The sequence below is a fragment of the Streptomyces sp. Qhu_M48 genome, assembly GCF_051305195.1.
Classification (GTDB): domain Bacteria; phylum Actinomycetota; class Actinomycetes; order Streptomycetales; family Streptomycetaceae; genus Streptomyces.
In genome coordinates this window covers 1,972,805-2,420,244 of the sequence record NZ_CP195432.1, presented here as the reverse complement: position 1 = coordinate 2,420,244, position 447,440 = coordinate 1,972,805, and the positions used below count along the sequence as shown (strand labels likewise).

Here is a 447,440-nt window from a genome sequence, read left to right as displayed (position 1 = left end):
GTCGGCCAACCCGGGGGGCGGCGGGGTGCGGTGGAGCCCGGCGAGGAGCGTCGCCGCCTCCTCCCAGGGGGCGGCGTCGGGGTCCGCGGGGTCGACCGGCGGGCCGTACGGCCACAGCGTGACGGGGCGGCCGTCGAGTGCGTCGGGCGTGAGGGCGGGAGTGGGCGCGGGCGCCGGGAGGGGTGGGAGGAGGACGTCCGCGACGTCCGGGTGGCCGGCCAGTGCCAGGCGTACGCGGTGCGCCTCGGGGTCCGTGCCGGGCGCGTGCGCCTTCGCGACCAGCCGCCCGTGACGCACGACCGTCCCGTCGTCCCGGTCGGCCAGCACCCCGACGAGGCCGCTCGCGCAGTGGCAGGGCGTGCCCGGGCGGTGGGCGGCGGCGTGCGCGAGGGCGGCGAGCCGGTCGAGGGGAGGCCTGCGAGGGGAGTCCACGGAGGGAGCGTACGGGGCGGAAAGGCGCGAGGGCCGGTCAGCTCCCCAGCTGACCGGCCCCACGCTGCCGTCCGCCGCACCCCCGTCCCCACGGGGCTGATGGCCGGATGTCCCGACCCGGGCCGCTCTCCCGGGTCCGGGGCGCTTCTCAGCGCCCCAGCATCACGCCCACGGACGACGCCTGTGTGACCACCGCTTCCCAGCCGCCGAAGACGACCACGAGCAGGGCCGCGAGAGGGAGGACCATGGCGGTGGCCACCAGGGGGTGACGCCGGCTCGAAGGCCGGGTGCTCGTCCGAAGTGCCGAGAAGGCCATGGTTCCTCTCCTGTCGTGTCTGGCGCGGCGGGTGCGTGACCTCGGGGGACGAGTGCTGCACCCGCCGCTTGACATCAACACTAGGGAGCCGGGAGGGCCTGGACGTCATGCCCGCGTACCGACTTGCGGGCCTCCCGGAGGATGACGCCCGGCCGGACGGCGTACTCCCCTGGGTGGAGACGGGGGCCGGGAAGCCGGGGTCTTCCCGGAGGGGTTCCGGGAGAGCCGGTGGAAGGGTGACGGCCCGGCGGGACAGGGGTGGCGGCGGCGTGACTTCGCTCACTTCGCCGGGGGCCGCGCGAACGCCCTGGTCCGGAGGGCTTCCCCGGCGCCCCCGGGACCCGGCGGCCCGCTCCTGGACGGATCGTCAACTGGGGTGTCGGCGCCGGGGGTTGGAGGGGCGTCCCGATGCGGGCCGTCGCCTCCTCTCCCCCTCAGTACTGACAATCGATCCCGGTGCGAGGGCGCGGCCTATGAGCACGTACGGGCGCCACTACGTAAGCTGTGCCACGTCGAACGGACGAGGGGACGGACATGGCGATGATGCGGCTCCGGCGCGAGGATCCGCGGATCGTCGGGTCGTTCCGGCTCCACCGGAGGCTGGGCGCCGGCGGGATGGGCGTCGTGTACCTGGGGTCCGACCGGCGCGGCCAGCGGGTGGCGCTGAAGGTGATCCGGCCCGATCTGGCCGAGGACCAGGAGTTCCGCTCGCGGTTCGCCCGTGAGGTGTCGGCCGCCCGGCGGATCCGCGGCGGCTGTACGGCCCGGCTCGTCGCCGCCGACCTGGAGGCCGAGCGCCCCTGGTTCGCCACCCAGTACGTACCCGGCCCCTCGCTGCACGACCGGGTCGCCGAGGAGGGCGCCCTGCGCGCCGCCGACGTCGCCACGATCGGGGCCGCGCTCTCGGAGGGCCTCGTCGCCGTCCACGAGGCCGGGGTCGTGCACCGGGACCTCAAGCCCTCGAACATCCTGCTCTCCCCCAAGGGCCCCCGGATCATCGACTTCGGCATCGCCTGGGCCACCGGGGCCAGCACCCTGACCCATGTGGGCACCGCCGTCGGCTCGCCCGGCTTCCTCGCCCCCGAGCAGGTGCGCGGCGCGGCCGTCACCCCCGCCACCGACGTGTTCTCGCTCGGCGCCACCCTGGCGTACGCGGCGATGGCCGACTCCCCCTTCGGGCACGGCAGTTCCGAGGTCATGCTCTATCGGGTGGTCCACGAGGAACCGCATCTGAGTGGCGTGCCGGACGCGCTGGCGCCACTCGTCCGAGCCTGTCTCGCGAAGGACCCCGAGGACCGTCCCAGCACGCTCCAGCTGTCCATGCGGCTCAAGGAGATCGCGGCGCGCGAGGCGCAGGGGCTGCCGGTCTCGCGGCCGCCCGTCCAGCGTGACCGGGCCGAGGAGCGGCACGCCGTGCGGCCGACCGAGCGCTACACCGAGCGGGACGTGCCCGGTCGGGGGCCGGAGCGGGACGCACCCGGCCGGGGCGTCGAGCGGAACACCGAGCGTGGCGCCGAGCGGGCGGCCGACCGCGGGTCGGATCGTGGGGCCGATCGCGGCTCGGAGCGCTCCTCCGAGCGCGGCCACGGGCGTGGACCCGGACCCTCCTCCCGGCCCTCCGCCGGGCCCCGCACCGGAGGGCGCCCCGCCACCCGGCCCGGTGGGCGCTCGACGTCGACCGGCCGCCGCCCCGCCAACCCTCGGCTGCTGCGGCAGCGGCTCTTCGTCTTCGTCGTCGTGACCCTCGTCGTGGCGCTCGGCATCGCCGCCGCCCAGGCGCTCCAGGGGTAGCCGCGGCGGGGGCCGGGGGCTCCTCCCGCGGGGCTCAGGACTCCGGGCGGCCCGTCGCCACCGCGTAGAACGCCACCGCCGCCGCCGCGCCCACGTTCAGCGAGTCGACGCCGTGGGCCATCGGGATGCGGACCCACTCGTCCGCGGCACGCAGGGCCTGCGTGGACAGGCCGTCGCCCTCCGCGCCCAGCATCAGTGCCACCCGCTCCAGGCGGTGCGGGGCCGCCTCGTCGATCGACATCGCCTTCTCGGCCGGGGTCAGCGCCAGAAGCTTGAAGCCCGCCTCCCGTACCGCCTCCAGGCCGCGCGGCCAGCTGTCCAGGCGGGCGTACGGCACCGAGAACACCGCGCCCATCGACACCTTCACCGAACGCCGGTACAGCGGGTCCGCGCAGTCCGGCGAGAGCAGCACGGCGTCCATGCCGAGCGCCGCCGCGCTGCGGAAGATCGCGCCGATGTTGGTGTGGTCGTTCACCGACTCCATCACCACCACCCGGCGGGCGCCCACGAGCAGTTCGGCGGCGTCCGGGAGCGGTTTGCGCTGCATCGAGGCGAGGGCGCCCCGGTGCACGTGGTAGCCCGTGACCCGCTCCGCGAGATCCGGCTGGATCGCGTACACGGGCGCCGGGACCTCGTCGATGACGTCCCGCATCACGTCGACCCACTTGGCGGAGAGCAGCATCGACCGCATCTCGTACCCCGCCTGCCTGGCCCGGCGGATGACCTTCTCGCCCTCGGCGATGAACAGGCCCTCGGCCGGCTCCCGTCTGCGGCGGAGTTCCACGTCGGTCAGACCGATGTAGTCGCGCAGGCGCGGGTCGTCGGGGTCGTCGATCGTGATGAGTTCGGCCACGGTGTGATACTGCCCTGTCCGGCGTGTGGTGCCAATGTGTGTGCGGCGGGGTTCGGGAACCCTCGGGGGGTGGGTCGCGGGGTGGGTCGGGCCCGTCAGACGGCCGGACCGGTCAGGCGGTCCGGGCCCTCGGTCACCACGTCGCCGATCACGATGACCGCCGGCGGACGGACCTCCCGGGCCCTGACCGTCTCCGCGACCGTCGCGAGCGTGGCGTCCACCCGGCGCTGGGCCGCCGTCGTGCCCTCCTGGACCAGGGCCAGCGGAGTCTCCGGGTTCTTGCCGTGGGCGATCAGCGCCTCGGCGATCTTCCCGATCTTGTCCACGCCCATCAGGATCACCAGAGTGCCGGTGAGCTTCGCCAGCGACGCCCAGTCGACGAGGGAGCGCGGGTCGTCCGGCGCCACGTGGCCGCTGACCACCGTGAACTCGTGGGCCACGCCCCGGTGCGTCACCGGGATGCCCGCCGCGCCCGGCACCGAGATCGAGCTGGAGATGCCCGGCACCACCGTGCAGGCGATGCCCTCGGCGGCGAGCGCCTGCGCCTCCTCCATGCCCCGGCCGAAGACGAACGGGTCGCCGCCCTTGAGCCGTACGACGGACCTGCCCGCCTTCGCGTGCTCGATCAGCGCGTGGTTGATGGCCTCCTGGGCCATGAACCGGCCGTACGGGATCTTGGCGGCGTCGATCACCTCGACGTGCGGGGGCAGCTCGTCCAGGAGGTCCCGGGGGCCGAGGCGGTCCGCGATGACCACGTCCGCCTCCGCGAGCAGACGGCGGCCGCGCACCGTGATCAGGTCCGGGTCGCCGGGGCCGCCGCCGACCAGGGCCACGAAGGGGGTGCGCGCGCGGTGCTGCGGGGCCGCGATCGAACCGTCCCGGAGGCCCTCCAGGATCGCGTCCCGCACGGCGGCGGAGCGTCGCGGGTCGTGGCCCGTGAGCACGGCCACGGTGACGCCCTCACCGCGGCCGGTGGCCGGGGTCCAGGCGGTGGCCGCCTCCGCGTCGTCGGAGCGCACGCACCAGGTCCGGGTCCGCTCGGCCTCCGCGGAGGCGGCGGCGTTCGAGACCGGGTCGGTGGTGGCGACCAGGGCGTACCAGGCGTCGGCGAGGTCACCGTCCTCGTAGCGCCGCTTCGTCCACGTGATCTCGCCGGCCTCGGCCATCGCCTCCACGGACGGGGTCGCGGAGGGGGAGATCAGGGTGATGTCGGCGCCCGCGGCGATCAGGGCGGGGAGCCGGCGCTGGGCGACCTGGCCGCCGCCGAGGACGACTACCCGGCGGCCGGCGAGGCGCAGGCCTACGGGGTAGGCGGGGTGCGTCGTCGCTGGGGCGGTGTGATCGGCGTGCTCGGCCATGGGTGAGCGGCTCCTCGGAGGACGGGTGCTGGCGCGGGCCGCTGCTGCGGTGAAGCGGCTGGTGAGGCCACGATATCGGTGGCCGTGGGAGGTCACTCTGTGACGGATCTCCCGGCGGGGGGCGGGGCGGTTCCCCGGTGGGGCGGAACGGTCCCCCGGTGGGGCGAAACGGTTCTCCGGTCGGGGCCCGGGGCCGATCCGCGGTGGCGGCGGCCCGCGTCCCCGCCCGGTGGGCCCCTGGTCGGGGCGGCTCCGGGACCGGGTTCGGGACCGCGTCATGTACCGGTCGCCGGCCGGGCGGGCCGGAGAGCCGGACGCGCACTCCGCGCGCCCGGCTCGACGCGCTCCACGTCCCGAACACGGTCCCCGCGCGTCCCCCACGTCCGTCGTGGGTGGGAGACGCGCCGGGCGTGCCGCTACTTCTCGGTGACGCCGGCCGAGTCGAACGTGGCCACCTCGTGCATCGCGCGGGCCGCGCTCTGCACCAGCGGGAGGGCGAGCAGTGCGCCCGTGCCCTCGCCGAGACGGAGGTCCAGGTCGACCAGGGGGCGCAGCCCCAGCTTGTTGAGCGCGGCCACGTGGCCGGGCTCGGCGCTGCGGTGCCCCGCGATGCAGGCCGCGAGGGACTCCGGCGCGATCGCGCGGGCCACGAGGGCAGCCGCCCCGGTGGACACCCCGTCGAGGATGACCGGGGTCCGCAGGGAGGCCGCGCCCAGGATCAGGCCGACCAGGGCCGCGTGCTCCAGGCCGCCGACCGCCGCGAGGACTCCGATGGGGTCCGCCGGGTCCGGCCGGTGCAGGTCCAGGGCGCGCCGGACCACGTCCACCTTGCGGGCGTGCGTCTCGTCGTTGATGCCCGTGCCGCGGCCCGTGACCTCGGTGGGGTCCACGCCGGTGTAGACGGAGATCAGGGCGGCGGACGCGGTGGTGTTCGCGATGCCCATCTCGCCGGTGAGGAGCGCCTTGTTGCCGGCGGCCACCAGGTCCCGGGCCGTCTCGATGCCGACCTCGATCGCGGCCAGGACCTCGTCGCGGCTCATGGCGAGACCGGTGGTGAAGTCGCCGGTGCCGGGGCGGACCTTGCGGGGCAGGAGGCCCGGGGTGGCCGGGAGTTCGGAGGCGACGCCCACGTCGATGACACAGACCTCGGCGCCGACCTGGTTGGCGAAGGCGTTGCAGACCGCTCCCCCGCCGAGGAAGTTGGCCACCATCTGGCCGGTGACCTCCTGCGGCCAGGGCGTCACGCCCTGCGCGTGGACGCCGTGGTCGCCCGCGAAGATCGCCACGGCCGCGGGCTCGGGGATCGGGGGCGGGCAGAGCCGGGAGAGGCCGGAGAGCTGGGCGGAGATGATCTCCAGCATGCCCAGGGCCCCCGCGGGCTTGGTCATGCGCTTCTGGCGCTCCCAGGCCTCGCCGAGCGCCTTGGCGTCCAGCGGGCGGATGTGGGCGACGGTCTCCTGGAGCAGGTCGTGCGGCTCCTCGCCGGGCAGGGCGCGGCGGCCGTACGTCTCCTCGTGGACGACCCAGGCCAGCGGGCGGCGCTTGGACCAGCCCGCCTGCATCAGCTCGGGCTCCTCGGGGAACTCGTCGACGTACCCCACGCAGAGGTACGCGACGACTTCGAGGTGCTCGGGCAGGCCGAGGGCGCGGACCATCTCGCGCTCGTCGAAGAAGCTGACCCAGCCGACGCCGAGACCCTCGGCGCGGGCGGCGAGCCAGAGGTTCTCGACGGCGAGCGCCGAGGAGTACGGGGCCATCTGCGGCTGCGTGTAACGGCCGAGGGTGTGGCGGCCGCCCCGGGTGGGATCGGCCGTGACCACGATGTTGACCGGGGTGTCGAGGATGGCCTCGATCTTCAGTTCCTTGAACTGCTTGGCCCGGGCCTTCGGCAGCGACTTGGCGTACGCCTCGCGCTGGCGCCCGGCCAGTTCGTGCATCGTCTGCCGGGTCTCGGCGGAGCGGATGACGACGAAGTCCCAGGGCTGCGAGTGGCCGACGCTGGGGGCCGTGTGGGCGGCCTCCAGGACGCGGAGCAGCACCTCGTGCGGAATCGGGTCGGAGCGGAAGCCGTTGCGGATGTCGCGGCGCTCGCGCATGACGCGGAGGACCGCCTCGCGCTCGGCGTCGTCGTAGCCGGGCGCCGGGGCCGATTCCGCCACGGGCCGGTCGTCGTCCTCCGGGGCGGTCGGCTCGTCCTCGACGACGGGCCGGTCGGCTGCCGGGGTGGGCTGGTCGGCTTCCCCGGCGGGCCGGTCGTCCTCCGGGGCGGCGGCCGCGGCGGGCTCGGCCTGGGGCGACTGCTCCGGCAGGTCGGAAACGGCGGTCGTCTCGGCGGGCTCCTCCGTGGCCGGCGGCTCCTGTGGCAGTGCCTCGGGGACGTCTTCCGAGGCCTCGACGGACTCGACGGGCTCGATGGGCTCCGGAAGGGGCTCCGTCGGCTGCTCGGTGGCCGCTTCCGGTTCGGGGGTCGGCTCGGGGGTCTGCTCGGGCGCGTCCTCGGGGGCGAACGGGACCTCGTCGGCGGCCGCCTCCACGGGGGCCTCTTCGGGGGCCTCCGCCGCCGCGGCCTCGGGGACCGCCTCGGCCTGGGACTCCGTGGCCGGGACGGCCTCGGCCGGGGCCTCGGCGGCCGGCTCCTCGGCCGGCACGGGCTCCGGCGCCTGCTCGGCCTCGGGGACGGCGACCGGCTCCGGGACGGCGACCGGCTCGGGGACGGCGACCGGCTCGGGCTCCTCGGCGTCCGCCGGAACGGGCTCGGGTGTCTCGGCCGCGGGCTCGCCCTCGCGCGGGGCGGGGACGGTGACCGGGGCGTCGACGGTCTCCGGGGCGGCCTCCACGACCGGGGCCGGGGCGTCGGTGACGTCGTCGGCCGGGGCCTCGGGGGCCGTCGCGGGCTCCTCCGGAGTCGGCTCGGACGCCGGGACCGGGGCCAGGTGGGGGGTCGTCGGTACGTTGCCCTCGACCTGGACGAACTGGCCGCTCTGCGGGACGACCGTTTCTGCGGGAAGGGACTCGGCCTGCGGGGCCGCGGCCTCCTGCGGCTGCGCGGACCACGGCTCGGCGCCCTGCGGCGCGAGCTGCTGGTCCTGCGCGATGTCGAAGTACTCGGGGCCGGTGGTCGGCGGGCCCGGGTTCCGTACCGGTACGGGCGCGGGACCGGTGGCCACGAGCGGCTCGGGTACGGGGACCGGCGCGGGCTGCGGGGCCGGCGCGGCGGCGGGGCCGCGGTCGGCCAGCGAGAGCACGACGCCGCCGGTCTCGGGGACGGCGGGGCCCATGTGCAGCGGACGGCGGGCGGGCTGCGGGGCCGACGCCGTGGCGGGCGGGGGCACACGGACCCCGCCGAGGTCCACGGAGCCGGAGTCGCGACCGGCGGCCTCGTGTGCGCCGGTGTCGAGGATGCCGGGCTCGTAGCCGTGCTCGGTGGGCGCCTGCTCCTGGGGTGCCAGGGGGACGCCGTGGGCGGGGGTGCCGGTGAACTGCCGGTCCAGCGGGACGCCGTGGGCCGGGGTGCCGTTCGCCTGGTGGCCGAGCGGGACGCCGTGGGCCGGGGTGCCCGGGTGCTGGTCCAGCGGCACGCCGTGCGGCGGGGTGCCGACGGGGACGCCCTGCGGCGGGGTGTGGCTCTGCGGGGCCGTGAGGACGTCACCGAGGGCGATCGAGTCCAGCGGGGCCGTCAGCGGGTCGTGCGGCGGGGTCTGCGCGTCGGGGGACGCCGGGTGCGGGGCGGCCGCCTGCGGCACGCTCTCGTGGGGTGCCGACTGGTGCGGGAGGACGGGCGCCGGCGGCGGCACCGCGACCGGCGGGGCGGGCGCGACGCCCGGCGGGTGCTCGCTCCAGGCGCCCTGGGCGCCCGGCATCAGAAGCAGGTCGTCGTCCTCGGTGGTGTGCTCGGAGGGGTCCAGGAAGGTGTACGCGCCCGGAGCGGGGATGCCCGGCTGCTCGACCATGCCTGCGTTCTCCGGCAGCCCCTCGCCCGGGACCTGGCCGGTGTCCGTCATGCGTACCCCTCGCCCATCGCTTGTGCTCCTTCAGACCTGCGCCCGTCGACAAGAACGAGCGCGCGCGCCGCGCGGCACGAAGGACACGCGGACACCCGTACATTGTCGCGGCCCGCGGCCCTCGTGGCAGGGAGAATTGCCACGGTCCGCTGTGGACTGCGCCACGTCGCGCGGTCCCCCCTCGTCGCCTACCGCATCAGCGGCGCGAACTGGCCACCATTTCAGGACATTGGCGAACGAAGCGCCGAACATCCGGATGCGGTACAACAATCGGCCAGCCTACCTGCCCGCGCGGGCCGCAGGGTCACGGGTTCGGTCAGTGGGAAAGGTCGGTCCTGCGGCCGGAGAGCAGGAAGACGACCGAGCGCTCGCGCTCCGACCAGTCGTCCGGTTCGAGCCCGACGGTCTGGAGGAGGAGGCTCTCCACGGTGTAGCCGCCGTCGGCGAGGGCGGCGGCGATCGCCTCGGCCTCGTCGCGGGTGGAGGCGTGGGCGACGATGCGTTCCGGCCGCCGGTCGGTGCAGGCGGTGACGACGGGGACACCGCCCTCGCCGATCCGGACGACATCGGGTTCGGGCAGGCTCTCCAGGACGTGCGGGGCGCGCCCGGGGACGGTCTGGAGGAGGACGCCGTTGCGGCGGGCGGCCTGCTCGGTGCGGGTGCAGGCGGCCGGGTCGGCGTCGACGGCGATGACGGCGGCGCCGAAGCGGGCCGCCTCGACGGAGAAGGCGCCGCCCGCGCAGCCGATGTCCCAGACGAGGTCGCCGGCGCGGGGGCCGAGGCGGGCGAGCTGGAGGGCGCGCAGGGAGGGGTCCCCGCCCGCGCCGGTCCGGCGGGCGGTGGCGTACCCCTCGGGGGCGTACTCCTCCGCGGGCAGGCCCCAGCCGCGGACCGGGTGGGCGGACGTGTCCTGGCCCGAGAGCCAGGGGGCGGCGGGGGTGCCGCCGCCCGTGACGCCGCCAATGACGAGGACGACGTTCGGGTCGCGCCAGGCGTGGTCGGCCGCCTTGTCGGAGGTGAGGACGGAGACCTGTTCGCGGTCGGTGCCGAGCTCCTCGCAGACGACGAAGGTGCGGTGGACGCCGTCGAGGAGGAGGGCGAGCTCGGCCGGTCCCGCACCGGGCGAGGTGAGGACGGCCACCTTGGGGTGGGCACGGCAGACGTTGACGGCGCGGCGCAGGGTGCGCTGGTGGGCGACGACGGTCCGGGCGTCCTCCCAGGGCATCCCGGCCCGCGCGAAGGCGGCGGCGACGGAGGAGACGGCGGGGACGACCTCGACCTCGAGCCCGTGCTCGGGGGCGCGCAGGGTGCGGACGACGCCGAAGAAGCCGGGGTCTCCGTCGGCGAGGACGACGGCGGTGCCGCGGTGGCCCGCGATGCGGCGGGCGGCGAGGTCGACGCTGCCGAGGCGGATGCGTTCGGCGGCGGGCGGCACCTCGGGCAGGGCCAGGTGGTGCGCGGCGCCGGCCACCAGGGTGGCGGCCGAGAGCGCGGACCGGGCCGCCGCGGTGAGGGGCGAGCCGTCCCAGCCGATCACCGTGACGCGGTCGGCCATGGTCGTCTGTCTCCTGGTGTCGTCGCAGGTCTGGGGCGTGCCGAGGGTACCCCGGAAGGGGGTCCGGGCTCAGTTCCAGTCGGTGTACGAGGAGTATCCGGCCTCGGCCATCTGGTCGGCGACGTCGTCGAGGTCCTCGGGAAGGAGGCCCCAGACGATGAAGTCGGTGCGCAGTTCGGTCCAGCCGCCGTCCTCGGTGCGGGTGCGGGCTATGCAGGCGTTGCGGAGGACGCCCTCGCTGATGCAGCCGATCTTCTGGGCGACCTGCTGGGAGGCGGTGTTGTCGGCGGCGGTGCGCAGCTCCAGGCGCTCGAACTTCTGGTCGCCGAAGAGCCATTGGGCGGTGGCTAGCGCCGCTTCGGAGGCGTAGCCCTCGCCGCGGGCCCAGGGGGCGATGATGTAGGACATCTCGGTGGAGCGGACGCGCCAGTCGGTGTTGCCCAGTTGGACGATGCCGACCAGGCGCTGGGTGAGGAACTCGGTGACGGCGAGGTCGATGCCGCGGCCCGCGGCGCGTTCGGTGGGCGCGTACTCGCTGATCCAGCGGAGGGCGGCGGCCTCGGTGTAGGGCTGGGGCACGGCGGTCCAGGCGCCGACGAGTTCGTCGTTCATCATGTCGGCGAGGGCGGGGGCGTCCGCCTCTTCGAGCGCGCGCAGCACCAACCGGTCCGTGCTGATGGAGATGTCCGGAAAGGTGGTAGTCATGCTCAGCTCCATGCCGTGGACCGTCCGAATCGACCGTGAACGCACAGCATGCAGCATGCGACCGCCGGTGCGCATGGCCGGGTGGGGGTGTCGGACGGGGTACGGCGAAGGCCCCGCGCACCGGACGGGATGCGGGGGCCTTCTGCGCAAGGACTGTACGGGGGAACCGGTCTGACGGTCCCTCGGACGGCCGGGCCTTACTTGACGGCGCCGAAGGCCGGGATGACCGAGCCCTTGTAGGTGTCCTCGATGTACTTCTTCACCTCGGGCGAGTTGAGGAGCTTGGCGAGCTTCTGCACGCGGGCGTCCTTCTCGTTGCCCTCCTTGACGGCGAGGAAGTTGGCGTACGGGTTGCCTTCGGCCTTCTCCAGGACGAGGGCGTCCTTCGCGGGCTCCAGCTTGGCCTCGATGGCGTAGTTGCCGTTGATGACGGCGGCGTCCACGTCGTTCAGGGCGCGGGGCACGGTGGCGGCCTCCAGCTCCTTGAACTCCAGGCCCTTCTTGTCGGTGATGTCGGAGATCTTGGCGTTGGTGCCGACGCCGGGCTTGATGGTGATCAGGCCGTTCTCCGCGAGCAGCTGGAGCGCGCGGCCGCCGTTGGTGGTGTCGTTCGGCACGGCGATGGTCTGGCCGGGCTTGATGTCCTTCACCGACGCGAGCTTCTTGGAGTAGAGGCCCAGCGGCTCCAGGTGGACGTTGACCACGGGGACGATGGTGGTCTTGTTCTTCTGGTTGAAGTCGTCGAGGTACGGCTTGTGCTGGAAGAAGTTGGCGTCGACCTGGCCGGACTGGGTGGCGGTGTTCGGCAGGACGTAGTCCGTGAACTCCTTCACCTCCAGCTTCAGGCCTTCCTTCGCGGCCAGCTTGTCCTTGACGTAGTTGAGGATGTCGGCGTGCGGCGTCGGGGACGCGGCGACGACGAGCGGCTTGTCGGCGGCGCCGGCCGAGTCCTTGGAGGAGGACGGGTCCGAGGAGGTGCCGCAGGCGCTGAGGCCGAGGGCGAGGGCGGCGGTGGCGGCGATACCGGCGGTGAGCCTGATGTTCTTACGCACGAAGAGTGCCTCTTTCCGGTGGTGCGGTGGACGCCTGGACAACAAGTCCGGGCTGTTCTTCGAAAGGACGAAGTCTGGGGTGGCCGGGGGGCCGTTACGCGGTGCGGCCCCGGCGGGCGAGGAGCCGTACGACCCCGTCGCCGATGAGCTGGACGACGGTCACGACGAGGACCAGGACGACGACGGTGACCAGCATGAACGTGGTGTCGAAGCGCTGGTATCCGTAGGTGACGGCCTTGGAGCCGAGGCCTTCGCCGCCGACCGCGCCGGCCATCGCCGAGTAGCCGATGAGGACGATGACCGTGGTGGTGACGCCCGAGACCAGCGAGGGCAGGGCCTGCGGGAGCAGCACCTTGCGGACGATGGTGGGGATGCCGCCGCCCATGGCCTGGACGGCCTCGACGAGTCCGTGGTCGACCTCGCGGATCGAGGTCTCGACGAGGCGGGCGAAGAAGGGGATGGCGCCGATGGCGAGCGGCACGATCATCGCGGTCGGGCCGATGAAGGTGCCGACGACGAAGGTGGTGAAGGGGATCAGGGCGATCAGCAGGATGATGAAGGGCAGCGAGCGCCCCACGTTCACGATCGCGCCGACGATCTTGTTCACGGCCAGGTTCTGCAGCAGCCCGCCCTTGTCCGTGAGGACGAGGAGGATGCCGAGCGGCAGGCCGCCGAGGACGGTGACGACGGTGGCCCACAGGACCATGTAGAGCGTGTCGACGGTGCCCTGCTCCAGCAGGGGCTGCATCTCGGACCAGGTCACTTGGCACCTTCCTTCACCAGCACGGTCGCCGCGTCGGACACCGATTCCTGGACAACCGTTTCTTCGACGACCGCTTCCTCGACGACCTCGACCTGGAGCCCCTGCTCGCGCAGGAAGCCGACCGGGACGACGTTGTCCTCGTACCGCCCGGGCAGCTCGATCCGCATCCGGCCGATCTGCTTGCCGGCCACGGTGTCCATCGCCGCCCCGAGGATCGAGATGTCGATGTTGTACGTGCGGGAGAGCTGGGAGATGACCGGCTGGGTCGCGGCCTCGCCGTGGAACGTGACGTCGACCACCGTGCGATCGGGTCCCGTGTGGGAGCCGCTGACCGGGAAGAGCTCGGCCGCCAGCTGGGAGCCGGGGGTGGCGAGCAGTTCACCGACGGTGCCGGTCTCGACGACGCGGCCGTGCTGCATCAGCGCGGCGGAGTCGCAGATCGTCTTCACGACGTCCATCTCGTGCGTGATGAGCAGGACGGTCAGACCGAGCTGCCGGTTCAGGTCCCGCAGGAGCTGGAGGATGGAGCGGGTGGTCTCCGGGTCGAGGGCGCTGGTGGCCTCGTCGGAGAGCAGGACCTTGGGCTCGCCGGCGAGGGCGCGGGCGATGCCGACGCGCTGCTTCTGTCCGCCGGAGAGCTGACCGGGGTAGGACTTGGCCTTGTCGGCGAGGCCGACCAGGTCGAGGAGTTCGAGGGCCCGGCGGGACCGCTCGGCGCCGGAGACGCCGAGGATCTCCAGGGGGAGTTCGATGTTGTCCTTCACCGTGCGGGAGGACAGCAGGTTGAAGTGCTGGAAGACCATGCCGATGCTGCTGCGTGCCCGGCGCAGGTCCCTGCCCGCGCGGCGGCCCTTCCCGGCGAGGGCGGTGAGGTCGACGCCGTCGACGGTCACCGTGCCGGAGGTGGGGCGCTCCAGGAGGTTGACGCAGCGGATGAGCGAGGACTTGCCGGCGCCGCTCTGGCCGATCACGCCGAACACTTCGCCCTCGCGGACGTGGAGGTCGACGCCGTCCAGAGCGGTGACCTGCCGGCCGCGCGACTCGTAGACCTTGGTCAGGCCCGAAGTGGTGATCACAGGGGTTTCCGTCACTGTCGAGTGCACGACGCGGGGTCCGTCGTGCACGGGGCATTCGTCTTCGGACAGTCAGGCGCACGGAGGCCGCTCCGGCGGGTGGGCCGGGAGTGGGCTGTGCGCGGGGCGGGCACGCTCCGCCGCCGGTCGGCGGGAGGAACGGCACAGCCGTCGGGTCTCGCTTCGGGGCGCGAAACTCAGGCGGGGGCCCTCAGAAGGCGCACATTCGACACATACAACGAGCACCGGGCGTAAGGATCGCCTCGGTCGCAAGGATGCGGCTGCTCGTCGTGGTCATGTCTGCAAGTAAAGCATGCGAGGGTGCGAACGAAAGGGGGCCGTCCGAATAGCGGACGTCGTTGAGACGCCATGCGGACACTTCGGGGGCCTCCGTTCCGGTCCGCCGCCCCGGTGTGGCCTGCGGGGAGGGGTCCGATGGATCGGTGACCGGGAGGGGGCGGGGTGGGCGGTGCGGAGGCCCGGTGTGGCCAAGACCACGGTCCGCGCGCGGGTCGCCGGCGGCGGCGCGGGGGGCGAGCGCATCGGGCCTTTCGGACCGTAATACCCTCGGGCGCATGCTTGACGCCCTGACGGTCGCGGTCTCCGTGGCCGCGCTCGCCCTCGCCGCCTGGTGCGGCTTCGCCGCCCTCCGCGACCAGCCGACCAAGGACTGGCACTTCATCGGCATGGCCGTGGTGACCTTCCTCGTCCTGGTCCAGCTGATCGTCGGGATCGTGCAGCTGGCGCGCGGCGAGCGGGCCGAGGAGGGCGCGACGATCTTCGTCGCCTACCTGATCGGGGCGCTGTGCGCGGTGCCCATCGCCGGTTTCATGTCGCTCGCGGAGCGCAGCCGGTGGGGCTCGGCCACGGTGGCCGCCGGCGCGGTCGTCCTGGCCGTGCTCGAAGTGCGTCTCCACGACATCTGGACGGTGGGCTGACCATGACCGGCACGCAGGAGAAGGCGGCACAGGGCGCGAAGACCCGGCTCGTCACGGGCCCGGGGATCCTGCTCGTCTGGCTGTACGGCGTGATGTCGGTCGGCGCGGTCTCCCGCTCGATCTACCAGATCACCACCGAGTTCGGCCACGCGCCGCTCGCGTACTCCCTGTCCGCGGTGGCGGCCGTCGTCTACGCCTTCATCACCTACACGCTGGTACGGGGCGGGGAGACGGCCCGAAGGGCGGCGCTGGTGTGCTGCGCCGCCGAGCTCGCGGGCGTGCTGATCGTCGGGACCTGGACGCTGGTCGAGCCGTCCGCCTTCCCGGACACGACGGTCTGGTCGGACTACGGCTACGGCTATCTCTTCATTCCGGTCCTGCTTCCGCTGTCCGGCATCTGGTGGCTGCGCAGGTCGCGTACCGCGGCCGCCGCCTGAGCCGGGACGAGCGAACCAGGCCGCGGCGGTCAGGCCGCGGCCTTCTCCAGGGTCACCAGGGTGAGCCTGGGGCCGACCTCGCGGGTGCCGGTCTGCGCGTACCCCTTGCGGCGGTAGAGGCGGAGATTGCCCTCGCTGCGGTGGCCGGTGAAGAGCTGGAAGCGCTTGGCGGAGGGCGCGGGCGGCTCGGCGGTGCCGGTGGCGTCGGCGAAGTGGCGCTCGATGCCGTCGAGGAGTCTGCCGCCGAGACCGTGGCGCCGCAGCCGCGGGTGCACGATCAGCTTGGCGATCCGCACCGTGCCGTCCTCGTCGAGGCGGGCCCGTACGGAGGCGACGACCTCGTCACCGAGCCGGGCCACGAGCCCGTGCCCCTCGGCGAGTTCGGCGCGCAGGTCGTCGAGCGACTGGGTGAGCGGTTCGATGGACCAGTCCCCGTACAGCTCCGCCTCGCTCTGGTAGCAGAGGTACTGCAGCTTCAGGATGTGCTCCGCGTCCCGTGCGTCCGCCGCTGAGATGGTCACACTCAGGCCCATGTGTGCACGCCTCCCGCTCATCTGGTCGATCATCGGTTTAACGCACCCTTCCCCGTCGACCGGGGGCGGGAACCTCTGCAGCCAGCATTCTGCGCAGGCATCCCAGGCAACGGGAACGCATCGGCCCCAGACTGCCCTGTGAGATACCCAACTCTCCTGCGATTTCGCGGTACGTGGGGTCCTCGGGGTCGAGCATCGCGGTCAGGACGCGGGGGCAGCGGCCGGGCGTCCTGGTGACCGCGGCGCGCAGGGTGCGGCGGCCCTCGGCCGCCATCAGGGAGTGCTCGGGTGAGCCGTCGGGCAGGGAGCCGCCGGGGTCGTCGACCGGCTCGTCGCGGTAGGGGCGTTCGCGGTCGCTGGTCCGGCGGGCCCGCCGCGCCTCGGCGCGGACGGCCCGGCGGAGCCATTCGGCGGGCCGCTCCGGGGCGGTGCCCGTCTCCTGGAGCTGTTCGAGGAGGCGGAGCCAGACGGCCTGTTCGAGATCGCCCGGATCGACACCGGCGGCCGGCGCCTCGGCGTCCGACTCGGCGGCGAGCAGCGGCGCGAGGGAGGCGAGGAGCCCGGGGGTGGCGGTGTCGGCCGTGCGGGCGGGGGTGGTGAGGTCGCCCGTGCGGGCGGGGGTGGTGGTGCCGGGGGTCGTCATGAACCGCACCATGCCGGGGGGCGCGGGCGTGGTTGCGGTACGGGGCGTAAACCACCCGGGAGGAGGGCGTGCGGGCCCGGTCGGCGGGCCCGCACGCGCGTCCGGGCTCAGTCGCGGGCGGTGAGGTCCGCCGCGCCGAGCAGGGCGGTGTCCGGGTTGTCGGAGAAGATGCCGTCGATCCCCGTCTCCAGGTACCGCTTCAGCGCGCCGAAGGAGTCGCCGTAGGCGTTCGGGTCCGTGCCCCGGCGGAAGTCCGCGGGCAGGAAGGAGTTCTCGTTGCGGTGGGTGTACGGGTGGAGGATCAGGCCGGCCGCGTGCGCGTCGCGGACCAGGGGGGTGGGGTCGCCGAGGCGGCCGCTCGCGTCCCTGGGGATCACCAGGTCGAGGGTCGGTCCGATGCCCTTCGCGTACGAGGCGATCCAGCGCAGGCCCTGGGGGGTGACCAGGTCGGCGACCGTGCGCGGGTCCCCGGCCTGGACGAAGTCCCAGGGGCGGGTGGTCGCGCCGGAGAGCAGGACCACGCCGGGCGAGTCCACCAGCTTCGCCAGGCGCTGGACGCTGCTGGGCTCGAAGGACTGGAGGAAGACCGGGGAGTTCGCGCGGTGGCGTCCGTACCGGCGCAGGAGCCTGGCGAGCCGCTCCTCCAGGCCGAGGCCGAGGGAGCGGAAGTAGGTGGGGTGCTTGGTCTCGACGTGGAGCCAGATCTCGCGGCCCCGGCGGCGGCCCTCCTCCTCGGCCCAGCGGAGCACCTCCTCGAAGGTGGGGATCGTCCACCGGCCGTCGTAGAGGGTGTTCTCCTGGCGGGTGCCGGGGATGCGCTCCTTGGCCCGCAGGGTCTTGAGCTCGGCGAGGGTGAAGTCCTCGGTGAACCAGCCGGTGTACGCGATGCCGTCGACGCTCTTGGTGGTCTTCCGGGACGCGAACCCGGGGTGGTCGGCGACGTCGGTGGTGCCGGTGATGTCGTTCTCGTGACGGCAGACGAGGTGCCCGTCCTTGGTGGGGACGAGGTCCTGCTCGATGACGTGGGCGCCGAGGTCGAGGGCGTGCCGGTAGGAGCCGAGGGTGTGCTCGGGGCGGTAGCCGCTGGCGCCGCGGTGGGCGATGACGGTGGGGACGGGAAGGGAGCGGTAGCCGCGGCCGTGACCGTGGGCGGCGCCCGCGGTCCCCGACTCGGCGGCCCGGGCCGTGCCCGCGCCGGCCGCGAGGGCCGTGGACGCGCCGAGGACGGTGGCGCCCGCCGCTCCGAGAACCGTGCGCCGTGCCGGGGTCCGGCGTTCGCCCTGGGTCATGAGGTGTCCTCCTGTGTCCTGTCCCGTACCTGTCGACGGGTGCCCCCGACGCTAGGCACCGACCCCCTACGGACGGCAGACGTCGGCGGAACATGGCGGAAACTCACGTCAACACCGCGTATCCACTCGGTGAACCCGATGTGCGTACGGTGGTGACCCGCGAGTATCGTCCTCAGCTGCACCGTCGGCTCGACTGACCCGCGTCCCACCGGAGGAACCGTTGTCCCGTCTCGCGATCATCAAGGCCGTGCTCGGGCCGGTCATGCGCCTGATGTTCCGCCCCCGCGTGGAGGGCGCCGAGAACATCCCGGGGACCGGTCCCGTCATCCTGGCGGGCAACCACCTGACCTTCATCGACTCGATGATCATGCCGATCTGCCTGGACCGTCCGGTCTACTTCATCGGCAAGGACGAGTACGTGACGGGCAAGGGGATCAAGGGCCGGGCGATGGCCTGGTTCTTCACCAGCGTCGGCATGATCCCGGTGGACCGGGACGGCGGCCGCGGCGGTGTCGCGGCGCTGATGACCGGGCGCCGGGTCCTCGAGGAGGGCAGGATCTTCTCGATCTACCCGGAGGGCACCCGCTCCCCCGACGGCCGGCTGTACCGGGGCCGTACGGGCATCGCGCGCCTCACCCTGATGACGGGCGCGCCGGTGGTGCCGTTCGCGATGATCGGCACCGACAAGATCCAGCCGGGTGGGGCGGGCTTCCCGCGTCCCGGCAAGGTGACGGTCCGCTTCGGCGAGGCGATGGAGTTCTCGCGGTACGACGGGATGGACCGCGACCGCTATGTGCTGCGGGCCGTGACGGACTCGGTGATGACGGAGGTCATGCGGCTCTCGGGGCAGGAGTACGTGGACATGTACGCCACCAAGGCGAAGGCCGCGTAGGCGCCGTGCGGACGTGAGGGTGCCCCGTACAGCAGGGCTGTACGGGGCACCCTCACGTCCGGGCCCGGGCGTCAGTGCTCGACGCCGTCCTCCAGCTTCTGGCCCTTGAGCAGGAACCAGGCCGCGACCGCCGTCGCGAGGAGGACCGCCGCGCCGACGCCGGCCGCGATCCGCAGACCGTCGACGAACGCCTCCTGGGCGGCGGACACGAGGGCCGTCGCCGTGTCCGGGGCGAGGACGCCGGAGGCCTCGACCGCGCCGCCGAGCGACTCGTGCGCCGCGGACGCCACGTCGGAGGGGACGCCGGCCGGGGTGGCGAAGCCCCGGTAGACACCGGTGACGATCGAGCCGAGGACGGCGATGCCGAGCGCGGCGCCCAGTTCGTACGCGGTCTCGGAGACCGCGGAGGCGGAACCGGCCTGCTCCTTCGGGACGCTGGAGAGAATCACGTCGGCGGTGACGGTGAAGGCGAAGCCGGCGCCCACGCCGACGACGAGCAGGGCGGCACCGAGCAGCGGGTAGCCGGTGTGCTGGTCGAGCGTCGTCAGGACGGCGAGCGAGAGGCCGACCGCCGCGAGACCGCCGGCCACCACGACCCGTACCGAGAAGCGCCGGGCCACGAGGCCGGCGATCAGTCCGGCCGTGACCGCGCCGACCGCCGCCGGGAGTTCGGCGAGTCCGGCCTCCAGGGGCTGGCGGCCCTGGACCAGCTGGAAGAACTGGGACAGGAAGAACACCAGGCCGGAGAGGCCGAGGATGGTCAGCAGGTCGGCGAGGACGGCGCCCGAGAAGCCGCGGTGGCGGAACAGGCGCATGTCCAGGAGCGGCGAGGGCAGGGTCAGCTGCCTGCGGACGAACCAGGTCAGGGCGGCCGCGCCGAGGAGGGCGGCGGCGGCCGCGTCGAGGGACGGCCCGTGCGAGGCCAGTTCCTTGACCGCGTAGACGATTCCGATCATGCCGACGAGGGAGAGCCCGACGCTCGGCATGTCCCAGGGGCCCGGGTTCGGGTTCTTGGACTCGGGGATCAGCTTGACGCCGACGAGGACGAGGACCGCCATCACGGGCAGGTTGATGAGGAAGACCGAGCCCCACCAGAAGTGCTCCAGGAGGAACCCTCCGACGACCGGCCCGACGGCGGCGCCGGCCGAGGCCATGGCACCCCAGATGCCGATGGCGAGGCTGCGCTCGCGCGGGTCGTGGAAGAGGTTCCGGATGAGCGCCAGGGTCGACGGCATCAGGGTCGCGCCGGCGACGCCGAGCAGCGCACGGGCCACGATCATCATCTCGGGGCTGGTCGCGTAGGCGTTCAGGACCGAGACGGCGCCGAAGGCGACGGCACCGATCAGGAGCAGCTTCTTGCGGCCGATGCGGTCGCCGAGGCTGCCCATGGAGACCAGGAGACCGGCGATGACGAACGAGTAGACGTCGCCGATCCAGAGGAGCTGGGTGCCGGAGGGCTTCAGGTCCTCGGAGAGGAAGGGGGTGGCGAGGCCGAGCACCGTGGCGTCGACCGCCACCAGGAGGACGGCCAGGACCAGGACGGAGAGGGCGAGCCACCGGCCGGGGCGGCGCACGCCCTCCGTATGGCCCGCGGTCTTGAGGGTGCTGACGGTCACTTCTCCACGCTCCTGCGCGCTCCGCCGAGCAGCAGCTCGGCGATCATGTACTGGAAGTCCTTGGCGGCGACCCGGCCGTCCTGCACGGCCCAGGCGCCGGCGCCGACGAGCCCGTAGAAGGCCTCGGCGAGCCAGGCGGGGGTCAGATCGATCCGGAAGACGCCCCGCTCCTGTCCGCGCCGGAAGAGCGCGGAGACGCGGGCGTCGACGTGTTCCCAGCCCTCGTGCTGCTGCTCGCCCTCGAAGAGCTGGTTCTCGGTGACGAGGAACGACAGCAGGGGGGCGACGTCCTCCACCTCGGCGACGAGCCGGCGTACGGCCTCGTCCTCGGACCCTTCGTCGAGCCCGGCCCGGTCGAGGGCCGCCTCCATCTCCTGGAGCCCGAGTTCTTCGAGCGCGCGCACCAGGGCGTCCCGCCCGGCGAAGTGCCGGTGCAGGGTGGCGCGGCCGATCCCGGCGGCCCGGGCGACCTCGTCCATGGTGGCGGTCGCCTTGCGGGAGAGCAGGGCGGCAGCGGCGCGGAGCACCTGGGTGCGATCGACTGACATGAGACGACCATACACCTAATGAGACATCAATGTCTCATTCGATAAATCAACGCCTCACCAGGTGCAGGGACGGAATGCTGTGAACATGACGAAGCCACTGCTGCTCATCGATGTGGACGGACCGCTGAATCCGTACGCGGCGCAGCGCGAGCGGCGGCCGGAGGGGTACACGACCCACCGGATGCGGCCCTCGGGCTGGTTCGACGGGAAGCCGCTGCGGGTCTGGCTCAACCCGGATCACCGGGCCGAGCTGCGCGCCCTCGCCGAGGCGTACGAGCTGGTCTGGGCGACGACCTGGAAGGGCGAGGCCAACGAGTGGATCGGGCCGCACCTCGGGCTGCCCGAGCTGCCGTTCGTCGACTGGCCCCGGATGCACGGGAAGGCCCCTCGCGGGACCTTCTGGAAGACGCGGTACCTCCTGGAGTACGCGGCGGGGCGGCCGTTCGCCTGGGTGGACGACGACATCACCTCGTACGACCACGAGTACGTGGAGCGGAACCACCTCGCCGCCGCCCTGCTCCTGCGCGTCGATCCACGGATCGGGCTGATCCGGCCGGACTTCGACGCGCTCGCGGAGTGGGCGGCGGCGCTGTGACGCTCCGAGGGCTACTCATTGGCGTGTGACGCTCCGAGGGCTACTCCGTGGCGTGTGACGCTCCGAGGGCTACTTCTTGGCGGTGGCCCAGGCGTGCTGGATGACCAGGTCCGCCTTGACCTCGACGAGCTGGACGGCGACCGCCGAGGGGGCGGTGCCGCCACGGCCGTCGCGGGAGGCGAGGGCGCCGGGGACGTCGAGGACCGTGCGGACCTCGGGGGTGAGATGCTCGGAGATCTTGGCGAACTGCTCGTCCGTCAGCTCGTCCAGCTCCTTGCCCTCGGACTCGGCGACCTTCACGCACTCGCCGGCCACCTCGTGCGCCACCCGGAACGGCACACCCTGCTTGACCAGCCACTCCGCGATGTCCGTCGCGAGCGAGAAGCCGGCCGGGGCCAGCTCCTCCATGCGCTCCCGGTTGACGGTGAGCGTGGCCATCATGCCGGTGAAGGCCGGGAGCAGGACCTCCAGCTGGTCGCAGGAGTCGAAGACCGGCTCCTTGTCCTCCTGGAGGTCGCGGTTGTACGCGAGCGGGAGCGCCTTGAGGGTGGCGAGGAGGCCGCTGAGGTTGCCGATGAGGCGGCCGGACTTGCCACGGGCCAGCTCGGCGATGTCGGGGTTCTTCTTCTGCGGCATGATCGAGGAGCCGGTGGAGAAGGCGTCGTGCAGGGTCACGAAGGAGAACTCCTTCGTGTTCCAGATGATGATCTCCTCCGCGATCCGCGAGAGGTTGATGCCGATCATCGCGGTGATGAAGGCGAACTCGGCGACGAAGTCGCGGGAGGCCGTGCCGTCGATCGAGTTGCCGACCGAGCCGCGCTCGAAGCCCAGGTCCCTGGCGACCGCCTCCGGGTCGAGCCCGAGCGAGGAACCGGCGAGGGCGCCGGAGCCGTACGGGGAGACCGCCGTCCGGGTGTCCCACTGCCGCAGCCGCTCGGCGTCCCGCGAGAGGGACTGGACGTGGGCCAGGACGTGGTGGGCGAAGAGCACGGGCTGGGCGTGCTGGAGGTGCGTACGGCCGGGCATGGCGACGTCCGGGTGCGCTTCGGCGAGGCCGACGAGGGCGTCCTGGAGGTCGGCGACGAGGCCGCCGATGATCCGGGCGTGGTCGCGCAGGTACATCCGGAAGAGGGTGGCGACCTGGTCGTTGCGGGACCGGCCGGCCCGCAGCTTGCCGCCGAGGTCCGGGCCGAGGCGCTCCAGGAGGCCCCGCTCCAGGGCGGTGTGGACGTCCTCGTCGGCGATGGTGCCGACGAAGGAGCCGTCCGCGACGTCGGCCTCCAGCAGGTCGAGACCGGCGAGCATGCGGGTCAGCTCGTCCTCGGTGAGCAGCCCGGCCTTGTGGAGCACGCGGGCGTGGGCACGGGAACCGGCGATGTCGTACGGAGCGAGGCGCCAGTCGAAGTGGACCGACGCGGAGAGCTTCGCGAGGGCCTCGGCGGGACCGTCGGCGAACCGTCCGCCCCAGAGCCGGACATCACCGTTGTTGCTGCTCACTGCTGCTCCTCAGTCTTCGCGACCATCGATATGCATGAGTATGCAGAACTCCGCATGATTCGTCAATCGACGAGGGGGCGCGCCGCGACCCGGCCGCCCGCCGTGCCCGTGATCGCGCCGGCCGGGACCGCTGGGCAAGACGCCTTCGCGGCCGGACCGGCGGTTCGGGAGAATCCCGGGCATGGGAAAAACGTATGACCACATCGACGGACGGCTCCGTGCCTTCATAGAGGCCCAGCCGGTGTACTTCACCGCGACCGCCCCTCTCGCCGGGGACGGTCACGTCAACCTCTCCCCCAAGGGCCGCCGGGGCACCCTCGTCGTGATCGACGAACTGACCCTCGCCTACGTCGACTTCGGCGGCAGCGGCGCCGAGACCATCGCCCACCTGCGGGAGCCCGGCAACGGGCGGATCACCCTCATGTGGACGGCGTTCTCCGGACCGCCGACCGTCGTACGGGTGCACGGGACAGGGGAGGCCGTGTTCCGGGACGACCCGCGCTGGGCGGAGCTGTTCGCCCGGTTCCCCGCCGAGGCCGTCGAGGGGCAGGGCAGCGCGCGGGCGATCGTCGTCGTGCACGCGCGGCGGGTCAGCGACGCCTGCGGGTTCGCCGTCCCCCTGATGGAGTACCAGGAGGACCGGACGCTGCACGCCGAGTACTTCAACCGGAAGACGGACGACGAGTTCAACGCGTACTGCGAGCGCAAGGACCACATCGCCACCAGCCTCGACGGGCTGCCCGCGCTGCCGCTCCCCCTCCCGCCGCTGCACGCCGATTAGCCCCGCACCGCGCGCGTGGCGCGGCGCGGCGGCCGCCACGACACCCCCTAGCCTCGCGCCCATGCGCACTCTCCTCCTGCTCGGCGCCGCCCTGCTGTCCCTGGGCACCGCGCCCGCACCCGCACCGCTGCCCGAGCGGATGGCGGACACCGGGGGCGGCTCCCAGCTGATCACCGCCGAGGCCGCGGACACCCACGCCACCACCGGCACCCTGACCTGGTGGGACCGGCGCGACGGACGGTGGGTGCGGGCCGGGTCCGCGGCCGCCCGCTTCGGGGCGAAGGGGCTCGCCGACGGCACCCGGCGCCGCCAGGGCACGAACACCACGCCCACCGGCCTCTACCGGCTGCCGTACGCCTTCGGGATCGCGCCCGCGCCCGCGGGCACCTCGTACCGCTACGCGCGCGTGGGCGAACGGTCCTGGTGGTGCCAGGACAACGACTCCCGCGCCTACAACCGCTGGGTCGAGGGGCTGCCACGGGACTGCCGGGCCGCCGAGGCCGAGCACCTCGTCTCGTACACCACGCAGTACGCCCACGCGCTCGTGATCGGCTTCAACTACGACCGTCCGGTGCGCGGGCGTGGCGCCGGGATCTTCCTGCACGTCAACGGACGTGGGGCGACCGCCGGTTGCGTCTCCGTACCGGCGGACGCCATGCGCGCGGTGCTCGCCTGGGCGGATCCCGCGCGCCGGCCGCACATCGCCGTCGGAACGCGGGGCGGTCCGACGGCGATCACGCGCTACTGAGCCTTACCCGCTCCGGTCACTGCTGCGCCAGCTTCAGCAGGTGGTCCGCGAGCGCCTGGCCGCCCGCCGGGTCGCGGCTGATGAGCAGCAGCGTGTCGTCACCCGCGATCGTGCCGAGGATCGCGCGGAGTTCGGCCTGGTCGATGGCCGACGCGAGGAACTGGGCGGCGCCCGGCGGGGTCCGCAGGACCACCAGGTTGGCCGAGGCCTCGGCGGAGATCAGCAGTTCGCCGGAGAGACGCCGCATGCGCTCCTCCTTGGCGGACTCGCCCAGCGGGGCCTGCGGGGTGCGGAACCCGCCCTCGCTCGGCACCGCGTAGATCAGCTCGCCGCCGGTGTTGCGGATCTTCACCGCGCCCAGCTCGTCGAGGTCGCGGGAGAGCGTCGCCTGCGTGACGCTCAGCCCGTCGTCCGCGAGGAGCTTGGCGAGCTGGCTCTGCGAGCGCACCGGCTGCCGGTTGAGGATGTCGACGATCCTGCGGTGGCGAGCGGTACGGGTCTGCGGAACCGACGGCCCTCCGTGCTCGTTCTCCTGCGCGTCGGTCATCGTCGTCTCATTCTCCGGTTCGTCCTTGCCCGTTCGCCACGTCGAGGACTCCGGGCAGGACCTGGAGGAAGGCGTCCGCCTCGGCGTCGGTGAGGACCAGCGGAGGCATGATCCGTACGACATCGGGAGCGGGCGCGTTCACCAGGAGACCGGCGTCCTGAGCCGCCTGCTGCACCTGGGGTGCGAGGGACTCCGTGAGCACGATACCCAGCAGGAGGCCCGCACCACGGACGTGGGAGACCAGCGGGTGGCCCAGACCCTCGATTCCCTGCCTCAGCCGCTCCCCGACCGCCTTCACGTGGTCCAGGGCCGCGTCGGCGCCGAGCGTGTCCAGGACGGCGAGGCCGGCGGCGCAGGCGATCGGGTTGCCGCCGAAGGTGGTGCCGTGGTGGCCGGGCGCGAAGAGCTCCGCGGCGGCGCCGAAGGCGACGGTCGCGCCGAGCGGCAGGCCGCCGCCGAGACCCTTGGCGAGGGTGACGACATCCGGCTCGACACCCTCGTGCGCCTGGTACTCGAACCAGTGGCCGCAGCGGCCGACGCCCGTCTGCACCTCGTCGAGGACGAGAAGGGTTCCGGTGGCGCGGGTGATCTCCCGGGCGGCCTTGAGGTAGCCGGGGGGCGGGACGACGACGCCGTTCTCGCCCTGGACGGGCTCGATGATCACCAGGGCGGTGGCCTCGGTGACCGCGGCGCGCAGCGCCTCCACGTCGCCGTACGGGACATGGGTGACGTCGCCGGGCAGCGGCAGGAAGGGGGTCTGCTTGCCGGGCTGGCCGGTGAGGGCGAGGGAGCCCATGGTGCGGCCGTGGAAGCCGCCCTCGGTGGCGACCATGTGGGAGCGGCCGGTGAGCCGGCCGATCTTGAAGGCCGCCTCGTTGGCCTCGGCGCCCGAGTTGCAGAAGAAGACCTTGCCGGACCGGCCGAAGAGGCCCAGGAGCCGCTCGGCGAGGGCGACGGGCGGTTCGGCGACGAAGAGGTTGGAGACGTGGCCGAGGCTCCGGACCTGCCGGGTGACGGCCTCGACGATCGCCGGATGGGCGTGGCCGAGGGCGTTGACGGCGATGCCGCCGACGAAGTCCAGGTACTCCTTGCCGTCGGCGTCCCAGACCCTGGCGCCCTCACCGCGGACGAGGGGCAGCCGGGGGGTGCCGTAGTTGTTCATGAGGGAGCCCTGCCACCGCTGGGTCAGCTGCTCGTTGGTGCCGCTCATCAGTCCCCCTGTCCGTCCGGCACGACCATCGTGCCGATGCCCTCGTCGGTGAAGATCTCCAGCAGGATCGAGTGCTGGACCCGGCCGTCGATCACGCGGGCCGTGGTGACCCCGTTCCGCACGGCGTGCAGGCAGCCCTCCATCTTGGGGACCATGCCGCTGGAGAGCTCGGGCAGCAGCTTCTCCAGCTGGCTCGCGGTGAGACGGCTGATGACCTCGTCGCTGTGCGGCCAGTCCTCGTAGAGGCCCTCGACGTCGGTCAGGACCATCAGCGTCTCGGCGCCCAACGCAGCAGCGAGTGCCGCAGCCGCCGTATCAGCATTGACGTTGTAGACATGTCCGTCGTCCTGGGAGCGGGCGATGGAGGAGACGACCGGGATCCGGCCGTCCTCCAGGAGCGCCTGGATGGCGCCGGTGTCGATGGAGGTGATCTCACCGACCCGGCCGATGTCGATCCGCTCACCGCCCACGAACGGCCTGTGCCGGGTGGCGGTGATGGTGTGGGCGTCCTCGCCGGTGAGACCGACGGCGAGCGGGCCGTGCTGGTTGAGCAGCCCGACGAGCTCGCGCTGGACCTGGCCTGCGAGGACCATCCGTACGACGTCCATGGCGTCCTCGGTGGTGACCCGCAGGCCCGCCTTGAACTCGCTGACGATGCCGTGCCGGTCCAGGGCGGCGCTGATCTGCGGGCCGCCGCCGTGCACGACGACCGGCTTGAGACCGGCCTGGCGCAGGAAGACGACGTCCTGGGCGAAGGCCGCCTTGAGGTCCTCGTCGATCATGGCGTTGCCGCCGAACTTGATGACGACGGTCTTGCCGTTGTGCCGCGTCAGCCAGGGCAGGGCCTCGATGAGGATCTCGGCCTTGGGGAGCGCGGTGTGCTTCCGGGTCCGGCTCTCGGAGTCGGCGTCGCCCACGGGGTTCTTCCCGTCGTCGCTCATGAGGAGTACGCGCTGTTCTCGTGGACGTAGTCGGCGGTGAGGTCGTTCGCCCAGATGACGGCGGACTCGGTGCCGGCGGCGAGGTCGGCCGTGATGGTGACCTCCCGGTAGCGCATGTCGACGAGGTCGCGGTCCTCGCCGACGGAGCCGTTCCTGCAGACCCAGACGCCGTTGATGGCGACGTTGAGCGCGTCGGGCTCGAAGGCCGCCGCGGTGGTGCCGATGGCGGAGAGCACCCGGCCCCAGTTGGGGTCCTCGCCGTGGATGGCGCACTTGAGGAGGTTGTTGCGGGCGATGGACCGGCCCACCTCGACGGCGTCGTCCTCGGTCGCGGCGTTGACCACCTCGATGCGGATGTCCTTGCTGGCGCCCTCGGCGTCGCCGATGAGCTGCCGGGCGAGGTCGTCGCAGACGGCCCGGACGGCCTCGGCGAAGGCGTCCTGCTCGGGCGTGACGCCGGAGGCGCCGGAGGCGAGGAGGAGGACGGTGTCGTTGGTCGACATGCAGCCGTCGGAGTCGACCCGGTCGAAGGTGACGCGGGTGGCGCCCCGCAGGGCGCTGTCGAGGCCCTCGGCGTCGACGTCGGCGTCGGTGGTGAGGACGACGAGCATCGTGGCGAGGCCCGGGGCGAGCATGCCGGCGCCCTTGGCCATGCCGCCGACCGTCCAGCCGCCGGCCGGCCCGTCCTTCGTCACCACGGAGGTCTTGTGCACGGTGTCGGTGGTCTTGATGGCGATCGCGGCCTTCTCGCCGCCGTGCTCGGAGAGCTCGGCCGCGGCCTTCTCGACGCCGGGGAGGAGCTTGTCCATCGGGAGCAGGAGGCCGATGAGGCCGGTGGAGGCCACGGCGACCTCGCCCGCTCCGACGTCCGTGCCCTGGGCGCTCAGGACCTCGGCGACCTTCTCGGCGGTGGCGTGGGTGTCCTGGAAGCCCTGGGGGCCGGTGCAGGCGTTGGCTCCGCCGGAGTTGAGGACGACGGCGGTCAGCTCGCCGTCGGCGAGGACCTGCTGGGACCAGACGACGGGGGCGGCCTTGACGCGGTTGGAGGTGAAGACTCCCGCGGCGGCGCGGCGGGGCCCGGTGTTGACCACGAGGGCCAGGTCCGGGTTGCCGTTCTGCTTGATCCCGGCGGCGATGCCCGCTGCCGTGAATCCCTTCGCTGCGGTGACGCTCACGGAGCGACTCCAATCGTGGAAAGTCCGGTGCTCTCGGGGAACCCGAGGGCGATGTTCATGCTCTGCACCGCGCCGCCGGCGGTGCCCTTGGTGAGATTGTCGATGGCGCTGATCGCGATGATCCTGTTCGCCGCCGCGTCGTACGCGACCTGTACCTGAACGGCGTTGGAACCGTAGACGGACGCCGTCGCCGGCCACTGCCCCTCGGGGAGCAGGTGGACGAACGGCTCGTCCGCGAAGGCCTTCTCGTACGCGGCCCGTACGGTCTCGGCGGTGACGCCCGGCTTCGCGGTGGCGGTGCAGGTGGCGAGGATGCCCCGGGGCATCGGCGCCAGGGTCGGCGTGAAGGAGACGGTGACCCGCTCCCCCGCCGGGCCGCTGAGGTTCTGGATCATCTCGGGGGTGTGCCGGTGGCCGCCGCCGACGCCGTACGGCGACATGCTGCCCATGACCTCGCTGCCGAGCAGGTGCGGCTTGGCCGCCTTGCCCGCGCCGGAGGTGCCTGAGGCGGCGACGATCACGGCCTCGGGTTCGGCGAGCCCGTTCTCGTACGCCGGGAAGAGCGCGAGCGAGACGGCGGTCGGGTAGCATCCGGGCACCGCGACCCGCTTGGAGCCTTCGAGGGCGGCGCGGGCACCGGGCAGTTCGGGCAGACCGTAGGGCCAGGTCCCGGCGTGCGGGGAACCGTAGTACGTCTCCCAGTCGGCGGGCTCCCTGAGCCGGAAGTCGGCACCCATGTCGACGACGAGGACGTCCGGCCCGAGCTGCTCGGCGACGGCGGCGGACTGGCCGTGCGGCAGGGCGAGGAAGACGACGTCGTGCCCGGCGAGCTCGTCGGCGGTGGTGGGCACGAGGACCCGGTCGGCGAGCGGCAGCAGATGGGGCTGGAGGCCCCCGAGCCGCTGGCCGGCGTTGGAGTGGCCGGTCAGGGCGCCGATCTCCACGTGGGGGTGGGCGAGGAGCAGACGCAGGAGCTCACCGCCCGCGTATCCGCTCGCACCCGCCACCGCTACTCGTACCGTCATCGAAAACCCTCCTCATGGATGGCATGACTATACGTGTCGACGCACTTTTATGCAACGACGTGAAGGCCGGGAGGAGAGACGGGGGGAGGGAGAGAGGGGGAGGACTGGGGCCGCCCGCCGCCCGGCGACGGGATGGTCGTTGCCCTCACCGGGTGGTGTGCATAGGGTCGGTCGCATGGCGACACGGCTTGTGCAGATCGCGATGAACGCCCGGGACGACACCGCGGTGGGCCGGTTCTGGGCCGAGGTGCTCGGGTGGGGCATCGACAGCGAGGAACCCGGCGTGACCAACGTCGAACCCCTGGGCCTCCCCTACCCCGACCCCTCCGCCGTCTTCATCGACGTGCTCAGCGTCCCGGAGCCCAAGACGGTGAAGAACCGGGTGCACGTCGACCTCGCGACCACCTCCGCCGCCCACCAGGCGGAGCTGGTCGCGCGCCTCCGGGCCCTCGGCGCGGCACCTGCCGACGTGGGGCAGCAAGACGTGCCGTGGACGGTCATGGCCGACCCCGAGGGCAACGAGTTCTGTGTGCTGGAGCCCCGGGAGATCTACCGGGACACCGGGCCGATGGCCGCAGTGGTGGTCGACTGCGCGGACCCTCGCGCCATGGCACGGTTCTGGGGCGAGGCGATGGACTGGACCCCGCACGAGGTGACCGAACGCCGGGCGGTGCTGCGGTCCGCCAAGGGCGTCGGCCCCTACCTCGAGTTCATCCGCACGCCCGACACCAAGACCGTGAAGAACCGCGTCCACCTCGACCTCCGCCCGTACCCCGGAGACGACCAGGCCGCCGAGGCGGCCCGGCTGAGGGCCCTCGGCGCCACCGACGTCGACCTCGGCCAGGGCGACGTGCCGTGGACGGTCCTGGCCGACCCGGAGGGCAACGAGTTCTGCCTGCTCACACCACGCTGACGCGGGGGTTCGGGGCTCGCGTTCACGGAGGAGGGCGGGTCCGCCCTTCGCCCCGGAGGGCCGGGCACGGCCCATCACGCCAGGCGGGGCTCGGCTTCTAACTCCAATCCGCGTTGTTCCTAGAATGGCCGGATGGAGGACATCGACGCGATCTCACTGCTGCAGGACCCCGTACGGCGACGCCTGTACGAGTACGTGGCGGCACAGGGCCGCGAGGTCGGCCGCAACGAGGCCGCCGAGGCCGCCGGCGTGGCCCGCACACTCGCCGCACACCATCTGGACCGGCTGACCGAGGTCGGACTCCTGGAGAGCGGCAGCCGCCGCCTGACGGGGCGCTCGGGGCCGGGGGCGGGCCGCCCCGCCAAGGTCTACACGCGCGCGCGTGGCGAGCGGTCGGTGTCACTGCCCGCCCGCGACTACCGCACCGCCGCCGAACTGCTCGCCGAGGCCGCCGAACAGGCCGGGCTCGACGCCGGGCTCCGCGCGGCCGCGCGGAGCCGGGGCGAGTCCCTGCGCGGCTCGGCCGCCCCCTGCGGCGACCTCGAAGCGGCCATGGCCGCACTGGCCGCCCGCGGCTACGAACCGCACATGGAGGGCACCGAGGACACCGGGAGGACCGGGAGCACCGAAGGATCCAGGGACACGGACGGCCTCGAAGGCGACACGGATGGTGCGGACCGCGACGAAGAGGCGGACGGTGCGGTCCCGCGCGTCGTCCGTATGCGCAACTGCCCCTTCCACGCCGTCGCCGAGCGCTTCCCGCCGCTCGTCTGCGGCATGAATCTCGCGCTCCTCGAAGGCCTGCTCGGTACGGACGGGCCCGTGCGCGCCCGCATGGACGCCCGGCCGGGAGAGTGCTGCGTGGTGGTCGAAGCTTCTAAAAACAATGATGATTGACATAGAAAACCGCGGCGTGCTGGGATGAGGCCATGACCACACCCGCGCACGCCGCCCACCTCGCCCAGCTGAACGTCGCCACGCTCCGGTATCCGCTCGACGACCCTCGCGTGGCGCCGTTCGTCGAGATGCTCGACCCGGTCAACGTCGCCGCCGACGACGCGCCCGGTTTCGTGTGGCGACTCGTGGAGGACGGGGCCGCCGACGCCACCGGCCTGCGCCCCGCCGGCGAGAACGTCATCGTCAACCTGTCGGTGTGGGAGAACCAGGAGGCGCTGTGGGACTTCGCGTACCGCAGCGGGCACCTGGAGGTGATGCGGCGGCGGCGCGAGTGGTTCGCGCGCCACGTCGAGGCGCACCTGGCGCTGTGGTGGGTCCCCGCCGGACACCTCCCGACCGTCGGAGAGGCCCTGGAGCGACTGGCGGACCTGCGGGCGCACGGGCCGTCCCCGCACGCGTTCACCTTCGCCTCGTCGTACACCGCCGCCGAGGCCGTCGAGGCCGTCGAGGCTGTCAAGGCCGCCGAGGGCCTTCGGGCCGTACCGCCGGCGCGGGCCGCGGACTCGGCCACGGCCTGAGGCGACCCGCGGACGCGGCCGCGGCCTGGGCCGGGGCCCGAGCCAGGGCCAGACGGCAGGACGCGGGCTTCATATTCCTTGACAAGAATATTCTCCACGGAGAATATTCGACCTCATGGACCCGGACGCACTCCTCACCGCGCTGGCCGACCCGGCCCGCTGGCGGCTCGTATGCCTGCTGGCCGAGCGCCCCCGCCCGGTCGGCGTCCTCGCACAGCTCGCCGAGGCGCGCCAGCCGCAGACGACCAAACACCTGCAGACGCTCGAACGGGCCGGAGTCGTCACCTCCCGACGCAGCGGCCGCCTCCGCGTCTACGCGCTGCGGCCCGGCCCCCTGCGGGACCTCGCCGCCTCGCTGGGCCGGCTCGCCGACACCGCGGACCGGGCAGGCGGGCCGCAGGAGACCTACGACCGTTACGGACTGAGCCTCGCGGCCGAGCGGCTCGCCGCGGAGGAGCCCGGATGGGCGGACGGCCGGTCGTTCCGGTTCCACCGGTCACCGGCCGGCAGCCCCGACCTGGTCTGGCGCCACCTGACCGAACCCTCCCTGCTCGCCCGCTGGTGGGCACCCGACGACCTGCGCGTCTCCGAACTCGTCTTCGAGGCCACTCCGGGCGGCCGGATCCTCCTGGAGTACCGCGACATCGAGGACACGGGGAGGACAGGGGACACCGGAAGGGCAGGGGACGCCGGGGACACCGAGGGCGTCATGGACACCGGCGGCTCCGACCCGGCGGCCGGGCGCGGGGTGGGCGTCGTCGTCGACGCCCGTCCCGGCGAACGCCTCTCCTACCGGCTCTCCCCCCACCTTCCGGACGGCAGTCCCGCCTTCACGGCCCACGTGGACTTCGACATCCGCGCCGGCGCCGCCGATGCCGCCACCGGTCCCGCCTCCGGCACCGACCTCGACGTGCGGTACCGGATCACCGACAGCACCGTCGACTCCGCCGACTTCGTCGCGGGCATCGAGATCGGCTTCGGCCAGAGCCTCGACAAGCTCGTCTCCGCCGTCGCCGCCGCCGCCACCCACGGCGCCACCGACACAGCCCGCACCACCCCCCGCACGGCAGCCCGCACCGAAGGAAAGCAGGTACAGCCATGACCTTCCCGACCGGACGCAAGGTGACCGCCAACATCTCCCTCACCCTCGACGGGCGCTACAACGGCCCCGGCGGGCCCGACGACCTCGCCGCGATCGTCCGATACGCGACCACCGAGACGGCTCGGAACCACCTCACCCGCATCTGGGAGCACGCGACGACCGCGCTGCTCGGCCGACGCAACGCCGAGGGATTCCTGGGGTACTGGCCGGCGGTCGCCTCGGACGAGGACGCCGACCCGCGCGACCGGGGATACGCGAAGTGGCTCGTCGACACGGAGAAGGTGGTCCTGTCGACCACCCTGACCGAAGCGCCCTGGGCACGCGCCCGCGTGGTGAACGCTCCCGCCGCCGACGTCGTCGCCGAGCTCAAGGCGACCGGCGAGGGCGACATCCTCGTCAACAACAGCGCGAGCGTCATCAAGGCCCTCCTCGCCGCGGACCTGCTCGACCGGCTGTACCTGATGATCTGCCCGGAGATCGCCGGGGGCGGGGAGCGGCTGTTCGACGACGGCCTGCCCAGTTCGCGATGGACACTCACCCACCAGGAGACGGGCGAGCTCGGCGAGATCGCCGCGATCTACGACCGCGTCCGCTGACCGCACCCGCCGACCACACCCACCTACCGGACACACCCGGCCACGCGGCTCGACCGGGTCGGCCCGGCCACCACACCCAACCGGCCACGCCCGGCCACGCGACCCGAGGCCTCGCAGGGGTGCCGGACGGATCGATTCCGCAATCGTCCACCGGCACCCCTTTGCATGACCATGCGAGATGATGCATACTCTTCCTATGTCCAAGGTCCTCACCTCCCTGCCCGCCGGCGAGCGCGTCGGCATCGCCTTCTCCGGCGGCCTCGACACCTCCGTCGCGGTCGCATGGATGCGCGACAAGGGCGCCATCCCGTGCACCTACACCGCCGACATCGGCCAGTACGACGAGCCCGACATCGCCTCGGTGCCCGGCCGCGCCAAGACCTACGGTGCCGAGATCGCGCGCCTGGTCGACTGCCGCGCGGCGCTGGTCGAGGAGGGTCTTGCCGCGCTCACCTGCGGGGCGTTCCACATCCGCTCCGGCGGCCGCGCCTACTTCAACACCACGCCGCTCGGCCGTGCCGTCACCGGCACCCTCCTCGTGCGGGCGATGCTCGAGGACAACGTCCAGATCTGGGGCGACGGCTCGACCTTCAAGGGCAACGACATCGAGCGGTTCTACCGCTACGGTCTGCTCGCCAACCCGCACCTGCGGATCTACAAGCCCTGGCTCGACGCCGACTTCGTGACGGAGCTCGGCGGCCGCAAGGAGATGTCGGAGTGGCTGGTCGCCCACGACCTGCCGTACCGCGACAGCACCGAGAAGGCGTACTCCACCGACGCCAACATCTGGGGTGCCACCCATGAGGCCAAGACGCTGGAGCACCTCGACACCGGCGTGGAGACCGTCGAGCCGATCATGGGCGTGCGGTTCTGGGACCCGTCGGTCGAGATCGACACCGAGGACGTCACGATCGGCTTCGCCCAGGGCCGGCCCGTCTCCATCAACGGCAAGGAGTTCGCCTCCGCCGTCGACCTCGTCATGGAGGCCAACGCCATCGGCGGCCGCCACGGCATGGGCATGTCGGACCAGATCGAGAACCGGATCATCGAGGCCAAGAGCCGCGGCATCTACGAGGCGCCCGGCATGGCCCTGCTCCACGCGGCGTACGAGCGGCTCGTCAACGCGATCCACAACGAGGACACCCTCGCCCAGTACCACAACGAGGGACGGCGTCTCGGCCGGCTGATGTACGAGGGCCGCTGGCTGGACCCGCAGGCGTTGATGGTGCGGGAATCGCTCCAGCGCTGGGTCGGCACGGCCGTGACCGGCGAGGTCACGCTGCGGCTGCGGCGCGGCGAGGACTACTCGATCCTCGACACGACGGGCCCGGCGTTCAGCTACCACCCGGACAAGCTGTCCATGGAGCGCACCGAGGACTCGGCCTTCGGCCCGGTGGACCGGATCGGCCAGCTGACGATGCGCAACCTCGACATCGCCGACTCGCGCGCCAAGCTGGAGCAGTACGCCGGCCTCGGTCTGATCGGCACGTCCAACCCCGCCATCGGCGCAGCCCAGGCGGCCGCGGCCGGGCTGATCGGCACCATGACGGAGCTGCCCGAGGGCGGCGCCGAGGCCATCGCCTCCCGCGGCGAGGCCTCGGACGACGACCAGCTGCTCGACCGTGCGGCGATGGAGTTCGGCACGGACTGATCCCACGGTTCCGTCTCCCGTCGAGCGGCACCCGCTCGACACCCCCGGAAGGCCGGCTCGACGTCCCCCGCGTCGAGCCGGCCTTTCCGTCGCCGGGCTCCCGACGCCGAGCTCCTCTGCCGAGCTCCCCTGCCAGGCTTCCGGACCTCCGTCGTCGGGTCTGGCCCGCCGTGTCACATCCCGGTGGGCCCTCACGTCAAGGCGGTGACGGAACCGACGAGGAGTGAGACGCCATGCACGACGACACCTTTCTGACCGCTCTGACCGGGCGCTTCGACGCCCACGAGGAGCAGCTGCGGGGCGTGGCCCTGCGGCTGACGGGTTCGCGGACGGGGGCCGATGAGGCGCTCGCGGCGGCGCGGGCCGGGCTGGGGAGGGACGACGGGGCTGCCACGGTACGGGCGTGGCTGACGGCGCTGGTGGGACGGGAGTGTGTACGAGGACTCCAGGAGCGGCGAGCGACGGGCGGGGCGCGCGGGGCCGCCGAACAGGGTGCGGCCGAAGGACACGACGGGGCCGCCGAACAGGGTGCGGCCGAAGGACACGACGGGGCCGCCGAACAGGGTGGGGTCGAAGGGCAGGACGGAGCCGGGGTCGACTCCGTGTGGCTCGCGCTGTTCGTCGTCCTCGAGTCCCTCGCCCCGGCGGAGCGGCTCGTCTACGTCCTGCACGACGTGTTCGGGCTGCCGCCCCACGACACGGCGCGGATCACCGGCGGTCCCCCCGAGGAGGTCGCCCGGCTCGCGCGGCGGGCCCGCGAGCGGATCAGGGGCGACGGGGCGGCCCGTACCGCAGGGGAGGCGGGTGGGCAGCGGGCGGTCGTGGACAGGTTCCTGGCGGCCGCACGCGCGCGTGACGCCCGCGCGCTCGCGACCCTCCTCGACCCGGACGTGATCGCCTGGTCCGAACGCGGCCCGGTGCACGGCGCCCCGGCCGTCGCCGAGAGGGCGGCCGCCTTCGCGCGGTTCGCGGACGTGTCCCGGCCCGCGCTGGTCGACGGAGCCGTCGGAGCGGTCGCCTTCGTCGCGGGGCGCCCGGTCTCCGCGGTGGCCTTCACCCTCCGCCACGACCGGATCGTCGCCCTCTCCGTCACCTCCGGGGAGGACCGGGTACGGGCGCTCGACCTGGCCTTCCCCGACTGCTGACACCGATGCCCGCCGGCCGGGCGGGGGACGGCGGCGGGGACGGCGGCTGGGAGCAGGGCGCGGGGCCGGGACGCAGGGGCCAGGCCGTCGTTCCGGCCCGACCGTCAACCCTGCCCGGCCGTCGACCCCTTCGGGTCGGGCCGCGGTCCGGAGCGCGCCGTCAGTTCGTCGCGCAGGTGGGTGAGGCGGGCGATCTCCTCGTCGAGGGCCGCGATCCTCCGGCTCACGACCGGGGACGCCTGGGCACAGACGCCCTCCTGGACCTGGCCGGAGCGCAGCGCCTCCTCGTCGAGCAGGGGGAGCCGGTCCACGCGCGCGCGTACGTCCTCGATCGTCAGGCCGAGGGCGAGGAGTTCGCGCACGACCCGGACGCGCGCCACGTCCTCGGGGCCGTAGCACCGCTGGCCGGTCGGGGTGCGGACCGGCGGCGGGAGGAGCCCGCGCTGTTCGTAGAAGCGCAGTGCCCGGGGTGTGGTCCCCGCCGCCGCCGCCGCGTCACCGATCCGCATACCGCCCCCGTCTTCCGTCGTCCCCGCCGTCGGAACCGCCCGGGCCGCCCCGCGCGGCCCCCTCCGGGCAGCGGCGCCGAGGCGGCGCCGTCACGACAACTCGACCACGACAGAACCGAGATGCCGCCCCGCCATCACCTCACTCAACGCCTCGGCGGCCCGTTCCATGCCCGCCACCCTGACGTGCGGGAAGGTGATCGCCCCCGAGCGGAGCCAGTCGCCGAAACGGCTCCGCCACTCCCCCTCCGTCTCGGGGTGGTCGAGCGGACTGAAACCGCGCAGCGAGATCCGGTTGAGGATCAGGGAGTACGAATCGAGCTCCACGCGCGCGGTGGCTCCGGTCCCCTCGGGGTCGAGCTGTCCCGAGAGCGCGCCGACGAGCACGGCGCGGGCGCCGGGGCGGGCCGCGCCGAGGGCCGCGCTCAGCTGCTCGCCGCCGATGGTGTCGAGGAGGACGTCGATCCCCCCGGGCGCGGCCCGGGCGAGCCGCGTGGCGAAGGGGACGTCGGCGCCGCGGAGGAGGGCCGCGTCGTAGCCGAACTCGGCGACGAGCCGCTCGGCCTTGGCCGGCGACCCGGTGGTGCCGATCACCCGGCCGGCGCCGAGGAGCCGGGCGATCTGCCCGGCCATCGTGCCGACGGCGCCGGCCCCGCCGGTCACGAGGACCGTGTCCCCGGCGCCTACCCGCGCGCCGCGGGTGAGGGCCGCGTAGGCGGTCCAGCCCTGCGAGAGATGGGCGACCGGGTCGGGCAGGGCGTCGTCGAGCGGGGTGCAGGAGTCCGCCGGTACGCAGGCGTACTCGCGCCATCCCTGCCAGTGGGAGACGAGCTCTCCGGGGCGCGGTCCGCCGTCGGACGCGGTCGACACGACGGCGCCGACGGCCGCTCCGAAGAGCGGCTCGCCCGGTTCCACGGACGGGAAGGGCGACCCTTCCAGGCCGCCGCCGATGAGGGTCCGCAGGGCGGCGGAGACCGCGAACCAGCGGTTTCTGACCAGGATCTCACCGGCGGCGGGCACCGGGACCGGGGTGTGGACGAGGTCGAGGTGCTCGGGGGTCGGGAGTCCGCGCGGGGGGCGGGTGCGCAGCCGGAACTCGCGGTGGGTGGCCATGGCTGTTCTCCAGGAGGAGGTGCGGTCGGGTCGGCCGGACCGTAAACCCTGACCCGCGCGTCAGGGTCAACTCCGTGACGGATCAGGGCGATCCCGGAGGGCTTCCCGGCAGGGCGAGTCCTAGCCTGGAGACATGATCATCACTGCGCAGACCAGGGTGCGGGTCGCCCGCCCCTCGCGGGACCTGGCCGCCGCCGAGCGGTTCTACGTCGACGGGCTCGGGCTCGACGTGCTCTGGCGGACCACCGAGCGGGTGTCCGGCGAGCACGACCTGCTCATGGTCGGACCGAAGGACGGGAGCTGGCACTTCGAGTTGACCCGTGATCCCGAGAACCCGGTGGAGCCCGTCCCCACCGTGGAGGACCTGTTCGTCGTCTACCTCGGGACGCCGGTCGAGGAGGAGCAGGTCGAGCGGCTGCTCGCCGTCGGCGGGACGAGAGTGGCCGCGCACAACCCGTACTGGGACGAGTACGGCGTGACCGTCACCGATCCCGACGGGTACCAGCTCGTCCTGTGCTCCCGCACCTGGGGCGACTGACCGCGACCGGGGGCCGGCCAGGGTCGGCCGACCCTGGCCGGGAGCCCGAAGGGGTCGCGCCGGGGTCCGACAGGGCGCTGCCCGCCGGGCAGCGCCAGGACCCTCCGGCCGCGGCTCCCTACGCCTGCCGTACCGCCCGCAGGACCACGAACTTCGGGTCGCTCGCGACGAGTTGGCTGTTGCCGAAGATCCGGCGGAGGGTGACGTGGTAGCCGAGGTGCCGGTTGCCGACGACCCACAGCTCTCCACCCGGCCGCAGCGCGCGCCGGGCGTCCGCGAACATGCGGCGGGCCGTGCGGTCGGTGGTGGCCTGGTGGCTGTGGAACGGCGGGTTGTTGAGGACGAGGTCCACCGATCCCTCGGGCAGGTCGGAGAGCCCGTCGCCGACGATGAACTCGGCCTTGCGCCCCTCGCCCACGTGGGTGCGGAAGTTCTCCTCCGCGGAGGCGACGGCCGGGTATGACTCGTCGGTGAAGACCAGTTCCGCGTCCGGTTCGTGGAGGGCGATGGCGAGACCGACGACGCCGTTGCCGCAGCCGAGGTCGGCGACCCGGACCCGGCCGATGTCGCCCGGCAGGTTGGCGAGGAGGAAGCGGGTGCCGACGTCGAGGCGGTCGGCGCAGAAGACCCCGGCGTGGTTGGTGACGGTCAGGCCGGGGAGGCCGGGCGCCGGGGTGTCCGCCGGGAGGTCGTACCGGTGCGGCCAGGGGTTCGGGCGCGGGACGAGGGCGGGGTCGGGCGTGGTGTGGATCAGCCGGGCCTTCTTCACCGCGAGCGAGGTGCGGGTGGGCCCGAGGATCCGCTCGAAGAGCCGGAGGGTGGAGGTGTGGATCTCCTTGACCATTCCGGTGCCGATCACCACGGTGTCCTCGTGTACGGCGGGGGCGAGCCGGTGCAGCTGGTCCTCCAGGAGCGCGAGGCTCTTGGGGACGCGGACGAGGAGGACGTCGATCCGCTCGGGCGGCGCGTCCTGCGTGGTGAGCAGCCGGACGGCGTCCGGGGCGGCACCGGCGCGCGCCAGGTTGGCCCGGGTGGCCTGCCGGCCGAGGTACGAGTCGGAGATCTGGACGAGCTCGCGGGGCCCGGCGGCCTGGAGGACGGTGACGAGGGCTCCCCAGCGGTCGCCGAGGACGGCGACGGTGCCGGACAGGTCGGTACCGCTCTCGGCCAGATGGCTCAGGAGGTACTCGTCGGACGCGTCCCAGGCGCGCAGCGGGTCGCGCGGGTCCTCGGGATGGCGGGTCAGCGTGAAGGCGCCCCATGACGCGGTCAAACGGTTCATCGTGCTCCCAGGCTAGCCGGTCGCGGCCGCCCGCTCCTCCGCGCACACCCGTGTTCAGCGCGGGGAGGCGTCGAGCTGGAGGTGCCAGAGGCCGGGACGGCCGGTGAGCGTGACGGTGGAGAGGGGGCGCACGTCGACGTTCCAGTACGTGGCGGGCGGGGCCTTCAGCGCGTAGACGAGGGCCGCGCGTACGACGGAGGGTTCGGCGACGGCGACGATGGCGCCGTCGTCGGCGGGACGGGTGTCGAGCCAGTTCCCTATCCGGGTGATGAAGGCGAGGAGCGGTTCGCCGCCGTGGGGCGCGGTGCGGGCGTCGGTGAGCCAGGCGTCGACGGCGCCCGGTTCGAGGGCGGCGACCTCGGCGAGGGTCAGGCCCCGCCAGCGGCCCATGTCGCAGTCGCGCAGCGCGGGCTGGACGAGCGGCGCGTAGCCGAGGGCGGTGCCGGTGGCGCGGCTGCGCGGGGTCGGGGAGCAGTAGCGGAGTTCGGCCGCGCCGAGCGGGATGAGCCCGGGCGCGGCCTGCTGTACCTCGTACCATCCGGCCTCGTCGAGCGGCCGGTCGTCGTCGAACCGTTCGGCGAGCAGGGAGGAGCTGCGTGCCGCCGTGACGAGCGTCACCCGAAGACTCATGGGCGCGATCGTGAGGCCGACGGCTCCGCAGGTCAAGGGGTCATTCTCCGGGGACGGAGGGGCTCCGGCTCACTGCTGCCCGAGAGCCATCCACTTGTCCGGATTCTGTAGTGGCGTGAAACCGACCTTCTCGTACACACCGTGCGCGTCGGCGGTGGCGAGCAGGATGCGGCGCAGTCCGTAGGGCGCGAGGTGGTCGCGGACGGCGGTCACGAGCGCGGTGCCGAGCCCGGTACCGCGGGCCGGACGGTCGACGTAGACGTCGCAGAGCCAGGCGAAGGTGGCGTAGTCGGTGACGACGCGCGCGTAGGCGGCCATCTCGCCGGACTCGCGGTGGTAGGCCCCGAGGTTCAGCGAGCCCGCGATGGCGCTGTCCTGCTTCTCCCGAGGTCGGCCGAGGGCCCAGTAGGCGTCCGTGGACAGCCAGTGGTGGACGCGGGCGGCGTCGATCCGCGCGGGGTCGGCTGAGATCTCGTACGTCCCGTGCATGACGGGGCTTTCCGTGGTCGTCCTGTCGCTCATGGCCGAAGGCTGCCAGTGACGCCGGGGCTTGTCAGGCGGATTTGCCGGGGCGTGGCCGGGAGGGGAGCGGGCGGGCGGCGCCGGCCGTCCCCGCGCGGCCCGCCCCGGCGCTCAGGCGGAGAGCTCGTCGACCGCCGTCCGCAGGCGGCGCACGCCCTCCGCGAGTTCGGTGGGACCCGCCACACCCGCGAAACTCAGCCGGATGTGTCCGGCGGGGGGCTCGGCGCAGAAGTACGGGCGTCCGGGCGCCGCGGCGACCCCGGTCCGCAGGGCGGTGGCGACGAGGGAGGCCTCGGGGAGGGCGTCGGGCAGGCGGAGCCAGAGGTGGTAGCCGCCGTAGGGGACGTGGTGCAGGGCGAGCTCGGGCAGCTGGTGGGCGACGGCGCCGGTCAGCGCCTCCCGGCGACTCCTGAGCTCCTGGCCGACGGCCCGCAGGTGGCGGTGCCAGGCGGGCGCGCCGACGAGTTCGAGCGCGGCCTCCTGGAGCGGCCTCGGCACGAAGAAGCTGTCGACGACCTGGATGGCGCGGAGCCGTTCCAGGACCGGGCCGCGCGCCGCGAGCGCGCCGACCCGGAGGCTGGGCGAGGTGGCCTTGGTGAGCGAGCAGACGTGGACGACGACGCCGTCGGGGTCCTCGGCGGCGAGCGGGGCGGGGAGCGGGGGCGCGTCCTCGTGGACGAGCCGGCGGGCGAAGTCGTCCTCGACCACGAAGGCCCCGGCGGCGCGGGCGATGCGGACGACCTCGCGGCGCCGGTCCGGCCCGAGGACCGCCCCGGTCGGGTTCTGGAAGAGCGGCTGGCAGACGAGGACGCGGGCTCCGGTGGCGCGGAACGCGGCTTCGAGGAGCTCGGGGCGGATTCCGTCGGCGTCGGCGGGGACGGGGACGGGGCGCAGTCCGGCGGCGCGGGCGACGGCGAGCATGCCCGGGTAGGTGGGCGATTCCACGAGGACGGGGGTGCCGGGCGGGGCGAGGGCGCGCAGGGCGGTGGTGATCGCGGACTGGCCGCCGGCCGTGATGAGGAGGTCGGCGGCGGTGACGCCGCCGCCGATCTCGCGGGCGAACCACTCGCGCAGTTCGGGCAGGCCGTCGGTGGGCGGTCGGCCCCAGGCGCCGGGCCGGCGTCCGGCGCGGGCGAGGGCGGCGGCGAGGGCCCGCTCGGGCTGGAGGGAGGGGTGGAGGTAGCCGCCGTTGAACTCGATCACGCCCGGCGGCGGCGCGGCGAGGGTGACGAGGACGCCGGAGGCGTCGACGGCCCGGGGGACGAGTTCGGTGGCGGTGTCGGCGCTGAGGGCGACCTCCTGCCAGGAGGTGTCGCCGGTGACGGGGGTGGCGGCACGGGGCTCCGCGCGGAAGGCTCCGGCGCCGGGGCGGGTGACCACGAGCCCTTCGGCGGCGAGCTGCGCGAGGGCCCGGGTGACAGTCACCGGGGAGACCCGATAGCGCTCGACGAGCGCGCGACTCGACGGCAGCTTTCCACCAGGTGAGTAGCGGTTGAGCTCCGCTCTCAAGGACTGCGCCAGTTCCGCGACACTGCTACGCTCGTTCATGAGAGCTCAGGATAGCGCTACTGCCCCGATGACGATAGCGGTGACCACCACCGACGGAAGCACCTCCGCCGGACGCACGGCGGCCGGGAGCACCCCCGCCGCCTCCCACGAGACCCGAGCCGGCCGCCCGGACCCGCTCCCCCGTGGCACCCTGCTCGCCGCTCTCGGCGTGGTCGCCTTCTCGCTCACCTTCCCCTCGACCGTCTGGGGCCTGGAGAGCTTCGGCCCGTGGTCGCTGGTGGCCGTGCGCTCCACGCTCGCCGCCCTCGTCGCGGGCGTCTTCCTCCTCGTCGGCCGGGTGCCGCTGCCGGAGCGCCGCCACTGGGCGGGCCTCGCCGTGGTCGCGGGCGGTGTGGTCATCGGCTTCCCGCTCCTGACGACCCTGGCCCTGCAGACCTCCACCACCTCGCACGCCGCCGTCGTGGTCGGCCTGCTGCCGCTCACCACGGCGGCGTTCGCCGCGCTGCGGACCGGGCGCCGCCCGTCCCGTACGTTCTGGTTCGCGGCCGTGTCGGGCGCCGTCGTGGTGATCGCGTTCACGCTCCAGCAGAGCGGCGGGGCGGTGTCGCGGGGCGACCTGTACCTCTTCGGGGCGCTCCTCGTGTGCGCCGCCGGCTACACCGAGGGCGGCCGGCTCGCCCGGCTCATGCCGGGCTGGCAGGTCATCGGCTGGGCCCTGATCCTCTGCCTGCCGCTGATGGCGGCCGGTTCCGCCGTGGCCCTGACCCTGGAGCCCGTCCACCTGAACGCCCACGGCGTCGTCGGCCTCGTCTGGGTCGCCGCCGGGTCCACCTTCTTCGGCCTGTACGTCTGGTACCGGGGCATGGCGTCGATCGGCATCCCGAAGGCGAGCCAACTCCAGCTCGCCCAGCCGCTCCTCACCCTCATCTGGTCGGTCTGCCTGCTCGGCGAGACCCTGCCGCTCGCCGCCCCGCTCGCGGCGGTGGGCGTCCTGGTCTGCATCGTCGTCACGCAGCGGGCGAGGAGCTGACGAGACGGATCGGGGTGAAACGGGTCACAATGGCAGGAACAGAACCCTCACTGGACGAGCCCGGTCGCGAGGAGGTCACCCCGATGCAGGCGAACGTGGGCGACAAACTGCTGGTGCACGGCAGGACCGTCGGTCACCACGACCGTACGGCCGAGGTCCTTCAGGTGCTGGGGGAGGACGGCACTCCCCCGTACCGCGTGAAGTTCGACGACGACGGTCACGAGGCCCTGATGTCACCCGGTCCCGACACCGTCGTACGCCGTCACCCAGAGGCGGGCACCGGCTGAGAGCCGGTACCGTCCCGGCGCCGGCCCGCCGCCGTCCCCGTCACGGCGGACGGACCACGCTCGGGTAGTGGTCGGCCACCACGGTGGTCATCGCCCCGATCGGGTCCGCCGCGACCTCCTTCGCGGCGAAGTAGCAGTGACCGCCCACCGACGGGTACGCGGCGGCCAGCTCCAGGTGGCGTGACAGCTCCTCCGGGTCCCGCCAGGCCGCGGGCTGGGCGGGGTCGCCCGCCTTGTAGAGCGCCTCGCCGATGTAGAGGCCGACGCCGGTGCCCCGCACCACCCCGTCCCACCAGGTCAGCAGCTTCGCGTAGTCGGAGCCGGGCATGCCGATGTTCCAGTACAGCTGTGGCACCACGTGGTCCAGCCAGCCCTCCCGGATCCACTTCCGGGTGTCGGCGTACAGGTCGTCGTAGGTCTGGACGCCGGAGCTGGTCTCCGAGCCCTCGGGGTCGGTGGCGATGTTCCGCCAGATCCCGAAGGGGCTCGCCCCGAAGTCCACGTCCGGCTTGATCTCCTTGATCCGCGCGGACATCTCGGAGACGAGCAGGTCGGTGTTGTTCCGCCGCCAGGACGCCTTGTCGGGGAAGTCCCCGCCGTACCGCGCGTACGCCTCGTCGTCGGCGAAGACCTGCCCGGCCACCGGGTACGGATAGAAGTAGTCGTCCCAGTGCACGGCGTCGATGGCATAGCGGCGCAGCGCGTCCAGCATCGCGTCCTGGACGAAGCGCCGGACCTCGGGCAGCCCCGGGTTGTAGTAGAGCCTGCCGCCGTAGGGCAGCGCCCACCCCGGGTTGACCCGGGCCGGGTGACCGGCGACGAGCCGGGTCCGGTCCGTGTGATTCGCCACTCGGTACGGGTTGAACCAGGCGTGCAGTTCGAGGCCCCGCGCGTGTGCCTCCTCGACGGCCGTGCCGAGCGGGTCCCAGCCGGGATCGCGGCCCTGCGTCCCGGTGAGGCACTGTGCCCACGGCTCGTACGGCGAGGGCCACAGCGCGTCGGCGGTCGGCCGGACCTGGAGGACGACCGCGTTGAGCCGGCGCTCGACCGCCGTGTCCAGGTGGGCGAGGAGTTCCGCGCGCTGTTCGGCGGCCGGCAGGCCGGTCCGGGAGGGCCAGTCGCGGTTGGCGACCGTCGCCACCCACATGCCGCGGAACTGCGTGCGGCGGAGCGGTCTGCTCCGTTTCCGCCGCTCGGCCCCGGCCGGCGTCGTCCCTGTCGCTCCCGTCACGGCGAGCACCGCTCCGGTGGCACCGGCCACGAACCCTCTTCTGCCGATAGGCCGCACTTGTACCCCTCTTCTGTCGGATACGTCACACCTACCCGGACAGCATGCCCGCCCTGGGCGATCGATCATCGGTTAATGAGCGGTAACGTCGTGGGGTCGAGGCGGACGCACCCGGAATCACACGGTGGCCCCCGCCGCCAGAGAAGAGCGAAAGGCACGAGGTGACGGACTCCATGGCCGACATTGAGCGCGTCGGAGTGGTGGGCTGCGGCCAGATGGGCGCGGGCATCGCAGAGGTGTGTGCCCGGAGCGGCCTTGAGGTGAAGGTCGCCGAGACCACCGGCGAGGCGCTGGAGATCGGCCGCACACGGCTCTACAACTCGCTGGCGAAGGCCGCCGAACGCGGCAAGATCACCGAGGAGGAGCGGGACGCGACGCTCGCGCGGCTCAGCTTCACCACCGACCTGGGCGAGTTCGCCGACCGCGACCTCGTCATCGAGGCGGTCGTGGAGAACGAGCAGGTCAAGACCGAGATCTTCCAGATCCTCGACCAGGTGATGACCCGCCCGGACGCCATCCTGGCCTCGAACACCTCGTCCATCCCGCTGGTGAAGCTGGCCGTGGCGACCTCCCGCCCCGACCAGGTCATCGGCATCCACTTCTTCAACCCGGCCCCGGTGCAGAAGCTCGTGGAGCTGATCCCGGCCCTCACCACCTCCGAGGGCACGATCAGCCGCGCCCAGGCCTTCGCGGAGAAGGCCCTCGGCAAGCACGCGATCCGCGCGCAGGACCGTTCGGGCTTCGTGGTCAACGCGCTGCTCGTGCCGTACCTCCTCTCGGCGATCCGGATGTTCGAGTCGGGCATCGCGAGCCGCGACGACATCGACAACGGCATGGAGTTCGGCTGCGCCCACCCGATGGGCCCGCTGAAGCTCTCGGACCTGATCGGTCTGGACACGATCGCCTCGATCGCCGACTCGATGTACGCGGAGTTCAAGGAGCCGCTGTACGCCGCTCCCCCGCTGCTCCAGCGCATGGTGGACGCGGGCCGGCTCGGCCGGAAGACGGGCTCGGGCTTCTACCCGTACCCCTGATCCGCCGCACCCCCAGGCACCGGACGGCCCGTACACCCGCACAGGTACGGGCCGTCCGGCGTTCCCGCCCGCGGTCGGGGCGCGGCGCGCGTCTCAGCCGAGGCGCAGATGGTGGAGCATCAACAGCCCGGCGGCCATGTTGGCGGCCGGGATCTCGCCCCGGGCGATCATGTCGGGGACCTGTTTCAGCGGGACCCAGGCCCGTCGCGAGGACTCGAACGCGTCCTCCGGCGGTCCGGTGTACGTGGCCCGCTCCGCCCAGTAGAGGTGGTGGCGGGCGTCGGTGAGGCCGTTGGAGGGCTCGACGGTGAGGAGATGGCGCAGCGGCCCCGGCCGCCAGCCGGTCTCCTCCTCCATCTCGCGGGCGGCGGCGGTCTCGATGTCCTCGCCGTCCTCGACGACTCCGGCGGCCAGCTCCCAGCCCCAGCTGTCCGTGATGAAGCGGTGGCGCCAGAGCATCAGGACTTCGTCGGCGTCGTTGACCGCGGTCGCGACGGCCACCGGACGGAGCCGGATCAGATAGTGGTCGAGGTGGCGGCCGTCCGGGAGTTCGACGTCCGCGAGGTTCACCTGGAACCAGCGATTCTCATAGACAGAGTGTTCACTCAGTTTCGTCCACTGCACGTTCTTGCCACCTTCCGACTGGTCGGTGCTTGTTTGGTGGCAATATCGCAGCAGTTGGCTCCTCACAGGGGAACGCGGAGCGCTCCGTCGATGAGAGCCGCCGCCTCCCGGGCATCGCCTCCGCCGCTCGCGAGCAGATGCTCCCGCACCTGACGCAGCCGGTCCCGCAGCCGCCGCGACTCCATCCCCCGTGCCCGCTCGGTCATCTCCACGGCCGTGCGCGCCGCCCCGTCCGCCTCCCCCCGCCGCAGTTCGATCTGGCACAGCATGGCGAGCCGGTGCACCCGGCCCCGGTCGTGCGAGGGCGTGCCCACCGCCATCGACGCGTGTTCGTGGGCGGCGGCGAGATCACCCAGACTGAGCAGGGCCTCCGCGACCTGGACGTTGACGAAACCCGGCTGGACGTACCCCGTCTCGGCCGGCTCCTCCCCAGGGCTGATCCGCTCCGCCGCAGACTCGGCCCGCCGGATGCACGCCAGCGCGGCGACCCCGTCGCCCAGACGCGCGTACGCCTTCGCCTGCATCGCCGACAGATCGGCGGCGAGCGCCGGAGTGATCTGCCGCCCCGCCGTCCGCAGCGCCGCCTCCGCGAACGCGACCGCCTGCCGGTACTCCCCCATGAACAACGACTGGTTGACGAGCAGCGCGATCACATAACCGCCCAGCCCCCGGTCCCCGCTCGCCTTGGCGAGCCGCAGCGCCTGGTGGAAGTAGCGCTGGGCGAGGCCGTGCGCGTCGGCGTCGTACGCGCAGATGCCCGCCACCGCGACGAGTCCGCCGGTGGCCCGGTGCAGCCGCCGGCCGAGGGCGTCGTCGTACGAGCCCCGCAGCAGCGGCGCGGTCTCGGTGGTGAGGAAGCCGACGATCCGGGCCCGGGTCGCGATGCCCCCGGCCTTGCGGTACATCTGCTCGTAGTGGGACCGGGCGGCGCTCAGCACCGTGATGTCGGCGGCCGAGACCGACGTCCGGCCCGAGCGGGAGACGTCCATGTCCTCCGGCGGGTTCTCCCACTCCCACACGGGCATCACCGCGGGGGTTCCGGTCACAGCCGGCGCACCGACTATGTGCGGCCGCTGCTGCTCGTCGGAGCGCCACAGGGCGGCCGCCCGCTCCACGAACCCGGAGAGCGGCGAACCGGTCGCGGGCAGCGGGCCGTCCGGCACCCCGAAACCGATGTCGTCCAGGGTCACCTGCCGGTGCAGCCGCGCGGCGAGCACCTCGCAGATCAGGTCCGGCACCTGGCCACGCGGCCGCTGACCCTTCAACCAGCGCGCCACGGCGGTGTGTTCGTACCGCAGGGGAAGACCCCTGGCCCGGCCGGCCCGGTTCACATGGGCGGCCAGGCCGGCGTTCGAGACGCCCGCCTCGTCGAGCAGGGCGTCGAGCAAGGTGTTGGGCTGCATGGCCGCTCCGGTCGCTCGGTGAACTCAGCGTAGCGGTGGCCGATTTCGTACGGGACGAACCGGTCCGGAGGGCCCCCTTCGGGTCAACTCCGCGCGGCGGATTTCGCACGGGGTGTGAACGGAGTACTCGTTCTTCCGGTCCGCGTACTCTGCCGCGCTCGTCCCCGTACCGATTGACTGTGCTTCTCGCCGCAAGGCGACGACCGGGCCGCCGGCTCCCCCCTCAAACAGTGCGGCCGCCCGGTCCGTGTCGCCCGCCCCGCTGATCTGCCCGACACTCCGTGGCGGGGCGGGCGACGCCGGCACCGCCCCCTCCCCTCAGCAGTGGGAGGAGGAGGCGGGCCGGGGGCGGCGCAGCCCGGGTTCGGCGGGCTGCGCCGGCACCCGGACACGGTCGTTGCGTACGACGAGCAGCGCGACGTCGTCCGCGAGCCGGCCGCCCGTGTGGTGCAGCAGCGCCGTGTGGATCCGGCGGACCAGGTCCGCGGGCGCCTCGCCCGGCATCCCGGCCAGCGCGGTGCCGAGCGCGAAGAACCGGCCCCGGCGGTCACGGGCCTCCTCCGCGCCGTCGGTGTGGAGCACCAGCGTCTCGCCGGGCAGCAGCCGGGCCGCCGTGTACGGAACGGGCGCGGCGGGCAGGGGCAGGACTCCCAGCGGGGAAGCGGTTCGCCGACCGGCAGCCGCTCCGCCGTCCGCCCGAGGCGGTACGGGCCGGGGTGACCGCAGTTGAGCACGGCGAGCCGGCCGTCCGACCGGACCTCCAGGAGCAGCAGGGTCACGAACTCCTCCGCCACCGGATGCGTCGGCTCCGTCCCGGACCGCGCCGGATGCTCGTCCCGGGCCCGCTCCCGCAGATGCCGCTCCAGGGCCCGTTCGAGACGCCGCAGCACCCCGCCGAGTTCGGCTTCGTCATGGGCGGCCTCGCGGAAACTCCCGAGCACGGCGACCACCGCGCCGAGCGCGGCGAGACCGTGCCCCCGGACGTCCCCGATGACGATCCGCACCCCGTACGGGGTGGCCACCGCCTCGTACAGATCGCCGCCGACGGAGGCGCCCCGGAAGGCGGACAACTGCCCGGCCGCCAGCCTGAGTCCGTCGAGGCGGTCGGGTGGCGTGCGCAGCAGCACCTGCTGGGTGACGTGCGCGACGGCCCGCGCCCGCGCCAGCTCACAGGCCGGCCCGCGCCGGAGCCCGAGCACCAGACCGATGCCGACGGTGAGGAAGACGACACTGGTGGCGATCCTCATCGGCAGTCCCGGCTGCCGCGCCAGCGGACAGCCGAACTTCCATGCCACGGCCACCGCGCCCCACGCGGTGGGAAGAGCGAGCGGGGCCAGCCGGCGGAGCCGGGAGCCATCGGAGACCAACGACCTCGTACGGATCATGCACGGCCCTTCCCGAGCCCCGACAGCGCCCGAAGGCCCTGCGGCTCACAGGTCCGCCCCTGCGGCCGCGTCGATTCTGCCGACCGCACGGGCCACCGGGGAACACCCCTCGACGATCTCACCCGAAGGAGTGAGCACCCCCGCCACGCCGCCCTTCGCCAGGGCTCCGCCACGCGCACGCACGGCCGGACACCGCTCGCGCGTACGCGGGGCGGAGCCCCGCGCTCCCGCCACGCGGGGCTCGCCGGAACCGGGGAAACGGCCGGAGGGCCGCCCCGGGGAATCCCCGGGGCGGCCCTCCTGGTGACGTGCTCGCGCGTCAGGCGCCGCGCAGGACGGCTCCCGTGCGCTCGGCGGCCAGGGCCACCGCCGCGTCGCGGGCCGCGGTGGCCTCGTCGACCGTGAGCGTGCGGTCCGGGGCGCGGAACCTCAGGGCGTACGCCAGGGACTTGGTGCCCTCGCCGAGCTGGTCGCCGGTGTAGACGTCGAACAGCCGGACGGACTCCAGGAGTTCACCCGCGCCCTCGCTGAGGGCGGCCTGGACGTCGGCGGCCGGGACGTCGTGGGCGACGACCAGGGCGACGTCCTGGGTGGCGACCGGGAAGGAGGAGATCCGGGGGGCCTTGAGCGGACCCTCGTTCGCCTTCTCCAGCAGGTCCAGGTCGATCTCCATCGCGCAGCTGCGCGCCGGCAGACCGAACGCCTTCACCACGCGCGGGTGGAGCTCGCCGGCGTGACCGACGAGGACCTTCTCGCCGTCCACCTCGACGTGGAACGCGGCGCAGCGGCCCGGGTGCCACGGGGCGTGCCGGTCGGCGCTGATGATCAGCTCGACCCCGGCCTCGGCGGCCACGGTCCGGCCGGCCTCGACCGCGTCGGCCCAGTCGGACGGACGGCCCTTGCCCCACCAGCCGGCCTGCTCGCGCGCACCAGTGAGGACGACGGCGGCACGGCGCGGCTGCGCGGGCAGCGCGGCGTTGACCTCGGCGATCTCCTCGTCGGTGGGGCGGCGGTCGACGGGCAGCCGGACGGCGACGCCGGGCTGCCCCTGGGGACGGAAGACCAGACCGGTCTCGAAGAGCGCCAGGTCGTGGCTTCCACGGCTGTCGTTCCGGCGGAGCGCGCCGAGCAGACCCGGGAGCAGGGTCGTGCGGAGCGCGGGCTCCTCGTCCGAGATCGGGTTGACCAGGGTGACGAGTCGGCGACGGGCGTCGTCCGCGTCGAGACCGAGGTTGTCGAGGGCCTGCTCCCCGATGAACGGGTAGTTCAGCGCCTCGACGTAACCGGCACCGGCCAGGGCGCGGCCCACCCGGCGGTGGACGCGCTGGCGCTCGGTGAGCCCGCGGCCGGCCGGCGGCTTCGGCAGCGTGGAGGGCAGGTTCTCGTAGCCTTCCAGCCGGATGACCTCTTCGGCGAGGTCGTTCGGCTCGCCCAGGTCGGGGCGCCACGACGGCACGGTGACGACGAGCTCGTCCTGGCCGTAGACGTCGCAGCCGACCTCCTGGAGGCGGCGGACGACGGTCTCGCGGCCGTAGCCGACGCCCGCGACCTTGTCCGGGTGGTTCGCCGGCATGGTGATCGTGCGCGGCGCGGACGGGGCGCTGATCTCGGTGACGCCGGCCTCGGCCGTGCCGCCCGCGAGCAGCACGAGGAGGTCGACGGTGCGCTGCGCGGCGGCCGCGGCGGCCTGCGGGTCGACGCCGCGCTCGAAGCGCTTGGACGCCTCGGAGGCGAGCCGGTGACGGCGGGCCGTCCGCGCGATCGAGATCGCGTCGAAGTGCGCGGCCTCGATGACGACCTCGGAGGTGCCGGTGATGTAGCCGGTCTCGGGGTCGGTCTCCGGGTCCGCGATCTCCGTGTGGGCGCCGCCCATGACACCGGCGATGCCGATCGGGCCGCGGTTGTCGGTGATGACCAGGTCCGCGGCGTCCAGGACGCGCACGGTGCCGTCGAGAGTGGTGATCTTCTCGCCGGCGTCGGCGCGGCGGACCCCGATGGGGCCGTCGAGCCGGCTGCGGTCGTAGGCGTGCAGCGGCTGGCCGAGCTCCAGCATCACGTAGTTGGTGACGTCGACGGCCAGCGAGATCGGACGCATGCCGGCCTTCTGGAGCCGGCGGCGCATCCAGATCGGGGAGCGGGCCTCGGGCGCCAGACCGACGACGGTGCGCGCGGTGAAGCGGTCGCAGCCGATGGGGTCGGTGATCTGGACCGGGTAGCCGTACGAGTTGGGCGCGGGCACGTCGAGGAGCGCCGGGTCGCGCAGCGGCAGCCCGTAGGCGGTGGCCGTCTCACGGGCGACACCGCGCATCGAGAGGCAGTAGCCGCGGTCCGGGGTGACGGCGATGTCGAGGACCTCGTCGTAGAGCTCCAGGAGGACCGTGGCGTCGGTGCCGATCTCGTGCTCCGGCGGCAGCACGATGATGCCGTGCGTGCCGTCGTCGCCCATGCCGAGCTCGTCGCCGGAGCAGATCATGCCCCGGGAGACACGGCCGTACGTCTTGCGCTCGGCGATCCGGAAGTCACCCGGGAGCACGGCGCCGGGCAGGGCCACGACGACCTTGTCCCCGGCGGCGAAGTTCCGGGCGCCGCAGATGATCTCCTGGGGCTCGCCGGTGCCGTTGGCCTGGCCGACGTCGACGGTGCAGAAGCGGATGGGCTTCTTGAAATCCGTCAGCTCCTCGATGGTGAGGACCTTGCCGACCACCAGCGGGCCGGTCAGGCCGGCGCCGAGCTGCTCGACGGTCTCGACCTCGAGGCCTGCCGAAATGAGCTTGGCCTGGACGTCACGCCCGGTCTCCGTCGCCGGCAGGTCGACGTACTCCCGCAGCCAAGAAAGCGGGACCCGCATCAGATCTCCATCCCGAACGGCCGGGTGAACCGGACGTCACCCTCGACCATGTCTCGCATGTCGTCGACGTTGTGGCGGAACATCAGCATCCGCTCGATGCCGAACCCGAAGGCGAATCCGCTGTACTTCTCGGGGTCCACGCCACAGGCGACGAGCACCTTCGGGTTGACCATGCCGCAGCCGCCGAGCTCGATCCAGCCCTCGCTGCCGCAGGTGCGGCAGGGGCGGTCGGGGTCGCCGACGGACTCGCCACGACAGACGTAGCAGAGCATGTCCATCTCGGCGGACGGCTCGGTGAAGGGGAAGAAGTTCGGGCGGAGCCGGGTCTTCATGTCCGGCCCGAAGAGCGCCTGGACCATGTGGTCCAGGGTGCCCTTGAGGTCGGCCATCGTCAGGCCCTCGTCGACGGCGAGCAGCTCGATCTGGTGGAAGACCGGGGTGTGCGTGGCGTCGAGCTCGTCGGTCCGGTAGACGCGGCCGGGGCACACGACGTAGACCGGGGGCTCCCGGTCGATGAGCGTGCGGGCCTGCACCGGGGAGGTGTGCGTACGGAGCACGACACCGGACTCGTCGCCCGTGGTGCCCTCAGGGCCCTGGACGAAGAAGGTGTCCTGCATCTGGCGCGCCGGGTGGTCCGGGACGAAGTTGAGGGCGTCGAAGTTGAACCACTCCGCCTCGACCTCGGGACCCTCGGCGACCTCGTACCCCATGGAGACGAACACGTCGGCGACGCGCTCCATGAGGGTGGTCAGCGGGTGGCGGGCACCGGCCGGGACGCGGTCGTACGGCAGGGTGACGTCGACGGCCTCCTCGACGAGGACGCGGGCGTCACGCTCGGCCTCCAGCTCGGTCTGGCGGGCGGCGAGCGCCTTGGAGACGACGCCGCGGGCCTGGCCCACGAGCTTTCCGGCGGCGGCCTTCGCCTGCGGGGGCAGGGCACCGATCTCCCGGTTGGCGAGCGCCAGCGGCGAGGTGCCACCGGTGTGCGCGGTCTTCGCCTGCGCGAGCGCGTCGAGGTCGCCCGCGGTGGCGAAGGCGGCGAGCGCCTCGTCCCGCATGCGCTCGATCTCTTCCGGTTTCAGTGCCTCGACCTCAACCGGGTCGTACGACTTATTGGGTGCGGACATCTCTTCCCGTGCTTCCGTTGGCTGGCTGGGCGGCCCCGCTCGACGTCAAGGGCGCAAACGTGCCAAAGGACGAGTCTAACGGGGTGGGGGGACGCGAATGAGCCCGTGGGCAGGCCGGGCGGCCTTTGATCTCGTCCGATCCTGTCTGATTCCTGTCAGATCTCGTCAGATGAGATGGGCCGGGGTGCCGACGGGCAGGATAAATCGGAACTCGGCCCCGCCTCGGGGGCCCCTTCCGACCGTGATGGTGCCGCCGTGGGCCTCGACGACGCCCTTGACGATGTAGAGACCGAGTCCGGTGCCGCCGCGTTTGCTGCCCCGCCAGAAGCGGGTGAAGACGCGGCTCATCGACTCCTCGGGGATGCCGGGGCCCTCGTCGCTCACGGTGACCTCCGTCCCCTCTTCTCCGTCGTCGCCCGCGCTCGCGGGTGCCACCTCGATGGTGACGGTTCCCTCCCCGTGGCGCACCGCGTTTTCGAGGAGGTTCCCGAGGATCTGGTCGATCTTGTCGGGGTCGGCCCAGAGGGCGGGCAGCTGGGGCCTGATCCGTACGAAGAACCGGTCCGGGGACTGGCCGCCGGTGGTGTGCACCTGGACGTGCCGGCCGACGGCGGCGGCGATGTCGACGGGCTGGCGGCGCACCTCCAGCCGGCCGGAGTCGATCCGGGAGATGTCGAGGAGTTCGGCGATGAGCCGCTTGATGCGGCCCGCGTCGGCGTCGACGGTCTCCAGCATCAGCCGCTTCTGCTCGTCGTTGAACCGCTCCCACTTGGTCAGGAGGGTGGCGGTGAAGCCCTTGACGGAGGTCAGCGGGGAGCGCAGTTCGTGGGCGACGGTGGCGATGAGCTCGGCGTGGCTGCGCTCGGTGCGGCGGCGCGCCTCGGTGCCGCGCAGCGAGACCACGACCCGGCGCACCGGGCCGGTGGGGTGCTCGCGGACGTACCGGGCGGAGACGAGGACCTCGCGGCCGCCGGGCAGCAGGAGGTTGCGCTCGGGCTGGCCGCGGCGGGTGGCGAGCCCGCCGTACGGGTCGGTCAGTGACCACCAGCGGCGCCCCTTGAGGTCTTCCAGGGGCAGCGCCACGTCCAGGGGGAGGCCGAGGGCGCGGTCGCCGGGGACGGCGGTGATACGGCTGGCGGCGGCGTTGAAGCAGACGACGCGGCCGTTCTCGTCGGCGACGACGAGCCCGTCGGGCAGGTCGTCGGGGCGGACCCCGGCGAAACCGTCGGTCACGTCCGCCGGGTCCGGTGGCTCCGGGGCGTGCGGCTCGGCGCTCCGTGCCTGTGCGGGACTGTCCGTGCCGACCGTCATCCCCGTTCCCCACCCCTCCGGGTAGCGCGGTGGGCCCCCGAGTGCGTCACTCTACTGGGCGGGGAGGGCGGAATGGACCCCTCAGGCGGAGGTTCGGGGGCGCTGGGCGCGGGCGGAGGCGTACAGACAGACCGCGGCGGCGGTGGCGAGGTTGAGGCTCTCGGCCTTGCCGTGGATGGGGACGCGGACGACGGCGTCGGCGAGGGCCCGGGTCTCCTCGGGCAGCCCCCAGGCCTCGTTGCCGAAGATCCAGGCGGTGGGGCCGCCCATGGTGCCGGCGTCGAGCTCGGCGTCGAGGTCGTCCTGGCCGGCCCCGTCGGCGGCGAGGATCCGGACGCCCGCGCCCTTCAGGCCGGCGACGACCTGCTCGACGGGGACGCCGACGGCGACCGGCAGGTGGAAGAGGGAGCCGACGGAGGCCCGGACGGACTTCGGGTTGTACAGGTCGACGGAGGCGTCGGTGAGGACGACCGCGTCGGCGCCGGCGGCGTCGGCGCAGCGCAGCACGGTGCCGGCGTTCCCCGGGTCGCGTACGTGGGCGAGGACGGCGACCAGCTTGGGCCGGGCCGCGACGATCTCCTCGAACGGCGAGTCGAGGAACCGGCAGACGCCGACGATCCCCTGCGGGGTGACGGTCTGGGAGACCTCGGCGAGGACGGCGTCGGAGGCGGGGTGGACACGGGCGCCGGCGGCGAGGGCGGCGTCGATGATGGCGCTGTGGCGCTCGGCGGCCTCGACGGTGGTGAAGAGCTCGACGAGCGTGGGCTCTCCGGTGGAGCCGCGGTGCTCGACGGCCTCGCGGACAGCCTGCGGGCCCTCGGCGATGAAGAGGCGGTCCTTGCCCCGGAAGTTGCGCTTGGCGAGCCGCCGGGCGGCGACGACGCGCGGGGAACGCGGGGAGATCAGCTCGGGGGTGACCATGAGGTGCGGCGGTTCTCTCTTCGGGGCCGGGTGGCTACGGGGTCCGGGGGTTCCACCCGCCGGGCGGTTGCGGTGACCGGCGGCTTCGGTGCCCGGGGGCGGCGGCTCCGGGCCGGACCGGCCCGGTTCCGCCGAACACCCTCCAGGGGGCGGACGCACCCGGACCCGCAGGCGCGTGCGCGCCTGCGGGTCCGGGCGGAGGTACTGCGGCCTGGAAGATCAGGCGGCGGCCTTCGGGGCGTTGACGTCGGCCGGCAGAGCCTTCTGCGCGACCTCGACCAGCGCGGCGAACGCGTTGATGTCGTTGACGGCCAGCTCGGCGAGGATCTTGCGGTCCACCTCGATGTTGGCGGCGTTCAGACCCTGGATGAGGCGGTTGTACGTCATGCCGTTCTGGCGGGCAGCGGCGTTGATGCGCTGGATCCACAGACGGCGGAAGTCGCCCTTGCGCTTCTTGCGGTCGTTGTAGTTGTAGACCAGCGAGTGGGTGACCTGCTCCTTGGCCTTGCGGTACAGGCGCGAACGCTGACCGCGGTAGCCGGAGGCCGCCTCGAGAATCGCCCGGCGCTTCTTGTGGGCGTTGACTGCCCGCTTGACGCGTGCCACTTGTTAACTCCTTGTAGCGGGGTCGTGGTTGGACTCACACGACCCGAAAAACGAATGGGTCCCGGACTTGGCCGGACGCCCTCGTCGCCGAGGGCGGGGGATCAGATCAGATGCCCAGCATCTTCTTGATCTTGGCCGCGTCGCCCGGGGCCATCTCCGCGGTGCCGGTGAGGCGACGCGTCAGCTTGGACGACTTGTGCTCGAGCAGGTGGCGCTTGCCGGCGCGCTCGCGCAGGATCTTGCCGGAGCCGGTGACCTTGAAGCGCTTCTTGGCACCGGAGTGCGTCTTGTTCTTCGGCATCGCGCCGTATCTCCTCGTCAGTGGCGCTCCCCACCGGTGCGGGCACCGGCGCTCCGGGAGCGTCAATTCTGTGTTCGGTGGGTCCGGGCGGGGCCCAGGGCTGCCTGGATGGCAGCCCGTCGGGTCACGCCTCGGGGGTCTCGGCCGGAGCCTCGACGACCGGAGCCTCGGCCTCGGCGACCGGGGCGTCGGCCTCGGCGGCCGGAGCCTCGGACGTCTCCTCGGAGGTGACGCCCTGGCGCTCGGCCTTGCGTGCGGCCTGGGCCTCACGCGCCTCGGCCATGGCCTCGGTCTTCTTCTTGTGCGGGCCGAGAACCATGATCATGTTCCGGCCGTCCTGCTTCGGGTTGGACTCGATGAAGCCAAGCTCCTCGACGTCCGACGCCAGCCGCTGAAGCAGCCGGAAACCAAGCTCGGGACGGGACTGCTCACGACCACGGAACATGATCGTGATCTTGACCTTGTCACCCTGCTTGAGGAACCGGACGACGTGACCCTTCTTGGTGTCATAGTCGTGCGGGTCGATCTTCGGCCGGAGCTTCATCTCCTTGATGACCGTGTGCGCCTGGTTCTTGCGCGCCTCACGGGCCTTCATGGCCGACTCGTACTTGAACTTCCCGTAGTCCATGAGCTTGCACACGGGCGGACGGGCGGTCGCCGCTACCTCGACCAGGTCGAGGTCGTACTCCTGTGCGAGCTCCAGGGCCTTGGCAAGCGGAACAATCCCGACCTGCTCGCCGCTGGGTCCGACAAGTCGCACCTCGGGAACGCGAATCCTGTCGTTGATGCGGGGCTCGGCGCTGATGGATCCTCCTAGGTAGCACCACGCGACCGCCTGGCGGACGGACGCGCACTGTCTGTTTCTGGCCACCCGAGCCGGTGCATGAAAAAAGCCCCGGACGGGACACAGGCGGGGCTCCACGGAAATACCGGAGCACCGCCGCGGTCAACCGCGGGGCGCACATCGGGCGGCTCCATCGTCCGTACGGAACGATGGGCGCCACCTGACCGGTGACCCGCCACCCGCGAGGGTGGTCAGGTGGGAGTACGGAGCCTCCACTTGTGGGCCGGGCACACACGTGTCCGGCCGGTCGTTACACAAGGTTAGCAGGACCCGGCGGTCTCCGCTAACCGAGGACCGGCATATCGTATGGGGCATGAGCGAGACGCCCCAGAACGAGTCCCCGGACTCCCCCGACGCCCCCGACTTCGACGCCATGACCCGCGACATCGCGGAGGTCCCCGCGGTCGAGGTGATCGTGACCGTCGCCGTCAACCTGATGAGCGCCGCCGCGGTGAAGCTCGGGCTCACCGAGGAGGGTGACAAGTACAAGGACCTCGACGAGGCCCGCAAGCTGGTGCACGCGCTCGCGGGCCTGCTGGACGCCGGCGCGACGGAGGTCTCCTCCTTCCACGCCGCTCCCCTGCGGGACGGGCTGAAGTCCCTCCAGCTCGCCTTCCGCGAGGCCTCCCTGGTCCCGGACGAGCCGGGCCAGGGACCGGGCGAGAAGTACACGGGCCCCGTGTACGGCTAGGACCGCGTCACCGTTTCACCGCTTCACGTAGAAGGGCTCGCCCGGAGGGGTGGCCGAGGCCGGCAGGAGTGCCAGGTCGAGGCCCCGCACCAGGCGGGCCCTCAGTGTCTCGTCGGCGGCCAGGGCGCGGGCCACACGCCGCGCGGCCTCCGCGGGCGAGCCGTCCCCGGCGAGGACCAGGGCGAGCGTGCCGTCGGCGGCGCCGGGGCCCAGGTGGGCGCGGAGCACCGCGGGCTCGGCGGCGACGGCGGCCCGCACCGCCTCCCGTACGGCGGGATCGTCGAGCGGGTCGGCGCTGGTGCGGCCCTCGGCCAGGGCGAGCAGGGCCGAACCCGTCAGCTGGTACGGCACCGGGCCCGCGAGGTCCAGGACGACCGTGTCCGCCTTCTCGTGCGCGGCCGCCTGGAGCGCCTGGTGCAGGGGGACGGCCACGGGCCGGGCCTCCGGGTCCCACAGGGCGAGCGCGGCGATCGAGGTGAAGGCGGGCAGGGCGCGCCGGTCGCCGGCCGTGAGAGTGGGGACCGCCATGTCGCTGGTCTTCTCGCGGCGCAGGCCGTTCTCGTCGGTCTCGACCTCGCCGAGGACGGCGACCACGGGGACGAGGAGCCGGGCCTCCCGCAGCGCGTCGAGGACCGGGCCGTGGGCGGTTCTGTCCTCCGCCCAGGCCGCCAGGGCCGCGGCGAGCCGTGGGTCGGCGGTGCCGTCGTCGTCGGAGAAACCGGGGTCCGGGATGTTCTTGAGCGCCACGCACCGAGCCTAACCGGGACCCGGGGGCGCCCGGCCCGCCGGGGTCCGGAGGGTCGGCGGGGGTTCCCGGACGGTCAGCGGGTGCGGTGGGCGCGGCGCAGGACGACGGCGGTGAGCAGCAGCAGGGCGCCGAGCCCGCCCGCGAGGGGGGCGAGCAGCCCGATGGGGCGGCTCTCCTCGGCTGCGGGCACCGGGCCGGGCCCGAAGTACCGGCCCTGGTAGCCGGTGACGCTGTTCTTCGGGTCGCCGCCCTTGATCCGGGCGCCCGCCTCGATCGCGGCGGCCGGGTCCACCGTCCCGTACCCCTTGGCGTCGCTGCGGCCGCCCTTCGGCCGGCTGCGGGCGGTGTCGATGAGCAGCCGCTTGACCTGCGCCGGGGTGAGGTCGGGGTGGGCGGCGCGGACCAGGGCGACGGCTCCGGAGGCGAACGCGGCGGCGGCGCTGGTGCCCCAGCCCTCGTAGTAGCGGCGGTCGGGGTCGGCGATGGCGATGTCGACGCCGGGGGCGCTGACGGTGGCGTACCAGCGGCTGGTGGAGAAGGAGGCGTGGGTGCCGTAGCGGTCGACGGCGGTCACGGCGATGACCCCGGGGTAGGCGGCGGGGTAGGAGATGTGGTCGCCCTTCTCGCCGCCGTTGCCCGCGGAGGCGACGACGGAGACGCCCTTGCCGAGCGCGTACTGGACGGCGGCGTCCTCGCCCGCGTCGGGATGGGCGGACTTGGAGTCGTCGCCGAGGGAGAGGTTGATGACGTCGGCGCCGTGGTCGGCGGCCCAGCGGATGCCCTCGGCGAGGGCGGTGCCGCGGGTCTTGCGGGCCTTGTCCCGGGACTTGTCGGCGCCTTCGAGGATGACCCGTACGGGAAGGATCTCGGCGTCGGGGGCGATGCCGAGGACGCCGTCCCCGCCGTCGGGGCCGTGGCCGTGCCCGGCGATGATCCCGGCCATCGCGGTGCCGTGCCGCGCCCAGGCGCGGTCGCCCCTGGACGCGCCGAAGCCGACCAGGTCCCGGCCCGGCAGGACCGAACCCTCCAGGTCCGGGTGCTGGGCGTCGACGCCGGTGTCGAGGACGGCGACCGTGACGCCCTTGCCCTTGGTGGTACGCCAGGCCTCCGTGGTGTGGAGCGCTTCGAGGCCCCACTGGCGGGCCCGGATGGTGTCGGCGTGCGCGGGCGTCGTGGTGGCGGGCAGGGCGGTGAACGCGGCGGCGAGGAGGACGGCCGCGGGGGTACGGAGGCGGGTCACCGGGCGTTCTTCTCCTTCGCCGCCGCGGCGGCGGTCGTGCGGAGCAGTCGCTCGAAGCGGATGGTGATGTTCTTGGCCTCGTGGCCGAGACCGGACTGCGCGGTGGCGTCGGTGCGGCCCTTGGCCATCGCCCGGTCGGCGGGCTGCGGACGGTCGACGGCCCGGCCGTCGGCGAAGCCGGAGACGGCGGTGACGACGACGGGGAGGTCGGCGGGGGCGCTGAGCCACCAGCCGGCCCGCTGCTTCGCGCCGAAGCCGGCGGCGACGGTGCCGGGGCCGGGGAGCGCCGGGGGGACGTCCTCGCCCAGGCGGGCGGTGAGCCCTCCGGCACCCTGGGCGAGGGTGCGCTGCGAGGCGACGTCGGCGCGGGTGAACACGAGGCCGACGGTGATCACGCCGCTGGCGGTGGCGTCGGTGTACGTGGCGCGCAGGACGCGCTCGCAGCCGAGCGGCCGGAGGGTGGCGAGCAGCCCCTTGGCCAGGACGGCGGGCGTGCACGCGGTGTCCGGGGCGACGACGATCCGGGTCCAGGTGCGCGCGGCGCCGCCGGGGCCCGCGCCGGGGCCCGCGAGGGTGCGGGGGAAGAGGGTGTCGACGGGGGCGTTGTGCCAGAGGTCCATCGTCTCGGTGTACCCGGCGGGTTCGGCGGGCTTCCCGGGTTCGGCGGCGGCCATCCACACCCCGGCGAGGGCGCCGCCGATGAGCCCGGCCCCGAGCACGGCGCAGACGGCGACGGCGACGGTCCGCCCGGTACGCCGCTCGCGCACGGGGCGCAGCCGCGTGGTGATCTCGACGGGTACCTCGGGGGGCGGGAAACCGGGGGTACGGAGCCCGCCCGGGGTGCCGTGGGGCGTGCCCGGGGTGGAGGCACGGGGCGGGACGGGCCGGGCGGGCGGAGCGGCGGCCGGCGCCCACGGGGCCGGAGCCGGGCGCGCGGGAGCGGAGGCGGCGAGCGGGGCCTGCGGGGCCGGGCCCGGGCGGGCGGGAGCGGAGGCGGCGGGAGCGGGCGTCGGCCGAGGGGCGGCGGGCTGCGGGGTGGCCGCGCCGGGCGGGTCCGCGGGTGCCGGGCGGGTCGCCGGGCGCGGCGGGGCCGGGGGCGCGGGTGCCTGGGCGCCGGGGTCGGACGCGGGACGGCCGGACGTCGGGTGCGTCGGGGCCGGGCGCGGGGGGCCCGCGACAGGACGGGCCGGAGCCGCCGTCGGGCGGGGCGGGGTCGTGGACCCCGTCGCCGGGTGCGGGTGGGACGGGGACGGCGTCGCCGGGCGGGGCGGGGGCTCCTCGGACGGGCGGATCGCCCGGAGCCTCGTCGTCGTCTCCACCGCGAGCGGCTCCGGTGCGGGCTCCGGAGGGCGGGTCGGCAGGAGGGCGTCGGTGATGCGCGAGGTCGTGCGGGGACGCTGCTCGCCGGTCATCCCCGTCCCCCGCTCGTGTCGACAATGCCCGTCACTCTACGGGCTGTTCCCCCTGGCACGGGAACCCAGGGGCTACCCACCCGTAAACCTGTCTGGCAAGCTCGGGCCATGACTCCCCGTGCCGCCGACCGGGCCCGTTACGACCGGGCCACCGCTCATCTCGACGCGCCCGTGGCGATCGTCGATCTGGAGGCCTTCGACGCCAACGCGGCGGACCTCGTCCGCAGGGCCGCGGGCAAGCCGATCCGGGTGGCGAGCAAGTCCGTGCGGTGCCGGGCGCTGCTGGAGCGGGTGCTGGCGCGGGAGGGCTTCGCCGGGATCATGTCGTTCACGCTCGACGAGTCGCTGTGGCTGGCGCGCGCCGGGTTCGAGGACGTGCTGCTCGCCTACCCCTCGGCGGACCGCTCCGGGTTCGGGGAGCTCGCGCGGGACCCGAAGCTCGCCGCCGCCGTGACCGTGATGGTCGACGACGTGGCGCAGCTGGACCTGATCGACGCCGCCCGGGCGGGCGGCACGGAGGAGGTCCGGGTCTGTCTGGAGCTGGACACGGCACTGAGTCTGCTGGGCGGCCGGATCCGGGTCGGTGCCCGCCGCTCCCCGCTGCGGGAGCCCGCGGAACTGGCGGAGCTGGCCCGTTCCGTGGTGCGGCGTCCCGGGTTCCGGCTGGTCGGGATCATGGCGTACGAGGGGCATGTCGCGGGGGTCGGGGACGCGCTCGCGGGCCGGCCGCTGCGTTCGCGCGCGATCCGGCTGATGCAGGCGGCGGCCCGCAGGGAGCTGGCGGAGCGTCGGGCGGCCGTGGTGCGCGCCGTCCGGGCGGTCGCTCCGGACCTGGAGTTCGTGAACGGCGGCGGGACCGGCAGCGTGCAGCACACGGCCGCCGAGGACGCGGTGACGGAGATCGCCGCGGGTTCGGGGCTCTTCGTGCCGCGCCTCTTCGACAACTACACCTCGTTCAGCGGCCGCCCCGCCGCGCTCTTCGCGCAGCCCGTCGTCCGCCGCCCGGGGGTCGGCGTGGTGACCGTGCTCGGGGGCGGCTATCCCGCGTCCGGGGCGGCGGGCCCGGACCGGCTGCCCGTGCCGTACCTGCCGGAGGGCCTGCGGTACGACCCGCAGGAGGGTCCGGGCGAGGTGCAGACCCCGCTGCTCGGCTCGCCGGCCGACGATCTGCGGATCGGCGACAAGGTGTGGTTCCGGCACGCGAAGGCCGGCGAGCTGTGCGAGCGGTTCGAGAGCCTGCGACTGGTCGAGGGCGACCGGGTCACGGCGACCGTGCCGACGTACCGGGGCGAGGGGCAGACCTTCCTCTAGGACGGGAAGACCCGGTCCGGCTGGTCCGGGATCACGCTGCCGTCGGGTCGGCGGACCGGTTCCGCCGTGCCGTCGGACGCCCTGTATCCGGTGGTGGCGCAGGGGTACGGGGTGGTCTTCCGCTGCTTCGGCTCGATGAACATGGGGTTGACGACCCAGCGGCCGTCGCCGTTCTCGTACGCCCGGCACATGAGTTCGTTCTTGTTGCGGTTGAGGACCAGGCGCAGTCCGGTGGCGTCCCGCAGGAAGGAGATGTCGGTGTCGGAGTCGCCGGCGGCGAAGACCTGGCGCCGGGAGGCGGGCTGGACGCGCTCGGCGGCGGGGCCGCGGACGCCGAAGATCTCCTGGTTGATCCAGCAGCGCTTGCCGTCGATGTAGGTGATCATCGCGTCCTCGCCGTCCCGCACGGTCCCGCAGCCCTCGAGGTGGGCGGTGAGCCGGCCGCGGTCGGTGGTGTTGCGGATGCCGAGGGCGTGGGAGGGCTCGACTCCGACGCCCTTCGCCCAGACGTCGACGACGGGTTCGGGTGAGGCGGAGACGATCCAGACGTCGAAGCCGGCGGCCCGGAGCGTGCGGATCAGGTCGCGCTGCTGGGGGTAGTAGCGGACCCAGCCGGTGACCCGGGCGGTGCCGACGCGCTGGGTGGCGCCCTGCGGGGCGGCGAGGTTCTCGGCGCGGGCCGCGGCGGCGAAGGACTCGACCTCGCGGGTGGTCCAGCCGCGCAGGAGCTGGGCGAGCCATGCGTACTGGGGTTCCATGCGGCGGTGGTCGAAGCCGGCGAACGCGTCCGCGCCGCCGCTGGTGGCACCCGTTCCGTAGACGGCGAGGATCTCGTCGGCGCAGCGTGTGTCGGTGGCGGTGGGGAGGGTGCGTACGCGGGAGGGGCAGGCGTCGCCCAGGGCGGCCGCGGCCTGGGGGGTCAGGTACCGGCTGGTGGTGGACCAGTCTCCGTTCCTCGGGGGCCGGAGGCGGTCGTTGCGGAGCAGCCAGTAGAGGGTGGCGTCGCCGACGTCGTTCTTGATGACGGTGTTGTCCCAGTCGAAGACCGCGACGGGCTTGCGCCCCTTGTCGCGGCAGTGGTCGGCGACGAGGGCGTCGAGGCGTGCCCTGTTGTCGCCGTACCAGCCCTCGGAGACCGTGAGGGTGGGGCACGGCCGGGGCGCGCGGTGTTCGTGGGGCCTCGCCTCGGCGGTGGTGGCGGCGCCGAGGTTCGTGGCGGCGAGGGCGAGGGCGGCCGCGGCGGCCGCGGACGTACGGAGTCGGGGGCGTTGTTTCATGATCACTCCTGTCGGGGCTGTTCCGGACACGGAACAGCCGGGCGCCTCGCGACGCCCGGCTGCCGGGTGGGGGTGTGGGGGTGTGGCGGCGGTCTAGAGCGGGGTCACGTACGCGCCCGCGATGCCTCCGTCGACGAGGAAGTCGCTGGCGTTGACGAAGGAGGAGTCGTCGCTCGCGAGGAAGGCGACGGCGGCGGCGATCTCCTCGGGCTCGGCGAAGCGGCCGACGGGGATGTGGACGAGGCGGCGGGCGGCCCGCTCGGGGTCCTTGGCGAACAGTTCCTGGAGGAGCGGGGTGTTGACGGGCCCCGGGCAGAGGGCGTTGACGCGGATGCCCTCGCGGGCGAACTGGACGCCCAGCTCGCGGGACATGGCGAGCACGCCGCCCTTGGAGGCGGTGTACGAGATCTGGCTGGTGGCCGCGCCCATGATCGCGACGAAGGAGGCGGTGTTGATGATGGAGCCCTTGCCCTGGCGGCGCATGTAGGGCAGGGCGGCCTTGCAGCACAGGTAGACCGAGGTGAGGTTGACGTCCTGGACGCGCTTCCAGGCCTCCAGGCCGGTCTCCAGGATGGAGTCGTCCTCGGGCGGTGAGATGCCGGCGTTGTTGAAGGCGATGTCGACGGAGCCGTAGGTGTCGAAGGCGGTCCTGAACAGCGCCTCGACCTGCTCGGGGTCGGTGACGTCGACCCGGACGAAGGTCCCGCCGACCTCCTCGGCGGCGGCCTTGCCCGCCGTCTCGTCGATGTCCCCGCAGACGACGTTGGCGCCCTCGGAGGCGAAGCGGCGGGCGGTGGCGAGGCCGATGCCGCTGCCGGCTCCGGTGATGACGGCGGTACGGCCGACCAGGCGGCGGCAGACGTTCTCTTCGGTGCTGGTGCTCATGCGGGTCAGGCCTCCGTGCTGATGAAGACGTTCTTGGTTTCGGTGAAGGCGGTCAGGGCGTCGGGGCCCAGTTCACGGCCGAGGCCGGACTGCCGGTAGCCGCCGAACGGGGTCGAGTAGCGGACGCTGGAGTGGGAGTTGACGGAGAGGTTGCCGGCCCGGACGGCGCGGGAGGCGCGCAGGGCGCGGCCGACGTCCCGGGTCCAGATGGAGCCGGACAGGCCGTACTCGGTGGCGTTGGCGAGGCGGATCGCGTCGGCCTCGTCCTCGAAGGGGAGGACGACGGCGACGGGTCCGAAGATCTCCTCGACGGCGCAGGGGGCGTTCTCGGCCACACCGGTGAGGACGGTCGGCGGGAACCAGAAGCCGGGGCCTTCGGGGGCCTTGCCCCGGATGCCGACGGCGCTCTCGGCGGCACCGTCCACGTAGGAGCGGACGCGGTCGAGCTGGGCGCGGGAGATGAGCGGGCCCATCTGGGTGCGCTCGTCGGCGGGGTCGCCGACGACGATCTCCTCGATGGCGGGGGTGAGGAGCTCCAGGAAGCGGTCGTACACGCTCCGCTGGACCAGGACGCGGGTGCGGGCGCAGCAGTCCTGGCCGCTGTTGTCGAGGAAGGACATCGGCGTGGCCGCAGCCGCGGCCTCCAGGTCCGCGTCGGCGAAGACGATGTTGGGGCTCTTGCCGCCGAGTTCGAGGGTGACCCGCTTCACCTGGCCGGCGCACTTGGCCATGATCGACTTGCCGACGGCGGTGGAGCCGGTGAAGACGATCTTGGCGACGCCGGGGTGTTCGACGAGGGCGTTCCCGGCGACGGGGCCGGTGCCGGGGAGGACCTGGAAGAGGCCTTCGGGCAGGCCCGCCTCCAGGGCGAGTTCGGCGAGCCGGAGCGCGGTGAGCGGGGTGGTCTCGGCGGGCTTGAGGAGGACGGCGTTGCCGGCGGCGAGGGCGGGGGCGGTGGCCCAGGCGGCGATCGGCATGGGGAAGTTCCAGGGGGCGATGACGCCGACGACACCGAGCGGTTCGAGGATCGTGACGTCCAGGCCGCCGGCCACCGGGATCTGGCGCCCGTTGAGGCGCTCCACTCCCCCGGCGGCGAAGTCGAGCAGGTCGCGGACGTTGCCGGCCTCCCAGCGGGCGTTGCCGATGGTGTGCCCGGCCTCGGTGACCTCCAGCCGGGCCAGTTCCCCGACGTGGTCGTCGACGACGGCGGCGAAGCGGCGGAGCAGCCGGGCCCGGTCGGCGGGCGCGGCGGCGGCCCAGCCGCGCTGGGCGGCGGCGGCCCGTGCGACGGCGGCGTCGACGTCGGCCGGGGTGGCGGCGGGGACGGTGGCGACCAGCTCCTCGGTCGCCGGGTTCAGTACCTGGAGCAACTCTTTCCTCTCAGAGGCGTTTCGGAGACCTGCGCGGGCCGGAGCCGTACGAGGCTCGGAAGCTTGGGGGCGGGCCGGAGCCGTACGGGGCTCAGAGGCGTTCGAAGGAGCGGCGCAGTTCCCAGTCGGTCACCGCCGCGTCGAAGGCGTCGAGTTCGACGCGGGCCATGTTGCGGTAGTGGGCGACGACCTCGCTCCCGAAGGCGGCCTTGGCGATCTCGCTGGTCTCCCAGAGTTCGGCGGCCTCGCGCAGGGTGGTGGGGACGTGCGCGTACTCGGCGGTGTAGGCGTTCCCGGTGCAGGGATCGGGGAGTTCGAGCCTCTGCTCGATGCCGTACAGACCGGCGGCGACCAGGCCCGCGACGGCGAGGTACGGGTTGACGTCACCGCCGGGGAGGCGGTTCTCGAAGCGCGTGGAGCGGCCGTGGCCGACGACCCGGAGCGAGCAGGTGCGGTTGTCGTGGCCCCAGGCGACGGCGGTGGGCGCGAAGGAGCCGGGCTGGAACCGCTTGTACGAGTTGATGTTGGGGGCGTAGAGGAGGGAGAAGTCGCGGAGGGCGGCGAGCTGTCCGGCGAGGAAGTGCCGCATGGTCGCGGACATGCCGTGCGCGTCGTCCCCGGCCATCACGTTCTTCCCCTCGGCGTCCTGGAGGGAGAGGTGGATGTGACAGGAGTTGCCCTCGCGCTCGTTGTACTTCGCCATGAAGGTGAGCGAGTAGCCCTCCTGGGCGGCGATCTCCTTGGCGCCCGTCTTGTAGACGGCGTGCCGGTCGCAGGTGACGAGGGCCTCGTCGTACTTGAAGGCGATCTCGTGCTGGCCGGGGTTGCACTCGCCCTTGGCGGACTCGACGGTGAGTCCGGCCGCGGTCATCTCGTTGCGGATGCGGCGTAGGAGGGGCTCGATGCGTCCGGTGCCGAGGACGGAGTAGTCGATGTTGTACTGGTTGGCGGGGGTGAGGCCGCGGTAGTTGGCGTCCCAGGCCTGCTCGTAGCTGTCCTTGAAGACGATGAACTCGAGTTCGGTGCCGACGTGGGCGGTGAAGCCGTGCTCCGCGAGGCGCTCCAGCTGGCGGCGGAGGATCTGCCGGGGTGCGGCGACCACGGGGGTGCCGTCGGCCCAGGCGAGGTCCGCCGTCACCATGGCGGTGGCCTCGTTCCAGGGGAGGCGGCGGAGGGTGGCGAGGTCCGGGTGCATCGCGAAGTCGCCGTAGCCGCGGTCCCAGGAGGACATCTCGTAGCCCTCGACGGTGTTCATCTCGGTGTCGACGGCCAGAAGATAGTTGCAGCCCTCGGTGCCGTGGCCGAGTACCTCGTCCAGGAAGAACGGGGCGGCGAACCGCTTGCCCTGGAGCCGCCCCTGCATGTCGGGGAAGGCCAGGACGACGGTGTCGATCTCGCCGCTCGCGACGAGGGCACGGAGCTCCTCGACGGTGAGCGGGGGTTTGCGGTCTGCCACGGGATTGCTCCTCCTTCGGCCTGCCGGAAGCCATAAGGTATTGCGGAAGACCATTGCTTGGGAAGTGCTGACGAAGGGGAATCGAGAACGTGTCCCGTACGAGTGAACCGGCGGACCGGCTGACGCCCGTGCTGCGGCCCGTCCGGGCGGGCAACGGCTTCGAGGAGGCCCTGGAGCAGATCCTCCAGGTGGTACGGCTCGGGCTCGTGCCCGGCGGGGAGCGGCTGCCCGCCGAGCGGGAGCTGGCCGACCGGATGGGGATCAGCCGGGTGACGCTGCGCGAGGTCCTCAAGGTCCTCCAGGAGCAGGGGCTCGTGGAGAGCCGGCGCGGCCGCTACGGCGGAACGTTCGTACTCCCCCGTGTCCAGACGGCCGACGAGGACGAGCTGCGCCGCCGGATCGCCTCGGTCGACGTGGAGGACACCCTGCGCTTCCGTGAGGTCCTGGAGGTGGGGGCCGCCGGACTCTGCGCGGCCCACGGCCTCGACGCGGCGGGCGCAGAGCGGCTGCGGACCGCCGTGGCGGCGACCCATGACGCCCCGCTGGCCGATTACCGGCGCCAGGACACCCTGCTCCACCTCACGCTCGCCGAGCTCTCGGGCTCGCCGACGCTCACGGCCCAGTACGCCGCCGTCCGGGCGGCCGTGAACGACCTGCTCGACTGCATCCCGCTGCTCGTACGCAACCTGGAGCACTCCCAGCACCAGCACACCGCCCTGGTGGAGGCGGTCCTCGACGGGGACGCGGACGCGGCGCGCGAGGTGATGCGCGAGCACTGCTCGGGCACGGCGGCGCTGCTGCGGGGCTTCCTGACCTGAGGAGGTGGCCCGTCGGCGCGGGAAGGGGCGATCTGCCGGCGCGAGGAGCGGGCGGCCCGGCCGCGCGAGGAGCGGGAGGTCCCGCCGGAGGTCCCGCCGGTGGTCCCGCCGCGCGAGGCGCGGGCCCGTCCGGTCCGAAAGCGCCCCCGTAACCCGAAAGTAACGCACGGGGGTTGCGTTCCGGCCGGGCCGACGCAAAGGTATGGCCTCAATCCATTGGGCCCGTTGCGGGGAGCTGACGCAGCCATGACGCTCGAAGACACGACCGGGAGCACACCCGGGGGCACCACCCCACCGAAGGACGACTACCTCGAACGCCGGACGCTGCGCCGCGGCAGCGCCGGCTGGCTGCTGCTCACCGGACTCGGCGTCGCCTACGTCGTCTCCGGGGACTTCTCCGGCTGGAACATCGGTCTGTCGAAGGGCGGCTTCGGCGGGCTCGCCGTCGCCACCGTCCTGATGGGCGCGATGTACGCCTGTCTGGTCTTCGCGCTGGCCGAACTCTCCGCCATCCTGCCCACCGCGGGCGGCGGTTACGGCTTCGCCCGCCGGGCGCTCGGCACCTGGGGCGGGTTCCTCACCGGCACCGCCATCCTCATCGAGTACATCCTGGCGCCCGCCGCGATCTCGATCTTCATCGGCGACTACGTCGAGTCCCTCGGCCTCTTCGGCCTGGAGTCCGGCTGGCCGGTCTACCTGGTCTGCTTCGCGCTGTTCATCGGGATCCATCTGTGGGGCGTGGGCGAGGCGCTGCGTTTCAGCCTCGTCGTGACGGCCATCGCGGTCGCGGCCCTGGTCGTCTTCGCGCTCGGCGCCCTCACCGACTTCCACGTCGACGGCCTGAACGACATCCCGGTCGACGGCGAGGCCTTCGGCTCCAACTCCTGGCTGCCGTACGGCCTGCTCGGGATCTGGGCCGCGTTCCCCTTCGGCATGTGGTTCTTCCTGGGCGTCGAGGGCGTGCCGCTCGCCGCCGAGGAGGCGAAGGACCCGGTGCGGTCGATGCCGAAGGCGCTCGCGATCTCCATGGGCGTCCTGGTGCTGCTCGCCGTCATGACCTTCTTCGCCGCCACCGGGGCGCGCGGCTCGGCCGCCGTCTCCGAGGCCGGCAACCCGCTGGTCGTGGCGCTCCAGGGCGACGGGGACCCGACCGCGCTCAGCCGTTTCGTGAACTACGCGGGCCTCGCCGGTCTGGTGGCCTCCTTCTTCTCCCTCATCTACGCCGGCTCCCGCCAGCTCTTCGCCCTCTCCCGCGCCGGCTACCTGCCCCGCTTCCTCTCCCTCACCAGCCGCCGGAAGTCGCCCTACCTGGGACTCCTCATCCCGGGCGCGATCGGCTTCGCGCTGGCCGCCGGGACCGGTGACGGGGCACGGATGCTCAACATCGCCGTGTTCGGCGCCACCATCTCGTACGCCCTGATGGCGCTCTCCCACATCGTGCTGCGGCGCCGCGAACCGGGCCTGCACCGGCCGTACCGCACGCCCGGCGGGATCGCGACCTCGTCGGTGGCCTTCGTCCTGGCCCTGTCGGCCCTGGTCGCGACCTTCCTGGTGGACCGGACCGCGGCGTTCATGGCCCTCGGGGTGTACGTGATCGCCCTCGCCTACTTCGCGTTCTACAGTCGGCACCATCTGGTGGCCAGGGCGCCCGAGGAGGAGTTCGCGGCGCTCGCGGCGGCCGAGGCCGAACTCGAACGCGACTGATCCCCCGTACCCCGCACCACAGCTCTGGAGGACGTTCCGTGTCCAAGCCGCTCATCGGCGTGACCACCTACCTGGACCAGGCCCGTTGGGGGGTGTGGGACATGCGGGCCGCGCTGCTCCCCGCCCCCTATCCGCGGCTCGTCCAGGAGAGCGGGGGGATGGCGGTGATGCTGCCGCCGGACGGACCGGAGACCGCGCCGGCGGTGGTGGCCCGGCTCGACGGGCTGGTCGTCGCGGGCGGGGCGGACGTCGAGCCCGTGCGGTACGGGGCCGAACCCGACCCCCGTACCGGCCCGCCGGCCCGGGAGCGGGACACCTGGGAGCTGGCCCTGATCGACGCGGCCCTGGCCTCCGGGACCCCGCTGCTCGGGATCTGCCGGGGCATGCAGCTCCTGAACGTGGCGCTCGGCGGGACGCTGGTCCAGCACCTGGACGGGCACGTGGAGGCGGTCGGGGTGATCGGCCGGCACGCGGTGAAGCCCGTGCCGGGCAGCCGCTACGCGTCCCTGGTGCCGGAACTCACCGAGGTCCCGACCTACCACCATCAGGCCGTGGACCGGCTGGGCGCGGGGCTCACGCCCTCGGCCCACGCGGAGGACGGCACGGTGGAGGCGGTCGAACTGGACGCCCCGGCCTGGGCCCTCGGCGTCCAGTGGCATCCGGAGATGGGCGAGGACACACGCGTGATGCGGGGGCTGGTACGGGCCGCCCTCGGACGGTCCTGACCGGGTGCGCGCTCCCGCTCAGACCGCGGCGCGGGCGGCGCGGAGTTCGGGGTCGTCCCGCATGAGGAGCGCGTACAGGGCGGCCGAGACGGCCATGCCGACGGGAAGGGAGAGGTCGAAGCCGTCGAGGGCGGCGGCGACCGGGCCCGTGTAGAGGGTGTCGACGCAGAGCGACGCCGAGGCGACGCCCCCGACGAGGGCCAGCGCACCGGCGGGATTGACGCCCGCCCGGTACCAGAAGGGGCTGCCGGTGGTCTCGTCCGAGAGCGCGAGACCGTCGTAACGGCCGCGGCGCAGCAGGATGTCGGTGACGTAGACCGCCATCAGGGGACCGCTCAGGACGACGATCACCTGGAGCGCGTTGCTGACGGTGTCCAGGAAGTTGGAGACGAGCAGCCCGTAGAGGGTGAGGGCGACGGCGACGGCCCCGTCGAAGAGGACGCTGACGGAGCGGCGGACGCGGAGGCCGACGGCCTGGAGCGCGAGCCCGGCGCTGTACGCGGTCAGGGCGTTGATGGCGATGGTGCCGAGCACCAGCGCGAGCAGGAAGACCGGCACGAACCAGCCGGGCAGGATCTCCTGGAGCGCGGTCTGGGGGTCGGTCATGTCGACGGCGGTGGCCGCGAGGGCCCCGAGCGCAGAGACGACGACGCTGGGCAGGAACGCGCCGAACGCGGTCCAGCCGACGATCGCCCTCTTCGAGGCCGTCCGGGGCAGGTAGCGGGAGAAGTCGGCGCTCGTGGTGTACGAGAGCGGGCCGGAGGCGATCATCGTGGTGCCCGCGAGCAGCAGGGCCCAGAGGTCGGTGCCGGTGAGCGGCGCGGCGGGGGCGTACGAGAGGTCGGCGTGCCGCAGGACGGCGAACGCGACGACGGTGAAGACCCCAGCGAGGACCAGCGTGATCGGCAGGTACAGCTTGATGATCAGGCCGTGTCCGTAGACGCTGATGATCAGCGTGAGCGCGGCGATGACCACCACCACGGCCACCTTGACGGGGGTGGTGGGCGTGAGGCCGGCCCTCTCGACGAGCGCGAAGCCGGCGGCGGCCGCGGCGGCGAGGTTGAGGGCGAAGTAGCAGACGGAGACCAGCCAGCCGCCGACGGCGTTGTTCACACGGTTGCCGAGGACGCCGTAGACGGCCCGGGTGATCACCTCGCTGGGCGCGCCGGCGGCCGGTCCCGAGGTCGCGAGGATGCCGGTGAGCACCCAGAAGAGGTTGCCCACGACGATCGCGGCGACGGCCTGCCAGAGGCTCAGGCCCATCAGGACGAGGGCGCCGCCGATGACGAGGCTGAGGTAGTTGACGTTCGCCGCGGCCCACACGGAGAAGAGCTCACGGGGATGGCCGTGCCGCTCGGAATCGGGAATGTGGTCGATGCCGTGGGCCTCGACGCGGCCCGGCCGATCGGTGTCCCGCGGGGTGACCTGTGCGCCCTGAGGGCCGGGGGGCGGGTCGGGGATCGTGGAAGCCATGCGGCCCTCCGGATGCGTGTGGTGCCCACCTGGTTGCTTATTGGTCGCACACTCAATAGCATTCGGGGTATGTCGTCAAGCGTCCAGCGCAAGCGAGTTCGGAAAACCCCGGAAGCCCGGCGGGCGGAGATCGTGGAGACCGCCGCCCGGATCGCCCTGACCGAGGGGCTCGAGTGCGTCACCCTGCGGCGGATCGCCGACGAGCTCGCCGTACGCCCCGGCCTGATCAGCCACTACTTCCCGTCGGCGGACGATCTGGTGGGTGAGGCGTTCAGCGTGGCCGCCACCGGCGAGCTCGACGCCCTGCTCCCGGCCCACCGCCCCCACGGGACCCCCGCGCAGTGGCTCGCGCGCTACTTCGCCCTCTCGGCGGGCGAGGCGTACGACGACATCAGCCGCCTCTGGATCAACGCCCGGCACCTCAGCCGCTACCGGCCCGTCCTGCGCGACCGGGTCACCGAACAGGAACTCGCCTCCGACGACCGACTCGAACAGCTCATCCGCGAGGGCGTCGCGGACGGCGAATTCCGCACGGACGACCCGCGTGCCGCGGCCATCCAGATCCTGGTGGTGCTCGACGGCCTCGGCGCCCACGCCAACTCCGATCGGACCGACCGGCCGGAGGCCGTGACCCGGATGGCCCTCACGACGGCGGAACGCGAACTGGGCCTGCGGCACGGCGCCCTCACGGACGTGGAGCGGCTGCCCGAGCCCGCACCCGCGGAGCCCACCGATCCCGCAGAACCCGCGGAGCCCGCGGAGCCCGCCGCCCCCACCGACGTACCACCGCCGGCCGAGGGTTCCTGACCCGCTTCCCCCACCGGGGGCCCGCACCCTCCCCGTACCGCTTCCCGTCCTCCCCCTGGAGCCCCACCGTGCGCACCACCCGACTCGTCCTGCTCTCCGCCCGTCTGCTCGACCCCGGCACGGGGGCGTTCCTGCCGGAGACCGCGCTCGCCGTCTCCGACGACGGCCGGATCGCCGCGCTGGGCGACGACCGTGAGATCCGCGCGCTCGCGGGCCCCGCCACCACCGTCGTCGACCTCCACGGAGCCGTGCTCACCCCCGGTCTCGTCGACGGCCACCTCCACCCGGTGTCCGGCGCCGAACTGACCCACGGCCTGGACCTGTCGTACTGCTCCGACCTCGACGACGTACGGGAGGCCCTCGCCCGCGAGACGCGGACCCTCGACCGCGGCGCCTGGCTCTTCGCCTGGGGCCTCGACCCCAACGTCTTCGGCGGCCGGCCCGTCGGCATCGCCCCCTTCGACTCCGTACTCGACGGGATCCCGGCCTTCCTGCTGCTCTTCGACGCCCACTCGGCGCTCGCCAGCCGCCGGGCGCTCGAACTCGCCGGGGTCGACGGCCCCCGCACCTTCGAGCAGGCCTCCGCCGAGGTCGTCTGCGACTCCGACGGACGTCCGACCGGCCTGCTCCAGGAGGACGCCGCGTGCGAGCTGGTGGAACGGGTCGCCCCGCGCCCGACACCGGAGGAGAGCCGGGAGCGGCTCGCGGCGGCGCTGCGGGCCATGGCGGCGGCCGGGCTCACCGGCGGTCACGCCATGGACGCCAACGGCGAGAGCCTGGCGCTGTACGGAGAGCTCGACGCGGCCGGTGAGCTGGCGCTGCGGCTCCGCGTGGCGCCCTGGTGCCAGCCCGGCACCGACGCGGACGGCGTACGGGCCCTGATCGAGCAGCAGGGCACGGGCGGCTCGTTGTGGCGGGTCTCGGGCGTCAAGCTCTTCATGGACGGGACCATCGACAACGGCACCGCGTGGCTGGAACACCCCGACTGCCACGGCGAGTCGACGCACGCGTTCTGGCCGGACCCGGCCGCCTACACCCACATCGTCGGCGAGCTGCACCGGGCGGGCGTCACCACCGCCACGCACGCCATCGGCGACGCGGCCGTCCGGCACGCCCTCGACGCCGTCGAGAAGGCGCGGGTCGGCGCCGACGGCGGGGTACGGCACCGGGTCGAGCACATCGAGACCGTGCCGGACGACACCCTGCGCCGCTTCGCGGAGCTGGGCGTCCTCGCCTCGATGCAGCCCACCCACTGCTGCGACTACACGCGCGCCGACCACACCGACAACTGGTCGCGCCGGCTCGGCGAGGAACGCGCGTCGCGCGCGTGGCGCTGCCGGGACCTGGTCGACTCGGGGGCCACGGTGGTCCTGGGCTCCGACTGGCCGATCGCGCCGTTCCCGCCGCTGGGCGTGATGGCCGGGGCCCGGCACCGGCGCCCGAGCCGCGATCTCGGACAGGCCCCGCACGGACCCGAGCAGGCGTTGACGGCCCTTGAGGCACTGCGGGGCATGACGACGGCACCGGCGTACGCGGCGGGCGAGGAACACGAGGCGGGCCGGCTCGCACTCGGCTTCCGCGCCGACCTGACGGCCTTCGCGGAGAACCCGCTCACCACGCCGCCGACGGACCTGCCGGACCTTCCGGTCCTGCTGACGGTCCTGGACGGGCGGATCACACACCGGGCGGCGGGGGTCTGACCCCTCTGCCAGCGGGCCGGTCGGCGGCGGTTCGGTCGGCCGGTCGGCTGCCTGACAGACCGCCGGTGGGCCACGGATCAGGCCGCCGGTGGGCCACGCCCGCCGGAGGGCCACCGCTCAGCCCGCCCGGTCGGCCGGTCGGCTGCCTGACAGACCGCCGGTGGGCCCCCGTTCAGCCCGCCGGCCGGGCCCGGGTCAGGGACAGCAGGTCGCGGGCCGGGCCCGTGGGGCGGTGACCGGTGGGCCACACCGCCCGGAGGTCGCGGCGCAGCTGGACGCCCTCGACGGGGATGGCGACCAGACGGCGGGAGGCCAGCTCCTCGGCGATCGCGAGTTCGCTGAGCACGGCCGGTCCCGCACCGCTGACGGCGGCGGCCTTCACCGCAGTCGTGGAGGCGAGTTCGAGGAGCGGCTGCGCGAGGCCGCCGTGGCCGGAGAGCGCCGCGTCCAGGACCTGCCGGGTGCCCGAGCCGCGCTCCCGCAGGACCAGCGGGGTCGCGGCCAGCTCCGCCGGGTCCAGCGGGCCCCGGCGGCGGGCCCACGGATGCGAGGGCGCCGCGACGACCGCGAGCCGGTCGTGCGCGACGACCACTCCGTCGAGGCCGTCCGGCACGGCTAGCCCCTCCACGAAGCCGATGTCCGCCTCGCCGGCGAGGAGCCGTTCCGCGACCACCGCCGAGTTCCCGGCCTGGAGCGACACGGCCGTGTCGGGGCGTCCGGCGCGCAGCGCGATCAGCCAGCCCGGCAGCAGGTACTCGGCGATCGTCATCGACGCGGCCACCCGCAGCCGCGAGTCGCGCCGGCCGCGCAGGGCCTGGGCGCCCGCGTCGAAGGCCTCGGCCGCCTCGACGATCCGCCGCGCCCAGTCGGTGACGAGCGCGCCCGCGTCGGTGAGCCGTGAGCCGCGCGGCGAGCGGTCGACGAGGGCCACTCCGAGCTGCCGTTCCATCGAGCGGACGCGGCTGCTGGCGGCGGGCTGGGTGATGCCGACCTCGCGGGCCGCGGCGCCGAGGCTCCCGTGGCGGGCGACGGCGAGGAGCAGTTCGAGCGCGCCGAGGTCCGGGACCCGGTGGTGGAGCTGGCCCCTGACCTCACCCCCGTACGCCCCACCGCCGCGCGACTCGGCGCCACGCGCCACCTGACCGCCGCGGGACGCACCACCGCGTGACGCACCGCCGCTTGGCGCACCACCGCGCGACGGGCTGTCGTCGCCCGGCTCGGCGCCGCCCGGCTCGCCCCCGTACGCCCCGCTGTCCCGCGCTTCCCGGCTCATAAAGCCAGCTTATGACGTCATAGCCGCATGATCCCTGGTGGGGGCCCGGAAATCGGGCGACGGTGGAGCCATGGCAAGCCTCGCACCTCCCCGTCCGGCCCTCGGCGCCACCACCCCCGGCGCGCGTCCGGCCGTCTCTCCGGCCCGTTCCGCCCGTTCCGTCCGTCACCTCGGACCGAACTGGTACGCCTCCGTGATGGGCACGGCCATCGTGGCCAACGCCGGCGCCGGCCTGCCGCTGGACCTTCCCGGTCTCCGTACCGCCTGCGCCGCCGTCTGGGCGCTCTCCCTCACGATGCTGCTCGTCCTGGTCACCGCCCGCGCGGCGCACTGGATCCACCACCGCGACCAGGCCCGAGCCCACCTCCTGGACCCCGCCGTGGCACCGTTCTACGGCTGTCTGTCGATGGCGCTGCTCGCCGTCGGCGGCGGCGCGATGATCGTGGGCAGGGACTGGATCGGGCTCCCGGCGGCCATAGCGCTCGACGCCGTCCTGTTCACCGTCGGTACGGTCGTCGGCCTGGCGGCCGCGGTGGGCATCCCGTACCTCATGGTGGTGCACCACCGGATCGAGAGCGCCTCCCCCGTGTGGCTGCTGCCGGTCGTCGCCCCCATGGTCTCGGCCGCCCTCGGCCCCCTGCTCGTGCCGCACCTGCCCGCCGGAGCGGCCCAGGAGACCCTGCTGCTCGCCTGCTGGGCGATGTTCGGCGTGAGCCTGCTCGCCACCCTGGTCATGCTGCCGCTCGTCTTCGGCAGGCTCGTGACCGGTGGGCCGCTGCCGCTCGCGCTCACCCCCACCCTCTTCCTCGTCCTCGGCCCCCTCGGCCAGTCGACGACCGCCGCGAACAAGTTCGCCGACGTGGCGCCGGGCGTACTGCCCGCCCCCTACGCCCACGGCTTCGCCTCCTTCGCCGTCCTCTACGGCGTCCCCGTCATGGGCTTCGCGCTCCTCTGGCTGGCGCTCGCCGGGGCGCTGGTGCTGCGGGCGCGCCGCCGGGGCATGGGCTTCGCGATGACCTTCTGGGCTTTCACCTTCCCCGTCGGGACCTGCGTGACCGGCGCCGAAGGGCTCGCCCAGCACACCGGACTCGCCGCCTTCCGGTGGCTCGCGATCGGCCTGTACGTGTTCCTCGTCGCGGCCTGGCTGGTGGCCGGCGGCCACACCCTGCGGGGTCTCTTCAGCGGTGCGCTGCTCGCAGGGCCCGCGCGAGTGCCCGCGGCGCCCGTGCCAGTGACGGCCCGTACCAGGTGAGGTGTCGTCCGTCGACGAGCGCGGCGGCGACCTGGGGGAAGGCCTCGGGGCCGTCGTCGCGCGTGAAGCGGTACGGCTCGTCGGGCAGGACGACGAGGTCGGGAGCGGCGGCCCGGAGCTCGTCGAGCGGCAGACGCGGATAGCGGTCCGGGTGGTCGGCGTACAGGTTGCGGACCCCGAGGCGGGCGAGCAGGTCCCCGGCGAAGGTGTCACGGCCCAGGACCATCCAGGGGCGCCGCCAGATCGGTACGACGGCGGTGAGCGGCCCGCCGTCGGGGGAGGCCACCGCCGGGGTCACCGCCGCCCACGCGGCCTCGGCCTCGTCGAGCCAGCGCGGCCGGCGGGGCGCGCCGCAGGCGGCCAGAACCCGCTCCAGCTCGCGCAGGCCCTGGTCGAGGGTGCGGATCTCGGTGACGAGGACGTCGAGCCCGGCGGCGCGCAGCGCGGCGATGTCGGGGGCGCGGTTCTCCTCCTCGTTGGCGAGGACGAGGTCGGGGCGGAGGGCGGTGATCGCGGGGACGTCCGGGTTCTTGGTGCCGCCGATCCTGACGACGTCGAGGCCGGCGGGGTGGCCGCACCACTGCGTGGCCCCGACGAGGACGCCGGGCGCGGTGACCGCGACGGCCTCGGTCAGGGACGGCACGAGGGAGACGACTCTCGGCACGGCGGGAGCCCCGGCCCTCGGCACCACGACGGATCCGCTTCTCGGTACGGCGGGGGAGGCGGCTCCCGGCGCGGCGAGAGGGTCGGCTCCCGGCGCAGCGAGAGGGTCGGTTGTCGGCACAACGACGGAGTCGGCGCCCGGTGCGGCGAGGGAGGGGGCCGGCGGCACCGGCTCCCGCCGCGCCGCCGTCACTGCTCCTCGGCCTCGACGTGCTCCGCGACGGCGACGACGAGCAGGCGGGTGCCGTGTTCGGTGGCGCGCCAGCGGTGGCGTACCCCACCGGAGAGGTACAGGGTGTCGCCGCGGCCGAGCCGGTACGCCCGTCCCTCGGCCTCGACCTCGGCGGCGCCGTCGGCCACGTACAGCAGCTCGTCGTTGCGGTGCTGGAACTCTCGTCCCGCGTCCTGCTCGCCGGTGAACTCCAGGGCGTGCAGCTGGTGGCGGCCGCGGACGATCGCCCGAACGCCCGGAGGCAGGGCCGGGGAGCGCTCCTCCGCCCGTACGACGTCGACGGTGCGGGAGGCCTCGGCGGCGGCGAGGAGCTCGTCGGCCGTGGTCTCCAGGGCCTCGGCGACGAGGCCGAGGGAGCGGTGGCTGGGGCGGGCGCGGTCGTTCTCGACCTGGCTGAGGAAGGGCACCGAGAGGCCGCTGCGGGAGGAGACCACGGCCAGGGTGAGCTGGAGCGCTCTGCGTCGCCTCTTGACGGCCGCGCCCACGCGGGGTGATTCCTTCTCGTCCATGTCGGCTCCCTCCCTCGTGCCTCGTGCGTATCCGTACCGGGCGGTTACCTGAACCTTACGCAGCTTTGGGGCGGGGTTTCGCGTCGTGACGAAAAGGGGTGGTCGCCGAACACGTTCGGCGACCACCCCTTTTCGGACAGGAACCGTTCACCGGTCGCTGTCGGACGTCGGGCGGCTACTGCGGGGTGAGCTTCTCCGCGAGCCCCGGGTTGCGGTCGAGCCAGGTACGGACGGCCTGCTGCTCCTTGCCCTTGCCGGTCTCCTGGATGACGGCTTCGAGGTCCGTGAGCTGCTTCTCGGTGAGCTCGAAGTTCTTCAGCCAGGTGCCGACCTCGGGGTTCTCGGCGGCGAAACCCTTTCGGGCGAGGGTGTGGACGCCATCGCCCTCGCCCCAGGAGCCCTTCGGGTCGTCGAGCTTCCTGAGGTCGTGGGCGGAGTAGGCCCAGTGCGGCGACCAGAGCGTGACGACGACCGGTTCCTTGCGCTCGTACGCGCGCTTCAGCTCGGCGAGCATGCCGGGCGTGGAGCCGTCGACGACCTTGTACTCGCCTTCGAGGCCGTACTCCTTCAGGACCTTGTCCTTGAGGATGCCCATCATTCCGGCGCTGGGCTCGATACCGATGATCCGGCCCTTGAACTGCCCCGACCTGCCCTTGAGGTCGGCGAGGGAGTCGACGCCCTTCACGTACGAGGGGACGGAGAGCTCCAGGGAGGTGGGGCCGTACCAGGAGCCGAGGTCCTCCAGCTTGTTCTTGTACTTCTCCCAGTACTGGGCGTGGGTGACGGGAAGCCAGGAGTCGGTCTGGAAGTCGAGCTGGCCGCCGGCGAGGCCCGTGTAGAGGGCGCCCGCCTCCAGCTGCTTGGTGTCGACCTCGTAGCCCCGGCGTTCGAGCAGTTCCTTCCACAGGTACGTGGAGGCGATGCCCTCGTCCCAGGGGATGTAGCCGATGCTGACCTTCTTGCCGTTGCCGCCGGCGGTCGCGGTGCCGGTCCCGCCGGTGCCGAGGAAGCCGGTTCCGCCGGCGACCAGGGCGAGGACCACGACGCCGACGAGCGCGGTGACGGGCTGCGGGCGGTGGGCCCAGATCTTCGCCCCGGGCCGCTTCGCGCTCAGGGCGGCGCGGGCCTTGGCCGCGGCGCGACGGCCCAGCGGGGAGACCTGCTGACCGAGGGCGCCGGTCATCCGGTCCAGGTACATGGCGAGGACGACGATCGAGACTCCGGCCTCGAAGCCGAGACCGATGTCGACGTTGCCGATGGCGCGGTAGACCGCGCCACCGAGCCCGCCGCCGCCGACCATGCCGGCGATGACGACCATGGAGAGGCCGAGCATGATGACCTGGTTGACGCCGGCCATGATCGTCGGGAGGGCGAGCGGGAGCTGGACGCGCAGGAGCGTGTTGCGCGGGGTGGTGCCGAAGGCCTCGGCGGCCTCGACGAGTTCACCGTCGACCTGACGGATGCCCAGCTCGGTCATGCGCACACCGGGGGGCAGCGCGAAGACGATGGTGGCGATGATGCCGGGGACCACACCGACGCCGAAGAAGATGATGCCGGGGATCAGGTAGACCATGGCGGGCATGGTCTGCATGAAGTCGAGGACCGGTCGCAGGACGGCGCTGACGGTCTTCGAGCGGGCCGCCCAGATGCCGAGCGGTACCGCGATCACCAGCGTCACCAGGGTGGCGACGAGGACGAGGGAGAGCGTCGCCATCGCCTCGTCCCACAGCTGGACCGAGTCGACGAGCGCGAATCCGGCGAAGGCGAGGACACCGGGGGCGAGACCGCGCAGCCACCAGGCGATGACGGCGAGGATGCCGGCGAAGAGCAGCGGATGCGGCGCGGACAGGACGGCGTCGATGCCGTCGTAGAGACCGGTGACGCCGGTGCTGACGGCGTCGAAGAGCCAGGAGAACTGGGCCTGGAGCCAGTCGACGGAGCTGTCGACCCACTCGCCGAGGGGAAGCCTAGGCACGGGCGGTCACCTCCTGGAGGTCCTTGGCGGCCGAGCCCCGCGGGCTGCCCGGCACCTCCGGGGTGTCCGGCACCTCCGGGGTGTCCGGGGCGGCCTGGGTGTTCCGGACGTCCGGCGTGTTCGGCTTCCGCGGTACGGCCGTGGCACCGAGCCCGCCCATCACGCCGAGCAGGCGCTCCGTGGCGACGACTCCGAGGGGGGTGCCCTCGGCGCCCTCGACCGTCACGGGGTGCGGGGCGCGGGCGGCGACGGCGCACAGATCGGCGACGAGCGTGTCCGGCCCGACGGCCTCGCAGGGGCAGTCGGCGGGGCAGTCGGCCGGGGTCGCACCGGCCGTCATGACGGCGGAGGCGGTCAGCACCCGGGAGCGGTCGACGTCCTGGATGAAGGAGGCGACGTAGTCGTCGGCGGGGCGGACCAGGATGTCCTCGGCGGTGCCGAGCTGCACGATCCGGCCGTCCCGCATCACGGCGATGCGGTCGCCGAGGCGCATGGCCTCGTTGAGGTCGTGGGTGATGAAGACGATGGTCTTCTTCAGCCGCTGCTGGAGCACGAGGAGCTGGTCCTGCATGTCGCGGCGGATGAGCGGGTCGAGCGCGCTGAAGGACTCGTCCATGAGGAGCAGGTCGGCATCGGTGGCGAGCGCGCGGGCCAGGCCGACGCGCTGCTGCATACCGCCGGAGAGCTCGTCGGGCCAGGACTTCTCCCAGCCGGCGAGGCCGCACAGTTCGAGGGCCTCGGTGGCCCGGGTCTCGCGTTCGGCGCGCGGGACCCCCTGGACCTCCAGGCCGTAGGCGGCGTTCTCCAGAACGTTCCGGTGCGGGAACAGCGCGAAGTGCTGGAAGACCATGCTGATCTTGGTCGACCGGACGGTGCGCAGCTCGCGGGGGGAGAGCGCGGTCAGGTCACGCCCGTCGTAGAGGACCCGGCCCGCGGTGGGTTCGAGCAGGCCGTTCAGCATGCGCAGCAGGGTGGACTTGCCGGACCCGGAGAGCCCCATCACGACGAAGATCTGGCCGGGTTCGACGACGAAACCGGCGTCCACGACGGCTGCTGTCGTCCCCTCGGCACGCAGCTCCTCGCGGTCGGCACCGGCGACGAGCCTGCGGACGGCTTCGTCGGGTCGTCTACCGAACACCTTGAACAGGTGGTCGGCCTGCAGCCTGGACACATAAACCTCACGGGTAGCGACGAGAACGGCCCCGCCACCCCCGCGCGGCCGGGCCGTGGAGCGGGCGGGATCGGCCCGCGGACCCGTCGCGTACGGGGATCCATTCGTTGAATCCCGTACAGGGCTCCGCTCCGGGCTCGCGCCTGCCCCCCTTCACAGGGTGCAAACGCAAAGGTGACGGGGGTCACCCGGGGGTGCGGGGTGAGGTTTGCGGTGGGGGTGCGGTGGAGTGCGCAGAGGGGGCGCGGGGTGGGGTGTGCAGAGGGGGTGCGGTGGGGTGTGCAGAGGGGAAGGGTTCAGCGGCACAGGAGCCGTGAGGCCTTTCCCCGGTCGGCCCTCCGGGCCCGGCACCAGCGGCCCCGGAGGTGAACCGGGCCCTAAAATAAGAGGGGTGACGCGACGCCTGATGCTCCTCGACACCGCCAGCCTCTACTTCCGCGCCTACTTCGGCGTGCCGGACGCGGTCCGCGCCCCCGACGGCTCGCCGGTCAACGCCGTGCGCGGGCTGCTCGACTTCATCACCCGGCTCGTCCAGGACCACCACCCGGACGACCTCGTGGCCTGCTGGGACGACGACTGGCGGCCGCAGTGGCGGGTGGACCTGATCCCCTCGTACAAGGCGCACCGGGTGGCCGCGGAGACGGAGACCGGCCCGGACGAGGAGGAGATCCCCGACACCCTCTCCCCGCAGGTGCCGGTGATCGAGGAGGTCCTGGCGGCGCTCGGCATCGCCCGGATCGGGGCGGCCGGCTACGAGGCGGACGACGTGATCGGGACGCTCGCGGGGCGCGCAGCGGGACCCGTGGACATCGTCACCGGTGACCGGGACCTCTTCCAGCTGGTGGACGACGCACGGGGCGTACGGGTGCTGTACCCGCGCAAGGGCGTCGGCGACTGCGACCTGGTGGACGACGCACTGATCCGCACGAAGTACGGGGTGCGCCCCGACCAGTACGCGGACTTCGCCGCCCTGCGGGGGGACGCCAGCGACGGCCTGCCCGGGGTGAAGGGCATCGGCGAGAAGACGGCGGCGCAGCTGATCACCGAGTACGGGGACCTGGCGGGCGTGCGCGCGGCGGCCGAGGACCGGACGTCGAAGCTGACGCCGGCGAAGCGGCGCGGGATCGTGGAGGCGGCCGCGTACCTGGACGTCGCGCCGACGGTGGTGCGGGTGGCCGGGGACGTCCCTCTGCCGGAGTTCGACGCGACGCTGCCGACGGCCCCCCGGGACCCGGCGGCGCTCGACGCGCTGGTGAAGCGCTGGGGTCTCGGCGGCGCGGTGGGCCGTCTGCTGCCCGTCCTGGAGCGCTGACGGGAACAAACCACTGGGGCGACCTCACCCCGGGGTGCTAGCTTAGGCATACCTAAGTACGTCGAGTCAGGAGAGGCCCCTCGTGGCAGAGCAGCCCCGCAAGGCACCGAAGGCCACCGAAGCGCGCGTGGTGCGCACCGAGCGGATCACCCCGCACATGGTGCGGGTCGTACTGGGCGGTCCCGGGCTCGACTCCTTCGAGGTCGGCGAGTACACCGACCACTACGTGAAACTGCTCTTCGCCCCCGAGGGGGTCGCGTACCCGGAGCCGTTCGACATGGACCGGATCCGGGAGGAGTTCCCCCGCGAGCAGTGGCCGACGACCCGGACGTACACCGTTCGCGCCTGGGACCCGGTCCACCGCGAGCTGACCATCGACTTCGTGGTCCACGGCGACGAGGGCCTCGCGGGCCCGTGGGCGGCGCGCGCCACGGAGGGCGAGACGATGCGCTTCCTCGGCCCCGGCGGCGGCTACGCGCCGGCCCCCGAGGCGGACTGGCACCTGCTCGCGGGCGACGAGAGCGCGCTGCCGGCCATCGCGGTGGCTCTGGAGCGGCTGCCCGCCGGGGCGCGCGTGCACGCCTTCGTGGAGATCTCCGACGCCGCCGAGGAGCAGAAGTTCGCGACGGAGGACGGCATCGAGGTCACGTGGCTGCACCGGGGCGACCGGGCGCCGGGCGAGGCCCTCGTCGAGGCCGTCCAGGCGCTGGAGTTCCCGGCGGGCGACGTGCACGCGTTCGTCCACGGCGAGGCGGGCTTCGTGAAGGAGCTCCGCCGGCATCTGCGCCTCGAGCGCGAGATCTCGCGCGAGCGCCTGTCGATCTCGGGCTACTGGCGCCTGGGGAAGTCGGACGAGGCGTGGCGCGCGATCAAGCGCGAGTGGAACGACCAGGTGGAGCGCGAGCAGGAGAACTGACCTCGCGGCGGGCCGGGCGGAGAACGAGCCCCTGCCCCTGGACCCGACGCGACAGCAGAGGAACCGAGGCCTGGGGCCCGGGGGCCGACTCCCCCGGGCCCCAGGCCCTTTCCTCAGGGGTGCGGCCTCCGCCACCCAGGCCGGGGACCGAGCCAGGACGTCTGTCCGCGCGAAGGCCGGGCCATGACGCCCGCCCACGCACGGACCGCACTACGTCGTCCCGACTAGGCCCTCCCGGCTGAGCTGTCCGGGCCGAGCTGTCCGGGCCGAGTCGTCCGGGCCGAGCTGTCCGGGCCGAGCCGTCCGGGCCGAGCCGTCCGGGCCGAGCCGTCCGGGCCGAGTCGCCCCGGCCGAGCTGCCGGGCCGCGTCGTCCGGGTTAAGTCGTTAAGTCGTCTGCCCGAAGGTGCGGTCCGAGGCGTCCGTCTGGGCCATGCGCCGTAGGGCCGAGAAGATCGCGTCACCGACGACCGTTCCGACGACGACGCTCTCGACGAGCTCCTCACGCGCCACGTTGCGCGACACGTACTCCAGGTCCGCCCGCGCCACCCCTTCCGCCGCGTCCGCGTAGACGTCCAGTACCTCGGCGAACCCCCCATGGCCGACCTCTTCCAGGGTCGCGAGCGCCACCGCCAGCGCCTCCGAGGCGGGGCCGGTCGGCTGGGTGCGCCAGCCGCGCGCCTCGATCAGCGCGGCGACCTGCTCCCGCGCCTCCTCGACTCCGGAGCCCGGCTCTTCGTAACGGGGCACCAGTCGGCCGGCCACCGTGCCCAGCACCTTGTGCACCTGCCTCCCGGGGTCGTCGATCTCGCCGATCACCTCGCGGATGCTGGCGACCGACAGGCCGCCCACATCGAGGAGCGCCCGGATCAGGCGGAGGCGCTGGACGTGCGTCTCCCCGTACGCGGCCTGGTTCGGGCTCGTCAGTTCACCGGCCGGCAGCAGCCCTTCTCGTACGTAGTACTTGATCGTCGGCACGGACACCCCGGCCCTGCGACTCAACTCTCCGATGCGCACCGCGTGTTCACCTTCCTGGCCTTGCTCCGGCCTTGCCGACCGGCACCCCCATCATAGATAGTGGCGCTATCAGATAGTGGCTAGTGCCGCTATCCATACATCCCACGGGGGGATAGGTATGTCCTCGCTGCCCTCACTCACCCGGCTCCACCGACCACTGGTCTGGTTCGCCGCCTCCATGGGCGTCCTCGCCCTGATCTCCGCAGTCGGCATTCTCGTCGACGACCGCATCCTGGTCGGCGTACCGATCTGGACCAAGCCGTTCAAGTTCTCCGTCTCGTTCGTCGCGTACGCGCTCTCGCTCGCCTGGATGCTCTCGCTGCTGCCCCGAGGACGCCGGGTCGGCTGGTGGGCCGGAACGGTGGTCGCCGTCGCCAGCGCCGCCGAGATGGTGCTCATCACCCTCCAGGTGATCCGCGGCAAACAGAGCCACTTCAACCACTCGACCCCCTTCGACGACGCCGTCTTCCAGATCATGGGCGCCACCGTCGTCATCCTGTGGCTGGGCGCCCTGGTCATCGCGGCCCTCCTGCTGCGCGCACGGATCCTCGACCGGGCCATGGCCCGGGCCGTCCGGCTCTCCTCGCTGATCGCCCTGGCGGGCGCCGCCGTGGGCTTCCTGATGGTGCGTCCGACTCCGGAACAGCTGGCGGACGACAACACGCCGATCTCCGGCGCCCACTCCGTCGGCGTCCCGGACGGCGGCCCGTCGATGCCGCTGACCGGCTGGGCGAGCAACGGCGGCGACCTGCGCGTCGCCCACTTCTTCGGCATGCACGCGCTCCAGCTGCTCCCGCTGCTGCTGCTCGTCCTGGCCGCACTCGCGCCGCGCTTCACCCGCCTCGCGGACGAGCGGGTACGGCTCCGGCTCACGCTCACGGCCGCGGCGGCGTACGCGGCGACCTTCGTCCTGCTGACCTGGCAGGCGCTGCGCGGCCAGGCACTGCTCGCACCGGACGGAGTGACGCTGGCGGGAGCGGGGGCGATCGTGCTGCTCGGCGCCGCGGCCACCGCACTCTCCCTCCGGGGGGCCTCCCCCTCCCCCACCCCCACCCCCTCCGCCCCCACCCCCACCCCTCACCCCTCCCAGGAGTTCACGTCATGACGGGCTTCCTCTTCGAGCTGACGTTCTTCCTGGCAGCGCCCGTCTGGCTGCTGATGATCTGTGCGCCGACCTGGCGGATCACCGAGCGCGTCGCGGCCTCACCCCTGACCGTCCTCCCGCTCCTGGTCCTCTGGGCGGTCCTGGCCGCCCCCGTCGCACCAGAGCTGTGGACGGCGGTCAGCAGCCCCGACATCGACGCCTTCCGGGACCTGGTGGCACTGGGCAACGGGGCCGGGGCGATCTGGGCGCAGATCATCGCCTGGGACCTGCTGCTCGGCCAGTGGATGTACCGCGAGGCCCGCCGCCTCTCCGTCCCACCCCTCCTGATGGCCCCGCTGCTGCTTCTGACGATCCTCCTCTCCCCCATCGGGTTGCCACTGTTCCTGGTGGTCCGCGCGGTGTGGACGTCCAGGGCGCGGACACGAGCCCAGGAGCCCGCTCTACGCTGACCGGATGCGAGACACCCATCGCTCCGGCCGATACGTTCGACGTGACCGATCCGTCGGCGCCGTCCTCGGCTCAGCCGCGGGCGACGCCCTCGGCGCTCCCTTCGAGTTCGGGCTCCCGGGTGTCTTCCGGGAGCGTTTACCCGACGGTGTCGGGGAGTTGTGCGGGGGCGGCGGCTGGGATCCGGGCGAGGCCACCGACGACACGCAGATGGCCGTCCTCGTCGGGGAGTCGCTCCTCGAACGAGGTGGGCTCGATCTGCCGGACGTCTTCGACCGGTTCCGCCGCTGGGCGGCGGCCGACCCCAAGGACATCGGCCTCCAGACCGAACAGGTCCTGCTCGGCGGAGACCCCTGGGACCTCGCCGCCGCCATGTACTTCCAGCTCAACGCACGGGCCGCCGGCAACGGTTCGCTGATGCGCGCCTCGACCTCCGCCGTGTACTTCGCGGCGCGGGGCCGGACCGCGACGATGGATGCCGCCCGCCGCCTCAGCGCGCTGACCCATGGGGACGGTGCGGCCTGGGAGGGTACGGCGATCCTCCACGAGCTGGTCCGCGTCGCCCTCCTCGGCGAGGACCCCGTCACCGCCGTCCCCGCCACCCTCGCGGAGGTGGACCCGGCGCACCGGGAGCGATGGGCGGCGGCCCTGACACCCGACTGGCACCCGGACGACGCCACCGAGTTCAACGGCGCGGTCTGGCCCTGCCTCGGCTCGGCGGTGTGGGCGCTGCGTACGACAGGCTCCTTCGAGGAGGCCCTGGTCGCGGCTGTCGACCTGGGCGGGGACACCGACACGGTGGCGGCCGTGACCGGCATGCTCGCGGGCGCCGTGTACGGGGCAGCCGCGATCCCCGCCCGCTGGACGGCCACCCTGCATGTCCCGCTTCCGGGATGCGGCGAACGGGTCCTGCGCGCCGACGACCTCCGGCAGCTGGCGATCGATCTGACCACCGACCCCGCCTGAGCCTCGCCCTCTTCCCTGCGCTCCGCGCCCCTGCGCTCCTCGGCCCTGTCCTCCTCCCCCTTCCCCTCCCCCGCCCCGCGTCAGCCCCGCGCGTGGACCGTCGCCAGGACGTCGCGGTCCGGCTGCAGGGTGAGGCTCGGGACCGGGAGGATCTCGTCGGCGGTGAGGTCCAGGTGGTAGCGGCGGGCGAGGACGGCGAGGACCAGGACGGCCTCCACGAGGGCGAACCGGGTGCCGAGGCAGACGCGGGGTCCTCCGCCGAAGGGGAACCACGCGTACTCGGGTATCTCCTCCGCGGGTTCGCCCCCCTGGCCGATCCAGCGCTCCGGCCGGAAGGCCTCGGCGTCGCCGTACCAGCGGGGATCGCGGTGGGTGGCCCACTGGCTCGACCAGACGCGGGTGCCGGCGGGTACGGGCATACCGCCGAGCGTGGCGCCTTCCTTGGCGAGGCCGGTGAGGAGCCAGATCGTCGGGTAGAGGCGGAGGGTCTCCTTGATGACGGCCTGCGTGTAGGTGAGGGAGGCGTAGTCGTCGTAGCCGGGTTCGTGGTCGGCGAGGACCCGGTCGAGCTCCTCGGTGAGGGCGTCCCGCACCCGGGGGTTGCGGGAGAGGAGGTACCAGGCCCAGACGAGGGTGGAACTCGTGGTCTCGTGGCCGCCGATGTAGAGGGTGACGGTCTCGTCGCGGATCTCCTGGTCGGAGAGGGGGGCTCCGGTCTCGTCCCGGGCGGCGAGCAGTCGGCTGAGGAGGTCGGGGCGCTCGGTCTCTCCGTCGCGGTGGCGGGAGACGACACGGGACACCTCCGCGTCGATGACGGCGGTGGCCCGTTTGATGCGGGCGCGGCCCGGGGTGGGGACCCAGTCGGGCAGTATCGCTCCGATGCCGCTGAACTCGGCGCCGATCTCCTTCTGCGCGACGTCCATGGCCTGCCCGATGGCGTCGGCGTCGGCGGCGGTGTCGACGCCGAAGATGGTGCGGACGGCGACGAGTTGAGTGAGGGCGGCCATCTCCTTCTTGATGTCGATGTGCTGTCCGTCGGTCCAGCGGTCGGCGAGGTCGACGGCGCACTCCGTCATGGTCGCCGCGTAGGAGCGGACCTGCTTGGGGCGGACGGAGGGCTGCACCAGGGAGCGCTTGCGTCGCCAGTCCGCCCCCTTGGAGACGATGACGCCGTTGCCGAGGAGGGTACGGAAGGCGATGCCGAGGTCCGGCTGGTCGAAGCTATGCTCGACCTCGGTGAGGAGTTCGCCGACGGTGTCGGGGTGGGCGATGAAGAGAGACGGTTTGCGGCCGAAGCGCCAGCGGACGAAGTCGCCGCGGTCCCGGAGCTGTTCGAAGAAGGCGAGCGGGTTCTTGCCGAAGGCGGGCAGGCTGCCGAGGAGGGGCATCCCCCGGGGCCCGTCGACGACAACCGGAGCCGGAGCCGGAGCGTCAGCCGACGGCCGAGTCGCGGACCCGGCCGGCCCGGAGGCCCCGGGCGGAGCCTCGGCCTCAGCCAGCTCAGAGGCCCCGGGCGGAGCCGCAGCCGCCGTCCGGACCGGCCCCCCTGCACCTGTCGACGGCCCCTCGTCCGGTGTTCCGGCGTGCGGATGACCGGCTTGTGTGGTCATGGACGTCCCCTCCCCAACTGACCTTCCCTGCTTGTGAGTCCATGCAAGCGGAAGCCCCCTGCCCGCGCCACCCCTGTGGACAACGGCCTGTGGACAACCGTCTGGAGGACGGCTTGGACCAGTGCCTGGAAGACGGCCCGGAAGTCGGCTTGGAAGACGCCTTGGTCGACGTTCCGAGCAGCGGCCCGGACGATGCCCAGGACGTCCCGGGAAACCGAGGTGCCCGTGGCGTGATCGCCACGGGCACCGGCCGCGAAGAGAGGGAGGACGAGGAGCGTCGTCAGCCCCGTCAGCCCCGTCAGCCCACCGAGCTGTACGCCACGACGCCCCTCAGCAGCGCGTCCACGGCCTTGCGGGCGTTCTTGCCGACGGTGCTGTTCTCCTTGGGCGCCGCCGCCGCGATCTGTCCGAGGACGTCGATGACCTGCTTGCACCAGCGGACGAAGTCACCGGCGGGCATCTCGGCCTCGCGCAGCACCTCGTCGAGGCTCTTGTCGGAGGCCCACTGGTAGGCGGCCCAGGCGAATCCGAGGTCGGGTTCGCGCTGGCCGACCCCCTCCGCCTGGTTGATCTTGAACTCCTCTTCGAGGGCGTCGAGACGGCCCCAGATCCTGACCATCTCGCCGAGCGCGGCCTTGGCGTTGCCCGTGGGCAGCTTGGGCGCGACGGCGTCGTCGGACTGGCGCGCCTCGAACACCAACGCGGATACGCAGGCGGCGAGTTCGGCCGGAGTGAGACCTTCCCAGACACGGTCGCGGAGGCATTCGCTGGCGAGCAGGTCGAGTTCGCCGTAGAGCCGGGCGAGCCGCTTGCCGTTCTCGGTGACGTCGCTGCCACGCAGGTAGTCGAGCTCGGTGAGGAGCGCGACGATGCGGTCGAAGGTCCGGGCGATGGTGTTGGTGCGACCCTCGATGCGCCGCTCCAGCTGCTGGGTGTCGCGCTGCAGACGGTGGTAGCGCTCGGCCCAGCGTGCGTGGTCCTCGCGCTCGTCGCAGCCGTGGCAGGGATGGGCGCGGATCTCGGTGCGCAGCCGGGCGATCTCGCGGTCGTCGGCGGCGGCGGAACGCTGCTTGTGGTGGCGCTCGGGGTTGATGTGTCCGGCCTTGCTCCGCAGCGCGGAGGCGAGGTCGCGGCGGGACTGGGGGGAGCGCGGGTTGAAGGACTTGGGGATCCTCATCCGCTCCAGGGCCTCGACCGGGACGGGGAAGTCGATGGAGGCGAGTCTCTTGACCTGCCGTTCGGCGGTGAGGACGAGGGGGCGGGGCCCGTCGTGGTGCTCGAAGCCGCGGTGGCCGTTGGTGCGGCCTGCCGGGATGCCCGGGTCGAGGACGAGGGCCAGTCCGGCGAACTTGCCGGTGGGGACGTGGATGATGTCGCCGGGCTTGAGCTTCTCCAGGGAGCCGGCCGCCTGGGCGCGGCGCTGGGCGGCGCCCTGTCGGGCCAGTTCGGTCTCGCGGTCCTTGAGGTCGCGGCGGAGCCGCGCGTACTCCTCGAAGTCGCCGAGGTGGCAGGTCATGCCCTCGCGGTAGCCGTCGAGTCCCTCTTCGTTCTTCTGCACCTGCCGGGAGATGCCGACGACGGAGCGGTCGGCCTGGAACTGGGCGAAAGAGGTTTCGAGGAGCTCGCGGGAGCGGTGCCGGCCGAACTGGTCGACGAGGTTGACCGCCATGTTGTACGAGGGCTTGAAGCTGGAGCGCAGCGGGTACGTGCGGGTGCCGGCGAGGCCGGCGAGGTGCTCGGGGTCGAGACCGCGCTGCCAGAGGACGACGGCGTGGCCCTCGACGTCGATGCCGCGGCGTCCGGCACGGCCGGTGAGCTGGGTGTACTCGCCGGGGGTGATGTCGGCGTGCTGCTCGCCGTTCCACTTGACGAGCTTCTCGAGGATGACGGTGCGCGCGGGCATGTTGATGCCGAGGGCGAGCGTCTCGGTGGCGAAGACGGCCTTGACCAGGCCCCGGACGAAGAGGTCCTCGACGACTTCCTTGAAGGTCGGGAGCATGCCGGCGTGGTGGGCGGCGATGCCCCGCTCCAGGGCTTCGAGCCACTCGTAGTAGCCGAGGACGTGGAGGTCCTCGGTGGGGATGGCGGCGGTGCGCGCCTCGACGATCTCGCGGACGCGCTGGCGTCCCTCGTCGTCGTTGAGGCGGAGTCCGGCGTAGAGGCACTGCTGGACGGCGGCCTCGCAGGCGGCGCGGCTGAAGATGAAGGTGATCGCGGGCAGGAGTCCCTCGGCGTCGAGGCGCTCGATGACCTCGGGGCGGCCGGGGGTCCAGATGCGGGAGCGCTGGCGGCGCTCGCGCTCGCGGTCGGCCTCGCGGATCATCTTGCCGCGTCGCCGGTCGCGCGGGTTGTACGTGCGCGTGTTCTCGGTGCGGGCGAGGCGGAGGAGGTCGGGGTTGACCTCGCGGCGGGAGGCGCCGCGGCCACCGTGGTCGGTCTCCTCCTCGAAGAGGTCGTACATCCGGCGCCCGGCGAGGACGTGCTGCCAGAGCGGGACGGGGCGGCTCTCGGAGACGATGACCTCGGTGTCGCCTCGGACGGTGTCGAGCCAGTCGCCGAACTCCTCGGCGTTGGACACGGTCGCGGAGAGTGAGACGAGGGTGACCGACTCGGGGAGGTGGATGATCACTTCCTCCCAGACGGCGCCGCGGAAGCGGTCCGAGAGGTAGTGGACCTCGTCCATGACGACGTATCCGAGGCCGGAGAGGGCCTGGGATCCCGCGTACAGCATGTTGCGGAGGACTTCGGTGGTCATGACCACGATCGGCGCGTCGCCGTTGACGCTGTTGTCACCGGTGAGCAGGCCGACCTTGTCGGCGCCGTACCGCTTGACGAGGTCGGCGTACTTCTGGTTCGACAGCGCCTTGATGGGGGTCGTGTAGAAGCACTTGCGGCCCTGGGTGAGGGCGAGGTGGACGGCGAACTCGCCGACGATGGTCTTGCCGGAGCCCGTGGGTGCGGCGACGAGTACGCCCTTGCCCGCTTCGAGGGCCTTGCAGGCCTCGATCTGGAAGGGGTCCAGACCGAACTCGTACATCTCGCGGAAGGGGGCCAGGGCGGTGGCCTGCTCGGCGTTTCGAGCGAGGGCGGCCGCGTACGCCTGGGCTGGTGTGAGGTCCTCTGTCATCTTGTCGTCGAGCCTACCCGCGACGTGTGACAGTGACGCGATCTTTATCGAGGGGATGTGGAGGAGCCCCGTCCGGGGTCTGATCGGAGCTCCCGGAGGCACCCACCCCGGTCCGGTCACCGCCCCGCCCGGTACCCGGTGGCGTCCCGGGTCGCGGCCCCCGCTCACGGCCTCGGTCGCCGCTCCGGCCGGGGGCCTCGTCGGAGGCCGGGGCAGGACGCCGGTCAGAGCGCGTTTCCCGTCGCAAAACAGGCCCCCGGACACAGTGGGCCCTGGACGACGCGAGCCGGTCCCCGGGACGGCGTCCGGGGGACCGGCGAGATTTCGTCCGGGGGGACCGGCGAGGTCAGGTGATGTCGTCGTACCCGTTGACGCGGTGCGCGGGGGTTCCGCCGGGCTCGCCGGTGGCCTGCTCGGGCAGGGCGCGGGGGGCGCCGACCGGTTCGACGACGCCGACGGCGCCGGGGACGAGGTCGAGCGAGGAGGCCTCGTCGTCGTCGAGCTCGGCGTCCGGGTTGTTGCGCTTGCGCCGCCGGTCGTTGAGGAGGGAGAACCCGACGGCCCCGAAGTACAGGACGGTGATGGGCCCGGCGAGGGCGATCATGCCGATGGGGTCGGTGGTGGGGGTGATGACGGCGCCGAAGACGAAGACGCCCATGATCACGCCGCGCCACCAGCCGGCCATGCGGCGGCCGGTGAGGACACCGGTCAGGTTGAGCATCACCAGGACGAGCGGCAGCTCGAAGGCGAGGCCGAAGACGAGCACCATCCGCAGGGTGAAGTCGAGGACGTCGCCGAGCGAGAGGATGTTCGCGGAGCCCTCGGGCGTGAGGCTGATGAGGACCTTCACGCTGATGGGGAGGATGAGGTACGCGAGGTAGGCGCCGGCGGAGAAGAGCGGCACGGCCGCGCCGACGAAGGCGTACGTGTACTTCTTCTCGCTCTTGTGCAGCCCGGGCGCGACGAAGGCCCACAGCTGGTAGAGCCAGACGGGGCTGGCGACGACGAGGCCGACGGTCAGCGAGAGCTGGATCGTCGTGCTGAACGGGGCCATCAGCGTGTTGAAGGAGACGATGGCGCAGTTGCCGCCGTTGCTGGTGACGCCCGGTGCGCAGGTGGGCACCGAATGCGTCAGGAACTGCATCAGCTCCTCGCTGTACACGAGGGCCACGATCGTCACCGCGGCGACGGCGAGGAGTCCCTTCGCCAGTCGGTTGCGGAGTTCACGCAGGTGCTCCACGAGGGGCATCCGGCCCTCGGGATCCTTCTCCTGCTTGCGGGCAGACTTGGGCAACCCACGTCCTCATCTCGTGCGGCAGGCCGCCGCCCGGTGCGGCGGCCGCGGCGGACCGGGTCAGCGCTTGGTGGTGTCCGACGGCTCGGTCACGGGACGTGCGCTGGTCACGTCGCCGGGAGCGGCCTGGATGGTGCGCGGGGCGGGCTGGTCCTGGGCGGTGGTGGGCGTGCCGGTTCCGGCGTGCGGCGGGTCGGCGGGCGCGCTCTGCTGGTCGTCCGACTTCATCGCCTTGGCCTCGCTCTTGAGGATGCGGGCCGACTTGCCGAGCGAGCGTGCCATGTCCGGGAGCTTCTTGGCGCCGAACAGCAGGATGATGACGACGAGGATGAGAATGATCTCGGTGGGGCCGAGCCTACCCATAGCTTTTACCTTCTTCACCGAGGCGACATGGAGTGCGTGCCCGGCGGGTCGGACAGGTGTCCGGCCACCGCGCTGTCTGCGATCGTAACCCGCAGGAGTAAACGCAGGGCAATGCCCGTGCATACTCCCGATTGCGTCCCGCGCGCCCGGTTCAGGGCCGCTTCACGCAGCGTACGGCACGGAATCAGCGCAGGGACTCGCCGGTTCGGGCCAGTCCCACGGCGGCGGATTCGAGGTCTTCGGCGGCCTGGTTGATCCGCTGTGTGGTGTGGGCCACTTGACGTCCGAGGCGCTGGACCTCGATGAAGACCTTGACGGCGAGGACGCCGAGGACGGCGATGCCGAGGAAGCCGAGGGCGATGGCGAGCATGGGCCAGAACATGTGACGAGCCTAGACGTTGGCCAGGGTCCGGGCGCTCAGACGGTGGTGTGGAGGCGCAGGGTGCGGACGCCGCCGCCGGTGAGGAGTTCGACGATGCGCTCTCCGGCGGGCTTGCGGACGGAGCTGCCGCACTCGGGGCAGGTGAAGGAGTAGAAGGTGGTGCGGCGGCTCGCCCCGATGGCGAGGCGCAGGGCGCTCGCGGAGAGTTCGAAGCGGGAGCGGCAGTCGGGGCAGGCGGCCTTGAAGAGGACCGGGGCGATGGTCGCCGTCAAACCGTGCATCGTGGACATTTCCCTCATCTCTCCAGACTCCCGCGCTTCCGCGCCACCTGCGCCCACTCCCACGACCGGCCGCACCACGTGCCTCCGGGTCACCGACCGCCCATGTTCTCCGGTCTCCCGGCCGCGCCACGTACCTCCGGTCTCCCGGCCGCACCATGCGCCTCCGACTCACCGGCCGCACCACGCGCCCCGGTCCACCAGGCCGCACCACGTGCTTCCAGTCCCCCGCCGCACCACGTGCTTCCAGTCCCCCGCCGCACCACGCGCCTCCGGTCCACCACTGGCTCTACGTCAGTACCAGCGTCTCCCTGTCGGGGAACGTCACTCGCCGTCGTACGCGGCGAGTGCGGCGGCCGCCGCGGTCCTGGCGCTGTCGGCGAGTTCCCGCGGCGCGACGATCCGCCCGTCGCTGCCCAGTCGCAGCCCGAGCCGGCGCAGCGAGGCGGGGTCGGGCGTGCGCAGGGTGATCCGCAGTCCGCCGTCGGGCAGCTCCTCGGCCCGGTCGTGCGGGTAGTACTCGGCGACCCAGCGGCCGCCGGGGCCGACCTCGACCACCACCTCGGGGTCGTCGGCGGAGGGCTGGACGAGCCCCTCGGAGAGGTCGCGCAGCTCCAGCTCGGGCGGGGCCGCGTGCTCGTCGAGGATGCGGATCTCGACCACACGGTCGAGGCGGAAGGTGCGGCGCGCCTCGGAGAGGCGGCACCACGCCTCCATATAGGTGTGGCCGACGGCGAAGAGCCGGATGGGGTCGACCTCGCGCTCGGTGAGCTCGTCGCGGGCGGGCGAGTAGTAGCGCACCCACAGGCGGCGGCGCTCCGAGATCGCGCGGTCGACCTCGGCGAAGACGCCGCCCTCGGACTCGAAGGTCACCGAGAGCCGTGAACTGGCCCCGGCGGCCTCGCCGGCCGCGGCCTCCAGCTTGGCGGTGGCGCGGAGCAGCGCCTCCCGGTCGCTCTCCCGGAGTCCCGGCAGGGTGGCGACGGCGCGGGCGGCGACCAGGAGGGCGGTCGCCTCGTCGGCGGCGAGCCGGAGCGGCGCGGCGGCTTCCGCGCTGAGCGCGCTCGGGTTGCGCCACCAGATCCGGTCGCCGTCGGTGTCGATGTCGAGGAGGTCTCCGCCGCGGAAGCTGGTGCCGCACATGGGCAGCACGTCGAGGTCGGAGATCAGTTCGTCCTCGGTGATCCCGAAGGCGCGTGCGACGTCGGCGACGTGGGCGCCGGGGCGCTCACGGAGGTAGGTGACGAGCGAGAGCATCCGCCTCGTCTGGTCGATCGCGTTGGCAGCCATGCGGTACGTCTCCCCCTCAGCCCTTGGCCACGGCGCGCAGCCGGTCCACCACGTCGGCCCGCAGATCGGCCGGTTCCAGTACGACGACGTCGGGGCCGAACTCGACGAGCCAGGCGTCGAGGCCGTGCCCGTACGGGATCTCCAACTCGTCCCAGCCGTCGGTGCCCTCGCGCAGGGACTGGGCGCGGGCCCGCAGCGGGTAGCCGCAGCCGGCGCGGAGCCGGATCCGGGCCGAGCGGGTGGCGGTCTCGCCCGCCCAGCTCTCCACGGTCTCGCGGACGGTGACGACGTCGGGGACGGGCGCGGAGAAGGCGCCGGCCCGGGAGCGGACCTTGCCGGTGATCCGGGAGAGGCGGAAGACGCGCTCGGCGCCGCGGTCGCGGTCCCAGCCGGCCAGGTACCAGTGGCCGCGCCAGCATTCGAGGGTCCAGGGCTCGACCTGGCGGGTCTCGGGGCGGGCGGCGTTGGCCTTGCGGTAGTCGAAGACGACGGGCCGGCGGTCGCGGCAGGCCAGCATCAGCGGCTCGAAGGCGGCCTCGTGGACCGGGATGCGGGGTTCGAGGGCGCTGGGCTGGGTGTCGTACGAGTCCTCCGCCTCCGGCATTCCGGCGGCGCGGAGCTTCTGGAGGGCGCCGCTGGCGGCACCGGCGAGGCGTGCCTGCTGCCAGACCTTGGCGGCGAGGCCGAGTGCGGCGGCCTCTTCGGCGTCGAGGGTGATGGGGGGCAGGCGGTTGGAGTCGCGGCGGGCGAGGTAGCCGGTCTCGCCCTCCAGGTTCTCCACGGTCTCGATGACGAGGCCGAGCTCGCGGAGGTCGTCCTTGTCGCGCTCGAACATGCGGTTGAAGGCATCGTCGCCGCTCGCTTCGAGGTAGGCCTCGATGGAGCCGCGGAGTTCACGCTTGCTCAGCGGACGGCGTGTCCCGAGCAGGCACAGCGCGAGATTCATCAGCCGCTCGGACTTGGCAATCGCCATCGACGCCCTGCACCCTTCCGCCGGATCCACTTGTCGGACGTCCGACCGTACCGCCCCGGAGTGTTTGGGCCAAAGCCGAGGGCCCCCGCCACGGATGGCGGGGGCCCTCGGAGGACCGTCGACGGCCGGGACGGGTCCCGGCCGGTCACCGGGTCAGCGCTTGGTGACGCCGACGAGGTCGCAGACGAAGATCAGCGTCTCGCCCGGGGCGATCTTGGCGCCGGCGCCGCGGTCGCCGTAGGCGAGGTGCGCGGGGATGACCAGCTGGCGGCGGCCGCCGACCTTCATGCCCTGGACGCCCTGGTCCCAGCCCTGGATGACCTGGCCGGCGCCGAGGTTGAAGTCGAGCGGGGCGCCGCGGTTCCAGGAGGCGTCGAACTCCTCGCCGGAGTCGAAGGACACACCGACGTAGTGGACCTTCACGAAGTCACCGGCTTCGGCGAGCTCGCCGTCGCCCTCCCAGATGTCCTTGATCTCCAGGTCCTTCGGCGGCTCGCCACCCGGGAAGTCGATCTCGGGCTTCTCGATGCTCACTGAACTGCTCCTCATACTGATGAACTGCGTGATCGGGACAGTCTTACATCTTCGTGAGGATGTCCACGGCGAACACCAGCGTGGAGTTCTTCGGAATCCCCTGCTTCTCCTCGTTGCCGAACGCCTCCGACGGCGGGGCGACGATGAGGACGCGGCTGCCGATCTTCTTGCCGACGAGGCCGTCCTTCAGGCCCTTCAGCGTGAGCTGCGCGAGCGGGAAGTTCGCGGGCTTGCCGGTGGTGTACGTCGAGTCGAAGACCTTGCCGTCCTTCCAGAGGGCGGCGACGTAGTTCACGACGACCGTGTCGGTGGCCTTGACGGCCTCGCCCTTGGACTCGAGCACGTAGTTCGAGACGAGCTTGGTCGGCGGGGCGACCTTGGGGACCGTCAGCGTGGGCGCCTTGCCGTCGGTGTTCGTCCCGACCTTCGGCAGGTCCTTGTTGTCCTGGGCGACCGGGGTGCCGGTGGCGGACTTGGGGATGGTGACGGACTTCAGGATGTCCACGACGAAGACGAGGGTGGCGTTGGGCTTGATGTCGCCCTGGCCCGCGGCGCCGTAACCGAGCTCCGGCGGGATGCCGATCTCGACGCGGCTGCCGACCTTCTGTCCTTCGAGACCCTGGTCCCAGCCCTTGATGACCTGGCCGGCGCCCAGCGTCAGGTCGAAGGGCTGACCGCGGTCGAAGCTGTTGTCGAAGGGGGTGGTGGAGTCCCAGGCCTGACCCAGGTAGTTCACCTGGAGCGCGTCGCCCTTCTTCGTCACCGGGCCCTTGCCCTCGCTGATGACGTTGACCTTGAGTTCCTTGGGCGGGGCGCCCTCGCCCTTGGCGAGGGTCGGCTTCTCGCCGAACTTGGCCCCCGCGGTGATGGCGGGCAGGCCGTTCGTCATCGAAGCGGAATCGGAGCCCTTGTCGTCGCTGCCGCACGCCGCTGTCGAGAGCAGCAGCAGCGGGACGACGAGAAGGCCGGCAAGTCGGCGCACGTGTTCCTCAGATCTCAGACGGCACAGTAGTTGTGCCGACACTCTAGGCGCTCCTCCTGTCACGTCGAGGGCCCCGCACGCCAAACGTGCGGGGCCCCACCTGGCCGGTACGACCTGCCTACATTCCGGCGATCAGCTTTTCGACCCGCTCGTCGACGGAGCGGAACGGGTCCTTGCACAACACCGTGCGCTGCGCCTGGTCGTTCAGCTTGAGGTGGACCCAGTCGACGGTGAAGTCCCGTCGCTGCTCCTGGGCGCGGCGGATGAAGTCGCCGCGGAGCCGGGCCCGAGTGGTCTGCGGGGGCACGGACTTGCCCTCGAAGATCTTCATGTCGTTGCAGATCCGGGCCGCCTGGCCGTTCTTCTGCAGCAGGTAGTAGAGGCCACGGCGGCGGTGGATGTCGTGGTAGGCGAGGTCTATCTGCGCGACCCTCGGGTTCGACATGGTCATGTTGTGCTTGGCCCGGTAGCGCTCGATGAGCCGGTGCTTCATGACCCAGTCGATCTCGGTCTCGATCCGGTCGAGCCGCTCGCTCTCGATGGCGTCGAGGGTACGGCCCCACAGCTCCAGGACCTGGGCGACGGTCCCGGTCCGGATGCCGCGCCGGTCGACGAAGTCGACGGCCTTGTCGTAGTACTCGCGCTGGACCTCCAGGGCGGAGGCCTCGCGGCCGCTGGCGAGCCGGACCTTGCGCTGGCCGGTGATGTCGTGGCTGACCTCGCGGATGGCCCGGATGGGGTTCTCCAGGGTGAGGTCGCGCATCACCGTGCCGGCCTCGATCATGCGGAGCACCAGATCGGTGGCGCCGACCTTGAGCAGCATGGTCGTCTCGGACATGTTCGAGTCGCCGACGATGACGTGCAGCCGGCGGTAGCGCTCCGCGTCGGCGTGCGGCTCGTCCCTGGTGTTGATGATGGGGCGGGAGCGGGTGGTCGCGGAGCTGACGCCCTCCCAGATGTGCTCGGCGCGCTGGGAGACGCAGAAGACCGCGCCCCGCGGGGTCTGGAGGACCTTGCCCGCGCCGCAGATGAGCTGCCGGGTGACGAGGAACGGAATGAGGATGTCCGCGAGCCGGGAGAACTCTCCGTGGCGGGCGACGAGATAGTTCTCGTGGCAGCCGTACGAGTTTCCGGCCGAGTCGGTGTTGTTCTTGAAGAGGTAGACGTCGCCCGCGATTCCCTCCTCGTGCAGGCGGCGTTCGGCGTCGACGAGCAGGCCCTCGAGAATGCGCTCGCCGGCCTTGTCGTGGGTGACCAGTTCGGTCACGTTGTCGCATTCCGGTGTGGCGTATTCCGGATGCGATCCCACGTCCAGGTACAGGCGGGCGCCGTTCCGCAGGAAGACATTGCTGCTGCGGCCCCATGACACGACACGGCGGAAGAGGTAGCGCGCCACTTCGTCAGGAGACAGTCGGCGCTGTCCCCTGAACGTGCACGTGACGCCGTACTCGTTCTCCAGCCCGAAAATGCGGCGGTCCATGTCTGAACATTACGCCTGACGGCCTGTGCTGAAACCGGGTTGGACGTTCCCGTTTCGATCATTTTCCGATCAGTGCGTGTTCTTTTCGCTGTGTACGGCGGTGGGAGAGCCCGCGACGACGGCGTGTCGCGCCTCGGGCGCGGGGGTTTCGCGGGCGGTGGGCGAGCCGAGTACCCCGAGCACACCGCCGGTGGCCAGGAGGACGAGGAAGGCGATCAGGCCGCCCGCCCCGGCGACGGCGAACCCGGTGACGGTCCCGGCGAGTTCGACGGCGGGTCCGGCGACGGCGGAGCCGAGGGCCGACCCGACGCCGAAGGTGGTGACGAGCCACGAGAAGGCCTCGGTCACGGTGCCGCGCGGCGCGTGGCGGTCCACGACGATGAAGGCGCAGGCCAGGACGGGCGCGAGGAAGAGCCCGGCCAGGGCCGCGAGGCCGGACATGGCGACGGGGCCGGGCGTGAGGACGAGCGGCAGGTAGCAGACGGCGAGGAGCAGCACGAGGACGCGGAGCCGCCGTTCGGGGGCTCCGGACCACTGCCGGGCGCCGTAGGCGACGCCGCCGACGAGCGCGCCGAGCCCGAGCGCGGCCATCAGCCAGCCGTAGACGGAGGGGGTGCCCCGGTCGTCGGCGTACGCGACGGCGGCGACGGTGATGGAGCCGAGCGCGAGGCCGACGAAGAAGAAGGAGCCGAGGAGGGCGAGGAGGCCCGGGGAGCGCAGGGCGCCCAGCCAGTGGGCCTCCCGGGGTGCGGAGCGCCAGGCGCGGGACGGCTCGGACAGGACGACGACGAGGGCGCCGAGGACGCCGAGGAGGTTGATGACGAGGAGGGCGGCGGCGGGTGACCAGAGGGAGACGAGGAGGGTCAGCAGCAGGGGGCCGACGGTGAACATGACCTCCTGGGCGACCGCGTCCATGGCGTACGCCCGGTGGACGCGGTCCTGGCGGCCGAGGACGCTCGGCCACAGGGCGCGGAGTCCGCCCTCCAGGGGCGGGGTGAAGAGTCCGGCGACGACGACGGCCGCGTAGGCGAGGGCGAGGTGGCCGGTGCCGGTGAGGGCGAGCAGGGCCATGCCGAGGGCGGAGAGGACCGCGGCGGGCAGCTGGACCCGGGGCTGGCCCTTGAGGTCGACGGCCCGCCCGAGGAGGGGCTGGCCGAGGGCGGTGGCGACGCCGTAGGCGGCGATGAGGCCGCCGGCGAGGGTGTAGCTGCCGCCCTGGTCGCGGACGAAGAGGGTGATGGCGATGGGGCCGACGCCGTTGGGCAGGCGCCCCACGAGCGTGCCGGCGAGCAGCCGGGCGGCGTGCGGCGCCCGGAGTATGTCGAGATAGCCGCCTCGTGCCGGGGCCTCGGTGGCCATGGTGGTCTCCCCTCGCCCCGGACCCGCCGAGGTTTTACGTATAACGTCTGCCGTCATACGTACCATGTCGGCTGTACGCGGGTCCACCCCGCGACCGGGCCGGGACCGTCCCGCCGGCCCGGGACCGTACGACGCGGAGGCTTGTGTGCAGACCCCGGAGCCGCTCGGCGGCACCCGCCCCACCAGCCGGGACGTCGCCCGGGTCGCGGGCGTCTCCCAGGCCACCGTCTCCCTCGTGCTCGGCGACAAGTGGCGCGGCCGTGTGTCGGAACGCACCGCCGGGGCGGTGCGGGAGGCCGCCCGGGGTCTCGGCTACCGGCCCAACCTCGCCGCCCGCAACCTCCGGCTCGGCCGCACCAGGACCGCGCTCCTCGTCGTCCCGGCCCTCACCAACGAGTTCTTCGCCCGGGTCTACACCGGCGCAGCCACGGTCGCCGCCCGGCACGGCTTCGGCGTCGTGCTCTACCCCTCCCCCGACGGCGTCGGTCCCGCCAGGGACCCCTTCGCCTCCGCGCGGGCCGCCCTCGACGGCGTCATCGCCTCCTCGATGGCCTCGGACGCCCTCAAGGCCTTCCGGGGCACCGACCTGCCCCTGGTGATGCTCGACAGCGACCCCGCCGACAGCGCCGCGGCCGCCCACGTCAACCTGGACATCGCGGACGGCATGCGCCAGGTCACCGGGCACTTGCTCGCCCTCGGCCACCGGCGGTTCGTCCACCTCGCCTCCGCCGTGCCCTCCTGGACCTTCGACGTCCGGGCCGCCGCGCTCGCCGAGGCCCTCGCCGGGGTGTCGGTACGGACCGTCCGGGCGCCCCTGGACGTGCACGGCGCCATGACCGCCACCGAGCTCGCCCTCGCCGGCCCCGGCCCCCGGCCCACCGCCGTCGTGTGCGACGACGACATCCTCGCCGCCGGCGCCTGCAAGGCCCTGCGGCGGCTGGGGCTGCGCGTCCCCGAGGACGTCTCGGTCACCGGCTTCGACGACCTGGCGCTCGCCACCGCCGTCGAACCCGAGCTGACCACCGTCGCGCTGCCCGCCGAGCGCATCGGGGAGCGGGGCATGGCGGCCCTCCTCGCCGTTCTGGCGGGCGAACCCGCCCAGCCGGACGAACTCCCCGTCAGCCTGGTCCCGCGCGGCTCCTCCGGCCCCGCGCCGGCCACGGGCCCCTGAGCCGCCGAGGACGGCACGGGCACGGGCGGACCCTCCTGAACGGCGCGGGGCCCCGGCGCGCTGGTGCGCACCGGGGCCCCGCGGGCGGAACCGGGGACTACTCCTCGGGAGCCTCGTCCGAGGGCTCGTCCGTCTTCGTCACCGCCGCGTTGTCCGCCTGGAGGAGGCGGGACAGCTGACGGCCGACGATCCGCTTGAACTTGCGCTGCTGCGGGCGCGTACGGTCCAGGACCGCCACCTCCAGTCGCTCCGCGGGGATCTCCCGCTCGCTCCCGTTGGTGTCCCGCGACAGGGCCTGTACGGCGAGCTTCAGGGCCTCGGCGAGGGACATGCCGTCCCGGTGCCGCTGGTCCAGGAAGGTGCTGATCTGCTCCGCGTTGCCGCCGACGGCGACCGAGCCGTGCTCGTCGACGATCGAGCCGTCGTGGGGCAGCCGGTAGATCTGGTCGCCCGCGGACTCGGTGCCGACCTCGGCGACGACCAGCTCCACCTCGTACGGCTTCTCCCCCGCGCTGGAGAAGATCGTGCCCAGGGTCTGGGCGTAGACGTTGGCCAGGCCGCGCGCGGTGACGTCGTCCCGGTCGTAGGTGTAGCCCCGCAGGTCGGCGTAGCGCACGCCGCCGATGCGGAGGTTCTCGTACTCGTTGTACTTGCCGGCGGCCGCGAAGCCGATCCGGTCGTAGATCTCGCTGAACTTGTGCAGTGCGCGCGAGGGGTTCTCGCCGACGAAGACGATTCCGTCGGTGTACTGGAGGACGACAAGGCTGCGGCCTCGGGCGATGCCCTTGCGGGCGTACTCCGCCCGGTCGGCCATGGCCTGCTGGGGTGAGACGTAGAACGGAGTGGACACCGGCGGTCCGTCCCTTTCTTCTGGGCTTCTACAGGGCGACGAGTGGTCAGAGCAGGGCGGCGCGCGGCCCGTCGGGCTGCTCGAGACGCCGCTCGGTGACCGATCGGGCCAGCCCGGAGGACTCGGCCTCGGTGAGCCTGCGGTAGCCCTCCTCCGTGATGACGGTGATGATCGGGAAGATCCGGCGGGCCATGTCCGGGCCGCCGGTCGCCGAGTCGTCGTCGGCCGCGTCGTAGAGCGCCTGCACGACCAGCGTGGTGGCCTCCTGCTCGCTCAGGTCGGCTCGGTAGAGCTTCTTCATCGACCCGCGCGCGAAGATCGAGCCGGAGCCGGTGGCGGCGTACCCGTGCTCCTCGGAGCGGCCGCCGGTCACGTCGTAGGAGAAGATGCGGCCCTTCTCCTTGGCCTCGTCCCAGCCCGCGAAGAGCGGCACGACGGCCAGCCCCTGCATGGCCATTCCGAGGTTGCCGCGGATCATGGTGGAGAGACGGTTCGCCTTGCCCTCCAGGGAGAGCGTGACGCCCTCCACCTTCTCGAAGTGCTCCAGCTCCAGCTGGAACAGCTTGACCATCTCCACGGCGAGACCGGCGGTGCCGGCGATGCCCACGGCGGAGAACTCGTCGGCGGGGAAGACCTTCTCGATGTCCCGCTGCGCGATCATGTTGCCCATGGTGGCCCGCCGGTCACCGGCGAGCACGACCCCGCCGGGGAACGTGGCCGCCACGATGGTCGTCCCGTGGGGGGCCTGGACGATCCCCTCGGGAAGCTCCCTGCCGCCCGGCAGCAGCCCCGGCGAGTGGTCCGCCAGAAAGTCGATGAACGAGGACGAGCCCGGCGTCAGGAAGGCCGCCGGCAGACGCCCGGTGCTACGAGGGTTGGCTTCCACGCGATTCCTTCCGGGTGGGAGAGTCGGCCCGCCGTGGGAAGCGCCGGCCGATCTTGGTTGCTGTGCACGGACCTTACCCGTGCCACCGCTTGTCATCCGTCCCCGGACCCACGGCTTTCGCCGGGGCTCCGGGGACGGAGGACGACAGGAGCGTGAAGCGGCTACTCGCCGCCCTTCTGCACGAAGGAACGCACGAAGTCCTCGGCGTTCTCCTCGAGGACGTCGTCGATCTCGTCGAGGACGGAGTCCACGTCCTCGCTCAGCTTCTCCTGGCGTTCCTGGAGGTCGGAGCTCGCCTCCGTGGTGGTCTCCTCGACCTCCTCCGTGGAACGCGTCGCCTTCTGCTGTCCGCCGCCGGTGTCCTTGGTCGCCATATCCCTCACCCCGCTCGAAATCGGCCCGCTCGGTTGAGTCCGTACAAGATCAGACCTTATAGGTCGGGTCTGACTTCGGCCCCGCAGTTTCCACAACGCCCGGGCACTGTTTCCATGATTCCCAGTGCCGGGGTATTTCAGGCCCGTGTCGGGCCCCCGATCAGCCGCCGGAGAGCACGCGGACCAGTTCCTCCGCGGTCCGGCAGCGGTCCAGGAGCGATTTCACGTGGGCCTTGGTGCCGCGCAGCGGCTCCAGGGTGGGGACGCGCTGGAGCGAGTCCCGGCCGGGCAGGTCGAAGATCACCGAGTCCCAGGAGGCCGCCGCGACGTCGTCGGCGTACTGCTCCAGGCACCGGCCCCGGAAATAGGCCCTGGTGTCCTCGGGAGGCGCCGTCTCGGCCCGCTCCACCGCCGGCTCGTCCAGGAGCCGCCGCATGCGCCCACGGGCCACCAGGCGGTTGTAGAGGCCCTTCTCGGGGCGTACGTCCGCGTACTGGAGGTCCACCAGGTGCAGTCGGGCGGCGTCCCACTCCAGGCCGTCCCGGCGCCGGTAGCCCTCCATGAGCTCCCGCTTGGCGATCCAGTCCAGCTCGCCGGCGAGGCTCATGGGGTTGTTCTCGAGCCGGTTGAGGGTGTCCTCCCAGCGGAGCAGGACGTCCTTGGTCTGCTCGTCCGCGTCCGCGCCGTACCGCTCCTCCACGTACTTCCTGGCCAGCTCGAAGTACTCCATCTGGAGCTGCACCGCGGTCAGCGTGCGCCCGCTGCGGAGCGTGACCAGGTACTGGAGGGTCGGGTCGTGCGAGACCTGGTGCAGGGTGCGTACGGGCTGGTCGACGGCGAGGTCCACGGTGATGAACCCGTCCTCGATCATCGAGAGGACCAGCGCGGTGGTGCCCAGCTTGAGGTAGGTCGAGATCTCCGAGAGGTTGGCGTCGCCGATGATCACGTGCAGGCGGCGGTACCTCTCGGCGTCCGCGTGGGGCTCGTCCCGGGTGTTGATGATGGGCCGCTTGAGGGTGGTCTCCAGGCCCACCTCCACCTCGAAGTAGTCGGCGCGCTGGCTGATCTGGAAGCCGTGCTCCCGGCCGTCCTGACCGATGCCGACCCGTCCCGCACCGGTCACGACCTGGCGGGAGACGAAGAAGGGGGTCAGGTGGCGCACGATGTCCGAGAAGGGGGTCTCCCGCTTCATCAGGTAGTTCTCGTGCGTGCCGTAGGAGGCGCCCTTGTTGTCGGTGTTGTTCTTGTAGAGGTGGATGGGCTGGGCCCCGGGGAGCTGGGCGGCGCGCACGGCCGCCTCCGCCATGATCCGTTCGCCGGCCTTGTCCCAGAGGACGGCGTCGAGCGGGTTGGTGACCTCGGGCGAGCTGTACTCGGGGTGGGCGTGGTCCACGTAGAGGCGGGCCCCGTTGGTGAGGATCACGTTGGCGAGGCCGATGTCCTCGTCGGTGAGCTGGCTGGAGTCGGCGACCTCGCGGGCGAGGTCGAAGCCGCGGGCGTCCCGCAGCGGGTTCTCCTCCTCGAAGTCCCAGCGGGCGCGGCGCGCCCGGTGCATCGCCGCCGCGTAGGCGTTGACGATCTGGGACGAGGTGAGCATGGCATTGGCGTTCGGGTGTCCCGGGACGGAGATCCCGTACTCCGTCTCGATGCCCATTACTCGCCGTACGGTCATGCGGCCCTCCTTGCCCGGCGTCGCTCACAGTGCGCGACTCGGCGTTACCGAAGAGCCTAGAGCGGCTCCGCGCTGGTGGGGAGATCGGTTGCGTATTTCCCTGCGGTGCCGGGGGAAATGCTGGATGGAATGCGTCGGCTGCGGATGCCCGGTTTCCGGACATCCGCAGCCGGTGGGCGTTCTACAGGTACTGACCGGTATTGGCCACCGTGTCGATGGAGCGTCCGGTGTCCGCGCCCTGCTTTCCGGTGACGAGCGTGCGGATGAACACGATCCGCTCGCCCTTCTTTCCGGAGATTCGGGCCCAGTCGTCGGGGTTGGTGGTGTTGGGCAGGTCCTCGTTCTCCTTGAACTCGTCCACGCAGGCCTGGAGGAGGTGGGAGACCCGGATGCCCTTCTGGTTGTGGTCGAGGAAGGCCTTGATGGCCATCTTCTTGGCCCGGTCGACGATGTTCTGGATCATCGCGCCGGAGTTGAAGTCCTTGAAGTAGAGGACTTCCTTGTCGCCGTTGGCGTACGTGACTTCGAGGAAGCGGTTCTCCTCGGATTCGGCGTACATCTGCTCGACGACGGACTGGATCATTCCGTGGGCGGCGGCGGCCTTGGAGCCGCTGTGCTCGGAGATGTCGTCGGAGTGCAGCGGCAGGGTGGCGGTGAGGTACTTCGCGAAGATGTCCTTCGCCGCCTCCGCGTCCGGACGCTCGATCTTGATCTTGACGTCGAGCCGGCCGGGGCGCAGGATCGCGGGGTCGATCATGTCCTCGCGGTTGGAGGCGCCGATGACGATGACGTTCTCCAGGCCCTCCACACCGTCGATCTCGGCGAGCAGCTGGGGAACGATGGTGTTCTCCACGTCCGAGCTGACACCGGAGCCGCGGGTGCGGAAGAGGGATTCCATCTCGTCGAAGAAGACGATGACGGGGGTGCCCTCGCTCGCCTTCTCCCGGGCACGCTGGAAGACGAGGCGGATGTGCCGCTCGGTCTCACCGACGTACTTGTTGAGGAGCTCGGGGCCCTTGATGTTGAGGAAGTAGGACTTCCCCGCGGGCTGGCCGGTGACCTCGGCGACCTTCTTGGCCAGGGAGTTGGCCACGGCCTTGGCGATCAGCGTCTTGCCGCAGCCGGGCGGGCCGTAGAGCAGGATGCCCTTGGGCGGCCGCAGTTCGTGCTCCTTGAAGAGGTCCGGGTGGAGGTACGGGAGCTCGACCGCGTCGCGGATCAGCTCGATCTGGTTGCCCAGACCGCCGATCTTCTCGTAGTCGACGTCCGGGACCTCTTCCAGAACGAGCTCTTCGACCTCGCTCTTGGGGACCACTTCGTAGACGTAGCCGGACCTGGAGTCGAGCAGCAGGGCGTCGCCGGGGCGGATGGTGACGTCCAGCAGAGGCTCGGCGAGCCTCACCACCCGCTCCTCGTCGGTGTGCCCGACCACCAGGGCGCGCTCGCCGTCCTCGAGGATCTCCTTGAGGGTGACGATGTCCCCGGCGCGCTCGAACTCCATGGCCTCGACCACGTTGAGCGCTTCGTTGAGCATGACTTCCTGGCCGCGCTTGAGCTCGTCGAGCTCGATGCTCGGACTGACGTTCACCCGGAGCTTGCGGCCCCCGGTGAAGATGTCGCACGTGCCGTCCTCGTTGGCCTGCAGGAAGACACCGAAGCCGGCCGGCGGCTGTGCGAGCCGGTCGACCTCCTCCTTGAGGGCCACGATCTGGTCGCGGGCCTCACGGAGCGTGCTCGCCAGTCGTTCGTTCTGCGCGGACACGCCGGCCAGACTGGTCTGCAGCTCGACGATCCGCTCTTCGAGAATCCTCGTGTGTCGCGGAGAGTCGGCGAGCTTGCGGCGCAGGACGGCGATTTCCTGCTCGAGATAGGCAACCTGGCCGGCGGGGTCCTCAGACCCTCGCCCCGGCCGGATGCCGCGGTTGATGTCGTCGTCGTGGGCTGCCACGGTCCTCACCTCCTCCAAGGGGAGCTGGACGCTTCCTGACCCTACCTGCGTGGGTGGTGATTGAAACCCCTAGATCAAAAAGACTCCGAGGTGTGTCCGATCTTCACCCTTGCGCTTGTTCCCTCGCCAGGGGAATACCCACCCTTCACGGCTTGAATGCGGGCGGTTGTATCGTCGTCTTGGGCCAACACCCGTCGGAGGTGGCCCGACTTACCCGCGAGAAGCGGAACGAGACGCAGGAACGGCAGGAGATATGACCGTGCAGCACGAGGCTCCGTCCACGGGCGCCGAAGAGGCGCTGGAGGTCTGGATCGACCAGGACCTGTGCACGGGGGACGGCATCTGCGCGCAGTACGCTCCCGAGGTCTTCGAGCTGGACATCGACGGGCTCGCTTATGTGAAGAGCTCCGAGGACGAGCTCCTTCAGGACACCGGTGCCACGACCCCGGTTCCGCTGACGCTGCTCCAGGACGTGGTGGACTCCGCGAAGGAGTGCCCGGGCGACTGCATCCATGTGCGCCGGGTCACGGACAAGGTCGAGGTGTACGGCCCCGACGCCGACTGACGGGTCAGGCGCCGCGCGCCTCGGCCTGTGCGGTGCGGACGAAGGCGCCGCCCTGCCAGCGCCAGGCGACCTGCTCCTTCTCGTCCGGGCAGCAGCGGGGCACGTCGGGGGACGAGTAGCCGAGCAGGGTGGCGAGGACGGCTCCGTCGCGTACGGCGAGTTCGGTGACGCTCCGGTGCAGCTCGGGTGCGACGAGGGTGGCGACCACGCGCGCGGGTGCTCCCTCCGCCTTGCTCCGGGTGAGGACGTAGACGCCGCTGGGCGGGGTTCCGGAGCCGGCTTCGCAGTGCACGACCGCAACGGTCTCGGGGTTCTCGTCCCCGTCGAGGTCCCCGGTGACCCGCTTGGCGACCGTACGGGGCCCTCCCCCGCAGTCGAGGGGGTAGTCGGCTCCGGCGGCCTCGGGGGCGGGTGCGGGGCGCGGCGCGGCGGCCGGGGTGGCGGTGGCTCCGGCGGGGCCGGGCTGGAGCAGGCCCGCGAGGGCGACGACCGCGGCGGTCGCGGTGGCGGTGGCCAGCCAGTGGGCGGGCCGGGCCCTGGTGTGCGCGAAGTCCGCGAGGTCCGCGAGGTCCGGGGCGGCGGAGGGCTGCACGCGAGACGTCTCCTGTGGGGGTGGTGCGGCGGGGTTTCCGGGCATCGTGCCACACGTCACAGGGGGACGGAACCGCTGGGTCGGCCTCGTGGGCGGGTGCGGGCGTCCGTCGAACATGAGGACGCCGCCGTCGAGTTCCCTCCCGGGGGCGGGAACTCGACGGCGGCGTGCCGTGGATGTCGGGACGTCAGCCCTTGTTGGGGCCTTCGTAGTCCTCGCCGTAGGCGCCCTTGGCGGGGCGGCGGCGGCGCATCGGGGGCTCGACCCCGTCCGCGAGGCGACGGGCGGTGACGAGGAAGCCGGTGTGGCCGATCATGCGGTGATCGGGGCGGACGGCGAGGCCCTCGACGTGCCAGTTGCGGATCATGGATTCCCAGGGCTGCGGCTCGGCGTAGCAGCCGAACTCGCGGATGGACTCCACGGTGCGGGCGAGCTGGGTGGTGGTCGCCACGTAGCAGCAGAGGATGCCGCCGGGGACGAGCGCCTTGGAGACGGCCTCCAGGCACTCCCAAGGGGCGAGCATGTCCAGGATGACACGGTCGACGTCGGTGTCGGAGAGGTTGTCCTGGAGGTCGCCGACGGTCAGCTGCCACGCGGGGTGCGGGCCGCCGAAGTAGCGTTCGACGTTGCCCTTCGCGATCTCGGCGAAGTCCTCGCGGCGCTCGTAGGAGTGCAGCATGCCGCTGTCCCCGATGGCGCGGAGGAGGAAGCTGCTCAGCGAGCCCGAGCCCACCCCGGCCTCCACGACGCGTGCGCCGGGGAAGATGTCGGCGAAGGCCAGGATCTGCCCCGCGTCCTTGGGGTAGACCACGGCGGCGCCGCGGGGCATGGACAGGACGTAGTCGGGGAGCAGGGGGCGCAGCGCGAGGTAGGCGACGTTTCCGGTGGTGCGGACAACGCTGCCCTCGGGGGCGCCGATCAGTTCGTCGTGCGGGAAAGAACCCTTGTGGGTGTGGAAGTTCTTTCCCTCTTCGAGCGTGAACGTGTAGTGACGGCCCTTGGGGTCGGTCAGCTGAACCTGGTCCCCGACCTTGAAGGGCCCGCGTCGGCGGGCGGCACCGGTCGGTTCGGACATGTGAGCACCCTATCAAGGGCTTCCTCGCCTCCGGCCCGCCCGCGTCGGCGGCCGGTCGGCGGGGGCGCGGTGTGCCGGGGTCACGTGCCGGGTCGGGCCATGGCCTTCACGAAGGCGCGCTCGACGTCGGTGGTGGCGAGGACTCCGTAGATCTCGCCGGTGTCCTCGACGACCAGGTACTCGGTGGCCGGGCTGGCGCGGAGGTGGTCGAGGAGGGGCTGGCCGGTGAGTTCGGCGGGGACGCGCATGCCGTCGGCGAGGTCCTGGGTGAGGGTGCTGACGGCGACCCAGGGGCGGCGGTGCTGGGGGACGGCGGCGATGGCGGCCTCGCGGACGATGCCGGTGGGCTCGCCGAGGCCGTCGACGACGACGAGGGCGCGTGCGCCCGCGTCGTTGGCGCGGCGGAGGGCTTCGGAGAGGGGGGTGGTGGCTTCGACGGGGATGGCGCGGCGGGTGAGGCTGCGGGCGCGGAGCTCGGGCAGGTGTTCGCGCAGCCGGGCCATGCGGAGGCTGTTGCCGGCGCCGGTCCAGATGATGGCGGCGAGGATCGCGGCGAGCAGGGCGTCGGTGACGGTGTTGAGGCCGCTGATGTCGTCGGTGGAGTTGCCGAGGAGCCCGGTGCGGGTGAGCAGGGGCAGGCCGATGAGGACGAGGACGGCGAGCGCGCGGCCGACCCAGGCGGCGGCGATGGTGCCGCTCATGGGCTTGCCGGTGATCTTCCAGACGACGGCGCGGAGCATACGGCCGCCGTCGAGGGGGAGCCCGGGCAGCAGGTTGAAGATCGCGACGATGAGGTTGGAGATCATCAGGCCGGCGAGGAGGACGCCGGGGACGGTGCCGGGTTCGACGGCGTACAGCGAGAGATAGAACACGCCGGCGAGGACGAGGGAGAGGAGGGGGCCGACGAAGGCGAGGACGAATTCGCGGCCGGGGGTCTCGGTCTCCTTCTCGATCTCGGAGACGCCGCCGAAGAACTGGAGCTGGATGCGGCGCACCGGGAGCTTGAAGCGGAGCGCGGCGATGGTGTGGGCCAGTTCGTGGACGAGTACGGAGGCGTAGAAGGCGACGGCGAAGAAGAGGGAGACGAGGTAGCGGGCGGCGCCGAGTTCGGGCAGGACGCGTTCGATCTGGTCGCCGAAGACCCAGGTGATGAGGGCGGCGACGAGGAACCAGCTGGGGGCGACGTAGACGGGCACGCCGAAGGGCCGGCCCATGAGGATCCCGCCGCCGGGATCCTCGGTCCGCTGCGGCTTGGGCTCGTCCTGGTTCACGGGTTCCTTTCGTCGCGAGGTGTGACCCACGTCGGTGTGTCACGGTTCGATCATGCAGTGCGACGGGGTCCCGGGTCGATGGTATTCCGCTCGCTGTCGGTGGCGGGTCGTAGGGTCTTCGTCATGAGTACGAGCGAGCAGGTGCCGGCGGAGCCCCGGGCGCCCATGTCGTTGTCGCCGTCGCGGGCGAGCGATTTCATGCAGTGTCCGCTGCTGTACCGGTTCCGGGTGATCGACCGGCTGCCGGAGAAGCCGAGTGCGGCGGCGACGCGGGGCACTCTGGTGCACGCGGTGCTCGAGCGGCTCTTCGACGATCCGGCGGTGGAGCGGACGGCTCCGCGGGCGCGGGGGATGGTTCCCGGCCAGTGGGACCGGCTCCTGGAGTCGAAGCCGGAGCTGGGTGAGCTGTTCGCGGAGGATCCGGACGGGGAGCGGCTCGCGGGCTGGCTGGGTGAGGCGGAGCGGCTGGTCGAGCGGTGGTTCACGCTGGAGGATCCGACGCGTCTCGAGCCGGCGGAGCGTGAGCTGTTCGTGGAGACGGAGCTGGATTCGGGGCTGCGGCTGCGTGGGGTGATCGACCGGATCGATGTGGCGCCCTCGGGTGACGTGCGGATCGTCGACTACAAGACGGGCAAGGCCCCGCGGCCGGAGTACCGGGACGGCGCGCTGTTCCAGATGACGTTCTACGCGCTGGTGGTGTGGCGGCTGCGGCAGGTGATCCCGCGGCGGCTGCAGCTGGTGTACCTGGGCAGTGGTGAGGTGCTGACGTACGACCCGGTGGAGGCGGATCTGCTGCGGGTGGAGCGGAAGCTGCACGCGCTGTGGGAGGCGATCCGGCTGGCGACGGAGACGGGTGACTGGCGGCCGCGTCCGACGAAGCTGTGTGGCTGGTGCGACCACCAGGCGGTCTGTCCGGAGTTCGGGGGGACTCCCCCGGTCTATCCGCTGAAGATCGTTTCCGCGCGCCCGCCGGAGTCGGGCGATTCGGGTCAGGGCAGAATGGACCCGGCCCCGTCGGCACCGTAGTGCCGGCGACCTCGTGAGCCCGGTCCCGTGAAGGAGCCCTTGTGACGATCCGCGTCCTCTTGGTCGACGATCAGCCGCTGTTGCGCACCGGCTTCCGGATGATTCTGGAGGCGGAGCAGGACATCGCGGTGGTGGGTGAGGCCGGTGACGGTCTCCAGGCGCAGGACCAGGTGCGCGCGTTGCAGCCGGACGTGGTCCTCATGGACATCCGGATGCCGCGGATGGACGGGGTGGAGGCGACCCGGCAGATCACGGGCCCGGGTCGGGACGGCCCGGCGAAGGTGCTGGTCCTGACGACGTTCGATCTGGACGAGTACGTGGTGGAGGCGCTGCGGGCGGGGGCGAGCGGTTTCCTCCTGAAGGACGCCCCGGCGAACGAGCTGGTGCAGGCGATCCGGGTGGTGGCGGCCGGTGAGGCGATGCTGGCGCCGTCGATCACGCGTCGGCTGCTCGACAAGTACTCGGCGCATCTGCCGACGGGCGAGGAGCAGATGCCGGACACGCTGAGCACGCTGACGGATCGCGAGGTCGAGGTGCTGAAGCTGGTGGCGCGGGGTCTGTCGAACGCGGAGATCGCGGCGGACCTGTTCGTGAGCGAGACGACGGTGAAGACGCACGTGGGTCATGTGCTGACGAAGCTGGGCCTGCGGGACCGGGTGCAGGCCGCGGTGTACGCGTACGAGAGCGGTCTGGTGCGGCCGGGCGCGGCCGGGCAGTAGCCGTCGGGGGTACGGGAAGGGCCCGGTGCGCGGAGGCGTGCCGGGCCCTTCCCGTCGTGGGGGTGTGTCCGCCCTCGCGGGGGTGTGCGTCAGCCCTTGCGGATCTCCCAGAAGCGGAAGACGGTCGAGGCGTCGAGGGTCCATTCGAGGCCGGTGACGTCGTCGCGGGCGACGGCGTACTGCTTGCCCTGCCAGAGCGGGAGGAGGGGCAGCTGCTCGGCGACGATGTCCTGGATCTTCCCGTACTCGTCGGCGGTGCCGGCGCGGTCCGGGGCGGCGGCGGTCTTCGGGAGGAGGCTGCCGGTGATCGTGGTGTTCTCGTAGTGGTTGCCGAGGACGTTGCCCTCGCCGAAGAAGGGGGCGGTGAAGTTGTCGGCGTCGGGGTAGTCGGGGACCCAGCCCTTGACGTAGACGCCGTACTTGCCGGCCGCGATGTCCTTCTCGTACTGGTCGTAGGCGACGGACTTGACGTCGGCGTCGAAGAGGCCGCTCGCGTTGAGCTGCTCGGCGATCGCCTTGAGTTCCTGGTCGGTGGAGGGGCCGTAGCGGCTGGGGGTGGACCAGAGGGTGAGCTTGACCTTGCCGGTGACGCCGTCCGCGCGCAGGGCCTTCTTCGCCTTGGCCTGGTCGGGGGTGCCGTAGGTGTCGTAGAAGGCGGTGTTGTGTCCGGCGATGCCGGCCGGGACGATCGAGTACAGCGGGGTGGCCGTCGACTTGTAGACGCCTTCGACGAGGGCCTCGCGGTTGACGAGGTGGGCGATGGCCTGGCGTACGCCGAGCTTGCCGGCGACCGGGTCCTTCATGTTGAAGACCAGGTGCTGGACCTCGGCGCTGCTGCCCTGGACGACCTCGATGCCCTTGTCGTCCGTGGTGTCGGAGGATTCGAGGGCGGCGATGTCCTCGGCGGAGAGGCCTCGGTAGGCGACGTCTATCTGTCCGGCGGTGAGGGCCTTGGAGAGTGCGGCGCGGTCGCCGTTGTAGAGCTTGAGGGTGACGGCGTCGTTCTTGGGCCGTGCGGTGCCCCGGTAGCCGGGGTTGGTGGAGAAGGTGGCCTCGGAGTCGCTGAGGGAGTCCAGCTTGTAGGGGCCGGAGCCGGTGGCCTTCCCGTCGGTGCGCAGGGCGTCGGCGGGGTAGTCGCGGTGGTCGACGATGGAGCCGGCGCCGGAGGCGATCTTGCTGGGGAAGGTGGCGTCGGGGACCTTGAGGCGGAAGACGACGGTCTTCTCGTCCGGGGTGTCGATGGTGTCGATGGTGGAGAGCAGCGGCGCCGGGCCCGCGGGGTCGGCGATCCTGATGGCCCGTTCGAAGGAGTACTTGACGTCCTCGGAGGTGAGCTTGTTGCCGTTGGAGAAGGTGAGGCCGTCCCGCAGGGTGCAGGTGTAGACCTTGCTGCCGGCGGAGAAGCCGCACTTGTCGGCGGCCTCGGGCTCGGGCTCGGAGCCGCCCTTGGGGAAGGCGAGCAGGGACTGGAAGACGTTGTTGAACAGCAGCCAGGAGCCGGGGTCGTAGCCGGCCGCCGGGTCGGTGGCGAGGATCTCGTCGGACATGCCGACGCGTACGCCGGCGCCCGAGCTGCCCGAGCCTCCCTGCTCGGTGCCGCAACCGCTGAGCAGGGCGGTGGCCAGGCCCGCGGCGAGCGGGGCGGTCAGCCACTTGTTGTGCGTCTTCACAGAACGTGCCTCGTGATCTCTTGTCAGGCCGGCCGCGCGCGGGTGCGCGGCCGGTGTAACCGATCCAGTCGACGGGGTTATGCGGTACCGCGGCCCAGTTCCCAGAGGAGGAGGTCGGAGGACGTGTTGAGGGCGTACTCGACTCCGTTGAGGTCGTCGCGGGCGGCGACGTACTGCTTGCCCTGCCACAGGGGCAGGACGGGTACGTCCTGGGCGACGATCTTCTGGATCTGGTTGAAGACGGGGCTCGCGGCGGTGCGGTCGGCCTGGCGGCGCGAGCGCGGGATGAGCTGGTCGCGGACGACCTTGTTCACATACGGGGTGTTGAGGAAGTTGTCGCTGTCCAGGAACGGCGCGATGTAGTTGTCCGGGTCCGGGTAGTCCGGGAACCAGCCGAGACCGTAGACGGCGTAGTCGCCGCGCTTCTGGGCGGTGCGGAAGGTGGACCACTCGGCGCCCTGGACGGTGGCGTCGAAGAGACCGCTGGCGACGAGCTGCTTCCTGAGCGCCTCGAACTCCTGGGCGGTCTCGGCGCCGTAGTGGTCGGTGGTGTAGTTGAGCGTCATCTTGACCGGGGTCTCGACGCCGGCGTCCTTGAGGAGCTTGGCGGCGCGGTCGTGGTCGGGCTCGCCGTACTCGTCGAAGAAGGGGGTGGCGTGGCCGGTGATGCTGGAGGGGATCAGCGAGTAGAGCGGCTCGGCGGTGGGGCCGTAGACGAGGTCGACGAGGGCACCCCGGTCGACGACGGCGGCCATGGCCTGACGGACGGCCTTCTCCTGGACGGCGGGGGCCTTGGTGTTGAAGCCGAGGTAGCGGATCTCCAGGCCGGGGACCTCGACGACCTCGATGCCGTCCTTGGGGGTCTCGGTGAGGTTCTTGATCTGCTGCCGGGACAGCGAGCGGGCCATCATGTCGATGTCGTCGCTCTCCAGGGCCTCGCCCATGGTGTCGGCGTCGGCGTAGGGGCGGAGCTCGACCCTGTCGTTGCGCAGCGTGATGTCGCCCTTGTAGGCGGGGTTCCTGGTGAAGACGAAGCGGGTGGCCTTCTCGCCCTCGCGCTCGACCTTCATGGTGTACGGGCCCGAGCCGTCGACGTCGAAGCCCTCGCGGAGTTCTCCGGCGGCGTACTTGTCCTTGCTGAGGATGCCGGCGACCGGGGTGGAGAGCTTGTACGGGAAGGTGGCGTCGGGGGTCTTCAGGTGGAAGACGACCTCGTCGGTGCCCTTGGTCTCGACGGTGTCGATGTTCGAGAGGAGGGCGGCCGTGCCGTTGTCCGACTTGATCTTCATGACGCGCTCGACGGAGTACTTGACGTCCTCGGCCGTGATCGGGGTGCCGTCGGCGAAGGTGAGGCCGGAGCGGAGCTTGCAGCGGTAGCTCTCGCTGGCCTTGTCGGAGAATCCGCAGCTCTGGGCGGCCTCGGGGACGGGCTCGCCGCCGTCGCGGGGCACGTGCATCAGGGTCTGGACGGTCTGCCGCAGGATGTTCCAGGCGCCGGTGTCGTAGGCGAAGGCGGGGTCGAGCGGTGCGGGGGCGTCCGCGGTGGCGATGAACTGGTCCGTGGTGCCGACGACGATCGCTCCACCGTCCTCCGCTCCGCCACAGGCGGCCAGCAGGGGTGCGAGCAGTCCGGCCACGGCCGGGAGCACCAGGGTCTTGCGGTTCATCAGGGACGATCTCCTCATCCGGCACTGGGATACAGCGGTCAGTGGAACTCCGCCGCCGGCCGCCCGGTCGGGGCGGGAGCGATCGGGCCGGGTGTTGCGATCGGTCCTGTGTTCGCGGCGACTTCGGTGGGTGCGCCGTTGCACGCGGTTATGCGGCGAAGTACTCGCGAAAGATTAGTGGGCGGTGTCGCTATTGCCGGACCACCGGCGGCCGCGGGGGTAATCGCACAGTGATCATGAATACGGGGCTCTCGATAACCATGCGTCGGATGATGCGGACGGCGGCGAGCGAATCGGGACACATGGGGGCGCCGAAACGCGCCCTTTTCGGGCATGAACGCAACGGAGGCCACCCACCGTCCGGCACTCTGCGTGACCAAGGTCACGCGGGGGCCTTTTCGGCGAATGGCCTGATCGTTTTCCCCTGGCGAAAGCGCATTCCGCCGGGGGAAGCTCAGAAAAACCTCAGATGCCGGTGATCAATGTGCGGAGGAAGGGCACGTCGACCTCTTCGAGGGAGCGCACGACGACCCGGCCCGGGGAGGGTGCGATCGGCGCCACGGAGGGCACCGCGACGACCCGGCAACCCGCCGCCTCGGCGGCCGCGACACCGGTCGCGGTGTCCTCGACGACGGCACAGAGCGCGGGGTCGGCGCCGACGCCCTGGGCGGCCGTCAGGTACGGCTCGGGGTGCGGCTTGGTCTGTACGACCTCGTCCCCGGCGACCGTGAGCGTGAAGCGGTCGCGGCCGAGCGAGTGGAGGACCCGGTCGATGATGCGGCGGTGCGAGGCGGAGACCAGGGCGGTCGGGATGTTGTGCGCGGCCAGCTCGGTGAGGAGCCGCTCGGCGCCCGGCATCAGCGGTACTCCGCGCGCGATGCGCTGCTCGAACTTCTCGTTGAGCAGGACCGTCAGCTCGGTGAGGGTGATGTCGGCGCCGGTGGACTCGATGAGGTAGCCCGCGCTGCGGGTCATGGGGCCGCCGACGACGACGTCCCGCCAGGCCTCGTCCAGCCGGTGACCGAGGTCGGCGAAGGCCTCGACCTCCGCGTCCCACCAGAAGCCCTCCGTGTCGACGAGGGTCCCGTCCATGTCGAGGAAGACCGCCTGCAGGGCGGAGCTTCCGTTCGTACGGATCAGGGACGCGGGGACCGTACTGGTCATCCGGCACACCTCCATGGAGGGACGAGAAGGCCGGCCCCCCTCCCCGGTACGGGGAGGAAGACCGGCCTGCACTGGACCGACTAGTGTACGTCCCGATCACCGGGAAAGCGCGGATTCATCTCCGGCCGGTCACCGAGCGTTGAAGTACTTCGCCTCGGGGTGATGGATCACGATCGCGTCGGTGGACTGCTCGGGGTGGAGTTGGAACTCCTCCGACAGGTGCACGCCGATCCGCTCGGGACCCAGCAGCTCCGCGATCTTCGCGCGGTCCTCCAGGTCGGGGCAGGCGCCGTAGCCGAGGGAGAAGCGGGCGCCGCGGTACTTGAGCGCGAACATGTCCTCCACGTCGGCCGGGTCCTCGCCGCCGAAGCCCAGCTCGGCGCGGACGCGCGCGTGCCAGTACTCGGCGAGGGCCTCGGCGAGCTGCACGGAGAGGCCGTGCAGCTCCAGGTAGTCCCGGTAGGAGTCGGAGGCGAAGAGCTCGGCCGTGGCCTCGCCGATCCGGGAGCCGACGGTGACGACCTGGAGGCCGACGACATCGGTCTCGCCGGACTCCTCGGGACGGAAGAAGTCCGCGAGGCAGAGACGGCGGCCCCGGCGCTGGCGCGGGAAGGTGAAGCGGGTCCGCTCGTTGCCGGCGTCGTCCAGGATGATCAGGTCGTCGCCCTTGGAGACGCACGGGAAGTAGCCGTGGACGACGGCCGCCTCCAGGAGGTTCTCCGTGTGGAGGCGCTCCAGCCAGCCGCGCAGCCGGGGCCGGCCCTCGGTCTCGACGAGCTCCTCGTACGAGGGTCCGTCACCGGCCCGGTTCTGCTTCAGGCCCCACTGGCCCTTGAAGAGGGCGCCCTCGTCGAGCCAGGACGCGTAGTCCTTCAGCGGGATGCCCTTGACGACCCGGGTGCCCCAGAACGGCGGGGTCGGCACCGGGTTGTCGACGGAGACGTCGGAGCGGCCGCCGGGCTCCGGCTCGGCGACCTGGAGGGCGGTGGCGGGCTGCTTGGCGACCCGGCGCTGCTTGAGCGGGGGCAGTTCGGCGCCGGGGACGCCGCGCTTGACGGCGACGAGGGCGTCCATGAGGCGCAGGCCCTCGAAGGCGTCGCGGGCGTAGCGGACCTCGCCCTGGTAGATCTCGTGGAGGTCCTGTTCGACGTAGGCCCTGGTGAGGGCGGCTCCGCCGAGGATCACGGGGTACTTGGCGGCCAGCTCGCGCTGGTTCAGCTCCTCCAGGTTCTCCTTCATGATCACGGTGGACTTCACGAGGAGGCCGGACATGCCGATGACGTCGGCCTTGTGCTCCTCGGCGGCCTCCAGGATCGCGGAGACGGGCTGCTTGATGCCGATGTTGACGACGTTGTAGCCGTTGTTGGAGAGGATGATGTCGACGAGGTTCTTGCCGATGTCGTGGACGTCGCCGCGGACCGTGGCGAGGACGATCGTGCCCTTGCCGTCGGCGTCCGACTTCTCCATGTGCGGTTCCAGGTGGGCCACGGCCGTCTTCATGACCTCGGCGGACTGGAGCACGAACGGCAGCTGCATCTGGCCGGAGCCGAACAGCTCGCCCACCGTCTTCATGCCGTCGAGCAGGATCTCGTTGACGATCTCCAGGGCGGGCCGGAGGGTCAGGGCCTCGTCGAGGTCGGCCTCCAGACCGTTCTTCTCGCCGTCGATGATCCGGCGCTTGAGACGCTCGTCCAGCGGCAGGGCGAGCAGCTCCTCGGTCTTGCCGGCCTTCATCGACTTGGTGTTGACGCCCTCGAAGAGGGCCATCAGCTTCTGCAGCGGGTCGTAGCCCTCGGCGCGCCGGTCGTAGATGAGGTCGAGGGCGGTGGTGACCTGCTCGTCGTCGAAGCGGGCGATCGGCAGGATCTTCGAGGCGTGGACGATCGCCGAGTCGAGGCCGGCCTTGACGCACTCGTCGAGGAAGACGGAGTTCAGGAGGATGCGGGCGGCCGGGTTCAGGCCGAAGGAGATGTTGGAGAGGCCCAGCGTGGTCTGGACGTCCGGGTGGCGGCGCTTCAGCTCGCGGATCGCCTCGATGGTGGCGATGCCGTCCTTGCGGGACTCCTCCTGACCGGTACAGATGGTGAAGGTCAGGGTGTCGATGAGGATGTCCGACTCGTGGATGCCCCAGTTGCCGGTGAGGTCGTCGATGAGCCGCTCGGCGATGGCCACCTTGTGCTCGACGGAGCGGGCCTGGCCCTCCTCGTCGATGGTGAGGGCGATGAGCGCGGCGCCGTGCTCCTGGGCCAGCCGGGTGACCTTGGCGAAGCGGGACTCGGGTCCGTCGCCGTCCTCGTAGTTGACGGAGTTGATGACGGCCCGGCCGCCGAGCTTCTCCAGACCGGCCCGGATCACCTCCACCTCGGTGGAGTCCAGCACGATCGGCAGCGTCGACGCGGTGGCGAACCGCCCCGCGAGCTCCTCCATGTCCGCGACGCCGTCGCGGCCCACGTAGTCCACGCAGAGGTCGAGCATGTGCGCGCCCTCGCGGATCTGGTCCCGCGCCATCTCGACGCAGTCGTCCCAGCGCGCGTCCAGCATGGCCTCGCGGAACTTCTTCGAGCCGTTGGCGTTGGTGCGCTCGCCGATCGCCATGTAGGCGGTGTCCTGGCGGAACGGCACGGTCTGGTAGAGCGAGGCGGCGCCGGGCTCGGGGCGCGGGTCGCGCTCGCCGGGGGTGAGGTCGCGGACGCGCTCGACGACCTGGCGCAGGTGCTCCGGGGTCGTACCGCAGCAGCCTCCGATGAGGGAGAGGCCGTACTCGCGGACGAAGGTCTCCTGGGCGTCGGCCAGCTCGGCGGGGCTGAGCGGGTAGTGGGCGCCGTCGGAGGTGAGGACGGGCAGGCCGGCGTTGGGCATGCAGGAGAGCGGGATGCGCGAGTGGCGGGCGAGGTAGCGGAGGTGCTCGCTCATCTCGGCGGGGCCGGTGGCGCAGTTCAGGCCGATCATGTCGATGCCGAGCGGCTCCAGGGCCGTGAGCGCGGCGCCGATCTCGGAGCCCAGGAGCATGGTGCCGGTGGTCTCGACGGTGACGGAGACGATGAGCGGCACGTCGGCGCCGAGGGCGTCGAGGGCGCGGCGGGCGCCGATGACGGAGGCCTTGGTCTGGAGCAGGTCCTGGGTGGTCTCGACGAGCAGGGCGTCGGATCCGCCGGCGAGGAGGCCTTCGGCGTTCTGCTGGTAGGCGTCGCGCAGCAGGGTGTAGGGGGCGTGGCCGAGGGTCGGGAGCTTGGTGCCGGGGCCGATGGAGCCGAGGACCCAGCGCTGGCGGCCGGTGGCGGCGGTGAACTCGTCGGCGACCTCGCGGGCGATGCGGGCACCGGACTCGGAGAGCTCGTGGACGCGCCCGGGGATGTCGTATTCGGCCAGGGCGGCGTGGTTGGCGCCGAACGTGTTGGTCTCGACGCAGTCGACGCCGGCGGAGAAGTACTCCTGATGGACCGAACGGACGATGTCGGGCCGGGTGACGTTCAGGATCTCGTTGCATCCTTCGAGGTTCTGGAAGTCCTCGAGGGTGGGGTCCTGTGCCTGGAGCATGGTGCCCATGGCGCCGTCGGCGACGACGACTCGGCTGGCGAGCGCCTCGCGGAGGGCCGCTGCGCGGGTCCGGCTGTCGGCGGAAGGGGTCGGCAACGAGGCCATGGATGAGCTCCCAGGGGTGCGACGGCTGTCGGCTTTGCGCCCTCGGTGGAGGGGGCACGGGGCCAGCGTAACCGCGCTCCGGCCGGGGTGGACACGGCGTCCCACGGGCCGGACGGCATCCTGTGTGCGGGGACTCCCGGTACGGCCCGTCTTGGCTGACACTGTCATGTGTAACGCAAGGTCGGCATCGACCGATAGTGTTCAGCATTGTCGAACAGCGTGAGAGGGATAAGGGGTCGGGCGATGGCGAAGAACATCCAGTCGCTTGAACGGGCGGCGGCCATGCTGCGGCTGCTCGCGGGCGGCGAGCGCCGGCTCGGTCTGTCCGACATCGCGTCCTCGCTGGGGCTCGCCAAGGGCACCGCCCACGGCATCCTGCGCACCCTCCAGGCGGAGGGCTTCGTGGAGCAGGAGGCGGCCTCGGGCCGCTATCAGCTGGGGGCGGAGCTGCTGCGGCTCGGCAACAGCTATCTGGACGTCCACGAGCTGCGCGCGCGGGCCCTCGTCTGGACGGACGACCTGGCGCGGTCCAGCGGCGAGAGCGTGCACCTGGGGGTGCTGCACCAGCGGGGCGTGCTGATCGTGCACCACGTCTTCCGGCCGGACGACAGCCGGCAGGTCCTGGAGGTGGGGGCCATGCAGCCGCTGCACTCCACGGCCCTGGGCAAGGTCCTCTCGGCGTACGACCCGGTGGCGCACAGCGAGGTCCTGGAGGTCGAGCGGGAGGCGTTCACGCCCCGTACGACCACGGAACTCGGGGAGTTCGAGTCGCTGCTCGACATGGTGCGGGCCCGGGGCTGGGCCGCGGACGCGGAGGAGACCTGGGAGGGCGTGGCCTCGGTGGCGGCGCCGATCCACGACCGGCGGCGGATGCCGGTGGGCGCGGTGGCGGTCACGGGGGCCGTGGAGCGGCTGTGCCCGTCCGGGGAGCTGCGACCCGAGCTGGTGGCGGCGGTGCGGGACTGCGCCCGCGCGGTGTCCCGGGATCTGGGGGGCGGGCGCTTCTGAGGCCCTCGGCGCGGCACGCCGCGTACGACAGAACCCGCCGGTAACGATCGCGTTATCGGCGGGTTTTTCATGTCCCGAAGCCTTGACGTGTTGTTAACCCGGGGGCAAAACTTCCGTTCACCGGTCGGCATTGCCGAACACCTAACGGCAATAAGCGCTATGGTGTGGCAGTGCCAAGGGCCGGTAACGCCCTCACACGAGGGCGCGGACCACCGGAGGGACCCGGGGTTCGCCTTCCCCTGGACGAAGGACAAAGGAGTCGCGGGTGTCCAGCTCCGACATCTTCCTCGGCGAGACCATCGGTACCGCCGTTCTCATTCTGCTCGGCGGCGGTGTGTGCGCCGCCGTCACGCTCAAGGGCTCCAAGGCCCGCAACGCGGGCTGGCTCGCGATCACCTTCGGGTGGGGCTTCGCCGTCATGACGGCCGTCTACATGACGGCTTCCCTCTCGGGCGCCCATCTGAACCCCGCCGTCACGGTCGGAATCGCGGTCAAGGACGGCGACTGGGGCAACGTCCCCGTCTACGTCGCGGGCCAGATGCTCGGCGCCATGATCGGCGCGGCGCTGGTCTGGGTGGCCTACTACGGCCAGTTCCAGGCGCACCTCGCCGACCCCGAGGCCTCGGGCCAGAAGCCGATCGAGGGCCCCGGCCCGGTGCTCGGCGTCTTCTCCACCGGCCCCGAGATCCGGAACACCTGGCAGAACCTGGCCACCGAGATCATCGGCACCGTCGTGCTCGTCCTGGCCGTGCTCACCCAGGGCCTCAACGACAGCGGCAAGGGCCTCGGCGTCATAGGCGCCCTGATCACCGCGTTCGTGGTCGTCTCCATCGGCCTCTCGCTCGGCGGCCCGACCGGCTACGCGATCAACCCGGCCCGTGACCTCGGCCCGCGCATCGTGCACGCCCTGCTGCCGCTGAAGCACAAGGGCGGCTCCGACTGGAGCTACGCCTGGATCCCGGTCGCCGGTCCGCTGATCGGTGGAGCCCTCGCCGCGGGTATCTACAACATCGCGTTCGCCTGAGCCGTCCTTCTTCCAGACCTCCCATGGAGCACACCGTGACCGACGCACACACCTCCGGCCCCTTCATCGCCGCGATCGACCAGGGCACCACCTCCTCCCGCTGCATCGTCTTCGACAAGGACGGCCGGATCGTCTCGGTCGACCAGAAGGAGCACGCGCAGATCTTCCCGAAGCCGGGCTGGGTCGAGCACGACGCCGCCGAGATCTGGACCAACGTCCAGGAGGTCGTCGCCGGCGCCCTGACGAAGGGCGGCATCGCCGCCGCGGACGTCAAGGCCATCGGCATCACCAACCAGCGCGAGACCACGCTGCTCTGGGACAAGAACACCGGTGAGCCCGTCCACAACGCCCTCGTCTGGCAGGACACCCGCACCGACGCCCTCTGCAAGGAGCTCGGCCGCAACGTCGGCCAGGACCGCTTCCGCCGCGAGACCGGCCTGCCGCTGGCGAGCTACTTCGCCGGCCCGAAGATCCGCTGGATGCTCGACAACGTCGAGGGCCTGCGCGAGCGCGCCGAGGCCGGCGACATCCTCTTCGGCACCATGGACTCCTGGGTCATCTGGAACCTGACCGGCGGCGCCGACGGCGGCGTGCACGTCACCGACGTCACCAACGCCTCGCGCACCATGCTGATGAACCTGCACACGCTGGCCTGGGACGAGAAGATCGCGGAGTCGATGGGGGTCCCCCTCAACGTCCTCCCCGAGATCCGCTCCTCCGCCGAGGTCTACGGCCACGTCAAGGACGGCGCCCTCGCCGGCGTCCCGGTCGCCTCGGCGCTCGGTGACCAGCAGGCAGCCCTCTTCGGCCAGACCTGTTTCGCCGAGGGCGAGGCCAAGTCCACGTACGGCACCGGCACCTTCATGCTGATGAACACCGGTGACAAGATCATCAACTCCTACAGCGGCCTGCTGACCACGGTCGGCTACCAGATCGGCGACTCCAAGCCGGTCTACGCGCTGGAGGGCTCGATCGCCGTCACCGGCTCCCTGGTGCAGTGGATGCGCGACCAGATGGGTCTGATCAAGTCCGCCGCCGAGATCGAGACCCTCGCGTCCTCGGTGGAGGACAACGGCGGCGCCTACTTCGTGCCGGCCTTCTCCGGACTGTTCGCCCCGTACTGGCGCTCCGACGCCCGCGGTGTGATCGCCGGCCTCACCCGGTACGTCACCAAGGCGCACATCGCCCGCGCCGTCCTGGAGGCGACCGCCTGGCAGACCCGCGAGATCACCGACGCCATGACCAAGGACTCCGGCGTCGAACTGGCCGCGCTCAAGGTCGACGGCGGCATGACCTCCAACAACCTGCTGATGCAGACCCTCTCGGACTTCCTGGACGCGCCCGTCGTGCGTCCGATGGTCGCCGAGACCACCTGCCTCGGCGCCGCCTACGCCGCCGGCCTGGCCGTCGGCTTCTGGCCGGACACCGACGCGCTGCGCGCCAACTGGCGCCGCGCCGCGGAATGGACCCCTCGCATGGACGCCGGCAGGCGTGACAGCGAGTACAAGAGCTGGCTCAAGGCCGTGGAACGCTCCATGGGCTGGCTCGATGACGCATCCGAGGAGTAAGACATGACCACCCTGCAGAGCGTCCCTGCCCTTGGGACGCACCCGGCGTCCGGCTCCCTCCCGAGCCGCGCCGAGACCCGGGACCAGCTTTCCAAGGCGACGTACGACCTCCTGGTGATCGGCGGCGGCATCCTGGGCATCTCCACCGCCTGGCACGCCGCACAGTCGGGCCTGCGGGTGGCCCTGGTGGACGCCGGCGACTTCGCCGGCGCCACCTCCTCCGCCTCCTCGAAGCTCCTCCACGGCGGACTGCGCTACCTGCAGACCGGCGCGGTGAAGCTGGTGGCGGAGAACCACTTCGAGCGGCGTGCGGTCTCCCGTCAGGTGGCACCGCACCTCGCCAACCCCCTCACCTTCTACCTGCCCGTCTACAAGGGCGGGCCGCACGGCGCGGCGAAGCTCGGCGCCGGCGTCTTCGCCTACAGCGCCCTCTCGGCCTTCGGCGACGGCGTCGGACACCTGCTCTCCCCCGCCAAGGCCGCGCAGGACGTTCCGGAGCTGCGCACCGACAACCTCAAGGCCGTGGCCGTCTACGGCGACGACCAGATGAACGACGCCCGCATGGCCCTGATGACGGTCCGCGCGGCCGTCGACGCCGGAGCCACCGTCCTCAACCACGCCGAGGTCACCGGGCTGCGCTTCACCAGGGGCCGGGTCACCGGCGCCGAGCTCAAGGACCGCACCAGCGGCGACGAGTTCGGTGTCACCGCCCGTCTCGTGCTCAACGCGACCGGCCCGTGGGTCGACCACCTGCGCAGGATGGAGGACCCGAACGCGGCCCCCTCCATCCGCCTCTCCAAGGGCGCGCACCTGGTCCTCAAGCGGACCTCGCCGTGGAAGGCCGCCCTGGCCACCCCGATCGACAAGTACCGCATCACCTTCGCCCTCCCCTGGGAGGACATGCTGCTGCTCGGCACCACCGACGAGGAGTACGAGGGCGACCCCGGCCAGGTCGAGGTCACCGAGAAGGACACCGCCCAGATCCTGGACGAGGCCGCGTTCTCCATCCGCGACCAGCAGCTGTCCCGCGACCTGATCACCTACGCCTTCGCCGGTCTGCGGGTGCTCCCGGGCGGTCCCGGCGACACCTCCAAGGCCAAGCGCGAGACGGTCGTCACCGAGGGCCGCGGCGGCATGCTGTCGGTGGCCGGCGGCAAGTGGACGACCTTCCGCCACATCGGCCGTACGGTGATGAGGAAGCTGGAGCAGCTTCCCGGGCACCCGCTCGGCGAGGACTACGAGCCGGTGTCGACGCTGCCGAAGCGGCTGCCGCTGCCCGGTATAGCCAACCCGAACGCGGTCGCCCACCGGCTGCTCGTCGACGGTCCGGCGCCCGGCCCCCGGATGGCCGCCGACACCGCCAAGCACCTGGCGACCCACTACGGCTCGCTCTCCTTCGACATCGCGCGGATGGCGAACGAGAACCCGGACCTGGCCCGCCGTATCCACCCGGACGCGCCGGAGATCTGGGCGCAGGTCGCCTACGCCCGCGACCACGAGTGGGCCGAGACGGCGGACGACGTGCTGCGCCGCCGCACGACGCTGACCATCCGCGGTCTCGCGACGGACGAGATCCGCGCCGACGTCGAGAAGATGCTGGACAAGTAGCCGGGACACGTCCGCCGGACACCTGGGCGGGCAGGTTCACGGGAGGCGACTCCCGTACGCACAGGGGCGGTTCCTCTCCGGAGGGCCGCCCCTGCGGCGCGCCACACGTCGTCCACACCGCCGCAACACTCGGCGCGCAGAGTGGAACGCATGAAGTTTCAGGTGCTCTCGATCGTCCACCACTCCCCGCACCCGCTGACCGGCGACATCCTCTCCGCGGCCGACCGGTTGGAGCAGGTCGTCACGCTCGGCGAGACCGCCGAACGGCTCGGCTTCGACGCGTACGCGGTCGGCGAGCGGCACGCGGGCCCGTTCCTCTCCTCCGCCCCCACCGTGCTGCTCGCCGCGCTCGCCGCCCGCACCACCCGGATCAAGCTGCTCACCGGCGTCACCGTGGTCGCGATCCTCGACCCCGTGCGGGTCGCCGAGGACTACGCCACGCTCGACCAGCTCTCCCGGGGACGGCTCGAACTCGTCGTCGGCAAGGGCGCGGAGGCGGGCCACTTCGACCTCTTCGGTCTGGACGAGGAGCGGCAGTGGGACCTCCAGAAGGAGAAGTACGAGCTGCTGCGCCGCCTCTGGACGGAGGAGGGCGTCGACTGGGAGGGCGAGTTCCGGCCCGCGCTGAAGAACGTCACCACGGTTCCCCGCCCGTACGCGGGTCCGCCCCGGATCTGGCACGGTTCGGCCACCAGTCTCAACTCCCCCGAACTCGCGGCGAAGCACGGTGACCCGCTCTTCACCGCCAACGCCATCCAGCCCCGCGAGGCGTACGCGAAGCTCATCGCCCACTACCGCGAGAAGTTCGAGGAGTACGGGCACGACCCCGCCCACGCGCGCGTGGCTGCCGGTTCCGGCGGCCTGCTCATCGCCGACACCGCAGAACAGGCGGTCACCCGCTACAGGGACCTGTACGAGGCGAAGGTCCGGCAGAGCTTCCGGCCGCACCTGGAGGGGAAGGCCGGATACAACACCCCGTTCCGCACGATCGAGGACGCCGTCGCGGACGGTCCCCAGCTGATCGGTTCGCCGCAGCAGATCATCGACAAGATCCTCGGCTACCACGAGCACTACGGACACGACCTCCAGTCCGTCACCGTGGACACCTTCGCCCAGTCGACGGGCGAACAGATCGAGACGCTCCAGCGTTTCGCCGAGGAGATCGCCCCGGTGGTACGGAGGGAGGCGCCGAGCACGCTCTGGGAGGAGTGACACCGCCGTGTGCGGAGGCGAGTTCCTGGGTAGTCGATCAAGGCCGCACGGGTTTTCGGGGATGTCCGGGGGCTGCGGACGGACCTCCGGAAAGCCGTAAGGTTGGTCCGTACGACAGGAACTTCGAAAAGGAGGCGCTGGGTGATCGAGCTCGAGGGGGTACCCGAGCTGATCGACCCGGTCATGGTGGCCGCGTTCGAGGGCTGGAACGACGCCGGCGACGCCGCCTCCACCGCGGTCGCCCACCTTGACCGGGAATGGAAGGGCGAGGTGTTCGCGGCGCTCGACGCCGAGGACTACTACGACTTCCAGGTCAATCGGCCCACGGTCTTCCTGGAGAACGGCGTCCGGAAGATCACCTGGCCGACGACCCGGCTCTCCGTGGTCCGGGTCGGCGGCGACAAGCCCCGTGACCTGGTGCTCGTGCGCGGGATCGAGCCCTCGATGCGCTGGCGCTCCTTCTGCAACGAGATCCTGGCCTTCGCCCACGAGCTGGGCGTGGAGATGGTCGTGATCCTGGGCGCGCTGCTCGGGGACACCCCGCACACCCGGCCCGTCCCGGTCAGCGGGGTGACCTCCGACCCGGACCTGGCGCGCACCATGGACCTGGAGGAGACCCGGTACGAGGGGCCGACGGGCATCGTGGGCATCCTCCAGGAGGCGTGCACCCACGCGGGCGTGCCGGCGGTGAGCCTGTGGGCGGCGGTGCCGCACTACGTGTCGCAGCCGCCGAACCCGAAGGCGACGCTGGCGCTCCTCAACCGCCTGGAGGACCTGATCGGGCTGCGCATCCCGCTGGGCGAGCTGCCCGAGGACGCGCGGGCCTGGCAGGTGGGCGTGGACCAGCTGGCCGCCGAGGACAGCGAGGTCGCCGAGTACGTGCAGACCCTTGAGGAGGCCCGGGACACGGCGGAGCTCCCGGAGGCCTCGGGCGAGGCGATCGCCCGCGAGTTCGAGCGGTACCTGCAGCGGCGTGAGCCGGGCTCGGGGCCGGGCGGCCCCGGGGTGGCGACGGAGGGCGGCGACTCGGCGTTCCTCCGGGAGACGGGGAGCGGCCGTACGCGCCCGCCGAAGCCGGAACAGCCGGGGCCGGAATCGGTCCCGGGCGCCGAGTCGGTTCCGGGCGCGGAGTCGGCCGCGGGACCGGAGCCGGCCGGGGAGTCCGAGGAACCGGATGCCGCGGAGGGCTCGGCCGAGCGGCCCGCCGACACCGGCGCGACGCCGGACACGGACGCGCACACGGACACGGAGCCGGACGCGGCCACGGAGACGCGCGCGGAGCCGGACACGGACGCGGAGCCGGAGACCGGCACGGACGGCGGGCCCGAGAAGTAGCGGCTCGTCGCGACGACGACGGAACGGGAGGGGCGCCCCAGGGCGCCCCTCCCGTTCCTTGGTTCACACGCCTTCGCGCATCAGGCGCCGGCCCGCGTCACGCGCAGTCGAACCGGGCCGCCGCCCAGTCCGCGTGGTCGCCGCTCTTGGACCCGTTGGTGTCCGTGATCCGCAGCCGGAGATGCCGTGCTCCGGTCACGTCGACGTTCACGGGCAGGGTCGCGGAGGCCCCGGTGAGCCGGGGCGAGGTCCACAGGACCTTGCCGTCGGCCTCGACGGAGAAGGCCACGTCGCCGTAGCCGTTGATCTCGTCGTCGATGCCGACGTCGGCGGTGAAGGCGGTGCAGCGGCCGCCGAGGTAGACCTCGATGTCGGAGTCGGCGTGCGCGCCGATGCCCTTGTCGTAGGTCTGTCCGGCCAGGGTGAGCGGCCGGCCGTCGGCGGCGCCGGACTCGCCGTTGGAGCGGTCTCGTTCGGGCGGGCCCCAGCCGTTGGTGGAGCGCAGCCAGACGAGGTCGCTCGCCCAGGCGTCGCCGGTCGGCGGCGGGGGCATCACCCCGACCGCGAACCGCTGGGTGGCGGTGCGGTCGGTGCCGGCCGCGCGGTGGCGGGCGGTCGCGGTGAGGGTCGCCTCTCCGGGCTTCGCGTCCGCCGCCGGGGTGACGGTGACCTCGACCCGGCGGGTGGTGCCGGCCGGGATCCGGGTGACCGGGGCGGCCGGGGTGACCTGCCAGCCGGCCGGGGCGGCCACGGAGACCCGTACGTCCGTGGCGTCCCGGGTGCCCGCGGTGACGTCCACGGCGACGGTGCCGGGCGCTCCGGCGCCGAGCTCCTGCGCCGCGGGGACGGCGAGGACGGCGGAGGCGCCCCGGACCGCGCCGCCGACGGCGCTGGTGTCGGTCAGCGCCAGCTCGAAGGCGCGGCCGGTGGAGAGGGCGGCGGTCCTGACCCGGACCACTCCCCCGCGGTCGTCGCGGTCGTACCACCAGCCCTGGGCGGCGGCGTCGAAGGCGGCGCGGGAGGTGAGGGCGGGCAGCTCGCGCCCGTCGAGCCGGACGGCGCCGGGGGCGTCGCCGGTGTGGACCGTGAAGGTGTAGGGCCGGGCCGTCGGCTTGCCGGTGTACGAGCCCTTGCTCGCGCCGACGCGGACGGTCACGTCGCCGGGGCCGCCGTTCGGGGCGCGGACCTCGGCGCGCTGGGTGGCGTACCGGCCGGTGCGGTGCTCGCGGGTGACGCCGTCGTCCTCGTACAGCTCGAAGGAGGAGTCGCCCTTGGGGTAGATGTCCCAGGCGATCGGGTCGCCGGGGGCGCGGTCGGTGTACGAGCGGATGTCGCCGGGCCACATCGGGACGGTCGCCCCGGCCCGTACGAAGAGGGGCAGGGTGTCGAGCGGGGCGCTGTAGTCGTCGAGGGTGACGGGGCCCTCGTGGACGCGTCCGCTCCAGTAGTCGATCCAGGTGCCCCTGGGGAGGTAGATGCCGTCGCGCTCCACCGCGTCCTGGTAGACGGGGGCGACGAGGAAGTCCTCGCCGCTGAGGAACTCGTACTTGGCGGCCTCGGTCGCGGCCTTCGGGTCGTCCGGGTACTCCAGGGCGAGCGGCCGCGCGAGGCCGACGCCGGTCTTCGTGGCCCGGTGGGCGTGGCTGTAGATGTACGGGAGCAGGGCCTCGTGGAGCTTGAGGGAGGCGCGGTTGACGCTGGTGTAGGGCTCGCCGTACCGGAAGGGCTGCTTGTCGCTGGCGGCCCAGCCGTCCATGGTCATCGTGACCGGCAGGAAGGTCTTCCACTGGAGGTCGCGGGTGTACGTCTTGGCGCTGCCGCCGAAGATGCCGTCGACGTCACCGGTGGTGTAGGCGAGGCCGGACATGGAGGCGCCCGCGTAGGTCGGGATCTGCCAGCGGATGTACTCCCAGGTGCCGGACTGGTCACCGGACCACTGGACGCCGCAGCGCTGGGCGCCGGACCAGCTCTCGGGGGCCCAGGTGAAGCCGCGGGCGTCGCTGTGGGCCTCGATGCCGGCGTGGGCGTCCTTGCAGCCGTCGAGGGCGAACTTGTAGCCCTCGCCGACCCAGGCGACGTCGAGCTTGGCGACCCGCTGGCCGGCCTTGACCTGCTCTTCGAGCTTGTCGATGCCGTCCTCGGTCCAGAGGCCGAGCTTCATGCCGCGGTCGCCGAGCCCGGCGGAGACCTCGGCGAGGTTCTCGTAGCCGCAGCCGTAGCCGTCGTTGACGAGCATCCAGCCGTTGGGCATGTCGTTCTCGACGTAGCCGTCGGCGACCTTCAGGGCGTCGAGGGTGCGGCGCTCGCCCCGGTTGGCGTTGTGGAGGTAGCAGTCGGCGTCGCCTATCTCCAGGCCGTAGACGGGCGGCAGGAAGGGCTTGCCGGTGAGCCGGGTGTACTGGCCGATGACGTCCTTGGCGGCGTCGGCGCCGGTACCGGCGAAGTAGTAGGCGTCGAAGCGCCGTTCCTTCGCGCTGGTGGTGACGGGCTCGGTGAAGGCGTAGGTGTTCGGGGCGTAGGTGTTGCGGTAGACGCCGTATCCGGCGGAGGAGAGGTAGAAGGGGACGGAGTTGGGGTGGCCGCCGTCGTTCCAGTTGTAGTCGACGCCGACCTCGACGGTCTTGTCGCGGTGGGAGGTGTTGCCGCGCCCGTTCTGCATGCCGGCGCCGTAGAACTGCTCGGTGGTGCCGCGGGCGAGGGTCTGGGTGGTGCGGTCGGCGGTCCAGCTGAGTCCGCGGGCCTCGCTCCAGAGCGGGGTGCCGTCGGCGCGTACGGCGGCGAAGCGGAGCGGTGACTTGTAGGCGCGCAGGGTCACCTCGGCGGTGCTCAGTTCGTAGCGGTCGCCCCGGTCGCGCCAGCGGGTGGCCGGGGGCGGGCCCTGGGGCAGGGTGATGTCGCTGCCGGTGGCGTCGGTGAAGGTGCCGTCGGGGGCGAGTTCGATGCGGAAGGTGTCGGCGGTGACGAAGCTGACCCTGGCCTGGGCCTGGCCGGCGGTCAGCCGGTAGACGGGGCCGGCGGCGGCGAACCCGGTGAGGTCGCCGACGGTGGTGTCCGGTTCCTGGGCCGCGGTGCCGGCGTCTCCGGCCGGGTCGGCGCTGTCGGCGCTGTCGGTGGGGAGGGCCGTGGCGGTGGCGCCGGGTCCCGCGAAGGCGGCGAGGAACCCGAGCAGTGCGCCGGCGACTGCAGCTCTCATGCGCATTGATGATTGCATGGAGCCTATTTAGCGCAGATTCGAGCAGTGCGACAGGGCAAAAAGGAACCGCCCCCGGACTTCCCGAAGAAAGTCCAAGGGCGGTTGCACAAAAGGGAGTTGGGCGGTGACCTCTACAGGGCGACGCCCAGGAGCGCGTCGACGGCACGGGAGACGAGACCGGGCGCGGAGTCGTCGGTGCCGCCCTCGGCCGTCTGGAGCGCGGCCCAGCGGTCGACCGCGGCGAGCGCGGTCGGGGCGTCGAGGTCGTCGGAGAGCGCATCGCGGAGCTCCTCGACGAGCGCGTCGGCGGACGGGCCGTCGGGGCGGGACACGGCGGCGCGCCAGCGGCCGAGGCGCTCCACGGCGTCCTGGAGGACCTGGTCGGTCCACTCCCAGTCGGCGCGGTAGTGGTGGGAGAGGAGCGCGAGCCGGATGGCGGCCGGGTCGACGCCGTCACGGCGGAGCCGCGAGACGAAGACGAGGTTGCCCCGGGACTTGGACATCTTCTCGCCGTCGAGGCCGACCATGCCGGCGTGGACGTACGCCTTGGCCATGGGGAACTCGCCGGTGAGGGTCTGAGCGTGGGAGGCGCCCATCTCGTGGTGCGGGAAGATCAGGTCGGAGCCGCCGCCCTGCACGTCGAAGCCCATGCCGAGGTGGTCGAGGGCGATGGCGACGCACTCGATGTGCCAGCCGGGGCGGCCGGCGCCCAGGCTGCCGCCGTCCCAGCTCGGCTCGCCCTCGCGGGCGGCCATCCAGAGCATCGGGTCGAGCGGGTTCTTCTTGCCGGGGCGCTCGGGGTCGCCGCCGCGCTCGGCGGAGAGGTGGCGCATCAGCTCGGTGTCGTAGTTCGAGACCTCGCCGAAGTGCGGGTCGGCGTCGACGGAGAAGTAGATGTCTCCTTCGAGCTCGTAGGCGGCGCCGGAGTCCCGGAGGCGCTCCACGAGCGGGACGATGCCGGGTATGGCCTCGACCGCGCCGATGTAGTGCCGCGGGGGCAGCATCCGCAGGGCGGTCATGTCCTCGCGGAAGAGGGCGGTCTCGCGCTCGGCGAGTCCGACCCAGTCGACCCCGTCGCGGATCGCGCGCTCCAGGAGCGGGTCGTCCACGTCCGTCACGTTCTGGACGTAGTGCACCTGCCGCTTGGTGTCGAGCCACACGCGCTGCACGAGGTCGAACGCGTTGTAGGTCGCCGCGTGACCCAGGTGGGTCGCGTCGTACGGCGTGATGCCGCAGACGTAGATACGGGCGACGGGACCGGGGGCGAGGGTCACTCGTCCACCGGTCGAGGTGTCGTGGATCCGGAGGTCGCGGCCCTTGCCGGGAAGGGCGGGGACCTCAGAAGCGGGCCAGGCATGCATGACCCGAGCGTAACCGGACAGCTGTTCCGGATACGAACCGGATCCGGGATCTTGACCGATTAGGCACTCTTGCGGGTCGGAGGGGTGCGTGCATACCCCCCAGGGGTGCAGCCCCCTCTTCGGCCCCTTGGCCGGAACTTTTCGGTCTCTCGGAGGGTACGGCGGTGATCCGGGCCGGAACCCGTGGCCTCAGACCGGCGGCCAGGGGATCGCCGGCCACTGCCCCGAGGGCTCCGGGTGCCGGCCGGTGGCCCGCAGCGCCGCCACGCGGGCGCGTACCGCCGCCACCTCGGCGCCGGTGAGCAGTTCCGCCAGACGGGCGGCGAGGGGCGCTCCCACGGCCAGGGAGCGGTCGAGCGCGGCGAGCACCCCGGCCGCCTCGGCGGGCAGCTCCTCGCCCGCCCAGCCCCACAGCAGGGTGCGCAGCTTGTCGTCGACGTGGAAGGTGACGCCGTGGTCGATGCCGTAGAGCCGTCCGTCCGGGGTGGGCAGCAGATGGCCGCCCTTGCGGTCGCTGTTGTTGATGACGGCGTCCAGGACGGCGAGCCGCCGCAGTTCGGGCGTGTCGGCGTGGACGAGCAGCGCGGTGCGGTCCTCGGCGATCTGGGCGGGCCCCACGGCCTTCCAGCCCTCGCCCGCCTCGTCGTCCTCGGTGAGGGCGAGCAGCCGGGCCCCGGGGTCCGCCTCGATCCACAGCTGGACCATGCCCTCCCCGTACGGTCCGTCGCGGAGCACCGTCGGCGGGACCAGGCCCCAGCCGGTGGCCTCGGAGATCTCGTACGCGGCGACCTCGCGCTGGGCCAGGGTGCCGTCGGGGAAGTCCCACAGCGGCTGCTCGCCCGCGACCGGTTTGTAGACACAGGACGCTTCCCGTCCCCCGTGGGCGACGGAGCAGTACAGGACGGCGTTGGAGGCCTCGCGGACCTGGCCGCGGACGGTCAGCTCACCGTGGGCGAGCAGCTCGGCGTCGGTCGGCGTCGGGGGGCTGCTGCTCATGCTCCGCGGCGGTATCCGTTCTGGCGCGGGCAGACATGGCCCTCGGGGTCGAGCGGCAGGCTGCACAGCGGGCACGGCGGCCGGCCCGCGTTGACCACGTCCAGGGCCCGCTTGGCGAAGGCGCGCGCCTGGGCGCCGCTGAGGCGGACCCGGAGCATCGGCGGGCCGTTCTCCTCGTCCTGGAGCAGCCGCTCCTCGGCCTCGGCGAGGTCCTCCTCGGAGTCCACGTCGAGTTCGACGAGTGCCTGCGCCTCGACGATCATGCGCTGCTCCTCGCCGTCCCAGGCGAGCGCCATGGTGCCGACCCGGAACTCCTCCTCGACCGGTACGTCGAGGGGGGCGGTGTCGGCCACCTCGACGGGGGCGACGGCGGGGACGGGCGCGTTGCCCCCGGTGCGGCGGACGACCTCGTCGAGGAGTTCGTCCATGCGCTCGGCGAGGGCGCTGACCTGTGTCTTCTCCAGGGCGACGCTGGTGACCCGGCCGCCGGCGGACGCCTGGAGGAAGAACGTACGGCGGCCAGGCAGCCCGACCGTACCGGCCACGAAACGCTCCGGTGGGTCGTAGAGGAACACCTGACGGGACACGTTTCCCGGCTCCCTTGCGTCTCGACAGTCGTACTACAGCGGCGCGTCCACCCTACTGCGCGGAAGGATCACGGCGCGCCCGCGCCGCCCCCGACCTCAGCCGTCCCACCGCCGTCGGTGTGCTCCCGTGGCGCGAATCCGGCGAAGTCCCCGGTGTCGCCGAGGCGGACGAGGAAGGGACGCAGGCGCGTGTAGCGGATGACGGTGACGGAGCAGGGGTCGACGTGGAGGCGCTGGAAGAGGTCCAGGTGGAGGCCGAGGGCGTCCGCCACGATCGACTTGACGATGTCGCCGTGCGAGCACATCACATAGCAGGCGTCCTCGCCGTGCTCGGCCTCGATCCGGGCGTTCCAGTCGTGGACGGCGTCGACGGCGCGGGCCTGCATCGCGCGCAGGGACTCGCCGCCGGGGAAGGCCGCGGCGGAGGCGTGCGCCTGGACGACCTCCATCAGGGGTTCGTCGTTCAGTTCGGCCAGCTTCCGGCCGGACCAGTCGCCGTAGTCGCACTCGTTGATCCGGTCCTCGACGTGCAGCGGCAGCTCCGGGCGGGCGTCGAGCAGCGGCCGGACCGTCTGCCGGCAGCGCTGGAGCGGGCTGGAGACGACGGCGGCGAGCGGGATGTCCGCGAGGCGTCCGGGGAGCGCGGCAGCCTGCCCGGCCCCCCGCTCGTCGAGGGAGATCCCGGGTGTGCGTCCGGCGAGGACCCCGGAGGTGTTGGCGGTGGAGCGTCCGTGCCGGACGAGGATCAGCGTGGCCATGCCGGCCAGCCTAGGCGGTGCCCGGCCGTCCCTGCCGTGCCCGGCCGGGGTGGCCGCTTTCCGGCCGTATCGGGGCCCGCGGACGGCCCGGACGGATCCACGCGTGCGTGGAGCGCGCGTTCGATGGAGAATACGGCGCGTGATCGTGGACTCTGCCATCTACCGGGACGGGCGCCGTACGGACGGCCCCGCCGACCTCTCCGACGCGCTCGACGAGGCGCGGGCCACCGGGGACGCCTTTCTCTGGGTGGGGCTGCACGAGCCCACGGAGGCGGAGTTCGACCACGTCGCCTCGGAGTTCGCGCTGCACCCGCTGGCGGTCGAGGACGCCCTGAAGGCCCACCAGCGCCCGAAGCTGGAGGTCTACGACGACTCGCTGTTCGCGGTGCTCAAGCCGATCCTCTACGAGCCGGAGAGCGACCGGGTCTCCTCCGGCGAGCTGATGCTGTTCATGGGCGACTCGTTCGTGGTGACCGTCCGGCACGGCGAGGGCGCGCCCCTCGCGGAGGTCCGCCGGCGGCTCGAGGCCGACCCCGAGGTGCTGAAGCACGGGCCGACGTCGGTGCTGTACGCGGTGAGCGACGCGATCGTGGACCACTACCTCGACGTGGCCGCCGAGCTCCAGGTCGACCTGGAGGAGCTGGAGGCGGACGTGTTCGCGCCCACCGGGGGCAATCCGGCGAACACCGCGGAGCGGATCTACACGGCGAAGCGGCAGGTCCTGGAGTTCCGGCGGGCCAGCGTGCCGCTCGCCGGGCCGATGGCCCGGCTGACGGCCGGTTCGGTACCGTTCGTGAACGAGCGGTCGCACCCCTTCTTCCGGGACGTCAACGACCACCTGCTGCGCGCCAACGAACAGGTGGAGGGGCTCGACCGGCTCCTGTCCGACGTCCTGTCGGCCCATCTCGCGCAGATGGGGGTGCGGCAGAACGACGACATGCGGAAGATCTCGGCGTGGGCGGCCATGGCCGCGGTCCCCACGATGGTCGCGGGGATCTACGGCATGAACTTCGACCACATGCCGGAGCTGCGCTGGGTGGCGTCGTACCCGGTGGTGATCGCCGTGATGGCGGGCATCGTCCTGGGGCTGTACCGGCTCTTCAAACGGCGCGGCTGGATGTGACGGCACGTTCGTGACGGCGGCCCCGTGACCGGCCGGGACGGGACGGCCGGAAGGTGTCGCCCGCCCCGGGTCCCTGGCCCGCCTCAGAAGGCGGGGGCGGGGGTCGCGGGTCCGCCGAGGGCGTCGAGCCTCTCGGGCGTCTTCAGGCCCACCATCCGGTGCCAGCCGGCGAGCCGTTCGTACGCGTACATCCCGCGGATTCCGGCGGCGAGGACGGCCGCCTTGGGGCGGGGCCAGCGCAGGATCCGTCCCATGTGCCCCATCACGGCGAGGCTGACGTCGCGGTAGACCTGGATCTCGACGAGGGCGGAGTCGCGCAGGGTCCGCTGGATGAGCCGGCCGTGGCCCTCGCGCGCGAGGCGGAGCAGTTCCTCGTGGCAGTAGGCGAGGTGGTTCGCCTCGTCGTTGTCGATCATGTGGATGGCCCTGCCGAGTTCGGGGTGGTCCCCGAAGTACGTGACGAGCATGTCCATCTGGTCGGCGGCCCGCTGCTCGGTGACCCTGCTGTGGGCGAGGTAGACGATGATGTCCCGCTCGGTCAGGGGCTCGTCGCGGCGCAGCTTGTCGTGCGCGAGGCCGATGCCGCGCTGTTCGAGCAACTTCGTGTAGTCGGTGTCGGGCGGTACGGGGACGGGTTCGAGGCCGCGCTTCTTCATCAACGCGTTGAAGATCCGGCCGTGCTTGTCCTCGTCGGCGCCGTGCCGGGTGATCTTGGGCGTGAGGTCCTTCATACCGGGCGCGACGAGGGCCGCGATCCTGGCGTTCTCCCAGCCGCCCTGGGTCTCACCGCTGGCCGCGATGGAGCAGAAGAGCCGGAAGGACTCGTCGTTGTCGATGATTTCCTGGAACAGGCCCTTGGCCGTGAGCATCGCCGCCACCTCCGTGCGCGTTCCGCGCTCCGTCCGCCCCGGACCACGAGTCAAATGCGGTCCGGGGCGAGGGGCAACAGGAGGGCCGGGCGACTCGGCCGAAAGAGTGAGACCCGGGGGCGTAACCGGGGGCCCTGTGAAGCCGTTGTGCTGCATGACGGCCGTGGCGGGGAAGACCCCCGAGCCCCCACCACGGCCGCGGAAATCCTTCGGTTCCCTCGACGACGAACCGCTACGCCAGGCCCGCCCGCTCAGCCGCCTCCACACCCGCCCGCAGCGCCGCGAGGCGCTCGTCGAGGGTGAAACCGGCCGGGGCGAGGGTGAGGGTGGTGACCCCGGCCTCCGCGTAGGCCGTCATCCGCTCGGCGATCCGCTCGACCGGGCCGAGCAGGGCGGTCTGGTCGATCAGGCTCTGGGGGACGGCGGCCGCGGCGCCCGCCTTGTCGCCGGCCAGGTACTTGTCCTGGATCTCGGCGGCCTCCTTCTCGTAGCCCATGCGCTGCGCGAGCTGGTTGTAGAAGTTCTGCTTGCGGCTGCCCATGCCGCCGACGTACAGCGCCGTGTACGGGCGGAAGACGTCCGCGAGGGCGTCGACGTCGTCGCCGAGGGCCAACGGCACGGTGGGACAGACGTCGAAGCCGTCCATCGTCAGACCGGCCTTCTCGCGGCCCGCGCGCAGGTGCCGGAGCGCGGTCTCCTCCAGATGGGCGGCGGAGGGGAAGATCAGCAGGGCGCCGTCGGCGATCTCGCCGGTCTGCTCCAGGTTCCTGGGACCGATGGCGGCGATGTAGAGCGGGATGTGCTCGCGCTCCGGGTGGACGGTGAGCTTGATGGGCTTGCCGGGACCGCCGGGGAGCGGCAGGGTCCAGTGCTCGCCGTCGTAGCTGAGGCGCTCCCGGGTCATCGCCTTGCGGACGATCTCGACGTACTCGCGGGTCCTGGCGAGCGGCTTGTCGAACTTCACGCCGTACCAGCCCTCGGAGACCTGGGGTCCGGAGACGCCGAGGCCGAGGCGGAAACGACCGCCGGTGAGCGAGTCGAGGGTGGCGGCGGTCATCGCCGTCATCGCGGGCTGCCGGGCGGGGATCTGCATGATCGCGGAGCCGACGTCGATCCGTTCGGTCTTCGCCGCGACCCAGGCGAGGACGGTGGGGGCGTCGGAGCCGTAGGCCTCGGCGGCCCAGCAGACGTCGTAGCCGAGGCGGTCCGCCTCCTGGGCGACGGCGAGGTTGTCGCCGTCCATTCCCGCACCCCAGTAGCCGAGGTTGATGCCGAGCCGCATGTCCACGCACCCCTTACCCATCGGTAACGTCTCTGTGGGCCGGACTCTAGCGCGCGCCCGGGGCATCCGTCAGGACGCGGTTGTCCACAGGCTCTCTCCGCGTGGTGCCCTGGCCAGTAATCTCGCGGCCATGGAGCAGAGGCATCTCGGACGTACCGGCCTGCGTGTGTCGCGCATCGGACTCGGCACCCTCACCTGGGGCCGGGACACCGACGAGCACGACGCCGCCGAGCAGTTGAAGTCGTTCTGGGACGCGGGCGGCACGCTCGTGGACACCGCCGACGTGTACGGCGGGGGCGAGGCGGAGTATCTGCTCGGGCGCCTGATGGAGCGGCTCGTCTCCCGGCAGGACCTCGTCCTGTCGACCAAGGCGGGCAGCGTCCCGGACCCCGACCGGCGTACGGACGGTTCGCGCGGGCACCTGCTCGCCGCGCTCGACGCCTCCCTCGCCCGGCTCGGCACGGACCACGTCGACCTGTGGCAACTCCACGCCTACGACCCGCACACACCTCTGGAGGAGTCCCTCCAGGCCCTCGACATCGCCGTACGCAGCGGGCGCGCGCGGTACGCGGGCGTGGCGAACTTCTGCGGCTGGCAGCTCGCCAAGGCAGGCACCTGGCAGCTCGGCGGGGACCGGACCCGGCTCGCGGGGGCGCAGCTGGAGTACTCGCTGCTCCAGCGGGGCGTGGAGCGGGAGGTACTGCCGGCCGCCCAGGACCTCGGGATAGGCCTGCTGCCCTCCTCGCCGCTCGGGCGCGGGGTCCTGACCGGCAAGTACCGCACCGGGACCCCCACGGACTCGCGGGGCGCGTCCGAGACCTTGGGGCCCTTCGTGGAGCCGTACCTGGACGAGGCGGCGAGCCGGATCGTGGACGCGGTCGCGACGGCGGCCGACGGGCTCGCGACGACGCCGCTCCACGTGGCGCTCGCCTGGGTCCGCGACCGGCCGGGGGTGACCGCCCCGATCGTCGGCGCGCGCACGGCGCGGCAGCTCGCGGCCGCGTTGTCGGTGGAGACCCTTAGTCTTCCTGACGAGATCTGTCGGGCGCTGGACGATGTGTCGGCGCCCGTGCACCGCTATCCGGATCACGACTGGAGCACCTTGTGACCGAGCCTTCCGGGGAGACCGCGCCCGAGGCACCCGAGGACGTGGAGCCCACCGAGGACGCGCGGGAGAACGCGCGAGGGGCCGAACCGGCCCAGGACGCCGAGGACCCGGGCGCGGCCCGGGGGGCCGATTCCGAGGACCCGGGCAAGGTCCGGGAGACCACCGCCGAGGAACCGGGCGAGATCCCGGAGACCACCGCCGAGAGCCGGGACCAGGCCGCCCACGGCACCGCCGAGGAACCCGGCACGGCGGCCGAGGAATCCGACGCGTCGGCGGACGACACCTCCGAGGCGCCGGGCATCTCGCCCGAGGGCGCGGCGGAGGAGTCCGGCGCGGCCGTCGCCGGGGGCGCCGACACGCCCGAGGTGAGCGACGCGCAGGCCGAACTCGCCGCGCAGCGGGAGCTGCGGGCCAGGATCGAGGCGCGCAAGGCCGACAAGGAGGGCCCCGTGGCGAGCGGGGCCAAGCTGAGCGGCACGGCGGCCGACCTGCTCGCGGCCGTCCGGGCGGTGGAGGGCGGCGCGGCCTCCGGCAGCACGTTCTACGAGGCCCCCGAGCCCGCGCCGAGGCGCCCCGCCCCCGAGGCGGCCCCGGCCATGACCGTCCGGCCGCCGGTACCGGCACAGGCCTCCGCGCCGGCGCCCGGGACCACGGCCGCCGTGCGCGAGGTCCTCGCCAAGGGCGGCGCCCCCGAGACGCTGGCGGGGCAGGTAGCCGCCGTGCTCGGCGAGAACGCGGCCGACGCGCTGCTCGCCGACCCCTGGCAGCTGCTCGCGGTGGCCGGGGTGCGCCCCGAACAGGCCGACGGTTTCGCGCGGGCGCTGCTCGGCGCCGCCTGCGGCCCCGACGACCCGCGCCGGACGGTCGCCCTGACCGTGTGGCTCCTGGAGCGGGCCGCCCTCCAGGGACACACCGCGCTGGAGGTCCAGGCCGTGCGCGCCGGTCTCGCCGGGCACGCGGTGCCCGACCCGGAGTCGGCCGTCGAGGAGGCGGTCTCGGCGGGCGCGGTCCTCGTCTTCCAGGAGGAGGAGACCGCGCGGGAGGAGAACGAAGAGGACGAGGAGGAGCCGGCGGAGGCCGTCGCCGAGGAACCGGCCTCGCCCGTGCTGCTCGGGCTCGACCGGTACGCGCTGGCGGAGGAGAGCCTCGCGGACGGACTCGCCCGGCTGGTCAGGACGGCGACGGCCGACACCTGGGAGGGCTCGGAGCTGACGCGGGCCACCGGGGCGTACGGCCTCGTCCTGCACACCGGCGGCGAGGCCTCCCGCGCCGAGCCGGTGGCACTGGCGACGGCGGCCCGTGAGCGCGGGCTGCGCGCCCTGGTCGCCGTGCACGCGAACGGCGGGCGACGCGCGCCGGGCCTCGCCGGGACGGACGCGGTGACGGTCGCCGCACTGCTCTCCGGTACGGCAGGTCCCGGCCGCGACGAGGAGGGCGCGCTCGCCCTCGACCTCCTGGTGGTCCTCGACGCGCCGCAGCTGGACGTGGAGACGGCCGCGATGCTCGTGGAGTCGCTTCCCGACGGCTGCCGTCTGGTGCTGAGCGGCGACCCGGAGGTGCTGGGCGCGCCGGGCGCGGGCCGGGTCTTCGCCGATGTGCTGGCGGCCCGGGTGTGCCCCCGGATCGCCTCCCGGCTGCCCGACCCCGGGCCGCTCGGCGAGCTGGTCTCGGGCATCGGAGCCGGGGAGCTGAACCAGGTCGAGGCCCCCGGCAAGGAGATCGTGATCGTCCCGGTGCGGGACGCGGGCGAGGCCGTGCACCGCGCGGTCCAGCTGGTGGCGGACTCGGTGCCGCGGGCGATCGGGGTGCCGTCGGAGCAGACGCAGGTCGTCACGGTCGGCCACGGCGGCTCGGCCGGTACGCGCGCGCTGAACGCGGCCCTCAAGGAGCGGCTCAATCCCGGCCCCGGCCGGTTCGGGGGCTACGACCCCGGGGACCGGGTGGCGTACGCGCCCGTGCCCGGGCGGACGGTGACGGGGTCGGTGCTCTCGGCCGACGCCGAGGGGCTGCGGCTGCGGTGTGGGGACGAGGAGCTCGTCGTACCGAGGGAGCGGGTGGAGTCGACGCTGCGGCACGGCTGGGCGCTCACCGCGCACCAGGCCGCCGGGGCGCGCTGGCCCGCGGTGGTCGTCGTGCTGCCGGGGGACGCCGCCGGGGGGCTGAGCCGGCCGTGGGTGTACACGGCCTTCGGCCGGGCGGAGCGCCATCTGTCGGTCGTGCACGGCGTGGACCAGGCGCTGGCCCGCGCGGTGGCCGAGGGGGTGGCTCCGGAGCGTACGACGCGACTGCGACCGCTCCTGGAAACCCTGCTCGCCACGCCCGAGGAGTAGTCGGGCGAGGAGAGGACGGCCGAAATGCCGGGGCCGGTCGGCGACCGGCACAACGGCGGGGGCCGGGACACCGATCGCGGTGTCCCGGCCCCCGCCGTTCCTCAGGAGCCGGAGACGCCGGCCCCTTCCTCCTCGTCGTCGTCCTCGTCCTCGTCGAAGACGGCGCTGACGTCGAAACGGCAGACGATCCGCTCCGGATCGGCGTGCTCGAAGGGGGCGTTGAGCCACTCCCCCGGTTCCGGGAGTTCCTCGGCGGCGGTGACCCAGAGGGTGGAGTCGCCCTCCTCCAGGCCGAACTCCTTGTGCCGGGAGGCGATCTCGTCCGGCTCGAACTCGCCGAAGAGCACGCCGAGCGCGGCGAGCGGCGAGACCCCGGCCCTGGCGGCCGCCCCCGTGGGGTCCGCGTCGCCGTCGATCTCGGCGACACGGCGGGCCTGGGCCAGCAGGCGTTGCGGTTCGGCCACGGCATAGTCGCGGCGGATCAGGAGGCTGAGGGCATGAGGTTCGTCAGGTCCGGCGTAGGGCGGCAGCGTCCCGTCCGCCCCGGGGATCTCGAAGGGAGTGACCTCGTCGTAGCGGTCGTAGAGGATCTCGTCGTACCCCTCGGCCGCCGCGGCGAGGGCGTTGAAGGCTTCGTAGACGGCCGTGTCATCGTCCCCCGTGCGGCGTTCGACCGCCGCGAGGTGACGGTCCAGTGCGGCTTTGACCGCCTCGGCGGCGGCACGTACCTCGGCAGCGGTGGGCTGCGCAGCATCAGACATGGGACAGACGCTATCCGTACCGGGCCGGTGCCCGCACAATAGATGCGATGCCGGAATACGAATTTGTCGACGTGTACGTGCCGCGCGGTGTCTCCCGCAAGGAGGCGACGCGGCTGCTGACCGACCATGCCGAGTACGGACACTGGGAGTTGGACCGTCTGAGCCTCCACCGGGACGGGAGCCGCAGGGTGCGGCTGAAGCGGCGGATCATCCGCCAGGTCCGGGCGACCTGGTAGACGACGGCAGGGGCCCCGCGACCGCGGGGCCCCTGTGCGTGGTGGTGCGCGTCACGCGTGACGCGTGGCGGGTCAGGCGGCGTTGCGGGTGCGGCGGTAGATCAGCGAGCCCGCGAGCAGCAGACCGGCACCGGCGGGGACGATCACACCGAGCGGACCGGCGCCGGTCTCGGCGAGCTCCTCGACGGCACGGGGCGGAGTGACGCCGTGCTCACCGGGGGTGTTCGACCCCCCATCGGTCCCAGGGTTTCCGGGCGTACCCGGGTTACCGGGGGTGCCCGGGTTACCGGGGGTGCCCGGGTTACCGGGGGTGCCCGGGTTACCCGGGTTTCCAGGGTTACCCGGATTCCCGGGATTCCCGGGGTTACCGGGGTTACCGGGGTTACCGGGATTCCCAGGGTTGCCCGGATTGCCTGGATTGCCGGGGTTGCCCGGGTTCCCGGGGTGCGTCGGCTCGATGCCGTTGCCGCAGCTGTTGCCCGCGGCGGCGTTGCCCAGGCCGATGGCCGTGACGCTGTTGCCGCACACGTTCACCGGGGCGTCGACCGGCACCTGGACGGTGTTGCCGGAGGCGACGCCGGGAGAGTCGCTCGTGTGCCCACCGGCGGAGGAACCGCCACCGGGCTTGCCGGGCTTACCGGGCTTGGAGGTGTTGGCACACTTGTTGCCCATCGCCGGATTCAGCAGTCCGACGACGTTGACGGTGTTTCCGCAGGCGTTCACCGGTACGTGCACCGGGACCTGGACGGAGTTTCCGGACGCGACGCCCGGGGAATTCGTGGCCGCACCGTGCGCACCGGAATCGGCGTGCGCGTAACCGCCGACGGCGGCGAGAACGCCTCCGGCGGCCGCAACGGTGACCAGACCCTTGCGCGTGACCTGTCGCATAGCTTGTTCCCTGCCTGCTGGGCTTCGAAAGAGTGCCACCGGGCGGAACACCCGGGGCGGAAATGGCCACCGGCCCCGGAGTGCATGGCACGCACTCCGGGGCCGGACCGGCTCACACCCTCACGGGGCGGGGGACAACGTCAGGCGTTGACGCAGGTGTTGCCGAAGGCGGGGTTCAGCAGGCCGATCACGGAGACCGTGTTGCCGCAGAGGTTCACGGGAACGTGAACCGGAACCTGGACGACGTTGCCCGAGAGGACGCCGGGGGAACCGATGGCGGCACCCTGGGCACCCGCGTCGGCAACGGCCATGCCCGCACCCGCGAGAACGAGACCGCCAGTGGCAGCCGCAGCAGCGACGACCTTCTTGATCATTATTCCTCCTAGTTGGAAATGCGGTCCCAGCCGCGGACCGCACACCTGTAACGAGGGGGAATGGTGGGGGCTACGAGCCCAAGAGTTCATTCACTCTTTCCGGTCACATGCAAACGCGCGGACGAATTCAGCAGGCGTCGATGAAGCGGTCCAGGACGCGGGCGCCGAACTTCAGGCCGTCCACCGGCACCCGCTCGTCCACGCCGTGGAACATGCCGGCGAAGTCGAGCTCCGGCGGCAGCTTGAGCGGCGCGAAGCCGAAGCAGCGGATGCCGAGGTCGTCGAAGGACTTGGCGTCGGTGCCGCCGGAGAGCATGTACGGCACGGCACGGGCGATCGGGTCCTCGGCCCGCAGCGCCACCTGCATGGCGTCGACCAGGGCGCCGTCGAAGCTCGTCTCCAGGGCCTTGTCGCCGTGCACGTCCTCGCGCTTCACGTTCGGGCCGAGGATCCGGTCCAGGTCGGCGAGGAACTCCTGCTCGTACCCGGGCAGGAAACGGCCGTCGACGTGCGCGGTGGCCTGGCCGGGGATCACGTTCACCTTGTAACCGGCGCCGAGCATGGTCGGGGCGGCCGAGTTCCGCAGGGTGGCGCCGACCATCTTGGCGATGCCACCCAGCTTGGCGAGGGTGCCGTCCATGTCCTCGGGGTCGAGGGGGGTGCCGAGCGCGTCCGAGAGCTCGTCCAGGAAGGAGCGCACGGTCTTGGTGACCCGCACCGGCCACTGGTGGCGGCCGAGACGGCCCACGGCCTCGCAGAGCTCGGTGATCGCGTTGTCGTCGTTGGTCATCGAGCCGTGACCGGCCGTGCCCTCGACGGTCAGCCGCATCCAGTGCATGCCCTTCTGGGCGGTCTCGACCAGGTAGAGCCGCAGGTTCTCGTTCACGGTGAAGGAGAAGCCGCCGACCTCGCCGATGGCCTCGTCGACCCCGTCGAAGAGGTCCCGGTGCTTGTCGACCAGGTGCCGGGCGCCGTAGGTGCCGCCGGCCTCCTCGTCGGCGAGGAAGGCGAGGACGATGTCGCGCGGGGGCTTGCGGCCGCTGCGCAGCCTGTCCCGTACGACCGCGAGGGTCATCGCGTCCATGTCCTTCATGTCGACGGCGCCCCGGCCCCACACGCAGCCGTCGGCGATCTCCCCGGAGAAGGGGTGGTGGGTCCAGTCCTCGGCGTTGGCCGGGACGACGTCGGTGTGGCCGTGGATGAGGAGGGCCGGCCGAGACGGGTCCTCGCCCTCGATGCGGGCGACGGTGGAGGCCCGCCCCCGGTGCGACTCGATGATCTTCGGTTCGAGGCCGACCTCCGCCAGCTTCTCGGCGATGTACTCGGCCGCCGCCCGCTCGCCGGGGCCGGAGTGGTCGCCGTAGTTGCTGGTGTCGATGCGGATGAGGTCGCGACAGAGATCCACGACCTCGTTCTCGGCGGTCTCGGCGTTGCCGCTTCGGCCGGTGTTCGACTCGCTCACGCTGCTTCCTCCCACTACGTGCCCCACGTGGTTGCTTCGGTGCTCCTCCCATCCTCCCGCGTGTCCCCCTCCCTGCCCAAGGGTGGCCTTCGGCCGACATGCGGCTGTCACATGACGGGGGCCCACCGGGGCCGACCGGGGGTGGTGATCGGCCCTCCAGATGTTTGCTATTGTTTTCCACGTCGGAAGGGCCGAGAGGCCAGGAAGACAGACACCTTGTCCGGGTGGCGGAATGGCAGACGCGCTAGCTTGAGGTGCTAGTGCCCTTTATCGGGCGTGGGGGTTCAAGTCCCCCCTCGGACACCACACGGAGTCCCGGTCGAGATCATCTCGACCGGGACTTTCGGCATGAGTACGCGCTATCACGAGGCGGAGCGGTGAGACGCAGAGCCAAGGCGCCCGCGGCGCCGCTCCCCCAGCGGGACGGGGTCGATCCCGTCCGGGTGCGGCTACCCGAGGATCCGGGCGTCGGCTGGGCGACCGTGCGGGAGCATCTGGTCGATCGGTACGGGGCGGCCGTCGGGGTCGAGCGGGTCGAGGCGATGGTCCGCGAGGGGCGGTTCGTCGGGGTCGACGGGCCGGTCGACGGGGACGAGCCGTACACCGTGGGGCGGTACCTCTGGTTCCACCGGGACTTTCCCGCCGAGACTCCGGTGCCCTTCCCGATCGGCGTCGTGTACCGCGACGAGCGCATCGTGGTCGCGGACAAGCCGCACTTCCTCGCCACGATGCCGCGGGGGCGGCACGTGACCCAGACCGTGCTCGCCCGGCTGCGCCGGGAGCTGGGGCTGCCGCACCTCCAGCCCGCGCACCGGCTCGACCGGCTGACGGCGGGCCTGGTGCTCTGTGTCGTACGGCCGGAGGACCGGGGGGCGTACCAGACGCTGTTCCGGGACCGGCTGGTGCGCAAGGAGTACGAGGCGGTGGCCCCGTACGACCCGGGGGTGGCGCTGCCGGTGACGGTGCGGAGCCGGATCGAGAAGGAGCGCGGGGTGATGGCCGCCCGCGAGGTGCCGGGCGAGCCGAACAGCGAGAGCCGGATCGAGCTCCTCCGGCACGAGGGCGGGCTCGGGTGGTACCGGCTGCTGCCCGTCACCGGGCGGACGCATCAGCTGCGGGTGCACATGAACGGGCTGGGACTGCCGCTCCTGCACGACCCGGTCTATCCGGTGGTCCGCGAGGACGGGCCGGAGGACTTCGGGCGGCCGCTGCAACTGCTGGCGCGGACGCTGGAGTTCACCGACCCGTTCACGGGTGAGGCGAGGGGCTTCGGGAGCCGGGCGCGGCTCAGTGGCCCCGGTTGATCCATTCCTGGAGGTGCGGGGCCTCGTCGCCGATGACGGTGGGGTCGCCGTGGCCGGTGCGGACCACCGTCTGCGGCGGGAGGGTGAGGAGCTTCTCGCGGATCGAGTCGACGATCGTCGGGAAGTCCGAGAAGGAGCGGCCGGTGGCTCCGGGGCCACCCTGGAAGAGGGTGTCCCCCGTGAAGACGGTGCCCAGTTCGGGGGCGTGGAGGCAGACCGCGCCGGGGGCGTGTCCGGGGGTGTGGAGGACCGTGAGGTCCGTGCCGGCGATGGTGAGGACCTGACCGTCGGCGAGGTCGCCGTCGGGGCTGTGGTCGGGGTGGGTCTGCTTCCACAGCGGCTGGTCGGCGGGGTGGAGCAGGATGCGGGCGCCGGTGGCGGCCGCGAGCGCCGGGGCCGCGTCGATGTGGTCGTTGTGGGCGTGGGTGCAGACGATGGCGCGCAGGGCGCGGCCGTCGAGGGCGGCGAGGATGGCCTCGGCGTCGTGGGCGGCGTCGATGACGATCGCCTCGGTGTCGTCGCCGACGATCCAGACGTTGTTGTCGACGTCCCAGGTGCCGCCGTCGAGGCTGAAGGTGCCGGAGGTGACGAGGTGGTCGATGCGGGCGGCCATCACAGCACCACCACCGAGCGGAGGACGTCGCCCTCGTGCATGCGGCCGAAGGCCTTCTCGACGTCGCCGAGGCCGATGGTCTCGGTGACGAAGGCGGCGAGGTCGATGCGGCCCTGCTGGTGCAGGTCGACGAGCATCGGGAAGTCGCGGGAGGGCAGGCAGTCGCCGTACCAGGAGGACTTGAGCGCGCCGCCGCGGCCGAAGACGTCGAGGAGCGGGAGTTCGAGCTTCATCTCGGGGGTGGGGACGCCGACGAGGACGACGGTGCCGGCGAGGTCGCGGGCGTAGAAGGCCTGCTGGTACGTCTCCGGGCGGCCGACGGCCTCGATGACCACGTCGGCGCCGAAGCCGCCGGTGAGCTCGCGGATGGCCTCGACGGGTTCGGTGGAGCGGGAGTTGACGGTGTGGGTGGCGCCCATCGTCCTCGCCGTCTCCAGCTTGCGGTCGTCGATGTCCACGGCGATGATCTTCGCGGCTCCGGCGAGGCGGGAGCCGACGATCGCCGCGTCGCCTACGCCGCCGCAGCCGATGACGGCGACGGTGTCGCCGCGGCCGACGTTCCCGGTGTTGAGGGCGGCGCCGATGCCGGCCATGACGCCGCAGCCGAGGAGGCCCGCGACCTCGGGGGCGACGGCGGGGTCGACCTTGGTGCACTGGCCGGCGGCGACGAGGGTCTTCTCGGCGAAGGCGCCGATGCCGAGGGCCGGGGAGAGCTCCGTGCCGTCGAGCAGGGTCATCCGCTGCTTGGCGTTGTGGGTGTCGAAGCAGTACCAGGGGCGGCCGCGCAGACAGGCGCGGCAGGTGCCGCACACGGCGCGCCAGTTGAGGACGACGAAGTCGCCGGGGGTGACGTCGGTGACGCCCTCGCCGACGGACTCGACGATTCCCGCGGCCTCGTGGCCGAGGAGGAAGGGGAACTCGTCGTTGATCGCGCCCTGCTTGTAGTGGAGATCGGTGTGGCAGACGCCGCACGCCTGGATCTTCACGACGGCCTCACCTGGGCCGGGATCCGGGATCACGATCGTCTCGACCCGTACCGGTTCGTTCCTGCCGGGGGCGATGACCCCCTGTACGTGCTGCGGCATCGCGAACTTCCCTTCCTCCGACCGGATCTTGTAAGGCTCTTGCGTACCACTATCTCCTGACAAAAGGCGAGACCCCGACAGGTCGTGCCTGTCGGGGTCTCGCCGGTTCCCTCGGGGAAGGTCAGTCGCGGGCCGCCGAGGCGGTCGTACGGACCCGTCGGCGGACCAGGAACCAGCCGCCGACGAGCGCGGCCGCGATGAGCGGGAGGCAGTTGACGGTGGTGCGGCTGATGCCTTCGTCCATCCACATCAGGACGAGGACGGAGGCGAGGAAGCCGAGGGTCACGATCTGGGTGTAGGGGGCCCAGGGCAGCCGGTAGCCGGGGCGGGTCAGCTTGCCCTGCCGGGCGTTGCGCCAGAACAGCAGCGAGCAGACCATGATCATGGCCCAGGTGCCGATGATGCCGATGGAGGCGAAGTTGAGGACCAGCTCGAAGGCCTCGCCGGGCATCACGTAGTTGAGGGCGACACCCATGACGCCGAAGCCGGCGGTGAGCAGGATGCCGCCGTAGGGAACGCCGCCCTTGTTCATGACGCCGGTGAACTTCGGCGCGGAGCCGGAGAGCGACATGGAGCGCAGGATGCGGCCGGTGGAGTAGAGGCCCGAGTTGAGGCTGGAGAGCGCGGCCGTGAGGACGACGAGGTTCATCACGCCGGCGGCGCCGGGGATGCCCAGCTTGTCGAAGACGGTGACGAAGGGGCTCTGGTCGCCCGAGTAGGCGGTGTACGGGAGGATCAGCGCGAGCAGGACGACGGAGCCGACGTAGAAGAGGCCGACGCGCCACATGATCGAGTTGATCGCCTTCGGCATGATCTTCTCGGGGTTCTCGGTCTCGCCGGCGGCGACGCCGCACAGCTCGACGGAGGCGTAGGCGAAGACGACGCCCTGGATCAGCAGCAGCATCGGCATCATGCCGTTGGGGAAGATGCCGCCGTTGTCGCTGATGTTGCCGAGGCCGGGGGTGTGACCGCCGACGTCGTGCGAGGTCACGATGAGGAAGATGCCGATCAGCATGAAGGCGACGAGGGCGCCGACCTTGATGATCGCGAACCAGAACTCCATCTCGCCGAAGTACTTCACGGAGATGAGGTTGGCGGCGAGGACGACCGCGAGGGCGATCAGGGCGAGGACCCACTGCGGGACGTCGCTGAACATGGCCCAGAAGTGGGCGTAGGTCGCGGCCGCGGTGATGTCGGCGACGGCGGTGGTGGACCAGTTGAGGAAGTACAGCCAGCCGGCCGTGTAGGCGCCCTTCTCGCCCATGAACTCACGGGCGTAGGAGACGAAGGCGCCGGAGGAGGGGCGGTAGAGCACCAGCTCGCCGAGGGCCCGCACCACGAAGAAGGCGAAGACGCCGCAGACGGCGTAGGCGATGAAGAGGGAGGGGCCCGCCTGGGACATCCGGCCGCCGGCGCCGAGGAAGAGGCCGGTGCCGATGGCGCCGCCGATGGCGATCATGTTGATGTGCCGGGACTTGAGGTCCTTGCGGTATCCGGCGTCGCCGGCGTCGACGTGGGGGGTGGCGGGCGTGGTGCCGCCGGTCGCCGCCGGGACGGCGGGCAGCGGGTCGGCCGCGGTGACGCGGTCACTCATGGAGTTGATCGCCTTCGTGAGGGGGGCTGTGCGGTACCCGGTCGTGCCCGGTGGGGGGTCTTCCCCGGCACGACCAGCGCACATCCTCACGGCAAGGAGCGGTAACTGACTGTGGCGCATGTCACTGAACGCCCATATTTGAGCTAGTTCAGAGCTTGCGTCCGGACCTACGGAGCGAGGACGTCCAGTTCCTGGAGGGCGCCGACGGCGATCTGGCGGGTGAGCTCCTCGGCGCGGGCCGCGTCCCGTTCCCGTACTGCCTCGGCGACCTGGACATGGAGGGTGACGGCGGCCGGGTCGGGGTCCTCGAACATCACGTGGTGGTGGGTGCGGCCGGTGAGGACCTCGGCGACGACGTCGCCGAGGCGGGCGAACATCTCGTTCCCGGAGGCGTTGAGCACGACCCGGTGGAAGGCGATGTCGTGGACGAGGTACTCCTCCAGGCGCCGGCCGCGCGAGGTGGCGACCATGCCGAGGGCCTGTTCGGTGAGCTCCCGGCACTGGTCGGGGGTGGCGTTGACGGCGGCCAGGCCGGCGGCGACGGGCTCGACGGCCGAGCGGAGCACGGTGAGCGAGCGGAGCTGCCGGGGGCGGTCGGCGCCGGCGAGGCGCCAGCGGATGACCTGGGGGTCGTACACGTTCCAGCTCGCGGTGGGGAGCACGGTGACGCCGACGCGGCGGCGGGACTCGACGAGGTGCATGGACTCCAGGACCCGGACGACCTCGCGGACCACGGTCCGGGAGACGTCGAAGCGCTGGGCGAGCTCGTCGGTGCGCAGCACCGTGCCGGGCGGGTACTCCCCCGCGGTGATCGCGAGACCCAGGGTGGCCAGCACGTGCGAATGGAGCCCCTGGGCCGGTGTCGTCATGGTGGCAAGCCTATGCGTGCTCGCGCGGGTGATCACCTCGGGAATTAAAAGTACTACTTTTATGTCACAGCCTCTTGAATACGTCGTACCCAATGGGTTTCATGTCTGCGACGGATCGATGTCGAAGAAGACAGCGAGGCACCACCCATGAGCACCACCCCCCAGCCCGGGACCGGGGCAGTCGTCGTCGTGATGGGCGTCGCCGGGACCGGCAAGACCACGATCGGCCCCCTGGTCGCCGAGGCACTGGCCCTCCCCTACGCGGAGGGCGACGACTTCCACCCGGCGGCGAACGTGGCCAAGATGTCGGCCGGCGTCCCCCTCGACGACAGCGACCGGGAACCCTGGCTCGACGCCATCGGGGCGTGGGCGCACGACCGGGCCGGACTCGGCGGCGTGGTGAGCAGCTCCGCCCTGAAGCGGAGCTACCGGGACCGGCTGCGCGCCGCCGCCCCGGGGGTGGTCTTCCTCCACCTGACCGGTGACCGGGAGCTGATCGAGCGGCGCATGGGCGCCCGCCAGGGCCACTTCATGCCGACGGCGCTCCTCGACTCCCAGTTCGCCACCCTGCAGCCGCTGCAGGAGGACGAGGCCGGCGTCGCCGTCGACGTCTCCGGCACCCCCGAGGAGATCGCCGCCCGGGCCGTCGCCGCCCTGCGCGGCGCCGCCCTCTGACCTCTCGTCCCGTCCCCGTTCCCCCGCTCGTACGAAGGACACCACCGTGCCCAGTCTCAGCGTCGAGATCCTGGCAGCGGACGCCGCCGAACCGATCACCTCGGCAGGCAACGCCCAGCTCGGCATCGCCGTACTCGCCGGCATCGCCGTCATCGTCGTGCTCATCACCAGGTTCAAGCTGCACGCGTTCCTGGCGCTCACCATCGGCTCGCTCGCGCTCGGCGCGTTCGCCGGGGCCCCGCTCGCGGACACCATCAAGTCGTTCACCACCGGCCTCGGCGCCACCGTCGCCGGTGTGGGCGTCCTGATCGCCCTGGGCGCGATCCTCGGCAAACTGCTCGCCGACTCGGGCGGCGCCGACCAGATCGTCGACACGATCCTGGCCAGGGCCAGTGGCCGGGCCATGCCCTGGGCCATGGTGCTCATCGCCTCGGTGATCGGCCTGCCGCTCTTCTTCGAGGTCGGCATCGTGCTGCTGATCCCGGTCGTCCTCATGGTCGCCAAGCGCGGCAACTACTCCCTGATGCGGATCGGCATCCCCGCCCTCGCCGGCCTCTCGGTGATGCACGGGCTCATCCCGCCGCACCCCGGCCCGCTCGTCGCGATCGACGCGGTCGGCGCCAACCTGGGCGTCACCCTCGCCCTCGGTCTCGTCGTGGCCGTCCCGACCGTGATCATCGCCGGTCCGGTCTTCTCCCGGTACGCCGCCCGCTGGGTCGACATCCCGGCCCCCGAGAACATGATCCCGGCCCGGCCCTCCGAGGACCTGGAGAAGCGCCCCGGCTTCGGCGTCACCGTCGCGACCGTCATGCTGCCGGTCGTCCTGATGCTGGTGAAGGCGCTCGTCGACATCGTCGTCGACGACCCCGAGAACGGTGTCCAGAAGGTCACCGACGTCATCGGCTCCCCGCTGATCGCGCTGCTCGCCGCCGTCATAGTGGCGCTCTTCACCCTGGGCCGCGCGGCCGGCTTCACCAAGGAGCGGCTCTCCACCACCGTCGAGAAGTCCCTCGCCCCCATCGCGGGCGTGCTCCTCATCGTCGGCGCGGGCGGCGGCTTCAAGCAGACCCTGATCGACATCGGCGTCGGCCAGATGATCCTGGACCTCTCCGAGAACTGGTCCATCCCGGCCCTGCTGCTCGCCTGGCTGATCGCGGTCGCGATCCGTCTCGCGACGGGCTCGGCGACCGTGGCGACGATCTCGGCGGCGGGGCTCGTGGCCCCGCTCGCGGAGGGCATGTCGACCGGTGAGACGGCGCTCCTCGTCCTGGCGATCGGCGCGGGCTCGCTCTTCTTCAGCCACGTCAACGACGCCGGGTTCTGGCTGGTGAAGGAGTACTTCGGGATGACCGTCGGCCAGACGATCAAGACCTGGTCGGTGATGGAGACGATCATCTCGGTCGTGGGCATCGTGTTCGTGCTGCTGCTGTCGCTGGTGCTGTAGCCCGGCGGAACCGCGGAGGTGAGGGCCGGTCATGGCTGACAGACTGTCGGCCATGACCGGCCCTCACGCGCTCAAGACCTTCCTCCTCGCCTTCCCCGGCCCGCTGCGGGACCGGCTCGTGGCGGCGGTGCTCGCCGGCGAGAAGACCGCCACGACGGGGCTCCTCGTGGAGTACGAGATCGAGAGCGAGGACCTGCCGGAGGTCGGCGAACGCTCGGCCGTCATCGACTCGGACGGCCGCGAGGTGGCGGTCGTGGAGATCACCGAGGTCCGTGTCCTGCCCCTGCGCGACGCGGACCTCCGCCTCGCGCTCGGCGAGGGCGAGGGGTACCGGTCGGTCGCGGAGTGGCGCGCGGGCCACGAGGGCTTCTGGCACAGCGAGGAGATGCGGGAGGCGCTGGGGGACCCGGAGTTCGTGGTGGACGAGGAGACGGTGCTGGTCGTGGAGTGGTTCAAGGTGGTGGAGGTGCTTCAGCTCGACGGCTGAGGGCCCGGGACCGCCCGGAGCCGGTTCCTGAGGAGGCGGTGCACGAGGTCGCGGATCGACGGGTCATGGTGGTCGGCGGAGGAGCGGGATGCCCGGGCTCGCCCCGTCGGCCGGCCGGCGGAGGAGCGGGATGCCCTGGCTCGCCCCGCCGGCCGGCCGTGCGTCAGCTCACCGCCTTCGCCGCCGCCCGGCCCGCCGCCCTTCCCGAGAAGACGCAGCCGCCGAGGAAGGTGCCTTCGAGGGAGCGGTAGCCGTGGACGCCGCCGCCGCCGAAGCCGGCCGCCTCGCCCGCCGCGTACAGGCCCGCGAGGGGCTCGCCGCCCTCCGTGAGGACGCGGGAGTCGAGGTCGGTCTCCAGGCCGCCGAGGGACTTGCGGGTGAGGATGTTGAGGCGGACGGCGATGAGCGGGCCCGCCTTGGGGTCGAGGACGCGGTGCGGGGTCGCCGTACGGATCAGCTTGTCGCCCAGGTAGCGGCGGGCTCCGTGGATCGCCGTGACCTGGAGGTCCTTGGTGAAGGGGTTGGCGATCTCGCGGTCGCGGGCGGTGATCTCGCGGCGGAGCGCGGTCTCGTCGATCAGGTCCTCGCCGGTGATCCGGTTCATGCCGCGGACGAGGGCCGAGAGGTCGTCCTCGACGACGAAGTCGACGCCCTTGTCCATGAACGCCTGGACCGGGCCGGGGACGTCGGCGCGGGCGCGGCCGATGACGCCGCGGATCGACTTGCCGGTGAGGTCGGGGTTCTGCTCGGAGCCCGAGAGGGCGAACTCCTTGCCGATGATCTTCTTGTCGAGGACGAACCAGGTGTGGTCGTGGCCGGTCCGCATGATGTGTTCGAGGGTGCCGAGGGTGTCGAATCCGGGGAAGAGCGGCACGGGCAGCCGCTTGCCGGTCGCGTCCAGCCAGAGGGAGGACGGGCCCGGAAGGATGCGGATGCCGTGCCGGGCCCAGATGGGGTTCCAGTTCTCGATGCCCTCGGTGTAGTGCCACATCCGGTCGCGGTTGATGTGATGGGCTCCGGCCTTCTCGGCGACGCCGAGCATCAGGCCGTCGACGTGGGCGGGCACTCCGGAGAGCATGCGGGCGGGCGGGGTGCCCAGGCGCTCGGGCCACTGGGCGCGGACGAGGTCGTGGTTGCCGCCGATGCCGCCGGAGGTGACGATCACGGCCTGGGCGCGCAGTTCGAAGGTGCCGGCGGGGGTGCGGGTGCTGGCGGTGCCGCGAGCGGCGGCGGAGGGTTCCAGGATCTCGCCGGTGACGGTGTCGACGGCTCCGGCGGTACGGCCGAGGGCGGTGACGCGGTGGCGGAAGCGCAGTTGGACGAGGCCACGGGCGACGCCCTCACGGACCCGCTGCTCGAAGGGGGCGACGAGGCCGGGGCCGGTACCCCAGGTGATGTGGAAGCGGGGGACGGAGTTGCCGTGTCCGTTGGCGTCGTAGCCGCCGCGCTCGGCCCAGCCGACGACGGGGAAGAAGCGGACCCCGCGCGCGTGGAGCCAGGAGCGCTTCTCGCCGGCGGCGAAGTCGACGTACGCCTCGGCCCATTTCCGCGGCCAGTGGTCCTCGGTCCGGTCGAAGCCCGCGGTGCCGTACCAGTCCTGGAGGGCGAGGGCGTGGCTGTCCCTCACCCGCATCCTTCGCTGTTCGGGCGAGTCGACGAGGAAGAGGCCGCCGAAGGACCAGTGGGCCTGGCCGCCGATCGACTGTTCGGGTTCCTGGTCGAGGAGGATCACGGTGCGGCCGGCGTCGACCAGCTCGGCGGTGGCGACGAGGCCGGCGAGGCCGGCCCCGATCACGATCACATCAGCGTCGTAGGGCATGGACCGCATCTTGGATACACGGATGTATCGAGTCAACCGTTTCGCCGTTCCGGCCTTGGGATCGCCCTCCCCCGGGCACCCGCTCCCGTTTTCTCATGCCAGGCGTTGACCGGTGACCGGCAGGACCGTCCTCATCACCGGCGGCGCCCGCGGCCTGGGCGCCGAGGCCGCCCGGCCGGCGGTCGCGGCCGACGCGAACGTCGTGCCCCCCGACGTCCTGGACGAGGAGGGCGGGGCGACCGCCGAAGCTCTCGGCACGGGGGGGGATCCGCCTCGACTCCGTCCACCCCATGGGGCGGTGACGGGCGCACCGGCGCCGGTCGGGGTGGCCGCCCCGCCGAGGGCGGGCGGCGTCCCCGGCGGGTTTGCTTGGATGGCGGCATGAGCGCCGCTGAAGAGATTCTCGATGTCGTCGACGAGCACGACCGGGTGGTCGGCCGGGCCCCACGCGGTGAGGTGTACGCGCGGGGCCTGATCCATCGCTGCGTCTTCGTCAGGGTCCGGGACGCCTCGGGGCGGGTCTTCGTCCACCGCAGGACCCCGACCAAGCTGGTCTTCCCGGGGCTGTACGACATGTTCGTCGGCGGGGTCGTCGGCGCGGGCGAGTCCTACGACGAGGCCGCGCTGCGCGAGGCCGAGGAGGAGCTGGGGGTCTCCGGGCTCCCCCGCCCCGAGCCGGTCCTGCGTTTCCTGTACGACTCCGAGGGCGTGGCCGGGAAGTGGTGGTCGGCCGTGTACGAGGTGCGCTGCGACCTGCCCGTCCACCCGCAGGCGGAGGAGGTCGCCTGGCACTCCTTCCTGACGGAGGAGGAGCTGGACCGGCGACTGGACGACTGGGAGTGGGTGCCGGACGGGCTCGCCGCGCACGAGCGGCTGCGGATGCGCTAGGGGTGCCTTGTCGATCACGCCGCGAGCCCGGCCTGATCGACACGACACCCCTGGCGAGGGCGCGGGCGGGGCCCGGTGGGACTGGCCGGGACCGGGCGGGACCGGGCCGGGACCTGGCCGGGGTGCGCCGGCCGGGGGCCGGGGTGCGCCGGCCGGGGGCCGGGCGGGGTCGGGGAGGCGGGTCGGGGCGGCGGGGCCGGGCGGGGGGCGGGGTGGCAGGGCCGGGCGGGGCGAACATCTGGCCGCTAGGGTGCACGTGTGAGCGATTTCGTGCAGAGTCTGCGGCTGTGGTTCGCACCGCAGCGGATCCGGGACGAGGGAGAGACTCCCGACTACCGTTTCTCCCTCGCCAACGAGCGGACCTTCCTCGCCTGGATCCGGACCGCGCTCGCACTCGTCGGCGGCGGTTTCGCCGTCGACCAGTTCCTGCCGGATCTGCGGTGGGGCGTACGGGTCGGGCTCGCGCTCGCCCTGCTCGCGGCCGGGGTGCTGTGCGCGCTGCGGGCGGTGAACCACTGGGTGCGCTGCGAGCGGGCGATGCGGCGCGGTGAGGACCTGCCGGTCTCCCGGTTCCCCGCGGTGCTCAGCTTCGCGGTGGCCGCGGTGGCGCTCGCGATGGTGGTGGTCGTCGTCTTCGGCTGGGCCGGGCGGTGAGCCCGGCGGGCGGGGGCGGGGATCCCGACCCCGGGACGGAGGGGACCCCCGCCCCCGGTCCCGCCGCCGAGGAGGGCCCGGACCCCGCCGCCTCCGCCGAGGCCCGCGACCCCGGGCTTCAGCCGGAGCGGACGCGGCTCGCGTGGCGGCGTACGACCCTGTCGTGCACGATCGTCGCGGTGCTCGCCGTGAAGCTGGCCGTCCACGACGAGCTCACGCCCGTGGGCCTCACCGGCCTCGCGCTCTCGGCGCTGGTGTGGATCGGTTTCCTGGCCGTCGCCCACCGCCGGATCCGGACCCTGGCAGCGGCCAGGCCCCGGCCCCTCTCGCACCGGGGCGGGCTGCTCGCGGCCGGGTGCACGATCGCGCTCGCCGTCTTCGGCGCGGCGATGATCTGGTGAGCCCTCGTCCGGCGACGTGACGACCGTCCGGGGCGGTGACGGCGTCCGGGGACGGGCGCACGGCGCCGGAGGACCTGACGACCGTCCGGGGGGCCGGCGTCCGGGGACGTGACCACCGTCAGGGGACGGTGACGACCACCTTGCCGTTGAGGCCGCCCGCGGCGTTCGCGCGCTGCGCGTCCGCCGCCCGTTCCAGCGGGAACGTCCTGGCCACCCGTACGGTCAGGACGCCTTCGTCGACCAGGTCGGCGAGGGCCGCGAGGTCCACCGGGTCCGGGCGGACCCAGAAGTAGCGGCCGCCGAGGGCGACGACCTCCCCGTCGGCGATCGAGGCGAGCCGGCCGCCCGGGGCGAGGAGGCCGGCGGAGATCCGCAGGAACGGTCCTCCGATGGTGTCGAGGACGGCGTCCACGCCCTGCGGGGCGAGGGCGCGGACCCGGTCGGCGAAGGTCGTCTCGTCGTAGCGGACCGGCTCGGCGCCGAGCTCGGCGACCCGTTCGAGACCCGCGTCCCGGGCCGCGCCGATGACCCGGCAGCCGAGGTGGCGGGCGATCTGCACCGCCATCGAGCCGACCCCGCCGGCCGCCGCGTGCACCAGCACGGTGTCACCCGGGCCGACGGTGAGGGCCTGGTGGAGCACCTGGTAGGCGGTGAGACCGACGAGCGGCAGCGCGGCGGACTCCTCGAAGCCGAGCGTGCGCGGCTTGCGGGCGAGGGTACGGACGGGGGCGGCGACGTACTCCGCGAAGGTGCCCCGCGAGAGGAAGTCCTCGCGGACGTAGCCCATGACCTCGTCGCCCTCGGCGAACTCGGTGACGGAGACGCCGGGCCGGACCACGACGCCGGAGACGTCCCAGCCGGGGACGACGGGGAAGACCGCGTCCATCATTCCGTCGAGGTACCCGGCCTGGCACTTCCAGTCGACCGGGTTGACGGCCGCCGCCCGCACCCTGACCAAAACCGCGTCGGGTCCGATCTTGGGGTCGGGCAGCTCGCCGTACTCCAGGACCTCGGGGCCGCCGTACCGGCTGTAGCTGATCGCCTTCATACCCCCGACCCTCGGCGCGGGCCGGGGCGTCCGCAACTCGGGGTCGGGGAGACGGGCGCGATGGAAGGACACGGGAGGGACAGAACGTCCGAAGCGGGACGAGAGGGGCGTACCGGACTAGCCTGGAACGGTCCGTCCGCCCCCTCACAGAGGCCATGTGATGACCGTTCTCCACCACGAGCACCCCGCGCACACCCACGCCCACGGCCCCGACTGCGGCCACGAGGCGGTGCCCCACGGGGACCACGTCGACTACGCGCACGACGGGCATCTGCACCGCGAGCACTCCGGCCACTGGGACGAGTGCGAGCAGGCCGGTCACGTCTCCCACGAGGCCCACGAGCACGCGCACGGGCCCGACTGCGGCCACCTCACGGTGGCCCACGGGGACCACGTCGACTACGTGCACGACGGACACCGGCACGCGGCGCACGACGGGCACTGGGACGACCACTGATCCGGTCCCGGATCCGCTCCGACTTCCCCCGGGTCAGGGCCGACTGGCACTCTTCCCCTGTCCAGTCGGGCTCTCATCCGGGGGAATCCCTTTGTCTGCCACCGATCCCTATGTGGTCGCGCTCGCACCGAACGTCCACGCCTTCGTCCAGCCCGACGGAGGCTGGTGCCTGAACAACGCCGGTTTCCTCGGCGACGCCCGCGAGTCGCTGCTCGTCGACACCGCGGCGACCGAGCGCCGGGCGCGACGGCTGCGGGAGGCGCTCCTCGGCGAGGGCCTCCCGCTCCCGGGGACCATCGTCTCGACCCACCACCACGGCGACCACACCTACGGCAACGGGGTGTTCCTGCCGGAGGCCCGGATCGTCGGGCACGAGAACTGCCGGAGCGAGCAGCTCGCGGCCGGGCACCAGCTCCATCTCCTGTGGCCGCAGACCGACTTCGGGAAGGTCGACATCCTGCCGCCGTCCGTCACGTACCGCGAGCGGCTGACGCTGTACGTCGGCGGCATCGAGGTACGGGTGATCCACCCTGGGCCCGCGCACACCACGGGCGACTCGATCGTGCACCTGCCCGAGCAGGGTGTCGTCTTCACCGGCGACCTGGTCTTCCACGGCGGGACCCCCTTCCTGCCGATGGGTTCGCTCGCCGGTTCCCTGCGCGCGCTCGACCTGCTGCGCTCCCTCGACGCGCCGACGGTGGTGCCGGGACACGGCCGGGTGACCGACCCGTCGGCGTACGACGCGACGGAGCGGTATCTGCTGTGGGTGCGGGAGCTGGCCACCGAGGGGTACGCGCGGGGGGCGACGCCGCTGGAGACGGCGCGGCGGGCGGAGCTCGGGGAGTTCGCCGCGTGGCGGGAGAGCGAGCGCCTGGTGGCGAACCTGCACCGGGCGTACGCCGAGCTGGAGGGCCTGGCCGAGGGGTCGCCGCTCGACCCGGTGGCGGTCTTCGGCGACATGGCGGCGATGAACGGCGGGGTGCCGGTGGCCTGCCACGCCTGAGCCACGCGCGCGTGCGGCTCGGCGGCGTGGCTCGGCGCGTGGGCACGCCTCCGTGCGGGCGTGCGCCTCCGTGCGGGCGTGCGCCTCCGTGCGGGCGTGCGCCTCCGTGCGGGCGTGCGCCTCCGGCCGACCGCGCCCGTCGGCGCCGCCCTGTGCCCCGGCGCGGATGTGCGCCTCAGCACGGGCGGTCGCCGGGCTCAAAGGTCACCAGCGGGGGACCTCCGGCGTCCGCCACTCCGGGTCGACGACGCGCATCGCCGCCGCGTCGTCGCGGTCCCGCAGGGTGCCGTCGTCGTCGAGCCAGCGGCGGTGCAGGGCGGCGAGGACGGCCCGGTCGAGCTCGACGCCCAGGCCGGGCGCGTCGGAGACCGTGAGCCGGCCGTCCCGGAAGACGGGGCGGGTGGTGACGACGTCCTCCGTCTGCCACGGGTAGTGGGTGTCGCAGGCGTGGTGGAGCTCGGGCAGGGTGGCGGCGACCTGGGTCATGGCGGCGAGGCTGATGCCCAGGTGGGTGTTGGAGTGCATGGAGAGCCCGACGCCGTACGTCCGGCAGAGGGCTGCCAGTTCGCGGGTGCGTCCGAGACCGCCCCAGTAGTGGTGGTCGCAGAGGACGATCCGTACCGCTCCCTTCGCGAAGGCCTCCGGGACCTCCTCGAACGTGGTCACGCACATGTTGGTCGCGAGCGGCACGTCGGTGCCGGCGGCGATCTCGGCCATGGCGTCGGTGCCGCTCGCCGGGTCCTCCAGGTACTCCAGCACGTCCTTCAGTTCGCGCGCGACGGCGAGGGAGGTCCGCACGGACCAGGCGCCGTTGGGGTCGAGACGGAGCGGGCGGCCGGGAAACGCCTCGGCGAGCGCGCGGATCGCGGCGATCTCCCGTTCGGGCGCGAACACCCCGCCCTTGAGCTTGAAGGACCGGAAGCCGTACTCCCGGTCGAAGCGGCGGGCCTGGGCGACGATGCCGGCGGGGTCGAGGGCCGCGCCCCAGTCGTCCGCCGGCGGGCGCGAGGCGTCCGCGCCGGGGTGGGCGGCCCAGCGGTGGAAGAGGTAGGCGCTGTACTCGACGGTGTCACGGACCTTGCCGCCGAGCAGGGCGTGGACGGGCAGGCCGAGGGTCCTGCCCAGGGCGTCGAGACAGGCGGTCTCGAAGGCGGAGACGACGGAGAGGCGCAGCTTGTCGGCGGTCCGGACACCGCGCAGGCCTCCGGCGTCGACGCCGGAGGTCTTGCCCGGTCCGGTCTCCGCGCCGTCGCCCGCGGCGCCGCCCGCGCCTGCGGTCGCGTCTGCGGTCGCGTCTGCGCTCTCCGCGAGCGCGAAGAGACTGTTCACATCCGTGACCGATCGGCCCCGGAGCGCTTCCGCCAGCGGGCGCGCGAGGTCCAGGTACACGCCGTCGCCGTACGTCTCCCCGAGGCCGCTCACTCCTCCCCTGGTGACCACCTCGACCACGAGTCGGGGTGTGTACGGCTGATGGACCCCCTGGACGTTGAGGAGAGGCGGGTCGGAGATGAGGATCGGGGTCAGCCGGACTTCCTCGACGATCAGCTTCGCATCCATATGTGAACTCTATTCAGAGACCAGACCGGAGACCAGAGCATCCGCAGCGCTTTCCCGGCACCCCTCTGGACGACATACCGACTGGTCGGTCATCATGAACGCCGACCGAAGCCGATCCGGAGGTACGCACGTATGAGTTCCGCCCCGCCGCCAGGTCTCGACCCCGAGCAGCTGCGCCGCTTCCTCGACCGCGAGCGGCCAGGGCTGGTGTCCGGCCCCCTCGAAGCCCGGCTGATCGAAGGCGGCCGGTCGAACCTGACGTACGTCGTGACCGACGGCACCGGCCGCTGGGTGGTCCGCAGGCCGCCGCTCGGCCACGTCCTCGCCACCGCCCACGACATGCGGCGCGAGCACCGCGTCATCAGCGCCCTGCACACCACGGACGTGCCCGTCCCGGAGACCCTGCTGCTCTGCGAGGACGACTCCGTGCTCGGGGCGCCCTTCTACGTCATGGAGTTCGTCGACGGCACGCCGTACCGCTCGGCGGACGAACTCACCCCGCTCGGCCCCGAGCGCACCCGCGCCGCCGTCCTCGGCCTGGTCGACACCCTCGTCGACCTGCACGCCGTGGACCCCGACTCCGTCGGGCTCGGCGACTTCGGGCGCCCCGAGGGCTTCCTCGACCGGCAGTTGCGCCGCTGGGGCAAGCAGCTCGACGCCTCGCGCGGCCGCGACCTGGCGGGGATCGACGAGCTGCACGCCGCCCTCGGCCGCGCGCTGCCCGTCTCGCCGCCGCCCACCGTGATCCACGGCGACTACCGGCTCGACAACGTCCTCATCGACGGGCACGACCGCATCCGGGCCGTCCTCGACTGGGAGATGTCCACCCTCGGCGACCCGCTCACCGACCTCGGCCTGCTCGTCATGTACAGCACGCCGCTCCACCTGCCGGACTCCCCCATCTCCACGACCGCCACGGCCCCCGGGCACCCGAGCGCCGCCGAACTGGTCGAGCGCTACGCCGCCCGCTCGGGCCGCGACACCTCCGCCCTCGCCTGGTACACGGCCTTCGCCTGGTTCAAGCTCGCCGTGATCCTGGAGGGCATCCACTACCGCTACACCCTCGGCCAGACCGTCGGCGCCGGCTTCGACCGCATCGGCGAACTCGTCCCCGTCTTCATCGAGCACGGCCTCACCACCCTCCAGGAAGGCTGATCCGCCATGGACTTCGCGTACGACGCCCGCACCGAGGAACTGCGGGCGAGACTCCTCGCCTTCATGGACGAGCACGTGTACCCGGCCGAGGCCACCGCCGAGGAACAGCGGGCCCTGCTCCCCTCACCGTGGGACACCCCGCGGATCGTCGAGGAGCTCAAGGCCGAGGCCAAGCGGCAGGGCCTGTGGAACCTCTTCCTGCCCGACGCCGAGTACGGTGCCGGGCTGACCAACCTCCAGTACGCGCCGCTCGCCGAGATCACCGGCCGCAGCCCCCACCTGGCCCCCACCGCCCTCAACTGCGCCGCCCCGGACACCGGGAACATGGAGCTGCTCGCCCAGTTCGGCGACGAGGCGCAGAAGAAGCAGTGGCTGGAGCCGCTGCTCGCCGGCGAGATCCGCTCGGCCTTCGCGATGACCGAGCCCGAGGTCGCCTCCTCGGACGCGACGAACATCGAGACCCGGATCCGGCGGGACGATGGGGGCACCTCCCGCTCGAGCGGAGCCGAGAGTGGGGGAGCGTATATCGTCACCGGCCGCAAGTGGTACATCTCCGGGGCGATGAACCCCGACTGCAAGGTCTTCATCGTGATGGGCAAGACCGACCCCGACGGCGCGGACCTCCGCCGCCAGCAGTCGATGATCCTCGTGCCGCGCGACACCCCCGGCGTGGAGGTCCGCCGGGCGATGCGGGTGTACGGCTACGAGGACCACTCCCACGGCGGTCACGCCGAGGTCGTGTTCCACGACGTCCGCGTCCCCGCCTCGAACCTCGTCGGCGAGGAGGGCGGCGGCTTCGCCATCGCCCAGGCCCGGCTCGGCCCCGGCCGCATCCACCACTGCATGCGGCTCATCGGCATGGCCGAGCGGGCCGTGGAGCTGATGTGCCGACGCGCGGTCTCCCGTACCGCCTTCGGCAAGACGCTCGCCCAGCAGGGCGTCGTCCAGAACTGGATCGCGGACGCCCGCGTGACGATCGAGCAGCTCCGGCTCCTCGTCCTCAAGACGGCCTGGCTCATGGACACCGTCGGCAACCGCGGCGCCCACACCGAGATCCAGGCCATCAAGATCGCGACCCCGCGCGCGGTGGTCGACATCATCGACCGGGCCGTGCAGGCGCACGGGGCGGGCGGGGTCTCGCAGGACTTCCCGCTGGCCGAGCTGTGGGCGGCGGCGCGGACGCTGAAGCTCGCGGACGGGCCGGACGAGGTGCACCAGCGGTCGCTGGCCCACCGGGAGCTGAAGAAGTACCTGTAGCCGCGGCTCAGGGACGGAGCGCGCGCAGCAGCAGGTCGGCGAGCTGGTCGGCGACCTGCTGCGGCGTCAGCGGGCCGTCCGGGCGGTACCAGGTGGACAGGTGGTGGACGGAGCCGAAGTGGTAGTCCACCACCAGGTCCGCCGGGGTCGCGGACGAGAAGACCCCGGCCTGCTGGCCTTCCTCGACCAGGGCCCGGAACCGCTCGTGGTAGCGGCGCCGCTCGGCCCTGACCTGCTTGTTCTTCTCCGGGCTCAGGTGGTGCATGGAGCGGAAGAAGATGGCGGCGTCGTCGAGGTTCTCGATGGTGGTGACGACCACGTCGGCGGCGGCGGCGCGCAGCCGGACCTCGATGGGCTCGTCGGCGTCCGCGTAGGCGTCGAGACGCTCCTGCTGGAGGCGCAGGACGCGGGCGTAGACCTCCTGGAGGAGGTCCTCCTTGGAGCCGAAGTAGTGGTAGAGGGCACCCTTGGTGACACCGGCGGCCTCGACGATCTCCTGCACGGAGGTGCGGTCGTACCCCTGCTCCGCGAAGAGCCGGGTGGCGGCGGCGAGGAGCCTCTGGGGGACGGGTGTGCCGCTCCCGTCCGTCGTCCTGGCCATGCTCCGCCGCCTTCCTTGGTGATCGTTTTCGGTCAGGGGAACGTGTTCCCGCCGGTAGATCTTCCCATCCGCCGGGGCGCCGGCTAACGGGCGCCCGTCTCCCAGGTCCGCTGGACGTGGTTCATGGTGGTGAGCCAGCGCTCCGGGTCGGTGGCCCGGTTGCGGTAGTAACCGGCCACCTCGGGGTGCGGCAGGACGAGGAAGCGGTCGGCCTCGATCGCGTCGAGGAGGGCGTCGGCGACGTCCTCGGGCTCGATGGCGGTGGGGGCGAGGACCAGCTCGCCGGCCGTTCCGGCGGCGGTGAGCATGTCCGTACGGACACCCTGCGGGCAGATGGCGTGGACGGCGAGGCCGCGGTGCCGGTAGGTGAGGGAGAGCCACTCGGCGAAGGCGTAGGCGCCGTGCTTCGAGACGCTGTACGGCGCCGCGCCGATCATGGTGAGCAGGCCCGCGGCGGAGACGGTGGAGACGAACCGGCCACTGCCCCGTTCCAGCCATTCTGGGAGGAGGGCGCGGGCCGCGCGGACGTGGGCCATGACGTTGACGTCCCAGGCGGCGGCCCAGACGTCCTCGTCGGCGAAGGCGTCGCCGGGCGAGGAGAGTCCGGCGTTGGCGCACCAGATGTCGACGGTGCCGCCGAGGGCCTCGCGGGCCTCGTCGACGACGGCGGAGGCGTCGCCCGGGACGGCGAGGGCGCCGATCTCCTCCGCGACGGCCTTGGTGCGGTCGGGGTCGAGGTCGTTGACGACGACCCGGGCCCCTTCGGCGGCGAACCGGCGGGCGAGGGCGGCGCCGATGCCACCGCCCGCTCCCGTGACGACGACTCCGGCGCCCTGGACGCCGCTCGCGCCCGTACCCATGCCCGTACCCGTACCCGCGCTCATGGCGTGATCCACCTCTCCCCGTGCCGTACGGAATGACCTTCCGGTCGGCAGACTAACCGGTCGGTATGTAGGGAGGGAAGGGATCGGGGAAGGGTCGTACCGGGCCCGCCCCGCACGCCTCGTTCCCCAGCGGCGGCAGGAGCGCTAGCGTGCGTGCCCATGTCACGCGCCCCGGCCGGGGACGGCGATCGAGGAGGTTTCCGCATGAGCCTGTCGCGACGGAGTCTGCTGGCCGCCGGGGGCGCCCTCGGGACGGTGGCGGCCACCGCGCCCACCGCCTCGGCGGCGGAGGGACCCCCCGCGCGCGGGCGGCTGCGGACCGGCTTCGAGCGGCTCGCGGACGACGGGTACGCCCTCCTCGCCGGCGAACGGGTCGGCGTCGTCACCAACCCCACCGGCATCACCCGGGACGCACGGCACATCGTGGACGTGATGCACGCCGACGAACGCGTCGACCTGGCCGCCGTCTTCGGACCCGAGCACGGCTTCCGCGGCACGGCGCAGGCGGGCGGCTCGGAGGGGCGGTACGACGACCCGGCGACCGGACTGCCCGTCTACGACACGTACCTGAAGAGCGGACAGCCGCTCGCGGACGTCTTCACCGCCTCCGGGGTGGACACGGTCGTCTTCGACATCCAGGACGTCGGAGCCCGCTTCTACACCTACATCTGGACCCTGTACGACTGCATGGTGGCCGCCGCCCTCGCCGGGAAGCGGCTCGTCGTCCTGGACCGGCCGAACCCGGTCACCGGGCGGGCGGCGCTCGGCCCCGTCCTCGACCGGGCCTTCGCCACCTTCGTCGGGCGGGAGCCGATCGCGCAGGCGCACGGCATGACCGTGGCCGAACTGGCCCGGCTCTTCAACGGCGAGTTCCTGACGACGCCGGTCGCCCTGGAGACCGTACGGATGACGGGATGGCGGCGCGCGGAGTTCTTCGACTCCACCGGGCTGCCCTGGGTACCGCCCAGCCCGAACATGCCGACGCCGGAGACCGCGCTCGTCTACTCCGGCACCTGTCTCTTCGAGGGGACGAACCTCTCCGAGGGGCGGGGCACCACCCGCCCGTTCGAACTGCTCGGCGCCGAGGGGATCGACCGGCGGTGGGCGGAGGCGGCGAACGCCCTCGGGCTGCCGGGGGTCCGGTTCCGCGAGGCGTACTTCGCGCCGACCTTCTCCAAGTTCCAGGGCAGGACCGTCGGCGGGGTGCAGCTGCACGTCCACGACCGGGCGTCCTTCGACCCGGTACGGACCGGGATCGGGCTCCTGATCACCGCCCGGAGCGCGTGGTCCGGCTTCGCCTGGCGGCCGGACGACTGGATCGACAAGCTGACCGGCTCGACGCGGGTCCGGACGCTGATCGACGCGGGCGCGGACGTGGACGAGACCGTGGGTGCCTGGCAGGCGGACCTGACGGCCTTCCGGGCGGTGCGGAGGGAGTATCTGCTGTACCGGTGAGGGGGGGGTGTCCCGCCGGCCGGTTCGCGGTGCCGGGGCCGGTGGGGTTGTCCCGCCGGCCCGGTTCGCGGCGCCGCGCCGGGGCCGGTGGGGTTGTCCCCCGGTCGACAGGGGTGCGGGCGGGATGTCCTCGGGGGTGTCCCGCCGACGACGCTTGTCCCATGAACCTTTCCAGCCCCTCCCGTTCCTCCCGCTCCTCCCGTTCCCCGTTACGGCGTCGGCTGCCGCTCGTCGGGCTGCTGGTCGCCGCCTGTCTCGGCTCCCTGGCGCCCGCCGCCGGCGCCGCCACGGCCCCGGCCGCTCCCGATCCCGCGCGTGAACTCGCCCGCACCGCGCAGCCCCTGACCGACCTGCGCCCGCTCGACCGGATGATCGGCTCGGCCAAGGTCGTCGGCATCGGCGAGGCCACCCACAGCTCGGCGGAGTTCTTCACGGCCAAGCACCGGATCTTCGAACACCTCGTGGAGCGGCAGGGCTTCACCACCTTCGCCCTGGAGGCCCCCTGGTCCACCGGGCTGCTCGTCGACGAGTGGGTGCGGACCGGCCGCGGCGACATCCGGGCGATCATGCGGGACGAGTTCCAGGAGTCGTACCGCCTCTGGAACACCGAGGAGTACCTCGACCTCTTCCGCTGGATGCGGCAGCACAACCGGCTCCACCCCGAGCACCAGGTCCGCTTCATGGGCAACGACCTCGGCTACGCGGGCGGGAACGTCTTCGACGCCGTGACCTCGTACGTGGCCCGGACCCGTCCCGCGCTCCTCCCCCGCTTCCAGGAGCTGTACCGGGGCTCGCGGCCCACGGGCGGGGTCGAGGAGTGGATGACGGGGTACATGAACCGGCCGCTCGCCGAGCGGAAGCGGATGTCCGGCGACGTGAACCGGGCCCTGGCCCTCCTGGAGCGCCAGCGGCCCGGCAAGGGCCCCGGGGCGCGGGAGGCGTACGCCTGGGCCGTGCAGCACGCGCGCGCGATCGCCCAGGTCGGCACGGAGCTCGCCCATGACATCGCGACGCCGGAGGGGATCGCCGCGGCGATGCTCTACCGCGACCGGATCATGGCCGAGAACACCGTGTGGTGGCAGCGGAAGACCGGCGACCGGATCCTGCTCTCCGCGCACAACGGCCACGTCGGGTACGTGACGCCGAGGCCGGACCAGTACCCGCGCCTCCAGGGCGCGTTCCTGCGGGACACGCTCGGCCGGGACTACGTGAGCGTGGGCGCCACCTTCGGGCAGGGCTCCTTCAACGCGCACGACACCGAGGCCCCGGGCGAGCCGCTCCGGCCCTTCACCGTCGGACCGCTCGGCCCCGACAGCGGCGCCCACACGCTGGACCGGGTCTCGTCCACCCCCTTCTACCTGGACCTCCGGCGTACGACTCCGGTGGCGCGCGACTGGCTCGGGGAGGCCCGGCCGACCCGGAGCATCGGCACCGCGTACCCCTGGCCGGGCGACACCGTGCCCGTCCGGCTCTCCTCCTCGTACGACCTCCTGATCCACTTCCCCCGGATCTCGGCGGCCCGGCTGCGCTGACCGCCCGCCGCACGTCTGGACGGGCCCGTGCGCGGGCATGCTGGCGGTGGAGCCGCCGCCCGCGCACGGGGCGCACTCGGCGCTGCGGCCCCCTCGAAGCGGAGGGACGGTCGTGCCGTGGCCGGAATGAGCGTGGAGCCCTACCGGGAGATCACCTTCGACAAGGACGGCGACGGCCCCCCGGGGCAGGCTTCGGCTCTCGCCGGGCTCGCCCGGCAGGGCGTCTCCGACCTGGTGCTGTTCGCGCACGGGTGGAACAGCTCGCCGTCGGGCGCGACCCGGCTCTGCTCGGACTTCTTCGCCCCCTTCCCCGGGCTGCTCGCGCCCGGGGTCGAGGCGGGGTACGCGGGGGTGATCTGGCCCTCGATGATGTTCACGGACGAGCCGGTCCCCGACTACCGGGCCCTCGTACGGGTCCTCCCGGAGAAGGAGCCGGTCCTCGACCGGCTCACGGAACTCCTCGTGACGGCACCGGCGGAGGAGAGCGCGTTCGCCGAGTTCGGCGCGCTGCTGCGGGAGTTGGCGGACCTCGCGCCCGGCGGCGGCCGGGAAGCCGCGGCCGGGGCCGGGGAGCGGGTGCCGGGGTTCCTGGTCGCGGACCCGGTGGAGGTGTGCGCGCGGTTCACGGAGGCGGTGGAGGCGGTGGAGGGTGCTCCCGCCGAGGGCTTCGGCGAGGGGCTCAAGCGGTACTGGAAGGGCGCCAGGGAGGTCCTGCGGCAGGCCACGTACTACGTGATGAAGAGACGGGCCGGGCAGGTCGGCGAGGCCGGCCTGGGACCGCTGCTCGGCGAGGTCGCCCGGGCCGCTCCGGGACTCCGCGTCCACCTGGTGGGCCACAGCATGGGCGCCCGGCTCGTCGCGTACGCGCTGAAGGGGCTGCCCACCGGGGCCCGTCCGGTCGCCTCGGTGACCCTGCTCCAGGGGGCCTTCTCCCACTACGCGTTCGCCGCGCGGCTGCCGCACGACGCCGGGCGCTCAGGCTCGCTGCGGGACGTGCGGCAGCGGGTCCGGGGGCCCGTGGTGGCCTGCTACTCGCGGCATGACACGGCGCTCGGGGTGATGTATCCGCTGGCGTCCCGGCTCGCGGGCGACTCGGCGTCGCTCGGGACGGAACGGCTCGGGGCGGAGCCTTCCGGCGCCGGGCTTTCTGGTGCCGGGCCTTCCGGGGCCGGGCCTTCCGGGGCCGGGCCTTCCGGGGCCGGGCCTTCCGGGGCCTCGATCGGCGCCCCGGCCGGGCTGCTCGACACCGGCGATCCGCGCTGGGGGGCGATCGGGCACGACGGCGTCCAGGCGGTGCCGGGGACGGTGGTGCGGACCTTGGCGACGGTGCTGCGTCAGGGGGTGCCGGCCTCGGGGTGCGTGAACGTGGACGTGGCGGACGTGGTCCGTTCGCACAGCGACGTCTGCCGCCCCGAGCTGGCCCGGGTGGTGGTGTCGGCGTCCCGCATCGGGCGGTAGACGGGTCGGCGGAGCTCACCGGACGGCTCGGTTCCGCCAGGTTCCCGGGAGCACCTCGCGCACCGTTGATGGGTCCCATCCGAATTTCGATGGAACACGGGAGCGCGCTCGTTCGTCCCTCTGATACCGCGGAAGGACCAGCGACGGAGGTGGCGGGAGATGGCCGGGTTCCGGAGTCTCGCGAGACAGGTGCGCGATCCTGGGTGCGACACGGCCCTGCGCAGGTACTCCCTGCGCAAGTGTCTGGAGCGGTTCGCGCCGTACGGGCACCGGGCTACGTGGGACCACCTGTGCCGCAGGCACAGGTTCGGACCCGAGGACCGGGAGCTCGACCCCGGGCGGCTGATCGCCGCGCTCGACGAGCTTGAGGAGGCGCGGGCCCTGTGGCTCGCGTACGAGGAGAGGTTCGCCGCCCGGCGGCGGCGGGAGAAGCACGAGGGCCTGCGCCGGCCCGGGGCGCTCGACGACTGGCACCGGCGGGTCTGGGGCGGCAACGGGGTGGTGAAGTGCGGCGATCCGGCCGTGCACCCCTCGGACCCGCTGCCGGAGGTGCTGCGGAGGCTGATCTCGGCCCTGGAACGCGGACCGGGCGAGGGCTGCCCGGTGTGCGCGGGACCCCGGATCGCGTGGGCCGGTCCGGGCGACGCCCCCGAGCCGTGGCTCGGTCCGGTGTGCGGGGACTGCGGGGTGGGCGTGCCGCGCTCGGTGCTCACCTCGGGGGCGCTGGCCCGCGCCCGCGGGGAGCGCGTCCGGTCGCTGGCCTCGGCGGCGTGAACGCCGGGGCACGACCTCGTGCCGGTCGACCGGCACGGGCCGGCCCCGGAGGAGGGCGGCGCTCCCGGAGCGCGGGGCCGAGGCCGGGGCCCGCGCCGCGCTCCCGTACGGAGGGACCGGCCCGCCGCGGCCCCCGGACGGGCAGACCGGTCCACTCGGCCCCCTGCGCGCCGACCACGCCTGGCCGCGGCCCGGCCCCGGACAGGCGGGCCGACCCCGCCGCTGTCCCCTACGGGCGGACCGCACCCGCTCCGTGCCTCCGCGCTCCGGCGCGTCCGGTGGGTCAGGGCCTGGGCCCTGCCCGGAACGCGGCGCCGTCCGCCCACGGCCTAGCCGTCATCCCCGTCCGAGGCGGTCCGGCGGACCGGCAGCAGGCGGGAGCCGGCCATCCGCTCGCCGAAGGCGTCGTCGGGGTTGGACAGGACGCAGTTCTCCAGCGACAGACAGCCGCAGCCGATGCAGTCCGTCAGGTGGTCGCGGAGCCGGCCCAGTTGCTTGATGCGCTCGTCGAGTTCGGTGCGCCAGGCGGCCGAGAGTCTGGCCCAGTCCTCGTTGGTGGGCGTGCGCTCCTCCGGGAGCTGGGAGAGCGCCTCACGGATCGTGGCCAGCGGGATGCCCACCCGCTGCGCGGCCCGGACGAAGGCGACCCGGCGCAGGGTGTCGCGGCCGTAGCGGCGCTGGTTGCCGGTGGTGCGGCGGCTGTTGATGAGCCCCTTCGCCTCGTAGAAGTGCAGGGCGGAGACGGCGGCCCCGCTACGGGCGGAGAGCTGACCGACGGTGAGTTCGTGGATCTTCTCTGGAATCTGCGGCACCCCGTCAACCCTACTGGTCGGCCGGCGCCGCCCCCCACGGATCCGTTGACAGAGCGCCCCTCACCCCCACATGCTGAGCAAGCGCTTAGACAGCGCGACCGGGGAGCCCGGGACGGGGAGCCGGAGAGCCGGAGAAGGCGTGACGAGAGGGAGCAGGGACATGGCCGAGCCGAGGATCTTCACCTCCGCCGAGGAGTTGCGCGCGGGGGTCGGCGAGCAGTTGGGGCACAGCGACTGGCTGGAGATCGACCAGAAGCGCATCGACCTCTTCGCCGAGGCCACCGGCGACCACCAGTGGATCCACGTCGACCCGGAGCGCGCCGCCGACGGGCCGTTCGGCGCGACCATCGCGCACGGTTATCTGACGCTCTCCCTGCTGCCGGTGTTCGTCCCGCAGATCCTGTCCGTCGAGGGCATGAAGATGGGCATCAACTACGGCACCGAGAAGGTGCGTTTCCCCGCCCCGGTCCCGGTCGGCTCGCGGCTGCGCGCCACGGCCGTCCTGACGAAGGTCGAGGAGGCGGGCGGCGGCGTGCAGGTGACGGCGGCCGTGACCGTGGAGCGCGAGGGCGCCGAGAAGCCGGCCTGCGTCGCCGAATCGGTGTCCCGCTACTACTTCTGAGCGCCGACCATCCTGAGGACGAGGTCGGCGTAGAGCGCGCCGACCTCGTCGGGCGTCCGGCGTCCCTGGGTGTTGAACCAGCGCGAGACGTCGATGCAGAGGGAGAGCACGGCGACCGTGGTGCCGGGGACGTCCGGCACGTCGAACTCGCCCGCCGCAACACCCTCGTTGATGATCCCGCGCACCGCGGCGTCGGACTCGCGGCGCAGCTCGACGATCTCGGCGCGGTGCTCGGCGCCGAGGGCGTCGAGCTCGTACTGGACGACCCGCGCGGTGGTGTGGCGCTCGGCGTGCCAGCGGACGAAGGAGCGCACGGCGTCGGCGAGGCGCTCGGCGGCCGTGCCGTCGCCGCCCGCCGCGGCCCGGAGGATCTCCAGGGCCTTGTCGTGACCGATCCGGCTGATCCGGTGGAGCAGCTCTTCCTTGGTCTTGTAGTGGATGTAGAGCGCGGCCGGGCTCATGCCGGCGCGGCCGGCGATGTCCCGGGTGGTGGTGGCGTGGTAGCCGCGCTCGGCGAACGCCTCGACGGCGGCCACCAGCAGTCGCCGGGCCGCCTCGGGCGTGACCTCGCCCCAGGGCATGTCCTCGCCCCCGGGCGTCTGCTCCGCCGCGCTCATCCCACACTCCCTCTCGACCCCGTCAGGACGAACACCATACAACGAGGGTGAGCAAGCGCTTAGAGATCGATGCCCGATCGATGCCGATCGGTACCGATCGCCGCCGATCGGCAGCGGCCGGTGGCTGTGGGCAGCGGCGGGCAGCGGTCGACGGCTCAGAGCTTCTGGAAGGGGTCGTGCTCGGCGAGGAGCTTCTCCAGGCGGGCCTGGTCGACCCGGCTGACGATCTGGCCGGCCTCCTGCCGGTCACGGACGACCTTGGCGAGCGTGAAGGCCGAGGTCGTGAGGTAGAGGACCGAGACGGCGAGGAAGGCGCGGACCCAGGCGCTCGCGTCGAGCTGGTAGACCCCGATGGACACGGCCGCGATCGCGATCCCGAAGGAGATGACAGCCTGCATGTAGTAGGCGGCGGTGTTCTGCTGCTTGACCGGTGTGTCGCTCATGGGCACAGCATCGGACGGATGTGGCAGGCGCCACATCCGTCCGCGTACTCAGCCCGGTACTCAGACCTCAGAAGGCGGAGACCCCCGTCAGTGCCCGGCCGATGATGAGCTTCTGGATCTGGCTGGTGCCCTCGTACAGGGTCATGACGCGCGCGTCGCGGAGCAGCTTCCCGACCGGGTACTCGTCGATGTAGCCGTAGCCGCCGAAGACCTGGAGGGCGTTGTTCGCGGCGCGGACGGCGGCCTCGGAGGCGTACAGCTTGGCCTTGGAGGCGGCGGTGGCGAAGTCCTGGCCCCGGTCGATCAGGTCGGCGACCCGCCAGGTCAGCAGCCGGGCGGCGTCCACGTCGACGGCGATGTCGGTGATGAGTTCCTGCACGAGCTGGTACGAGGCGATGGGCTTCCCGAACTGCTCGCGCTCCCCCGCGTACCGCACGGCGGCGTCGAGGGCGGCCTGGGCGATGCCGACGCAGCCCGCCGCGACCGACATACGGCCCTTGGCGAGGGCGGACATGGCCACGGCGAAGCCCTTGCCCTCGGGGCCGAGCATCGCGGCGGCCGGGACGCGGACGTCCTCCAGGACCAGTTCGGCGGTGGCCTGGCCGCGCAGGCCGAGCTTGCCGTGGACCGGCCGGCGGGTGAGGCCGGGGGTGTCGGCGGGGACGAGGAAGGCGGAGACGCCCTGGTGACCGGGGGTGTCGTTGGTACGGGCGAAGAGCAGCACGACATCGGCCCAGGTGCCGTTGGTGATGAACATCTTGGTGCCGTTGACGACGTAGTCGTCGCCGTCCCGCACCGCCCGGGTGGCGAGGTTGCCGGCGTCGGATCCGGTGCCGGGCTCGGTGAGGCCGAAGCAGCCGAGCGCCTCGCCGGACGCGAGCCGGGGCAGCCAGCTCCGCTTCTGCTCCTCGGTGCCCCAGGAGGCGACGGTCTTGGCCACGAGGCCGAGCGAGACGGAGACGATGCCGCGCACGGAGGAGTCGCCGCGGCCCAGTTCCTCGGTCACGAGGCAGTACGCGAGGTGGTCGCCGCCCGAACCGCCGTACTCCTCCGGGACGGTGAGTCCCAGGAAGCCGACGGCGCCGAGCTTCTTCACGATGGCCCGGTCGACCTCCTCGGCGCGGTCCCACGCGACGGCGTGCGGGGTGACCTCGCGTGCGACGAAGTCCTCGGCGAGCCGCCGGACGGCTTCCTGCTCCTCGCTCAGCGCCAGATCCACCGTGTCACCCCTCACCCGGGCGCTGCCCGGCCGCTCGTTAATTACCACTGCTAGTTTTATTGCGCAGGCCTACTATGTGCGCCATGGCCCGACCGCGCAAGCCCCTGCTCAGCCGAGAACGCATCGTCGAGACGGCGGGCGCGCTCGTGGACGCGGAAGGGCTCGGCGCGCTCTCGACCCGGCGGCTCGCGGGCGAGCTCGGAGTGAGCGGCCCCTCGCTCTACAACCACTTCCGCACGAAGGACGAGATCCTCGACGCGGTCGCCGACGCGGTCAGCGCGAAGATCGATCTGTCGATGTTCGCGGAGTCCGACGGGCGCGACTGGCTGACGGCGCTGCACGACTGGGCCGTCTCCTACCGCGCCGCCCTCGCCGACCACCCGCACATCGTGCCGGTCCTCGCCCAGGGCCCCGGTCGCCGCCCGGCGGGCCTGCGCGTCGCTGACGCCGTCTTCGGCGCGATGGTCCGGGCCGGCTGGCCGCCCGCCCAGGCCACCTCCATCGGCGCGCTGATGCGGTACTTCATCACCGGCTCCGCCCTCGGCTCCTTCGCCCGCGGCTTCGTGGACGACGAGACGGCCTACGACCCCGCCGACTACCCCCACCTCGGCCAGGCGCACCTCCTCGCGGAGCACCGCCAGAAGGTCGACGAGGGCGCCTTCGACACGGGCCTGCGGGCGCTGCTCGACGGGCTGCGGCTCCAGTACGAGGCACGGGGCGGGGCCTCCTGGGCGTCGTCGGGTGACGGTTCGGCCGCCGCCGAAGCGTGAGTACGGGACGCTGGACGCATGGCTGCCAGTGACCTCGCCGCGTTCGCGGCGCTCTTCGCGGACGAGACCCGCGCCGCGTTCCTGCTCGCCCTGCTCGACGGACGGGCCTGGACCGCCGGAGAACTCGCCCGGCACGCGCGCGTGGCGCCCTCCACCGCCAGTGAACACCTCGGGAAACTCGTCACCGGCGGCGTCCTGACGCAGGAACGCCAGGGCCGCCACCGGTACGTACGGCTCGCCGGCCCCGGGATCGCGCACCTCGTCGAGGAGCTGGCCGCCCGCTCCGAGCCGGCGGTGACCGCGCCGCCCCGCTCGCTGCGGGCCGCGAACGCCGGACGGGCGATGGCCCGGGGCCGTACCTGCTACGACCATCTCGCCGGACGGCTCGGCATCACCGTCACCGAGGCGATGACCACGCGCGGACTGCTGCGCCAGGACACCGGGTTCGCGCTCACGGACCGCGGCCTGGCCTGGTTCGACGAGCTGGGCGTCCCCCTCGTACGCCGGGGGCGGCGGCCCGTCGCGCGCGGCTGTCTCGACTGGACCGAGCGGCGGCCGCACCTCGCGGGGGTCGCGGGCGCCGAGCTGTGCCGGCACGCGCTGGACGCCGGGTGGTGCGTACGGATCGGGTCCGAGCGGGCCGTGAAGGTGACCGAGGCGGGCGAGAGCGCGCTGCGCGCGTCCCTGGGCATCGACCCGGCGGACCTGCGGTGAAACGGGCGGGCGACAGTGCGGTGAGCGCCGAAGTGTCCGCACCCTACGGTCTACCCATGCAGAAGCAATCCTCGCGGCTCGCGATCGCCGCCGCCGGTGTCACCGTCGTCCTGTGGGCCTCCGCCTTCGTCTCCATCCGCAGCGCGGGGGCGGCCTACTCCCCCGGAGCCCTCGCGCTCGGGCGGCTGCTCGCCGGGGTCCTGGTCCTCGGGGCCGTGCTCCTGGTCCGGCGCGAGGGGCTGCCGCCCCGGGCGGCCTGGCCGGGGATCGTCGTCTCGGGCCTGCTCTGGTTCGGGGTGTACATGGTGGTGCTCAACTGGGGCGAGCAGGAGGTCGACGCGGGCACGGCGGCGATGGTGGTGAACATCGGGCCGATCCTGATCGCACTGCTCGGCGCGCGGTTCCTGAAGGAGTCCCTGCCGCCCCGGCTGCTCGCGGGCATGGCGGTGTCCTTCGCGGGCGCGGTGACCGTGGGGCTTTCTATGTCCCGTTCGCCCGCGGGCGGGCACGCGTCGGTCCTCGGGGTGCTGCTCTGCGTGCTCGCGGCGATGGCGTACGCGGGCGGGGTCGTGGCCCAGAAGCCGGCGCTCGCCCACGGCAGCGCGCTGCAGGTGACGACCTTCGGGTGCCTGGTGGGGGCGGTGGCCTGTCTGCCGTTCGCCGGGCGGCTGGTCGAGGAGGCCGGGCGCGCGCCGCTGTCCGCGACCCTGAACATGATCTACCTGGGGGTCTTCCCGACCGCGCTCGCGTTCACGACCTGGGCCTACGCCCTGGCCCGTACCACCGCGGGACGCATGGGCGCGACGACCTACGCCGTACCCGCGCTCGTCGTCCTGATGGCGTGGGTGTTCCTGGGTGAGCTGCCGGGGCCGCTCACGCTGGCCGGGGGCGCGCTGTGCCTCGCCGGGGTGGCCGTATCCCGCTCGCGGACGCGGTCATCCGCCGTCTCCGGAACGGCCGAATCCACCTGACAGGCCATACCCCCGGTTCCGGTCACTTCACGGAGGGGCGGCGTGGGGGCGGCGCCCTCGACCTGGAAGGGAGATGCCCGTCAAGCCCCAGTTTCGGCCGGTGGGTCGGGAGGCCACGTTTCGTGGCCTCCCGGCCGGATAGTTTCGAGTCGGTCACAGGCGCGGGCCGGAACATTACGCTCCGGCACCTTCTCGCAAGCCGACGGGGGAGCTCATGGCGATTCAACAGCGGGCGGAGCGGACGAGACAGGAGATCCTGTCGGCGGCCGCGAGGGTGTTCGACGGGCTCGGCTACGAGCGGGCGTCCCTGGCGAGGATCGCCGGCGAGGCACGGGTGACCACGGGCGCGCTCGTCTTCCACTTCGCGACGAAGGCGGATCTGGCGACGGCGGTCCGCGGGCGGGCCCACGCGGTCACACGGATCACGGTCGAATCGGCCTGCCTCTCCACGGAGGGCGTGGGCGGCACCGCGATCGACAAACTGGTGCTCGCCACGCACGCGTTGATCCGGCTCTTCGAGACCGATCCGATGGCGCGCGCCGGGGAACGCCTCGCGCGCGAGCTGCAGTTAACCGACCCCGGGCTCTCCGGGGACTGCCCTTGGCGGCGCGAGGTCTCGCGTCTGGCGCGCTTCGCCGAGGCCGAGAAGGCCCTGCGCCCGGGCGTGGACGCCACCGCGGTGGCCGCGCTCCTCGGCTATGTGATCACCGGGGTCGAGCTGGAGATGCGCCGCCCCCACCCGCCCGGCGACGAGTTCTGGCCCGCGAACGAGCCAAGGACCGCCGAGAACGGGGCGCTGCGCGGCCCCGCGGAGCAACGGCTCTCCCGTATCTGGCAGTTGATCCTGCCGGGCCTGGTCCATCCGACGGGCCGCCCGCGCGGCGCCTAGGGCACCCCGCCGATCGGGCCTGACGGACCCCGCCCTCGCCGGGGCCACCCTCGCCGGGGCCCTCCCGCGCGCGGATCCGCCCTCCGCCACCGGCCGACCACGGATCCGCGTTCCGTCCCGACCCGACCGCGGATCCACGTTCCGACCCGACCCGACCGCGGGTCCGCCCGTCGGCCCCACCCGCCCCGGCCCGCCGGCCGGGGCTCCGGTTCATTCCCCCGAGCGCAGCAGCTGGCGGGCGAAGTCCGCCAGGGAGCAGCCGATGCGCTCGGTCGAGAGGCCGAGCTCGTGCCGCTGGAACTGGAAGAGCTCGGGTGACAGCGGGCTGAGCGCGATGTCGATCAGCGGGTCGGGGTCCCGGACCCCGTGGTCGACGAGCAGGGTGCGGACATGGACGCGCCAGAAGCCGTAGGCGCCGGTCCGGAAGCGCGCGGGGCCGGTCTCCGCGCCGAGCGCCAGCGGCAGATGACGTTCCAGCAGATCGAGCATCGCCAGGTAGAACGCGGCGAGCCGCTCCCCCGCCGGCGCGCCGGGCCCGAGCGGCGGCGGGCCGTAGATGAGCTGCCCCTGGAGCCGGCGCTCGTGCTCGTCGAGCAGCGCGACGGCGACCGACGACGGGTCGGGGAAGCTCCGGTAGAGCGTGGCGCGGCCCACGCCCGCGGCCTTGGCGATCCGGTCCATGGTGACCGTCCGCGGGTCCTGTGCGGCGAAGAGCTGCTCGGCCGCGGCCAGGATCTGGGCACGGTTGCGTTCCGCGTCCGCGCGTCTGCGCGGGGCGACCGGCTGTTCGTCCGCGGCCTGAAGATCGCCAAGGAGCCCGCCGACCCGGTGCACGGAGGCGGCGCCACGTCCGCGCTGCTCGTCGTCGCTCATGGACCAGACCTTACTTCCCCTGAAGCTAAGTGGACATCTTGTCCGTTTGCCGTGTCCCATGGCATGCTAAACGGACTTAGTGTCCACTTACCTGCTCGCCATCCCGCCCCAGGGAGATCAAGATGCACACCGCGCTCCTCGCCGCGGCCCTGCTGGTCGGCTGCCTCCTGGCCGTCCAGGCCTCGGTGAACCTCCAGCTCAACTCGGCCGTCGGCACCCCGTACGGCGCCTCGACCATCCAGCTCGGCGTCGCGACCGGTCTGCTGACCGTGCTCGCGGTGGTGGCCGGAGCCCTCGGCGCGCTCGGCAGACTGCCCGACGTCGAGGCCTGGCAGCTGCTGGGCGGACTGGCCAGTCCGCTCTACATCACCAGCGGCATCCTGCTCTTCCCACGGCTCGGCGCCCTCGCCGCCGTCGGGCTCTTCGTCACCGGCCAGATGTTCGCCTCGCTCGCCCTCGACCTCTTCGGCCTCCTCGGCCTGGAGCGGAAGGACCTGAGCGCCGGGATCGTCGTCGGCGCCGTCGCCGTCCTCGCCGGCATCGTCGTGATCATCCGGGGCATGAAGGCCGCCGCCCCTCCCGGCGCCCCCAGAATGTCGAGCGCCGGCCGCGCCGGCTGGCTCGCGCTCGGTGTCGTCGCAGGTGCCGTGCTGCCCGTCCAGGGCGCGGTCAACGCCCAGCTGCGCGCCCAGATCAAGGAGCCCATCACCGTCGCCGTGATCAGCTTCGCCGTGGCGACGTTCACCATCGCCGTCGTCCTGCTCGTGCTCTACGCGACCCGCAGGACGCCGAAGCCCAAGATCGCCCCGCTGAAGAAGATGCCCTGGTGGGGCTGGCTCGGTGGCGCCTGCGCCGCCGCCTACGTCACCGGCACCTTCCTGCTCATCCCCTCCATCGGGGCGGCCGTGACCATCGCGCTCACCGTGACGGGGCAGCAGCTCACCTCGGCCCTGATCGACCACAAGGGCCTGTTCAAGCTCCCCCAGCGCTCCCTCACGAAGCCGCGCGCCCTGGGCCTCGCCCTGCTCATCGCCGGTTCGCTGACCATCCAGCTCGTCTGACCGAGGCCGTCGCTTCCCCCGGGACCCCACCCGGGGGGCCACGGCCCGCACGGTGCGTCATGAAGACGGTGCGCCATGAAAGGTGTGTCATGAAAGCGTCCTACACCGCCGGGCCGGACCTTCACGTCCTCCCCTCGGCGCTGCCCATCCCCGGCCTCGGCGACCAGCCGGTGAACGCCTTCCTCCTCCGGTCCGGCGAGCCGCTCCTCGTGGACACCGGCATGCCCGTCGACCGGGAGGGCTTCCTCGACTCCCTCTGGTCGCTCGTCGAGCCGGCCGATCTGCGCTGGGTCGTCGTCACCCACGACGACCGCGACCACACCGGCGCCCTCGCCCGGATCCTAAAGGCCGCGCCGAACGCCACGGTGCTCGCCAACGCCATATCGCTGACGCGAATATCGGAAGAGTTCGGCATTCCGCAGGAACGGGTGGTGACCGCGAATCCGGGAAGCCGGGTGAAAGTCGGCGACCGTGAGCTGAGTTTTCACCGGCCGCCCACATTCGATTCACCCGGGACCCTCGCCGTGTTCGACCATTCCGATGGAACGCTCTACAGTTCCGACAGTTTCGGGACCGTCGTCGAGGAAATCAGCCAGGAGTTCACCGACCTCTCCGAGGCGGAGTTCTTCCACGGATTCGACGTCCTGAACCGGGCGATAGCCCCGTGGACCGCGCTCGTCGACGAGGCGAAGTTCCTGCGGCCGGTGCGCGAGCTGGCCGGACTGCGCCCCGCGAAGCTGCTGAGCGCCCATGGACCGACCGTCCGCGAGGACGCCGTGCCCCGGCTGTTCGAGGCGATGGCCCGTATACCTTCCCTGCCCGCCTGGCTGCCCGACGCCGACCTCGACCTGGAGGCGGCGCTCGACGCCGTCGAGTCCCCCGCCGGCTGAGCTCCCCGCTCCGCCCGCGTACGAACCGAGGAGAACCATGCCCGACCCGACCACCGCCGACCCGACGACCGCGGATCTCACCCCGCCGCGCGGAGTCGTCACCGTCTTCTCCGACATCTGGTGTTCCTTCGCGCACATCGCGATCCACCGGCTGCACGCCACCCGCGCCCGGCTCGGCCTGGAGGAGCAGGTCTCCTTCGACCTGCGGGCCTTCCCGCTGGAACTGCTCAACGACGCCCCGAGCCCGCGCCCCGGCACGGACAGCGAGGTGGCCCGGATGGCCAGCCTGGAGCCGGGTGCCGGGTGGCAGCTCTGGCAGGCCAAGGACTGGCTCTACCCCTCCACGACCCTCCCGGCCCTCGAAGCGGTGCTCGCCGCCAAGGAGCAGAGCCTGCACGCGTCGGAGCGGCTCGACCTCGGGCTGCGCCGGGCGTTCTGGGCCGAGTCCCGCTGCATCAGCCACCGCAAGGTCATCCTGGACGTGGCCGCGGACACCGGCGTGATCGACGTCGGCGCCCTCACCGAGGCGCTGGACGACGGACGGGCGCGCCGGACGCTGGCGGACCAGGCGGCGCTGTCCGCGAGCGACCGGGTCGACTGCAGCCCGCACCTGTTCCTGCCCGACGGCTCCGACCACCCCAACCCGGGCATCGACGTGGGCTGGGAGGGCGCGTACGGCATCGGCTGGCCGGTGATCGGCTCGGACGACCCGAAGGTGTACGAGGACATCCTGCTGCGGGCCGCCACTGAATAGTTGAAAAGGCCTCGCAGGGGGGCCACGAAAAGGGAACGGCGGTAGGCATTCCGATTCACGGAATGCCTTTCCGTCGTTCCCTTTTTCTGCGTTCAGAACATCGCGGTGATTATTAATTGCGTGACCCGGCCGTTATTCGCAAGAACGGCCGAAGCTCCTACAGTCATTCACGCCGCCGGAATTCCGGACGGAGATTCGTATCGACAGCGGGAGTTCTTCATGTCGTTGACCGACAAGGCAGACGTCAGCACGTTCGTCGACCTCACCCAGCACGAGATCGAAGCCCTGAAGACCCGGTTCAACCTGGCCGACGCGCACACCCACCAGCGTCAGTCCTCCTCCCAGGAGCGGATCGTCTCGCGGCTCCCCGAGCTGTGGCACGAGTCCGAGTCGAAGCAGCAGGCGCACTTCGAGCGCCAGTTCCTGGACGCCTTCTTCCGGCTGCACCAGCAGCCCACGGCCCGCGCGATGGACCGCACGCTCCTTTCCTACTCCGCCAGCGTGTCGACGATGGTCGCCGGCATGTTCCTGAAGCAGCGCGGCAAGTCGGTGCAGCTGGTCGAGCCCTGCTTCGACAACCTGGTCGACCTGCTCCGCAACATGCAGGTGCCGATCTCCCCGCTGGCCGAGTCGGCGCTGCACGACAAGGACACCCTCTACGACCGGCTCGTCGATCAGGTCGACGCGGACGCGATCTACCTCGTCGACCCCAACAACCCGACCGGGTTCACCCTGCTCGCCGAGAAGCTGGAGGGGTTCCGCGAGGTGGTCCGCTACTGCGTGGACCACGACAAGGTCCTCGTCATGGACTTCTGCTTCGCGTCCTTCGCGCTCTGTGACGAGGGCATCGGCCGGGTGGACATCTACCGGCTCCTGGAGGAGTCCGGCGTCACGTACATGGTCATGGAGGACACCGGCAAGACCTGGCCGATCCAGGACGCCAAGTGCGCCATGATCACCGCGAGCCGGGACATCCAGGAGGAGGTCTACAACCTCCACACCAGCGTCCTCCTGAACGTCTCGCCCTTCGTCCTCAACATGGTCACGCAGTACGTCGAGGACTCCATCACCGACGGCTTCGCCTCCGTGCGCGACATCATCACGACCAACGGCGACGCCGCCCGGGCCGCCCTCGCCGGCACCGTCCTGGAGTTCCAGGAGCCCGTCGTCGGGACCAGCGTCGCCTGGTTCCGGATCACCGCGGAGCACCTGACCGCCACCCAGCTGCAGGCCGTCCTCTTCGACGAGGAGGTGTACGTCCTGCCGGGCACGTTCTTCTACTGGAACACCCGGGAGAAGGGCGAGCGCTTCATCCGCCTGGCCCTGGCCCGTGAGCCCGAGGTGTTCGCCGGCGCCATGGAGCGGATGCGGAAGGTGCTCGAGCGCTATGCGGCCTGACGCGGACCCGGTGGTGTTCCCGGTGGCGAAGCCGGTGGTGTTCATCGACGCCACGACCTTCATGGGCATGCACAGCAAGGACGACGCCGTCCGTGTGGCCGCCAAGGCCTTCTTCGCGGGCCGGCTGGCCGCGGGGGACGCGGGCGGGGTCGTCATGAGCTGGGAGCAGGTCGGCCGCTGCGACGACCTCGTGTGGGGCTACGACCGGGGGGTGCAGGACGAGTACTACCCCTTCATGGACGTCCTCCACACCGACCTGGCCGTCGAGCGGGTCGGTTACGGCGAGGACGACGTCCGCCGGGCCTTCACCGCGCCCGAGCTCGACGGACTGCCCCCGCACGAGCGGCTGGCGCTCGCCCAGGTCATCGGCCGTCGGGGCGTGCTCCACACGGCGAGCCCCCGGCTGGCCGGGAGGACGGACCTGCCCGTCGTACCGCTCGCCCCGCTCGCGTCGGCCGACGCTCCCGCCCTCGGCGAGGAGCCCTCGTTCCCGGCGTACCTGGAGGACCTCTACCAGCGGTCGCTGGTGCTGACGGTCGTCCCCGAAATCCTCTGAAGCCATTTCCGAAGGGCACCCAACTCATGCCTGGCACCTACTCCGGGACCGTCGTCCCGCTGATCACCCCCTTCGACGAGCACGGTGTCGTCGACGAGCAGAGCGTCGTCCGGCTCCTGGACCACATCCGCGCCGAGGTCAACGGTTTCATGCCGGCCCTGACCTCCGGTGAGGGCTGGAAGCTCGACGCCCGCCAGTGGCAGGACGTCGTCACGTACACCGTCCGGCACGCGGACGGCCTGCCGGTGCTCGCCGGCATCCAGCTCCCCGGGACCGAGGCGGTGATCGACCGGGCCCGTACGGCGGCCGCGATCGGGGTCGACGCCGTCGTGGTCACGACGCCGTTCGGCGCCGACGTGACGCAGGACCGGATCGTCGCGCACTACGAGGCCATCCGCGCGGCCGTCGACGTCCCGATCTTCCTCTACAACGAGGAGGCGCTCTCGGGCAATCGCATCGAGTTCGAGACCCTGATCCGGATCTGCAAGGAGATCCCGGGCATCGTCGGCATCAAGGAGTCCAGCGGCGACGCCGCCTTCACCCGGAGGATGGCCGAGGCCGGCACCGGCATCCCGGTCTTCGAGGGCTGGGAGAACCTCCTGGTCGACGCCCGCGGCATCGACGGCTTCATCGGCCCGCTGGCCAACCTCGAACCCTCCCTGTGCAACGCGATGCTGGTCGACCCGACGCCGGACCGGCAGGCGGAGATCAACACCGTCTGCGAGCGGTACGGCGTCTTCAAGGACGACTGGTACCGCTGGGTCAAGAGGGAACTGCACCGGCGCGGCGTGATCGCCTCCCCCACCACCCACGAGGAGGCGAAGGCGGCATGAGCAGCACCCCCGCCTCCTCCTCCGCCTCTCCCGCCTCCGCCTCTCCCGCCTCCTCCTCCGCCGACTCTCCCGTCGCCTCCGCCGCTCCCGCCTCCCCCTCCTCGTCCGCCGGCTCATCGGCCGTCGCCCCCGCCGTCCCGGTGGCCGCGCACTCGATCACCGCCCCGGCCGCGACCGCGCAGCGCGAACTGCACGGTCTCTACCGGCGGGTCCCCAACCTCGGCGACTACGGCTCGATGACCGCGATCGAGGAGCGCTGGATCCTGCCCAAGGCGCGGGCGTACGAGGCCTCCGCACCCCGCTTCGACTCGGTCGGCGACCTGCTCCAGGCCCTCAAGGAGTTCCTCGCCGAGGAGGAGGCCACGCTGCCGGAGAGCGCGACCTTCCTCGCCGAGCACGCGACCCTCGACCAGTTCAAGGTCGTGGTGCGGCAGTTCGCCCTCGACGGCCTCACCGAGTCCGAGTCGCTGCTCCCGGTGGTGCCCCGGCTGCCGTACCGCTCGGCGATGGCGGTCTTCCGCGTCCTCATCGACGAACTCGGCTGCGGCAACGAGGAGAAGGCGCACTCCCAGCTCTACCGCGACCTGCTCACCGAGCTCGGTCTGAGCCTCCGGATCGACGACTACCTCGACGAGACGGCGCCGGAGTGCTTCGCCTACGTCAACATGTTCAACTGGCTGGCGAGCCGGGCGCCCTCACCCCAGTACTTCCTGGGCGCGTACGCCTACTTCGAGACCAGCGTGCTCTACGCCTTCCAGAGCTTCGCGCGGGCCGCGCGCCGGCTCGGGATCGCCCACGACGCCTACTACACCGAGCACCTGTACATCGACTCGTACCACAGCAGTCACATGCGGACGGCGATCCGCGCCCTGGAGCAGCCGGACCTGGCGAAGATCTGGGCGGGCGTCCGGCTGGCCTCCGACATCGTCGGGACGGCCACCGAGACGGCGATCGCGCGGGCGCGGGAGACCGTCGCATGACGGCGGGCGATCGCCGGGAGGCGGGAGACCGCCGGATGGCGGCCGTGCCCGCCGGAAGGCGGCGGGGCTCGGGCGAGCCCAGCGTCCGCCAGGTGACCGAGGAGCTGGTCCTGGTCGAGGTGGGCGACCGCAGGGTCCTCGCCGCCGCGGTCTGCCCGCACCGCGGGGGCCGGCTCAAGTACGGCCGGGTCGACGGGGACAGGCTGCGCATCACCTGCCCCCTGCACCACACGACCTTCGACCTGACCAGCGGGGAGCGGCTGTCCGGAGCGGCGTGCGCCGGCATCCGGGTGGTCGACGTCCTGCCCGGCGACGACTCCGGGCAGAGCCCCGCCGGAGGCGCCTCATGACCACCACACCGACCGGGGCGGCGCCCGCCGTGGCGCCGCCCCGCGCGGCGGTCGGCCACGACGGCATCGCACCGGTGCCCGAGGCCGAACGGACCTCGAAACCGGGCGACTTCGGCTGGATCTGGCCCTCCGCGCAGTTCTCCTTCGGCACGGTCGTCCTCGGCGCGCTCCCCGTCGTCTTCGGCCTCGGCTGGTGGGCCTCGGCGAGCGCCGTCGCCGTGGGCGTCGCCGTCGGGACGGCGCTGCTCGCCCCGCTCGCCCGCTTCGGCGTCCGTACCGGCACCAACGATCCCGTGGCGAGCGGGGCGCACTTCGGTGTGCGGGGCCGGGTCGTCGGCAACGTCATCACCGTCGTGACCGCGCTCGGCTTCTTCGCGATCGCCGTGTGGACGGGCGGCACCGCCGTCATGGTCGCCGGGCACCGGCTCCTCTCCACCCCCACGGGGCCCGGCGCGCTGACGGCGGCGATGTTCGTGACGGCCGCGGCCGTCGCGCTGGTCGCCGTGCGCGGCCACGAGACGCTCGTCCGGACGTACAGGATCACCGCGGTGACCGGCGGCGTGGTCCTCCTGGGGACGGTGCTCGTCCTCGCCCCGGACTTCGACGCGGGGTACACCGGCGGGACGCTCGCACTCGGCAGCACCCTGCACACCTGGCTGCTCGCGGCGACCGCCTCCGCCACCGTGCCCCTGTCGTACGCCACCTTCCAGGGCGACTACACCCGCTACATGCCGGCCTCCACCCCCACCGGCCGGGTCGTGCGGGCCAGCGGGATCTCCATGTTCCTGAGCAGTCTCGCCGCGCTGCTCACCGGCGCGTACGTGACGACCCTCTTCCCGGTCCCCGACGAGCCGTGGCTCCAGGGCCTGACGGACGCGGTGCCCGGCTGGTTCGCGATCGCCGTCGTGGTCTTCGGCTTCGCGGGCACCCTCCCGCAGGCCGGACTCTGTCTGTACGCGGCCGGCCTCTCCGCCAACTCGGTGTTCTGGCGCTCCTCACGGGCCGCCGTGACCACGGTGGTCGCGCTGCTCGCGGCGGCCGTGCTGTACCTCGGGGCGGTGGTGTACGACGCCATGGACGCGATGTCGGCGTTCGTCACCCTGCTCCTCACGGTCGTCGCCCCCTGGGCGGCCGTGCTCTTCGTCGGATACGTGCTCCACCGGGGGCGGTACGACGCGGAGGCGCTGCGCACCTTCACGACGGGCGGGGGCGGCCGGTACTGGTACACCGGCGGGGTCAACCCGCGGGCCGCCACGGCCTTCGCGGCCGGCTCGGCCGTCGGCGTCCTCTGGGTCAACAACCCGCTGTACACCGGGCCGTTGACCGGCCTCACGGGCGGAGTCGACCTGAGCCTGCCGGCCTCCTTCGTGGTGGCCGCCGCGCTGTACGGGGCGCTGTGCCGGGTGTGGCCGGAGCCGCTGCTGCCCCCCTCCGCGGGCCGTTGACCCCGCTCACTGACCGAGGTGACTCACTCATGTCCATGTTCCGACTCACGGTCCGGTCGGTCATCGAGGAGGCGGTAGGCGTCCGGGGGCTGGTCCTCGGCGACCCCGCGGGAGCCGACCTGGCTCCGTGGGAGCCCGGCGCCCATCTGGAGGTGACGCTGCCGTCCGGGACCGTCCGGCACTACTCGCTCTGCGGCGACCCTGCCGACCGGAGCACGTACCGGCTGGGGGTGCTGCGGGAGCCCGGCGGCCGGGGTGGATCGGAGGAGATCCACGCCTCCGTCGGGAAGGGCACGCTCCTGGGGGTCCGGGGCCCGTTCAACCGTTTCCCGCTCGTGCCCGCCGAGCGGTATCTGTTCGTGGCGGGAGGCATCGGCATCACCCCCCTGCTGCCGATGGTCCGCGCGCTGCGGCCGGGGTCCTGGTCGCTGCTGTACGGCGGCCGGAACCTCGCGTCCATGGCGTACCGCGAGGAGCTCTCCGCACTCCCCGGGGTCACGCTCGTCCCGCAGGACGCGGCGGGGCCGCTCGACCTGGACGCCGCCCTCGCCGGGCAGCCGGCCGGGACAGCCGTGTACTGCTGCGGCCCGGAGGGGTTGCTGCGGGCGGTCGAGGAGCGGTGGCCCGGCCCGCTGCACACGGAGCGGTTCGGGGCGGCGCCGGAGCGGGAGCCCGCGCGCGAACCCGCGGCGGGCTTCGACGTCGAACTGCGCCGGAGCGGGCGTACCGTGCGGGTCGATCCCGGCCGGACGCTGCTCGACGCCGTACGCGAGGTGGTGCCGGGTGTCGCGTACTCCTGCGAGGAGGGGTGGTGCGGCACCTGTGAGACGAAGGTGGTCGCCGGGACGCCCGAGCATCACGACTCCGTCCTCGGCGAGGACGAGAAGGCCTCCGGCACGACGATGATGATCTGCGTGGGCCGCTCGCGCGGGGCCCGTCTCGTCCTGGACCTGTGAAGCGCGGAAGCCCGTACCGGGGTGCAGGCCGGTACGGGCTTCCGCGTTCCGTGGGTCGGTCCGTCGGTCCGTCGGTCCGTCGGTCCGTCGGTCCGTCGGTCCGACGGTTCAGGGGAAGATCACCAGGGCCCGGCCCCCCTTGCCCGCGAGCATGTTGTCGAACGCTCCCGGGATGCCGTCCAGGGTGATCCGCTCGGTGACGAGGGCCCCGGGGTCGAGCCGGCCGGTCCGGATGTGCTCGGCGAGGACGGGCAGGTCGACGGCCGGGTTCGAGTTGCCGTAGACACAGCCCGCGAGGGTGCGGCCCCAGTGGAAGATCTCCAGGGCGTTGAAGGTGACCTGCTGGTCCTTGCCGCCGATGCCGACGACCGTGGTGCGGCCACCGCGCCGCGTGGAGTCCCAGGCGGTACGGATGGTGACCGCGCGGCCGACGCATTCGACGGCCACGTCGACGCCGTGGCCCCCCGTCAGCTTCCGGATCTCCCTCGCCGTCGTCTCGGAGGCGACGACGTACTCGGTCGCCCCCGCCGCCCGTGCGAGCTCCTCCTTCTCCGGGGAGACGTCCACGGCGACGATCGTCGAGGCGCCCGCGATCCGGGCGGCCTGGAGGGTCGCGAGGCCGACGCCGCCGACGCCGAACACCGCGACCGACTCGCCCTCGCGGACCCGGGCCGAGTGGTGGATCGCGCCCCAGCCGGTGAGGACCGCGCAGCCGAGCAGGGCCGCGTCGGTGAGCGGCACGCCGTCCGGCACCGGGAGCAGGCAGTTCGCGGCGACGACCGTCTCCTCGGCGAAGGCGGCGACGTTGAGGCCGGGGTGGAGTTCCCTGCCGTCCTCCGTGCGGGCGTGGATGTTCGCGGCGCCCGCCAGGGCGTTGGCGCAGAGCCAGACCTCGCCGAGCGAGCAGGGGTGGCAGTTTCCGCAGGACGGGGCCCAGTTGAGGACGACCTCGTCGCCGGGGGCGACATGGTCGACTCCCTCGCCGACGGAGACGACGGTGCCGGCGCCCTCGTGGCCGAGGACGGCGGGCACGGGCAGGCGCATGGTGCCGTTGGAGAGCGACAGGTCGGAGTGGCAGACGCCTGCGGCGGCGAGCCGGACCCTGACCTGCCCGGGGCCGGGCTCGGGGAGTTCGATGCCGGTGATCTCCAGCGGAGAGCCGACGGAGGGCAGGACGGCGGCGCGGATCGGGCTCACGTGCGGTGCTCCTCGGGACTCAGAACTGGAGGGACTTGGTCTGGAGGTACTCGGCGAGGCCGTGCGAGCCGAGCTCCCGGCCCACACCGGACTGCTTGTACCCGCCGAAGGGGGCCAGCGGGTTGAAACGGCCGCCGTTGATGTCCACCTGGCCGGTCTCCATGCGGCGGGCGAAGGCGACGGCCTCCTCGGGCTCGCCCCAGACCGCTCCGGCGAGGCCGTAGACGGTGCCGTTGGCGATGGCCAGGGCCTCGTCCTCGTCCTCGTACCGGAGGAGCGAGACGACGGGACCGAAGATCTCCTCCTGGGCGATGGTCATCTCCGGGGTGACGTCGGCGAAGACGGTCGGGGAGACGTAGTAGCCGGTCTCGCGCGGGGCCTCGGGGCCGCCGGCGACGAGCCGGGCACCCTCCTCGACGCCCTTCTCGATGTAGCCGCGGACGCGCTGCTGCTGCTTGGCGTTGACCAGGGGGCCGACCCGCTCGCCGGGGACGTACTTGGCGACGGCCTCGGCCGCGAGCGCCACCGCCTCTTCGTACCGGTCGGCGGGGATCAGCATCCGGGTCCAGGCACTGCACGTCTGACCGGAGTTGGACATGACGTTGGCGATGCCGACGGCGACGGCCTTGGCGAGGTCGGCGCTCGGCAGGATCACGTTGGCGGACTTGCCGCCGAGTTCCAGGGCGACGCGCTTGACGGCGCCACCCGCGAGGGCGCCGATGCTGCGGCCGACGGCGGTGGAGCCGGTGAAGGAGACGAGGTCCACGTCCGGGTGCTCCGCGAGGGCCTGCCCGGCGACCGGGCCGAGCCCGGTGACCAGGTTGAACACACCGGCGGGCAGACCCGCCTCGTGCGCGGCCTCGGCGAAGAGCTGGGCGGTGAGCGGGGTGTCCTCGGCGGGCTTGAGGACGGTCGTGCAGCCGGCGGCGAGGGCCGGGGCGACCTTGGCGACGATCTGGTGGAGCGGGTAGTTCCAGGGGGTGATCGCCGCGACGACACCGACCGGTTCGGCGTAGACGGTGGAGTTGCCGACCTTCTCCTCGAAGGGGTGGGTGGCGGCCAGTTCCGCGTACGAGCCCGCCACGGCGATCGGCAGCCCGGCGTGGACGGCGGCGGCGAGCTGCGGCGGGGCGCCGAGTTCGGCGGTGACGGTGGCGGCGATCTCCTCCGCGCGGGCGGCGAGCGCGTCGCGCAGGACGGCGATACGGGCTCCGCGCTCGGCGGGCGGGGTCGCGGCCCAGCCGGGCAGGGCGGCCCGGGCGGCGCGTACGGCGGCGTCGACGTCCTCGGCGGTGCCGGCCGGGACGTGGCCGATGACCTGCTCGTCCGCCGGGTTGATGACGGCGATCGTGTCGGGGCCGGCCGCGGGGCGCCACTCCCCACCGATGTACATCGCGTCGTGCGCCTTCATCCGCTGTCTCCTCACGTGACCGACCGGGGCGTCGTCCGAACCAAACTAGCGCTGTTAGTTTTTGGGCGCCAGGGCTCCGGGACGTGCCCCCCGTCTCAGTACCGGGCCGATCGTGCCGCCCCGCCAGGGGGCCTGTCCACGGCGGGACCGGACAGGCCCCGGGCTCCGGAACCGGCCAACGGCACCTGGACAGGGCCCCTGGCCCGTCCCCACCCGGCCCGACCCCACGCGACCTCGGACACACCGCCGCGTCCGGTGGGCACGCACCTGGACGGCGCGGCCCGCCGGACGCGGCGGGGCGAGGCGGGGAGGGGAAGGGCCGGGAGGGTGAGGACGGGGAGGGAGGCCGGGAGCGGAGAGGGTTCCGACGGAGCGGCTGGGTCCGTCGGAACCCTGTCGGCGCTCCCGGTGGTCAGATCTTCTGGGCGATGTCGGTGAGGTGGGCGAAGACGACGATGTTCGCGTCGTAGCCCGTACCGCTGTCGAAGGCTCCGCCACAGGTGAGCAGTCGCAGTTCGGGCCGCCCGGTGGAGCCGTACACCTCCTTGTCGGGGAACTCGGCCTTGGAGTACGTCACGACGCGGTCGACCGTGAAGACGGCGACCTTGCCGTCGGCGCGGGCGACCCGGACCGTGTTGCCGGGGCTGAGCGAGTCGAGACTGACGAAGATGGCGGGCCCGGTGCGGGTGTCGCGGTGGCCGACGACGACGGCGGTGCCGCGCTCACCGGGGGTGACGCCCTTCGCGTACCAGCCGACGAGGGTGGGGTCGTCGATGGGCGGTGTCGCCAGCCGCCCCTGAGCGTCGAGTCCCAGCTCCATCACCGGGGCCTCGATGGTAATGGCCGGTACGGCGACGACGGTGGGGCGCGAACGGGCCAGCGGCCTGGGCGGGGGCGACGGCCGGGGGCCGGGTACGGCCTTCGGCACCGGCTTGGCCTTCACGGAGGGCTTCGCCGCCGGCTTGGCCCGGGGCTCGACCTCGGGCTTCGCCCGGGGCTTCACGTGGGGGCTCACCGGGGACCTCGCCTCGGGCGGCCCGCCGGGTTTCGCCTCGGGTTTCGCCTCCGGTTTCGCCTTGTGGTCCAAGGCGGCCGGGGCGCCGGCCGCCGCGACCGCCCCGGCCTCCCGGCCGGGGTCGGCCGGCCCGGCGGCGAGCGCCGGACCGGCCGGCTCCTCGTCACCGGCCCACCAGAAACCGCCGACCACCAGGACCGCGGCGACCGTCACGGTCCTGGCGAGCCGGAGCAGACGCCGGCGCCGGCGCGTGAGGCGCGAGGACCTACGCGGCGCCATCGTTGCGGCGGCGCGAGCGGCGGATCAGGACCAGTCCGGCCGTACCGGCGAGGCCGGCGGCGACGGCCGCACCGACGCCGAAGGCCGAGGAGTCCTCGGAGGCGAGCTGGGCGCTGCCGCCGCCACCCGCGCCCACCGGGCCCTGCGGGGGCCGGCCGTTGCCGTTGCCATTGCCGTTCCAGTTGTCGCCGCCGCTGCTTCCGTTCCAGCTGCTGTTGCCGCCGCTGCCGCCGTTCGCGCCGGTGCCGTTCGGGCTGCCGCCGCTGCCGCCGTTGCCGCTGCCGCCGTTGCCGCCTCCGTTGCCGTTGCCTCCGGTCGGCGGCGGGTTGGTGATCACGTCACCGGGGCACGCGACCCGGAAGACCTTCTGCTTGCCCGCACCGGTCTGCCCCTCGAAGGTCCAGACGAGCTTGTACTGCCCGTTGGGCAGCGAGAGGGGAGCCGTGTGCCCCGTGCCCGAGGCGAGCGTGAGCTCCCCGGAGCGGACGGGCCCGTTGTCCGAGGGCTGGCGCGAGATCTCCCAGTCGACTTCCTGGAGCGTGTCGAAGTTGAAGGCGGCGAGGTAGAAGTTGCAGACCCTCGGCTCGTTCCTCTGGTCGGTGAAGGGCGTGCCGACCCTGTGGATCTTGATGTCGCCGTTGTCCCCGGGCGCGGCGAACGCCGAAGGCGCGCCCGCGAGGGTGGCACCACCGAGGGTCAGGGCGGCAGCGGCGGTCAGAGCGAGGGGACGGACGGTACGAGCGGTCATGCGGATTCCTCCGGAGGAGTTCGTCGGACAGTTCAACCGATAATCGGACTATCTGTCACAACACCGCCACAGAGGGTGGCGCCATGCGCGCGCCACCCTCCGAAGTCGCCCGTCCGGCTCAGAACTCCGCCCCGAACCTCCGGCCGGACCCCCCTCAGGCCTCCGCCTCAGGCCTCCGTCTCAGGCCTCCGTCTCAGATGATTCCGAAGAGGATCCCCGACGCGAGCACGACCAACGAGGTGAGCGCGGCCCACTTCACCGTGAACCTGGTGTGGTCGCCGAACTCCACCTTCGCCATGCCGACGAGCACGTACACGGCGGGCACCAGCGGGCTCGACATGTGCAGCGCCTGGCCGACCAGCGAGGCCCTCGCGATCTCCAGGGGCGAGACGCCGTGGGCCGCGCCCGCCTCCGCGAGGACCGGCACCACGCCGAAGTAGAAGCCGTCGTTCGACATGAAGTAGGTGAGCGGGATGCTGAGGACGCCGGTGACCAGGCCCATGTGCGGGCCCATGCCCTCGGGGATGGCGCCGACGAGCCAGTCGGCCATGTGCTTGACCATGCCCGTGCCGGTCAGGACACCGGTGAAGACGGCGGCGGCGAAGACCATGCCGGAGACGTTGAGGACGTTGTCGGCGTGGGCCGCGATGCGCGCCTTCTGCTCGGCCATGTTCGGGTAGTTGACGGTGAGCGCGAGCGCCGCGCCGAGGAGGAACAGCACCGGGATCGGCATCAGTTCCAGGATCATCGCGGCCAGAAGCGCGACCGTCAGGCCGGCGTTGAACCAGTACAGCTTGGGCCGGAGGGTCCCCCGGTTCGGGTCGAGCCCCTGGAAGCCCTGGTCCCCGCCCGCACCCGCGTCCGGACCGCTCCCCGCACCTCCGTCCTTGCCTTCGCCCTTGCCTTCGCCCGTGGGCTCTCCCGCACCGTCTCCCGAGCCCTTCCCCGTGCCGGAGCCGTCGCCGAGGCCGGAGCGACCGCTCGCCTTCCTGGTCAGGTCCGCGCCGCCGCCACCCGTCGTGACGAGCACCGTGTCGGCCTCGGTCACGAGGGCCTCGTCGAGCGTGAGGTAGCCGATGCGCTTGCGCTCACGGCGCCCGAGCACGTACGCCAGGAGGAGGACGAACAGCAGGCCCATGCCGAGCGCGGGGATCATCGGGACGAAGACGTCGCCGGCGTCCAGCTTCAGCGCGGTCGCGGCGCGGGCCGTGGGGCCGCCCCAGGGCAGGGTGTTCATGACGCCGTTGGCGGTGGCGGCGACGCCCGTCATGACCACCAGGCTCATCCCGAGCCGCTTGTAGAGCGGATACATCGCCGAGACCGTGATCATGAAGGTGGTGGAGCCGTCGCCGTCCAGCGAGACGATCGCGGCCAGCACCGCCGTACCCACCACGATCCGCACGGGGTCGGCCTTGCAGAAGCGCAGGATGCCCCGGACGATCGGATCGAAGAGGCCGACGTCGATCATGACGCCGAAGTAGACGATCGCGAACATCAGCATGGCTGCCGTCGGCGCCAGTTTCCCCACGCCTTCGATGACGTAGTCGCCGAGCTGGGCCCCCTGCCCGACGGCGACGCAGAACAACGCCGGGATCAGCACGAGCGCCGCTATCGGCGACATCTTCTTCATCATGATCAGGACCAGGAAGGTCGCGATCATGGCGAAGCCGAGGACGGTCAGCATGGAGGGCACCTCACGTTCACCGTTGAACAGCCGCCGAGCGGCGGTCCGGATGACGGTAGGTGCCCTCTTCTGCCGTTAACAAGACGTTGACGCGTGAGCAATACGAGCAAAACCCCAGGTCACGGTAGGGGTGGCGGTCGAGCTCACGATGGGGGCCACCTCGGGGTCACCGCAGGGGCGAGACCTCGACCGGGAAACCGTTGAGCACGGCGGTGCCGGACAGCGGGTCGAGCCGGGAGCCGTCGAGCAGCTGGTTGACGTTGACGCCGGGGCGGGCGGACGCCACCGTCAGCCGGGTGCCCGGCCGGTCGTGACCCCAGCCGTGCGGAAGGCTCACCACACCGGGGCGCACCCCGTCGGTCACCTCCACCGGCACCTCCAGCTCGCCGCCCTCGCCCTTGACCCGGGCGAGTCCGCCGTCGGCGAGCCGCAGCCGGGCGGCGTCGTCGGGGTGCACCTGGAGGGTGCACCGGTTCGAGCCGCCGCCGAGGGCGGGAGTGTTGTGCAGCCAGCTGTTGTTCGAGCGCAGGTGGCGGCGCCCGACGAGCTGGAGGGTTCCCTCGTCGGGTACGGCGTCGAGCGCGGCCCGCAGCCGGGGCAGGTCGGCGGCGATCGGCGGGGGGAACAGTTCGATCCGTCCGCTGCGGGTCTTGAGGAGCTGGGGGACGCGCGGCTTCAGGGGGCCGAGGTCGATGCCGTGCGGGTGGGCCCGCAGCTCGTCCAGGGTGAGCCCGTACGGGCCGAGGCGCAGCATCAGGTCGAGCCGGCGCTCCGGTCCGGTCTCCCCGGTGAGCCGCGCCGCGTACTCCTTCGGATCCGCGCCGTACGCGGGCGAGTGCTCCTGGGTCACCGCCTTGGCGAGGGTGGTGTCGATCGCGAGCCGGTCTACGGCGTCCGGCGGGGCACCGTGCATGCCGGAGACGGCGAGGACGAGTCGGGCATGGATCTCGCACTCGTCCATGCGGTCCGCTTCGAGGGGGACGGCCGCCGGGGAGTAGCGGACCTGGTCGCGGACGGCGAAGCCGTTGAAGGCGAAGTCGAAGTGGGCGCTCCGGGAGGGCGGGGGCGGGGGCAGCAGGACGTCGGCGTGGCGCGTGGTCTCGTTGAGGTACGGGTCGACGGCGACCATGAGGTCGAGGGAGTCGAGCGCCCGGTCCAGGCGCTGTCCGTCGGGGGCGGACAGGACGGGGTTGGAGGCGACCGTGATCAGCGCCCGGATGCGCCCCTCCCCCGGCGTCTCGATCTCCTCGGCGAGCGCGGCCATCGGCAACTCCCCCTTGACCTCCGGATGGTGCGAGACCCGGCTGTGCCGGCGGCCGAGGGAGAAGCCCCTGCCGGGTCCGGCGGGGCGGGGGGCGGGCAGGGTGGCGGAGAGCGGGAAGAGGGCGCCACCGGGCCGGTCGAGGTTGCCGGTGAGGATGTTGAGGACGTCGACGAGCCAGTTGGCGAGGGTGCCGTGGGCCACGGTGGAGCTGCCCATCCGCCCGTAGACGGCGGCGGTGGGCGCGGCGGCGAGTTCCCGGGCGAGGGCGCGGATGGTGTCCGCGTCCACGTCACAGGCGTCGGCGACCGCCTCGGGGGTGAACTCCCGCACCGCGGCCCGCACCTCCTCGACCCCCTCCACATGGGCGGCGAGCGGGCCGAGGTCGGTGAGCCCCTCCTGGAAGAGGGTGTGGACGAGCGCGGCGAGGAGAAGCGCGTCCGCGCCGGGGCGGATCGCGACGTGCCGGTCGGCGAGGCGTGCGGTGCGGGTGCGCCGGGGGTCGACGACGGTGAGGGTGCCGCCGCGTCGGCGGAGCGCCTTGAGCCTGCCGGGGAAGTCAGGGGCGGTGCAGAGACTTCCGTTGGAGTCCAGCGGGTTGGCTCCGAGGATCAGCAGGTGATCGGTGCGGTCCAGGTCCGGCACGGGGACGGCGAAGGGGTCTCCGAACAGCAGGCCGCTGGAGACGTGCTTGGGCATCTGGTCGAGCGTGGACGCAGTGAACAGGTTCCGTGTGCGCAACGCGCCGATCAGCAGGGGCGGGTAGAGGGCGCCGGCGATCGTGTGCACATTGGGGTTGCCCAGGACGATACCCACGGCATCCGGCCCGTACTCCTCGATCAACGGACGGATTCCGGCGGCGATCGTGTCGAACGCCTCCTCCCAGGTGGCCTCCTGGAGCCGCCCGTCCTTCCGGACGAGGGGGCCGCGCAGCCGGTCCGGGTCGGCGTCGACCTCGGGGAAGGCCGCGCCCTTGGGACAGATGAAGCCCTGGCTGAAGATGTCGTCACGGTCGCCGCGCGCGCCGGTGACGCGGGTCCCCTCGATCGTCAGGGTCAGTCCGCAGGTCGCTTCGCAGAGGGGGCAGATGCGCAGGACGGTGGGCATGGCGTCTCCCAGGGGCGGCGTCGGGTGGCGCCGAGCATACCGACCGGTAGGCACGTTCGGGAGGGGTGTGCGGGAGGAGCCTGCGGGAGGCCTGGACGAAAGGGGCGGGCCGGGCGACAAGGGGCGGGTGAGGCGACAGCGGCGGGCGGGGCGACAGGGGGCGGGTGGAGGGGGAGTTACGAGAGTGAGGGCGCGAGATACGCGTAGAGCAGGTGGCGCGTTTCGTCGACGATCGCGGGGTCGCCGACGGGGTCCGTGCGGAAGGCGAGCCGGACGAGGGCGTCGGCCGTCTCGACGCCGACCAGGACCTTCCGCCGCAGGTCGTCGTCGGACGGGCGGTTCAGATGGGTGGCGAGGAGGGCGCAGATCCGCTCGACGACCAGCAGGTTGGGGTCCTCGACGGCGTTCCCGGCCAAGCCGGCGCCCTCGCCCCCACCGCCGCCCTGGCCGTCACCCTCACTCCGGGTCTCCCCCGCGGCCTCGACCGACGCGGCGGCGGGGAGCCCGAAGTCGACGAGGGCGAAACCCGGCACGGTGCGCTTCATCGCGATGAACTCGTCGAGGACGCCGTCGATGGCGCCGTAGGCGTCGAGGAGCGGTGCGGCGGCCAGACGGTCGGAGATCCGCCGGGCGTACTCGTCGAGGTTGCGGTGTGCGAGGGCGGCGACCATCGCCCGCTTGTTGCCGAAGAAGCGGTAGACGGAGCCGATGGGGACCCCCGCCCGGGCGGCCACGGCGCGGGTGCTCAGCCGCTCGTATCCGGTCTCGTCGAGGAGTACGGCGCACGCGTCGAGGATCCGGGCGAGCCGCTCGGCGCTGCGCTGCTGCACCGGGGTGCGGCGGAGGGCCGGCGGGGTCTGGGGGTGGGTCTGGGGCACGGGGACCATGATGCCGTTCCGGTCGGGCTCAGGCGATCAGCAGGCCGATACCGCCGAGGGTGTACGCGATCATCAGCGCGAACAGGGGGAGTTGGCCGGCGACCGCGCGATCGGGCGGGAAGAGGCGGACGGACCGGTCGTGGGCGGCGATCACGCCCAGGACGTGGCCGGCGACGATGGCGGCGACCTGGAGCGTCGCGAGGCCGGCGGGACCCAGGAGCGGGGCGGGTGCGAGGGCGTTGTCAGTGCCCGCTGCCATGATGACTGTGCGTGGTCCTTCGGTGACGAAGAGCGAGAAGTAGTGGGCGACGAGATAGCCGAGGGCGATGGGCAGGAGCGAGTGGGCGAAGGAGGTGAGGGGGTGGGTGAGGGTGCGGTGCATCAGACGCAGCGCGCCCGCGCAGAGTCCGTAGCAGGCGGCGGCGAGGGCGACGGCACCGAGCAGGCCGGTCGTGGCGGTGAGGGTGGGGCCGAGGGCGGAGGTCTGGAGGGTGGTGATCCAGCGGGGGTTGTCGGAGAGCCCGTCATAGGCGGTGGAACCGAGGAGGACGCAGACGGTGGCGACGAGACCGGGGATCTGCGGGGTGGCGTCGAGGCCGTGGAAGGGGGAGCGCAGGACGAGCCGGCCGTCGTCGCGGCGGCCGAGCGGGGAGAGGCGGGCGAGGAGGGAGGAGTACACCTCGAAGGGGTCGGCGTGGGCGAACCAGCGGTCGCCGTAGCGGGCGGCGCCGAGGAGCTGGACGGCGGTGTGGGCGGCGAGGGCGATCAGGAGGGTGGTGGTGGAGGTGTTGTCGGGCGCGACGAGTTCGAGCCAGGTGAAGAGGAGCAGCCCGGCGGCCGCCGGGCGGATTCCGACGGCGGCGGGCAGAGGACGGGGGTCCCTGGGCGGGTGAAGGGCGTGGAGGGCGCGCAGGGGGTTGAGGAGGCGCCAGACGGGACCGAGGAGGAGGGAGGAGGGGACGAGTCCGACCCAGAGCAGGACGTAGAGGGCGCCGGGTGCGGGGTTGCGGTCGGGGTCGTCGGGGCCGAGGAGGAGGTGGAGGAGGAAGACGAGGGCGCCGGCGGCGCCGAGGAGGCGCAGGGCGGTGCGGGTGGCAGGAGCGTCGGCCACCCGTTGGAGGGCGGCGGGGAGTGGGCGTCCCGCCCGGTCGCCACGGAAGCGGGAGGTGGACCAGAGCAGCCCGAGGGCGAGGAAGGAGACGAGGAGCGCGGCGAAGGCGCCCGCGTAGGCGTAGAAGGGCGAGAGGGGGAGATCGTGCCGGGAGCCCACGCCGTGGGCGAGCGGAAGGCCGAACGCGGGGATGTGGACGGCTTGGACGGCTTGGACGGCGTGGGTGGCGTGGGTGAGGGTGCCGGTCATCGGACGACGAGTTGGGTCAGCACGAGTCCGGACTCGTGGGTCTCCACCTCGAAGAGCCCGGTGTGGTCGACGGTGAGGGTGAGGGTGGCGGGAGTGCCGGGAGAGAGGGGCAGTTCGCGGTCGTAGCCGTGTACGTGGAGGGTGTCGGCGCGGTCGCTGGTGACCCGGAGGGTGAGGAGTTCACCCTTCTTCAACTCGATGCGGGAGGGGGGTGGCGAGACGGTCCTGCCGGTGATGGTGAGGGTGACGGTGCGGCCGGGCTCGGTCGGGCGGGGGCTCGGCGGCGCGGAGGTGGCGGACGCGGTGGGGGCCGACGCCGTGGGGGCGGGCGTGGTGGGGGCGGGCGTGGTGGGGGCCTTCGTGATGGGGGCGGACACGGTGGGGGCGCCGCCCAGGCGGACGGTGGTCTGGACGGGGGCGCCTGCGACGGCCCAGACCGTGTGGTCGTCCGCGTGGAGCCGGACGGTCAGGGTACGGGCGCCCGCCGGCACGTACCCCCACGGGCCGTAGAGGCGGGTGGTCTCCCGGCCGTCGACCAGGAGGCGGGCGTGGCCGCGGCCCGGGAGGGCCGCGCCACCGGTGCTGTCGGGGGTGAAACGGAACCTCTCCACCGTGAGGTGGACGTTCCAGCCGCCCTCGGTGTCGGGGCGGGCCTCGGCCCGGACGGTCGGCGCGTCGGCCGCGGGCAGCTCCCGGAGCCGGTGCCCGCCCTCGTCCCGGGCCGGGAGCAGAGCGCCGCTGCTCCCGGTGGCCTCCTGGTGACTGGTGCCGGGCTTGTGATGGGTGGTGGGCCGTCCACCACAGCCCGCCAGGGACACCACGGCGGCCAGGACGAGCACCAGGCCCACGACGGCTGCCCGGGCAGCCCGGGCAGCCGGGGGCGCCGGGGGCGCGGATGGCGCCGGGGACGCTGGGGGTGCGGGGGACGCGGGAGACGCCGGGGGTGCGGGAGACGCGGTGACCCCCTGGACATCCTGGACCCTCTGGACCTCCTGGGACCCCGGAGCCCCAGGAGACACCCCGAACCCCCGATCCGCCCGATCCGCCCGGTCCGCCCGGGCATCCCGGTCCGCCCGGCTCGCCCCCGGTGCCTGGGGTGTCGAGGAGTGGAGGGGCGTAGCCTCGCGCGGCAGGAGGGTCATGCCGTCCCCTCCCCCTGCGGCCGTGCCTCGGCCTGCCCGGACGCGAGCCCGGTCGCAGGCCCTGACCCGGACCCCGACGTGGACGTGCGACAGGGGTCGGAGCCGGCACCCGGCTCCGAATCGGGCCCGGCGCCCGGCTCTCCCGTCGGCGGCTCCGCGGGCGTGGTCTGTCCGCGGGCTCCTGCCGCCACCACGGCCCAGAGGACCCAGATCACGCCCAGCAGGAGGCGGAGCCAGGCGGGGCTCAGGGGGATGCCCGGGACCATCAGGACCGCCTTGTCGAAGGCGTCGAGCAGGGTGAGGGCGCCGAGGGCCGCGGTGGTCCAGGCGAGGACGGGGCGAGTGGGGCGCAGGGCGAGGCCGAGGAGGCTCCACCACACGCCGATGAGGAGCAGGGCGAGGGCCGGGAGGACGGTCGGGGTGAGGGCGAGGGTCGATGCGGCCACGTCGAGGGCCAGGCCCGCGAGGCCGATGAGAGTGGCGGCTCCGGCGAGCCGGTTGCCGCGCAGGCGGCGCCACCAGAGGGCGAGACCCGCCAGGGCGAGGACGAGGGAGCTGCCGAGGACGAGTTGGGTCTCGACGCGCTGGAGGCCTCGGGCGCCGTACCAGTCGCAGCCGGCCGGGAGGCGGCGGGCCTGGACGTTGTAGTCGGCGCAGACGAGGAGGTGGGCGAGTTTGACGGGTTCGCCGACGAGCCGGTCGGTGTTCCCGGAGACGTCGCCGCGGCGCACCCCGCAGCCGGGCAGGGCACCGGGGGTGGCTGCGCCGGTGTCGCTCTGCCAGCAGTTGCCGCTGCCCTGGCCGTCCCACCAGACGTCGGTGCGGTTGGGGCGGGCCTTGCCGGCCCTGTCGACGCCGAGGTGGTTGGCGGCGTAGCGGTTGCGGTGGGAGGTGTCGGTCTGCTTGGCCCAGGCGGACTCGCCGCGGATGAAGGCGGGGACGGCGCTGAGGAAGAAGGCGGCGCGCTGGTGGCCGTAGACCCAGTTGTTCTCGTAGAGGTTCCAGTTGCCGCCGGCGGTGATGATGCCGGTGCCGGGGGGCATGGAGATCTGGGGACAGACGACGCCTTGTTCGTAGCCGCGTTCGACGGGCGGTTTGGCGCAGGTGCCGTCGGCGACGTACGGGTAGTAGTTCTGGTTGTTGTCGTGGATCAGGTTGCGTTCGAAGCGGGCGTGGTTCTGCGGGAGTCCGGGGTGGCCCGGGAAGGCGGAGTCCATGGAGGCGCCGCCCATGTTGTGGTCGAACTCGTTGTCGTGGACCCAGACGGAGTCTCCGGCGGTGCCGGAGTAGCCGACCATGTTGTGGTGGCTGCGGCAGCCGGTGATCTCGATGGAGTAGCGGGGGACGTCGTAGCCGCGGCCCTCGTTGATGTTCGAGGCCGAACCGGGGTAGATGCCGGAGTCGCCGTTGCCGTAGGACTCGCAGTTCTTGTAGAGGCCGTGGTCGGAGGCGAAGGTGAGGAAGCCGTACTCGTCGTTCCAGCGGGTGAGGACGTCGTCGATGACGAAGCCGTCGGCGGCGAGCACGTACAGGGAGTTGAACGTGGTGCGCTGGGCGGTGAAGTTGCGGAAGTAGACGCCGTCGGAGCCGTCGGCGCGGAGGGCGTTGAGCTTCTGGTACTTGGCGTCGATGACCACGTCGAGGCGGGAGGCGCCGGTGCCCTCGATCTGGAGGTCCTTCTTGCCGAGGATGGCGACGAGGTTCTGGTTGTGCGGGCACTGCCGCTGCTGCTCGTAGCTGAGGATCTGGTAGCCGAGCGCGGACTTGGGCGCCTTGAGCGTGGCGCAGGCTCCGGTGGGCGGCGGCAGTGAGGGTTCCTCCTCGTAGAGGCCGGGGAGGAGCGCGATGGTGAGGCCGGGCCGGTCGACGGCGTCGACGGCCTGCTGGAGGTGGCGGTATCCGTCGCGGGCGCAGCGTTCGAAGAGGGCGAGGTTGCGGGCCTTGAGGGGGGTGGGGAAGCCGGAGATCCGACGCTCGAAATCGGTCCGGTCGGTCTTGCAGACGAGGAGGTCGGGTTCTCCGGTGCGGAGCTTCGGCACGCTGCCGGAGCCGTCGGGGAAGGTGACGGGCCGCTCCTCGTGGGCCTGGGCCCCTGGGGCGGTGAGCAGGGCCGCGGCGAGCGCCGCGAGCACGACCGAGAGCGCGAGGACGAACCTTCGGGTCCAGGACATGCGCGTGAGAGTAGAGCATTGTTCATCTTTTTTGACCCCCTCGCGCACCGACATTCGCCCTCACACGGGAATCCACTCCCGCCGACGGGCATCCGCGCTCACCTCTCACGCAGCCCCGCACCCCCTTCCCACCCACGTCGGCCGCGCGACCACCCACGTCGGCCGCGCGACCTCCTCCCCGCGCCCCGTTGACGGAAGGCGCGCGGAATCCTACGGTCATGCATAGGATTCCCTTGTGGGCTCAGGACAGGAGCGGGCGATGACCACGGAGCAGGCCAGGAAGACGGCCGAGGCGCTCGGCTACAGCACCGGATTCGGCAACGAGCACAGCTCGGAGGCGGTCCCCGGCGCGCTTCCGCACGGCCGCAACTCGCCGCAGCGCGCGCCCCTCGGCCTCTACGCCGAGCAGCTCAGCGGCAGCGCCTTCACCGAGCCGCGGTCCCACAACCGCCGCTCCTGGCTCTACCGGATCCGCCCCTCGGCCGCCCACCCGCCGTTCACCCGGATCGACAACGGCGCGCTGCGCGGCGCCCCCTTCACCGAGACCGTGCCCGACCCCAACCGGCTGCGCTGGGACCCGCTGCCCGACCCGGCCCCGGGCACCGACTGGCTGGCCGGCCTGTGGACCCTCGGCGGCAACGGCGACGCGACGCAGCGCAGCGGCATGGCCGTGCACCTCTACCACGCCAACGCCTCCATGGAGCGGGTCTTCGGCGACGCGGACGGCGAGTTGCTGATCGTCCCGGAGCGCGGCGGCCTCCTCCTCCGTACCGAGCTGGGCCTGCTCGCCGCCCACCCCGGCGAGGTCGCCCTGATCCCGCGCGGGGTCCGCTTCCGCGTGGAGCTCCTCGACGAGACGGCCCGAGGGTACGTCTGCGAGAACTACGGGGCCCCGTTCCAGCTCCCCGACCTCGGCCCGATCGGCGCCAACGGCCTCGCGAACGCCCGTGACTTCCGGGCCCCGGTCGCGGCCTACGAGGACGTCGAGGGCCCGGTCGAGGTGGTCAACAAGTACTGCGGCAACCTCTGGTCGGCGACGTACGGCCACTCACCGCTCGATGTCGTCGCCTGGCACGGCAACCACACCCCGTACGTCTACGACCTGCACCGTTTCAATGTCATCGGGACGATCTCGTACGACCACCCCGACCCGTCGATCTTCACGGTCCTCACCTCGCCCTCCGACACCCCGGGGCTCGCGAGCGTGGACTTCGTGGTCTTCGCCCCGCGCTGGCTGGTCGGTGAGGACACCTTCCGGCCGCCGTACTTCCACCGCAACGTGATGAGCGAGTACATGGGGCTCATCGAGGGCGCGTACGATGCCAAGACGGCCGGGAAGGGGGGGTTCGTCCCGGGCGGCGGCTCGCTGCACAACATGATGTCCGCGCACGGTCCCGACCGGGAGACCTTCGACAAGGCCAGCGCCGCCGAGTTGAAGCCGCAGCGGATCGACGACGGCCTGGCGTTCATGTTCGAGACCCGCTGGCCGGTGACGGCGACCCCGCAGGCCGCGGACGCCGACCATCTGCAGAGTGGGTACGACGACGTATGGCAGGGTCTTGAGCGCCACTTCCGGCCGTAGTGTCTCGGCCGTAAGCCCGTAGCCGTTCGTACGGAGAACCCGTGACCGCCTTCGCTCCCGACTCACTGGTCCTGAACCGCAAGCTGCCGCTCTGGTATCAGGTCTCGCAGTCGCTGCGCGCCTCGATACTGGGCCGCGCGCCCGACGCCTCGCTGCGGCTGCCCACCGAGGAGCAGCTCGCGGCCCACTACGGCGTGAGCGTGCTGACCATGCGCCAGGCCCTCAAGGAGCTGGAGGAGGAGGGCCTGATCAGCCGGCACCGGCGGCGCGGGACCTTCATCGAGCCGGGCGCCCGGCGCTCCACCCCGCGCCGGCTGCTCGGCTCGATCGACGCGATCGTGGCCCAGCAGTCGGGCGAGCGGACGACGGTCCTCGGGCACGCCACCGAACCGGTGCCGGGTGAGCTCACGGAGTACTTCCCGGGCGTGACGGAGATCGCGGCGTACCGGCGACTGCGCCGCGACGGCGAGAGCGACGAGCCGACCAACTGGGCGGAGAACGCGGTGCTCCCCGAGTTCGCCGCCGCGATCGACCCGGCCGACCTGGAACGCTGGCCGATGACGAAGGTGCTGCGGGACGTCGTCGGGGTGCGGATCAGCCGTATCACGGACACGGTCGAGGCCCGTCTCGCCGATCCGGAGACGGCGGGCCTCCTCCAGGTCCCGCTGCTCTCCCCGATCCTCCACTACACGGGCGTGACCTACGACGAGGACGGCAGGGTCGTCGACGTGGCGCGCATCCGCTACCGGGGCGACCGCTTCTCCTTCACCGTGACGGTGGAAGCCCAGTGACCGCGCGAGGTGCGCGATCGGTGGAGGCGCGCTGACGGCGGTCGTTAGCATGCGGGGCGTGACGGAAGCGCCCGGAGCGAACGACGACGTCCCCTGCCGCCTCGACGACCCCTCCGGTCTCGACGCCCCGCCCCGCCTCGACGACCCCTCCGGTCTCGACGCCCTCCCCCTCCTCGACGACCTCATGCCGTGGTCGGTCGCGCCGCTGCGCCTCGGCCGTTCGTGGATCGTCGCGCCGGACACCCGGACGCTGCGGTCCCGCTGGGACCGGCTGGTGGCCGCCGAAGGCGCCGAACGCGAGGCCCTGTTCCGGCCCAGCCGGGCCCGCACCACGGCAAGCGCGGTGGCCGCGCTGCCCGGGCAGCGGACCGGGACCGTCCGGTGGGCCCGGGAGCCGGGCCGGTGCCCGGACCCGGTGCGGATCGCGCGCGGGCCGTACGACGAACAGTGGCTGCTGCCCGACCACCGGCTGATCGACACCGCGCGCCCCGAGTTGTGGCGGGTCGCCGGGGAGCCGCAGCTGTTCGCCGTCGAGCCGGGGTACGTGCCGGGCGCGACGGGACCGGCCCTCCTGGTGACGGCCGCGCTGCCCGAGGGCCGCTCCCCCGCGGGCCGACCGGGCCGGATCCGCCCGCTGTTCCGGCGCCCCGGCGGCCGGGAGCCCAACCTCGCCCCCGGCCTCCTCGCCTTCCTCGGGAAGCGGTACGGGCACGAGGTGGACGCCCTGGAGTGGCTCGCGTGGACGGTGGCGGCGGCCCGGCCCTCCCCCGCCGGGTGCCGCGTCCCGGTTCCGGCGGACCCGGAGGTCTGGGCGGCGGGCGTGGCGCTCGGCCGGGAGCTCACGGACGTCCAGGCGCGCGGCGCCCTCAGTGGGACGAAGCCACGGCTGCCGGGCGGGCGCCGGCCGTACGTTCGGGTCGCGGTCCCGGCGCGGCCCGGGACGATGACGTACGACGCGGGGGACGAGGCCCTCTGTCTCGACGAGGGCCGGATCTCCCCCGTGCCGGTGGAGGCCTGGGAGTTCAGCGTCGGTGGGGCGCGGGTCCTCGACCAGTGGTTCGCACACCGGACGGCCCCGGCGGAGCCCGGTTCCCTGGAGGCGATCGGCCCGGCGGCCTGGCCGCAGGAGTGGACCTCGGAGCTGCTCGACCTGATCACGGTGCTCGCGCTGCTCGGGGCGCGGGAGCCGGAGCGGGCGGCCTTCACGACGGGAGCCGTCGGGCGGGAGGAGCTGCGCGCCGCCGCGATCCTTCCCCCGCCGTCCGGGGCCCGCCGCCCCGCGTCCGTCCTCGACCATCAGGAGGAGGGCCCGGAGGGGCAGTTCATGCTGCTGTGAGCACGTCCGGGCTTGCTCCCCATCTCGGGGATCCCGCCGACGACATGCAGGGCCTTGCTGCGCACGGTCGCCGAGTGGAACCCGATCTCGGCGGTCACGACGGCGGTCCGCGTCCTCTTCGGCGACGCGCCCGTACCGGCGGACGCCGCCTGGCGGTGGCCCACCCGATCGCCGGGGCGCTCCTGTGGTCGCTCGGCCCGATCGCCGTCTTCGCCCCGCTCGCGGTCCGCCGCTACGGAAGGGGCTGAGGAGACGGTGAGGCGCCGAGGGTGACCCACACCCTGGTGACAAGGGCCGGTCCCGCAGGGTAGGCAGGGTCTCCATGAGCACTCAGCCACTCCCCCTCGAAGGGGTCACGGTCGTCGCCGTCGAGCAGGCCGTCGCCGCCCCCTTCGCCACCCGGCAACTCGCCGACCTCGGCGCCCGCGTCGTCAAGATCGAGCGGCCCGACGGCGGGGACTTCGCCCGGGGGTACGACACGGCCGCCCGGGGTCTCGCCTCCCACTTCGTGTGGTGCAACCGCGGCAAGGAGTCCGTGGCGGTCGACCTCAAGGACCCCCGGGGCCTGGCCCTGGTCCGTCGGATGGTGGCCGGCGCCGACGTCTTCGTGCAGAACCTGGCCCGGGGGGCGGCGGCCCGGCTCGGTCTCGACGCCGCCACCCTCTGCGCCGCGCACCCGTGGCTGATCGCGGTGGACGTCTCCGGGTACGGGGCGGAGGGGCCGTACGCGGAGAAGCGGGCGTACGACATGCTCGTCCAGTGCGAGGCGGGCCTCGTGTCGGTGACCGGCACGCCGGAGCGACCGGTGAAGTCCGGGATCCCGGCGGCGGACATCGCCGCCGGGATGTACGCGTTCTCGGGTGTCCTCGCGGCGCTCGTACGGCGCGGCACGACCGGCCGGGGCGGTCCGGTGGAGGTCTCCCTGCTCGACTCGCTCGCCGAGTGGATGGGGCACCCGTTGCATCACGGGATGCACGGGGGTACGCCCCCGGCGCGCACGGGGCTCGCGCACGCGGTCATCGCTCCGTACGACGCCTATCCGACGGCGGACGGGGGCCTGGTGCTGCTCTCCGTGCAGAACGACCGGGAGTGGCGGCGGCTCGCCGAGCAGGTCCTGGGCCGCCCGGAGCTGGCCGACGACCCGGCCTTCGCGACGAACACGGCACGGGTGGCGGGCCGCGCGGCCACGGACGCGGCGGTCGCGGCGGCGCTGGCCCCGCTGACGGCGCCGGAGGCACTGGCCAGGTTGGACGCGGCGGGCGTCGCCTGCGCCCGGCTCAACTCGGTCGCTGAGCTCGCGGACCATCCCCAGCTGACGGCCCGTGACCGCTGGCGGGAGGTGGGGTCACCGGTCGGGCCGCTGCGTTCGCTGCTGCCGCCGATCGTGTTCCCGGACGCGCCGGAGCCGCGCATGGACCGGATCCCGGCCCTCGGGCAGGACACGGACGAGGTCCTCGCCGAGCTCGGGGTGCCGGAGGCGGAGGTGAAGGAGTTGCGGAGTGCGGGTGTGATCGCCTGACGCCGGGGGCACGCATCGTGCCCCACCCCGGGCCTCGGGTCTGCCGGCGGGCACGACGAAACGCCGGACGGGCGGGGACACGTCCGGCGTTGTCGCGGTCGGAGTCGTACGGGCGACCGGGCGGAGGCGGGCGGGATCCTCGGGGTGCTCGGCCCGGTGCGCCCGACTCCTAGCGGCGCGTTCCGAAGAGGGAGCGGCGCAGGCGGCGGAGCGGGGCGAAGAGCGAGACCCGCGCGCTGCGGCTGCGGTGACCGTGCACCGGCGCCTCGTGCGTACGCGACGTCAGTTCCCGCATCAGCAGCGTCGCCTCGGCCACCTCGCGCTGGGGCAGGGCGGGACCGCCGAGCACCGCGAGATGGCGGTCGAGGCGCGTACTCGTCGCGCCGCTTCCGCAGGTGATGGCAGGCACTCGCGGCCTGCTGCGCATCGCTATCTGTTCCATGTCACTCCCCACCCGTACAAGAGCACCCGACCCAGGGCAGGTTAACCCTATCGCCCCGTCATGACACCCGTGTATCCCGCCGACGGGATTCGCGGCACTCGTACGGGGGTTGACGGTCACCGTCCGAATCCGTCTGATTCCAGGGCGAGTTGGACAGGATTCGAACACCTGCCGAACCGTCACGAACCATCCTGCCCTCCGGACCGCCACCCACGGCCACCCGGACCGGTGTGATCTCCACCACCAAGATCGTCCGAGCCGCCCCGCCGACGGACCGGAGCCGGGACGACACCCCTCGGCTACCGTGGATCCATGACGGTGATCGCGGGTCGGTACCGGCTTCTGGACGTCCTCGCCGAGGGGGCGACGGGCACCGTCTGGCGCGCCCTGGACGAGACGAGCCACCGTGAGGTGGCCCTCAAGGAGTTCCGGGCCCCGGCCGGACTCCTTCCGGACGAGGCGCCGCTGCTGTACGCGCGGCGCGAGCGCGAGGCGCGGGCGGCCGCCCGTCTCTCCCACCCGTCCGTGGTGCGGGTCCTCGGGGTGGCCACCGAGGACGGCCGGCCCTGGGTGGTGTCGGAGCTCGTACGGGGCCTCACCCTGGCCGAGACCCTGGAGGCGGCCGGCCCGCTGCCACCGCGCGAGGCCGCACGCGTAGGCGCCGAGGTCCTCGCCGGAGTGCGGGCCGCGCGGGAGGCGGGCGTCCCCCACCGGGGCGTGGAGCCCCGGCACGTCCTCCTCTCCAACGACGGAAGGATCGTCGTGACCGGCTTCGGCGCGGCTCCGGGCGACGACCCGGGGCCGGAGGGGGACCTGCGCGCAGTCGGCGCCCTGCTCGACGCGGCGGCTTCGGCGCTGCCCTCGGCGGACGGCCGGGCCGAAGCGCTCCGCGCCGTGATCGAGGAGCTGTCGGAGGGGGCGACGGAGAGGGCGCAGGAGGGGCCGGCGCGCGAGGGTACGACGGAAGGGCCGATGCGCGGAAGTGCGGCGGAAGGCCCGGCGCGCGAGGGCACGGCGGAAGGCCCGGTGCGCGGGAGTGCCGCGGAGGGCTCGTCCCGCGAGGGCGCGGAGTCCCCTTCTACGGCGGAGCGGGTCGAGCGGGAGCTCCGGCGGATCACGACGGGCGGGGCGCGTCCGCCGCGGCGGGAGTCCGCGTCGGTGGGCGGGGGACCGGCCCGAGGCAGGGACGACGGTGGTGGCGACCACGGGGCGGCCGGGAAGGGAGCGCCCGGGAGCGGTGCTCCCGCGGACGGAAGTTCGGCGCGCACGCCGCATGCGGCGCAGCCGCCCCTCGCGTCGCGGCGAACCCGCGTGACTCGGAGGCCGCGCCGGGGCCCCGTCCTCCTCGCCGGGTCGATCGGGGCCCTGCTGATCGCGGCGGCGTTGACGTACCACCTCGTGCGGGACGACGAACGAGGCGCCGGGCCCGGGCCGGGCGGTGTCACGAGCACCGCTCCGGCCGGCCCCGGCGCCACGGACGGCGCGGGCGGCGGTCCGGTCAGACCGCGTTCCTGAAGCTGGGCAGGTAGCCGCCGGACTGGCCGGCGGCCGTCGGGTGGTAGGACTCCCCGATGTTGAGCCAGTTGACGCTGTGCAGCCAGGCGGAGCCGGAGCAGATCTCGTGTCCGGTGAAGGCCGGGACGACGCTGGAGAAGGCGTAGCCGTGGTCGGCGGCCCGCTTGGCGACGGCCGCGTTGAGGTAGTCGGAGGCTCCGTTGATGGCGCTGCGCTCGGCCTCGCTCAGGCCGGCGACGCAGCCGCCGCCGAGCTGGTAGAAGCGCGGGTAGCCGAGGACGACGACGCGGGCGGACGGGGCCTTGTTCCTGATGGCGGTGTAGACGGAGTCGAGCTTGCCGGGGAGCGTCGTGTCCACGTAGCTCCTGGCCTGATTCACGCGGTTGATGCAGGTGGACTCGGACTGCAGCACACAGGTGGTCATGACGTCGGCGAAACCGGCGTCATTTCCCCCGATCGTGAGGGAGACCAGGTCGGTGGCGGCCGAGAGGGGGCCGAGCTGATTCGCGGTCACATCACCCGTTCGGGCGCCCGAGCAGGCGGTGAACGCGAACGAGGAGGGGGCGTTCGCGTTCTTCCACAGCACCGGGTACGCCTTCGTGGAGCGCTTGCAGTCGCCGCTGGCGCTGTCGTAGCTCCCGGCTCCGACACCGGAGGAGTACGAGTCTCCCAGGGCGACGTAGTCGACTGCGGCGGTCTCGGCGGCCTGGGCGGCGCCCACCCCGGTGAGGGCGAGGACGGCACCGAGGAGGAGCGAGGACGAAAGGGCGGTAAAACGGGACAGTCTCATGGAACCTCCCTGTAGCAGGATCTCTGCGCTACCAGGTAGTAGCATCGGATCCGCCGCACCGGAAGTGTTCATGTCAAAACTGGGGATGAACATCCCCCGATCCTCCGTCAGCGACCGTCGAGATTCGGCCACTACGGGAACCGGATGCTCCGGTCCCACTTGACGATCGAACGGGATCGCGACACATTCGCACAACAATGCACAGGAGTGTGATCCCGTATCAGTGCTTTCCGCACGCAAACGGATTGATCGAATCCGATCGGAACGGCTACGCATCTGAGCGGCGAAGCTTCGCCAAACTACGGAAAAGCGGGCCACCGATCCGGGACTTGCCATACAGTCCCATTCATCAATACCGTCGTACATCTCACCCGCATCGATCCATCACGCAAAGCGGCTCAGGGGAGGGCTCTAGCGTCGCTGATGGTTCCGGAGCGGGGCGCGGTAGGGGGGTGCCGTGCTCGGTGTTCGAACGTGCGCCGAGTCGCGGGTACCGCGCGGCCAGACATGCCAACTCGCCGATCTCGCAAGGAGATCGTTTCTGTGCGGGATGGCGAGAACCCCCCTTTCGAACCGGACACACCATCGGACCGCCCAAGGGGTGGGCGGCCCACCGGACGAGAGGGAAACAAGACCCATGAGCTCGTTCCTGCGCCCATCCATCACGGGCCCCGAAATGACCGAGCCGAGTCGAATAGCCGCCCAGTACCGGGCCATCACCTCACACCTGGCGATCACTCCGCCGGTCAGTGTGGTCATTCCGGCGATGAACGAGGCCGAAAATCTTCCGTACGTCTTCCAGACGCTACCGGAATGGATCCACGAAGTCGTCCTCGTGGACGGAAATTCCACCGACAACACGGTGGACGTCGCCCGTGAGCTCCGGCCGGACGTCAAGGTCGTCAAGCAGGTCGGCAAGGGCAAGGGCGACGCGCTGATCAGCGGCTTCGCCGCCTGCACCGGCGACATCATCGTCATGGTCGACGCGGACGGCTCGGCCGACGGCCAGGAGATCGTCTCCTACGTCTCCGCCCTCGTCGGCGGCGCCGACTTCGCCAAGGGCTCCCGATTCGCCAACGGCGGCGGCACGGACGACATGACGACCATTCGCAGACTGGGCAACTGGGCCCTCTGCTCGCTCGTCAACCGGAAGTTCGGCGCCCGGTACACCGACCTCTGCTACGGCTACAACGCCTTCTGGCGCCACTGCCTCGACAAGATCACCCTCGACTGCACCGGATTCGAGATCGAGACCCTGATCAACATCCGGGTCGTCAAGGCCGGTCTCAAGGTGCAGGAGGTGCCGAGCCACGAGTACAACCGCATTCACGGCGTCAGCAACCTCAACGCCGTCCGCGACGGCATCCGGGTCCTGAAGGTCATCCTCAAGGAGAAGTCCCTCGCCAAGGCGGCCCGCCGCCGGCCCGCCCCGTTCTCGGTCAACGTGCCCCGGGGAGAGGTGTCTTGAGCGACCGCACGTCCCCGCACGGCTTCTCGGTGGTGATCTGCGTCTACACGGAGGAGCGGTGGGAGGACATCCTCGCCGCCGTCGACTCCGTACGGAAGCAGTCGCTGCCGCCGCTGGAGACGCTGCTCGTGGTCGACCACAACGAGCGGCTCCTCTCCCGGCTCACCGAGGAGTACGCGGAACAGCGGCTCCACGAGGAGGTGCGGGTGCTCGCCAACGCGGGCCCCCGCGGCCTCTCCGCCGGCCGCAACACCGGAATCGCCGCCGCCCGCGGCGAGTTCGTGGCCTTCCTCGACGACGACGCCGTCGCCGAGCGGGACTGGCTCCACCACTTCGCCGCCGCCTACGACGACCCGCGCGTCATGGCCGTCGGCGGCCGGACCCTGCCCGCCTGGGCGTCCGGCCGCCGCCCGGCCTGGTTCCCCGAGGAGTTCGACTGGGTCGTCGGCTGTACGTACCGGGGCCTGCCCCCGGGCCGCGTCCCCGTGCGCAACGTGCTCGGCGGCAACGCCTCCTTCCGCCGTACGGCCTTCGACGCGGCGGGCGGCTTCGCCACCGGCATCGGGCGGGACGGCGACCGGCGGCCCCTCGGCGGCGAGGAGACCGAGCTGTGCATCCGGCTCTCCAAGGCGCTGCCCGAGGCGATCCTGCTCATCGACGACCGGGCCGTCATCCACCACAAGGTGCCCGCCGTCCGCGAGCGCTTCGGCTACTTCCGCACCCGGGTCTACGCCGAGGGGCTCTCCAAGGCGCTGGTCGCGCGGAGCGTCGGGGCGCAGAAGGGCCTGGAGTCCGAACGGCGCTACACGACACGGGTGCTGCCCGCCGGAGTCCTGCGCGGAGTGGGCGACGCGCTGCGCGGCCGCTCCGGCGGCGCGGGCCGGGCCGGGGCGATCGTCACCGGCGTGACGGTCGCGGCCGGCGGCTACGCGCTCGGCACGCTCCGGGCCCGCCGGAACGGCACGACGTTCTCCTGGGGCCCGATCGAACGGGACGGGAGCGGCACGCCCGCCACGCCCCACGCTTCCGAGGGAGCGGTCTCGTGAACGACGACACCACGGCCGTGCCGATCCTCATGTACCACGCCGTCGACCCCGACCCCGCGCCCGCGACCCTGGGGCTCTCCGTCACCCCCGAGGCCTTCGCCACGCAGATGGAGGTGGTCGCCGAGCGGGGGTTCACCCCGGTGACCACCGCCCGGCTCGCCCACGCCTGGCGCACCGGCGGCCGGCTGCCCGCGCGCCCGCTCCTCGTCACCTTCGACGACGGTTACGAGGGGGTGCACCGGTACGCGCTGCCGGTGCTCGCCAAGCACTCCTTCGCGAGCACCGTCTTCGTCTCCACCGGCTGGCTGCCCGGCCGACACGGGACGGGCGGCGCGCTCGACACCATGCTCGACTGGGGTCAGGTGCGTGAACTCGCCGACGCGGGAACCGAGATCGGCGGCCACAGCCACACCCACCCGCAGCTCGACCAGCTCGACGCGCGGACGCTCCGTTTCGAGGCGCTGCGCTGCCGGGAGATCGTGGCCGAGGAGCTGGGCACCGCCCCGGTCTCCTTCGCGTACCCCTACGGCTACTCCAGCCGCCGGGTCCGCCGTACCGTCCGGGAGGCGGGGTTCGCGCAGGCGCTCGCCGTCGGCAACGCGCTGGCCAGGCGCCGCCAGGGGCCGTACGCCCTGGAGCGGGTGACCGTGCGCCGGTCCACCGGCGTCGAGGAGTTCACCCGGCTCGTGGAGGGCCGGGCGATCGCGCGGAACTTCGCGGCGGACCGGGCGATGACGAAGGGGTACGCCCTCGCGCGACGCGCCCGGGGCGCGGTGCGGGGCCACTGGATCTGAGGCCCCCGGTCCGGCCCCGCTCCGGCTCCGGGGCGCGGCCGGCCGCGGAATCGTCCCGTTCAAAACCCGGTGCACGGAATGCCCGGTTGCCGGATCATGTGCGCCATGGCTGACACCTCACCGGTACCGTCCGAGCCGCAGCGGTCGCTGCCGATCCGGCTCAACCTCGACGACAGCGACTCGCCCTCGGACGTCGTCGACGCGCTGTTCCTCGGCCGCTTCGCGACGGGGGAACAGCCCCACGCGCACAGCACCACCCTGGACCGGGTCAGGCCCGAGGCGACGCTGCTCCCGGCGGGGGCCCGGGTGCTGCGGGCCGCGAAGGACGACGACCGCAGCGCCCTGCTCGCCGAGGGCGAGGGGTGGACGCTGCTGATCTCCCGCTGGAACCGGGGCGCCGACGTCACCGTCACGGCCGCCGACGCGGAGCTCGCCGAGCGCGTCCTGAAGGAGGCGACGGACGGGGCGAAGGACGAGCCGGAGCCCCAGCCCGAGAACGTGACGATGGGGTTCTGGTACGTGTCGCCCCGGCGCGGCCCGCACCGGACGACGCGGCAGATCAGCGCCGGGACGTGGGAGGAGGTCCGGCCCAACTACTCGGCGCCGGTGGCCGAGTCCATGGACCGGCTGATGAAGGTGACGCCCGACTCGATCGCCGGCCGTCTCCTGCTGCTGCACGGCCCGCCGGGGACGGGAAAGACGTCCGCGCTGCGGACCCTCGCGCGGTCCTGGCGGGAGTGGTGCCAGGTGGACTGCGTGCTCGACCCGGAGCGGCTCTTCAACGACGTCGGCTATCTGATGGACATCGCCATCGGCGAGGACGAGGGCACGGCGAAGGGGCGCTGGCGGCTGCTGCTCCTGGAGGACTGCGACGAACTGATCCGGGGCGAGGCCAAGCACACGGCGGGTCAGGCCCTGTCGCGGCTGCTCAACCTGACGGACGGTCTGCTCGGCCAGGGGCGCAACGTCCTGGTCGGGGTCACCACCAACGAGGATTTGGAGCGGCTCCATCCGGCCGTCGTCCGGCCGGGCCGCTGCCTGGCCCGGATCGAGGTCGGGCCGCTGACCAGGGCCGAGTCCGTGGCGTGGCTCGGGCGCGAGGAGGACGTGCCGCGCGAGGGCGCGACGCTGGCGGAGCTGTTCGCCCTGCGCCGCGGCACGCCCCCGGCGGAGCTCCCGGAACCCCGCACGGCGGGGGCGGGCCTCTATCTGTAGCTGTCCTTCCGCTTCCCGGTGTGTCAGTCGTCGTAGGCGGCGCGCAGGGCCTCGGTGAGCGCCGCCTCGGCCGCCTCGCGGCTGAGGCCGAGGCGGCGGGCCTCCTCGGCGAACTGGGCGGCGGCGGTGGCGGCCCGGCGGGTCGCCGCGTCCCCGGCGGCGGCGACGAAGGTCCCGTGACGCCCGCGCGTCTCGATGACCCCGTCCGCCTCCAGTGCCTTGTACGCCTTGGCGACCGTGTTCGCGGCGAGGCCCAGCTGCTCCGCGAGTCCTCGTACCGTCGGCAGCTTGTACCCGACCGGCAGTCGGCCCGACCGGGCCCGCTCCGAGATCTGGGCACGCAGCTGTTCGTACGGAGCGGTGGTGGATGCGTGGTCCACGGCGATGGTGAGTGTCACCCCGCCGATTCTGCCCCCACCCCACCGGAAATTGGGAGGCGGCGGTACGCCTCCGGCCCGTAGCGTGCGCGCACATGACTGTGATCGTCCGTGATGTACGGGCCGAGGACGCCGAGGGTTTCGCCCGGGTGCGCCGGGCCGCGCTCCCCTTCATGCTCGCCACCGCCGAGCAGTGCGCTTTCGACTGGGCGCACGCCCACCCCGACAGCTTTGAGCGTCCGCTCGTCGCGGTGACCGAGGACGGCGGGGTGATCGGGACCGCCCAGGTGCGGATCGCCCATGACGCACCGGAGCCCGGCATCGGCTCCGTCAACGTGTACACGGACCCCGCCTTTCCGGGACGGGGTGCCGGGACGCTGCTGCTCCGTGCCGCCGAGGAGCATCTCGCCCGGCACGGCGCGCGGACCCTGTACAGCTGGGTCCTGGACGCTCCGGAGAACCTCGCCTGGGCCGGGCGGCGCGGGTACTCCCCCAGCCGTTCCGCGTACTTCCTCCGGCTCGACCTGGCCGCGGCCGAGCTGCCGCCGCTCCAGGCGCCGCCGGCCGGTGTCGAGCTGCGCACCGCCGAGGACTTCGCCGCCGACCCGCGGCCGCTCTTCGAGCTGGACGCGGTGACGACGGCCGACGAGCCGGGCGACGTGGGGGCGGAGCTGGACGACTACGCGCACTGGCGGGCGACCACGTGGGAGCACCCCCTCTTCGACCGGGCGCTGACGACGGTCGCGGTGGTGGACGGCGTTCCGGCGGCGTTCAGCGCGGCGCAGACGGACGGTCTGGGCCGGTACAACTCGGGGATGACGGGCACCGCGCCCGGCTTCCGGGGCCGCGGGCTCGCCAAGCTCGCCAAGAACACCTCGCTGCACCGGGCCCGGGCGGCGGGCTGCACGGAGGCGTTCACCGGGAACGACACGGGCAACGGTCCGATGCTGGCGATCAACACGTGGTTCGGTTACGAGGTCACGGCGCGGGAGGTGCGGCATGTCCGGACGATCGGTTGAGGTCACCCTGACGAAGGCGGGCCGGACGAAGATCCGCTACCCGGCGCGGGTGCTCGCGGAGGACGGCGCCCGGCTCTCGGTCCGCGCCCCGTGGGCGGCGGAGGGGGTACGGGACTTCGGCTTCGTGCGGTTCGAGCCGGGGGACGTGTTCGTGGAGCACTTCTGGAGCGACCGCTGGTTCACGGTCAAGGAGGTGTGGTCCGGTGACGGTGACCTCAAGGGCTGGTACTGCGACATCACCCGGCCGGCCGTGATCGGGGGCTCCGGAGTGGTGGTCGAGGACCTGGACCTGGACCTGTGGGTGTCGGCGGACGGCAGCGAGGTGCTGCGGCTCGACGAGGACGAGTTCGCGGCGAGCGGGCTCGCCGCCTCCGATCCGGAGGCGGCGGCGTGTGCCGTCGGCGCCCTCGACGAGCTGGAGCGGCTCGGCCGTGAGGGCCTGATCGATCTGCTGCGCTAGCGCGGTGCCCTGCCCGGTCCCTCGGGGCCGGGCCCGTGCGCCGGCGCCCGGGACGGCGGGCGCGTGCTCGCGGCCGGGGCCGTGTGCCGCGCGGACGGCGGGCGCCTCGTCGGGGCCGGACCCGTGCGTCAGCGCAGGACGACGGGCGAGTCCTCGGTGGCGAGGAGGCCGGGTGTCGGCAGGCCCGTCTCGTCGGACGTGAGCTGCATGAGGGTGGCGCGCACGCTGGCCGCGCCGGGCCGGTAGGCGGGGTCCTTCACCACGGAGGTGTTGACCCACTCGTGGAGGTGCCCGTCGCAGACGGCCTGGGTGCCGCCGATCCCGGCGGAGCGGTCCCCCTGGACGAGGGTGGAGCTGACGAAGACGGGCCCCGCGCTGTCGTCGAGGCAGCGGTACATGCCGGAGAGGGTGACCGTGCTGTCGTCGCCGACGGTTCCGTATCCGTAGACGGAGAGGTCGCCGGTGGAGCGGCCCTCGCGGGTGAGGCCGTCGGCCCCTCCCGCGTGGGCGAGAGGGGCGACGGCGGAGGCGGCCAGCAGGACGCCTGTGGCGAGGACGAGTCGGACACGCATGAGCGGGGTCCCTTCGGGGTGGGGGGATGGTGGTGCTGCCCGCCAGGGATACCGGATCACGCCGCCTACTGGCCGAAACTCACCCCATTGGGGGCGATTCGGCGGACCGCCGCGCATACCGTCGTACGGTCCGCCCACGGCTCCCTCACCCGTCCGCGCGACGGGCGACCACCTTCCTGAGCAGGGGCCAGGCCAGCAGGACCACGACGACCGCGTACACGGTGACCGAGAACGGGGTGTTCACGAGGCCGGTCACGGAGCCGTCGCTGATCTGCAGGGCGCGGCGCAGCTGCTGTTCGGCGGCCGGGCCGAGGATGACCCCGATGACGGCCGGGAGCACCGGCAGCCCGTACCGCCGCATGCCGAGCCCGATCACTCCGACGACCAGCAGGATGACCAGGTCGATCGCCTCGCCGCCCACCGCGTACGCGCCGACGGCGGCGAAGAAGAGGATGCCGGCGTAGAGGTACGGGCGCGGAATGCGCAGCAGCTTCGCCCAGACGGGCGCGAGCGGCAGGTTGAGCGCGAGCAGCAGCACCATGCCGACGAACAGCGAGGCGATCAGCCCCCACACCAGCTCGGGCTCCCGCTCGAAGAGCAGCGGGCCGGGCTGGATGCCGTACTGCTGGAACGCGGCGAGCATCACGGCGGCGACGGCCGTCGTGGGCAGGCCCAGGGTCAGCATGGAGACGAGCGTCCCGGCCGCCGAGGCCGAGGCCGCCGACTCGGGTCCCGCCACGCCCTCGATGGCGCCCTTGCCGAACTGGTCCTTGTGCTTCGAGAGACGCTTCTCCGTCACGTACGAGAGGAACGTGGGGATCTCCGCGCCGCCGGCCGGGATCGCGCCGAACGGGAAGCCGATGAAGGGGCCGCGCAGCCAGGACTTCCAGGTCCGCCGCACATCCTCACTGCCCAGCCAGGGGCGCCCGACCGGAAGGGCCTCCCCCGACGTGCGGCGCAGGTGCGCGGCGACCCACAGGGCCTCGCCGATGGCGAAGAGACCGACGGCGACGATGACGACGTCGACGCCGTCGGCGAGCTGGAGCGAACCGAAGGTGAGGCGCTGCTGTCCGGTCATCTGGTCGAGGCCGACCAGGCCGATCGTGAGGCCGATGAGCAGCGAGGCGAGGCCCCGGACGCGGGAGGAGCCGAGGACCGAGGTCACCGCGATGAAGGCGAGGACCATGAGGGCCAGGTAGTCGGGGGCGCCGATGTCGACGGCGAGCGCGGCGACCGTCGGGGCGAGGACGACGAGCAGGATCGTGCCGATCATGCCGCCGGCGAAGTGGCCGACGGCGGCGGCGGCGAGCGCCTGTGCGCCGCGGCCCGCCTTCGCCATCGGATTGCCCTCGATGGCGGCGACGACGGCCGCGCTCTCCCCGGGGGTGTTGAGGAGGATCGAGGTGGTGGAGCCGCCGAACATGGCGCCGTAGTAGATGCCGGCGAACATGATGAACGCGCCGGTCGGCTCCAGGCCGTAGGTCACGGGGAGCAGCAGGGCCACGGCCATGGCGGGGCCGATGCCGGGCAGGACGCCGATGGCGGTGCCGAGGAGCACGCCGACGGCGGCCCACAGCAGGTTCATCGGGGTGAGGGCGGTCCCGAAGCCGTCGATGAGGGAGTTCAGGGAATCCATGGGTCAGACCACTCCCATCAGCGGACCGCCGGGCAGCGGGACGCCGAGCAGCTTGTCGAAGACGACGTAGGTGAGGAGCGAGAGGCCGGCCGCGATCAGCGGGTCGCGGTGGAGGTGGCGGCTGCCGAGCGCGTGGGCCGCGCCCCAGAAGAGGAGCGCTCCGGCGACGGGGAAGCCGACGGGTCCGATGAGGACGGCGAAGGCGAGGAAGACCCCGGCGAGGAGCAGGACCGTGCGCCAGTCGGCGGGCTCGGCCAGGTCGATGTCCTCACCGCCCTCGGCCTCGCCGCGGCCGCCGCGCAGGACGTCGACGGAGAGGAGGACGGCGACGACGAGCAGGCCGCAGCCGACGACGAGGGGGACGGTGGCGGGGCCGACGGGGCCGCGGCCCGCGAGGTCGGCGTCGAGGGTGAGGGCGTCGGTGAGCACGAGGACGCCGAGGACGAACAGCAGGACGCCGACGCCGAGTTCGGACCGCTCGCGCAGCCAGCCGGCGAGTCCGGCGCTCTTCGGGGGCGCGCTCTCCGGGCCTTGGCTCTCCGGGCCCTCGTTCTCCGGGCCCTCGTTCTCCGAGGTCACGCTCTTCGTGTTCACAGGCCGAGCTCCTTGAGGACGGAGCCGACGCGCCGCTCCTGCTCGGTGAGGAAGGTGCCGAACTCCTCACCGGGCAGGAAGGCGTCGTTCCAGCCGTGGGTCTTCAGCGACTCGCGCCACTGCGGGGAGTCGTGCACTTCGGTGACCAGGGCGACGAGCTTGTCACGCTCGGCGTCGGAGAGGCCGGGCGGGGCGACGATGCCGCGCCAGTTGGTGAACTCGGTGTCGAGGCCCGCCTCGCGGAGGGTGGGGGCGTCGAGCCCGGGCACCCGCTTCGGGCCGGTGACGGCGAGGAGCCGCAGTTCGCCCGCCTTGATCTGGTCGAGGTACTCGCCGACGCCGGAGACGCCGAAGGCGACCTTGTCGCCGAGGATGGAGGCGAGGAGCTCGCCGCCGCCGTCGAAGGGGACGTAGTTGACGTCCTTGGGGGCGATCCCCGCGGCCTGGGCCATCAGCATCGGGGCGAGGTGATCGGGACCGCCGGGCGAGGAGCCGCCGCCGACGGGCAGTCTGCCGGGGTTCTTCCTCCAGGCGGTGAGCAGCTGCTCGATGGTCCGGTACGGGGAGTCCTTGCCGACCACGACGATGTCCTGCTCCTCGGTGAGCCGGGCGATCGGGGTGGTGTCGGCGAGGGTCCTGGGGGTCTCGTTGGTGTGGACGGCGCCGACGACGCCGAGGCCCATGGACATGGCGAGGCGGCCGTTGCCGCGTTCGCCGACGAGCCGGGTGAGGCCGACGGTGCCGCCCGCGCCGGGCAGGTTGAAGACCTCGATGCCGTCGGTGAGGCCCGCCTCCTCGGCGTTCTTCGCCGCGGTGCGGGCGGTGATGTCGTATCCGCCGCCGGGGGTGTTGGGGACCATGAATCGCAGGCCGGGTATCCGGGTGCCGGTGTCGGAGCCGCTGCCGGGACTGAGCAGCGGCGGGCCCACCAGCACGAGGAGAGCGGCCCCGAGGAGGGCGAAGGGGGTGCGCGACCGCACGTGTGCCGCCTCTCAGCTGTAGGGGAAAAGGGGATGTGAGGTGGCCCACATGTTGCCCGCGCGTTAAGAAGCTGTCTCTCTTCCGCAACCAACGGACGTTGTGGTCGTTGTGGTCGGGACCTAGCGTGGGTCGGCGTGACGAACGTGCTGGTGGTGGACGACGACTTCATGGTCGCCAAGCTGCACTGCCGCTATGTGTCGGCGGTGGCGGGCTTCACGGTGTCCGGGGTCGCGCACAGCGGCGCCGAGGCGCTGCGCGCGGCGGAGCGGCTCCGGCCCGACCTGGTGCTGCTCGACGTGTTCCTGCCCGACATGGACGGCATCCGGGTGCTGCGGGAGCTGCGCGCGGCGGGCCTGGGCATGGACGCGCTCTTCATCACGGCGGCACGGGACGTGGGCACGATCCGCGAGGCGCTGCGGGCGGGGGCGCTGCACTATCTGATCAAGCCGTTCAGCCAGGCGGCGCTGCACGAACAGCTCCGCCACGTGGCCTCGCTGCGCAGCCGCCTGGACGAACTGGACGAGGCGCGCCAGGAGGACGTCGACCAGATCTTCGGCACCCGTCCGCGTGGCTCGCGGGAACTCCCGAAGGGCCTGGCCGCGCACACGGCCGACCTGGTCGACTCGGTCCTCCGCGCCCACCCGGAGGGCCTCTCGGCCACGGAGTGCGCGGAGGCGGGCTCCCTGTCCCGGGTCAGCGCCCGCCGCTACCTGGAGTACTTCGCGGAGACGGGCCGCGCGGAGATCACCCTGCGGTACGGGGGGACGGGCCGCCCGGAGAGACGCTACCGACGACTGGGCTGACGCCTGTCGTCGCCTGTGGACCCGGAGTATCCGAGTATCCGAGTATCCGAGTATCCGTGCAGGCCCGGACACCGCAGAGGGAACCGGCCAACCCGGGGGCGCTCCATGGGGCGGGGCGGTCGCCGGTCCCTGAGGCGCTGCTTAGGGGTTCCTTAAAGCGGCCCTAAGGATCGCCGTATCCGGCTCTCCGGAGGCTTTTTCGCGGGTGCGGTCGGCTAGCTTCCGTGGCAACCCCCCACACCACCCTCGTGAAGGAGCTCTCCCCCCATGACCTCTCGCCGTATCCTCGCCACCGCCACCGGCACCGCGGTGCTGGCCCTCTCCGGGGTCGTCTCCGCGCCCGCTTTCGCGCACGGGTCGATGACCGATCCGGTGAGCCGGGTGTCGGCCTGTTACGCGGAGGGGCCCGAGGCGCCGCGGTCGGCGGCGTGCAAGGCGGCGGTGGCGGCCAGTGGGGCTCAGGCGTTCTACGACTGGAACGCGGTGAACATCGCCAACGCCGCCGGGAAGCACCGGGACCTGATCCCGGACGGCGAGCTGTGCAGCGCGGGCAACGACAAGTACCGGGGGCTCGACCTCGCGCGGGCCGACTGGCCGGCGAGCAGCCTGAAGTCAGGTGCGCACACCTTCCGTTACAAGGGGACCGCGCCGCACCGCGGTTCGTTCGAGCTGTACGTGACGAAGGACGGGTACGACCCGTCGAAGCCGCTGAAGTGGTCCGACCTGGAGGCGAAGCCGTTCGCGACGGTGACCGATCCGCGGATGGAGAGCGGCGACTACGTCTTCCAGGGCACGGTGCCGAAGAAGTCCGGGCGCCACCTGATCTACTCGATCTGGCAGCGCTCCGACTCGCCCGAGGCCTTCTACACCTGCTCGGACGTGGTGTTCGGGCAGGACAACGGCGGTACGGCTCCGGCGCCGACCGCCTCCGCGCCGAGCGACGAGCAGATCGAGGAGGGCCAGGACGAGTCCTCGGTCGAGCACGGCGGCCACGGTGACGGTGACGCGGCCACCGGCGCCGGGGAGACCGCGGCGGCTCCCGAGTCGAACGAGGGCTCGGGCGAGGGCTCGGGCGGGCAGACCGCGTCGGCCGCGCCGGAGGCCGAAGGGACCTCCGCCGCGCCCAACGCGCCCGCTCCCGCCGCCGGTTCCGACTCCGGTGAGGTGCTCGCCGAGACCGGTGGCGACGCCACGACCCCGTACCTCGCGGTCGGTGGCGCCGCCGTGCTCGCGCTCGGTGCGGCCGTGCTCTTCGGGTCGACGCGCCGGCGCCGTACCCAGCGCTAGGGACTAGCCGATCACCGAGAGGCAGGTGGTCGGGGTGGCGCGGGCCGGGTCGAGGGCGTTGGCGACCTCGTGGAAGGTGACCCGGTCCACCGTCCCGATCGCCACGTGCTCGGACAGGTCGAGCGCGCACTTGTCCTGGATGAGGACGTTGGTGACGTTCGGGCCGGTCAGGAACTGCGAGCGGTACGGGGTGACCACCTCGTCGTACTGGGTCGCGATCACGTGGTAGCGGACCCCGGGGACGGTGTCGCCGCCCTCGTTGAGCCTGGTGAGGAAGGGCGAGCCGGCGATCTGGTCGGCGAGGCCCGGGGTGGTGGCCTTGATCAGGCCCTCGGCGCCGGGGAAGTGCGGCAGGAGCTTGGTGAGGCCGAGCAGGGTGGTGCCGTGGTTGTCGGGGGCGATCCCGACGAGCGCGTTCACCTTCTCGGCACCACCGAGGAACTTGAGGTACCAGCGGGGCATCATGCCGCCCTGCGAGTGTCCGACCAGGTCGACCTCGGGGGCTCCGGTGGCGGCGAGGACCCGGTCGACGTACGTGTCGAGCTGTCCGGCGGACGCGGCGATGGGCCCGAGACCGTGGAAGAACGGCACGTTCGGCAACTGGCCGTAGTCGAGCGAGAAGACGCAGTATCCGCGGTTGACCAGGTACGGCGCGAGGACGAGCCAGTTGTCGACGGAGTTCCCGAGGGTTCCGTGGACGAGGACGACGGGGCGCGGGTGCGCGGCGGAGGGCTTGCAGGAGAAGTCGTTCCAGCCGCGGCTGACGGTGGCGGTCTCGGCCCGGGCCGAGGCGGCGGTCGTCGGGGCGAGGAGGGCGACGGCGGTGAGAAGCAGGACGGACAGCGCTCTGACGGCGTTCTTCCAGGGCAGCATCGGGCGATCTCCTTGCGGCTCAAGGGGATGGTGGGGGTGCTGTGCCCTGCGGTCCGGACCACAAGTGGGGATGCGCGGTGGGGATGCGCTTCAGCCAAGCTACGCACGGGTAGCCTTGGCTGGGAAGTTACGCGTCGGTAAAAAGTGCTGTGTCGTCACCAGAGCCTGATACGGGGGCTGTCGGGCCGCCCCGGGCCCTCCGCATGCCCTCCGGAGCACGCTTCGGACCCTGGAGCACGTCTCGGGCCGCCGGTGGGACCGCCGCGGTACGTCTCAGGCCGCGAGGGAGCCCGGCCGCCCGCCCGTCGAGCCCGGCCGCCCGGTCGTCGGAGAGCCCGGCCGCCCGCCCGTCGGGGAGCCCGGTCGTCCCGTCGCCAGTGAGCCCGGCAGCACCGCCCGTGGGCCGAATCGCGCCCGCGCCCGGTCCGCCACCGCCTCGATCCGCCGGGCCTTCTCGTCCGCCGGGTCCAGGGACAGCTGGTGCGCCGCCCCCTCCGCGCCCGTCAGACCCTCGGCGCGCACGGCGATGCCCCGTACCCGGGCCCGCTGGAGGCCGAAGGAGTCGTGGACGGCGTACGCGAGGGTGGTGAGCGCCGCCGTGTGGGCGGTGGGTTCGGGCAGGGTACGACTCCGGGTGGTCGTGGTCCGGTCGGCGTACCGCACGGTGACGGCGAGCGCGCGGCACAGCTGCCCCTCCGTCCGCAGCCGGGTGCCCAGCTCCTCGGCGAGCGAGAGGAGGGCCCTGCGCTGTTCGGCCCGGTCGGTCTCGTCGCGCGGGAAGGCGCGTTCGGCCGCGACCGACCGGGAGGCCGCGTGCGGGACGACGGGGGTGCGGTCGATGCCCCGGGCCCGTTCCCACAGGTCGCGGCCGGTCTTCGCGCCGACGAGCCGCTGGAGCACGCCGAGGGGCGCGTCCGCGACCCGGCCGACGGAGTCGAGTCCGTAGCCGCAGAGGGTACGGGCGGTGGCGCGGCCGACGCCGTCGAGCGCGACGACCGGCCGGTCGCGCAGGAAGGCCGCGGGGTCCTCGACGACCAGGGTGACGCCGGGGCGGGCCTCGTTCGCCGCCATCCTGGCCAGCATCGGGTTGGGCCCGGCGCCGATGACGCAGTCGACGCCGTGGAGGGCGAGCGCCCTGACCCGGATCACCGAGGCGAGTTCGGCGGGGGTCCGGCCGAAGTAGCGCAGGGCGCCGCGCACGTCGGCGAGCGCCTCGCGGGGCGGGGCCGTCTCGACGACGGGGGTGAGCTCGCCGAGCAGGTCGACGAGCCGGGGCAGGACCACCTCGTCCATGGGCCCGAGGCGGAATCGTATGCAGAGGATCATCCCGCGCTCCCCGGACTGCTGTGCCAGAGCTTCCGCGTCGGGGTGGCGGCGCCTTCCCCGGCCGGCCGGAGATCCGCCCAGGGGTTCATCTCGTATCCGGTCTCCATGCGGATGCGGCGGCCGCTGTCACCCGTCCCGGTGCTTTCCGGCCGTTCGGGGCCCGGTCCTTCGGGGTCCGGCCGTTCGGCGAGCCGCTCCCCCACCGCGTCCAGGCCGCCCGACGCGCGGAGCTCGACGAGTTCGGCGAGGTTCCAGGCGGCGGCGCCGACCACGCTGACGCTGCGGGGGCCGCGCCGCTGGACCACGCCCCGGACCAGGAGCAGCCAGGAGTGGAAGACGGTGTGGGCGCAGCGTTCGTGGGCGTCGTCGAAGAAGGCGAGGTCGACCAGGCCGGTGCCGTCGTCGAGGGTGGTGAAGATGACCCGCTTGCCGGAGCGGATCGGCGGGGTCTGGGTGGCGGCCTTGGCGCCCGCGACGAGGACGGTCCGGCCGTGCGGGGTCTCGCGGAGGCGCTGGGCGGAGACGACGCCGAGTTCACGGAGGAAGGCGTGGTGGTCGCCCATGAGGTGGCGGGAGGCGTCCATGCCGAGGATGCCGAGTTCGGCGCTGAGGCGTTCGGTCTCGTCGAGGTCGGGCAGGCCGACGGGGGCGGTCCTCCCGCCCTGGGCGAGCGGGAGCTGGCCGCCGTGGGAGGCGGCTCCCCGCTGGACGCGCCGGAGTTCGGCGAGGTGGAGGAGGAGGTCGCGGCGGTTGGCGCCGAAGGCGTCCAGCGCGCCGACCTGGGCGAGTCGTTCGGCGACGGGGGTGCGGGGGCGGGCGCGTTCCCAGAAGTCGAGGAGGGAGGTGTAGGGCTGACCGGCCTCGATCCGGGCGCTCTCGTTCTCGCCGATGCCGTGGACGTCGCCGAGGCCGAGCCGGAGGCCCCACAGCACGGGAGAGCCGGAGCCGGAGGCCCCACCGGCAGCACCAGCCACACCGGCGGCACCAGCCGCACCCACAGCACCCACAGCACCCACAGCACCCACAGCACCCACAGCACCCACAGCACCAGAATCAGACACCAGTTCGATACGGTGAGCGACCGCCGACCGGTTCACGTCCAGCGGCAGCACCGGCACCCCGCGCCGCCGCGCGTCCGCGAGCAGCAGCCGCTTGGGGTACATGCCGGGGTCGTGGGTGAGCAGCCCGGCGTAGAAGGCCGCCGGGTGGTGCGCCTTGAGCCAGGCCGACTGGTACGTCGGTACGGCGAAGGCCACCGCGTGCGCCTTGCAGAAGCCGTACGAGCCGAAGGCCGCCACGATCTCCCAGGTACGGGCGACGACCTCGTCCTCGTATCCGCGCGCCGAGGCCTGCCGGGCGAACCAGAGCTTGATCCGGCCCTGCGCCTCGGGGTCGGAGAGCCCGCGCCGCACCTGGTCGGCCTCGTCCCGGTGACACCCCGTCATGATCCGTACGATCTCGATGATCTGCTCGTGGAAGACGACCACGCCGTACGTCTCCCGCAGCGCCTCCTCCAGGTCGGGATGCGGGTAGCGGACCGGGGCGCGGCCGTGCCGGGCCTCGATGAAGGGGCGGACCATGTCGGCGGCGACCGGGCCCGGCCGGAAGAGCGAGATGTCCACGACGAGGTCGTGGAAGCCGGCGGGCTGGAGCCGGCCGACCAGGTCGCGCTGGCCCGGCGACTCGATCTGGAAGCAGCCGAGGGTCTCGGTGGAGCGGATGAGGCGGTACGTCTCGGGGTCGCCCTCCGGGATCGCGTCGATGTCCGGGCGGGTGCCGGTGGCCCGCTCGACCTCGACGACGGCATGGGCCATCGCGGACTGCATGCGCACCCCGAGGACGTCGAGCTTGAGCAGGCCGAGGTCCTCCACGTCCTCCTTGTCGAACTGGGACATGGGGAACCCCTCGCCGCTGGTGGGCACCACGGGGGTACGGGTGAGCAGCGAGGCGTCCGAGAGCAGGACCCCGCAGGGGTGCATGGCGGTGCCGCGCGGCAGCGCGTCGAGCGCCTCGACCAGCTCCCAGAGCCTGCCGTACCGCTCCTTCTCCCCCGCGAGTTCGCGCAGCTCGGGCAGTTCGTCGAGGGCGGCGAGGGCGTCCCGGGCGCGGATGTGCGGGAAGGCCTTGGCGATCCGGTCGATCTCGGCCGGGTCCATGGAGAGGGCCGCGCCCACGTCCCGTACCGCGTGGCGGACCCGGTAGGTCTCGGGCATGGCGACGGCGGCGACGCGTGCGGTGCCGAAGCGGTCGACGATCGCCCGGTAGACCTCTAGGCGGCGGGCGGACTCCACGTCGATGTCGATGTCGGGCAGGGCGGTGCGACGTTTGGAGAGGAAGCGTTCCATCAGCAGGCCGTGCTCGACCGGGTCGGCGTGGGCGATGCCGAGGAGGTGGTTGACGAGGGAGCCGGCGCCGGAGCCGCGGGCGGCGACCCGGATGCCCATGCCCCGGACGTCGTCGACGACCTGGGCGACCGTCAGGAAGTAGGTGGCGAAGCCGTGGTGGGCGATGACGTCCAGCTCGCGGTGCATCCGGTCCCAGTAGCCGCGCCGCTTCTCGTACCCCTTGAGGATCATGCCGGCGGCGGCCCGGGAGGTGAGGACGCGCTGGGCGGTGCGGTGTCCGGCTCCGACGAGGCGCGGTTCGGGGAAGTGGGCGGAGCCCATGCCGAGGTCGTCCTCGGGGTCGACCAGGCAGGCGGCGGCGGCCGCGGCGGTCTGTTCGAGGAGCCGGTGGGCGGTGTCGCGGCGGAAGCCGGCGGCCTCGACGATCCGCTCGGCGGCGGCCCGCATGCCGCCGGGGCCTTCGGTTCCCTTGAGCCAGGCCTCGCCGCTGTCGAGCTCCTTGCGGGGGTCGACGGGGACCAGGCGGCGGGCGGAGTCGAGGACGTCGGCCACCGGGCCCTGGCCGGGGTCGGCGTAGCGGACGGCGTTGGTGAGGACGGGCCGGACGCCCTGTTCGGCGGCGAAGCCGACGGTACGCGCGGCGAGCCGCAGGGAGCCGGGCCCGGTGCCGGTGCGGCCGTGGTCGACGGCCGCCAGACGCAGCGCGTCGCCGTACCGCTCGCGCCAGGGGGCGAGCAGCCGGACGGCCCGGTCGGGGCGGCCGGCGGCGAGGGCGCGGCCGACGTCGGACGCGGGGCCGAGCAGGACGAGGACGTCGTCGTCGCACAGGGCGGGCCAGGACAGCAGGGGCTGCCCCGGCCCTCCGGCGTGGGCGGCGGTGACCATCGCGCAGAGGGAGGCCCAGCCGGCGCGGGAGCGGGCGAGGAAGACGGCGCGGGGCGCGGACTCGTCGACGAAGGCCCCGCCCCGGACGGGCACCCGTCGCGCGGACACCTGGTCGGGGGCGGACGGTGTCGGCGTCTCGTACGCGAGGTCCACTCCGAACAGGGGGCGGATGCCCTCCTTCGCGCACGCCTTCGCGAAGCGGATCGTGCCCGCGAGGGTGTCGCGGTCGGTCAGGGCGAGTGCGTCCATGCCGCGCTCGGCGGCGCGGGCGGCGAGGCGTTCGGGGTGGGTGGCGCCGTAGCGCGGGGAGTAGCCCGACGCGGTGTGCAGGTGCGTGAATCCCGGCATGGCGCACCTCCCGCACTTCCCGCATCGAATTCGTACGTACGTTCCCACCCCCTTCTCTTCACCTTAACCCATGTCGAACGTCTGTACGATAAGCGAAGCGGAGCGACCCCCGGTCAGCCATTCGGGCGCATCCCACCTGCGCGAACACCCCCCGCCCCGGAGCGTGGGGGCATGAGTCTCGTCGACGAACTGAAAAGCGCCGTCACCCCCCGAGCCGCCCTCCTTGTCGTCGGTGTGCTCGCCCTCCAGCTGCTGTTCATCACCTCGTACGTCGGGGCCCTCCACCACCCGAAGCCGAGGGACGTCCCCTTCGGCGTCGTCGCGCCGCAGCAGGTCTCCGCCCGGCTCGTCGGGCAACTGGACAAGCTCCCCGGCGCACCGCTCGACCCCCGCGCGGTCACCGACCGGGACGAGGCGCGCGAGCAGATCATGAACCGGGAGATCGACGGCGCCCTGATCGTCGACCCCACCGGCCGCGCCGACACCCTGCTCGTCGCCTCCGGCGGCGGCACCGTGCTCTCCTCCGCCCTGGAGAAGATCTTCACCGAGGTGGTGGGGAGCGAGCAGCGCACGCTGCGAACGGTCGACGTGGCCCCCGCCTCGCCGGAGGACTTCGACGGCCTCTCGGCCTTCTACCTCGTCGTCGGCTGGTGCGTCGGCGGCTACATCTGCGCCGCGATCCTGGCGATCAGCGCGGGCTCCCGGCCCGCGAACCGCGAGCGCGCGATCATCCGCCTCGGGGTGCTCGCGCTCTACGCGGTCCTCGGCGGAATCGGCGGCGCGGTCATCGTCGGCCCGATCCTGGGCGCCCTGCCCGGCAGCGTCGCCGCCCTGTGGGGACTCGGCACCCTGGTCGTCTTCGCCGTCGGCGCCGCCACCCTCGCCCTGCAGTCGGTCTTCGGGATCGTCGGCATCGGCCTGGCGATCCTGCTCATCGTGGTCGCGGGCAACCCCAGCGCGGGCGGCGCCTTCCCGCTGCCCATGCTGCCCCCGTTCTGGAACGCCATCGGCCCCGCCCTGCCACCGGGCGCGGGCACCTGGGCGGCGCGCTCGATCGCGTACTTCAAGGGCAACGACATGACCGGCTCGATGCTGGTCCTCTCGGCCTGGGCGGTCGTCGGCACGGTGGTGACCCTGGTGATGTCCTCGCTGCGGCGCACGCCCGAGTCGGAACCGATCGCCGAGGAGGTGGGCGAGGCCCGTCCCTGACGGCCATCGGGACGGCCACCCGCACGAGAGGCCCCCGGCGCTCGCCGGGGGCCTCTCGTCTTCCGTGCCGCGCGCTACTCGCCGTAGTACGCCCGGGTCATCAGCTCCTTCATCTCGTCGATCATCGGCATCCGCGGGTTGGCCGGCGCGCACTGGTCGGCGTAGGCGTTCATCGCCTGCCGCGGCAGGGCCGCGAGGAAGGCCTCCTCGTCGACGCCCTCCTCCCGGAAGGAGGCGGGGATGCCGCACCGGGTGCGCAGCTCCTCGACCGCGCGGGCGTACGACTCCACGCCCTCCTCCGGCGTCCCGGCCGGCAGGCCGAGCATCCTCGCGATCTCCTGGAACCGCTCCGGGGCCCGGTAGACCTCGGCCTTCGGCCACGGCACGGCCTTGTGGGTGACGGTGCCGTTGTGCCGGATCACGTGCGGGAGCAGCAGCGCGTTGGCGCGGCCGTGGGCGACGTGGAAGGTGTTGCCGAGGGTGTGGGCCATGGCGTGGACGAGGCCGAGGAAGGCGTTGGCGAAGGCCATGCCGGCGATGGTGGACGCGTTGTGCATCCTCTCGCGGGCCTCGGGCGCCCTGGCTCCCTCCGTCACACAGGTCTCCAGGTTCTGGAAGATCAGCTTGATCGCCTGGAGGCACTGGCCGTCGGTGAAGTCGTTGGCGTAGGCGGAGACGTACGCCTCGGTGGCGTGGGTGAGGGCGTCGAAGCCGGAGTCGGCGGTGACCGTGGGCGGGAGGTGCATCGGAAGCACCGGGTCGACGATGGCGACGTCCGGGGTGAGCGCGTAGTCGGCGAGCGGGTACTTCTGCGCGGCCTCGGGGTCGGAGATCACCGCGAAGGGGGTGACCTCGCTGCCCGTGCCCGAGGTGGTCGGGATCGCGACGAGCCTGGCCTTCTCGCCGAGCTTCGGGAAGCGGTAGGCGCGCTTGCGGATGTCGAAGAACTTCTCCTTGGCGTCCGCGAACTCGACCTCGGGCCGCTCGTACATCAGCCACATGATCTTCGCCGCGTCCATCGGGGAGCCGCCGCCGAGGGCGATGACGGTGTCGGGGCGGAACTCCCGCATGGCGGCCGCGCCGGCCCGGACGGTGGCGAGCTCCGGGTTGGGCTCGACGGAGTCGATGACCTGGAGGGTGACCGGTTCCTCGCGGCCGTTGAGGATGTCGGTGACCCTGCGGACGAAGCCGAGGTCGCCCATGGTCCGGTCGGTGACGATCGTGACCCTCTTCAGGCCCTCCATCTCACCCAGGTAGCGGATGGCGTCGCGCTCGAAGTAGATCTTCGGCGGCACCTTGTACCACTGCGTGTTGGTGGTGCGGCGTCCGATCCGCTTGACGTTGATCAGGTTGACCGCGGTGACGTTGTTCGAGACGGAGTTGTGTCCGTAGGAGCCGCAGCCGAGCGTGAGCGAGGGGAGGAAGGAGTTGTAGACGTCGCCGATGCCGCCGAAGGTGGAGGGGGCGTTGACGATGACGCGGACCGCCTTGACCCGCTTGCCGAACTCCTCGGCGAGCGCCTCGTCCTCGGTGTGGATCGCCGCGCTGTGGCCGAGGCCGTGGAACTCGACCATGCGGGCGGAGAGTTCGAGGCCGTGCTCGGTGGAGTCGGCCCTGAGGGCGGCCAGGACCGGGGAGAGCTTCTCGCGGGTGAGCGGTTCGCCCTCGCCGACCTCGGCGCACTCGGCGAGGAGGACCGAGGTGTTCTCGGGGACCTCGAAGCCGGCCTGTTCGGCGATCCAGTGCGCGGACCTGCCGACGACGTCGGCGTTGAGCCTGGCTCCGCCGCAGTTCGTGGCGTGGGCGGTGGTGCCGAAGACGTACTCCTCCAGCTTGGTCTTCTCGGCGGCGGTGACGACATGGGCGCCGAGCCGCTCGAACTCGGCGATGCCCTCCTCGTACACCTCCCGGTCGAGGATGACGGCCTGCTCGGAGGCGCAGATCATGCCGTTGTCGAAGGTCTTGGAGAGCACGATGTCGTGGACGGCGCGCTGGAGCCTGCCGCTGCGGGTGACATAGGCGGGGACGTTGCCGGCGCCGACGCCGAGGGCGGGCTTGCCGCACGAGTAGGCGGCCTTGACCATGGCGTTTCCGCCGGTGGCCAGGATGGTGGAGACGCCCTCGTGGTGCATCAGGAGGCCGGTGGCCGCCATGGAGGGCTCCTCGATCCACTGCACGCAGCCCTCGGGGGCGCCGGCGGCGACGGCGGCGTCGCGGACGATCCGGGCGGCCTCGGCGGAGCAGTGCTGCGCGGAGGGGTGGAAGGCGAAGACGATGGGGTTACGGGTCTTGAGGGCGATGAGCGCCTTGAAGACGGTGGTCGAGGTGGGGTTGGTGACGGGGGTCATCGCGCAGATCACGCCGACGGGTTCGGCGATCTCGGTGATGCCGTCGAGCTCGTCACGGCGGATGACTCCGGCGGTCTTCAGGCCGGCCATCGCGTGGGTGACGTGTTCGCAGGCGAACAGGTTCTTGACGGCCTTGTCCTCGAAGAGCCCGCGCCCGGTCTCCTCGACGGCCAGCCGGGCCAGTTCGCCGTGCGCGGCCAGCGCGGCGAGCGAGGCCTTCCTGACGATGTGGTCGACCTGCTCCTGGTCGAAGGTCTCGAACCGGTCGAGCGCCCCGAGGGCGTCCCGTACCAGTCCGTCCACCATCTCCTCGGTCTCCATGGCAGGCACTCCTTCGTGGGTCCCTTTTTTCTGATGTCTCCATTCGACACCCGATGACCTGCGAAAAGGTCCGGAAAAGGGCCTGCGGGGAGGGGCCGGAAGTCCCTTTGTGAATGGGTTCACAAAGGGACTTCCGGGGGCGCGGCGGTCAGGCTCCGACCAGCCGCCGCTCCCCCGCCTCGACGGCGGTGTCCAGCGTGTTCCCGGGCGGCGGGAACGGGCAGATGAAGTGGTCGGCGAACGCGCAGGGCGGCAGCAGCACCCTGTTGAGGTCCACCGTCACCGAACCGTCCGCCGCCGGGGCCGCCGGGCGCAGGAAGCGGAAGCGGTAGCTGTCCCGGCCGCTGGTGGCGTCCGCGAAGACCGCCCACAGGGAGCCGTCCTCCTCGACGGCCACCTGGAGGGTGTGCTCCCCGCCGTGCAGGTCGAAGACCAGCTCTCCGGCGAGCCCGAGACCGCGCTCCCTGCCGTCGGCGTTCTCGACCCGCACGCTGCGGGTCTCCTCGTACGGCCGGAAGACACCGGGCACCACCCAGCGCTCGTCGTACGCGGTGGCCTCGATGCCCCGGAAGGCGCCGCGGGCCGCGGAGCCGGGATCGAAGTCCCGTACGGCCCAGAGCCCTTCGCGCCGCAGGACCACGAGCCGGCGGCCGGCCGACTCGACGCGGGACTCGTGGATCAGCCCCTGGTCGGCGGTGAGCCGGACCGTGCCGGTGAAGGGCTTGCCGTCGACGGTGACCGCGTCCTCGGCGCCCACGCTGAGGAGCACCTCGTCGCCGTCCTCGCGCCACTCCCCCGGAACGGCGGGGAGGCGGCCCTCCGGGAAGTCCGAGAGCCAGTGGGTGCCCGTGAGGGAGAGCGGCCCGTACGAGGAGGAGACCGCGGCCTCACGCTGCTCGTGCCAGTGCTGCCAGTCCTGCCGGGGGTCCGTGCCCGTACCCGTGCCGGTGTCGTCGTCCGTGCTCATGGTGCTCAACCTTTCCATACGGGCTCGGGAAGCCCGAGGTGCGACCGCAGCGTCGTACCGGCGTACTCCGTCCGGAAGACCCCCCGCTCCTGGAGCAGCGGGACGACCCGGTCGACGAAGTCGTCGAGGCCGCCCGGGGTGAGGTGCGGGACGAGGATGAAGCCGTCGGCGGCGCCCGTGACGACGAACTCCTCCAGGGCGGCGGCCACCGTCTCCGGGCTGCCGACGAAGGACTGCCTGCCGGTGGTCTCGATGACCGTCTGCCGGATCGACAGGCCCTTCTCCTCGGAGAGCGCCCGCCACCTCCTGGCCACGGCCACCGGGTCGGCGACCTTCACCCGGCCCTGGACGAGGGCCGAATCGGGGTCGGGGTCGACGTCCGGGAGCGGCCCGTCCGGGTCGTAGCCGGACAGGTCGCGGCCCCAGATCTGCTCCAGGGCGAGGATCGCGTTCTGCGGGGAGACCTGCTGTCGGCGGATCTCGGCGGCCGCTTCCTGCGCCTCGGCGTCGGTGTCCCCGAGGGCGTAGGTGACCGCGGGCATGATCTTCAGGTCCTCGGGCGCGCGGCCGTACCGGGCGAGCCGCCCCTTGGCGTCGGCGTAGAACTCCCGGCCGGCCTCCAGGGTGGAGTGCCGGCTGAAGATGATGTCGGCGGCCGAGGCGGCGAACTCGCGGCCCTCGGGGGAGTCCCCGGCCTGGATGACGACGGGGTGCCCCTGCGGGGAGCGCGGGACGGTGAACCCGCCCTCGATCCCGAACTGCGGCCCGCTGTGCGCGAAGGGGCGCTGCTCCCCCTCCGGGGTCCAGGAGTCCCACAGCTCCCGTGCGGTGGCGAGGAACTCGGCGGCCCGCGTGTAGCGGTCTCCGTGGTCCAGGTAGCCGCCGCGCCGGAAGTTCTCGCCGGTGAAGGCGTCCGAGGAGGTGACGACGTTCCAGGCGGCCCGGCCCGCGCTGAGGTGGTCGAGCGAGGCGAACCGGCGGGCCAGTTCGTACGGCTCGTTGAAGGTGGCGTTGACCGTGCCGGCCAGGCCGAGCCGGTCGGTGACGGCGGCGAGCGCGTTCAGGACGGTGATCGACTCGGGCCGGCCGACGACGTCGAGATCGTGGATGCGTCCGTTGTGCTCGCGCAGCCGCAGCCCCTCCGCCAGGAAGAAGAAGTCGAAGAGGCCGCGCTCCGCGGTCCTGGCGAGGTGCTCGAAGGAGGAGAACTCGATCTGCGACCGGGAACGCGGATCGGCCCAGACGGTGGTGGAGTTGACGCCGGGGAAGTGCGCGGCGAGATGGATCTGCCTGCGGCCCTCGGGGGTGCTCATGAGGATGCTCCCGTCGTGGCGTACTGGCCGACCGGCCGGGTGAGTCCCAGGTGGTCGCGGAGGGTGGTGCCCTCGTGGGCCGTACGGAAGAGGCCGCGGTCCCTGAGCCGGGTCACCGTGTCGGCGGTGAACCGCTCCAGGTCCCGCTCGGGCACGGCCGGCACCAGGTGGAAGCCGTCGACCGCCCCGCCGCCGTGCCAGCCCGCGATCAGTTCGGCGAGCGCCCCCGGCCCTCCCTCGTACGCGTCGAGGTCGACGGTCGCCGAGAGCAGGACGCGCAGCTGTCCCGGGTCCCGGCCGTGGGCGCGGGCCCCCTGGTGCAGCTCGGCCCGCAGGGCCGCGGCCTCCTCGGCGGAGGAGGCGCTGATCAGGGCGACGTCGGCGTGGTGGGCCGCGGTCTCCCGGGCCGCGGGGAGGGTGGCGTCGACGACGGTCACCGGGTTGCCCTGCGGGGGCCGGGGGACGATCGAGGGGCCCTTGACCGAGAAGGTCGAGCCCTGGAAGTTCACGTAGTGGAGCTTGCGGCGGTCGACGAACCGTCCGGTCGCCACGTCGCGTATCTCCGCGTCGTCCTCCCAGCTGTCCCAGAGTTTGCGGGAGACCTCGGCGACCTCGCCCGCCTCCTGCCAGAGCTCGGCGGTGGCCGGGGCCGGGCGGCGGCCGAAGAGCCGGGCCTCGGCCACGGTGGGTGAGACCGCGATCCGCCAGCCGGCCCGGCCCCGGCTCACCCAGTCGAGGGTGGCGACGGCGGCCTGGACGTGGAAGGGCTCGGTGTGGGTGGTCGTCACCGTCGGCACGAGGCCGACGGAGCGGGTCTCGGGGGCGACCCGGGCGAGGACGGCGAGCGCGTCGAGCCCGGGCCGGCCGAAGGAGTCGTCGTGGGTGAGGAAGTCGAGCGCGGCGGCGTCGGCGAGCCGGGCGAGCGCGACGGTGCGCGCGGCGGCGGTCCTGGCGTCGGCGGAGGCGGACGACGCCGGGGCGCTGCCCGGGGCGAGTTCGGCGGCGAGGTGGAGCGTTCGGGTCCTGGTCATGCGGTCTCTCTCGGTGCGGATCGCGGTGGGGCCCGGAGCGGAACGCGCTCCGGGTCGGGTGTGGCCCCCGGAGCGGAGCGCGGTCCGGCTCCGGGAGCGACGCCGGGGCGGCGGTCGGTCAGTTCTTGGTGCGGGGCAGCCCGGGCGGGTTGATCTCCGACTTCGTCACGGCCTCGGTGTCGAGGCCCCACCGCTTGAGGACCTGGGCGTAGGTGCCGTTCTGGATGAGGTGGTCGATCGCGGCGGCGTAGGCGGCGACGAGTCCGCTGTCCTTCTTGGTGGTGGCCGCGATCTTGCCCTGGAGGCCGTCGCCCGCTCCGGAGAACTTGCCGACGATCTCCGTCTCCCCGGCGGAGAGCACGTGGTAGGCGGAGACCGGGTTCGGGCCGAGGTAGCCGTCGATGCGGCCGGACTGGAGCGCCAGGTAGTAGTCCGGGGTGTTCTGGTAGTACTTGATGTCGACCGGCTTGCGGCCGGCCTTCTCGTTCTGCGCGGACCAGTCGACGAGGATCTTCTCCTGGTTGGTGCCGGAGCCGACGGCGATCGACTTCCCGGCCACGTCCTCGGGGCCCTTCACCGTCCAGCCGGAGCCCTTCTTCGCCTCGAAGGCCAGGTCGTCGAGGCGGTAGGTGGCGAAGTCGTACTTGTCCTTGCGCTCCTCGGTGACGGTGACGTTGGAGAAGACGGCGTCGTACTTGCCGCTGTCGAGGCCGACGAAGAGGTTCTCCCACGACACCGGGTTGAACTCGGGCTTCAGTCCGAGGGCGTCGGCGACCAGGGTGGCGAGGTCGATCTCGACGCCGATCAGCGTCTTGTCGTCGGTGGCGCGGAAGGCGAGCGGCGGATTGCCGGTCGCGGAGACGCCGAGGACGAGGGTGCCTCTCTCGCGTACGGCCGCGGGCAGCTTGGCGGCGATGGCGTCGACCTTGGCGGTGTGGACGCGGTTCTGCTCCGGGCTCACGTTGATGCCGTTGCCCTTCTTGCCCTCGGGCTTGATCTCGTTGGTGGCGGCGTCGCCCGAGCCGCAGGCCGTGAGGAGCCCGAGGGCGGTGAGCGAGGCGAGGGCGGTGAGGACGGTGCGACGGGTCTTCATGATCGGTGCTCCTGTGCGTGAGAGATGAGGAAGGAGAGAGAAGGAAGGAGGGGAGGGAGGGGAGGAAGGGGAGGAAGGGGTCAGAGGACCTTGGAGAGGAAGGCGCGGGTGCGCTCGTGGCGCGGGGCGTCGAGCACCTCGGCCGGCGGCCCCTGCTCGACGATCCGGCCCTCGTCCATGAAGACCACGGTGTCGGCGACCTCGCGGGCGAAGCCGATCTCGTGGGTGACGACGATCATGGTGGTGCCGGAGGCGGCCAGGTCCTTGATGACGTCGAGGACCTCGCCGACCAGCTCGGGGTCGAGGGCGGAGGTCGGCTCGTCGAAGAGGAGCAGGCCGGGTTCGAGGGCGAGCGCGCGGGCGATGGCGACCCGCTGCTGCTGACCGCCGGAGAGCTGCTTGGGGTACGCCTCCGCCTTGTCGGCGAGGCCGACGCGTTCGAGGAGGGCCCGGGCCGCGGTCTCGGCCGCCTTGCGGGGGCGCTTCAGGGCCGAGACCGGGGCCTCGACGATGTTCTCCAGGACGGTGAGGTGCGGGAAGAGGTGGAAGTTCTGGAAGACGAAGCCGATCCGGGTGCGCTGCTTGAGGATCTCCCGCTCGCGCAGCTCGTAGAGCTTGTTCCCGGAGCGGCGGTAGCCGACGAGGACGCCGTCGACGCTGACGGTGCCGCTGTCGACCTTCTCCAGGTGGTTGATGGTCCGCAGGAGGGTGGACTTGCCGGAGCCGGAGGGACCGAGGACGACGGTGACCTCGCCGGCGCGGACGTCGAGGTCGATGCCGCGCAGGACGTGGAGAGGGCCGAAGTTCTTGTGGACGCCCCGGACCTCGACCTTGGCGGTGTCCGTGCCGGCGGCCTCCGCGGCCGGATCTGCGGTGGTGACGGAGCTCATCGGACGCTCCCCTTCGCGTAGTGGCGTTCGACGTAGTGCTGGACGACGGAGAGCGCGGTGGTGAGCAGGACGTACCAGGCGGTGGCGACCATCAGGAGCGGGACGACCTGGCCGTTGCGGCCGTAGACGACCTGGACCTGGTAGAAGAGTTCGCCGATCGCCATGACCGAGACGATCGAGGTGCCCTTGAAGAGCGAGATGATCTCGTTGGCGGCGTTGGGCAGGATCGAGCGCATCGCCTGCGGCAGCACGATCCGCCGCACCTGCCGGAGCCGGGGGATGCCGAGGGAGGCCGCGGCCTGCAACTGGCCCTCGTCCACGGCGAGTACACCGCCCCGGACGATCTCCGCCGCGTAGGCCGCCTGGTGCAGGGCGAGGCCGAGGACGGCGGCGCTCATCTCGCCGACCAGGCCCATCGTGTCGAAGGAGAGGAAGCTCGGCCCGAAGGGGATGCCGATGCTCAGCTCCTTGTAGAGGTAGGCGAGGTTGAACCAGAAGAGCAGCTGGACGATGAGCGGGATGGAGCGGAACGCCCAGATGTAGCCGAAGGCGACGGACCGCAGGAACGGGCTGGCGGACAGGCGCATGAAGGCGATCACGATGCCGATCGCGAAGCCGAGCGCGGTGCCGTAGAAGGTCAGCTGGAGGGTGACCCAGACCGCCTGGAGGATCGTCTCCGTGGTGAAGAACGCGGCGAAGACGTCCCATTCCCAGCCGGGGTTGGTGACGAGCCCGTGGAGGAACTGCGTGAGCAGGATCGCGGTGACGGCGACGGCCACCCAGCGCCAGGGATGGCGGACCGGAACGACCACGAGTTCGGCCGGGGCCGCCGGCGCGGTGGTGGCGGGCGGGTCCTTCACGACGCCTTTGGTGGCGGGTGGATCGCTGGTGAGAGACATGGCGGTTCCTCGGAGAAGGGTGCGACGGAGGGTCGGGCGGCGAAGGGGGCGGCGTGGGCCGGGCTGCCGGAGGTGCGGCGAGGGTCGGGCGGCGAAGGGGGCGGCGTGGGCCGGGCTGCCGGAGGTGCGGCGTGGGTCAGGCGCTCAGCGGGGCCGGGATACGACACTCCTGGTCGCGCAGGAAGGTCAGCGCGGCCCGTGCGGTGGCGTCGTTCTGCCCGAACGCGACCCCGCCGGTACGGGGCCGGGTGAAGGCCGTGCCGGCCCGGGCGGTGGTGTGCGGGCCGAGCGCGAAGCGGCGCGGGTGCGGGCGTCCGTCACGCTCCAGGACCCGGCTGTCGACGGGGTCGACGACGAGGAGTCCGCTGGTGGTGGCGTGCGCGCCCTCCTCGTGCAGGGCGCGGAGGAGGGGGCTGCCGGTGAGTTCGAGGGTGGGGTCGGGGAGCCGCGCCTCGACCAGGGCGCGGGCCTCGGTCCACTCCCCCGGTACGGCGGCGGACGCGGCCCGGAAGAGTCCGTGTTCCTCGTCGGTCTCGACGGTGACCTGCGGGCCGAGGAAGCGGACGACGCCGGCCCGGGACAGGGCGAGGAGCTGGTGGAGCCGGGGTCCGGGCGGTCCGGAGGCGAGGTAGCTGAAGAAGCCGTGCCACCAGACGCCGGGGTCGACGCGGTTCCCGAGCCTCAGGAGCTGGCCGTAGACGGAGAGCAGTCCGGCGAAGACGGCGGCGTCGGAGCTGTGGGACGGGTCGTGACGTCGGGTCAGGTCGGCGGTGATGTAGTCGCGCAGGCCCTGCTGGAGGTCTTCCCCCGAGGCGTGGCGGACACCGTCCAGGGGGTGGTCGAGGGCGTCCAGGTCGAGCCGGTCGGCCGGGTCGGGGACGGCGGCGGCGACCAGTGCGGCGAGTTCGGCCCCGCGCGGCGGTGCCTGCTCGTAGGCCCGCTCGAAGTCGCTCCACGCGAGTGTGGTCCGCTCGGGGTGGGTGGAGAAGAGCCGGTGGTAGTGGGCCCAGCCGAGTTCCTTGTCGATGAGGGGCCATACGTCGCGCCGGAAGTCGACGGGTCCGTTCCGCCGCAGCAGGGCGTCGGTCTGCTCGGTGCCGAAGAAGCGGGGCAGCGGGGGCCGTTCGCCGTCGAGGGCGTAGCCGATCTTCGAGTGGTACGGGACTCCCCGCCGCGATCCGACGTGCAGCACCGGCTCCTTGCCGGAGGGGACGTAGACGAGCGTGTCGCCCTCGCCCTCGTACCGTCCGCCGCGGCCCTCGGTGAGCAGCACCATCAGGTCGACGAAGGCGAGTCCGAAGCCGCGGACGAGGACGGGTTCGCCGGCGGGCAGGGCGTCGAGATCGGTGTCGGCGGTGAAGTCGGGCGGCAGGTGGAGGAGGCCGTGGCGGGCGGCGAAGTCGGCCAGGGACCGCTGTTCCGGGTCGGGTTCGGCGTCGAGGTGGCCGATGGTGAGGACGACGAGGTCGGCGGGGAGGGGCACGGCGTCGCCCTCCAGCCAGACCCGCTGGCGTCCCTCGCGGGGGCCGCCGACGCGCAGGGCGGTGGTGCGGTGCTCGTGGACGGTGACGGTGGCGGGCAGGGCGGCCAGGGCCCGTTCGTACACCCAGCGCAGGTAGGCGCCCTGCTGGGGGCGGGTGGGGAAGGTGCGGCCGTCGATGCCGGCCCATTCGGCGAGCGTGGGCCCGGGCCGGACGGGGCCCCGCAGCTCGACGGTCTCGTCGGTGAACATGGTGACGTCCTCGGCCTGGGAGTTCATCCAGAGCAGCGGGGACTGTTCGGTGCGCCAGATGCGGCCGGGGCCGGCCGGGTGCGGGTCGACGAGGTGGATGTCGAGGCGGCCGTCGCCGTAGACCTCGGGCAGGTTGGCGGCGAGCCGTTCGAGGAAGCCGGTCCCCCGCGGCCCGGCGCCCACGATGACGATCGACGGGTGGACGCTCATCGGGCACCGGCCGTGCCGCGGGCGTAGTACCGCTCGACGTAGTACTGGCCGAGGCTGAGGACCGAGGTGACGGCGACGTACCAGAGCGTGGCGACGAGGAGCAGCGGGATGACCTCGTACGTGCGGTGGTAGACGAGCTGCGTCGAGTAGAGCAGGTCCTGGACGGCGATCACGGAGACGATCGAGGTGCCCTTGAGGGTGCCGATCAGCATGTTCCCGGCCGGTGGGACGATGGCGCGCATGGCCTGGGGCAGCACGATCCGGGAGAGCCGGCGCCACCGGCCGAGCCCGAGGGACTCGGCGGCCTCGATCTGGCCGCGGTCGACGGAGAGGATGCCGCCGCGGACGACCTCGGCGGCGTAGGCGGCCTCGTGCAGGGTGAGGCCGATGACGGCGACGGAGACGGGCCCGAGGAGGTTGACCGTGTTCACGCCGAGGATCTGCGGGTAGAGCGCGCCGATGTTGAACCAGAAGAGCAGCTGGACGAGGATCGGCGTGGATCTGAAGAACCAGACGTACCCCCAGCTCACCGCACGCAGTACGGGGTTGTCGGAGAGTCTGAGGACGGCGAGCAGGGTGCCGAGGACGAAGCCGAGCGCCATGACGAGGGCGGTCAGCCACAGGGTGAGGCCGAGGCCGCGCAGGACGGACGCGGAGGTGAAGTACTCGGCGACCACGTCCCACTGGAAGGCCTTGTTGCGGACCACCGAGACGAGGCCGAGCGCGAGCAGGACGAGGACGAGGCCCGCGGCGGTCCACTGCCCGGCGCGGCGGGTGGGGACGACACGGAGGGGCGGTTCGGCCGGCGGCGGGGCCGCGGCCGTCTTGCTGAGGGTGGCGAGGGGTGTCGACATGCGAAGGCTCCGTGGATGCCAGGGGGCGGATCGAACACGGGAGTGCACGGGGAACGCGCGGGGCGTCCGTCCGGGAGTGCACCGGGAACGCACGGAGGCGTTCGTCCGGGAGTGCGCCTTCACACGCACGGCGGGCCATGAGCGCGGATGCGGGCCCCTCAGCCCGATGTCCGCCCTGTGAGGCTACGGCCGTCGAGCGGAGGCTTGTCAAGTCCGTCCGGAATATGAGCCGTTCGTCTCATCATGGTTGACGGGGAAACGGATGCCTGTTCCACTGAGGCCATGCATTCGCAGCAGCTGGTCACGCGCTCCCACATCGACTTCGGTCGCGTGTGGTCCTCTTCCTGTTGAGCCGACCCTCTGCGTCTTCGCCTGTTCCTCCCTTGTGCGCACCCCTGCCCGGGGCGTCCTTCATGACGTCCTCCGTGGCTCCTTCACCTGCGCGGCACTGAGCCTCAGAACTCCCCTCGTTCTCAGCCTTCCTCGCTCTCGTCTCTCCTCGTTCTCTTCGCCCGAAAGAGACACATGCCTCTCACGCCCAGCCGTGAGTCCGCGCTGTCCGTGCGCAGGACCACGGCCGACGACCCGTTGGCGCGCCCGCTCCTCGACGAGCTGGCGCACGAGTACACGACCCGGTACGGCTCCGCGCACGATCTGAGCCGCTACCCGGCGGAGGAGTTCGCCCCTCCCCACGGCGCCTTCCTGCTCCTCCTGGAGCAGGGCCGGCCGGTGGCGGGCGGCGCGTACCGCCGCTACGACGACGACACCGCCGAACTGAAGCGGATCTGGACCCACTCGGCGCACCGCAGGCGGGGACTCGCCCGGCGCGTGCTGACCGTGCTCGAACGGGAGGCCGCCACCCGTGGCTACTCCCGCATCTACCTCACGACCGGACCGCGTCAGCCGGAGGCCAGGGGCCTCTACCTGGCGAGCGGCTACCGCCCGCTCTTCGACGTGTCCGCCGATCCCGAATCGATCGGCCCGCTGCCGTTCGAGAAATTCCTGGAGAACCCGAAGCCATGACCACGCGCACGCGTCCCGGCACCGCACGCACCACGTTCGCCTTCGCCCTCATCACCGGCGCCGCCCTCGTCCTCACCGCCTGCTCCGGGGGCGACCCCGCGACGGCCCCGGCCGGGGCGTCGGGCGCCCCGGGCGCCGCGAAGGGCGCGCTCCCGACCGAGGACGTGGTGTCGGGGGTCGGGAAGAACGAGGCGGCGGCGAAGCTGCTCCCCGCCGACGTCCGGCAGCGGGGCAGCTTCACGATCGCCTCCTCGGTCGCCACCCCGCCCAGCTCGACCTACCTGCCCGATGGCAAGACCGTCGTGGGAGTGGACGCCGACTTCGCGGCGGCCGTGGCGAAGTCGCTCGGTCTGGAGCTGAAGCGCGAGGTGGTCGGCTTCGAGGCGATCCTGCCGGCGCTCGGCAGCGGCAAGTACGACGTCGGTACCGGCAACTTCGGCGTGACCGAGGAGCGGCGCAAGGTCATCGACTTCGTGACGTACATCAACGACGGTCAGGGCTTCGCGAGCCGGGCGGACAGCCCGCTGACGGCGGTCACCGACCTCACGCAGCTGTGCGGCCTGAAGGTGGCCGTGAACGCGGGCACCACCTTCGAGCGGACCCTGGAGGCGAACAAGGACCGCTGCGCCGCGAGCGGCAAGAAGCCGTACGAGGTGAACGTCTTCAGCGAGACCGGGGCGGTCTGGATGTCGCTCCAGCAGGGCCGCAGCGATGTCGTGATGAACACGATCAACGGTCTGCGGTACGCGGTGACGCAGCAGAAGAACGTGAAGTTCCTCAACGAGTACCGGCGACTCGACGTCGGCTTCGCCTTCAAGAAGGGCACCACGCTCGCGCCCGCCTTCCAGGCCGCGGTGAACGGTCTGAAGGCGGACGGGACGTACGACCGGATCCTGAGGAAGTGGGGCGTGGAGGCCTCGGGCATCGCCACGTCGCGGATCTCGCCTCCGGAGATCCCGGCGCCGAAGAAGTAGCGGCGACGCGGGCCCGTCGGCCCGGCGGGGACGGACCTCCGCCGGGCCGACGGGTTGTCAGCAGTCGCAGGGGCAGCAGCAGTCGCAGCCGCCGCAGTCACCGTTGCCGCAGTCGCAGTTCTGGCAGCAGCCCTCGCGCTTCTTGCGGGACCAGGGCCCCTCGTACTCCTTGGCGCAGCAGATCCGGCAGGTGCAGAAGAGCCAGGTGAACATGGCGCACCCGGCGAGGAAGCCGCGAGGCTTGGGGGCCTGCGGGGCTCCGCCACCGAACTGCGGCGGAGGCCCACCGGGCCCGCCCGGCCCGCCGCCTCCAACCGGCCCGCCCGGTCCGCCGGCGCCGCCCCCGTACGGGTTCCCGCCGCCCCCGTAGGGGTCGTACGGCCCGGGGGCCCCGCCCCCTCCGGCGTACGGGTTGCCCGGCACGGGCCCCTGCCCCGGTCCCGGCGTCCCGTGCGCGCAGGTCGTCGTGGAGAAGGCGCGGTCCACCGAGCTCCGCAGCTCGTGGGCGAGCAGGACGTGGGCCAGGGTGCCGTCGGTGAACTCGGCGTCCTTCAATGCGAGACGGATGCCGTGCAGCGCGTCGTCGGCGAGCCGGCGGGCCTCCTCGCGGGAGGTGCCGGTCGCGGTGAGCGGGTTCCAGGCTCCGGCCTCCGCGTCGACGGTCTGGTCCTCGACGGCGTCCAGGAGGTGGGCGAGGCGGCCGAAGAGCCGGCCCGCCTCGGCGAGTGGCTCCATGTTCCGGGGCCGTCCGGCGAGGACGGCGGTGTGCGCGAAGGCGGCGGCGGTCGCGGTCTCGGTCGGTTCGGTGACGGCGAGCAGGGAGGTGCCGGGCCCGGCGAGGGCCTCGATCCCGGTCTGGCGGTCGACGGCGTCGACGAGGACGGCGGTGTCGAAGCCGAGGGCGCGGCCGGTCCTGGCTCCGGCCCTGTCCCAGGAGCGGGCGACCCGGCGGGCCGCGGCGGCGACGGGCCGCCGGGCCAACAGGCCGTCCCGGTCGGCGACGTGGTCCCGGACCTTCGCGGAGGCGAGGACGAGCGAGACGGCGGCGGCGAGCCGGGCGCCCTCGCCGCGGGCCACGGGCGCGGTCCGCATCCCCCGCAGCGGGCAGGGTCCGGCGGTGCGCCGTCCGCTCGCCACCGCGCCGGTCTGAGCCTCCGTCAGGACCGAGACGATGAGCCCGTCGTAGTTGGTGACGACCCGGGCGAACTGCCCGTGGTCGGCGCGGAGTGCCAGGCAGAGGCCGCAGAGGTGGGCCATCCACTCGACCTTGAGTCCCTCGGTGAGCCGATGGGTGCAGGGTCTGACGATTCCGAACAAGGACTCCCCCGTGAGTCTTGGGCCTGGGCCGCGTGAAGGGCCGCCGGGCGGCCTCGCGGCATCGTAGCGAGCGGTCCGTTCACCCGTACGCGCCCATCGTCACCCTTCCGGCACGACTTTCATATTTTCAGCTACATGGCCCTCCCTCAGGCCCCGCATACCGTAAGTTTCCTGACGAATCGCCAGCAAACGGTGCTCACGTTCTGCACCAGTACCGTCACGAATCCTCTGCGCGCCGACTATCCACTTGGCGCGCGATCCGCATGATGAAGGACGATAGGGAAATGCGGAACCACAAGTGACCGCGCTGAAAGGAGGCGTCCATGGGATCGGTGCGCAAGGCCAGTGCCTGGCTGGGACTCGTCGAGGACAACGACGAGCGTTACTACGACGACGAGTACGCCGACGGTGCCGAGGGCGGCGACGCCTGGGTGACGGACCCCCGGGTCCGGGTGGCCACGGACACCGCCGAGGAGCGGGGCCGCCGGATCGCCACCGTCTCCCCCGACGGTTTCCGGGACGCCCGGGGCATCGGCGAGCTCTTCCGGGACGGTGTTCCGGTGATCGTGAACCTGACCGCGATGGAGCCGGACGACGCCAAGCGCGTGGTCGACTTCGCCGCCGGTCTCACCTTCGGTCTGCGCGGTTCGATCGAGCGCGTGGCGACGCGGGTCTTCCTGCTGACCCCCGCCGACACCCGGATCGTCACCGGCGAGACGCATCGGCGTCCGCGGGACGGATTCTTCAACCAGAGCTGAGCGGGTCCCGCCGATCCCGGCCGGGCCCCCGAGGGGCCGGGTCAGCGCACCGGACGCCGCGAGCCGGCGGACTCGATCGCTTCCCGGGTCGCCGGCACCCGCGGCTCGGACGGTTCGGCGCGTGCGGAGAGCTCCGCGGGCCCCGGCTCGAACGCCTCGGCGGACACCGCCGCCCCGGACACCTTCCCCGCCTCGACGGTCCCGCCCGCCCCGACGACCTCGACCGCCTCGGCGCTCTCCTGCTGATCCACCGGGCACTCCATCACCCGGGGCAGCCGCCGCGCCATCACCGCGCCGAGGAGCAGCAGCCCGGCGCTCACGAAGAGCGTGTGGTGCAGCCCGTCCACGAAGGCGTGCCGGGCGGCCTGGTGCAGAGCGCCGCCGGCCGCGCCGCCGAGCTGGTCGGCGACCTGATAGGCCTCGCCGAGCGAGTTCGCGGCGGCCCGGCTCGCCTCCTCGGGCACCCCGGGGACCGCGGCGAGCCCGGGGGCGTAGGCCGCGTTCATCACACTGCCGAGCAGGGCGATGCCCATGCCCGCGCCGAGCTGGTACGAGGTCTCGCCGATCGCGGCCGCGCCGCCCGCGCTCCGCTGCGGCGCCTCGCTGAGCATCGACTCGTACGCCGAGAAGAGCGTGGTCTGCAGGCCGAAGCCGAGCAGGACGAAGCCCACCGTGAGCAGCAGCGGCCGGTCGTGCTGCCCCATGAAGGTGAGCAGCAGCACGGCGGCGGCCGTCAGGACGAAGCCCCAGCCGACCATCCGGCGCGGTCCGATCCTGCGCAGGGTGTACGAGCCGGTGGCGCCGGCGGCCATGGCGGCGAAGGTCAGCGGCAGGAGCCGGAGCCCGGTCTCCAGGGGGCTGAGGCCGAGGACCAGCTGGAGGTACTGGACGGCGATGAGCTCCAGGCCGACCAGGGCCAGCATGGCGAGGACGATGCAGCCGACCGAGGTGGTGAAGGCCGCCCGGGAGAAGAGCCGCATGTCGATCAGCGGGTGGGAGCGCCGCTTCTGCCGTCGTACGAAGAGGACGAGGAGCGCGGCGCCGAGGAGCAGCGGCCCGGCGGTCGGGAGGGCGAGGAGCGGGTCGCCGACTCCGGCGCGCTTGACCCCGAGGACGCAGCCGAGCACACCGGCGGCGGCCATGAGCGCGCCGAGGACGTCCCAGGGACCGTCGGTGGCGCCCCGGGACTCGGGGAGGAGGCGGCGGCCGAGCGGCAGGATCAGCGCCATCAGCGGAATGTTGATGAGGAAGACGGAGCCCCACCAGTAGTGCTCGACGAGGAAGCCGCCGAGGACCGGTCCGGCGGCGGCCCCGATCGCGGCGACCGCCGTCCAGATGCCGATGGCGGTGGCGCGCTCCCTCCGGTCGGGGAAGACCGCCCGGAGGATGGAGAGCGTGGCGGGCATGATCATGGCGCCGCCGACGCCGAGCAGCGCGCGGGCCGCGATGAGGACCGAGGGTTCGGTGGCGAGCGCGGCGACCGCCGAGGCGATGCCGAAGAGCGCGTAGCCGAGGAGGAGGATCCTGCGCCGCCCGACCCGGTCCCCGAGGGTGCCGAAGAGGATCAGGAGCGAGGCGCAGATCAGGGGGTAGGCGTCGACGATCCAGAGCAGCGCGGTGGAGCTGGGGCGCAGGTCCTCGGTGAGCGAGGGGACGGCGACGTGGAGGATGGTCGCGTCGAGGGCGACCAGGAGGAGGCTGACGCAGAGGACGACAAGGACGACCCAGCGGTTGGCTCCGCCTTCGGCTGCGGCACGGGGTCGTCCCTGGGCCGTGTTCGTCCGCGACATGTACGTACCTCCCGGTGAAGCTCTCGCGCTCGGCAGGCCCCGACCAGGGCTTATGCCCCTGGGGCGGCCCGGCATCGACGGGCGAGTGAGCCGTCAGCGTACGCGAGTTCAAGCCCCGAGCGCGTGGTGCAGCTCTCACCCCGGCGGGGCTCGCGGTGTGGCGTACGCCACTCGGGCGGCCCCGCGCGTCGCATGGAATTCCGTACGGACGCGCGTTTGAGGCAATTCCCCGGCATTCAAACACCCTTCCGGAATCACCCCTCCCGCAATAGAGCCGAAGGTCATCGGATTTCCCGACGGACGCCTGAAATAGGACGGCCACTGAGACCTACTCCACATCACATCAACATCACGAAGGGACCGGATCGACCGGGTCGGCTTCTCACTCCCTGTAACGTCGATTGGGTGCGTACCGACATCTTTGCCCGGCTGGACCGGGAGCCGGAACCGCCGAAGATAGAGGTCCCGCGGATGACCCGCACGCGTCTCGCCCTCTTCGGCGGGACGTCGGCGTTCTATCTCGTCATGGTCGTCGCCGTGCTGCTCTCGACGTGGCTGGTGACCCTCGACTGGAAGATCATGCTCTTCCGGCCCTACCAGCAGTGGCCGGAGATCCACGGCTTCCTCGACTACTACGTCGTCCTCGGTCAGCGCGGCCCCACGGCCGTCATGGTGGCCGCATGGCTGGGCTGGCGCTCCTGGCGCCAGCACACCCTGCGGCCACTGCTCTGTCTCGGCGCCGCTCTTCTGCTGCTCAACGTCTCGGTCGGCGCGGTCAAGCTCGGACTAGGCCGCCTCGGACCCCACTACGCGACCCAGGTCGGCTCCGCCGAGCTCTTCGCGGGCGGCGACATATTCCCCTCCGGTCACACCGCCAACGCGGTCGTGACCTGGGGCATCCTCGCCTACCTGGCGACCACCCCGCGGGCCCGGCGCTATCTGTCGGCGCTCTCGGCCGTGGTCGCGCTCGGTGTCGGACTCACCACCGTCTACCTGGGCACGCACTGGCTGAGCGACGTGCTCCTGGGCTGGGCCGCCGGGCTTCTCGTCCTCCTGGCGCTGCCCTGGTGCGAGCCGGTCATCGCCGTGGCGGAGTCGTGGATCCTTGCCGTGCGTGACCGGGTACGGGACCGGCTGCGGGACCGTCGCCGCCTGGTGCCCTCGCTGCCCGTGGCCTCGGGCGGTCCGCGACCGGGGTTCTTCCCGCCGCGTCCGGCCGGGTCGGAGGAGCCGGCCAGGGAGAAGGTGGGAGTGGCCGCCCACCGCGCCCCGGCGGCCCGCGGCTGACCGCGAGCGCGCCCCTCACGTACGGGAAAGGGCCCCGGCCGATGTCGGCCGGGGCCCTTCCGCGTGCTCGGCCACGATGCGCCCCGGGCTCTCGCGTGAGCCCTCAGCCCACCCAGCAGCGGGTGACCGTGCCGTCCTCGACCTCGAAGTTGACGCGTCCGACCAGGTACTCCATGGTGACGATCGCGCCGGGCGGCAGCGACCTGACGGTGCTCCAGCCCCGTGTCCTGGCGAGGCGTGCGGCGTCCTCCGCGTCGAGGCCCACATAGGACTCGGGGCGGTCGCGGGGCGGTTCGGGAGTGCGCGATCTGGGTGCCATGACCCTCACGTTAGTCCCTTCGCGGTCACGCTTGTGTCACAAGTTCTCGACATATGTTTGGCATGCCCCCCGTCACTCGGAGGGACCGTTTCCAGCCGCTTCTCCAGTAATTCCGAACGACATCCAGCAGTTCGTACGAAGGAAGCGGAAGCGGCGATAGGGCGCGGGTAATTCCCGCCTCCCGCACCGCCCGCCCCGAATTGTCTCGGCGACGCGCACGCGAGCCGCTCACTGTTCCCTTACACAATGCTTACGCTGTCCGAACGCCCGGAGACGCGGAGCCGGGACGACGGCGAGGCGGAGGCAACGGGATGGGTGTCGGGACAGCGACCGCGACCGTCGAATCGACCCGGCAGCAGCAGGGCCGGGTCCTGATCGACTGGCTCACCACCACCGACCACAAGAAGATCGGCCACCTCTACCTGGTGACCTCGTTCGTCTTCTTCCTCGTCGGCGGAATCCTGGCGATGCTGATGCGGGCCGAGCTGGCCCGCCCCGGGCTGCAGCTGGTCTCGAACCAGGAGTTCAACCAGGCCTTCACCCTGCACGGCACGATCATGCTGCTGCTCTTCGCCACACCCACCTTCGCCGGCTTCGCCAACGAACTGGTGCCCCTGCAGATCGGCGCGCCGGACGTCGCCTTCCCGCGGCTGAACATGTTCTCGTACTGGCTGTTCCTCTTCGGCAGCCTCATGGTGCTGGGCTCGCTGCTCACCCCGTCCGGCCCGGCCGCCTTCGGCTGGACCGCCTACGCCCCGCTCAACAGCCTGGAGCGCTCACCGGGCGTCGGTGTCGACCTGTGGATCATGGGCCTCGCCCTCTCCGGCTTCGGCACCATCCTGGCCTCGGTGAACTTCCTCGCCACCATCATCGGGATGCGGGCACCGGGCATGACCATGTTCCGGATGCCGATCTTCACCTGGAACGTGCTCTTCACCGCGATCCTGGTGCTCCTCGCCTTCCCCGTGCTCGCGGCGGCGCTGCTCGTCCTGGAGGCGGACCGGCGCCTCGGCACCCTCGTCTTCCAGCCCGAGTACGGGGGCGCCCTGCTCTGGCAGCACCTCTTCTGGTTCTTCGGCCACCCCGAGGTCTACATCATCGCGCTGCCGTTCTTCGGGATCGTCAGCGAGATCATCCCGGTCTTCGCCCGCAAGCCGATCTTCGGGTACGCGACGCTGATCGCCGCCACCATGACGATCACCGGCCTCTCGGCCGTCGTCTGGGCCCACCACATGTTCGCGACCGGCGCGGTGCTGCTGCCCTTCTTCTCCCTGCTCTCGTTCCTCATCGCGGTGCCCACCGGGGTGAAGTTCTTCAACTGGACCGGGACGATGCTGCGGGGATCGCTCTCCTTCGAGACCCCGATGCTGTGGTCCGTCGGCTTCCTGGTGTCGTTCCTCTTCGGCGGCCTCACCGGCGTGATCCTCGCCTCGCCGCCGATGGACTTCGCCGTCACCGACTCGTACTTCGTGGTGGCCCACTTCCACTACACGGTCTTCGGCACGGTCGTCTTCGCCACCTTCGCCGGCTTCTCCTTCTGGTGGCCCAAGTTCACCGGCCGGATGCTCGACGAGCGGATCGGGAAGGTCCACTTCTGGACCCTCTTCACCGGGTTCCACCTGACCTTCCTCGTACAGCACTGGCTCGGCGCGGAGGGCATGCCCCGGCGGTACGCCGACTACCTGCGGGCGGACGGCTTCACCGCCCTCAACACCCTCTCCACCATCGGCGCCTTCCTCCTCGGCGCCTCCACGCTGCCGTTCCTCTACAACGTGTGGCGGACCACCCGGTACGGGACGAAGGTCGACGTGGACGACCCCTGGGGCTTCGGCCGCTCCCTGGAGTGGGCGACCTCCTGCCCGCCGCCCCGCCACAACTTCGACGCCGTGCCCCGGATCCGCTCCGAGGCACCCGCCTTCGACCTGCACCACCCTGAGTTCGCGGCCTACGAGCGGACGCGGATCACGAGCCCTCCGCCGGAGCACCGGCCGACCGGTCGAGGGACCGGGACAGAAGGTCCCTGAGCGCCCGGACCCGTTCGACCAGCTCCGGCGGATCGAGCACCTCGAACTCGAAGCCGATCAGCGACACGTGGATCACCATCACGTCGAGGCTGTGGGCGCCGGTGCGCAGCAGGCAGGCGTCCTCCCCGTCCGCGGTCAGGACGCCGTCGGCGGCGCCGACGGCCGCGGCGGCCTCGGCGAGCGGCACGTGCAGCCGGATCGTCGCCTCGGTCGCGTACGCGCCGGTGGACACTCCCTTCGCCACATAGGCGGCCAGATCCTCGGCGGGCGGCTCGCGGGGCGGGAACCGGGGGCCGTGCGGCGGGGTCGGCGCGATCCGGTCCGCCCGGAAGGTGCGCCAGTCGGCCCGGTCCACGTCCCAGGCCACCAGGTACCAGCGCCGTTCGCTGCACACCAGCCGGTGCGGCTCGACGGTCCTGCGGCTGGCGGCCCCGCCGTGGTCGCGGTACTCGAAACGCAGCCGTTCGGTGTCCCGGCAGGCGTTGGCGAGCTCGGTGAGCACGGCCGGGTCGATCCGCTCGCGCGGGGTGCGCATCATCGGCACGGTGAAGGCGTTCAGGGCGCTCACCCGGCGCCGCAGCCGTCCGGGGAGCACCTGCTCCAGCTTGGCCAGGGCCCGTACGGAGCTCTCGCCGATGCCCTCGACGCCCTGCCCGGCGGCGGTGCGCAGGCCGACCGCGACCGCCACGGCCTCCTCGTCGTCGAGGAGCAGCGGCGGCAGCTCGGCACCGGCGCCGAGCTGGTACCCGCCGCCGGTACCGGGGCTCGCGTTCACGGGGTACCCGAGTTCCCGCAGCCGGTCGACGTCCCGCCGCACCGTGCGGGGCGTGACCCCGAGCCGGTCGGCGAGAGCGGCGCCGGACCATTCCCGGTGGGCCTGGAGCAGCGAGAGCAGACGCAAGAGCCGTGCGGAGGTCTCCAACATGGCGCCGAGTCTGCCAGCCCTCGCGGACGACTTCTGTCCTCGATCCCGGAGACTTCCGCCCCCGGTGCCCCCGGCGCGGCCCCCGGTGTCAGCGGAAGCGGCGGACCAGCCTGCCGACCCTCGCCTTCAGGGCGTACACCGCGTCGACGGCCCGGCCGACCCCGCGATGGAGCGTCACCCGGCCCTGCGGATGGGTGCGCCGGCTCGCGCCCCGCTCCACGAGCTCCGCCCAGAGCGCCTCGTGCCGGGCCGCGATCCGGGCCGGGTCGAAGCGCTCGGACGCGGCGAGCGCCGCCCGCGCCGTCTTGGCGCGCAGCTCCTCGTCCTCGACCAGCCGGCGCAGCGCCCGGGCGAACGCGGCCACGTCGTCGACCGGCACGAGCAGCCCGTCGACCCCGTCCTCGATGATCTCGCGCGGCCCGTGCGGGCAGTCGGTGGAGACCACCGGGAGCCCGCAGCGCATCGCCTCGACGATGGTCATGCCGAAGGACTCGCGCTGCGAGGTCACGGCGGCGATCGAGCCCTTGACCAGCTCCGGTTCGAGCGGGGTCACCGAGCCCATGAGGAAGACCCGCTCGCCGAGGGCCCGGTCCTTGATCTGCCGGGCCAGCGGCGCCTTGACGTCCTGGACGGCGTCACCCGTGCCGTAGATCCGCAGCTTCCAGTCGGGATGGTCGGCGGCCACCTCCGCGAAGGCGTCGATCAGCAGGTCGTACCGCTTGACGCGGGTCAGCCGGCCGGCCGCGACGACGGTCCTCGCCGCGGGGTCGGCGGGTCCCACCGGGGGCGCGGGCACGCTGTTGGGCACGGACTCGATCCGTACGCCGGCCAGCCCCAGCTTCCGGTAGGCGCGGGCGTCCGCCTCGGTGACGGTCGTGACGGCGTCGAGGAGCGCGTACTCGTGGCCGATGTCCCGGCGCAGCCGGTAGCTGTGACCGTCCAGTATCAGGTGCTCCTGACCGACGAGGACCGGCCCCCGCCGGGCCTGGCGGGTGAGGTGCGCGATGAGCCCGGGGCGGGTGCCGACGAGGACGTCGGCCTCCACTCCGCGCAGGTGCTCCCCGATGCGGGCGTCGGTGAGGGCGCTGTACTGCTTCCACCGTCCGTCGCCGCGCGGGAAGACCTCGGCGGGGCGGTGGAAGTCGGGGTGGTCGCCGTCGTATCCGGGGCTGTCCTCGCGCAGGTCGACGAGGTGGCGCAGCGTCACCCCGGAGGGCAGGCCGAGGAGCGGGCGGTCGCGGTGGCGGAACACCGAGACGATCTCGACCTCGTGACGTTCCGCCAGTTCCTCGGCGAGGGTGAACGTCGTCCGGATCGTGCCGCCGTAGTGGTAGCCGTTGTGGAGCAGAAAGGAGATGCGCATCGTAGCTGCCGGTTCCCCCCGGTCAGTTGATCGGTCGCTCGACTGTACTGCCGGGGAAGGGCGGGTGCTCACGGGCGGAGGCCGGGCCGGGGACGGGCGCCCGGTTCTCCGTCAGGTCGCCCGTCCCCGGCCGCTCCGCCGACCGCCCCCGGACGGGCGGGTGTTCCGGGTCAGAGCGGGTCGAGCCGCAGCATCATGCCGACGACGACCCGGTTCGGGTCCGCCCCGATCAGGCTCCGGTTCGCCGCGTAGAGCGCCTTCCAGCCACCCTTGGTCCCGAAGCGGCGGGCGATGGAGCTGAGCGAGTCGCCGCTCTGGACGGTGTGGACGCGGCCGCTCAGCCCGTACCGCTTGGAGCAGACGGGCCAGGCCCCCCACCCCTGGGTGCGGAGCACCTCCTCGGCGATGGTGATCTGCTGCTGCCGGGTCGCCAGGTCGGCGCGCAGGGCGTACTTCTGTCCGCCGAACTCGACCCAGGTCGGGTGCCAGAACTGGAGTCCGCCGTAGAAGCCGTTGCCGGTGTTGATGTGCCAGTTCCCGCTGCTCTCGCACTCGGCGACGCAGCCCCACGGCCACTGGTCCTTCGCACACGGGTAGGAGGGCACGGCGGCGGCCGCGCGCAGCCCGTCGGAGAGGTCCTGGAGCACGGCGGCCGTGTTCCGGGGCCCCTCGGGCAGGTCCGCGGCCCGGGCGGGGGCCGGGGACAGGGTCAGCAGCGCGGCGGTGGACGCCGCCACGAGGGAACCGGTTGTCCAAAATCGGATCTTCGACATCGAGGCAGGCTAGGCAGCCCTCCGGCACCCCCGCCCCGTGCCGCGCGGAACACTGTTCACACCCCACCCGGTCGGAGTCACCCGGCCGTCCGCACGAGCCGGTGGCAACTTGCCTCGCTTCCGCGCGTGACCCCGGCCGAGCCTGACCCGTTGAACTCGGCATGAGGCGACCGGGAACAGCCCGGCGTCCCCCCGTACCGAGTCCAGGGAGCCCCCCGTGCCGCGCATGCTCGACGTCAGCGAGGACGTACGCGCCGAGATCGGCGACGAAGAAGCGGACCGGCTGCTCGCCGGCGACAACGCCCCGGGCAGCTACGACTGCACCTCCTGCCGCACGCAGGGGGACTCCGAGCAGGAGCGCACCAGCACGGTGCTGTTCGTCGGCGACGAGACCGCGGTCCTCGCGTTCGCCCACGCCAGCTGCATTCCGTCGCAGGTCGTCCGGGTCGCCGAGGAGCAGCTGCAGGGCGCCGTCGCCTCGATCACGGCCTCGGACGCCGCCGACGCGCTGTCCGCCGCCCACCCCGAGCAGGCCGTGCTCGGGGTCACCAGCGGTCTCGTCCTGATCGACGGCGAGCTGCACCCGGCCCTGGTCGTGGAGCCGACCGCCCCGGTGGCCCGTCCGGGTTCGGACGGTCTCACCGACGAGTTCCTGCCGCTCCTGGCCGACCAGGGCTTCCAGCAGATCATGGACCTGAACGCGAAGCCGGCGGTGCTGCCGGGCTGGTCGGTCCTGGTCGCCATGGGCCAGCTGCACTCCGTCCTCCAGCCGGGTCCCGGCGGCGCCGGTCAGGCCGCCTGGTGGCAGGCGCACCAGCCGCTCCAGGTCACCGAGGGCTGGCGCGCGGCGGCCAACAAGTCGCACACGGTGCTGGTCTTCGCCGCCCCGGTGGGCTCCATCGGCCAGCAGCCGCGCGAGGACCTGCTGCGCGACGCGCTGGAGAAGGCCGCGGCGAACGGGCGCCTGGTCGCCGCCGCGATGCCGCTGGCCGGTACCTGATGGACGAGGGCCGGCCGGGCATAGGGTGGACGCGGGTCCCCGGCGTACCGGCGGTGCCCTCGGGCTCCGCGGGGCGGCGTGCCCCGACCGTGCCGCGTCCCCGGCGGGCGTCGCTTTCGGAGAGCCGCCCGCATCCGACGGGCGGCGGTGTCGTTGGCACCTACGTGCACGCATACGACCCCTTCCCCCAGCCGTATCCGAGTCAGATCCCTTCGATGCGCCCCGCGCAGGACGTCGCGGCGGGGCCTTCGCCCACGCCGATCTACGACGCCCTGTACTCGGAGTACCGGAGGTCGTTCCGCACGCTGCCGGGTGACCGCAGCGGTGAGGAGGGGCTGACCTTCCGGGCCTTCGGTACGGCCATGAGCACGGGCGTGTACGGGCAGGGGCAGGGGCAGCGGTACACGGCGGCGCATCCGGCGGCGTGGTCGGCGCGGCATCCCCCCGCGCACACACAGCCGGCGCTTCCGCCGGGGCCCCGCAGGGGCTTCTGAGAGGCGTCGTCGGGGGAGGACCGGGGGAACGGCGGAGGGCCGGGGCGCGCATCACGCCCCGGCCCTCCGCCATGTGGTCCCCGCGGGGGTGCCACACGGTGTTACTTCTTGCGGCCGCGCTTCTCGCGCACGCGTACCGAGATGTGGATCGGGGTGCCCTCGAAGCCGAACTCCTCGCGGAGGCGGCGCTCGATGAAGCGGCGGTAGCCGGCCTCCAGGAAGCCCGAGGCGAAGAGCACGAACCGGGGCGGCTTGGTGCCCGCCTGGGTGCCGAAGAGGATGCGGGGCTGCTTGCCGCCGCGGATCGGGTGCGGGTGGGCCGCGACGATCTCACCGAGGAAGGCGTTGAGCCGACCGGTGGGGACGCGGGTCTCCCAGCCGGCGAGGGCGGTCTCGATGGCCGGGACCAGCTTCTCCATGTGGCGGCCGGTCTTGGCGGAGACGTTGACCCGGGGCGCCCAGGCGACCTGCTGCATCTCGGTCTCGATCTCGCGCTCGAGGTAGTAGCGGCGCTCCTCGTCGAGCTCGTCCCACTTGTTGTAGGCGATGACGATGGCGCGGCCCGACTCGACCGCCATCGTGATGATGCGCTGGTCCTGGACCGAGATGTTGTCGGTGGTGTCGATGAGGATGACGGCCACCTCGGCCTTCTCGACGGCCGCGGCCGTCCGCAGGGAGGCGTAGTAGTCCGCGCCCTCCTGGAGGTGGACCTTCTTGCGGATGCCGGCGGTGTCGACGAACTTCCACGTCACGCCGCCGAGCTCGATGAGCTCGTCGACGGGGTCGCGGGTGGTGCCGGCCAGCTCGTTGACGACGACGCGGTCCTCGTTGGCCACCTTGTTCAGGAGGGAGGACTTGCCGACGTTCGGACGGCCGATGAGGGCGATGCGGCGCGGGCCGCCGACGGCGTTGCCGAAGCGCTGCTCGGGGGCCTCGGGCAGCTTGCTGAGGACCTCGTCGAGGAGGTCACCGGTGCCCCGGCCGTGCAGCGACGAGACGGGGAACGGCTCGCCGAGGCCCAGGGACCAGAGCATGGAGGCGTCGGCCTCGCCGGACTGGCCGTCGACCTTGTTCGCGGCGAGGACGACGGGCTTCCCGGCGCGGCGGAGCAGCCTGACGACGGCCTCGTCGGTGTCGGTGGCGCCGACGGTGGCGTCCACGACGAAGAGGCAGGCGTCGGCGGCCTCGATGGCGAACTCGGCCTGGGCGGCGACGGAGGCGTCGATGCCGAGGACGTCCTGCTCCCAGCCGCCGGTGTCGACGATCTTGAAGCGGCGCCCGGCCCATTCGGCCTCGTAGGTGACGCGGTCGCGGGTGACGCCCGGCTTGTCCTCGACGACGGCCTCACGGCGGCCGATGATGCGGTTCACCAGGGTCGACTTGCCGACGTTCGGACGGCCGACGACGGCGAGGACGGGGAGGGGGCCGTGGCCGGCCTCCTCGATCGCGCCCTCGACCTCTTCGGCGTCGAAGCCCTCTTCGGAGGCGAGCTCCATGAACTCCGCGTACTCGGCGTCGCCAAGTGCCCCGTGGTCGTGCTGGTCGTTCATGAAGTCCGTTCCTTGATCATTCGTGGTCGGTGGGTCCCCGGGCCGCGGGGCCCACTACTGAGAGTCTCGCTCAGCGCCCGGTGAGGCGCCTGGCGTTTTCCAGGTGGTCGGTGAGCTTCCCCTGGATTCGTACGGTGGCCTCGTCGAGCGCCTTGCGGGTGCGCCGGCCGGAGCCGTCCCCCGCTTCGAAGGCGTCGCCGAAGACGACGTCGACACGTCCGCGCAACGGAGGCAGTGCCTTCACCAACCGTCCTCGGCGCTCGGTGCTTCCCAGGACGGCGACCGGGACGATCAGCGCGCCGCTGCGGAGGGCGAAGTAGGCCAGGCCCGCGCGGAGCGAGGCGAAGTCACCGTCGCCGCGGGTGCCCTCGGGGAAGATCCCGAGGACGCCGCCCCGCTCCAGGACGCCCAGGGCGTCGCCTATCGCCTTGCGGTCCGTGCTGTCGCGGTCCACCTTGAGCTGCCCGATGCCTTCCAGGAAGCTGCCGAGCGGTCCGACGAACGCCTCCTTCTTGATGAGGAAGTGCACGGGACGCGGGGCGGTGCCCATGAGCATGGGGCCGTCGATGTTGTGCGCGTGGTTGACGGCGAAGATGACGGGGCCGGAGGCCGGCACCCGCCAGGCGCCGAGCACGCGCGGCTTCCAGAAGCCGTACATCAGCCCGATGCCGATGCGTCTGCCGACGGCGGCGCCCCTCTGGGAGGGCACGGTCACTTGACGGCCGCCCGCTTCTCGTCCACCAGGGTGACGACGCACTCGATGACCTGGTCCAGGGTGAGGTCGGTGGTGTCGACCTCGACGGCGTCGTCGGCCTTGGCGAGCGGGGAGGTCTTGCGGCTGGAGTCGGCCGCGTCCCGCTTGATCAGGGCTTCCTTCGTCGCGTGCACGTCGGCGCCCTTGAGCTCGCCGGAGCGGCGGGCGGCACGGGCCTCGGGCGAGGCGGTGAGGAAGATCTTCAGGTCGGCGTCGGGCAGGACGGTGGTGCCGATGTCCCGGCCCTCGACGACGATGCCGACCTCGGAGCTCCTGGCGATGGTCCGCTGGAGCTCGGTGATGAGCGCCCGCACCTCGGGGACGGCGCTGACGGCGCTGACCCTGGAGGTGACCTCCTCGGTACGGATGGGGCCGGAGGCGTCCGCTCCGTCGACGGTGATCGTGGGCCGGGCCGGGTCGGTGCCGGAGACGATGACCGGCTTGCCTGCGGCGTTGGCCACGGCCTCCGCGTCGGTGACGTCCACGCCGTTGCTGATCATCCACCAGGTGATCGCCCGGTACTGGGCGCCGGTGTCGAGGTAGCTCAGCCCCAGCTTGGCGGCGACCGCCTTCGAGGTGCTGGACTTGCCCGTGCCGGAGGGCCCGTCGATGGCGACGATCACGGATTCCACGGTGGGAACACCTTCCTGGGGGTGAGGGGCGGGACCCGGCGCGGATGCGGGGACCTCCACAAGGTTACCGAGTCCCCGGCACCCTTTCGGCCCAGTGGGCGGCGCTCCGCCGCCACCGCGGGGCGCGGAGGCGCCGGCTCGTACCCGGCGCCCCAGCACCAGCGTGGGAGAGACGCCTCAGCTCGTACGCAGCGCCCAGCCCCGCTCCTGCAGGGCCGCGCCGAGGACCGGGGCCGCCGAGGGCTCCACCATCAGCTGGACCAGACCCGCCTGCTGCCCGGTCGCGTGCTCGATGCGGACGTCCTCGATGTTGACCCCCGCGCGCCCCGCGTCGGCGAAGATGCGGGCCAGCTCGCCCGGCTGGTCGCTGATGAGGACGGCGACGGTCTCGTAGACCGTGGGGGCGGCGCCGTGCTTGCCGGGGACACGGGAGCGGCCGGCGTTGCCGCGGCGCAGGACGTCCTCGACGCCCGAGGCGCCGTCCCTCCGCTTGTCCTCGTCGGCGGACTGCAGGGAGCGCAGGGCGCGCACGGTCTCGTCGAGGTCGGCGGCGACGCCGGAGAGGACGTCGGCGACGGGGCCGGGGTTGGCGGAGAGGATCTCCACCCACATGCGCGGGTCGGACGCGGCGATCCGGGTGACGTCGCGGATGCCCTGCCCGCAGAGGCGTACGGCGGACTCGTCGGCCTCCTCCAGGCGGGCGGCGACCATCGACGACACCAGCTGCGGGGTGTGGGAGACCAGGGCGACCGCCCGGTCGTGGGCGTCGGCGTCCATGACGACGGGGACGGCCCGGCAGAGCGCGACGAGCTCCAGGGCGAGGTTCAGGACCTCGGTGTCGGTGTCGCGGGTCGGCGTGAGGACCCAGGGCCGTCCCTCGAAGAGGTCGGCGGTGGCCGCGAGCGGGCCCGAGCGTTCCTTGCCGGACATGGGGTGGGTGCCGATGTACGCGGTGAGGTCGAGGCCCAGCGCCTCCAGCTCCCGCTTGGGGCCGCCCTTGACGCTGGCGACGTCCAGGTAGCCGCGGCCGAGCCCGGCTTCCATGGCCTCGGCGAGGGTGGTGGCCACGTGCGCCGGGGGCACGGCGACGATGACGAGGTCCACGGGTCCCCCGGGTGCCTCGTCGGTGCCCGCGCCGAGCGCGGCCGCCGTGCGGGCGCGCACCGGGTCGTGGTCGCGCAGGTGGACGGTGACGCCCCGGCCCGCGAGGGCGATCGCGGCGGAGGTGCCGATCAGTCCGGTGCCGATGACGAGCGCTGTTCTCACTGGGCGATGTCCTTGCGCAGGGCGGCCGCGGCGCCGAGGTAGACGTGCGCGATCCGGGACTTGGGCAGCTCGGTCTCGACGTGGGCGAGGAGCCGTACGACCCTCGGCATGGCGCCCTCGATGTCGAGTTCCTGCGCGCAGATCAGGGGGACGTCGACGATGCCGACACGGCGGGCCGCGGCGGCGGGGAAGTCGCTGTGGAGGTCGGGGGTGGCCGTGAACCAGACGCTGATGAGGTCGTCGGCGCCGAGCCCGTTGCGTTCGAGGACGGCGGTGATCAGCTCCTCGACCCGCTCGCTCATGTGTCCGGCCTCGTCCCGCTCCAGCTGGACGGCGCCTCGGACCGCTCGTACCGCCACGTCGTGCTCCTTCGCCTGCGTCAGTGCTCCGTTCAGCCTAGTCAGCGGTGGGGGCGGGGCGTCGCGGCGCCCGCCCTCCGAGACGGCCGGCGGGCGCGCGCGGGGCGGTCAGAGCCGCTGCCGGCGGATGATGTCCTCCAGCGAGCCCTGGGGCACCGAGCGGGGCGCCGAGGATGTCGCCCGCTCCGCCGCCGCTCCGTCCGCCGGAGCCTCCGAGGAGGCTGCCGAGGTCGTGTCCCGCCATGGTCCTGCCCTTCGTCCGGGTCGGAACAGGCCCAATGTCACCCGGACCGGGGTGCTCCGCCACTCGGGGTAGGCGCCGGGACGGTGGGGCGGCGCGGTAGAAAGGTCGGCATGCTGCTGCACGTCGTACCGCTGACCGACTGGTCCGCCGCCCCCGATGGCCCCTACGCCCCGTCGTCCCTCGCCGCCGAGGGCTTCGTCCACTGCTCGCCGGACGAGGCGGCGGCCCTCCTGATCGCCGACGTGCACTACCGGGACGTGGCGGGGCCGCTCCTGGTCCTGGTGATCGACGAGGCCCGGCTGGCCGGGGAGGTCCGCTGGGAGGGTTCGGGCGGGACGCTGTTCCCGCACGTGTACGGGCCGGTCGAGCGGGAGGCGGTGACCTCGGTCCTGGAGGTGCTGCGGGACGGGGACGGGGACGGCCGTGCGAGGGAGCTGAGTCGCTGGGGCTAGGCCGTGTCGGAAGGCGGCGCCGTCCGCCCGCCGGGCCAGGCGGGAGTTTCCGGACGGGATGTAGGGCGTGTTGCCGGACCCGGCGGCGGCCCGGCGCCAAGCTGGCCGTATGACTTCACGCGTCACGAACCGCCGTACCGTCCTGCTCGCCGCCGCGGCCCTCACGACGGGCTGCGGCTCGGACGGCGGAGGGGACGGCGGTACGGCCTCCAGTGCCCCGGCCACCCCGGACGCCCCCACCGGTACCGGCGCGCCGGCGGAGACCGGCACCCCTGCCGCGACGAGCACGGCCGCGTCCCCCGCCGGAGAGGCCCTGGCCAAGACCTCCGACATCCCGGTCGGCGGCGGCACGGTCTTCAAGGAGGCGAAGGTGGTCGTCACCCAGCCCACCGCCGGTGAGTTCAAGGCGTTCTCCGCGATCTGCACCCACCAGAGCTGCCTGGTGAACAAGGTCGCGGACGGCACCATCGACTGCCCCTGCCACGGCTCCCGGTTCCGCGTCGCCGACGGCTCGGTGGCGAAGGGCCCGGCCACCCGCCCGCTCCCGGCGGAGCGGATCGATGTCTCGGGGGACTCGATCACCCTCGCGTAGCCTGACCCGCATGACCCCGGACGAGCTGGTGCGCGCACACACGATCTACTCCTGTGTCATGGGCTCGCGCGCCTTCGGTCTCGCGACCGAGGACAGCGACACCGACGTCCGGGGCGTCTACCTCGCCCCGACGCCGCTGTTCTGGCACTTCGACAAGCCCCCCGCCCATGTGGAGGGGCCGGGCGAGGAGCAGTTCAGCTGGGAGCTGGAACGCTTCTGCGAGCTGGCGCTCCGCAACAACCCGAACGTCCTGGAGTGCCTCCACTCCCCCGTGGTCGAGCACGTCGACGACCTCGGCCGCGAACTCGTCTCGCTGCGCGGGGCCTTCCTGTCCCGGCAGGCCCACCAGACCTTCGTCCGCTACGCCGGCGGCCAGCGCCGCAAGCTCGACGCGGACGTGCGCCAGTACGGCCACCCCCGCTGGAAGCACGCCATGCACCTGCTGCGGCTCCTGACGAGCTGCCGCGACCTGCTGCGCTCGGGCGAGCTCCGCATCGACGTCGGCGAGGAGCGCGAACGGCTCCTCGCGGTCAAGCGCGGCGAGGTGGCCTGGTCCGAGGTCGAGTCCTGGATGAACCGCCTCCAGGAGGAGGCCGACCGCGCCCACGACACGACCCCGCTCCCGGCGGCCCCGGACCATGCGCGCGTGCAGGACTTCCTGATCCGCGCGCGCCGCGCCTCGCTCCTGAGCGAGAGCTGAATCCGCGCCCGCCGCGCCTCGCTCCCGGGCGGCATCCGACCCGCTCCCCGGGGCTCTAGGAGGCGGTCAGGCGGGCCCGTACGACGAGGTCGTGCAGCAAATCGTGGGCGCGTACCGCCGTCTCCCCCAGACCGGACGCGGCCTGGGCCTCGTCGAGCACCCCGTGCAGGGCCTCCACCTCGGCCCGCACCTCCTCGACCACCACCTCCGCGGGCCCGTGCTCGGCCGCCGCCTTCGCCTCGACGAGGTCGGGCAGCCGGGCGGGCGCCTCCGGCACCTCGCCGACCAGGGTCGGCAGATGGGCCAGCACCTCCCCCGCACGCATCAGATGGATGCCGGTGAGCAGCGCCCGGTAGGTGTAGAGCAGCGGCTTGAGTTCACCGCTGCTCTCGAAGAGCCGCCACTGCGTCCCGGCGAAGCCCCGGTAGTGGTGCGCGTGGTGATGGGTGAGCACCTCGGGCACCAGCGAGACCAGCTCGGCGTGGGTCTCCGTGGTGTGCGCCACGAGCGGGGAGGTCAGCTGCTCCAGGACGTAGCCGTTGCGGCGCAGCATCAGCCGGACGAACTTCCGCAGGTCGTGGGTGACGAGGTCCATCTCGACGCCGTCCCGGTCCCACATCCGGCTGCGGGTCTCCTCCGGCTCGCGCAGCCCGATCAGGGCGTCCACCGGGAGCAGGTGCGCCCCGCGCAGGTCCACGTCCGAGTCACGGGACGGGAATCCGTACAGGTGCGCGCCGGAGACCGTCGCGAAGAGCAGGGGGTCGGGCTGCTCGGCCACGACGGCGGTGAGGTCGGCGTCGAGGGCGGACTCGAGGGAGAGCGTCATGCGTCAAGCGTCCCAGAGCGCACCGAGGGTCAGCAGGTCGCTCCGGTACTCGATCGGCTCCTCCCACTCCTTGGGCCAGGCGTCGGCGCCGAGGTGGGCACCGGCGAAGGCGCCCGCGAGGGCCGCGATCGAGTCGGAGTCGCCCCGGGTGCAGGCCGCTCGGCGCAGGGCGGTGAGGGGCTCGCCGGGGAAGAGGAGGAAGCAGAGGAGCCCGGTCGCGAGGGCCTCCTCCGCGATCCAGCCGTCACCGGTGTACGTACAGGGGTCGAGCTCCGGGTCCGCCGTGCGCTGGACGGTGTCCAGGCGCTCCAGGACGGCCAGGCACTCGTCCCAGCCGCGCCGGATGAAGGAGAGGGCGGAGGGGTCCTGGGAGCGGGTCCAGAGGTCGCCGAGCCAGTGCTCGTGGTAGCGGTCGCGGTTCTCGTACGCGTACGAGCGGAGCTGTCCGACCAGGCCGGCCGGGTCGACGCCCTGGGCGAGGAGGTACACGGCGCGGGCGGTGAGGTCGGAGGCGGCGAGCGCGGTGGGGTGACCGTGGGTCAGGCCGGACTGGAGCTGCGCGGCACCCGCCCGCTGCTCGTCGCTGAGCCCGGGGACGAGCCCGATGGGGGTGACCCGCATGTTGGCGCCGCACCCCTTGGAGTGGATCTGGCTGGCGTCCTGCCAGAGCCGGTCGCCGTCGAGGAGCTCGCAGGCTCTGAGGCAGGTGTTGCCGGGGGCACGGTTGTTCTCCGGGGAGTGGTACCAGTCGACGAACTCGTCCCGCACGGGCCGGGCGAGCCGGAGCGGTGCGAGCACACCGCGGTCCATCGCGGTGCGGATGCCCCGGGCGAAGGCGAGGGCCATCTGGGTGTCGTCGGTGACGTACGCCTTCCCGCCGCGGACGGGCAGGGGCATCTCCCGCCAGGGGCCGACCTTGGCGAGGATCGCGGGCACGTCGGCGAACTCGGTCGGGAAGCCCAGCGCGTCGCCGAGCGCCAGCCCGATCAGGGAGCCGGTCGCGGCCTGCTTGGTGGCGGTGCGGGGGTGGTTCACGTCGATCGTCCTTCCGGTCGCAGGAGGGGCGGGTGGAGGGTCGTGGCCTCGCCCGCCCGGTAGAGAGCGGCCGGTTTCCCCCGTCCGCCGGTGAGGCGCGGAGGTCCTTCCACGGCCTGGACGAAGCCGGGCGTGGTGAGGACCTTGCGCCGGAAGTTGGGGCGGTCGAGTTCGACGCCCCAGACCGTCTCGTAGACCTGTCGCAGCTCGCCGAGGGTGAACTCGGGCGGGCAGAAGGCGGTCGCGAGGCAGGTGTACTCCAGCTGGGCGCCGACGCGTTCGTGGGCGTCGGCGAGGATCCGGTCGTGGTCGAAGGCGAGACCGCGGACCGTGTCGTAGGGCGTCCACCGCGCCTCGGCCGCGTCGCCGCCGCCCCGGGGCTCGGGCGGGTCCGGTACGAGCGCGGTGAAGGCGACGGAGACGACCCGCATCCTCGGGTCGCGGTCCGGCTCGGTGTAGGTGCGGAGCTGTTCGAGGTGGAGTCCGGCGACGGTGGCCTCGGAGAGTCCGGTCTCCTCGGCGAGTTCGCGGCGGGCGGCCCGCTCGGCGGACTCGCGGGGCAGCACGAATCCGCCGGGGAGCGCCCAGGAGCCGGCGTACGGCTCCTGGGCGCGCTCGACGAGCAGGACGTGGAGGCGTTCCTCGCGGACGGTGAGGACGGCGAGGTCGACGGTGACGGCGAACGGTGCGAAGGCGTACGGGTCGTAGCCCTCGGGCACCCGGTGTCCGGTCACCGGCGCTCCGGCAGGGGGTCGGTGAGGTGCCAGCCCTCGGCGAGGAGGCCGTCCACGGCGGCGACCGCCGCCGCGAGGCGCTCCTCGTGGGGGCCGGTGAGGACGGCCGTGCGGCGGCCGCTGTGGGCGAGCTGGGTGAGGAAACGCGCGGTCATCCAGGGCCGCAGGTGCTCCCCGTCGCGGAGTCCGTCGTCCTCGAAGTCGACGCCCCGGTGGTCGGTGAGCAGCCAGAGGTGCTGTCGGCCGCGCGCGGCGATCTCTCCGGTGGCGGGGCTGGTGGTGCCCATGTACCGCTCGTGCCAGATGGTGGTGGCGAAGGCGTCGGTGTCGCAGAAGAGGACGGGTGAGCCGTCGCGGGCCGCCTCCTCCTCCAGTTCGGCCTGCCGTTGGGCGATGACGGGGAAGTCGGCGGAGTGGAAGGCGACGTCGGACCAGTCGGCGCCGGGGCGTTCGGCGCGGAGTTCGGCGAGCTTGAGTTCGCTGTACTCGCGGCCGTACTCCGGTACGTACCGGGTGCGGGCCCAGACGCCGCCGCGCCGCCGGTAGTGGTCGGCGAGGGCGAGGGCCATGGTGGTGGTGCCGGTGGACTCCGCGCCGAGGACCACGACGCGCCGGGTGAGCGCGGAGCGTACGGGCGGTTCCAGGAAGTCCCAGCAGCCGACGGGGTCGGCGCGGACGGCGGTGCCGGAGACGGGGAAGCGGCCGCGCTCGGGGTCGACGAGGACGGACTCGGCGCCGAACCGGCGGGCGAGCTCCTCCCCGTACGGCTCCGAGGTGAAGACGGCGTCGACCCGCTCGGGCACGGCGGCCCGGAAGACGGCCATGTGGGCGTTCCACACCTCCGGGTCGTGGAGATCGACGGGGATGTCGTCGACGGCTCCCACGACGAGGGCGTCGGGGTGGATCTCGCGCATCCAGGCGACCCGCTCGTCGAGCGGGACGGACTCCACGGAGGAGGCGCAGACGAGGACGGTGAGGCGCTCGCAGCGGGCGAGGGCCGTCTCGACGAGATGGTGGTGGCCGGCGTGCGGCGGATAGAACTTGCCGAGGACCAGGCCGTGGCCGTAGCGCTTCACGCCGCCGCTCCCACCGGGAGGTCACGCCGGGTGGCGAGGTCCCTGGTCCAGCCGCGCAGGCCGAGGACGCAGAGCGTCATGAAGCCGAGGTACAGCAGCGAGGTCAGGTACAGCTCCTTGTACGCGTAGAGCGGTACGTAGACCACGTCGGCGGCGATCCACAGCCACCAGGACTCCAGGCGCTTGCGGCACTGGCCGTAGGTCGCCATGAGGGAGAGCCCGGTCGTCAGGGCGTCCCAGAAGGGGACGGTCGAGTCGGTGGCGCGGTCGAGGAGCAGGGTGAGGGCGAGGGTCCCCACCACCCCCGCCGTGATCAGCCACGTCCACTCGGTGCGCGTGGTGCGGCGCACCGGGAGGGCGTCGGAGCCTGGTCCACCCCCGTGGGTCCAGGTCCACCAGCCGTACACGGCGAGGGTGATGAAGATGATCTGGAGGCCGGCGTCGGCGTAGAGCCCCGCCTGCGTGAAGAGCAGGACGAAGAACAGGTTGTTGGCGATGCCGATGGGCCAGTTGGCGAGGTGCTGACGGGCGACGAGCCAGACGCAGAGCGCCCCGCTGCCGAATCCCAGGACCTCGGTCCAGCTGACCGGGGTGTCCAGGACGGTGAAGAGCGGCTGTTGCAGCGGTTCGAGCATGCTTGCGAGGCTCACGCCCGCCTCCTTAAGAGTCATGTTGACTATAAAGGGCGACGGGGTGCGGCCACAAGCCCGAAATCCCGGGGTGGGATTCCCAAGGCCCCCGGGTGGCCCGCCCCAGGGGCCCGGGCGGGCTCCCCGGGAGCCGGGACGCGGAGAAGCCCGCGACCGGCGAACGGTCGCGGGCTTCTCCGTACGGAGGCGCGGGGCCTTACATGCCGACTTCCTTCATCAGCATGCCGACCTCGGTGTTGGTGAGCCGGCGCAGCCAGCCCGACTTCTGGTCGCCCAGGCCGATCGGGCCGAACGCGGTGCGGACCAGCTTCTCGACCGGGAAGCCCGCCTCGGCCAGCATGCGGCGCACGATGTGCTTGCGGCCCTCGTGCAGCGTGACCTCGACCAGGTAGTTCTTGCCGGTCTGCTCGACCACGCGGAAGTGGTCGGCCTTGGCGTAGCCGTCCTCCAGCTGGATGCCGTCCTTGAGCCGCTTGCCGACCTCGCGGGGCAGCGGGCCGGTGATGGCGGCCAGGTAGGTCTTCTTCACGCCGTACTTCGGGTGCGTGAGGCGGTGGGCCAGCTCACCGTGGTTGGTGAGCAGGATGATGCCCTCGGTCTCCGTGTCGAGCCGGCCGACGTGGAAGAGACGGGTCTCACGGTTGTTGACGTAGTCGCCGAGGCACTGGCGGCCGTCCGGGTCCTCCATGGTGGAGACGACACCGGCGGGCTTGTTCAGCGCGAAGAACAGGTGCGACTGGGTGGCGACGGTCAGACCGTCCACCTTGATCTCGTCCTTCTCCGGGTCGACGCGCTTGCCCTGCTCCAGGACGATCTCGCCGTTGACCTCGACGCGGGCCTGCTCGATGAGCTCCTCGCAGGCGCGACGCGAGCCCATGCCGGCCCGGGCGAGGACCTTCTGCAGCCGCTCGCCCTCCTGCTCGGCGCCGGGGAAGGTCTTCGGGGTCTTGATCTCCGGCCGGTTCTCGTACCGCTCCCGGTTGCGCTGCTCGATCTTGGCGTCGAGCTCGCGCGAGCGGGCCGGGGCCTGCCGCTGACCGTGCGGGCCACGACGGGGCGGGGTGCCGCCCTGGGGGGCCTTGGGGCCGCCCTTGGCGCCGCCGCGGGCCGCGGAGCCGCGACCCTTCTTCGGGGCCTCGGCGGGCGGGCTCACGTCGTAGGAGCGCTCCTCGGGGCGAGGCCGGCGCGGGTTGCTCGGACGCTTCTGGTCGTCGCGGCCGCCGCCACCCTGGTAGCCGCCTCCGCCGCCACCGCCCTGGTAGCCGCCACCGCCGCCACCCTGGTAGCCACCGCCACCGCCGCCACCCTGGTAGCCACCGCCACCGCCACCACCGCGGTAGCCGCCACCGCCGCCGCTGCTGCCACCGGAGCCGCTGCCGCCGCGGTAGCCACCGCCACCGCCGCCGCCACCCCGGGAGCCGCCTCCGCTGCCGCTGCCGCCACCGGAGCCCCGGTAACCGCCGCCACCGCCGGCGCCGCTGCCACCACGGCCGCCACCGCTGCTGCCGCCGCGGCCGCCGCTGTTGCCACCACGGCTCCCGCCGTTGTTTCCGCTGCTGTTCCTGCCGCTGCTGCTTCGCATCAAACTTCCGTCTTGTCGTCGTCATCCTCACGATCCGGTGCATCCGGATCGAACGACGGGACCCCTTCCAGCGAGTCCGGCTCGACCGCCTCAGCCTCGGGGAGGAAGGGTGCCAGCTCGGGGAGCTCGTCCAGGCCGCGAAGGCCCATCCGCTCCAGGAAGTAGTTCGTCGTCCTGTACAGGATCGCACCTGTTTCGGGTTCCGCGCCCGTCTCCTCCACCAGACCCCGCTGCAGGAGGGTCCGCATCACCCCGTCACAGTTGACCCCGCGCACCGCGGAGACCCGGGAACGGCTGACCGGCTGGCGGTACGCGACGACCGCCAAAGTCTCCAGGGCCGCCTGGGTGAGCCGGGCCTGCTGCCCCTCCAGGACGAAGGCCTCGACGGCCGCGGCGTGCTCGGCGCGGGTGTAGTAGCGCCAGCCGCCGGCCACCCGTCGCAGCTCGAAACCGCGGCCCTGGACGGTGTACTCGTCCGCCAGCTCACGCAGGGCGTCGGCCACCTCACGGGGGGTGCGCTCCAGGACCTTGGCGAGGTGCGCCTCGGTGGCGGGCTCGTCGACGACCATGAGGACGGCTTCGAGGGCGGGCTTGAGGTCGCTCACGCGGGTGCCTCCTGGTCGAATTCCGCTGTCACTCCCCCGGACGGGTCCGTCTCCCCGCCGGTCCAGGAGACCGTGAGGTCCCCCAGGGCGGTCTCCTGGTCGAGGGCGACCGCCTTCTCCCGGTAGAGCTCCAGGAGGGCGAGGAAGCGGGCGACGACGGTGAGGGTGTCGTCGCCGACGTCCTCGATCAGCTCCCGGAAGAGCGCGGACCCGCGCTCCCGCAGCAGCGCGACGACCACGGCGGCCTGCTCGCGGACGCTGACGAGCGGGGCGTGGATGTGGTCCACGTACACCTGGGGTTCGGCCCTGGGCTGCATGGCCTTGACGGCCAGCCTGGCGAAGCCCTCGGCGCCGATGGAGATCACGACCTCGGGGAGCAGCTCGGCGTGGTGCGGTTCGAGTCCGACGGTCCGGGGGTGGCGGCGGCCCTCGGCCTCCCAGCGCTCCTCGAGGATCGCCGCGATGCGCTTGTACGCCCGGTACTGGAGGAGCCGGGCGAAGAGCAGGTCGCGAGCCTCCAGGAGGGCGAGGTCGGCCTCGTCCTCCACCTCGGCGGCGGGCAGCAGCCGGGCGGCCTTGAGGTCGAGCAGGGTGGCGGCGACGACGAGGAACTCGGTGGTCTGGTCGAGGTCCCCGTCGGGCCCCAGGGCCCGCAGGTGGGCCATGAACTCGTCGGTGACCTGGGAGAGGGCGACCTCGGTGACGTCGAGCTTGTGCCTGGTGATCAGCTGGAGCAGCAGATCGAAGGGCCCCTCGAAGTTCGAGAGCCGCACGGTGAACCGCCCGCTCCCGACCTCACGCCCGGTCTCGCCGTCGGCTCCGGCTTGGGCTTCGGCTCCGGCTTGGGCTCCGGCTCCGGCTCCGGCCTCGGCTTCGACTTCGGCTTCGGTCTCGGCACCAGCCCCGGGCTCGGGATCGGGATCGACGTCGGGCTCCGGCTCGACGTGGGGCTCCCGCTCGGGCTCCGGGTCCCGCCCGGGCTCGCGCACCGCACCGGCCCTCGCCCCGCCCGCGGGCTCCTCGGCGGTCCCTGAGCGGCCCTCGTCCTCCCCCAGACGCTCAGCCGGAGGCGCTGTGGCCTCCGGCTCGCCCGGGCCGCGGCCCAGGAGGCGGCGGCGTGGTGGGCGGGACGTTTCGTCTGAGGCGTGGTGCATGGAGGTCCAGGGGGAACGGGAGCGCGGCAGCCCGCAGGCTACCGTCAGCGGCCGCGCAGACGGCGGACGAGGATGCTCGCGTCGCCGCGGGACTCCAGGTCCGCCAGGACGACCGCGACGGCCTCCCGGACGATTCTTCCCCGGTCGACGGCGAGACCGTGCTCGCCGCGGAGCACCAGCCGGGCGTGCTCCAGGTCCATGAGCTCCTCGGCGGAGACGTAGACCGTGATCTTCTCGTCGTGGCGCTCGCGGCCGCTGGGCCGCCGGTTCGGGGCCCGCCCGCCGCGCCGCCGTGCCGCCGGGGCGGGCACCGCGGCGGTGGGCGCGCCCTTCGGAGCGCCCCCCTCGGGCTCGGAGGCCCGCGCGCGGGGTTCCGAGGCCTCGGAACCCGCCGCCGTGTGCTCGGCGGAGTTCTCGGCCGCCGACGGGTCGCTCTCACCCGCCGGTGCCGGGACGGCCCGGCGGGGTGCGGACGACTGGAGCGCCGTCCCCCCGGTCGTACGGAAGAGCTCGTCGGCGCCGGGCAGACTCACTCGGCGTGACACCGGGCGAGCACCTCCCTGGCGAGCTGGCGGTAGGCGGCGGCGCCCACGGAGTTGGAGGCGTATGTGGTGATGGGCTCGCCCGCGACGGTGGTCTCCGGAAAGCGCACCGTCCGCCCGATGACCGTGTGGTACACGTGGTCGTCGAAGGCCTCGACGACGCGCGCGAGGACCTCACGGCTGTGCACGGTCCGGGAGTCGTACATCGTGGCGAGGATGCCGTCGAGCTCCAGCTCGGGGTTGAGCCGCTCCTGGACCTTCTCGATGGTCTCGGTGAGCAGGGCGACACCGCGCAACGCGAAGAACTCGCATTCCAGCGGCACGATGACCTTGTGAGCGGCCGTCAGGGCGTTCACGGTCAGCAGGCCGAGCGAGGGCTGACAGTCGATCACGATGTAGTCGTAGTCGTTCATCAGCGGCTTCAGGGCGCGCTGGAGCGTCGACTCGCGCGCGACCTCGCTGACGAGCTGGACTTCGGCGGCCGAGAGGTCGATGTTGCTCGGCAGCAGGTCCATGTTGGGTACGGCGGTCTTGAGGAGGACCTCGTCCGCCGACATGCCCCGCTCCATGAGCAGGTTGTAGACGGTGAGGTCGAGCTCCATCGGGTTCACGCCGAGGCCGACCGACAGGGCTCCCTGCGGGTCGAAGTCGACGAGCAGCACCCGTCGTCCGTACTCGGCGAGCGCGGCACCCAGGTTGATGGTCGACGTGGTCTTGCCGACGCCGCCCTTCTGGTTGCACATCGCGATGATCTTCGCGGGTCCGTGGTCGGTCAGTGGACCCGGGATCGGGAAGTACGGGAGGGGCCGTCCGGTGGGGCCGATCCGCTCGCGGCGCTGGCGGGCAGCGTCGGGTGCGAGGGTGGCCGCGTACTCCGGGTCGGGCTCGTACTCGGCGTCGGGGTCGTAGAAGTGCCCCTCGGGCACCTCGTCGTAGGCGGCGAAGTGGGTGGACTCTCGGCCCATCTCGTTGCCGGCCGTGGCGTTCACGTGTAGGCCGTCCATCGTCTTCATCGTGTGGGCTGTCGTCATGGGCTGGTGCGTCGCGAAGGTCCGCACCGCGACGGAGCCGATCGGAGCACCTGGCGCACCGCTCCCGGGAGTAATTGTCGACTCATTCACAAGTCGTCTTACCTCCTTGGATGTCACCAGGAACATTTATCGATAGGTCAGCGTGGCACCATGCCGACGGTTGGCGACTCTATGGCGTGTCACCGCTCCGCAGCAACACAATCCGCCGGACCCGGCCCGATGTGTCGGCAACCGAACACCTCTCTGTCAAGGGTGCGCAGGCATGCATCCACACGTTTCAGGGGTGTGCGAAACGGTTAAAGGGTTACGTTCGAGGCGAGTTGACCGAACGTTCCGCCAGGTCCGGACACACGTCCGGCCGGACCTTGTCGACAAGGTCCGGCCGGGTGCGTGGCATTGACGGCACGCGTTGACGGCGGTGCCGTGAGGGTCAGGCCAGGAGGGTGCTCAGCTCGACGTGCTCGAGACCGTGCGCCTCGGCGACCTCCTTGTAAACCACCTTGCCGTCATGGGTGTTGAGGCCCAGACCGAGGGCGGCGTCACGGCGCAGCGCCCCGACCCAGCCGTTGTTCGCCAGCGACACGATGTAGGGCAGCGTGGCGTTGGTGAGGGCGTAGGTGGAGGTGTTCGGGACCGCGCCCGGCATGTTCGCGACGCAGTAGAAGACCGAGTTGTGGACCCGGAAGGTCGGTTCGGCGTGCGTCGTCGGGTGCGAGTCCTCGAAGCAGCCGCCCTGGTCGATCGCGATGTCGACAAGGACACTTCCGGGCTTCATCTTGGCGACGAGCTCGTTGGTGACCAGCTTCGGGGCCTTGGCGCCCGGGATGAGGACGGCACCGATGACGAGGTCGGCCTCGATGACGGCCTTCTCCAGCTCGTAGGCGTTGGAGACGATCGTCTGCACCTTGGTCCCGAAGATCTTGTCGGCCTCGCGGAGCTTGTTGATGTCACGGTCGAGCAGGGTCACGTGGAAGCCCATGCCGACGGCGATCTGGGTGGCGTTCCAGCCGGAGACGCCGCCACCGATGACGACGGCCTTGCCGGCGTGGGTGCCGGGGACGCCGCCGGGGAGGACGCCGCGGCCGCCGGCCGAGCGCATCAGGTGGTAGGCGCCGACCTGCGGGGCGAGGCGGCCGGCGACCTCGGACATCGGGGCGAGCAGCGGGAGGGCGCGGTTCGCGGTCTCGACCGTCTCGTACGCGATGGCGGTGGTGCCGGACTCCAGGAGCGCGTCCGTGCACTCCTTGGACGCGGCGAGGTGCAGGTAGGTGAAGAGCGTCTGGTCCTTGCGGAGACGGTGGTACTCCTCCGCGATCGGCTCCTTGACCTTGAGCAGCAGGTCGGCGGTGGCCCAGACCTCGTCGGCGGTGGGGAGGATCAGGGCGCCGGCGGCGATGTACTCCTCGTCCGTGATCGAGGAGCCGACACCGGCGTTCTGCTCGACGAAGACCTGGTGGCCGTGGCGGACGAGCTCGTGGACACCCGCGGGGGTGATGGCCACGCGGAACTCGTTGTTCTTGACCTCGCGGGGGATGCCGACCTTCATCGTCGATCACGGTCCTTGAATCAGGGGAGGATACATGGGGCACTGCGATACATACCCGGATGCACTGGGGCGCACCGGGGCAGACCACGTTCGAACGCGGCGCACCCAGTCTAATGAAGGAGTTCCCGGTGTCTAGCCTTTCAAAGTACTAATCTTTGATCGACACACTACGGATTTCGTAGGCGGATGATTCCGTTTCCAGCAACCTGTCGGCCGCGGCCCGGTGCAATCGGGCCGCGGCGGGATCGCCGAGCCGGTCGAGGGTGTCGGCGAGCCTCAGCTGGAGGGCGGCCTGGAGCCGGGTGTCCTGGGCCCGCCGGGCCCACTCCACCGCCTCCTCGCAGGTCCGCAGGGACTCCTCGGGCCGCCCGGCGTACTCCTGGACCCGGGCCGCCTCGCTCAACGCCCGCGCGTGGCCCGGGAGATCGTCGAGACGCCGGTAGCCGGCCGCGGCGGCCCGCCAGTTCCGCAGCGCCTCGCCGTACCGGCCCGCATAGGTCTGCACGGCGCCGAGGCGGGCGTAGAGCCGGGCCTGGTCGGCCCGCTCGTCCCGGTCGAGACGCTGGGCGAGCGCCCTCCCGTACCAGTCGCCGGCCCGCTGCCAGTCCCCCAGCTCCTGATAGGACCCACCTACGGATTCCATCGCCCGACCGGTCGCGTACGGGTCATTTGCTGCGCGTCCGGCATCCAAAGCCAACCGATATCGCAGCAGAGCGTCCTTCGTCCTCCCGGTGCGGGCATCGAGATCGGCCAGGTTCAGCAGGGCGGCGGCCCGCTCCCGGTGCAGCCCGTGCCGCTCGGCCACGTCCAGGACCAGCCGGTGGAGGCCGTACAGCTCGGGCGCGGCCGCCTCGGCGCCGCGGTGCGCGGCGAGCGCCCTCACCAGGGAGGCGACCAGGCGGCGGGCGAGGGTGTCGAGTTCCCCGTCGGCGACGGCGAGCCGGGCCGAGGCGAGGAGGAAGGACTGCCGGGTGCGCAGCCAGGCGGCCCCGGCGGCCTCGTCGGGGAAGCGCAGGGCCCGCGGCAGTCCGGCCAGTTTCCGGCGGGCGGGCGAGCCCTCGGGTTCGGTGACCGCACGGCAGGACTGGAGGAGCCGTACGGTCCGCTCCAGCATCCGGGCCCGCGCGAGCTGCACCTCGGCGGGCCGGTCGCGCTCCTCCAGCTGGGCGCGGAGCAGGGGGACGAGATGGCCGGGCACCTCGTACTGCCCGTCCTCACCGACGGAGACGAGCCCGAGGGCGGCGAAGTCGGCGAGGGTGGTCGCGGCCGCCGAGACCGAGCAGCCGGCCAGGGCCGAGGCGGTGTGGGCGTCGGCCCGGCCGAGCGGGGCGAGTACGAGGAATCGCAGTATCCGGGCGGCGGTCGCGGGCAGTGCCTCGTGGGCGAGCAGGAAGGCACGGGTCAGCGGGTCGCCGCTGAGCGCGCGGAGCCGCTTGGCCAGGTCGGCGACGGAGGCCTTGGGGCGGGTGGAGAGCCAGCCGCCGGCGAGCACGACGGCGCTCGGCAGTCCGCCGCACTCCTCGACGAGGGTCTCGGCGGCCTGCGGGTCGACGGTGATGCGTACGGAGCCGGTGAAGACGGTGAGCAGTTCGATGGCCGACTTGGGGTCGAGGCCGCCGAGGGTGCAGGGCCGTACGTCGGGGATGCCGGTGAGCGGCCCCCGGGCGACGCCCACCACCAGGGAGTCGGGGTTGTCGGGGATCAGCGGGTCGGCCTGTTCGGCGTCGACGGCGTCGTCGAGGATCAGGACGGCCCGGCGCTCGGCGAGGGCGCCACGGACCAGTTCGGTCAGCTCGTCCTCGCCGGCCCCGGGGGGTTCGGCGACCCCGAGCGCGGCGAGGAGCTCCTGGGCGACCCGGGCGGTGGGAACGGGATCGCCGCCGGGTTCGGTGAGCCGGGCCCGGAAGAGCCCGTCGGGGTACCGGTCGGCCAGTCCGGCGGCCAGCTCCTCGGCGAGCGCGGTACGTCCGGAGCCGGGCTTCCCCGCGATCAGCAGCACGCGGGCGCGGGGGGCCTTGCGGCCGGTGAGGGTGTCGAGACCGGTCCGCTCGATGTCGGCGCGCAGGGCCTTCAACTCCCGCTGCCGGCCGAAGAACTGCCGGCTGCCGGCCGTCGCCACCGCCTGATCCGTCACGGGCCACGCTCCCGTCCACCTGCGCACGAGCCGATCCCGCGGGGGGCTCCGCACGGGCGATTCCGAGCGTAGTTCAGCGCATGCCACGCACCCGGCGGAGCAGGGCGGGCACGTCCCCCGATCGGATCAACACATAGTCACACCGCCTCATGGAGGCGGCACTCGACGAGACACGGGCCCACCCGACGGGCGGGCTCCTCAGGGCCGGCGGGCGGACGCACAGGACCGGCGGGCGCGCGTCGCGGAACCGGCGCGCGCCACGGGTCCTGCGCGTGCCCAGGGCCCGGCGGGCGGACGCCACAGGGGTGAGGGCGGCGCGGCCCGTGCAGAGCCCCGCCGCCCTCACCCCTCACCCTTCGCCGCGCAACCGCTCCTACGCCTCGAACGGCCGGGCCGGCCAAGGCGCCTCCGCCGGCCGAAGAGAGTCCAGCCCCTCGCCCGCACGCGCGGCCGCCAGCGACAGCACCCCCACCACCAGGCAGTTGTTGTGCAGCTCTCCCGCGAGGACCCCCCGGACGAGGTCACCGAGCGGAACCCGCGCCAGTTCCATGTCGGCCTCCTCCTCGGAGACCTCGAAACGCTCGCCCTCCGCCTCGGCGAGACCGCGGGCGAGGAAGATCCGTACGGCCTCGTCGCACCCGCCCGGGGTGGTGTAGACGTCGGTCAGGACCCTCCAGTCCTCGGCCTTGACGTGCGCCTCCTCGTACAGCTCGCGCTGGGCGGCGTGCAGCGGGTTCTCACCGGGCACGTCGAGGAGACCGGCCGGGATCTCCCAGAGCTTCTGCCGCACCGGGTGCCGGTACTGCTTGAGCAGCAGGACCCGGTCCTGCTCGTCGAGGGCCAGGACGGCCACCGAGCCGGGGTGAACCTGGTAGTCGCGGCGCGCGACCGTGCCGTCCGGCATGACCACGTCGTCCGTACGGACACTCGTCTTGTTTCCCTGGAACGGGGTGGTCGTCGCGACGACCCGCCACTCCTCCGGGGTGTCCTGCAACTCCATCTGTGTCCTCCCGTACGAACCACACGAACCACACGAACCACACGAACCACGGCCGAACCGCATGCGAGTCATGGACGAGCCGCAAACGAAAGCCGGGGCACCGGCCCGGAAGGGCCCGTACCCCGGCAACGTTAACGCCAGGAACCGACAGGCCGGCTACTTCGCCGGCGTGCCCGTCTTGCGCTCCACGGCCGCCTTCACCAGGCCCGCGAAGAGCGGGTGCGGACGCGTCGGGCGCGAGCGCAGCTCCGGGTGCGCCTGCGTGGCGACCAGGTAGGGGTGGATCTCGCGCGGGTACTCGACGTACTCGACGAGCTTGTTGTCCGGGGAGGTGCCGGAGAAGACCAGGCCGGCCTTCTTCTCCAGCTCCGCGCGGTAGGCGTTGTTCACCTCGTAGCGGTGGCGGTGGCGCTCGTCCACGTACGGCTGGTCGTCGTAGACCTCACGCACGATCGAGCCCTCGGCGAGCTTCGCCGGGTACAGGCCCAGGCGCATCGTTCCGCCCAGGTCGCCCGCGCCCTCGACGAACGCCAGCTGCTCCTCCATCGTCGACACGACGGGGTGCGCGGTGGCCGGGTCGAACTCGGTGGAGTTGGCGTCCGGGATGCCCGCCAGGTTCCGCGCGGCCTCGATGACGATGCACTGCAGGCCGAGGCAGATGCCGAGCAGCGGCACCTTGTTCTCGCGGGCGTACTGGATCGCGCCGATCTTGCCGTTCACACCGCGGTCGCCGAAGCCACCGGGAATGAGGATCGCGTCGACGTCGCCGAGCTGCTTCTTCGCGCCGGCCGCCGTCTTGCAGTCGTCGGAGGTGACCCACTTGACCTTGACCCGGGCCTTGTTGGCGAAGCCGCCGGCCCGCATGGCCTCGGTGATCGAGAGGTACGCGTCGGGCAGGTCGATGTACTTGCCGACGAGCGCGACCGTGACCTCGTGATCCGGGTTGTGCACCCGGTCCAGCAGGTCGTCCCAGGTCGTCCAGTCGACGTCGCGGAACGGCAGGTCGAGCTTGCGCACGACGTAGGCGTCGAGGCCCTCGGTGTGCAGAACCTTCGGAATGTCGTAGATCGACTTGGCGTCGATGGCGGCGACCACGGCGGCCTCGTCGACGTCGCACATCAGCGAGATCTTGCGCTTGATGGCGGTCGGGACCTCGCGGTCGGCGCGCAGCACGATCGCGTCGGGCTGGATGCCGATGTTGCGCAGGGCGGCGACGGAGTGCTGGGTCGGCTTGGTCTTCAGCTCGCCGGAGGGGCCGATGTAGGGCAGCAGCGAGATGTGCACGACGAAGACGTTGTCGCGGCCGACCTCGTGGCGGACCTGGCGGACGGTCTCCAGGAACGGCAGGGACTCGATGTCGCCGACCGTGCCGCCGACCTCGGTGATGACGACGTCGACGTCGTCGGTCGCCATGCGGCGGATCCGGGACTTGATCTCGTTGGTGATGTGCGGGATGACCTGCACGGTGTCACCGAGGTACTCGCCGCGCCGCTCCTTGGCGATGACCTGCGAGTAGACCTGGCCGGTGGTGACGTTGGCCGAGCCGTCGAGGTCGACGTCGAGGAAGCGCTCGTAGTGGCCGATGTCCAGGTCGGTCTCGGCGCCGTCGTTGGTGACGAACACCTCACCGTGCTGGAAGGGGTTCATCGTGCCCGGGTCGACGTTCAGGTAGGGGTCGAGCTTCTGCATCGTGACCCGAAGGCCCCGGGCCTTGAGGAGCGCACCCAGGCTGGAGGCGGTCAGGCCCTTGCCGAGGGAGGAGGCGACACCCCCGGTGACGAAGATGTGCTTGGTCGTCGTGGTTTTGGGCGGCATCGCCAAGAGGGGGCTCCCGTGGTCGCGTTCTGGAGGTGCGTACCGGCGTCCCCTCCGGAAGAATCGGGGGGTGCCGTCGCTGCGGTTTCGGGGTCCTCGGCTCTCGCCGTTTCCCACCGGTCCACGGGGTACCAGGGTATCAGCGACATCAGGAGACCGCTTCCGGCCACACGTGGCAGTCGGGTGCACACGGACGGCGACGCGCGGATCGGAAGGGGCCCCCACCGGGTGGGCGGAAGGACCTCCCACCGGGCGAAAGACGGACCTCGCAGCGCACGAAGGGCGGTCCTCGCACCAGGATGAAGACGCGTTCACCCGATCGGAGCAACGCTGTTACCGACGTGATCACCGGGGCACCGGGGTCCGACGTATCCTGCTCGGACATTGCACGCCGAGCCGGCCGGGCAACGGCGCCACCCCGCCTTCCCCCCGGAGCCGAACGCCCGGGGACCCCGTCCGGCCCATACAGCTCGTCGACGATCCCCTGACCGCTGACACACGCCGACCCGGCTGACACCCAGCCGGAGCATCTGAGCAAGCGCCCCGCGGGGCGGACATGGCCGTTCGACTGGAGTGAAGCACGTGGCCGGGCGCATCGAGGATTACGCACTCATCGGAGACATGCAGACCGCCGCCCTGGTCTGCCGGGACGGCAGCGTCGACTGGCTGTGTCTCCCCCGCTTCGACTCGCACGCGATCTTCGCCGGGCTCCTCGGCACCGAGGATCACGGATTCTGGCGGGTGGGCCCCGCCGGGTCCGCCGACGCCGAGCCCGCCCCGGCCGACCGGCGTCGCTACGTCGGCGACTCGCTGATCCTGGAGTCCGAGTGGGACACCCCACGCGGCACGGTCCGGGTGACCGATTTCATGCCTCCGCGCGACGGGGCGCCCCAGCTCATCCGGATCGTGGAGGGCGTCTCCGGCCGGGTCCGGATGCGCTCCGCGCTGCGGATGCGGTTCAGCTACGGCCGGATCGTGCCGTGGGTCCACAAGGTCGGGGAGCGGACGGTCGCCGTCGCGGGACCCGACTCGGTGTGGCTGGACACCGACGCCGAGACGCACGGCAAGGACCTCACGACGTACTCCGACTTCACGGTCAACCCCGGCGACCGGATCACGTTCACGCTCTCCTGGCAGCCCTCCCACAAGGAGCCGCCCGCGCTGCCGGACCCCGAGGGCTCCCTGGAGGCGACCGCCGACTTCTGGCGCGAGTGGGTCGAGCACTGCACGTATCACGGCCCCTACCGGGAGGCCGTGATCCGCTCCCTGATCACCCTCAAGGCGCTGACGTACGCGCCGACCGGCGGGATCGTGGCCGCGCCGACCACCTCGCTGCCCGAGGAGATCGGCGGCGTCCGCAACTGGGACTACCGCTACACCTGGCTGCGGGACGCGGCGATCACCCTCTCCTCGATGCTGCGCACCGGCTACCGCGAGGAGGCCCGCGCCTGGCGGGACTGGCTCCTCAGGGCGGTCGCGGGCGACCCGGAGAACCTCCAGATCATGTACGGCATCGCCGGCGAGCGCGAGCTCGGCGAGGCGGAGCTCGACTGGCTCCCGGGGTACGAGAACTCCGGACCGGTCCGGGTCGGCAACGGCGCCGCCAACCAGCTCCAGCTGGACGTCTACGGCGAGGTCACCGAGGCCCTCCACCTCGCGCACATGACGGGACTCTCCCGCAACGACTACGCCTCGCTCCTCCAGATCAAGCTGATCAACTACCTGGAGAAGCACTGGGACCAGCCCGACGAGGGCATCTGGGAGGTGCGCGGCCCGCGCCGGCACTTCGTCCACTCCAAGGTGATGGCCTGGGTGGCCGTCGACCGCACGATCAAGCTCATCGAGTCCGGGGACGCCGACGGCCCGCTGGAGCGCTGGCACGAGCTGCGCGACGAGATCCACCGGGACGTCTGCGAGAAGGGCTACGACAAGGAGCGGAACACGTTCACGCAGTCGTACGGCTCCAAGGAGCTGGACGCCTCGCTGCTGCTGATCCCGCAGATGGGCTTCCTGCCGCCGGACGACAAGCGGGTCATCGGCACGATCGAGGCGATCCAGCGCGAGCTGTCGACCGAGGACGGCTTCGTGCTGCGCTACCCCACCGCCGGCGAGGAGGCCGGGGTCGACGGCCTGGAGGGCGACGAGGGCGCGTTCCTGGCGTGCTCGTTCTGGCTGGCGGACGACCTGGCGATGATCGGCCGGGTGGACGAGGCGCGCACGCTCTTCGAGAAGCTGCTCGCGCTCCGCAACGACCTGGGGCTGCTCGCCGAGGAGTGGGACCCGAGGCTCCAGCGGCAGGTCGGCAACTTCCCGCAGGCCTTCAGCCACGTCCCGCTGATCGACACGGCGCTGCGTCTCACGGCGAGCGGGGCATACGGCGGCTGAGCGGCGGGCGGCGGACCCCGGACCTACGATGAAGGGGTCCGTCCCCCGCACGAAAGGGGGGGCTCCCATGGCTCCCCGGACCGCCGTCCCGGACGCCGCGCTCGCGGGTCTGCGCGAGGATCTCGCCGGAGAGGTGTACGTACCGGGCGATCCGGGCTACGACGAGGCGCGGACCGTCTTCAACGCGATGATCGACCGGCGCCCCGCCGTCATCGCCCAGTGCGAGACGCCGGAGGACGTCACCAACGCGGTCCTCTTCGGCCGGACGGCGGAGTTGCCGATCGCGGTGCGCGGCGGCGGCCACAGCGTCGCCGGTTCGGCGCTCAACGACGGCGGGCTCGTCGTGGACCTGCGCAGGATGCACACGGTGGTCGCCGATCCGGAGAACATGACGGTACGAGTGGCCGGCGGGGCCACGATGAGTCATCTGGACCACGCCTGCCAGCCGTTCCGCGTGGCGGTGACCGGCGGGCGGGTGTCCACGACGGGGGTCGGCGGGTTCACGCTCGGAGGCGGTTCGGGCTGGCTGGAGCGGAAGTTCGGGCTCGCCTGCGACAACCTCCTCGCGGTGGAGCTGGTCACGGCCGACGGCAGGCACGTCCACGCGGACGCCGAGAAGAACCCGGAGCTGTTCTGGGCGCTGCACGGCGGCGGCGGGAACTTCGGCGTGGTGACCTCGATGACGCTGCGGGTCCACCCGCTGCCGGAGTTCGGCTTCGCGCTGCTGCTCTTCCCCGCCGACGCGGGGCCCGAGGCGGTCTCCGCGTACCGGGATCTGATAGACGCCCCGGCGCCGGACGAGGTGGGCGGCGGCGCCATCTACATGACGGGCCCGCCGGAGGAGTTCGTACCGCCGGAGCTGGTCGGGAGGCTGGTCTGCGGCGTGCTCGTCACGTACGCGGGGCCGGAGCCGGGGCTGCGGGAGATCGTGGCGCCGCTGGCCGCGCTGGAGCCCGCGGCCGCGATGGTGACGGAGATCCCCTACGTACAGCTCCAGTGCATGCTCGACGACCCGCCCGGCATGCGGAACTACTGGTCGGCCGAGTACCTGACGGGGTTCCCGAACGAGGCGGTGGACCGGTTCTGCGAGCGGGCCGGGGACATGCCGGTACCGAGCGGGACGCAGCACGTGATGTTCCCGATGGGCGGGCGGGTCGCGGACGGTCCCGCCGACTTCCCGCTGCCGTGGCGGACCGCTCCCTGGGCCGTCCACCCCTTCGGGGTGTGGGAGGACCCGGCCGACGACGAGCGGGTGGTGCGCTGGGTGAAGGACGTACGGGCCGCCATGCGTCCGTGGTCGGCCGGCGCCGTGTACCTGAACTTCATCGGCGCCGAGGGAGCCGACCGGATCACGGCCGGCCTCGGCGCGGAGAACGCCCGGCGGCTGGCCGCCGTGAAGGCCGCGTACGACCCCGACAACGTCTTCCGCTTCAACCACAACATCGCCCCCGCCGCGGCCTGAGGCACACTCCGTGCGGGAGTGACACAGGACACAGTCGACAGGTGGTCGCGCAAAGTCCGCCGCGGGACGACGAGTTGTCGGGGCGGTGTACGAGGTGTCCCGTCCCGTGACCCTGGGGTGATGTCGCCGGAACACGGACGCGGGTAGCGTCCGGGCCCATGGACAATCAGGGCGGGATCACCGTGCAGCGGGCGCTCGAACTCCCGGGCCTGCGCGGCGGGCTCCCGGAGGTCGTCACCGGCGCCGACCGGCTGCACCGCACGGTGCGCTGGGTGCACGCGGGCGAGGTGCCGAACATCGCGTCGCTGCTCAAGGGCGGCGAGCTGCTGCTGACCACGGGCCTCGGTCTCGGCACCCGGCCCGCCGAGCAGCGGGCCTTCGTACGACGCCTCGCCGACCGGGGCATCGCGGCGCTCGTGGTGGAGCTGGGGCCGCGCTTCGCCCGCCTCCCGGCGACGATAGTGGAGACCGCGCGGGCCGCCGGGCTCCCGCTGGTGCAGCTGCACCGCGAGGTCCCCTTCGTGGCTGTCACGGAGGAGATCCACACCGAGATCGTCAACGGGCACTACGCGCTCCTCCGGCAGGCCGAGGAGGTCCACCGGCAGTGCACGGAGGCGCTGCTCGGCGGCGGCGGAATCCCGCAGGTGCTCCGCATCCTCTCCGACTTCGCCGCCAACCCCGTCTTCCTGGAGACCGCCGACGGGCAGCTGCTGTACGCGGCGGGCACCGAGTCCGCGCCCGCCGACCCGCTCCAGGTGTGGGACGGGCTGCGCGGCCAGCGGGCGGCCCGCGAGTCCGGCCCGCCCACCGGAACGGTCCTCGTCGACGTGCCCGGCGGCGGCCCCGGCACGGCCTCGGTACGGGCCCGCCTCGTCCTGCTGTCGGTCTCCGGCGCCCTCTCCCCCGTCCACCGGATGGCCGCCGAGCGCGCGGCCGGCCTCCTGGCGGTCGTCCTCATGCAGGCACGCCAGGAGGAGGAGCTGGCCGCCCGCGGCCGGGGCGACTTCCTGACCGACCTGGCGGAGGGGCGGATCGCGGCCGAGGACGCCCCGGCGCAGGCCCGGGTCCTCGGCTTCAAGCCGGGCGACGGCCCGCTCCTGCCGGTGGTCATGCGCCTGGCCTCGGAACTCTCCCCCTCGGGCAACTGGGCCCTGCTCGCCCGAGCCGTCCTGGAGGAGCTCGCCTCCGTCGGCGTCCCGGTCCTGCTGGGCGTCCGCCCGGTCGAGGGCCGGGTCCCCCTCCTCCTCGGCCTGCGCTCGGAATCGGAACGCACGGCGGTCGCGGACCGGGTCGCGGCGGCGCTGCGCGCGGGCGTGGAACGGGCGGGCCTCGAACGCGCGGGCGTACACCCGCCGGTCGTGGTCGTGGGCGTCGCCGGCAGCTGGGCGGCGGCCTCCGCGGGCCTGCGGCACGCGGCCGAGACGGCGACGGCCGCGCAGGGCCTCTCGGACCTCCCCTGGTACGACGCCCGGCGCCTGGACATCGACCTCCTCCTGTGGCGGCTGCACTTCCACGGCGACACCGTCCTGGCCGCGTTCGTGGACCGCGCGATCGGCCCCCTGCGGGACCACGACCGCACGTCCCGGCCCCCGCTGCTCCCGACCCTGGAGACGTACCTGGCGCACGCGGGCCGCAAGGCGGAGACGGCCAGGGAGCTCCACCTCAACCGCCAGACCCTCTACAACCGCCTGGCCCGTATCTCCGAACTCCTGGGCACGGACCTGGACGACCCCCAGACGGTTCTGGCCCTCTCCCTGGCCCTCAGAGCCCGCCGCCACACCGCGTAGGCCGACCCGTCCACCCGGGACGGCCCCCGCCTGTGCGGGCACCCGTCCCGCGGGGTGCGGGCCCGGATCCGCGCGGACACCCGTCCCGCGGGGTGCGGGCCCGGACCCGAAGGCCCGGGCCCGCCCGGGAGCGCAGAGCCCCTACCGCCCCGCCAACTCGTCGTACACGCTCAGCACATGTGCGACGGTCTCGTCCTCCGTGGGCCAGGACCTCGCCTGTACCCGCCCCGCCGCCGCCAGGTCCATCCGCCGGTCCACGTCCTCCAGGAGCCCCCGCACCGCCCCGGCCAGGGCGGCCGCGTCCCCGTAGGGCACCAACTCCGCCGCGTCGCCGACCAGTTCCGGCACTCCGCCGACCGCCGTGGCGACGAGCGGCACACCGAGGCGCAGCGCCTCCTGCGCGAGCAGGGACCGCGCCTCCCACCGCGACGGAAGCACGGCCACATCCGCCGCCGCCAACAGCTCCGCCACGTCCTCCCGCCGCCCGATCAGCCGGACGGAGAGCCCTTCCTCGGCGATCCGCCGCTGAAGGGCGGCCCGCTCAGGCCCCTCCCCCGCGATCACCAGCAGCGGCTGCGGGTCGAGCTCCCGCCACTCCCGCGCCGCGTCGAGCAGCGTCCGGTACCCCCGCCCTCGCTCCAGGGCGCCGACCGCCATCAGCAACGGCCGGTCGACGGCGCCAAGTTCGGCCCGGGCCTTGCCGTCGTGGAGGCAGACGGGCCCTCGCGCGGCCGGCACCGTGACGGGCGCGAGCCGCGCGTCGCGGGCCCCGCGCCGACGGGCGCGGTCGACGAGTTCGGAGGAGGTGGCGAGGACAACGGCCGCGGCCCGTACGGTCCTTCGTTCCAGCAGCCGCAGCACCCCGCCCCGCGCCCCGTCCACGTGGACCCGGCTGTCCCAGGTCGTGACGAGCGGCGCGCGGCCGCCGCCGCCCGGCACGCTCCCGCAGCCGGACAGCGCGAGCGCGGCCCGCACGGAGGCCTGCAGGCCGTGCGCGTGGACCACGTCCGCGCCGATGCAGGCGTTGCGGAGCGCGGCGACGGTGGCGGGGTCGCCGAGGCGCGGCAGGGGCACGAAGTGCGCCCCGGCACCGAGGTAGTCGTAGACGCGGTCGAGTTCGGGCGGGGCGCACACGGTCACCCGCACGCCCCTCGCCACGAGCCCCGAGGCAAGTGATCGGACGTGAGCGCTGCTGCCCGCGCTGCCGCCGCCCAGCACTTGGACCGTACGGAGCTGTGTCACGCGCCCAAGGATGCCAGTCCGTTCCGCCGACCGTACGCACGTTCCGGCACGGAAGTGGCGGCGCCCCCCTGTACGGAAGGCGTACGGCTCCGGGACCCAGCCCACGGTTCACCCACTCGGGTGAGCGCCCAAGAACACCCCGCGCGCCCCCGGCCCTCGCGCCCCCTCAGGCCTCGCGGGCCTCGCGCTCCCCCGAGCCGCTCTCTCCCACGCCCCGCTCCGCCCAGACCGCCGCGGCGACCAGCCCGGCCGCGTGCGCGGCGAGCCCGAGCCGCCCGTTCCCGGCGGCGATCGCGCTGCCGACGGCGGCGCCGAGGGCGTGCGCGCCCGTGTCGCCGAGCATGGTGCGCTCACCGAGGTCGTCCCCGAGGACCGCCGTGACGGCGCCCATCGGCGCGGCGGCGAGCGAGCCGCGCAGCAGTCCGGGGGCGGCGAGGGCGAGGACGACGAGTCCCGCGCGCCCGGGGCGTACGTCCACGAGGTTCACCAGGTGGGCGGTGCCGGCGATGACGACCCCGGCGAGGGCCTTGTCCACCGCCCGCTCCTTGAGCAGCGCTCCGGCCACGACCGAGGCGGCACCGATCCCGAGGAGCTTGACGGCCCCGCTGGTCACCTCGCCGCCCCGCAGCGCCGCCAGATGGGCCCGGAACCCCCGCCGGTGATCACCCCTGGCATCGTCGTACGCCCCGCAGGCCCCGGCGGCCAGTACGGCGAACGCGGCGGGCCCGTTTCCGGCGCCGGCCGCCGCGCCGAGCGCCACCGCGGGCCCGGCGTACAGGTCGACGCTCCGCCCCGCGTGGTTGGTCCGTATCCACGGCCCGTCCCCAGGCCGCCCGGAACCGGCCGACGTCACCGGCGGCGTCTCCCGCCGCTCCGTCTCCTGCGACGTCCCCTGTGTCCCCCGCAGCCCGGAAGCTCCCCGCAGCCCCTCGTACACCGCGCGGCTCACCCCCGCGGCGACACCGAAGGCGGCGAGGCGCCTCACCCGTCCGCCCGGGCCGTCGCGAGCAGCTCCTCGGCGTGGGCCCTGGCCGTCTCGGAGTCCTCCTGGCCCGCGAGCATCCGGGAGAGCTCCCGTACCCGCTCCTCGCCCTCCAGGACGGTGACGCCGGAGCGGGTCACGGAGCCGTCGTTGGTCTTCTCGACCAGCAGCTGCCGGTCGGCGAAGGCCGCGACCTGCGGGAGGTGGGTGACGACGACGACCTGGGCGGTCTTGGCGAGCTTGGCGAGGCGGCGGCCGATCTCCACGGCCGCCTTGCCGCCGACACCGGCGTCGACCTCGTCGAAGAGGTAGGTCGGGACCGGGTCCGTGCCCGCGAAGACGACCTCCACGGCCAGCATCACCCGGGACAGCTCGCCGCCGGACGCGCCCTTGGCGATCGGGCGCGGCGGGGCGCCGGGGTGCGGGGCGAGCAGCAGCTCGACCTCGTCGGCCCCGGACGGGCCGTAGGCGACCCGACGGCCGCCGACCTCGACACCGTCGGGGTCCTCGGTCTGCCCGAGGGCGAAGGACACGCGCGCGTGGGGCATGGCGAGCGAGGCGAGTTCGGCGGTGACGGCGGCGGCGAACCGGTCGGCCGCCTCGGTACGGGCGTCGGTGAGCCGCTGCGCGAGCACCGAGAGGTCGTCGCGCAGCCGGTCGCGTTCGGCCGTGAGCTCCTCGACGCGGTCGTCGTCGCCGTCCAGCTCACCGAGCCGGCCCGCGCTCTCCTCGGCCCAGGCGAGGACGGCCGCGATGCCCTCGCCGTCCCGTCCGTACTTCCGGGTGAGCTGGGTGAGGGCCGCGCGCCGCTCCTCGACGGCGGCGAGCCGCAGCGGGTCGGCGTCGACGTCGTCGGCGTATCCGGCGAGTTCGGTGGCGACGTCGCCGAGCAGGATGGAGATCTCCCCCATCCGCTCGGCGAGCGCGGCGAGCGCCGGGTCGTGGGACCGTACGGCCTCCAGGGCCCGGTTCGCGCCCGCGACGAGGGTCGTGGCGTCGACGGACTCGGGGTCCTCGGGCACGCCCGCGAGCGCGGCGTGCGCGAGCGCGGCGGCGGAGGCGAGGGCCTCGGCGTGCCCGAGCCGCTCCGCCTCGGCGGCGAGTTCGGTGTCCTCCCCGGCGAGGGGGGTGACGGCCTCGATCTCACCGAGCCCGAACCGCAGCAGGTCGGCCTCCTGGGCCCGCTCCCGGGCCCGGGTGGTGATCTCGTCCAGCTCTCCGGTGACGGCGCGCAGCCGCCGGTACGCCTCGGCGTAGGCGGTGAGGGGTACGGAGACGGCCTCGCCCGCGTACCGGTCGAGCGCGCCCCGCTGCCGGGCCGGCTTGAGCAGGCCCTGCTGGTCGGTCTGGCCGTGGACGGCGACGAGTTCGTCGGCGAGTTCGGCGAGGAGCCCGACGGGCACGGAGCGCCCGCCCAGATGGGCCCGTGAGCGTCCCTCGGCCGAGACGGTGCGGCTGACCAGCAGCACTCCGTCGTCGAGCTCCGCCCCGGCTTCCTCGGCGCGTACGGCGGCGGGCGCGCCCGCGGGCACGCTGATCCGCCCCTCGACGACGGCCGACGCCGCGCCGATCCGCACCAGGGCCGGGTCGGCCCGTCCTCCGAGCAGCAGCCCGAGGCTGGTCACGACCATCGTCTTGCCCGCACCGGTCTCACCGGTCACCGCGGTGAAGCCGGGCGACAGCTCGACCACCGCGTCGTCGATGACCCCGAGCGACCGTATCCGCATCTCCTCCAGCACGCCCCAGACCATACGAGGTTTCCCTGGTGCGATGCGACATCACCCCCGGGCGTAACTCTCCGGCGCGCCGATCGTTCCGCGCGCCGGAAGCCGGGCGTACGCCTCCGCCGGCCCGCCCGCACGGGGGAACCCGTGGAGGTGCGTCAGCGCGCCGCGCCCCGCCAGCCGGACACCGGCAGGGCGAACTTGGCGACGAGCCGGTCGGTGAAGGACGCGTGGTGGAGCCGGGCGAGCCGGACCGGCACGGCGCCCCGCCGTACCTCGACCCGCGCCCCCGCCGGGAGTTCCACGGTCCGCCGCCCGTCGCACCAGAGCACCCCGTGCGGGGTGTGCGGCTCGACCTCGACGGCGAGCACCGACTCGGGGGTGGTGATGAGCGGCTTGGCGAAGAGGGCGTGGGCCCCGATCGGGACCATGAGCAGCGCCTCGACCTCGGGCCAGACGACCGGGCCGCCCGCCGAGAAGGCGTAGGCGGTGGAGCCGGTCGGTGTCGCGCAGATCACCCCGTCGCAGCCGAAGCCGGTGACCGGCCGGCCGTCGATCGCGAGGACGACCTCCAGCATCCGTTCGGGGGACACCTTCTGGACGGCCGCCTCGTTGAGCGCCCAGTCACGGTGCAGGACGTCGCCGTTCTCGTACACGACGACGTCGAGGGTCATCCGCTCCTCGACCTCGTACGCCTTCGTCACGACCCGGTCGACGACCTTGTCGAGGTCGTCGCGCTCGGCCTCGGCGAGGAAGCCGACGCGGCCCAGGTTGACGCCGAGCATCGGGACGCCGGAGGCGCGGGAGAACTCGGCGCCGCGCAGCAGGGTTCCGTCGCCGCCGAGGACGACGAGGAGTTCACACCCGTCGAGCGCGTCGGAGCAGGCCTCCGGCACCTTCTCGACGGACGGAGGCAGCGGCATGTCCGCCGCCTCGGCCTCCAGGACTCGGACGCCGATGCCGCAGCGCAGCAGTCCGAGGACGACCAGTTCGGCGCTGCGCACGGCGGCGGGCCTGCCGGTGTGCGCGAGCAGGAAGACGGTGCGTGGTGCGGTCTGTGGTGCTGCTGCCGTTGAGCTCAACGAGGTCCTTCCGCCACGGCGCGGTCGACATCCGCCGGATCCAGCGCGGGCGCCCCGGCCCGCAGCCACAGAAAGTACTCGACGTTGCCGGAGGGGCCGGGCAGCGGGCTCGCCGTGACGCCCAGGACGCCGAGCCCGAGTTCGGCGGCGCGCCGGGCGACGTTCTTCACGGCGTCCGCGCGGAGTTCGGTGCTGCGGACGACCCCGCCCGTGCCGAGCCGCTCCTTACCCACCTCGAACTGGGGTTTCACCATGAGGACGAGGTCGGCGTCGGGCGCCGTGCAGGCCACCAGGGCCGGCAGGACGAGGCCGAGCGGGATGAACGAGAGGTCGCCGACGACGAGGTCGACGGGAATCCCGTCGATCGCGTCGAGTGTCAACTCGCGTACGTTCGTGCGGTCCTTCACGGTGACCCGCTCGTCGCTCTGCAGCGACCAGGCGAGCTGGCCGTAGCCCACGTCGACGGCCACGACATGGGCGGCGCCGGCGCGCAGCAGCACGTCGGTGAAGCCGCCGGTGGAGGCTCCGGCGTCCAGGGCGCGCCGGCCCTCGGTCCTCAGTCCGAGCGGGACGAAGGCGGCGAGGGCCCCGGCGAGCTTGTGGCCGCCGCGCGAGACGTAGTCGGGGTCGGAGTCGTCCTGGACGACGACGATGGCCGCGGCGGTCTCGACCTGGGTGGCGGGCTTGGTGGCGACGGTCTTGCCTACGGTCACCCGGCCCGCGGCGATCAGCTGGCTGGCGTGCTCGCGCGAGCGCGCGAGCTTGCGCCGGACCAGCTCGGCGTCGAGACGGCGGCGTGCCACTCCTGCCACGTTCGGTTCAGCTCCTGTTTTCGTTCGGACGGGGGGCGGGGTGCGCGTCGAGCGAGGTCAGCTCGGCACGCAGTCCACGGTGTACATCCTCGTACACCTCCAGGTGTCCGTCCGCCGGGAGGTGGTCCACCGCGCCGAGACGCGCCAGGTGTGCGTCGACACCGGGATGCCCGGTGGGCTCCCGCCCGACCCCGAGCGGAGCGGCCTCCGCGGGCTCGTGGGTCTCCTGCGGAGCCACCGGCTCCACGGACTCCGGTGCGGGCGTCGCGCCCGCCGGCTCCCCCGCGGACGCCCCGTCCGCGGACTCCGGTGCGGGCATCGCGTCGTTCATGGTCCCGACGCTACCGCGAACCCCTGGGGTACGGTCGACGGCGATGGCGACGATCACGGAGTGCCGCGGCGCACTCGACAGACTCTCGGACAACCTGGCGCGGGCGAACGGCGACGTGCGCGGTGCGGTCGCGCTCGACCGCACCCTGAGCTGCCACATCACCGACCTGGACACCACGTTCGCGGGCCGCCTCGCGGACGGCCGGATCCACGTCGAGTCCACGGTGGAGGGTCCGCCACGGACCAAGGCCCAGATCCGGCTGGCGATGACCGGCGACGACCTGGTGTCGATGGTGGGCGGCGACCTGAACTTCGCGAAGGCCTGGGCCTCGGGCCGGGTCAAGCTGGAGGCGGGCTTCCGCGACCTCCTCCGCCTCCGCTCCCTCCTCTAGGAGGTCGGCGGCGTCACGGGCCCGCGGGGGGCAGAGGCCTCCGAGCCGGGCCCCGAGGCTCACGTGCGCAGCGCGGGCTCCTGCGACGCCACCACGGGCACGGGCCGGGGGGCGCGCGCCCTGCGGCCGGCCGGTACGACCAGCGGCGTCCCCGTCTCGGGATCGTCGATGACCTGGCAGCGCAGCCCGAAGACCCGTTCGACCAGCTCCGCGGTCACGACCTCGGCAGGCGGCCCCTCGGCGACCACCTCGCCGTCGCGTACGGCGATGAGGTGGGTCGCGTAACGGGCCGCGTGGTTGAGGTCGTGCAGCACGGCGACGAGCGTCCGGCCCTGGGTCTCGTGCAGCTCGGCGCAGAGGTCGAGGACGTCGATCTGGTGCTGGATGTCGAGGTAGGTCGTCGGCTCGTCGAGCAGGAGCAGCGGCGTCTGCTGCGCCAGCGCCATGGCGATCCAGACGCGCTGGCGCTGGCCGCCGGACAGCTCGTCGACGTACCGCCCGGCCAGCTCCGCGACACCGGTCGCCTCCATCGCCTCCCGGGTGACGCGCTCGTCCTCCGGGGACCACTGGCGCAGCAGCCCCTGGTGCGGGTAGCGGCCGCGGGCGACGAGGTCGGAGACGGTGATGCCGTCGGGCGCCACGGAGGTCTGCGGCAGCAGACCGAGGGTCTTCGCCACCTTCTTCGCGGGCAGGGTGTGGATCGACTGCCCGTCGAGCAGGACCCGGCCCGCGCTGGGCTTCAGCATCCGGGAGAGGGCACGGAGCAGGGTGGACTTGCCGCAGGCGTTCGGCCCGACGATGACGGTGAACGAGTTGTCGGGGATCTCGACGGACAGATCGCGGGCGATGACCCGCTGCTCGTACGCCAGGGTGACCGATTCCGCGCTCAGCCGCTGCTGTCGACCGTCCATACCCGTACTCCTGCCACGACCCAGAGAAAGTTAGGTTAGCCTACCCAATTTCACAGCCCGAGCCGTGCCAACGCCTTCGCGGCGTCCGGCACACCCCCGCCGACGGCGTCGGCCGCCGACCAGGCCGCCCCGCACGAGGCCCGCACCCCGTCCAGCACGCCCCCCGCGCCCCCCTCCGAAGCCTCCGCCGAACCCCCGGGCCCGTCGAGCACCAGCTCGCCCCCGCTCACCGAGGCCCGCCACTCCCCGCACACGAAACCCCCGCCCTCCTCGGCGACGACTTCCGGCTGCCCCAGGAGCAGCCCCCGCAGATCGACGTCGACGTAGGTCGGCCGGTGCTCCGGCACCGCCCTCAGCAGCTGCGCCACGTCCGTCACCCCGGTGAGGACGAGCAGCGAGTCGACCCCGCCGTTGAACGCGCCCTCGATGTCCGTGTCCAGCCGGTCCCCGACCACCAGCGGCCGCTCCGCCCCGGTCCGCAGCACCGTCTCCCGGTGCATCGGCGGAAGCGGCTTCCCCGCGACCTTCGGCTCCACGCGACCGCCCGTGGCGATCCGTACGACCTCCACCGCCGCCCCGTTCCCCGGCCCGATCCCCCGCGCCCCCGGAATCGTCAGGTCCGTGTTCGACGCGTACCAGGGCAGCCCCCGCGCCACGGCGTAGCTCGCCTCCGCGAACCGCCCCCACGGCATCTCGGGCCCCCCGTACCCCTGGACGACCGCCACCGGCTCGTCCTCCGCCGAGTCCACCGGCACCAGACCCCGCTCACGCAGCGCCACCCGCAGCCCCTCACCACCGATGACGAGCACCCGGGAGCCGGCCGGCACGTCGTCGGCGATCAGCCGCGCCACCGCCTGCGCGGAGGTGATCACGTCCCCGGCCTCGGTCGGCACCCCGAGCTCCGTGAGGTGTGCCGCCACGGCGTCGGGCGTCCGCAGCGCGTTGTTGGTGACGTACGCCAGGCGCATCCCGCCGGCCCGTGCCACCCCGAGCGACTCGACCGCGTGCGGAACGGCCTCCCCGCCCGCGTACACGACACCGTCCAGGTCCAGGAGCGCCGTGTCGTACGCCTCGCTCAACGGCACCACGCTGCCACCCGGCCGACTCCCGCCGACGCCCTGCTGTCCCTGGCCGTTCCGCACCGTCACCGCGACTCCTCACATCACCGGGTGGTTTTCCCCCCGCTCCCCCGATCATCGCTCATGGCCACCGCCCCCCTACGATGACGAGATGAACACCTCAGGTCACGCGGCCGCCGACGTCCGCGACGACGCCGCAGGCCTGCGCCTGGCCCCGTTCCGCGGACTGCGTTACGTCCCCGAGCGGGTCGGCAGCCTCGCCGCCGTGACGTCTCCCCCCTACGACGTCGTCGTACGACCTGACGGCCTGCTCCATCTGGAGTCCGCCGACCCGCACAACATCGTCCGGCTGATCCTCCCGCAGGCGATCACCGCCGGCACCCGCCACCGCAAGGCCGCCGTCACCCTCGACCGCTGGCTCGCGGACGGGGTCCTCGCCCCCGACCCGGAGCCCGCGCTCTACGTGTACGAGCAGCACGGCGACGGCATCCTGCAGCGGGGCATCATCGGGGCACTGGAGCTCTCCACCCCGGCCGAGGGGGTCGTCCTCCCCCACGAGGACGTCATGCCGCACGTGGTCGAGGACCGCGCCGCCCTCATGCGGACCACGGCCGCCAACCTGGAGCCCCTGCTCCTCACGTACGTCGGCGACGGCGACGGCGCGGACCAGGTCGTCGAACGCACCGTCCAGCGCCCCCCGCTGCTCGCCACCACCACGGAGGACGGTTTCCACCACCGTCTCTGGGCGGTCACCGACCCGGCGGAGCAGGCCGCCGTCGCCGCCGAGCTCAGCCACCACCAGGCCCTGATCGCCGACGGCCACCACCGCTGGGCGACCTACCTCCGCCTGCGCGAGGAGCACGTGTCGCCGGGGCCCTGGAACTACGGCCTGGTCCTCCTCATCGACACCGCCCGCTACCCCCTGCGGGTCCGCGCGATCCACCGTCTCCTCAACCGCCTCCCGATCACCGACGCCCTCGCGGCCCTCGACGGCGCGTTCCGGGTCCGCCGGATGGAGGGGACCCTGCCGACGGCCCTGGAGGCCCTCGCGGCGGCCACGGCCGAGGGCAACGCCTTCCTCCTCGCCGGGGACGGGCGCTTCCACCTCGTCGACCGCCCGGACCCCGCCCTCCTCGACCGCACGATCCGCACGGACCGTCCCGAGGCCTGGCGCACCCTGGACGCGACGGTCCTGCACTCCACCCTCCTGGAGCACGTCTGGCGCATCCCGGACGCACCCGAGGACATCAGCTACATCCACGACACGGAGGCCGCGGTCGCCCAGGCGGAACGCCGTGACTGTACGGCCGTCCTCATGCATCCGGTACCCGAGGAGGTCGTACGGGACCTCGCCCGCCAGGGCGTCACGATGCCCCGCAAGTCGACCTCGTTCGGCCCGAAACCGGCGACGGGCCTGGTCCTCAGAAGCCTGGCGCTGGACTGAGACAGAACCGGAAAACGAAGAAGGGCGGCACCCGAGGGTGCCGCCCTTCTCACGTACCGACGGTGTCAGCTCTTGTCGCCGACGCTGTCGTCACTGCCGTCCTCGTCGAGGTCGTCGTCCTCGTCGATGTCGTCGACGTCGTGGTCGTCATCGACGTCGATGGCGTCGACGTCGTCCGACTCCTCCTCCGACTCCTCGTCGAAGGCGTCCACGAACTCGATGCCGTCCATCTCGGCCAGCCGGTCCGAGGCGTCCGTGGCGCCGTCCTTGTCGGCCTCCAGTGCCTTGGCGAACCACTCACGCGCCTCAGGCTCACGACCGGCGGCCAGCAGGGCGTCCGCGTAGGCGTACCGCAGACGCGCGGTCCACGGGTGAACGGCGCTGGAAGCGAGCTCGGGGCTCTGCAGCGTCACGATCGCCGCGTCGAGCTGCCCCAGGTCCCGGCGGGCGCCGGCGGCCACGAGCCGCATCTCGACCTGCCCGGCCTTGTCCAGCTTCTGCACCTCGGGCTCACCGGCCATCGCGAGGGCACGCTCGGGCCGGCTGAGACCCCGCTCGCAGTCGGCCATGACGGGCCACAGCTCGACGCCACCGCTCATACGGCGGGCGGCGCGGAACTCGGCGAGCGCCTCGGAGTACTTCTGCGTCGCGTACGCGGCGAAGCCGGCGGCCTCACGCACGGCGGCGACACGGGAGGCGAGCCGCAGGGCGATCCGCGAGTACTCGTACGCCTGCTCCGGGTCCTCGTCGATCAGCTGGGCGACCATGACGAGGTTGCGGGAGACGTCCTCGGCGAGCCCCTTGGGCAGGCTCATGAGCTCCTGGCGCACATCCGGGTCGATCTCCTCACCGGTGACCTCCGGCGGGATCGGCAGCCGCTTGATGGGCGCGCGGTCGCTGCGCTCGCGGTCGTCGCGACCGCGGTACCCACCGCGGTCGCCACCCCGGTCATCACGGCCACGGTACCCACCGCGGTCGCCGCCCCGGTCGTCCCGACGGAAGCCACCGCCACGGCTGTCGCCCCCGCGGTCGTCACGGCCACGGTACCCACCGCGGTCGCCACCCTGGTCGTCCCGACGGAAGCCACCGCCACCACGGTTGTCATCGCGGCGGAACGACGAGGGACGCTCATCACGCCGGTCGTCGCGACGGAAGCCACCGCCACCGCCGCGGTTGTCGCCCCCACGGTCATCACGCGGGAAGGACGGACGGTCATCGCGACGGAACGACGAAGGACGCTCATCACGCCGGTCGTCGCGACGGAACCCGCCGCCACCGCCGCGGTTGTCGCCCCCACGGTCATCACGCGGGAAGGACGGACGGTCGTCCCGACGGAACGACGAAGGACGCTCGCCACCACGGTCATCACGACGGAAACCGCCGCCACCGCCACGGTTGTCACCGCCGCGATCGTCGCGAGGGAAACCGCCGCCACCGCCGCGGTTGTCGTCGCGACGGAAACCGCCACCGCCACCACGGTTGTCACCGCCACGGTCGTCGCGACGGAAACCGCCACCACCGCCGCTGCGGTTGTCACCACCACGGTCATCACGCGGGAAGGACGGACGGTCGTCCCGACGGAACGACGAAGGACGCTCGCCACCACGGTCATCACGACGGAAACCGCCGCCACCGCCACGGTTGTCACCACCGCGATCGTCGCGAGGGAAACCGCCGCCACCGCCGCGGTTGTCGTCGCGACGGAAACCGCCACCGCCACCACGGTTGTCACCGCCACGGTCGTCGCGACGGAAACCGCCACCACCGCCGCTGCGGTTGTCACCACCACGGTCATCACGCGGGAAGGACGGACGGTCGTCCCGACGGAACGACGAAGGACGCTCGCCACCACGGTCATCACGACGGAAACCGCCGCCACCGCCACGGTTGTCACCGCCGCGATCGTCGCGACGGAAACCGCCGCCACCGCCACCACGGTTGTCACCACCGCGATCGTCGCGACGGAAACCGCCGCCACCGCCACCACGGTTGTCACCACCGCGATCGTCGCGACGGAAACCGCCGCCACCGCCACCACGGTTGTCACCACCGCGATCGTCGCGACGGAAACCGCCACCACCGCCACGGTTGTCACCACCGCGATCGTCACGACGGAAACCACCGCCACCACCACTGCGGTTGTCACCACCACGGTTATCGTCACGACGGAAACCGCCGCCGCGGTTGTCACCACCACGGCTGTCTCCACCGCGGTCGTCACGGCGGAAGCCACCGCCGCCACCACGGTTGTCATCCCGGCGCGGGCCGCGGAAGCCGCCCCGGTCGCCACCGGCATCGTCCCTGCGACGCGGTTCGCGCTCCGGACGGTCGTCGGGAGAGTTGGTGGACATCGGTGTGACTCCTGTCTTCGGGTACTGCTGTCATTCTCGCGCAGCCGGCACTCGGCCGCGCATCGGAAAAGTCAAGTAAAAAACAAAAGGACCCCTGGTCCCAGCGTGAACGCTGGGACCAGGGGTCCTGAAGAATTGTTCGGCGGCGTCCTACTCTCCCACAGGGTCCCCCCTGCAGTACCATCGGCGCTGAAAGGCTTAGCTTCCGGGTTCGGAATGTAACCGGGCGTTTCCCTAACGCTATGACCACCGAAACCCTATCGGTTTCGAGCGAACAAGCACACTTTGTAGTTATGTTCTAGCTCTAGAAACCAGCAACCGTTCGTTGCTTCAGAACTAACACAGTGGACGCGAGCAACTGAGGACAAGCCCTCGGCCTATTAGTACCGGTCAGCTCCACCCATTACTGGGCTTCCACATCCGGCCTATCAACCCAGTCGTCTACTGGGAGCCTTACCCTCTCAAGGAGGTGGGAATACTCATCTCGAAGCAGGCTTCCCGCTTAGATGCTTTCAGCGGTTATCCCTCCCGAACGTAGCCAACCAGCCATGCCCTTGGCAGGACAACTGGCACACCAGAGGTTCGTCCGTCCCGGTCCTCTCGTACTAGGGACAGCCCTTCTCAATATTCCTACGCGCGCAGCGGATAGGGACCGAACTGTCTCACGACGTTCTAAACCCAGCTCGCGTACCGCTTTAATGGGCGAACAGCCCAACCCTTGGGACCGACTCCAGCCCCAGGATGCGACGAGCCGACATCGAGGTGCCAAACCATCCCGTCGATATGGACTCTTGGGGAAGATCAGCCTGTTATCCCCGGGGTACCTTTTATCCGTTGAGCGACGGCGCTTCCACAAGCCACCGCCGGATCACTAGTCCCGACTTTCGTCCCTGCTCGACCCGTCGGTCTCACAGTCAAGCTCCCTTGTGCACTTACACTCAACACCTGATTGCCAACCAGGCTGAGGGAACCTTTGGGCGCCTCCGTTACCCTTTGGGAGGCAACCGCCCCAGTTAAACTACCCATCAGACACTGTCCCTGATCCGGATCACGGACCGAGGTTAGACATCCAGCACGACCAGAGTGGTATTTCAACGGCGACTCCACCATGACTGGCGTCACGGCTTCAAAGTCTCCCACCTATCCTACACAAGCCGAACCGAACACCAATATCAAACTGTAGTAAAGGTCCCGGGGTCTTTCCGTCCTGCTGCGCGAAACGAGCATCTTTACTCGTAGTGCAATTTCACCGGGCCTATGGTTGAGACAGTCGAGAAGTCGTTACGCCATTCGTGCAGGTCGGAACTTACCCGACAAGGAATTTCGCTACCTTAGGATGGTTATAGTTACCACCGCCGTTTACTGGCGCTTAAGTTCTCAGCTTCGCAACCCCGAAAGGTCACTAACCGGTCCCCTTAACGTTCCAGCACCGGGCAGGCGTCAGTCCGTATACATCGCCTTACGGCTTCGCACGGACCTGTGTTTTTAGTAAACAGTCGCTTCTCGCTGGTCTCTGCGGCCACCCCCAGCTCAGAGTGCAAGACTCATCACCAGACGTGGCCCCCCTTCTCCCGAAGTTACGGGGGCATTTTGCCGAGTTCCTTAACCATAGTTCACCCGAACGCCTCGGTATTCTCTACCTGACCACCTGAGTCGGTTTAGGGTACGGGCCGCCATGAAACTCGCTAGAGGCTTTTCTCGACAGCATAGGATCATCCACTTCACCACAATCGGCTCGGCATCAGGTCTCAGGCTATGTGCTGTCCGGATTTACCTGGACAACGCCCTACACCCTTACCCCGGGACTACCACCGCCCGGGCTGGACTACCTTCCTGCGTCACCCCATCGCTTACCTACTACCACCTTGGGTCAGCGGCTCCACCACTTTCCTTTCCCCGAAGGGTCCGGAACGGCTTCACGGCCTTAGCATTAATGGGCTCGATACTGGGCGTTTCAAAGCGGGTACCGGAATATCAACCGGTTGTCCATCGACTACGCCTGTCGGCCTCGCCTTAGGTCCCGACTTACCCTGGGCAGATCAGCTTGACCCAGGAACCCTTAGTCAATCGGCGCACACGTTTCTCACGTGTGTATCGCTACTCATGCCTGCATTCTCACTCGTGAACCGTCCACAACTCGCTTCCGCGGCTGCTTCACCCGGCACACGACGCTCCCCTACCCATCACAGCGGGCGTTGGCCCTCATGCTGCAATGACACGACTTCGGCGGTACGCTTGAGCCCCGCTACATTGTCGGCGCGGAATCACTTGACCAGTGAGCTATTACGCACTCTTTCAAGGGTGGCTGCTTCTAAGCCAACCTCCTGGTTGTCTCTGCGACTCCACATCCTTTCCCACTTAGCGTACGCTTAGGGGCCTTAGTCGATGCTCTGGGCTGTTTCCCTCTCGACCATGGAGCTTATCCCCCACAGTCTCACTGCCGTGCTCTCACTTACCGGCATTCGGAGTTTGGCTAAGGTCAGTAACCCGGTAGGGCCCATCGCCTATCCAGTGCTCTACCTCCGGCAAGAAACACACGACGCTGCACCTAAATGCATTTCGGGGAGAACCAGCTATCACGGAGTTTGATTGGCCTTTCACCCCTAACCACAGGTCATCCCCCAGGTTTTCAACCCTGGTGGGTTCGGTCCTCCACGAAGTCTTACCTCCGCTTCAACCTGCCCATGGCTAGATCACTCCGCTTCGGGTCTTGAGCGCGCTACTGAATCGCCCTATTCGGACTCGCTTTCGCTACGGCTTCCCCACACGGGTTAACCTCGCAACGCACCGCAAACTCGCAGGCTCATTCTTCAAAAGGCACGCAGTCACGACCCACTGAGTAAACTCAATGAGCGACGCTCCCACGGCTTGTAGGCACACGGTTTCAGGTACTATTTCACTCCGCTCCCGCGGTACTTTTCACCATTCCCTCACGGTACTATCCGCTATCGGTCACCAGGGAATATTTAGGCTTAGCGGGTGGTCCCGCCAGATTCACACGGGATTTCTCGGGCCCCGTGCTACTTGGGTGTCTCTCAAACGAGCCGTTAATGTTTCAGCTACGGGGGTCTTACCCTCTACGCCGGACCTTTCGCATGTCCTTCGCCTACATCAACGGTTTCTGACTCGTCTCACAGCCGGCAGACTGTGAAAGAGAGATCCCACAACCCCGCATGCGCAACCCCTGCCGGGTATCACACGCATACGGTTTGGCCTCATCCGGTTTCGCTCGCCACTACTCCCGGAATCACGGTTGTTTTCTCTTCCTGAGGGTACTGAGATGTTTCACTTCCCCTCGTTCCCTCCACATGCCCTATGTGTTCAGGCATGGGTGACAGCCCATGACGACTGCCGGGTTTCCCCATTCGGAAACCCCCGGATCAAAGCCTGGTTGACGGCTCCCCGGGGACTATCGTGGCCTCCCACGTCCTTCATCGGTTCCTGGTGCCAAGGCATCCACCGTGCGCCCTTAAAAACTTGGCCACAGATGCTCGCGTCCACTGTGTAGTTCTCAAGCAACGACCAGCCACCCATCACCCCACCCGCATAACAGGTGAGTTCACTGGGGCCGGCATCGCGAAGATACAAACCTTACGGCCGTACCCTCAGATACCCAACAACGTGCCAAGCGTGAGCCGCCATCCGAATCTTCTTTCCACGCCGAAGCAGTACTCGAAGACCATCAGGTCCACTCACGCCAACTAATCAACGTTCCACCCATGAGCTGACCGTGCAGAACATTTGCCTGCAATCGGTACTGTGCTCCTTAGAAAGGAGGTGATCCAGCCGCACCTTCCGGTACGGCTACCTTGTTACGACTTCGTCCCAATCGCCAGTCCCACCTTCGACAGCTCCCTCCCACAAGGGGTTGGGCCACCGGCTTCGGGTGTTACCGACTTTCGTGACGTGACGGGCGGTGTGTACAAGGCCCGGGAACGTATTCACCGCAGCAATGCTGATCTGCGATTACTAGCAACTCCGACTTCATGGGGTCGAGTTGCAGACCCCAATCCGAACTGAGACCGGCTTTTTGAGATTCGCTCCGCCTCACGGCATCGCAGCTCTTTGTACCGGCCATTGTAGCACGTGTGCAGCCCAAGACATAAGGGGCATGATGACTTGACGTCGTCCCCACCTTCCTCCGAGTTGACCCCGGCGGTCTCCTGTGAGTCCCCATCACCCCGAAGGGCATGCTGGCAACACAGGACAAGGGTTGCGCTCGTTGCGGGACTTAACCCAACATCTCACGACACGAGCTGACGACAGCCATGCACCACCTGTATACCGACCACAAGGGGGGCACTATCTCTAATGCTTTCCGGTATATGTCAAGCCTTGGTAAGGTTCTTCGCGTTGCGTCGAATTAAGCCACATGCTCCGCTGCTTGTGCGGGCCCCCGTCAATTCCTTTGAGTTTTAGCCTTGCGGCCGTACTCCCCAGGCGGGGAACTTAATGCGTTAGCTGCGGCACCGACGACGTGGAATGTCGCCAACACCTAGTTCCCAACGTTTACGGCGTGGACTACCAGGGTATCTAATCCTGTTCGCTCCCCACGCTTTCGCTCCTCAGCGTCAGTAATGGCCCAGAGATCCGCCTTCGCCACCGGTGTTCCTCCTGATATCTGCGCATTTCACCGCTACACCAGGAATTCCGATCTCCCCTACCACACTCTAGCCTGCCCGTATCGGATGCAGACCCGGGGTTAAGCCCCGGGCTTTCACACCCGACGTGACAAGCCGCCTACGAGCTCTTTACGCCCAATAATTCCGGACAACGCTTGCGCCCTACGTATTACCGCGGCTGCTGGCACGTAGTTAGCCGGCGCTTCTTCTGCAGGTACCGTCACTTTCGCTTCTTCCCTGCTGAAAGAGGTTTACAACCCGAAGGCCGTCATCCCTCACGCGGCGTCGCTGCATCAGGCTTTCGCCCATTGTGCAATATTCCCCACTGCTGCCTCCCGTAGGAGTCTGGGCCGTGTCTCAGTCCCAGTGTGGCCGGTCGCCCTCTCAGGCCGGCTACCCGTCGTCGCCTTGGTAGGCCATTACCCCACCAACAAGCTGATAGGCCGCGGGCTCATCCTTCACCGCCGGAGCTTTTAACCAGCTCCCATGCGGAAGCCGGTGTTATCCGGTATTAGACCCCGTTTCCAGGGCTTGTCCCAGAGTGAAGGGCAGATTGCCCACGTGTTACTCACCCGTTCGCCACTAATCCACCCCGAAGGGCTTCATCGTTCGACTTGCATGTGTTAAGCACGCCGCCAGCGTTCGTCCTGAGCCAGGATCAAACTCTCCGTGAATGTTTACCCGTAATCGGGTGACACTCGCGTTGAGCGGGACAGTCAGGCCGGAATAAGGCCGACTGTCCACAGCGTCCTCGCTGTGTATGTTGCCTACCCGCCACAAGGGCCGGCAGGACTTTCAAAGGAACCTCGCCATCCGAAGATGGACGGGGTATCAACTAATCTGGCGTTGATTTTTGGCACGCTGTTGAGTTCTCAAGGAACGGACGCTTCCTTTGTACTCACCCTCTCGGGCTTTCCTCCGGGCTTCCCTTCGTGTTTCCAACCTTACCAGATCGTTTTCCGTTCCGTTTCCGGTTCAGATTTCATATCCGGTGGCCTGTTGGCTGCCTTTCGCCTTTCGGCGTGTTCACTACGTTAGCTGATTTCTCCGGCGACTCATAATCGAGTCAATCGAATTCGAATTCCGGCATGCCGAAATAAGCCCCTGCTGGGGAGTCATCTTGAGTAGTGGATGGCTGCTGCGGGGTGCTTGAACAAGCAGGCCCGTACCCAGCTGCTCGGGCTACGTTAGGCGGTCGGGCCGCCCGAGTCAAGTGGGCGCTTCCGGGGCGTATGGGGTCGGTACGGACTCACCGTCGGGTCGCCGTCGATCCAGAAGCGCCAGGGGTGCGGCGCTCCGTCGCCGCCGACGCCCGTGCGGGGGCCGCTGCGGAGGCGGTGCCGGGCGGGCGGGGTGCCGGTGAGGAGAGTGAGCGGGGCGTCCGGGGCGGGGTCGCAGGCGTCCGTTCCGTTGAGGGAGAGGCCCACGTCCAGGGCCGTGGCCAGGCGGGCCGGGCCCTTGGCGAGCTCGTGGTCGTACCGGGCCGAGCGGCGTCGGGGGCGGGCCAGCTCGGCGCCCCGCACGATCTCCCCCGCGCGCAGCAGGACCCCGCTCGCCTCGCCCTCCGGGCCGCACACCACGTTGAGGCAGTGCCACATGCCGTAGGTGAAGTAGACGTACGCGTGCCCGGGCGGGCCGAACATGACGGCGTTGCGGGCCGTGCGGCCGCGGAAGGCGTGCGAGCCGGGGTCGATCGCGCCGGCGTACGCCTCGACCTCCGTGAGGCGCAGCTCCGTCCGCCCCTCGGGCGAGTGGCGGACGAGGGTGCGGCCCAGGAGGTCGGGGGCGACGTCGAGGACCGGGCGGTCGAAGAAGCTCCGCGGCAGCGGCGTACGGTCGGGGCTCTCGCTCATGGCGCCCGAGCGTAGTGGGGTCCGGTGGGGAACCGGTTACGGTCGTCGCGCGTATGTAGGGGTCAGGACTGAGAAGGAGTGAAGGTCATGGGATTCAAGAAGCTGCTCGCGAGCCTGGGTGCCGGTGGGGCCACCGTGGAGACGGTGCTCACCGAGGAGAACGTGGTCCCGGGCGGTGTCGTCCAGGGTGAGGTGCGGATCCAGGGCGGCAGTGTCGACCAGCAGATCGAGGGGCTCTCCGTCGGGCTGCAGGCGCGGGTCGAGGTGGAGGGCGGCGACCAGGAGCAGAAGCAGGACATCGAGTTCGTCAAGGTCCGTCTGGGCGGTGCCTTCGAGGTGAAGGCCGGCGCGGTGCACGTGGTGCCGTTTGGTCTGGAGATCCCCTGGGAGACGCCGGTGACCTCCGTCTCCGGTCAGCAGCTGCGCGGCATGAACATCGGTGTGACGACCGAGCTGGAGATCGCCCGCGCGGTGGACTCCGGTGACCTCGACCCGGTCAACGTGCACCCGCTGCCGGCACAGCAGGCCATCCTGGACGCCTTCCTCCAGCTCGGCTTCCGTTTCAAGAGCGCGGACATGGAGCGCGGGCACATCCGCGGGACGCGGCAGAAGCTGCCCTTCTACCAGGAGATCGAGTTCTTCGCGCCGCAGCAGTACCGGGGGCTGAACCAGGTCGAGGTCAGTTTCATCGCGGACGAACGCGAGATGGACGTCGTCCTGGAGATGGACAAGAAGCCGGGTCTGTTCGGTGAGGGCAGCGACTCGTTCCGTGCCTTCAAGGTGGGTCTGCACGACTTCCACACCACCGACTGGGCGGCGTACCTGAACCAGTGGCTCGCCGAGGTCGGCGGCCGTCGCAACTGGCTCTAGGCTCGGCCCCGTAAAGGCTGCTGAGGCAGTACGGGCGATACGGAGGTTTCGACGTGTCCGAGGGCAAGAGGGCGCCGCTCCCCCACGACTTCCATCCGCCGGTGGCGGCGTTCACGGTGGTGAGCGACGACATCGCGCCGGGCGGGGTCCTGAAGGACGCTCAGGTCCACGCGGAGGGGAACACCTCGCCGCAGCTGCGCTGGGAGGGGTTCCCGGCGGAGACGAAGAGCTTCGCCGTGACCTGCTTCGACCCGGACGCCCCGACGGGCAGCGGGTTCTGGCACTGGGTGCTGTTCGACATCCCGGCGTCGGTGACGGAGCTGCCCGCGGGTGCCGGGTCGGGGTCGTTCGAGGGGCTGCCGGCCGGTGCCGTGCACGTCCGGAACGACTACGGCTCGAAGGACTTCGGCGGTGCCGCTCCTCCGGCGGGGGACCCGGCGCACCGTTACGTCTTCACGGTGTACGCGGTGGACAGCGAGAAGCTCGGTCCCGACGGCGACGTGTCGCCCGCGGTGGTCGGCTTCAATCTGCGGTTCCACACGCTGGGGCGTGCCCAGTTGATCGGTGAGTACGCGGCTCCCGCGGCGGTCTGATCATTGGTTTGTTGTTTGCCCGCTTCTGGTCTTGGAGAGATCAGAAGCGGGCATCTTTTGTTGCACGGGAAATTGCGTTGTCCGACCGGGCCCGCCCGGCCATCGTTGATCCAGGCCCCACTGCCCCGCTCCGGGGCCGGGCCTGCACACGGGAGGTGGGCACAATGCGGGACACCCTGGTCCTCAACGCGAGCTTCGAGCCGCTTTCGACGGTCACACTCAACCGTGCGGTGGTGCTGGTCCTGCAGTCCAAGGCCGTCGTGGAGCACGCGCATCCCGATCTGCGGGTGCGCGGTGCCGCCGTCGACCTCCCGGTGCCGCGGGTGATCAGACTCTGCCGCTACGTGCGGGTGCCGTTCCGAAGACAGGCACCGTGGTCGAGGAGGGGGGTGCTGGTGCGGGACCAGCACCGGTGCGCGTACTGCGGGCGGCGGGCGACGACCGTCGACCACGTGGTGCCGCGCGCCCAGGGTGGTGGGGACAGCTGGCTGAACACGGTCGCCTCCTGTGCCGAGGACAACCACCGCAAGGCCGACCGGACCCCGGAGCAGGCGGGAATGCCGCTGCTGCACCAGCCGTTCGAGCCGACTCCGGCGGACGCGATGCTGCTCGCGATGCGGGCGAGCGAGCGGTCCGAGCTGCCGGAGTGGCTGGTGAAGGCGGCCGCGTAGCCCCGTCTCGTACGGTGTGGGCCCGCCTCCCGTGTGGGGAGGCGGGCCCTTCCGTCGTTCCGGCTACTTGAGCGTGAGCTGCAGGATGGCGATGACGCCGACTGTGATGATCACTCCGCGCAGGACCGTGGGTGACAGCCTGCGGCCGACCTTGGCGCCGATCTGGCCGCCGATGGTGGAGCCCACGGCGATGAGCAGGACGGCCGTCCAGTCGAAGTCGGCGACGAAGAGGAAGAAGACGGCGGCGATGCCGTTGACGAGGGCGCCGAGGATGTTCTTGACGGCGTTGATCCGCTGCAGGCTGTCGTGGAGCAGCAGGCCCATCAGCGAGAGGTAGAGCACGCCCTGCGCGGCGCCGAAGTATCCGCCGTACATGCTGGCGAGGAAGAGGCCGACGAGAAGGGCGGGACCGCCGTCGGGGTGGGCCTCGGTGCCGGTCTGTTCGCGGCGGCGCTTCACGGCGGCGGAGATCCGGGGCTGGAAGAGGACCAGGACGAGCGCGAGGCCGATGAGGACGGGGACGATCGCGTCGAAGGCCTCGGACGGCAGGGCGAGGAGGAGGATCGCGCCGATCAGTCCGCCGAGGAGGGCGGCGCCGCCGAGGCGGAGGATGCGGGCCTTCTGGCCCTTGAGCTCGCGGCGGTAGCCGATGGCCCCGCTGATGGAACCGGGCACGAGGCCGAGGGCGTTGGAGACGTTCGCGGTGATCGGCGGGAGTCCGGTCGCCAGAAGGACCGGGAAGGTGATGAGCGTTCCCGATCCGACGATGGTGTTGATGGTGCCGGCTCCGATGCCGGCGGCGAAGACCGCCAGTGCTTCCCAGATGGACAACGCCATCTCCTTACATGGTCGGTGAGTCGCCTCCCCGCCCTGAGGTCGTCGGGGTCGAGGGGCTCGCACCGATCATGCACGAGAGTTACGTGTACGTGTCAGTCAACCGGCGGTTCGTCTCGCCTTTCGGTCCCGCCGCCCTTGGTGTTGAAGCCGGAGCCGCCGCCGACGTTGCCGAGGGCTCCGGAGAGGCCCTTGAGGGCGTCGCCGATCTCGCTGGGCACGATCCAGAGCTTGTTGGCGTCGCCCTCGGCGATCTTCGGGAGCATCTGGAGGTACTGGTACGAGAGGAGCTTCTGGTCGGGGTCGCCGGCGTGGATGGCCTCGAAGACCGTGCGGACGGCCTGGGCCTCGCCCTCGGCGCGCAGGGCCGCGGCCTTGGACTCGCCCTCGGCGCGCAGGATCGCGGACTGCTTCTCGCCCTCGGCGGTGAGGATCGCGGACTGGCGGGTGCCCTCCGCGGTGAGGATCGCGGCGCGCTTGTCGCGCTCGGCGCGCATCTGCTTCTCCATCGAGTCCTGGATGGAGGTCGGCGGCTCGATCGCCTTGAGCTCGACGCGGTTGACGCGGATGCCCCACTTGCCGGTGGCCTCGTCGAGGACGCCTCGGAGGGCCGCGTTGATCTCCTCGCGGGAGGTCAGGGTCCGCTCCAGGTCCATGCCGCCGATGATGTTGCGCAGGGTGGTGACGGTGAGCTGCTCGATCGCCTGGATGTAGCTGGCGACCTCGTAGGTCGCGGCCCTCGCGTCGGTCACCTGGTAGTAGATGACGGTGTCGATGTTGACGACGAGGTTGTCCTGGGTGATCACCGGCTGCGGCGGGAACGGGACGACCTGCTCGCGCAGGTCGATCCGGTTGCGGATCGAGTCGATGAACGGGACGACGATGTTCAGTCCGGCGTTGAGCGTGCGGGTGTAGCGGCCGAAGCGCTCCACGATCGCCGCGCTCGCCTGCGGAATGACCTGGATCGTCTTGATCAGGGCGATGAAGACGAGCACCACCAGAATGATCAGGACGATGATGACTGCTGACATCGTGTTCCCCGTGCCCTTCGCTGCCGGTTGACTGCCGGGTGGCTTTCGATGATCGAGTTTCCCAGATGGCGGAGCGTCATGGGCGAGGTTCGGTCACATGACGACGGCGGTTGCCCCGTCGATGTCCACGACGTCGACCTGTTCGCCCGGCTCGAAGGTCTGCCCGGTGTCGAGCGCGCGGGCGGACCAGATCTCCCCCGCGAGCTTGATCCTGCCTCCTCCGGTGCCGTCCACCCGCTCCAGGACGACGGCCTGACGCCCCTTCAGGGCATCGACCCCGCTGGCGTGTTGGGGCCTGCCGTCGCGGTGACGGGCGGCGATCGGGCGCACCACCGCGAGGAGAGCCACCGAGACGGCGACGAAGACGAGCACCTGGGCGACGACCCCGAAGCCGAGGGCCGCGGTCACCGCCCCCGCGACCGCTCCGGCCGAGAACATGCCGAACTCGGGCATCGCGGTCAGGACCAGGGGAATGCCGAGCCCCACCGCGCCGATCAGCCACCACACCCATGCGTCGATGTCCACATGGTCATGGTAGGGCGGTGGGGTCCCGCGGGACAGGGCGCGGGCGACTGTGCGGAACGCCTGCGCGCCGTCGGCTACTTGAGGGGCAGGCCGTGGGCGGTCCAGCGGTCGCCGACGCGCTCGACGACGAGCGGCAGGCCGAAGCAGTGCGAGAGGTTGCGGGAGGTCAGTTCCATCTCCACCGGGCCGGCGGCGAGGACCTTGCCCTGACGGATCATCAGGACGTGGGTGAAGCCGGGCGCGATCTCCTCGACGTGGTGGGTCACCATGATCATGGAGGGGGCGTACGGGTCGCGGGCGAGGCGGCCGAGGCGGCGGACGAGGTCCTCGCGGCCACCGAGGTCGAGACCGGCGGCGGGCTCGTCGAGGAGGAGGAGCTCGGGGTCGGTCATCATCGCGCGGGCGATCAGGGTGCGCTTGCGCTCGCCCTCGGAGAGGGTGCCGAACCTGCGGTCCAGGTAGTCGTTCATCCCGAGGCGGTCGAGGAAGGCCTTGGCGCGCTGCTCGTCGACCGGGTCGTAGTCCTCGTGCCAGGTGGCGGTCATGCCGTACGCGGCGGTGAGGACGGTCTCCAGGACGGTCTGGCGCTTGGGGAGCTTCTCCGCCATGGCGATGCCGGCCATGCCGATGCGGGGGCGGAGCTCGAAGACGTCCGTGCCGACGCCGCCGAGCTGCTCGCCCAGGATGTGGGCGGTGCCCTTGCTGGGGAAGAGGTAGCTGGAGGCGATGTTCAGAAGGGTGGTCTTGCCGGCGCCGTTGGGTCCGAGGATCACCCAGCGCTCGCCCTCCTTGACCGACCAGGAGACCTCGTCCACCAGAGCCCGTCCGTCGCGGACCACGGATACGTCCACCAGCTCCAGTACATCGCTCATGAGCGCGTTGTCTCCCCTTGCGGTCGAGTCGTCGCCTTGCGCCGGTGGGCGCGGCGTCCAGGGGAAAACCTACGTTATCGACGGAGCGGGCCGGTCCCTAGGGCTTCCTTTGAGTCCTTAGGCTGTGGGGATGCTTTCGGAACCACGCTCAGGACGCCTGGCCGCATGGGGCAACGCCCTGCTGGCCGGGGCGGTGTCGCCGGACGAGGCGGCGCTGGCCATTGTCGGGGAGGACGCGGTGCACCGCGTGGAGGGGCTGCCGGGCGAGGCCCGGCCGGTGGGGCTGACGCTGGCGCTCGGCCGGCTCCGGCGGCTCGGGGTGACCGGGTGGCGGGTGGCGCTGCCCGCGCCGGGGCATCCGCTGGGGCTCAGTGGACCCGCCGACTTCAACGCGCGCGCGTTGGAGGCGGAGGAGGCGGCGGTGGGGTACGGCGCGCCGTTCGGCCTCGTGCCGGAGGTCTCGGAGGCGGGGCCCGCGGGCGATGTGCACGTGGAGGTGGTCTGGCGCTGTCTGGCGGTGCGGGAGGCCCCGCCGGCGGACGTGCCGTCGCTCGGCGAGGCCGAGCGGGAGCTGGCGGAGGCGCTGCGGGACGCGACGTCGGTGCTGACCCGGCTGGACGTGGCGGCCTCGGGCCCGGTGGCGGACGCGGCACGGGAGGCGTACCGGGCGCGGGCGGAGGTGGGGCGCGAGGTGCTGGCCCCGGGGTACCCGCCGCGGGCGGTACGGGTCCTGGAGCTGGCGCAGCGGGTGGGCCTGCTCGTGGACCTGGCGTACGACCACGGGCACGGCGGCGCGGTGAGCGCGTCGGAGATGGCGGCGCGGGGGGAGGCGCTGCGTCCGGTGGAGCGGGTGGCCCGGCGGGCGCAGGTCGCCGCGTACAACGCGTACGTGGAGGAGAGGGAGCGGGACCGGGGGTTCTGAGGCCCGGGCGGCGCCCGGCGCCGGGCGGGACGGAGCGCGTCGGGAGGTGGGGCCTGGGGTGCCGGGCCCCGGGTACGGCCCGCGCCCGGGGCGGGAACCGAAAGACCGGCCCCCCGGGGATCGTGTGGGGGCCGGTCTGGTTCCGGGGGGGGCTCAGCCGTTGAAGGCGCCGTTGCCGAAGGCCGGGTTGAGCAGGCCGATCACGTTGACCGTGTTGCCGGAGACGTTCACGGGGACGTGGACCGGGACCTGCACCAGGTTGCCGGAGGCGACGCCCGGCGAGTTGAGGGCCTTGCCCGTGGCCTCGGCGCCGTGGGCGGAGGCGACACCGGCACCGGCGGCGACGATGCCGCCGGCGACCATGGTGAGGGCAGCGGCCTTCTTGAGGTTCTTCACGTGGTACATCCTCCTGGTCATCGCTGCGGCCGGTCAGCCGCAGCACGCCATGGAGAACGCCGCACCCCTCGCGAGGTTGCGCCGAACGGGGGACATACACACGACGGTATGAAGGACTGAACGGTCGTGCGCCCGGCGCGCGAGGGGGCGCGTCAGTTGCTGAGACCGTGCCGGACCGCCCAGAGGGCCGCCTGGGTGCGGTCCGAGAGGTCGAGCTTCATCAGGATGTTCGAGACGTGCGTCTTGACCGTCTTCTCGGAGAGGACGAGCGCGCGGGCGATCTCGCGGTTGGAGCGGCCGTCCGCGATCAGGCCGAGGACCTCGCGCTCCCGCTCCGTGAGCGTCGACCCCCGCCCCGTACCCCCGTGGGAGTCGTCCTGGGCGAGGAGCGCGTCCGCGACCTCGGGCTGGAGCAGGACGTGCCCCGCGTGGACGGAGCGGATGGCTCCGGCCAGGGCGTCGGGGTCGATGTCCTTGTAGACGTATCCGGAGGCGCCGGCGCGGAGCGCGGGGACCACCGTGCGCTGCTCGGTGAAGCTGGTGACGACGAGGACCCTGGCGGGGTTGGCGAGTGCCCGGAGCCGCTTCAGCGCCTCGATGCCGTCGGTACCGGGCATCTTCACGTCCATGAGGACCACGTCGGGGTGGAGCTCCTCGGCCCTGGCGACGCCCTCGGCGCCGTCGGAGGCCTCCCCCACGACCTCTATGTCGTCCTGTACCTCCAGGAAGGTCCGCAGGCCCCTGCGGACGACCTGGTGGTCGTCGACCAGCAGGACACGGATCCGCTTGTCAGCCACCGGGAACCTCCATCTCGATCGTGGTGCCCTCGCCCCGGGCCGAGGTCACGGTCAGCGATCCGCCGACGCCGCCGGCGCGGTCCCGCATGGAGACCAGGCCGAGGTGGCGCCCGGCGCTTCGGACCGTACGCGGGTCGAAACCCTTCCCGTCGTCGGTGACGGTGAGGCGTGCGCCCTGGCCCGCGCGGGTGAGGGAGACGGTGACGTGTTCCGCGTCCGCGTGCCGCAGGGCGTTGTGCAGGGCCTCCTGGGCGACCCGGAGCACGGCCTCCTCCTGCGCGGCGGGCAGCGCGCGGGTCCCCGCGCCCTCGAAGGTGACCCTGGCCGCGGTGTGGGCGCGGTCCAGGACCTGGACGTGGGTACGGAGGGTGTGGACGAGGCCGTCCTCGTCGAGGGCGGCGGGTCGGAGCTCGACGACGGCGGCGCGCAGCTCGTCGGCGGCCTCGGCGGCCAGCGCGGCGACCTGCTGGAGCTCGCCCTTGGCGCGGGCGGGGTCGCGGTCGACGAGGGCGGCGGCGGCCTGGGCGGTCAGCCGGAGCGAGAAGAGCTTCTGGCTGACGGCGTCGTGCAGCTCGTGGGCGAGGCGGGAGCGCTCCTCGGCGATGGTGAGCTCGCGGCTGCGCTCGTACAGGCGCGCGTTGGTGAGGGCGATGGCCGCGTGCTGGGCGAGGATCGAGAGGAGTTCCTCGTCCTCGGCGGTGAAGCCGCAGCCGCCGGTCACCCGGGGGCAGCGCTTGTTGGCGAGGAAGAGGGCGCCGAGGGTCTCGTCGCCGTCCCTGACGGGGAGGCCGAGGAAGTCGGACATCTCGGGGTGGGCGTCCGGCCAGCCCTCGAAGCGGGGGTCCTCGCGGACGTCGGCGAGCCGCTCGGGCTCGGCCTGGTGGAGCATGGCGGCGAGGATGCCGTGCTGCCGGGGCAGCGGGCCGATCGCCTTCCACTGCTCGTCGCCGACCCCGTCGACCACGAACTGGGCGAAGCCGCCGTGGTCGTCGGGGACGCCCAGGGCCGCGTACTCGGCGTCGAGGAGCTCGCGGGCGGAGACGACGATCGTCTTGAGGACGTCGCGGACCTCCAGGTGGCGGCTCATCGCCAGGAGGGCGGTGCTCACGGCGGCCAGGCCGGAGCTCGGTCGATGGCTCATGTGGTCACCGTACCGGCGGGCCGTGACGGTCCGTATCCGTCCGAAGACCTCGGAGGAGGGGGACCGGGGACCTAGGTCCTGGTGCCCGGGGGCCTTTCTCCTCCCTTCCCTCCCCTGGTCTCCTCCGCGAGGAGGAGGGGGCTCACTGTGCGCATCGCTTACGCAACGGGTGGTGAGTTCGTTACGTGCCCGATGTGAGCCCGCGCATAGGACCCAGGTCACTTACGAAGACCCCTAGTGGACCCCGGAGGGCGGGTCAGGGTGGGGTGAGTCAGACATAAGGGCGCTTCCGTGGCTTGTGCACGGGCCCCTGATCCACTACCCGGGATCGTACGTCACACCTTTGCCACGGCATTTTGCTGCCGCTAAGAATTGCCCCCGTCGCCGCCGATGAAGGCGCAGCGCCGCCCCGGCCGAGCGACGACCCCCAGCGATTCGAAGAGGTAGTCCGTTATGTCTGCGAACACCCCTGGCCACACTCGTGGTCTGAAGAAGACCCACAAGGCCACGATCGCCGGCGTCGCCGCTCTGAGCGCCGCCGCGCTCACCCTCTCCCTGGTGCAGGGCGGCGGGTCCACCGAGACCGAGCCGCAGGCTCTCTCCGGCACGCAGCAGGTGGCCTGGTCGTACAACGCGAACAGCCCGCAGGCGAAGGCCCTGGCCGCCAGCGTCACCGAGCAGCAGTCGACCGTCGGCCTGAAGGCCAAGCAGGAGGCCGCGGCGAAGGCCACGGCGGACGCGAAGGCGAAGGCCGCCGCCGCCAAGGCGAAGGCGGACGCGAAGGCCAAGGCCGCCGCGAAGGCGAAGGCGGACGCCAAGGCCAAGGCCGCGGCGAAGGCCAAGGCCGACGCGAAGAAGCGTGCCGCGGCGAAGACGGTCGCGAGCCGTTCCGTCGCCCGTACCCCGGTCTTCGCGAACAACCTCGACGGCTGGATCCGCGAGGCGCTGTTCATCATGGACAAGCACGACATCCCGGGCAGCTACAACGGCCTGCACAAGAACATCATGCGCGAGTCCAGCGGTAACCCCCGGGCGATCAACAACTGGGACATCAACGCCATCAACGGCGTCCCGTCCAAGGGCCTGCTCCAGGTCATCTACCCGACCTTCAAGGCGTACCACATCCCCGGCACCAAGTTCGACCAGTACGACCCGGTCGCCAACCTCGTCGCCGCCGCCAACTACGCGGCCGACCGCTACGGCTCCATCGACAACGTCAACAGCGCGTACTGATCGCACTCCGTCCGCTGTCGTCGTACGCCGGAGGGCGGCACCCCCGTGCGGGGTGCCGCCCTCCGGCGTACGGGCGTGCCCGGTGACTACTTGCGCATGACCTCGGGCTCGTGGCGGCGCAGCAGCCGTGCCACGGCGACGCAGCAGACGGCGGCCATGAACAGCTGGATGCCGAGGTCGAGGCTCCACTGGCCGACCGTGTGCTCCCACAGCGGGTCGGTGTCGGTGGGGTTCTTCGGGTCCCACGGCGGCATCAGCCGGGCCAGGTCGAGCGTGGTGCCGGCGCCGGCGATGCCCCAGCGGGAGGGCATGAGCCAGGCGAACTGCTCCAGGCCGGGCGAGCTGTACACCTGGAAGAGGATGCCGGTGAAGACGACCTGGATGATCGCGAACATGACCAGGAGCGGCATGGTCTTCTCGGCGGTCTTCACCAGGGCGGAGATGACCAGGCCGAACATCATCGAGGTGAGGCCGAGGGCGATCACCTGGACGCACAGCTCGATGGCCGGCGGCATGAACAGGCCCTCCTCCGGCAGCTGCCGGGTGGAGAAGCCGATGCCGCAGATGATGACGCCCTGGAAGGCCGTGATGAGGCCGAGGACGATGACCTTGGACATCAGGTACGCCGAGCGGGAGAGGCCGGTGGCCCGCTCCCGTTCGTAGATGACCCGTTCCTTGATCAGCTCACGGACCGAGTTGGCCGCGCCGCTGAAGCACATGCCGACCGCGAGGATCAGCATGATCGTGCCCGCGTCGCCGTTGAAGCGGGACGGCGGCGTGGGCGAGCCCAGGCCGAAGTCCGCCGGGATGACCACCGAGACCGCGCCGAGGACGGCGGGCAGGATGACCATCAGGCCCAGGAAGCCCTTGTCGGAGGCGATGACGGAGACGTACCGGCGGATCAGGGTCCACAGCTGGGAGCCCCAGCCCTGCGGCTTGGGCGGCCTGGCCATCGCGTGCTGCGGCATCTGGACGGGCTGCGCGGCGACGGCGTCGATGTCCGCGGCGTACAGCTGGTAGTGCTGCGATCCCTTCCAGCGGCCCGCCCAGTCGTAGTCGCGGTAGTTCTCGAAGGCGGAGAAGACATCGGCCCAGGTGGAGTAGCCGAAGAAGTTCAGCGCCTCCTCCGGCGGACCGAAGTACGCCACCGAGCCGCCGGGGGCCATCACGAGGAGCTTGTCGCACAGGCCCAGCTCGGCCACCGAGTGGGTGACCACGAGGACCGTGCGGCCGTCGTCGGCGAGGCCGCGGAGCAGCTGCATGACGTCGCGGTCCATGCCCGGGTCGAGGCCGGAGGTCGGCTCGTCCAGGAAGATCAGCGAGGGCTTGGTGAGGAGCTCCAGGGCGACCGAGACGCGCTTGCGCTGACCACCGGAGAGGGAGGTGACCTTCTTCTCCTTGTGGATGTCGAGCTTCAGCTCGCGCAGCACCTCGTCGATCCGGGCCTCGCGCTCGGCCTCGGCGGTGTCGCCGGGGAAGCGGAGCTTGGCCGCGTAGCGCAGCGCCTTCTGGACGGTCAGCTCCTTGTGCAGGATGTCGTCCTGCGGGACCAGACCGATGCGCTGGCGCAGCTCGGCGAACTGCTTGTAGAGGCTCCGGTTGTCGTAGAGGACGTCGCCCTCGTTGGCCGGGCGGTAGCCGGTCAGCGCCTTGAGCAGCGTGGACTTCCCGGAACCGGACGGGCCGATGACCCCGATCAGCGACTTCTCCGGGACGCCGAAGGTGACGTCCTTGAGGATCTGCTTGCCGCCGTCGACCGTGACCGTGAGGTGGCGGGCCGAGAAGGAGACGGAGCCGGTGTCGACGAACTCCTCGAGCTGGCCGCCGACGAGCCGGAAGGTCGAGTGGCCGACACCGACGATGTCCTGCGGGCCGAGGAGGGCCGTGCCGCCCTTGGGGATCGGCTGACCGTTGACGTACGTGCCGTTGTGCGAGCCGAGGTCGCGGATCTCGAAGCGGCCGTCGGGCGTCGCGTGGAACTCCGCGTGGTTCCGCGAGACCTGGAGGTCGGAGACGACCAGTTCGTTCTCGAGGGCACGGCCGATGCGCATGACGTGGCCGAGGGCCAGCTGGTGGAACGTGGTGGGACTGCGGTCGGCATAGGCCGACGACGCCCCCGCGGCGACGCCGTGCTGACCGTGTCCCTGCTGGTGCGGCACCTGCGGCTGCGCCGGCGGAGGCTGCTGCCAGCCGTGCTGCGGCGGGGCCTGGTGCTGCGGCGCCTGGTGCTGCGGCGGGGCCTGGTGCGTGATCCACTCGGCCTGCTCCGCGGCCTGGTGGGCCGCGACGGGGCGGCCCGCCTGGGCCTGCGGCTGCGGCTGCTGGGCGTGCTGCTGGGCCTGCGGCGCTCCCTGGGCTCCGGCGGCGAGATTCAGCCGCGGGCCGTCGGTCGCGTTGCCGAGGTGGACGGCCGACCCGGGGCCGATCTCCATCTGGTGGATCCGCTGCCCCCGCAGGAACGTGCCGTTGGTCGAGCCGTGGTCCTCGATGACCCAACTCCGGCCGCCCCAGCTGATCGTGGCGTGGCGCCACGAGACCCTGGCGTCGTCGATCACCAGGTCACCCTGGGGATCACGGCCCAGGGTGTACGACCTGGACGGATCGAGCGTCCAGGTCCTGCCGTTCAATTCCAGTACGAGTTCCGGCACTCCATGCCCCACTACTTGTCCCCCGATGTACCCCCGTCGCGGGGAGTCCAGGGATGCGAATCATCCTGGGGAACTATTTCAGGCCCGGCCCCCTCTCCGAAAGTCGGGCCGCGTGAAGACCCGGGAGAGGGTCTCGCGCGCTGCCGCCGGGGCGGGCCCGCGACCGGTCGGGTGTCCGGTACGCGGGACGGGGGGTCGGTCGGCGCGCGGTGCCCGATACGGTGGAACCACCATGAGCGCATCGCAGACCTCAGACGTTCCCACCCTTCTCGTCAAGATCTTCGGGAAGGACCGTCCCGGGATCACCGCGGGACTCTTCGACACCCTCGCCGCCTACTCCGTCGACGTCGTGGACATCGAGCAGGTGGTCTCCCGCGGCCGCCTCGTCCTGTGCGCGCTCGTCACGCAGCCGACCGTCGCCTCGCAGGGCGAGCTGCGGGCCACCGTGCACAGCTGGGCCGAGTCGCTGAAGCTGCAGGCCGAGATCATCTCCGGCACGGGCGACAACCGGCCCCGTGGTGAGGGGCGCTCGCACGTCACCGTGCTCGGCCACCCGCTCACGGCCGAGCAGACGGCGGCCATAGCGGCCAGGATCGCGGAGGCCGGCGGCAACATCGACCGCATCTTCCGGCTGGCGAAGTACCCGGTCACGGCCGTCGAGTTCGCCGTCTCCGGCTGCGAGACCGAGCCGCTGCGGACCTCGCTCGCCACCCAGGCCCACGCCATCGGCGTCGACGTGGCCGTGGTCTCCGCCGGGCTGCACCGGCGGGCCCAGCGGCTCGTCGTCATGGACGTCGACTCCACTCTGATCCAGGACGAGGTGATCGAGCTCTTCGCCGCGCACGCGGGGTGCGAGGACAAGGTCGCCGAGGTGACGGCGGCCGCGATGCGCGGTGAGCTGGACTTCGAGCAGTCGCTGCACGCGCGCGTGGAGCTGCTCGCCGGGCTCGACGCCTCGGTGGTCGACAAGGTCCGCGCCGAGGTGCGGATGACCCCGGGGGCCCGGACCCTGATCCGTACGCTCAAGCGGCTCGGCTACCAGGTGGGTGTCGTCTCCGGCGGGTTCACTCAGGTCACGGACGATCTGAAGGAACGGCTCGGGCTCGACTTCGCCTCGGCCAACACCCTGGAGATCGTGGACGGGAAGCTGACCGGCCGGGTCACCGGCGAGATCGTGGACCGGGCGGGCAAGGCGCGGCTGCTGCGCCGGTTCGCGGCGGAGGCGGGTGTGCCGCTGTCGCAGACCGTGGCGATCGGCGACGGTGCCAACGACCTCGACATGCTGAACACGGCCGGGCTCGGTGTGGCCTTCAACGCCAAGCCGGTGGTGCGCCAGGCCGCCGACACCGCGGTGAACGTGCCGTTCCTGGACACCGTCCTCTATCTCCTGGGGATCACCCGCGAGGAGGTCGAGGCCGCGGACGGCGGCGAAGAGGACCTGCTGCACTGAGCGGTGGCGGAGCCCGTACGGCGAAGGGCCCGGTCGTCAGGTGACGGCCGGGCCTTCCGCGTACGGATCGGGCGTGCGGACCGGCGGGCCGGTCGGTGTGCGGATCAGTCGTGCGGGGTCCAGAACTCGTCGAGCCGGGCGACGCCGTGCTCCAGGGACTTCCATGAGCCGGTGAAGGTGAGGACGGCGAAGGCGGAGGTCGGGAAGCCGCTGCGGTTCACCCGGGCCAGGAGGTCGCCCTCGGCCTCGCCCGCGAGGGCGTCGGTGAGCGCGTGCATCCCGGGGTTGTGGCCGATCACCAGGACGTCGGAGACGTCTTCCGAGGTCTCGTTGAGCAGGGCGATGAGCTCGCCGAGCGAGGCCTCGTAGAGCCGGTCCTCGTACACGGTCTTGGGGCGCTGCGGCAGTTCCTGCACGGCCAGCTTCCAGGTCTCGCGCGTCCTGGCGGCGGTCGAGCAGAGGGCCAGGTCGAAGGCGATGCCGGTCCCGGCGAGCCTGCGGCCCGCCACGGGGGCGTCCGCGCGGCCCCGCTCGGCGAGGGGTCGCTCGTGGTCGGACTCCTGGTTCCAGTCCGCCTTGGCGTGTCGGAGCAGCACGATCCTGCGAGGTGTTTCGACGCTCATGGTTCTCAGCTTCGCACGAAACGGGCGGCGCCGACTCAGAGAGGGAACGTTTGCCGGACCTGCTCCACGACCCCGCCGACCCCGGCTTCACCCAGGGACGCGGTGGCCCCACCGGGCCCGGTCATGAGCAGCAGGAGGGCGACGAACGCTGCCGCCGGGAGGGCGAGGGCCCACCAGGGCAGCCTGGTGTCGACGCCGGTCGCGCGGGGTCCGACGCGGGTGTACGTGCGGGCCGTCATGACCGCCTCCGTGGGTGTGGGCTCCGTTTTCCCTGGTGTCTCCAACCTAGGGATCGCGGGCCCCCCGGCCCATCCGGTGATCCACCCACTTGACCCTGACACCCGCCCCCTAGGGGATGCGGGGGTTACCCCTACCGGGGGCCGGGGTGCCCGGGGTCCAGGAGGCTCAGGAGGTTCAGGAGGTTCACGGAGAGGCGATCGAGGCGATGACGGCGATGACGACCGTGATGCCCATCATCGCGCCGAAGACGATGAGCAGCTTCTTCTGGCCGTTCGGGGGGTTGGGTTCGAGAACTGGCATGGGAGCAGTCTCGCATCTCAGCATTCGTCCTCGACCGTCCGGTCCCTGCCCGCGAGGGTGCCGACGATCATCTGCGGCACCATGAGGCCGCCCATGAGCGCGATCGGCACTCCCCAGCCGCCGCTGTGCTGGTAGAGCATGCCGACGAGGAGGGGGCCGGGGATGGAGATGAGGTAGCCGACGCTCTGCGCGAAGGCGGAGAGCCGGACGACTCCGGCGCCGGTGCGCGAGCGCATGCCGATCATCGTGAGGGCGAGCGGGAAGGAGCAGTTGGAGACGCCGAGCAGCAGCGCCCAGACCCAGGCTCCGGCGGCGGGGGCGAGGAGGAGGCCGGTGTAGCCGGTGAGGCCGCACAGGCCGAGGGCGACGACGATCGGGCCCTGGTTCCTCATCCGGGTGGCGAGCCGGGGGATCACGAAGGCGAGCGGCACGCCCATGACCATGGTGACGGCGAGGAGCACGCCCGCGGTGGAGGCGGGGACGCCGGCGTCGCGGAAGATCTGCGGCATCCAGCCCATGGTGATGTAGGCACCGGTGGCCTGGAGGCCGAAGAAGCAGGCGAGGGCCCAGGCGGTGCGGCTGCGGGAGACCCGGGGCGCGGCGGCGGTCCCGGCCGGGGCGGTGGTCGTCGTCCCGCCTCCCGTGGCGGCCCGGTCGCGGTCGCGTACCAGCGGGATCCAGGGCAGTACGGCCAGCGCGGCGATGGCCGCCCAGACGCCGAGGCCGACGCGCCAGTCGCCGCCGAGGGCGTCGGTCATCGGGACGGTCACGGCCGCGGCGAGCGAGGTGCCCAGGGCGAGCGCCATGGAGTAGAGGCCGGTCATGCTGCCGACGCGGTCGGGGAAGTACCGCTTGACGATGACCGGCATCAGGACGTTGCTGACGGCGATGCCCATGAGGGCGAGGGCGCTGGCGGCGAGGAAGCCGACGGTGCCGCCGGCGAAGGGGCGCAGGACGAGGCCCGTGAAGATCGCGGCCATGCCCGCGCAGACGACGGCGGCGGGGCCGAAGCGGCGGGCGAGGCGGGGGGCAGTGATGCCGAAGACCGCGAAGCAGAGCGGCGGTACGGAGGTGAGGACTCCGGCGACGGTGCCGCTCATGTGGAGGCCTCCGCTGACCTCTTCGAGGAGGGCGCCGAGGCTGGTGATGGCGGGGCGCAGGTTGAGCGCGGCCAGGACGAGTCCGACGGTGACGAGGCCGAGGGTCCAGCGGTGCGTGCGGCCGGGTGCGGGAGAATCTCCGGCGGTGGCGGCCGTTCCGGTCGGCGCCGTGGTGGTCGCCGGGGCGGTGGTCCGTGCCGGTCGTACGGCGGGGTCGAGGGTCTTCGGCTCGTCAGGCATGAGGCCATCATAGAATCATGGGATGATTGATTGTCCAATCCCGTACGAGAACGAAGGGGAAGGTGCTCCATGGCCCTCGGTCACCCCCGGCGCGCAGGTCTCTCCGACCAGGTGATCGCCGAGCTGCGGAACCAGATCACCTCCGGCGAGTGGCCGGTCGGTTCCCGCATCCCGACCGAACCAGAGCTGGTCGAGCAGCTGGGCGTGGCCCGCAACACCGTGCGCGAGGCCGTCCGGGCGCTCGCGCACAACGGGCTGCTCGACATCCGCCAGGGCTCCGGCACGTACGTCATCGCCACCAGCGAGCTGGCCGGTGTCATGCACCGGCGTTTCGCGGGCTCCGACCCCCGGCACGTGGCCGAGCTGCGCTCGACCCTGGAGTCCGCCGCGGCACGGTTCGCCGCCGCCCGGCGCACCGAGCGGGACCTGAAGCAGCTCGACGCCCTGCTCGTACGGCGCGAGGAGGCGTGGGAGTCCGGCGACGCGGAGCGGTTCGTGACCGTCGACGCGGCCTTCCACCACGCGGTCGTCGCCGCCTCGGGCAACGAGGTGCTCACGGAGCTCTACGCGGACCTCGGCGATCTGCTGCGGGAGTGGCTGCGGGACGACGTGGGGCAGGTGCTGCGGCCCGAGAACCACATGGACCACGCGCGCCTCGTGGACGCGATCCGGGACGGCGACGCCGAGCGGGCCGGGACGGAGGCGGCCGGCTACCCCTTCCTGTGCCTCAGGAGCCCCGTACCGGAGCCGGCTCGGGAGCCCGGTCCGCCGGCTGGTGCGTGACCCAGGCGGACCGGACCTCCTTCCAGCAGCGGCCGGTGAGCTTGCCGTAGTCGGCGGGGGCGACGTCCACGGGGGCGCTGTCGGAGTCGACGTCCCACCAGCGCTCGCACTCGACGTGGAGGCGGACCCGGTCGGTGCGCGGGTACGGGTTCTGGCAGTGGGCGGTGACGGTGGAGCCCCGCACCACCGTGCGGCAGGAGGCGCCGAAGTTCTCCGGCTCCCCGGTCGCCGGGGCGGAGGCGGGGAGCTCCTCGGCCGGGGCGGGGGCGGCCCGCACCTCGGCGGCGACGGCTATCCCGGTGAGCAGTACGGCGACGGAGGCGAAGGCGCCGAGTCCGTGACGTATCGCGCGCATGCCCGTACCTCCTCCCCGTCAGCAGCAGGAACCTCACGCTCTGCCCCAGTCTGGGGTTGTTCGCGCTACTTTTCGAGTCGGGCAGGAGTTGCGGAACGGCGAGGGCCGTGTGCCGCCCCCGAGGGGGTGGCACACGGCCCTTCGAATGCTGTGGGAAGCGGTTACGCGCCGATCGCGTGCAGACCGCCGTCGACGTGGACGATCTCGCCCGTCGTCTTCGGGAACCAGTCGGAGAGCAGCGCCACGACGCCCTTGCCCGCCGGCTCCGGGTCGGCCAGGTTCCACTCCAGCGGGGAACGGCTGTCCCACACCGCGGCCAGTTCGCTGAAGCCCGGGATGGACTTGGCGGCCATGGAGCCGATCGGGCCCGCCGAGATCAGGTTGCAGCGGATGTTCTGCTTGCCCAGGTCGCGGGCCATGTAACGGCTGGTGGCCTCCAGGGCGGCCTTGGCCGGGCCCATCCAGTCGTACTGCGGCCAGGCGTACTGCGCGTCGAAGGTGAGGCCGACGACCGAGCCGCCCTCCGTCATCAGCGGCAGCAGCGACGTCGTCAGCGACTTCAGCGAGAAGGCGGAGACGTGCATGGCCGTGGCGACCGACTCGAACGGCGTGTTGAGGAAGTTGCCGCCGAGCGCGTCCTGCGGGGCGAACCCGATGGAGTGCACGATGCCGTCGAGACGGTCACCGAGGTGCTCGCGGACCTGGCCCTCCAGACGCGCGAGGTGCTCGTCGTTGGAGACGTCCAGTTCGAGGACCTTGACGTTCTCGGGCTTGGGGAGCTTCTTGGCGATGCGCTCCGTCAGGGACGGCCGCGGCCAGGCGGTGAGGATGATCTCCGCACCCTGCTCCTGGGCCAGCTTCGCGGTGTGGAAGGCGATGGAGGACTCCATCAGCACACCGGTGATCAGGATGCGCTTGCCCTCGAGAATTCCGCTCATGGTGATCAGTGACCCATGCCCAATCCGCCGTCAACCGGGATGACGGCTCCAGTGATGTACGAGGCGTCGTCGGAGGCGAGGAACCTCACCGCGGCGGCGATCTCCTCGGGCTGCGCGTAGCGGCCCAGCGGCACCTGCGACACGATGCCCGCGCGCTGCTCGTCGGTGAGCACCGCGGTCATGTCGGTGTCGACGAAGCCGGGGGCGACGACGTTGAAGGTGATGTTGCGGGAGCCCAGCTCACGTGCGAGGGAGCGGGCGAAGCCCACCAGACCGGCCTTGGAGGCGGCGTAGTTGGCCTGACCGGCCGAACCGAGCAGACCGACGACCGAGGAGATCAGGACGACGCGGCCCTTCTTGGCGCGCAGCATCCCGCGGTTGGCACGCTTGACGACCCGGAAGGTGCCGGTGAGGTTGGTGTCGACGACGGACGTGAAGTCCTCCTCCGACATGCGCATGAGGAGCTGGTCCTTCGTCACACCGGCGTTGGCCACGAGGACCTCGACCGGACCGTGCTTGTCCTCGATCTCCTTGTACGCCTGATCCACCTGCTCGCCGTCGGTGATGTCGCACCTGACGGCCAGGAAGCCCTCGGGCGGCTCGCCGGAGCGGTACGTGATCGCGACCTTGTCGCCGGCCTCGGCGAACGCGCGGGCGATGGCGAGGCCGATGCCCCGGTTTCCTCCGGTGACGAGAACCGAGCGGCTCAACGGATCACCCTTTCGATAGCGGTCTGATAGCCGAAAACCTATCGGTATAGACCTCCGCATGAGGAATCGACCTCCGACAGTGGCATACCGGTGTCACTGTCGGGTCCCTACAGCTCGGGGTCGCCGAGCGGGCGCCCTTCACCGTCCCGGGGACGGCCGTGCGGCGCCCCTGACGTGGCCCTCTGCGGCTCTAGGAGGCCCTCAGGTCCGCCTGGGAGAGTTCGGCGCACAGCTCGTCGAGTGTCCGGTCGTACAGCACGGACCGGTGGGCGAGCACGTTCCGCGCGGTGACGAGGAGGCGCAGGAGGGCCGCGTCGCGCGGGGGCAGGGAGAGCGCTCCGCTGATGTGGGCGCGCAGCAGCTCGCCCACCTGGAGTTCCAGGAAGGCCCGTTCCGGGTCGCCGCCGGCATGGGCGGGGGGACGGTCGGCGTAGTCGGCGACGAGGGTGGCCACCGGGCGGTTGAGGTGACCGAGCGCCCGTACGGCGAGGCGCTGCCGGGCCTCCTCGATCCACGGTGTCAGGACGCGCTGCTGCGCCTGGGAGACCAGCGCGGCGAGCCGGGCCCGCGCGTCGCCGTCTGGGGCGGGGCGCGGAGCGGCCGTGGGGCCTGTGGGGGCCGGAGGACCCCCGAGCGCCGTGGGGGCTGTGGGGGCTGTGGGCGCCGTGGGATGCCAGACGCCGACGTGCGCGCGGAGTCTTCCCTCCCAGGAGACGACGGCGCCCCCGGCCCACGCCTGGCGGAGTTCGGGGCCCGGCCGGAGCAGGGCTCCGATCCGGCGCAGCGGCGGGCAGTCGGCCGGACCGGGGCGCGGCGACGCCGCCAGGCAGCGTCCGAGGACCGCGCCGAGGGTGTGCTGGGCTCCGTCCCACTCCTGGGCGAGCAGCCGGGCGAGCTCCAGGTCGGGGCCGCAGACCTCGACCACGGTCTCGGACCGCACGGCGCGGCGGATGCGCTCGGCGAGCGGGTCGCGGTCGCGGCCGGAGGTGTCGGGCCCTCGGTCGAGGACCGGCGCGACGGCGGTGGCGGTGTCGAGCCTGCCGAGCACGCCCCACCACCAGTGCACGGCGGTGTCGCCGAGGCCGTGCCGGAGCTCGTCCGGGAGCGATTCCGGCAGGTCGCGGAGGCGGGCGACGACGAGGAGGCGGGGGCGCTCGCCCGGGGGGAGTCCGGCGTCCTTGACGGCGGCGGCGAGGAGGCGGAACAGCCGCTCGACGGCGGCGCCGCGCGGGACAGCGGCGCCGCGCGGGACGGCGGCGGCAGGCGGGACGGCGGCGCCAGACGTACGCGCGCCCGTGGCCGTGCCCGTGCCCGTGGCCGTACCGGCTCCCGTACGCGCGCCCGTGCCCGTACCGCTGTCGTGGTCCTCCTCCGTCCACGCGCGGATGCCGACGACCGGGCGGCGGTCGCGGTCGGGGGCGACCAGGGCGGCGACCGCCTCGTCGGCGTCGACGGAGAGTTCCTTGCCGAGGCGGGCGAGGAGGCCGTGCGGGTCGTGACGCGGGCCGGCGGGCTCCCCGCGGGGTGCCGGCACGCGGGGCCGGCGGTCCTCCAGGGCCCAGCCGAGGTCGAGGTCGAAGCCGTCGTCGGGCAGGTCGAGGTAGGGCAGTTCGTCGGTGTCCGGCCACGCGCCGCCGTCCGCCCACGCGTCGGTGTCCGCCGCGTCCGGCCCGGGTTCCTCCCCTGGATCCCCTTGAACCCCTGCCTCCCCTGCCTCTTCCTCCACTTCCTCCACGCGCGCGCGTGCGGAGGCCGGGGCGGGTACGTCGACGCGTACCGGACTCCCGGACAGCGCCCCCCGGTACAGCTCGTCCGCGAGCCCCGACTCCACCAGGGCGTCGGTGACCAGCCAGAGGCAGTTGCGCCCGGCGGCGAGGTCGGCGACGACCCCGCGCAACTGGGCCCGTACGCCCGGCAGATCGCCCGGAGGCACGACGGGTGCCGCCGGGCGGGCCGGTGCACTCGGGCGGCCCGCCGGAGTCCCCGTCCGCGCCGGCGGCCCGGGGCGCGCCGGTGTCCCCGTCACCTCACTTCTCCCCGGCGGACGCCCGCGACCGCACCGCGCGGTACGTGACCGGTTCCACCGCGAAGCCCTCGGGCGTCTCGTCGAGCACGCCGAGCCGGCCCAGGTGCTGCAGCCAGGCGTCGGTCTCCGCGTCGGAGCGTTCGATCGCCGCCCCCACGTCGTCGCGGGGCACGCCCTGCCCCTCCCCCACGTAGCCCGTCCAGGCCACCAGGAGGTCCAGGTCCCGGGCGTCGAGTCCGGAGAGGCGCAGGTGCTCCTCGATGTTGCGGGGGCTGGCGATGAGGGCACGTATCCGCTCGACGGCGTTGTCCAGGGTCGCCCCGTGCACGGACACGTCCGTCACCGCCGCCTCCATCCAGCGGGGCCAGCCGCCGGTCGCGGCGACGAGCCGGTCGCGGTCCTCGCGGGACACGAAGGGGCACTCCGACCAGGCGCGCAGGGCGTCCGCCGTCCACCGCTCGGGGCGCAGCCACCGTACGGCCAGCTCCTCGTGCCCGTCGTCGGCGGCGAGTTCGGCGAGTCCGGCCGCGTCGGCGACGACCACCACGGAGCGGTTCTCGTTGCCGCCGCTGCGCCGCTCGGTCTGCCGGACGAGCCGGTCGGCGGCGGGTCCGGCGTGCACGAGCAGGGAGCGGACGGTCTCGCGCAGTGCGGCGGTGGCGGCGCCGCGCAGGTCGGCGATGATCACATGGGCCTTGCGGCGGCGGCTCTTGAGGAGGGCGGCCAGGTCTTCCCCGTGGGTGTACGGGACGACGTCGACGCCTCGGTTCTCGGCGAAGGCGGTGACCGCCCGGCGGACGAGCTCGGGCCGGTGGAGCGCGGTGGTGCCGATCAGGCTGACACCGGACTGGGCGGTCTCGTGGAGCTGTTCCTCGGTGAGCGGGCTGTAGGTCTGGACGCCCCGGGAGTCGCGTCCGAGGATGCGCCGGGCGGCGTGCGGGTTGTAGTCGTAGGGCAGGCCGAACTCGGTCTCGCGCAGTTCGAGTTCGAGCTCCTCGCGGGTGCCGAGCATGTTGACGACGTTGGGGCTGCGGACGGCGAAGCGGGAGCGGTCGCCGAGCTGGATGAGCAGGCCGAGGCCGACCATCTCGGTGAGGAAGATCTGCGCCTGCTTGGCGCTGAGCATCTCGAACCCCTCGGGCCAGGCCTCCCGGGCCTCCTGGAGGAGTTCGCCGGCGGAGTAGTCGCCGCGGTAGTTGTCCTTGAGGCTGTGCAGGGCTATGACCAGGGCGAGGACCCGGTAGCGGTCCTCCAGGTTGATGGTGAAGCGGAGCCGTTCGGCGATCTGGCGGCGGACGGTCTCCGAGGCGGCGATCTTCTGGACGTCGTCCTCGGTGATCCGGACCGGGTTCCCGGACCAGGTGTACGGGCGGTCGTGGAGGACGCGGACGAGTTCCCGGCAGAAGATCTGCACCAGGTTGGCCTGGTAGTTGGTGATGGCGAGGATCCGCCAGACCAGCTCGGGGCGTTCGAAGAAGTAGCCGAGCGCGGCCATGGGTTCGGTGACGAGCCGCACAGCGGCCTGGGTGCCGAGCGGTCCGACGAGGACGTCGGGGCCGCCGTGCACGGTGGAGACGTTGGAGAGGTGTCCGAAGCGCTGGACCTGGTGGAGACCCGCGAAGACGATCTTGAAGCGGCGTTCGGTCTGCTCCATCAGGCGCTGGAAGTGCATGACGTTGGGGAAGGTCGACTCGCTGCCGACGCGGTAGGCGCGGCGCGAGTCCGTGTTGAGGAAGGCGTCCGCCTCGTCCGCGAGGACCAGGATCCGCCGGGTGTCGTCGCCCTCCAGCCAGGACTGGATGTTGCGGACGACGACGTCGGGGTTTGCCTGCTCGGACATCTTGCTGTTGAAGACGCCCTTGCGCTTGAGGTCCTCGACCAGCCGGCTCCAGATCCGGTCGGGGGCCTCGGCGTGCCCGATCTCGGCCTTCAGCAGGTCGAGGTAGACGGCGACATGGGTGTCGGCGCGGCTCGGGAAGATCTCCGCGACCCGGCGCAGCAGCGCGGACTTGCCGAGCTGACGGCCCCCGTAGAGGAACATGCCGCCCTCGCGGCCCATGACCTCCCGCATCTCCTCGTCCCGGCCGTAGAACACCTCCGGCGGGACGAGGCCCGCGACGAACGGCGTGTACGGGTTGTACGCGGCCCAGGGCAGCGTCACGCGCTGCAGCGAGCGGAAGGAACCGGGGGCGCGGGCGGCCATCCAGCCCATCACCGCGGAGTCGACGACCAGCGCCTGCTGGGCGAAGGAGCGCGCGGACTCGGCGAGGCCCCGTCGTCCCTCCATGCCGAGTGGATGCAGGTAGAGCACGATGTTGGCTCCGACGTCGGCGTCCTCCAGGTGGGCGAGCGGGCCGTCGGCCGGCTGCTCCTCCCAGATCAGCAGGACGGTGTACGAGGAGGCCCGGGAGCCGAGCGCGGCGACGTACCCGGCGCGTTCGGCGACCCGCGCGCGCACCTTGAAGCGGCGCATGCCCTGACCGAGGGCGACCCGCTCGGCGGTGACCCGGCCCGGGGAGACGTCGAGGCCGAGGAGGCGCAGGAGCTGGGAGAGGTGCTGGGGCAGTTCGCCGCGGCGGCCCTGCGGGGAGCAGAGGGCCGCCCACGACTCCAGGCCGTTCCCGGCGGCCGGGGTGAGCGAGGACGCCGGGTCCCCGTAGTGCTTCGCCCACCAGTCGGCCTCGACGCCCTCGCCACCGGCCTTCGGGGCGTCGGGGGCGGTGACTCCGCCGAGGAAGGCCGTGAGTTCCGAGCCGTCGTCGTACCGGGCGCCCGGCTCCGGCAGTTGCGTGTGGCTCGTGGCGAGGGCGAGGAACTCCTGCGCGGTGACCGTGTCCCCCTCGTCGACGAGGCGGGCGATGCGGTCGTGGTCGGCGGTGGAGAGGGCCCGGTCCGGGCGGGAGCGCAGCTGGGCGAGGTCCTCGCGCAGCTGCCGCGTGTAGTCCGCGACGAGGGTGACGAGCTCCGCCTCCAGGGCGCGCAGCGAGTCCACGGCGAAGCGGTAGCGGCCCGACTCCTCGCCGTCGGCGAACTCCTGGAGCCTGCCCCCGAACTCCCTTTCCTGATCGGCCGAGAGCTGGTTGAGCGTCCGCATCTGGGCGAGCAGTCCGGCCGCCGCCCGGTGGTGCTCGGCGACCGCGCGCCGCCAGTCCTCGTGGCCCTGCGCGAGCCGTCGGGCCGCCGTCTCCCCCCACTCGGGGTCGGTGCAGCCGTACTCCTCCGGCTCGCTCTCGACCGCGGCGATCAGCGCCCTCGCGAGGTGCAGGTCGCCGTCGTCGAGGTAGCGGACGAGGGCGTACTCGGCGTCGGGGGGCGTCAGCAGCGCGGCGATCCGGCGGGCCGCACGGGGGTCGGCGAGGTCCGGGTCGCCCAGGGCGTCCCGGGGCAGGTCGGGCAGGCGGAGGAGGGAGTCGGCGGACGGGACGGGGCCGCCGTTCTCACGGAGCCGGTCGGCCGCGGCGTCCACGGACCGCACCTGCTCGCCGGTCAGCCAGCCGCGCAGCAGCGCGAGCGCCGCGCCCCCCGTGCCGGTCGGGGCGGGCTCGTCGGCGAGGTGCCGGAGCACCGAGGCCAGTTCGGGGATGCCCCGGTCGCTCACGCCCTGGTGCGGCCGGGCGGCGGCGTGGGCGGCCTCGGCGCGCATCAGGAGTTCGCCGACGGACCGGCAGGCGGTGTGCAGCTGCCGGAGCGCGCCGGCGGTGATCGGTTCCTTGGCCTGCTTCGACGTACGGAACAGGGCGTCCGTGTCCTCGATGACCCGGTCGATGTCCTCCGCCCGCCACAGCTGCTCGCCGAGGGCGCGGAAGCCGGGTGTGCCGGTGTACTGCGCCGGGCTCTGGCCGGACCACTCGATGACCTCGTTCAGCGCCTGGCGCACCGGGCCCGAGGGGCCGACGAGGTACTGGAGCACCTGGGACGCCCGCTGGTACTTCATCTTGCGGCGCGGCAGGTCGTCGAGGAGCTGCCGGGCGGTCAGGCCGATCTCCTCGCGGGTGGCGGCCTCCAGACCCTCGGCGCTGCCCTGGAGCATGCCGGGCTCGAAGGCGCGGCCGTCCCGGACGGCGGCGACGAGCACGGTGAGCAGCTGCTGCCAGGGGCCGGTCAGCCCGGACGGCATGACGAAACCGCTGACCAGACCGTGCGGCCAGCGGGCGGTGAGCCCGGTGCGCAGGGCGGCCGAGAGGGCCACGAGGTGGGCCTCCCGGTCCTGGGCGGCGAGCGCGGGGTCGAGCTCGTGCGCCATCTGTACGGGGGTGGCCTCGCTGTCCGAGACGCAGCCGAAGGCGGCGGCGGCGAAGGCGAGCGTCCGCGCCCGGACGTCGCTCTCGTGGGAGGCCACGGTCATCCAGTACGCCTCGGCGATCCGCCCGTCCCGCAGCAGCCTGGCGACGGGCGGCTCGCTGCCGGTGTCCCAGGGCGCGTACGGCTCCCAGTCGGGCGCGTCGACCCCGGACGGCCAGGGCTCGTCCTCGACGGGGAGGGGTGCGGGCGGGAGCGGGGCCGGGGAGGGGGCCTGGGCCTGGGCCGGGGAGGGGGCCTGGGCCTGGGCCGGGATGGAGGTGGGCGTTGCGGCGGGAGTCGGCTCGGCGGCGGGCGGTTCGGCGGCGGGCGCGGGGGTCGGGTCCGGGGCCGGGGTGGACGCCGTCGGCTGCGCCGACGGGGCCGGCAGGGGGGCCGGGGTGAGGAGCGGGGACGGCGGCGGGGGTTCCACCGCGCGGCGGACGGCCTCGATCGCGGACGCGCCGACCCGGGCCCGGCCGGTCATCGCGGTCGCGTCTCCGGTGCCGTGCTCGGTCCGTCCGGCCGGGGCCTCCTCCGGCGGGTCTCCGGCGTCGGCGGCCGACGCCCCGGGGGCCGGAGCCGCGTGCGCCGCGCCCTCACGGGACGCGCTCGCCGGGGCCGCACCCTCACCCGGCACGCTCGCCGGGGCCGCACCCTCACCCGGCACGCTCGCCGGGGCCGCACCCTCACCCGGCACGCTCGGCGGGGCCGTACCCTCACGCGTCACGGCCACCGCGGCCGCACCCTCACCCGGCGCGGTCTCCGGAGCCGTACCGCCGCGCGCCGTGTCCTCGGAGGCACCGAGTGCGCGCAGGTGTGTCTCGGCGCGGTGCAGGTGGCGGCGGAGGTCGGCGGCCTCCTCCTCGCCGTCGGCCAGTTCCAGGAGCTCGGCGTACCGGCTCGCCTTGCGGCGCAGGGCGCCGATCTGCTCGGCGCGTGCCTCCCGCAGGCGGGTCAACCCGGCTCCGGCGTCGGCGTACCCGAGGTCCGGTCCCCAGGTGAGCCCCTCGGCGGCGAGCGCCGCGGCGAGCCGCTCGCGCTCAGCCGTCCAGCCGGACACCCCGTCGCCCGGTGCGCCGGCGGGCAGGAGTCCGGTCTCCACGGCGTCCGCCGCCGCGCGCAGGACGGCGGCCAGCCGTTCGCCGTCCGCCTTCAGCCGGGCGAGCGTCGCGGGAAGGTCGGCCAGGGGTTCGGGTCCGGACACGGGAGCGGCCTCCACGGGGTGGGTCGTCGGCGCGTCGGCGTCCGTGCCGACGGCACCAGGGGCGGGCGGTGCGTCGAGGGCGTCGGCCGGTCGCCCGCCGGGTAAGGCCGGTAATGCCTCCGTCACCCCCGCGACCGCGGTCGCGGTCGTGGCCCCCGCCGTCTCCGCCGTCTCCAGGGCCCCGGGTGTCCCCGGTCCTCCCGAGGCCGTCTCCGCGGCTTCGAGGCGTGGGCCCGTCTCGTGGGCGTCGGGGGGCGGGGGGCTGTCGGCGGCGGCCTGCAACGCGGCCTCGTGGTCCCGCGCCAGCGGGCCCACCGGCAGTCGGCTCGTGCCGGGCAGGAGCATCCCGTAGAGGGCGCAGCGCGCGAGGGGCGGGTCGAGCACCGTGAGCATGGCGAGGAGTTCTTCGAGCGTGGGCTCCGTGAGGGCGCGCTGCGAGAAGCCGTACTCGGTGTGGAGCGCCTTCACCGCCCAGACGAGCCCGCAGGCGGTGATGCTCGTCAGCTGTCCCTGCTGGGCCTTGGCGAGGCGCACCCGCGCCGCGTGGAGTTCCCGCCGCGAGGGAGGGGAGGGGCGCAGGGGCCGGTCCGAGTTGTGGGCGTGTTTCTCGCCCCGTAGGCACGGGTGCCAGGTCAGCAGGGATTTGAGTGCGTCCTCGTCCAGCGACGACAGCCAGGACCTGACCCCGTTCACCCACCCGTGCATGGCGTGGATCATCTCATCCCATCAACACAGGGGCTATGCCTCTGCCTTATTCCGGTCGCTCAACGCGGTCTGGAGGGGGTCCTGTTGGCGCGGGTTACGCGGTGGGCGCACTTCAATGCGCCGCCTCGGCGACCCGTCCCGTGATTGACTTCCGGAACAGATCAACCGCCGCCTTCCGATCACCGAGAGCGAGGCCGCTCGTGGTCCATCAGATCGACCCTTCGTTCGTCGCGCTGCCCCTGCGGGCGCTCGCCGACGCCGCGCTCGCCCGAGCGCGCGCGCTCGGTGCCGAGCACGCGGACTTCCGCCTGGAGCGGGTGCGCAGCGCCGCGTGGCGGCTGCGCGACGCCAAGCCGTCCGGTTCCTCGGACACCACGGACCTCGGCTACGCGGTGCGGGTGGTGCACGGCGGTGCCTGGGGGTTCGCGTCGGGCGTCGACCTGACCATGGACGGGGCCGCGCGGGTCGCCTCGCAGGCGGTGGCCATGGCCAAGCTGTCGGCGAAGGTGATCGCGGCGGCCGGGTCGGAGGAACGCGTGGAGCTCGCCGACGAGCCGGTGCACGAGGAGCGCACCTGGGTCTCCTCGTACGAGATCGACCCCTTCTCCGTGCCCGCCGAGGAGAAGAGCGCGCTGCTCGCGGACTGGAGCGCGCGGCTGCTGCGCGCGGACGGCGTGGCGCACGTGGACGCCTCGCTGCTCACCGTCCACGAGAACAAGTTCTACGCGGACACGGCGGGGACGGTCACCACGCAGCAGCGGGTGCGGCTCCACCCGCAGCTGACGGCGGTCGCCGTCGACGGGACGACCGGCGAGTTCGACTCGATGCGGACGATCGCGCCGCCGGCCGGGCGGGGCTGGGAGTACCTGACCGGCACCGGCTGGGACTGGGACAGGGAGCTGGACGAGATCCCGGGGCTGCTCGCCGAGAAGATGCGGGCGCCGAGCGTGGAGGCGGGGCGGTACGACCTGGTCGTGGACCCGTCGAACCTCTGGCTGACCATTCACGAGTCGATCGGGCACGCCACCGAGCTGGACCGGGCCCTGGGGTACGAGGCCGCGTACGCGGGCACCTCCTTCGCCACCTTCGACCAGCTCGGCAAGCTGGCGTACGGCTCCTCGATCATGAACGTGACGGGGGACCGGACCGCCGAGCACGGGCTCGCGACCATCGGGTACGACGACGAGGGCGTCGCGGCGCAGAGCTGGGACCTGGTGAAGGACGGCACGCTCGTCGGTTACCAGCTGGACCGGCGGATCGCGAAGCTCACGGGCCTGGGCCGGTCGAACGGCTGCGCCCACGCGGACTCCCCCGCGCACGTGCCGGTGCAGCGGATGGCGAACGTGTCGCTCCAGCCGGACCCGGGCGGTCTGTCGACGGAGGACCTGATCGGGGGCGTGGAGCGCGGCATCTACGTGGTCGGCGACCGGTCCTGGTCGATCGACATGCAGCGCTACAACTTCCAGTTCACCGGGCAGCGCTTCTTCCGCATCGAGAACGGGCGGCTCGCCGGCCAGCTGCGGGACGTGGCCTACCAGGCGACGACCACCGACTTCTGGGGCTCGATGGAGCAGGTCGGCGGCCCGCAGACGTACGTCCTCGGTGGCGCGTTCAACTGCGGCAAGGCCCAGCCGGGTCAGGTCGCCGCGGTCTCCCACGGCTGCCCCTCCGCCCTCTTCCGGGGTGTCAACATTCTGAACACGACGCAGGAGGCCGGACGATGAGCAGCCGCTCCAGGATCTGCCGGGGGTCCGGGGGTCGCCCCCCGGGCAAGCACAGCCTGAACACGACGCAGGAGGCCGGACGATGAGCAGCCGCCCCACGATCTGCCGGGGGTCCGGGGGTCGCCCCCCGGGCAAGCACAGCCTGAACACGACGCAGGAGGCCGGACGATGAGCCGCGTCAGCAAGCCGTACGAGATCGTCGAGCGGGCCCTGGAGCTGTCCCGTGCCGACGGGTGTGTCGTCATCGCGGACGAGGAGTCCTCGGCCAACCTGCGCTGGGCGGGCAACGCGCTCACCACGAACGGTGTGACCCGGGGCCGTACGCTCACGGTCGTCGCGACCGTCGACGGCGCCCAGGGCACCGCCTCCGGTGTCGTCTCCCGGTCCGCCGTGACCGCCGACGACCTGGAGCCGCTGGTCCGGGCCGCCGAGGCCGCCGCCCGCGCCGCCGGGCCCGCCGAGGACGCCCAGCCGCTGGTGACGGACGTGCCGTCGTCCCCCGACTTCACGGACGCGCCCGCGGAGACCTCCTCCGCCGTGTTCGGTGACTTCGCCCCGGCGCTCGGCGAGGCCTTCGCCCGGGCCCGGGCCGGCGGCCGTGAGCTGTACGGCTTCGCCAACCACGAGCTGACCTCCACCTACCTGGGCACGTCCACGGGCCTGCGGCTCCGGCACGACCAGCCCAACGGGACCCTGGAGCTGAACGCCAAGTCCCCCGACCGGACGCGCTCCGCCTGGGCCGGGCGCTCGACGCGGGACTTCAAGGACGTCGACCCGGCGGCGCTCGACGCCGAGCTCGCGGTCCGCCTCGGCTGGGCGGAGCGCCGGATCGAGCTGCCCGCCGGGCGGTACGAGACGCTGCTGCCGCCGACGGCCGTGGCCGACCTGCTGATCTACCAGCTGTGGAACTCCACGGCCCGGGACGCGGTCGAGGGCCGCACGGTCTTCTCCAAGCCCGGCGGCGGCACCCGGCTCGGCGAGACCCTCTCCCCGCTGCCGCTGACCCTGCGCAGCGACCCGAACGAGCCGGGCCTGGAGTCCGCCCCCTTCGTGATCGCGCACTCCTCCGGCGACGACTCCTCCGTCTTCGACAACGGTCTGCCGATCGCGCCGACGGACTGGGTGCGGGACGGCAGGCTGGAGCGGCTGACCACCACCCGGCACACGGCGGCGCTCACCGGGCTGCCCGTGTCCCCCGGAGCGGGGAACCTGATCCTGGACGGCGGCGGCGAGCGCTCCCTGGAGGAGATGGTCGCCGCGACGGAGCGCGGACTGCTCCTCACCTGCCTCTGGTACATCCGCGAGGTCGACCCGGCGACGCTGCTGCTCACCGGTCTGACCCGGGACGGCGTCTACCTCGTCGAGAACGGCGAGGTCGTCGGCGAGGTGAACAACTTCCGGTTCAACGAGTCGCCGGTGGACCTGCTGTCGCGGGCCTCGGAGGCGGGCCGGACCGAGAAGACGCTGCCGCGCGAGTGGAGCGACTGGTTCACCCGGGCCGCGATGCCCGCCCTGCGGGTGCCCGACTTCAACATGAGCTCGGTCAGCAAGGGAGTCTGACCCACCTAGACTGGCCACGGCATCACCGCAATCAATCAAGGAGACGGACGACGTGACCGACATCGTCGACGAGCTGAAGTGGCGTGGGCTCTTCGCCCAGTCCACCGATGAGGACGCACTGCGCAAGGCTCTCGCGGACGGTCCCGTCACCTTCTATTGCGGTTTCGACCCGACCGCGGCCAGTCTCCACGTCGGCCACCTGGTCCAGGTCCTCACCGTCCGCCGGCTCCAGCAGGCCGGGCACCGGCCGCTGGCGCTGGTCGGCGGGGCCACCGGCCAGATCGGTGACCCGCGGCCGACGGCCGAGCGCACCCTGAACGACCCCGAGACGGTCGCGAACTGGGTGAACCGGCTGCGGACGCAGATCGAGCCGTTCCTCTCCTTCGAAGGGGAGAACGCGGCGGTCATGGTGAACAACCTGGACTGGACCGCCGGCCTGTCGGCGATCGAGTTCCTGCGGGACATCGGCAAGCACTTCCGGGTCAACAAGATGCTGACCAAGGACTCCGTCGCCCGGCGCCTGGAGTCCGAGCAGGGCATCAGCTACACCGAGTTCAGCTACCAGCTGCTCCAGGCCATGGACTTCCTGGAGCTGTACCGCCGCTACGGCTGCACGCTGCAGCAGGGCGGGTCGGACCAGTGGGGCAACCTGGTGGCCGGTCTCGACCTGATCCACCGCCTGGAGCCGGGTGTCGAGGCGCACGCGCTCGCGACCCCGCTGATGGTCAAGGCGGACGGCACCAAGTTCGGCAAGACCGAGGGCGGGGCCGTCTGGCTCGACCCGGAGATGACCACGCCGTACGCGTTCTACCAGTTCTGGCTGAACGTCGACGACCGGGACATCTCGACGTACATGCGGATCCTCTCCTTCAAGTCCCGCGAGGAGCTGGAGGCGCTGGAGGCGCAGACCGCCGAGCGGCCGCAGGCGCGTGCCGCCCAGCGCGCGCTGGCCGAGGAGCTGACCGCTCTGGTGCACGGCGCGGACCAGTGCGCGGCCGTCATCGACGCCTCCAAGGCGCTGTTCGGCCAGGGCGACCTGGCGGAGCTGGACGAGGCCACGCTGGCCGCCGCCCTGTCCGAGCTGCCGCACGCGCGCGTGACCGGGCTGGGCCAGGTCGTGGACCTGTTCACCGAGGTCGGGCTCGCGCCGAGCAGGTCGGGGGCGCGGCGCACGGTGAAGGAGGGCGGGGCGTACGTGAACAACGTGAAGGTCACCGCCGAGGACGCCGAGGTGTCCGCGGAGGAGCTGCTGCACGGCCGGTGGCTGGTGCTGCGGCGCGGCAAGAAGAACCTGGCGGCGATCGAGTTCGCCGGGGAGTGACCCCCGGCGGACCGGCCGGTCCGCGGAATCGCCGGAGGCCCGGTCCGACACCTCGCGTGTCGGACCGGGCCTCCTGGTTTCAGCCCGACGCTAGGCGCGCTGCCGGTTGCCCCTGATCGAGGCCCACAGCATGTCGCCCACGCCGACCACGAGGACGGCGCCGGCCAGCTGGAGCAGGTGGCGGATCCAGTCGATGCCCTTGGTTTCGTTGACCCCGATCCAGGTCGCGACCGCGTTGCCGAGCACACTGCCGAGAATGCCGAACACGACCGTCAGCCACAGCGGGATCTGCTGCTTCCCCGGCAGGATCGCCTTCGCGATCAGACCGAGGACCAGTCCCACGATGATCGCCCACAACCAGCCCATCGTCGCCTCCTTGTACGCATGTGGGCCCAGTCTCGTCCCAGCGGCCATACGCCGCATGTCGGACAGCGCCATCCGTGCCCCCGGCCTCGTCGGCGCCGGGCGGCGGGCGTACCGTGGAGTGGAGGTCCGGACCGGGTGAGTCCGGCGCGACCGGTGGGTGGTGGACGGCGATGGCGAAGCGCGACGGAGGCGAGGTCTTCCGGATCACGGGGGCCCGGCAGGGGCTCGCGGACGACGTCCGGGGGCGCCAGCGGCGCTACATCATCTCGATGACGGTCCGGACGCTCTCCGTGATCGCGGCCGCGGTGCTGTGGAACGTCGAGCGGCACGTGGCGATCGTGGCCCTCGCCCTGGGCATCCTGCTCCCCTACATCGCCGTGGTCATCGCGAACGCGGGACGCGAGTCGGCTCCGTCCCTTCCCTCCACCTTCATGCCGGCTCCGGTGCGGCCGGCGCTCGGTGCCGCCGAGACCTCGGGGGACGCGGACACGGACGGCTCGCACGGCCGGAACTGATCACGGACAGTGGCCGGAAACCTCAAGAAAAGCTCAGATCAATCATGAAGTTCCAGTGCACCGCACCCCATGTGCCGTGACATACTGCCTACGCGCTCCGCATCCCCCGTCGGAGCGACGGACCGATGCCGGGCAGCTCCCCCCGTGGCTGCCCGGCATCGCCCTTGCTGGACAATGATCAGGTGAGCGAAGAGAAGCCGATCTGTTCCGCCAAGGGCTGCCGCGCCGACGCCGTCTGGGTGCTCGCGTGGAACAACCCCAAGCTGCACACGCCCGAGCGTCGCAAGACCTGGCTCGCGTGCGAGGAGCACCGCGAACACCTCTCCCAGTTCCTGGGCGTACGGGGTTTCCTCAAGGACGTCGTGCCGCTGGCCGACTGGGAGTCCGCCGGGCCCTGAGGCCGGGACCGTCCGGGGCGCCGCCCGCTCAGCCGCCGATCGCTGACATCGGACGGTCGGGCTGGAGGAAGCTCGGGTCGTCGAGGCCGGAGCCGGCCTTCTTGCCCCACATCGCCTTCTTCCAGATCTCCGCGACGTCCCCGTCCGTGGCGTCCGAGCGGAGCGCGGCCCTCAGGTCCGTCTCCTCGGTGGCGAACAGACAGGTCCGCACCTGCCCGTCGGCGGTGAGCCGGGTGCGGTCGCAGGCCCGGCAGAACGGGCGGGTGACGGAGGCGATCACGCCGACCGTGTGCGGTCCGCCGTCGACGACCCAGCGCTCGGCGGGCGCCGAGCCGCGCTCGCCGTCGCCTTCGGGGGTCAGGGTGAAGCGGGTGCGCAGGGACTCCAGGATGTCCCCCGCGGTGATCATTCCGTCGCGCTTCCAGCCGTGCTGGGCGTCCAGGGGCATCTGCTCGATGAAGCGGAGCTCGTAACCCTCCGCCACCGCCCAGGCGAGGAGGTCGGGGGCCTCGTCGGCGTTGAGCCCGGGCATCAGGACCGCGTTGACCTTGACCGGGGTGAGGCCGGCCTCGCGGGCGGCGGTCATGCCGTCGAGGACGTCCTGGTGACGGTCGCGCCGGGTGAGGGTCTTGAAGACCTCGGGGCGCAGGGTGTCCAGGGAGACGTTGACCCGGTCGAGGCCGGCCGCCTTGAGGGCGGCGGCCGTGCGCTTGAGTCCGATGCCGTTGGTGGTGAGGGACATCCGGGGGCGGGGCTCCAGGGCCGCGCAGCGCTCCACGATGCCGACGAGCCCGGGGCGGAGCAGCGGCTCGCCGCCGGTGAAGCGGACCTCGGTGACCCCGAGGTCGGTGACCGCGACGCGGATCAGCCGGACGATCTCGTCGTCGGTGAGGAGGTCCGGCTTCGCGAGCCACTGGAGGCCCTCCTCCGGCATGCAGTACGTGCAGCGGAGATTGCAGCGGTCCGTGAGCGAGACGCGCAGGTCGGTGGCGACGCGGCCGTAGGTGTCGATGAGCACTGTGGGCCCCCTCCCTGTCTTGTCGGTCGCGTGTGGTGGTGCGTGTGGTTCGAGCCTACGTGAGCGCGCGGACAACGAGCAGGGCAGATTGCCACGAGGACCGGCGCGGCCGCGTCGTAGAACTCTACGACGCGGCCGGTGGATCGCTGCGGAGCGTGTGCGAACCGCCGCGCTCCGGTCAGTGCTTGACCGCGGCGGCGACCCCGACGCCGGTGAGGGACTTGACCTCCAGCTCCGCGTACTTGCCCGCGTCGGGCTCCTCCTTGGAGAGGAGCGAGCCGAGCCAGCCGAGGAGGAAGCCGAGCGGGATCGAGACGAGGCCGGGGTTCTCCAGCGGGAACCAGTGGAAGTCCACGCCCTTGAACATCGAGGCCGGTCCGCCGGAGACGACCGGCGAGAAGAGGACGAGGACGACGGAGGAGACCAGTCCGCCGTAGATCGACCAGAGCGCGCCCTGGGTGGTGAACCGCTTCCAGAAGAGCGAGTAGAGGATCGTCGGCAGGTTGGCCGAGGCGGCGACGGCGAAGGCGAGGGCGACCAGGCCGGCGACGTTGAGGTCGCGGGCGAGGGCGCCGAGCGCGATCGACACGATGCCGATGAGGACGGTGGACCAGCGGGCGGCCCGCATCTCCTCCTTCTCGGTGGCCTTCCCGCGCCTGATCACGTTGGCGTAGATGTCGTGCGCGAAGGACGAGGACGAGGCCAGGGTCAGACCGGCGACGACGGCGAGGATGGTGGCGAAGGCGACGGCGGAGATGACCGCGAGGAGGATGGCGCCACCGGTGGAACCGGCGCCGCCGCCGACCTCCAGGGCGGTGAGCGGGGCCGCCGTGTTGCCGGCCTTGTTGGACGCCTTGATGGTGTCGCCGCTGAGCAGGGCGGCGGCGCCGAAGCCGAGGACGATCGTCATCAGGTAGAAGGCGCCGATGATGCCGATGGCCCAGTTGACCGACTTGCGGGCGGCCTTGGCGGTCGGCACCGTGTAGAAGCGGATCAGGATGTGCGGCAGGCCGGCGGTGCCGAGGACGAGGGCGATGCCGAGGGAGATGAAGTCGAGCTTCGACAGGGCGCTGACGCCGTACTTGAGGCCGGGTTCGAGGAAGGCGTCGCCCTTGCCGCTGTTGGTGGCGGCGGCGCCGAGCAGCTGCGAGAGGTTGAAGTCGAACTTCAGCAGGATGAGGAAGGTGATGAGGAGCGTGCCCGCGATGAGCAGGACGGCCTTCACCATCTGCACCCAGGTGGTGCCCTTCATGCCGCCGATCGTCACGTAGACGATCATCAGGACGCCGACGAGGGCGACGATCGCGACCTTGCCGCCGTCGCTGGTGATGCCGAGCAGCAGCGAGACGAGGACGCCCGCGCCCGCCATCTGCGCGAGCAGGTAGAAGATCGAGACGACGATGGTGGAGGTTCCGGCGGCGGTCCTGACGGGCCGCTGGCGCATCCGGTAGGCGAGGACGTCGCCCATCGTGAACCGGCCGGAGTTGCGCAGCGGTTCGGCGACCAGGAGCAGGGCGACCAGCCAGGCGACCAGGAAGCCGATCGAGTAGAGGAAGCCGTCGTAGCCGTAGAGGGCGATGGCGCCGCTGATGCCGAGGAAGGACGCGGCGGACATGTAGTCGCCGGAGATCGCGAGGCCGTTCTGGAAGCCGGTGAACTGGCCTCCGCCGGCGTAGAAGTCGGCGGCGCTGCGCGTCTGGCGGCCGGCCCAGACGGTGATGACCAGGGTGGCGATCACGAAGGCGCCGAAGAGGGCGATGATCAGCGGCCGGTGCTCGCTGGTGGCGTTGCCCGCCGCGAGCAGGACGGGGGTGCTCATACGTCGCCCTCCATACGGTTCCTGATGGCCTCGGCCTTGGGGTCGAGCCGGTTCGCCGCGTGCCGCGAGTAGAGCCAGGCGATGAGGAACGTGGTGGCGAACTGGCCGAGGCCGAGGACGAGCGCCACGTTGATGTTGCCGAAGACCTTGGTGCCCATGAAGCCGCCCGCGTAGTTGGAGAGCAGCACGTACAGCAGGTACCAGGCGATGAAGGCCAGGGTGAGCGGGAAGGCGAAGGAGCGGTACGTACGGCGCAGTTCGCCGAACTCCTCGCCTTCCTGCACCTCGACGAACTGTTCCGTCGTGGGCGGTACGGGAGCGGATGCGGCCTCCGTCCCGTTTCTGGGCGGCGGCGGTGCTTCGGTAGCCACGGAATCTCCTCGTGACGCGGGGGCGGACGGCATGGTCAAGGGGGCCTCACCGGGGGTGCGGGAAGCGGGGCTCCGACCGGAGCCCCTCCCCTGACCAACGGCACGGAGCGGAACGGGAAGTGGTTCACCCGGAAGATTTCTTCTGTCAGATCTTCATGAAGTCTTCTCAACTCATTGAAGGGTCGGGAAGATCAGCGATAGCTTCACTCGTCATGCACCTGTCCGCGCGTAAACCCGCGCGTGGACAGTTCATACGGATGATGTGGAGAACCCATGGCTCATCTGGGATCGAGGCGCGGCCGAGCTCTCGCTCTGCCGGTTGGTCTCGCGCTCACGGCCTCGCTCGGCTTCCTTCCCTCCGGAGCTGCCTCCGCCGCGGATCTGAGTGACACTCCCGCAGCGGCCACGGTGACGACGGACGGCCCGAAGCTGTCGTACGTCGTGAACGTCGACGGAGGTCGCTGGACCGCCGCCTCGGTGAAGAAGGCGATCGCCCGCGCAGGCGGCGAGGTGGTCATCGCGTACGACCAGATAGGCGTGATAGTCGTCCACTCGCAGAACCCCGAGTTCGCGAAGACGATCCGCAAGGCCCACGGTGTGGTGTCGGCCGGTTCGACCCGTACCGCCCCGCTCACCGCGCAGAGCGACAACGCGATCGACGGCGGCACGCAGGCGCTGTCCGAGGCCGAGGCCAAGGCCGCCGCCGCCCGGGCGACGGACGAGCAGGACGCCCTCGAGCCCCTGCAGTGGGACCTCCCGGCGATCAAGGCCGACAAGGCGCACCAGCGGACCCTCGGCAGCAAGCGGGTCACCGTCGCTGTCATCGACACGGGTGTCGACGACACCCACCCGGACCTGGCGCCGAACTTCGACGTCAAGGCCTCCGCCAACTGCGTCTCCGGCAAGCCGGACACCACCGCCGGCTCGTGGCGCCCCAACCCGGGCGAGAGCGACCACGGCACCCACGTCGCCGGTACGATCGCGGCCGCCAAGAACGGCATCGGCATCACCGGTGTCGCCCCGGGCGTGAAGGTCTCCGGCATCAAGGTGTCCACCCCGGACGGCTTCTTCTACACGGAGGCCGTCGTCTGCGGCTTCGTGTGGGCGGCCGAGCACGGCGTCGACGTCACGAACAACAGCTACTACACCGACCCGTGGATGTTCGCCTGCAAGAACGACGCGGACCAGAAGGCCCTCATCGAGGCGGTCACCCGCGCGACCCGCTACGCGGAGCGCAAGGGCGCGGTCAACGTCGCGGCGGCCGGCAACTCGAAGTTCGACCTGGCGGCCGACTCGATCGTCGACAACAGCAGCCCGAACGACACGACGCCGGGCGACCGCGTCATCGACCCGAAGCAGTGCCTGGACTACCCGGCCATGCTGCCGGGCGTCGTCACCGTCTCCGCGACCGGCGCCAAGGACCTGAAGGCGTCCTACTCCAACTACGGTCTCGGCGTCATCGACATCGCCGCCCCCGGCGGTGACCGCACCGAGTACCAGACCCCGGACGCGCCGGCGGTCAACGGCCGCATCCTGTCGACCACGGTCAACGGCGGCTACAACTACAAGGCCGGCACGTCGATGGCCGCGCCGCACGCGGCGGGTGTCCTGGCCCTGATCAAGTCGACGCACCCCCACGCGAGCCCGGCGGCGCTCAAGGCCCTGCTGTACGCGCAGGCCGACAAGCGCGCCTGCACCAACCCGTACGACATCGAGGGTGACGGCAAGATCGACGCCGTCTGCGAGGGTGGCAAGAACAAGAACGGCTTCTACGGAGCCGGTCTGATCGACGCGCTGGACGCCGTCCGCCGCTGAGTACGGATCGTCTGAACGAGGGCCCTGGTGTGGTGTGCCACGCCGGGGCCCTTCGCGTGGCACCCAGTGCCACACTGCGCTCATGGACAACACGGTGCGCACCGGTACGGAGATGTTGTGGTCGGCGCTGGGCGGCGATCCCGCCCTGGTGGACCGGGTGGAGTACGGCGGGCCCGCCGGGCTGCTGTCCGCGCGGCTGCCCGTGATGGAGCTGGCCCGCGCCGCGGTCGCGGTCGCCGGGCTCGCCGCCGTCGAGCGGGCCGGGCTCCCGGGGCCGGTCCGGGTGGACGACGGGGCCGTCGCCACCGCCTTCGTGAGCGAGCGTCACCTCCGGATCGACGGGCGGGCTCCGGTGAGCTTCGCGCCGCTCTCCCGGTTCTGGCGGGCGGCCGACGGCTGGGTCCGCACCCATGCCAACTACCCGCACCACCGGGCCGCGTTGCTGACCGCGCTCGACGTGCGGGAGGAGTCGGTGGAGGCCGTGGCGGCGGCGATCGGGGAGCGCGGGGCGGTCGAGGCCGAGACGGCGGTGTACGCGGCCGGGGGCCTGGCCGTGGCCCTGCGCACGCCCGGGGAGTGGGCGGCGCACCCGCAGGGCCGTGAGGTGGCGGCGCGGCCGCTGCTGACCCGGGAGCGGCTCGACGAGTCCGCGCCCCGGCGCCGTACGGGTCCGCTGCGGGTCCTGGACCTGACCCGGGTGATCGCCGGGCCGGTGGCGACCCGGACGCTCGCGCTGCTCGGCGCGGACGTGCTGCGGATCGACCCGCCCGGAAACCCCGAACTGGCCGACCAGCACGCGGAGACGGACGTCGGGAAGCGGAGCGCCGCGCTCGATCTGGACCGCCCGTCCGACCGGCGTACCCTCGGCGAACTCCTGGACTCCGCCGACGTGCTGGTCACCGGCTACCGGCCGGGCGCCCTCGACCGCTTCGGCCTCCACCGGCCGGGGCTCGTGATCGCCCGGCTCTCCGCCTGGGGCGACTACGGGCCGTGGGGCGGGCGGCGCGGCTTCGACAGCCTGGTCCAGGTGGCGACCGGGATCGGCGTGACGGAGGGCTCGGCGCGGGAGCCGGGCGCGCTGCCCGCGCAGGCCCTGGACCACGGCACGGGCTATCTGCTCGCGGCGGCGGTGCTGCGGTCGCTGACCGAGCAGGACCGGGACGGCGGCACCCGGCTCGTCCGGCTCGCCCTCGCCCAGACCGGCCACTGGCTGACGCACGCGCTGCCCCGGTACGAGCCCGAGCGGTATCTCACCGAGTCGGAGGGGCCGCTGGGGCGGCTGCGGCACGCGCTGTCGCCCGTCGCGTACGAGGGCGGCCCGACGGGCTGGTCCCGCCCGCCGGGCCCGCAGGGCGCGGACGACGCCGTCTGGACTACGGCTTGACGAGGACCTTGAGCGCGGTGCGGTCGTCCATCGCCTTGTAACCGCCCGGGACGCCGTCGAGGCCGACGGTCAGGTCGAAGACCGGGGAGGGATCGACGGTGCCGTCGAGGACGTCCGGGAGGAGCTCCGGGATGTACGCCCGGACCGGGGCGACGCCGCCGCGCAGCGCGATGTTCCGGTCGAACATGACGGACAGGTCGAGCCCGGTGCCGCTGCCGTGCGGGACGCCGACGTAGCCGATGGAGCCGCCGTCGCGGGCGATGGCGACGGCGGTCCGCATGGACTGCTCGGTGCCGACCGCCTCGATGACGCCGTGGGCGCCCTGGCCTCCGGTGAGCTCGCGGACGGCGGCCTCGGCGGCCTCGCCGCGCTCGGCGACGACGTCGGTGGCGCCGAAGAGGCGGGCGATGTCGGTACGGGCGGTGTGCCGGCCGAGCGCGATGATCCGCTCGGCGCCGAGCCGCTTGGCGGCGAGGACGCCGCAGAGGCCGACGGCGCCGTCACCGACGACGGCGACGGTGGAGCCCGGCTTCACGCCCGCGCCGAGGGCGGCGTGGTGGCCGGTGCCCAGGACGTCGGAGAGGGCGAGCAGCGCCGTGAGGAGCCGGTCGTCGGAGGCGGCGTCGGCGGGGAGCTTGACGAGGGTGCCGTCGGCGAAGGGGACACGGACGGCCTCGCCCTGGCCGCCGTCGGAGCCGACCGAGCCCCAGAAGCCGCCGCGCGGGCAGGAGGTCTGGAGGCCCTCGGCGCAGTGGTCGCAGGTGCCGTCGGACCAGACGAAGGGGGCGACGACCAGGTCTCCGGCGGTGAAGCCGGTGACCTCGGAGCCCGCCGCCTCCACGAGGCCGAGGAACTCGTGGCCGATGCGCTGGCCGGGCTGCCGGGCGGACTCGCCGCGGTAGGCCCACAGGTCGCTGCCGCAGACGCAGGCGCGCAGGACGCGGACGACGACGTCGGTGGGGTCCTGCACCACCGGGTCGGGCACGTCCTCCACGCGCATGTCGAACGGGGCGTGAATGGTGGTGGCGCGCATGGCGGACGGTCCTTGCTGTCAGACGTTTGTACGACGTTCACCGTACATCGCGCGGAGTGCTCCCGCCGTCAGCGGGTGCCGCGCCGCGATGGAGATCGGTGCGACCGCGTAGCGGGCGCCCGGCGTCGGGGACGTACGCCGGCGTCCGAAGGGGACCAGGTGGCAGACGTGTCCGACGGCTGCCCGGGGCGTCGCCTCAGACCCCCGTCGCTCCCAGCAGCGAGCCCGCGCCGTAGGTGACCGCCATCGCCAGGGCTCCGCCCGCCACGTTGCGGGCGATCGCGCGGCCCGCGGGGGCCTCGCCGAGGCGGGCGCTCCACCAGCCGGTGAGGGTCAGGGCCGCGAGGACGGAGACGACCGTGACCCAGAGGCGGGCCGAGGCCGGGGGAAGGACGATCGCGAGGAGCGGGAGCAGGGCGCCGACGGTGAAGGCGAGGAAGCTGGCGGCCGCGGCGTGCCAGGGGATCGTGAGCCGGTCCGGGTCGATGCCCAGCTCCACACGCGCGTGGGCGCGCAGCGCGTCACGGGCGGTGAGCTGTTCGGCGGCCTCGCGGGCCACCTTCCGGGATAGGCCGCGGGCGGCCAGGAGGCCGGTCAGTTCGGCGAGTTCGGCCTCCGGCTGTTCGCGCAGTTCGCGTCTCTCCTGGGCGAGCGCGGCCTTCTCGGAGTCGCGCTGGGTGGAGACCGAGACGTACTCCCCCGCCGCCATCGACATCGATCCGGCGAGCAGCCCCGCGAGGCCGGCGGTGAACAGGGCGGCCTGGGACTCGGTGGCGCCGGCGACGCCGACGACGAGGCCCGCGGTGGAGACCACCCCGTCGTTGGCTCCGAGCACGGCGGCCCGGAGCCAGTTGAGACGGGAGCCGAGGCCTCCGCCGTGGGCCTCGTCGTGGGCTTCGTCCGGCGCGGGGGGTGCGGTCACGTCAGGAGGGTCGCACCCGGCGGGTCACCAGACGCGGACCGACCCGCCCGGGGCGAAGGCCGGGCTGGTGGCGCCCGCGGGGACCTCCTTCAGGGGCTCGGCGATCTCCTCGACGGTGGGGCCGTGGACGGCGGCCAGGGCGTCGAGGAGGGTGAGGTCGAAGCCGTAGACGCGGGCGGCGTTGCCGCCGGTCATCGCGGCGACCTCCTCCTTCGGCACGCCCGCGTAGGCGATCCGGAGGCCTTCGCGGGAGTACGGGGTGGTGCCCTCGTCGTGCGGGTAGTCGCTGCCCCACATGATCTTGTCGAGGCCGATGCGGTCGCGCAGCGGCACCTCGTGGGGGCGCATGAAGCTGGCGCCGACGAAGCAGTTGTCGCGCCAGACCTCGCTGGGGCCCTTGCCCATCGACGCGGCGAGACCGGCACCGAACCTGGACTCGGCGGTCACGGCCCGCGAGGCCGCGGCGACCAGACGCGCGTGGTAGTAGTCCAGCATGTCCAGGATGCCGGGGATCCAGCCGGAACCCTGCTCGGTGAGGACGAGCTTGAGCTCGGGGTGGCGGCGGAACGCGCCGCCGAAGACGAGGTGCCACAGGGCCCGGTGGGAGAACCAGGTGGTCTCCACCATGAAGACGGCGCGGGCGGCGGGTTCGTCCCCGAGCGGCGGCGAGGCCGAGCCTCCGTGGTGGTTCACCGGCACGTCGAGTTCCGCGCAGACCGCCCAGATCGGGTCGTACACCGAGGAGTACAGCTCGGGCACGCCGGATCCCGGTGGGGCGCCCGGCAGCAGGACGCCGCCCGTGAGGCCGGCCTCCTTGGTGCGGCGGATCTCGCGCACCGCCTCGTCGACGTCGTTCAGGAGGATCTGGGCGACTCCGGCGCGGCGGCCGGGGGCGAGGGCGCAGAAGTCGGCCAGCCAGCGGTTGTGGGCCCGCAGGCCCGCCCAGCGGAGCTCGTACTCCTCGCGGGTCGGGGCGGGGGCCATGAGCGAGGCGGAGGGGAAGAACGGCGGGACGGTGTTCGGGAAGACGACCTCGGCGACGATGCCGTCGGCCTCCAGCTCGCTCAGCCGGCGCTCGGAGTTCCAGTTGCGGTCGGCGGTGTCGGCGAGCAGGTCCTCGTACGGGTTGACGTAGGTCGCGGCCCAGGCGTCGAAGGCGTCATGGTGCCTCTTCTCCAGGTACGGCCGGTAGTCGAGGAGGTCGGCGCCCGCGTGGCAGTCCGCGGAGATGACGGTGTAGCGGTCCATCAGCTCACCCCCAGGGTGGGGAAGTCGTGGTCGGTCAGCCAGTGCCGGCCGACCTCGCGCGAGCGGGCCCAGGAGGCCACGACGGCGGCCTGGTCGGCGGGCTGGCCGAGGTCGGCCGGGGTGGGGCCGATCCTGCGGGCGACCGGTGCCAGCTTCTCCGTGTCGAAGCCGAAGACCTCCGCCGCCGCGAGGCCCAGCATCCGGCGCGTCTCGGTCACCGGGATGTCGTGGAAGGTCCTCCTGAGCCACGCGCGCGTGTCGGGCCAGGTGCCCTCGGGGTGGGGGAAGTCCGAGCCCCACAGGATGTTGTCGACGCCGATCTCGTACCGCTGGGCGAGTTCGCGCCGCTTGGTGTTGGTGGCGCAGACGAAGACCTGCCGGTCCAGGTACTCGCTGGGGGGCCGCTTCAGCTCCGCGAACGGGGACAGCTTCTTGCCGCCGTGCGCGCCGAGGTAGAGCCGGTCCATGAACCAGAGCAGGTTCGGCAGCCACCAGCAGCCGGACTCGGCGACGCCGAACCGCAGCCCGGGGTGGCGCTCGAAGACGCCCGACCAGAGCAGGAACCACAGCGGCCTGGCCGGCCACCAGGTGACCTCGGAGACGTAGATGCCGAGGTGGTCCCCGTACTCCTCGCGCGGGGCGGCGCCCGAGTGGGTGACGAGTGGCATCCCGGTCTCGGCGGCGGCCGCCCAGACCGGGTCGTAGCGCCGGTCGTGGTACGGCGCCTTGTCGACCCACATGGAGGGGATCATCAGCGCGCCGAGCCCCGACTCCCTGGCACGGTGGATCTCGGCGACGACCTTCGCCGGCTCCGCGGTGATCGGGAGCAGCGCCACCCCGCAGTGCCGCTCGGGGTGCTGTCCGACGAACTCGGCGAGCCAGCGGTTGTGCGCCCGGGCGCCCGCCATGCCGAGCTCCGGGTCCTGGTCGCCGGAGAGCCCGAGGCCGACGCCGAAGGGGGCGGCGGTCCTGCTGTCGACGGCGTCCGCGTCGGGGAAGACGACCTCGGCGGCCACCCCGTCGCCGTCGAGTTCCTTGAGCCGCTGCCCGGCGTCCCAGCCGCCGCGCAGACCCTCCTCGTTGTCGTGGAACCACTTGTTCGCGAAGGCCTCGTTGCGGACCCCGAGCCGGGTCATGGCCTCCCGGCGCGCCTCGCGTCCGGCGAGGAACTCGTCGAACGCGCGGTGGAAGCGGGGGTCGAGGTAGGGCCGGTACTCCTCGGTGGGCGGACCGGCGTGGCAGTCGGAGGAGATGATCAGGTACGGGTCGTTCGGATCGGTCATCGGGGCCCCCTCAGTCGAGGATGAAGCTCTCCAGGTACGACGGGTTGGCGCGGTCGAGCATCGACCGCGAGCGCGCCCGGATCTGCCGGTCGCTGTGCTCGCTCTCGGGCAGCATCCAGAAGCGGTCGGCGCGGATGCCGTCGACGACGTGGTCGGCGACCTCCTCCACCGGGGTGAAGGCCACCTCGTGCCCGGCCTCCTTCATGGCGGCCTCCCACTGGTCGAGGCTGCGGTACGGGGTCCTGCGGGGCCGCTGCTTGGCGTACCGCTCGGGCCGGTTGCGGTGCGACTCCCAGAGGCCGGTGCGGAGCATGTGCGGCCCGGGGAAGAGCACGGACGCGCCCACGCGCGCGTGCTCGGCCCTCAGATGCGCGTAGAGCGACTCGGTCATGGTGACGACGGCCGCCTTGGTGACCGCGTACACGGAGGCGGTGGGCAGCGGGGCGATGCCGCCGTCGCCGGAGGAGGTGTTGACGACGTGGCCGGGTGCGCCGCTCGCGATCATGCGGGGGACGAAGGCCTGGATGCCGTGGAAGACGCCCCAGACGTTGACGGAGAAGGCCCACTTCCAGTCGTTGGGTTCGTGTTCCCACATGCGCCCCTCGGCGCCGGAGCCGACGCCCGCGTTGTTGCAGAGGACGTGCACGGCGCCGAAGGTGTCGTACGCGGACTCCGCGAACGACCGGACCTCGTCGGGGTCCGAGACGTCGACCGTCCGGGCGAGGACCTGGGCCCCGTCCTCCGTCAGCTCGTCGGCGGCCTCGGCGAGCGCGCGCTCCTCGACGTCGCCGAGGACCACGGCCATGCCCTCGGCGGCGAAGCGGCGGGCCAGGGCCCGTCCGACGCCGCTCGCCGCGCCGGTGACGACGGCGACCTGTCCCGGCCGCAGCTCCATCACACGCTCCCTTCCGGGGGGCCGTCGAGGATCTGCCGCGGGTCGTCGTACCGCTGGTGGATGTACGGCAGGAGGGCCTGGGCACTGACCCGTTCCGCGACGCGCCCCTTCTGGCCGGTGGTCTTCTCGCCGAGGGTGATCTCGACGATCCGGCGGACGGGGAGGTCGGCGACGGGGTCGTACATGGACTCGCGCAGGACGACGTCCCCGGTGATCCGTTCCAGCTTCCGCACCCTCTCGTCGCGGACGCAGTGGACGAGGACGGGGTCGGCGTCGAAGCCGGTGCCGTCCACGCCCGGCAGGAACTTGAAGTAGAAGTCGGTCTTCTCCACGGGCTCCGGCAGCGGCAGCGGCCCGGAGACGGCGCCCCGGACCTCCACGAAGGCGATGCCGTGCCGGGCGAGGGCGGCACGCACGACGAGCCCGTCGCGTTCCACGGTGACCTCCCCCAGCTTCTTGGGTTCGCCGAAGACCTCACGGCCGCCGACGAGGGCCCGCTCGTGGGTCATCGGCATGACGAGCGGATACCACCCCTCCTGGTCGCCGTGGGCGGCGGCGACCGCCACCGAGCCGGCGCCGAGGGGGTAGCCGGACAGGTCGACCCTGCTGATGGCGGCGCGTACGAGGGGACGCGCGGTGGGTTTCAGCGGGGGCGGCAGGACCGCCGCGACGACGTCCGGATCGGTCTCCCAGACGGCGACCACTCCGGTGGACCAGATGTCGGGGAGTCGGGCGCTCTCCGTACGGGCCGCCGTGATCTCGGCGTCCGTGCGCGCCCCGTACCGTACTCGTGCCATGACGTACCACCCTTCGGAACCGTCGGCCTGTAACACAGTTACACCGCCGTCGACGAAGGGTAAAGAGCTGTGCACACAGAGGAGTTGGGGGAACGGATGGCACGCTCCGCGCTGACCCGTGACGAAGTCCTGGAGACCGCGGCCGCCCTGGTGCGCGAGCACGGCCCGGACGCCCTGACGATGCGCAGGCTCGCCGCGGAACTCTCCACCGCCGTGACCTCGATCTACTGGCACGTCGGCAACCGCGAGTCGCTGCTCGACGCCCTCGTCGAGCGGACCGTCGCCGACCTCGGCACGATCCGCCCGCACGGCACGACCCCCGCCGAGCGGATGGTCTCGGTGGCCCGCGCGCTCCGCCGCGCCCTGCGGGAGCGCCCGCACCTGGTGGCGATGGTCCACGAACGGGGCCTGACGGAACGCATGTTCCTGCCGTCCCAGCGCGCCCTGGTCCAGGAGGCCCACGCGGCGGGGCTGCGGGGGGCGCGGGCGGCGGGGGTGGTGCGCGCGGTCCAGTTCCAGGTCGTCGGCCACGTCCTGGTGGAGCGCAACCGTGAGCGGGCGCCCGCCCAGTCACCCGCCGAGGAGGAGCTGTGGCGCGGGGAGGACACCGGGTCCGACGCGCCGCTCGCACGCGCCCTGGCCGCCCCGGTCGACACCGAGCGGCTGTTCGTGGACTCCCTGCGCGCCCTGGTGCACGGGCTCCTCTCCGGGGCCTCCGGGGACACCGGGGACGGAGTTGTCGGTCGCGGGCCGTATTCTCAGTGACCGTGCTTGACGACCGTACGACAGCAGCGACGTGGCCGGCCGCCTACCCGCAGGGGTACGCGGTCGTCGACGTGGAGACCACCGGACTCGCCCGCGACGACCGGATAGTGTCGGCTGCCGTCTACCGGCTGGACGCCCAGGGGAACGTCGAGGACCACTGGTACAGCCTCGTCAACCCCGAGCGCGATCCCGGCCCCGTCTGGATCCACGGGCTGACGAGCGACGTCCTGGAGGGCGCGCCGCTCTTCCCGGAGATCGCGGCGGAGTTCGCCGCCCGGCTCGACGGGCGGGTCCTCGTCGCGCACAACGCGATGTTCGACTGGCAGATGATCGCCCGGGAGTACGCGCGCGCGGAGTCGGCCGCCCCGGTACGGCAGCGGCTCTGCACGATCGCGCTCGCCAAGGAGCTGGCGCTGCCGCTGCCGAACCACAAGCTGGAGTCGCTCGCCGCGCACTTCGGCGTCGTGCAGGAGCGCGCGCACCACGCGCTGGACGACGCGCGGGTGCTCGCCGAGGCGTTCCGGCCGAGCCTGCACGCGGCGGCCGAGCGGAACGTACGGCTGCCGCTCCTGGAGTGCCGTCCGCTGACCGAGTGGGCCTCGTCCCCGGAGCGGCCGCGGATCGGCCGGCAGGCCTCGTACGGGTCCTCGTACCGGGCGAACAGCTGGCGTCCGTCGCGGAAGCGTCCGGCGTGCCCGTACCCCAACCCGGGCCGGTACGAGACGGACAAACCCCTCAAGCAGGGCATGCGGGTGGCGTTCTCCGGGGACACCTCCGTCGACCGCGAGCTCCTGGAGGACCGCACCGTCGACGCCGGGCTCCACGTCGCGGGCAGCGTCTCCCGGCTGACCAGCCTGCTGGTCACCAACGACCCGGACTCCGCCACCTCCAAGACCGTCAAGGCCAAGTCCTTCGGCACGCCGGTCGTCGACGAGGCGGCCTACACCCAGCTGCTGCGGGACGTGGCCCCGGCAGACGGGTGACGCCCCGGCCCCTGCGGGCGTGCCGAGCTGCGCGCGCCCGCCGGGAGCCCCACCCTGTGGCGCATGGCACGTTGTGAGGTCTGCGGAAACGATTACGGCATGTCCTTCGAAGTACACGCGCAAGGCGCGGTCCATGTCTTCGACTGCTTCGCCTGCGCCATCCACCGCATGGCGCCCATCTGCGAACACTGCCGGGTCCAGATCATCGGACAGGGCGTCGAGGTCGACGGCAGCTGGTACTGCGGCGGCCACTGCGCCCGCGCGGAGGGAAAGGTGGGCATCGTCGACCGGGTGTGACCCGGCCCTCGTGAGGAAACGATCCCTTGACGGCTTTCGGCCCCCTTCGGCACCCGCCGCGAGGGGGCCTTCCGGCACGTTGTACCGTCGACGGCGTGTACCGCTTCCTGTTGTCCCGGCAGTGGGTGATCCTCACCCTGATCGCCCTCGTCCTCATCCCCACGATGATCGAGCTGGGCTTCTGGCAGTTCCACCGGCACGAACGCCGGGTGGCCCAGAACGCGCTGATCGCGGACAGTGTCGCGGCGAAGCCGCTCCCCGTCGAGGAGCTCACCTCCCCCGGCCACACCGTCCCGCGCTCCGACTACTGGCGGCCCGCCACCGCCACCGGCACCTTCGACACCGCCCACGAGGTGGTCGTCCGCCGTCGCACCAACTCCGACGACCGGGTCGGCGTACACGTCCTCACCCCGCTGGTCCTCAGGGACGGCCGGATCGTCCTGGTCAACCGGGGCTGGGTGCCGGCCGCCGCCGACCAGCACACCTTCCCGGCGGTGCCGCCCGTCCCCAGGGGCGAGGTGACGATCACCGGCCGGCTCAAGGCCGACGAGACGACCGGCGCCAGCGGCATCAAGGACCTGAAGGGCCTGCCGGACCGCCAGGTCATGCTCATCAACAGCCGGCAGCAGGCCGAGCTCATCGGCCGCGAGGTGCTCGGCGGCTATCTCGAACAGACCGCGCCGGAGCCCGCCGGGGACGGCCCCGAGCAGATCCCCGAGCCCGACCACGACTCGATCGGCGCGCACATGGCGTACGCCGTCCAGTGGTGGCTCTTCGCGGCCGGGGTGCCCGTCGGCTGGGTGATCCTGGTCCGCCGGGAGCGGCGTGACCGCGAGGCCGCGCCCTCCGCCGACGCCTCCGGGGCCCCGGAGGAGGAGCCGGACGCGATCCAGGCCACTCCGTCCCGCTGATTGACCACCGCCACTTGCGGGAACAGCCCAAAGCGTGACGCAACGTATCGACGACTACGCCCTCATCGGCGATCTCCAGACCGCCGCGCTCGTCGGCCGCGACGGATCGGTCGACTGGCTGTGTCTGCCACGGTTCGACTCGGCGGCGTGCTTCGCCTCGATCCTCGGTGACGAGGACAACGGCCACTGGCGGATCGCCCCCAAGGGCGCCACGACCTGCACCTCCCGTCGGTACGCCGAGGACTCCCTCGTCCTGGAGACCTACTGGGAGACCCGGACCGGCACCGTCAAGGTCATCGACTTCATGCCGCAGCGGGACAGGGCCCCGGATCTGATGCGGATCGTGGAGGGCGTCAGCGGCAGCGTCGAGATGAGCGGCGTCCTGCGGCTGCGCTTCGACTACGGGTCGGTCGTGCCGTGGATGCGCCGCGCCGACGACCACCGGGTCGCGATCGCCGGACCGGACGCGGTCTGGCTGCGCAGCGAGCCGCCCGTGAAGACCTGGGGACAGCAGTTCTCCACCTGCTCCTCCTTCACCGTCGACGCCGGCGAGAAGGTGGCCTTCGTGCTCACCTGGCACCCTTCGCACGAGCCGCGCCCCGAACTCGTCGACCCCTACCGGGCCCTGGAGCAGTCGCTCGCGGACTGGCGGGAGTGGGCGGCACGCTGCACCTACCGGGGCCCGTACCGGGAGACGGTGCTCCGTTCCCTGATCACCCTGAAGGCGCTCACGTACGCCCCGACGGGCGGGATCATGGCCGCCCCCACCACCTCCCTGCCGGAGGAGGTCGGCGGCGTACGGAACTGGGACTACCGCGCCTGCTGGCTGCGCGACTCCTCGCTCACCCTCGGCGCGCTGCTCGCCGCCGGGTACGTCGACGAGGCGCAGGCCTGGCGGGACTGGCTGCTCCGCTCCGTCGCCGGCGACCCGGCCGACCTCCAGATCATGTACGGCCCCGCCGGGGAGCGCCGGCTCCCCGAGACCACCCTGCCGTGGCTGCGGGGGTACGCCGACTCGGCGCCGGTACGGACCGGGAACGCCGCCGTGGACCAGTTCCAGCTCGACGTGTACGGCGAGGTCATGGACTCACTCCACCGCGCGCGCGAGGCCGGGATCCCGGCGGAGCGGCACGCCTGGAACCTCCAGCTGAGCCTGCTGGGCTTCCTGGAGTCGACCTGGCGCGAGCCCGACGAGGGCCTCTGGGAGGTGCGCGGACCGCGCCGCCACTTCACCCACTCGAAGGTGATGGCCTGGGTGGCCGCCGACCGTGCCGTCCGCACCCTGGAGGCCGACCCCTCGCTGCCCGGGGACGCGGCGCGGTGGCGGACCATGCGGGACGAGATCCACGCGCAGGTGTGTGCCAGGGCCTACGACCCCGAACGGAACACCTTCACCCAGTCCTACGGCTCGTCGGAGCTGGACGCGGCGACCCTGCTCATCCCCCAGGTCGGCTTCCTGCCGCCGGACGACCCCCGGGTGGTCGGCACGGTGGCCGCCGTGCAGGAGGAGCTGCTGCACGACGGATACGTACGCCGCTACAGCACCGGCTCCGGGTCGGTGGACGGCCTCCCGGGCCAGGAGGGCACCTTCCTGGTCTGCTCCTTCTGGCTGGCGGACGCGCTCCGGCTGACCGGCAGGCCCGAGGAGGCCCGGCGTCTCTTCGAACGCCTGGTGGCGCTCTGCAACGACGTGGGCCTCCTGGCGGAGGAGTACGACCCCGTGACGGGGCGCCAGCTGGGCAACTTCCCCCAGGCCTTCAGCCACATCGGCCTGGTGGGCACGGCGCTCGCACTGGCAGCGGAGGATCGGGACCCGGCAGGATAGGTCCATGGATCTTGGGCTGAAGGACCGTGTGTACGTGGTGACCGGGGCGACGCGGGGGCTCGGGCGGGCCTCCGCCGAGGCGCTGCTCGCCGAGGGCGCGAAGGTGCTGATCACCGGGCGGGAGGAGAAGGCCGTCGCCGAGGCCGTCGCCGAGCTGGGCCCCGGCGCCTCCGGGGTCGCCGCCGACAACAACGACCCCGGGACCCCGGCGCGGCTCGTCGCCGAGGCGCGGGCCCGGTTCGGCGGCCTCGACGGCATCCTGATCAGCGTGGGCGGTCCGGCCCCCGGCTTCGCGGCGGACAACACCGACGAGCAGTGGGCGGCCGCCTTCGACACCGTCTTCCTCGGGGCGGTGCGGCTGGCCCGCACGGCCGCCGAGACGCTCGGCGAGGGCGGGGTCATCGGCTTCGTCCTGTCGGCCTCGGTCCACGAGCCGATCCCGGGCCTGACCATCTCCAACGGGCTGCGCCCGGGCCTCGCCGGCTTCGCCAAGTCCCTCGCCAACGACCTGGGCCCGCGCGGGGTGCGGGTCGTGGGGCTGCTGCCGAGCCGGATCGACACGGACCGGGTGCGTTCCCTGGACGCGCTCTCCGGCGACGCCGACGGGACCCGCGCGGCCAACGAGGCCGCCATCCCGCTGCGCCGCTACGGCACCCCGGCGGAGTTCGGGCGGACGGCGGCCTTCCTGCTGTCGCCGGCCGCCTCGTACCTGACGGGTCTGATGCTCCCGGTGGACGGCGGGGCCCGCAGCGGTTTCTGAGGCCCCGTGCCCCGGCCCGCCGTCAGTTCACCCGGCGGGCCCGGTGCTTGACCGCCCGCAGCCGCGCCTCGGTGGGCAGGGCGGGCAGGCCCGTGGACGTACGGGCGTGGGCCAGGGCCTGGCCGCTGAGCGTCGTCAGGGCGTCCCCCGGGGAGGCGTACGGCTCCAGGAGGAGCGCGACCCGGGCGCGGGGGGCCTCCCGGCGGCCGGTGAGGGCGACCTTGGCCCGCGCCACTCCCTCCTGGGCGGTGGCGTCCGCCTCCAGGACGCTCTCCAGGGCCCGCCCGCGCAGGACGGCCTCCTCGCCGTCGCCGCTGTCGACGACGACCTCGGAGAGCCGGGCGCGCCGGAACTGGACCAGCAGCCACCACAGGGCGAGCAGGACGATGAGCCCGAGGACCGCGATGACCACCGGCCACCACCAGCCCTCGTCCCGCCACCGCTGCCGGTCGGCGGCGGAGAGCAGCACGTCCGAGGGGCCCGACCAGGGCCACCAGGACGGTACGGACAGGTCGAGGGCGGCGGCGAGGACTCCCCCGCCGCCGAGGACGAGGAGCAGCCCGGCGAGCCCGAGCAGGACGCGGTTGACGCGCCGGAGGACGACCGTCACGGGGACACCCCTTCCTGGAACATGACCGTCACCGGCTCATCCCTTCCTGGGCGGCCTGGCCACCCGTACCGTCAGCGCGGGCGGGCGGGCGAGGCCGAGTTCGGCGATGCCCGTGGTGAGGGCCGCCTCCACGTCGGCGCGGACCTCGTCGAGCGCCCGGAAGTGCGAGACGGCCTTGACCTGGGCCTTGGCGCGGCCCACCCGCACCCGGGCGGACTGCACGCCGGAGACCTCCATGGCGCGGTCCCGCAGGGCGACGGCCGCGGCCTCCCGGTCGAGTCCGGCCCGTACGTCGACGTGCTCGCGGCGCATCGGGAGGACGGCCCGCAGGCCGGGGGTCGTGGCCAGGACGAGGAGCCAGAGGCCGAGGACGACCGCGACGCAGGCGCCGACGATCACCCAGGTGTCGTCGAGCGGCCGGGTCGCGAGTCCGTCGGCCAGTTCGCGCCGCCAGGCCATGGCGGAGCGGTCCGCCCGCACGGCCGCGACGTCGTAGAGGAGCAGCCCCGCCCCGCCGAGGACCAGGGCGGCGAGGACGGCGGCCGGGATGCGGCGGACGGCCCAGAAGCGCCTGACCCGGGAGGCGGGTGCGTCGGCCGGGGCGGGAGCGCCGCCGCCACCGGGGTCCTTGTCGGTACGGACGCGGGTACGGGTGTCCCCGTCGGTAACGTGGCCGGGGCCGGGGTGGGTCCCGGGGCCGGGGGCGGCGCCGGGGTCCGGGTCGGAGCCGGGGCCGGGGCCGGGGTGGGGATCGGGCGGGTTCGTCATGACACGCGGTCCCTCCGGGCGTCCTGCCGGGTGAGGGGGGAGTGCAGGCGTTCCACGTGGACGGTGACCTCGTGGACCTCCATGCCCACCAGTTCCTCCACCCGGGTGCGGACCCTGCTCCGTACGGCCCCGCACCGGCGCCCCACGTCCGTGGGGTAGTCGAGTTCGAGGCTCACGGCGACCCGGACGACGTCCCGGTGGACGACGACCGAGGCATGGGGCCTCGAACCGCCGTCCGGGACGGTGCCCACACCTTCCCTCGCCGCCTGGGCGGCGATCTTGGAGACGACCCGGTCGGCGATCCTGGTCGCCCCCCGGTCACGGACCGGGCCACGGGCCGGATCGGCTGTCACCTCGCGTCACCGCCGCCGGTCGCCGCGGTCGCGGCCCCGGAACAGATCGCCGGGTTCGAGGTCGCCTTCGAGGAAGCGGCCCGCCACGAAGCCGATCGCCCCCAAGGCCGCGACCAGTACAAACGCTCCGAAGCCGCCGAAGTATCCGGCGAATCCGAGAGCCATTCCGGCCACCAGGCCGACCACCGCCATGCTCATTCCTGACCCCTTCCTGAGTCTTCCTGAGCCCCCCGTGCACTGCCGTCAACGGCTACTGGAGCCGCTGCTCCGGCTCGTCCTCCTCGTCCTCGGGCAGCTTCACGTCGCTGACCGCGATGTTGACCTCGACGACCTCCAGGCCCGTCATCCGCTCCACGGCGGCGATGACGTTCTCGCGGACGTCTCCGGCGACGTCCGCGATCGAGACGCCGTAGACGACGACGATCTCCAGGTCGAGCGCGGTCTGCACCTCGCCGACCTCGGCCTTCACGCCCCGGGTGGCGTTCGACTTGCTGCCGCCCCCTCCGGGTACCCGGTCGCGTACGGCGCCGAAGGTGCGGGAGAGCCCGCTGCCCATGGCGTGGACGCCTTCGACGTCCCGGGCGGCGAGTCCGGCGATCTTCTCGACGACTCCGTCGGCGATCGTGGTCCGGCCCCGGGAGGCGGGAGCGCCGCCGCCCCGCTTGGTGACCGAGGTGCGGCGCGTCTCGTCGCCCGAGGAGTCGCTTGCGTAGGTGGTGTCCGACATCGTTTTTAGCCCCTTCTGGGATATTTCGGGGTTCTTCGCCCACACTAAGGGCGGTTACCCCGTTCCGCCCCGGGGATACGGCAGGCTGGGGTAATGACGACGGCTGAGGGTTGGACGGCGGCGGTACGGGCACGCCTCGCCCCGGGCAGGCTGCTGCCGCTCGGAACGGTGACGGACGGGGCCTGGATCACCGAGCGGGCGGTGCGCGAGGTACTCGGCCGGGCCGCGGCGGCGGTACCGGGAGTGGTGCCGGGCGAGCTGCGGATCGGCCCGGTGGAGGCGGAGCCGGAAGCGGAGCCGGAAGCGGAGCCCGGTCAGGGGCGGGAGGCCGGCGTACGCGTCTCGGCCTCGTTCGCCGTGACGGCCGGGCGCCCGCTCCCCGAGCTCGGCGAGGAACTGCGGACGGCGCTGCTCACGGCCGCCGAGGACGGGATCGGGCTGGTGGTGGCGGGCGTGGACCTGAAGGTCACGGACCTCCTCGACCAGGCTCCGCCGGAGGAGGGACCCCCCGCTCCCCCGCCCGGCCGGACCTCTCCGGCGACGGACGACCCCCTGGCCCTGGCGGCGCTCGGGGTGGCGGGTGTCGCGGGGGTGACGGACGCCCTGGGACCGCCGGTGCGACGGAGGCCCGACGAGGTCCGGGTGGAGGTGGCCGTGACGGCCGGCGCCCGGCCCCTGGACGTGGCCCGCGCGGTGCGGACGGCCGTGACCGCGGCCGCCCCGGAGGGCGCCGCGGTCACGGTCGTGGTGTCGGAGTTCCGCTAGAGCCCGCCCGATGGGGCCTTCCGGGTCCGGAGAGGCTCGCGGGGAGAGGCTCGGAGATCCGCCGAACGGGTCCCGGGCCGCCCCGGCGGGCGGGCGTCAGTCGCCGAGGCCCGCGAGGTCGCGCAGACGGCGGGCCTGGGCGGCCCGCTCGGCGGTGCGCTGCTCCTCGTACGAGCGGCCGGCGGCACCCCGGAGGAGCGCCTTGGTCTCGGTGACCGCGGCGCGCGGCGCCGCGAGCAGGGCCGCGCCGAGGTCCCGTACCGCCGCGTCGAGCTCGTCGGCGGGCACGGACAGGTTGGCGAGACCGATGCGCTCGGCCTCCTCCGCGTGGACGAAGCGCCCGGTGGCGCAGATCTCGAGCGCGCGGGCGTAGCCGACGAGCGAGACGAGCGGGTGCGTCCCGGTCAGGTCCGGGACGAGACCCAGGCTGGTCTCGCGCATGGCGAACTGCACGTCGTCGGCGACGACCCGCAGGTCGCAGGCGAGGGCGAGCTGGAAGCCCGCGCCGATGGCGTGGCCCTGGACGGCCGCGATCGACACGAGGTCACTACGGCGCCACCAGGTGAACGCCTCCTGGTACTCGGCGATCTCCGCGTCGAGGTCCTCGTCGGAACCGCGCGCGAGATCGAGGAAGGACGGCTCTCCGTCGAAGCCCTCGGGCGTGAACGCCTGCCGGTCGAGTCCGGCGGAGAAGGACTTTCCCTCACCGCGCAGCACGACGACCCGCACGCTGCCGGGCAACGACCGGCCGGCTTCTGTCAACGCCCGCCACAGAGCGGGAGACTGAGCGTTGCGCTTCGCCGGATTGGTCAGGGTCACCGTGGCAACGGCGTCCTCGACGGTGAGCCGTACACCGTCCTTGTCGAATACGAGCTCAGAGTCGTCGAGCGTGGGCATGGGGCGCCTCCGGTTCCGGTGCAGCACTGCATCAGATGCTAAGTGACTGCACAGTAACCACCTGGCCGGTCCGTGGACCGACCGGGTGGCCACCGAGAGACCCGGTGGCCCGGTCGAGCCGCCCCATGTCAGGCCGAGGCGGTCTTCTTGCCCCGTGTCGCTCCGCCGCGTCCACGCAGCGTGACTCCGGACTCGCTCAGCATCCGGTGGACGAATCCGTAGGAGCGGCCGGTTTCCTCGGCCAGCGCCCGGATGCTCGCACCGGAGTCGTACTTCTTCTTCAGGTCTGCCGCGAGCTTGTCGCGCGCGGCGCCGGTCACCCGGCTGCCCTTCTTCAGAGTCTCGGCCACCCGTGCCTCCTCATGGGAAGTGCGCTCTGGACTTCTCATGATCACCCCTCCCGTCCGTCCTGGCCACCCATTCGACAAGGTCCATGCCGCCGGGTTTGTGGACAGGTGCGACGTCGACACGAACGGAAGCTCGGATTCCGCCGGGACGGAAACGGTTCTCCGTACCGCATGGCGCGGGAAGTGCCAGGTCAGCGCGGCAGGACGAACACGCGTACGGCGCGGGTCCGCCGGAAGGATTCGGCAGAGCACCGCGCCGGGGGTACGAGACGCACTCACTCAGATGAAGGATCACCCGTGGGCCGAATGATCCAGCCGGGAATGATCACCCGCCCGCCTCCGGGTCAGGCGAGCGCCACCAGGTCCGCGTAGTCCGGGCCCCACAGGTCCTCGACACCGTCCGGGAGCAGGATGATCCGCTCCGGCTCCAGCGCGTCGACCGCGCCCTCGTCGTGGGTGACCAGGACGACGGCGCCCTTGTAGGTCCGCAGGGCCCCGAGGATCTCCTCGCGGCTCGCCGGGTCCAGGTTGTTGGTGGGCTCGTCCAGGAGCAGCACGTTCGCCGAGGAGACGACCAGCGTGGCCAGGGCGAGGCGGGTCTTCTCACCGCCGGAGAGGACCCCGGCCGGCTTGTCGACGTCGTCGCCGGAGAAGAGGAAGGAACCGAGCGTCTTGCGGACCTGGACGAGGTCGAGGTCCGGCGCGGCCGAGCGCATGTTCTCCAGGACGCTGCGCTCGGGGTCGAGCGTCTCGTGCTCCTGGGCGTAGTAGCCGAGCTTGAGGCCGTGGCCCGGGGTCACCTCGCCGGTGTCGGGCTTCTCGGCGCCCGCGAGCAGCCGCAGCAGCGTCGTCTTGCCCGCGCCGTTGAGGCCGAGGATGACGACGCGCGAGCCCTTGTCGATCGCGAGGTCCACATCGGTGAAGATCTCCAGCGAACCGTAGGACTTGGAGAGCCCCTCGGCCGTCAGCGGGGTCTTGCCGCAGGGCGCCGGGTCAGGGAAGCGGAGCTTGGCGACCTTGTCGGAGGCGCGCACCGCCTCCAGGCCGGAGAGCAGCCGCTCGGCCCGCTTGGCCATGTTCTGCGCGGCCACGGTCTTGGTGGCCTTGGCGCGCATCTTGTCGGCCTGCGAGTTGAGGGCGGCGGCCTTCTTCTCGGCGTTCTGGCGCTCGCGCTTGCGGCGCTTCTCGTCGGCCTCGCGCTGCTGCTGGTAGAGCTTCCAGCCCATGTTGTAGACGTCGATCGTGGAGCGGTTGGCGTCCAGGTAGAAGACCTTGTTGACCACGGTCTCGACGAGGTCGACGTCGTGGGAGATCACGATGAAGCCGCCGCGGTAGCTCTTCAGGTAGTCGCGCAGCCAGACGATGGAGTCGGCGTCGAGGTGGTTCGTGGGCTCGTCGAGGAGGAGCGTGTCGGCGTCGGAGAAGAGGATCCGGGCGAGCTCGACGCGGCGGCGCTGACCACCGGAGAGGGTGTGCAGCGGCTGACCGAGGACCCGGTCGGGCAGACCGAGGGCGGCGGCGATGGTGGAGGCCTCGGCCTCGGCCGCGTATCCGCCCTTGGTCAGGAACTCGGTCTCCTGGCGCTCGTACTGCTTCATCGCCTTGTCGCGGGTGCCGCCGGAGCCGGTGGCGATGCGCTCCTCGTTCATCCGCATCTTCTTGAGGAGGACGTCGAGGCCGCGGGCGGAGAGGATGCGGTCCCGGGCGAGCACGTCGAGGTCGCCGGTGCGCGGGTCCTGCGGGAGGTAGCCGACCTCGCCGGAGCGGGCGATCTGGCCGGCGGCGGGGACGCCCTCGCCCGCGAGGCACTTGGTGAGCGTGGTCTTGCCCGCTCCGTTGCGACCGACGAGGCCGATGCGGTCGCCCTTGGCGACGCGGAAGGAAGCGGACTCGATGAGGACTCGGGCGCCGGCGCGCAGCTCGATGCCGGAAGCGGTGATCACGGACAGACTCCAGGGCGGTGGGAAACGGCGGAAGGACGACTGGTGGAGGGCTTCGACGCCGCTAGTGCACGGGGAGAATGGCCATACGGCCAGTCTAACGGGCGCCTGCAACTGCTTTTCGGCCATGTGGGGGCGCGGGGGCCGGATCGGATCTTTCTCACATACCCCGCCACTGCTTGACAAAAGGGGCGGGTAGCGAGAGATCGGCCGATACTCGGCGCAGGGCGGCGGCCTCTGCCGCGACGGTGACGCGGAGGGTGGTGGACCGTGCAGTTCGACGACGACGCCGATCTGGACACCTCGGAGGTCAAGGACGTCCGGGGCAGCCGCGTCCCGGGCGGCCGGGCGACCGTCGGCGGCGGCATCATCGGCTTCATCGCCCTGGTCCTGGGCCTGCTCCTCGGGGTGGGACCGGACCAGCTCGGACTCTCCGGCGGCGGCGACGAACCGGCCGCCACCTCCTCCTCGGCGGCCCAGGTGAACCAGAGCTGCAGGAAGGGCTCGGACGCCAACACCCGCGAGGACTGCCGGATCGTCGCCGTCGTCAACAGCGTCCAGGACTTCTGGCGGAGCGAGTACGCGCGCCGGGGCGGCACCTACGGGAACGCGGCCACCGTCATGTTCAGCCGGCGGGTCCCGACCGCCTGCGGCTCGGCGACCTCGGCGGTGGGGCCCTTCTACTGCCCCGGCGACCGGCAGGTCTATCTGGACCTGGGCTTCTTCGACGAGCTGCGCACGAAGTTCGGGTCGACCGGCGGACCGTTCGCCCAGGCGTACGTCGTGGCGCACGAGTACGGCCACCACGTCCAGAACCTCATGGGGACGCTGAGCCGCGCCCAGGACGGGCGGACCGGCGCGAACTCCAACGCCGTACGGGTCGAGCTCCAGGCCGACTGCTACGCGGGGGTGTGGGCGCGGCACGCCACCACCACGCCCGACGACCGGACGGGCCGGCCGCTGCTGACCCGGCTGACGGACGAGGACATCCGGGACGGCCTGGACGCGGCGGCCGCGGTGGGCGACGACCGGATCCAGGAGAGGTTCCAGGGCCGGGTGACCCCGGAGAACTGGACGCACGGCTCCGCGGCCCAGCGCCAGCAGTGGTTCTACGAGGGCTACCGGACGGGTGACATGGCCCGGTGCGACACCTTCCGCTGATTGCCGGCGGGGGCTGCCAGAATGAGACCCGGGTCACATTCGACTGAATCGAGAGGAAGTGATCGGGATGGCCGAGGCACCCCAGGTCTGTCCGACGCTGACGTACGAGGACGCGAAGGCGGCGATCACCCAGCTCACGGAGGGCTTCGGCTTCGCCGCGACCGCCGTGTACGAGGGCGAGGACGGCCGGATCGCGCACGCCGAGCTGTCGTACGGGAACGGCATGGTCATGCTGGGCAGCAAGGGCACCGGCAGCGAGTTCGACAAGCTGATGGGCGGGGCGGGCCCGGTCGGCGTCTTCGTGCACGTGGACGACGTGGACGAGCACCACGCCCGCGCGGTGGCCCACGGCATCGAGATCGTGATGGCGCCCAAGGACCAGGACTACGGATCGCGGGACTACATGGCCCGGGACGCCGAGGGCAACATCTGGAGCTTCGGGACGTACACCCCCGGCGCCGCGGAGTAGGCGGACGGCGCCGGGCGGGGGGCGTACGCCCCTCGTCGGGCTCCCCCGGAGGGGGCTCCCCGTCACGCTCCCCCGGTGTGGACCTGGAAGGCGGCCCTGCGGACCGCCTTGGCCAGGGCCGGGTCCGGATGGGCGGCGGCGAGGGCGACCAGGACCTGGACGGTACGGGGATGGCCGACGGCCCGGACCTCGTCGAGCAGCGCCGGGACGGTGCCCTGCACGGCGGAGTCGAGGTGCCGGACGAGCAGCTCGGTCTCGCCGTGGTCGGCGACGGCCGCCGCCGTGTCCACCCAGAGCCAGGTGGCCTCCTCGCGGGTGAGGACCTCCTGGGCGTCGTCGGGGTCGGCGCCCTCGTACTCCGCCAGCCAGAGCAGCGCGTACGGGCGCAGGGACGGCTCGGCGACGGTGGCCCGCACCTCGGCCTCGGCGGGGGCGCCGACGACGCGGAGCGCCTCGAAGGCGAGCCCGCGCAGCAGCGCGTCCTCACCCCGGGCGACGGCGAGGAGTTCGGCCACCGCGCTGGAGAGGGTGCGGGCCGCGAGCCAGGCGCGGTACTCGGCGCGGGCCGGGCCGGGGGTGAGCCGGGCGCAGCCGCGGAGCATGTCCCCGGCGGACTGCTCGATGTTGCCGGCGGGGCTCTGCGCGGCGACGCAGATCTGCTCCAGCTTGACCCAGACCGCCCAGTTGCCGAGCGGGGTCAGGGTGGCGTGACGCCCCTCCGCGCCGGGGTCCAGGGTGAGCGCGCCGACGGCCGCGAGGCCTTCGAGGGCCCAGTCGAGGAGGGCCGGGAGCCCGTCGGTGCCGGGGAGACCGGCGGCCTCGGGGGCCGACTCGGCCACCGGGACCTCGCAGCGCTCCCCGCGCAGCTCCTCGACGCGCTGGCCGAGCAGGTCGAGGAGGGCCGGGACGAGGACCGGGCCCTGGGAGAGCTGGAGCAGCGAGAGCACCTGCGGGACGGCTTCGACGACCTCGGCGACGGCGCTCGGCTCGAACCCCTCGGGGGCCGGGTGCACCAGGGACCAGGCGTCGAAGAGGGCGACCCAGCCGCGCAGCACGGCGGAGTCGTCGCGGTCCCAGGCGTGCAGCCGCCAGCCGGGGCGGGCGGTGTCGCCGTGCAGTTCGACGAGTCCGGCGAGCCGGGCGCGGTCCCAGCCGGCCCGGATCTGGCCGGGTGTCAGGTCCAGTGCGGCGGCGGCCCGTTCCTGCGCGGAGCCGGTACGGAGGGCCGCGTCGGCGCCGCGCTCGACGGCGGCCCAGCGGGCGATGCGTACGGCGGCGGCGAGGACGTGCCGGGCCTGGCGGGCCAGCTCCGAGCGGGGCGGAGTGCCCTCGGGCGGCCGCGGCGCCGGCCGGGTGCGCCGGGTCGTCACGGCCCGTCGGGCGGTGGCCAGTGCCCGCGGGCGGACGAGTCGGAGTCTGGAGTTGCGCGCCAATGGTTCATCGGGCTTTCGAGACGTCACGGGGGCAGTCTTCCCGCTGACGGCCCGAAAGCCCAATCGGAATCGGCCGTCCCGTCCCCGGCGCCCCCTGCCGGGGTCCTAGAGGAGCGGGGTGAGGAAGCGGCGGAGGGCTTCCTCGTAGCGGATCGGGTCGGCGTTCCACATCGCCGCGTGCGGGGCCTGCCGCACGGCCTGGAGGGTGACCAGATCGGGGCGGCGGGCGGCGAGTTCCACGGACGGCTCCCAGGGGGAGATGGTGTCGTCGGGGCCGTGGAGGAGGAGGACGGGGACGCGCAGGGCGCCGGGCTCGGAGGCGTCGCGGAGCAGGTCGCCGTGGGGCCCGATCCTGCCCTGTGCGGCGCGGACCGCGAGCGCGCGCAGGGGTCCCGGGACGTGGTGGGCGGCGGCGAGGTTGCGGAGGGTGGCCTCCTGGTCGAGGACCGGGGAGTCGAGGACGAGGCCGCTGATCCGGTCGCGCACCCCGGACTCGGCGGCGGCGCGCAGGGCCATCGAGGCTCCGGTTCCCCAGCCGTGCAGGACGACCTTGGCGGCGCCCCGGCGGACGGCGTAGCGGATCGCCGCGTCGACATCGCGCCACTCGGAGTCGCCGAGGTGGGCCAGGCCGTCCGGGGAGGCGGGCGCGCCCTCGTCGCCGCGGTAGGCGGGGACGAGGACGGGGATCTTGCGGTGGTTGTAGAAGGGGACGACGTTCAGCGGTTGCTCGCGGGTGGTGCCGAGGCCGTGCAGGGCGATCACCCAGGTGGTGCGGGGGGCCGCCACCAGCCAGCCCGGCAGGGGGCCGAGCTCGCCGGGGATCTCGACGTCCTCCTGCGCGAGCCCGAGGGCGCTGATGGGCGTGCCGATGTGCAGCTGGGGCGTGAAGCGGACGCGGGCGCCGGGGCCGAGCACCCCGAGTTCGACCCGTTGCAGGCGTCGCACGACGGTGTCGGCGGTGTGCGGGACCCGGTCGAGGACGGGGCCGACGACGGCGTGGAGTCCGTGGCCCTCGATCCCGTACGTGCCGGGGCGCAGTGAGGCGATGCTGCGGGTGAGGGTGATCCGCTCGGGGCCGGTGGCGTGCACGGTGAGCCGTGGGTCCCCGGGCAGGGGATGTCCGGACGGCGCCCTGAGGGCGACGTCGCTGGCGTACCGGCCGGCCGCGATCACGGCCGCGCCGACACCGAGCAGAGTGGTGACGGCCGCTGCCGTCGCTGTAGCCGGGCGCACGCTCCCAGTCTCGGCAGGGTGCGGTCGAACTGCCACCGGACGGACCCGGGCGGGGGGAGGGGTGAGGAGGGAGCGGGGCGGGGCACGCTCCCCCGGGGCACGCGCTCCCCGGGCCTCCGCGAGCCCCTCCATGGAGTGACATGGGTCTCGTCCGCGGGGTCCCCCGGTCGGATGGTTCGGTCCGGGGAGCGGAACCGGATGGCGGAGGAGGAACCGGGGCAGGTCGCACGTGCCCTGTGATGGCCCGGATTACCCGGGGTTGCGGGGTGACCGCATCGTGGACACCCGGCTCGTCCGGGGGTTAAGCGGAATGCCTTGACACCGGATAGGGACACCACGCCGCCCGACCCAGTTCACCTTCCGTTCACTCAGGTTGCCTACGTTCGGCTCGCCACTGACGTCAAACGATTGCCTGGGTAAATGGAACACATCACGCTGCTGCTCGCCATTGTGGTCGTGACAGCTCTCGTGTTCGATTTCACGAACGGTTTCCACGACACCGCCAACGCGATGGCCACGACCATCTCGACCGGTGCCCTCAAGCCGAAGACGGCGGTGGCCATGTCCGCCGTGCTGAACCTCGTCGGCGCGTTCCTGTCCGTGGAGGTCGCCAAGACGATCTCCGGCGGGATCATCAACGAGGAGGGCATCCGCACAGAGGTGATCTTCGCCGCGCTGGTCGGCGCCATCCTGTGGAACCTGCTGACCTGGCTGCTGGGGCTGCCGTCCAGCTCCTCCCACGCCCTCTTCGGCGGCCTCATCGGCGCCGCGGTCATGTCGGCCGGCTGGTCGGCCGTGAACGGCCCCACCATCGTCACCAAGGTCCTCATCCCGGCCATCGCCGCGCCCCTCGTCGCCGGCCTCGCCGCGATGGCCGCCACCAGGCTGACGTACAAGATCAAGGCCAACCCCGAGGCGAAGGCCACGGCCAAGGGCTACCGGGCCGGCCAGATCGCCTCCGCCGGTCTCGTCTCCCTCGCCCACGGCACCAACGACGCCCAGAAGACGATGGGCATCATCACCCTCGCCCTGGTCACCCAGGGTGTCGTCGCCCCCGGCTCGAACCCTCCGATGTGGGTCATCGTCTCCGCCGGTGTCGCCATCGCCCTCGGCACCTACCTCGGTGGCTGGCGCATCATCCGCACCATGGGCAAGGGCCTCACCGACCTCCAGCCGCAGCAGGGCTTCGCCGCCCAGACCAGCGCCGCGACGGTCATCCTGGCCTCCTCGCACCTGGGCTTCTCGCTCTCCACCACCCAGTCCTGCTCGGGTGCCGTGATGGGCGCCGGCCTCGGCCGCAAGGGCGGTGTCGTCCGCTGGTCGACCGCCACCCGGATGTTCGTCGCCTGGGGTCTGACCCTGCCCGCCGCGGGTCTGGTCGGCGCAGGCGCCGAGTTCCTCACCAAGCAGGGCCCCTGGGGCATCGCCGCCGTCGCGGTGCTGCTGGTCGTCGGCTCCGCCGTCATCTGGTCGCTCTCCCGCCGCAAGCCGGTCGACCACAACAACGTCACCGACGACGACCTCGACGCCGAGCCCGCGGGTGTGGTGACCACCGCCATCGCGGCCGTCACCCCGCCGCCGGCCGCCGGTTCCGTCGCCGCCGTCGCGGACGAGGACCTCAAGACCACCATCCCGGCGCCGGTCCCCACGGACCCGGCCGCTCCCCCGGCCCCCGCCGCAACGGTGTAAGGAACGAACGACATGAAGATCGACTGGGCAGCCCTCGGCTCCGTCTTCGGAGTCAGCCTCGTGGCGACCGTCGCCCTCGTGGGCCTCTTCACCCTCGGGATCGTCGGCCTCGGCAAGCAGGAGGAGGCCGCCGCCCGCGGTGACTCCGCCGCCCTGGCCCGCACCGGCGCCTACGCCTGCTTCGGCCTCTGCCTCGCGGCCGTGGCCTACGGCATCTACCTGATCGTCGCCTGACGGTCCCCGCTCCACCGGCCGGGCGGCCCGCACTCTCGGTGCGGGCCGCCCGGCCGTCGTCTGTCCACCGCCCTCTCTGTGGTGCTCCGCACAGTGCGCCGCCGCAGGTCAAGGGTGAGTTGACGCCCCTTCTCGGGGCGTGGTGGACTGCCGAGGCCATTACGGCGGCAGAAGAGGAAGTCCGGTGCGAATCCGGCGCGGTCCCGCCACTGTGACCGGATCCCCAGGGTCCGGGAGTCAGGAACTCTCGCCGCCGGTCACGTCGATCCAGGGCGCGGACCCTGAGTGAGGACAGAGCGCCATGCCCGGCCGCAGCAGTACCACCGGTGTGTTCGCGTACGGCGCGGCCGCGGGCCTCGCCGTCGACCTGCTCGTCGGCGACCCCCGGCGCGGACACCCCGTCGCCGTGTTCGGCCGGGCCGCCGCCGCCGTCGAGGAACGCCTCCACCACGACCACCGCGGCTGGGGCGCCCTGCACACCGCCGTCTGCGCCGGCTCCACCGTCGCCCTGGGCGCGCTCGCCGCACGGGCCGTGCGGAACCGCCCGGCCGCCGCCGCGGCCCTCACCGCGGCCTCCGTCTGGGCCGTCGTCGGCGGTACGACCCTGGGCCGGGAGGCACGCGCGATCGGCGGGGCGCTGGCCGCCGGCGACCTGGAGGTGGCCCGGGAACGGCTGCCGCACCTCTGCGGCCGCGACCCGCACTCCCTCGACGGACCGGCGATGGCCCGCGCGGTCGTCGAATCGGTCGCCGAGAACACCTCCGACGCCGTGGTCGGCGCCCTCTTCTGGGGCGCGGTCGCGGGCGTACCGGGCCTGCTCGGCTTCCGGGCCGTCAACACCCTCGACGCGATGGTCGGCCACAGGTCGCCGCGCCACCGCCGATTCGGCTGGGCCTCGGCCCGGCTCGACGACGTGGCCGGCTGGCCCGGGGCCCGGCTGACGGCCGCGCTCGCGACCGTCGCGGGCGGGAACCCCCGCGGGGCCGTACGGGCCTGGCGCGCGGACGCGGCGAAGCACCCCAGCCCCAACGCGGGCCCCGTCGAGGCCTCCTTCGCGGGGGCCCTCGGCGTACGGCTCGGGGGGACCCTGGCGTACGGCGGCCGGGTCGAGCACCGGCCGGTGCTCAACGGGGCGGGGCGGCCCGTCGAGATCGCGGACATCGACCGGGCGGTCGGCCTCTCGCGCCGGGTGACCGCGCTGACCCTGGTCGCCTGTGTGGGCGGCCGCATCATCATCGGTGCCCTGGCGGCCCGGAAGCGGAGGAACGCATGAGGGGCGGAGGGCTGCTCGTCGCCGGGACCACCTCCGACGCGGGCAAGAGCGTCGTCACGGCCGGCATCTGCCGGTGGCTGGTCCGGCAGGGCGTCAAGGTCGCGCCCTTCAAGGGACAGAACATGTCCCTCAACTCCTTCGTCACCCGCGAGGGCGCCGAGATCGGGCGGGCCCAGGCCATGCAGGCGCAGGCCGCCCGCGTCGAGCCGACCGCGCTGATGAACCCGGTGCTGCTCAAGCCGGGCAGCGACCGCTCCAGCCAGGTCGTCCTGATGGGCAGGCCGGTCGGTGAACTCAGCGCTCGCGGCTACCACGGAGGGCGCCAGAAGGAGCTGTTCGAGCCGGTCCTGGCCTGCCTGGAGGAGCTGCGGAGCACGTACGACGCGGTGATCTGCGAAGGGGCCGGCAGCCCGGCCGAGATCAACCTGCGGCGCACCGACATCGTGAACATGGGCATAGCGCGGGCCGCGCGGCTGCCCGTGGTCGTGGTCGGGGACATCGACCGGGGCGGGGTCTTCGCCCAGTTCTTCGGGACGACGGCGCTGCTCGCGCCCGAGGACCAGGAGCTGATCGCCGGATACCTCGTGAACAAGTTCCGGGGCGACGTGACCCTGCTCGAACCCGGGCTCGACATGCTGTACGACCTCACCGGGCGGCGGACCTTCGGCGTCCTGCCGTACGCCCACGGGCTCGGCATCGACGAGGAGGACGGCCTCCGGGTCTCGCTGCGCGGCACCGTCCGCGAGTCGGTCGTGGCGCCGCCGGTCGGCGCGGACGTGCTGCGGGTCGCCGTCTGCGCCGTACCCCTCATGTCCAACTTCACGGACGTCGACGCGCTGGCCGCCGAGCCGGGCGTCGTCGTCCGGTTCGTCGACCGGCCCGAGGAGCTCGCCGACGCGGACCTCGTCGTCGTGCCCGGCACGCGCGGCACGGTCAAGGCACTCGCCTGGCTGCGGGAACGCGGCCTCGCCGACGCGCTCGCCCGGCGCGCCGCCGAGGGCCGCCCGGTGCTCGGCGTCTGCGGTGGCTTCCAGGTGCTCGGCGAGCGGATCGAGGACGAGGTCGAGTCGCGGGCCGGAACCGTCGACGGGCTCGGACTGCTGCCCGTACGCGTCAGGTTCGCGCGCGAGAAGACGCTGGCCCGGCCGGTCGGCGAGGCGCTCGGGGAGCGGGTCGAGGGGTACGAGATCCACCACGGGATCGCGGACGTACGGGGCGGGGAACCGTTCCTGGACGGCTGCCGGGTCGGGTCCGTCTGGGGCACGCACTGGCACGGCTCCCTGGAGAGCGACGGGTTCCGGCGGGCGTTCCTGCGGGAGGTCGCGGCGGCGGCCGGACGGCGGTTCGTACCGGCTCCGGACACGTCGTTCGGGGCGCTGCGGGAGGAACAGCTGGACCGGCTGGGCGATCTGATCGAGGAGCACGCGGACACGGGGGCGCTGCTGCGGCTGATCGAGGAGGGGGCTCCGGCGGGGCTGCCGTTCGTGCCGCCGGGAGCGCCGTGAGCGAGAAGGGCGCGGCCGGCCCCCGCGGGTGCTCACCCGCCGCCGACGGCCGCGCGTCGTCATTCGAACGTCAGCAACCTGAAGGAGAGACCTGCCGATGAGCACCCGGTATCCGTTCACCGCCGTCGTCGGTATGGACGACCTGCGGCTCGCGCTGCTGCTCAACGCCGTCAGCCCCGCCGTGGGCGGTGTGCTGGTCCGGGGCGAGAAGGGGACCGCCAAGTCCACCGCCGTCCGGGCGCTCGCCGAGCTGCTGCCCGCGGTTCCCGTCGTCGCCGGCTGCCGGTTCAGCTGCGACCCGGCCTCCCCCGACCTCGGCTGCCCCGACGGACCGCACGGGACCGCGCCCGGCACCGAGCGGCCCGCGCGGATGGTCGAACTGCCCGTCGGCGCCTCCGAGGACCGGCTCGTCGGCGCGCTCGACATCGAGAAGGCGCTCGCCGACGGCGTGAGGGCCTTCGAGCCGGGACTCCTCGCCGCCGCGCACCGGGGCATCCTCTACGTCGACGAGGTCAATCTCCTCAGCGACCACCTCATCGACCACCTCCTCGACGCCGCCGCCATGGGCGCCTCCCACGTCGAGCGTGAGGGCGTCTCCGTGCGGCACGCGGCCCGCTTCCTGCTCGTCGGCACGATGAACCCCGAGGAGGGCGAGCTCCGGCCGCAGTTGCTCGACCGGTTCGGTCTGACCGTCGAGGTCGCCGCCTCCCGCGAGCCCGAGCAGCGCGTCGAGGTCGTCCGGCGACGGCTCGCCTTCGAGGACGACCCGGCCGCGTTCGCCGCGCGCTGGGCCGACGAGGAGACCGCGCTGCGCGGCCGGATCACGGCCGCCCGCGCCCTGCTGCCCCAGGTGACCCTCGGGGACGCCGTGCTGCTCCAGATCGCCGCGACCTGCGCCGCCTTCGAGGTGGACGGCATGCGTGCCGACATCGTCATGGCCCGGGCCGCGACCGCGCTCGCCGCCTGGGCCGGACGCACCGAGGTCACCTCCGAGGACGTACGGCAGGCCGCGCTCCTGGCCCTCCCCCACCGCCGGCGCCGCTCCCCCTTCGACGCCCCCGGCCTCGACGAGGACAAGCTCGACGAGACCCTGGAGCAGTTCAAGGGCGAGGAGCCGCACTCCGACCCGGACGAGGACCCCGAGCCGGACGGCCCGGGGGACGGCGGGCCCGGCGGCGGCGGTCCCGGCGGCATTCCGCCGCAGGGTGACGGGCCGGCGACGGATCCGGAGACCGGTCACGAGGACTCCGCCGTCCCGGACTCCCCCACGCCCGAGGAGGCTCCCGCGCCCGCGCCGCAGCGAGCCGGGGCCGGGGGGCGCGCCGCCGTCGCCGCCTCCGAGCCCTTCCGTACGAAGGTGCTGAGCGTGCCGGGTCTCGGCGAGGGCGCGGCCGGGCGCCGTTCCCGGGCCCGTACCGACCACGGCCGCACCACCGGCTCCGTACGCCCCCGGGGTGCGCTGACCAAGCTCCACCTGGCCGCGACCGTGCGGGCCGCCGCCCCGCACCAGAAGGCCCGCGGGCGGTCCGGCCCCGGCCTCGTGGTCCGCCGGGACGACCTGCGGCAGGCGACCCGGGAGGGACGGGAGGGGAACCTGGTGCTCTTCGCCGTGGACGCCTCCGGTTCGATGGCGGCGCGGCAGCGGATGAGCGCCGTCAAGGGCGCCGTCCTCTCCCTGCTGCTCGACGCCTACCAGCGGCGCGACAAGGTCGGCCTCGTCACCTTCCGGGGCCGTGACGCCGAGGTCGCGCTGCCGCCGACCTCGTCCGTCGACGCGGCCGCCGCCCGGCTCGAGAAGCTCCCGACCGGTGGCCGTACGCCCCTGTCGGCCGGGCTCCTCAAGGCCCACGACGTCCTGCGGGTGGAGCGGCTGCGGGACCCCTCGCGCCGCCCGCTGCTCGTCGTCGTGACCGACGGGCGCGCGACCGGCGGCGGCGCCGACCCGGTGGCGCTGGCCGCCCGCGCGGCGCGGCTGCACGCGTCCGAGGGCACGGCCTCCGTCGTCGTGGACTGCGAGACCGGACCGGTGCGGCTCGGGCTCGCCCGGGAGCTCGCCCGTGAACTCGGCGGCACCGCCGTCACCCTGGACGAGCTGCGCGCCGACTCGATCGCCGGCCTCGTCAAGGACGTACAGGCAGGACAGACAACCAGGAGGGCCGCTTAATGCCGCAGGGACAGCCGACCGTCGTCCCCGACGACGGTCTCACCACCCGTCAGCGCCGCAACCGCGCGCTGGTGATGGTGCACACGGGCGTCGGCAAGGGGAAGTCGACCGCCGCGTTCGGCATGGCGCTGCGCGCCTGGAACCAGGGCTGGCCGATCGGGGTGTTCCAGTTCGTCAAGTCCGCCAAGTGGAAGGTCGGCGAGGAGAACGCCCTCAAGGCGCTCGGCGAGACCGGCAAGGGCGGCACCGTCACCTGGAACAAGATGGGTGAGGGCTGGTCCTGGATCCAGCGCGAGGTCGCCGAGGGCGAGCAGTCGCACGAGGACAAGGCCCGCGAGGGCTGGGAGCAGGTCAAGCGGGACCTGGCGGAGGAGCGCTACAAGTTCTACGTCCTCGACGAGTTCGCGTACCTCCTGCACTGGGGCTGGATCGACGTCGCGGAGGTCGTCGAGGTGCTGCGTGACCGCCCCGGGCACCAGCACGTCGTCATCACCGGCCGCAACGCGCCGCGGGAGCTGGTCGACTTCGCGGACCTCGTCACCGACATGTCCAAGGTCAAGCACCCGATGGACGCCGGTCAGAAGGGCCAGCGGGGCATCGAGTGGTAGCACGTCTCGTCATCGCCGCGCCCTCCTCGGGCGCGGGCAAGACCACGGTCGCGACCGGCCTGATGGCCGCGTTCGCCGGCCGTGGTCTGGCCGTCTCCCCGCACAAGGTCGGCCCCGACTACATCGACCCCGGCTACCACGCCCTGGCGACCGGCCGCCCGGGCCGCAACCTCGACGCGTACATGTGCGGTACGGGGCTGATCGCGCCGCTCTTCGCGCACGGGGCGCGCGGCTGCGACCTGGCCGTGATCGAGGGGGTCATGGGCCTCTACGACGGGGCCGCCGACCAGGGCGAACTCGCCTCCACCGCGCAGGTGTCGAAGCTCCTCAAGGCGCCCGTGGTGCTCGTCGTCGACGCGTCGTCGCAGTCGCGGTCGGTGGCGGCGCTCGTGCACGGCTTCGCGTCGTGGGATCCGGAGGTGCGGATCGGGGGCGTGATCCTCAACAAGGTCGCGACGGACCGGCACGAGCACCTGCTGCGGGAGGCGCTCGGGGAGTCCGGGGTGCCGGTGCTCGGCGTGCTGCGGCGGGCGCCCGCCGTCGCGACGCCCTCGCGCCACCTGGGGCTCGTGCCGGTGGCCGAGCGGCAGGCGGCGGCGGTGTCCGCGGTGGCGGCGCAGGCCGAGCAGGTGTTGGCCGGGTGCGACATGGAGGCGTTGCTCGCGTTGGCGCGCAGCGCGCCGGAGCCGCACACGGAGGCGTGGTCGCCGGAGGTCGTCGGGCGGCCGCGCGCGGCGGGGCCCGTGGTGCCCGCGCCGAGGGTCGCCGTGGCCGGCGGCGCCGCCTTCACGTTCTCGTACGCCGAGCACACCGAGTTGCTGACCGCCGCCGGCGCCGAGGTCGTGACCTTCGATCCGCTGCGGGACGAGGCGCTTCCCGAGGGGACGAGCGGGCTCGTCATAGGCGGCGGGTTCCCCGAGATGTACGGGAGCGAGCTCTCCGCCAACGAGCCGCTGCGGAAGGCCGTCGCCGGACTCGCCGCCTCCGGGGCGCCGATCGCCGCCGAGTGCGCCGGGCTGCTCTACCTGGCGCGGTCGCTGGACGGCACGCCCATGTGCGGGGTGCTCGACGCGGACGCGCGGATGTCGGAGCGGCTCACGCTCGGGTACCGGGACGCCGTCGCCGTGAGCGACAGCGTTCTCGCGCCCACCGGGGCGCGGATGCGCGGGCACGAGTTCCACCGCACCGTGATCGAGCCGGGTGCCGGGGCGTCCGCCGCCTGGGGGCTGCGGCAGCCGGAGCGGCGTGTCGAGGGCTTCGTCCAGGGCGGGGTGCACGCCAGTTACGTGCACACCCACTGGGCGGGGGCTCCCGAGGCCGCCGCGCGGTTCGTCGAGCGGTGCGCGGGCGGTCCGGTCGCGTGAGGTCAGCCGCCGGAGACTCCCACCACGAGCCAGATGAAGCCGACGCCCGCCCCCGTGCACAGCAGGGTGGAGCGGGCGGGGTGTTCGTGGTGGGCCTCCGGCAGGATCTCGGAGGCGGCCAGGTAGAGCAGGGCGCCGCCGAAGAAACCGAGATAGCCGCCGAGGAGTTCCTCCGGAAGGGTGAACAGCAGGGTGGACGCGGCGCCGACGATCGGGGCGACGGCGTCCGCGACGAGCATGGCGACCGCCTTGCGGCGGGCGTTCCCGTAGAGGCTCGTGATCGTGTACGTGTTGAAGCCGTCGGCGAAGTCGTGGGTGATGACGGCGACCGCGACGGCGGCGCCCATGCCGCCGCCGACCTGGAAGGCGGCGCCGAGCGCGATGCCGTCCATGAGGCTGTGACCGACCATCGCGGCGGCCGCCGTCAGGCCGACCTGGGGGACCCGTTCGTCGGCGCCGACACCGTGCGCCGCCCGGCGTACGGCGAGGAGCCGCTCCACGACATGGGCGAAGAGGAAGCCGCCGACGAAGAGCAGCAGGGCCTCCGGAACACCGAAGACCTGGTCGCCCGCCGCGTCCAGCGCCTCGGGGAGCAGGTCGAGTCCCACGACGCCGAGCATGAGTCCGCCGGCGAGGCCGAGGACGAGGTGGCGCCGGTCCGTGACGCGCTGTGCGACCCAGCCGCCGAAGAGCGTCATGAGGAACGCGCCGAGCGCGACGACTACAGCCATGGGCCTTTGGTATCGGATCGGGTGGCGTCCGCGCACCTCGGCGTCGGGGCCAGGCCGGGGACGCCGGTGGACGAGGTGCTCGCCCTGGTCGGCGAGGTCCTGGGAGAGGCGGGGCTGACGCGCGCGGACGTCCGGTCGCTGGCCACGCTCGACGCGCGGGCGGCGGAGCCGGGCGTCGTGGGGGCGGCGGCGGAGCTCGGCGTACCGGTGCGGGGGTTCACGGCCGGGGAGCTGGCGGCCGTGTCCGTACCGCATCCGTCGGCGCTGCCGCTGGCCGCGACGGGGACGGCGTCGGTGGCGGAGGCGGCGGCGCTCCTGGCGGCGGAGGGCGGGGGGACGCGGGCGCGTACGGACGCGGGGGACGGGACAGGGGCGGGCGCCTGTACGGACGCGGGGGACGGGACAGGGGCGGGCGTGCGTACGTCCGCGCGCGCCGAGGTCCGTACCGGCTCCGTCGCCGGTGCCGTGCTGCTCGTGCCGAAGCGGAAAACCCGGCGGGTAACGTGCGCTCTCGCCGCTTGCGTCCCGGTTCGTCCGAACGAAGATGCCCCAGGCGTACGGTTGTTGCCCCGAACTCACGGGTACATCGCTGGCGAGCCTGGCTCACCCCCCACCATCCCCACCCCCCACGCGACGGCGGCCATGGACATGCACACGCATACCGACGCCCACGACCTGCGCCACCACGGTGACGCCGAGGTCCGGGACGAGAAACTCATCGATCTGGCGGTCAACGTCAGGACGAACACCCCACCCGACTGGCTGCGGGAGCGCATCGCCGACTCCCTCACCGGGCTCGCCGCCTACCCCGACGAGCGGGCCGCGCGGGCGGCGGTCGCCGAGCGGCACGACCTGCCGTCGAACCGGGTGCTGCTCACGGCCGGCGCGGCGGAGGCCTTCGTGCTGCTCGCCCGGGCGCTGCCGGTGCGCAGACCCGTCGTGGTGCACCCGCAGTTCACCGAGCCGGAGGCGGCGCTGCGCGATGTCGGCCACGACGTGCGCCGGGTGCTGCTGCGCGAGGAGGACGGATTCCGGCTGGATCCGGCGTCGGTTCCCGAGGACGCGGACCTCGTGGTGATCGGGAACCCCACGAACCCGACCTCCGTGCTGCATCCCGCCGCCTCGATCGCCGCGCTCGCCCGGCCGGGGCGGACCCTGGTCGTGGACGAGGCCTTCATGGACGCGGTGCCGGGCGAGCGCGAGTCGCTGGCCGGGCGGACCGACGTGCCGGGGCTCGTGGTGCTGCGCAGCCTCACCAAGACCTGGGGCCTCGCCGGTCTGCGGATCGGGTACGCGCTGGCCGAGCCGGAGACGGTCGTGGCCCTGGAGGGGGCGCAGCCGCTGTGGCCGGTGTCGACGCCCGCCCTGGTGGCGGCGGAGGCGTGCATGTCGCGTGCGGCGCTCGCGGAGGCCGAGCACGCGGCGCACCGGATCGGCGTGGAGCGGGCCCATCTGCTGGCCGGGCTCGCGGAGTTCGACGAGGTGCGGACGGTGGAGGGGTCGGAGGGGCCCTTCGTGCTGCTGCGGATCGACGGGGCGGACGCGGTGCGGGAGCGGCTGCGGTCGCTGGGGTTCGCGGCCCGCCGGGGTGACACGTTCCCGGGGCTCGACCGGAACTGGCTGCGGATCGCGGTCCGGGACCGGGTGACGACGAACCGCTTCCTCCAGGCGCTCGACCAGGCGCTGTTGATGGGCGGCTGACCGTACGCACACGGGTCCGGGGAGGGCGACGTCGTCACCGTCGCCCTCCCCGGACCCCTTCACGCCTCCCCCGCGGCGCCCCCGGGCGCGTCCCCCCTCGGGCCTGCGGTCAGCCCCGGGAGCGGGCGCGCGAGCGGGTCAGCGCGAGGGCTCCGCCGCCGGCCACGAGGAGCGCGAGGGCTCCGCCGGCGATGTACGGGGTGGTGGAGCTGCCGCCGGTCTCGGCGAGGTTCTGGGTGGGCGTCGTGCCGCCGTTGTCGGTCGTGACGCCCCCGGCCTCGCTCGGTTCGGGCGAGGGCTTCTGCGTGGGCTGCTCCGAGGGCCGCTCGGTGGGCTTCTCGGTCGGCTTCTCGGTGGGCTTCTGGGTCGGGGCCGGGCCCTTGGGCGTCTCGCAGGTCGCCTCGGCGAGCGTCACGGTGCCGTTGACCTCGGCGACTCCGAGCTTCAGCGGGTCGACCTCCACCTTGAGTTCGAGGGCGGTCGCGGCCGCCGTACGCGAGGTGGTGGAGGTACGGGAGAGGTCGAGGGTGACCTGGCCGATGCCCGGCACGGTGACCTGGGTCCGGCCGCCGGTGGAGAGGGTGGTCTTCTTGCCGAAGACGGTGACGTGCCCGAGGACGCCGGACTCGGCGACCGGCTTCCTCCCCACCTCGCAGAGCGCCTTGGAGGTGACCTTCTGGACCTCGATCAGCGAGAGCAGCGGGATTCCGGGGACGTGGACCTGGGCCTTGACCAGGTTGACGTACCCCTCGGCCTTCTTCTCGTCCACGGTGGCCCGCGAGGTGGCGACGTCGGCGGCGAGGATGTCGATCGGCTGACCGCCCTCGGCCCCCCGCACCTTCACGGAGAGCGCGGTCTCGCTCTCCGTCTGCGGTGCCTTGACCTCGTTGAGGGAGACCCGCACCGGCACGTCGACCGTCTTGTCGAGCAGGGAGACGTCGAGCCCGGTCCGCAGGACGACGGCGGTGGCACGCCCTTCGCCGCCCGTGGCGTGCGCCGCCGGGGCCACCAGGAGCACGGGACCGACGGCCAGGGCGGCGACGGTCGCGGCGGCGGCGGAACGGCGTACGGGCAGGCGGAAGGTGTTGCTGTTCAAGATGGTGGAACCCCCACAGGAGACATGGCGTCGCCGGCCGCTCACCACGGGGACGGTGGGTCGGCGCGGCCTCGGCGACTTGAGACACCGGAATCTTTACGCACGGAGAGTGAACCCACAGTTGCCTGACGTGAGTTCACTCCAAAGGGGGGTTTCCGTGTTCATTTTCGATTTTTTTAGACACAACCGTTCCCGGGCGCCCCGCGTCTTTCGCACGCACGGGGAGAGCCGAGAAGGGTGTCAACGACCGGCGCCGCACCGGGGTAACGGATCGTCAACCCGGTGCGCGCCGTCGGCATGCCCGGCGGCCGGTGCGGGCCGGTGCGGCTAGCTCGCGCGCCAGTACCCGAGCGCGTGGACGCGCTCCTTGGGGAGCGCCAGCTCCTTGCGCGCGTACGTGGCGAGGGTGCGGGTGGTCGCGGTGTCGCAGGCGATCCAGACGTACGGGTCGGAGCCGGACGCGGCCAGCCCGGGCAGCTCGGCCTTCACCCGGGCGACCAGGTCGGCGCCGCCGTCCCGGCGCGGCACCCGGCGCAGCTCGTGGTGCTCGGTGTCGAGCCGGACCGGCAGGTCCTCGTCCGAGGCGTGCTGGGTCTCGAACCAGACGGTGGCCGGGACGCCGGGGAGCGCGTCGAGCAGGGAGTTGACCGCGGGCAGCGAGGCCGGGTCGCCGACCACGAGCAGCCGTCCGGGGAGCGGGGCGGGGGCCTCGAAGCCGGTGCCCTGGAGGGTCGCGTCCACGGTGTCGCCGGGGGCGCAGGCGCGGGCCCAGTGGCTGGCGACGCCGTCGTGGAGCGCGAACTCCAGGCTGAAGGTGCCGGCCTCCTGGTCGGGGTCGACCAGGGTGTAGGCGCGCTGGTGCGGCTTGCCGCCGTTGTCGAACCAGAGGCGCACCCACATCGTCGGATGGATTCCGGCGGCCGCGAGCAGACCCCCGTCGGTGAAGTGGACCCTGCGGTAGTCCTCGGTGACCTGCTCGGCCCCCGTCACGGTGAACGTGAAGTCCCTGCCTCGGAACAGCTTGAGAACGGCACCCTGCCAGCCGTGACCCACGGCAATCCCCTCCCCTGAACTCCTGTACGTTAATTTAGGTCAGCCTAACCTAAGAAAACCGCAGTGGACATGGCAGAAGGCCATGTCAGGACATGGACGGGATCGGGAACTCCGTGAGCATCGAGGTCTACCGGGACGCCTGGGGCGTCCCCCATCTGCGCGCCGCGGACCCGGACGAACTCGCCTTCGCCCAGGGCCGCGTCACCGCCCGGGACCGGGCCTGGCAGCTGGAGGTCGAACGGCACCGCGCCCAGGGCACCACGGCCGCCTTCCTCGGCACCGCCGAACTCGCCTGGGACACCTTCGCCCGGCGCTCCCGGCTCGCCGACACCGCCCGCCGCTGCTTCGAGCGGCTCGCACGCGAGGACGCGCCGACCGCCGCGTGGGTCCGCGCGTACGTGGACGGGGTCAACGACGGCCTGACCGAGGGCGCCGGACGCGCCCCCGAGTTCGCGGAGACCGGCCTCGCGCCCGGCCGGTGGGAGCCGTGGACCCCGCTCGCCGTCTGGCTCACCACCCACATCCTGTTCGCCGGCTTCCCCGCCAAGCTGTGGCGCGAGGAGGTCGCCCGACGGCTCGGCGAGGAGTGGACCGAGCTCTTCGCGACCGACGGGCCCGGCACCTCCGGCTCCAACGGCTGGCTCCTCTCGGGCGAGCGGACCGCGAGCGGAGCGGCCCTGGTGGCCGGCGACCCGCACCGGTTCATCGAGGCACCCGGCGTCTACCAGCAGATCCGGCTCGCCTGCCCCGCGTACGACGTCGTGGGCATCGCCGTGCCGGGCATCCCCGGACTCGCCCACTTCGGCCACACCGGGCCGGTCGCCTGGGCCATCACCAACGCGATGGCGGACTACCAGGACCTCTACCGGGAGCGGCTGCGGCGGCTCCCGGACGGCAAAGTGGAGGCGTACGGCCCCGGCGGGTGGCGCCCGGCGGCGGCGCACACCGAGACGATCGAGGTCAGGGACGGGGGACCGGTCGCGATCGAGGTGATCGAGACGGACCGGGGTCCGGTGATCATCGGCGCCGACGAGGAGCCGGCGGCGAGTTCCGCCCCCTGGGAGGCCATCGCCCTGCGCTACCCGCCCCGTGTCACCGCGGAGCTCGGTTTCGGGGTCCTGCCCGCACTGCTGCGCTCCCGGACCGTCGCCGACGTCGACGCCGCCCTCGACGGCTGGGTCGAGCCCGTGAACGTCGTCCTGGCCGCCGACACCCGGGGCGGTCTGCTGCACCGGGTGGCCGGCCACGTCCCCGTACGGCACCGGGCCAACTCGCTGCGCGTCGTGCCCGCCTGGGACCCGGCACACGACTGGGAGACCGCCCCGGCGCCGCTGCCCCGCGCCGAGGTGGCCGGCCACGCCGTGATGGCCAACGCCCGGGGCCTGGCCGCGCCCCTGGGGGTCGAGTTCGCCCCGCCGCACCGGGCGGCCCGGATCGACGCGCTCCTCGGCGCCTCGGCGGAGTGGACCCCGGAGACCACGACGGCCGTCCACCGCGACACCGACAACCCCTCGGCGGCCCGCCTCCTCGCGGCGGTGGCACGGGTGGGCGGCCCGGGGGACCGCGATCCCCTCTCCCCCGCCGCCTCCGCCGTGCGGGACCGGCTGCTCGCCTGGGACCGGCGGATGGACGCGGACAGCACCGACGCCGGGCTGTACGCCGCCGTGCGCGGGGCCGTGGTGCGGCGGCTCGCCGCCCACGAGGCCTTCGCGGCGCTGCGCGAACCCGCCCCGTACCCCGAGGTGTTCCGGCCCTGGCTGGCGCTCGGCCCGCGCGTCGCCCACGCCCTGGAGACCCTGCTCGTCGCCGGGCCGGTGCCCGCCGGGGACGTCGACCGGATCGTGCGCGAGGCGCTCGACGAGGTCGCCTCCGGCGAGCCGCCGGCCGCCTGGGGCGCGACGCACCGGCTCGCGCCCTGGCAGGCGCTGCCCGACCCCGACGACGACCGGTGGCCGGGGCTCGGCGGGGACCACGACTGCGTGCTCTCCACCTCCAGCGTCCCCGGGTGGACCGACCGCAGCGCCCGCGCCTCCGCCGCCCGCTACGTCTGGGACCTCTCCGACCGCGAACGGAGCGGCTGGATCGTGCCGTTCGGCGCCTCCGGCGTTCCCGGCGACCCGCACCACCGCGACCAGCTTCCGCTGTGGCTGAGGGGCGAACTCGCCCCCGTCACCACCGACTGGCAGTACCTCACCAAGGAGCAGGGATGACCACCACGACCGCCGCCTACGTCCACCGGGTCGAGGGCCTCGGCACCGTCGCCGTCCGGCCCGTCGAACCCGACCGCGACGCCCCGGTCCTGCACGGCTGGGTCAACGAGGAGCGGTGCCGTTTCTGGGGCATGGTCGGCACCACCGTCGAGCAGGTCCGGGACATCTACGCGCACCTCGACTCGCTCACCACCCACCACGGCTTCCTGGTGAGCCTGGACGGCGAGCCCGTCGCCCTCCTGCAGACGTACGACCCCGGGGCCGACCGGGTGAGCGAGTGCTACGAGGTGCTCCCCGGGGACGTCGGCGCCCACTTCCTCATCGCGCCGAACGGCACCCCCCGCCCCGGCTTCACCGGCGCGCTCCTCTCCGCCCTGGTCGCCTTCGTGCTGCGGGACCACACCCGGGTGGTCGTCGAGCCGGACGCCGCCAACGAGAAGGCGATCGCCCGCATGGTGCGCGCCGGGTTCGAGCTGGGCCCGGAGGTCGTGCTCCCCGAGGTGGACCTGCCGGAGGTCTTCCTCCCGGAGAAGAAGGCCCGGCTCGCCTTCCTGACCCTCCGCTAGCCCTCGCCCCACCGGGGCCCGACCGGCCTCCGGCCGTGTCCGTCGCCCCCGTCCGGGCCGCCGCTCCCCGGGGCCCGTTCAGCCGGCCACCCGGCCGTTGACGACGACCCGGCGCGGCGCCGCGAGGACGCGGACGTCCGCGCGCGGGTCCTCGCCGTAGACGACGAGGTCGGCCGGGGCGCCCTCCTCCAGGGAGGGGCGGCCCAGCCAGGCCCTGGCGTACCAGGTGGTGGCCGCGAGCGCGTCGATCGGCGGGATGCCCGCCTTCGTCAGCTCCTCGACCTCCTCGGCGACGAGCCCGTGGGCCAGGGAGCCGCCCGCGTCGGTGCCGACGAAGACCGGCACGCCCGCGTCGTAGGCGGAGCGCACGGTGTCGTACCGGCGCCCGTGCAGCCGGCGCATATGGGCCGACCAGCGCGGGAACTTCTCCTGGCCGCCGTCGGCGAGGTGCGGGAAGGTCGCGATGTTGACGAGGGTCGGGACGATCGCGACGCCCCGCTCGGCGAAGAGCGGGATGGTGTCCTCGGTGAGCCCCGTGGCGTGCTCGACGCAGTCGATCCCGGCCTCGACGAGGTCGCGGAGCGAGTCCTCCGCGAAGCAGTGGGCGGTGACGCGGGCGCCGAGCCGGTGCGCCTCGGCGATGGCGGCCTCGACCTCGGCGCGCGGCCAGCAGGCGGTGAGGTCGCCCGCCTCGCGGTCGATCCAGTCGCCGACGAGCTTGACCCAGCCGTCGCCGCGCCGGGCCTCGCGGCCGACGTACGCCACGAGGTCGGCGGGCTCGATCTCGTGGGCGTAGTTCCGGATGTAGCGGCGGGTGCGGGCGATGTGCCGACCGGCCCGGATGATCTTCGGCAGGTCCTCGCGGTCGTCGATCCAGCGCGTGTCGGAGGGGGAGCCCGCGTCCCGGATGAGCAGGGTGCCCGCGTCCCGGTCGGTGAGGGCCTGCTTCTCGCTGGTGGCCTCGTCGACGGGGCCGTGCCGGTCGAGGCCGACGTGGCAGTGGGCGTCGACGAGGCCGGGGAGGACCCAGCCCTCGACGGTGACCGCCTCGGCGGCCGGCCGCTCGAAGGTGATCCGCCCGTCGACGCACCACAGTTCGTCCCGTACGTCCTCGGGGCCGACGAGCACCCGTCCCTTCACGTGCAGCACCGTGTGATCGCTCATGGCTGCACTGTACGAGGGCGGGTGCCGGCCCGGGACCCCCGATCAGGGGGTCACTCGTCGATGGCGGTCCCGTAGCGGGCGTCCAGGTACGGGCCGCCGAACGTGCCCGCGTCGAAGGTCCACGGGCCGGTGGCGGTCAGTCCGCCCGTACCGGTCGAGAAGACCTGGGGTGCGCCGGACGGGGCCCGTGCCCGGTCCGGCGCTCTGTGGGACACGCGATGTCCGAAGAGGGTTGCACCGGGACGAAGATCCCTTTTATCCGGGTGGTCCAAGGGCCCGTGGAGGCCGCTCGGTACGCTGATCCGGAGTTCCGCCCGCACGAATCCGAGTCGAAGAAGGCACCGCCGTGACCGTGACACATCCGCTCCTGGACCTGGCCCCGCTGACCGCCGCGCATTTCGCGTCGATCGAGCGGCGGGTGGCCGCGCTGCTCTCCACGGAGCAGGACGTGGTGATCACCCAGGGCGAGGCGCTGCTCCCCCTGGAGGGGTGCATCCGCAGCGGGGCGCGGGCGGGTTCGACCGCGCTGAACGTGGTCACGGGGCCGTACGGGCAGACCTTCGGCAACTGGCTGCGGGACTGCGGGGCGACCGTCGTCGACCTGGCGGTGCCCTTCCACACGGCCGTGACGGCCGCCCAGGTGGAGCAGGCGCTCGCCGCGCACCCGGAGATCGACTTCGTCTCCCTGGTGCACGCGGAGGCGGCGACCGGGAACACCAACCCGGTGGCCGAGATCGGCGAGGTCGTGCGGGCGCACGGCGCGCTGTTCTACCTCGACGCGGTGGCGTCGATCGGCGCCGAGCCGGTGCTGCCGGACGCGTGGGGCGTGGACATGTGCATCATCGGCGCGCAGAAGGCGATGGGCGGGCCCGCGGGCGTGTCGGCGGTCTCCGTCAGCGCGCGGGCCTGGGAGCGCTTCGCCGCCAACCCGGCCGCGCCGCGCCGCTCGTACCTCTCCCTCCTCGACTGGAAGGAGCGCTGGATCGACGGCGGCCGCAGGACGCTGCTGCACGCTCCGGCGCAGCTGGAGATGCTGGCCCTGGAGGCCTGTGTGGAGCGGATCGAGGCGGAGGGCCTGGACGCGCTGATGGCGCGGCACGCCTCGGCGGCGGCCGCGACCCGCGCGGGGACGCTGGCGCTGGGCGGCGGTCTGGAACCGTACGTGCACGAGGCGAAGGACGCGGCCCCGGTCGCCACGACGCTGCGCGTGCCGGACGGCGTGGACGCCTCGGAGCTGGTGGCGAAGGCGCTGGCCGCCGACCCGTCGCTGCCGCTGATCGCGGGCGGCGGGGCGCTGGCCAAGGAGATGATCCGGGTCAACCACTACGGCGTGGACGCGACCCCGGGAGCGGTGCAGTCCTCGCTGGCCGCGCTGGGCGCGGCGCTCGGCGAGACGGGCCGCGCGGTGGACCTGGAGGGCGCGCGCCGGGCGGTCACGGAGGCGTGGGCGGTCTGACCGGTCGTACGGGGCGGGTCGTAGGGGGCCGGCTGGCCGTACGGGGCCGCTTGACCGGTCGTACGGGGCCGGCTGGCCGGTCGTACGCGTGAGGGGCGGGGGTCCGGTGCCGGGTCCCCGCCCTTCGACATGTCCCGGGGGTTTCCGGGAGATCCGTGCGGACCCGGAGATCCGTGCGGACCCGGAGATCCGGCTACAGCGCCGGGTAGTCGGTGTAGCCGCGGTGGTCGCCGCCGAAGAAGGTCGTGGCGTCCGGGGTGTTGTACGGGCCGCCGGCCTTCAGACGGGCGGGCAGGTCGGGGTTGGCGAGGAACAGCGCCCCGTACGCGACCAGGTCGGCGGTGCCGTCCTCGATGAGGTTCAGGGCGTCGGCGCCGGTCGGTCCTTCGGTGGACGGGTTGAGGATGAAGGTGCCGGAGAACGCCTTGCGCAGGGCGAGGGTCAGTTCGCGGATCTCCGGGGCGGCCTCGGTGACGTGCAGGTACGCGATGCCGACCGGTTCGATCGCGGCGACGAGGGCGGGGTAGAGCTCCTCTGTGTCGGTCTCGGCGATGTCGTTGTAGGTGTTGGCCGGGGAGACGCGCAGGCCGGTGCGGTCGGGGCCGATCTCGGCGGCGACGGCCTTGACGACCTCGACGGCGAACCGGATGCGGTTCTCGACGGGGCCGCCCCACTCGTCGGTGCGGTGGTTCGAGCCGGAGGCGAGGAACTGCTGGACCAGGTAGCCGTTGGCGCCGTGGATCTCGACGCCGTCGAAGCCGGCCTCGACGGCGTTGCGGGCGGCCGCGGCGAAGCCTGCGACCGTCTCGTGGATCTCGTCGGCGGTGAGCTCGCGCGGGGCGACGAAGTCGATGAGGCCCGTGCCGGCGAAGAGCTGGCCGGCCGGGGTGACGGCGGAGGGGCCGACGGGGTGGAGGCCGTCGCCGAGGACGACGGGGTGGCTGATCCGGCCGGCGTGCATCAGCTGCGCGAAGATCGTTCCGCCGCGTTCGTGGACGGCGTCGGTGACCTCGCGCCAGGCGGCGACCTGCTCGGCGGAGTGCAGGCCGGGGGTGTTGGGGTAGCCCTGACCGACGGCGGTGGGCTGGGCGCCCTCGGTGATGATGAGGCCGGCCGAGGCGCGCTGGGCGTAGTACTCGGCGACGAGGGGGGTGGGGATCCGGCGCTCGCCCTCGGCCCGGCTGCGGGTCATGGGCGCCATCGCGATGCGGTTGGCGAGCCGGGTGCCGGCGAGGTCGACGGGGTCGAAGGCGGTGGTCATGGCTGTCCCCTTCACAGATTTATATGGTCGGCCAAGTATCTGGCCCGGATGCCACTGTAACCCATTGGTTGGCCAGCCAAGGTAATCTGGTGGGGAGCCGTCCCGAGGAGCCAGCCATGTCAGGAACCGACCCCGTCTGTACCGAGCCGGTGCCGTCCGCCGCGCACGGCGGACCCGTCAGCATCGCCCTGGCCCGGGTGGCCCGGATGCACCGGATCGCCGCCGGACGGCGGCTGCGGGAGCTCGGCCTCTACCCCGGCCAGGAGATGATGATGATGAGGCTCTGGGACTGCGGACCGGTCCGCCAGTCGGAGCTGATCCAGTCCCTGGGCCTCGACGCCTCCACGGTGACCAAGATGCTCCAGCGCCTGGAGCAGTGCGGCCACGTCCGCCGCGGGCCCGACCCGGCCGACCGGCGCGCGGTCCTCGTCGAGGCGACGGACGAGGGACGGTCGCTGCGCGCCGGCGTCGAGGGCGTCTGGTCGGACCTGGAGCGGCTCTCCCTGAACGGGCTCGGCCCGGACGACCGGACGGAGCTGGCCCGGCTCCTCGGCCTCGTGGCGGAGAACCTGGCCGAGGAGGCGGGCGAGGCGGGCGAGTGCCCGTCGGCACCGGGCGGCTGCTGATCCCGCGGGACCGGCGGCCGTACGCGGTCCCGGTGGCTGTTGGTGGCCGTACGCGGTCCCGGCGGCCGTACCCGGTCCCGGCGACCACCGGGACGATCCGCCGTGGCCGCCGGACCGCCCCGCCCTGTCGGCCGCCGCCGGGGGCGGGTCAGTCCGCCAGGACGTCCAGGATCCGGTCCACGTCCGCCGCCGTGTTGTACAGGTGGAAGGAGGCGCGGAGGTTGCCCGCACGGGCCGAGAGCAGGATGCCCGCCTCGCGCAGCGCGTCCGCGCGCTCCCCGAGGCCGGGGACCGCGACGACCGTCGAGGTGTCCGCCACGGGCGCGTGGCCCAGGGCGACGAGACCCTCGCGGAAGCGGGCCGCGAGCCCCTTGTCGTGGGCCTCGATCCGCTCGATGCCGACCTCCTCCAGGAGCGCCAGCGAACGGGCCGCCCCGTGGTACGAGAGGAAGGCCGCGGGCTCGTCGAAACGGCGCGCGGTACGGGCCAGTTCGCGGACCGGGCCGTAGCTGTTCACCCACAGCTCCTCGCCGGTGACCCAGTTGGCGTGGATCGCGAGGAGCGAGTCCTGCGCCTCCTCGGTGACGGTGAGGAAGGACGCCCCGCGCGGGCAGAGCAGGTACTTGTAGCCACCGGCGACCGTGTAGTCCCACTCCCCCGCGCGCAGCGGCAGCCAGCCCGCCGACTGCGTGGCGTCAAGGAGCGTCCGGGCGCCGTGGGCAGCCGCCGCGGCCCGGATCGCCGGGAAGTCGGCCGTCCGGCCGTCCGCCGACTGCACGGCGGAGAAGGCCACGAGGGCCGTCTCGGGGCGGACGGACTCGGCGAGCCGCTCCAGGGGCACGAACCGCGTCTTGAGATCCCCCCGGATCGTGAAGGGGGTGATGACGGAGGAGAAGTCGCCCTCGGGGAAGAGGATCTCGGAACCCGCGGGCATCGACTGGGCGATCATCCCGCAGTGCACCGCTACCGAGCTGCCGACGGCCACGCGCTCGGGCGACACTCCGGCGATCCGGCCGAAGGCGGCACGGGCCTCGTCGACGATCTCGAAGTCCCCGGCGCCGCCCGGGCGGCCGTCGGCGGTCTCCTCGGCGAGGAGCCTGACGGCCTCGACGGTCCGCCGGGGCAGCAGCCCGCAGGCGGAGGTGTTGAGATAGGTCTTCTTGGGCGCGAACTCTGCGCCGCCGAGCGGCTTTTCCAGGGAATCCATGGCCCCACCCTGGATTCCCCACGATCACCCGTCAATCGGGTTCGATCGTGGGGAACCCCCAAGCCGCGCTTATCACCGCAGGTGAAAGATGGTGCGGGTGGCCGGGTGCACCTCCGGGCGGACCCCGGACACCCGCCCGCGGGGCGGTCAGACTCCCGGGACCTCGCAGCTGCCGTCCGCGTCGCAGGCCGCCGCGTCCCCGCCGATCGGCTGGAGCGCCCGGCCCTGCCAGGCCTGCTCCAGGGCCTGGGTGAAGACCTCGGCGGGCTGGCCGCCGGAGATGCCGTAGCGGCGGTCGAGGACGAAGAACGGCACGCCGTTCGCGCCGAGTTCGGCGGCCTCGCGCTCGTCCTCGCGCACGGCGTCGGCGTAGGCGGAGCCGTCGGCCAGGACGGCCCGCACCTCGGCCTCGTCGAGACCGGCCTCGACACCGAGCGTCACCAGGGTCCCTGCGTCGAAGACCGAGCGCTCCTCGGCGAAGTTCGCGCGGTAGGCCAGGTCCAGGAGCTCGTTCTGGCGCCCGCGGTCCTTGGCGAGGTGCAGCAGCCGGTGGATGTCGAAGGTGTTGCCGTGGTCGCGGCCCTCGGTGCGGTAGTCGAGGCCCTCGGCGTGCGCGTTGGACGCGACGTGCGCCTCCATGGCGCGGGCCTCGTCGAGGGTGCGGCCGTACTTCTCGGCGAGCATCTCCAGGACGGGTCCCGTGTCGCTCTTGGCGCGGTTCGGGTCGAGCTCGAAGGAGCGGTGCACGACCTCGACGTCGTCACGGTGGGCGAAGGCCGCGAGCCCCTGCTCGAAACGGGCCTTGCCGATGTAGCACCAGGGGCAGGCGATGTCGCTCCAGATCTCGACGCGCATGTGAGGTCTCTCCGAGGGTTGCCGGTGGGGGGTTCCGTGAGAGGAACGACCTCACCGGCGGATTTCATTCCGTTTCGGGCCCCAGTGTGAGCCGGAGCACGCGGTGATCGCCGTCGGGGTGAGGCGCGTGAGGCCGTAGCGCTCCCCGTGCCCGGCGACGCCCGCGATCTCCCCCTCCCGTACGGCGCGGAGCACGGCCCCGCGGTCGGTGGCGCTCGCGAGTCTGATCATGCCCCTTCACGACGGGGGAGGACGGGACGGGCGCGGTCGGGCGCGGTCGGGCGCGGTCGGGCGCGATCGGGCGCGGTCGGGCGCGGTCAGGCCCGGCGACCGGACGCCGGTCGCCGGCCTCCGGCGGGCAGACGGCTGAAGGAGGAGCGGTACGCGCTCGGGGTGAGGCCCGTGCGGCGCAGCAGGTGCTGCCGCAGCGAGTCCGCCGTGCCGAGGCCGCTGGCGCGGGCCACCCCGTCCATGGCGAGCGACGTGGTCTCCAGGAGCTCCTTCGCCCGTTCCACCCGCTGGTGCAGCAGCCACTGGAGCGGGCTGACCCCGGTCTCGGCGTGGAAGCGGCGGGAGAGGGTGCGGACGGAGACCCCGGAGTGCCGGGCGAGGTCGGTGAGGCCGAGCGGTTCGTCGAGGTGCTCCATCGCCCAGGCGCGCGTGTCGGCGAAGGAGACTCCCCGCTCGGGCGGCAGCGGGGTCCGGGTGAACTGGGCCTGCCCGCCGGGCCGTACGGGTGCGACGAGGGCGAGCCGGGCGACGGTGTTGGCGACGGCGGCGCCGTAGTCGGTCCGGATGACGTGCAGACAGAGGTCGATGCCCGCCGCGTACCCGGAGGAGGTGAGCACCGGACCGTCCTGGACGAACAGGACGTCGTCCTGGAGGTCGACGGCGGGATGGCGGGCGGCGAGCAGGGACCGGTACTCCCAGTAGGTCGTCGCCGCCCGGCCGTCGAGCAGTCCCGCCTCGGCGAGCGCGAAGGCGCCGGTGCAGATGGAGGCGATCCGCCGGCCCTCGGCGGCGGCGGCGCGGAGCGCGTCGAGGATGCGCGGATCGGGGTCGGTGTACGAGCCGCTGCCCGCGAGGACCACGGTGTCGGCCCCGGCGACTGCGTCGAGGCCGTGCGGGACGACCAGGTCGAGACCGCCGGTGGTGGGGACGGGCCCGGGGTCGGGGGCGCAGATGACCGTCTCGTAGCCGGGTGCGCCGTCGATCTCGACCTTGCCGAACAGCATCTCGGGGATGGCCAGGTTGAACATCGAGACGGGCGGGGCGGCGATCACGGCGACGCGCCGGACGCGGCCGGCACCGGGGCCGGCGACCGGGGCGGACGGTACGCGCGGCGATCGTGACGCACGCGAGCCCCGGACCCGGGTGCCGGCACCGTCCCCCGTCCCGGCGCCGGCTCCCCTCCCGGTGCCGGTCTCGGTCCCGGACCCGGACCCGGCCCCCGTCCCGCGTCCCGTCTCGCGCACATCCGTCATGGCTGGCCAGAACCTCCGGGCATATGGCATTCGGGCCACTACTGTACGACCCCGCCGATCTTGAAGCTGGGGGGCATGTCCTCTACCAGCCGCACCCCGCCCGCCGTCGCCGCCCCCTCCCCCGGGCCCACCGCGAAGGGACCCGGCTCCCCGGGCCCCGCCCTGGCCGCCGCGATGCTCGGGTTCGCCCTCATCACCCTCGACACCTCCGTCGTCAACGTCGCCCTGCCCGCCATCGGCACCGACCTGCGGGCCGGGATGTCCGGGCTCCAGTGGGTGGTCGACGCGTACACGCTGTCCTTCGCCGCGCTGCTGCTGTCCAGCGGGGCGCTCGCCGACCGGGTCGGGGCGAGCCGTGCGTACGGGGCCGGGGTCGTCGTCTTCGCGCTCGCCTCGGCCGCCTGCGGGCTGACCCCCGGCCTCCCGGCGCTCCTGGCGGCCCGTTCGGTGCAGGGCGCGGCGGCGGCCGTGATGCTGCCGGCGTCCCTGGCGCTGGTCCGGGAGGCGTACGGCGATCCGGGGCGGCGGGCGCGCGCGGTGTCGCTGTGGGCGGCGGGCGGGACGATCGCGGTGGCGCTCGGGCCGGTCGTGGGCGGGGCGTTGACGACGGCGTGGAGCTGGCGGGGCATCTTCTTCGTCAACCTGCCGCTGGGGCTGGTCGCGCTCGCCCTGCTGACCCGGGTGCCCCGCTCGGAGCGCCGGCCCGCTCCGCTCGACCTGCCGGGGCAGCTGACGGCGGTCACGGGGCTCGGGGCGCTGACCTTCGCGGCCATCGAGGGCGGCACGGAGGCCTGGTGGGCGCTGGGGGTGGCGGTCGTGTGCTTCGCCGCGTTCCTGGTGATCGAGGCGGGGCGCCGCGACCCGGTGGTGCCGCTGGGGCTGTTCCGGAACACGACGGTGGCGGTCGCGGTGGCGGCGGGTTCGGCGAACAGCGTCGCCTTCTACGGGATGCTCTTCGTCTTCAGTCTCTTCTTCCAGCAGGTGCTCGGCCTGTCGGCGCTGGCCGCCGGGCTGATGTTCCTGCCGATGACGGGGCTGCTCGCCGGGGTGAACATCCTGTCGGCGTGGGTGGCGGCGCGGTACGGGGCACGGCTGCCGATCGTGGTGGGCCAGGCGGTGGCGGTGGGCGGCCTGTTCGGCCTCCTCACCGTGGACGCGGACTCCTCGCGGGTGGCGCAGGCCCTGCTGCTCGTCCCCCTGGCCCTGGGCGCGGGCTTCTCGCTGCCGCCCCTCGTCGCCTCGATGATGGAGGCGGTTCCGGCGGAGCGCGCGGGCACGGCGGCGGGCCTCCTGAACGCGGTCCGGCAGACGGCGGGCGCGCTCGCCGTCGCCGTGTTCGGCTCGATGGCGGCCCGGGACATGACGACGGCGCTTCGGGCGAGCCTGCTGATCAGTGCGGGCCTGCTGACCCTGACGACCCTGGCGTCCCTCCGGCTGCCGGGCCGGCGGGCCTGAGCCGTCGAACCGAGGAGGGGCGGCTCGACGCGGCCGGGTTGATCGGTCCGGGGCTGCGCGACGGCTCCCCCGCGCCGGTGATCGCCGAGACCTCCGACGGTCCGGAGCGGATCGCCGACGCCCATCGGCCGATGGAGTCCGACGCGCTCGTGGGGCGGATCGTGGTGCGCGTCGGACGGTGAGGCGGTACGGGGTACGGCGGCGGCCGGGCCCACCGGCGCGGCGGACCCGGCCGCCGCGCCCGCGGCTCAGCGGCGGGGCAGCTTCAGCGGGTTGCCGTCGCGGAGTTCCGGCGGGAGCAGGTGGCCGGGGGTCGACTGGTAGGTGACCGGGCGCAGCCAGCGCTCGATCGCGGTCGCGCCGACCGAGGTGGAGGTGGAGGTGGTGGCCGGGTAGGGACCACCGTGGTGCTGGGCGGCGGCGACGGCGACGCCGGTGGGCCAGCCGTTGACGAGGACGCGGCCCGCCAGCGGGGTGAGTGCGGCGAGGAGCGGGGCCGCGTCCTCGTCGTCGTCGCGCTCGGCGATGTGCAGGGTGGCGGTGAGGTTGCCGGGCAGCCGGGTGAGGAGTTCGGTGACCTCCGTCCGTGAGGTGTAGCGGGCGACGACGGTGACGGGGCCGAAGCACTCCTCCAGGAGGAGGTGGTGGTCTCCCCCGGCGATCCGGGCGGCGTCGACGGCGAGGACGCCCGCGGTGACCGTGTGCGCGTCGGCCGCGCCGGGCGGGACGGGGGTGTCGACCCCGGCGAGCGCGGCGCGCTCGGTGACTCCGGCGACGAAGGCGTCGCGCATCCGCCGGTCGAGCAGCACCGCCGGTCCGGCCGTGGAGACCCCGGCGGCGAGGGCGTCGAGGAAGCGGTCGCCCGCCTCGCCCGAGGGGGCGAGGACGAGGCCGGGCTTGGTGCAGAACTGGCCGGCGCCCAGGGTCATGGAGCCGGCCAGGCCCGTGCCGAGGTCGGCGGCCCGTTCCTCGACGGCGGCGGTGGTGAGCACGACCGGGTTGAGGGAGCCGAGTTCGCCGTGGAAGGGGATGGGGACGGGACGGGCGGCGGCCGCGTCGAAGAGCGCCCGTCCGCCGCGTACCGAGCCGGTGAAGCCCGCGGCGGCGACGAGCGGGTGGCGGACGAGTTCCACGCCGGCGTCGAAGCCGTGGACGAGGACGAGGACGTCCTCGGGGAGGCCCGACTTCGCTGCGGCGCGGCGCAGCAGGGCGGCGCAGAGTGCGGAGGTGGCCGGGTGGTCGGGGTGGGCCTTGACCACCACGGGGCAGCCGGCCGCGAGGGCGCTCGCGGTGTCGCCGCCGGGGACGGAGAAGGCGAGGGGGAAGTTGCTGGCGGCGTAGACGGCGACGACGCCGAGCGGGATCTTCCAGCGGCGCAGGTCGGGCCGGGGCGGGGTGGCTCCGGCGTCGGGCAGGTCGATCCGGATGTCGAGGAAGGAGCCTTCGTCGACGACGTCGGCGAAGGCCCGCAACTGGGCCGTGGTGCGGGCGAGTTCGCCGGTGAGCCGGACGGACCCGAGGGCGGTCTCGGCGTCGGCGGTCTCGACGACCTGCTCGCGCGCGCCGTCGAGGAGGTCGGCGGCGGTACGGAGGAAGGCGGCCCGTACGGTCCGGTCGGCCAGGCTCTCGCGGACCTCGTGGGCGGCGCGTACGGCCCGGTCGACGTCCTCCGCCGTGGCCTCCACCGCGACCTGTTCGCGCGGCTTCCCCGTCCCGGGGTCCACACTCCACACTGGTTCTGCCGCCACCACTACCCCTGTTCGCTATTCTGAACGCAGTTCTTGTAGATGAACGATTCTGTACGGGACTCTAGGGACGGCCCCGCCGTCTCCACAAGGGCCCCGTCCGGCCAGGTTGGCCACCGGACGACCGGGACGACGGAAAAGGGGCGAGGGTCATGACGACTGCCGACGCGGGCGGAGCGCAGGTGAAGTCCGCGGTGCGGACCGTGGAGCTGCTCGAATACTTCGCCGGGCGCCCCGGGATGCACTCGCTCGCCGCCGTCCAGGAGGCCGTCGGCTACCCGAAGTCCAGCCTGTACATGCTGCTGCGCACCCTGGTCGAGCTGGGCTGGGTGGAGACGGACGCGACCGGGACCCGGTACGGCATCGGGGTTCGGGCGCTGCTCGTCGGCACCTCGTACATCGACGGCGACGAGGTGGTGGCCGCCTCCCGGCCCACCCTGGACCGGCTCTCCGACGACACCACCGAGACCATCCACCTGGCGCGGCTCGACGGCACCAACGTGGTCTACCTGGCGACCCGTCAGTCCCAGCACTACCTGAGGCCGTTCACCCGGGTGGGGCGGCGGCTGCCCGCCCACTCGACCTCGCTCGGCAAGGCGCTGCTCGCCACCCACACCGACGAGCAGGTGCGCAAGCTGCTGCCGGAGACCCTCCCGGCCCTGACCGAGCACACGATCACCGACCGCGAGCAGCTCATCGAGGAGCTGCGCGCCATCCGTGAGCAGGGCTTCTCGGTGGACCGCGAGGAGAACACGCTCGGGCTGCGCTGCTTCGGCATCGCGATCCCGTACCGGACGCCGGCGCGTGACGCGATCAGCTGCTCGGTGCCGGTGGCGCGGCTCACCCCGGCCCACGAGCAGATGATCAAGGACGCGCTCTTCGACGCGCGGGACCGGCTGACGCTGGCGACCCGGCGCCTCTGAGCCCGCCCCGGCCGGTGGAGGGCGTCAGCCGCGCTCGGCGAGCGCCTTCCGCCAGACCGGGCTGTCCACGTAGTGGTTGTCGTACCGCTCCGAGGACGCCTTGATCTCCTCGAAGCTCGCCTCGCCCCGCATGACCCGGCCCAGGAGGCGCAGGTAGTCGAAGCGGGCCATGCCCGGCGTGAAGACGAACAGCACGTCGGCCTCGGCGCCGGGGGCGGCGGCGAAGGCGTGCGGGGTGTGCGGCGGGACGAGGAGGAAGTCGCCCTGCTCCAGGACGCTCAGCTCCTCGCCGACGAGGACCTGGAGCGAGCCGCCGAGGACGAAGAACATCTCGGAGGCCCTGGTGTGGAAGTGCGCCGGGGCGCCGACCGCTCCCTTCGCGAAGGAGGAGCGGTAGCTGGTCAGCTGCCCGCCGGTGGTGTCGGAGTCGGCGAGGAGCGTCATGACGCTGCTGGGGTCGGCGGTGGTCTCGGCGTCGGCGGAGCGGGTCAGGAGCGGGGCGAAGGGCGCGTTCTCGTTCATGATCACTACTCTAGAAGGCCATTGACCTTCTTTCAGGGTTCAATCAATCATCGAAAACATGGGTCAATTATCGCTGGGCGACCTCGCCCGGACGGTGCCCGCCTCCGCCGCGAGGCCGCCCGGGGCGGATCCCGGGCAGGAGTGCGCCTCCCCCGCGCGGCGGAGGCGGATCATCGCTCCGCGGGAGGTGGCGCCCACGGCCCGCGCGGGAGCGTGGAGCCATGACACCGACCGCTCACCTCCCCGCGCCCCCGCCCGGTGCGGCCCTCCGGCCGAGCACCGCCCGCCGGACGCTGCGCGTCCTCGCGATCGTCGCCTGCCTCCCGTACGTCTCGCTCAAGGTCGCCTGGGTGGCGGGCAGCCGGATCGGGATCCCGGCCGGGAGCGTCCTTCTGGAGAACCCCCGGACGATGGCGGTCGCCAACTCGCTCACCGTGCTCGCCGACGTCCTCGTCGTCGTCCTCGCCCTGCTCCTCACCCAGGGCTGGGGGCGGCGGGTGCCCGCCCCGCTTCTCGTCCTCCCCATGTGGGGGGCGACCGGGCTGCTCACCCCGATCATGACCGGCTACCCCACCCAGCTCCTGGTCGCCGTCGTCACCGGCGACGACAAGGCCGCGGCGCCGAGCGAACCCTTCCTGGATCCCTGGGTGTTCGTCGTCGTGTACGGCGGCTTCATCCTCCAGGGCCTCACGCTCGGCACCCTGTTCGCGCTGTACGCCCGGGACCGCTGGGGGCAGGTCTGGCGCGGGCGGCTCGGCGAGCGGCCGGCCCTCGGTACCGCGCCGTGGGTGCGGACCACCGCCCTGGCCGGCGCGGTGCTCGCGCTCGGGTCCGCCGCCCTCCACCTCATGTGGGCGTCCGGGGCCACGGCCGGCCTGTCGGCACGCCAGAGCGCCGAACGCGACGCCGACTTCTACGTCCTGGAAGCCCAGTGGGTCGCCTTCGTCGCCGTCGCCGTGGCCTCCGTCCTGCTCCTCGTCCTCGACCGGCCCGCCCGCCTCCGGGTCCGCCCCGTGCTCGCCCTCGCCTGGATCGCGCCGGCCTCGGTCGGCTGCTGGGGCGCCTACATGTCGCTCGTCGCGCTCCTGCCGACCTCGGATCCCGCCAAGCGGGTCACGCCCCTGATGCAGCTGTCCTACGCTGGCGACATGATCATCGGACTGCTGCTCGGCGCCTGCGTGGCCGCCTTCCTGCGCCGCCGGAGCGCCGGGGCGTGAAGCGGTGCGCGGTCGCCCTCCTCGGGCAGCGGGCCCGGCGGCGCTGGCTCCATCTGATCGTGGGCGGCGCGCTGTTCATGCCGTTCTGGATGGTCGGCTCCCTCGTCATGGCGCTGCTGTTCGACGACGGCGGGATGTTCACCGGCGGCATCGGCGTGCAGTTCGGGGCGTACGCGGTGGGGTTGCCGCTCGTCGCCGTCGCCGCGCTGTTCCCGGTGGCCCGGCCGATGGCGGTGGCGGCGACGCGGGCGCTGTGCGGGGTGCCGGCGGACCGGTTCGCGGACGGCCCCGCCGAGGGCCGGGCGGCGAGGGTACGGACGGCCGGCTGGTTCACCCTGCACCTGGGTGTCGGAGCGCTGCTCAGCGGGGCGACCCTGGCCCTGCCGCCGATGGCCGTGTCGCTCCTCGCGCTGCCGTTCTCGCCGTCGCTCCGGGAGTCGGAGCTCGGCACGTTCTGGGGCCTCGACCGGCCCGGGTGGGGCTGGGCGGCGCTCCCGGCGGGGCTGCTGATGCTGCTCGCCCTCGCCGCCGTGGCCGCCGCGACCGGGGCCCTGCTCGCCCGGCAGGCGCCCCGGCTGCTCGGGCCGAGCCGGGCGGACCGGCTCGCGGCGGCCGAGCGGCGCGCGGCGGAGGCGGAGTCCCGCAACCGGCTCGCACGGGAACTGCACGACTCGGTCGGTCACGCGCTGAGCGCCGTCACCCTCCAGGCGGGGGCGGCCCGCCGTGTCCTGGACGGCGGCGACCGGACGGACCTGGAGTTCGTCCGGGAGGCGCTGACCGCGATCGAGGAGACCACCCGGCGCACGGTCGGCGAGCTGGACTGGGTCCTCGGCCTGTTGCGGCGCGACGGGGGCGCGGAGGAGGGCCCGGGGCCCGGGCCGGGGCTCGACGCCCTGGAGGCCCTGGTGCGGGGCGCCGGACCGAAGGTGGCGCTGACCGTCTCCGGGGACCTCGCCCCCGTACCGGAGGCGCTGTCGCGCGAGGCGTACCGGATCGTTCAGGAAGGGCTGACGAACGCGGCCCGGCACGCGGGCGGGGAGCCCGTCACCGTACGGCTCGACGCCCGTACCGAGAAGGTGGAGATCACCATGGAGAACCCCCTGCCCGAGCGGCCCCCGGTCGCCCGCCCGCACGGCGGGCGCGGCCTGCGCGGCATCGCCGAACGGGCCCGGCTGCTCGGAGGAACCGCCCAGGCCGGGCCTGCCGACGGCGTCTGGCGCCTCGCGGTCCGGATCCCCCGATGAGCGCCCCGGCGGCCGGGACTCCGGCGATCAGAGTGGTCGTCGCCGACGACGAGCGGATGGTGCGGACGGCCCTGCGGGTCATCCTGGACGCGGAGCCCGACCTGACGGTGGTCGGCGAGGCGTCCACGGGCGCCGAGGCGGTCTCGGTGGTGCGGGCCGAGCGCCCTGACGTCGTCCTCATGGACGTGCGGATGCCGGAGATCGACGGGATCCGGGCCACCGAGCAGATCCTCGCCGGGATGGCGGAGCCGCCCCGGATCGTGGTGGTGACCACCTTCGAGAACGACGCGTACGTGTACGACGCGCTGCGCGTCGGCGCGGCCGGCTTCCTGCTGAAGCGGGCGGCGGCGGAGGAGCTGGTGAGCGCCGTCCGGCTGGTCGCCCGGAGCGACTCGCTGCTCTACCCGGCGGCGGTCCGGGGCCTGGCCGCCGAGCACGCCCGCCGCCGGGCGCCGGTGGCCCCGCCCTGGGTGGGCCGGCTCACCGAGCGGGAGGCGGAGGTGCTGCGCCTGGTGGCGACGGGGCTGACGAACGCGGAGATCGCGGGCCGGATGGGCGTCGGCGCGGCCACGGTCAAGACGCACGTGGCGGCGGTGCTGGCGAAGTCGGGCGCCCGTGACCGCACGCAGGCGGTGATCCTGGCGTACGAGTCGGGGTTCGTACGGGCGGGGTGAGGCCCCGCCCGTACGGCCCTCGACATGAAGGTTCGCTGAGAAACCCGCCACATCCGGAACGTCCCCCACCGGGTCGTTCGTCCCCACAGGTGCGATGAACAAGACGATCAGGCGCACCTCGGTCTTCGTGCTGCTCCTGGTGCTCGCCCTCCTGGGCCGGGCCACCTGGGTGCAGGCGTACGAGGGGAAGGCGCTCGCGGACGACAGCAAGAACCGGCGGAAGACGATCGCGCAGTACGCGCAGCCGCTCGGGAACATCGTCGTGGCCGGCTCGCCGGTCACCGGCTCGAAGAAGACGGAGGGGACGGACCTCGAATACCGGCGCACCTACACGGACGGCGAGCTGTACGCGGCGGTCACCGGCTACAGCTCACAGGCGTACGGCGCCACCCAGCTGGAGGGCATCTACTCCGGCGTCCTCGACGGGACCGACGAACGGCTGAAGAACCCTCTCGACGCGGTCACCCGCAAGCAGCAGGAGCCCGGCACGGTCGTCACCACGATCGACCCGGACGTCCAGAAGGCCGCCTACCGGGCGCTGGGGAACAAGAAGGGCGCGGCCGTCGCCGTCGACCCGGCGACCGGCCGGATCCTCGCCCTGGCGTCCACCCCGTCCTACGACCCGTCGAAGATCACCGGTACGACGGACGGCGACGCGTGGCAGGCGCTGACCACCGACGAGGACAAGCCGCTGGTCAACCGGGCACTGCGGCAGCCGTTGCCGCCCGGTTCCACCTTCAAGCTGGTCGTCGCGGCGGCGGCACTGGAGAACGGTCTGTACGGCTCGGTGGACACGGCGACGGAGAGCCCCGACCCGTACACCCTGCCGAACACCCGGACCGTGCTGAGGAACGAGAACGCCTCCGCGCCCTGCGAGAACGCCACGATCCGCACCGCGCTCCGGTACTCCTGCAACAACGTCTTCGCCAAGATGGCCGCCGACCTGGGGCAGGACAAGGTGAAGGCTATGGCGGAGAAGTTCGGCTTCAACGACGCCGAGCTCGACGTCCCGGTCCGCGCCTACCCGAGCGTGTACCCCTCCGGCATGGACAAGGCGCAGACGGCGCTGACCGGCATCGGCCAGTTCGACGTGACCGCCACCCCGCTCCAGATGGCGATGGTGTCGGCGGCGATCGCCAACGACGGCCTCCTCGCCGCCCCGCACATGGTGTCGGAGGTCGTCGACTCCGACGGCGACCCGCTCACGGCCTTCGAGGACGGGAAGACCGAGCGGATCGTCTCCTCCTCGACCGCCGAGCAGCTGCGCGGCGCGATGCGGACGGTCGTGGAGGAGGGCACGGGCACCAACGCGGCGATCGACGGCGCCGAGGTCGGCGGCAAGACGGGTACGGCGCAGCACGGGGAGAACAACAGCAAGACGCCGTACGCCTGGTTCACCTCGTACGCGAAGGACCCCTCGACCGGGAAGCAGGTCGCCGTCGCGGTGATGATCGAGGACTCGGGCGCGGCCCGCTCCGAGGTCAGCGGCAACGGCCTGGCGGCCCCGGTGGCGCGGAAGATGATGGCGGCGGCGCTGAGGTGAGGTGACGTGGGGCGGGGCCGGGACGTCACGGCAGCGCTGAAGTGACGCGGGGCGGCGCCCGATTGGCCGTCGGGCCCCGTCACGCGATATGCAGGGTCACGCTCGCGTCCGAGCACGCATTCGAACCGTCGATCCCGCTGTCACCCCGCTCCCCCTCGCTCTCACCTCACGGAGGACCGCCGTGCGCCTGCCCCGTTCCCTGTCCGGCTGGACCATCGCGGTCTTCGGCGTGCTCGCCGCCGCGCTCGGGGTGGTGGGCCTGGTCGTACCGGACGCGCTGCTCACGGTGATGGGCTTCGATCCGGTGCCCGAGGGCGGGCGCGCGGACGGCGACCACACCCTCGTGTTCCTCACGGCCTCCTCGATGGCCGCGCTCAACATGGGCGTTTACTACGTCCTGGCCGCGCTCGCCGACTGGAAGCCCTTCTTCCGCTGGACGGTCCCCTTCCGCCTCCTCACCTGCGCGGTCTTCACCCTCGCGGTCGTCACCGGCCGCGCCCCGGCCGGGTTCCTCGGCGTGGGTCTGTGGGAGGGGCTCGGCGCCCTGGTGACGGGGGCCGCGCTGCGGTACGAGAAGGCGGGCGCCCGGCCTCCGTACGAGGAACGGGGAGCCGACGACGGGCACCCGCGCGCGGCGGGCTGACCGGCGGGGCGCCGCGCGCTCGGAAGCGCCCTCGGAAGCGCCTTCCGACGCCCCCGCCGAAACGCCCTCCGCCCGGCCCGCCGACGGCCGGCCCGCGCGTTCCCGCCCGTCGCTCGCGGTGCGGGGCGGCCGGTGGGCGGCGAGCATGGAAGGAGGCGTGTTCGCGGCGGGAGGAGGGCAGGGTGACGGCCGGTTCCTTCCCGGGGACGACGGGGCGGGTGGGTACGCCCCTGGACGGCGCGGGGCTCCTCGACATGCTGGGGGTCGCCGCCATCGTCGTCGACGCGCACGGCCGGATCGTGCTGTGGAGCCCGCAGGCCGAGGCGCTCTTCGGTTTCCCCGCCGCCGAGGCCCTGGGCCAGTACGTGGCCCGGCTCATCGTCGGCACGGAGCACCGGGAGGAGGCGATACGCCTCTTCGGCGAGGTGCTGCGCGAGGGCACGACATGGGCCGGTGTCTTCCCCGTACGGCACAAGGACGGCAGCATCCGGAACGTCGAGTTCCGGAACATGCGCCTCACCGACGACCTGGGCGGCCTGTACGCGCTCGGGATCGCCGCCGACCACTCCGCCGTCGAACGTGTCGAGACCCAGCTCGCCCTCTCCGACCGGCTCGTCTCCCAGTCCCCGATCGGCCTCGCCGTCCTCGACACCGACCTGCGCTACGTCCTGGTGAACCCGGCCCTGGAACGGATCAACGGCGTCCCCGCCGCGCTGCACATCGGACGGCGCATCGGCGACATGCTGCCCGAGGTCGACGCCGAGGCCCTGGAGGCCGCGCTCCGCGCCGTCCTGGCGACGGGGACGCCGCTGCTCGACCACCCCACCGTCGGGCGGACCCCCGCCGACCCGGACCGCGACCACGCCTGGTCGCTGTCCTTCTACCGGCTGGAAGGGGCCGAGGACCGGGTCCTGGGCGTCGCCGCCTCGGTCATCGACGTGACCGAGCGGCACCGGGCGGACGCGGACGCCGACCGGTCCCGGCGACGGCTCGCCCTCATCGCGGACGCCTCCGCCCGGGTCGGCACCACCCTGGAGGTGGAGCGGACCGCCGACGAGCTGGCCTCCGTGGTGGTACCGGAACTCGCGGACATCGCCGCCGTCGACGTCCTCGACTCCGTCCTGGCGCTGCGCCGGCCGGGCGCGCCGGAGGAGGGGCCCGAGCTGTTCCGGGCGCTCGCCGTGAAGGCCGGCTCCCCGACGGAGGCGCTGCCGGCCGCGGACCCGCCCGGCGCCGTCGCCATGTACGGGGCCGACCGTCTCGTCACCCGGTGTGTGCACACCGGTCTGCCGGTCCTGGTCGAGCACGTCGGGCCCGGCGACCTCGCCCGGATCGCCCGGAGCCCCGAGGCGGCCGAGATGCTCGCCCGGGCCGGGGTCCACTCGTACCTGGCGGTGCCGCTGATCGCGCGCGGCGAGGTGCTCGGCGCGCTCGACCTCAAGCGGGACCACAACGCGCTGCCCTTCGACGGTGACGACGTGCTGCTCGCGACGGAGCTCGCGGCCCGCGCGGCGGTGAGCATCGACAACGCGCGCTGGTACCAGAGCGTCCGCAACTCGGCGGTGACGCTCCAGCGCAGCCTGCTGCCGGGCGCGCCCCCGAAGCGGGCGGGCCTTGAGGTGGCCGCCCGCTACCAGCCGGCGCAGGCGTCGAGCGAGGTCGGCGGCGACTGGTACGACGTGATCCCGCTGACCGAGGACAAGACGGCGCTCGTCGTCGGGGACGTGATGGGCAGCGGCATCGACGCGGCGGCCACGATGGGCAGGCTGCGGACGGCGACCTGCGCCTTCGCGGACCTCGACCTCTCGCCCGCCCAGGTCCTGCGGCACCTGGACCGGATCACGGAGGGCCTGGAGCACTACATCGCGACCTGTCTCTACGCCGTGCACGACCCCGCCCAGGCCCGGTGCCGGATCGCGAACGCGGGCCATCTGCCGCCCGTGCGGGTTCCGGTGGACGGGCCCGCCGAGCTGGTGCACCTCTCGCCCGGGCTGCCGCTCGGCGTGGGCGGCGGCACGTTCCACACGGCCCGGGTGCCCTTCCGGCCCGGGGACCGGCTCGTGCTCTACACGGACGGTCTGATCGAGACCCGTCACGAGTCCATCGACGAGCGGCTCGCGCTGCTCGTGGGGCTCCTCGACAAGGCCCGCGGGCCCCTGGAGGAGACCTGTGACGAGCTGCTGCGGGCGCTGCGCCGGCCGGGGGCGCCGGACGACGTGGCGCTGCTGATCGCCCGGAGCACGGGATGACGGCCCAGGGCGGAGACCGGCGGCGGGGAACGGGTGAGCGCGGCACCGGGCTGCGGAGCGTCGCCGGTCAGGTCTTCGCCCTGGAGGCGCTGATCGCGCTCCTGGTGATCGCGGCGGCCGTGTTCATCACGTTCCACCAGGCCCGCAACGACACGGAGCGGGACGCCGAGGTCCGCTCGCTCGCCGTCGCGGAGGCCTTCGCGCACGCGCCCGGCATCGACGCCGCGCTGACCTCGCCCGATCCGACGGCGGCGCTCCAGGCGCGGGCGGAGGCGACCCGGCTGGCCACGGGGGTCGACTTCATCGCCGTCCTCAGCCCGGACGGTGTGCGGTACACCGACTCGCAGCTGGACCTGATCGGCCGCAAGGCGACCGGGGACCTGACGCGGGCGAGCGTGGACGGCGAGTCCTTCACCGAACTGTTCAGGGGCGCGCCCAACGACGCCGTCCGGGCCGTGGTCCCGGTCGTCGACGACGACGGCAGGATCATCGGCCTGGTCACCAGCGGCATCGAGGTGGAGAGCATCAGCCACGCGGTGCAGGGACGGCTCCCGCTGCTCGTCGGGGCGGCGGGGGGCGCGCTCGTCATCGCCGTGGGCGGCGCCGCCCTGGTGAGCCGGCGGCTGCGACGGCAGACGCACGGCCTCGGCCCGGCCGAGATGACCCGGATGAAGGAGCACCACGAGGCGGTGCTGCACGCGGTCCGTGAGGGCGTCCTGATCGTGGGCCCGGACCGCAGGCTGCTGCTCGCCAACGACGAGGCGCGACGCCTCCTCGGTCTCACGGCGGACGCGGAGCGGCGGCACGTCTCGGAGCTCGGCCTCGATCCCCGTACGGTCGAGCTGCTCGTGTCGGGCCGGTCGGCGACGGACGAGGTGCACCGGGCGGGCGACCGGCTGCTCGCGGTGAGCGTGCGGCCCACGCTCCCCGCCGGGCGCGAGTCCGGCTGTGTGATGACGATGCGGGACACCACCGAGCTGGCCGCGCTGACCGGCCGGGCGGCGGTGGCCCGTGGCCGGCTCCAGCTGCTGTACGAGGCGGGGGTGCGGATCGGGACGACGCTGGAGGTCGTACGGACCGCGGAGGAGCTGGCGGAGGTGGCGGTGCCCCGGTTCGCGGACTTCGCGACGGTGGAGCTGCTCGAACCGGTGCTGCGCGGCGAGGAGCCGCCGACGTCCGCGACGGCGACCACGGAGATGCGGCGGACGGCGCTGAGCGGGCTGCGGCCCGACCAGCCGCTCCAGCCCGTCGGGGACACCGTGCGGTTCGACGTCCCCAGCACCCCGATGGCGACGGCCCTGAGCGCGGGGCACGCGGTGGTGCAGGCGGAGCTGGCCTCGGCGGAGGGCTGGCGGGCGCAGGACCCGGAGGGGGCGGCGCGGGCCCTCGCGTTCGGGATGCACTCGCTCCTGACGGTGCCGCTGCTCGCCCGCGGGGTGGTCCTGGGGATGGCCAACTTCTGGCGCGCGGACACCCCGGAGCCCTTCGGGGAGGAGGACCTGTCGTTCGCGGAGGAGCTGGCGGCGCGTGCGGCGGTCGCGATCGACAACGCCCGCCGGTTCACACGGGAGCACGCGATGGCGGTGACGCTCCAGCGGAGCCTGCTGCCCCGGGTGCTGCCGGACCAGAGCGCGGTGGAGGTGGCGTACCGCTATCTCCCGGCGAAGGCCGGGGTGGGCGGCGACTGGTTCGACGTGATCCCGCTGCCGGGAGCGCGGGTGGCGCTCGTGGTCGGGGACGTGGTGGGGCACGGGCTGCACGCGGCCGCCACCATGGGGCGGCTGCGGACGGCGGTGCACAACTTCTCGACGCTCGACGTGCCCCCCGACGAGCTGCTCGGACACCTCGACGAGCTGACGGCCCGGATCGACGACCGGGAGTCGGACGGGCCGGACGCCGAGGGGCGGCGGCGGGAGGAGGGCATCACCGGCGCCACCTGTCTGTACGCGATCTACGACCCGGCGTCCGGCCTGTGCACGGTGGCGAGCGCGGGGCATCCCGGCCCGGCGCTCGTGGGTCCCGACGGGCGGGTCGAGTTCCCCGAGCTGTCTCCGGGGCTGCCGCTCGGGCTGGGCCTGGGCGACGTGCCGTTCGAGGCGACGGAGCTGCGGCTGCCGGAGGACAGCAAGCTGGTGCTCTTCACGGACGGGCTTCTGGAGGACCGGGGCCGGGACCTCGACACGGGCCTCGGGCTGCTGCGGTCGACGCTCGCGCGCCCGGACCGGAGTCCGGAGCAGACCTGCGCGGACGTGCTCGCGACGCTCCTGTCGCCCTCGCCGCGCGACGACATCGCGCTGCTCGTGGCCCGGACCCGGCTGCTCGACCGGCAGCGGATCGCCGAGTGGGAGGTGGCCCGCGATCCGTCGGCGGTCTCGCCGGTACGGAACGCGGCGGCGGCGAAGCTGGAGGAGTGGGGTCTCGGCGACCTGGCGTTCACGGCGGAGCTGGTGCTCAGCGAGCTGATCACGAACGCGGTGCGGTACGGGGCCGATCCGGTCCGGGTCCGGCTGCTCCACGACCGGACGCTGATCTGCGAGGTCTCCGACGGCAGCAGCACCTCACCGCACCTGCGGCACGCGGCGACGACGGACGAGGGCGGACGCGGGCTGTACCTGGTGGCGCAGTACGCGGACCGCTGGGGGACGCGGTACGCCCGGCGCGGCAAGACGATCTGGGCGGAGCTGAGGGTGGGCACGGACGGGGCGGTGCCGGCGGCGACGGTGGTGCCCGATCTGGACGCGCTGGAGGATCTGGCCTGGTGAGGACGCGGCCCGCCGCCGGCGGCGCCCACGCCCCGGCCGGGCGCCTGCCGCCCGCGCCCCCGGGACCGGGGCGGTCGGAGGCGACAGGCGGCAGGCGGCCGGGGTCTCCTCCTAGCCGAGTCTCCGCAGGGCGGAGCGGACGGCCGCCAGGTCCTCGTCCGAGGCAAGCCCGGCGTGGTAGAGCCGCAGCTCGCCGGCGCCCGCCTCGCGGGCGAGACCGGCGTCGTGCGCGAGCCGGCCGGGCGCGCCCCCCATGCCGGTGACGACGGACAGGTTCGCCGCGAGGACGGTGCCGGGCCGCGCGTGGGCCGCGAAGCCGGCGATCCGGGGCGGGCGGGCGACCACCCCGTCCGCGAGCCCCAGGACGTGCACCGGGTCCGTGCCGGCGTCGGCGCCGCAGCGGTACGGGTCGGGGTCGGCGTGCAGCAGGACCCGGAAGCCGGCCGGGGCGGCGGCCCGTACGGCGGCGACGGCGGCCTCCTGGAAGGTGCGGGCGGTCCCCGCGCGCCAGGCCGCGGTGGGGGCCTCCAGGGCGCCGAGTCCGCCCGCGGGGCCCGACCCGGCCCACACGGGCGCCAGGGCGGCGCGCACGGCGGCGGCCAGTTCGCCGGGGTCGGCGCCCTCGTTCCCGTACCCCTCGCGGCAGGAGGGGCAGAAGCAGAGCGACATCAGGTACTGCTCCCGCTCGCCGAGCGCGACGCCGCCGGTCTTGTCGTGGGCGTGCAGGTGCGCGAGGCCGTACCAGCCGCAGGACTCCAGTTCGGTGCCGGCCGCGCCGGGCCGCACGGCGGCCTCGGCGGCCAGGCCGACGAGCAGGGCGCGGACGTCGGGGCGGCCGACGCAGGGGGCCCAGGGGTAGCGGTCGCCGTAGGCGTTGACGACGGAGGTCTCCGGATGCTCGGCGCCGAGACGGGAGTTGTGCGCGAGCACGACCCAGCTGTGCACCTCCAGGCCGGTGGCGGCGAGGGCCTCGGCGGCCCGCCCGAAGGAGTCGCCGGGGGCCCACTCCCCCGCCGGGTGGGGACGGAGCGGACGGTCCGCCCAGCGGCCGGGGTCCGGCGGGTAGAGCACGGCGGCGTGCTCGGCGGTGACGATCCGGTGGGCCGGGTGGCGGGGGGTCAGGGCCCGGGTGGAGTGGTATGCGGAGGCGAGCGTGACCTGGGCGAGGCCGAGGTCCGCGAGGAGCCCGGGGGCGGCGGGGTCGCCGTCGACGTCCCAGGGGTAGACGAACGTCCCCGCGCGCATGCCGCTCACGCCTCCAGCTCCTTCAGGACGGCGCGGGCGCGGTCGACGAGCAGCATGAGCGCGTCGACGTGCTCGGGGGCGGGCTCGCTCAGCGGCGGCCGCACCTCGCCCACGTCCAGGCCTCCCCTCCGTACCGCCGCCTTGACGAGCGAGACGGCGTATCCCCGTCCCTGGGCGCGGAGCTCGACGAGCGGCCGGTAGAAGGAGTCGACGAGCCGGTTCACGGTGGTGTCGTCGCCGGTGGTGAGGGCGCGGTGGAAGGCGAGGGCGAGGTCGGGGGCGAAGCAGAAGACGGCGGAGGAGTAGAGGGTGACACCGATACCCCGGTAGGCGGCGCCGGTGAGTTCGGCGGTCGGCAGGCCGTTGAAGTAGAGCAGGTCGAGGCCTTCGGCGCGGACGGCGCTGACGATCCGCTGCATGAGGTCGAGGTCGCCGAGGCCGTCCTTGAGGCCGATGATCCCGTCGGTGCGGGCGAGGGCGACGGTGGTGGCGGGGGTGAGGATCGCGTTGTCGCGCTGGTAGACGATGACGTCGAGCGAGGTGGCGGCGGCGAGTTCGGTGTAGTGGCGGAGCAGTCCGGCCTGGTCGGCGACGACGAGGTAGGGGGGCATGGCGAGGAGTCCGTCGGCGCCGGACTCCTCGGCGAGCCGGGCGTACCGGACGGCGAGGGCGGTGCCGTAGCCGGCGCCCGCGACGACGGGGACGCGGCCGCCGGCCTCCTCGACGGCGGCGGCGACGCAGTCCCGGAACTCCTCGGGGGTGAGGGCGTGGAACTCGCCGGTGCCGCAGCAGGCGAACACCGCCGCGGCGCCCGCGTCGACGCCCGCGCGCACGTGGGCGCGGAAGGTGCCGAGGTCGACGGAGCCGTCGGGCGCGAAGGCGGTGACGGGGAAGAACAGCAGGCCGTCGAGCCGGCCGGCGAGCGGGGCAGTGGTCACGGGCGCTCCCAGGGAAGTCCGTCGTGCAGCCTTCGCGTGCACAGTTATGACTGTCATCCATATTCTTGAACACTGGCGTTCCGCACGCTAGAACAGCGCGGAACGGCCGGTCAAGGAGTGAACCCGCCGCATCGCGCACTCTTGACGCCCGGTCGGACCGCTCCCTAGCTTGTCCACGGATGTGAATGCCACTCAACGGAGGAGATCGACTCCATGCCCGCACCCCGCACCGTCCTGCTCACCGGCGCCGCCGGAGGCGTCGGCACGCTGATGCGGGAGCTGCTGCCCCCGTACGGCTACGAGCTCCGCCTCCTGGACGTCGTCCCGGTGCCGGGGGCGCCGGACGCGATCGTCGCCGACCTCGCGGACCGCGCGGCGCTGCGCGAGGCGGTCCGGGGCGTCGACGCGATCGTGCACCTGGCGGGCATCTCCCTGGAGTCGGACTTCGAGAAGATCATGGCCGCCAACATCGCCGGGACGTACCACCTCTACGAGGCCGCCCGCGAGGAGGGCGTCCGGCGCGTGGTCCTCGCCTCCAGCAACCACGCCGTCGGCTTCACCCGGCGGCCGCGCGAGGGCGAGCCGCCGGTCCCGGTCGACACCCCGCACCGCCCGGACACCTTCTACGGCCTCTCCAAGTGCTTCGGCGAGGACCTGGCGCAGCTCTACTGGGACCTGCACGGAGTCGAGACCGTCTCCGTCCGCATCGGCTCCTGCTTCCCCGAGCCCACCTCGGTCCGGATGCTGTCGATGTGGCTCAGCCCCGCCGACTGCGCCCGGCTGCTGCACGCCACGCTCACCGCCGAGGACGTGGCCCACACGGTGGTGTACGGCTCCTCCGCCAACACGCGCGCGTGGTGGGACCTCTCCACCGCCCGGGCGCTCGGCTTCGCTCCGGAGGACGACTCGGAGGTGTACGCGGAGAAGGTCGTCGCCGAGAAGGGCCTCCCGCCGGAGGGCAGCGCCGACGACCTCTACCTGGGCGGCCACTTCTGCGTGGACCCGCCCCGGTGGCCGCACTGAGCGACGGGCTCCGGCCAGGGCGGGAGGAAGTACACAGGACCCGGCCGGACTGATACGGGGGAGCCGGCCGGGGCCCGGGTCACGGCGCACGCTGGCAGACCGGACGTGCTCACCGTAGGCCCGCACGAAGATCATCGCGATCCGCTGAACGCGGCACCTGTCCGGAATGCGCGACGGGTTGACGCAGGGAAGTGCACCGGTCAGCGCGGTAAGCGCCCCTTACCCGCCCGGGGCGCACACCGGACACACACGCGAGCGCGCCCGGCGCGCGGAGGCCCGCTCGCACCGGCCGGGGCAGCGGCACAGGGCCCCCGGAGCTCAGCGGGAGCCGCGCAAGGTGCCGGACGGCGACTCGCCGAACTTCTCCCGGTAGCGCGCCGCGAACCGGCCCTGGTGGGCGAAGCCCCAGCGCCAGGCCACCTCGCTCACGCTCACCTCGTCCGGCGCCGCCGCCCGCAGCTCCTCGCGGACCCGGTCGAGGCGGACCTCCCGTACGTACGCCATGGGTGACATGCCCACGTACTCGCGGAACGACTCCTGGAGGCGGCGCACGCTCACCCGGGCCATGGCCGCGAGCTCGGTGGAGGTGAACGGGTGCTCGGGCCGCTCCCGTACCGCGTCCATCGCCCGCTTGACCGGGGCCGGGCGCCGGGGCTCCCCCGGATGGGCGAGCGCCTCGCGCCAGGGGTGCTCGGCGGCCAGGAGCAGCCCGTTGAGCAGCGCCTCCTGCAAGGGACGGGCCACCAGCTCGTGCCGGGCCAGACCCTCGCCGGCGAGCGCCTCGGCGGCGACCTGGCGGGCGAAGCGCACCCAGCTCAGACCGGGGCCGCGGGTGATGTCCAGACAGGGGGCGAAGACGAGCGCGCCACGGGGCGGGCGGCCGATCAGCCGCTCCAGGCGGTCGCGCAGCTCCGCCGCCCCGACCTTCACCGACAGGGTCCGGCAGTCCCCGCTCCAGCGGTCGAGGAAGGTGTCCCCGGCCGGGTCGAGCAACAGCGCCTCGGCGGTCGTGGCGACGATCGGGGCCCCGCCCTGGCGCATCTCCATCCGCCCGCTGAGCGGCGCGTTCACGTGGTAGGCGCCGAGCTCCCCGAAGCTCATCCGCACATCGGCCCCGCAGCTGAGGTCGCCGATGACCAGCGGACCGAGCGCGATGGTATCGAAGCGCGCCGCGAAGGGCCGCCGCTCGCGGTCCACGACGTCCATCCGGTTCGCGTAGTAGCGGGTGTCGAGCTCCTCACGCGCCTCGTCCACGTCCCGGGTCCGAAAACAGCTCCCGTCCACAGCGCCCCCTGCCCCCACCGGTAGCACCGGCCCCTCCGCCCCCACTGCACCCATGGGTCGAAAGAATATTCATATGACGGATCTGACCGGGAACGGCAGGATGCCCGGCATGCCACGCCCCCATGGATTCACCTACGAGCGGCGCCGTGACGGCTCCGTCGTGCTCACCCACCTCGGCCGCGCCGCGGGCGTCCTGCGCGGCGGGCGGGCCGAGAAGTTCCTCGCCGAGGTCGAGTCGGGCGACGCCCAGCTGGTGATGGCCCGCTGGACGGGCTCGTACCGCTTCGGCAACGAACGGCAGGCCAGGAACCACCCCCGTCATCAAGGTGGCCGAACCGGCCGAGGGTAAGGGAACGGCAAAGGGGCCCGGATCGTTAGCCCTGGCATGACCGCTATGACCCCCGGCTCGAACATCCCCCTCACCGTCGCTCGCGTGGCGGTGGACGTCACCGCCCCCGTGCGGCTGGACGTCTCGGGCCTGCTGCTCGGCGCCAACGGCAAGGTGCGCTCGGACGACGACTTCATCTTCTACAACCAGCCGGCCGGGCCCGGTGTCACCTACCGCTCCGGCGGCGGTGCCGCTCCCGACGCGATCCTGGTGGACACCGGCGCCGTCCCGGCCGGCATCGAGAGGATCGTCGTCACCGCGAGCCCCGACGCCGCGGGCCAGACCTTCCAGGGCATCGAGCCCACGGCCACCCTCCGCAACGCGGACGACGGCAGCGTCCTCGCCACCTTCACCCCGCCGCAGCTGGCCACCGAGACCGCCCTGGTGGTCGTCGAGATCTACCTGCGCAACGGCGCGTGGAAGGCCCGCGCCGTGGGCCAGGGATACGCGAACGGTCTCGCCGGCATCGCGACGGACTTCGGCGTCTCGGTGGACGACGAGCCCGCCGCCGCCCCGGTGGCGGCCGCGCCCGCCCCCGTCGCCCCGCCCGCCCCGGTGTCGCCCCCGGCCCCGCCCGTCGCCCCGGCGGACCCCCGGATCGCGGCCGCCGTCCCGCCCGCTCCCCCGGCCGCCGCCCCGGCCCCCGGCTCCGGCAAGATCAACCTCGACAAGGGCCGGGTCAACCTCCAGAAGAACCAGACGGTCTCCCTGGTCAAGGGCGGCCGCCCGCTGCTCTCCCAGGTCAAGATGGGCCTCGGCTGGGAGCCCGCCTACCGGGGCAAGGACATCGACCTGGACGCCTCCGTCATCGCCTACGGGCCGCAGCGCAACCACCAGGACAGCTGTTACTTCGGCAAGCTCTCCATCCTGGGCGGCTCGGTGAAGCACTCCGGCGACAACCTCACCGGCGAGGGCGCGGGCGACGACGAGGTGATCGTGGTCGACCTGGGCCGGCTGCCCGCCGACACCACCGGTCTGGTCTTCACGGTCAACTCCTTCTCCGGCCAGAAGTTCACCGAGGTCGCCAAGGCCTACTGCCGGCTGATGGACGCGGCGACCGGCGAGGAGCTGGTCCGCTTCGACCTGACCACCGCCGAGCCGCAGACCGGCGTGATGATGGCCAAGCTGATCAAGCAGTTCTCCGGCGAGTGGGAGATGACGGCGATGGGCGAGTTCGTGAAGTCGCGGACCGTCCGCGGCATGGTGAAGCCGGCCGCCCAGGCACTCTGAGCGACCGGCCCCGGCGCCCTGTCCGGCCTAGGAGAACAGGGCGCTGTAGGCGTTGAGGGCGGGCTGGCCGCCGAGGTGGGCGTAGAGCACGGTCGAGTCCCGGCCGATCTCTCCCCGGTCCACCAGGTCGACCATGCCCGCCATCGACTTCCCCTCGTACACGGGGTCGGTGACCATGCCCTCGGTGCGGGCGGCGAGCCGCATCGCGTCGAGGGTGGCCTCGTCCGGGATGCCGTACACCCCCGCGTGGTAGCGCTCGTCCAGCTCGACGTCGGCCGCCGTCACCACCCGCTCGACCCCGATGAGGGCGGCGGTGTCCCGGGCGATCCGGGTGATCTGCTCGTGCGTCGGACCGGGCTTCGCGGAGGCGTCGACGCCGATGATCCGCCGGGCCGGTCCGCCCTCCTCGGCGAGCGCGGCGAAGCCCGCGACCATGCCGGCCTGGGTCGAGCCGGTCACCGAGCAGACGACCACCGTGTCGAAGAAGACGCCGAGCGCGCGTTCCTGCTCGGCCACCTCGTACGCCCAGTTCGCGAAGCCGAGTCCGCCGAGCGGGTGGTCGGAGGCGCCCGCGGGGATCGCGTACGGCTTGCCGCCGCCCTCCTCGACCTCCCGCAGGGCCTGCTCCCAGCTCTCCTTGAAGCCGATGCCGAAGCCCGCCCGCACCAGGCGTACGTCGGCGCCCGCGAGGCGGCTGATCAGGATGTTGCCGACCTTGTCGTAGACGGAGTCGGGCCAGTCGACCCAGCTCTCCTGGACGAGGACGCAGCGCAGTCCGGCGCGGGCGGCGACGGCGGCCACCTGGCGGGTGTGGTTGGACTGGACGCCACCGATGGAGACGAGGGTGTCGCAGCCCTGGGCGAGCGCGTCCGCCACCAGGTACTCCAGCTTGCGGGTCTTGTTCCCGCCGTACGCGACGCCGGAGTTGCAGTCCTCGCGCTTGGCCCAGAGGGTGGCGCCGCCGAGATGGTGGGTGAGCCGTTCGAGCGGGTGGACCGGTGAGGGCCCGAAGAGGAGCGGGTAGCGGTCGAAATCGATGATCGGCAATGCGGCTCCCGGTGGGTGACGGCCTGACGGCCGCTGGTCGACGGTCGAGGACGCGCTACGGAGCCGGGGAATCCGCGGAGGGGGCGGGCGCGGGAATGCCGGTGACCTCGGCCACCTCGATGGCGTCGTCCGCGAGCTGTTCGAGCGCCGCCCAGATCTCCGTGGTGACCCGCACCGCCTCCGCCGCGTCCCCGGCCTCGCACGCGTCGATGAGGCGGGCGTGCAGCTCGGCCGATCCACAGCTCCCGGCGTCGCCGAAGAGCCGCCGCTCGACGCGGCGGATCAGAGGGGTGTAGCGGGCGATCGTGGCGGCGGCGGCGTGGTTGCCGCTGGCGACGACGAGGACCTGGTGCAGCTCGTCGTCGGCGTCGAGGGCCGCCTCCACGTCGGAGGCCAGGACGGCGGCCGCGAAGCGCTCGTTGGCCTCGCGCATGGCCCGGATGCCGTCGGGTCCGAGCAGGGGTACGCCGGTCCTGGCGGCGAGTTCGTGCATGACCCGCACCACGGAGGCGGCGTCCCTGACGACCCGGCTGACCGGCCGGGTGACCCGGGTGTAGGCCTGGGGCTTGGACTCGACGAGCCCCTCGTCGCCGAGCCGGGCCAGGGCCTCGCGCACCGGGGCGCGCGAGAGCCCGAGCCGGTCGGCGAGGTCGGCGTCCTTGAGCGGGGCGCCGGGGGCGAGGTCGCCGCGCACGATGGCCTCGCGCAGCGCCTCGTACGCCCGGTCACGCAGCAGGGTCCGGCCCACCGGCCGTAATACGTCCATGGACTGACAGGTTAGATGTCAGTCCATGGGACTGACCAGAGGTCAGCGACCGTACCCGTGTGGGGGTTCGGTGTCCCTTTCCGCGGCGGGGATCAGCGGCGGGGCTGGCGGCGCCAGGGGCCGGTGATCGCCACCATGATGCCCGGATCCTGGATGTTCGCGAACAGGGTGTCACCGTCCGGCGAGAACGTCACGCCGGTGAACTCGCTGCCGTTGAGGTCGTTGCGGGCGATCGGGTAGGTGCGGCCCGAGTCGGTCGCGCCGAAGAGGTGCTGGACGCCCTCGCCGTCCTCGGCGATGACGAGCCCGCCGTACGGGGAGACCGTGATGTTGTCGGGGCCGTCGTAGGCGCCGTCCTCGTCGGGAGCGGCGTTCACGCCGAGCAGCACCTTGAGGGTGAGCGTGCGGCGCTTCGGGTCGTAGAACCAGACCTGGCCGTCGTGCGCGGCGCCGGGGCTCTCCGCGCGCGCGTAGGAGGAGACGACGTACGCGCCGCCGTCGGCCCACCACATGCCCTCCAGCTTGCGGGCGCGGGTGACCTGACCGGCGGTGAACTGCTTGCGGACGGAGGTGGTGCGGCCGTCGCGGTCGGGGACGTCGACCCAGTCGACGCCGTAGACGGTGCCGATCCGGGACGCCCGGGAGAGGTCGTCGACGAAGCGGCCGCCGGAGTCGATGCACTTGGCGGCCTGGAGCACACCGGCGTCGTCGGCGAGCCGGCGGAGCTTGCCGCGGCCGTGCTCGAAGCCCTGCGGCGGCACCCAGCGGAAGAGCAGTCCGTTGGGGTTGGAGGCGTCCTCGGTGAGGTAGGCGTGGCCGCGCCGGGGGTCGATGACGACGGCCTCGTGGTCGTACCGGCCGAAGGCCTTGATCGGCTTCGGGTCGCGGTTGGCGCGCCGGTCACGCGGGTCGACCTCGAAGACGTAGCCGTGGTCCTTGGTCATGCCGTTGACGCCGGCGCGGTCGGAGTTCTCCTCGCCGGTCAGCCAGGTGCCCCAGGCGGTGCTGCCCCCGGCGCAGTTGGTGGAGGTTCCGGCGATGCCGACCCATTCGGCGACGGTGCCGTCGCGGTGCACCTCGACGACCGTGCAGCCGCCGGCCGCGGCGGGGTCGTACACGAGCCCCTCGACGAGCGGGACGGGGTGCTTCCAGCCGGCCCGGACGCCCTTGAGCTCGTGGTTGTTGACGAGGTACGTGGTGCCGCGCGGCCCGGCGAAGGCGGCGGTGCCGTCGTGGTTGGAGGGCGTGAACTCGCCGGACTCCAGCCGGGTCACGCCGCTGTGGGTGACGACACGGTACGAGAACCCGGCGGGCAGGGCGAGCATCCCCTCGGGGTCGGCGACGAGCGGCCCGTACCCAAGCCGGTGGCCGTGACCGTGCCCATGACCGTGGTCGTGGTCGTGGTCGTGGCCGTTGTCGTGACCGTGGCCGTACGCCTCCGGGTCGTCGGAGGCGAGCGCCTCGGGCGCGGTGGCGAGAGCGCCGACGACACCGGTGAGGGCGAGCCCCGCACCGGCGACGGCGGACTGCTTGGTGAACTCTCTGCGGTTGAGGGGCATGGTGTGGCGGTCTCCCTGTGCTGGCCCGGATGTCGCGGGCCACCCTCCCGCGCCGCCACGAACACCGCCTGAACGCCACGGGAACACCGCCGGGCGGAGACCCTCAGGCCCCGGCGCGCGACCGCGCCTTGAACGCCGCCTTCCGGGCCTCCTTCGCCACCGTCTTGTCCCGGTGCAGGCGGCCCATCGCCTCCAGGACCTCGGCCGTCGCCGGGTGCTCCACCCGCCAGGCCGCCTCGAAGAAGCCGCTGTGGCGTCCCGTCAGGCCCTCGATCAGCTCCTGGACCTCCGCCAGGTCGCCGTCCGCGTCGAGCTGGGCGGCGATCGTGTCGACCGCCAGCCAGAAGATCATCGACTCCGGCGGCGCGGGCACGTCCGCCGCGCCCCGCTCCGCGAGCCAGACCCGCGCGAGGCCGCCGAGCTCCGCGTCGTCCAGGACCTCGCGCACGGCGGGCTCCGCCTCCGCGCCCACCAGGGAGAGCGTCTGCTGGCAGTGGAGGCGGCGGAGCGGCGACCCCGCGTCCGCGCCGCGCGCGGCGTGCAGGAGTTCCCGGGCCGCGCCGAGCGCGTCGCGGCCCTCCAGCCACCCGGCGGTCTCCTCGCGCGCGGCGGCCTCCGGGTAGCCGGCGATCCCGTCGAGGAGCGCGTCGGCGCCCTTCTCCGCGAGGTCGCCGACGGCGGGCGCGTCGACACCGGCCTCCAGCATCCGGGCGCGGACGCCGTAGAGGCCGAGCGGGGTGAGCCGGACCATGCCGTACCGGCTGACGTCCTCCTCGTCGACGGGCGGCGCGGGCTCCTCGCCTTCCTCGGCCATCAGGGCCTCGTCGACGGGCTGGTAGGCGACGAGCCCGATCGGTTCGAGCAGCCGGAACTGCTCGTCGAGCCGCATCATCGCGTCGGAGACCTGCTCCAGGACGTCGTCGGTGGGCTCGCCCATGTCGTCGGGGACGACCATCGAGGCGGCGAGCGCGGGCAGCGGCACCGGCCCCTCCCCGGCCCCGCCCTCGCTGACGGTCAGCAGGTAGAGGTTGCCGAGCACGCCCTCCAGGAAGTCGGCCTCCACCTCGGGGTCCCAGTCGAGCGACTCGAAGTCGATCTCGCCGTCCTCGCCGACGATCGCGTCCAGGTCGTCGAGGACGGGGGCGACGGCGTCGGCGAAGACCGCGTCGAAGCCGTCCAGCCAGATCCCGAGGACGTCCTGGGGCGAACCGGCCGTGACGAGCGCGAGGTTCTCCCCGGGCGCGGCCCGCCCGGGGGTGTCGCCCTCCGCCGACTCCCGGCCGTCCTCCACGGCCACGAGGCCGGTGTCGACGGCGAGGCGCCAGGCGTCGCTCGCCCAGATCTCGCCGTCCTCGCCGTCGGCGAGGCCCAGGAGCTCGACGGCCTCGGGCAGCTGCTCGTCGACGAGTTCGCCGCCGGCGTCGACCCGGGTGTCGGGCCCGGCCCAGCGGGCCAGCCTGACCGCGTGGGCGAGGAGGGGGGCGGCCAGGGCGTCCCGCGCCAGCTCCGCGTCCGCACGGAGCCGAACGGGGGGAAGGGTGGGGTGCTCCGCTGACATCTGGGGGGTCTCCTCGACGCGTCCGTGGGTGAAGGGGGTGGAAAGGCAGGTCATGGGTGATGACCGAAGGGTGGGCTCGGAGAGCGGTTCTCAGCGTAGACGCATCCGGGAGGACGTCCGCCGGTTCACCGATCCGTCAGCCTTCGTACACCCGTCGACTCTTGACAAGTTGGGCGCTCTGCAAAGAGATTGACGCGCGTAGATTCATCTGCCGTTCCTCCAAGCACCCTCGGAGTCCCCTGATGCCTTCCTCCATACCGAGATCTGCCGGCCGGACCGTCGCGCGATCCGCCGCGGTCTCCGCCGTCGTCGCCTCCGCCCTCGCGGCGGGTCTGCTCGCCGGTTCCGCGAGCGCCGCCACCGAGGACACCGCGGCGGGCGTCCGCATCCACGACATCCAGGGCACGACCCGCGTCTCCCCGCTCGTCGGCAAGCAGGTCGCCGGCGTCACGGGCGTCGTCACCGGCGTCCGCACCTACGGTTCGCGCGGTTTCTGGATCCAGGACCCCGAGGGCGACGCGAACCCGGCCACCAGCGAGGGCCTCTTCGTCTTCACCAGCTCCGTCCCGACGGTCGCCGTCGGCGACGCGGTCAGCCTGAGCGGCACGGTCACCGAGTACGTGCCCGGCGGCCTGACCTCCGGCAACCAGTCGCTGACGCAGCTCTCCAAGCCCGTCGTCACGGTGGTCTCCCAGGGCAACCCCGTCCCGGCCCCGGTGACGATCTCGTCCTGGTCCGTCCCCTCCCGGTACACCCCGGAGGGCGACCCGGCCGCCCAGGGCTCGATCAACGGCCTGACGCTGAACCCGCGCGAGTACGCCCTGGACTACTACGAGTCCCTGGAGGGCACCAACGTCCGGATCGGCTCCTCGCGGGTGGTCGGCGCCACCGACCCGTACTCCGAGCTGTGGGTGACGGTGAAGCCCTGGGAGAACCGCAACCGGCGCGGCGGCACGGTCTACGGCTCGTACGAGGACCAGAACACCGGCCGTCTGCAGATCCAGTCGCTGACCCCGATCGCCCAGCAGCCGTTCCCCAAGGCGAACGTCGGCGACCGGCTGACCGGCACCACCGAGGGCCCGCTGGACTTCAACCAGTTCGGCGGCTACACGCTGACGGCCCGCACGCTCGGCACGGTCGTCGACCGGGGTCTGGAGCGCGAGACCACGGACCGGCAGCACCGCAACGAGCTGGCCGTGGCCACGTACAACGTGGAGAACCTCGACCCGAGCGACCCGCAGGAGAAGTTCGACGCGCTCGCGAAGGCCGTCGTCGACAACCTGGCCTCGCCCGACATCCTCGCCCTGGAGGAGATCCAGGACAACAACGGCGCCAGGAACGACGGCACGGTCGCCGCGGACCAGACGGTGAAGAAGTTCACGGACGCCATCCTCGCGGCCGGCGGTCCGGCGTACGAGTGGCGCTCGGTCGACCCGGAGAACAACAAGGACGGCGGCGAGCCCGGCGGCAATATCCGTCAGGTCTTCCTCTTCAACCCGGAGCGGGTCTCCTTCACGGACCGCGCGGGCGCCGACGCCACGACCGCCACCACCGTGACGGGCCGCAAGGGCCACGCCGAGCTGACCCTCTCGCCCGGCCGCGTCGACCCGGCGAACACGGCCTGGGAGAGCAGCCGCAAGCCGCTCGCGGGCGAGTTCGTCTTCCGCGGCCGTACGGTCTTCGTGATCGCCAACCACTTCGGTTCCAAGGGCGGCGACGAGTCCATCGTCTCGCACCACCAGCCGCCGAACCGCTCCTCCGAGGCCAAGCGCCTGCTCCAGGCCCAGGCCGTCAACGGCTTCGTGAAGCAGCTCCTGGCGGTCGAGAAGCAGGCCGACGTGCTGGTCGTCGGCGACATCAACGACTTCGAGTTCTCCGGCACGACGAAGGCGCTGACCGAAGGCGGCGCGCTGTACCCGGCCGTGAACTCGCTGCCGCGCGGCGAGCGCTACTCGTACGTCTACCAGGGCAACAGCCAGGTCCTCGACCAGGTCCTGACCAGCCCCGGCGTGCGCCACTTCGAGTACGACAGCGTCCACATCAACGCGGAGTTCGCCGACCAGGACAGCGACCACGACCCGCAGGTCCTGCGCTTCCGCCCGTAGTACGCCGCCCGGCCCCGGTCACCCGCCCGCGCTCAGGCTGAGCGCGGGCGTGTACCGCCGCACCCGGCTGCCCACGAGCCCCGGGTGGTGGTGCACCCGTGCCCAGGCCTCGCTGAGCGGGGCGTACTCCGCCTGCCACTCCACATGGGCCTGCTCGCTCTCCCACTCGGCGAGGTTCAGGACCCGTCGGCCGTCGGTGGACAGATGGAAGTGCGCGCCGATCCCGCCGAAGGCCGACCGCTTCCCCGCGTCGTCGGCCATGGCGGTGAGCACGGCGTCCACCCAGGCCTTCTGGCGCCCCGCGTCCGGCCCGTCGAAGTCGACCTCGACGAGCGCGACGGCCCCGGGCACCGCCCCCGCGCTCCGCTCGTCGAGGACGGCGGAGCGGTACGGCGGCGCGTACCGGTGGAGTGCCACCCGCCGGACGCCGGGCACGGCCGCGTCGATCTCGGCGTTGCGGTCGTCGCGGTGGGTCCGGAGGAAGTCCTCGTAGGCCTGCTCGCCGGTCCACTGCGAGTAGTGAAGCAGCGAGTCGCCGTCGGTCCCGGTGTAGACGCTGTACGAGTGCGGTCCGGGGTCGGGCCACTCCCTGCTCTCCCAGGCCTCGCGGATGGCGTCTACGGCCGCCCGCTGGCGCTCGGGGGTGGCCACCCGCCAGGTGCTCGCCAGGACGAGGCCGACTCCGGGGCGGTGGAGGTCGGGGCGGGCATCGGGGTGGGCGACGGTGTCCATCAGGGAGGTCTCCTGTTCCTCGGATGCCTCCACCGTCCCCCCTCAACCATGGTTGAGGTCAAGGCCGGCCGCCGTGCGAGACTTCGCGCCGTGATCCTTCGCGACCTCACCCTCCGCCCCGCGACCCGCGCCGACCTTCCCGCCGTCCTCGCCCTCCTGGCCGACGAGCGGACGGTGGTGGACCCCTCCTCGGTCACCGTCACCGAGGCGTACGAGCGGGCGTTCGCGGACATCGAGGCGGATCCGCGCAACGAGATGCTGGTCCTGACGGACGGCGGGCTCGTCCTGGGCTGCCTCCAGGCCACGTACATCCCGGGGCTCGGCAGAGGCGGCGCCGAGCGGGCCCTGATCGAGGCGGTCCGGATCAGGGCGGACCGGCGCGGCGGCGGTCTCGGCCGGGAGCTGATGGAGCGGGCCGTGGCGCGGGCGCGGGAACGCGGCTGCTCGCTGGTCCAGCTGACGAGCGACAAGCGGCGGACGGAGGCCCACCGCTTCTACGCCTCGCTCGGCTTCGCGCGCGGCCACGACGGCTTCAAGCTGCCCCTCTGAGCCTTCGGACGGCGGGTCACCGAGCAGGTGCCCGCCGCCGTCGAGGAGCGGCACCCCACCCGTGATGTACGAGGCGTGGGCGAGGTTGTGGACGGCCCCGGCGATGTCCTCGGCCCGGCCGAGCCGGCGCGGCGGAACGACGTCCGCCCCGCGCGCCTTGGCCGCGTCGGCGCAGTCGACGCCGTCGAACCAGGGGGTGTCGATGAGGCCGGGCGCGACCGCGTTGACCCGCACGTCGGGTCCGTCGATCATGCCGGACCGGCACGCTTAAGCGACGGTGACCTTTCGGCCGAAGCAGATCTAAGTGGACCTTTACCGTCCGCTCCGCCCAGACTTCCGGAATGACCACCGCACGCCCTTTCGGCCGCGCGCTCTGCGCGATGATCACCCCGTTCACCCCCGCCGGCGCGCTCGACCTCGACCGGGCGGGCGAGCTCGCCGCCCGGCTCGTCGCCGAGGGCTGTGACGGTCTGGTCCTGAACGGCACCACCGGCGAGTCGCCGACCACCACCGACGCCGAGAAGGCGGCGCTCGTCCGGGCGGTCCGGGAGGCCGTCGGGCCCGCCGCCTCGGTCGTCGCGGGCGTCGGCACCGCCGACACCCGGCACACCGCCGAGCTGGCCCGCCAGGCGGAGCGGGCGGGCGCGGACGGACTGCTCGTCGTCACCCCGTACTACAGCCGCCCGCCGCAGCCGGCCGTGGAGGCCCACTTCCGGAAGGTCGCGGACGCCACCGCGCTGCCGGTGATGGTCTACGACATCCCCGGCCGCACCGGCACGCGCGTCGAGCCCGCGACGCTGCTGCGGCTCGCCGAGCACCCGCGGATCGTGGCGGTGAAGGACTGCGCGTACGACCTGCTGGGCTCGGCCCGGGTGATCGCGGAGACCTCGCTCGCGTACTACTCGGGCTGCGAGGAGCTGAACCTGCCGCTGTACGCGGTCGGCGGCGCCGGCTATGTCAGTACGGTGGCGAACGTGGCGCCCCGTCAGCTGCGGGCCGTCCTCGACGCCTTCGACGCGGGCGACACGGCGGAGGCGGCCCGGCTCAACGCCCGGCTCCTGCCGCTCGCCGAGCGGATGATGGCCGGAGGCCTGCCCGGCACGGTGACCGTCAAGGCGCTGCTGGGCGGCCCGGTCCGTGAACCGCTGCAGCCCGCCGACCGGGAGACGGCCGACGGGCTGCGGGGGTTGTTCGAGGCGCTGGTCCTGTCGGATCAGGCGGAGTCGCTCGTGTAGGTCCGTCCGAGGATCGCCGCGTGCTCCAGGACGTCCTCCAGGGGATCGTCGATCTGCCCGGTGGAGATCAGGGAGACGTTCGGCCCGTTGTGCGAGTGGCTGTGCGTCTCGTCCGCTGCGGCCGTCCCGGCCGGCAGCAGAACCGCCGCCACCGTGAGCACTGCGGCGACCGTGGGCTTGGTCCTCATGTCGACTCCTCGCCTTGCCTGCTGATTGGAACCCTGCGCTCCATCCTGTTAACGCAGAGTCACCGCATCGGTTGTCGTGTGGCGGAAGCGTGGCGGGATGTCGTCGGCGACAGCCGACCGCCCCGCCGGCCGTTCAGGGCCGGGCGGGGCGGTGGACCGTCGCCGGTGGATCAGTTGTGGCTGTGCAGGACCTCGTTCAGGCCGCCCCAGACCGCGTTGTTCGGGCGGGCCTCGACGGCGCCGGTCACCGAGTTGCGGCGGAAGAGGATGTTCGAGGCGCCGGAGAGGTCGCGGGCCTTCACGATCTCGCCGTCGGGCATCGTCACCCGGGTGCCGGCCGTGACGTACAGACCGGCCTCGACGACGCACTCGTCGCCCAGGGCGATGCCGACACCGGCCTCGGCGCCGATCAGGCAGCGCTCGCCGATCGAGATGACGACGTTGCCGCCGCCCGAGAGGGTGCCCATGGTGGAGGCGCCGCCGCCGATGTCGGAGCCGTCGCCGACGACGACGCCGGCGGAGATGCGGCCCTCGACCATGGAGGTGCCGAGGGTGCCGGCGTTGAAGTTGACGAAGCCCTCGTGCATGACGGTGGTGCCGGCGGCGAGGTGGGCGCCGAGGCGGACGCGGTCGGCGTCGGCGACGCGGACCCCGGCGGGCACGACGTAGTCGGTCATGCGCGGGAACTTGTCGATCGAGGTCACCTGGAGGTGCAGGCCCTCGGCGCGCGCGTTGAGGCGGACGCGCTCGATGTCGTCGACGGCGACCGGACCGAGCGAGGTCCAGGCGACGTTGGCGAGGAGGCCGAAGACGCCGTCGAGGCTCTGGCCGTGCGGCTTGACCAGCCGGTGGCTGAGCAGGTGCAGCCGGAGGTAGGCGTCGTGGGCGTCGAGCGGCTTCTCGTCGAGCGAGGCGATGACGGTACGGACGGCGACCACCTCGACGCCCCGGCGGGCGTCCACGCCGAGGGCCTTGGCGGCGCCCTCGCCGAGGGCGTTCACGGCCTCGTCGGGGGTGAGCCGCTCGGTGCCGGCGGGGCCGGGCGCCTCGGTCAGCTCGGGGGCGGGGAACCAGGTGTCGAGAACGGTGCCGTCGCCGGAGAGGGTGGCGAGGCCGGCGGCGACGGCGCCGGTGGTGCGAGGAGCAGTGGTCATGACGGAAAACCTAACCGGCGGGGCCCCGCGCGGGCCAACCGGTCTCAGGTGTCGGTCGAGCCGGTGGGCGGTTCCGACGAGGCCGGAGGGGAGGGTTCAGGTTCTTCGTTCAGGAGGCGGGCCAGCATCTCGCGCGCGTACCCCTCGTCGTACGCGCCCCCGGTGAGCAGGGACTGGAGGCAGATGCCGTCGACGAGGGCGACCAGGGCGCGGGCGGTGGCCGGGTCGGTACGGCAGGCGAGGACGGCGACGACGGTCTCGGCCCATTCGGCGGCGACCGGGCGGAGCGCGGGGCGGCGGAGGGCGGCGAGGTAGAGCTCGTACTCCAGCTCCACACGCGCGCGGTCGCCGCTCATCCACTCCCCCATGAGGCGGGCGAGCGCGTCCGCGAGGTCGCTGTCCGGCGCGCTGAGGGAGGGGTTCTCGCGGAGCAGCCGCTCGAAGTCCCCGTTGGCCTTGCGGAGGGCGGCGACGAGGAGTTCGTCGAGGGAGGCGAAGTGGTACGTGGTCGAGCCGAGCGGCACGTCCGCCTCGGCGGCGACGGTGCGGTGGCTCAGCCCGGCGATCCCGGACCGCCCGGCGACGCGGAGGGCCGCGTCGACGATCCGGTCCCGGCGTTCGGGGTCGTGGCGGCGGGCGCGGGCCATCAGTGGGCGCCGCCCAGGTTGAGGACGACGACCCCGACGACGATGAGGAGGATCCCGGCGACCTTGGCGAGGCTGAGGGTCTCGCCGAGGAAGAGGACGCCTATGGCGGCGATGGCGGCGGTGCCGACGCCGGCCCAGATGGCGTACGCGGTGCCGACCTGGAGCGTCTTGATGGCCTGGGCGAGGAGGGCGAAGGCGATGACGTAGCCCACCCCGGTGACGATCGAGGGCCAGAGCTTGGTGAAGCCCTCGCTGTACTTCATGGAGGTGGTGGCGAGGAGCTCCGCCACGATGGCACCCGCGAGCAGTCCGTATCCCATGCGTACGAGCGTACACAACGATGCGTACGGCCGTACACATCATGGCCCGATACGGTGTCCCGCATGACGATTCCCCCGGGGCCGCCGCCCTACGGCTACGGCTACGGCTACGGCTACCCGCCGCCGCCCCCGCCGCCGAAGCCCGGCGTGATACCCCTGGCACCGCTCGGCTTCAGCGCGATCCTGACCGGCGCCTTCGCCACCATCGGCCGCTACTGGAAGCAGCTCCTCGGTGTGGCCTCGGTCGCCTACCTCGGCGCCCTGGTGGTCGTCGGAGCGGCGATCGGCATCGCGTACGCGGCCGTCGGCGACACCCTGCCCGCCGTGTTCGACCTGCCCGAGGGGCAGGAGCCGCACGGGGACGACCTCCGACCGCTGATCGTCGCGTTCGCCTGCGTCTGGCTGGTGGGCATGATCGCGATGCTCTGCGCCAGTGCCCTGGTGGCGGCGGCCTGTCCCGCCGTGGTCCAGGAGGCGGTCCTCGGCCGGCCCACGACCTTCGGCGCGATCTGGCGCCGCTCCTGGTCCCGGATGCCCGCCGTGTTCGGCACGGTGTTCCTGACGAGCCTGGCCCTGATGGTCCCGTTCGCCCTGTTCGCCGCGGCCTTCATCGGCCTCTTCGTCGCCCTGCTCGGCACCGACGACCGCACGTACGCCCTGCCGCTGGTGATGATCCTGGGCGCGCTGCTCCTCATCCCGCTCGCGCTGTGGATCTGGGTCAAGTTCAGCCTGGCCCCGGCGGCGGCCGTCATGGAAGGGCAGGGCGCGGTCGACTCGATGCGCCGCTCCTCGCGGCTGGTCCGCGGCGACTGGTGGCGCGTCTTCGGCTGCGTCCTGGCCGCCGGGATCATGGCCTCCGTGGTCGGCATGCTGATCCAGCAGGTCCTGTCCATGCTGGCGTCGACCCCGCTGGCGGCCACCGACTTCTCGGGCGAGGACTCCACCGCGGTGGTGGCCTCCCTGGCGCTCGTCCTCACGTTCCTCGTCCTCGGCCAGCTGATCAGCCAGGCGATCATCTCGGTCTTCCCGCCCCTGGTCACCGCCCTGCTCTACGTGGACCAGCGCATCCGCAAGGAGAACCTGGCCCCGGACCTCGCCCGGGCCGCAGGAACCCTCTGACCGTACGGAGGAGCCGACCGTACGGAGAAGCGGAACGGCCGCACCCCGAGGGGTGCGGCCGTCTCACGTGATCGGATCTCAGACGTTGAAGCCGAGCGCGCGCAGCTGCTCGCGGCCGTCGTCCGTGATCTTGTCCGGGCCCCACGGGGGCATCCAGACCCAGTTGATCTTCAGTTCGCTGACGATGCCGTCCGTCGCGGACTTCGCCTGGTCCTCGATCACATCGGTCAGCGGGCAGGCCGCCGACGTCAGGGTCATGTCCAGCGTCGCGATGTTCGCGTCGTCGATGTGGATGCCGTAGATCAGGCCCAGGTTGACGACGTCGATGCCCAGCTCGGGGTCGACGACGTCGTACAGCGCCTCACGGACTTCTTCCTCGGAGGCCGGCTTCATCGTGGCCTCGGCGTTCTCGGTCATGCCGACTTCCTCACAGACTTCTGGTCGCCCTCGCCCAGCGCCTGGGCGGTCGCGTCCTTCCACGCCATCCAGCTGAGCAGCGCGCACTTCACACGGGCCGGGTACTTGGAGACTCCGGCGAACGCGACCGCGTCCTCCAGGATCTCCTCCATCGCGTCGTCCGGCTCGATCCGGCCCTTGGACTGCATCAGCTCCAGGAAGGTGCCCTGGATCTTCTGCGCCTCGGCCAGCTCCTTGCCGACGAGCAGCTCGTTGAGAACGGACGCCGAGGCCTGGCTGATGGAGCAGCCCTGACCCTCGTACGACACGTCCTCGATGCGCGAGCCGTCGTACTTGACGCGGAGCGTGATCTCGTCGCCGCACGTCGGATTGACGTGGTGCACCTCGGCGTCGCCGTCCCGAAGACCGCGCCCGTGCGGGTGCTTGTAGTGGTCCAGGATGACGTCCTGGTACATCGAATCAAGCTTCACGACCAAGCCCCTACCCGAAGAAGTTCCGTACGTGCTCGAGTCCCGCGACCAGGGCGTCGACCTCGGCCGGGGTGGAGTACAGATAGAACGACGCCCGCGTGGTCGCAGGAATTCCGTACCGCAGGCAGACCGGCCTCGCGCAGTGGTGGCCGACCCGGACCGCGATGCCCTCCTCGTCGAGGACCTGGCCCACGTCGTGCGGGTGGATGTCGCCGAGCGTGAAGGAGATCGCCGCGCCGCGGTCCTCGGCCGTGGTGGGGCCGATGATCCGCAGGTCCGGAACCTCCTGGAGGCGCCGGACGGCGTACTCGGTGATCGCGTGCTCGTGGCGCGCGATGTTCTCCATGCCGATCGCCGACAGGTAGTCCACGGCCGCGCCGAGGCCGACGGCCTGGGCGATCGGGGGCGTACCCGCCTCGAACTTGTGCGGAGCCGGCGCGTACGTCGAGGAGTGCATCGAGACGGTCTCGATCATCTCGCCGCCACCGAGGAACGGCGGCAGGTCCTCCAGGAGCTCCTGCCGTCCCCACAGCACGCCGATGCCGGTCGGGCCGCACATCTTGTGGCCGGTGAAGGCCACGAAGTCGGCCTGGAGCGCCTGCACGTCCAGCACCATGTGCGGGGCCGCCTGGGAGGCGTCGATGCAGACGAGCGCACCGACCTCCTGGGCACGCCGGATGATCGCCTCGACCGGGTTGACCGTGCCCAGCAGGTTCGACACCAGCGTGAAGGAGACGATCTTGGTCTTCTCGGTGATGACCTCTTCGATGTTCGAGAGGTCGAGACGGCCGTCGTCGGTGAGGCCGAACCACTTCAGCTTCGCGCCCGTGCGCTGCGAGAGCAGCTGCCACGGCACGATGTTGGAGTGGTGCTCCATCTCCGTGATGGCGATCTCGGTCTCGTGGTCCACGCGGTAGGGCTCGTCGGCCCAGCCCAGCATGTTGGCCACGAGGTTGAGCGACTCGGAGGCGTTCTTCGTGAAGATGACCTCGTCGCGGCTCGGCGCGTTGATGAAGGCCGCGACCTTGTCGCGGGCGCCCTCGTACAGCGCCGTCGCCTCCTCGGCGACCGTGTAGACGCCGCGGTGGACGTTGGCGTTGTGACGCTCGTAGTACGTGTTGAGCGCGTCGAGGACCTGCCGCGGCTTCTGCGAGGTCGCCGCGGAGTCGAGGTACACGATCTTCTTGCCGTCGTGGACCACGCGATCCAGGAGCGGGAAGTCCTTGCGGATCGCCTCGGTGTCGAGGAGGCCGGAGAGCCCCTGATGGGCAGAAGTCACGCGGACGCGCCACCCTTCACGTACTTGTCGTAGCCCTCGTTCTCCAGGACGTCGGCGAGCTCGGCGCCGCCGGACTCGGCGATGCGGCCGTTCGCGAAGACGTGCACGAAGTCGGGCTTGATGTAGCGCAGGATGCGCGTGTAGTGGGTGATCAGCAGGGTGCCGACCTCGCCGGTCTCGCGCACGCGGTTGACGCCCTCGGAGACGACGCGCAGGGCGTCGACGTCGAGGCCCGAGTCGGTCTCGTCGAGGATCGCGATCTTCGGCTTGAGGAGCTCCAGCTGCAGGATCTCGTGGCGCTTCTTCTCACCGCCGGAGAAGCCCTCGTTGACGTTGCGCTCGGCGAAGGCCGGGTCCATCTGGAGCTGCTCCATCGCGGACTTGACCTCCTTCACCCAGGTGCGCAGCTTGGGCGCCTCGCCGCGGACGGCGGTGGCGGAGGTGCGCAGGAAGTTGGAGACCGAGACACCGGGGACCTCGACCGGGTACTGCATGGCCAGGAAGACGCCGGCGCGGGCGCGCTCGTCGACCGACATCTCCAGGACGTCCTCACCGTCGAGGGTGACGGTGCCGCTGGTGATCGTGTACTTCGGGTGACCGGCGAGGGAGTAGGCCAGGGTCGACTTGCCGGAGCCGTTGGGGCCCATGACGGCGTGGGTCTCGCCCTGCTTGATGGTCAGGTCGACACCCTTGAGGATCTCGCGGGGGCCGTTCTCCGCGTCGACGGAGACGTGCAGGTCGTGGATTTCAAGCGTTGCCATGGGTGACTCAGGACTCCTGGGTGACGGAGACGAGCACATCGTCCCCTTCGATCTTTACGGGGTATACGGGGACGGGGCGCGTCGCGGGAAGGCCGGAGGGCTTACCGGTGCGGAGGTCGAAGCTGGAGCCGTGCAGCCAGCACTCGATGGCACAGTCCTCGACCTCGCCCTCCGAGAGGGAGACGTTCGCGTGCGAGCAGATGTCGTTGATCGCGAACACCTCGCCCTCGGTGTGCACGACCGACACCGGCGTGCCGTCGACCTCGACCCGCTTCGGGGTGTCGGCCTCCAGCTCGCTCAGCGTGCAGACTCGGACGAAGGCCATCAGACGGAGGCCTCCAGCTCGGCCTCGATCTTGGCGAGCAGGCGCTCCTCGACGTCCGGCAGACCGATCTGCTGGACGAGCTCCGCGAAGAAGCCGCGGACGACGAGGCGACGGGCCTCGGGCGCCGGGATGCCGCGGGACATCAGGTAGAAGAGCTGCTCGTCGTCGAAGCGACCGGTGGCCGAGGCGTGACCGGCGCCGGCGATCTCGCCGGTCTCGATCTCCAGGTTCGGTACGGAGTCGACCCGGGCGCCGTCCGTGAGGACCAGGTTCCGGTTGAGCTCGTACGAGTCCGTGCCCTCGGCGGCGGCCTGGATCAGCACGTCGCCGATCCAGACGGCGTGCGCGTCCTGGCCCTGCAGCGCGCCCTTGTAGGCCACGTTGGACTTGCAGTGCGGGGTGTTGTGGTCGACCAGGAGGCGGTGCTCCTGGTGCTGGCCCGCGTCGGTGAAGTACAGGCCGAACAGCTCGGCCTCGCCGCCGGGGGCCGCGTACGCCACCCGCGGGTGGATACGGACGACGTCGCCGCCGAAGGTGACGATGACGGACTTGAAGGAGGCGTCACGGCCGACCAGCGCGTTGTGCTGGGCGACGTGGACGGCCTTCTCGTCCCAGTCCTGGACGGAGACGACGGTGAGCTTGGCGCCGTCACCGAGGACGTAGTCGACGTTGGCGGCGAGCACCGCGTCGCCGGTGTGGTCGATGACCACGACGGCCTCGGCGAACGCACCGAGCTCGATCACCTGGTGGCCGAAGGCGACCCCGCCCTGGCCGTGCACCGCGATGCGGATCGGCTCGGTGAGGACGGCCTCCTTGGCGACGGTGACGACCGAGGCCTTCTCGAAGGAGGAGTACGCCTGGGCGGCGACGCGGTCGACCGGCTTGCCGGCCTTGCCGAGGCGCTCGTCCTCGCGGCCGACGGTCTCCACCGTGACGCCCTCGGGGGCCTCGATCTCGACCTTGACGCCCTCGCCCGTGGCGACGGCGGTGCCGTCGTGCAGGCCGCGGAGGCGCGCGAGCGGCGTGAACCGCCACTCCTCCTCGCGACCGTGCGGGACGGGGAAGTCCGCGACGTCGAAGGACGGGGGCGCGCTCATGCGCGTGGCGACGGTGGACTCGGCGGCCACCGCGATCGAGCCGGCGGTGGTGGAACCCGCCGGGATGTTCTGAGCCTCAGCCATGGCTGTTGTGTTGCTCTCTTCCTACGTACGTACGGAGTCGGTCGCTGCGGGGACGGGGGGCGTCAGCCCACCGAGCCCTCCATCTGCAGCTCGATCAGCCGGTTGAGCTCCAGGGCGTACTCCATCGGGAGTTCCTTGGCGATGGGCTCGACGAAGCCGCGGACGATCATCGCCATGGCCTCGAACTCGGTGAGGCCGCGGCTCATCAGGTAGAAGAGCTGGTCCTCGGAGACCTTGGAGACGGTCGCCTCGTGGCCCATGGAGACGTCGTCCTCGCGCACGTCCACGTAGGGGTACGTGTCGGAGCGGGAGATCGTGTCGACGAGCAGCGCGTCGCAGAGCACGTTCGACTTGGAACCGGGGGCGCCCTCGCCGATCTCGATGAGACCGCGGTAGGAGGTGCGGCCGCCGCCTCGCGCCACCGACTTGGAGACGATGTTGGAGGAGGTGTTCGGGGCCATGTGGACCATCTTGGCGCCGGCGTCCTGGTGCTGGCCCTCGCCCGCGAAGGCGATGGAGAGCGTCTCGCCCTTGGCGTGCTCGCCCATCAGGTAGACGGCCGGGTACTTCATGGTGACCTTGGAGCCGATGTTGCCGTCGACCCACTCCATGGTGGCGCCCTCGTAGGCGACGGCGCGCTTGGTCACCAGGTTGTAGACGTTGTTCGACCAGTTCTGGATGGTCGTGTAGCGGCAGCGGCCGCCCTTCTTCACGATGATCTCGACGACGGCGCTGTGCAGCGAGTCCGAGGAGTAGATCGGGGCGGTGCAGCCCTCGACGTAGTGGACGTAGGCGTCCTCGTCGACGATGATCAGCGTCCGCTCGAACTGGCCCATGTTCTCCGTGTTGATACGGAAGTAGGCCTGGAGCGGGATCTCGACCCGCACGCCCTTCGGCACGTAGATGAACGAGCCGCCGGACCACACGGCCGTGTTCAGGGAGGCGAACTTGTTGTCGCCGACCGGGATGACGGTGCCGAAGTACTCGCGGAAGAGTTCCTCGTGCTCCTTCAGCGCGGTGTCGGTGTCGACGAAGATGACGCCCTGCTCCTCCAGGTCCTCACGGATCTGGTGGTAGACGACCTCGGACTCGTACTGGGCGGCGACACCGGCGACGAGGCGCTGCTTCTCCGCCTCGGGGATGCCGAGCTTGTCGTACGTGTTCTTGATGTCCTCGGGCAGGTCCTCCCAGGAAGCGGCCTGCTTCTCGGTGGAGCGCACGAAGTACTTGATGTTGTCGAAGTCGATGCCGGAGAGGTCGGAGCCCCAGGTCGGCATGGGCTTCTTGCCGAAGAGACGCAGACCCTTGAGACGCAGCTTCAGCATCCACTCGGGCTCGTTCTTCTTCGAGGAGATGTCGCGGACGACGTCCTCGTTCAGACCGCGCTTGGCGGTGGCGCCGGCGGCGTCGGAGTCGGCCCAGCCGTACTCGTACCGACCCAGGCCCTCGAGCTCGGGGTGGCTGATCTCGGTGGTCATGCGGGGTTCCTCCCGGCCGTACTTGCGGATGCTGATTCGGTGGTCTGTGGAGCGCCGTGCGGGATGAACGTGGTGCAGACGCCGTCACCATGCGCGATGGTGGCCAGCCGCTGGACGTGTGTTCCCAGGAGGCGGGAGAAGAACTCCGTCTCCGCCTCGCACAGCTGTGGATACTGCTCGGCGACGTGGGCGACCGGGCAGTGGTGCTGGCAGAGCTGCTCGCCGACCGGCGCGTTCCGCGCAGTGGCAGCGTACCCGTCGGCGGTCAGCGCCTTGGCAAGCGCCTCGACCCGCCGCTCCGGCTCCACGGCCTCGACCGCCTCGCGGTAGGCGTCCGCCTGGGCCTCGATCCGGTCGCGGGCGAAGGCGGCCACGGCCGCCTCCCCTCCGGCGTTGCGCTCGATCCAGCGGAGCGCCTCGACGGCGAGGGAGTCGTACGACTGGTCGAAGGCGTCCCGGCCGTAGTCGGTGAGCGCGAAGACCTTCGCGGGGCGGCCTCGGGCGCGGGCGCCGTAGACGCGCTGGTCGCGGGCCTCGACCACGTTCTCCGCGACCAGCGAGTCGAGATGGCGGCGGACGGCCGCCTGGGTGAGGCGGAGCCGCCCGGCGAGGTCGGCGACGGTCGACGGCCCGTGGTCCAGGATCGACCGTGCGACCCGGTTGCGCGTCGAACGCTCACGGGTCGCGAGTTCCTCCACCGGAGCCGCGCCAACGTTTTTCACAACGCCATTGTTGCGTAATTAATCTCGGACTGACAAGCGACGTCCACGGCGGCGACGGTGCCGTGCGTCACTCAGGTAAGGCTTACCTGACCTGCGGAAATGATCATTCGTGGGACGAATCAGAGCTCCCCTCCGGCCGCCCCGCGACCCCGTACGCGCAGGCCACGGGCGCTCCGCGGCCCGCGATGCCACCCGGCGCGGCGACGCCCGCGCCGCGTCCCGGATCCCCGGAAACCGCCTTTCCGGCGAGGATCGGGAGAAAGAAAGAAACCGGCCCCCCACCGGAGGGCCTCCGCCCCCTCTCTAGACTTCCCGGCATGCGAAACACGTCCGTCGAGTCCGTCGTCCAGGTCCGCGGCCTGGTCAAGCGGTACGGCACCAAGACCGCCGTCGACGGCCTCGACCTCGACGTACGGGCGGGCACCGTCACCGCCGTCCTCGGACCCAACGGGGCCGGCAAGACCACCACCATCGAGACCTGCGAGGGCTACCGCAGGCCCGACGGCGGCACCGTCCGCGTCCTCGGCCTCGACCCGGTCGCCGACGCGGCGGCGCTGCGCCCCCGGATCGGCGTGATGCTCCAGTCCGGCGGCGTCTACTCCGGCGCCCGCGCCGACGAGATGCTCCGCCACATGGCGAAGCTGCACGCCCACCCGCTGGACGTGGGCGCCCTGATCGAGCGGCTCGGCCTCGGCTCCTGCGGCCGCACCACCTACCGGCGCCTCTCCGGCGGCCAGCAGCAGCGCCTCGCGCTCGCCATGGCCGTCGTCGGCCGCCCGGAACTCGTCTTCCTCGACGAGCCGACCGCCGGACTCGACCCGCAGGCCCGCCACGCCACCTGGGACCTCGTGCGCGAGCTGCGCGCCGACGGGGTGACCACCGTCCTCACCACCCACTTCATGCAGGAGGCCGAGGAGCTCGCCGACGACGTCGCCATCGTCGACGCCGGCCGGATCGCCGCCCAGGGCAGCCCCGAGGAGCTGTGCCGGGGCGGCGCCGAGAACACCCTGCGCTTCACCGGGCGCGCCGGACTCGACCTGGGCTCCCTGCTCAAGGCGCTGCCCGACGGCACGGCCGCGGCGGAGCCGCTCCCGGGCACGTACCGGATCACCGGCGCCGTCGACCCGCAGCTGCTCGCCACGGTCGCCGGCTGGTGCGCCCAGCACGGCGTCATGCCCGACGGCATCTCCGTCGAGCGCCACACCCTCGAGGACGTCTTCCTCGAACTGACGGGCAAGGATCTGCGGTCGTGAGCACTGGTACGTACACCCCGAAGCCGGGCGCCGCCCCCGTCGGCCGGATGATCGCGGCGCAGACGGCGCTGGAGACCCGGATGCTGCTGCGCAACGGCGAGCAGCTCCTGCTCACGGTGATCATCCCGTCCCTGCTCCTGGTGCTCTTCTCCACCGTCGACATCGTCACCGTGCCTGTCTCTCAGTCGGGCGGCTCCGGCAAGGCCGTCGACTTCCTCGCCCCCGGCGTCCTGGCCCTCGCCGTCCTGTCGACCGCCTTCACGGGCCAGGCCATCGCGACCGGTTTCGAGCGGCGGTACGGGGTGCTCAAGCGCCTCGGCGCCTCACCGCTCCCCCGCTGGGCGCTGATGACGTCCAAGACGCTCGCCGTCATGGTCACCGAGGTCCTCCAGATCGCGCTCCTGACGGCGATCGCGCTCGGTCTCGGCTGGTCCCCGCACGGGGCCGCGACCTTCACGGGCGTGCTCTCCGTGCTGCTGCTCCTGCTGCTCGGCACGGCCGCCTTCTCCGGCCTCGGCCTGCTGATGGCGGGCACGCTGAAGGCGGAGGCCACCCTGGCCGCCGCGAACCTGGTCTTCCTGCTGCTCCTGGTGGGCGGCGGGGTCATCGTCCCGCTGGAGAGGTTCCCGGACGCGGCCCGCTCGGTCCTGGAGCTGCTCCCGATCTCCGCCCTCTCGGACGGCCTGCGGGCGATCCTCCAGGACGGCGCGTCGCTGCCCTGGGGCGACGCGCTGACCCTGGCGGCCTGGGCGGTGCTCGGCCTGGGCGCGGCGGCGAAGTTCTTCCGCTGGGAGTAGCCGAGGGGTCCCAGAGGGTGACGTTTCCCGACAAGGCACCCCTCGTGAAAGCGTGCACAAGCCCCGGCCTACGATAGGGCGCGTGCTGACCCCCCTCGCCTCCATCGCCAGGCGCTGGACCCCGTCCCCCCGGACGCTCCGGCGCGCCGCGCTCTCCGCCGTCGTGATGAGCGTCCTCATCATCGTCACGGGCGGCGCGGTCCGGCTGACCGGTTCCGGTCTCGGCTGCGACACCTGGCCCAAGTGCACCGACGACAGCCTGATCGTGACGCCCGAGCAGGGCTACCGGGGCATGATCGAGTTCGGCAACCGGATGCTGACGTACGTCCTGTCGGCTGCCGTGGGCTGGGCGATCATCGCCGCCCGGTCCACCAAGCCCTGGCGGCGCGGCCTCACCCGGCTCGCCTGGGCCCAGTTCTGGATCGTGATGAGCAACGCCGTCATCGGCGGCATCACGGTGTGGATGGGCCTCAACCCGTGGACGGTGGCCGGCCACTTCCTCGCCGCGAACGCCCTGCTCACGGTCGCCGTCATCACCTGGCACCGGACCGGCGAGGGCGACACCGCCCCCCGCCCGCGCGTGCCGCGCCCGGTCCGCAGGCTGTCCTGGGCGATCACCGTCGCCTCGGGTCTGCTGATCGCGGCCGGCACGACGGTGACCGGCGCCGGCAAGCACGCCGGCGACAGCAGCGACGTGCCGCGCATGCCGTGGGACTGGACCGACGCCGCCCACGTCCACGCCGTCTCCGCCTGGGTCGTCTGCGCCCTCGCCGTGGCGATGTGGCTGGTGCTGCGCGTGGTGGACGCCCCGCTCGACACCCGGGCGCGCGCCCGGGAGCTGCTGGTGGTGCTGCTCGCGCAGGGCGCGATCGGTTACGTCCAGTACTTCACCGGCGTCCCCGAGGTCCTCGTCGCCGTCCACATGCTCGGCTCCTCGCTGATGTGGATCGCGGTCCTGCGGCTCGCCCTGAGCATGCGCGAGCGCCCCGCCCCGACGGCGGACATCCCGGCCCAGGCCGACCCCCAGCTCGCGACCGCCTGACACCCGCGTCGAGCGCGCCCGCGCCGTGCCCGCCCGCTACCGACGGGGTCGGGCGGCGGGCCGGTCCAGCCGGTAGACCCGGCGCGCGGTGTCCGCCGCGATCATCGTGGCGACGCGCTGGGCGTCCGTACGGGACCAGGCGCCGTCCATGACCCACTCGTCGAGCACTCGCGTGAGGGCGGTGCGGAAGACGCTCGCGGCGACCACGTGGAGCTCGGGCAGCCCGTGGGCGCCGCTGGAGAACAGCAGCTTGCCGAAGGGCGCCCGCTCCAGGACCTCGGCGAGGACCGCCGCGGCCCGTGCCCCGGTGTGGACCAGGACGGGGCCGAGGTCCGCGTACACGTGCGCGTGTACGACGGTCAGGTGCGCGGCGGCGCGGTGGTGCGGGTAGGAGTGCAGCAGCACCAGGTCGGCGCCGAGGCCGGTGGTGGCGGCGGCGAAGCCGGCGATCGAGGCCGGGTCGCGGTCCCCGGTGTGCAGCTGGAGGGGGCGTCCCGCGGTGACCGCGGTCCAGAGGAGATGCCGCAGCAGGACGGGGTCGCCGAGCCTCTCGCCCGCCGGACGTCCGGCGAGCCAGCGGCCCGCCGCCCGGCGGACCTCCCCGGGCTCCGGCGGGTCGGGGGCGTACGCGAGCCCGTGGCGGGCGCCCGCCCCGGAGGCGAAGGCCACGGCGTGGGCGGCGGCCCCGTGGACGGCCTCGGCGAGGTTGGCGAGGAAGGCCTCGACGGTTCCCGAGGTGTCGGCGATCTGTTCGGCGAGGGGTTCGAGGCGGACGATCTCGTGTGCCTCGGCGGCGCCGACGGCGGCGAGTTCGGCGGGCCCGGTCAGATCGTCGGGGCGTCCGGTGTCGACCAGGTAGGTGGCGATCCCGGAGGCCCGGAGCAGGCGCCGGGCCGCTTCGGCGACACCGAGTTCACGGCGGCGCGCGAGGTAGCGGGCGGGCGTGCAGTGCGGTTCGAGACCGAGGAGCGGCGGGCACCACCGGCGCACGGCGAAGCCGGTCTGGGTGTCGAAGAAGGTGGTGCCCGCGGCGGGCAGCGCGCTACCCCCGCCGAGCTGGGCGCCGAGGTGGGCCTCGAAGGTGCCGAGGCCGAGCTCCCCGCGGAGCACCCCGTGGCAGTACTGGTCCACCAGGCTCGGCGTGTCGATCATCTCGGGGGCTCCCTGTGTGGACGTGTTCTCGTCTCCACACGTCCTAACGGGTGAGCCCCGCGCGAGGTTGTTGCCTCAGCTGTCCGAGGGTCCGCCGATCTGGATACCGGCCATCCGGCTCCACTCGTACGGGCCGGTGGCGACCTTCGCGGCGAACTCGCCGTCGAACTCCTCGTGGAGGGTGAGACCGGCCTTCTCGGCGGCCTTCTCGGCGATCGCGTACGTCGGCGCGACGAGGTCGCCCCAGCCGCCGTCGGTCCCGACGAGCACGATCCGGGTGCCCGCCTGGCCGATGTGCGCGAGGTGCCCCTCGGAGCCGCCGTGCTCCTTGGAGAAGGCCTGGATCTCCCTGGCGAGCTTGGCCGCCTTGCGCTCTTCGTTCTTCGTTTCTGCCATGAAACCGATGCTACCGAGGGGTAGATCGACTGGCGACGGCCGGGTCACGTGGCCTATCCCACGTGACCCGGCCGTCGGCCGAGCGGATCATCTGAGCGGAGCGCGCCCGCGGTGCGCCCCTAGCGGAGGAAGGGGTCCACCGCGACCGCCACGAAGAGCAGCGAGACGTAGGTGATGGACCAGTGGAAGAGGCGCATCTCCTTGAGTTTCACGCCGGTCGCGCCGTTCTTCGCGCGGTGGAGCAGCGCGTGCGCCTCCCAGAGCCACCAGCCGCCGGTCAGCAGCGCCACGGTCAGGTAGAACCAGCCCGTGTAGCCCAGCGGGGTGAGCAGCAGCGAGACGGCGACCATCACCCAGCTGTACGCGACGATCTGCCTGGCCACGACCTTGTTGGAGGCGAGGACGGGCAGCATCGGGACGCCCGCGCGGGCGTAGTCGTCCTTCACCTTCATCGACAGCGGCCAGTAGTGCGGCGGCGTCCAGAAGAAGATGACGAGGAAGAGGATGACCGCGGCCCAGGACATCGAGTCGGTCACGGCCGACCAGCCGATGAGGACCGGCAGGCAGCCGGCGATGCCGCCCCAGACGATGTTCTGTGCGGTGCGGCGCTTCAGGATCATCGTGTAGACCACGACGTAGAAGAGGAGCGCGCCGAGCGAGAGGGCGGCGGAGAGCCAGTTGACGAGCAGGCCGAACCAGAGCGTGGAGACCACGGCGAGGGTGAGGCCGAAGACCAGGCCCTCGCGCGGGGTCAGGACGCCGGTGACCAGCGGACGCTGGGAGGTGCGGTCCATCAGCGCGTCGATGTCGCGGTCGATGTACATGTTCAGCGCGTTGGCGCCGCCCGCCGACAGGTAGCCGCCGAAGCAGGTGGCGAGCACCAGCCACAGGTCGGGCACGCCCTGCTCGGCGAGGAACATCACCGGGACGGTGGTGATGAGCAGCAGTTCGATGATCCGCGGCTTGGTCAGTGCCACGTATGCCTTGACGCGGGCCCCGAACGGCCGATGGCCCCCCGGGCTGGGAGTCAAGACGACCCCTGCGGGTCGGGACTCGACGGCCGTCACGCACACCCCTGACAGAGAAATTCCCAGCAAGCTCCCCGGATGAAGGCGGGGTGAAGCTTGCGCGTACCACGCCACTGTAGACGTTGCCCAGACACCGATCTTCGCGGGGGTGGGGTCGTGTTGAAGGGGTGTGTCCCAAGGCGTGGACACGGTTCGGGAGGCGAAGTCACACGGGCGGCGGCAGTCTTGCCGTGTCCGCTCATGTGAGGGGCATGCACACGAAAAGAGGGGCGTTCCGGCGGGGGTAGGCTCGACAACGCCGGTACACCCTCAGTCACCGGCTTCAGACATGTGGAGAGGAGCCCTGACCCAGGGTGAGCACTAAGCCGACCACCACAGACCTCGAGTGGACCGAGTTGGACCAGCGCGCGGTGGACACCGCCCGCATCCTGGCGGCGGACGCCGTACAGAAGGTCGGCAACGGCCATCCCGGTACGGCGATGAGCCTGGCGCCCGCCGCGTACACCCTCTTCCAGAAGGTGATGCGGCACGACCCCGCCGACCCCGAGTGGGTCGGGCGCGACCGGTTCGTCCTCTCCGCGGGACACTCGTCCCTGACCCTCTACACCCAGCTGTACCTGGGTGGCTTCGGTCTTGAGCTGGACGATCTGAAGGCCTTCCGTACCTGGGGCTCGAAGACCCCCGGCCACCCGGAGTACGGCCACACCGCCGCCGTCGAGACCACCACGGGCCCGCTGGGCCAGGGTGTCGCCAACGCCGTGGGCATGGCGATGGCCGCCCGCTTCGAGCGCGGTCTGTTCGACCCGGAGGCCGCCACCGGCGCCTCCCCGTTCGACCACCGGATCTACGCGATCGCCGGCGACGGCTGCCTGCAGGAGGGCATCTCCGCGGAGGCGTCCTCGCTCGCCGGTCACCAGAAGCTCGGCAACCTGATCCTGCTGTGGGACGACAACCACATCTCGATCGAGGGCGACACCGAGACGGCCGTGTCCGAGGACACGATGAAGCGGTACGAGGCGTACGGCTGGCACGTCCAGCGCGTCGAGCCGCAGGCCAACGGCGACCTGGACCCGGCCGGGCTGTACGCGGCGATCAAGGCCGCCGAGGCCGAGACCGGGCGTCCGTCGTTCATCGCGATGCGCTCGATCATCGCCTGGCCCGCCCCGAACGCGCAGAACACCGAGGCCGCGCACGGCTCGGCGCTCGGCGACGAGGAGATCGCGGCCACCAAGCGCGTCCTCGGCTTCGACCCGGAGCGGACCTTCGAGGTCTCCGACGAGGTCATCGCGCACACCCGTGCGCTCGGCGACCGCGGCCGTGAGGCCCGCGCCGCGTGGGAGAAGTCGCTCGCCGAGTGGCGTACGGCCAACCCGGAGCGTGCCGCCGAGTTCGACCGCGTGCAGGCGAACGAGCTGCCGGCCGGCTGGGCCGAGAAGCTCCCGGTCTTCGAGCCGGGCAAGGGTGTCGCCACCCGCGCCGCCTCGGGCCAGGTCCTCAAGGCGCTCGGAGCGGTCATCCCGGAGCTGTGGGGCGGCTCGGCCGACCTCGCCGGCTCCAACAACACGACGATCGACAAGGACTCGTCGTTCCTGCCCGAGGGCAACCCGCTGCCGGAGGCCGACAAGTACGGCCGCACGATCCACTTCGGCATCCGCGAGCACTCGATGGCCGCGGAGATGAACGGCATCGCGCTGCACGGCAACACCCGCGTCTACGGCGGCACCTTCCTGGTGTTCTCCGACTACATGCGCAACGCGGTGCGGCTGTCGGCGCTGATGCACCTCCCCGTCACGTACGTCTGGACCCACGACTCGATCGGTCTGGGCGAGGACGGCCCGACGCACCAGCCGGTGGAGCACCTGGCCTCGCTGCGCGCGATCCCGGGTCTGAACGTGGTCCGTCCGGCCGACGCCAACGAGACGGCCATCGCCTGGCGCGAGATCATGCGGCGCCACACGAAGGTCTTCGGCAAGGGCGCCCCGCACGGCCTCGCGCTCACCCGCCAGGGTGTGCCGACCTACGCGCCGAACGAGGACACCGTCAAGGGCGGCTACGTGCTCTTCGAGGCCGAGGGCGGCGCGCCCGAGGTCGTCCTGATCGGCACGGGCTCCGAGGTGCACCTGGCCGTCGAGGCCCGCGAGCAGCTCCAGGCGGCCGGTGTCCCGACCCGTGTGGTCTCGATGCCGTCGGTGGAGTGGTTCGAGGAGCAGGGGCAGGAGTACAAGGACTCCGTCCTGCCGCCGTCGGTCAGGGCCCGGGTCGCGGTCGAGGCCGGTATCGGCCTCACCTGGCACCGGTACGTCGGCGACGCCGGCCGGATCGTCTCGCTGGAGCACTTCGGTGCCTCGGCGGACGCGAAGGTCCTGTTCCGCGAGTTCGGTTTCACGCCGGAGGCGATCGTCGCCGCCGCCCGGGAATCGATCGACGCCGCCGCGCGCTGACCCGCATACGTACGACTTATTGGAGATGCAATTCTCATGACAGACGCTCTCAAGCGCCTCTCCGACGAAGGCGTCGCGATCTGGCTGGACGACCTGTCGCGCAAGCGGATCACGTCCGGCAACCTGGCCGAGCTCCTCGACCAGAGCCACGTGGTCGGCGTGACGACCAACCCGTCGATCTTCCAGAAGGCGATCTCCTCGGGTGACGGCTACGAGCAGCAGCTCGCCGAGCTCGCCGCCCGCAAGGTGACCGTCGACGAGGCGATCCGCATGATCACGACGGCGGACGTCCGCGACGCCGCCGACATCCTGCGGCCGGTCTTCGACGCGACCGAGGGCCAGGACGGCCGGGTCTCCATCGAGGTCGACCCCCGCCTCGCCCACGAGACGACCGCCACCATCGCCGAGGCCAAGCAGCTGGCCTGGCTGGTGGACCGTCCCAACACCCTGATCAAGATTCCGGCCACCAAGGCGGGTCTGCCGGCGATCACCGAGGTCATCGGCCTCGGCATCAGCGTCAACGTCACGCTGATCTTCTCGCTGGAGCGCTACCGCGCGGTCATGGACGCCTACCTGGCGGGTCTGGAGAAGGCCCGTGAGCGCGGCCTCGACATCTCCAGGATCCACTCGGTGGCGTCCTTCTTCGTGTCCCGGGTGGACTCGGAGATCGACAAGCGCCTGGACGGCGTCGGCACCGACGAGGCCAAGGCCCTCAAGGGCAAGGCCGCCCTGGCCAACGCCCGTCTGGCCTACGAGGCGTTCGAGGAGGTCTTCTCCTCGGAGCGCTGGGCCGCCCTCGACAAGGCGCAGGCCAACAAGCAGCGTCCGCTGTGGGCCTCGACCGGCGTCAAGGACCCGGCGTACAAGGACACCCTGTACGTCGTGGACCTGGTCGCCCCCGGCACGGTCAACACCATGCCGGAAGCCACCCTGGAGGCCACCGCCGACCACGGCGAGGTCACCGGTGACACGGTGCGCGGCACGTACGACCGTTCGCGCGCCGAGCTCGCGGCCATCGAGGAGCTGGGCATCAGCTACGACGAGGTCGTGCAGCTCCTCGAGGACGAGGGCGTCGAGAAGTTCGAGGCGTCCTGGAACGACCTTCTCAAGTCCACCGAGGCGGAGCTCGCGCGCCTCGCACCTTCGGAGGCGTAAGCACTTTGAGCGCAGTCCACGGAGCCAACCCGCTCCGTGACGCCGCAGACCGACGGCTCCCGCGCATCGCGGGGCCGTCGGGCCTGGTGATCTTCGGCGTCACGGGCGATTTGTCCCGGAAGAAGCTGATGCCTGCCGTCTACGACCTGGCCAACCGCGGCCTGCTGCCGCCGGGCTTCTCGCTCGTCGGCTTCGCCCGCCGGGAGTGGCAGGACGAGGACTTCGCGCAGGAGGTCTACGAGGCCGTCAAGCAGCACGCGCGCACCCCGTTCCGCGAGGAGGTGTGGCAGCAGCTGATCCAGGGCATGCGATTCGTCCAGGGCGACTTCGACGACGACGAGGCCTTCGAGCAGCTGAAGACCACCGTCGAGGAGCTGGACAAGGCGCAGGGCACCGGCGGCAACTTCGCCTTCTACCTGTCGGTCCCGCCGAAGTTCTTCCCCAAGGTCGTCCAGCAGCTGAAGAAGCACGGCCTGGCGGACCAGAAGGACGGCTCCTGGCGCCGCGCGGTCATCGAGAAGCCCTTCGGCCACGACCTGATCTCCGCGAAGGAGCTCAACGAGGTCGTCCACGAGGTCTTCCCGCCCAACGAGGTCTTCCGGATCGACCACTACCTCGGCAAGGAGACCGTCCAGAACATCCTGGCGCTCCGCTTCGCCAACACGCTCTTCGAGCCGATCTGGAACCGGTCCTACGTCGACCACGTGCAGATCACCATGGCCGAGGACATCGGCATCGGCGGCCGCGCCGGCTACTACGACGGCATCGGCGCCGCCCGTGACGTCATCCAGAACCACCTGCTCCAGCTGCTCGCGCTGACCGCGATGGAGGAGCCCGCCTCCTTCGACGCCGACGCGCTGGCCGCCGAGAAGACCAAGGTCCTCGGCGCGGTGAAGCTGCCCAAGGACCTCGGCGCTTCCACGGTCCGCGGCCAGTACGCGGCCGGCTGGCAGGGCGGCGCGAAGGCCGTCGGCTACCTCCAGGAAGACGGCATCGACCCCAAGTCGAAGACCGACACCTACGCGGCCGTCAAGCTGGAGATCGACAACCGCCGCTGGGCGGGCGTCCCCTTCTACCTGCGCACCGGCAAGCGGCTCGGCCGCCGCGTCACCGAGATCGCGGTCGTCTTCCAGCGCGCCCCGCACTCCCCCTTCGACCACACCGCGACCGAGGAACTCGGCCGCAACGCCATCGTCATCCGGGTCCAGCCGGACGAGGGCGTGACGGTGCGGTTCGGCTCCAAGGTGCCCGGCACCCAGATGGAGATCCGGGACGTGTCGATGGACTTCGCGTACGGCGAGTCCTTCACGGAGTCCAGCCCCGAGGCGTACGAGCGGCTCATCCTCGACGTCCTGCTCGGCGACTCGAACCTCTTCCCGCGCGTCGAGGAGGTCGAGCTGTCCTGGAAGATCCTCGACCCGATCGAGCAGTTCTGGGACACGCACGGCAAGCCCGCGCAGTACCAGTCCGGGACCTGGGGGCCGGTCGAGGCGGACGAGATGCTCGCACGAGACGGACGGAGCTGGCGCCGGCCATGAAGACCGACCTGACGGACACCACGTCCTCCAAGATCAACAAGGCGCTGGTGCTCGGGCGGCGGGCCATCGGCACCCCGGCCGTCGGCATGGTGCTCACCCTCGTCATCGTCACCGACGAGGAGAACGCCTACGACGCGCTGAAGGCCGCGAACGAGGCGTCCCGCGAGCACCCCTCGCGGACCCTCGTCGTCATCAAGCGGGTCTCGCGCTCCCCGCGCGACCGCGCCGTGGCGCGGCTCGACGCCGAGGTCCGCCTCGGCGCCGACGCCAGCACCGGCGAGACGGTGGTCCTCCGGCTGTACGGCGAGGTCGTCGACCACGCCCAGTCGGTGGTCCTCCCGCTGCTCCTGCCGGACGCCCCCGTCGTCGTCTGGTGGCCGGTGAACGCGCCGACCGACCCGGCGAACGACCCGCTGGGCGCGCTCGCCCAGCGCCGGGTGACCGACACCTACGCCGCCGAGCAGCCCATCCGGGAGCTGACCTCGCGCGCGGACGCGTACACCCCGGGCGACACCGACCTCTCGTGGACCCGGATCACCCCGTGGCGTTCGATGCTCGCCGCCGCGCTCGACCAGGTCGTGTGCGAGGTGACCTCCGCCGAGGTGGAGGGCGAGGAGTTCAACCCGAGCGTCGAGCTGCTCGCGATGTGGCTGGCGGAGCGGCTGAAGGTGCCGGTGCGGCGCTCGAAGTCGGCCGGCCCCGGTCTCACCTCCGTACGGATGGAGACCAGCTCCGGCCCGATCGTCCTCGACCGGCCGGACGGCTCGCTCGCGACCCTCTCCATCCAGGGGCAGCCGGACCGTGGCGTGGCGCTCAAGCGCCGCGAGACGGCCGAGCTGATCGCCGAGGAGCTGCGCCGGCTCGACCCGGACGACACCTACGCGACAGCGCTCAAGTTCGGTCTTGAGCGACTCGACGAGGAGGCGGCCGTCCGCGCCCCCGCGCCGGAGCCGGAGGCCGCCCCGGCCCCGGCCGAACCCGCGGAGAAGCCGGCCGCGAAGCCCGCCGCGAAGAAGGCACCGGCGAAGAAGGCGGCGGCCAAGTGAGCGCCCCTCAGCTGGTCGTCCACCGCGACAAGGAGCTGATGGCCGAGGCGGCGGCGGCCCGGCTGATCACGAGCATCGTGGACGCCCAGGCCGCCCGCGGCTCCGCCTCGGTGGTGCTCACCGGCGGACGCAACGGCAACGGCCTGCTGGCGGCGCTCGGCGCGGCGCCCGCGCGGGACGCGGTTGACTGGTCGCGGCTCGACCTGTGGTGGGGCGACGAGCGCTTCCTGCCCGAGGGCGACCCCGAGCGGAACGTCACCCAGGCCCGGGAGGCGCTGCTCGACCGGGTACCGCTCGACCCGGCGCGGGTGCACGCCATGCCCGCCTCGGACGGGCCGTACGGCAGCGATGTCGACGCCGCCGCGGCCGCGTACGCGGAGGAGCTGGCGGCCGCCGCGGCCCCGGGCCCGTATCGATCAGCGGCTGCCGCCGCGGGCGCCGGGGTGCCGAGCTTCGACGTCCTGATGCTGGGCGTCGGTCCCGACACCCATGTGGCCTCGCTCTTCCCGGAGCTGCCCGCGGTCCGCGAGACCGAGCGGACGGTGGTGGGCGTGCACGGCGCGCCCAAGCCGCCGCCGGTGCGGGTCTCGCTGACCCTTCCGGCGATCCGGGCGGCGAAGGAGGTCTGGCTGCTCGCGGCCGGTGAGGACAAGGCGAAGGCCGCCGCGATCGCGCTGTCGGGCGCGGGCGAGGTGCAGGCCCCCGCCGCGGGTGCCTACGGCCGCTCGCGGACGCTGTGGCTGCTCGACGCCGCAGCGGCTTCGGAGCTGCCGCGGAGTCTGTACCCGCCGGCGTCGGCCTGATCCGACGACGTGGAGGCCCGGTTCACCCCTCGGTGGACCGGGCCTCCGTCGTCGGTACGGAGCCCGGAGCGGAGTCGGGCCGGGAGCCCCGCGCCGAGTCCGGCACGGAGCCCGGCACGGAGCCCGGCACGAGTTCCAGGAAGGGCGCGAGCAGGTCCGGTACGGCCCCGGCGGCGAAGGTCAGGCCCTGGCTCTGGCCCGCGTCGAGGATGTCGTACGCCCCCGCTCCGGCCGCCGTGGTGGCGGTCAGGGTGAGGACCCCGGCGCGCCGCTGGAAGTACGACTGCTTGACGGTCCAGCCGATGACGCCGGAGCGCTGGAGCGCGACCGTGGCACGCCGGACCGTACCCGAACGGGTGACGAGGTAGGCGCCGCTGACGCCGTGTCCGAGGCTCCGGTAGGCGTCGAGGGCGAACACCACGGCGACCGGGGTGAGGACGACCGCGCAGCCGGCCGCCACGTAGAGCAGGACCGGTGTGACCAGGAGCCCGAGGAGGGCGAGGACGGCCACGGGCACCAGGACGCTCCACAGCGCCCAGCCCACCCTGCGGGTGCGGGCGGCGCGCGGATGGGCGGCGAGGGGCGCCCCGGTGGGCGGCTCCGGCTCGCGCAGGACCTGGGCGGCGACCCGGTCGGCGACGGCCCGCTCCACGGCCGGCAGCAGGGTCTTGAGGTCGGTGTGCCGGTCGTCGCCGCTCTCGGCGAGACCGGTGGCGACGGCGTCGACGCGGGCGGCCCCGCACAGCCGGACGCCGAGCGGCTCGACCAGCTCGATCCCGCGCAGCCTGCGCTCCTCCAGGGAGACCGACCGGGCGGTGAAGAGGCCGCGGGAGACCCGCACGGTGCCGCCCGGCTCGCGCTCCAGGCGGTAGTTCCACCACATCTCGACCCAGAGGCCCAGGGCGCCGACGGCCCCGGCGAGGGTGGCGAGGAGGATCAGGTCCACGATGATCCACGTGACGGAGACGTCCTGGAAGCGGTCGCCTATCCAGTCGATGACCTCCCCCTGGGCGCCGAACCACTCGCTGACCTGCATGACGGCGCCGGCCGCCGCGCCACCGAGGGCGGGGGCGACGAAGGAGACGGGGGCGTAGCGGATCCAGCGCGGGTCGAGGACGGCCAGGGCGTTGTCGTGGTCGGGGTCCTCGGGGGCGGTGACGGCGGCGCGGGCGAGCAGTTCGTGCCGGAGCCGCTCGCCCTCGGCCCGGGTGACCAGGTCGAGTTCGAGGGTGGACTCGCCGCCCGAGGTGTGTTCGCCGGTGCCGATACGGACCTTGACGAGGCCGAAGACGCGCTGGAGGGGGTTGGCGGTGAGGTCGGCGCTGCGGATGCGCTCGCGGGCGAGCGAGCGGCGCTGGACGACGAGGAGTCCGGTGTGGAGTTCGACGCGCTCGCGGCCGACGCGGTAGCGGGTACGGCGGAAGCGGAGGGTCTCGGCGACGATGTCGACGGCGAGGGCGAGGGCGACGCCCGTGGCGACCCAGGCGAAGGCCTGCCACAGGGGCCGTGAGCCGGCCAGGCCGAACGCGGTGGGCAGCGCGGCTCCGGCGAGGACGCCGGAGAAGAGGACGACGCGGACGAGGACGGTCCGGGGATCGAGCCGCAGCCAGTCGGTGTCCTGGTCCACCTTCTCGGCGCGGTCCACGCTCATGTGGCGTCCCCGGGGGTGTCCTGGGTGATGGCGGTCAGCCGTTCGGCGAGGTCGGCGGCCAGTTCGTGGTCGAGGCCCTCGATCCGGAGGGCGCCCTTGGAGGAGGCGGTCGTCACGGTGACGGTGGCCAGCCGGAAGAGCTGCTCCAGCGGGCCACGCGAGGTGTCCACCGTCTGGATCCGGGACATCGGCGCGATCCGCCACTCCTGCCAGAGGGCCCCCGTGCGGACGTAGACGGCGTCCTCGGTGACCTCCCAGCGGTGGACGCGGAACCACCAGGCGGGGAAGAACGCGGTGCAGACGAGGCCCACGGCCGCCACGGCCCCGGCCGCGGTCAGCAGCCAGAACCGGGCGGGTCCGATGAAGGCGCCGAGGACGGCGAGGACCACCACCGGCAGGGCGGTGGTCACCAGGAGCTGGGTCCGCCACCAGGTGACGGCCCGCTCGTCCACGGCGCTCCTGGGCGGCCGCAGCCGCACCGTGTTCTCCCCCCTCATGTCCCTACCGTCCGCGCAGCGAGCGGTAGGCGGCGACGAGCCCCGCGGTGGAGCTGTCGAGCGCGTCGGCGCCCTCCCCGCTCGTCAGGACCGGCTCGATCCGCTTGGCGAGGACCTTGCCGAGTTCGACGCCCCACTGGTCGAAGGAGTCGATGTTCCAGACGGCGCCCTGGACGAAGACCTTGTGCTCGTACAGCGCGATCAGCTGGCCGAGGACGGACGGGGTGAGCTCCTCCGCGAGGATCGTGGTGGTGGGGTGGTTGCCCTGGAAGGTCTTGTGCGGGACGAGCTCCTCGGGGACGCCCTCGGCCCGTACCTCCTCGGGCGTCTTGCCGAAGGCGAGCGCCTGGGTCTGGGCGAGGAAGTTGGCCATGAGCAGGTCGTGCTGGGCGACGAGGCCGGGCAGCAGGTCGGCGACGGGCCGGGCGAAGCCGATGAAGTCGGCCGGGATGACCTTGGTGCCCTGGTGGATCAACTGGTAGTACGCGTGCTGGCCGTTGGTGCCCGGGGTGCCCCAGACGACGGGCCCGGTCTGCCAGTCGACCTTGTTGCCCTCGCGGTCCACCGACTTGCCGTTGGACTCCATGTCGAGCTGCTGGAGGTAGGCGGTGAACTTGGACAGGTAGTGCGAGTACGGCAGGACGGCGTGCGACTGCGCGTCGAAGAAGGCTCCGTACCAGACGCCGAGGAGGCCGAGCAGCAGCGGCGCGTTCTCCTCGGGCGGGGCGGTGCGGAAGTGCTCGTCGACGAGGTGGAAGCCGTCGAGCATCTCGCGGAAGCGCTCCGGGCCGATGGCGATCATCAGGGAGAGGCCGATGGCGGAGTCGTAGGAGTAGCGGCCGCCGACCCAGTCCCAGAACTCGAACATGTTCGCGGTGTCGATGCCGAACTCCTCGACCTTCTCGGCGTTGGTCGAGAGGGCGACGAAGTGCTTCGCCACGGCCTCCTGGCCGGCTCCGAGTCCGGCAAGGAGCCAGTCGCGGGCGGAGGTGGCGTTGGTGATCGTCTCGATGGTGGTGAAGGTCTTCGAGGCGACGATGAAGAGCGTCTCGGCGGGGTCGAGGTCGCGGACGGCCTCGTGGAGGTCGGCGCCGTCGACGTTGGAGACGAAGCGGAACGTCAGGTCCCGCTGGGTGTAGGCGCGCAGGACCTCGTAGGCCATGGCGGGGCCGAGGTCGGAGCCGCCGATGCCGATGTTGACGATGTTCCTGATCGGCCTGCCGGTGTGGCCGGTCCACCCGCCCGCGCGCACCGTGTCCGCGAAGGACGCCATCTTGTCGAGGACGGCGTGCACGCCGGGGACGACGTTCTCCCCGTCGACCTCGACCACGGCCCCGCGGGGGGCGCGCAGCGCGGTGTGGAGGACCGCCCGGTCCTCGGTGGTGTTGATCTTCTCGCCGCGGAACATGGCGTCGCGCAGCTCGGCGACGCCGGTGGCGGCGGCCAGTTCGCGCAGCAGGGTCAGCGTCTCGTCGGTGACGAGGTGCTTGGAGTAGTCCAGGTAGAGGTCGCCGACGCGCAGGGCGTAGCCGGTGCCACGCTCGGGATCGGCGGCGAACAGTTCCCGCAGGTGGGTGTCGCCCAGCTGCTCACGGTGCTTGCCGAGGGCCGCCCACTCGGGCAGCCGGTTGAGCCTGGTGCGGCCTTCGTTGTTCATCTCGGACATCGCCCACTTCTTCTCGTACTGCTTGTCTGCCCCGCTGCCTCTCCAACCTAATTGATCAGAGGGGCGCGCGACGCGACGGCGAGGACGAACACGGCCATGGCGCCTCCGGGTCCGCCCGGGAGACGCCGAACGGGCCTTGCCCGCGAATCGAGTTCGCGGGCAAGGCCCGTTCGTCACACCGTCACACCATGCTTCAGATCTCGCCCCGCAGCTTGGCGAGCGCCTCGGCGAGGATCGCCTCGCCGTCCGCGTCGCTGCGCCGCTCACGCACATAGGCGAGATGGGTCTTGTACGGCTCCGTGCGCGGCGGGTCCGGCGGGTTGTCCCTGTCCTGACCGGCCGGGAAGCCGCAGCGGGGGCAGTCCCAGGTCTCCGGGACAGCCGCGTCGCTGGCGAAGCTCGGCTGCGTCTCGTGCCCGTTCGAGCACCAGAAGGAGATGCGGGCGCGCGGCGCGGACTCGCCCCGCTCGGCCTCGCCCATCGGCCCCGCTCCGACCCGGCTTCCCCGGATCGCGTTGCCACTTGCCACGGTCGTAACTCCCTGCGTGATGGTGCTCGAAGATGCCCCAGTCTACGTAAGGCCCAACGCGCGTCCAGTGATTGGAGTTACCCGTCCAACTTCATCAGCAGACCAAGTACCACAATGCAGGCGAACCAGAGCAGAGCGACCACGATGGTGATCCGGTCGAGGTTGCGCTCGGCGACCGAGGAACCACCGACGGAAGACTGCATTCCGCCACCGAACATGTCGGAGAGGCCGCCACCCTTCCCCTTGTGCATCAGCACGAGCAGCATCAGCAGCCCGCTGAAGACGATGAGGGCGATCGAGAACCCCATAACCACGGCTGGACCAACTTCCTCGGACTTATACGGACGGGGGCCGGGCACCTGCCCGACCCCCGCAAGGGTACGACGTAACTCCGCTACCGCATACTCACTGGTCGCGGAAG

At 72.5% G+C, this 447,440-nt stretch carries 406 protein-coding genes, 1 tRNA gene, 3 rRNA genes, 5 pseudogenes and 1 riboswitch (2 of these 416 running past the window's edge); of the genes and pseudogenes, 167 read left to right on the top strand and 248 right to left on the bottom strand.

The window, feature by feature from the left end; all coding sequences use genetic code 11:
* Both ACRRSS_RS11240 and ACRRSS_RS11235 read right to left on the bottom strand, forming a co-directional pair.
* Positions 1 to 432, bottom strand: the 5' portion of a protein-coding gene (locus tag ACRRSS_RS11240) for a phosphotransferase family protein (protein WP_435971069.1). It extends 594 nt beyond the left edge of the window; the window shows 432 of its 1,026 coding nt (coding positions 1–432); it begins with the start codon at positions 430 to 432; its stop codon lies beyond the left edge, outside the window.
* Between the two features lie 148 nt (positions 433 to 580).
* Entirely contained in the window at positions 581 to 748 is a 168-nt protein-coding gene (locus ACRRSS_RS11235; protein ID WP_435971068.1) for a hypothetical protein, read from the bottom strand.
* A 534-nt stretch (positions 749 to 1,282) separates the two neighbouring features.
* On the opposite strand from ACRRSS_RS11235, the gene ACRRSS_RS11230 reads away from it, so the two are divergent.
* Positions 1,283 to 2,539, top strand: coding sequence for a protein kinase domain-containing protein (locus ACRRSS_RS11230; RefSeq protein ID WP_435971067.1), 1,257 nt, complete (start codon positions 1,283 to 1,285; stop codon positions 2,537 to 2,539).
* A gap of 34 nt (positions 2,540 to 2,573) precedes the next feature.
* On the opposite strand, the gene ACRRSS_RS11225 is transcribed toward ACRRSS_RS11230, so the two are convergent.
* The 8 genes from ACRRSS_RS11225 to ACRRSS_RS11190 form a co-directional block, all read right to left on the bottom strand.
* Complete coding sequence (locus ACRRSS_RS11225; RefSeq protein WP_435971066.1) at positions 2,574 to 3,392, bottom strand: TrmH family RNA methyltransferase; 819 nt, start codon at positions 3,390 to 3,392, stop codon at positions 2,574 to 2,576.
* Between the two features lie 95 nt (positions 3,393 to 3,487).
* Positions 3,488 to 4,750, bottom strand: a complete 1,263-nt coding sequence (gene cobA / locus ACRRSS_RS11220) for a uroporphyrinogen-III C-methyltransferase (protein WP_435971065.1) — start codon at positions 4,748 to 4,750, stop codon at positions 3,488 to 3,490.
* A 416-nt stretch (positions 4,751 to 5,166) separates the two neighbouring features.
* On the bottom strand, positions 5,167 to 8,751 hold the full coding sequence (cobT, locus tag ACRRSS_RS11215) for a nicotinate-nucleotide--dimethylbenzimidazole phosphoribosyltransferase (protein ID WP_435971064.1): 3,585 nt from the start codon (positions 8,749 to 8,751) through the stop codon (positions 5,167 to 5,169).
* Between the two features lie 316 nt (positions 8,752 to 9,067).
* Complete coding sequence (gene cbiE / locus ACRRSS_RS11210; RefSeq protein ID WP_435971063.1) at positions 9,068 to 10,306, bottom strand: precorrin-6y C5,15-methyltransferase (decarboxylating) subunit CbiE; 1,239 nt, start codon at positions 10,304 to 10,306, stop codon at positions 9,068 to 9,070.
* Positions 10,307 to 10,375: 69 nt separating this feature from the next.
* Entirely contained in the window at positions 10,376 to 11,011 is a 636-nt protein-coding gene (locus ACRRSS_RS11205; RefSeq protein WP_435971062.1) for a GNAT family N-acetyltransferase, read from the bottom strand.
* Positions 11,012 to 11,208: 197 nt separating this feature from the next.
* Entirely contained in the window at positions 11,209 to 12,063 is an 855-nt protein-coding gene (locus ACRRSS_RS11200) for a MetQ/NlpA family ABC transporter substrate-binding protein (RefSeq protein WP_435971061.1), read from the bottom strand.
* Positions 12,064 to 12,157: 94 nt separating this feature from the next.
* Positions 12,158 to 12,826 (bottom strand): methionine ABC transporter permease, encoded by a 669-nt coding sequence (locus ACRRSS_RS11195; protein ID WP_435971060.1) that lies wholly within the window; start codon positions 12,824 to 12,826, stop codon positions 12,158 to 12,160.
* Positions 12,823 to 13,902 carry a methionine ABC transporter ATP-binding protein gene (locus tag ACRRSS_RS11190; protein ID WP_435971059.1) on the bottom strand — a complete coding sequence of 360 codons (1,080 nt, stop codon included), beginning with the start codon at positions 13,900 to 13,902 and terminating at the stop codon, positions 12,823 to 12,825. Before ACRRSS_RS11190 ends, ACRRSS_RS11195 begins: the two co-directional genes overlap by 4 nt.
* Positions 13,903 to 14,474: 572 nt before the next feature.
* Here ACRRSS_RS11190 and ACRRSS_RS11185 point away from each other — a divergent pair.
* Positions 14,475 to 14,837, top strand: coding sequence for a hypothetical protein (locus ACRRSS_RS11185; RefSeq protein WP_435971058.1), 363 nt, complete (start codon positions 14,475 to 14,477; stop codon positions 14,835 to 14,837).
* Between the two features lie 2 nt (positions 14,838 to 14,839).
* A complete protein-coding gene (locus ACRRSS_RS11180; RefSeq protein ID WP_435971057.1) occupies positions 14,840 to 15,274 on the top strand; it encodes a hypothetical protein in 435 nt (144 codons plus the stop codon).
* 29 nt (positions 15,275 to 15,303) lie between these two features.
* Here ACRRSS_RS11180 and ACRRSS_RS11175 read toward each other — a convergent pair whose 3' ends face one another.
* From ACRRSS_RS11175 to ACRRSS_RS11165, 3 genes are all read right to left on the bottom strand, one after another.
* On the bottom strand, positions 15,304 to 15,807 hold the full coding sequence (locus ACRRSS_RS11175) for a GNAT family N-acetyltransferase (protein ID WP_435971056.1): 504 nt from the start codon (positions 15,805 to 15,807) through the stop codon (positions 15,304 to 15,306).
* Between the two features lie 37 nt (positions 15,808 to 15,844).
* On the bottom strand, positions 15,845 to 16,450 hold the full coding sequence (locus tag ACRRSS_RS11170) for a sigma-70 family RNA polymerase sigma factor (RefSeq protein WP_435971055.1): 606 nt from the start codon (positions 16,448 to 16,450) through the stop codon (positions 15,845 to 15,847).
* A 107-nt stretch (positions 16,451 to 16,557) separates the two neighbouring features.
* Complete coding sequence (locus tag ACRRSS_RS11165) at positions 16,558 to 17,739, bottom strand: glycerophosphodiester phosphodiesterase (RefSeq protein ID WP_435971054.1); 1,182 nt, start codon at positions 17,737 to 17,739, stop codon at positions 16,558 to 16,560.
* Between the two features lie 220 nt (positions 17,740 to 17,959).
* On the opposite strand from ACRRSS_RS11165, the gene ACRRSS_RS11160 reads away from it, so the two are divergent.
* Positions 17,960 to 18,631 carry a lysophospholipid acyltransferase family protein gene (locus ACRRSS_RS11160; RefSeq protein ID WP_351905352.1) on the top strand — a complete coding sequence of 224 codons (672 nt, stop codon included), beginning with the start codon at positions 17,960 to 17,962 and terminating at the stop codon, positions 18,629 to 18,631.
* A 71-nt stretch (positions 18,632 to 18,702) separates the two neighbouring features.
* Here ACRRSS_RS11160 and ACRRSS_RS11155 read toward each other — a convergent pair whose 3' ends face one another.
* Positions 18,703 to 20,247 (bottom strand): MFS transporter, encoded by a 1,545-nt coding sequence (locus ACRRSS_RS11155; RefSeq protein ID WP_435971053.1) that lies wholly within the window; start codon positions 20,245 to 20,247, stop codon positions 18,703 to 18,705.
* Entirely contained in the window at positions 20,244 to 20,795 is a 552-nt protein-coding gene (locus ACRRSS_RS11150) for a TetR/AcrR family transcriptional regulator (protein WP_435971052.1), read from the bottom strand. Before ACRRSS_RS11150 ends, ACRRSS_RS11155 begins: the two co-directional genes overlap by 4 nt.
* An 85-nt stretch (positions 20,796 to 20,880) precedes the next feature.
* On the opposite strand from ACRRSS_RS11150, the gene ACRRSS_RS11145 reads away from it, so the two are divergent.
* Positions 20,881 to 21,390 carry an HAD domain-containing protein gene (locus ACRRSS_RS11145; protein ID WP_435971051.1) on the top strand — a complete coding sequence of 170 codons (510 nt, stop codon included), beginning with the start codon at positions 20,881 to 20,883 and terminating at the stop codon, positions 21,388 to 21,390.
* A 69-nt stretch (positions 21,391 to 21,459) separates the two neighbouring features.
* On the opposite strand, the gene argH is transcribed toward ACRRSS_RS11145, so the two are convergent.
* Entirely contained in the window at positions 21,460 to 22,887 is a 1,428-nt protein-coding gene (argH, locus tag ACRRSS_RS11140) for an argininosuccinate lyase (protein WP_435971050.1), read from the bottom strand.
* Between the two features lie 181 nt (positions 22,888 to 23,068).
* Here argH and ACRRSS_RS11135 point away from each other — a divergent pair, with 181 nt between their 5' ends.
* Both ACRRSS_RS11135 and ACRRSS_RS11130 read left to right on the top strand, forming a co-directional pair.
* Positions 23,069 to 23,668 (top strand): pyridoxamine 5'-phosphate oxidase family protein, encoded by a 600-nt coding sequence (locus tag ACRRSS_RS11135; protein ID WP_435971049.1) that lies wholly within the window; start codon positions 23,069 to 23,071, stop codon positions 23,666 to 23,668.
* Positions 23,669 to 23,729: 61 nt separating this feature from the next.
* Positions 23,730 to 24,416: a L,D-transpeptidase family protein gene (locus tag ACRRSS_RS11130; RefSeq protein WP_435971048.1), complete on the top strand. Its 687-nt coding sequence runs from the start codon at positions 23,730 to 23,732 to the stop codon at positions 24,414 to 24,416.
* A 16-nt stretch (positions 24,417 to 24,432) separates the two neighbouring features.
* On the opposite strand, the gene ACRRSS_RS11125 is transcribed toward ACRRSS_RS11130, so the two are convergent.
* From ACRRSS_RS11125 to argC, 5 genes are read right to left on the bottom strand one after another with little or no spacing between them, the layout of a single operon-like run.
* A complete protein-coding gene (locus ACRRSS_RS11125) occupies positions 24,433 to 24,963 on the bottom strand; it encodes an arginine repressor (RefSeq protein ID WP_435971047.1) in 531 nt (176 codons plus the stop codon).
* Positions 24,964 to 24,970: 7 nt separating this feature from the next.
* A complete protein-coding gene (locus tag ACRRSS_RS11120; RefSeq protein ID WP_435971046.1) occupies positions 24,971 to 26,173 on the bottom strand; it encodes an acetylornithine transaminase in 1,203 nt (400 codons plus the stop codon).
* Entirely contained in the window at positions 26,173 to 27,114 is a 942-nt protein-coding gene (gene argB, locus ACRRSS_RS11115; protein ID WP_435971045.1) for an acetylglutamate kinase, read from the bottom strand. Before argB ends, ACRRSS_RS11120 begins: the two co-directional genes overlap by 1 nt.
* A complete protein-coding gene (gene argJ, locus ACRRSS_RS11110; RefSeq protein ID WP_435971044.1) occupies positions 27,111 to 28,289 on the bottom strand; it encodes a bifunctional glutamate N-acetyltransferase/amino-acid acetyltransferase ArgJ in 1,179 nt (392 codons plus the stop codon). The genes argB and argJ overlap by 4 nt, the downstream gene beginning before the upstream one ends.
* Positions 28,286 to 29,314 carry an N-acetyl-gamma-glutamyl-phosphate reductase gene (gene argC, locus ACRRSS_RS11105; RefSeq protein WP_435971043.1) on the bottom strand — a complete coding sequence of 343 codons (1,029 nt, stop codon included), beginning with the start codon at positions 29,312 to 29,314 and terminating at the stop codon, positions 28,286 to 28,288. Before argC ends, argJ begins: the two co-directional genes overlap by 4 nt.
* 175 nt (positions 29,315 to 29,489) lie before the next feature.
* Here argC and ACRRSS_RS11100 point away from each other — a divergent pair, with 175 nt between their 5' ends.
* The 7 genes from ACRRSS_RS11100 (at position 29,490) to ACRRSS_RS11070 (ending at position 36,196) form a co-directional block, all read left to right on the top strand.
* A complete protein-coding gene (locus ACRRSS_RS11100) occupies positions 29,490 to 30,227 on the top strand; it encodes a VOC family protein (RefSeq protein ID WP_435971042.1) in 738 nt (245 codons plus the stop codon).
* Positions 30,228 to 30,359: 132 nt separating this feature from the next.
* Positions 30,360 to 31,124, top strand: a complete 765-nt coding sequence (locus ACRRSS_RS11095) for a helix-turn-helix transcriptional regulator (protein WP_435971041.1) — start codon at positions 30,360 to 30,362, stop codon at positions 31,122 to 31,124.
* A 32-nt stretch (positions 31,125 to 31,156) separates the two neighbouring features.
* On the top strand, positions 31,157 to 31,702 hold the full coding sequence (locus tag ACRRSS_RS11090; RefSeq protein ID WP_435971040.1) for a DUF3291 domain-containing protein: 546 nt from the start codon (positions 31,157 to 31,159) through the stop codon (positions 31,700 to 31,702).
* 115 nt (positions 31,703 to 31,817) lie between these two features.
* Positions 31,818 to 32,804 (top strand): metalloregulator ArsR/SmtB family transcription factor, encoded by a 987-nt coding sequence (locus ACRRSS_RS11085; protein WP_435971039.1) that lies wholly within the window; start codon positions 31,818 to 31,820, stop codon positions 32,802 to 32,804.
* Positions 32,801 to 33,400, top strand: coding sequence for a dihydrofolate reductase family protein (locus tag ACRRSS_RS11080; RefSeq protein ID WP_435971038.1), 600 nt, complete (start codon positions 32,801 to 32,803; stop codon positions 33,398 to 33,400). The genes ACRRSS_RS11085 and ACRRSS_RS11080 overlap by 4 nt, the downstream gene beginning before the upstream one ends.
* Positions 33,401 to 33,596: 196 nt before the next feature.
* A complete protein-coding gene (gene argG / locus ACRRSS_RS11075; protein WP_435971037.1) occupies positions 33,597 to 35,051 on the top strand; it encodes an argininosuccinate synthase in 1,455 nt (484 codons plus the stop codon).
* Positions 35,052 to 35,284: 233 nt separating this feature from the next.
* Positions 35,285 to 36,196: a sigma factor-like helix-turn-helix DNA-binding protein gene (locus tag ACRRSS_RS11070; protein ID WP_435971036.1), complete on the top strand. Its 912-nt coding sequence runs from the start codon at positions 35,285 to 35,287 to the stop codon at positions 36,194 to 36,196.
* Positions 36,197 to 36,300: 104 nt separating this feature from the next.
* On the opposite strand, the gene ACRRSS_RS11065 is transcribed toward ACRRSS_RS11070, so the two are convergent.
* Together ACRRSS_RS11065 and ACRRSS_RS11060 are read right to left on the bottom strand one after the other, a co-directional pair.
* Positions 36,301 to 36,705 carry a MerR family transcriptional regulator gene (locus tag ACRRSS_RS11065; RefSeq protein ID WP_435971035.1) on the bottom strand — a complete coding sequence of 135 codons (405 nt, stop codon included), beginning with the start codon at positions 36,703 to 36,705 and terminating at the stop codon, positions 36,301 to 36,303.
* Between the two features lie 90 nt (positions 36,706 to 36,795).
* A complete protein-coding gene (locus ACRRSS_RS11060; protein WP_435971034.1) occupies positions 36,796 to 37,815 on the bottom strand; it encodes an MDR family NADP-dependent oxidoreductase in 1,020 nt (339 codons plus the stop codon).
* Between the two features lie 133 nt (positions 37,816 to 37,948).
* On the opposite strand from ACRRSS_RS11060, the gene ACRRSS_RS11055 reads away from it, so the two are divergent.
* Positions 37,949 to 38,353 carry a VOC family protein gene (locus ACRRSS_RS11055; RefSeq protein ID WP_435971033.1) on the top strand — a complete coding sequence of 135 codons (405 nt, stop codon included), beginning with the start codon at positions 37,949 to 37,951 and terminating at the stop codon, positions 38,351 to 38,353.
* 118 nt (positions 38,354 to 38,471) lie between these two features.
* Here ACRRSS_RS11055 and ACRRSS_RS11050 read toward each other — a convergent pair whose 3' ends face one another.
* The 4 genes from ACRRSS_RS11050 to ACRRSS_RS11035 all read right to left on the bottom strand — a co-directional run bounded on the left by ACRRSS_RS11050 (position 38,472) and on the right by ACRRSS_RS11035 (position 42,335).
* Positions 38,472 to 39,635: a methyltransferase gene (locus tag ACRRSS_RS11050; RefSeq protein WP_435971032.1), complete on the bottom strand. Its 1,164-nt coding sequence runs from the start codon at positions 39,633 to 39,635 to the stop codon at positions 38,472 to 38,474.
* 54 nt (positions 39,636 to 39,689) lie between these two features.
* The gene (locus tag ACRRSS_RS11045) at positions 39,690 to 40,265 is read right to left on the bottom strand and encodes a histidine phosphatase family protein (RefSeq protein ID WP_435971031.1); all 576 of its coding nucleotides are present in this window, start codon (positions 40,263 to 40,265) and stop codon (positions 39,690 to 39,692) included.
* Between the two features lie 69 nt (positions 40,266 to 40,334).
* The gene (locus ACRRSS_RS11040; protein ID WP_435971030.1) at positions 40,335 to 40,787 is read right to left on the bottom strand and encodes a GNAT family N-acetyltransferase; all 453 of its coding nucleotides are present in this window, start codon (positions 40,785 to 40,787) and stop codon (positions 40,335 to 40,337) included.
* A gap of 111 nt (positions 40,788 to 40,898) precedes the next feature.
* A complete protein-coding gene (locus ACRRSS_RS11035) occupies positions 40,899 to 42,335 on the bottom strand; it encodes a PLP-dependent aminotransferase family protein (protein WP_435971029.1) in 1,437 nt (478 codons plus the stop codon).
* Here ACRRSS_RS11035 and ACRRSS_RS11030 point away from each other — a divergent pair.
* Together ACRRSS_RS11030 and ACRRSS_RS11025 are read left to right on the top strand one after the other, a co-directional pair.
* A complete protein-coding gene (locus tag ACRRSS_RS11030) occupies positions 42,334 to 43,326 on the top strand; it encodes a DMT family transporter (protein ID WP_435971028.1) in 993 nt (330 codons plus the stop codon). The two genes, ACRRSS_RS11035 and ACRRSS_RS11030, sit on opposite strands and share 2 nt — an antisense overlap.
* 83 nt (positions 43,327 to 43,409) lie before the next feature.
* The gene (locus ACRRSS_RS11025; RefSeq protein WP_435971027.1) at positions 43,410 to 43,613 is read left to right on the top strand and encodes a DUF1918 domain-containing protein; all 204 of its coding nucleotides are present in this window, start codon (positions 43,410 to 43,412) and stop codon (positions 43,611 to 43,613) included.
* A gap of 40 nt (positions 43,614 to 43,653) precedes the next feature.
* Here the strand turns inward: ACRRSS_RS11025 and ACRRSS_RS11020 are convergent, their stop codons facing one another.
* Positions 43,654 to 44,874, bottom strand: a complete 1,221-nt coding sequence (locus ACRRSS_RS11020; RefSeq protein ID WP_435971026.1) for a glycoside hydrolase family 10 protein — start codon at positions 44,872 to 44,874, stop codon at positions 43,654 to 43,656.
* Between the two features lie 200 nt (positions 44,875 to 45,074).
* On the opposite strand from ACRRSS_RS11020, the gene ACRRSS_RS11015 reads away from it, so the two are divergent.
* Complete coding sequence (locus tag ACRRSS_RS11015) at positions 45,075 to 45,935, top strand: 3-hydroxybutyryl-CoA dehydrogenase (RefSeq protein ID WP_351905281.1); 861 nt, start codon at positions 45,075 to 45,077, stop codon at positions 45,933 to 45,935.
* 93 nt (positions 45,936 to 46,028) lie between these two features.
* On the opposite strand, the gene ACRRSS_RS11010 is transcribed toward ACRRSS_RS11015, so the two are convergent.
* The 10 genes and pseudogenes from ACRRSS_RS11010 to infC form a co-directional block, all read right to left on the bottom strand.
* Positions 46,029 to 46,559: an NUDIX hydrolase gene (locus ACRRSS_RS11010; RefSeq protein ID WP_351905278.1), complete on the bottom strand. Its 531-nt coding sequence runs from the start codon at positions 46,557 to 46,559 to the stop codon at positions 46,029 to 46,031.
* Between the two features lie 62 nt (positions 46,560 to 46,621).
* A complete protein-coding gene (locus ACRRSS_RS11005; RefSeq protein ID WP_435971025.1) occupies positions 46,622 to 47,962 on the bottom strand; it encodes a transcriptional regulator in 1,341 nt (446 codons plus the stop codon).
* A 318-nt stretch (positions 47,963 to 48,280) separates the two neighbouring features.
* Positions 48,281 to 49,347, bottom strand: a pseudogene (locus ACRRSS_RS11000) (PP2C family protein-serine/threonine phosphatase).
* Positions 49,348 to 49,666: 319 nt separating this feature from the next.
* Complete coding sequence (pheT, locus tag ACRRSS_RS10995; protein WP_435971024.1) at positions 49,667 to 52,195, bottom strand: phenylalanine--tRNA ligase subunit beta; 2,529 nt, start codon at positions 52,193 to 52,195, stop codon at positions 49,667 to 49,669.
* Entirely contained in the window at positions 52,195 to 53,322 is a 1,128-nt protein-coding gene (gene pheS / locus ACRRSS_RS10990; RefSeq protein WP_435971023.1) for a phenylalanine--tRNA ligase subunit alpha, read from the bottom strand. The genes pheT and pheS overlap by 1 nt, the downstream gene beginning before the upstream one ends.
* 165 nt (positions 53,323 to 53,487) lie before the next feature.
* Positions 53,488 to 54,633: an ATP-binding protein gene (locus ACRRSS_RS10985; protein ID WP_435971022.1), complete on the bottom strand. Its 1,146-nt coding sequence runs from the start codon at positions 54,631 to 54,633 to the stop codon at positions 53,488 to 53,490.
* 81 nt (positions 54,634 to 54,714) lie between these two features.
* Positions 54,715 to 55,554: a TrmH family RNA methyltransferase gene (locus ACRRSS_RS10980; protein WP_435971021.1), complete on the bottom strand. Its 840-nt coding sequence runs from the start codon at positions 55,552 to 55,554 to the stop codon at positions 54,715 to 54,717.
* 219 nt (positions 55,555 to 55,773) lie between these two features.
* Positions 55,774 to 56,160, bottom strand: a complete 387-nt coding sequence (gene rplT, locus ACRRSS_RS10975; protein ID WP_024760684.1) for a 50S ribosomal protein L20 — start codon at positions 56,158 to 56,160, stop codon at positions 55,774 to 55,776.
* A 106-nt stretch (positions 56,161 to 56,266) separates the two neighbouring features.
* Complete coding sequence (gene rpmI, locus ACRRSS_RS10970) at positions 56,267 to 56,461, bottom strand: 50S ribosomal protein L35 (protein WP_073818494.1); 195 nt, start codon at positions 56,459 to 56,461, stop codon at positions 56,267 to 56,269.
* A 124-nt stretch (positions 56,462 to 56,585) separates the two neighbouring features.
* Positions 56,586 to 57,332 carry a translation initiation factor IF-3 gene (infC, locus tag ACRRSS_RS10965; RefSeq protein ID WP_351899781.1) on the bottom strand — a complete coding sequence of 249 codons (747 nt, stop codon included), beginning with the start codon at positions 57,330 to 57,332 and terminating at the stop codon, positions 56,586 to 56,588.
* Between the two features lie 286 nt (positions 57,333 to 57,618).
* Between infC and ACRRSS_RS10960 the strand changes: the two genes are divergently transcribed.
* Complete coding sequence (locus tag ACRRSS_RS10960) at positions 57,619 to 57,996, top strand: DUF1844 domain-containing protein (protein WP_351899783.1); 378 nt, start codon at positions 57,619 to 57,621, stop codon at positions 57,994 to 57,996.
* 15 nt (positions 57,997 to 58,011) lie between these two features.
* Here the strand turns inward: ACRRSS_RS10960 and ACRRSS_RS10955 are convergent, their stop codons facing one another.
* The 3 genes from ACRRSS_RS10955 to ACRRSS_RS10945 form a co-directional block, all read right to left on the bottom strand.
* Positions 58,012 to 58,743 (bottom strand): SseB family protein, encoded by a 732-nt coding sequence (locus ACRRSS_RS10955; protein WP_435971020.1) that lies wholly within the window; start codon positions 58,741 to 58,743, stop codon positions 58,012 to 58,014.
* Positions 58,744 to 58,817: 74 nt separating this feature from the next.
* Positions 58,818 to 59,984 carry a type VII secretion-associated serine protease mycosin gene (gene mycP / locus ACRRSS_RS10950; RefSeq protein WP_435971019.1) on the bottom strand — a complete coding sequence of 389 codons (1,167 nt, stop codon included), beginning with the start codon at positions 59,982 to 59,984 and terminating at the stop codon, positions 58,818 to 58,820.
* Complete coding sequence (locus tag ACRRSS_RS10945; protein WP_435971018.1) at positions 59,981 to 61,396, bottom strand: hypothetical protein; 1,416 nt, start codon at positions 61,394 to 61,396, stop codon at positions 59,981 to 59,983. The genes mycP and ACRRSS_RS10945 overlap by 4 nt, the downstream gene beginning before the upstream one ends.
* A 108-nt stretch (positions 61,397 to 61,504) precedes the next feature.
* Between ACRRSS_RS10945 and ACRRSS_RS10940 the strand changes: the two genes are divergently transcribed.
* Positions 61,505 to 62,707, top strand: a complete 1,203-nt coding sequence (locus ACRRSS_RS10940; RefSeq protein ID WP_435971017.1) for an amino acid deaminase/aldolase — start codon at positions 61,505 to 61,507, stop codon at positions 62,705 to 62,707.
* Here the strand turns inward: ACRRSS_RS10940 and ACRRSS_RS10935 are convergent.
* The 4 genes from ACRRSS_RS10935 to ACRRSS_RS10920 all read right to left on the bottom strand — a co-directional run bounded on the left by ACRRSS_RS10935 (position 62,704) and on the right by ACRRSS_RS10920 (position 67,695).
* Positions 62,704 to 63,984 (bottom strand): HAD family hydrolase, encoded by a 1,281-nt coding sequence (locus ACRRSS_RS10935; RefSeq protein WP_435971016.1) that lies wholly within the window; start codon positions 63,982 to 63,984, stop codon positions 62,704 to 62,706. The genes ACRRSS_RS10940 and ACRRSS_RS10935 overlap by 4 nt on opposite strands.
* A gap of 93 nt (positions 63,985 to 64,077) precedes the next feature.
* Positions 64,078 to 64,869 (bottom strand): 3-oxoacyl-ACP reductase, encoded by a 792-nt coding sequence (locus tag ACRRSS_RS10930; protein ID WP_435971015.1) that lies wholly within the window; start codon positions 64,867 to 64,869, stop codon positions 64,078 to 64,080.
* A gap of 5 nt (positions 64,870 to 64,874) precedes the next feature.
* Positions 64,875 to 66,239, bottom strand: coding sequence for an aldehyde dehydrogenase family protein (locus ACRRSS_RS10925; protein ID WP_435971014.1), 1,365 nt, complete (start codon positions 66,237 to 66,239; stop codon positions 64,875 to 64,877).
* 91 nt (positions 66,240 to 66,330) lie between these two features.
* On the bottom strand, positions 66,331 to 67,695 hold the full coding sequence (locus tag ACRRSS_RS10920; protein ID WP_435971013.1) for a glutamine synthetase family protein: 1,365 nt from the start codon (positions 67,693 to 67,695) through the stop codon (positions 66,331 to 66,333).
* 89 nt (positions 67,696 to 67,784) lie between these two features.
* Here ACRRSS_RS10920 and ACRRSS_RS10915 point away from each other — a divergent pair, with 89 nt between their 5' ends.
* The 3 genes from ACRRSS_RS10915 to ACRRSS_RS10905 all read left to right on the top strand — a co-directional run bounded on the left by ACRRSS_RS10915 (position 67,785) and on the right by ACRRSS_RS10905 (position 70,942).
* On the top strand, positions 67,785 to 68,513 hold the full coding sequence (locus tag ACRRSS_RS10915) for a FadR/GntR family transcriptional regulator (protein ID WP_435971012.1): 729 nt from the start codon (positions 67,785 to 67,787) through the stop codon (positions 68,511 to 68,513).
* Positions 68,514 to 68,759: 246 nt separating this feature from the next.
* The gene (gene eat, locus ACRRSS_RS10910) at positions 68,760 to 70,217 is read left to right on the top strand and encodes an ethanolamine permease (protein ID WP_435971011.1); all 1,458 of its coding nucleotides are present in this window, start codon (positions 68,760 to 68,762) and stop codon (positions 70,215 to 70,217) included.
* A 38-nt stretch (positions 70,218 to 70,255) separates the two neighbouring features.
* Positions 70,256 to 70,942, top strand: a complete 687-nt coding sequence (locus ACRRSS_RS10905) for a gamma-glutamyl-gamma-aminobutyrate hydrolase family protein (protein ID WP_435971010.1) — start codon at positions 70,256 to 70,258, stop codon at positions 70,940 to 70,942.
* Between the two features lie 18 nt (positions 70,943 to 70,960).
* Here ACRRSS_RS10905 and ACRRSS_RS10900 read toward each other — a convergent pair whose 3' ends face one another.
* Positions 70,961 to 72,415, bottom strand: a complete 1,455-nt coding sequence (locus ACRRSS_RS10900) for a purine-cytosine permease family protein (protein WP_435971009.1) — start codon at positions 72,413 to 72,415, stop codon at positions 70,961 to 70,963.
* Between the two features lie 69 nt (positions 72,416 to 72,484).
* Between ACRRSS_RS10900 and ACRRSS_RS10895 the strand changes: the two genes are divergently transcribed.
* Together ACRRSS_RS10895 and ACRRSS_RS10890 are read left to right on the top strand one after the other, a co-directional pair.
* Positions 72,485 to 73,222 carry a TetR/AcrR family transcriptional regulator gene (locus tag ACRRSS_RS10895; RefSeq protein ID WP_435971008.1) on the top strand — a complete coding sequence of 246 codons (738 nt, stop codon included), beginning with the start codon at positions 72,485 to 72,487 and terminating at the stop codon, positions 73,220 to 73,222.
* A 68-nt stretch (positions 73,223 to 73,290) separates the two neighbouring features.
* Positions 73,291 to 74,922: an amidohydrolase gene (locus tag ACRRSS_RS10890; RefSeq protein ID WP_435971007.1), complete on the top strand. Its 1,632-nt coding sequence runs from the start codon at positions 73,291 to 73,293 to the stop codon at positions 74,920 to 74,922.
* Positions 74,923 to 75,094: 172 nt separating this feature from the next.
* Here ACRRSS_RS10890 and ACRRSS_RS10885 read toward each other — a convergent pair whose 3' ends face one another.
* Positions 75,095 to 76,195 carry a LysR family transcriptional regulator gene (locus tag ACRRSS_RS10885; RefSeq protein ID WP_435971006.1) on the bottom strand — a complete coding sequence of 367 codons (1,101 nt, stop codon included), beginning with the start codon at positions 76,193 to 76,195 and terminating at the stop codon, positions 75,095 to 75,097.
* Between the two features lie 70 nt (positions 76,196 to 76,265).
* On the opposite strand from ACRRSS_RS10885, the gene ACRRSS_RS10880 reads away from it, so the two are divergent.
* Entirely contained in the window at positions 76,266 to 77,447 is a 1,182-nt protein-coding gene (locus tag ACRRSS_RS10880) for a TDT family transporter (RefSeq protein WP_435971005.1), read from the top strand.
* Here ACRRSS_RS10880 and ACRRSS_RS10875 read toward each other — a convergent pair.
* The 4 genes from ACRRSS_RS10875 to ACRRSS_RS10860 form a co-directional block, all read right to left on the bottom strand.
* Positions 77,374 to 78,111: a helical backbone metal receptor gene (locus ACRRSS_RS10875; protein WP_435971004.1), complete on the bottom strand. Its 738-nt coding sequence runs from the start codon at positions 78,109 to 78,111 to the stop codon at positions 77,374 to 77,376. The genes ACRRSS_RS10880 and ACRRSS_RS10875 overlap by 74 nt on opposite strands.
* Positions 78,112 to 78,299: 188 nt before the next feature.
* Positions 78,300 to 78,851, bottom strand: a complete 552-nt coding sequence (locus ACRRSS_RS10870; protein WP_351899825.1) for a helix-turn-helix domain-containing protein — start codon at positions 78,849 to 78,851, stop codon at positions 78,300 to 78,302.
* A 175-nt stretch (positions 78,852 to 79,026) separates the two neighbouring features.
* Positions 79,027 to 80,826 (bottom strand): ABC transporter permease/substrate binding protein, encoded by a 1,800-nt coding sequence (locus tag ACRRSS_RS10865; protein ID WP_435971003.1) that lies wholly within the window; start codon positions 80,824 to 80,826, stop codon positions 79,027 to 79,029.
* Positions 80,819 to 81,997 (bottom strand): quaternary amine ABC transporter ATP-binding protein, encoded by a 1,179-nt coding sequence (locus tag ACRRSS_RS10860; protein WP_435971002.1) that lies wholly within the window; start codon positions 81,995 to 81,997, stop codon positions 80,819 to 80,821. The genes ACRRSS_RS10865 and ACRRSS_RS10860 overlap by 8 nt, the downstream gene beginning before the upstream one ends.
* 406 nt (positions 81,998 to 82,403) lie before the next feature.
* Here ACRRSS_RS10860 and ACRRSS_RS10855 point away from each other — a divergent pair, with 406 nt between their 5' ends.
* Both ACRRSS_RS10855 and ACRRSS_RS10850 read left to right on the top strand, forming a co-directional pair.
* Positions 82,404 to 83,309, top strand: a complete 906-nt coding sequence (locus ACRRSS_RS10855) for a 5'-3' exonuclease (protein WP_435975301.1) — start codon at positions 82,404 to 82,406, stop codon at positions 83,307 to 83,309.
* A gap of 82 nt (positions 83,310 to 83,391) precedes the next feature.
* Positions 83,392 to 84,225 (top strand): siderophore-interacting protein, encoded by an 834-nt coding sequence (locus ACRRSS_RS10850; protein ID WP_435971001.1) that lies wholly within the window; start codon positions 83,392 to 83,394, stop codon positions 84,223 to 84,225.
* A gap of 385 nt (positions 84,226 to 84,610) precedes the next feature.
* Here ACRRSS_RS10850 and ACRRSS_RS10845 read toward each other — a convergent pair whose 3' ends face one another.
* Complete coding sequence (locus tag ACRRSS_RS10845; RefSeq protein ID WP_435971000.1) at positions 84,611 to 85,240, bottom strand: MerR family transcriptional regulator; 630 nt, start codon at positions 85,238 to 85,240, stop codon at positions 84,611 to 84,613.
* A 118-nt stretch (positions 85,241 to 85,358) separates the two neighbouring features.
* Here ACRRSS_RS10845 and ACRRSS_RS10840 point away from each other — a divergent pair, with 118 nt between their 5' ends.
* The 3 genes from ACRRSS_RS10840 to ACRRSS_RS10830 are packed head-to-tail and all read left to right on the top strand — an operon-like array spanning position 85,359 to position 87,758.
* A complete protein-coding gene (locus ACRRSS_RS10840) occupies positions 85,359 to 86,345 on the top strand; it encodes a hypothetical protein (RefSeq protein WP_435970999.1) in 987 nt (328 codons plus the stop codon).
* The gene (locus tag ACRRSS_RS10835; RefSeq protein ID WP_435970998.1) at positions 86,342 to 86,794 is read left to right on the top strand and encodes an ABA4-like family protein; all 453 of its coding nucleotides are present in this window, start codon (positions 86,342 to 86,344) and stop codon (positions 86,792 to 86,794) included. The genes ACRRSS_RS10840 and ACRRSS_RS10835 overlap by 4 nt, the downstream gene beginning before the upstream one ends.
* Before the next feature lie 4 nt (positions 86,795 to 86,798).
* Positions 86,799 to 87,758 (top strand): ADP-ribosylglycohydrolase family protein, encoded by a 960-nt coding sequence (locus tag ACRRSS_RS10830; protein WP_435970997.1) that lies wholly within the window; start codon positions 86,799 to 86,801, stop codon positions 87,756 to 87,758.
* Positions 87,759 to 87,838: 80 nt separating this feature from the next.
* On the opposite strand, the gene ACRRSS_RS10825 is transcribed toward ACRRSS_RS10830, so the two are convergent.
* The 12 genes from ACRRSS_RS10825 to ACRRSS_RS10770 all read right to left on the bottom strand — a co-directional run bounded on the left by ACRRSS_RS10825 (position 87,839) and on the right by ACRRSS_RS10770 (position 101,430).
* Complete coding sequence (locus ACRRSS_RS10825; protein ID WP_435970996.1) at positions 87,839 to 89,146, bottom strand: cytochrome P450; 1,308 nt, start codon at positions 89,144 to 89,146, stop codon at positions 87,839 to 87,841.
* A 520-nt stretch (positions 89,147 to 89,666) separates the two neighbouring features.
* The gene (locus ACRRSS_RS10820) at positions 89,667 to 92,495 is read right to left on the bottom strand and encodes a DEAD/DEAH box helicase (RefSeq protein ID WP_435970995.1); all 2,829 of its coding nucleotides are present in this window, start codon (positions 92,493 to 92,495) and stop codon (positions 89,667 to 89,669) included.
* A gap of 346 nt (positions 92,496 to 92,841) precedes the next feature.
* Positions 92,842 to 93,744 (bottom strand): twin-arginine translocase subunit TatC, encoded by a 903-nt coding sequence (gene tatC / locus ACRRSS_RS10815; protein ID WP_435975300.1) that lies wholly within the window; start codon positions 93,742 to 93,744, stop codon positions 92,842 to 92,844.
* Positions 93,745 to 93,849: 105 nt separating this feature from the next.
* Positions 93,850 to 94,152 carry a Sec-independent protein translocase subunit TatA gene (gene tatA, locus ACRRSS_RS10810; RefSeq protein WP_351899849.1) on the bottom strand — a complete coding sequence of 101 codons (303 nt, stop codon included), beginning with the start codon at positions 94,150 to 94,152 and terminating at the stop codon, positions 93,850 to 93,852.
* 184 nt (positions 94,153 to 94,336) lie between these two features.
* On the bottom strand, positions 94,337 to 94,534 hold the full coding sequence (locus ACRRSS_RS10805; protein WP_351899851.1) for a hypothetical protein: 198 nt from the start codon (positions 94,532 to 94,534) through the stop codon (positions 94,337 to 94,339).
* 35 nt (positions 94,535 to 94,569) lie between these two features.
* Positions 94,570 to 94,833, bottom strand: a complete 264-nt coding sequence (locus ACRRSS_RS10800; protein WP_435970994.1) for a hypothetical protein — start codon at positions 94,831 to 94,833, stop codon at positions 94,570 to 94,572.
* A 303-nt stretch (positions 94,834 to 95,136) separates the two neighbouring features.
* Positions 95,137 to 96,102 carry a helix-turn-helix transcriptional regulator gene (locus ACRRSS_RS10795; protein ID WP_435970993.1) on the bottom strand — a complete coding sequence of 322 codons (966 nt, stop codon included), beginning with the start codon at positions 96,100 to 96,102 and terminating at the stop codon, positions 95,137 to 95,139.
* Positions 96,103 to 96,118: 16 nt separating this feature from the next.
* A complete protein-coding gene (locus ACRRSS_RS10790) occupies positions 96,119 to 97,075 on the bottom strand; it encodes a helix-turn-helix transcriptional regulator (protein WP_435970992.1) in 957 nt (318 codons plus the stop codon).
* Positions 97,076 to 97,228: 153 nt separating this feature from the next.
* The gene (locus ACRRSS_RS10785; RefSeq protein WP_435970991.1) at positions 97,229 to 97,609 is read right to left on the bottom strand and encodes an FKBP-type peptidyl-prolyl cis-trans isomerase; all 381 of its coding nucleotides are present in this window, start codon (positions 97,607 to 97,609) and stop codon (positions 97,229 to 97,231) included.
* 43 nt (positions 97,610 to 97,652) lie between these two features.
* Positions 97,653 to 98,591 carry an FKBP-type peptidyl-prolyl cis-trans isomerase gene (locus tag ACRRSS_RS10780; protein ID WP_351899863.1) on the bottom strand — a complete coding sequence of 313 codons (939 nt, stop codon included), beginning with the start codon at positions 98,589 to 98,591 and terminating at the stop codon, positions 97,653 to 97,655.
* A gap of 118 nt (positions 98,592 to 98,709) precedes the next feature.
* Positions 98,710 to 100,071, bottom strand: coding sequence for a Pup--protein ligase (gene pafA, locus ACRRSS_RS10775; protein WP_435970990.1), 1,362 nt, complete (start codon positions 100,069 to 100,071; stop codon positions 98,710 to 98,712).
* Positions 100,072 to 100,140: 69 nt separating this feature from the next.
* Positions 100,141 to 101,430, bottom strand: a complete 1,290-nt coding sequence (locus tag ACRRSS_RS10770) for an MFS transporter (protein WP_435970989.1) — start codon at positions 101,428 to 101,430, stop codon at positions 100,141 to 100,143.
* Positions 101,431 to 101,575: 145 nt separating this feature from the next.
* Between ACRRSS_RS10770 and ACRRSS_RS10765 the strand changes: the two genes are divergently transcribed.
* Positions 101,576 to 102,601, top strand: a complete 1,026-nt coding sequence (locus ACRRSS_RS10765; RefSeq protein ID WP_435970988.1) for a LacI family DNA-binding transcriptional regulator — start codon at positions 101,576 to 101,578, stop codon at positions 102,599 to 102,601.
* 97 nt (positions 102,602 to 102,698) lie between these two features.
* On the opposite strand, the gene prcA is transcribed toward ACRRSS_RS10765, so the two are convergent.
* The 5 genes from prcA to arc form a co-directional block, all read right to left on the bottom strand.
* Positions 102,699 to 103,451 (bottom strand): proteasome subunit alpha, encoded by a 753-nt coding sequence (gene prcA / locus ACRRSS_RS10760; RefSeq protein ID WP_351899873.1) that lies wholly within the window; start codon positions 103,449 to 103,451, stop codon positions 102,699 to 102,701.
* 46 nt (positions 103,452 to 103,497) lie between these two features.
* Positions 103,498 to 104,337 (bottom strand): proteasome subunit beta, encoded by an 840-nt coding sequence (prcB, locus tag ACRRSS_RS10755; protein WP_435970987.1) that lies wholly within the window; start codon positions 104,335 to 104,337, stop codon positions 103,498 to 103,500.
* Between the two features lie 161 nt (positions 104,338 to 104,498).
* Complete coding sequence (locus ACRRSS_RS10750; protein WP_030213091.1) at positions 104,499 to 104,711, bottom strand: ubiquitin-like protein Pup; 213 nt, start codon at positions 104,709 to 104,711, stop codon at positions 104,499 to 104,501.
* A 160-nt stretch (positions 104,712 to 104,871) separates the two neighbouring features.
* Positions 104,872 to 106,383, bottom strand: a complete 1,512-nt coding sequence (dop, locus tag ACRRSS_RS10745; protein ID WP_435970986.1) for a depupylase/deamidase Dop — start codon at positions 106,381 to 106,383, stop codon at positions 104,872 to 104,874.
* A 181-nt stretch (positions 106,384 to 106,564) separates the two neighbouring features.
* Positions 106,565 to 108,331: a proteasome ATPase gene (gene arc, locus ACRRSS_RS10740; protein WP_435970985.1), complete on the bottom strand. Its 1,767-nt coding sequence runs from the start codon at positions 108,329 to 108,331 to the stop codon at positions 106,565 to 106,567.
* A gap of 253 nt (positions 108,332 to 108,584) precedes the next feature.
* On the opposite strand from arc, the gene ACRRSS_RS10735 reads away from it, so the two are divergent.
* Positions 108,585 to 108,896 (top strand): ferredoxin, encoded by a 312-nt coding sequence (locus ACRRSS_RS10735; RefSeq protein ID WP_435970984.1) that lies wholly within the window; start codon positions 108,585 to 108,587, stop codon positions 108,894 to 108,896.
* A 4-nt stretch (positions 108,897 to 108,900) separates the two neighbouring features.
* Here the strand turns inward: ACRRSS_RS10735 and ACRRSS_RS10730 are convergent, their stop codons facing one another.
* The 3 genes from ACRRSS_RS10730 to ACRRSS_RS10720 all read right to left on the bottom strand — a co-directional run bounded on the left by ACRRSS_RS10730 (position 108,901) and on the right by ACRRSS_RS10720 (position 111,777).
* Entirely contained in the window at positions 108,901 to 109,488 is a 588-nt protein-coding gene (locus ACRRSS_RS10730) for a hypothetical protein (protein ID WP_435970983.1), read from the bottom strand.
* Positions 109,489 to 109,675: 187 nt separating this feature from the next.
* On the bottom strand, positions 109,676 to 110,563 hold the full coding sequence (locus ACRRSS_RS10725) for a tRNA (adenine-N1)-methyltransferase (protein ID WP_015032448.1): 888 nt from the start codon (positions 110,561 to 110,563) through the stop codon (positions 109,676 to 109,678).
* 80 nt (positions 110,564 to 110,643) lie between these two features.
* Positions 110,644 to 111,777, bottom strand: a complete 1,134-nt coding sequence (locus tag ACRRSS_RS10720) for a site-2 protease family protein (RefSeq protein WP_435975299.1) — start codon at positions 111,775 to 111,777, stop codon at positions 110,644 to 110,646.
* Positions 111,778 to 111,957: 180 nt separating this feature from the next.
* Between ACRRSS_RS10720 and ACRRSS_RS10715 the strand changes: the two genes are divergently transcribed.
* Both ACRRSS_RS10715 and ACRRSS_RS10710 read left to right on the top strand, forming a co-directional pair.
* Complete coding sequence (locus tag ACRRSS_RS10715) at positions 111,958 to 112,860, top strand: RecB family exonuclease (protein WP_435970982.1); 903 nt, start codon at positions 111,958 to 111,960, stop codon at positions 112,858 to 112,860.
* Positions 112,861 to 112,901: 41 nt separating this feature from the next.
* On the top strand, positions 112,902 to 113,579 hold the full coding sequence (locus tag ACRRSS_RS10710; RefSeq protein ID WP_351899889.1) for a response regulator transcription factor: 678 nt from the start codon (positions 112,902 to 112,904) through the stop codon (positions 113,577 to 113,579).
* A gap of 89 nt (positions 113,580 to 113,668) precedes the next feature.
* On the opposite strand, the gene ACRRSS_RS10705 is transcribed toward ACRRSS_RS10710, so the two are convergent.
* The 4 genes from ACRRSS_RS10705 to metH all read right to left on the bottom strand — a co-directional run bounded on the left by ACRRSS_RS10705 (position 113,669) and on the right by metH (position 121,722).
* The gene (locus ACRRSS_RS10705) at positions 113,669 to 115,249 is read right to left on the bottom strand and encodes an ABC transporter substrate-binding protein (RefSeq protein ID WP_435970981.1); all 1,581 of its coding nucleotides are present in this window, start codon (positions 115,247 to 115,249) and stop codon (positions 113,669 to 113,671) included.
* Between the two features lie 77 nt (positions 115,250 to 115,326).
* Positions 115,327 to 116,916 (bottom strand): ABC transporter substrate-binding protein, encoded by a 1,590-nt coding sequence (locus ACRRSS_RS10700; protein ID WP_435970980.1) that lies wholly within the window; start codon positions 116,914 to 116,916, stop codon positions 115,327 to 115,329.
* 465 nt (positions 116,917 to 117,381) lie between these two features.
* Positions 117,382 to 118,080, bottom strand: a complete 699-nt coding sequence (locus ACRRSS_RS10695) for an HAD family hydrolase (RefSeq protein WP_435970979.1) — start codon at positions 118,078 to 118,080, stop codon at positions 117,382 to 117,384.
* 129 nt (positions 118,081 to 118,209) lie between these two features.
* Entirely contained in the window at positions 118,210 to 121,722 is a 3,513-nt protein-coding gene (gene metH / locus ACRRSS_RS10690) for a methionine synthase (protein WP_435970978.1), read from the bottom strand.
* A 243-nt stretch (positions 121,723 to 121,965) separates the two neighbouring features.
* Between metH and ACRRSS_RS10685 the strand changes: the two genes are divergently transcribed.
* The 6 genes from ACRRSS_RS10685 to ACRRSS_RS10660 all read left to right on the top strand — a co-directional run bounded on the left by ACRRSS_RS10685 (position 121,966) and on the right by ACRRSS_RS10660 (position 129,477).
* Positions 121,966 to 122,730 carry an IclR family transcriptional regulator gene (locus ACRRSS_RS10685; protein WP_435970977.1) on the top strand — a complete coding sequence of 255 codons (765 nt, stop codon included), beginning with the start codon at positions 121,966 to 121,968 and terminating at the stop codon, positions 122,728 to 122,730.
* Between the two features lie 265 nt (positions 122,731 to 122,995).
* Positions 122,996 to 123,754, top strand: a complete 759-nt coding sequence (locus ACRRSS_RS10680; protein ID WP_435970976.1) for an MIP/aquaporin family protein — start codon at positions 122,996 to 122,998, stop codon at positions 123,752 to 123,754.
* A gap of 35 nt (positions 123,755 to 123,789) precedes the next feature.
* Positions 123,790 to 125,322 carry a glycerol kinase GlpK gene (gene glpK / locus ACRRSS_RS10675; protein WP_435970975.1) on the top strand — a complete coding sequence of 511 codons (1,533 nt, stop codon included), beginning with the start codon at positions 123,790 to 123,792 and terminating at the stop codon, positions 125,320 to 125,322.
* 3 nt (positions 125,323 to 125,325) lie between these two features.
* Positions 125,326 to 126,930 (top strand): FAD-dependent oxidoreductase, encoded by a 1,605-nt coding sequence (locus ACRRSS_RS10670; RefSeq protein WP_435970974.1) that lies wholly within the window; start codon positions 125,326 to 125,328, stop codon positions 126,928 to 126,930.
* A gap of 150 nt (positions 126,931 to 127,080) precedes the next feature.
* Positions 127,081 to 128,142 carry an LLM class flavin-dependent oxidoreductase gene (locus ACRRSS_RS10665; RefSeq protein ID WP_435970973.1) on the top strand — a complete coding sequence of 354 codons (1,062 nt, stop codon included), beginning with the start codon at positions 127,081 to 127,083 and terminating at the stop codon, positions 128,140 to 128,142.
* Positions 128,143 to 128,283: 141 nt separating this feature from the next.
* A complete protein-coding gene (locus tag ACRRSS_RS10660; protein ID WP_435970972.1) occupies positions 128,284 to 129,477 on the top strand; it encodes a PAC2 family protein in 1,194 nt (397 codons plus the stop codon).
* Positions 129,478 to 129,574: 97 nt separating this feature from the next.
* Here the strand turns inward: ACRRSS_RS10660 and ACRRSS_RS10655 are convergent, their stop codons facing one another.
* From ACRRSS_RS10655 to ACRRSS_RS10635, 5 genes are all read right to left on the bottom strand, one after another.
* The gene (locus ACRRSS_RS10655) at positions 129,575 to 132,688 is read right to left on the bottom strand and encodes an NPCBM/NEW2 domain-containing protein (RefSeq protein ID WP_435970971.1); all 3,114 of its coding nucleotides are present in this window, start codon (positions 132,686 to 132,688) and stop codon (positions 129,575 to 129,577) included.
* Between the two features lie 113 nt (positions 132,689 to 132,801).
* Entirely contained in the window at positions 132,802 to 134,031 is a 1,230-nt protein-coding gene (gene mshC / locus ACRRSS_RS10650) for a cysteine--1-D-myo-inosityl 2-amino-2-deoxy-alpha-D-glucopyranoside ligase (RefSeq protein WP_435970970.1), read from the bottom strand.
* A gap of 189 nt (positions 134,032 to 134,220) precedes the next feature.
* On the bottom strand, positions 134,221 to 135,027 hold the full coding sequence (locus ACRRSS_RS10645; protein ID WP_435970969.1) for an SCO1664 family protein: 807 nt from the start codon (positions 135,025 to 135,027) through the stop codon (positions 134,221 to 134,223).
* A complete protein-coding gene (locus tag ACRRSS_RS10640; RefSeq protein ID WP_435970968.1) occupies positions 135,024 to 135,614 on the bottom strand; it encodes a DUF3090 domain-containing protein in 591 nt (196 codons plus the stop codon). Before ACRRSS_RS10640 ends, ACRRSS_RS10645 begins: the two co-directional genes overlap by 4 nt.
* A 68-nt stretch (positions 135,615 to 135,682) precedes the next feature.
* A complete protein-coding gene (locus ACRRSS_RS10635) occupies positions 135,683 to 136,372 on the bottom strand; it encodes a histidine phosphatase family protein (protein ID WP_435970967.1) in 690 nt (229 codons plus the stop codon).
* Between the two features lie 130 nt (positions 136,373 to 136,502).
* On the opposite strand from ACRRSS_RS10635, the gene ACRRSS_RS10630 reads away from it, so the two are divergent.
* Complete coding sequence (locus ACRRSS_RS10630; RefSeq protein WP_435975298.1) at positions 136,503 to 137,495, top strand: magnesium and cobalt transport protein CorA; 993 nt, start codon at positions 136,503 to 136,505, stop codon at positions 137,493 to 137,495.
* 83 nt (positions 137,496 to 137,578) lie between these two features.
* On the opposite strand, the gene ACRRSS_RS10625 is transcribed toward ACRRSS_RS10630, so the two are convergent.
* Both ACRRSS_RS10625 and ACRRSS_RS10620 read right to left on the bottom strand, forming a co-directional pair.
* Positions 137,579 to 138,364: a ferritin-like domain-containing protein gene (locus tag ACRRSS_RS10625; RefSeq protein WP_435970966.1), complete on the bottom strand. Its 786-nt coding sequence runs from the start codon at positions 138,362 to 138,364 to the stop codon at positions 137,579 to 137,581.
* 232 nt (positions 138,365 to 138,596) lie between these two features.
* Positions 138,597 to 139,646: an LLM class F420-dependent oxidoreductase gene (locus ACRRSS_RS10620; RefSeq protein WP_435970965.1), complete on the bottom strand. Its 1,050-nt coding sequence runs from the start codon at positions 139,644 to 139,646 to the stop codon at positions 138,597 to 138,599.
* 130 nt (positions 139,647 to 139,776) lie between these two features.
* Between ACRRSS_RS10620 and ACRRSS_RS10615 the strand changes: the two genes are divergently transcribed.
* Both ACRRSS_RS10615 and ACRRSS_RS10610 read left to right on the top strand, forming a co-directional pair.
* Positions 139,777 to 140,754 carry an aldo/keto reductase gene (locus ACRRSS_RS10615; RefSeq protein WP_435970964.1) on the top strand — a complete coding sequence of 326 codons (978 nt, stop codon included), beginning with the start codon at positions 139,777 to 139,779 and terminating at the stop codon, positions 140,752 to 140,754.
* Positions 140,751 to 143,084, top strand: a complete 2,334-nt coding sequence (locus ACRRSS_RS10610; protein ID WP_435970963.1) for a helix-hairpin-helix domain-containing protein — start codon at positions 140,751 to 140,753, stop codon at positions 143,082 to 143,084. The genes ACRRSS_RS10615 and ACRRSS_RS10610 overlap by 4 nt, the downstream gene beginning before the upstream one ends.
* A gap of 101 nt (positions 143,085 to 143,185) precedes the next feature.
* Here ACRRSS_RS10610 and ACRRSS_RS10605 read toward each other — a convergent pair whose 3' ends face one another.
* Positions 143,186 to 143,845, bottom strand: coding sequence for a hypothetical protein (locus ACRRSS_RS10605; protein WP_435970962.1), 660 nt, complete (start codon positions 143,843 to 143,845; stop codon positions 143,186 to 143,188).
* 47 nt (positions 143,846 to 143,892) lie between these two features.
* Between ACRRSS_RS10605 and ACRRSS_RS10600 the strand changes: the two genes are divergently transcribed.
* Positions 143,893 to 144,081 carry a DUF5703 family protein gene (locus ACRRSS_RS10600; protein ID WP_015032473.1) on the top strand — a complete coding sequence of 63 codons (189 nt, stop codon included), beginning with the start codon at positions 143,893 to 143,895 and terminating at the stop codon, positions 144,079 to 144,081.
* 72 nt (positions 144,082 to 144,153) lie between these two features.
* Here the strand turns inward: ACRRSS_RS10600 and ACRRSS_RS10595 are convergent, their stop codons facing one another.
* The 3 genes from ACRRSS_RS10595 to ACRRSS_RS10585 form a co-directional block, all read right to left on the bottom strand.
* Entirely contained in the window at positions 144,154 to 144,969 is an 816-nt protein-coding gene (locus tag ACRRSS_RS10595) for a chaplin (RefSeq protein ID WP_435970961.1), read from the bottom strand.
* Positions 144,970 to 145,109: 140 nt separating this feature from the next.
* Positions 145,110 to 145,343 (bottom strand): chaplin ChpH, encoded by a 234-nt coding sequence (gene chpH, locus ACRRSS_RS10590; RefSeq protein ID WP_030218232.1) that lies wholly within the window; start codon positions 145,341 to 145,343, stop codon positions 145,110 to 145,112.
* Between the two features lie 127 nt (positions 145,344 to 145,470).
* Positions 145,471 to 146,805 carry a M20/M25/M40 family metallo-hydrolase gene (locus ACRRSS_RS10585; protein ID WP_435970960.1) on the bottom strand — a complete coding sequence of 445 codons (1,335 nt, stop codon included), beginning with the start codon at positions 146,803 to 146,805 and terminating at the stop codon, positions 145,471 to 145,473.
* Positions 146,806 to 147,023: 218 nt separating this feature from the next.
* Here ACRRSS_RS10585 and ACRRSS_RS10580 point away from each other — a divergent pair.
* Both ACRRSS_RS10580 and ACRRSS_RS10575 read left to right on the top strand, forming a co-directional pair.
* Positions 147,024 to 147,111, top strand: a tRNA-Leu gene (locus tag ACRRSS_RS10580).
* 71 nt (positions 147,112 to 147,182) lie between these two features.
* On the top strand, positions 147,183 to 148,109 hold the full coding sequence (locus tag ACRRSS_RS10575) for a pseudouridine synthase (RefSeq protein ID WP_435970959.1): 927 nt from the start codon (positions 147,183 to 147,185) through the stop codon (positions 148,107 to 148,109).
* Here the strand turns inward: ACRRSS_RS10575 and ACRRSS_RS10570 are convergent.
* From ACRRSS_RS10570 to ACRRSS_RS10555, 4 genes are all read right to left on the bottom strand, one after another.
* Positions 148,093 to 148,722 (bottom strand): MBL fold metallo-hydrolase, encoded by a 630-nt coding sequence (locus ACRRSS_RS10570; RefSeq protein WP_435970958.1) that lies wholly within the window; start codon positions 148,720 to 148,722, stop codon positions 148,093 to 148,095. The genes ACRRSS_RS10575 and ACRRSS_RS10570 overlap by 17 nt on opposite strands.
* Positions 148,722 to 149,807, bottom strand: coding sequence for an S-(hydroxymethyl)mycothiol dehydrogenase (locus ACRRSS_RS10565; RefSeq protein ID WP_435970957.1), 1,086 nt, complete (start codon positions 149,805 to 149,807; stop codon positions 148,722 to 148,724). Before ACRRSS_RS10565 ends, ACRRSS_RS10570 begins: the two co-directional genes overlap by 1 nt.
* A 121-nt stretch (positions 149,808 to 149,928) precedes the next feature.
* Positions 149,929 to 151,401: an amino acid permease gene (locus ACRRSS_RS10560; RefSeq protein WP_435970956.1), complete on the bottom strand. Its 1,473-nt coding sequence runs from the start codon at positions 151,399 to 151,401 to the stop codon at positions 149,929 to 149,931.
* A 167-nt stretch (positions 151,402 to 151,568) separates the two neighbouring features.
* Positions 151,569 to 152,270, bottom strand: a complete 702-nt coding sequence (locus ACRRSS_RS10555; RefSeq protein ID WP_435970955.1) for a FadR/GntR family transcriptional regulator — start codon at positions 152,268 to 152,270, stop codon at positions 151,569 to 151,571.
* 147 nt (positions 152,271 to 152,417) lie between these two features.
* On the opposite strand from ACRRSS_RS10555, the gene ACRRSS_RS10550 reads away from it, so the two are divergent.
* Genes ACRRSS_RS10550 through ACRRSS_RS10540 form a run of 3 tightly spaced genes read left to right on the top strand, consistent with a single transcriptional unit; the run spans position 152,418 to position 154,876 of the window.
* A complete protein-coding gene (locus tag ACRRSS_RS10550) occupies positions 152,418 to 152,945 on the top strand; it encodes a gluconokinase (RefSeq protein WP_435970954.1) in 528 nt (175 codons plus the stop codon).
* Positions 152,946 to 152,991: 46 nt separating this feature from the next.
* The gene (locus tag ACRRSS_RS10545) at positions 152,992 to 154,389 is read left to right on the top strand and encodes a gluconate:H+ symporter (RefSeq protein WP_435970953.1); all 1,398 of its coding nucleotides are present in this window, start codon (positions 152,992 to 152,994) and stop codon (positions 154,387 to 154,389) included.
* Between the two features lie 52 nt (positions 154,390 to 154,441).
* Complete coding sequence (locus tag ACRRSS_RS10540; RefSeq protein ID WP_435970952.1) at positions 154,442 to 154,876, top strand: ASCH domain-containing protein; 435 nt, start codon at positions 154,442 to 154,444, stop codon at positions 154,874 to 154,876.
* A gap of 163 nt (positions 154,877 to 155,039) precedes the next feature.
* Here ACRRSS_RS10540 and ACRRSS_RS10535 read toward each other — a convergent pair whose 3' ends face one another.
* Complete coding sequence (locus tag ACRRSS_RS10535; RefSeq protein ID WP_435970951.1) at positions 155,040 to 156,695, bottom strand: FAD-binding dehydrogenase; 1,656 nt, start codon at positions 156,693 to 156,695, stop codon at positions 155,040 to 155,042.
* Between the two features lie 112 nt (positions 156,696 to 156,807).
* Between ACRRSS_RS10535 and ACRRSS_RS10530 the strand changes: the two are divergent.
* The 4 genes and pseudogenes from ACRRSS_RS10530 to ACRRSS_RS10515 form a co-directional block, all read left to right on the top strand.
* Positions 156,808 to 156,951: pseudogene (locus ACRRSS_RS10530) on the top strand (3-alpha-hydroxysteroid dehydrogenase); the annotation flags it as partial.
* A 125-nt stretch (positions 156,952 to 157,076) separates the two neighbouring features.
* On the top strand, positions 157,077 to 157,583 hold the full coding sequence (locus tag ACRRSS_RS10525) for an NUDIX domain-containing protein (protein ID WP_435970950.1): 507 nt from the start codon (positions 157,077 to 157,079) through the stop codon (positions 157,581 to 157,583).
* A 258-nt stretch (positions 157,584 to 157,841) separates the two neighbouring features.
* On the top strand, positions 157,842 to 158,237 hold the full coding sequence (locus ACRRSS_RS10520; protein WP_351899969.1) for a YidH family protein: 396 nt from the start codon (positions 157,842 to 157,844) through the stop codon (positions 158,235 to 158,237).
* Positions 158,234 to 158,638, top strand: a complete 405-nt coding sequence (locus ACRRSS_RS10515) for a DUF202 domain-containing protein (RefSeq protein WP_435970949.1) — start codon at positions 158,234 to 158,236, stop codon at positions 158,636 to 158,638. Before ACRRSS_RS10520 ends, ACRRSS_RS10515 begins: the two co-directional genes overlap by 4 nt.
* A gap of 118 nt (positions 158,639 to 158,756) precedes the next feature.
* On the opposite strand, the gene ACRRSS_RS10510 is transcribed toward ACRRSS_RS10515, so the two are convergent.
* Positions 158,757 to 159,686 (bottom strand): NADP-dependent oxidoreductase, encoded by a 930-nt coding sequence (locus ACRRSS_RS10510; protein WP_435970948.1) that lies wholly within the window; start codon positions 159,684 to 159,686, stop codon positions 158,757 to 158,759.
* Between the two features lie 160 nt (positions 159,687 to 159,846).
* Here ACRRSS_RS10510 and ACRRSS_RS10505 point away from each other — a divergent pair, with 160 nt between their 5' ends.
* Positions 159,847 to 160,143, top strand: coding sequence for a hypothetical protein (locus tag ACRRSS_RS10505; protein ID WP_351899974.1), 297 nt, complete (start codon positions 159,847 to 159,849; stop codon positions 160,141 to 160,143).
* A 91-nt stretch (positions 160,144 to 160,234) separates the two neighbouring features.
* Entirely contained in the window at positions 160,235 to 161,146 is a 912-nt protein-coding gene (locus ACRRSS_RS10500) for an MBL fold metallo-hydrolase (RefSeq protein WP_435970947.1), read from the top strand.
* Between the two features lie 204 nt (positions 161,147 to 161,350).
* On the opposite strand, the gene ACRRSS_RS10495 is transcribed toward ACRRSS_RS10500, so the two are convergent.
* Positions 161,351 to 162,703 carry an enolase C-terminal domain-like protein gene (locus tag ACRRSS_RS10495; RefSeq protein WP_435970946.1) on the bottom strand — a complete coding sequence of 451 codons (1,353 nt, stop codon included), beginning with the start codon at positions 162,701 to 162,703 and terminating at the stop codon, positions 161,351 to 161,353.
* Between the two features lie 132 nt (positions 162,704 to 162,835).
* Here ACRRSS_RS10495 and ACRRSS_RS10490 point away from each other — a divergent pair, with 132 nt between their 5' ends.
* Positions 162,836 to 163,858, top strand: coding sequence for a phosphotransferase (locus ACRRSS_RS10490; RefSeq protein WP_435970945.1), 1,023 nt, complete (start codon positions 162,836 to 162,838; stop codon positions 163,856 to 163,858).
* A gap of 6 nt (positions 163,859 to 163,864) precedes the next feature.
* Positions 163,865 to 165,115 carry an acyl-CoA dehydrogenase family protein gene (locus tag ACRRSS_RS10485; RefSeq protein ID WP_435970944.1) on the top strand — a complete coding sequence of 417 codons (1,251 nt, stop codon included), beginning with the start codon at positions 163,865 to 163,867 and terminating at the stop codon, positions 165,113 to 165,115.
* Between the two features lie 7 nt (positions 165,116 to 165,122).
* On the opposite strand, the gene ACRRSS_RS10480 is transcribed toward ACRRSS_RS10485, so the two are convergent.
* On the bottom strand, positions 165,123 to 165,716 hold the full coding sequence (locus ACRRSS_RS10480) for a TetR/AcrR family transcriptional regulator (protein ID WP_435970943.1): 594 nt from the start codon (positions 165,714 to 165,716) through the stop codon (positions 165,123 to 165,125).
* Between the two features lie 83 nt (positions 165,717 to 165,799).
* Complete coding sequence (locus tag ACRRSS_RS10475) at positions 165,800 to 166,576, bottom strand: SDR family oxidoreductase (RefSeq protein ID WP_435975297.1); 777 nt, start codon at positions 166,574 to 166,576, stop codon at positions 165,800 to 165,802.
* Positions 166,577 to 166,804: 228 nt separating this feature from the next.
* Between ACRRSS_RS10475 and ACRRSS_RS10470 the strand changes: the two genes are divergently transcribed.
* The 4 genes from ACRRSS_RS10470 (at position 166,805) to ACRRSS_RS10455 (ending at position 171,819) form a co-directional block, all read left to right on the top strand.
* A complete protein-coding gene (locus ACRRSS_RS10470) occupies positions 166,805 to 168,055 on the top strand; it encodes an exo-beta-N-acetylmuramidase NamZ family protein (RefSeq protein ID WP_435970942.1) in 1,251 nt (416 codons plus the stop codon).
* Positions 168,056 to 168,216: 161 nt separating this feature from the next.
* Positions 168,217 to 169,587 carry an erythromycin esterase family protein gene (locus ACRRSS_RS10465; protein ID WP_435970941.1) on the top strand — a complete coding sequence of 457 codons (1,371 nt, stop codon included), beginning with the start codon at positions 168,217 to 168,219 and terminating at the stop codon, positions 169,585 to 169,587.
* A 126-nt stretch (positions 169,588 to 169,713) separates the two neighbouring features.
* Entirely contained in the window at positions 169,714 to 171,045 is a 1,332-nt protein-coding gene (locus ACRRSS_RS10460) for a serine-threonine protein kinase (protein ID WP_435975296.1), read from the top strand.
* 159 nt (positions 171,046 to 171,204) lie between these two features.
* A complete protein-coding gene (locus ACRRSS_RS10455) occupies positions 171,205 to 171,819 on the top strand; it encodes a hypothetical protein (protein WP_435970940.1) in 615 nt (204 codons plus the stop codon).
* Between the two features lie 329 nt (positions 171,820 to 172,148).
* Here ACRRSS_RS10455 and soxR read toward each other — a convergent pair whose 3' ends face one another.
* The gene (soxR, locus tag ACRRSS_RS10450) at positions 172,149 to 172,631 is read right to left on the bottom strand and encodes a redox-sensitive transcriptional activator SoxR (RefSeq protein WP_435970939.1); all 483 of its coding nucleotides are present in this window, start codon (positions 172,629 to 172,631) and stop codon (positions 172,149 to 172,151) included.
* A 160-nt stretch (positions 172,632 to 172,791) separates the two neighbouring features.
* Here soxR and ACRRSS_RS10445 point away from each other — a divergent pair, with 160 nt between their 5' ends.
* Positions 172,792 to 173,253, top strand: a complete 462-nt coding sequence (locus ACRRSS_RS10445; RefSeq protein WP_435970938.1) for a MaoC family dehydratase — start codon at positions 172,792 to 172,794, stop codon at positions 173,251 to 173,253.
* On the opposite strand, the gene ACRRSS_RS10440 is transcribed toward ACRRSS_RS10445, so the two are convergent.
* The 3 genes from ACRRSS_RS10440 to ACRRSS_RS10430 form a co-directional block, all read right to left on the bottom strand.
* Positions 173,244 to 173,870 carry a TetR/AcrR family transcriptional regulator gene (locus ACRRSS_RS10440; protein ID WP_435970937.1) on the bottom strand — a complete coding sequence of 209 codons (627 nt, stop codon included), beginning with the start codon at positions 173,868 to 173,870 and terminating at the stop codon, positions 173,244 to 173,246. The genes ACRRSS_RS10445 and ACRRSS_RS10440 overlap by 10 nt on opposite strands.
* A gap of 155 nt (positions 173,871 to 174,025) precedes the next feature.
* Complete coding sequence (locus ACRRSS_RS10435) at positions 174,026 to 174,313, bottom strand: YiaA/YiaB family inner membrane protein (RefSeq protein ID WP_351973625.1); 288 nt, start codon at positions 174,311 to 174,313, stop codon at positions 174,026 to 174,028.
* A 67-nt stretch (positions 174,314 to 174,380) separates the two neighbouring features.
* Positions 174,381 to 175,532, bottom strand: a complete 1,152-nt coding sequence (locus tag ACRRSS_RS10430; RefSeq protein WP_435970936.1) for an acyl-CoA dehydrogenase family protein — start codon at positions 175,530 to 175,532, stop codon at positions 174,381 to 174,383.
* An 83-nt stretch (positions 175,533 to 175,615) separates the two neighbouring features.
* On the opposite strand from ACRRSS_RS10430, the gene ACRRSS_RS10425 reads away from it, so the two are divergent.
* From ACRRSS_RS10425 to ACRRSS_RS10410, 4 genes are all read left to right on the top strand, one after another.
* Positions 175,616 to 176,302 carry a TetR/AcrR family transcriptional regulator gene (locus ACRRSS_RS10425; RefSeq protein ID WP_435970935.1) on the top strand — a complete coding sequence of 229 codons (687 nt, stop codon included), beginning with the start codon at positions 175,616 to 175,618 and terminating at the stop codon, positions 176,300 to 176,302.
* A gap of 18 nt (positions 176,303 to 176,320) precedes the next feature.
* On the top strand, positions 176,321 to 177,016 hold the full coding sequence (locus ACRRSS_RS10420; RefSeq protein WP_435970934.1) for an ArsR/SmtB family transcription factor: 696 nt from the start codon (positions 176,321 to 176,323) through the stop codon (positions 177,014 to 177,016).
* 56 nt (positions 177,017 to 177,072) lie between these two features.
* Positions 177,073 to 177,987 carry a DMT family transporter gene (locus ACRRSS_RS10415; RefSeq protein WP_435970933.1) on the top strand — a complete coding sequence of 305 codons (915 nt, stop codon included), beginning with the start codon at positions 177,073 to 177,075 and terminating at the stop codon, positions 177,985 to 177,987.
* 214 nt (positions 177,988 to 178,201) lie between these two features.
* Entirely contained in the window at positions 178,202 to 178,876 is a 675-nt protein-coding gene (locus tag ACRRSS_RS10410) for a TetR family transcriptional regulator (RefSeq protein ID WP_435970932.1), read from the top strand.
* 210 nt (positions 178,877 to 179,086) lie between these two features.
* Here the strand turns inward: ACRRSS_RS10410 and ACRRSS_RS10405 are convergent, their stop codons facing one another.
* Positions 179,087 to 179,749 (bottom strand): TetR/AcrR family transcriptional regulator, encoded by a 663-nt coding sequence (locus tag ACRRSS_RS10405; RefSeq protein ID WP_351900018.1) that lies wholly within the window; start codon positions 179,747 to 179,749, stop codon positions 179,087 to 179,089.
* Between the two features lie 122 nt (positions 179,750 to 179,871).
* Between ACRRSS_RS10405 and ACRRSS_RS10400 the strand changes: the two genes are divergently transcribed.
* The 10 genes from ACRRSS_RS10400 to ACRRSS_RS10355 all read left to right on the top strand — a co-directional run bounded on the left by ACRRSS_RS10400 (position 179,872) and on the right by ACRRSS_RS10355 (position 188,972).
* On the top strand, positions 179,872 to 180,810 hold the full coding sequence (locus ACRRSS_RS10400) for a DMT family transporter (protein WP_435970931.1): 939 nt from the start codon (positions 179,872 to 179,874) through the stop codon (positions 180,808 to 180,810).
* 89 nt (positions 180,811 to 180,899) lie between these two features.
* Positions 180,900 to 181,700, top strand: a complete 801-nt coding sequence (locus ACRRSS_RS10395) for an MBL fold metallo-hydrolase (RefSeq protein WP_435970930.1) — start codon at positions 180,900 to 180,902, stop codon at positions 181,698 to 181,700.
* Between the two features lie 37 nt (positions 181,701 to 181,737).
* Positions 181,738 to 182,454, top strand: coding sequence for a DsbA family oxidoreductase (locus tag ACRRSS_RS10390; protein ID WP_435970929.1), 717 nt, complete (start codon positions 181,738 to 181,740; stop codon positions 182,452 to 182,454).
* A gap of 219 nt (positions 182,455 to 182,673) precedes the next feature.
* Positions 182,674 to 183,852 carry an aminotransferase class I/II-fold pyridoxal phosphate-dependent enzyme gene (locus ACRRSS_RS10385; protein ID WP_435970928.1) on the top strand — a complete coding sequence of 393 codons (1,179 nt, stop codon included), beginning with the start codon at positions 182,674 to 182,676 and terminating at the stop codon, positions 183,850 to 183,852.
* Positions 183,842 to 184,408, top strand: coding sequence for a DUF6190 family protein (locus ACRRSS_RS10380; protein WP_435970927.1), 567 nt, complete (start codon positions 183,842 to 183,844; stop codon positions 184,406 to 184,408). Before ACRRSS_RS10385 ends, ACRRSS_RS10380 begins: the two co-directional genes overlap by 11 nt.
* Before the next feature lie 26 nt (positions 184,409 to 184,434).
* Positions 184,435 to 185,241, top strand: coding sequence for a dihydrodipicolinate synthase family protein (locus ACRRSS_RS10375; RefSeq protein WP_435970926.1), 807 nt, complete (start codon positions 184,435 to 184,437; stop codon positions 185,239 to 185,241).
* On the top strand, positions 185,238 to 186,221 hold the full coding sequence (locus ACRRSS_RS10370; protein WP_435970925.1) for an iron-containing redox enzyme family protein: 984 nt from the start codon (positions 185,238 to 185,240) through the stop codon (positions 186,219 to 186,221). The genes ACRRSS_RS10375 and ACRRSS_RS10370 overlap by 4 nt, the downstream gene beginning before the upstream one ends.
* Positions 186,218 to 186,571 carry a Rieske (2Fe-2S) protein gene (locus tag ACRRSS_RS10365; protein WP_435970924.1) on the top strand — a complete coding sequence of 118 codons (354 nt, stop codon included), beginning with the start codon at positions 186,218 to 186,220 and terminating at the stop codon, positions 186,569 to 186,571. The genes ACRRSS_RS10370 and ACRRSS_RS10365 overlap by 4 nt, the downstream gene beginning before the upstream one ends.
* Positions 186,568 to 188,016: a purine-cytosine permease family protein gene (locus tag ACRRSS_RS10360; RefSeq protein WP_435970923.1), complete on the top strand. Its 1,449-nt coding sequence runs from the start codon at positions 186,568 to 186,570 to the stop codon at positions 188,014 to 188,016. The genes ACRRSS_RS10365 and ACRRSS_RS10360 overlap by 4 nt, the downstream gene beginning before the upstream one ends.
* Positions 188,017 to 188,045: 29 nt before the next feature.
* Positions 188,046 to 188,972, top strand: coding sequence for a PDR/VanB family oxidoreductase (locus ACRRSS_RS10355; protein WP_435970922.1), 927 nt, complete (start codon positions 188,046 to 188,048; stop codon positions 188,970 to 188,972).
* 108 nt (positions 188,973 to 189,080) lie between these two features.
* Here the strand turns inward: ACRRSS_RS10355 and ACRRSS_RS10350 are convergent, their stop codons facing one another.
* From ACRRSS_RS10350 to ACRRSS_RS10305, 10 genes are all read right to left on the bottom strand, one after another.
* Positions 189,081 to 190,169: a Zn-dependent alcohol dehydrogenase gene (locus tag ACRRSS_RS10350; protein WP_435970921.1), complete on the bottom strand. Its 1,089-nt coding sequence runs from the start codon at positions 190,167 to 190,169 to the stop codon at positions 189,081 to 189,083.
* 19 nt (positions 190,170 to 190,188) lie between these two features.
* Positions 190,189 to 191,580: an aldehyde dehydrogenase family protein gene (locus ACRRSS_RS10345; protein ID WP_435970920.1), complete on the bottom strand. Its 1,392-nt coding sequence runs from the start codon at positions 191,578 to 191,580 to the stop codon at positions 190,189 to 190,191.
* A gap of 412 nt (positions 191,581 to 191,992) precedes the next feature.
* Entirely contained in the window at positions 191,993 to 192,808 is an 816-nt protein-coding gene (locus tag ACRRSS_RS10340; RefSeq protein WP_435970919.1) for a class F sortase, read from the bottom strand.
* Between the two features lie 52 nt (positions 192,809 to 192,860).
* Positions 192,861 to 193,622, bottom strand: a complete 762-nt coding sequence (locus tag ACRRSS_RS10335; RefSeq protein WP_435970918.1) for a hypothetical protein — start codon at positions 193,620 to 193,622, stop codon at positions 192,861 to 192,863.
* Between the two features lie 193 nt (positions 193,623 to 193,815).
* Complete coding sequence (locus tag ACRRSS_RS10330) at positions 193,816 to 195,306, bottom strand: CitMHS family transporter (RefSeq protein WP_435970917.1); 1,491 nt, start codon at positions 195,304 to 195,306, stop codon at positions 193,816 to 193,818.
* Between the two features lie 166 nt (positions 195,307 to 195,472).
* On the bottom strand, positions 195,473 to 197,674 hold the full coding sequence (locus tag ACRRSS_RS10325) for a molybdopterin oxidoreductase family protein (RefSeq protein WP_435970916.1): 2,202 nt from the start codon (positions 197,672 to 197,674) through the stop codon (positions 195,473 to 195,475).
* Between the two features lie 176 nt (positions 197,675 to 197,850).
* Positions 197,851 to 198,561, bottom strand: coding sequence for a TetR/AcrR family transcriptional regulator (locus tag ACRRSS_RS10320; protein ID WP_435970915.1), 711 nt, complete (start codon positions 198,559 to 198,561; stop codon positions 197,851 to 197,853).
* Between the two features lie 19 nt (positions 198,562 to 198,580).
* Complete coding sequence (locus ACRRSS_RS10315; RefSeq protein WP_435970914.1) at positions 198,581 to 199,912, bottom strand: hypothetical protein; 1,332 nt, start codon at positions 199,910 to 199,912, stop codon at positions 198,581 to 198,583.
* The gene (locus tag ACRRSS_RS10310; RefSeq protein ID WP_435970913.1) at positions 199,909 to 200,760 is read right to left on the bottom strand and encodes a hypothetical protein; all 852 of its coding nucleotides are present in this window, start codon (positions 200,758 to 200,760) and stop codon (positions 199,909 to 199,911) included. The genes ACRRSS_RS10315 and ACRRSS_RS10310 overlap by 4 nt, the downstream gene beginning before the upstream one ends.
* A gap of 290 nt (positions 200,761 to 201,050) precedes the next feature.
* Entirely contained in the window at positions 201,051 to 203,225 is a 2,175-nt protein-coding gene (locus ACRRSS_RS10305) for a right-handed parallel beta-helix repeat-containing protein (protein WP_435970912.1), read from the bottom strand.
* Between the two features lie 259 nt (positions 203,226 to 203,484).
* On the opposite strand from ACRRSS_RS10305, the gene hmgA reads away from it, so the two are divergent.
* From hmgA to ACRRSS_RS10280, 5 genes and pseudogenes are all read left to right on the top strand, one after another.
* Positions 203,485 to 204,807, top strand: coding sequence for a homogentisate 1,2-dioxygenase (gene hmgA, locus ACRRSS_RS10300; RefSeq protein ID WP_435970911.1), 1,323 nt, complete (start codon positions 203,485 to 203,487; stop codon positions 204,805 to 204,807).
* Between the two features lie 41 nt (positions 204,808 to 204,848).
* The gene (locus ACRRSS_RS10295) at positions 204,849 to 205,598 is read left to right on the top strand and encodes a GntR family transcriptional regulator (protein WP_435970910.1); all 750 of its coding nucleotides are present in this window, start codon (positions 204,849 to 204,851) and stop codon (positions 205,596 to 205,598) included.
* Between the two features lie 49 nt (positions 205,599 to 205,647).
* On the top strand, positions 205,648 to 206,934 hold the full coding sequence (locus ACRRSS_RS10290) for a type ISP restriction/modification enzyme (RefSeq protein ID WP_435970909.1): 1,287 nt from the start codon (positions 205,648 to 205,650) through the stop codon (positions 206,932 to 206,934).
* Between the two features lie 15 nt (positions 206,935 to 206,949).
* Positions 206,950 to 207,182 (top strand): annotated as a pseudogene (locus ACRRSS_RS10285) (ABC transporter permease); the annotation flags it as partial.
* 74 nt (positions 207,183 to 207,256) lie between these two features.
* On the top strand, positions 207,257 to 208,453 hold the full coding sequence (locus ACRRSS_RS10280) for a CaiB/BaiF CoA transferase family protein (RefSeq protein WP_435970908.1): 1,197 nt from the start codon (positions 207,257 to 207,259) through the stop codon (positions 208,451 to 208,453).
* A 169-nt stretch (positions 208,454 to 208,622) separates the two neighbouring features.
* On the opposite strand, the gene ACRRSS_RS10275 is transcribed toward ACRRSS_RS10280, so the two are convergent.
* Entirely contained in the window at positions 208,623 to 208,895 is a 273-nt protein-coding gene (locus tag ACRRSS_RS10275; RefSeq protein ID WP_435970907.1) for a hypothetical protein, read from the bottom strand.
* Between the two features lie 312 nt (positions 208,896 to 209,207).
* Here ACRRSS_RS10275 and ACRRSS_RS10270 point away from each other — a divergent pair, with 312 nt between their 5' ends.
* Entirely contained in the window at positions 209,208 to 210,410 is a 1,203-nt protein-coding gene (locus ACRRSS_RS10270; RefSeq protein ID WP_435970906.1) for a protein kinase domain-containing protein, read from the top strand.
* Here ACRRSS_RS10270 and ACRRSS_RS10265 read toward each other — a convergent pair.
* Complete coding sequence (locus tag ACRRSS_RS10265) at positions 210,394 to 211,200, bottom strand: SGNH/GDSL hydrolase family protein (RefSeq protein ID WP_435970905.1); 807 nt, start codon at positions 211,198 to 211,200, stop codon at positions 210,394 to 210,396. The genes ACRRSS_RS10270 and ACRRSS_RS10265 overlap by 17 nt on opposite strands.
* A 637-nt stretch (positions 211,201 to 211,837) precedes the next feature.
* On the opposite strand from ACRRSS_RS10265, the gene ACRRSS_RS10260 reads away from it, so the two are divergent.
* The 4 genes from ACRRSS_RS10260 (at position 211,838) to ACRRSS_RS10245 (ending at position 215,723) form a co-directional block, all read left to right on the top strand.
* Positions 211,838 to 212,668 (top strand): glycosyltransferase family 2 protein, encoded by an 831-nt coding sequence (locus ACRRSS_RS10260; protein WP_435970904.1) that lies wholly within the window; start codon positions 211,838 to 211,840, stop codon positions 212,666 to 212,668.
* Positions 212,665 to 213,714, top strand: coding sequence for a glycosyltransferase family 2 protein (locus ACRRSS_RS10255; protein ID WP_435970903.1), 1,050 nt, complete (start codon positions 212,665 to 212,667; stop codon positions 213,712 to 213,714). The genes ACRRSS_RS10260 and ACRRSS_RS10255 overlap by 4 nt, the downstream gene beginning before the upstream one ends.
* 29 nt (positions 213,715 to 213,743) lie before the next feature.
* Positions 213,744 to 214,508, top strand: a complete 765-nt coding sequence (locus ACRRSS_RS10250; RefSeq protein WP_435975295.1) for a polysaccharide deacetylase family protein — start codon at positions 213,744 to 213,746, stop codon at positions 214,506 to 214,508.
* Positions 214,509 to 214,604: 96 nt separating this feature from the next.
* Positions 214,605 to 215,723: a DUF5925 domain-containing protein gene (locus tag ACRRSS_RS10245; RefSeq protein WP_435970902.1), complete on the top strand. Its 1,119-nt coding sequence runs from the start codon at positions 214,605 to 214,607 to the stop codon at positions 215,721 to 215,723.
* A 23-nt stretch (positions 215,724 to 215,746) separates the two neighbouring features.
* Here ACRRSS_RS10245 and ACRRSS_RS10240 read toward each other — a convergent pair whose 3' ends face one another.
* The gene (locus tag ACRRSS_RS10240) at positions 215,747 to 216,121 is read right to left on the bottom strand and encodes a GntR family transcriptional regulator (protein WP_351900080.1); all 375 of its coding nucleotides are present in this window, start codon (positions 216,119 to 216,121) and stop codon (positions 215,747 to 215,749) included.
* Positions 216,122 to 216,195: 74 nt separating this feature from the next.
* Between ACRRSS_RS10240 and ACRRSS_RS10235 the strand changes: the two genes are divergently transcribed.
* Positions 216,196 to 217,119, top strand: coding sequence for a GNAT family N-acetyltransferase (locus ACRRSS_RS10235; protein WP_435970901.1), 924 nt, complete (start codon positions 216,196 to 216,198; stop codon positions 217,117 to 217,119).
* On the top strand, positions 217,100 to 217,579 hold the full coding sequence (locus ACRRSS_RS10230) for a DUF402 domain-containing protein (RefSeq protein WP_435970900.1): 480 nt from the start codon (positions 217,100 to 217,102) through the stop codon (positions 217,577 to 217,579). The genes ACRRSS_RS10235 and ACRRSS_RS10230 overlap by 20 nt, the downstream gene beginning before the upstream one ends.
* Before the next feature lie 128 nt (positions 217,580 to 217,707).
* On the opposite strand, the gene ACRRSS_RS10225 is transcribed toward ACRRSS_RS10230, so the two are convergent.
* The 4 genes from ACRRSS_RS10225 to ACRRSS_RS10210 form a co-directional block, all read right to left on the bottom strand.
* Positions 217,708 to 218,151 (bottom strand): DUF6299 family protein, encoded by a 444-nt coding sequence (locus tag ACRRSS_RS10225; protein ID WP_435970899.1) that lies wholly within the window; start codon positions 218,149 to 218,151, stop codon positions 217,708 to 217,710.
* Between the two features lie 145 nt (positions 218,152 to 218,296).
* Entirely contained in the window at positions 218,297 to 219,787 is a 1,491-nt protein-coding gene (locus ACRRSS_RS10220) for a tripartite tricarboxylate transporter permease (RefSeq protein WP_435970898.1), read from the bottom strand.
* Between the two features lie 3 nt (positions 219,788 to 219,790).
* Positions 219,791 to 220,273 (bottom strand): tripartite tricarboxylate transporter TctB family protein, encoded by a 483-nt coding sequence (locus ACRRSS_RS10215; RefSeq protein ID WP_435975294.1) that lies wholly within the window; start codon positions 220,271 to 220,273, stop codon positions 219,791 to 219,793.
* Between the two features lie 104 nt (positions 220,274 to 220,377).
* On the bottom strand, positions 220,378 to 221,361 hold the full coding sequence (locus ACRRSS_RS10210) for a Bug family tripartite tricarboxylate transporter substrate binding protein (RefSeq protein ID WP_435970897.1): 984 nt from the start codon (positions 221,359 to 221,361) through the stop codon (positions 220,378 to 220,380).
* 135 nt (positions 221,362 to 221,496) lie between these two features.
* On the opposite strand from ACRRSS_RS10210, the gene ACRRSS_RS10205 reads away from it, so the two are divergent.
* Positions 221,497 to 222,165, top strand: coding sequence for a response regulator (locus ACRRSS_RS10205; RefSeq protein WP_351900088.1), 669 nt, complete (start codon positions 221,497 to 221,499; stop codon positions 222,163 to 222,165).
* A gap of 267 nt (positions 222,166 to 222,432) precedes the next feature.
* Entirely contained in the window at positions 222,433 to 223,452 is a 1,020-nt protein-coding gene (locus tag ACRRSS_RS10200; protein ID WP_435970896.1) for a lytic polysaccharide monooxygenase auxiliary activity family 9 protein, read from the top strand.
* Positions 223,453 to 223,455: 3 nt separating this feature from the next.
* Here the strand turns inward: ACRRSS_RS10200 and ACRRSS_RS10195 are convergent, their stop codons facing one another.
* The 3 genes from ACRRSS_RS10195 to ACRRSS_RS10185 form a co-directional block, all read right to left on the bottom strand.
* Complete coding sequence (locus tag ACRRSS_RS10195; protein WP_435970895.1) at positions 223,456 to 224,325, bottom strand: esterase/lipase family protein; 870 nt, start codon at positions 224,323 to 224,325, stop codon at positions 223,456 to 223,458.
* A 273-nt stretch (positions 224,326 to 224,598) separates the two neighbouring features.
* Positions 224,599 to 225,651, bottom strand: coding sequence for a DNA polymerase Y family protein (locus ACRRSS_RS10190; protein WP_435970894.1), 1,053 nt, complete (start codon positions 225,649 to 225,651; stop codon positions 224,599 to 224,601).
* A complete protein-coding gene (locus tag ACRRSS_RS10185) occupies positions 225,648 to 229,229 on the bottom strand; it encodes a DNA polymerase III subunit alpha (RefSeq protein WP_435970893.1) in 3,582 nt (1,193 codons plus the stop codon). The genes ACRRSS_RS10190 and ACRRSS_RS10185 overlap by 4 nt, the downstream gene beginning before the upstream one ends.
* A gap of 171 nt (positions 229,230 to 229,400) precedes the next feature.
* On the opposite strand from ACRRSS_RS10185, the gene ACRRSS_RS10180 reads away from it, so the two are divergent.
* On the top strand, positions 229,401 to 230,438 hold the full coding sequence (locus ACRRSS_RS10180; RefSeq protein WP_435970892.1) for a DUF3533 domain-containing protein: 1,038 nt from the start codon (positions 229,401 to 229,403) through the stop codon (positions 230,436 to 230,438).
* 74 nt (positions 230,439 to 230,512) lie between these two features.
* Here the strand turns inward: ACRRSS_RS10180 and adhE are convergent, their stop codons facing one another.
* From adhE to ACRRSS_RS10135, 9 genes are all read right to left on the bottom strand, one after another.
* Positions 230,513 to 233,107 carry a bifunctional acetaldehyde-CoA/alcohol dehydrogenase gene (adhE, locus tag ACRRSS_RS10175; protein WP_435970891.1) on the bottom strand — a complete coding sequence of 865 codons (2,595 nt, stop codon included), beginning with the start codon at positions 233,105 to 233,107 and terminating at the stop codon, positions 230,513 to 230,515.
* A gap of 148 nt (positions 233,108 to 233,255) precedes the next feature.
* A complete protein-coding gene (locus tag ACRRSS_RS10170; RefSeq protein WP_435970890.1) occupies positions 233,256 to 234,074 on the bottom strand; it encodes a DUF1684 domain-containing protein in 819 nt (272 codons plus the stop codon).
* A gap of 5 nt (positions 234,075 to 234,079) precedes the next feature.
* A complete protein-coding gene (locus ACRRSS_RS10165; RefSeq protein WP_435970889.1) occupies positions 234,080 to 235,387 on the bottom strand; it encodes an NtaA/DmoA family FMN-dependent monooxygenase in 1,308 nt (435 codons plus the stop codon).
* Positions 235,384 to 236,418, bottom strand: coding sequence for an LLM class flavin-dependent oxidoreductase (locus ACRRSS_RS10160; RefSeq protein ID WP_435970888.1), 1,035 nt, complete (start codon positions 236,416 to 236,418; stop codon positions 235,384 to 235,386). Before ACRRSS_RS10160 ends, ACRRSS_RS10165 begins: the two co-directional genes overlap by 4 nt.
* Positions 236,419 to 236,536: 118 nt before the next feature.
* Complete coding sequence (locus tag ACRRSS_RS10155) at positions 236,537 to 237,511, bottom strand: ABC transporter substrate-binding protein (protein WP_435970887.1); 975 nt, start codon at positions 237,509 to 237,511, stop codon at positions 236,537 to 236,539.
* A gap of 80 nt (positions 237,512 to 237,591) precedes the next feature.
* Positions 237,592 to 238,401, bottom strand: a complete 810-nt coding sequence (locus tag ACRRSS_RS10150) for an amino acid ABC transporter ATP-binding protein (protein ID WP_435970886.1) — start codon at positions 238,399 to 238,401, stop codon at positions 237,592 to 237,594.
* A complete protein-coding gene (locus ACRRSS_RS10145) occupies positions 238,398 to 239,300 on the bottom strand; it encodes an amino acid ABC transporter permease (RefSeq protein ID WP_351900104.1) in 903 nt (300 codons plus the stop codon). Before ACRRSS_RS10145 ends, ACRRSS_RS10150 begins: the two co-directional genes overlap by 4 nt.
* A gap of 136 nt (positions 239,301 to 239,436) precedes the next feature.
* Positions 239,437 to 241,242: an FAD/NAD(P)-binding protein gene (locus ACRRSS_RS10140; RefSeq protein ID WP_435970885.1), complete on the bottom strand. Its 1,806-nt coding sequence runs from the start codon at positions 241,240 to 241,242 to the stop codon at positions 239,437 to 239,439.
* Positions 241,239 to 242,096 (bottom strand): amino acid ABC transporter permease, encoded by an 858-nt coding sequence (locus tag ACRRSS_RS10135; protein WP_435970884.1) that lies wholly within the window; start codon positions 242,094 to 242,096, stop codon positions 241,239 to 241,241. The genes ACRRSS_RS10140 and ACRRSS_RS10135 overlap by 4 nt, the downstream gene beginning before the upstream one ends.
* Before the next feature lie 525 nt (positions 242,097 to 242,621).
* On the opposite strand from ACRRSS_RS10135, the gene ACRRSS_RS10130 reads away from it, so the two are divergent.
* Both ACRRSS_RS10130 and ACRRSS_RS10125 read left to right on the top strand, forming a co-directional pair.
* Entirely contained in the window at positions 242,622 to 243,119 is a 498-nt protein-coding gene (locus ACRRSS_RS10130) for a GNAT family N-acetyltransferase (RefSeq protein WP_351900108.1), read from the top strand.
* Positions 243,116 to 244,093 carry an ABC transporter substrate-binding protein gene (locus ACRRSS_RS10125; protein ID WP_435970883.1) on the top strand — a complete coding sequence of 326 codons (978 nt, stop codon included), beginning with the start codon at positions 243,116 to 243,118 and terminating at the stop codon, positions 244,091 to 244,093. The genes ACRRSS_RS10130 and ACRRSS_RS10125 overlap by 4 nt, the downstream gene beginning before the upstream one ends.
* A 57-nt stretch (positions 244,094 to 244,150) precedes the next feature.
* Here ACRRSS_RS10125 and ACRRSS_RS10120 read toward each other — a convergent pair whose 3' ends face one another.
* Positions 244,151 to 245,410 (bottom strand): DUF5685 family protein, encoded by a 1,260-nt coding sequence (locus ACRRSS_RS10120; RefSeq protein ID WP_435970882.1) that lies wholly within the window; start codon positions 245,408 to 245,410, stop codon positions 244,151 to 244,153.
* Positions 245,411 to 245,733: 323 nt separating this feature from the next.
* Between ACRRSS_RS10120 and ACRRSS_RS10115 the strand changes: the two genes are divergently transcribed.
* Positions 245,734 to 246,168, top strand: a complete 435-nt coding sequence (locus ACRRSS_RS10115; protein ID WP_435970881.1) for a cell division protein SepF — start codon at positions 245,734 to 245,736, stop codon at positions 246,166 to 246,168.
* Positions 246,169 to 246,209: 41 nt separating this feature from the next.
* On the opposite strand, the gene ACRRSS_RS10110 is transcribed toward ACRRSS_RS10115, so the two are convergent.
* Entirely contained in the window at positions 246,210 to 247,958 is a 1,749-nt protein-coding gene (locus ACRRSS_RS10110; RefSeq protein WP_435970880.1) for an MFS transporter, read from the bottom strand.
* Positions 247,959 to 248,429: 471 nt separating this feature from the next.
* On the opposite strand from ACRRSS_RS10110, the gene ACRRSS_RS10105 reads away from it, so the two are divergent.
* On the top strand, positions 248,430 to 249,245 hold the full coding sequence (locus tag ACRRSS_RS10105; RefSeq protein ID WP_435970879.1) for a phosphatase PAP2 family protein: 816 nt from the start codon (positions 248,430 to 248,432) through the stop codon (positions 249,243 to 249,245).
* A 103-nt stretch (positions 249,246 to 249,348) separates the two neighbouring features.
* Here the strand turns inward: ACRRSS_RS10105 and ACRRSS_RS10100 are convergent, their stop codons facing one another.
* Positions 249,349 to 249,564: an I78 family peptidase inhibitor gene (locus tag ACRRSS_RS10100; RefSeq protein WP_435970878.1), complete on the bottom strand. Its 216-nt coding sequence runs from the start codon at positions 249,562 to 249,564 to the stop codon at positions 249,349 to 249,351.
* Positions 249,565 to 249,875: 311 nt separating this feature from the next.
* Between ACRRSS_RS10100 and ctaD the strand changes: the two genes are divergently transcribed.
* A complete protein-coding gene (gene ctaD, locus ACRRSS_RS10095) occupies positions 249,876 to 251,588 on the top strand; it encodes an aa3-type cytochrome oxidase subunit I (protein WP_435970877.1) in 1,713 nt (570 codons plus the stop codon).
* Here ctaD and ACRRSS_RS10090 read toward each other — a convergent pair.
* The 3 genes from ACRRSS_RS10090 to ACRRSS_RS10080 form a co-directional block, all read right to left on the bottom strand.
* Positions 251,527 to 252,513 carry a helix-turn-helix transcriptional regulator gene (locus tag ACRRSS_RS10090; RefSeq protein WP_435970876.1) on the bottom strand — a complete coding sequence of 329 codons (987 nt, stop codon included), beginning with the start codon at positions 252,511 to 252,513 and terminating at the stop codon, positions 251,527 to 251,529. The genes ctaD and ACRRSS_RS10090 overlap by 62 nt on opposite strands.
* Positions 252,514 to 252,601: 88 nt before the next feature.
* Positions 252,602 to 253,876: a glycosyltransferase family 4 protein gene (locus ACRRSS_RS10085; RefSeq protein WP_435970875.1), complete on the bottom strand. Its 1,275-nt coding sequence runs from the start codon at positions 253,874 to 253,876 to the stop codon at positions 252,602 to 252,604.
* Between the two features lie 170 nt (positions 253,877 to 254,046).
* Positions 254,047 to 254,649: a transglycosylase family protein gene (locus tag ACRRSS_RS10080; protein WP_435970874.1), complete on the bottom strand. Its 603-nt coding sequence runs from the start codon at positions 254,647 to 254,649 to the stop codon at positions 254,047 to 254,049.
* Between the two features lie 217 nt (positions 254,650 to 254,866).
* Here ACRRSS_RS10080 and ACRRSS_RS10075 point away from each other — a divergent pair, with 217 nt between their 5' ends.
* Both ACRRSS_RS10075 and ACRRSS_RS10070 read left to right on the top strand, forming a co-directional pair.
* Complete coding sequence (locus ACRRSS_RS10075) at positions 254,867 to 255,649, top strand: hypothetical protein (protein WP_435970873.1); 783 nt, start codon at positions 254,867 to 254,869, stop codon at positions 255,647 to 255,649.
* 215 nt (positions 255,650 to 255,864) lie between these two features.
* Entirely contained in the window at positions 255,865 to 256,143 is a 279-nt protein-coding gene (locus ACRRSS_RS10070; protein ID WP_435970872.1) for a hypothetical protein, read from the top strand.
* A 101-nt stretch (positions 256,144 to 256,244) separates the two neighbouring features.
* Here ACRRSS_RS10070 and der read toward each other — a convergent pair whose 3' ends face one another.
* The 5 genes from der to aroH all read right to left on the bottom strand — a co-directional run bounded on the left by der (position 256,245) and on the right by aroH (position 260,704).
* Positions 256,245 to 257,693: a ribosome biogenesis GTPase Der gene (gene der / locus ACRRSS_RS10065; protein WP_351909388.1), complete on the bottom strand. Its 1,449-nt coding sequence runs from the start codon at positions 257,691 to 257,693 to the stop codon at positions 256,245 to 256,247.
* Between the two features lie 70 nt (positions 257,694 to 257,763).
* Entirely contained in the window at positions 257,764 to 258,408 is a 645-nt protein-coding gene (locus ACRRSS_RS10060) for a lysophospholipid acyltransferase family protein (RefSeq protein ID WP_435970871.1), read from the bottom strand.
* Positions 258,405 to 259,079, bottom strand: a complete 675-nt coding sequence (gene cmk / locus ACRRSS_RS10055; protein WP_435970870.1) for a (d)CMP kinase — start codon at positions 259,077 to 259,079, stop codon at positions 258,405 to 258,407. The genes ACRRSS_RS10060 and cmk overlap by 4 nt, the downstream gene beginning before the upstream one ends.
* A gap of 177 nt (positions 259,080 to 259,256) precedes the next feature.
* Positions 259,257 to 260,345, bottom strand: a complete 1,089-nt coding sequence (locus ACRRSS_RS10050) for a prephenate dehydrogenase (RefSeq protein WP_435970869.1) — start codon at positions 260,343 to 260,345, stop codon at positions 259,257 to 259,259.
* Entirely contained in the window at positions 260,342 to 260,704 is a 363-nt protein-coding gene (gene aroH / locus ACRRSS_RS10045) for a chorismate mutase (protein ID WP_435970868.1), read from the bottom strand. Before aroH ends, ACRRSS_RS10050 begins: the two co-directional genes overlap by 4 nt.
* Before the next feature lie 354 nt (positions 260,705 to 261,058).
* Here aroH and ACRRSS_RS10040 point away from each other — a divergent pair, with 354 nt between their 5' ends.
* From ACRRSS_RS10040 to ACRRSS_RS10030, 3 genes are all read left to right on the top strand, one after another.
* Positions 261,059 to 261,400: a DUF952 domain-containing protein gene (locus ACRRSS_RS10040; RefSeq protein ID WP_435970867.1), complete on the top strand. Its 342-nt coding sequence runs from the start codon at positions 261,059 to 261,061 to the stop codon at positions 261,398 to 261,400.
* A gap of 109 nt (positions 261,401 to 261,509) precedes the next feature.
* Positions 261,510 to 261,992, top strand: a complete 483-nt coding sequence (locus ACRRSS_RS10035) for a Rieske (2Fe-2S) protein (protein WP_435970866.1) — start codon at positions 261,510 to 261,512, stop codon at positions 261,990 to 261,992.
* A gap of 10 nt (positions 261,993 to 262,002) precedes the next feature.
* On the top strand, positions 262,003 to 262,692 hold the full coding sequence (locus tag ACRRSS_RS10030) for a nucleotidyltransferase domain-containing protein (RefSeq protein ID WP_435970865.1): 690 nt from the start codon (positions 262,003 to 262,005) through the stop codon (positions 262,690 to 262,692).
* A 55-nt stretch (positions 262,693 to 262,747) separates the two neighbouring features.
* Here the strand turns inward: ACRRSS_RS10030 and ACRRSS_RS10025 are convergent, their stop codons facing one another.
* The 14 genes from ACRRSS_RS10025 to ACRRSS_RS09960 form a co-directional block, all read right to left on the bottom strand.
* The gene (locus ACRRSS_RS10025; protein ID WP_435970864.1) at positions 262,748 to 263,518 is read right to left on the bottom strand and encodes a nucleotidyltransferase domain-containing protein; all 771 of its coding nucleotides are present in this window, start codon (positions 263,516 to 263,518) and stop codon (positions 262,748 to 262,750) included.
* 3 nt (positions 263,519 to 263,521) lie between these two features.
* Positions 263,522 to 264,553, bottom strand: a complete 1,032-nt coding sequence (locus ACRRSS_RS10020) for an ADP-ribosylglycohydrolase family protein (protein WP_435970863.1) — start codon at positions 264,551 to 264,553, stop codon at positions 263,522 to 263,524.
* Entirely contained in the window at positions 264,550 to 265,287 is a 738-nt protein-coding gene (locus tag ACRRSS_RS10015; protein ID WP_435970862.1) for an NUDIX hydrolase, read from the bottom strand. The genes ACRRSS_RS10020 and ACRRSS_RS10015 overlap by 4 nt, the downstream gene beginning before the upstream one ends.
* Entirely contained in the window at positions 265,284 to 266,363 is a 1,080-nt protein-coding gene (locus ACRRSS_RS10010) for an AAA family ATPase (protein WP_435970861.1), read from the bottom strand. The genes ACRRSS_RS10015 and ACRRSS_RS10010 overlap by 4 nt, the downstream gene beginning before the upstream one ends.
* Positions 266,360 to 267,013, bottom strand: coding sequence for a nicotinamide riboside transporter PnuC (gene pnuC, locus ACRRSS_RS10005; RefSeq protein ID WP_435970860.1), 654 nt, complete (start codon positions 267,011 to 267,013; stop codon positions 266,360 to 266,362). The genes ACRRSS_RS10010 and pnuC overlap by 4 nt, the downstream gene beginning before the upstream one ends.
* Positions 267,014 to 267,209: 196 nt before the next feature.
* A complete protein-coding gene (locus ACRRSS_RS10000; protein WP_435970859.1) occupies positions 267,210 to 268,595 on the bottom strand; it encodes a pseudouridine synthase in 1,386 nt (461 codons plus the stop codon).
* Positions 268,595 to 269,200: an SMC-Scp complex subunit ScpB gene (gene scpB, locus ACRRSS_RS09995; protein ID WP_435970858.1), complete on the bottom strand. Its 606-nt coding sequence runs from the start codon at positions 269,198 to 269,200 to the stop codon at positions 268,595 to 268,597. The genes ACRRSS_RS10000 and scpB overlap by 1 nt, the downstream gene beginning before the upstream one ends.
* Entirely contained in the window at positions 269,197 to 270,354 is a 1,158-nt protein-coding gene (locus tag ACRRSS_RS09990) for a segregation/condensation protein A (protein ID WP_435970857.1), read from the bottom strand. The genes scpB and ACRRSS_RS09990 overlap by 4 nt, the downstream gene beginning before the upstream one ends.
* Positions 270,355 to 270,398: 44 nt before the next feature.
* Positions 270,399 to 270,899: a hypothetical protein gene (locus ACRRSS_RS09985; RefSeq protein ID WP_435970856.1), complete on the bottom strand. Its 501-nt coding sequence runs from the start codon at positions 270,897 to 270,899 to the stop codon at positions 270,399 to 270,401.
* A complete protein-coding gene (locus tag ACRRSS_RS09980; protein WP_030212665.1) occupies positions 270,884 to 271,909 on the bottom strand; it encodes a ParA family protein in 1,026 nt (341 codons plus the stop codon). Before ACRRSS_RS09980 ends, ACRRSS_RS09985 begins: the two co-directional genes overlap by 16 nt.
* A 448-nt stretch (positions 271,910 to 272,357) precedes the next feature.
* Positions 272,358 to 273,473, bottom strand: coding sequence for an alanine dehydrogenase (ald, locus tag ACRRSS_RS09975; RefSeq protein ID WP_435970855.1), 1,116 nt, complete (start codon positions 273,471 to 273,473; stop codon positions 272,358 to 272,360).
* Between the two features lie 148 nt (positions 273,474 to 273,621).
* Positions 273,622 to 275,607 carry a tetratricopeptide repeat protein gene (locus tag ACRRSS_RS09970; protein ID WP_435970854.1) on the bottom strand — a complete coding sequence of 662 codons (1,986 nt, stop codon included), beginning with the start codon at positions 275,605 to 275,607 and terminating at the stop codon, positions 273,622 to 273,624.
* 373 nt (positions 275,608 to 275,980) lie between these two features.
* Positions 275,981 to 276,607: an NUDIX domain-containing protein gene (locus ACRRSS_RS09965; protein ID WP_435970853.1), complete on the bottom strand. Its 627-nt coding sequence runs from the start codon at positions 276,605 to 276,607 to the stop codon at positions 275,981 to 275,983.
* 156 nt (positions 276,608 to 276,763) lie between these two features.
* Positions 276,764 to 278,422, bottom strand: coding sequence for a CTP synthase (locus ACRRSS_RS09960; RefSeq protein WP_435970852.1), 1,659 nt, complete (start codon positions 278,420 to 278,422; stop codon positions 276,764 to 276,766).
* 582 nt (positions 278,423 to 279,004) lie between these two features.
* Here ACRRSS_RS09960 and ACRRSS_RS09955 point away from each other — a divergent pair.
* From ACRRSS_RS09955 to ACRRSS_RS09945, 3 genes are all read left to right on the top strand, one after another.
* Positions 279,005 to 280,807 carry a glycoside hydrolase family 15 protein gene (locus ACRRSS_RS09955; RefSeq protein WP_435970851.1) on the top strand — a complete coding sequence of 601 codons (1,803 nt, stop codon included), beginning with the start codon at positions 279,005 to 279,007 and terminating at the stop codon, positions 280,805 to 280,807.
* A gap of 67 nt (positions 280,808 to 280,874) precedes the next feature.
* Positions 280,875 to 282,269, top strand: coding sequence for an FAD-binding oxidoreductase (locus tag ACRRSS_RS09950; RefSeq protein WP_435970850.1), 1,395 nt, complete (start codon positions 280,875 to 280,877; stop codon positions 282,267 to 282,269).
* Positions 282,270 to 282,427: 158 nt separating this feature from the next.
* On the top strand, positions 282,428 to 284,056 hold the full coding sequence (locus tag ACRRSS_RS09945; protein WP_435970849.1) for a PucR family transcriptional regulator: 1,629 nt from the start codon (positions 282,428 to 282,430) through the stop codon (positions 284,054 to 284,056).
* Positions 284,057 to 284,197: 141 nt separating this feature from the next.
* Here the strand turns inward: ACRRSS_RS09945 and ACRRSS_RS09940 are convergent, their stop codons facing one another.
* From ACRRSS_RS09940 to ACRRSS_RS09915, 6 genes are all read right to left on the bottom strand, one after another.
* Positions 284,198 to 285,298 carry a glycosyltransferase family 4 protein gene (locus tag ACRRSS_RS09940; RefSeq protein WP_435970848.1) on the bottom strand — a complete coding sequence of 367 codons (1,101 nt, stop codon included), beginning with the start codon at positions 285,296 to 285,298 and terminating at the stop codon, positions 284,198 to 284,200.
* Between the two features lie 166 nt (positions 285,299 to 285,464).
* Entirely contained in the window at positions 285,465 to 286,283 is an 819-nt protein-coding gene (locus ACRRSS_RS09935) for a hypothetical protein (RefSeq protein WP_435970847.1), read from the bottom strand.
* Positions 286,280 to 288,031, bottom strand: coding sequence for a DNA repair protein RecN (gene recN / locus ACRRSS_RS09930; protein ID WP_435970846.1), 1,752 nt, complete (start codon positions 288,029 to 288,031; stop codon positions 286,280 to 286,282). The genes ACRRSS_RS09935 and recN overlap by 4 nt, the downstream gene beginning before the upstream one ends.
* A 131-nt stretch (positions 288,032 to 288,162) precedes the next feature.
* The gene (locus ACRRSS_RS09925) at positions 288,163 to 289,086 is read right to left on the bottom strand and encodes an NAD kinase (protein WP_435970845.1); all 924 of its coding nucleotides are present in this window, start codon (positions 289,084 to 289,086) and stop codon (positions 288,163 to 288,165) included.
* Positions 289,083 to 289,898 carry a TlyA family RNA methyltransferase gene (locus tag ACRRSS_RS09920; RefSeq protein WP_435970844.1) on the bottom strand — a complete coding sequence of 272 codons (816 nt, stop codon included), beginning with the start codon at positions 289,896 to 289,898 and terminating at the stop codon, positions 289,083 to 289,085. The genes ACRRSS_RS09925 and ACRRSS_RS09920 overlap by 4 nt, the downstream gene beginning before the upstream one ends.
* Before the next feature lie 7 nt (positions 289,899 to 289,905).
* The gene (locus tag ACRRSS_RS09915) at positions 289,906 to 290,229 is read right to left on the bottom strand and encodes a hypothetical protein (RefSeq protein ID WP_435970843.1); all 324 of its coding nucleotides are present in this window, start codon (positions 290,227 to 290,229) and stop codon (positions 289,906 to 289,908) included.
* A 43-nt stretch (positions 290,230 to 290,272) separates the two neighbouring features.
* On the opposite strand from ACRRSS_RS09915, the gene ACRRSS_RS09910 reads away from it, so the two are divergent.
* The gene (locus ACRRSS_RS09910; RefSeq protein WP_435970842.1) at positions 290,273 to 290,620 is read left to right on the top strand and encodes an SCP2 sterol-binding domain-containing protein; all 348 of its coding nucleotides are present in this window, start codon (positions 290,273 to 290,275) and stop codon (positions 290,618 to 290,620) included.
* A 59-nt stretch (positions 290,621 to 290,679) separates the two neighbouring features.
* Here the strand turns inward: ACRRSS_RS09910 and ACRRSS_RS09905 are convergent, their stop codons facing one another.
* On the bottom strand, positions 290,680 to 291,531 hold the full coding sequence (locus ACRRSS_RS09905) for an ABC transporter ATP-binding protein (RefSeq protein WP_435970841.1): 852 nt from the start codon (positions 291,529 to 291,531) through the stop codon (positions 290,680 to 290,682).
* Between the two features lie 50 nt (positions 291,532 to 291,581).
* On the bottom strand, positions 291,582 to 292,679 hold the full coding sequence (locus ACRRSS_RS09900) for an HAD hydrolase-like protein (RefSeq protein WP_435970840.1): 1,098 nt from the start codon (positions 292,677 to 292,679) through the stop codon (positions 291,582 to 291,584).
* 82 nt (positions 292,680 to 292,761) lie between these two features.
* On the opposite strand from ACRRSS_RS09900, the gene ACRRSS_RS09895 reads away from it, so the two are divergent.
* Entirely contained in the window at positions 292,762 to 294,054 is a 1,293-nt protein-coding gene (locus tag ACRRSS_RS09895; protein WP_435970839.1) for a DUF1015 domain-containing protein, read from the top strand.
* Between the two features lie 65 nt (positions 294,055 to 294,119).
* Here the strand turns inward: ACRRSS_RS09895 and ACRRSS_RS09890 are convergent, their stop codons facing one another.
* The 6 genes and pseudogenes from ACRRSS_RS09890 to ACRRSS_RS09865 form a co-directional block, all read right to left on the bottom strand.
* The gene (locus tag ACRRSS_RS09890) at positions 294,120 to 294,869 is read right to left on the bottom strand and encodes a hypothetical protein (RefSeq protein WP_435975293.1); all 750 of its coding nucleotides are present in this window, start codon (positions 294,867 to 294,869) and stop codon (positions 294,120 to 294,122) included.
* A gap of 321 nt (positions 294,870 to 295,190) precedes the next feature.
* Positions 295,191 to 296,072: pseudogene (locus ACRRSS_RS09885) on the bottom strand (hypothetical protein); the annotation flags it as partial.
* A 470-nt stretch (positions 296,073 to 296,542) separates the two neighbouring features.
* Positions 296,543 to 296,659: ribosomal RNA gene (gene rrf / locus ACRRSS_RS09880) — 5S ribosomal RNA — on the bottom strand.
* Between the two features lie 106 nt (positions 296,660 to 296,765).
* Positions 296,766 to 299,888, bottom strand: a 23S ribosomal RNA gene (locus tag ACRRSS_RS09875).
* Positions 299,889 to 300,175: 287 nt separating this feature from the next.
* A 16S ribosomal RNA gene (locus ACRRSS_RS09870) occupies positions 300,176 to 301,701 on the bottom strand.
* The 16S, 23S and 5S rRNA genes sit together here, the layout of an rRNA operon.
* 513 nt (positions 301,702 to 302,214) lie before the next feature.
* Positions 302,215 to 302,880, bottom strand: coding sequence for a DNA-3-methyladenine glycosylase (locus ACRRSS_RS09865; RefSeq protein ID WP_435970838.1), 666 nt, complete (start codon positions 302,878 to 302,880; stop codon positions 302,215 to 302,217).
* An 87-nt stretch (positions 302,881 to 302,967) separates the two neighbouring features.
* Here ACRRSS_RS09865 and ACRRSS_RS09860 point away from each other — a divergent pair, with 87 nt between their 5' ends.
* From ACRRSS_RS09860 to ACRRSS_RS09850, 3 genes are all read left to right on the top strand, one after another.
* Positions 302,968 to 303,750 carry a sporulation protein gene (locus ACRRSS_RS09860; protein WP_435970837.1) on the top strand — a complete coding sequence of 261 codons (783 nt, stop codon included), beginning with the start codon at positions 302,968 to 302,970 and terminating at the stop codon, positions 303,748 to 303,750.
* A gap of 53 nt (positions 303,751 to 303,803) precedes the next feature.
* The gene (locus ACRRSS_RS09855; protein WP_435970836.1) at positions 303,804 to 304,343 is read left to right on the top strand and encodes a YbhB/YbcL family Raf kinase inhibitor-like protein; all 540 of its coding nucleotides are present in this window, start codon (positions 303,804 to 303,806) and stop codon (positions 304,341 to 304,343) included.
* Positions 304,344 to 304,507: 164 nt separating this feature from the next.
* Positions 304,508 to 305,014, top strand: coding sequence for an HNH endonuclease (locus tag ACRRSS_RS09850; RefSeq protein ID WP_435970835.1), 507 nt, complete (start codon positions 304,508 to 304,510; stop codon positions 305,012 to 305,014).
* Positions 305,015 to 305,077: 63 nt separating this feature from the next.
* Here the strand turns inward: ACRRSS_RS09850 and ACRRSS_RS09845 are convergent, their stop codons facing one another.
* The 4 genes from ACRRSS_RS09845 to ACRRSS_RS09830 all read right to left on the bottom strand — a co-directional run bounded on the left by ACRRSS_RS09845 (position 305,078) and on the right by ACRRSS_RS09830 (position 308,276).
* Positions 305,078 to 305,851, bottom strand: a complete 774-nt coding sequence (locus tag ACRRSS_RS09845) for a sulfite exporter TauE/SafE family protein (protein ID WP_435970834.1) — start codon at positions 305,849 to 305,851, stop codon at positions 305,078 to 305,080.
* A gap of 92 nt (positions 305,852 to 305,943) precedes the next feature.
* On the bottom strand, positions 305,944 to 306,879 hold the full coding sequence (locus tag ACRRSS_RS09840) for an SPFH domain-containing protein (RefSeq protein ID WP_435970833.1): 936 nt from the start codon (positions 306,877 to 306,879) through the stop codon (positions 305,944 to 305,946).
* A 93-nt stretch (positions 306,880 to 306,972) separates the two neighbouring features.
* Positions 306,973 to 307,404, bottom strand: a complete 432-nt coding sequence (locus ACRRSS_RS09835; RefSeq protein ID WP_435970832.1) for an NfeD family protein — start codon at positions 307,402 to 307,404, stop codon at positions 306,973 to 306,975.
* Between the two features lie 74 nt (positions 307,405 to 307,478).
* Positions 307,479 to 308,276 (bottom strand): ABC transporter ATP-binding protein, encoded by a 798-nt coding sequence (locus ACRRSS_RS09830; RefSeq protein WP_435970831.1) that lies wholly within the window; start codon positions 308,274 to 308,276, stop codon positions 307,479 to 307,481.
* Positions 308,277 to 308,406: 130 nt separating this feature from the next.
* On the opposite strand from ACRRSS_RS09830, the gene ACRRSS_RS09825 reads away from it, so the two are divergent.
* A complete protein-coding gene (locus ACRRSS_RS09825; RefSeq protein WP_435970830.1) occupies positions 308,407 to 309,198 on the top strand; it encodes a hypothetical protein in 792 nt (263 codons plus the stop codon).
* A 153-nt stretch (positions 309,199 to 309,351) separates the two neighbouring features.
* Here the strand turns inward: ACRRSS_RS09825 and ACRRSS_RS09820 are convergent, their stop codons facing one another.
* The 3 genes from ACRRSS_RS09820 to ACRRSS_RS09810 form a co-directional block, all read right to left on the bottom strand.
* Complete coding sequence (locus ACRRSS_RS09820) at positions 309,352 to 309,594, bottom strand: chaplin (protein WP_435970829.1); 243 nt, start codon at positions 309,592 to 309,594, stop codon at positions 309,352 to 309,354.
* A 152-nt stretch (positions 309,595 to 309,746) separates the two neighbouring features.
* Positions 309,747 to 310,391: a response regulator transcription factor gene (locus ACRRSS_RS09815; RefSeq protein ID WP_351909786.1), complete on the bottom strand. Its 645-nt coding sequence runs from the start codon at positions 310,389 to 310,391 to the stop codon at positions 309,747 to 309,749.
* Positions 310,384 to 311,532 carry a GAF domain-containing sensor histidine kinase gene (locus ACRRSS_RS09810; RefSeq protein WP_435970828.1) on the bottom strand — a complete coding sequence of 383 codons (1,149 nt, stop codon included), beginning with the start codon at positions 311,530 to 311,532 and terminating at the stop codon, positions 310,384 to 310,386. Before ACRRSS_RS09810 ends, ACRRSS_RS09815 begins: the two co-directional genes overlap by 8 nt.
* 453 nt (positions 311,533 to 311,985) lie before the next feature.
* Between ACRRSS_RS09810 and ACRRSS_RS09805 the strand changes: the two genes are divergently transcribed.
* A complete protein-coding gene (locus ACRRSS_RS09805; RefSeq protein WP_435970827.1) occupies positions 311,986 to 312,765 on the top strand; it encodes a transglycosylase SLT domain-containing protein in 780 nt (259 codons plus the stop codon).
* Between the two features lie 86 nt (positions 312,766 to 312,851).
* Here ACRRSS_RS09805 and ACRRSS_RS09800 read toward each other — a convergent pair whose 3' ends face one another.
* Positions 312,852 to 315,425 carry an FHA domain-containing protein gene (locus tag ACRRSS_RS09800; protein ID WP_435970826.1) on the bottom strand — a complete coding sequence of 858 codons (2,574 nt, stop codon included), beginning with the start codon at positions 315,423 to 315,425 and terminating at the stop codon, positions 312,852 to 312,854.
* Positions 315,426 to 315,645: 220 nt separating this feature from the next.
* On the opposite strand from ACRRSS_RS09800, the gene serB reads away from it, so the two are divergent.
* Entirely contained in the window at positions 315,646 to 316,863 is a 1,218-nt protein-coding gene (serB, locus tag ACRRSS_RS09795) for a phosphoserine phosphatase SerB (RefSeq protein WP_435970825.1), read from the top strand.
* A 104-nt stretch (positions 316,864 to 316,967) separates the two neighbouring features.
* Here serB and ACRRSS_RS09790 read toward each other — a convergent pair whose 3' ends face one another.
* The 4 genes from ACRRSS_RS09790 to ACRRSS_RS09775 form a co-directional block, all read right to left on the bottom strand.
* Positions 316,968 to 317,486 carry a SixA phosphatase family protein gene (locus tag ACRRSS_RS09790; RefSeq protein ID WP_435970824.1) on the bottom strand — a complete coding sequence of 173 codons (519 nt, stop codon included), beginning with the start codon at positions 317,484 to 317,486 and terminating at the stop codon, positions 316,968 to 316,970.
* A 35-nt stretch (positions 317,487 to 317,521) separates the two neighbouring features.
* Entirely contained in the window at positions 317,522 to 317,725 is a 204-nt protein-coding gene (locus tag ACRRSS_RS09785; protein ID WP_435970823.1) for a hypothetical protein, read from the bottom strand.
* Positions 317,726 to 317,909: 184 nt separating this feature from the next.
* On the bottom strand, positions 317,910 to 318,026 hold the full coding sequence (locus ACRRSS_RS09780; protein ID WP_351909772.1) for an SGM_5486 family transporter-associated protein: 117 nt from the start codon (positions 318,024 to 318,026) through the stop codon (positions 317,910 to 317,912).
* A 17-nt stretch (positions 318,027 to 318,043) separates the two neighbouring features.
* Positions 318,044 to 319,366, bottom strand: a complete 1,323-nt coding sequence (locus ACRRSS_RS09775) for a CynX/NimT family MFS transporter (RefSeq protein ID WP_435970822.1) — start codon at positions 319,364 to 319,366, stop codon at positions 318,044 to 318,046.
* A gap of 69 nt (positions 319,367 to 319,435) precedes the next feature.
* Here ACRRSS_RS09775 and ACRRSS_RS09770 point away from each other — a divergent pair, with 69 nt between their 5' ends.
* The gene (locus tag ACRRSS_RS09770; protein WP_435970821.1) at positions 319,436 to 320,149 is read left to right on the top strand and encodes a FadR/GntR family transcriptional regulator; all 714 of its coding nucleotides are present in this window, start codon (positions 319,436 to 319,438) and stop codon (positions 320,147 to 320,149) included.
* On the opposite strand, the gene ACRRSS_RS09765 is transcribed toward ACRRSS_RS09770, so the two are convergent.
* The 5 genes from ACRRSS_RS09765 to ACRRSS_RS09745 all read right to left on the bottom strand — a co-directional run bounded on the left by ACRRSS_RS09765 (position 320,094) and on the right by ACRRSS_RS09745 (position 330,368).
* Complete coding sequence (locus tag ACRRSS_RS09765) at positions 320,094 to 320,504, bottom strand: hypothetical protein (protein WP_435970820.1); 411 nt, start codon at positions 320,502 to 320,504, stop codon at positions 320,094 to 320,096. The genes ACRRSS_RS09770 and ACRRSS_RS09765 overlap by 56 nt on opposite strands.
* Before the next feature lie 161 nt (positions 320,505 to 320,665).
* Entirely contained in the window at positions 320,666 to 321,442 is a 777-nt protein-coding gene (fabI, locus tag ACRRSS_RS09760; protein WP_351909764.1) for an enoyl-ACP reductase FabI, read from the bottom strand.
* A gap of 5 nt (positions 321,443 to 321,447) precedes the next feature.
* Positions 321,448 to 322,152: a 3-oxoacyl-[acyl-carrier-protein] reductase gene (fabG, locus tag ACRRSS_RS09755; protein ID WP_435970819.1), complete on the bottom strand. Its 705-nt coding sequence runs from the start codon at positions 322,150 to 322,152 to the stop codon at positions 321,448 to 321,450.
* A 190-nt stretch (positions 322,153 to 322,342) separates the two neighbouring features.
* Entirely contained in the window at positions 322,343 to 324,085 is a 1,743-nt protein-coding gene (locus ACRRSS_RS09750; RefSeq protein WP_435970818.1) for a hypothetical protein, read from the bottom strand.
* A gap of 94 nt (positions 324,086 to 324,179) precedes the next feature.
* Positions 324,180 to 330,368, bottom strand: a complete 6,189-nt coding sequence (locus ACRRSS_RS09745) for a hypothetical protein (RefSeq protein WP_435970817.1) — start codon at positions 330,366 to 330,368, stop codon at positions 324,180 to 324,182.
* 200 nt (positions 330,369 to 330,568) lie between these two features.
* Here ACRRSS_RS09745 and ACRRSS_RS09740 point away from each other — a divergent pair, with 200 nt between their 5' ends.
* From ACRRSS_RS09740 to tyrS, 3 genes are all read left to right on the top strand, one after another.
* Complete coding sequence (locus ACRRSS_RS09740) at positions 330,569 to 332,092, top strand: TldD/PmbA family protein (protein ID WP_435970816.1); 1,524 nt, start codon at positions 330,569 to 330,571, stop codon at positions 332,090 to 332,092.
* Between the two features lie 168 nt (positions 332,093 to 332,260).
* Entirely contained in the window at positions 332,261 to 333,652 is a 1,392-nt protein-coding gene (locus tag ACRRSS_RS09735; protein ID WP_435970815.1) for a metallopeptidase TldD-related protein, read from the top strand.
* 52 nt (positions 333,653 to 333,704) lie between these two features.
* Positions 333,705 to 334,973 (top strand): tyrosine--tRNA ligase, encoded by a 1,269-nt coding sequence (gene tyrS, locus ACRRSS_RS09730; protein WP_435970814.1) that lies wholly within the window; start codon positions 333,705 to 333,707, stop codon positions 334,971 to 334,973.
* A 90-nt stretch (positions 334,974 to 335,063) separates the two neighbouring features.
* Here the strand turns inward: tyrS and ACRRSS_RS09725 are convergent, their stop codons facing one another.
* Positions 335,064 to 335,339 (bottom strand): GlsB/YeaQ/YmgE family stress response membrane protein, encoded by a 276-nt coding sequence (locus tag ACRRSS_RS09725; RefSeq protein ID WP_435970813.1) that lies wholly within the window; start codon positions 335,337 to 335,339, stop codon positions 335,064 to 335,066.
* 170 nt (positions 335,340 to 335,509) lie between these two features.
* On the opposite strand from ACRRSS_RS09725, the gene ACRRSS_RS09720 reads away from it, so the two are divergent.
* The gene (locus tag ACRRSS_RS09720; RefSeq protein ID WP_435970812.1) at positions 335,510 to 335,854 is read left to right on the top strand and encodes a DUF3099 domain-containing protein; all 345 of its coding nucleotides are present in this window, start codon (positions 335,510 to 335,512) and stop codon (positions 335,852 to 335,854) included.
* 182 nt (positions 335,855 to 336,036) lie between these two features.
* Positions 336,037 to 336,252, top strand: a complete 216-nt coding sequence (locus ACRRSS_RS09715; RefSeq protein WP_435970811.1) for a hypothetical protein — start codon at positions 336,037 to 336,039, stop codon at positions 336,250 to 336,252.
* 28 nt (positions 336,253 to 336,280) lie between these two features.
* Here ACRRSS_RS09715 and moaA read toward each other — a convergent pair whose 3' ends face one another.
* From moaA to ACRRSS_RS09700, 3 genes are all read right to left on the bottom strand, one after another.
* Entirely contained in the window at positions 336,281 to 337,270 is a 990-nt protein-coding gene (gene moaA, locus ACRRSS_RS09710; RefSeq protein WP_435970810.1) for a GTP 3',8-cyclase MoaA, read from the bottom strand.
* 178 nt (positions 337,271 to 337,448) lie between these two features.
* On the bottom strand, positions 337,449 to 339,089 hold the full coding sequence (locus tag ACRRSS_RS09705; protein WP_351896544.1) for a solute symporter family protein: 1,641 nt from the start codon (positions 339,087 to 339,089) through the stop codon (positions 337,449 to 337,451).
* A complete protein-coding gene (locus ACRRSS_RS09700) occupies positions 339,086 to 339,460 on the bottom strand; it encodes a DUF485 domain-containing protein (protein WP_435970809.1) in 375 nt (124 codons plus the stop codon). The genes ACRRSS_RS09705 and ACRRSS_RS09700 overlap by 4 nt, the downstream gene beginning before the upstream one ends.
* A gap of 273 nt (positions 339,461 to 339,733) precedes the next feature.
* On the opposite strand from ACRRSS_RS09700, the gene ACRRSS_RS09695 reads away from it, so the two are divergent.
* The gene (locus tag ACRRSS_RS09695) at positions 339,734 to 341,275 is read left to right on the top strand and encodes a S8 family peptidase (protein ID WP_435970808.1); all 1,542 of its coding nucleotides are present in this window, start codon (positions 339,734 to 339,736) and stop codon (positions 341,273 to 341,275) included.
* Positions 341,276 to 341,357: 82 nt separating this feature from the next.
* Complete coding sequence (locus tag ACRRSS_RS09690; RefSeq protein ID WP_435970807.1) at positions 341,358 to 342,659, top strand: CoA transferase; 1,302 nt, start codon at positions 341,358 to 341,360, stop codon at positions 342,657 to 342,659.
* Here ACRRSS_RS09690 and ACRRSS_RS09685 read toward each other — a convergent pair.
* The 6 genes from ACRRSS_RS09685 to ACRRSS_RS09660 form a co-directional block, all read right to left on the bottom strand.
* The gene (locus ACRRSS_RS09685) at positions 342,649 to 343,692 is read right to left on the bottom strand and encodes a zinc-dependent alcohol dehydrogenase family protein (RefSeq protein ID WP_435970806.1); all 1,044 of its coding nucleotides are present in this window, start codon (positions 343,690 to 343,692) and stop codon (positions 342,649 to 342,651) included. The two genes, ACRRSS_RS09690 and ACRRSS_RS09685, sit on opposite strands and share 11 nt — an antisense overlap.
* Positions 343,693 to 343,888: 196 nt before the next feature.
* Entirely contained in the window at positions 343,889 to 344,614 is a 726-nt protein-coding gene (locus ACRRSS_RS09680) for a VIT1/CCC1 transporter family protein (protein WP_435970805.1), read from the bottom strand.
* Positions 344,615 to 344,638: 24 nt separating this feature from the next.
* Entirely contained in the window at positions 344,639 to 345,862 is a 1,224-nt protein-coding gene (locus ACRRSS_RS09675) for an amidohydrolase family protein (RefSeq protein WP_435970804.1), read from the bottom strand.
* The gene (locus tag ACRRSS_RS09670; RefSeq protein WP_435970803.1) at positions 345,862 to 347,145 is read right to left on the bottom strand and encodes an amidohydrolase family protein; all 1,284 of its coding nucleotides are present in this window, start codon (positions 347,143 to 347,145) and stop codon (positions 345,862 to 345,864) included. Before ACRRSS_RS09670 ends, ACRRSS_RS09675 begins: the two co-directional genes overlap by 1 nt.
* Positions 347,146 to 347,155: 10 nt before the next feature.
* Positions 347,156 to 348,040 carry an SDR family NAD(P)-dependent oxidoreductase gene (locus ACRRSS_RS09665; protein ID WP_435970802.1) on the bottom strand — a complete coding sequence of 295 codons (885 nt, stop codon included), beginning with the start codon at positions 348,038 to 348,040 and terminating at the stop codon, positions 347,156 to 347,158.
* Positions 348,040 to 348,837 carry an acetoacetate decarboxylase family protein gene (locus tag ACRRSS_RS09660; protein ID WP_435970801.1) on the bottom strand — a complete coding sequence of 266 codons (798 nt, stop codon included), beginning with the start codon at positions 348,835 to 348,837 and terminating at the stop codon, positions 348,040 to 348,042. Before ACRRSS_RS09660 ends, ACRRSS_RS09665 begins: the two co-directional genes overlap by 1 nt.
* Before the next feature lie 96 nt (positions 348,838 to 348,933).
* On the opposite strand from ACRRSS_RS09660, the gene ACRRSS_RS09655 reads away from it, so the two are divergent.
* The 6 genes from ACRRSS_RS09655 to ACRRSS_RS09630 all read left to right on the top strand — a co-directional run bounded on the left by ACRRSS_RS09655 (position 348,934) and on the right by ACRRSS_RS09630 (position 354,378).
* On the top strand, positions 348,934 to 349,602 hold the full coding sequence (locus tag ACRRSS_RS09655) for a TetR/AcrR family transcriptional regulator (protein WP_435970800.1): 669 nt from the start codon (positions 348,934 to 348,936) through the stop codon (positions 349,600 to 349,602).
* Positions 349,599 to 350,585 (top strand): DEDDh family exonuclease, encoded by a 987-nt coding sequence (locus ACRRSS_RS09650; RefSeq protein WP_435970799.1) that lies wholly within the window; start codon positions 349,599 to 349,601, stop codon positions 350,583 to 350,585. The genes ACRRSS_RS09655 and ACRRSS_RS09650 overlap by 4 nt, the downstream gene beginning before the upstream one ends.
* A gap of 63 nt (positions 350,586 to 350,648) precedes the next feature.
* A complete protein-coding gene (locus tag ACRRSS_RS09645) occupies positions 350,649 to 350,882 on the top strand; it encodes a hypothetical protein (RefSeq protein WP_073806545.1) in 234 nt (77 codons plus the stop codon).
* Positions 350,883 to 350,977: 95 nt separating this feature from the next.
* Positions 350,978 to 351,793, top strand: coding sequence for an SURF1 family cytochrome oxidase biogenesis protein (locus ACRRSS_RS09640; RefSeq protein WP_435970798.1), 816 nt, complete (start codon positions 350,978 to 350,980; stop codon positions 351,791 to 351,793).
* Positions 351,794 to 351,827: 34 nt separating this feature from the next.
* Entirely contained in the window at positions 351,828 to 353,618 is a 1,791-nt protein-coding gene (locus ACRRSS_RS09635) for a glycoside hydrolase family 15 protein (protein ID WP_435970797.1), read from the top strand.
* Positions 353,619 to 353,622: 4 nt separating this feature from the next.
* The gene (locus tag ACRRSS_RS09630; RefSeq protein WP_435970796.1) at positions 353,623 to 354,378 is read left to right on the top strand and encodes an SDR family oxidoreductase; all 756 of its coding nucleotides are present in this window, start codon (positions 353,623 to 353,625) and stop codon (positions 354,376 to 354,378) included.
* 22 nt (positions 354,379 to 354,400) lie between these two features.
* Here the strand turns inward: ACRRSS_RS09630 and amaP are convergent, their stop codons facing one another.
* The 5 genes from amaP to ACRRSS_RS09605 are packed head-to-tail and all read right to left on the bottom strand — an operon-like array spanning position 354,401 to position 356,836.
* Positions 354,401 to 354,988 (bottom strand): alkaline shock response membrane anchor protein AmaP, encoded by a 588-nt coding sequence (gene amaP, locus ACRRSS_RS09625; RefSeq protein WP_435970795.1) that lies wholly within the window; start codon positions 354,986 to 354,988, stop codon positions 354,401 to 354,403.
* A gap of 36 nt (positions 354,989 to 355,024) precedes the next feature.
* Positions 355,025 to 355,756, bottom strand: a complete 732-nt coding sequence (locus ACRRSS_RS09620) for a DUF6286 domain-containing protein (protein ID WP_435970794.1) — start codon at positions 355,754 to 355,756, stop codon at positions 355,025 to 355,027.
* Positions 355,753 to 356,109 (bottom strand): Asp23/Gls24 family envelope stress response protein, encoded by a 357-nt coding sequence (locus ACRRSS_RS09615; protein ID WP_435970793.1) that lies wholly within the window; start codon positions 356,107 to 356,109, stop codon positions 355,753 to 355,755. The genes ACRRSS_RS09620 and ACRRSS_RS09615 overlap by 4 nt, the downstream gene beginning before the upstream one ends.
* A gap of 6 nt (positions 356,110 to 356,115) precedes the next feature.
* Positions 356,116 to 356,307 (bottom strand): hypothetical protein, encoded by a 192-nt coding sequence (locus ACRRSS_RS09610; protein ID WP_435970792.1) that lies wholly within the window; start codon positions 356,305 to 356,307, stop codon positions 356,116 to 356,118.
* 52 nt (positions 356,308 to 356,359) lie between these two features.
* On the bottom strand, positions 356,360 to 356,836 hold the full coding sequence (locus ACRRSS_RS09605; protein ID WP_435970791.1) for an Asp23/Gls24 family envelope stress response protein: 477 nt from the start codon (positions 356,834 to 356,836) through the stop codon (positions 356,360 to 356,362).
* A 93-nt stretch (positions 356,837 to 356,929) separates the two neighbouring features.
* On the opposite strand from ACRRSS_RS09605, the gene ACRRSS_RS09600 reads away from it, so the two are divergent.
* The gene (locus tag ACRRSS_RS09600) at positions 356,930 to 357,601 is read left to right on the top strand and encodes a hypothetical protein (protein ID WP_435970790.1); all 672 of its coding nucleotides are present in this window, start codon (positions 356,930 to 356,932) and stop codon (positions 357,599 to 357,601) included.
* A 96-nt stretch (positions 357,602 to 357,697) separates the two neighbouring features.
* Here ACRRSS_RS09600 and ACRRSS_RS09595 read toward each other — a convergent pair whose 3' ends face one another.
* The 3 genes from ACRRSS_RS09595 to ACRRSS_RS09585 form a co-directional block, all read right to left on the bottom strand.
* On the bottom strand, positions 357,698 to 358,498 hold the full coding sequence (locus tag ACRRSS_RS09595; protein ID WP_435970789.1) for an enoyl-CoA hydratase/isomerase family protein: 801 nt from the start codon (positions 358,496 to 358,498) through the stop codon (positions 357,698 to 357,700).
* Between the two features lie 128 nt (positions 358,499 to 358,626).
* Positions 358,627 to 358,848, bottom strand: a complete 222-nt coding sequence (locus ACRRSS_RS09590) for a helix-turn-helix domain-containing protein (protein WP_005477683.1) — start codon at positions 358,846 to 358,848, stop codon at positions 358,627 to 358,629.
* Positions 358,849 to 359,189: 341 nt separating this feature from the next.
* Positions 359,190 to 360,788 (bottom strand): ABC-F family ATP-binding cassette domain-containing protein, encoded by a 1,599-nt coding sequence (locus ACRRSS_RS09585; RefSeq protein ID WP_351896598.1) that lies wholly within the window; start codon positions 360,786 to 360,788, stop codon positions 359,190 to 359,192.
* A 267-nt stretch (positions 360,789 to 361,055) separates the two neighbouring features.
* Here ACRRSS_RS09585 and ypfJ point away from each other — a divergent pair, with 267 nt between their 5' ends.
* Together ypfJ and ACRRSS_RS09575 are read left to right on the top strand one after the other, a co-directional pair.
* The gene (gene ypfJ, locus ACRRSS_RS09580) at positions 361,056 to 361,946 is read left to right on the top strand and encodes a KPN_02809 family neutral zinc metallopeptidase (RefSeq protein ID WP_435970788.1); all 891 of its coding nucleotides are present in this window, start codon (positions 361,056 to 361,058) and stop codon (positions 361,944 to 361,946) included.
* A 67-nt stretch (positions 361,947 to 362,013) separates the two neighbouring features.
* The gene (locus ACRRSS_RS09575) at positions 362,014 to 362,415 is read left to right on the top strand and encodes a VOC family protein (RefSeq protein WP_435970787.1); all 402 of its coding nucleotides are present in this window, start codon (positions 362,014 to 362,016) and stop codon (positions 362,413 to 362,415) included.
* 62 nt (positions 362,416 to 362,477) lie between these two features.
* On the opposite strand, the gene ACRRSS_RS09570 is transcribed toward ACRRSS_RS09575, so the two are convergent.
* A complete protein-coding gene (locus ACRRSS_RS09570) occupies positions 362,478 to 363,875 on the bottom strand; it encodes a hypothetical protein (RefSeq protein ID WP_435970786.1) in 1,398 nt (465 codons plus the stop codon).
* A 78-nt stretch (positions 363,876 to 363,953) separates the two neighbouring features.
* Positions 363,954 to 365,081: an alpha/beta hydrolase gene (locus ACRRSS_RS09565; RefSeq protein ID WP_435970785.1), complete on the bottom strand. Its 1,128-nt coding sequence runs from the start codon at positions 365,079 to 365,081 to the stop codon at positions 363,954 to 363,956.
* Positions 365,082 to 365,501: 420 nt separating this feature from the next.
* Here ACRRSS_RS09565 and ACRRSS_RS09560 point away from each other — a divergent pair, with 420 nt between their 5' ends.
* The 7 genes from ACRRSS_RS09560 (at position 365,502) to ACRRSS_RS09530 (ending at position 373,918) form a co-directional block, all read left to right on the top strand.
* The gene (locus ACRRSS_RS09560; protein ID WP_435970784.1) at positions 365,502 to 366,770 is read left to right on the top strand and encodes an anion permease; all 1,269 of its coding nucleotides are present in this window, start codon (positions 365,502 to 365,504) and stop codon (positions 366,768 to 366,770) included.
* Positions 366,771 to 366,782: 12 nt separating this feature from the next.
* Positions 366,783 to 367,004 (top strand): hypothetical protein, encoded by a 222-nt coding sequence (locus ACRRSS_RS09555; protein ID WP_435970783.1) that lies wholly within the window; start codon positions 366,783 to 366,785, stop codon positions 367,002 to 367,004.
* Positions 367,005 to 367,130: 126 nt separating this feature from the next.
* Positions 367,131 to 367,273: riboswitch (cobalamin riboswitch) on the top strand.
* Between the two features lie 32 nt (positions 367,274 to 367,305).
* Complete coding sequence (locus tag ACRRSS_RS09550) at positions 367,306 to 368,277, top strand: cobalamin biosynthesis protein (RefSeq protein WP_435970782.1); 972 nt, start codon at positions 367,306 to 367,308, stop codon at positions 368,275 to 368,277.
* Complete coding sequence (locus tag ACRRSS_RS09545; RefSeq protein WP_435970781.1) at positions 368,274 to 369,782, top strand: cobyric acid synthase; 1,509 nt, start codon at positions 368,274 to 368,276, stop codon at positions 369,780 to 369,782. Before ACRRSS_RS09550 ends, ACRRSS_RS09545 begins: the two co-directional genes overlap by 4 nt.
* 97 nt (positions 369,783 to 369,879) lie before the next feature.
* A complete protein-coding gene (locus ACRRSS_RS09540) occupies positions 369,880 to 371,946 on the top strand; it encodes a putative cobaltochelatase (RefSeq protein WP_435970780.1) in 2,067 nt (688 codons plus the stop codon).
* Positions 371,946 to 372,554, top strand: coding sequence for a cob(I)yrinic acid a,c-diamide adenosyltransferase (gene cobO / locus ACRRSS_RS09535; protein ID WP_351896619.1), 609 nt, complete (start codon positions 371,946 to 371,948; stop codon positions 372,552 to 372,554). The genes ACRRSS_RS09540 and cobO overlap by 1 nt, the downstream gene beginning before the upstream one ends.
* Positions 372,548 to 373,918, top strand: a complete 1,371-nt coding sequence (locus ACRRSS_RS09530; RefSeq protein WP_435970779.1) for a cobyrinate a,c-diamide synthase — start codon at positions 372,548 to 372,550, stop codon at positions 373,916 to 373,918. Before cobO ends, ACRRSS_RS09530 begins: the two co-directional genes overlap by 7 nt.
* A gap of 2 nt (positions 373,919 to 373,920) precedes the next feature.
* Here the strand turns inward: ACRRSS_RS09530 and ACRRSS_RS09525 are convergent, their stop codons facing one another.
* Entirely contained in the window at positions 373,921 to 374,649 is a 729-nt protein-coding gene (locus ACRRSS_RS09525) for a ZIP family metal transporter (RefSeq protein ID WP_435970778.1), read from the bottom strand.
* Between the two features lie 21 nt (positions 374,650 to 374,670).
* Here ACRRSS_RS09525 and cobC point away from each other — a divergent pair, with 21 nt between their 5' ends.
* Complete coding sequence (cobC, locus tag ACRRSS_RS09520; protein WP_435970777.1) at positions 374,671 to 376,350, top strand: Rv2231c family pyridoxal phosphate-dependent protein CobC; 1,680 nt, start codon at positions 374,671 to 374,673, stop codon at positions 376,348 to 376,350.
* A 109-nt stretch (positions 376,351 to 376,459) separates the two neighbouring features.
* Here cobC and ACRRSS_RS09515 read toward each other — a convergent pair whose 3' ends face one another.
* Positions 376,460 to 377,446, bottom strand: coding sequence for an SCO1860 family LAETG-anchored protein (locus tag ACRRSS_RS09515; protein ID WP_435970776.1), 987 nt, complete (start codon positions 377,444 to 377,446; stop codon positions 376,460 to 376,462).
* Between the two features lie 327 nt (positions 377,447 to 377,773).
* Positions 377,774 to 378,499, bottom strand: coding sequence for a siderophore-interacting protein (locus tag ACRRSS_RS09510; protein ID WP_435970775.1), 726 nt, complete (start codon positions 378,497 to 378,499; stop codon positions 377,774 to 377,776).
* Positions 378,500 to 378,591: 92 nt separating this feature from the next.
* Between ACRRSS_RS09510 and ACRRSS_RS09505 the strand changes: the two genes are divergently transcribed.
* Positions 378,592 to 380,709 carry a penicillin acylase family protein gene (locus ACRRSS_RS09505; protein WP_435970774.1) on the top strand — a complete coding sequence of 706 codons (2,118 nt, stop codon included), beginning with the start codon at positions 378,592 to 378,594 and terminating at the stop codon, positions 380,707 to 380,709.
* Entirely contained in the window at positions 380,706 to 381,275 is a 570-nt protein-coding gene (locus ACRRSS_RS09500; protein ID WP_435970773.1) for a GNAT family N-acetyltransferase, read from the top strand. Before ACRRSS_RS09505 ends, ACRRSS_RS09500 begins: the two co-directional genes overlap by 4 nt.
* A gap of 78 nt (positions 381,276 to 381,353) precedes the next feature.
* On the opposite strand, the gene ACRRSS_RS09495 is transcribed toward ACRRSS_RS09500, so the two are convergent.
* Entirely contained in the window at positions 381,354 to 382,439 is a 1,086-nt protein-coding gene (locus tag ACRRSS_RS09495; protein WP_435970772.1) for an amidohydrolase family protein, read from the bottom strand.
* A gap of 50 nt (positions 382,440 to 382,489) precedes the next feature.
* Entirely contained in the window at positions 382,490 to 382,654 is a 165-nt protein-coding gene (locus ACRRSS_RS09490; protein ID WP_435970771.1) for a hypothetical protein, read from the bottom strand.
* A gap of 137 nt (positions 382,655 to 382,791) precedes the next feature.
* Between ACRRSS_RS09490 and ACRRSS_RS09485 the strand changes: the two genes are divergently transcribed.
* Complete coding sequence (locus tag ACRRSS_RS09485; RefSeq protein WP_435975292.1) at positions 382,792 to 383,895, top strand: pyridoxal-phosphate-dependent aminotransferase family protein; 1,104 nt, start codon at positions 382,792 to 382,794, stop codon at positions 383,893 to 383,895.
* Between the two features lie 193 nt (positions 383,896 to 384,088).
* Here ACRRSS_RS09485 and ACRRSS_RS09480 read toward each other — a convergent pair whose 3' ends face one another.
* Complete coding sequence (locus ACRRSS_RS09480; RefSeq protein ID WP_435970770.1) at positions 384,089 to 385,156, bottom strand: alkene reductase; 1,068 nt, start codon at positions 385,154 to 385,156, stop codon at positions 384,089 to 384,091.
* Between the two features lie 116 nt (positions 385,157 to 385,272).
* Here ACRRSS_RS09480 and ACRRSS_RS09475 point away from each other — a divergent pair, with 116 nt between their 5' ends.
* Positions 385,273 to 385,782, top strand: coding sequence for a MarR family winged helix-turn-helix transcriptional regulator (locus tag ACRRSS_RS09475; RefSeq protein WP_435970769.1), 510 nt, complete (start codon positions 385,273 to 385,275; stop codon positions 385,780 to 385,782).
* 148 nt (positions 385,783 to 385,930) lie between these two features.
* On the opposite strand, the gene ACRRSS_RS09470 is transcribed toward ACRRSS_RS09475, so the two are convergent.
* From ACRRSS_RS09470 to ACRRSS_RS09455, 4 genes are all read right to left on the bottom strand, one after another.
* Positions 385,931 to 386,989 (bottom strand): aminotransferase class V-fold PLP-dependent enzyme, encoded by a 1,059-nt coding sequence (locus ACRRSS_RS09470; protein ID WP_435970768.1) that lies wholly within the window; start codon positions 386,987 to 386,989, stop codon positions 385,931 to 385,933.
* 147 nt (positions 386,990 to 387,136) lie between these two features.
* A complete protein-coding gene (locus ACRRSS_RS09465; protein WP_435970767.1) occupies positions 387,137 to 387,844 on the bottom strand; it encodes a DsbA family oxidoreductase in 708 nt (235 codons plus the stop codon).
* Between the two features lie 51 nt (positions 387,845 to 387,895).
* The gene (locus ACRRSS_RS09460; RefSeq protein ID WP_435970766.1) at positions 387,896 to 388,075 is read right to left on the bottom strand and encodes a hypothetical protein; all 180 of its coding nucleotides are present in this window, start codon (positions 388,073 to 388,075) and stop codon (positions 387,896 to 387,898) included.
* An 86-nt stretch (positions 388,076 to 388,161) separates the two neighbouring features.
* Positions 388,162 to 389,127, bottom strand: a complete 966-nt coding sequence (locus ACRRSS_RS09455) for a GlxA family transcriptional regulator (protein WP_435970765.1) — start codon at positions 389,125 to 389,127, stop codon at positions 388,162 to 388,164.
* 276 nt (positions 389,128 to 389,403) lie between these two features.
* Here ACRRSS_RS09455 and ACRRSS_RS09450 point away from each other — a divergent pair, with 276 nt between their 5' ends.
* Together ACRRSS_RS09450 and ACRRSS_RS09445 are read left to right on the top strand one after the other, a co-directional pair.
* Positions 389,404 to 390,783 (top strand): MFS transporter, encoded by a 1,380-nt coding sequence (locus tag ACRRSS_RS09450; protein WP_435970764.1) that lies wholly within the window; start codon positions 389,404 to 389,406, stop codon positions 390,781 to 390,783.
* Positions 390,784 to 390,821: 38 nt separating this feature from the next.
* Complete coding sequence (locus ACRRSS_RS09445) at positions 390,822 to 390,965, top strand: hypothetical protein (RefSeq protein WP_435970763.1); 144 nt, start codon at positions 390,822 to 390,824, stop codon at positions 390,963 to 390,965.
* Between the two features lie 66 nt (positions 390,966 to 391,031).
* On the opposite strand, the gene ACRRSS_RS09440 is transcribed toward ACRRSS_RS09445, so the two are convergent.
* Complete coding sequence (locus ACRRSS_RS09440) at positions 391,032 to 392,531, bottom strand: aldehyde dehydrogenase (NADP(+)) (RefSeq protein WP_435970762.1); 1,500 nt, start codon at positions 392,529 to 392,531, stop codon at positions 391,032 to 391,034.
* Between the two features lie 149 nt (positions 392,532 to 392,680).
* Between ACRRSS_RS09440 and ACRRSS_RS09435 the strand changes: the two genes are divergently transcribed.
* Positions 392,681 to 393,451 carry an IclR family transcriptional regulator gene (locus tag ACRRSS_RS09435; RefSeq protein ID WP_435970761.1) on the top strand — a complete coding sequence of 257 codons (771 nt, stop codon included), beginning with the start codon at positions 392,681 to 392,683 and terminating at the stop codon, positions 393,449 to 393,451.
* A gap of 24 nt (positions 393,452 to 393,475) precedes the next feature.
* Here ACRRSS_RS09435 and ACRRSS_RS09430 read toward each other — a convergent pair whose 3' ends face one another.
* On the bottom strand, positions 393,476 to 393,973 hold the full coding sequence (locus tag ACRRSS_RS09430) for a cupin domain-containing protein (protein ID WP_435970760.1): 498 nt from the start codon (positions 393,971 to 393,973) through the stop codon (positions 393,476 to 393,478).
* A gap of 221 nt (positions 393,974 to 394,194) precedes the next feature.
* On the opposite strand from ACRRSS_RS09430, the gene ACRRSS_RS09425 reads away from it, so the two are divergent.
* From ACRRSS_RS09425 to ACRRSS_RS09395, 7 genes are all read left to right on the top strand, one after another.
* A complete protein-coding gene (locus tag ACRRSS_RS09425) occupies positions 394,195 to 395,190 on the top strand; it encodes a hypothetical protein (protein ID WP_435970759.1) in 996 nt (331 codons plus the stop codon).
* Positions 395,187 to 396,434, top strand: coding sequence for a sensor histidine kinase (locus tag ACRRSS_RS09420; RefSeq protein ID WP_435970758.1), 1,248 nt, complete (start codon positions 395,187 to 395,189; stop codon positions 396,432 to 396,434). Before ACRRSS_RS09425 ends, ACRRSS_RS09420 begins: the two co-directional genes overlap by 4 nt.
* Positions 396,431 to 397,108, top strand: coding sequence for a response regulator (locus tag ACRRSS_RS09415; RefSeq protein WP_435970757.1), 678 nt, complete (start codon positions 396,431 to 396,433; stop codon positions 397,106 to 397,108). Before ACRRSS_RS09420 ends, ACRRSS_RS09415 begins: the two co-directional genes overlap by 4 nt.
* Before the next feature lie 94 nt (positions 397,109 to 397,202).
* Positions 397,203 to 398,651 (top strand): peptidoglycan D,D-transpeptidase FtsI family protein, encoded by a 1,449-nt coding sequence (locus ACRRSS_RS09410; RefSeq protein ID WP_435970756.1) that lies wholly within the window; start codon positions 397,203 to 397,205, stop codon positions 398,649 to 398,651.
* Positions 398,652 to 398,832: 181 nt separating this feature from the next.
* Positions 398,833 to 399,294, top strand: a complete 462-nt coding sequence (locus ACRRSS_RS09405) for a hypothetical protein (RefSeq protein WP_435970755.1) — start codon at positions 398,833 to 398,835, stop codon at positions 399,292 to 399,294.
* A 182-nt stretch (positions 399,295 to 399,476) separates the two neighbouring features.
* Complete coding sequence (locus ACRRSS_RS09400; protein ID WP_435970754.1) at positions 399,477 to 401,543, top strand: SpoIIE family protein phosphatase; 2,067 nt, start codon at positions 399,477 to 399,479, stop codon at positions 401,541 to 401,543.
* Positions 401,540 to 404,305 (top strand): SpoIIE family protein phosphatase, encoded by a 2,766-nt coding sequence (locus ACRRSS_RS09395; protein ID WP_435970753.1) that lies wholly within the window; start codon positions 401,540 to 401,542, stop codon positions 404,303 to 404,305. Before ACRRSS_RS09400 ends, ACRRSS_RS09395 begins: the two co-directional genes overlap by 4 nt.
* Before the next feature lie 111 nt (positions 404,306 to 404,416).
* Here the strand turns inward: ACRRSS_RS09395 and ACRRSS_RS09390 are convergent, their stop codons facing one another.
* Positions 404,417 to 405,550: a hypothetical protein gene (locus ACRRSS_RS09390; protein ID WP_435975291.1), complete on the bottom strand. Its 1,134-nt coding sequence runs from the start codon at positions 405,548 to 405,550 to the stop codon at positions 404,417 to 404,419.
* A 5-nt stretch (positions 405,551 to 405,555) separates the two neighbouring features.
* A complete protein-coding gene (locus ACRRSS_RS09385; RefSeq protein WP_435970752.1) occupies positions 405,556 to 406,488 on the bottom strand; it encodes a 5-dehydro-4-deoxyglucarate dehydratase in 933 nt (310 codons plus the stop codon).
* Positions 406,489 to 406,701: 213 nt separating this feature from the next.
* On the opposite strand from ACRRSS_RS09385, the gene ACRRSS_RS09380 reads away from it, so the two are divergent.
* Positions 406,702 to 407,511, top strand: a complete 810-nt coding sequence (locus tag ACRRSS_RS09380; RefSeq protein WP_435970751.1) for an NAD-dependent epimerase/dehydratase family protein — start codon at positions 406,702 to 406,704, stop codon at positions 407,509 to 407,511.
* A gap of 318 nt (positions 407,512 to 407,829) precedes the next feature.
* Here ACRRSS_RS09380 and ACRRSS_RS09375 read toward each other — a convergent pair whose 3' ends face one another.
* On the bottom strand, positions 407,830 to 408,765 hold the full coding sequence (locus tag ACRRSS_RS09375; RefSeq protein WP_435970750.1) for an AraC family transcriptional regulator: 936 nt from the start codon (positions 408,763 to 408,765) through the stop codon (positions 407,830 to 407,832).
* 139 nt (positions 408,766 to 408,904) lie between these two features.
* Here ACRRSS_RS09375 and ACRRSS_RS09370 point away from each other — a divergent pair, with 139 nt between their 5' ends.
* Positions 408,905 to 409,144 (top strand): hypothetical protein, encoded by a 240-nt coding sequence (locus ACRRSS_RS09370; protein ID WP_435975290.1) that lies wholly within the window; start codon positions 408,905 to 408,907, stop codon positions 409,142 to 409,144.
* 45 nt (positions 409,145 to 409,189) lie between these two features.
* Positions 409,190 to 410,413: a TerD family protein gene (locus tag ACRRSS_RS09365; RefSeq protein WP_435975289.1), complete on the top strand. Its 1,224-nt coding sequence runs from the start codon at positions 409,190 to 409,192 to the stop codon at positions 410,411 to 410,413.
* A gap of 27 nt (positions 410,414 to 410,440) precedes the next feature.
* Here ACRRSS_RS09365 and ACRRSS_RS09360 read toward each other — a convergent pair whose 3' ends face one another.
* From ACRRSS_RS09360 to ACRRSS_RS09345, 4 genes are all read right to left on the bottom strand, one after another.
* On the bottom strand, positions 410,441 to 411,460 hold the full coding sequence (locus tag ACRRSS_RS09360; protein WP_435970749.1) for a 1-aminocyclopropane-1-carboxylate deaminase: 1,020 nt from the start codon (positions 411,458 to 411,460) through the stop codon (positions 410,441 to 410,443).
* Positions 411,461 to 411,515: 55 nt separating this feature from the next.
* Entirely contained in the window at positions 411,516 to 412,226 is a 711-nt protein-coding gene (locus ACRRSS_RS09355; RefSeq protein WP_435970748.1) for a GntR family transcriptional regulator, read from the bottom strand.
* A gap of 92 nt (positions 412,227 to 412,318) precedes the next feature.
* The gene (locus ACRRSS_RS09350; RefSeq protein ID WP_435970747.1) at positions 412,319 to 413,785 is read right to left on the bottom strand and encodes an alkaline phosphatase PhoX; all 1,467 of its coding nucleotides are present in this window, start codon (positions 413,783 to 413,785) and stop codon (positions 412,319 to 412,321) included.
* A 103-nt stretch (positions 413,786 to 413,888) separates the two neighbouring features.
* The gene (locus tag ACRRSS_RS09345; RefSeq protein ID WP_435975288.1) at positions 413,889 to 415,343 is read right to left on the bottom strand and encodes a hypothetical protein; all 1,455 of its coding nucleotides are present in this window, start codon (positions 415,341 to 415,343) and stop codon (positions 413,889 to 413,891) included.
* 242 nt (positions 415,344 to 415,585) lie between these two features.
* On the opposite strand from ACRRSS_RS09345, the gene ACRRSS_RS09340 reads away from it, so the two are divergent.
* Positions 415,586 to 417,448 (top strand): endonuclease/exonuclease/phosphatase family protein, encoded by a 1,863-nt coding sequence (locus ACRRSS_RS09340; protein ID WP_435970746.1) that lies wholly within the window; start codon positions 415,586 to 415,588, stop codon positions 417,446 to 417,448.
* An 18-nt stretch (positions 417,449 to 417,466) separates the two neighbouring features.
* Here ACRRSS_RS09340 and ACRRSS_RS09335 read toward each other — a convergent pair whose 3' ends face one another.
* Positions 417,467 to 418,180, bottom strand: coding sequence for an antibiotic biosynthesis monooxygenase (locus ACRRSS_RS09335; protein WP_435975287.1), 714 nt, complete (start codon positions 418,178 to 418,180; stop codon positions 417,467 to 417,469).
* 48 nt (positions 418,181 to 418,228) lie between these two features.
* On the opposite strand from ACRRSS_RS09335, the gene ACRRSS_RS09330 reads away from it, so the two are divergent.
* The gene (locus ACRRSS_RS09330) at positions 418,229 to 418,729 is read left to right on the top strand and encodes an N-acetyltransferase family protein (RefSeq protein ID WP_435970745.1); all 501 of its coding nucleotides are present in this window, start codon (positions 418,229 to 418,231) and stop codon (positions 418,727 to 418,729) included.
* A gap of 39 nt (positions 418,730 to 418,768) precedes the next feature.
* Here the strand turns inward: ACRRSS_RS09330 and ACRRSS_RS09325 are convergent.
* Positions 418,769 to 418,981 (bottom strand): annotated as a pseudogene (locus ACRRSS_RS09325) (SDR family oxidoreductase); the annotation flags it as partial.
* Between the two features lie 89 nt (positions 418,982 to 419,070).
* Here ACRRSS_RS09325 and dapA point away from each other — a divergent pair.
* Complete coding sequence (dapA, locus tag ACRRSS_RS09320; protein WP_435970744.1) at positions 419,071 to 419,964, top strand: 4-hydroxy-tetrahydrodipicolinate synthase; 894 nt, start codon at positions 419,071 to 419,073, stop codon at positions 419,962 to 419,964.
* Here the strand turns inward: dapA and ACRRSS_RS09315 are convergent.
* The 4 genes from ACRRSS_RS09315 to ACRRSS_RS09300 form a co-directional block, all read right to left on the bottom strand.
* Complete coding sequence (locus ACRRSS_RS09315; protein ID WP_351896715.1) at positions 419,943 to 420,152, bottom strand: hypothetical protein; 210 nt, start codon at positions 420,150 to 420,152, stop codon at positions 419,943 to 419,945. The genes dapA and ACRRSS_RS09315 overlap by 22 nt on opposite strands.
* A 170-nt stretch (positions 420,153 to 420,322) precedes the next feature.
* Positions 420,323 to 421,306, bottom strand: a complete 984-nt coding sequence (dapD, locus tag ACRRSS_RS09310; protein WP_435970743.1) for a 2,3,4,5-tetrahydropyridine-2,6-dicarboxylate N-succinyltransferase — start codon at positions 421,304 to 421,306, stop codon at positions 420,323 to 420,325.
* Between the two features lie 44 nt (positions 421,307 to 421,350).
* On the bottom strand, positions 421,351 to 421,953 hold the full coding sequence (locus tag ACRRSS_RS09305) for a TetR/AcrR family transcriptional regulator (protein ID WP_435970742.1): 603 nt from the start codon (positions 421,951 to 421,953) through the stop codon (positions 421,351 to 421,353).
* A complete protein-coding gene (locus ACRRSS_RS09300) occupies positions 421,953 to 422,273 on the bottom strand; it encodes a DMT family transporter (protein WP_435970741.1) in 321 nt (106 codons plus the stop codon). Before ACRRSS_RS09300 ends, ACRRSS_RS09305 begins: the two co-directional genes overlap by 1 nt.
* A 63-nt stretch (positions 422,274 to 422,336) precedes the next feature.
* Between ACRRSS_RS09300 and ACRRSS_RS09295 the strand changes: the two genes are divergently transcribed.
* Positions 422,337 to 423,392, top strand: coding sequence for a DUF7847 domain-containing protein (locus ACRRSS_RS09295; RefSeq protein ID WP_435970740.1), 1,056 nt, complete (start codon positions 422,337 to 422,339; stop codon positions 423,390 to 423,392).
* A gap of 78 nt (positions 423,393 to 423,470) precedes the next feature.
* Here ACRRSS_RS09295 and ACRRSS_RS09290 read toward each other — a convergent pair whose 3' ends face one another.
* From ACRRSS_RS09290 to ACRRSS_RS09255, 8 genes are all read right to left on the bottom strand, one after another.
* The gene (locus tag ACRRSS_RS09290; RefSeq protein ID WP_073917183.1) at positions 423,471 to 423,809 is read right to left on the bottom strand and encodes a metal-sulfur cluster assembly factor; all 339 of its coding nucleotides are present in this window, start codon (positions 423,807 to 423,809) and stop codon (positions 423,471 to 423,473) included.
* Positions 423,806 to 424,279: a Fe-S cluster assembly sulfur transfer protein SufU gene (gene sufU / locus ACRRSS_RS09285; protein ID WP_435970739.1), complete on the bottom strand. Its 474-nt coding sequence runs from the start codon at positions 424,277 to 424,279 to the stop codon at positions 423,806 to 423,808. The genes ACRRSS_RS09290 and sufU overlap by 4 nt, the downstream gene beginning before the upstream one ends.
* A gap of 10 nt (positions 424,280 to 424,289) precedes the next feature.
* Positions 424,290 to 425,558, bottom strand: coding sequence for a cysteine desulfurase (locus ACRRSS_RS09280; RefSeq protein ID WP_435970738.1), 1,269 nt, complete (start codon positions 425,556 to 425,558; stop codon positions 424,290 to 424,292).
* Positions 425,555 to 426,319, bottom strand: coding sequence for a Fe-S cluster assembly ATPase SufC (gene sufC, locus ACRRSS_RS09275; protein ID WP_435970737.1), 765 nt, complete (start codon positions 426,317 to 426,319; stop codon positions 425,555 to 425,557). Before sufC ends, ACRRSS_RS09280 begins: the two co-directional genes overlap by 4 nt.
* 7 nt (positions 426,320 to 426,326) lie before the next feature.
* Positions 426,327 to 426,644 (bottom strand): bifunctional 3-phenylpropionate/cinnamic acid dioxygenase ferredoxin subunit, encoded by a 318-nt coding sequence (locus tag ACRRSS_RS09270; RefSeq protein ID WP_351896732.1) that lies wholly within the window; start codon positions 426,642 to 426,644, stop codon positions 426,327 to 426,329.
* On the bottom strand, positions 426,644 to 427,825 hold the full coding sequence (gene sufD, locus ACRRSS_RS09265) for a Fe-S cluster assembly protein SufD (RefSeq protein WP_435970736.1): 1,182 nt from the start codon (positions 427,823 to 427,825) through the stop codon (positions 426,644 to 426,646). The genes ACRRSS_RS09270 and sufD overlap by 1 nt, the downstream gene beginning before the upstream one ends.
* Positions 427,826 to 427,887: 62 nt before the next feature.
* Positions 427,888 to 429,303, bottom strand: a complete 1,416-nt coding sequence (sufB, locus tag ACRRSS_RS09260; protein WP_435970735.1) for a Fe-S cluster assembly protein SufB — start codon at positions 429,301 to 429,303, stop codon at positions 427,888 to 427,890.
* Positions 429,300 to 430,025, bottom strand: a complete 726-nt coding sequence (locus ACRRSS_RS09255; RefSeq protein ID WP_435970734.1) for a helix-turn-helix transcriptional regulator — start codon at positions 430,023 to 430,025, stop codon at positions 429,300 to 429,302. The genes sufB and ACRRSS_RS09255 overlap by 4 nt, the downstream gene beginning before the upstream one ends.
* A gap of 317 nt (positions 430,026 to 430,342) precedes the next feature.
* Between ACRRSS_RS09255 and ACRRSS_RS09250 the strand changes: the two genes are divergently transcribed.
* The 3 genes from ACRRSS_RS09250 to ACRRSS_RS09240 all read left to right on the top strand — a co-directional run bounded on the left by ACRRSS_RS09250 (position 430,343) and on the right by ACRRSS_RS09240 (position 433,117).
* A complete protein-coding gene (locus ACRRSS_RS09250) occupies positions 430,343 to 431,278 on the top strand; it encodes an ABC transporter ATP-binding protein (RefSeq protein WP_435970733.1) in 936 nt (311 codons plus the stop codon).
* A complete protein-coding gene (locus tag ACRRSS_RS09245) occupies positions 431,275 to 432,075 on the top strand; it encodes an ABC transporter permease (RefSeq protein ID WP_435970732.1) in 801 nt (266 codons plus the stop codon). The genes ACRRSS_RS09250 and ACRRSS_RS09245 overlap by 4 nt, the downstream gene beginning before the upstream one ends.
* A gap of 73 nt (positions 432,076 to 432,148) precedes the next feature.
* Positions 432,149 to 433,117 carry a COX15/CtaA family protein gene (locus ACRRSS_RS09240; RefSeq protein ID WP_435975286.1) on the top strand — a complete coding sequence of 323 codons (969 nt, stop codon included), beginning with the start codon at positions 432,149 to 432,151 and terminating at the stop codon, positions 433,115 to 433,117.
* A gap of 36 nt (positions 433,118 to 433,153) precedes the next feature.
* Here the strand turns inward: ACRRSS_RS09240 and ACRRSS_RS09235 are convergent, their stop codons facing one another.
* From ACRRSS_RS09235 to ACRRSS_RS09225, 3 genes are all read right to left on the bottom strand, one after another.
* Positions 433,154 to 434,269 (bottom strand): amidohydrolase, encoded by a 1,116-nt coding sequence (locus ACRRSS_RS09235; RefSeq protein WP_435970731.1) that lies wholly within the window; start codon positions 434,267 to 434,269, stop codon positions 433,154 to 433,156.
* 75 nt (positions 434,270 to 434,344) lie between these two features.
* Entirely contained in the window at positions 434,345 to 434,665 is a 321-nt protein-coding gene (locus ACRRSS_RS09230) for a hypothetical protein (protein ID WP_435970730.1), read from the bottom strand.
* 119 nt (positions 434,666 to 434,784) lie between these two features.
* The gene (locus ACRRSS_RS09225) at positions 434,785 to 435,732 is read right to left on the bottom strand and encodes a heme o synthase (protein ID WP_435970729.1); all 948 of its coding nucleotides are present in this window, start codon (positions 435,730 to 435,732) and stop codon (positions 434,785 to 434,787) included.
* Between the two features lie 314 nt (positions 435,733 to 436,046).
* Here ACRRSS_RS09225 and tkt point away from each other — a divergent pair, with 314 nt between their 5' ends.
* The 5 genes from tkt to pgl are packed head-to-tail and all read left to right on the top strand — an operon-like array spanning position 436,047 to position 442,676.
* A complete protein-coding gene (tkt, locus tag ACRRSS_RS09220; protein ID WP_435970728.1) occupies positions 436,047 to 438,134 on the top strand; it encodes a transketolase in 2,088 nt (695 codons plus the stop codon).
* 36 nt (positions 438,135 to 438,170) lie between these two features.
* The gene (gene tal, locus ACRRSS_RS09215) at positions 438,171 to 439,289 is read left to right on the top strand and encodes a transaldolase (RefSeq protein WP_435970727.1); all 1,119 of its coding nucleotides are present in this window, start codon (positions 438,171 to 438,173) and stop codon (positions 439,287 to 439,289) included.
* 5 nt (positions 439,290 to 439,294) lie between these two features.
* Positions 439,295 to 440,827 carry a glucose-6-phosphate dehydrogenase gene (gene zwf / locus ACRRSS_RS09210; protein WP_435970726.1) on the top strand — a complete coding sequence of 511 codons (1,533 nt, stop codon included), beginning with the start codon at positions 439,295 to 439,297 and terminating at the stop codon, positions 440,825 to 440,827.
* A complete protein-coding gene (gene opcA, locus ACRRSS_RS09205; protein WP_435970725.1) occupies positions 440,824 to 441,873 on the top strand; it encodes a glucose-6-phosphate dehydrogenase assembly protein OpcA in 1,050 nt (349 codons plus the stop codon). The genes zwf and opcA overlap by 4 nt, the downstream gene beginning before the upstream one ends.
* Entirely contained in the window at positions 441,870 to 442,676 is an 807-nt protein-coding gene (gene pgl, locus ACRRSS_RS09200; RefSeq protein ID WP_435970724.1) for a 6-phosphogluconolactonase, read from the top strand. The genes opcA and pgl overlap by 4 nt, the downstream gene beginning before the upstream one ends.
* 22 nt (positions 442,677 to 442,698) lie before the next feature.
* Here the strand turns inward: pgl and ACRRSS_RS09195 are convergent, their stop codons facing one another.
* From ACRRSS_RS09195 to tpiA, 6 genes are all read right to left on the bottom strand, one after another.
* Positions 442,699 to 444,327: a PH domain-containing protein gene (locus ACRRSS_RS09195; protein WP_435970723.1), complete on the bottom strand. Its 1,629-nt coding sequence runs from the start codon at positions 444,325 to 444,327 to the stop codon at positions 442,699 to 442,701.
* The gene (locus tag ACRRSS_RS09190) at positions 444,324 to 444,824 is read right to left on the bottom strand and encodes a PH domain-containing protein (RefSeq protein ID WP_435970722.1); all 501 of its coding nucleotides are present in this window, start codon (positions 444,822 to 444,824) and stop codon (positions 444,324 to 444,326) included. The genes ACRRSS_RS09195 and ACRRSS_RS09190 overlap by 4 nt, the downstream gene beginning before the upstream one ends.
* A gap of 4 nt (positions 444,825 to 444,828) precedes the next feature.
* On the bottom strand, positions 444,829 to 446,481 hold the full coding sequence (gene pgi / locus ACRRSS_RS09185; protein ID WP_435975285.1) for a glucose-6-phosphate isomerase: 1,653 nt from the start codon (positions 446,479 to 446,481) through the stop codon (positions 444,829 to 444,831).
* 202 nt (positions 446,482 to 446,683) lie between these two features.
* Entirely contained in the window at positions 446,684 to 447,019 is a 336-nt protein-coding gene (locus tag ACRRSS_RS09180) for an RNA polymerase-binding protein RbpA (RefSeq protein ID WP_189505794.1), read from the bottom strand.
* A 77-nt stretch (positions 447,020 to 447,096) separates the two neighbouring features.
* Entirely contained in the window at positions 447,097 to 447,327 is a 231-nt protein-coding gene (gene secG, locus ACRRSS_RS09175; protein WP_351897058.1) for a preprotein translocase subunit SecG, read from the bottom strand.
* A 97-nt stretch (positions 447,328 to 447,424) separates the two neighbouring features.
* Positions 447,425 to 447,440, bottom strand: the final stretch of a protein-coding gene (gene tpiA, locus ACRRSS_RS09170) for a triose-phosphate isomerase (RefSeq protein WP_351896774.1). 764 nt of this gene lie beyond the right edge of the window; the window shows 16 of its 780 coding nt (coding positions 765–780); the start codon falls outside the window, past its right edge — the gene reads right to left on this strand; the stop codon is at positions 447,425 to 447,427.

What these genes read in the sequence shown, in the direction of transcription:
- ACRRSS_RS10275 (WP_435970907.1), bottom strand. Translation starts at nt 208,895, where the DNA reads ATGGAACAGATAGCGATGCGCAGCAGGCCGCGAGTGCCTGCCATCACC.
- ACRRSS_RS09425 (WP_435970759.1), top strand. Translation starts at nt 394,195, where the DNA reads ATGACACCGACCGCTCACCTCCCCGCGCCCCCGCCCGGTGCGGCCCTC.
- ACRRSS_RS09560 (WP_435970784.1), top strand. Translation starts at nt 365,502, where the DNA reads ATGGAACACATCACGCTGCTGCTCGCCATTGTGGTCGTGACAGCTCTC.
- ACRRSS_RS09605 (WP_435970791.1), bottom strand. Translation starts at nt 356,836, where the DNA reads ATGTCGGACACCACCTACGCAAGCGACTCCTCGGGCGACGAGACGCGC.
- ACRRSS_RS11055 (WP_435971033.1), top strand. Translation starts at nt 37,949, where the DNA reads ATGATCATCACTGCGCAGACCAGGGTGCGGGTCGCCCGCCCCTCGCGG.
- ACRRSS_RS09910 (WP_435970842.1), top strand. Translation starts at nt 290,273, where the DNA reads ATGGCGACGATCACGGAGTGCCGCGGCGCACTCGACAGACTCTCGGAC.
- ACRRSS_RS09950 (WP_435970850.1), top strand. Translation starts at nt 280,875, where the DNA reads ATGGCTCCCCGGACCGCCGTCCCGGACGCCGCGCTCGCGGGTCTGCGC.
- tatC (WP_435975300.1), bottom strand. Translation starts at nt 93,744, where the DNA reads ATGCCCCTCGTGGAGCACCTGCGTGAACTCCGCAACCGACTGGCGAAG.
- ACRRSS_RS09620 (WP_435970794.1), bottom strand. Translation starts at nt 355,756, where the DNA reads ATGACGAACCCGCCCGATCCCCACCCCGGCCCCGGCCCCGGCTCCGAC.
- ACRRSS_RS09305 (WP_435970742.1), bottom strand. Translation starts at nt 421,953, where the DNA reads ATGGCCCGCGCCCGCCGCCACGACCCCGAACGCCGGGACCGGATCGTC.
- ACRRSS_RS10460 (WP_435975296.1), top strand. Translation starts at nt 169,714, where the DNA reads ATGAGCGTGGAGCCCTACCGGGAGATCACCTTCGACAAGGACGGCGAC.
- ACRRSS_RS10145 (WP_351900104.1), bottom strand. Translation starts at nt 239,300, where the DNA reads ATGTCTCTCACCAGCGATCCACCCGCCACCAAAGGCGTCGTGAAGGAC.
- ACRRSS_RS09630 (WP_435970796.1), top strand. Translation starts at nt 353,623, where the DNA reads ATGGATCTTGGGCTGAAGGACCGTGTGTACGTGGTGACCGGGGCGACG.
- ACRRSS_RS09805 (WP_435970827.1), top strand. Translation starts at nt 311,986, where the DNA reads ATGTCTGCGAACACCCCTGGCCACACTCGTGGTCTGAAGAAGACCCAC.
- ACRRSS_RS10125 (WP_435970883.1), top strand. Translation starts at nt 243,116, where the DNA reads ATGACCACGCGCACGCGTCCCGGCACCGCACGCACCACGTTCGCCTTC.
- ACRRSS_RS11145 (WP_435971051.1), top strand. Translation starts at nt 20,881, where the DNA reads ATGACGAAGCCACTGCTGCTCATCGATGTGGACGGACCGCTGAATCCG.
- ACRRSS_RS11015 (WP_351905281.1), top strand. Translation starts at nt 45,075, where the DNA reads ATGGCCGACATTGAGCGCGTCGGAGTGGTGGGCTGCGGCCAGATGGGC.
- ACRRSS_RS11205 (WP_435971062.1), bottom strand. Translation starts at nt 11,011, where the DNA reads ATGACTACCACCTTTCCGGACATCTCCATCAGCACGGACCGGTTGGTG.
- ACRRSS_RS11180 (WP_435971057.1), top strand. Translation starts at nt 14,840, where the DNA reads ATGACCGGCACGCAGGAGAAGGCGGCACAGGGCGCGAAGACCCGGCTC.
- secG (WP_351897058.1), bottom strand. Translation starts at nt 447,327, where the DNA reads ATGGGGTTCTCGATCGCCCTCATCGTCTTCAGCGGGCTGCTGATGCTG.
- ACRRSS_RS10355 (WP_435970922.1), top strand. Translation starts at nt 188,046, where the DNA reads ATGTCCATGTTCCGACTCACGGTCCGGTCGGTCATCGAGGAGGCGGTA.
- ACRRSS_RS10170 (WP_435970890.1), bottom strand. Translation starts at nt 234,074, where the DNA reads ATGAGCACGGACGACGACACCGGCACGGGTACGGGCACGGACCCCCGG.
- ACRRSS_RS09990 (WP_435970857.1), bottom strand. Translation starts at nt 270,354, where the DNA reads ATGCACCACGCCTCAGACGAAACGTCCCGCCCACCACGCCGCCGCCTC.
- pafA (WP_435970990.1), bottom strand. Translation starts at nt 100,071, where the DNA reads ATGGACCGCCGCATTTTCGGGCTGGAGAACGAGTACGGCGTCACGTGC.
- ACRRSS_RS11130 (WP_435971048.1), top strand. Translation starts at nt 23,730, where the DNA reads ATGCGCACTCTCCTCCTGCTCGGCGCCGCCCTGCTGTCCCTGGGCACC.
- ACRRSS_RS09980 (WP_030212665.1), bottom strand. Translation starts at nt 271,909, where the DNA reads ATGAAGACGATGGACGGCCTACACGTGAACGCCACGGCCGGCAACGAG.
- ACRRSS_RS10870 (WP_351899825.1), bottom strand. Translation starts at nt 78,851, where the DNA reads ATGGACGAGAAGGAATCACCCCGCGTGGGCGCGGCCGTCAAGAGGCGA.
- ACRRSS_RS11170 (WP_435971055.1), bottom strand. Translation starts at nt 16,450, where the DNA reads ATGACGACCCCCGGCACCACCACCCCCGCCCGCACGGGCGACCTCACC.
- ACRRSS_RS09415 (WP_435970757.1), top strand. Translation starts at nt 396,431, where the DNA reads ATGAGCGCCCCGGCGGCCGGGACTCCGGCGATCAGAGTGGTCGTCGCC.
- ACRRSS_RS10375 (WP_435970926.1), top strand. Translation starts at nt 184,435, where the DNA reads ATGCCTGGCACCTACTCCGGGACCGTCGTCCCGCTGATCACCCCCTTC.
- ACRRSS_RS09685 (WP_435970806.1), bottom strand. Translation starts at nt 343,692, where the DNA reads ATGCGCGCCACCACCATTCACGCCCCGTTCGACATGCGCGTGGAGGAC.
- ACRRSS_RS09250 (WP_435970733.1), top strand. Translation starts at nt 430,343, where the DNA reads ATGCGAAACACGTCCGTCGAGTCCGTCGTCCAGGTCCGCGGCCTGGTC.
- ACRRSS_RS10670 (WP_435970974.1), top strand. Translation starts at nt 125,326, where the DNA reads ATGACCACCCTGCAGAGCGTCCCTGCCCTTGGGACGCACCCGGCGTCC.
- ACRRSS_RS10855 (WP_435975301.1), top strand. Translation starts at nt 82,404, where the DNA reads ATGCTCCTCGACACCGCCAGCCTCTACTTCCGCGCCTACTTCGGCGTG.
- ACRRSS_RS09810 (WP_435970828.1), bottom strand. Translation starts at nt 311,532, where the DNA reads ATGAGCCATCGACCGAGCTCCGGCCTGGCCGCCGTGAGCACCGCCCTC.
- ACRRSS_RS10715 (WP_435970982.1), top strand. Translation starts at nt 111,958, where the DNA reads ATGAGTACGAGCGAGCAGGTGCCGGCGGAGCCCCGGGCGCCCATGTCG.
- ACRRSS_RS09785 (WP_435970823.1), bottom strand. Translation starts at nt 317,725, where the DNA reads ATGACGGCCCGCACGTACACCCGCGTCGGACCCCGCGCGACCGGCGTC.
- ACRRSS_RS09350 (WP_435970747.1), bottom strand. Translation starts at nt 413,785, where the DNA reads ATGCCCCTCAACCGCAGAGAGTTCACCAAGCAGTCCGCCGTCGCCGGT.
- ACRRSS_RS11230 (WP_435971067.1), top strand. Translation starts at nt 1,283, where the DNA reads ATGGCGATGATGCGGCTCCGGCGCGAGGATCCGCGGATCGTCGGGTCG.
- ACRRSS_RS10270 (WP_435970906.1), top strand. Translation starts at nt 209,208, where the DNA reads ATGACGGTGATCGCGGGTCGGTACCGGCTTCTGGACGTCCTCGCCGAG.
- ACRRSS_RS09410 (WP_435970756.1), top strand. Translation starts at nt 397,203, where the DNA reads ATGAACAAGACGATCAGGCGCACCTCGGTCTTCGTGCTGCTCCTGGTG.
- ACRRSS_RS09540 (WP_435970780.1), top strand. Translation starts at nt 369,880, where the DNA reads ATGAGCACCCGGTATCCGTTCACCGCCGTCGTCGGTATGGACGACCTG.
- ACRRSS_RS10555 (WP_435970955.1), bottom strand. Translation starts at nt 152,270, where the DNA reads ATGACGACACCGGCCCAGGGGCTCCATTCGCACGTGCTGGCCACCCTG.
- ACRRSS_RS11085 (WP_435971039.1), top strand. Translation starts at nt 31,818, where the DNA reads ATGGACCCGGACGCACTCCTCACCGCGCTGGCCGACCCGGCCCGCTGG.
- ACRRSS_RS09500 (WP_435970773.1), top strand. Translation starts at nt 380,706, where the DNA reads ATGACCACCACGACCGCCGCCTACGTCCACCGGGTCGAGGGCCTCGGC.
- ACRRSS_RS10720 (WP_435975299.1), bottom strand. Translation starts at nt 111,777, where the DNA reads ATGGGCCGGCCCTTCGGCGTGCCCGTCTACGTCGCCCCCAGCTGGTTC.
- ACRRSS_RS10395 (WP_435970930.1), top strand. Translation starts at nt 180,900, where the DNA reads ATGAAAGCGTCCTACACCGCCGGGCCGGACCTTCACGTCCTCCCCTCG.
- ACRRSS_RS10770 (WP_435970989.1), bottom strand. Translation starts at nt 101,430, where the DNA reads ATGGCCACCGAGGCCCCGGCACGAGGCGGCTATCTCGACATACTCCGG.
- ACRRSS_RS11050 (WP_435971032.1), bottom strand. Translation starts at nt 39,635, where the DNA reads ATGAACCGTTTGACCGCGTCATGGGGCGCCTTCACGCTGACCCGCCAT.
- ACRRSS_RS10455 (WP_435970940.1), top strand. Translation starts at nt 171,205, where the DNA reads ATGGCCGGGTTCCGGAGTCTCGCGAGACAGGTGCGCGATCCTGGGTGC.
- ACRRSS_RS10525 (WP_435970950.1), top strand. Translation starts at nt 157,077, where the DNA reads ATGAGCGCCGCTGAAGAGATTCTCGATGTCGTCGACGAGCACGACCGG.
- ACRRSS_RS11235 (WP_435971068.1), bottom strand. Translation starts at nt 748, where the DNA reads ATGGCCTTCTCGGCACTTCGGACGAGCACCCGGCCTTCGAGCCGGCGT.
- ACRRSS_RS11185 (WP_435971058.1), top strand. Translation starts at nt 14,475, where the DNA reads ATGCTTGACGCCCTGACGGTCGCGGTCTCCGTGGCCGCGCTCGCCCTC.
- ACRRSS_RS10140 (WP_435970885.1), bottom strand. Translation starts at nt 241,242, where the DNA reads ATGAGCGTCCACCCGTCGATCGTCATCGTGGGCGCCGGGCCGCGGGGG.
- ACRRSS_RS10960 (WP_351899783.1), top strand. Translation starts at nt 57,619, where the DNA reads ATGAGCGAGACGCCCCAGAACGAGTCCCCGGACTCCCCCGACGCCCCC.
- hmgA (WP_435970911.1), top strand. Translation starts at nt 203,485, where the DNA reads ATGACCACGGAGCAGGCCAGGAAGACGGCCGAGGCGCTCGGCTACAGC.
- ACRRSS_RS11095 (WP_435971041.1), top strand. Translation starts at nt 30,360, where the DNA reads ATGGAGGACATCGACGCGATCTCACTGCTGCAGGACCCCGTACGGCGA.
- ACRRSS_RS10830 (WP_435970997.1), top strand. Translation starts at nt 86,799, where the DNA reads ATGCGAGACACCCATCGCTCCGGCCGATACGTTCGACGTGACCGATCC.
- ACRRSS_RS10570 (WP_435970958.1), bottom strand. Translation starts at nt 148,722, where the DNA reads ATGGCCGCCCGCATCGACCACCTCGTCACCTCCGGCACCTTCAGCCTC.
- ACRRSS_RS10365 (WP_435970924.1), top strand. Translation starts at nt 186,218, where the DNA reads ATGACGGCGGGCGATCGCCGGGAGGCGGGAGACCGCCGGATGGCGGCC.
- ACRRSS_RS09945 (WP_435970849.1), top strand. Translation starts at nt 282,428, where the DNA reads ATGGACAATCAGGGCGGGATCACCGTGCAGCGGGCGCTCGAACTCCCG.
- ACRRSS_RS09840 (WP_435970833.1), bottom strand. Translation starts at nt 306,879, where the DNA reads ATGTCAGCAGTCATCATCGTCCTGATCATTCTGGTGGTGCTCGTCTTC.
- ACRRSS_RS10880 (WP_435971005.1), top strand. Translation starts at nt 76,266, where the DNA reads ATGGCAAGCCTCGCACCTCCCCGTCCGGCCCTCGGCGCCACCACCCCC.
- ACRRSS_RS10700 (WP_435970980.1), bottom strand. Translation starts at nt 116,916, where the DNA reads ATGAACCGCAAGACCCTGGTGCTCCCGGCCGTGGCCGGACTGCTCGCA.
- ACRRSS_RS09345 (WP_435975288.1), bottom strand. Translation starts at nt 415,343, where the DNA reads ATGTCAGCGGAGCACCCCACCCTTCCCCCCGTTCGGCTCCGTGCGGAC.
- ACRRSS_RS09830 (WP_435970831.1), bottom strand. Translation starts at nt 308,276, where the DNA reads ATGAGCGATGTACTGGAGCTGGTGGACGTATCCGTGGTCCGCGACGGA.
- ACRRSS_RS09230 (WP_435970730.1), bottom strand. Translation starts at nt 434,665, where the DNA reads ATGGCAGAAACGAAGAACGAAGAGCGCAAGGCGGCCAAGCTCGCCAGG.
- ACRRSS_RS11135 (WP_435971049.1), top strand. Translation starts at nt 23,069, where the DNA reads ATGGGAAAAACGTATGACCACATCGACGGACGGCTCCGTGCCTTCATA.
- pheS (WP_435971023.1), bottom strand. Translation starts at nt 53,322, where the DNA reads ATGTCCGCACCCAATAAGTCGTACGACCCGGTTGAGGTCGAGGCACTG.
- ACRRSS_RS10840 (WP_435970999.1), top strand. Translation starts at nt 85,359, where the DNA reads ATGTCCTCGCTGCCCTCACTCACCCGGCTCCACCGACCACTGGTCTGG.
- ACRRSS_RS09315 (WP_351896715.1), bottom strand. Translation starts at nt 420,152, where the DNA reads ATGAGGACCAAGCCCACGGTCGCCGCAGTGCTCACGGTGGCGGCGGTT.
- ACRRSS_RS10265 (WP_435970905.1), bottom strand. Translation starts at nt 211,200, where the DNA reads ATGAGACTGTCCCGTTTTACCGCCCTTTCGTCCTCGCTCCTCCTCGGT.
- ACRRSS_RS09495 (WP_435970772.1), bottom strand. Translation starts at nt 382,439, where the DNA reads ATGAGCGATCACACGGTGCTGCACGTGAAGGGACGGGTGCTCGTCGGC.
- ACRRSS_RS10150 (WP_435970886.1), bottom strand. Translation starts at nt 238,401, where the DNA reads ATGAGCTCCGTCACCACCGCAGATCCGGCCGCGGAGGCCGCCGGCACG.
- ACRRSS_RS09745 (WP_435970817.1), bottom strand. Translation starts at nt 330,368, where the DNA reads ATGCACGGGTGGGTGAACGGGGTCAGGTCCTGGCTGTCGTCGCTGGAC.
- ACRRSS_RS10370 (WP_435970925.1), top strand. Translation starts at nt 185,238, where the DNA reads ATGAGCAGCACCCCCGCCTCCTCCTCCGCCTCTCCCGCCTCCGCCTCT.
- ACRRSS_RS10035 (WP_435970866.1), top strand. Translation starts at nt 261,510, where the DNA reads ATGACTTCACGCGTCACGAACCGCCGTACCGTCCTGCTCGCCGCCGCG.
- ACRRSS_RS10100 (WP_435970878.1), bottom strand. Translation starts at nt 249,564, where the DNA reads ATGGCACCCAGATCGCGCACTCCCGAACCGCCCCGCGACCGCCCCGAG.
- ACRRSS_RS10160 (WP_435970888.1), bottom strand. Translation starts at nt 236,418, where the DNA reads ATGACCAGGACCCGAACGCTCCACCTCGCCGCCGAACTCGCCCCGGGC.
- argB (WP_435971045.1), bottom strand. Translation starts at nt 27,114, where the DNA reads ATGAGCGACGACGGGAAGAACCCCGTGGGCGACGCCGACTCCGAGAGC.
- ACRRSS_RS11090 (WP_435971040.1), top strand. Translation starts at nt 31,157, where the DNA reads ATGACCACACCCGCGCACGCCGCCCACCTCGCCCAGCTGAACGTCGCC.
- ACRRSS_RS09655 (WP_435970800.1), top strand. Translation starts at nt 348,934, where the DNA reads ATGGCACGCTCCGCGCTGACCCGTGACGAAGTCCTGGAGACCGCGGCC.
- ACRRSS_RS11165 (WP_435971054.1), bottom strand. Translation starts at nt 17,739, where the DNA reads ATGACCCAGGGCGAACGCCGGACCCCGGCACGGCGCACGGTTCTCGGA.
- ACRRSS_RS10945 (WP_435971018.1), bottom strand. Translation starts at nt 61,396, where the DNA reads ATGACCGGCGAGCAGCGTCCCCGCACGACCTCGCGCATCACCGACGCC.
- ACRRSS_RS10380 (WP_435970927.1), top strand. Translation starts at nt 183,842, where the DNA reads ATGCGGCCTGACGCGGACCCGGTGGTGTTCCCGGTGGCGAAGCCGGTG.
- ACRRSS_RS10235 (WP_435970901.1), top strand. Translation starts at nt 216,196, where the DNA reads ATGACTGTGATCGTCCGTGATGTACGGGCCGAGGACGCCGAGGGTTTC.
- ACRRSS_RS10040 (WP_435970867.1), top strand. Translation starts at nt 261,059, where the DNA reads ATGCTGCTGCACGTCGTACCGCTGACCGACTGGTCCGCCGCCCCCGAT.
- metH (WP_435970978.1), bottom strand. Translation starts at nt 121,722, where the DNA reads ATGGCCTCGTTGCCGACCCCTTCCGCCGACAGCCGGACCCGCGCAGCG.
- ACRRSS_RS10935 (WP_435971016.1), bottom strand. Translation starts at nt 63,984, where the DNA reads ATGAAACAACGCCCCCGACTCCGTACGTCCGCGGCCGCCGCGGCCGCC.
- ACRRSS_RS09720 (WP_435970812.1), top strand. Translation starts at nt 335,510, where the DNA reads ATGGCGAAGCGCGACGGAGGCGAGGTCTTCCGGATCACGGGGGCCCGG.
- ACRRSS_RS10790 (WP_435970992.1), bottom strand. Translation starts at nt 97,075, where the DNA reads ATGGCGATTGCCAAGTCCGAGCGGCTGATGAATCTCGCGCTGTGCCTG.
- ACRRSS_RS10565 (WP_435970957.1), bottom strand. Translation starts at nt 149,807, where the DNA reads ATGCCGCAGCACGTACAGGGGGTCATCGCCCCCGGCAGGAACGAACCG.
- ACRRSS_RS10800 (WP_435970994.1), bottom strand. Translation starts at nt 94,833, where the DNA reads ATGAGGGAAATGTCCACGATGCACGGTTTGACGGCGACCATCGCCCCG.
- ACRRSS_RS11040 (WP_435971030.1), bottom strand. Translation starts at nt 40,787, where the DNA reads ATGAGCGACAGGACGACCACGGAAAGCCCCGTCATGCACGGGACGTAC.
- ACRRSS_RS09470 (WP_435970768.1), bottom strand. Translation starts at nt 386,989, where the DNA reads ATGGATTCCCTGGAAAAGCCGCTCGGCGGCGCAGAGTTCGCGCCCAAG.
- ACRRSS_RS10685 (WP_435970977.1), top strand. Translation starts at nt 121,966, where the DNA reads ATGGCGAAGAACATCCAGTCGCTTGAACGGGCGGCGGCCATGCTGCGG.
- ACRRSS_RS09675 (WP_435970804.1), bottom strand. Translation starts at nt 345,862, where the DNA reads ATGGACCGCTACACCGTCATCTCCGCGGACTGCCACGCGGGCGCCGAC.
- ACRRSS_RS10025 (WP_435970864.1), bottom strand. Translation starts at nt 263,518, where the DNA reads ATGACGCTCTCCCTCGAGTCCGCCCTCGACGCCGACCTCACCGCCGTC.
- ACRRSS_RS10485 (WP_435970944.1), top strand. Translation starts at nt 163,865, where the DNA reads ATGGACTTCGCGTACGACGCCCGCACCGAGGAACTGCGGGCGAGACTC.
- sufD (WP_435970736.1), bottom strand. Translation starts at nt 427,825, where the DNA reads ATGGCTGAGGCTCAGAACATCCCGGCGGGTTCCACCACCGCCGGCTCG.
- ACRRSS_RS10595 (WP_435970961.1), bottom strand. Translation starts at nt 144,969, where the DNA reads ATGCGACAGGTCACGCGCAAGGGTCTGGTCACCGTTGCGGCCGCCGGA.
- ACRRSS_RS10735 (WP_435970984.1), top strand. Translation starts at nt 108,585, where the DNA reads ATGACCGTGCAGCACGAGGCTCCGTCCACGGGCGCCGAAGAGGCGCTG.
- ACRRSS_RS09435 (WP_435970761.1), top strand. Translation starts at nt 392,681, where the DNA reads ATGACGACTGCCGACGCGGGCGGAGCGCAGGTGAAGTCCGCGGTGCGG.
- mshC (WP_435970970.1), bottom strand. Translation starts at nt 134,031, where the DNA reads ATGCATGCCTGGCCCGCTTCTGAGGTCCCCGCCCTTCCCGGCAAGGGC.
- ACRRSS_RS09340 (WP_435970746.1), top strand. Translation starts at nt 415,586, where the DNA reads ATGCCTTCCTCCATACCGAGATCTGCCGGCCGGACCGTCGCGCGATCC.
- ACRRSS_RS10835 (WP_435970998.1), top strand. Translation starts at nt 86,342, where the DNA reads ATGACGGGCTTCCTCTTCGAGCTGACGTTCTTCCTGGCAGCGCCCGTC.
- ACRRSS_RS09525 (WP_435970778.1), bottom strand. Translation starts at nt 374,649, where the DNA reads ATGGCTGTAGTCGTCGCGCTCGGCGCGTTCCTCATGACGCTCTTCGGC.
- ACRRSS_RS09780 (WP_351909772.1), bottom strand. Translation starts at nt 318,026, where the DNA reads ATGCCAGTTCTCGAACCCAACCCCCCGAACGGCCAGAAGAAGCTGCTC.
- ACRRSS_RS10510 (WP_435970948.1), bottom strand. Translation starts at nt 159,686, where the DNA reads ATGAAGGCGATCAGCTACAGCCGGTACGGCGGCCCCGAGGTCCTGGAG.
- ACRRSS_RS09850 (WP_435970835.1), top strand. Translation starts at nt 304,508, where the DNA reads ATGCGGGACACCCTGGTCCTCAACGCGAGCTTCGAGCCGCTTTCGACG.
- ACRRSS_RS10180 (WP_435970892.1), top strand. Translation starts at nt 229,401, where the DNA reads ATGAGTCTCGTCGACGAACTGAAAAGCGCCGTCACCCCCCGAGCCGCC.
- ACRRSS_RS10080 (WP_435970874.1), bottom strand. Translation starts at nt 254,649, where the DNA reads ATGTCGAAGATCCGATTTTGGACAACCGGTTCCCTCGTGGCGGCGTCC.
- ACRRSS_RS09335 (WP_435975287.1), bottom strand. Translation starts at nt 418,180, where the DNA reads ATGGACACCGTCGCCCACCCCGATGCCCGCCCCGACCTCCACCGCCCC.
- dapD (WP_435970743.1), bottom strand. Translation starts at nt 421,306, where the DNA reads ATGACCACTGCTCCTCGCACCACCGGCGCCGTCGCCGCCGGCCTCGCC.
- ACRRSS_RS10885 (WP_435971006.1), bottom strand. Translation starts at nt 76,195, where the DNA reads ATGAGCCGGGAAGCGCGGGACAGCGGGGCGTACGGGGGCGAGCCGGGC.
- ACRRSS_RS09895 (WP_435970839.1), top strand. Translation starts at nt 292,762, where the DNA reads ATGAACACCTCAGGTCACGCGGCCGCCGACGTCCGCGACGACGCCGCA.
- ACRRSS_RS09705 (WP_351896544.1), bottom strand. Translation starts at nt 339,089, where the DNA reads ATGAGCACCCCCGTCCTGCTCGCGGCGGGCAACGCCACCAGCGAGCAC.
- ACRRSS_RS10605 (WP_435970962.1), bottom strand. Translation starts at nt 143,845, where the DNA reads ATGTCTGATGCTGCGCAGCCCACCGCTGCCGAGGTACGTGCCGCCGCC.
- ACRRSS_RS10410 (WP_435970932.1), top strand. Translation starts at nt 178,202, where the DNA reads ATGGCGATTCAACAGCGGGCGGAGCGGACGAGACAGGAGATCCTGTCG.
- ACRRSS_RS09380 (WP_435970751.1), top strand. Translation starts at nt 406,702, where the DNA reads ATGCCCGCACCCCGCACCGTCCTGCTCACCGGCGCCGCCGGAGGCGTC.
- rpmI (WP_073818494.1), bottom strand. Translation starts at nt 56,461, where the DNA reads ATGCCGAAGAACAAGACGCACTCCGGTGCCAAGAAGCGCTTCAAGGTC.
- ACRRSS_RS09475 (WP_435970769.1), top strand. Translation starts at nt 385,273, where the DNA reads ATGTCAGGAACCGACCCCGTCTGTACCGAGCCGGTGCCGTCCGCCGCG.
- ACRRSS_RS10245 (WP_435970902.1), top strand. Translation starts at nt 214,605, where the DNA reads ATGTGCGCCATGGCTGACACCTCACCGGTACCGTCCGAGCCGCAGCGG.
- ACRRSS_RS09235 (WP_435970731.1), bottom strand. Translation starts at nt 434,269, where the DNA reads ATGATCGACACGCCGAGCCTGGTGGACCAGTACTGCCACGGGGTGCTC.
- recN (WP_435970846.1), bottom strand. Translation starts at nt 288,031, where the DNA reads ATGGTCTGGGGCGTGCTGGAGGAGATGCGGATACGGTCGCTCGGGGTC.
- ACRRSS_RS09965 (WP_435970853.1), bottom strand. Translation starts at nt 276,607, where the DNA reads ATGGAGTTGCAGGACACCCCGGAGGAGTGGCGGGTCGTCGCGACGACC.
- ACRRSS_RS09195 (WP_435970723.1), bottom strand. Translation starts at nt 444,327, where the DNA reads ATGAGCGTGGACCGCGCCGAGAAGGTGGACCAGGACACCGACTGGCTG.
- ACRRSS_RS10470 (WP_435970942.1), top strand. Translation starts at nt 166,805, where the DNA reads ATGAGCCTGTCGCGACGGAGTCTGCTGGCCGCCGGGGGCGCCCTCGGG.
- ACRRSS_RS10190 (WP_435970894.1), bottom strand. Translation starts at nt 225,651, where the DNA reads ATGATCCTCTGCATACGATTCCGCCTCGGGCCCATGGACGAGGTGGTC.
- ACRRSS_RS09765 (WP_435970820.1), bottom strand. Translation starts at nt 320,504, where the DNA reads ATGCGCGCGATACGTCACGGACTCGGCGCCTTCGCCTCCGTCGCCGTA.
- ACRRSS_RS10615 (WP_435970964.1), top strand. Translation starts at nt 139,777, where the DNA reads ATGGAGCAGAGGCATCTCGGACGTACCGGCCTGCGTGTGTCGCGCATC.
- ACRRSS_RS11120 (WP_435971046.1), bottom strand. Translation starts at nt 26,173, where the DNA reads ATGAGCGGCACCAACGAGCAGCTGACCCAGCGGTGGCAGGGCTCCCTC.
- ACRRSS_RS09505 (WP_435970774.1), top strand. Translation starts at nt 378,592, where the DNA reads ATGGACGGGATCGGGAACTCCGTGAGCATCGAGGTCTACCGGGACGCC.
- ACRRSS_RS10540 (WP_435970952.1), top strand. Translation starts at nt 154,442, where the DNA reads ATGACCGGCCCTCACGCGCTCAAGACCTTCCTCCTCGCCTTCCCCGGC.
- ACRRSS_RS10820 (WP_435970995.1), bottom strand. Translation starts at nt 92,495, where the DNA reads ATGACAGAGGACCTCACACCAGCCCAGGCGTACGCGGCCGCCCTCGCT.
- ACRRSS_RS09600 (WP_435970790.1), top strand. Translation starts at nt 356,930, where the DNA reads ATGACGACGGCTGAGGGTTGGACGGCGGCGGTACGGGCACGCCTCGCC.
- ACRRSS_RS10155 (WP_435970887.1), bottom strand. Translation starts at nt 237,511, where the DNA reads ATGAAGACCCGTCGCACCGTCCTCACCGCCCTCGCCTCGCTCACCGCC.
- ACRRSS_RS09725 (WP_435970813.1), bottom strand. Translation starts at nt 335,339, where the DNA reads ATGGGCTGGTTGTGGGCGATCATCGTGGGACTGGTCCTCGGTCTGATC.
- ACRRSS_RS11035 (WP_435971029.1), bottom strand. Translation starts at nt 42,335, where the DNA reads ATGAACGAGCGTAGCAGTGTCGCGGAACTGGCGCAGTCCTTGAGAGCG.
- chpH (WP_030218232.1), bottom strand. Translation starts at nt 145,343, where the DNA reads ATGATCAAGAAGGTCGTCGCTGCTGCGGCTGCCACTGGCGGTCTCGTT.
- ACRRSS_RS10475 (WP_435975297.1), bottom strand. Translation starts at nt 166,576, where the DNA reads ATGGGTACGGGCGCGAGCGGCGTCCAGGGCGCCGGAGTCGTCGTCACG.
- ACRRSS_RS10105 (WP_435970879.1), top strand. Translation starts at nt 248,430, where the DNA reads ATGACCCGCACGCGTCTCGCCCTCTTCGGCGGGACGTCGGCGTTCTAT.
- ACRRSS_RS09860 (WP_435970837.1), top strand. Translation starts at nt 302,968, where the DNA reads ATGGGATTCAAGAAGCTGCTCGCGAGCCTGGGTGCCGGTGGGGCCACC.
- ACRRSS_RS10260 (WP_435970904.1), top strand. Translation starts at nt 211,838, where the DNA reads ATGAGCTCGTTCCTGCGCCCATCCATCACGGGCCCCGAAATGACCGAG.
- ACRRSS_RS10070 (WP_435970872.1), top strand. Translation starts at nt 255,865, where the DNA reads ATGCGCCCCGCGCAGGACGTCGCGGCGGGGCCTTCGCCCACGCCGATC.
- ACRRSS_RS10560 (WP_435970956.1), bottom strand. Translation starts at nt 151,401, where the DNA reads ATGAGTGACCGCGTCACCGCGGCCGACCCGCTGCCCGCCGTCCCGGCG.
- ACRRSS_RS10185 (WP_435970893.1), bottom strand. Translation starts at nt 229,229, where the DNA reads ATGCCGGGATTCACGCACCTGCACACCGCGTCGGGCTACTCCCCGCGC.
- ACRRSS_RS09825 (WP_435970830.1), top strand. Translation starts at nt 308,407, where the DNA reads ATGCTTTCGGAACCACGCTCAGGACGCCTGGCCGCATGGGGCAACGCC.
- ACRRSS_RS09790 (WP_435970824.1), bottom strand. Translation starts at nt 317,486, where the DNA reads ATGAGCGTCGAAACACCTCGCAGGATCGTGCTGCTCCGACACGCCAAG.
- tatA (WP_351899849.1), bottom strand. Translation starts at nt 94,152, where the DNA reads ATGGGTAGGCTCGGCCCCACCGAGATCATTCTCATCCTCGTCGTCATC.
- cobO (WP_351896619.1), top strand. Translation starts at nt 371,946, where the DNA reads ATGCCGCAGGGACAGCCGACCGTCGTCCCCGACGACGGTCTCACCACC.
- ACRRSS_RS09270 (WP_351896732.1), bottom strand. Translation starts at nt 426,644, where the DNA reads ATGGCCTTCGTCCGAGTCTGCACGCTGAGCGAGCTGGAGGCCGACACC.
- ACRRSS_RS09190 (WP_435970722.1), bottom strand. Translation starts at nt 444,824, where the DNA reads ATGAGGGGGGAGAACACGGTGCGGCTGCGGCCGCCCAGGAGCGCCGTG.
- ACRRSS_RS09695 (WP_435970808.1), top strand. Translation starts at nt 339,734, where the DNA reads ATGGCTCATCTGGGATCGAGGCGCGGCCGAGCTCTCGCTCTGCCGGTT.
- ACRRSS_RS09645 (WP_073806545.1), top strand. Translation starts at nt 350,649, where the DNA reads ATGGCACGTTGTGAGGTCTGCGGAAACGATTACGGCATGTCCTTCGAA.
- ACRRSS_RS11175 (WP_435971056.1), bottom strand. Translation starts at nt 15,807, where the DNA reads ATGGGCCTGAGTGTGACCATCTCAGCGGCGGACGCACGGGACGCGGAG.
- eat (WP_435971011.1), top strand. Translation starts at nt 68,760, where the DNA reads ATGACGCTCGAAGACACGACCGGGAGCACACCCGGGGGCACCACCCCA.
- ACRRSS_RS10400 (WP_435970931.1), top strand. Translation starts at nt 179,872, where the DNA reads ATGCACACCGCGCTCCTCGCCGCGGCCCTGCTGGTCGGCTGCCTCCTG.
- ACRRSS_RS10110 (WP_435970880.1), bottom strand. Translation starts at nt 247,958, where the DNA reads ATGTCGCGGACGAACACGGCCCAGGGACGACCCCGTGCCGCAGCCGAA.
- ACRRSS_RS10335 (WP_435970918.1), bottom strand. Translation starts at nt 193,622, where the DNA reads ATGACCGCTCGTACCGTCCGTCCCCTCGCTCTGACCGCCGCTGCCGCC.
- ACRRSS_RS09395 (WP_435970753.1), top strand. Translation starts at nt 401,540, where the DNA reads ATGACGGCCCAGGGCGGAGACCGGCGGCGGGGAACGGGTGAGCGCGGC.
- ACRRSS_RS09460 (WP_435970766.1), bottom strand. Translation starts at nt 388,075, where the DNA reads ATGATCAGACTCGCGAGCGCCACCGACCGCGGGGCCGTGCTCCGCGCC.
- ACRRSS_RS09890 (WP_435975293.1), bottom strand. Translation starts at nt 294,869, where the DNA reads ATGAGCCTGCCCAAGGGGCTCGCCGAGGACGTCTCCCGCAACCTCGTC.
- ACRRSS_RS09905 (WP_435970841.1), bottom strand. Translation starts at nt 291,531, where the DNA reads ATGGACGGTCGACAGCAGCGGCTGAGCGCGGAATCGGTCACCCTGGCG.
- ACRRSS_RS10320 (WP_435970915.1), bottom strand. Translation starts at nt 198,561, where the DNA reads ATGGTCCCCGTGCCCCAGACCCACCCCCAGACCCCGCCGGCCCTCCGC.
- ACRRSS_RS09300 (WP_435970741.1), bottom strand. Translation starts at nt 422,273, where the DNA reads ATGGGATACGGACTGCTCGCGGGTGCCATCGTGGCGGAGCTCCTCGCC.
- ACRRSS_RS09665 (WP_435970802.1), bottom strand. Translation starts at nt 348,040, where the DNA reads ATGGAGCTGCGGCCGGGACAGGTCGCCGTCGTCACCGGCGCGGCGAGC.
- sufB (WP_435970735.1), bottom strand. Translation starts at nt 429,303, where the DNA reads ATGACCACCGAGATCAGCCACCCCGAGCTCGAGGGCCTGGGTCGGTAC.
- dop (WP_435970986.1), bottom strand. Translation starts at nt 106,383, where the DNA reads ATGACCGTACGGCGAGTAATGGGCATCGAGACGGAGTACGGGATCTCC.
- ACRRSS_RS10895 (WP_435971008.1), top strand. Translation starts at nt 72,485, where the DNA reads ATGTCGTCAAGCGTCCAGCGCAAGCGAGTTCGGAAAACCCCGGAAGCC.
- ACRRSS_RS10225 (WP_435970899.1), bottom strand. Translation starts at nt 218,151, where the DNA reads ATGCGTGTCCGACTCGTCCTCGCCACAGGCGTCCTGCTGGCCGCCTCC.
- ACRRSS_RS10645 (WP_435970969.1), bottom strand. Translation starts at nt 135,027, where the DNA reads ATGAGCAGCAGCCCCCCGACGCCGACCGACGCCGAGCTGCTCGCCCAC.
- ACRRSS_RS09670 (WP_435970803.1), bottom strand. Translation starts at nt 347,145, where the DNA reads ATGACCGATCCGAACGACCCGTACCTGATCATCTCCTCCGACTGCCAC.
- ACRRSS_RS10435 (WP_351973625.1), bottom strand. Translation starts at nt 174,313, where the DNA reads ATGAGCGACACACCGGTCAAGCAGCAGAACACCGCCGCCTACTACATG.
- ACRRSS_RS10465 (WP_435970941.1), top strand. Translation starts at nt 168,217, where the DNA reads ATGAACCTTTCCAGCCCCTCCCGTTCCTCCCGCTCCTCCCGTTCCCCG.
- ACRRSS_RS10795 (WP_435970993.1), bottom strand. Translation starts at nt 96,102, where the DNA reads ATGGCTGCCAACGCGATCGACCAGACGAGGCGGATGCTCTCGCTCGTC.
- ACRRSS_RS10290 (WP_435970909.1), top strand. Translation starts at nt 205,648, where the DNA reads ATGCGGGGCGTGACGGAAGCGCCCGGAGCGAACGACGACGTCCCCTGC.
- ACRRSS_RS09735 (WP_435970815.1), top strand. Translation starts at nt 332,261, where the DNA reads ATGAGCCGCGTCAGCAAGCCGTACGAGATCGTCGAGCGGGCCCTGGAG.
- ACRRSS_RS09365 (WP_435975289.1), top strand. Translation starts at nt 409,190, where the DNA reads ATGACCCCCGGCTCGAACATCCCCCTCACCGTCGCTCGCGTGGCGGTG.
- ACRRSS_RS10750 (WP_030213091.1), bottom strand. Translation starts at nt 104,711, where the DNA reads ATGGCGACCAAGGACACCGGCGGCGGACAGCAGAAGGCGACGCGTTCC.
- ACRRSS_RS11070 (WP_435971036.1), top strand. Translation starts at nt 35,285, where the DNA reads ATGCACGACGACACCTTTCTGACCGCTCTGACCGGGCGCTTCGACGCC.
- ACRRSS_RS11150 (WP_435971052.1), bottom strand. Translation starts at nt 20,795, where the DNA reads ATGTCAGTCGATCGCACCCAGGTGCTCCGCGCCGCTGCCGCCCTGCTC.
- ACRRSS_RS10165 (WP_435970889.1), bottom strand. Translation starts at nt 235,387, where the DNA reads ATGAGCACCCCCGAGGGCCGCAGGCAGATCCATCTCGCCGCGCACTTC.
- ACRRSS_RS10985 (WP_435971022.1), bottom strand. Translation starts at nt 54,633, where the DNA reads ATGACGGTCGGCACGGACAGTCCCGCACAGGCACGGAGCGCCGAGCCG.
- ACRRSS_RS11100 (WP_435971042.1), top strand. Translation starts at nt 29,490, where the DNA reads ATGGCGACACGGCTTGTGCAGATCGCGATGAACGCCCGGGACGACACC.
- pgi (WP_435975285.1), bottom strand. Translation starts at nt 446,481, where the DNA reads ATGAACAACGAAGGCCGCACCAGGCTCAACCGGCTGCCCGAGTGGGCG.
- ACRRSS_RS10345 (WP_435970920.1), bottom strand. Translation starts at nt 191,580, where the DNA reads ATGAAGGCGCACGACGCGATGTACATCGGTGGGGAGTGGCGCCCCGCG.
- ACRRSS_RS10090 (WP_435970876.1), bottom strand. Translation starts at nt 252,513, where the DNA reads ATGTTGGAGACCTCCGCACGGCTCTTGCGTCTGCTCTCGCTGCTCCAG.
- cobT (WP_435971064.1), bottom strand. Translation starts at nt 8,751, where the DNA reads ATGACGGACACCGGCCAGGTCCCGGGCGAGGGGCTGCCGGAGAACGCA.
- ACRRSS_RS10495 (WP_435970946.1), bottom strand. Translation starts at nt 162,703, where the DNA reads ATGGATGCGAAGCTGATCGTCGAGGAAGTCCGGCTGACCCCGATCCTC.
- ACRRSS_RS09960 (WP_435970852.1), bottom strand. Translation starts at nt 278,422, where the DNA reads ATGCCGCCCAAAACCACGACGACCAAGCACATCTTCGTCACCGGGGGT.
- ACRRSS_RS10900 (WP_435971009.1), bottom strand. Translation starts at nt 72,415, where the DNA reads ATGGCTTCCACGATCCCCGACCCGCCCCCCGGCCCTCAGGGCGCACAG.
- ACRRSS_RS10405 (WP_351900018.1), bottom strand. Translation starts at nt 179,749, where the DNA reads ATGAGCGACGACGAGCAGCGCGGACGTGGCGCCGCCTCCGTGCACCGG.
- adhE (WP_435970891.1), bottom strand. Translation starts at nt 233,107, where the DNA reads ATGGAGACCGAGGAGATGGTGGACGGACTGGTACGGGACGCCCTCGGG.
- ACRRSS_RS10280 (WP_435970908.1), top strand. Translation starts at nt 207,257, where the DNA reads ATGAGCACTCAGCCACTCCCCCTCGAAGGGGTCACGGTCGTCGCCGTC.
- ACRRSS_RS10415 (WP_435970933.1), top strand. Translation starts at nt 177,073, where the DNA reads ATGCAGAAGCAATCCTCGCGGCTCGCGATCGCCGCCGCCGGTGTCACC.
- ACRRSS_RS09480 (WP_435970770.1), bottom strand. Translation starts at nt 385,156, where the DNA reads ATGACCACCGCCTTCGACCCCGTCGACCTCGCCGGCACCCGGCTCGCC.
- der (WP_351909388.1), bottom strand. Translation starts at nt 257,693, where the DNA reads ATGAACGACCAGCACGACCACGGGGCACTTGGCGACGCCGAGTACGCG.
- ACRRSS_RS10635 (WP_435970967.1), bottom strand. Translation starts at nt 136,372, where the DNA reads ATGGCCACGCTGATCCTCGTCCGGCACGGACGCTCCACCGCCAACACC.
- ACRRSS_RS09595 (WP_435970789.1), bottom strand. Translation starts at nt 358,498, where the DNA reads ATGCCCACGCTCGACGACTCTGAGCTCGTATTCGACAAGGACGGTGTA.
- ACRRSS_RS09690 (WP_435970807.1), top strand. Translation starts at nt 341,358, where the DNA reads ATGGACAACACGGTGCGCACCGGTACGGAGATGTTGTGGTCGGCGCTG.
- ACRRSS_RS10315 (WP_435970914.1), bottom strand. Translation starts at nt 199,912, where the DNA reads ATGACCGGCACCCTCACCCACGCCACCCACGCCGTCCAAGCCGTCCAA.
- ACRRSS_RS10725 (WP_015032448.1), bottom strand. Translation starts at nt 110,563, where the DNA reads ATGTCCGAACCGACCGGTGCCGCCCGCCGACGCGGGCCCTTCAAGGTC.
- ACRRSS_RS10980 (WP_435971021.1), bottom strand. Translation starts at nt 55,554, where the DNA reads ATGGTCACCCCCGAGCTGATCTCCCCGCGTTCCCCGCGCGTCGTCGCC.
- ACRRSS_RS09330 (WP_435970745.1), top strand. Translation starts at nt 418,229, where the DNA reads ATGGTTGAGGTCAAGGCCGGCCGCCGTGCGAGACTTCGCGCCGTGATC.
- argC (WP_435971043.1), bottom strand. Translation starts at nt 29,314, where the DNA reads ATGACGGTACGAGTAGCGGTGGCGGGTGCGAGCGGATACGCGGGCGGT.
- ACRRSS_RS09295 (WP_435970740.1), top strand. Translation starts at nt 422,337, where the DNA reads ATGACGATTCCCCCGGGGCCGCCGCCCTACGGCTACGGCTACGGCTAC.
- ACRRSS_RS09550 (WP_435970782.1), top strand. Translation starts at nt 367,306, where the DNA reads ATGCCCGGCCGCAGCAGTACCACCGGTGTGTTCGCGTACGGCGCGGCC.
- ACRRSS_RS09865 (WP_435970838.1), bottom strand. Translation starts at nt 302,880, where the DNA reads ATGAGCGAGAGCCCCGACCGTACGCCGCTGCCGCGGAGCTTCTTCGAC.
- ACRRSS_RS10480 (WP_435970943.1), bottom strand. Translation starts at nt 165,716, where the DNA reads ATGGCCAGGACGACGGACGGGAGCGGCACACCCGTCCCCCAGAGGCTC.
- ACRRSS_RS09775 (WP_435970822.1), bottom strand. Translation starts at nt 319,366, where the DNA reads ATGCCTGACGAGCCGAAGACCCTCGACCCCGCCGTACGACCGGCACGG.
- ACRRSS_RS09465 (WP_435970767.1), bottom strand. Translation starts at nt 387,844, where the DNA reads ATGCGCGTCGAGATCTGGAGCGACATCGCCTGCCCCTGGTGCTACATC.
- ACRRSS_RS10085 (WP_435970875.1), bottom strand. Translation starts at nt 253,876, where the DNA reads ATGCGCATCTCCTTTCTGCTCCACAACGGCTACCACTACGGCGGCACG.
- ACRRSS_RS11030 (WP_435971028.1), top strand. Translation starts at nt 42,334, where the DNA reads ATGAGAGCTCAGGATAGCGCTACTGCCCCGATGACGATAGCGGTGACC.
- argG (WP_435971037.1), top strand. Translation starts at nt 33,597, where the DNA reads ATGTCCAAGGTCCTCACCTCCCTGCCCGCCGGCGAGCGCGTCGGCATC.
- ACRRSS_RS10665 (WP_435970973.1), top strand. Translation starts at nt 127,081, where the DNA reads ATGAAGTTTCAGGTGCTCTCGATCGTCCACCACTCCCCGCACCCGCTG.
- ACRRSS_RS10000 (WP_435970859.1), bottom strand. Translation starts at nt 268,595, where the DNA reads ATGCGAAGCAGCAGCGGCAGGAACAGCAGCGGAAACAACGGCGGGAGC.
- ACRRSS_RS09575 (WP_435970787.1), top strand. Translation starts at nt 362,014, where the DNA reads ATGGCCGAGGCACCCCAGGTCTGTCCGACGCTGACGTACGAGGACGCG.
- ACRRSS_RS10625 (WP_435970966.1), bottom strand. Translation starts at nt 138,364, where the DNA reads ATGCTCACGGCCAAGGGCCTGTTCCAGGAAATCATCGACAACGACGAG.
- tal (WP_435970727.1), top strand. Translation starts at nt 438,171, where the DNA reads ATGACAGACGCTCTCAAGCGCCTCTCCGACGAAGGCGTCGCGATCTGG.
- ACRRSS_RS10385 (WP_435970928.1), top strand. Translation starts at nt 182,674, where the DNA reads ATGTCGTTGACCGACAAGGCAGACGTCAGCACGTTCGTCGACCTCACC.
- ACRRSS_RS10030 (WP_435970865.1), top strand. Translation starts at nt 262,003, where the DNA reads ATGACCCCGGACGAGCTGGTGCGCGCACACACGATCTACTCCTGTGTC.
- dapA (WP_435970744.1), top strand. Translation starts at nt 419,071, where the DNA reads ATGACCACCGCACGCCCTTTCGGCCGCGCGCTCTGCGCGATGATCACC.
- ACRRSS_RS10425 (WP_435970935.1), top strand. Translation starts at nt 175,616, where the DNA reads ATGGCCCGACCGCGCAAGCCCCTGCTCAGCCGAGAACGCATCGTCGAG.
- opcA (WP_435970725.1), top strand. Translation starts at nt 440,824, where the DNA reads ATGAAGACCGACCTGACGGACACCACGTCCTCCAAGATCAACAAGGCG.
- ACRRSS_RS10390 (WP_435970929.1), top strand. Translation starts at nt 181,738, where the DNA reads ATGCCCGACCCGACCACCGCCGACCCGACGACCGCGGATCTCACCCCG.
- ACRRSS_RS10220 (WP_435970898.1), bottom strand. Translation starts at nt 219,787, where the DNA reads ATGGATTCCCTGAACTCCCTCATCGACGGCTTCGGGACCGCCCTCACC.
- ACRRSS_RS09450 (WP_435970764.1), top strand. Translation starts at nt 389,404, where the DNA reads ATGTCCTCTACCAGCCGCACCCCGCCCGCCGTCGCCGCCCCCTCCCCC.
- ACRRSS_RS09390 (WP_435975291.1), bottom strand. Translation starts at nt 405,550, where the DNA reads ATGCGCGCGGGGACGTTCGTCTACCCCTGGGACGTCGACGGCGACCCC.
- ACRRSS_RS11080 (WP_435971038.1), top strand. Translation starts at nt 32,801, where the DNA reads ATGACCTTCCCGACCGGACGCAAGGTGACCGCCAACATCTCCCTCACC.
- ACRRSS_RS11065 (WP_435971035.1), bottom strand. Translation starts at nt 36,705, where the DNA reads ATGCGGATCGGTGACGCGGCGGCGGCGGCGGGGACCACACCCCGGGCA.
- ACRRSS_RS09845 (WP_435970834.1), bottom strand. Translation starts at nt 305,851, where the DNA reads ATGGCGTTGTCCATCTGGGAAGCACTGGCGGTCTTCGCCGCCGGCATC.
- pheT (WP_435971024.1), bottom strand. Translation starts at nt 52,195, where the DNA reads ATGCGGGTCCCGCTTTCTTGGCTGCGGGAGTACGTCGACCTGCCGGCG.
- ACRRSS_RS09770 (WP_435970821.1), top strand. Translation starts at nt 319,436, where the DNA reads ATGGCCCTCGGTCACCCCCGGCGCGCAGGTCTCTCCGACCAGGTGATC.
- cobA (WP_435971065.1), bottom strand. Translation starts at nt 4,750, where the DNA reads ATGGCCGAGCACGCCGATCACACCGCCCCAGCGACGACGCACCCCGCC.
- ACRRSS_RS09610 (WP_435970792.1), bottom strand. Translation starts at nt 356,307, where the DNA reads ATGAGCATGGCGGTGGTCGGCCTGGTGGCCGGAATGGCTCTCGGATTC.
- cbiE (WP_435971063.1), bottom strand. Translation starts at nt 10,306, where the DNA reads ATGGCCGACCGCGTCACGGTGATCGGCTGGGACGGCTCGCCCCTCACC.
- fabI (WP_351909764.1), bottom strand. Translation starts at nt 321,442, where the DNA reads ATGAGCGGAATTCTCGAGGGCAAGCGCATCCTGATCACCGGTGTGCTG.
- ACRRSS_RS10445 (WP_435970938.1), top strand. Translation starts at nt 172,792, where the DNA reads ATGGCCGAGCCGAGGATCTTCACCTCCGCCGAGGAGTTGCGCGCGGGG.
- ACRRSS_RS10440 (WP_435970937.1), bottom strand. Translation starts at nt 173,870, where the DNA reads ATGAGCGCGGCGGAGCAGACGCCCGGGGGCGAGGACATGCCCTGGGGC.
- ctaD (WP_435970877.1), top strand. Translation starts at nt 249,876, where the DNA reads ATGGGTGTCGGGACAGCGACCGCGACCGTCGAATCGACCCGGCAGCAG.
- ACRRSS_RS09555 (WP_435970783.1), top strand. Translation starts at nt 366,783, where the DNA reads ATGAAGATCGACTGGGCAGCCCTCGGCTCCGTCTTCGGAGTCAGCCTC.
- ACRRSS_RS10655 (WP_435970971.1), bottom strand. Translation starts at nt 132,688, where the DNA reads ATGCAATCATCAATGCGCATGAGAGCTGCAGTCGCCGGCGCACTGCTC.
- ACRRSS_RS10115 (WP_435970881.1), top strand. Translation starts at nt 245,734, where the DNA reads ATGGGATCGGTGCGCAAGGCCAGTGCCTGGCTGGGACTCGTCGAGGAC.
- ACRRSS_RS10825 (WP_435970996.1), bottom strand. Translation starts at nt 89,146, where the DNA reads ATGCCCCTCCTCGGCAGCCTGCCCGCCTTCGGCAAGAACCCGCTCGCC.
- ACRRSS_RS10490 (WP_435970945.1), top strand. Translation starts at nt 162,836, where the DNA reads ATGAGTTCCGCCCCGCCGCCAGGTCTCGACCCCGAGCAGCTGCGCCGC.
- ACRRSS_RS11125 (WP_435971047.1), bottom strand. Translation starts at nt 24,963, where the DNA reads ATGACCGACGCGCAGGAGAACGAGCACGGAGGGCCGTCGGTTCCGCAG.
- ACRRSS_RS10330 (WP_435970917.1), bottom strand. Translation starts at nt 195,306, where the DNA reads ATGCTGACCGTCCTCGGCTTCGCCATGATCGCGACCTTCCTGGTCCTG.
- ACRRSS_RS10805 (WP_351899851.1), bottom strand. Translation starts at nt 94,534, where the DNA reads ATGTTCTGGCCCATGCTCGCCATCGCCCTCGGCTTCCTCGGCATCGCC.
- ACRRSS_RS10135 (WP_435970884.1), bottom strand. Translation starts at nt 242,096, where the DNA reads ATGTCGACACCCCTCGCCACCCTCAGCAAGACGGCCGCGGCCCCGCCG.
- ACRRSS_RS09290 (WP_073917183.1), bottom strand. Translation starts at nt 423,809, where the DNA reads ATGACCGAGAACGCCGAGGCCACGATGAAGCCGGCCTCCGAGGAAGAA.
- sufC (WP_435970737.1), bottom strand. Translation starts at nt 426,319, where the DNA reads ATGGCAACGCTTGAAATCCACGACCTGCACGTCTCCGTCGACGCGGAG.
- ACRRSS_RS10420 (WP_435970934.1), top strand. Translation starts at nt 176,321, where the DNA reads ATGGCTGCCAGTGACCTCGCCGCGTTCGCGGCGCTCTTCGCGGACGAG.
- ACRRSS_RS09430 (WP_435970760.1), bottom strand. Translation starts at nt 393,973, where the DNA reads ATGAACGAGAACGCGCCCTTCGCCCCGCTCCTGACCCGCTCCGCCGAC.
- ACRRSS_RS10930 (WP_435971015.1), bottom strand. Translation starts at nt 64,869, where the DNA reads ATGAGCACCAGCACCGAAGAGAACGTCTGCCGCCGCCTGGTCGGCCGT.
- ACRRSS_RS10550 (WP_435970954.1), top strand. Translation starts at nt 152,418, where the DNA reads ATGAGCACCACCCCCCAGCCCGGGACCGGGGCAGTCGTCGTCGTGATG.
- ACRRSS_RS11045 (WP_435971031.1), bottom strand. Translation starts at nt 40,265, where the DNA reads ATGAGTCTTCGGGTGACGCTCGTCACGGCGGCACGCAGCTCCTCCCTG.
- ACRRSS_RS09545 (WP_435970781.1), top strand. Translation starts at nt 368,274, where the DNA reads ATGAGGGGCGGAGGGCTGCTCGTCGCCGGGACCACCTCCGACGCGGGC.
- ACRRSS_RS09915 (WP_435970843.1), bottom strand. Translation starts at nt 290,229, where the DNA reads ATGAACGACGCGATGCCCGCACCGGAGTCCGCGGACGGGGCGTCCGCG.
- ACRRSS_RS10230 (WP_435970900.1), top strand. Translation starts at nt 217,100, where the DNA reads ATGTCCGGACGATCGGTTGAGGTCACCCTGACGAAGGCGGGCCGGACG.
- ACRRSS_RS10195 (WP_435970895.1), bottom strand. Translation starts at nt 224,325, where the DNA reads ATGCTGCCCTGGAAGAACGCCGTCAGAGCGCTGTCCGTCCTGCTTCTC.
- serB (WP_435970825.1), top strand. Translation starts at nt 315,646, where the DNA reads ATGAGCGCATCGCAGACCTCAGACGTTCCCACCCTTCTCGTCAAGATC.
- ACRRSS_RS10620 (WP_435970965.1), bottom strand. Translation starts at nt 139,646, where the DNA reads ATGCGGCTCGGCATCAACCTCGGCTACTGGGGTGCGGGAATGGACGGC.
- ACRRSS_RS11005 (WP_435971025.1), bottom strand. Translation starts at nt 47,962, where the DNA reads ATGCAGCCCAACACCTTGCTCGACGCCCTGCTCGACGAGGCGGGCGTC.
- ACRRSS_RS10325 (WP_435970916.1), bottom strand. Translation starts at nt 197,674, where the DNA reads ATGCCCACCGTCCTGCGCATCTGCCCCCTCTGCGAAGCGACCTGCGGA.
- ald (WP_435970855.1), bottom strand. Translation starts at nt 273,473, where the DNA reads ATGAAGGTCGGCATCCCCCGCGAGGTCAAGAACAACGAGTTCCGCGTG.
- ACRRSS_RS10250 (WP_435975295.1), top strand. Translation starts at nt 213,744, where the DNA reads ATGTACCACGCCGTCGACCCCGACCCCGCGCCCGCGACCCTGGGGCTC.
- ACRRSS_RS10130 (WP_351900108.1), top strand. Translation starts at nt 242,622, where the DNA reads ATGCCTCTCACGCCCAGCCGTGAGTCCGCGCTGTCCGTGCGCAGGACC.
- ACRRSS_RS10505 (WP_351899974.1), top strand. Translation starts at nt 159,847, where the DNA reads ATGACCGTTCTCCACCACGAGCACCCCGCGCACACCCACGCCCACGGC.
- ACRRSS_RS10200 (WP_435970896.1), top strand. Translation starts at nt 222,433, where the DNA reads ATGACCTCTCGCCGTATCCTCGCCACCGCCACCGGCACCGCGGTGCTG.
- ACRRSS_RS09355 (WP_435970748.1), bottom strand. Translation starts at nt 412,226, where the DNA reads ATGGACGTATTACGGCCGGTGGGCCGGACCCTGCTGCGTGACCGGGCG.
- ACRRSS_RS10695 (WP_435970979.1), bottom strand. Translation starts at nt 118,080, where the DNA reads ATGACCAGTACGGTCCCCGCGTCCCTGATCCGTACGAACGGAAGCTCC.
- ACRRSS_RS10600 (WP_015032473.1), top strand. Translation starts at nt 143,893, where the DNA reads ATGCCGGAATACGAATTTGTCGACGTGTACGTGCCGCGCGGTGTCTCC.
- ACRRSS_RS11025 (WP_435971027.1), top strand. Translation starts at nt 43,410, where the DNA reads ATGCAGGCGAACGTGGGCGACAAACTGCTGGTGCACGGCAGGACCGTC.
- ACRRSS_RS09660 (WP_435970801.1), bottom strand. Translation starts at nt 348,837, where the DNA reads ATGGCACGAGTACGGTACGGGGCGCGCACGGACGCCGAGATCACGGCG.
- ACRRSS_RS10360 (WP_435970923.1), top strand. Translation starts at nt 186,568, where the DNA reads ATGACCACCACACCGACCGGGGCGGCGCCCGCCGTGGCGCCGCCCCGC.
- ACRRSS_RS09370 (WP_435975290.1), top strand. Translation starts at nt 408,905, where the DNA reads ATGCCACGCCCCCATGGATTCACCTACGAGCGGCGCCGTGACGGCTCC.
- ACRRSS_RS11060 (WP_435971034.1), bottom strand. Translation starts at nt 37,815, where the DNA reads ATGGCCACCCACCGCGAGTTCCGGCTGCGCACCCGCCCCCCGCGCGGA.
- ACRRSS_RS10305 (WP_435970912.1), bottom strand. Translation starts at nt 203,225, where the DNA reads ATGTCCTGGACCCGAAGGTTCGTCCTCGCGCTCTCGGTCGTGCTCGCG.
- ACRRSS_RS10535 (WP_435970951.1), bottom strand. Translation starts at nt 156,695, where the DNA reads ATGCCCTACGACGCTGATGTGATCGTGATCGGGGCCGGCCTCGCCGGC.
- ACRRSS_RS10940 (WP_435971017.1), top strand. Translation starts at nt 61,505, where the DNA reads ATGACTCCCCGTGCCGCCGACCGGGCCCGTTACGACCGGGCCACCGCT.